At 55.2% G+C, this 461373-nt stretch carries 434 protein-coding genes, 5 tRNA genes, 1 other RNA gene, 17 pseudogenes and 1 other annotated feature (2 of these 458 cut by a window edge); of the genes and pseudogenes, 301 read left to right on the forward strand and 156 right to left on the reverse strand.

Annotated elements, in window-relative coordinates; translation table 11 throughout:
• Window positions 1–1365, reverse strand: the 5' portion of a protein-coding gene (gene fliF / locus HWQ14_RS13420; RefSeq protein ID WP_148418150.1) for a flagellar basal-body MS-ring/collar protein FliF. It extends 318 nt beyond the left edge of the window; the window shows 1365 of its 1683 coding nt (coding positions 1–1365); the start codon lies at window positions 1363–1365; its stop codon lies off the left edge, out of view.
• Window positions 1366–1593: 228 nt separating this feature from the next.
• Here fliF and fliE point away from each other — a divergent pair, with 228 nt between their 5' ends.
• Complete coding sequence (gene fliE, locus HWQ14_RS13425) at window positions 1594–1908, forward strand: flagellar hook-basal body complex protein FliE (RefSeq protein ID WP_148418149.1); 315 nt, start codon at window positions 1594–1596, stop codon at window positions 1906–1908.
• Window positions 1909–1934: 26 nt separating this feature from the next.
• On the opposite strand, the pseudogene HWQ14_RS13430 reads toward fliE, so the two are convergent.
• Both HWQ14_RS13430 and HWQ14_RS13435 read right to left on the reverse strand, forming a co-directional pair.
• Window positions 1935–2489 (reverse strand): annotated as a pseudogene (locus HWQ14_RS13430) (integrase); the annotation flags it as partial.
• Between the two features lie 587 nt (window positions 2490–3076).
• Window positions 3077–4066, reverse strand: coding sequence for an acyltransferase (locus tag HWQ14_RS13435; protein WP_176609995.1), 990 nt, complete (start codon window positions 4064–4066; stop codon window positions 3077–3079).
• A gap of 422 nt (window positions 4067–4488) precedes the next feature.
• On the opposite strand from HWQ14_RS13435, the pseudogene HWQ14_RS13440 reads away from it, so the two are divergent.
• Window positions 4489–5757: pseudogene (locus tag HWQ14_RS13440) on the forward strand (Y-family DNA polymerase).
• Here HWQ14_RS13440 and HWQ14_RS13445 read toward each other — a convergent pair.
• Window positions 5750–6421 carry an SOS response-associated peptidase gene (locus HWQ14_RS13445; protein WP_176609996.1) on the reverse strand — a complete coding sequence of 224 codons (672 nt, stop codon included), beginning with the start codon at window positions 6419–6421 and terminating at the stop codon, window positions 5750–5752. The pseudogene HWQ14_RS13440 and the gene HWQ14_RS13445 sit on opposite strands and share 8 nt — an antisense overlap.
• Window positions 6422–6810: 389 nt before the next feature.
• Here HWQ14_RS13445 and yedD point away from each other — a divergent pair, with 389 nt between their 5' ends.
• Window positions 6811–7224 carry a lipoprotein YedD gene (gene yedD / locus HWQ14_RS13450; RefSeq protein WP_176611193.1) on the forward strand — a complete coding sequence of 138 codons (414 nt, stop codon included), beginning with the start codon at window positions 6811–6813 and terminating at the stop codon, window positions 7222–7224.
• Window positions 7225–7326: 102 nt separating this feature from the next.
• On the opposite strand, the gene amyA is transcribed toward yedD, so the two are convergent.
• From amyA to fliD, 4 genes are all read right to left on the reverse strand, one after another.
• Entirely contained in the window at window positions 7327–8814 is a 1488-nt protein-coding gene (gene amyA / locus HWQ14_RS13455) for an alpha-amylase (protein WP_148418145.1), read from the reverse strand.
• 64 nt (window positions 8815–8878) lie between these two features.
• Entirely contained in the window at window positions 8879–9241 is a 363-nt protein-coding gene (gene fliT / locus HWQ14_RS13460) for a flagella biosynthesis regulatory protein FliT (protein WP_176609997.1), read from the reverse strand.
• Window positions 9242–9246: 5 nt separating this feature from the next.
• Entirely contained in the window at window positions 9247–9651 is a 405-nt protein-coding gene (gene fliS, locus HWQ14_RS13465) for a flagellar export chaperone FliS (protein WP_148418143.1), read from the reverse strand.
• A 13-nt stretch (window positions 9652–9664) separates the two neighbouring features.
• Complete coding sequence (gene fliD / locus HWQ14_RS13470) at window positions 9665–11083, reverse strand: flagellar filament capping protein FliD (RefSeq protein WP_148418142.1); 1419 nt, start codon at window positions 11081–11083, stop codon at window positions 9665–9667.
• Between the two features lie 310 nt (window positions 11084–11393).
• On the opposite strand from fliD, the gene HWQ14_RS13475 reads away from it, so the two are divergent.
• From HWQ14_RS13475 to sdiA, 14 genes are all read left to right on the forward strand, one after another.
• Window positions 11394–12230: a flagellin gene (locus HWQ14_RS13475; protein ID WP_047652381.1), complete on the forward strand. Its 837-nt coding sequence runs from the start codon at window positions 11394–11396 to the stop codon at window positions 12228–12230.
• Window positions 12231–12433: 203 nt separating this feature from the next.
• The gene (locus tag HWQ14_RS13480; protein ID WP_176609998.1) at window positions 12434–13828 is read left to right on the forward strand and encodes a hypothetical protein; all 1395 of its coding nucleotides are present in this window, start codon (window positions 12434–12436) and stop codon (window positions 13826–13828) included.
• Between the two features lie 34 nt (window positions 13829–13862).
• Window positions 13863–17213, forward strand: a complete 3351-nt coding sequence (locus tag HWQ14_RS13485) for a bifunctional class I SAM-dependent methyltransferase/glycosyltransferase (RefSeq protein WP_245166395.1) — start codon at window positions 13863–13865, stop codon at window positions 17211–17213.
• A 65-nt stretch (window positions 17214–17278) separates the two neighbouring features.
• Entirely contained in the window at window positions 17279–18439 is a 1161-nt protein-coding gene (locus HWQ14_RS13490) for a DegT/DnrJ/EryC1/StrS family aminotransferase (protein WP_148418139.1), read from the forward strand.
• A 2-nt stretch (window positions 18440–18441) separates the two neighbouring features.
• Window positions 18442–19602 (forward strand): ATP-grasp domain-containing protein, encoded by a 1161-nt coding sequence (locus tag HWQ14_RS13495; protein ID WP_245166396.1) that lies wholly within the window; start codon window positions 18442–18444, stop codon window positions 19600–19602.
• 10 nt (window positions 19603–19612) lie between these two features.
• Window positions 19613–20728, forward strand: a complete 1116-nt coding sequence (locus HWQ14_RS13500; RefSeq protein ID WP_176610000.1) for a Gfo/Idh/MocA family protein — start codon at window positions 19613–19615, stop codon at window positions 20726–20728.
• Between the two features lie 22 nt (window positions 20729–20750).
• Complete coding sequence (locus tag HWQ14_RS13505; protein ID WP_176610001.1) at window positions 20751–21875, forward strand: FkbM family methyltransferase; 1125 nt, start codon at window positions 20751–20753, stop codon at window positions 21873–21875.
• Between the two features lie 101 nt (window positions 21876–21976).
• On the forward strand, window positions 21977–22696 hold the full coding sequence (locus HWQ14_RS13510; protein ID WP_003859623.1) for an RNA polymerase sigma factor FliA: 720 nt from the start codon (window positions 21977–21979) through the stop codon (window positions 22694–22696).
• 54 nt (window positions 22697–22750) lie between these two features.
• Window positions 22751–23302 carry a flagella biosynthesis regulatory protein FliZ gene (fliZ, locus tag HWQ14_RS13515; protein WP_176610002.1) on the forward strand — a complete coding sequence of 184 codons (552 nt, stop codon included), beginning with the start codon at window positions 22751–22753 and terminating at the stop codon, window positions 23300–23302.
• An 86-nt stretch (window positions 23303–23388) separates the two neighbouring features.
• A complete protein-coding gene (gene tcyJ, locus HWQ14_RS13520) occupies window positions 23389–24189 on the forward strand; it encodes a cystine ABC transporter substrate-binding protein (protein WP_176610003.1) in 801 nt (266 codons plus the stop codon).
• A 103-nt stretch (window positions 24190–24292) separates the two neighbouring features.
• The gene (gene dcyD, locus HWQ14_RS13525) at window positions 24293–25279 is read left to right on the forward strand and encodes a D-cysteine desulfhydrase (protein WP_148418133.1); all 987 of its coding nucleotides are present in this window, start codon (window positions 24293–24295) and stop codon (window positions 25277–25279) included.
• A 21-nt stretch (window positions 25280–25300) separates the two neighbouring features.
• Window positions 25301–25969, forward strand: a complete 669-nt coding sequence (gene tcyL / locus HWQ14_RS13530; protein WP_176610004.1) for a cystine ABC transporter permease — start codon at window positions 25301–25303, stop codon at window positions 25967–25969.
• On the forward strand, window positions 25966–26718 hold the full coding sequence (tcyN, locus tag HWQ14_RS13535) for an L-cystine ABC transporter ATP-binding protein TcyN (RefSeq protein ID WP_176610005.1): 753 nt from the start codon (window positions 25966–25968) through the stop codon (window positions 26716–26718). The genes tcyL and tcyN overlap by 4 nt, the downstream gene beginning before the upstream one ends.
• Window positions 26719–26942: 224 nt before the next feature.
• Window positions 26943–27665: a transcriptional regulator SdiA gene (gene sdiA, locus HWQ14_RS13540; RefSeq protein WP_148418289.1), complete on the forward strand. Its 723-nt coding sequence runs from the start codon at window positions 26943–26945 to the stop codon at window positions 27663–27665.
• Between the two features lie 64 nt (window positions 27666–27729).
• On the opposite strand, the gene HWQ14_RS13545 is transcribed toward sdiA, so the two are convergent.
• Together HWQ14_RS13545 and HWQ14_RS23450 are read right to left on the reverse strand one after the other, a co-directional pair.
• Window positions 27730–27954 (reverse strand): DUF2594 family protein, encoded by a 225-nt coding sequence (locus HWQ14_RS13545; RefSeq protein ID WP_148418130.1) that lies wholly within the window; start codon window positions 27952–27954, stop codon window positions 27730–27732.
• Window positions 27941–28021 carry a hypothetical protein gene (locus tag HWQ14_RS23450; RefSeq protein ID WP_420712946.1) on the reverse strand — a complete coding sequence of 27 codons (81 nt, stop codon included), beginning with the start codon at window positions 28019–28021 and terminating at the stop codon, window positions 27941–27943. Before HWQ14_RS23450 ends, HWQ14_RS13545 begins: the two co-directional genes overlap by 14 nt.
• 398 nt (window positions 28022–28419) lie before the next feature.
• Between HWQ14_RS23450 and uvrY the strand changes: the two genes are divergently transcribed.
• From uvrY to HWQ14_RS13575, 6 genes are all read left to right on the forward strand, one after another.
• Window positions 28420–29076, forward strand: coding sequence for a UvrY/SirA/GacA family response regulator transcription factor (uvrY, locus tag HWQ14_RS13550; RefSeq protein ID WP_148418129.1), 657 nt, complete (start codon window positions 28420–28422; stop codon window positions 29074–29076).
• The gene (gene uvrC, locus HWQ14_RS13555) at window positions 29073–30905 is read left to right on the forward strand and encodes an excinuclease ABC subunit UvrC (protein ID WP_107533295.1); all 1833 of its coding nucleotides are present in this window, start codon (window positions 29073–29075) and stop codon (window positions 30903–30905) included. Before uvrY ends, uvrC begins: the two co-directional genes overlap by 4 nt.
• Before the next feature lie 56 nt (window positions 30906–30961).
• On the forward strand, window positions 30962–31510 hold the full coding sequence (gene pgsA, locus HWQ14_RS13560) for a CDP-diacylglycerol--glycerol-3-phosphate 3-phosphatidyltransferase (protein WP_003859652.1): 549 nt from the start codon (window positions 30962–30964) through the stop codon (window positions 31508–31510).
• A gap of 151 nt (window positions 31511–31661) precedes the next feature.
• Window positions 31662–31737 (forward strand) — tRNA-Gly (locus tag HWQ14_RS13565).
• Window positions 31738–31788: 51 nt separating this feature from the next.
• A tRNA-Cys gene (locus HWQ14_RS13570) sits at window positions 31789–31862 on the forward strand.
• An 11-nt stretch (window positions 31863–31873) separates the two neighbouring features.
• A tRNA-Leu gene (locus HWQ14_RS13575) sits at window positions 31874–31960 on the forward strand.
• 107 nt (window positions 31961–32067) lie between these two features.
• Here the strand turns inward: HWQ14_RS13575 and HWQ14_RS13580 are convergent.
• Window positions 32068–32648, reverse strand: a pseudogene (locus HWQ14_RS13580) (tyrosine-type recombinase/integrase); the annotation flags it as partial.
• Here HWQ14_RS13580 and HWQ14_RS13585 point away from each other — a divergent pair.
• The 3 genes and pseudogenes from HWQ14_RS13585 to HWQ14_RS13595 all read left to right on the forward strand — a co-directional run.
• A pseudogene (locus HWQ14_RS13585) lies at window positions 32645–32887 on the forward strand (DUF2612 domain-containing protein); the annotation flags it as partial. The pseudogenes HWQ14_RS13580 and HWQ14_RS13585 overlap by 4 nt on opposite strands.
• Window positions 32887–33324, forward strand: a complete 438-nt coding sequence (locus HWQ14_RS23495; RefSeq protein WP_176610006.1) for a hypothetical protein — start codon at window positions 32887–32889, stop codon at window positions 33322–33324. The pseudogene HWQ14_RS13585 and the gene HWQ14_RS23495, both read left to right, overlap by 1 nt.
• Window positions 33325–33467: 143 nt before the next feature.
• Window positions 33468–33920: a tail fiber assembly protein gene (locus tag HWQ14_RS13595; RefSeq protein ID WP_176610007.1), complete on the forward strand. Its 453-nt coding sequence runs from the start codon at window positions 33468–33470 to the stop codon at window positions 33918–33920.
• 199 nt (window positions 33921–34119) lie between these two features.
• Here HWQ14_RS13595 and HWQ14_RS13600 read toward each other — a convergent pair whose 3' ends face one another.
• Together HWQ14_RS13600 and HWQ14_RS13605 are read right to left on the reverse strand one after the other, a co-directional pair.
• The gene (locus tag HWQ14_RS13600; protein WP_176610008.1) at window positions 34120–35151 is read right to left on the reverse strand and encodes an acyltransferase family protein; all 1032 of its coding nucleotides are present in this window, start codon (window positions 35149–35151) and stop codon (window positions 34120–34122) included.
• 247 nt (window positions 35152–35398) lie between these two features.
• Window positions 35399–35664: pseudogene (locus tag HWQ14_RS13605) on the reverse strand (DinI family protein).
• A 748-nt stretch (window positions 35665–36412) separates the two neighbouring features.
• Between HWQ14_RS13605 and HWQ14_RS13610 the strand changes: the two are divergent.
• A pseudogene (locus HWQ14_RS13610) lies at window positions 36413–37336 on the forward strand (LysR substrate-binding domain-containing protein).
• An 8-nt stretch (window positions 37337–37344) separates the two neighbouring features.
• Here HWQ14_RS13610 and HWQ14_RS13615 read toward each other — a convergent pair.
• The 6 genes from HWQ14_RS13615 to HWQ14_RS13640 all read right to left on the reverse strand — a co-directional run bounded on the left by HWQ14_RS13615 (window position 37345) and on the right by HWQ14_RS13640 (window position 42953).
• On the reverse strand, window positions 37345–37815 hold the full coding sequence (locus HWQ14_RS13615; protein ID WP_176610009.1) for a hypothetical protein: 471 nt from the start codon (window positions 37813–37815) through the stop codon (window positions 37345–37347).
• 162 nt (window positions 37816–37977) lie between these two features.
• On the reverse strand, window positions 37978–38694 hold the full coding sequence (locus HWQ14_RS13620) for an ABC transporter ATP-binding protein (protein WP_176610010.1): 717 nt from the start codon (window positions 38692–38694) through the stop codon (window positions 37978–37980).
• Complete coding sequence (locus HWQ14_RS13625) at window positions 38691–39566, reverse strand: ABC transporter ATP-binding protein (RefSeq protein WP_176610011.1); 876 nt, start codon at window positions 39564–39566, stop codon at window positions 38691–38693. Before HWQ14_RS13625 ends, HWQ14_RS13620 begins: the two co-directional genes overlap by 4 nt.
• A complete protein-coding gene (livM, locus tag HWQ14_RS13630) occupies window positions 39563–40837 on the reverse strand; it encodes a high-affinity branched-chain amino acid ABC transporter permease LivM (RefSeq protein WP_176610012.1) in 1275 nt (424 codons plus the stop codon). The genes HWQ14_RS13625 and livM overlap by 4 nt, the downstream gene beginning before the upstream one ends.
• Window positions 40838–40848: 11 nt before the next feature.
• On the reverse strand, window positions 40849–41763 hold the full coding sequence (locus tag HWQ14_RS13635) for an ABC transporter permease subunit (RefSeq protein WP_176610013.1): 915 nt from the start codon (window positions 41761–41763) through the stop codon (window positions 40849–40851).
• A gap of 68 nt (window positions 41764–41831) precedes the next feature.
• Window positions 41832–42953: a branched-chain amino acid ABC transporter substrate-binding protein gene (locus HWQ14_RS13640; protein WP_176610014.1), complete on the reverse strand. Its 1122-nt coding sequence runs from the start codon at window positions 42951–42953 to the stop codon at window positions 41832–41834.
• A 411-nt stretch (window positions 42954–43364) separates the two neighbouring features.
• On the opposite strand from HWQ14_RS13640, the gene HWQ14_RS13645 reads away from it, so the two are divergent.
• Complete coding sequence (locus HWQ14_RS13645) at window positions 43365–44033, forward strand: YecA family protein (RefSeq protein WP_148418117.1); 669 nt, start codon at window positions 43365–43367, stop codon at window positions 44031–44033.
• 30 nt (window positions 44034–44063) lie between these two features.
• Here HWQ14_RS13645 and tyrP read toward each other — a convergent pair whose 3' ends face one another.
• On the reverse strand, window positions 44064–45275 hold the full coding sequence (gene tyrP / locus HWQ14_RS13650) for a tyrosine transporter TyrP (protein WP_148418116.1): 1212 nt from the start codon (window positions 45273–45275) through the stop codon (window positions 44064–44066).
• A gap of 191 nt (window positions 45276–45466) precedes the next feature.
• On the opposite strand from tyrP, the gene HWQ14_RS13655 reads away from it, so the two are divergent.
• A complete protein-coding gene (locus HWQ14_RS13655) occupies window positions 45467–45703 on the forward strand; it encodes a YecH family metal-binding protein (protein WP_148418115.1) in 237 nt (78 codons plus the stop codon).
• Between the two features lie 36 nt (window positions 45704–45739).
• Here HWQ14_RS13655 and ftnA read toward each other — a convergent pair whose 3' ends face one another.
• Window positions 45740–46237 (reverse strand): non-heme ferritin, encoded by a 498-nt coding sequence (ftnA, locus tag HWQ14_RS13660; protein WP_148418114.1) that lies wholly within the window; start codon window positions 46235–46237, stop codon window positions 45740–45742.
• 200 nt (window positions 46238–46437) lie between these two features.
• Window positions 46438–46776, reverse strand: coding sequence for a YecR family lipoprotein (gene yecR, locus HWQ14_RS13665; protein ID WP_176610015.1), 339 nt, complete (start codon window positions 46774–46776; stop codon window positions 46438–46440).
• Window positions 46777–47021: 245 nt separating this feature from the next.
• Between yecR and HWQ14_RS13670 the strand changes: the two genes are divergently transcribed.
• From HWQ14_RS13670 to HWQ14_RS13680, 3 genes are all read left to right on the forward strand, one after another.
• Complete coding sequence (locus HWQ14_RS13670; protein ID WP_148418112.1) at window positions 47022–47660, forward strand: RpiB/LacA/LacB family sugar-phosphate isomerase; 639 nt, start codon at window positions 47022–47024, stop codon at window positions 47658–47660.
• A gap of 353 nt (window positions 47661–48013) precedes the next feature.
• Window positions 48014–48097, forward strand: coding sequence for a stress response protein AzuC (gene azuC, locus HWQ14_RS13675; protein WP_003859682.1), 84 nt, complete (start codon window positions 48014–48016; stop codon window positions 48095–48097).
• Window positions 48098–48204: 107 nt separating this feature from the next.
• On the forward strand, window positions 48205–48456 hold the full coding sequence (locus tag HWQ14_RS13680) for a DUF2766 family protein (RefSeq protein WP_003859683.1): 252 nt from the start codon (window positions 48205–48207) through the stop codon (window positions 48454–48456).
• A gap of 70 nt (window positions 48457–48526) precedes the next feature.
• On the opposite strand, the gene HWQ14_RS13685 is transcribed toward HWQ14_RS13680, so the two are convergent.
• Both HWQ14_RS13685 and HWQ14_RS13690 read right to left on the reverse strand, forming a co-directional pair.
• On the reverse strand, window positions 48527–49870 hold the full coding sequence (locus HWQ14_RS13685; protein ID WP_148418111.1) for an anaerobic C4-dicarboxylate transporter: 1344 nt from the start codon (window positions 49868–49870) through the stop codon (window positions 48527–48529).
• A 141-nt stretch (window positions 49871–50011) separates the two neighbouring features.
• Window positions 50012–50515 (reverse strand): non-heme ferritin-like protein, encoded by a 504-nt coding sequence (locus HWQ14_RS13690; protein ID WP_148418110.1) that lies wholly within the window; start codon window positions 50513–50515, stop codon window positions 50012–50014.
• Between the two features lie 504 nt (window positions 50516–51019).
• Between HWQ14_RS13690 and HWQ14_RS13695 the strand changes: the two genes are divergently transcribed.
• From HWQ14_RS13695 to otsA, 6 genes are all read left to right on the forward strand, one after another.
• Window positions 51020–51577: a DJ-1/PfpI family protein gene (locus tag HWQ14_RS13695; protein WP_176610016.1), complete on the forward strand. Its 558-nt coding sequence runs from the start codon at window positions 51020–51022 to the stop codon at window positions 51575–51577.
• A gap of 316 nt (window positions 51578–51893) precedes the next feature.
• The gene (gene araF / locus HWQ14_RS13700) at window positions 51894–52883 is read left to right on the forward strand and encodes an arabinose ABC transporter substrate-binding protein AraF (protein ID WP_176610017.1); all 990 of its coding nucleotides are present in this window, start codon (window positions 51894–51896) and stop codon (window positions 52881–52883) included.
• Between the two features lie 71 nt (window positions 52884–52954).
• Window positions 52955–54469: an L-arabinose ABC transporter ATP-binding protein AraG gene (gene araG / locus HWQ14_RS13705; RefSeq protein WP_176610018.1), complete on the forward strand. Its 1515-nt coding sequence runs from the start codon at window positions 52955–52957 to the stop codon at window positions 54467–54469.
• Window positions 54470–54483: 14 nt separating this feature from the next.
• The gene (araH, locus tag HWQ14_RS13710; RefSeq protein WP_176611195.1) at window positions 54484–55464 is read left to right on the forward strand and encodes an arabinose ABC transporter permease AraH; all 981 of its coding nucleotides are present in this window, start codon (window positions 54484–54486) and stop codon (window positions 55462–55464) included.
• A gap of 153 nt (window positions 55465–55617) precedes the next feature.
• A complete protein-coding gene (gene otsB / locus HWQ14_RS13715) occupies window positions 55618–56421 on the forward strand; it encodes a trehalose-phosphatase (protein WP_176610019.1) in 804 nt (267 codons plus the stop codon).
• The gene (gene otsA, locus HWQ14_RS13720; RefSeq protein WP_176610020.1) at window positions 56396–57820 is read left to right on the forward strand and encodes an alpha,alpha-trehalose-phosphate synthase; all 1425 of its coding nucleotides are present in this window, start codon (window positions 56396–56398) and stop codon (window positions 57818–57820) included. The genes otsB and otsA overlap by 26 nt, the downstream gene beginning before the upstream one ends.
• 15 nt (window positions 57821–57835) lie before the next feature.
• Here otsA and uspC read toward each other — a convergent pair whose 3' ends face one another.
• On the reverse strand, window positions 57836–58264 hold the full coding sequence (gene uspC, locus HWQ14_RS13725; RefSeq protein ID WP_148418105.1) for a universal stress protein UspC: 429 nt from the start codon (window positions 58262–58264) through the stop codon (window positions 57836–57838).
• 794 nt (window positions 58265–59058) lie between these two features.
• On the opposite strand from uspC, the gene flhD reads away from it, so the two are divergent.
• The 6 genes and pseudogenes from flhD (at window position 59059) to cheW (ending at window position 64463) form a co-directional block, all read left to right on the forward strand.
• Window positions 59059–59409 (forward strand): flagellar transcriptional regulator FlhD, encoded by a 351-nt coding sequence (gene flhD, locus HWQ14_RS13730; protein ID WP_209007143.1) that lies wholly within the window; start codon window positions 59059–59061, stop codon window positions 59407–59409.
• Between the two features lie 2 nt (window positions 59410–59411).
• A pseudogene (flhC, locus tag HWQ14_RS13735) lies at window positions 59412–59989 on the forward strand (flagellar transcriptional regulator FlhC).
• Between the two features lie 123 nt (window positions 59990–60112).
• A complete protein-coding gene (motA, locus tag HWQ14_RS13740) occupies window positions 60113–61000 on the forward strand; it encodes a flagellar motor stator protein MotA (RefSeq protein WP_003859696.1) in 888 nt (295 codons plus the stop codon).
• A complete protein-coding gene (gene motB, locus HWQ14_RS13745) occupies window positions 60997–61926 on the forward strand; it encodes a flagellar motor protein MotB (protein ID WP_148418102.1) in 930 nt (309 codons plus the stop codon). The genes motA and motB overlap by 4 nt, the downstream gene beginning before the upstream one ends.
• Before the next feature lie 4 nt (window positions 61927–61930).
• A complete protein-coding gene (gene cheA / locus HWQ14_RS13750) occupies window positions 61931–63940 on the forward strand; it encodes a chemotaxis protein CheA (protein ID WP_176610022.1) in 2010 nt (669 codons plus the stop codon).
• A 19-nt stretch (window positions 63941–63959) separates the two neighbouring features.
• Complete coding sequence (cheW, locus tag HWQ14_RS13755; protein WP_003859699.1) at window positions 63960–64463, forward strand: chemotaxis protein CheW; 504 nt, start codon at window positions 63960–63962, stop codon at window positions 64461–64463.
• A gap of 103 nt (window positions 64464–64566) precedes the next feature.
• On the opposite strand, the gene HWQ14_RS13760 is transcribed toward cheW, so the two are convergent.
• Window positions 64567–65826 (reverse strand): dicarboxylate/amino acid:cation symporter, encoded by a 1260-nt coding sequence (locus tag HWQ14_RS13760; RefSeq protein WP_148418100.1) that lies wholly within the window; start codon window positions 65824–65826, stop codon window positions 64567–64569.
• Between the two features lie 426 nt (window positions 65827–66252).
• Between HWQ14_RS13760 and HWQ14_RS13765 the strand changes: the two genes are divergently transcribed.
• The 16 genes from HWQ14_RS13765 (at window position 66253) to HWQ14_RS13840 (ending at window position 84621) form a co-directional block, all read left to right on the forward strand.
• On the forward strand, window positions 66253–66825 hold the full coding sequence (locus HWQ14_RS13765) for a spore coat protein U domain-containing protein (protein WP_148418099.1): 573 nt from the start codon (window positions 66253–66255) through the stop codon (window positions 66823–66825).
• Window positions 66826–66832: 7 nt separating this feature from the next.
• Window positions 66833–67381 carry a Csu type fimbrial protein gene (locus tag HWQ14_RS13770; RefSeq protein ID WP_176610023.1) on the forward strand — a complete coding sequence of 183 codons (549 nt, stop codon included), beginning with the start codon at window positions 66833–66835 and terminating at the stop codon, window positions 67379–67381.
• A 16-nt stretch (window positions 67382–67397) separates the two neighbouring features.
• Window positions 67398–68159 carry a fimbrial biogenesis chaperone gene (locus HWQ14_RS13775; RefSeq protein WP_148418097.1) on the forward strand — a complete coding sequence of 254 codons (762 nt, stop codon included), beginning with the start codon at window positions 67398–67400 and terminating at the stop codon, window positions 68157–68159.
• Window positions 68135–70519, forward strand: a complete 2385-nt coding sequence (locus HWQ14_RS13780) for a fimbria/pilus outer membrane usher protein (RefSeq protein ID WP_176610024.1) — start codon at window positions 68135–68137, stop codon at window positions 70517–70519. Before HWQ14_RS13775 ends, HWQ14_RS13780 begins: the two co-directional genes overlap by 25 nt.
• On the forward strand, window positions 70516–71478 hold the full coding sequence (locus tag HWQ14_RS13785; RefSeq protein WP_176610025.1) for a Csu type fimbrial protein: 963 nt from the start codon (window positions 70516–70518) through the stop codon (window positions 71476–71478). The genes HWQ14_RS13780 and HWQ14_RS13785 overlap by 4 nt, the downstream gene beginning before the upstream one ends.
• Window positions 71479–71564: 86 nt before the next feature.
• Complete coding sequence (tar, locus tag HWQ14_RS13790; protein ID WP_176610026.1) at window positions 71565–73232, forward strand: methyl-accepting chemotaxis protein II; 1668 nt, start codon at window positions 71565–71567, stop codon at window positions 73230–73232.
• Window positions 73233–73276: 44 nt separating this feature from the next.
• A complete protein-coding gene (gene tap, locus HWQ14_RS13795) occupies window positions 73277–74878 on the forward strand; it encodes a methyl-accepting chemotaxis protein IV (RefSeq protein WP_176610027.1) in 1602 nt (533 codons plus the stop codon).
• A gap of 19 nt (window positions 74879–74897) precedes the next feature.
• Complete coding sequence (gene cheR, locus HWQ14_RS13800) at window positions 74898–75764, forward strand: protein-glutamate O-methyltransferase CheR (RefSeq protein WP_017384409.1); 867 nt, start codon at window positions 74898–74900, stop codon at window positions 75762–75764.
• Entirely contained in the window at window positions 75761–76810 is a 1050-nt protein-coding gene (locus HWQ14_RS13805; RefSeq protein ID WP_148418092.1) for a protein-glutamate methylesterase/protein-glutamine glutaminase, read from the forward strand. The genes cheR and HWQ14_RS13805 overlap by 4 nt, the downstream gene beginning before the upstream one ends.
• Window positions 76811–76827: 17 nt before the next feature.
• Window positions 76828–77217: a chemotaxis response regulator CheY gene (cheY, locus tag HWQ14_RS13810; RefSeq protein WP_008500431.1), complete on the forward strand. Its 390-nt coding sequence runs from the start codon at window positions 76828–76830 to the stop codon at window positions 77215–77217.
• Window positions 77218–77227: 10 nt separating this feature from the next.
• Window positions 77228–77872, forward strand: coding sequence for a protein phosphatase CheZ (cheZ, locus tag HWQ14_RS13815; RefSeq protein WP_176610028.1), 645 nt, complete (start codon window positions 77228–77230; stop codon window positions 77870–77872).
• 150 nt (window positions 77873–78022) lie between these two features.
• Window positions 78023–79171, forward strand: coding sequence for a flagellar biosynthesis protein FlhB (flhB, locus tag HWQ14_RS13820; protein WP_148418090.1), 1149 nt, complete (start codon window positions 78023–78025; stop codon window positions 79169–79171).
• Window positions 79164–81242 (forward strand): flagellar biosynthesis protein FlhA, encoded by a 2079-nt coding sequence (gene flhA, locus HWQ14_RS13825; RefSeq protein WP_176610029.1) that lies wholly within the window; start codon window positions 79164–79166, stop codon window positions 81240–81242. The genes flhB and flhA overlap by 8 nt, the downstream gene beginning before the upstream one ends.
• Window positions 81239–81634 carry a flagellar protein FlhE gene (flhE, locus tag HWQ14_RS13830; protein WP_176611196.1) on the forward strand — a complete coding sequence of 132 codons (396 nt, stop codon included), beginning with the start codon at window positions 81239–81241 and terminating at the stop codon, window positions 81632–81634. Before flhA ends, flhE begins: the two co-directional genes overlap by 4 nt.
• 259 nt (window positions 81635–81893) lie before the next feature.
• Complete coding sequence (locus HWQ14_RS13835; RefSeq protein WP_176610030.1) at window positions 81894–83477, forward strand: MFS transporter; 1584 nt, start codon at window positions 81894–81896, stop codon at window positions 83475–83477.
• Between the two features lie 4 nt (window positions 83478–83481).
• Complete coding sequence (locus HWQ14_RS13840) at window positions 83482–84621, forward strand: glycoside hydrolase family 88/105 protein (RefSeq protein WP_176610031.1); 1140 nt, start codon at window positions 83482–83484, stop codon at window positions 84619–84621.
• A gap of 33 nt (window positions 84622–84654) precedes the next feature.
• Here the strand turns inward: HWQ14_RS13840 and argS are convergent, their stop codons facing one another.
• Complete coding sequence (gene argS, locus HWQ14_RS13845; protein ID WP_176610032.1) at window positions 84655–86388, reverse strand: arginine--tRNA ligase; 1734 nt, start codon at window positions 86386–86388, stop codon at window positions 84655–84657.
• A 238-nt stretch (window positions 86389–86626) separates the two neighbouring features.
• On the opposite strand from argS, the gene HWQ14_RS13850 reads away from it, so the two are divergent.
• Window positions 86627–87187 carry a VOC family protein gene (locus HWQ14_RS13850; protein WP_176610033.1) on the forward strand — a complete coding sequence of 187 codons (561 nt, stop codon included), beginning with the start codon at window positions 86627–86629 and terminating at the stop codon, window positions 87185–87187.
• A 78-nt stretch (window positions 87188–87265) separates the two neighbouring features.
• Entirely contained in the window at window positions 87266–88009 is a 744-nt protein-coding gene (gene cutC, locus HWQ14_RS13855; protein ID WP_176610034.1) for a copper homeostasis protein CutC, read from the forward strand.
• Window positions 88010–88207: 198 nt separating this feature from the next.
• Here the strand turns inward: cutC and cmoB are convergent, their stop codons facing one another.
• The 5 genes from cmoB to HWQ14_RS13880 are packed head-to-tail and all read right to left on the reverse strand — an operon-like array spanning window position 88208 to window position 91788.
• The gene (gene cmoB / locus HWQ14_RS13860) at window positions 88208–89179 is read right to left on the reverse strand and encodes a tRNA 5-methoxyuridine(34)/uridine 5-oxyacetic acid(34) synthase CmoB (protein ID WP_176610035.1); all 972 of its coding nucleotides are present in this window, start codon (window positions 89177–89179) and stop codon (window positions 88208–88210) included.
• Entirely contained in the window at window positions 89176–89919 is a 744-nt protein-coding gene (cmoA, locus tag HWQ14_RS13865) for a carboxy-S-adenosyl-L-methionine synthase CmoA (protein ID WP_148418081.1), read from the reverse strand. Before cmoA ends, cmoB begins: the two co-directional genes overlap by 4 nt.
• 40 nt (window positions 89920–89959) lie before the next feature.
• A complete protein-coding gene (locus HWQ14_RS13870) occupies window positions 89960–90355 on the reverse strand; it encodes an MAPEG family protein (RefSeq protein WP_148418080.1) in 396 nt (131 codons plus the stop codon).
• 51 nt (window positions 90356–90406) lie between these two features.
• Complete coding sequence (locus tag HWQ14_RS13875) at window positions 90407–91225, reverse strand: DUF72 domain-containing protein (RefSeq protein ID WP_176610036.1); 819 nt, start codon at window positions 91223–91225, stop codon at window positions 90407–90409.
• The gene (locus HWQ14_RS13880) at window positions 91222–91788 is read right to left on the reverse strand and encodes a hydrolase (protein WP_148418078.1); all 567 of its coding nucleotides are present in this window, start codon (window positions 91786–91788) and stop codon (window positions 91222–91224) included. The genes HWQ14_RS13875 and HWQ14_RS13880 overlap by 4 nt, the downstream gene beginning before the upstream one ends.
• Window positions 91789–92052: 264 nt before the next feature.
• Here HWQ14_RS13880 and aspS point away from each other — a divergent pair, with 264 nt between their 5' ends.
• The 6 genes from aspS (at window position 92053) to ruvB (ending at window position 97309) form a co-directional block, all read left to right on the forward strand.
• Window positions 92053–93825, forward strand: coding sequence for an aspartate--tRNA ligase (gene aspS, locus HWQ14_RS13885; RefSeq protein WP_176610037.1), 1773 nt, complete (start codon window positions 92053–92055; stop codon window positions 93823–93825).
• Window position 93826: 1 nt separating this feature from the next.
• Entirely contained in the window at window positions 93827–94270 is a 444-nt protein-coding gene (gene nudB / locus HWQ14_RS13890) for a dihydroneopterin triphosphate diphosphatase (RefSeq protein ID WP_176610038.1), read from the forward strand.
• A gap of 27 nt (window positions 94271–94297) precedes the next feature.
• Entirely contained in the window at window positions 94298–95038 is a 741-nt protein-coding gene (locus HWQ14_RS13895) for a YebC/PmpR family DNA-binding transcriptional regulator (protein WP_006176049.1), read from the forward strand.
• A 34-nt stretch (window positions 95039–95072) separates the two neighbouring features.
• Window positions 95073–95594, forward strand: coding sequence for a crossover junction endodeoxyribonuclease RuvC (gene ruvC / locus HWQ14_RS13900; RefSeq protein ID WP_003859749.1), 522 nt, complete (start codon window positions 95073–95075; stop codon window positions 95592–95594).
• Window positions 95595–95675: 81 nt separating this feature from the next.
• A complete protein-coding gene (gene ruvA, locus HWQ14_RS13905; RefSeq protein WP_148418075.1) occupies window positions 95676–96290 on the forward strand; it encodes a Holliday junction branch migration protein RuvA in 615 nt (204 codons plus the stop codon).
• Between the two features lie 8 nt (window positions 96291–96298).
• Complete coding sequence (ruvB, locus tag HWQ14_RS13910; protein WP_003859753.1) at window positions 96299–97309, forward strand: Holliday junction branch migration DNA helicase RuvB; 1011 nt, start codon at window positions 96299–96301, stop codon at window positions 97307–97309.
• Window positions 97310–97367: 58 nt separating this feature from the next.
• Here ruvB and znuB read toward each other — a convergent pair whose 3' ends face one another.
• Together znuB and znuC are read right to left on the reverse strand one after the other, a co-directional pair.
• Entirely contained in the window at window positions 97368–98153 is a 786-nt protein-coding gene (znuB, locus tag HWQ14_RS13915; RefSeq protein WP_176610039.1) for a zinc ABC transporter permease subunit ZnuB, read from the reverse strand.
• Entirely contained in the window at window positions 98150–98905 is a 756-nt protein-coding gene (gene znuC / locus HWQ14_RS13920; RefSeq protein WP_148418072.1) for a zinc ABC transporter ATP-binding protein ZnuC, read from the reverse strand. The genes znuB and znuC overlap by 4 nt, the downstream gene beginning before the upstream one ends.
• A gap of 77 nt (window positions 98906–98982) precedes the next feature.
• Between znuC and znuA the strand changes: the two genes are divergently transcribed.
• From znuA to lpxM, 3 genes are all read left to right on the forward strand, one after another.
• Window positions 98983–99927: a zinc ABC transporter substrate-binding protein ZnuA gene (gene znuA, locus HWQ14_RS13925; protein ID WP_148418071.1), complete on the forward strand. Its 945-nt coding sequence runs from the start codon at window positions 98983–98985 to the stop codon at window positions 99925–99927.
• Between the two features lie 15 nt (window positions 99928–99942).
• On the forward strand, window positions 99943–101262 hold the full coding sequence (mepM, locus tag HWQ14_RS13930) for a murein DD-endopeptidase MepM (RefSeq protein WP_148418070.1): 1320 nt from the start codon (window positions 99943–99945) through the stop codon (window positions 101260–101262).
• Window positions 101263–101381: 119 nt separating this feature from the next.
• Window positions 101382–102353, forward strand: a complete 972-nt coding sequence (lpxM, locus tag HWQ14_RS13935; protein WP_148418069.1) for a lauroyl-Kdo(2)-lipid IV(A) myristoyltransferase — start codon at window positions 101382–101384, stop codon at window positions 102351–102353.
• Window positions 102354–102402: 49 nt separating this feature from the next.
• On the opposite strand, the gene pyk is transcribed toward lpxM, so the two are convergent.
• Both pyk and HWQ14_RS13945 read right to left on the reverse strand, forming a co-directional pair.
• Window positions 102403–103845, reverse strand: a complete 1443-nt coding sequence (gene pyk / locus HWQ14_RS13940; protein ID WP_010432595.1) for a pyruvate kinase — start codon at window positions 103843–103845, stop codon at window positions 102403–102405.
• 114 nt (window positions 103846–103959) lie between these two features.
• Complete coding sequence (locus HWQ14_RS13945; RefSeq protein ID WP_176611197.1) at window positions 103960–104829, reverse strand: MurR/RpiR family transcriptional regulator; 870 nt, start codon at window positions 104827–104829, stop codon at window positions 103960–103962.
• Window positions 104830–105187: 358 nt separating this feature from the next.
• On the opposite strand from HWQ14_RS13945, the gene zwf reads away from it, so the two are divergent.
• The 3 genes from zwf (at window position 105188) to kdgA (ending at window position 109389) form a co-directional block, all read left to right on the forward strand.
• Window positions 105188–106663, forward strand: a complete 1476-nt coding sequence (gene zwf, locus HWQ14_RS13950; protein WP_148418068.1) for a glucose-6-phosphate dehydrogenase — start codon at window positions 105188–105190, stop codon at window positions 106661–106663.
• 233 nt (window positions 106664–106896) lie between these two features.
• The gene (edd, locus tag HWQ14_RS13955) at window positions 106897–108708 is read left to right on the forward strand and encodes a phosphogluconate dehydratase (protein ID WP_176610040.1); all 1812 of its coding nucleotides are present in this window, start codon (window positions 106897–106899) and stop codon (window positions 108706–108708) included.
• 39 nt (window positions 108709–108747) lie between these two features.
• Window positions 108748–109389: a bifunctional 4-hydroxy-2-oxoglutarate aldolase/2-dehydro-3-deoxy-phosphogluconate aldolase gene (kdgA, locus tag HWQ14_RS13960; RefSeq protein WP_023300441.1), complete on the forward strand. Its 642-nt coding sequence runs from the start codon at window positions 108748–108750 to the stop codon at window positions 109387–109389.
• A gap of 48 nt (window positions 109390–109437) precedes the next feature.
• Here kdgA and purT read toward each other — a convergent pair whose 3' ends face one another.
• Window positions 109438–110616: a formate-dependent phosphoribosylglycinamide formyltransferase gene (gene purT, locus HWQ14_RS13965; protein WP_176610041.1), complete on the reverse strand. Its 1179-nt coding sequence runs from the start codon at window positions 110614–110616 to the stop codon at window positions 109438–109440.
• Between the two features lie 171 nt (window positions 110617–110787).
• Between purT and HWQ14_RS13970 the strand changes: the two genes are divergently transcribed.
• Together HWQ14_RS13970 and ptrB are read left to right on the forward strand one after the other, a co-directional pair.
• Window positions 110788–111438 (forward strand): tellurite resistance TerB family protein, encoded by a 651-nt coding sequence (locus tag HWQ14_RS13970; protein ID WP_148418065.1) that lies wholly within the window; start codon window positions 110788–110790, stop codon window positions 111436–111438.
• Window positions 111439–111513: 75 nt separating this feature from the next.
• Window positions 111514–113589, forward strand: a complete 2076-nt coding sequence (gene ptrB, locus HWQ14_RS13975) for an oligopeptidase B (protein ID WP_176610042.1) — start codon at window positions 111514–111516, stop codon at window positions 113587–113589.
• On the opposite strand, the gene exoX is transcribed toward ptrB, so the two are convergent.
• The 3 genes from exoX to HWQ14_RS13990 form a co-directional block, all read right to left on the reverse strand.
• A complete protein-coding gene (gene exoX / locus HWQ14_RS13980) occupies window positions 113571–114233 on the reverse strand; it encodes an exodeoxyribonuclease X (protein ID WP_148418063.1) in 663 nt (220 codons plus the stop codon). The genes ptrB and exoX overlap by 19 nt on opposite strands.
• A 24-nt stretch (window positions 114234–114257) precedes the next feature.
• Window positions 114258–114908, reverse strand: a complete 651-nt coding sequence (locus HWQ14_RS13985; RefSeq protein ID WP_176610043.1) for a carbon-nitrogen hydrolase family protein — start codon at window positions 114906–114908, stop codon at window positions 114258–114260.
• A gap of 111 nt (window positions 114909–115019) precedes the next feature.
• On the reverse strand, window positions 115020–115250 hold the full coding sequence (locus tag HWQ14_RS13990) for a DNA polymerase III subunit theta (RefSeq protein WP_003859784.1): 231 nt from the start codon (window positions 115248–115250) through the stop codon (window positions 115020–115022).
• A 137-nt stretch (window positions 115251–115387) separates the two neighbouring features.
• Between HWQ14_RS13990 and yobA the strand changes: the two genes are divergently transcribed.
• Genes yobA through HWQ14_RS14005 form a run of 3 tightly spaced genes read left to right on the forward strand, consistent with a single transcriptional unit; the run spans window position 115388 to window position 116985 of the window.
• Window positions 115388–115759 carry a CopC domain-containing protein YobA gene (gene yobA / locus HWQ14_RS13995; protein WP_176611198.1) on the forward strand — a complete coding sequence of 124 codons (372 nt, stop codon included), beginning with the start codon at window positions 115388–115390 and terminating at the stop codon, window positions 115757–115759.
• A 1-nt stretch (window position 115760) separates the two neighbouring features.
• Complete coding sequence (gene copD, locus HWQ14_RS14000) at window positions 115761–116630, forward strand: copper homeostasis membrane protein CopD (protein ID WP_176610044.1); 870 nt, start codon at window positions 115761–115763, stop codon at window positions 116628–116630.
• Window positions 116631–116646: 16 nt separating this feature from the next.
• Window positions 116647–116985, forward strand: a complete 339-nt coding sequence (locus tag HWQ14_RS14005; RefSeq protein WP_176610045.1) for a YebY family protein — start codon at window positions 116647–116649, stop codon at window positions 116983–116985.
• 754 nt (window positions 116986–117739) lie between these two features.
• On the opposite strand, the gene HWQ14_RS14010 is transcribed toward HWQ14_RS14005, so the two are convergent.
• Both HWQ14_RS14010 and HWQ14_RS14015 read right to left on the reverse strand, forming a co-directional pair.
• A complete protein-coding gene (locus tag HWQ14_RS14010) occupies window positions 117740–118150 on the reverse strand; it encodes a PAS domain-containing protein (protein ID WP_176610046.1) in 411 nt (136 codons plus the stop codon).
• 754 nt (window positions 118151–118904) lie between these two features.
• A complete protein-coding gene (locus tag HWQ14_RS14015) occupies window positions 118905–119846 on the reverse strand; it encodes a VirK/YbjX family protein (protein ID WP_176610047.1) in 942 nt (313 codons plus the stop codon).
• Between the two features lie 167 nt (window positions 119847–120013).
• On the opposite strand from HWQ14_RS14015, the gene pphA reads away from it, so the two are divergent.
• Window positions 120014–120658 (forward strand): protein-serine/threonine phosphatase, encoded by a 645-nt coding sequence (gene pphA, locus HWQ14_RS14020; RefSeq protein ID WP_176610048.1) that lies wholly within the window; start codon window positions 120014–120016, stop codon window positions 120656–120658.
• Between the two features lie 34 nt (window positions 120659–120692).
• Here pphA and HWQ14_RS14025 read toward each other — a convergent pair whose 3' ends face one another.
• The 4 genes from HWQ14_RS14025 to yebS form a co-directional block, all read right to left on the reverse strand.
• The gene (locus HWQ14_RS14025) at window positions 120693–120932 is read right to left on the reverse strand and encodes a YebV family protein (protein ID WP_006176013.1); all 240 of its coding nucleotides are present in this window, start codon (window positions 120930–120932) and stop codon (window positions 120693–120695) included.
• Window positions 120933–121037: 105 nt separating this feature from the next.
• On the reverse strand, window positions 121038–122486 hold the full coding sequence (gene rsmF, locus HWQ14_RS14030) for a 16S rRNA (cytosine(1407)-C(5))-methyltransferase RsmF (RefSeq protein WP_209007144.1): 1449 nt from the start codon (window positions 122484–122486) through the stop codon (window positions 121038–121040).
• 71 nt (window positions 122487–122557) lie between these two features.
• Window positions 122558–125191 carry a PqiB family protein gene (locus HWQ14_RS14035; RefSeq protein ID WP_176610050.1) on the reverse strand — a complete coding sequence of 878 codons (2634 nt, stop codon included), beginning with the start codon at window positions 125189–125191 and terminating at the stop codon, window positions 122558–122560.
• The gene (gene yebS / locus HWQ14_RS14040) at window positions 125160–126443 is read right to left on the reverse strand and encodes a membrane integrity lipid transport subunit YebS (protein WP_176610051.1); all 1284 of its coding nucleotides are present in this window, start codon (window positions 126441–126443) and stop codon (window positions 125160–125162) included. Before yebS ends, HWQ14_RS14035 begins: the two co-directional genes overlap by 32 nt.
• 132 nt (window positions 126444–126575) lie before the next feature.
• Here yebS and HWQ14_RS14045 point away from each other — a divergent pair, with 132 nt between their 5' ends.
• The 4 genes from HWQ14_RS14045 to htpX all read left to right on the forward strand — a co-directional run bounded on the left by HWQ14_RS14045 (window position 126576) and on the right by htpX (window position 130999).
• Window positions 126576–127073 carry a GAF domain-containing protein gene (locus HWQ14_RS14045; RefSeq protein WP_176610052.1) on the forward strand — a complete coding sequence of 166 codons (498 nt, stop codon included), beginning with the start codon at window positions 126576–126578 and terminating at the stop codon, window positions 127071–127073.
• 96 nt (window positions 127074–127169) lie between these two features.
• Window positions 127170–127856, forward strand: a complete 687-nt coding sequence (proQ, locus tag HWQ14_RS14050; protein WP_176610053.1) for an RNA chaperone ProQ — start codon at window positions 127170–127172, stop codon at window positions 127854–127856.
• Between the two features lie 19 nt (window positions 127857–127875).
• Window positions 127876–129924 (forward strand): carboxy terminal-processing peptidase, encoded by a 2049-nt coding sequence (prc, locus tag HWQ14_RS14055; protein WP_176610054.1) that lies wholly within the window; start codon window positions 127876–127878, stop codon window positions 129922–129924.
• A 193-nt stretch (window positions 129925–130117) separates the two neighbouring features.
• Window positions 130118–130999, forward strand: a complete 882-nt coding sequence (gene htpX, locus HWQ14_RS14060; protein WP_003859899.1) for a protease HtpX — start codon at window positions 130118–130120, stop codon at window positions 130997–130999.
• A gap of 51 nt (window positions 131000–131050) precedes the next feature.
• Here htpX and HWQ14_RS14065 read toward each other — a convergent pair whose 3' ends face one another.
• Window positions 131051–132424 (reverse strand): MFS transporter, encoded by a 1374-nt coding sequence (locus HWQ14_RS14065; protein WP_176610055.1) that lies wholly within the window; start codon window positions 132422–132424, stop codon window positions 131051–131053.
• Window positions 132425–132601: 177 nt separating this feature from the next.
• On the opposite strand from HWQ14_RS14065, the gene kdgR reads away from it, so the two are divergent.
• Entirely contained in the window at window positions 132602–133393 is a 792-nt protein-coding gene (gene kdgR / locus HWQ14_RS14070; protein ID WP_148418048.1) for a DNA-binding transcriptional regulator KdgR, read from the forward strand.
• A gap of 63 nt (window positions 133394–133456) precedes the next feature.
• Here the strand turns inward: kdgR and HWQ14_RS14075 are convergent, their stop codons facing one another.
• Window positions 133457–133696 (reverse strand): YobH family protein, encoded by a 240-nt coding sequence (locus HWQ14_RS14075; protein ID WP_148418047.1) that lies wholly within the window; start codon window positions 133694–133696, stop codon window positions 133457–133459.
• 160 nt (window positions 133697–133856) lie between these two features.
• Between HWQ14_RS14075 and mgrB the strand changes: the two genes are divergently transcribed.
• From mgrB to rlmA, 6 genes are all read left to right on the forward strand, one after another.
• A complete protein-coding gene (gene mgrB / locus HWQ14_RS14080) occupies window positions 133857–134000 on the forward strand; it encodes a PhoP/PhoQ regulator MgrB (protein ID WP_148418046.1) in 144 nt (47 codons plus the stop codon).
• 75 nt (window positions 134001–134075) lie between these two features.
• Window positions 134076–134363 (forward strand): YebO family protein, encoded by a 288-nt coding sequence (locus HWQ14_RS14085; RefSeq protein WP_148418045.1) that lies wholly within the window; start codon window positions 134076–134078, stop codon window positions 134361–134363.
• 671 nt (window positions 134364–135034) lie between these two features.
• Window positions 135035–135178: a DUF2627 domain-containing protein gene (locus HWQ14_RS14090; RefSeq protein WP_148418044.1), complete on the forward strand. Its 144-nt coding sequence runs from the start codon at window positions 135035–135037 to the stop codon at window positions 135176–135178.
• 12 nt (window positions 135179–135190) lie between these two features.
• A complete protein-coding gene (gene cspE / locus HWQ14_RS14095; protein WP_001062678.1) occupies window positions 135191–135400 on the forward strand; it encodes a transcription antiterminator/RNA stability regulator CspE in 210 nt (69 codons plus the stop codon).
• A gap of 216 nt (window positions 135401–135616) precedes the next feature.
• Window positions 135617–137362: a peptidoglycan glycosyltransferase FtsI gene (gene ftsI / locus HWQ14_RS14100; RefSeq protein WP_176610056.1), complete on the forward strand. Its 1746-nt coding sequence runs from the start codon at window positions 135617–135619 to the stop codon at window positions 137360–137362.
• Between the two features lie 40 nt (window positions 137363–137402).
• Window positions 137403–138218, forward strand: a complete 816-nt coding sequence (gene rlmA, locus HWQ14_RS14105; protein WP_176610057.1) for a 23S rRNA (guanine(745)-N(1))-methyltransferase — start codon at window positions 137403–137405, stop codon at window positions 138216–138218.
• On the opposite strand, the gene mntP is transcribed toward rlmA, so the two are convergent.
• The 5 genes from mntP to manX form a co-directional block, all read right to left on the reverse strand.
• Window positions 138215–138781 carry a manganese efflux pump MntP gene (gene mntP, locus HWQ14_RS14110; protein WP_148418041.1) on the reverse strand — a complete coding sequence of 189 codons (567 nt, stop codon included), beginning with the start codon at window positions 138779–138781 and terminating at the stop codon, window positions 138215–138217. The two genes, rlmA and mntP, sit on opposite strands and share 4 nt — an antisense overlap.
• 398 nt (window positions 138782–139179) lie before the next feature.
• Complete coding sequence (locus HWQ14_RS14115) at window positions 139180–139638, reverse strand: DUF986 family protein (protein WP_176610058.1); 459 nt, start codon at window positions 139636–139638, stop codon at window positions 139180–139182.
• Window positions 139639–139692: 54 nt separating this feature from the next.
• A complete protein-coding gene (locus tag HWQ14_RS14120; protein ID WP_176610059.1) occupies window positions 139693–140544 on the reverse strand; it encodes a PTS mannose transporter subunit IID in 852 nt (283 codons plus the stop codon).
• A gap of 12 nt (window positions 140545–140556) precedes the next feature.
• A complete protein-coding gene (gene manY, locus HWQ14_RS14125; protein WP_003859914.1) occupies window positions 140557–141357 on the reverse strand; it encodes a PTS mannose transporter subunit IIC in 801 nt (266 codons plus the stop codon).
• 46 nt (window positions 141358–141403) lie between these two features.
• On the reverse strand, window positions 141404–142366 hold the full coding sequence (gene manX / locus HWQ14_RS14130; protein WP_148418039.1) for a PTS mannose transporter subunit IIAB: 963 nt from the start codon (window positions 142364–142366) through the stop codon (window positions 141404–141406).
• Between the two features lie 462 nt (window positions 142367–142828).
• Here manX and yoaE point away from each other — a divergent pair, with 462 nt between their 5' ends.
• On the forward strand, window positions 142829–144388 hold the full coding sequence (gene yoaE / locus HWQ14_RS14135) for a CNNM family cation transport protein YoaE (RefSeq protein WP_148418038.1): 1560 nt from the start codon (window positions 142829–142831) through the stop codon (window positions 144386–144388).
• A 6-nt stretch (window positions 144389–144394) separates the two neighbouring features.
• Here yoaE and HWQ14_RS14140 read toward each other — a convergent pair whose 3' ends face one another.
• The 4 genes from HWQ14_RS14140 to pabB all read right to left on the reverse strand — a co-directional run bounded on the left by HWQ14_RS14140 (window position 144395) and on the right by pabB (window position 149581).
• Window positions 144395–145993, reverse strand: coding sequence for an EAL domain-containing protein (locus HWQ14_RS14140; RefSeq protein ID WP_176610060.1), 1599 nt, complete (start codon window positions 145991–145993; stop codon window positions 144395–144397).
• Window positions 145994–146122: 129 nt separating this feature from the next.
• Complete coding sequence (gene sdaA, locus HWQ14_RS14145) at window positions 146123–147487, reverse strand: L-serine ammonia-lyase (protein ID WP_003859920.1); 1365 nt, start codon at window positions 147485–147487, stop codon at window positions 146123–146125.
• Between the two features lie 184 nt (window positions 147488–147671).
• On the reverse strand, window positions 147672–148250 hold the full coding sequence (locus tag HWQ14_RS14150) for a CoA pyrophosphatase (RefSeq protein ID WP_148418036.1): 579 nt from the start codon (window positions 148248–148250) through the stop codon (window positions 147672–147674).
• A 2-nt stretch (window positions 148251–148252) separates the two neighbouring features.
• On the reverse strand, window positions 148253–149581 hold the full coding sequence (pabB, locus tag HWQ14_RS14155) for an aminodeoxychorismate synthase component 1 (RefSeq protein WP_176611199.1): 1329 nt from the start codon (window positions 149579–149581) through the stop codon (window positions 148253–148255).
• A 61-nt stretch (window positions 149582–149642) separates the two neighbouring features.
• Here pabB and HWQ14_RS14160 point away from each other — a divergent pair, with 61 nt between their 5' ends.
• Window positions 149643–149825 carry a YoaH family protein gene (locus HWQ14_RS14160; protein ID WP_176610061.1) on the forward strand — a complete coding sequence of 61 codons (183 nt, stop codon included), beginning with the start codon at window positions 149643–149645 and terminating at the stop codon, window positions 149823–149825.
• A gap of 5 nt (window positions 149826–149830) precedes the next feature.
• On the opposite strand, the gene HWQ14_RS14165 is transcribed toward HWQ14_RS14160, so the two are convergent.
• Window positions 149831–150175 carry a RidA family protein gene (locus tag HWQ14_RS14165; protein ID WP_176610062.1) on the reverse strand — a complete coding sequence of 115 codons (345 nt, stop codon included), beginning with the start codon at window positions 150173–150175 and terminating at the stop codon, window positions 149831–149833.
• Between the two features lie 133 nt (window positions 150176–150308).
• On the opposite strand from HWQ14_RS14165, the gene HWQ14_RS14170 reads away from it, so the two are divergent.
• The 5 genes from HWQ14_RS14170 (at window position 150309) to rnd (ending at window position 156688) form a co-directional block, all read left to right on the forward strand.
• Window positions 150309–152219 (forward strand): ATP-dependent DNA helicase, encoded by a 1911-nt coding sequence (locus HWQ14_RS14170; protein WP_148418034.1) that lies wholly within the window; start codon window positions 150309–150311, stop codon window positions 152217–152219.
• A 66-nt stretch (window positions 152220–152285) separates the two neighbouring features.
• Window positions 152286–152981: a tRNA (adenosine(37)-N6)-threonylcarbamoyltransferase complex dimerization subunit type 1 TsaB gene (gene tsaB / locus HWQ14_RS14175; RefSeq protein ID WP_148418033.1), complete on the forward strand. Its 696-nt coding sequence runs from the start codon at window positions 152286–152288 to the stop codon at window positions 152979–152981.
• A 37-nt stretch (window positions 152982–153018) separates the two neighbouring features.
• Entirely contained in the window at window positions 153019–153600 is a 582-nt protein-coding gene (locus HWQ14_RS14180) for a Slp family lipoprotein (protein ID WP_176610063.1), read from the forward strand.
• A gap of 203 nt (window positions 153601–153803) precedes the next feature.
• Entirely contained in the window at window positions 153804–155489 is a 1686-nt protein-coding gene (gene fadD / locus HWQ14_RS14185) for a long-chain-fatty-acid--CoA ligase FadD (RefSeq protein ID WP_148418031.1), read from the forward strand.
• Between the two features lie 83 nt (window positions 155490–155572).
• Window positions 155573–156688: a ribonuclease D gene (gene rnd / locus HWQ14_RS14190; protein WP_148418283.1), complete on the forward strand. Its 1116-nt coding sequence runs from the start codon at window positions 155573–155575 to the stop codon at window positions 156686–156688.
• Window positions 156689–156763: 75 nt separating this feature from the next.
• Here the strand turns inward: rnd and minE are convergent, their stop codons facing one another.
• Genes minE through minC form a run of 3 tightly spaced genes read right to left on the reverse strand, consistent with a single transcriptional unit; the run spans window position 156764 to window position 158576 of the window.
• Window positions 156764–157030 carry a cell division topological specificity factor MinE gene (gene minE / locus HWQ14_RS14195; protein WP_003859937.1) on the reverse strand — a complete coding sequence of 89 codons (267 nt, stop codon included), beginning with the start codon at window positions 157028–157030 and terminating at the stop codon, window positions 156764–156766.
• A gap of 3 nt (window positions 157031–157033) precedes the next feature.
• A complete protein-coding gene (minD, locus tag HWQ14_RS14200; RefSeq protein ID WP_003859938.1) occupies window positions 157034–157846 on the reverse strand; it encodes a septum site-determining protein MinD in 813 nt (270 codons plus the stop codon).
• A gap of 22 nt (window positions 157847–157868) precedes the next feature.
• A complete protein-coding gene (minC, locus tag HWQ14_RS14205) occupies window positions 157869–158576 on the reverse strand; it encodes a septum site-determining protein MinC (protein ID WP_176611200.1) in 708 nt (235 codons plus the stop codon).
• A 123-nt stretch (window positions 158577–158699) separates the two neighbouring features.
• Here minC and HWQ14_RS14210 point away from each other — a divergent pair, with 123 nt between their 5' ends.
• The 3 genes from HWQ14_RS14210 to HWQ14_RS14220 all read left to right on the forward strand — a co-directional run bounded on the left by HWQ14_RS14210 (window position 158700) and on the right by HWQ14_RS14220 (window position 160216).
• A complete protein-coding gene (locus HWQ14_RS14210) occupies window positions 158700–158975 on the forward strand; it encodes a YcgL domain-containing protein (RefSeq protein ID WP_148418029.1) in 276 nt (91 codons plus the stop codon).
• A 47-nt stretch (window positions 158976–159022) separates the two neighbouring features.
• Entirely contained in the window at window positions 159023–159682 is a 660-nt protein-coding gene (locus HWQ14_RS14215) for a fumarylacetoacetate hydrolase family protein (RefSeq protein ID WP_148418028.1), read from the forward strand.
• 93 nt (window positions 159683–159775) lie between these two features.
• A complete protein-coding gene (locus HWQ14_RS14220; protein WP_176610064.1) occupies window positions 159776–160216 on the forward strand; it encodes a YcgN family cysteine cluster protein in 441 nt (146 codons plus the stop codon).
• A 122-nt stretch (window positions 160217–160338) separates the two neighbouring features.
• Here HWQ14_RS14220 and dsbB read toward each other — a convergent pair whose 3' ends face one another.
• Window positions 160339–160869, reverse strand: coding sequence for a disulfide bond formation protein DsbB (gene dsbB / locus HWQ14_RS14225; protein WP_148418026.1), 531 nt, complete (start codon window positions 160867–160869; stop codon window positions 160339–160341).
• A gap of 46 nt (window positions 160870–160915) precedes the next feature.
• A complete protein-coding gene (gene nhaB / locus HWQ14_RS14230; protein WP_176610065.1) occupies window positions 160916–162454 on the reverse strand; it encodes a Na(+)/H(+) antiporter NhaB in 1539 nt (512 codons plus the stop codon).
• 202 nt (window positions 162455–162656) lie between these two features.
• On the opposite strand from nhaB, the gene fadR reads away from it, so the two are divergent.
• Window positions 162657–163376, forward strand: coding sequence for a fatty acid metabolism transcriptional regulator FadR (gene fadR, locus HWQ14_RS14235; RefSeq protein ID WP_148418024.1), 720 nt, complete (start codon window positions 162657–162659; stop codon window positions 163374–163376).
• A 46-nt stretch (window positions 163377–163422) separates the two neighbouring features.
• Here fadR and HWQ14_RS14240 read toward each other — a convergent pair whose 3' ends face one another.
• Window positions 163423–164955: a SpoVR family protein gene (locus HWQ14_RS14240; RefSeq protein ID WP_176610066.1), complete on the reverse strand. Its 1533-nt coding sequence runs from the start codon at window positions 164953–164955 to the stop codon at window positions 163423–163425.
• Between the two features lie 322 nt (window positions 164956–165277).
• Here HWQ14_RS14240 and HWQ14_RS14245 point away from each other — a divergent pair, with 322 nt between their 5' ends.
• Window positions 165278–166576 (forward strand): D-amino acid dehydrogenase, encoded by a 1299-nt coding sequence (locus HWQ14_RS14245; RefSeq protein ID WP_148418022.1) that lies wholly within the window; start codon window positions 165278–165280, stop codon window positions 166574–166576.
• A gap of 9 nt (window positions 166577–166585) precedes the next feature.
• Window positions 166586–167656: a catabolic alanine racemase DadX gene (gene dadX, locus HWQ14_RS14250; protein ID WP_176610067.1), complete on the forward strand. Its 1071-nt coding sequence runs from the start codon at window positions 166586–166588 to the stop codon at window positions 167654–167656.
• 47 nt (window positions 167657–167703) lie between these two features.
• Here the strand turns inward: dadX and HWQ14_RS14255 are convergent, their stop codons facing one another.
• Both HWQ14_RS14255 and ldcA read right to left on the reverse strand, forming a co-directional pair.
• Entirely contained in the window at window positions 167704–169437 is a 1734-nt protein-coding gene (locus HWQ14_RS14255) for a potassium/proton antiporter (protein WP_148418020.1), read from the reverse strand.
• 97 nt (window positions 169438–169534) lie between these two features.
• Window positions 169535–170449, reverse strand: a complete 915-nt coding sequence (gene ldcA / locus HWQ14_RS14260) for a muramoyltetrapeptide carboxypeptidase (protein WP_176610068.1) — start codon at window positions 170447–170449, stop codon at window positions 169535–169537.
• A 107-nt stretch (window positions 170450–170556) separates the two neighbouring features.
• Here ldcA and emtA point away from each other — a divergent pair, with 107 nt between their 5' ends.
• Window positions 170557–171168: a membrane-bound lytic murein transglycosylase EmtA gene (gene emtA, locus HWQ14_RS14265; protein ID WP_148418018.1), complete on the forward strand. Its 612-nt coding sequence runs from the start codon at window positions 170557–170559 to the stop codon at window positions 171166–171168.
• Window positions 171169–171205: 37 nt separating this feature from the next.
• Here emtA and ycgR read toward each other — a convergent pair whose 3' ends face one another.
• Window positions 171206–171937, reverse strand: a complete 732-nt coding sequence (gene ycgR, locus HWQ14_RS14270; RefSeq protein WP_176610069.1) for a flagellar brake protein YcgR — start codon at window positions 171935–171937, stop codon at window positions 171206–171208.
• 159 nt (window positions 171938–172096) lie between these two features.
• Here ycgR and HWQ14_RS14275 point away from each other — a divergent pair, with 159 nt between their 5' ends.
• On the forward strand, window positions 172097–174199 hold the full coding sequence (locus HWQ14_RS14275) for a TonB-dependent siderophore receptor (protein WP_176610070.1): 2103 nt from the start codon (window positions 172097–172099) through the stop codon (window positions 174197–174199).
• Between the two features lie 81 nt (window positions 174200–174280).
• Here HWQ14_RS14275 and HWQ14_RS14280 read toward each other — a convergent pair.
• Window positions 174281–175962: pseudogene (locus HWQ14_RS14280) on the reverse strand (alpha,alpha-trehalase).
• 366 nt (window positions 175963–176328) lie between these two features.
• On the opposite strand from HWQ14_RS14280, the gene HWQ14_RS14285 reads away from it, so the two are divergent.
• Both HWQ14_RS14285 and HWQ14_RS14290 read left to right on the forward strand, forming a co-directional pair.
• A complete protein-coding gene (locus tag HWQ14_RS14285; protein ID WP_176610071.1) occupies window positions 176329–177687 on the forward strand; it encodes a glycoside-pentoside-hexuronide (GPH):cation symporter in 1359 nt (452 codons plus the stop codon).
• Between the two features lie 94 nt (window positions 177688–177781).
• A complete protein-coding gene (locus HWQ14_RS14290) occupies window positions 177782–179158 on the forward strand; it encodes a carbohydrate porin (RefSeq protein WP_176610072.1) in 1377 nt (458 codons plus the stop codon).
• Window positions 179159–179171: 13 nt separating this feature from the next.
• On the opposite strand, the gene HWQ14_RS14295 is transcribed toward HWQ14_RS14290, so the two are convergent.
• On the reverse strand, window positions 179172–180128 hold the full coding sequence (locus tag HWQ14_RS14295) for an AraC family transcriptional regulator (RefSeq protein WP_176610073.1): 957 nt from the start codon (window positions 180126–180128) through the stop codon (window positions 179172–179174).
• Window positions 180129–180243: 115 nt separating this feature from the next.
• Here HWQ14_RS14295 and HWQ14_RS14300 point away from each other — a divergent pair, with 115 nt between their 5' ends.
• Window positions 180244–181431, forward strand: a complete 1188-nt coding sequence (locus HWQ14_RS14300; RefSeq protein ID WP_176610074.1) for an MFS transporter — start codon at window positions 180244–180246, stop codon at window positions 181429–181431.
• A gap of 41 nt (window positions 181432–181472) precedes the next feature.
• Here HWQ14_RS14300 and gap read toward each other — a convergent pair whose 3' ends face one another.
• A complete protein-coding gene (gene gap / locus HWQ14_RS14305; protein ID WP_176610075.1) occupies window positions 181473–182483 on the reverse strand; it encodes a type I glyceraldehyde-3-phosphate dehydrogenase in 1011 nt (336 codons plus the stop codon).
• Window positions 182484–182561: 78 nt separating this feature from the next.
• Window positions 182562–183542: a GlxA family transcriptional regulator gene (locus tag HWQ14_RS14310; RefSeq protein WP_176610076.1), complete on the reverse strand. Its 981-nt coding sequence runs from the start codon at window positions 183540–183542 to the stop codon at window positions 182562–182564.
• 900 nt (window positions 183543–184442) lie between these two features.
• Between HWQ14_RS14310 and HWQ14_RS14315 the strand changes: the two genes are divergently transcribed.
• From HWQ14_RS14315 to HWQ14_RS14470, 32 genes are all read left to right on the forward strand, one after another.
• On the forward strand, window positions 184443–184937 hold the full coding sequence (locus HWQ14_RS14315; RefSeq protein WP_148417991.1) for an SH3 domain-containing protein: 495 nt from the start codon (window positions 184443–184445) through the stop codon (window positions 184935–184937).
• Window positions 184938–184960: 23 nt separating this feature from the next.
• Complete coding sequence (gene tssJ, locus HWQ14_RS14320; RefSeq protein ID WP_148417990.1) at window positions 184961–185464, forward strand: type VI secretion system lipoprotein TssJ; 504 nt, start codon at window positions 184961–184963, stop codon at window positions 185462–185464.
• Window positions 185465–185492: 28 nt separating this feature from the next.
• On the forward strand, window positions 185493–186836 hold the full coding sequence (gene tssK / locus HWQ14_RS14325; protein WP_148417989.1) for a type VI secretion system baseplate subunit TssK: 1344 nt from the start codon (window positions 185493–185495) through the stop codon (window positions 186834–186836).
• A 17-nt stretch (window positions 186837–186853) separates the two neighbouring features.
• Entirely contained in the window at window positions 186854–188092 is a 1239-nt protein-coding gene (locus HWQ14_RS14330; RefSeq protein WP_148417988.1) for a DotU family type VI secretion system protein, read from the forward strand.
• Between the two features lie 2 nt (window positions 188093–188094).
• On the forward strand, window positions 188095–191715 hold the full coding sequence (tssM, locus tag HWQ14_RS14335; protein ID WP_148417987.1) for a type VI secretion system membrane subunit TssM: 3621 nt from the start codon (window positions 188095–188097) through the stop codon (window positions 191713–191715).
• 16 nt (window positions 191716–191731) lie between these two features.
• Window positions 191732–192448: a type VI secretion system-associated protein TagF gene (gene tagF, locus HWQ14_RS14340; RefSeq protein ID WP_148417986.1), complete on the forward strand. Its 717-nt coding sequence runs from the start codon at window positions 191732–191734 to the stop codon at window positions 192446–192448.
• Between the two features lie 11 nt (window positions 192449–192459).
• The gene (gene tssA / locus HWQ14_RS14345) at window positions 192460–193476 is read left to right on the forward strand and encodes a type VI secretion system protein TssA (protein WP_176610077.1); all 1017 of its coding nucleotides are present in this window, start codon (window positions 192460–192462) and stop codon (window positions 193474–193476) included.
• Between the two features lie 75 nt (window positions 193477–193551).
• Entirely contained in the window at window positions 193552–194076 is a 525-nt protein-coding gene (gene tssB, locus HWQ14_RS14350) for a type VI secretion system contractile sheath small subunit (RefSeq protein WP_022648413.1), read from the forward strand.
• A gap of 3 nt (window positions 194077–194079) precedes the next feature.
• Complete coding sequence (gene tssC, locus HWQ14_RS14355) at window positions 194080–195579, forward strand: type VI secretion system contractile sheath large subunit (RefSeq protein WP_176610078.1); 1500 nt, start codon at window positions 194080–194082, stop codon at window positions 195577–195579.
• A gap of 342 nt (window positions 195580–195921) precedes the next feature.
• Window positions 195922–196353, forward strand: coding sequence for a Rap1a/Tai family immunity protein (locus HWQ14_RS14360; RefSeq protein ID WP_176610079.1), 432 nt, complete (start codon window positions 195922–195924; stop codon window positions 196351–196353).
• A gap of 100 nt (window positions 196354–196453) precedes the next feature.
• Entirely contained in the window at window positions 196454–196843 is a 390-nt protein-coding gene (locus tag HWQ14_RS14365; RefSeq protein WP_413815240.1) for a T6SS amidase immunity protein Tai4 family protein, read from the forward strand.
• Window positions 196844–197023: 180 nt separating this feature from the next.
• Window positions 197024–197506 carry an Hcp family type VI secretion system effector gene (locus HWQ14_RS14370; RefSeq protein WP_014884229.1) on the forward strand — a complete coding sequence of 161 codons (483 nt, stop codon included), beginning with the start codon at window positions 197024–197026 and terminating at the stop codon, window positions 197504–197506.
• 564 nt (window positions 197507–198070) lie between these two features.
• Window positions 198071–199060, forward strand: a complete 990-nt coding sequence (locus tag HWQ14_RS14375) for a hypothetical protein (RefSeq protein WP_176610080.1) — start codon at window positions 198071–198073, stop codon at window positions 199058–199060.
• Window positions 199054–199470, forward strand: coding sequence for a hypothetical protein (locus HWQ14_RS14380; RefSeq protein ID WP_176610081.1), 417 nt, complete (start codon window positions 199054–199056; stop codon window positions 199468–199470). Before HWQ14_RS14375 ends, HWQ14_RS14380 begins: the two co-directional genes overlap by 7 nt.
• An 86-nt stretch (window positions 199471–199556) precedes the next feature.
• Window positions 199557–201326 (forward strand): type VI secretion system-associated FHA domain protein TagH, encoded by a 1770-nt coding sequence (gene tagH / locus HWQ14_RS14385; RefSeq protein ID WP_176610082.1) that lies wholly within the window; start codon window positions 199557–199559, stop codon window positions 201324–201326.
• A complete protein-coding gene (locus HWQ14_RS14390) occupies window positions 201323–202120 on the forward strand; it encodes a PP2C family protein-serine/threonine phosphatase (protein WP_176610083.1) in 798 nt (265 codons plus the stop codon). The genes tagH and HWQ14_RS14390 overlap by 4 nt, the downstream gene beginning before the upstream one ends.
• A 16-nt stretch (window positions 202121–202136) precedes the next feature.
• Entirely contained in the window at window positions 202137–203123 is a 987-nt protein-coding gene (locus HWQ14_RS14395) for a hypothetical protein (protein ID WP_176610084.1), read from the forward strand.
• 9 nt (window positions 203124–203132) lie between these two features.
• Entirely contained in the window at window positions 203133–203945 is an 813-nt protein-coding gene (locus tag HWQ14_RS14400) for a type VI secretion system accessory protein TagJ (protein ID WP_148417978.1), read from the forward strand.
• Window positions 203938–204501 (forward strand): type VI secretion system baseplate subunit TssE, encoded by a 564-nt coding sequence (tssE, locus tag HWQ14_RS14405; RefSeq protein ID WP_015570336.1) that lies wholly within the window; start codon window positions 203938–203940, stop codon window positions 204499–204501. Before HWQ14_RS14400 ends, tssE begins: the two co-directional genes overlap by 8 nt.
• Window positions 204502–204503: 2 nt before the next feature.
• Entirely contained in the window at window positions 204504–206375 is a 1872-nt protein-coding gene (gene tssF, locus HWQ14_RS14410; protein ID WP_176610085.1) for a type VI secretion system baseplate subunit TssF, read from the forward strand.
• Window positions 206372–207415 carry a type VI secretion system baseplate subunit TssG gene (gene tssG / locus HWQ14_RS14415; protein ID WP_148417976.1) on the forward strand — a complete coding sequence of 348 codons (1044 nt, stop codon included), beginning with the start codon at window positions 206372–206374 and terminating at the stop codon, window positions 207413–207415. Before tssF ends, tssG begins: the two co-directional genes overlap by 4 nt.
• A 37-nt stretch (window positions 207416–207452) precedes the next feature.
• The gene (gene tssH / locus HWQ14_RS14420) at window positions 207453–210065 is read left to right on the forward strand and encodes a type VI secretion system ATPase TssH (protein WP_176610086.1); all 2613 of its coding nucleotides are present in this window, start codon (window positions 207453–207455) and stop codon (window positions 210063–210065) included.
• A gap of 24 nt (window positions 210066–210089) precedes the next feature.
• Entirely contained in the window at window positions 210090–211520 is a 1431-nt protein-coding gene (locus HWQ14_RS14425) for a serine/threonine protein kinase (protein WP_176610087.1), read from the forward strand.
• Window positions 211521–211545: 25 nt separating this feature from the next.
• The gene (locus tag HWQ14_RS14430; RefSeq protein ID WP_176610088.1) at window positions 211546–212964 is read left to right on the forward strand and encodes an alpha/beta fold hydrolase; all 1419 of its coding nucleotides are present in this window, start codon (window positions 211546–211548) and stop codon (window positions 212962–212964) included.
• A 35-nt stretch (window positions 212965–212999) separates the two neighbouring features.
• Window positions 213000–213722, forward strand: a complete 723-nt coding sequence (locus HWQ14_RS14435; RefSeq protein ID WP_413815239.1) for an ankyrin repeat domain-containing protein — start codon at window positions 213000–213002, stop codon at window positions 213720–213722.
• The gene (locus tag HWQ14_RS14440; RefSeq protein WP_245166398.1) at window positions 213698–214192 is read left to right on the forward strand and encodes a hypothetical protein; all 495 of its coding nucleotides are present in this window, start codon (window positions 213698–213700) and stop codon (window positions 214190–214192) included. Before HWQ14_RS14435 ends, HWQ14_RS14440 begins: the two co-directional genes overlap by 25 nt.
• Before the next feature lie 74 nt (window positions 214193–214266).
• Window positions 214267–216195 carry a type VI secretion system Vgr family protein gene (locus tag HWQ14_RS14445; protein WP_176610090.1) on the forward strand — a complete coding sequence of 643 codons (1929 nt, stop codon included), beginning with the start codon at window positions 214267–214269 and terminating at the stop codon, window positions 216193–216195.
• 88 nt (window positions 216196–216283) lie between these two features.
• The gene (locus HWQ14_RS14450; protein WP_148422786.1) at window positions 216284–216718 is read left to right on the forward strand and encodes a hypothetical protein; all 435 of its coding nucleotides are present in this window, start codon (window positions 216284–216286) and stop codon (window positions 216716–216718) included.
• 65 nt (window positions 216719–216783) lie between these two features.
• The gene (locus HWQ14_RS14455; protein ID WP_176610091.1) at window positions 216784–218706 is read left to right on the forward strand and encodes a type VI secretion system Vgr family protein; all 1923 of its coding nucleotides are present in this window, start codon (window positions 216784–216786) and stop codon (window positions 218704–218706) included.
• A 75-nt stretch (window positions 218707–218781) separates the two neighbouring features.
• On the forward strand, window positions 218782–219222 hold the full coding sequence (locus HWQ14_RS14460) for a DcrB-related protein (RefSeq protein WP_148419564.1): 441 nt from the start codon (window positions 218782–218784) through the stop codon (window positions 219220–219222).
• A gap of 3 nt (window positions 219223–219225) precedes the next feature.
• On the forward strand, window positions 219226–223641 hold the full coding sequence (locus HWQ14_RS14465; protein WP_245166399.1) for an RHS repeat-associated core domain-containing protein: 4416 nt from the start codon (window positions 219226–219228) through the stop codon (window positions 223639–223641).
• 8 nt (window positions 223642–223649) lie between these two features.
• On the forward strand, window positions 223650–224093 hold the full coding sequence (locus tag HWQ14_RS14470; protein WP_176610092.1) for a DUF6386 family protein: 444 nt from the start codon (window positions 223650–223652) through the stop codon (window positions 224091–224093).
• A 43-nt stretch (window positions 224094–224136) separates the two neighbouring features.
• Here the strand turns inward: HWQ14_RS14470 and HWQ14_RS23455 are convergent.
• Window positions 224137–224217, reverse strand: a pseudogene (locus HWQ14_RS23455) (DUF933 domain-containing protein); the annotation flags it as partial.
• A gap of 40 nt (window positions 224218–224257) precedes the next feature.
• Here HWQ14_RS23455 and HWQ14_RS14480 point away from each other — a divergent pair.
• The 3 genes and pseudogenes from HWQ14_RS14480 to HWQ14_RS14490 all read left to right on the forward strand — a co-directional run.
• Window positions 224258–225463 (forward strand): annotated as a pseudogene (locus tag HWQ14_RS14480) (RHS repeat domain-containing protein); the annotation flags it as partial.
• A gap of 761 nt (window positions 225464–226224) precedes the next feature.
• Window positions 226225–226455, forward strand: a complete 231-nt coding sequence (locus tag HWQ14_RS14485; RefSeq protein WP_242172442.1) for a hypothetical protein — start codon at window positions 226225–226227, stop codon at window positions 226453–226455.
• Between the two features lie 717 nt (window positions 226456–227172).
• Window positions 227173–227529 carry an SMI1/KNR4 family protein gene (locus HWQ14_RS14490; RefSeq protein WP_176610093.1) on the forward strand — a complete coding sequence of 119 codons (357 nt, stop codon included), beginning with the start codon at window positions 227173–227175 and terminating at the stop codon, window positions 227527–227529.
• A gap of 73 nt (window positions 227530–227602) precedes the next feature.
• On the opposite strand, the gene HWQ14_RS14495 is transcribed toward HWQ14_RS14490, so the two are convergent.
• Together HWQ14_RS14495 and HWQ14_RS14500 are read right to left on the reverse strand one after the other, a co-directional pair.
• On the reverse strand, window positions 227603–227785 hold the full coding sequence (locus HWQ14_RS14495) for a hypothetical protein (RefSeq protein WP_242172446.1): 183 nt from the start codon (window positions 227783–227785) through the stop codon (window positions 227603–227605).
• Window positions 227786–228490: 705 nt separating this feature from the next.
• On the reverse strand, window positions 228491–229783 hold the full coding sequence (locus HWQ14_RS14500) for a hypothetical protein (RefSeq protein ID WP_176610094.1): 1293 nt from the start codon (window positions 229781–229783) through the stop codon (window positions 228491–228493).
• Between the two features lie 250 nt (window positions 229784–230033).
• Here HWQ14_RS14500 and HWQ14_RS14505 point away from each other — a divergent pair, with 250 nt between their 5' ends.
• The 11 genes from HWQ14_RS14505 (at window position 230034) to HWQ14_RS14550 (ending at window position 239064) form a co-directional block, all read left to right on the forward strand.
• Window positions 230034–230567 carry a fimbrial protein gene (locus HWQ14_RS14505; RefSeq protein WP_176610095.1) on the forward strand — a complete coding sequence of 178 codons (534 nt, stop codon included), beginning with the start codon at window positions 230034–230036 and terminating at the stop codon, window positions 230565–230567.
• A gap of 50 nt (window positions 230568–230617) precedes the next feature.
• Window positions 230618–231175, forward strand: coding sequence for a fimbrial protein (locus tag HWQ14_RS14510; protein ID WP_148419570.1), 558 nt, complete (start codon window positions 230618–230620; stop codon window positions 231173–231175).
• Window positions 231175–233172 carry a fimbria/pilus outer membrane usher protein gene (locus HWQ14_RS14515; protein ID WP_322107561.1) on the forward strand — a complete coding sequence of 666 codons (1998 nt, stop codon included), beginning with the start codon at window positions 231175–231177 and terminating at the stop codon, window positions 233170–233172. The genes HWQ14_RS14510 and HWQ14_RS14515 overlap by 1 nt, the downstream gene beginning before the upstream one ends.
• A gap of 5 nt (window positions 233173–233177) precedes the next feature.
• Window positions 233178–233678, forward strand: a complete 501-nt coding sequence (locus HWQ14_RS23460) for a fimbria/pilus outer membrane usher protein (protein WP_322107560.1) — start codon at window positions 233178–233180, stop codon at window positions 233676–233678.
• Window positions 233679–233753: 75 nt separating this feature from the next.
• Complete coding sequence (locus HWQ14_RS14520; RefSeq protein ID WP_413815238.1) at window positions 233754–234512, forward strand: fimbria/pilus periplasmic chaperone; 759 nt, start codon at window positions 233754–233756, stop codon at window positions 234510–234512.
• A gap of 5 nt (window positions 234513–234517) precedes the next feature.
• Window positions 234518–235111: a fimbrial protein gene (locus HWQ14_RS14525; RefSeq protein WP_176610097.1), complete on the forward strand. Its 594-nt coding sequence runs from the start codon at window positions 234518–234520 to the stop codon at window positions 235109–235111.
• 10 nt (window positions 235112–235121) lie between these two features.
• Window positions 235122–235619, forward strand: a complete 498-nt coding sequence (locus HWQ14_RS14530; RefSeq protein WP_176610098.1) for a fimbrial protein — start codon at window positions 235122–235124, stop codon at window positions 235617–235619.
• A gap of 10 nt (window positions 235620–235629) precedes the next feature.
• Entirely contained in the window at window positions 235630–236151 is a 522-nt protein-coding gene (locus tag HWQ14_RS14535; protein ID WP_148419575.1) for a fimbrial protein, read from the forward strand.
• 9 nt (window positions 236152–236160) lie between these two features.
• A complete protein-coding gene (locus HWQ14_RS14540) occupies window positions 236161–236715 on the forward strand; it encodes a fimbrial protein (protein ID WP_176610099.1) in 555 nt (184 codons plus the stop codon).
• 10 nt (window positions 236716–236725) lie between these two features.
• Window positions 236726–237649: a fimbrial protein gene (locus tag HWQ14_RS14545; protein WP_176610100.1), complete on the forward strand. Its 924-nt coding sequence runs from the start codon at window positions 236726–236728 to the stop codon at window positions 237647–237649.
• 629 nt (window positions 237650–238278) lie between these two features.
• Window positions 238279–239064 carry a winged helix-turn-helix domain-containing protein gene (locus HWQ14_RS14550; RefSeq protein WP_245166400.1) on the forward strand — a complete coding sequence of 262 codons (786 nt, stop codon included), beginning with the start codon at window positions 238279–238281 and terminating at the stop codon, window positions 239062–239064.
• 133 nt (window positions 239065–239197) lie between these two features.
• On the opposite strand, the gene HWQ14_RS14555 is transcribed toward HWQ14_RS14550, so the two are convergent.
• From HWQ14_RS14555 to HWQ14_RS23285, 9 genes are read right to left on the reverse strand one after another with little or no spacing between them, the layout of a single operon-like run.
• Complete coding sequence (locus HWQ14_RS14555) at window positions 239198–239695, reverse strand: lytic transglycosylase domain-containing protein (RefSeq protein ID WP_148419579.1); 498 nt, start codon at window positions 239693–239695, stop codon at window positions 239198–239200.
• A gap of 42 nt (window positions 239696–239737) precedes the next feature.
• Window positions 239738–240112 carry a type III secretion system protein gene (locus tag HWQ14_RS14560; RefSeq protein WP_176610101.1) on the reverse strand — a complete coding sequence of 125 codons (375 nt, stop codon included), beginning with the start codon at window positions 240110–240112 and terminating at the stop codon, window positions 239738–239740.
• Window positions 240099–240791 carry a type III secretion protein gene (locus HWQ14_RS14565; protein ID WP_242172464.1) on the reverse strand — a complete coding sequence of 231 codons (693 nt, stop codon included), beginning with the start codon at window positions 240789–240791 and terminating at the stop codon, window positions 240099–240101. The genes HWQ14_RS14560 and HWQ14_RS14565 overlap by 14 nt, the downstream gene beginning before the upstream one ends.
• Window positions 240772–241329, reverse strand: coding sequence for a type III secretion protein (locus HWQ14_RS14570; RefSeq protein WP_242172466.1), 558 nt, complete (start codon window positions 241327–241329; stop codon window positions 240772–240774). The genes HWQ14_RS14565 and HWQ14_RS14570 overlap by 20 nt, the downstream gene beginning before the upstream one ends.
• A complete protein-coding gene (gene sctJ, locus HWQ14_RS14575; RefSeq protein ID WP_176610102.1) occupies window positions 241326–242093 on the reverse strand; it encodes a type III secretion system inner membrane ring lipoprotein SctJ in 768 nt (255 codons plus the stop codon). Before sctJ ends, HWQ14_RS14570 begins: the two co-directional genes overlap by 4 nt.
• Entirely contained in the window at window positions 242093–242416 is a 324-nt protein-coding gene (gene sctI, locus HWQ14_RS14580; protein WP_112011574.1) for a type III secretion system inner rod subunit SctI, read from the reverse strand. The genes sctJ and sctI overlap by 1 nt, the downstream gene beginning before the upstream one ends.
• A 50-nt stretch (window positions 242417–242466) precedes the next feature.
• Entirely contained in the window at window positions 242467–242733 is a 267-nt protein-coding gene (locus tag HWQ14_RS14585; RefSeq protein ID WP_176610103.1) for a type III secretion system needle complex protein, read from the reverse strand.
• Window positions 242726–243517: a PrgH/EprH family type III secretion apparatus protein gene (locus HWQ14_RS23280; protein ID WP_348523291.1), complete on the reverse strand. Its 792-nt coding sequence runs from the start codon at window positions 243515–243517 to the stop codon at window positions 242726–242728. Before HWQ14_RS23280 ends, HWQ14_RS14585 begins: the two co-directional genes overlap by 8 nt.
• A complete protein-coding gene (locus tag HWQ14_RS23285) occupies window positions 243481–244005 on the reverse strand; it encodes a PrgH/EprH family type III secretion apparatus protein (protein ID WP_245166401.1) in 525 nt (174 codons plus the stop codon). Before HWQ14_RS23285 ends, HWQ14_RS23280 begins: the two co-directional genes overlap by 37 nt.
• Before the next feature lie 437 nt (window positions 244006–244442).
• Between HWQ14_RS23285 and HWQ14_RS14595 the strand changes: the two genes are divergently transcribed.
• The 22 genes from HWQ14_RS14595 to HWQ14_RS14700 all read left to right on the forward strand — a co-directional run bounded on the left by HWQ14_RS14595 (window position 244443) and on the right by HWQ14_RS14700 (window position 266666).
• Window positions 244443–245303 carry a helix-turn-helix domain-containing protein gene (locus HWQ14_RS14595; RefSeq protein ID WP_176610104.1) on the forward strand — a complete coding sequence of 287 codons (861 nt, stop codon included), beginning with the start codon at window positions 244443–244445 and terminating at the stop codon, window positions 245301–245303.
• Window positions 245296–247059 carry a type III secretion system outer membrane ring subunit SctC gene (gene sctC, locus HWQ14_RS14600; RefSeq protein WP_176610105.1) on the forward strand — a complete coding sequence of 588 codons (1764 nt, stop codon included), beginning with the start codon at window positions 245296–245298 and terminating at the stop codon, window positions 247057–247059. The genes HWQ14_RS14595 and sctC overlap by 8 nt, the downstream gene beginning before the upstream one ends.
• An 11-nt stretch (window positions 247060–247070) precedes the next feature.
• On the forward strand, window positions 247071–248189 hold the full coding sequence (sctW, locus tag HWQ14_RS14605; RefSeq protein WP_176610106.1) for a type III secretion system gatekeeper subunit SctW: 1119 nt from the start codon (window positions 247071–247073) through the stop codon (window positions 248187–248189).
• A 44-nt stretch (window positions 248190–248233) separates the two neighbouring features.
• Window positions 248234–250285 (forward strand): EscV/YscV/HrcV family type III secretion system export apparatus protein, encoded by a 2052-nt coding sequence (locus HWQ14_RS14610; protein WP_148419584.1) that lies wholly within the window; start codon window positions 248234–248236, stop codon window positions 250283–250285.
• 11 nt (window positions 250286–250296) lie between these two features.
• Window positions 250297–250704, forward strand: coding sequence for a hypothetical protein (locus HWQ14_RS14615; RefSeq protein WP_148419585.1), 408 nt, complete (start codon window positions 250297–250299; stop codon window positions 250702–250704).
• 17 nt (window positions 250705–250721) lie between these two features.
• Window positions 250722–252017 carry a type III secretion system ATPase SctN gene (sctN, locus tag HWQ14_RS14620; RefSeq protein WP_176610107.1) on the forward strand — a complete coding sequence of 432 codons (1296 nt, stop codon included), beginning with the start codon at window positions 250722–250724 and terminating at the stop codon, window positions 252015–252017.
• Entirely contained in the window at window positions 252001–252462 is a 462-nt protein-coding gene (locus HWQ14_RS14625) for a type III secretion system protein (protein WP_176610108.1), read from the forward strand. The genes sctN and HWQ14_RS14625 overlap by 17 nt, the downstream gene beginning before the upstream one ends.
• Window positions 252443–253447 carry a hypothetical protein gene (locus HWQ14_RS14630; RefSeq protein WP_176610109.1) on the forward strand — a complete coding sequence of 335 codons (1005 nt, stop codon included), beginning with the start codon at window positions 252443–252445 and terminating at the stop codon, window positions 253445–253447. The genes HWQ14_RS14625 and HWQ14_RS14630 overlap by 20 nt, the downstream gene beginning before the upstream one ends.
• The gene (locus HWQ14_RS14635; RefSeq protein WP_176610110.1) at window positions 253444–254370 is read left to right on the forward strand and encodes a FliM/FliN family flagellar motor switch protein; all 927 of its coding nucleotides are present in this window, start codon (window positions 253444–253446) and stop codon (window positions 254368–254370) included. The genes HWQ14_RS14630 and HWQ14_RS14635 overlap by 4 nt, the downstream gene beginning before the upstream one ends.
• A complete protein-coding gene (locus tag HWQ14_RS14640; RefSeq protein ID WP_148419590.1) occupies window positions 254360–255031 on the forward strand; it encodes an EscR/YscR/HrcR family type III secretion system export apparatus protein in 672 nt (223 codons plus the stop codon). Before HWQ14_RS14635 ends, HWQ14_RS14640 begins: the two co-directional genes overlap by 11 nt.
• The gene (gene sctS, locus HWQ14_RS14645; protein ID WP_044243276.1) at window positions 255028–255282 is read left to right on the forward strand and encodes a type III secretion system export apparatus subunit SctS; all 255 of its coding nucleotides are present in this window, start codon (window positions 255028–255030) and stop codon (window positions 255280–255282) included. The genes HWQ14_RS14640 and sctS overlap by 4 nt, the downstream gene beginning before the upstream one ends.
• Window positions 255283–255294: 12 nt before the next feature.
• Window positions 255295–256059 (forward strand): type III secretion system export apparatus subunit SctT, encoded by a 765-nt coding sequence (gene sctT, locus HWQ14_RS14650; RefSeq protein ID WP_176610111.1) that lies wholly within the window; start codon window positions 255295–255297, stop codon window positions 256057–256059.
• Between the two features lie 9 nt (window positions 256060–256068).
• Complete coding sequence (locus tag HWQ14_RS14655) at window positions 256069–257166, forward strand: EscU/YscU/HrcU family type III secretion system export apparatus switch protein (protein ID WP_176610112.1); 1098 nt, start codon at window positions 256069–256071, stop codon at window positions 257164–257166.
• 137 nt (window positions 257167–257303) lie between these two features.
• On the forward strand, window positions 257304–257858 hold the full coding sequence (gene sicA, locus HWQ14_RS14660; protein ID WP_274857167.1) for a type III secretion system translocator chaperone SicA: 555 nt from the start codon (window positions 257304–257306) through the stop codon (window positions 257856–257858).
• Window positions 257858–259876 carry a type III secretion system translocon subunit SctE gene (sctE, locus tag HWQ14_RS14665; RefSeq protein ID WP_176610113.1) on the forward strand — a complete coding sequence of 673 codons (2019 nt, stop codon included), beginning with the start codon at window positions 257858–257860 and terminating at the stop codon, window positions 259874–259876. The genes sicA and sctE overlap by 1 nt, the downstream gene beginning before the upstream one ends.
• A 48-nt stretch (window positions 259877–259924) precedes the next feature.
• Window positions 259925–261202 carry a type III secretion system protein gene (locus HWQ14_RS14670; protein ID WP_176610114.1) on the forward strand — a complete coding sequence of 426 codons (1278 nt, stop codon included), beginning with the start codon at window positions 259925–259927 and terminating at the stop codon, window positions 261200–261202.
• Between the two features lie 13 nt (window positions 261203–261215).
• On the forward strand, window positions 261216–262337 hold the full coding sequence (locus tag HWQ14_RS14675) for an IpaD/SipD/SspD family type III secretion system needle tip protein (RefSeq protein WP_176610115.1): 1122 nt from the start codon (window positions 261216–261218) through the stop codon (window positions 262335–262337).
• An 18-nt stretch (window positions 262338–262355) separates the two neighbouring features.
• A complete protein-coding gene (locus HWQ14_RS14680; RefSeq protein ID WP_176610116.1) occupies window positions 262356–262796 on the forward strand; it encodes a hypothetical protein in 441 nt (146 codons plus the stop codon).
• 101 nt (window positions 262797–262897) lie between these two features.
• Window positions 262898–264934: a hypothetical protein gene (locus HWQ14_RS14685; protein ID WP_176610117.1), complete on the forward strand. Its 2037-nt coding sequence runs from the start codon at window positions 262898–262900 to the stop codon at window positions 264932–264934.
• Complete coding sequence (locus tag HWQ14_RS14690; RefSeq protein ID WP_126765224.1) at window positions 264927–265175, forward strand: acyl carrier protein; 249 nt, start codon at window positions 264927–264929, stop codon at window positions 265173–265175. The genes HWQ14_RS14685 and HWQ14_RS14690 overlap by 8 nt, the downstream gene beginning before the upstream one ends.
• Window positions 265176–265240: 65 nt before the next feature.
• The gene (locus HWQ14_RS14695; protein WP_176610118.1) at window positions 265241–266044 is read left to right on the forward strand and encodes a hypothetical protein; all 804 of its coding nucleotides are present in this window, start codon (window positions 265241–265243) and stop codon (window positions 266042–266044) included.
• Between the two features lie 43 nt (window positions 266045–266087).
• Window positions 266088–266666, forward strand: coding sequence for a hypothetical protein (locus tag HWQ14_RS14700; RefSeq protein WP_176610119.1), 579 nt, complete (start codon window positions 266088–266090; stop codon window positions 266664–266666).
• Between the two features lie 84 nt (window positions 266667–266750).
• Here HWQ14_RS14700 and ychF read toward each other — a convergent pair whose 3' ends face one another.
• Window positions 266751–267845, reverse strand: a complete 1095-nt coding sequence (gene ychF / locus HWQ14_RS14705; RefSeq protein ID WP_010432886.1) for a redox-regulated ATPase YchF — start codon at window positions 267843–267845, stop codon at window positions 266751–266753.
• Window positions 267846–267971: 126 nt separating this feature from the next.
• Window positions 267972–268556: an aminoacyl-tRNA hydrolase gene (gene pth, locus HWQ14_RS14710; RefSeq protein WP_006810922.1), complete on the reverse strand. Its 585-nt coding sequence runs from the start codon at window positions 268554–268556 to the stop codon at window positions 267972–267974.
• A gap of 274 nt (window positions 268557–268830) precedes the next feature.
• Between pth and ychH the strand changes: the two genes are divergently transcribed.
• Window positions 268831–269106 (forward strand): stress-induced protein YchH, encoded by a 276-nt coding sequence (gene ychH / locus HWQ14_RS14715; RefSeq protein ID WP_022648382.1) that lies wholly within the window; start codon window positions 268831–268833, stop codon window positions 269104–269106.
• 119 nt (window positions 269107–269225) lie between these two features.
• Entirely contained in the window at window positions 269226–270284 is a 1059-nt protein-coding gene (locus HWQ14_RS14720; protein WP_176610120.1) for a MerR family transcriptional regulator, read from the forward strand.
• Here the strand turns inward: HWQ14_RS14720 and dauA are convergent.
• The 4 genes from dauA to lolB all read right to left on the reverse strand — a co-directional run bounded on the left by dauA (window position 270270) and on the right by lolB (window position 274746).
• Complete coding sequence (dauA, locus tag HWQ14_RS14725; protein ID WP_176610121.1) at window positions 270270–271949, reverse strand: C4-dicarboxylic acid transporter DauA; 1680 nt, start codon at window positions 271947–271949, stop codon at window positions 270270–270272. The two genes, HWQ14_RS14720 and dauA, sit on opposite strands and share 15 nt — an antisense overlap.
• A 246-nt stretch (window positions 271950–272195) precedes the next feature.
• On the reverse strand, window positions 272196–273143 hold the full coding sequence (prs, locus tag HWQ14_RS14730) for a ribose-phosphate diphosphokinase (RefSeq protein WP_003856663.1): 948 nt from the start codon (window positions 273141–273143) through the stop codon (window positions 272196–272198).
• Window positions 273144–273268: 125 nt separating this feature from the next.
• Entirely contained in the window at window positions 273269–274138 is an 870-nt protein-coding gene (gene ispE / locus HWQ14_RS14735) for a 4-(cytidine 5'-diphospho)-2-C-methyl-D-erythritol kinase (RefSeq protein ID WP_176610122.1), read from the reverse strand.
• The gene (gene lolB / locus HWQ14_RS14740) at window positions 274135–274746 is read right to left on the reverse strand and encodes a lipoprotein insertase outer membrane protein LolB (protein WP_148419604.1); all 612 of its coding nucleotides are present in this window, start codon (window positions 274744–274746) and stop codon (window positions 274135–274137) included. The genes ispE and lolB overlap by 4 nt, the downstream gene beginning before the upstream one ends.
• A 202-nt stretch (window positions 274747–274948) precedes the next feature.
• On the opposite strand from lolB, the gene hemA reads away from it, so the two are divergent.
• From hemA to kdsA, 6 genes are read left to right on the forward strand one after another with little or no spacing between them, the layout of a single operon-like run.
• Complete coding sequence (hemA, locus tag HWQ14_RS14745; protein WP_148419605.1) at window positions 274949–276205, forward strand: glutamyl-tRNA reductase; 1257 nt, start codon at window positions 274949–274951, stop codon at window positions 276203–276205.
• A gap of 41 nt (window positions 276206–276246) precedes the next feature.
• Window positions 276247–277329 (forward strand): peptide chain release factor 1, encoded by a 1083-nt coding sequence (prfA, locus tag HWQ14_RS14750; protein ID WP_148419606.1) that lies wholly within the window; start codon window positions 276247–276249, stop codon window positions 277327–277329.
• Window positions 277329–278159, forward strand: coding sequence for a peptide chain release factor N(5)-glutamine methyltransferase (gene prmC, locus HWQ14_RS14755; protein WP_176610123.1), 831 nt, complete (start codon window positions 277329–277331; stop codon window positions 278157–278159). The genes prfA and prmC overlap by 1 nt, the downstream gene beginning before the upstream one ends.
• Window positions 278156–278548, forward strand: a complete 393-nt coding sequence (sirB2, locus tag HWQ14_RS14760) for an invasion regulator SirB2 (protein ID WP_176610124.1) — start codon at window positions 278156–278158, stop codon at window positions 278546–278548. Before prmC ends, sirB2 begins: the two co-directional genes overlap by 4 nt.
• A 3-nt stretch (window positions 278549–278551) precedes the next feature.
• Window positions 278552–279361 (forward strand): invasion regulator SirB1, encoded by an 810-nt coding sequence (sirB1, locus tag HWQ14_RS14765; protein ID WP_148419609.1) that lies wholly within the window; start codon window positions 278552–278554, stop codon window positions 279359–279361.
• A gap of 36 nt (window positions 279362–279397) precedes the next feature.
• Window positions 279398–280252 (forward strand): 3-deoxy-8-phosphooctulonate synthase, encoded by an 855-nt coding sequence (kdsA, locus tag HWQ14_RS14770; RefSeq protein WP_047054870.1) that lies wholly within the window; start codon window positions 279398–279400, stop codon window positions 280250–280252.
• An 88-nt stretch (window positions 280253–280340) separates the two neighbouring features.
• Here the strand turns inward: kdsA and chaA are convergent, their stop codons facing one another.
• Entirely contained in the window at window positions 280341–281441 is a 1101-nt protein-coding gene (chaA, locus tag HWQ14_RS14775; RefSeq protein ID WP_176610125.1) for a sodium-potassium/proton antiporter ChaA, read from the reverse strand.
• Window positions 281442–281710: 269 nt separating this feature from the next.
• Here chaA and chaB point away from each other — a divergent pair, with 269 nt between their 5' ends.
• The gene (chaB, locus tag HWQ14_RS14780; protein ID WP_003856674.1) at window positions 281711–281941 is read left to right on the forward strand and encodes a putative cation transport regulator ChaB; all 231 of its coding nucleotides are present in this window, start codon (window positions 281711–281713) and stop codon (window positions 281939–281941) included.
• A gap of 177 nt (window positions 281942–282118) precedes the next feature.
• Complete coding sequence (locus HWQ14_RS14785; RefSeq protein ID WP_176611204.1) at window positions 282119–282814, forward strand: gamma-glutamylcyclotransferase; 696 nt, start codon at window positions 282119–282121, stop codon at window positions 282812–282814.
• Between the two features lie 30 nt (window positions 282815–282844).
• Here HWQ14_RS14785 and HWQ14_RS14790 read toward each other — a convergent pair whose 3' ends face one another.
• The 3 genes from HWQ14_RS14790 to HWQ14_RS14800 all read right to left on the reverse strand — a co-directional run bounded on the left by HWQ14_RS14790 (window position 282845) and on the right by HWQ14_RS14800 (window position 285523).
• Complete coding sequence (locus tag HWQ14_RS14790; protein WP_148419611.1) at window positions 282845–283084, reverse strand: DUF1883 domain-containing protein; 240 nt, start codon at window positions 283082–283084, stop codon at window positions 282845–282847.
• A 194-nt stretch (window positions 283085–283278) separates the two neighbouring features.
• Window positions 283279–285063, reverse strand: coding sequence for a methyl-accepting chemotaxis protein (locus HWQ14_RS14795; RefSeq protein WP_176610126.1), 1785 nt, complete (start codon window positions 285061–285063; stop codon window positions 283279–283281).
• Between the two features lie 106 nt (window positions 285064–285169).
• Window positions 285170–285523 carry a DsrE/DsrF/TusD sulfur relay family protein gene (locus tag HWQ14_RS14800; protein WP_148419613.1) on the reverse strand — a complete coding sequence of 118 codons (354 nt, stop codon included), beginning with the start codon at window positions 285521–285523 and terminating at the stop codon, window positions 285170–285172.
• A gap of 72 nt (window positions 285524–285595) precedes the next feature.
• Here HWQ14_RS14800 and nasR point away from each other — a divergent pair, with 72 nt between their 5' ends.
• From nasR to HWQ14_RS14835, 7 genes are all read left to right on the forward strand, one after another.
• On the forward strand, window positions 285596–286780 hold the full coding sequence (nasR, locus tag HWQ14_RS14805) for a nitrate regulatory protein NasR (protein ID WP_176610127.1): 1185 nt from the start codon (window positions 285596–285598) through the stop codon (window positions 286778–286780).
• Window positions 286781–287006: 226 nt separating this feature from the next.
• Entirely contained in the window at window positions 287007–288254 is a 1248-nt protein-coding gene (locus HWQ14_RS14810) for a CmpA/NrtA family ABC transporter substrate-binding protein (protein ID WP_176610128.1), read from the forward strand.
• 2 nt (window positions 288255–288256) lie between these two features.
• The gene (ntrB, locus tag HWQ14_RS14815; RefSeq protein WP_148419616.1) at window positions 288257–289135 is read left to right on the forward strand and encodes a nitrate ABC transporter permease; all 879 of its coding nucleotides are present in this window, start codon (window positions 288257–288259) and stop codon (window positions 289133–289135) included.
• A gap of 9 nt (window positions 289136–289144) precedes the next feature.
• Complete coding sequence (locus HWQ14_RS14820; RefSeq protein WP_176610129.1) at window positions 289145–289933, forward strand: ABC transporter ATP-binding protein; 789 nt, start codon at window positions 289145–289147, stop codon at window positions 289931–289933.
• 12 nt (window positions 289934–289945) lie between these two features.
• Complete coding sequence (gene nirB / locus HWQ14_RS14825) at window positions 289946–293932, forward strand: nitrite reductase large subunit NirB (protein WP_176610130.1); 3987 nt, start codon at window positions 289946–289948, stop codon at window positions 293930–293932.
• Complete coding sequence (locus tag HWQ14_RS14830; protein ID WP_176610131.1) at window positions 293929–296406, forward strand: nitrate reductase; 2478 nt, start codon at window positions 293929–293931, stop codon at window positions 296404–296406. The genes nirB and HWQ14_RS14830 overlap by 4 nt, the downstream gene beginning before the upstream one ends.
• A gap of 113 nt (window positions 296407–296519) precedes the next feature.
• On the forward strand, window positions 296520–297938 hold the full coding sequence (locus HWQ14_RS14835) for a YchO/YchP family invasin (protein WP_176610132.1): 1419 nt from the start codon (window positions 296520–296522) through the stop codon (window positions 297936–297938).
• A 1-nt stretch (window position 297939) separates the two neighbouring features.
• Here the strand turns inward: HWQ14_RS14835 and narL are convergent, their stop codons facing one another.
• On the reverse strand, window positions 297940–298590 hold the full coding sequence (gene narL, locus HWQ14_RS14840) for a two-component system response regulator NarL (RefSeq protein WP_003856701.1): 651 nt from the start codon (window positions 298588–298590) through the stop codon (window positions 297940–297942).
• Window positions 298583–300379 carry a nitrate/nitrite two-component system sensor histidine kinase NarX gene (narX, locus tag HWQ14_RS14845; protein ID WP_176610133.1) on the reverse strand — a complete coding sequence of 599 codons (1797 nt, stop codon included), beginning with the start codon at window positions 300377–300379 and terminating at the stop codon, window positions 298583–298585. Before narX ends, narL begins: the two co-directional genes overlap by 8 nt.
• A 309-nt stretch (window positions 300380–300688) precedes the next feature.
• Between narX and HWQ14_RS14850 the strand changes: the two genes are divergently transcribed.
• From HWQ14_RS14850 to narI, 5 genes and pseudogenes are all read left to right on the forward strand, one after another.
• Complete coding sequence (locus HWQ14_RS14850) at window positions 300689–302083, forward strand: NarK family nitrate/nitrite MFS transporter (protein WP_176610134.1); 1395 nt, start codon at window positions 300689–300691, stop codon at window positions 302081–302083.
• 381 nt (window positions 302084–302464) lie between these two features.
• The gene (locus tag HWQ14_RS14855) at window positions 302465–306208 is read left to right on the forward strand and encodes a nitrate reductase subunit alpha (protein ID WP_176610135.1); all 3744 of its coding nucleotides are present in this window, start codon (window positions 302465–302467) and stop codon (window positions 306206–306208) included.
• Window positions 306205–307740, forward strand: coding sequence for a nitrate reductase subunit beta (narH, locus tag HWQ14_RS14860; protein WP_148419624.1), 1536 nt, complete (start codon window positions 306205–306207; stop codon window positions 307738–307740). The genes HWQ14_RS14855 and narH overlap by 4 nt, the downstream gene beginning before the upstream one ends.
• Window positions 307737–308447 (forward strand): nitrate reductase molybdenum cofactor assembly chaperone, encoded by a 711-nt coding sequence (gene narJ / locus HWQ14_RS14865; RefSeq protein WP_148419625.1) that lies wholly within the window; start codon window positions 307737–307739, stop codon window positions 308445–308447. The genes narH and narJ overlap by 4 nt, the downstream gene beginning before the upstream one ends.
• Window positions 308447–309124: pseudogene (gene narI / locus HWQ14_RS14870) on the forward strand (respiratory nitrate reductase subunit gamma). The gene narJ and the pseudogene narI overlap by 1 nt, the downstream one beginning before the upstream one ends.
• Before the next feature lie 170 nt (window positions 309125–309294).
• Here the strand turns inward: narI and HWQ14_RS14875 are convergent.
• The 5 genes from HWQ14_RS14875 to HWQ14_RS14895 all read right to left on the reverse strand — a co-directional run bounded on the left by HWQ14_RS14875 (window position 309295) and on the right by HWQ14_RS14895 (window position 311181).
• Window positions 309295–309425: non-coding RNA, RtT sRNA (locus HWQ14_RS14875), on the reverse strand.
• A gap of 45 nt (window positions 309426–309470) precedes the next feature.
• Window positions 309471–309555: transfer RNA gene (locus tag HWQ14_RS14880), tRNA-Tyr, on the reverse strand.
• 35 nt (window positions 309556–309590) lie between these two features.
• A tRNA-Tyr gene (locus tag HWQ14_RS14885) sits at window positions 309591–309675 on the reverse strand.
• A gap of 157 nt (window positions 309676–309832) precedes the next feature.
• A complete protein-coding gene (purU, locus tag HWQ14_RS14890; RefSeq protein WP_176610136.1) occupies window positions 309833–310675 on the reverse strand; it encodes a formyltetrahydrofolate deformylase in 843 nt (280 codons plus the stop codon).
• A gap of 41 nt (window positions 310676–310716) precedes the next feature.
• Window positions 310717–311181, reverse strand: a complete 465-nt coding sequence (locus HWQ14_RS14895) for a YchJ family protein (protein ID WP_148419627.1) — start codon at window positions 311179–311181, stop codon at window positions 310717–310719.
• 113 nt (window positions 311182–311294) lie between these two features.
• Here HWQ14_RS14895 and rssA point away from each other — a divergent pair, with 113 nt between their 5' ends.
• The 3 genes from rssA to galU all read left to right on the forward strand — a co-directional run bounded on the left by rssA (window position 311295) and on the right by galU (window position 314405).
• A complete protein-coding gene (gene rssA / locus HWQ14_RS14900; RefSeq protein ID WP_176610137.1) occupies window positions 311295–312197 on the forward strand; it encodes a patatin-like phospholipase RssA in 903 nt (300 codons plus the stop codon).
• 89 nt (window positions 312198–312286) lie between these two features.
• Entirely contained in the window at window positions 312287–313300 is a 1014-nt protein-coding gene (rssB, locus tag HWQ14_RS14905) for a two-component system response regulator RssB (RefSeq protein ID WP_176610138.1), read from the forward strand.
• 199 nt (window positions 313301–313499) lie between these two features.
• Window positions 313500–314405 (forward strand): UTP--glucose-1-phosphate uridylyltransferase GalU, encoded by a 906-nt coding sequence (gene galU, locus HWQ14_RS14910; protein ID WP_176610139.1) that lies wholly within the window; start codon window positions 313500–313502, stop codon window positions 314403–314405.
• 201 nt (window positions 314406–314606) lie between these two features.
• Here galU and hns read toward each other — a convergent pair whose 3' ends face one another.
• A complete protein-coding gene (gene hns / locus HWQ14_RS14915) occupies window positions 314607–315020 on the reverse strand; it encodes a histone-like nucleoid-structuring protein H-NS (RefSeq protein WP_003856724.1) in 414 nt (137 codons plus the stop codon).
• A 551-nt stretch (window positions 315021–315571) separates the two neighbouring features.
• Between hns and tdk the strand changes: the two genes are divergently transcribed.
• Window positions 315572–316186: a thymidine kinase gene (gene tdk, locus HWQ14_RS14920; protein ID WP_176610140.1), complete on the forward strand. Its 615-nt coding sequence runs from the start codon at window positions 315572–315574 to the stop codon at window positions 316184–316186.
• Window positions 316187–316250: 64 nt separating this feature from the next.
• Here tdk and adhE read toward each other — a convergent pair whose 3' ends face one another.
• Complete coding sequence (gene adhE / locus HWQ14_RS14925; RefSeq protein WP_148419632.1) at window positions 316251–318929, reverse strand: bifunctional acetaldehyde-CoA/alcohol dehydrogenase; 2679 nt, start codon at window positions 318927–318929, stop codon at window positions 316251–316253.
• A gap of 480 nt (window positions 318930–319409) precedes the next feature.
• Between adhE and HWQ14_RS14930 the strand changes: the two genes are divergently transcribed.
• The 7 genes from HWQ14_RS14930 to HWQ14_RS14960 all read left to right on the forward strand — a co-directional run bounded on the left by HWQ14_RS14930 (window position 319410) and on the right by HWQ14_RS14960 (window position 327286).
• Window positions 319410–320057 (forward strand): YchE family NAAT transporter, encoded by a 648-nt coding sequence (locus HWQ14_RS14930; protein ID WP_063452247.1) that lies wholly within the window; start codon window positions 319410–319412, stop codon window positions 320055–320057.
• A gap of 765 nt (window positions 320058–320822) precedes the next feature.
• Window positions 320823–322454 carry an oligopeptide ABC transporter substrate-binding protein OppA gene (gene oppA, locus HWQ14_RS14935; RefSeq protein WP_176610141.1) on the forward strand — a complete coding sequence of 544 codons (1632 nt, stop codon included), beginning with the start codon at window positions 320823–320825 and terminating at the stop codon, window positions 322452–322454.
• Between the two features lie 82 nt (window positions 322455–322536).
• Window positions 322537–323457 (forward strand): oligopeptide ABC transporter permease OppB, encoded by a 921-nt coding sequence (gene oppB, locus HWQ14_RS14940; RefSeq protein WP_148419635.1) that lies wholly within the window; start codon window positions 322537–322539, stop codon window positions 323455–323457.
• 12 nt (window positions 323458–323469) lie between these two features.
• Window positions 323470–324378 carry an oligopeptide ABC transporter permease OppC gene (gene oppC / locus HWQ14_RS14945; RefSeq protein WP_148419636.1) on the forward strand — a complete coding sequence of 303 codons (909 nt, stop codon included), beginning with the start codon at window positions 323470–323472 and terminating at the stop codon, window positions 324376–324378.
• Between the two features lie 11 nt (window positions 324379–324389).
• On the forward strand, window positions 324390–325403 hold the full coding sequence (locus HWQ14_RS14950; RefSeq protein ID WP_176610142.1) for an ABC transporter ATP-binding protein: 1014 nt from the start codon (window positions 324390–324392) through the stop codon (window positions 325401–325403).
• Window positions 325400–326404: a murein tripeptide/oligopeptide ABC transporter ATP-binding protein OppF gene (oppF, locus tag HWQ14_RS14955; RefSeq protein WP_176610143.1), complete on the forward strand. Its 1005-nt coding sequence runs from the start codon at window positions 325400–325402 to the stop codon at window positions 326402–326404. The genes HWQ14_RS14950 and oppF overlap by 4 nt, the downstream gene beginning before the upstream one ends.
• A 45-nt stretch (window positions 326405–326449) precedes the next feature.
• On the forward strand, window positions 326450–327286 hold the full coding sequence (locus tag HWQ14_RS14960) for an ion transporter (protein WP_176610144.1): 837 nt from the start codon (window positions 326450–326452) through the stop codon (window positions 327284–327286).
• Between the two features lie 29 nt (window positions 327287–327315).
• Here HWQ14_RS14960 and HWQ14_RS14965 read toward each other — a convergent pair whose 3' ends face one another.
• Both HWQ14_RS14965 and cls read right to left on the reverse strand, forming a co-directional pair.
• Entirely contained in the window at window positions 327316–327645 is a 330-nt protein-coding gene (locus tag HWQ14_RS14965; RefSeq protein WP_006810881.1) for an HI1450 family dsDNA-mimic protein, read from the reverse strand.
• Window positions 327646–327678: 33 nt separating this feature from the next.
• Complete coding sequence (gene cls, locus HWQ14_RS14970) at window positions 327679–329139, reverse strand: cardiolipin synthase (RefSeq protein WP_148419640.1); 1461 nt, start codon at window positions 329137–329139, stop codon at window positions 327679–327681.
• A 143-nt stretch (window positions 329140–329282) separates the two neighbouring features.
• On the opposite strand from cls, the gene HWQ14_RS14975 reads away from it, so the two are divergent.
• The 4 genes from HWQ14_RS14975 to leuE all read left to right on the forward strand — a co-directional run bounded on the left by HWQ14_RS14975 (window position 329283) and on the right by leuE (window position 330825).
• Window positions 329283–329456: a YciY family protein gene (locus HWQ14_RS14975; protein WP_017384232.1), complete on the forward strand. Its 174-nt coding sequence runs from the start codon at window positions 329283–329285 to the stop codon at window positions 329454–329456.
• A 117-nt stretch (window positions 329457–329573) separates the two neighbouring features.
• Window positions 329574–329702: a KPN_01571 family protein gene (locus tag HWQ14_RS23500; protein WP_209007145.1), complete on the forward strand. Its 129-nt coding sequence runs from the start codon at window positions 329574–329576 to the stop codon at window positions 329700–329702.
• A gap of 11 nt (window positions 329703–329713) precedes the next feature.
• Entirely contained in the window at window positions 329714–330124 is a 411-nt protein-coding gene (locus HWQ14_RS14980) for an Exc2 family lipoprotein (RefSeq protein WP_176610145.1), read from the forward strand.
• Between the two features lie 65 nt (window positions 330125–330189).
• On the forward strand, window positions 330190–330825 hold the full coding sequence (gene leuE, locus HWQ14_RS14985; protein ID WP_176610146.1) for a leucine efflux protein LeuE: 636 nt from the start codon (window positions 330190–330192) through the stop codon (window positions 330823–330825).
• A gap of 78 nt (window positions 330826–330903) precedes the next feature.
• Here the strand turns inward: leuE and HWQ14_RS14990 are convergent.
• Window positions 330904–331101: pseudogene (locus tag HWQ14_RS14990) on the reverse strand (IS4 family transposase); the annotation flags it as partial.
• A gap of 34 nt (window positions 331102–331135) precedes the next feature.
• Complete coding sequence (locus HWQ14_RS14995) at window positions 331136–331879, reverse strand: glycosyltransferase family 25 protein (protein WP_176610147.1); 744 nt, start codon at window positions 331877–331879, stop codon at window positions 331136–331138.
• 297 nt (window positions 331880–332176) lie between these two features.
• On the opposite strand from HWQ14_RS14995, the pseudogene HWQ14_RS15000 reads away from it, so the two are divergent.
• A pseudogene (locus HWQ14_RS15000) lies at window positions 332177–332350 on the forward strand (phage late control D family protein); the annotation flags it as partial.
• A 193-nt stretch (window positions 332351–332543) separates the two neighbouring features.
• Window positions 332544–333506 carry a bifunctional helix-turn-helix transcriptional regulator/GNAT family N-acetyltransferase gene (locus tag HWQ14_RS15005; protein ID WP_176610148.1) on the forward strand — a complete coding sequence of 321 codons (963 nt, stop codon included), beginning with the start codon at window positions 332544–332546 and terminating at the stop codon, window positions 333504–333506.
• A 27-nt stretch (window positions 333507–333533) separates the two neighbouring features.
• Here the strand turns inward: HWQ14_RS15005 and HWQ14_RS15010 are convergent, their stop codons facing one another.
• Window positions 333534–333830: a YciI family protein gene (locus HWQ14_RS15010; RefSeq protein WP_148419645.1), complete on the reverse strand. Its 297-nt coding sequence runs from the start codon at window positions 333828–333830 to the stop codon at window positions 333534–333536.
• Between the two features lie 221 nt (window positions 333831–334051).
• On the opposite strand from HWQ14_RS15010, the gene tonB reads away from it, so the two are divergent.
• A complete protein-coding gene (gene tonB / locus HWQ14_RS15015) occupies window positions 334052–334774 on the forward strand; it encodes a TonB system transport protein TonB (protein ID WP_176611205.1) in 723 nt (240 codons plus the stop codon).
• A 46-nt stretch (window positions 334775–334820) separates the two neighbouring features.
• Here the strand turns inward: tonB and yciA are convergent, their stop codons facing one another.
• From yciA to HWQ14_RS23290, 5 genes and pseudogenes are all read right to left on the reverse strand, one after another.
• A complete protein-coding gene (yciA, locus tag HWQ14_RS15020; protein ID WP_148419647.1) occupies window positions 334821–335216 on the reverse strand; it encodes an acyl-CoA thioester hydrolase YciA in 396 nt (131 codons plus the stop codon).
• Window positions 335217–335315: 99 nt separating this feature from the next.
• Window positions 335316–337502, reverse strand: coding sequence for a TonB-dependent siderophore receptor (locus tag HWQ14_RS15025; protein WP_176610149.1), 2187 nt, complete (start codon window positions 337500–337502; stop codon window positions 335316–335318).
• Between the two features lie 179 nt (window positions 337503–337681).
• Window positions 337682–338222 (reverse strand): annotated as a pseudogene (locus tag HWQ14_RS15030) (septation protein A).
• A 13-nt stretch (window positions 338223–338235) separates the two neighbouring features.
• Window positions 338236–338979 carry a YciC family protein gene (locus HWQ14_RS15035; RefSeq protein WP_176610150.1) on the reverse strand — a complete coding sequence of 248 codons (744 nt, stop codon included), beginning with the start codon at window positions 338977–338979 and terminating at the stop codon, window positions 338236–338238.
• Window positions 338980–339004: 25 nt separating this feature from the next.
• A pseudogene (locus tag HWQ14_RS23290) lies at window positions 339005–339097 on the reverse strand (YkgJ family cysteine cluster protein); the annotation flags it as partial.
• Window positions 339098–339265: 168 nt separating this feature from the next.
• On the opposite strand from HWQ14_RS23290, the gene ompW reads away from it, so the two are divergent.
• Window positions 339266–339898 carry an outer membrane protein OmpW gene (gene ompW, locus HWQ14_RS15040; RefSeq protein ID WP_148419651.1) on the forward strand — a complete coding sequence of 211 codons (633 nt, stop codon included), beginning with the start codon at window positions 339266–339268 and terminating at the stop codon, window positions 339896–339898.
• A 41-nt stretch (window positions 339899–339939) separates the two neighbouring features.
• On the opposite strand, the gene HWQ14_RS15045 is transcribed toward ompW, so the two are convergent.
• The 9 genes from HWQ14_RS15045 to trpL form a co-directional block, all read right to left on the reverse strand.
• The gene (locus tag HWQ14_RS15045) at window positions 339940–340278 is read right to left on the reverse strand and encodes a hypothetical protein (protein ID WP_176610151.1); all 339 of its coding nucleotides are present in this window, start codon (window positions 340276–340278) and stop codon (window positions 339940–339942) included.
• Between the two features lie 417 nt (window positions 340279–340695).
• Entirely contained in the window at window positions 340696–340929 is a 234-nt protein-coding gene (gene yedF, locus HWQ14_RS15050) for a sulfurtransferase-like selenium metabolism protein YedF (RefSeq protein ID WP_148419653.1), read from the reverse strand.
• A complete protein-coding gene (yedE, locus tag HWQ14_RS15055; protein WP_148419654.1) occupies window positions 340926–342137 on the reverse strand; it encodes a selenium metabolism membrane protein YedE/FdhT in 1212 nt (403 codons plus the stop codon). The genes yedF and yedE overlap by 4 nt, the downstream gene beginning before the upstream one ends.
• Before the next feature lie 176 nt (window positions 342138–342313).
• The gene (gene trpA / locus HWQ14_RS15060) at window positions 342314–343123 is read right to left on the reverse strand and encodes a tryptophan synthase subunit alpha (RefSeq protein ID WP_176610152.1); all 810 of its coding nucleotides are present in this window, start codon (window positions 343121–343123) and stop codon (window positions 342314–342316) included.
• Window positions 343123–344316, reverse strand: coding sequence for a tryptophan synthase subunit beta (trpB, locus tag HWQ14_RS15065; protein WP_176610153.1), 1194 nt, complete (start codon window positions 344314–344316; stop codon window positions 343123–343125). Before trpB ends, trpA begins: the two co-directional genes overlap by 1 nt.
• A gap of 10 nt (window positions 344317–344326) precedes the next feature.
• Window positions 344327–345685 (reverse strand): bifunctional indole-3-glycerol-phosphate synthase TrpC/phosphoribosylanthranilate isomerase TrpF, encoded by a 1359-nt coding sequence (gene trpCF / locus HWQ14_RS15070; protein WP_176610154.1) that lies wholly within the window; start codon window positions 345683–345685, stop codon window positions 344327–344329.
• Window positions 345686–345688: 3 nt separating this feature from the next.
• The gene (gene trpD, locus HWQ14_RS15075; protein ID WP_176610155.1) at window positions 345689–347284 is read right to left on the reverse strand and encodes a bifunctional anthranilate synthase glutamate amidotransferase component TrpG/anthranilate phosphoribosyltransferase TrpD; all 1596 of its coding nucleotides are present in this window, start codon (window positions 347282–347284) and stop codon (window positions 345689–345691) included.
• Window positions 347284–348846 carry an anthranilate synthase component 1 gene (locus HWQ14_RS15080; protein ID WP_176610156.1) on the reverse strand — a complete coding sequence of 521 codons (1563 nt, stop codon included), beginning with the start codon at window positions 348844–348846 and terminating at the stop codon, window positions 347284–347286. The genes trpD and HWQ14_RS15080 overlap by 1 nt, the downstream gene beginning before the upstream one ends.
• 23 nt (window positions 348847–348869) lie before the next feature.
• Window positions 348870–348964 (reverse strand) — a sequence feature (Trp leader region).
• The gene (trpL, locus tag HWQ14_RS23505) at window positions 348941–348985 is read right to left on the reverse strand and encodes a trp operon leader peptide (protein ID WP_148419835.1); all 45 of its coding nucleotides are present in this window, start codon (window positions 348983–348985) and stop codon (window positions 348941–348943) included. (Overlaps the previous feature by 24 nt.)
• Window positions 348986–349112: 127 nt before the next feature.
• Here trpL and rnm point away from each other — a divergent pair, with 127 nt between their 5' ends.
• The 3 genes and pseudogenes from rnm to rluB all read left to right on the forward strand — a co-directional run bounded on the left by rnm (window position 349113) and on the right by rluB (window position 351598).
• Window positions 349113–350006, forward strand: coding sequence for an RNase RNM (gene rnm, locus HWQ14_RS15090; RefSeq protein WP_148419660.1), 894 nt, complete (start codon window positions 349113–349115; stop codon window positions 350004–350006).
• A pseudogene (locus HWQ14_RS15095) lies at window positions 350003–350622 on the forward strand (L-threonylcarbamoyladenylate synthase). Before rnm ends, HWQ14_RS15095 begins: the two are co-directional and overlap by 4 nt.
• Before the next feature lie 97 nt (window positions 350623–350719).
• Window positions 350720–351598: a 23S rRNA pseudouridine(2605) synthase RluB gene (gene rluB, locus HWQ14_RS15100; RefSeq protein WP_148419661.1), complete on the forward strand. Its 879-nt coding sequence runs from the start codon at window positions 350720–350722 to the stop codon at window positions 351596–351598.
• Window positions 351599–351633: 35 nt separating this feature from the next.
• Here the strand turns inward: rluB and cobO are convergent, their stop codons facing one another.
• Both cobO and HWQ14_RS15110 read right to left on the reverse strand, forming a co-directional pair.
• On the reverse strand, window positions 351634–352224 hold the full coding sequence (cobO, locus tag HWQ14_RS15105; RefSeq protein ID WP_176610157.1) for a cob(I)yrinic acid a,c-diamide adenosyltransferase: 591 nt from the start codon (window positions 352222–352224) through the stop codon (window positions 351634–351636).
• Window positions 352221–352982, reverse strand: coding sequence for a YciK family oxidoreductase (locus HWQ14_RS15110; protein WP_176610158.1), 762 nt, complete (start codon window positions 352980–352982; stop codon window positions 352221–352223). Before HWQ14_RS15110 ends, cobO begins: the two co-directional genes overlap by 4 nt.
• A gap of 252 nt (window positions 352983–353234) precedes the next feature.
• On the opposite strand from HWQ14_RS15110, the gene sohB reads away from it, so the two are divergent.
• On the forward strand, window positions 353235–354281 hold the full coding sequence (sohB, locus tag HWQ14_RS15115) for a protease SohB (RefSeq protein ID WP_176610159.1): 1047 nt from the start codon (window positions 353235–353237) through the stop codon (window positions 354279–354281).
• Window positions 354282–354316: 35 nt separating this feature from the next.
• Here sohB and HWQ14_RS15120 read toward each other — a convergent pair whose 3' ends face one another.
• Window positions 354317–354568, reverse strand: coding sequence for a YciN family protein (locus HWQ14_RS15120; RefSeq protein ID WP_080329314.1), 252 nt, complete (start codon window positions 354566–354568; stop codon window positions 354317–354319).
• A 399-nt stretch (window positions 354569–354967) separates the two neighbouring features.
• On the opposite strand from HWQ14_RS15120, the gene topA reads away from it, so the two are divergent.
• The 6 genes from topA (at window position 354968) to acnA (ending at window position 362452) form a co-directional block, all read left to right on the forward strand.
• Window positions 354968–357565, forward strand: a complete 2598-nt coding sequence (topA, locus tag HWQ14_RS15125; protein WP_176610160.1) for a type I DNA topoisomerase — start codon at window positions 354968–354970, stop codon at window positions 357563–357565.
• Window positions 357566–357751: 186 nt separating this feature from the next.
• Window positions 357752–358726, forward strand: coding sequence for an HTH-type transcriptional regulator CysB (gene cysB, locus HWQ14_RS15130; protein WP_006810844.1), 975 nt, complete (start codon window positions 357752–357754; stop codon window positions 358724–358726).
• A 335-nt stretch (window positions 358727–359061) separates the two neighbouring features.
• A complete protein-coding gene (locus HWQ14_RS15135) occupies window positions 359062–359202 on the forward strand; it encodes a YmiA family putative membrane protein (RefSeq protein WP_245166403.1) in 141 nt (46 codons plus the stop codon).
• 2 nt (window positions 359203–359204) lie between these two features.
• The gene (locus HWQ14_RS15140; protein ID WP_176610162.1) at window positions 359205–359375 is read left to right on the forward strand and encodes a hypothetical protein; all 171 of its coding nucleotides are present in this window, start codon (window positions 359205–359207) and stop codon (window positions 359373–359375) included.
• Window positions 359376–359512: 137 nt separating this feature from the next.
• Complete coding sequence (ymiC, locus tag HWQ14_RS23295; protein WP_227009597.1) at window positions 359513–359611, forward strand: small membrane protein YmiC; 99 nt, start codon at window positions 359513–359515, stop codon at window positions 359609–359611.
• A gap of 165 nt (window positions 359612–359776) precedes the next feature.
• Complete coding sequence (gene acnA / locus HWQ14_RS15145; protein ID WP_176610163.1) at window positions 359777–362452, forward strand: aconitate hydratase AcnA; 2676 nt, start codon at window positions 359777–359779, stop codon at window positions 362450–362452.
• Window positions 362453–362489: 37 nt separating this feature from the next.
• Here acnA and ribA read toward each other — a convergent pair whose 3' ends face one another.
• Window positions 362490–363080: a GTP cyclohydrolase II gene (gene ribA / locus HWQ14_RS15150; protein WP_003856813.1), complete on the reverse strand. Its 591-nt coding sequence runs from the start codon at window positions 363078–363080 to the stop codon at window positions 362490–362492.
• A 197-nt stretch (window positions 363081–363277) separates the two neighbouring features.
• Between ribA and pgpB the strand changes: the two genes are divergently transcribed.
• From pgpB to yciH, 5 genes are all read left to right on the forward strand, one after another.
• Window positions 363278–364045 carry a phosphatidylglycerophosphatase B gene (pgpB, locus tag HWQ14_RS15155; protein ID WP_176610164.1) on the forward strand — a complete coding sequence of 256 codons (768 nt, stop codon included), beginning with the start codon at window positions 363278–363280 and terminating at the stop codon, window positions 364043–364045.
• 148 nt (window positions 364046–364193) lie between these two features.
• On the forward strand, window positions 364194–364502 hold the full coding sequence (locus HWQ14_RS15160) for a LapA family protein (protein WP_148419668.1): 309 nt from the start codon (window positions 364194–364196) through the stop codon (window positions 364500–364502).
• A gap of 6 nt (window positions 364503–364508) precedes the next feature.
• Window positions 364509–365678, forward strand: a complete 1170-nt coding sequence (lapB, locus tag HWQ14_RS15165; protein WP_148419669.1) for a lipopolysaccharide assembly protein LapB — start codon at window positions 364509–364511, stop codon at window positions 365676–365678.
• A 185-nt stretch (window positions 365679–365863) separates the two neighbouring features.
• Window positions 365864–366601 (forward strand): orotidine-5'-phosphate decarboxylase, encoded by a 738-nt coding sequence (gene pyrF, locus HWQ14_RS15170; protein WP_176610165.1) that lies wholly within the window; start codon window positions 365864–365866, stop codon window positions 366599–366601.
• Window positions 366601–366927, forward strand: coding sequence for a stress response translation initiation inhibitor YciH (gene yciH / locus HWQ14_RS15175; protein ID WP_148419671.1), 327 nt, complete (start codon window positions 366601–366603; stop codon window positions 366925–366927). The genes pyrF and yciH overlap by 1 nt, the downstream gene beginning before the upstream one ends.
• Before the next feature lie 103 nt (window positions 366928–367030).
• On the opposite strand, the gene osmB is transcribed toward yciH, so the two are convergent.
• The 7 genes from osmB to fabI all read right to left on the reverse strand — a co-directional run bounded on the left by osmB (window position 367031) and on the right by fabI (window position 374829).
• On the reverse strand, window positions 367031–367249 hold the full coding sequence (gene osmB / locus HWQ14_RS15180; protein ID WP_003856823.1) for an osmotically-inducible lipoprotein OsmB: 219 nt from the start codon (window positions 367247–367249) through the stop codon (window positions 367031–367033).
• 262 nt (window positions 367250–367511) lie between these two features.
• Window positions 367512–368264 (reverse strand): DNA-binding transcriptional regulator YciT, encoded by a 753-nt coding sequence (locus tag HWQ14_RS15185; RefSeq protein ID WP_148419672.1) that lies wholly within the window; start codon window positions 368262–368264, stop codon window positions 367512–367514.
• 37 nt (window positions 368265–368301) lie between these two features.
• A complete protein-coding gene (locus HWQ14_RS15190) occupies window positions 368302–368484 on the reverse strand; it encodes a YciZ family protein (RefSeq protein WP_176610166.1) in 183 nt (60 codons plus the stop codon).
• A gap of 204 nt (window positions 368485–368688) precedes the next feature.
• Window positions 368689–370677, reverse strand: coding sequence for a cyclic di-GMP phosphodiesterase (gene pdeR, locus HWQ14_RS15195; RefSeq protein WP_176611206.1), 1989 nt, complete (start codon window positions 370675–370677; stop codon window positions 368689–368691).
• A gap of 206 nt (window positions 370678–370883) precedes the next feature.
• Window positions 370884–372818 carry an exoribonuclease II gene (locus tag HWQ14_RS15200; protein ID WP_148419674.1) on the reverse strand — a complete coding sequence of 645 codons (1935 nt, stop codon included), beginning with the start codon at window positions 372816–372818 and terminating at the stop codon, window positions 370884–370886.
• Window positions 372819–372906: 88 nt separating this feature from the next.
• The gene (locus HWQ14_RS15205; protein WP_176610167.1) at window positions 372907–373893 is read right to left on the reverse strand and encodes a CMD domain-containing protein; all 987 of its coding nucleotides are present in this window, start codon (window positions 373891–373893) and stop codon (window positions 372907–372909) included.
• A 147-nt stretch (window positions 373894–374040) separates the two neighbouring features.
• Complete coding sequence (fabI, locus tag HWQ14_RS15210) at window positions 374041–374829, reverse strand: enoyl-ACP reductase FabI (RefSeq protein ID WP_003856831.1); 789 nt, start codon at window positions 374827–374829, stop codon at window positions 374041–374043.
• 452 nt (window positions 374830–375281) lie between these two features.
• Between fabI and HWQ14_RS15215 the strand changes: the two genes are divergently transcribed.
• The 6 genes from HWQ14_RS15215 (at window position 375282) to HWQ14_RS15240 (ending at window position 383147) form a co-directional block, all read left to right on the forward strand.
• Window positions 375282–375521 carry a hypothetical protein gene (locus HWQ14_RS15215; RefSeq protein ID WP_148419676.1) on the forward strand — a complete coding sequence of 80 codons (240 nt, stop codon included), beginning with the start codon at window positions 375282–375284 and terminating at the stop codon, window positions 375519–375521.
• A gap of 32 nt (window positions 375522–375553) precedes the next feature.
• Window positions 375554–377983: a poly-beta-1,6 N-acetyl-D-glucosamine export porin PgaA gene (gene pgaA, locus HWQ14_RS15220; RefSeq protein ID WP_176610168.1), complete on the forward strand. Its 2430-nt coding sequence runs from the start codon at window positions 375554–375556 to the stop codon at window positions 377981–377983.
• Between the two features lie 8 nt (window positions 377984–377991).
• Entirely contained in the window at window positions 377992–380013 is a 2022-nt protein-coding gene (gene pgaB / locus HWQ14_RS15225; protein WP_148419678.1) for a poly-beta-1,6-N-acetyl-D-glucosamine N-deacetylase PgaB, read from the forward strand.
• Window positions 380006–381331, forward strand: coding sequence for a poly-beta-1,6-N-acetyl-D-glucosamine synthase (gene pgaC, locus HWQ14_RS15230; RefSeq protein ID WP_148419679.1), 1326 nt, complete (start codon window positions 380006–380008; stop codon window positions 381329–381331). The genes pgaB and pgaC overlap by 8 nt, the downstream gene beginning before the upstream one ends.
• 1 nt (window position 381332) lies before the next feature.
• Entirely contained in the window at window positions 381333–381731 is a 399-nt protein-coding gene (gene pgaD / locus HWQ14_RS15235; RefSeq protein WP_176610169.1) for a poly-beta-1,6-N-acetyl-D-glucosamine biosynthesis protein PgaD, read from the forward strand.
• Between the two features lie 186 nt (window positions 381732–381917).
• Window positions 381918–383147 (forward strand): sensor domain-containing diguanylate cyclase, encoded by a 1230-nt coding sequence (locus HWQ14_RS15240; protein WP_245166404.1) that lies wholly within the window; start codon window positions 381918–381920, stop codon window positions 383145–383147.
• A gap of 2 nt (window positions 383148–383149) precedes the next feature.
• Here HWQ14_RS15240 and HWQ14_RS15245 read toward each other — a convergent pair whose 3' ends face one another.
• Together HWQ14_RS15245 and HWQ14_RS15250 are read right to left on the reverse strand one after the other, a co-directional pair.
• A complete protein-coding gene (locus tag HWQ14_RS15245) occupies window positions 383150–383971 on the reverse strand; it encodes a helix-turn-helix transcriptional regulator (RefSeq protein ID WP_176610171.1) in 822 nt (273 codons plus the stop codon).
• Window positions 383972–384032: 61 nt separating this feature from the next.
• Window positions 384033–384434, reverse strand: coding sequence for a RidA family protein (locus HWQ14_RS15250; protein ID WP_148419683.1), 402 nt, complete (start codon window positions 384432–384434; stop codon window positions 384033–384035).
• A gap of 131 nt (window positions 384435–384565) precedes the next feature.
• Here HWQ14_RS15250 and HWQ14_RS15255 point away from each other — a divergent pair, with 131 nt between their 5' ends.
• Window positions 384566–385156 carry a TetR/AcrR family transcriptional regulator gene (locus HWQ14_RS15255; RefSeq protein WP_148419684.1) on the forward strand — a complete coding sequence of 197 codons (591 nt, stop codon included), beginning with the start codon at window positions 384566–384568 and terminating at the stop codon, window positions 385154–385156.
• On the opposite strand, the gene sapF is transcribed toward HWQ14_RS15255, so the two are convergent.
• The 6 genes from sapF to pspF form a co-directional block, all read right to left on the reverse strand.
• Window positions 385153–385959, reverse strand: coding sequence for a putrescine export ABC transporter ATP-binding protein SapF (gene sapF / locus HWQ14_RS15260; protein WP_148419685.1), 807 nt, complete (start codon window positions 385957–385959; stop codon window positions 385153–385155). The genes HWQ14_RS15255 and sapF overlap by 4 nt on opposite strands.
• Before the next feature lies 1 nt (window position 385960).
• Window positions 385961–386953: a putrescine export ABC transporter ATP-binding protein SapD gene (gene sapD / locus HWQ14_RS15265; protein ID WP_148419686.1), complete on the reverse strand. Its 993-nt coding sequence runs from the start codon at window positions 386951–386953 to the stop codon at window positions 385961–385963.
• Window positions 386953–387843 carry a putrescine export ABC transporter permease SapC gene (sapC, locus tag HWQ14_RS15270; protein ID WP_148419687.1) on the reverse strand — a complete coding sequence of 297 codons (891 nt, stop codon included), beginning with the start codon at window positions 387841–387843 and terminating at the stop codon, window positions 386953–386955. The genes sapD and sapC overlap by 1 nt, the downstream gene beginning before the upstream one ends.
• Complete coding sequence (gene sapB / locus HWQ14_RS15275; RefSeq protein ID WP_176610172.1) at window positions 387830–388795, reverse strand: putrescine export ABC transporter permease SapB; 966 nt, start codon at window positions 388793–388795, stop codon at window positions 387830–387832. Before sapB ends, sapC begins: the two co-directional genes overlap by 14 nt.
• Complete coding sequence (sapA, locus tag HWQ14_RS15280; protein ID WP_148419689.1) at window positions 388792–390432, reverse strand: ABC transporter substrate-binding protein SapA; 1641 nt, start codon at window positions 390430–390432, stop codon at window positions 388792–388794. The genes sapB and sapA overlap by 4 nt, the downstream gene beginning before the upstream one ends.
• Window positions 390433–390520: 88 nt before the next feature.
• Window positions 390521–391498, reverse strand: coding sequence for a phage shock protein operon transcriptional activator (pspF, locus tag HWQ14_RS15285; RefSeq protein ID WP_176610173.1), 978 nt, complete (start codon window positions 391496–391498; stop codon window positions 390521–390523).
• Between the two features lie 166 nt (window positions 391499–391664).
• Between pspF and pspA the strand changes: the two genes are divergently transcribed.
• From pspA to HWQ14_RS15360, 15 genes are all read left to right on the forward strand, one after another.
• A complete protein-coding gene (pspA, locus tag HWQ14_RS15290; protein WP_148419691.1) occupies window positions 391665–392333 on the forward strand; it encodes a phage shock protein PspA in 669 nt (222 codons plus the stop codon).
• A 49-nt stretch (window positions 392334–392382) separates the two neighbouring features.
• Window positions 392383–392607: an envelope stress response membrane protein PspB gene (pspB, locus tag HWQ14_RS15295; protein ID WP_148419692.1), complete on the forward strand. Its 225-nt coding sequence runs from the start codon at window positions 392383–392385 to the stop codon at window positions 392605–392607.
• Window positions 392607–392966, forward strand: a complete 360-nt coding sequence (gene pspC / locus HWQ14_RS15300) for an envelope stress response membrane protein PspC (protein WP_148419693.1) — start codon at window positions 392607–392609, stop codon at window positions 392964–392966. Before pspB ends, pspC begins: the two co-directional genes overlap by 1 nt.
• Before the next feature lie 12 nt (window positions 392967–392978).
• A complete protein-coding gene (gene pspD, locus HWQ14_RS15305; RefSeq protein ID WP_148419694.1) occupies window positions 392979–393203 on the forward strand; it encodes a phage shock protein PspD in 225 nt (74 codons plus the stop codon).
• Between the two features lie 184 nt (window positions 393204–393387).
• Complete coding sequence (locus HWQ14_RS15310) at window positions 393388–395085, forward strand: sugar phosphorylase (protein WP_274857164.1); 1698 nt, start codon at window positions 393388–393390, stop codon at window positions 395083–395085.
• Between the two features lie 13 nt (window positions 395086–395098).
• Complete coding sequence (locus HWQ14_RS15315; protein WP_176610174.1) at window positions 395099–396391, forward strand: ABC transporter substrate-binding protein; 1293 nt, start codon at window positions 395099–395101, stop codon at window positions 396389–396391.
• A 21-nt stretch (window positions 396392–396412) separates the two neighbouring features.
• Complete coding sequence (locus HWQ14_RS15320) at window positions 396413–397294, forward strand: carbohydrate ABC transporter permease (RefSeq protein ID WP_148419697.1); 882 nt, start codon at window positions 396413–396415, stop codon at window positions 397292–397294.
• Window positions 397281–398123 carry a carbohydrate ABC transporter permease gene (locus HWQ14_RS15325; RefSeq protein WP_120158286.1) on the forward strand — a complete coding sequence of 281 codons (843 nt, stop codon included), beginning with the start codon at window positions 397281–397283 and terminating at the stop codon, window positions 398121–398123. Before HWQ14_RS15320 ends, HWQ14_RS15325 begins: the two co-directional genes overlap by 14 nt.
• Before the next feature lie 28 nt (window positions 398124–398151).
• Window positions 398152–399204, forward strand: a complete 1053-nt coding sequence (locus HWQ14_RS15330; RefSeq protein ID WP_176610175.1) for a zinc-dependent alcohol dehydrogenase — start codon at window positions 398152–398154, stop codon at window positions 399202–399204.
• Between the two features lie 17 nt (window positions 399205–399221).
• The gene (locus HWQ14_RS15335; RefSeq protein ID WP_176610176.1) at window positions 399222–400010 is read left to right on the forward strand and encodes a sugar phosphate isomerase/epimerase family protein; all 789 of its coding nucleotides are present in this window, start codon (window positions 399222–399224) and stop codon (window positions 400008–400010) included.
• An 11-nt stretch (window positions 400011–400021) separates the two neighbouring features.
• On the forward strand, window positions 400022–401080 hold the full coding sequence (locus tag HWQ14_RS15340) for a Gfo/Idh/MocA family protein (protein ID WP_176610177.1): 1059 nt from the start codon (window positions 400022–400024) through the stop codon (window positions 401078–401080).
• A complete protein-coding gene (locus tag HWQ14_RS15345; protein ID WP_176610178.1) occupies window positions 401074–403353 on the forward strand; it encodes a glycoside hydrolase family 65 protein in 2280 nt (759 codons plus the stop codon). Before HWQ14_RS15340 ends, HWQ14_RS15345 begins: the two co-directional genes overlap by 7 nt.
• On the forward strand, window positions 403343–404008 hold the full coding sequence (gene pgmB, locus HWQ14_RS15350; protein ID WP_176610179.1) for a beta-phosphoglucomutase: 666 nt from the start codon (window positions 403343–403345) through the stop codon (window positions 404006–404008). Before HWQ14_RS15345 ends, pgmB begins: the two co-directional genes overlap by 11 nt.
• A 13-nt stretch (window positions 404009–404021) precedes the next feature.
• Entirely contained in the window at window positions 404022–405104 is a 1083-nt protein-coding gene (locus HWQ14_RS15355; protein ID WP_176611208.1) for an ABC transporter ATP-binding protein, read from the forward strand.
• 66 nt (window positions 405105–405170) lie between these two features.
• Complete coding sequence (locus HWQ14_RS15360) at window positions 405171–406085, forward strand: OmpG family monomeric porin (protein ID WP_176610180.1); 915 nt, start codon at window positions 405171–405173, stop codon at window positions 406083–406085.
• Between the two features lie 33 nt (window positions 406086–406118).
• Here HWQ14_RS15360 and HWQ14_RS15365 read toward each other — a convergent pair whose 3' ends face one another.
• A complete protein-coding gene (locus HWQ14_RS15365) occupies window positions 406119–407129 on the reverse strand; it encodes a LacI family DNA-binding transcriptional regulator (protein ID WP_176610181.1) in 1011 nt (336 codons plus the stop codon).
• Window positions 407130–407284: 155 nt separating this feature from the next.
• On the opposite strand from HWQ14_RS15365, the gene HWQ14_RS15370 reads away from it, so the two are divergent.
• From HWQ14_RS15370 to tyrR, 3 genes are all read left to right on the forward strand, one after another.
• Complete coding sequence (locus HWQ14_RS15370; RefSeq protein ID WP_148419706.1) at window positions 407285–408682, forward strand: YcjX family protein; 1398 nt, start codon at window positions 407285–407287, stop codon at window positions 408680–408682.
• Window positions 408679–409731 carry a YcjF family protein gene (locus tag HWQ14_RS15375; RefSeq protein ID WP_148419707.1) on the forward strand — a complete coding sequence of 351 codons (1053 nt, stop codon included), beginning with the start codon at window positions 408679–408681 and terminating at the stop codon, window positions 409729–409731. The genes HWQ14_RS15370 and HWQ14_RS15375 overlap by 4 nt, the downstream gene beginning before the upstream one ends.
• Before the next feature lie 111 nt (window positions 409732–409842).
• Window positions 409843–411384 carry a transcriptional regulator TyrR gene (gene tyrR / locus HWQ14_RS15380; protein ID WP_148419708.1) on the forward strand — a complete coding sequence of 514 codons (1542 nt, stop codon included), beginning with the start codon at window positions 409843–409845 and terminating at the stop codon, window positions 411382–411384.
• A 34-nt stretch (window positions 411385–411418) separates the two neighbouring features.
• On the opposite strand, the gene tpx is transcribed toward tyrR, so the two are convergent.
• Window positions 411419–411925: a thiol peroxidase gene (tpx, locus tag HWQ14_RS15385; RefSeq protein ID WP_176610182.1), complete on the reverse strand. Its 507-nt coding sequence runs from the start codon at window positions 411923–411925 to the stop codon at window positions 411419–411421.
• 106 nt (window positions 411926–412031) lie between these two features.
• Here tpx and ycjG point away from each other — a divergent pair, with 106 nt between their 5' ends.
• Entirely contained in the window at window positions 412032–412997 is a 966-nt protein-coding gene (ycjG, locus tag HWQ14_RS15390) for an L-Ala-D/L-Glu epimerase (RefSeq protein ID WP_176610183.1), read from the forward strand.
• Here ycjG and mpaA read toward each other — a convergent pair.
• Window positions 412988–413701: a murein tripeptide amidase MpaA gene (gene mpaA / locus HWQ14_RS15395; RefSeq protein ID WP_176610184.1), complete on the reverse strand. Its 714-nt coding sequence runs from the start codon at window positions 413699–413701 to the stop codon at window positions 412988–412990. The two genes, ycjG and mpaA, sit on opposite strands and share 10 nt — an antisense overlap.
• A 183-nt stretch (window positions 413702–413884) precedes the next feature.
• Here mpaA and HWQ14_RS15400 point away from each other — a divergent pair, with 183 nt between their 5' ends.
• The 5 genes from HWQ14_RS15400 to dbpA all read left to right on the forward strand — a co-directional run bounded on the left by HWQ14_RS15400 (window position 413885) and on the right by dbpA (window position 419965).
• Window positions 413885–415501, forward strand: coding sequence for a peptide ABC transporter substrate-binding protein (locus HWQ14_RS15400; protein WP_176610185.1), 1617 nt, complete (start codon window positions 413885–413887; stop codon window positions 415499–415501).
• 401 nt (window positions 415502–415902) lie between these two features.
• Complete coding sequence (locus HWQ14_RS15405) at window positions 415903–417033, forward strand: methyl-accepting chemotaxis protein (protein WP_176610186.1); 1131 nt, start codon at window positions 415903–415905, stop codon at window positions 417031–417033.
• Window positions 417034–417123: 90 nt separating this feature from the next.
• The gene (zntB, locus tag HWQ14_RS15410; RefSeq protein ID WP_148419714.1) at window positions 417124–418107 is read left to right on the forward strand and encodes a zinc transporter ZntB; all 984 of its coding nucleotides are present in this window, start codon (window positions 417124–417126) and stop codon (window positions 418105–418107) included.
• A gap of 280 nt (window positions 418108–418387) precedes the next feature.
• Window positions 418388–418534 (forward strand): hypothetical protein, encoded by a 147-nt coding sequence (locus HWQ14_RS15415; protein ID WP_274857168.1) that lies wholly within the window; start codon window positions 418388–418390, stop codon window positions 418532–418534.
• Window positions 418535–418591: 57 nt separating this feature from the next.
• Window positions 418592–419965 (forward strand): ATP-dependent RNA helicase DbpA, encoded by a 1374-nt coding sequence (gene dbpA / locus HWQ14_RS15420; protein ID WP_176610187.1) that lies wholly within the window; start codon window positions 418592–418594, stop codon window positions 419963–419965.
• A 43-nt stretch (window positions 419966–420008) separates the two neighbouring features.
• On the opposite strand, the gene ttcA is transcribed toward dbpA, so the two are convergent.
• The 10 genes and pseudogenes from ttcA to HWQ14_RS15460 form a co-directional block, all read right to left on the reverse strand.
• Window positions 420009–420944: a tRNA 2-thiocytidine(32) synthetase TtcA gene (gene ttcA / locus HWQ14_RS15425; protein WP_176610188.1), complete on the reverse strand. Its 936-nt coding sequence runs from the start codon at window positions 420942–420944 to the stop codon at window positions 420009–420011.
• Window positions 420945–420993: 49 nt separating this feature from the next.
• Window positions 420994–422232: a site-specific integrase gene (locus HWQ14_RS15430; protein ID WP_176610189.1), complete on the reverse strand. Its 1239-nt coding sequence runs from the start codon at window positions 422230–422232 to the stop codon at window positions 420994–420996.
• Window position 422233: 1 nt separating this feature from the next.
• Complete coding sequence (gene xisR, locus HWQ14_RS15435; protein ID WP_014884030.1) at window positions 422234–422446, reverse strand: excisionase family protein; 213 nt, start codon at window positions 422444–422446, stop codon at window positions 422234–422236.
• Between the two features lie 64 nt (window positions 422447–422510).
• On the reverse strand, window positions 422511–422753 hold the full coding sequence (locus tag HWQ14_RS15440) for a DUF4060 family protein (RefSeq protein ID WP_176610190.1): 243 nt from the start codon (window positions 422751–422753) through the stop codon (window positions 422511–422513).
• Between the two features lie 38 nt (window positions 422754–422791).
• Window positions 422792–423877 carry a RecT family recombinase gene (locus HWQ14_RS15445; RefSeq protein WP_176610191.1) on the reverse strand — a complete coding sequence of 362 codons (1086 nt, stop codon included), beginning with the start codon at window positions 423875–423877 and terminating at the stop codon, window positions 422792–422794.
• 9 nt (window positions 423878–423886) lie between these two features.
• Entirely contained in the window at window positions 423887–426700 is a 2814-nt protein-coding gene (locus tag HWQ14_RS15450) for a RecE family exodeoxyribonuclease (RefSeq protein ID WP_176610192.1), read from the reverse strand.
• A 140-nt stretch (window positions 426701–426840) separates the two neighbouring features.
• Entirely contained in the window at window positions 426841–427005 is a 165-nt protein-coding gene (locus tag HWQ14_RS23300) for a YdaE family protein (protein ID WP_193361517.1), read from the reverse strand.
• Window positions 426998–427153: pseudogene (locus HWQ14_RS23305) on the reverse strand (hypothetical protein); the annotation flags it as partial. The gene HWQ14_RS23300 and the pseudogene HWQ14_RS23305, both read right to left, overlap by 8 nt.
• A 315-nt stretch (window positions 427154–427468) precedes the next feature.
• Window positions 427469–428455: a P63C domain-containing protein gene (locus tag HWQ14_RS15455; RefSeq protein ID WP_176610193.1), complete on the reverse strand. Its 987-nt coding sequence runs from the start codon at window positions 428453–428455 to the stop codon at window positions 427469–427471.
• 173 nt (window positions 428456–428628) lie between these two features.
• A complete protein-coding gene (locus HWQ14_RS15460) occupies window positions 428629–429012 on the reverse strand; it encodes a helix-turn-helix domain-containing protein (protein WP_176610194.1) in 384 nt (127 codons plus the stop codon).
• 98 nt (window positions 429013–429110) lie between these two features.
• Here HWQ14_RS15460 and HWQ14_RS15465 point away from each other — a divergent pair, with 98 nt between their 5' ends.
• From HWQ14_RS15465 to HWQ14_RS15480, 4 genes are all read left to right on the forward strand, one after another.
• Complete coding sequence (locus tag HWQ14_RS15465; protein ID WP_047647986.1) at window positions 429111–429329, forward strand: transcriptional regulator; 219 nt, start codon at window positions 429111–429113, stop codon at window positions 429327–429329.
• 2 nt (window positions 429330–429331) lie between these two features.
• Entirely contained in the window at window positions 429332–429883 is a 552-nt protein-coding gene (locus HWQ14_RS15470; protein ID WP_176610195.1) for a toxin YdaT family protein, read from the forward strand.
• 84 nt (window positions 429884–429967) lie between these two features.
• Entirely contained in the window at window positions 429968–430885 is a 918-nt protein-coding gene (locus HWQ14_RS15475; RefSeq protein WP_176610196.1) for a replication protein, read from the forward strand.
• Window positions 430882–431568, forward strand: coding sequence for a replication protein P (locus HWQ14_RS15480; protein WP_176610197.1), 687 nt, complete (start codon window positions 430882–430884; stop codon window positions 431566–431568). The genes HWQ14_RS15475 and HWQ14_RS15480 overlap by 4 nt, the downstream gene beginning before the upstream one ends.
• A gap of 260 nt (window positions 431569–431828) precedes the next feature.
• Here the strand turns inward: HWQ14_RS15480 and HWQ14_RS15485 are convergent, their stop codons facing one another.
• Entirely contained in the window at window positions 431829–432680 is an 852-nt protein-coding gene (locus HWQ14_RS15485) for an MBL fold metallo-hydrolase (protein ID WP_064910686.1), read from the reverse strand.
• A 600-nt stretch (window positions 432681–433280) separates the two neighbouring features.
• Here HWQ14_RS15485 and HWQ14_RS15490 point away from each other — a divergent pair.
• The 15 genes from HWQ14_RS15490 (at window position 433281) to lysC (ending at window position 445007) form a co-directional block, all read left to right on the forward strand.
• On the forward strand, window positions 433281–434462 hold the full coding sequence (locus HWQ14_RS15490; protein ID WP_245166405.1) for an MFS transporter: 1182 nt from the start codon (window positions 433281–433283) through the stop codon (window positions 434460–434462).
• A 238-nt stretch (window positions 434463–434700) separates the two neighbouring features.
• Complete coding sequence (locus tag HWQ14_RS15495) at window positions 434701–435480, forward strand: MBL fold metallo-hydrolase (protein WP_176610199.1); 780 nt, start codon at window positions 434701–434703, stop codon at window positions 435478–435480.
• A 124-nt stretch (window positions 435481–435604) separates the two neighbouring features.
• Window positions 435605–436585: a GlxA family transcriptional regulator gene (locus tag HWQ14_RS15500; protein WP_176611209.1), complete on the forward strand. Its 981-nt coding sequence runs from the start codon at window positions 435605–435607 to the stop codon at window positions 436583–436585.
• A gap of 491 nt (window positions 436586–437076) precedes the next feature.
• Window positions 437077–437295 carry a hypothetical protein gene (locus HWQ14_RS15505; RefSeq protein WP_176610200.1) on the forward strand — a complete coding sequence of 73 codons (219 nt, stop codon included), beginning with the start codon at window positions 437077–437079 and terminating at the stop codon, window positions 437293–437295.
• A gap of 420 nt (window positions 437296–437715) precedes the next feature.
• Entirely contained in the window at window positions 437716–439692 is a 1977-nt protein-coding gene (locus tag HWQ14_RS15510; RefSeq protein ID WP_176610201.1) for an alkyl/aryl-sulfatase, read from the forward strand.
• Window positions 439693–439944: 252 nt separating this feature from the next.
• Window positions 439945–440169 (forward strand): DinI family protein, encoded by a 225-nt coding sequence (locus HWQ14_RS15515; protein ID WP_176610202.1) that lies wholly within the window; start codon window positions 439945–439947, stop codon window positions 440167–440169.
• 388 nt (window positions 440170–440557) lie between these two features.
• Window positions 440558–441160 (forward strand): DUF1367 family protein, encoded by a 603-nt coding sequence (locus tag HWQ14_RS15520; RefSeq protein WP_176610203.1) that lies wholly within the window; start codon window positions 440558–440560, stop codon window positions 441158–441160.
• A 4-nt stretch (window positions 441161–441164) separates the two neighbouring features.
• The gene (locus HWQ14_RS23315) at window positions 441165–441365 is read left to right on the forward strand and encodes a hypothetical protein (RefSeq protein ID WP_245166407.1); all 201 of its coding nucleotides are present in this window, start codon (window positions 441165–441167) and stop codon (window positions 441363–441365) included.
• A 2-nt stretch (window positions 441366–441367) separates the two neighbouring features.
• Window positions 441368–441730: a crossover junction endodeoxyribonuclease RusA gene (gene rusA / locus HWQ14_RS15525; RefSeq protein ID WP_176610204.1), complete on the forward strand. Its 363-nt coding sequence runs from the start codon at window positions 441368–441370 to the stop codon at window positions 441728–441730.
• Complete coding sequence (locus tag HWQ14_RS15530) at window positions 441727–442560, forward strand: antitermination protein (RefSeq protein WP_176610205.1); 834 nt, start codon at window positions 441727–441729, stop codon at window positions 442558–442560. Before rusA ends, HWQ14_RS15530 begins: the two co-directional genes overlap by 4 nt.
• A gap of 731 nt (window positions 442561–443291) precedes the next feature.
• Complete coding sequence (locus HWQ14_RS15535) at window positions 443292–443492, forward strand: hypothetical protein (protein WP_176610206.1); 201 nt, start codon at window positions 443292–443294, stop codon at window positions 443490–443492.
• A 287-nt stretch (window positions 443493–443779) separates the two neighbouring features.
• Window positions 443780–444004, forward strand: a complete 225-nt coding sequence (locus tag HWQ14_RS15540) for a class II holin family protein (RefSeq protein ID WP_176610207.1) — start codon at window positions 443780–443782, stop codon at window positions 444002–444004.
• Entirely contained in the window at window positions 443982–444476 is a 495-nt protein-coding gene (locus HWQ14_RS15545) for a lysozyme (protein ID WP_176610208.1), read from the forward strand. The genes HWQ14_RS15540 and HWQ14_RS15545 overlap by 23 nt, the downstream gene beginning before the upstream one ends.
• Window positions 444473–444850, forward strand: coding sequence for a DUF2570 domain-containing protein (locus HWQ14_RS15550; RefSeq protein ID WP_176610209.1), 378 nt, complete (start codon window positions 444473–444475; stop codon window positions 444848–444850). Before HWQ14_RS15545 ends, HWQ14_RS15550 begins: the two co-directional genes overlap by 4 nt.
• Window positions 444813–445007 carry an Rz1-like lysis system protein LysC gene (gene lysC, locus HWQ14_RS23510; protein WP_432418024.1) on the forward strand — a complete coding sequence of 65 codons (195 nt, stop codon included), beginning with the start codon at window positions 444813–444815 and terminating at the stop codon, window positions 445005–445007. The genes HWQ14_RS15550 and lysC overlap by 38 nt, the downstream gene beginning before the upstream one ends.
• A 680-nt stretch (window positions 445008–445687) precedes the next feature.
• On the opposite strand, the gene HWQ14_RS15555 is transcribed toward lysC, so the two are convergent.
• On the reverse strand, window positions 445688–446140 hold the full coding sequence (locus HWQ14_RS15555) for a hypothetical protein (protein WP_245166408.1): 453 nt from the start codon (window positions 446138–446140) through the stop codon (window positions 445688–445690).
• A 52-nt stretch (window positions 446141–446192) separates the two neighbouring features.
• Here HWQ14_RS15555 and HWQ14_RS15560 point away from each other — a divergent pair, with 52 nt between their 5' ends.
• A complete protein-coding gene (locus HWQ14_RS15560) occupies window positions 446193–447173 on the forward strand; it encodes a terminase small subunit (protein ID WP_176610210.1) in 981 nt (326 codons plus the stop codon).
• A gap of 89 nt (window positions 447174–447262) precedes the next feature.
• Here the strand turns inward: HWQ14_RS15560 and HWQ14_RS15565 are convergent, their stop codons facing one another.
• Window positions 447263–448114 (reverse strand): HNH endonuclease, encoded by an 852-nt coding sequence (locus HWQ14_RS15565; RefSeq protein WP_176610211.1) that lies wholly within the window; start codon window positions 448112–448114, stop codon window positions 447263–447265.
• An 83-nt stretch (window positions 448115–448197) separates the two neighbouring features.
• Here HWQ14_RS15565 and HWQ14_RS15570 point away from each other — a divergent pair, with 83 nt between their 5' ends.
• The 17 genes from HWQ14_RS15570 to HWQ14_RS15650 all read left to right on the forward strand — a co-directional run.
• Entirely contained in the window at window positions 448198–449466 is a 1269-nt protein-coding gene (locus HWQ14_RS15570; protein WP_322107559.1) for a terminase large subunit domain-containing protein, read from the forward strand.
• A gap of 1 nt (window position 449467) precedes the next feature.
• A complete protein-coding gene (locus HWQ14_RS15575; protein WP_176610212.1) occupies window positions 449468–450856 on the forward strand; it encodes a DUF4055 domain-containing protein in 1389 nt (462 codons plus the stop codon).
• Between the two features lies 1 nt (window position 450857).
• Window positions 450858–451955 (forward strand): phage minor head protein, encoded by a 1098-nt coding sequence (locus tag HWQ14_RS15580; RefSeq protein WP_176610213.1) that lies wholly within the window; start codon window positions 450858–450860, stop codon window positions 451953–451955.
• 80 nt (window positions 451956–452035) lie between these two features.
• Window positions 452036–452806 (forward strand): hypothetical protein, encoded by a 771-nt coding sequence (locus tag HWQ14_RS15585; RefSeq protein WP_176610214.1) that lies wholly within the window; start codon window positions 452036–452038, stop codon window positions 452804–452806.
• A gap of 12 nt (window positions 452807–452818) precedes the next feature.
• Entirely contained in the window at window positions 452819–453772 is a 954-nt protein-coding gene (locus tag HWQ14_RS15590; RefSeq protein WP_176610215.1) for a major capsid protein, read from the forward strand.
• Between the two features lie 2 nt (window positions 453773–453774).
• On the forward strand, window positions 453775–454053 hold the full coding sequence (locus HWQ14_RS15595) for an Ig-like domain-containing protein (protein WP_259331778.1): 279 nt from the start codon (window positions 453775–453777) through the stop codon (window positions 454051–454053).
• 36 nt (window positions 454054–454089) lie between these two features.
• Window positions 454090–454572, forward strand: coding sequence for a DnaT-like ssDNA-binding protein (locus HWQ14_RS15600; RefSeq protein WP_126503896.1), 483 nt, complete (start codon window positions 454090–454092; stop codon window positions 454570–454572).
• Between the two features lies 1 nt (window position 454573).
• Window positions 454574–454924, forward strand: coding sequence for a hypothetical protein (locus HWQ14_RS15605; protein ID WP_176610216.1), 351 nt, complete (start codon window positions 454574–454576; stop codon window positions 454922–454924).
• 1 nt (window position 454925) lies between these two features.
• Complete coding sequence (locus HWQ14_RS15610; protein ID WP_176610217.1) at window positions 454926–455510, forward strand: hypothetical protein; 585 nt, start codon at window positions 454926–454928, stop codon at window positions 455508–455510.
• Complete coding sequence (locus tag HWQ14_RS15615) at window positions 455507–455917, forward strand: phage tail terminator-like protein (RefSeq protein WP_176610218.1); 411 nt, start codon at window positions 455507–455509, stop codon at window positions 455915–455917. The genes HWQ14_RS15610 and HWQ14_RS15615 overlap by 4 nt, the downstream gene beginning before the upstream one ends.
• Before the next feature lie 68 nt (window positions 455918–455985).
• Complete coding sequence (locus tag HWQ14_RS15620; protein WP_063137827.1) at window positions 455986–456657, forward strand: phage tail protein; 672 nt, start codon at window positions 455986–455988, stop codon at window positions 456655–456657.
• A gap of 65 nt (window positions 456658–456722) precedes the next feature.
• The gene (locus tag HWQ14_RS15625; RefSeq protein WP_022651271.1) at window positions 456723–457034 is read left to right on the forward strand and encodes a phage tail assembly chaperone; all 312 of its coding nucleotides are present in this window, start codon (window positions 456723–456725) and stop codon (window positions 457032–457034) included.
• 47 nt (window positions 457035–457081) lie between these two features.
• The gene (locus HWQ14_RS15630; protein WP_044704725.1) at window positions 457082–457345 is read left to right on the forward strand and encodes a DUF1799 domain-containing protein; all 264 of its coding nucleotides are present in this window, start codon (window positions 457082–457084) and stop codon (window positions 457343–457345) included.
• A complete protein-coding gene (locus HWQ14_RS15635; protein WP_176610219.1) occupies window positions 457342–460254 on the forward strand; it encodes a phage tail tape measure protein in 2913 nt (970 codons plus the stop codon). Before HWQ14_RS15630 ends, HWQ14_RS15635 begins: the two co-directional genes overlap by 4 nt.
• A 79-nt stretch (window positions 460255–460333) precedes the next feature.
• Window positions 460334–460627, forward strand: coding sequence for an oxysterol-binding protein (locus HWQ14_RS15640; RefSeq protein WP_148386554.1), 294 nt, complete (start codon window positions 460334–460336; stop codon window positions 460625–460627).
• 236 nt (window positions 460628–460863) lie between these two features.
• The gene (locus tag HWQ14_RS15645) at window positions 460864–461211 is read left to right on the forward strand and encodes a phage tail protein (RefSeq protein ID WP_148386556.1); all 348 of its coding nucleotides are present in this window, start codon (window positions 460864–460866) and stop codon (window positions 461209–461211) included.
• On the forward strand, window positions 461208–461373 hold the start of the coding sequence (locus tag HWQ14_RS15650) for a phage minor tail protein L (protein ID WP_176610220.1). 590 nt of this gene lie beyond the right edge of the window; 166 of the gene's 756 nt are visible here — the first part of the coding sequence; it begins with the start codon at window positions 461208–461210; its stop codon lies off the right edge, out of view. Before HWQ14_RS15645 ends, HWQ14_RS15650 begins: the two co-directional genes overlap by 4 nt.

Consider the following 461373-nt stretch of genomic DNA (forward strand, 5'->3'; position numbering starts at 1 on the left):
AAACGCCTGCTGTTGCCAGAACGGCAGCTCACCGCCGCTTTCATCCACCGCGCTGAACGGGGAATTGACGACGTTCAGGGTATCGCCGCGTTTTTCAGAGAAGCCCATCGCTTCGCGGGTCAGATTTTCGATCTGCTTCATCTGCTCCGCGGTGAGCGGCAGCGGTTTTCCATCCGGCAGCGTTTTGTAGTTCACCACCACGGCAACGGAGAGGCGCTGAATATCGCCGGTGTTCATTTTGGTATGGCGGATCGTACGGTCGACTTCGTAGTTGGTCGTTTCGTTACGGCTGCTGTTGCGCGGGCCTGCGCTGTTTGCCGTAGAGGTGGTCTGCTGGGCGTTTTGCTGACCGTTCTGCTGGTTTGCCGGCGGCGTGGAGATTGGCGCGGCGTTAGCAGGCGCGGGCTGGTTAGAGAGCGCGCCCGGCACGCCGCCAGGATACTGGCCGCCCACCTGTTCGGTTTCGTTGATTTGACGCGAGCGCAGCACGGCGCGGGAGGCATCCCCGTTCGGGCTGTACTGTTCTTCGGTCTGTTCTTTATTTGAGAAATCAATCTGCGCGGTGACCTGCGCGTGCACGTTGCTGTTGCCCACAACCGGACCGAGGATCGCTTCGATGCGGCGCTGGAGGCGGCCTTCCACATCGGCGGCATACTTCAGCTGCGCGTCGTTGAGATCGCGCCCCGCGCTGTTGGACTGCGTCAGCAGGTGACCGCTTTGATCCACCAGCGTGACGTTACCCGGCGGCAAACCGGCTACCGCACTGGAGACCAGATGCGTGACGGCGCTGATCTGCCCTTCATCCAGCGCGCGGCCCGGTTCGAGGTTGACGGTCACAGAGGCGGAAGGGGATTTTTGTTCGCGGACAAACAGGGACGGCTTAGGCATTGCCAGGTGCACACGGGCACTCTTCACCGGGCCTAAGGTCTCAATGGTGCGGGCCAGCTCGCCTTCCAGCGCGCGCTGGTAGTTAACCTGCTCGCTGAACTGACTGATGCCGAATTTTTCCTGATCCAGCAGCTCGAACCCAACCGCGCCGCCTTTCGGCAGCCCCTGCTGGGCAAGACGCAGGCGAAGCTCGTGCACTTTATCCGCCGGTACTTCGAGCGCACCGCCGTTATCGGCAAAGCGATACGGGATGTTCATCTGGGTCAGCTGGGTAACGATGGCACCGCCATCCTGGTCGGAAAGATTGCTGTAGAGCGTGCGGTAATCCGGGCTTTTTGCCCATAAGACCATCGCAACAACGATCGCGATGGCGGCAGCGCCTGCCACAATCAACGGGATTTTAGGGTTCGCGCGAAGGCGGTTCATCCACTCGAGTGATTTATTCTGTGGCGCTGTCGATGCTGCTGTCGCACTCATTGCGCACCTCTTAAATCCTGGTGGTTTACGTTATTCGTGTAGAGAAACAAAACTGACCCCCGGGTCGGCAAACACGACAAAAGTTCCATACTGATGGCCCTGCCATTATTTGATGATTCGGGATTTTCTATGCGTCAAATAACCTGGTTTTTTAACGCTATTTACCGCCATTATCTTATTGACAAGCTGTTAGTCTTGACCCCGTAAAAAACCATCCAGGGGAGAGTCATGGCTATACAGGGTATTGAAGGGGTAATCAGTCAGCTGCAGGCTGCGGCGATGACGGCCCGTAATCAGAACGTGGCTGACCAGCAGCCGGGCATCAGCTTTGCCGGCCAGCTGCATGCGGCGCTGGACCGGATCAGCGATAAGCAGAACGCGGCCCGTACCCAGGCTGAAAAATTTACCCTCGGTGAACCCGGCGTGGCGCTCAACGATGTGATGGCCGATCTGCAAAAAGCGTCGGTGTCACTGCAGATGGGACTGCAGGTGCGTAACAAGCTGGTGTCGGCGTATCAGGAAGTCATGGGCATGCAGGTTTAGGTTATCTAACCTAATGATATTTATTATTAATAACCATCCGATCCCACAGCGTGGGGCATGGATGGGGCAAACTCACTCAATTTCTGGTTGAGAATGAGTACCTGGTCCTGGTTATTTTCAGCCATCCAGGATCCGTACACCCGGTAAACCATTTGCGCGTCGGTGTGGCCCATTTGCTTCGCGATGAAGTTAGGGTTGGCACCGGCAGCTAACTGATACTGCTTACCCAGGCGTGTTAGTTTTGCCTGACTCTTCAGCACGTCGATAGCTGGTTGAATGAGGTTGATGATGCGGTCAGTTCCGGCCTCCGTCTTCGGAAGGGTGAACTCCTTCGTTAACGTGTGGTTTCGGCGGATCATCATCGTGCCGGCTTTCTGGACGATATCTTCCCAGGCCAGTGACACAAGTTCTCCGTGGCACACGCCGGCGTACACGGCAAGAGACCACATGTTTTTCAGCTGCTGGTGGGCGCAGGCGTTAATCAACCTAACGAACTCCTCTCGCGTCAGCGGGTCAGGCTCGCAACGGGAGCGTTTGAGAAGGGCGATCCCATTAAATGGACTGACCTTCACATTCCCAGATGTCACCGGCAGAATATGAAAACCTGTATTATCAACGGCTCGGAAGTGTCTAGATTATTCGTGGCTATTCAGTATGGGATGCGATTGGCTCTGATATCATTGCAAAGCCTGCCAGTTCCTTTAATTTGAGCGCCTTAAACACTATGATATCACTCAACAGGGAAACGGGTTACGACACTCAAAAAAACTGGTCGTCTGCATATCGCATCGCGTGGCTGGCATGTTATAGCCTTCAATATAATCAGTAATAGCTCATCTTCATCGCAACTGCTCACCATCGCGGGTATGAGCTTCCTTAGCTATGAGTCTCAGATTTTATGGGATGTTAATAAGCTTCTAAGGAAGCTTTCACAAAATCCTGTACATAACGTTGTGCCGAGGTTCGTAGGTGACGAATATCTCGACACAACTGCCGGGCAGTTTGAGTGGTATAAAGCAACTGCTACTACAGCTGCATCATGGAAGAAAATCACAAATGCCTAATTAACAACGCGCCTGCTTAGCAGGCGTGTTTGTTTTTAATCATGTCACCACTTGTACCTAAACCATCATCATACGATGGCAGGGCGTTATCACGGAATATATTTCTATTTTAGATATCGAATATTAAAAATAGGTAATATTATTATAGATATCATCATCGAAACCACAAAAACAAAAACAGACAAAATGCAAGTCGTCAAAAAATAGTTTATTACACCTGGTTTATGGAAGTACGCAAAGTAAACAGGAGACAATAACTTTAAAACGCAAATATGTATAAGGTAAGCTCCGTATGTCGATGCTGAAAGTTTGCTTAGAATTTCGTTGTTATTAATTCTTAATTTGGAAAATAAAATTACAACTCCACAACAGGCGACAAACATACTTATATTAAAGTCGTATGGCATTGGGAGGTGTTTTTCGCCATTGTATACAGAAAGATAAACAATGAGAGTATACCCGATTATTATTAATAATAAAGACTGACCCAATGTCACTCTGTCCTTTATCCTTGCAATAAATCCTCCCGCGACAAAGTAAGCTGTCCACTTGTCTATGCTTGGTACAGGCAAGACATTGCTTGCAGATGGCAAATCGCCGTTATACAAGAGCAGGAATGCAATTATGCATAAACCAAAAAATGAACCACTAACTGAAATATCTTTTAATAAGTAATTAATTGGCTGTGAAAATATATATATGCCAATAAGAGAATAAACAAACCAAAAATGTATTGATATTGAGTTTCTAATTATCAATGCATTAATATATTCCTTTAACCCAGAAAAACTTATAGTCATACCTTTGTTAATTACAAACCAGTGGATAAGACTATAAAAAATAAATGGAATGGCAATTCGTTTTACTTTTGTGAAAAGTGATTTTGCTGAAAAATCAACATTTGAGTTAAGTATAAAAAATCCGCTAAGAATAAAAAATACAGGCAATCCTATTCTAAATAGCGATTGACCAAATAAGGCGAGGTAGTTGTTAAGATTATCTTGACCATATTTGTAATTCAGGCATGTATGTATACAAACCACCATTAAGCAACTTACGATTCTGAGAGCGTCTACCCCTGCATTTCTATTCATTGAATCAGCCTATCAGCATAAAACTCAGTACTTTAGCACATAAATTTAAATATGTGCTTGATACAGTATCGTGTTATGAGCTACTGCATGTGTATACAGTATCCTGTGAGGTGATCATGCCGCGCCTAGCAGACATTAAAACCGCATTCGTTACGGTCGCAGAGCCAATCCTTTTTCCATCAGCAAGCATTGTTGAAACGCGGTAAAGTCATTATGTCATTGATAAATATTGTTTTTTTAAGCGGGGGCATCTTGCTAATCTGGTTTTGCGGACGACAGCAGCATGCGTATTGGGCTGGTGAATCACTTATAACTGATGATGGCGAGGCCATAGGGGGCGACGCATTGGATGACGTCCGCATTGTTGGGGTAGTTACCCACACAATAAGCCCGGTATGGTTAGACGACACTCCGGTGATGTGATGCTTGCCATGGTTGGTGTGAACTCTTTTTATGCCAGCTGTGAAACAGTATTCAGGCCCGATCTGCGCGGGCGGCCGGTGGTCGTTCTGTCGAATAATGACGGCTGCGTAATCGCACGTAGCGCCGAAGCAAAGGCTGCCGGGATAGCGATGGGTGAGCCGTTCTTCAAACAGAAAGAGTTGTTCCGGCGCGCTGGTGTTGTTTGCTTCAGCAGCAACTACGAGCTCTATACAGACATGTCCAGCCGGGTATTGACCACACTTGAAGAGATGAGTCCTCGCGTGGAAATTTATACCATAGATGAAGCCTTCTGCGACCTGACTGGCATAAGGAACTGCCGTAACCTGAATGAATTTGGGAAAAAAATCCGAGCAACGATTTTACAGTGGACGTATCGTACTGTCGGTGTCGGCATAGTCCAGACCAAGACGCTGGCGAAGCTTGTTAACCATGCTGCGAAATAATGGCAGCGGCAGACCGGCGGCGTGGTTGATCTCTCAAACGTCGATCGGCAGCGGAGACTACTGGTGCTTGTTCCTGTTGAGGATGTCTGGGGCGTTGGCCAACGAATCAGCAATAAGCTCAATGCTACGGGCATTAAAACATCTCTGGACCTTTCTGAGCAGAGCACGTGGATTATCCGTAAACACTTCAATGTTGTGCTGGAGTGAACCGTCCGGGAACTGCGCGGTGAGCCATGTCTGGACCTGGAGGAGTTCGCGCCGGTGAAGCAGGAAATAGTATGCAGCCGATCGTTCGGTGAACGCATTACTGTCTATGAGCAGATGCGGCAGGCGATTTGCAGCTATGCGGCCCGTGGCGCCGAAAAGCTTAGCGGTGAACATCAGTATTGCCGCTTTATTTCTACATTCGTGAAAACCTCTCTCTTTGCGCTTAATGAGCCGTATTACGGTGACTGTGCGTCAATGAAGCTTTTCACCCCCACTCAGGATTCACAGGACACCATCAACGCCGTGGTAAAGTGTCCGGACAAAATCTGGAAGGATGGTCACCGATATTAGAAAGCAGGGATCATGCTGGGCGACTTCTTCAGCCAGGGTGTGGCCCAGCTCAACCTGTTCGACGACAGTGCGCCTCGAGCTGGTAGCGAGAAGTTAAAGGAGGTGCTGGATCATCTGAACGCCAAAGATGGAAAGGGCACGCTCTACTTTGCTGGTCAGGGCATACAGCAGCAGTGGCAGATGAAGCGCGAAATGCTATCGCCGCGGTATACTACAAGATATTCGGATCTGCTCTTTGTTAAGTAACCGGTTCGATTAACTCAGGACCTTGGTTCTTCACATTCCCGACGGCGCGCGTCACGGCGTTCCAGATAAACTTGTCTGCCGGAACGGCACCGTCGGCTGCTATCTCTTCTGCTTCTTTCCCGACTATATCCTGTCGCATCCATTTGCGCGCAGCTTCAGGTGACAGAACCAGCGGCCTGCGATCGTGAATATCCACAAGGCCTTCGTCAGCTGCAGACGTCACGATTAGAAAACCCTCAGCTTCATCGCCGCGCTCAAACGGCGTGCTGCCTATCACCGCCATGAAAATGGGCTGGCCGTCGGCACGGTGAATAAAGTAGGGCTGTTTCTTGTCGCCTTCCTTCTTCCATTCGAACCACCCATCCGCAAAGCATATAGCCCGGCCATGCTGCCAGAGAGGCTTAAACATTCGGCTTGTGGCCGCCGTCTCGACTCGCGCGTTAATCAGTGGTGGTTTATCCCACCATCCGGGCGCGTAACCCCAGAACACCGGATCGAGGTGCAGTTGCTCGTCGCTTTCGTTCAGCAGCAGCACTTTGGTGCCGGGCGCGACGTTGTACCTGCCAATAGGTTCAGGGTCGTATGGAATGTCGCGATCGGCTTCGTCAGCCAAATAGGCAAGATATTCTTCACGGGTTTGGGCTTGTGCAAAACGTCCACACATAGAAACCTCCAGTCAGTCAGACTGAAAGTATAGGGCAGGGAGAAAAAGTAGCGCGCGCCGGTTAAGTCTTACAAACGGATTCGGGGCGATTATGCTAATGGTAGGCGTAAAGCGGCGCGTTGCGAAACTGGAAGTAGCTACGCAAAGTTTTGGTGGTGGGGCATGGGTGGGACATAAAACAGCACTCAATCTAAGGTGAACTTAGACGACTGATGTTTTCGACGACTATAACCATCTGTTATTTGGAGCGCTCTTGGACGATCTTTGTCGTTTATTAAAAAATGTATGCTCATGTGATGGGCCCGCAGGTGTAATCAGTGCCAATCTTACGCTGGCAGCCTGATGGCTTTAATGCCACAATATTTTTTTCTTCGCATGCAGGAAAGATGATGGAAAAAGTAGCAATTGTGGCTGCGATGCTGGCGCTGGCGGGATGTGTTCAGGTCGATAACTACCAGGAAGTAATTAAGCACCCGGTACCTTCTCAACTGGCGGGTTACTGGCAGTCGAAAGGGCCGCAGAGCGCGATGGTAAGCCCGGAAGCGATTGCCACGCTGGTGGTGACGCAAGAGGGGGATACGCTTGACTGCCGGCAGTGGCAGCGGGTAATAGCCGTGCCGGGCAAGATCATGCTCCGTTCGGACAGCTACTATAACGTGACGAGTAAGCTTGACGTCTATCCGCTCGAACGTGACGGTTCAACGCTTGAATATGACGGTATGGAGCTGCAAAAGGTCGATCGCCCAACGGTGGAGTGCGCAGATTATCTGAGCAAAAATCCGCTGGAGAGCAAGCTTCCCTAAAGGTAAAAGCAAAACGGCAATTATATTGCCGTTTTTAGGGTTTGCTCCCTCTCCCACAGGGAGAGGGTCGGGGTGAGGGCATCAGACCGCACTTTTCCAGTACTAGAGCGCGTCCTCAATGACCCAGACGCTGACGCTTCCGCCGTTACAGTAGAACGTTCCTTCACCATCCGCCGCCGTGGTCACGGTTTCCTCGCGATTGCCCAAAAAATCACGCCAGTTTTTATTGCCGTAATTCTCACCGAGACAGATCGTTTTCTCGCCGTCATCACCGTTCGACAGCACCACCACGCAGCCAGGGTTATCCTCCGTTCCGCTGCGGCTGAAGGCAATGCAGTTTGGATGGTCGAAAAAGAGCGTCTGCACGCCGTGGGCGAAGCGCTGTCGGGCGAGGATCAGCTCGTGGAGCTGCTCGATCACCGGCATATCAATGTGGTACGTTTCGCCATCACCCCCCGTGTCGTCATAGCTGGCACCAAAGAGATCCGGATAGAACACGCTCGGCACGCCGTTTTCACGCAGCAGGATAAGGGCATAGGCCAGCGGTTTAAACCACGCTTCAACCGGTGCCTCCAGCGCCTGTAACGGCTGGGTGTCATGGTTGGCCACCAGCGTGACGGCATGGAACGGATCGGCTTCCACCAGCGTGCCGGTAAAAATCTGGCTCATGTCATAGTCGCGGCCCTGGCGTGACGCTTCGTGAAATTTCATCTGCAGCGGCGCATCAAACAGCATGGTTTTACCGTCCACCTGGTTGATGTAGTGCTGCAACTTATCCACCTCATGAGACCAGTATTCTGCCACGATAAACAGCGGCTGCGCGGCTACCTCCTGAACATGCTCAATCCACTCTTTGTAGAACCACGCCGGAATGTGCTTTACCGCATCCAGGCGGAAGCCGTCGCAGCGGGTCTGTTCCATTACCCAGCGCGCCCAGTACTTGATCTCCTCCGTCACCGCATGGTTACGAAAATCGATGTTCTCGCCCATCAGGTAATCGAAATTGCCCATCTCGTCGTCGACCTGGTCGTTCCAGCCCTCGCCGGTGTAGTCGTTTACGATTTTGAAGATGCCGTCTTCGTTGGGGTTCTCGATGTGGTCGATACCGCTGAAGCATTTGTAATCCCAGATAAACTGCGAATACTGGCCCGCCCGCACCGGAAAGGTGTAGCGCGTCCAGGCTTCACATTCGATTATCTCATCGCCAATCTGCGTGCGATCCTGGGCATCCACGCGCTGAACGCGCACGGGTTCTTTTTCATCGGCGCCCATTTTGTGGTTAACCACGACGTCCAGCAGGACCGCAATCTGGTTGCTTTTTAAGGCGTCGATGGCCTCCAGCAGCTGCGCTTTATCGCCGTATTTCGTTGCGATGCTGCCCTTCTGGTCAAACTCACCGAGGTCAAAGAGGTCGTAGGAGTCATACCCGACGGAATAGCCTCCGGATGCGCCTTTATATGCAGGCGGCAACCAGACCATATTGATGCCGATTTCGTTAAGATTGGGGGCTAATGCCGTGACCTCTCGCCACAATTCACCGCCAGCAGGGTAGTACCAGTGAAAACATTGTAACAGGGTGGGGTTTTTCATCGTCCGTGCTCCAGAAGCCGTTTGGCTGACTTCTGGAGTATGGATCAAGAATCGCTAACGTGTATTAGTGATTCATCTCTCCGGGAAATAATATGTTGCCCGAAAGCCTGCCGTAGGTGACGTTGACGTTTTTTTGCTTATTGGTTTGGGCAATAAGACCGCTCAGCTCGCTCATTCTTTCCTGAAGCAACTCTTTAAGAATGAGTTCATTCTGAAGCACCTGATTCAGGATGACCATCGCCTGGTCCTGAATGTACTTGCTGTCAGGCGGAAAAGGGGTCGTGCTGATCTCTTCAACCAGCGAAACGTACGCAACCTCCCGATCGATTAGCTCATCCCATTTCCCGGATTGAGCAAGGCTTAGCATGGTATTGCTAAGCGCATAAAGAGCATGCCACTTTTTTAGGGATAAGCTGGAGTCGTTCATTACAGTTAATCCTGCTTGGGAGAATAACCCGGGCCGATTTGCTTCCAGGCGTCGGAAATATTGAGCAGAAGAGCCTCGACCTCGGTAATAGCCTCAATGTCATTGCGCAGGTTTGCATGTAACAGACGGCGTACCATATAGTCATAAAGCGCAGAAAGGTTGTGGGGAAGTTCTCCCCCCACATCCATATTTAACCCTGCCTTCAGGCCATTTTCGATAATATTAATGGCCTTAGACAGGGCCTCGCCCTTAGCGGGAATATCCCCTTGCTCAAGGAAAAGGCGCGCCCGTATAAGCGCGCTATGGATACCGTCGAATAACATGACAACCAACTGGTGCGGGCTGGCACTCAAGACAGCAGATTCAAGACCTACCTGCTGATAGGCTTGTACACCAGATTTGCTATACATATCGGTTCCTTTCTTACTTACTGCTGAACTGTTGGTTCAAATAAGTGGCCGTACTGTTGAATTTGGTGACCAGCTTATCCAAATCGTTAAACTGCTTTTTATAGCGCGCCATCGTGGCTTCGATGGACAGCTCCATCGCGTCGTAACGTTTACCGATGGACTTAAGCGTGGCGTTGATACCGTCCTTCGCATTCTGAATAACGCCCTCTTTACCGACAGAGGTGCTCAGCATATCGGTCAGCTTGTTATTCATCTGCGTGGCGAAACCGGTCGTTTTGCCGTCACCCACAAAATAGGCCTGCACGCCAGCAGGATCTTCCGTGAGGATTTTGGTTAATTTTTTATCATCGATCTTCAGGTTGCCAATTGCGCCATCTGCACCTTTAACCGGGTCCTGCGTAATGCCAAGCTGCGCCATGATGGCATAAGAACCGCTCTGCACATTGGTCAATAAAGCACGCAGATCGGATTGTACTCCGCGGATAGTACTGTCACCCATGAGTACGCCGTTGTTCGACGACTGGGCGGTTGCACCCACCGCAGGCGGCTCATACTTGGTCAGCGAGGCAATGGTGGACTGCAGCGCGTTGTAGGCAGTCACCCATTCCGTAATGGCTTTTTTGTTGTCGTCTGTCGAGCGCGCTACCGTCAGGGTTTCATCTGCCGTGCTCGGTGCTTTCAGGGTTAACGTAACCCCTGGCAGGGCGTCAGTGATGGTATTGCTCTGGCGAACAATTTGGATACCGTTCACGTTAACGACGGCATTCTGTGACTTCACCTGCTCGTTAAGCGCGCCGCTGCCGATGACGGCATTCAGCGTATCGTCCCCGGTTACCGTTACGGTCATATCGGAATCGGTACCCGTGGTTTTGGAGGTCAGCATCAGGCGATAGTCGCCGTCGTCGGCCTTCACCACGCTTGCCGATACGCCGCCGTTGGCCGCGTTAATGGCTTTCGCAATCCCGTTCAGCGACGTGTCGCCATCGGCAAGCGTAACCGTCAGCGGCTTGCTGTCGGCTCCTGCCTGGGTGATGGTAATGGTTCGGCTGTTGGAACCGGTTGTGCCGCCTAACTGCTTTGTATTGCTGTCAATGGTGCCGGGCGCGGTCGTCAGAACCTGGCCTTTCGCAATCTTGCTGACGTTGACGGTGACATCGCCAACGTTGGCGCTGGAGGTACTGACCGCCGAGAACGCGGTGTTGGTGCTGCTAATTGACGTGGAGTTCCAGGTATCCGTTTTTGCCAGCTTGGCAGCTGCGGTTTGCAGGGTCGTCAGGGCGCTTTGCAGTTTGCCGTAACCGGTAATTTGCGCGTCGTAAGTCGTTTTCTGTTTGGCAATGGCCGTTAATTTTGTCTCTTCTGCAGCCTGGAGCTTATCGTACAGATCCTGCAGGCCGGGCATGCCCACCCCGAGATTACTGATTGTCGCCATGTAATATTCCTTCTCAATGGATGTTTCAGTCGTTTATCGGCCAGGCTGGCAAAAAGTTTACGGCGAGCCAAAAAAATTTATCGCGTAATAAGCGTGCATACAGGCAGCGTCAGGCGTCGTCATTTTGCATGTTTAAATTAGTGCTGGCGCCGGTTTAATGTAAATAAAACCTTATAAAACAATAAATTAAATATTTTCTTCGATATTTTCTAAAGTCTGCTGCCAGGGCGTCGATAACCTTGTTGACGGTGAGAGACGCCGTGAGTGTTAGGCACCGACCCTAGAAACCATTTTTGAAGGAATTAAAATTATGGCAGTTATCAATACTAACCTGTTGTCCCTGACCACTCAGAACAACCTGAACAAATCTCAGTCTTCTCTGGGCACCGCTATCGAGCGTCTGTCTTCCGGTCTGCGTATCAACAGCTCTAAAGATGACGCTGCTGGTCAGGCGATTGCAAACCGTATGAATTCTCAGATCAAAGGGATGACTCAGGCTGCACGTAACGCTAACGACGGTATCTCTCTGGTTCAGACCGCTGAAGGTAACCTGAATGAGATCAACTCCAACTTACAGCGTATCCGTGAGCTGGCTGTTCAGGCTGCGAACGATACTAACGGCACCACTGACTACACCTCAATCAGCACTGAAATCACTCAGCGTCTGGGTGAAATCGACCGTATCGCTGGCGCTGCTAACTTCAACGGCAAAAAACTGCTGGACGGTAGCCAGACTGCTTCCCTGAACATCCAGGTTGGCGCGGGTACTGGCGCTACTGATAGCATCGCTATCACCACTGGCGCACTGATCAATGCTAAAGCAACCAGCCTCGACACTGGCCTGACCGGTACTATCACCGACAACAGCACTGCTAAAGCGTTCATCACCGCCGCAGACAACGCTATCTCTAAAATTGATACCGCTCGTTCAAACATGGGTGCGATTCAGAACCGTTTCGAATCTACCATCAACAACCTGAACAACTCTATCACTAACCTGTCTGCTGCTCAGTCCCGTATCCAGGACGCTGACTACGCAACTGAAGTTTCTAACATGTCTCGCGCGCAGATCCTGCAGCAGGCTGGTACTTCCGTGCTGTCTCAGGCAAACCAGGTTCCACAGGCGATGCTGTCTCTGCTGCGTTAATAGCCGCAAAATATGTAAAAAAGGTTGCTGGAAACAGCAGCCTTTTTTTTAACTATTTATCCTTAAAAACACCCGCGCGTAATCTGCAAAATAAGGCTGCATTTAGCAGCGTTTTCCCGCCATCACCCCCCGTAGCGCAGTGGTACTCTGCCTAAAATCTCTTTATCCGGTCGTCTGACGACAGTTTACCGATGAGTTATAAGATGAGTGAATTCGCACGTAGCCGGGCTATGCGTCAGTTTTATCGGGATGTTTTTACCCGGTTTATCGATCTCCCGGAAGCCGACGTTATGCCCGCAAACATCGCGGCGGAAATCTTCAGTTTTAAGAGCGCCAATATTACCGCCCTCGAGCCGACGATCCGTGCGGCAGAAACGGGGCTGGAGGCGGAAAAAGATGCGGCCTTAAAAAATATGCTGTGCGCGATCGTGCTGGCCAACGGCGCGCTGAATGACGCCCGCACTGGCGAAGGAGAGGCATTATCCGCAGACCAGCGCGCCCGGCTTACCGAATATATCGTCTCGGCCCTAAAAGCCGACAGCAATATTAATTATCTTGTCGCCGCCATTCAGCTGTTATTCCGGGTGAATGAAATCAGTTCAGCGCTATTTTTGATAAACAATAACCTTTCGCTGGTAAGCAGCTCGGCCCCGGTACTGAAAATCCTGCTGCTGATCTGCTTAATGGAAAACGACTTCAACCAGGCGATGGTGGTGATCCAGGCGCTGACCGCGGATGCGTCGTTGATTGGCGAAGATCCCATGGCTCTGCTGATGATCGCCTGTGGGATCTACAGGCTCGGGGGCATTCCGGATTCTTACATCGATTTCCGATCGCTGAACGCAAGTGAAGGCGTGGTGAAGGCGGGAGCCTTTGAAAACTGGATTGAAAAAACCTCAGCCGGTAAAACGACGGTGTTGTTAACCTGCGATAGCGAGGAGTATTTCGAACACGCCGTACCGATGCTGTACTCCCTGTATGACACCAACCGCGACGTGCTGGATGTTCACCTGCATCTTTTTAACGGTAGCGACGCGGTTAAAGCAAGCCTGACGGCGCTTCGGGAACAGCTTCCGGAACTTAACCTCTCTGCCAGCCATGAAAAAATAGCCAGTAACGCGGACGCGTCGGTAGTCAGCGCTGCCCGTCGTATCGTTTTCCTGCGCCATGCCCTGGCGACCTTCAATACGCCCGTTATTGCCATAAACACGAATGTGCTGGTGCGCAAGCCCTGGACGGAGCCCGACGCGCCGCTGCTGCTGTTGCAGACCGAAGCCGCTCCTTTCTGGGAGGAGGTCTTTGCCGGTTTCATCTACGCCAGACCCGGCGGCGTCGCGCAGCGCTATCTCGACCGGGTGGCGCACTTTATCGACGATAACCTCGCCAGCGGCAACTACGCGCCGGGCCTGGAGCAGGTTGCACTCTTTTCCTGTCTGGACTGCCTGTCGCCAGAGGACCATCGCGCCATCACGCGAGCCGAGCGTCGCGTAATGCTGGACAGCGAGGCGGGTGAAGAGGCGTTCAGCTGGGTGACGATAAAGGAAGAAGGGTCATGTCAGGCCTATAAATCGGCGCTCATCCGCCAGTACCAGCGCTGAACCTGGCCTGTAATAACGAGAATCTGGAATAAACGTGACGACACTGTATCCCTACTATCGGGTTAGCCCTGAGTCCCTCCATGCCTCTGCGCTGCTTAATCACCTGGCTGCACCGCTGCCCGCGTTTGCCCGCGTCCTGGAGATGGGCTGCGGATCGGCAACGCGCCTGATAATGCATTCCTGGGCGTACCCCGAGAGTATCGCCATTGGCGTGGATATTGATGAAGAGGCTATCCAGAAAGGGCAGCAGCATGCCGCAGAATTAGGATGTCAGAACGTTGAGCTCTTTGCCGCGGGGTTAGGTGATTTACTGGCTGCCGATCCCGGCGAATTTGATTACATCATTATTCATCAGACCTTTGCCTTTCTGGGGAAAAGCGAGCGGGAAGCCTTGCTGAAGTGGTGTCACGCGCATTTATCGGCCAGCGGCGTTATCGCCATAAAATGGTCCGTACTGCCCGGCAGTTCTGCGCGCCTGACGCTGGGAGAAGCGTTACGGTTTCATCTTGAACGAGCAGAAGAGGGAAGCGACCTGCTGGCATCCGCCCGCGCCATGCTCAGCTTTATGCTGTTAACGCTGGAGGAGGGCCCGCTCAGGAATGAAGTCCGGCTTGCTGAAGAAATGGACGACAACGCGCTGGTTCTGGCCTACTTAAGCCCGACCGACGGAGCCTGTACGCTTGCTGACTTCAGCGCGCAGGCAGAACAGATGGGCTTGCAGTATCTGGGTGACGTACTGCCGCAGTCGGAGCTGGGAGGCTACTATAACCCGACAACGGAACGGCTGCTGGAGGCCGTCAGCGACGGTGCCAGCAGAACGATGGCACAGCAGTATCTTGACTACGCCGTGCAGCGAGAAGAACGCTTCACCCTGCTGTGTCATCTGAACGCGCTCTCGCCTCCTGCCGAACCGGATCTTGACCAGCTCAAAAACCTGCACTGGGCCGGCAGCTTTGTGCCGGTGGACGTGGATCCCGCAAAAGCGCCGCACGAATTCAGAAATAATAACGGCCGAATCATTCGTACCGACAACGCCATTATTATCCGCATCATGGAACTGCTGGGTAACGCCTGGCCAATGTCCTTAAGCTTCGAACAGCTGGTGCTCAACTGCCGTGCCCCTGAAAATCAGGAGGATTACCAGCAGACGGTATGGGAAGCCCTGAAAACGCTGTTCATGACCTGCGCTGATGGCTTCTTCTGGAGCGCCGCTCCTGGCGCATACAACGCCGCGCGGCATGATGAGCTGGTGCCGGTGGGGCGACTCCCCTCCGGGCGTCCTGCAGAGAATATCCCCCTCATGAACCTGTGGGGAGAGTGGGTCTCATTGACTCCCGACGAGTGGCATTACCTGCGGTTTGATATGAACAGGGCAGGGCAGGCGAACTGGGAACACTACTCGGCGCTGAAGATTAAAGGGTTGCTTACGGGCTCGCCGGAGGCCTGGAAAAAACAGCTCCAGCGTTTCCTGCGAGCGGGCATGCTCGACGTGCTGAAATCGCAACTTTCTCTGCTGTTGTTATTGAGCGTCGAGAGGGCGCAGGGCGGAATGCTGCTGAAAGGCAATGCCGAACCCGAATTAGCCGATCCGGCCGTCGATGCGATTTACGAGCGGGCGAACGGCCTTATTCAAAAAGGACGCTCTAAAGAGGCGCGGGAATACGCCCGCGAATTAATGGAGAAAAACCCCGACAATATTCACGTGCTTCGCTGCTACTCAAAAACGTGCGTATTGACCTCGGCCTGGGACGAGGCTCTGGCCTCGCTCTGCAGGCTGATGGGATATTATTTCTCCAGCCTTGATATCTATTACGATCTTGCCACGGTGCTCCAGCGTAAGCGTGAATTTTACGGATCCCGGCAGATCGTCCGTACCTTACTTCGCCTCAACAATAAGAATATTGACTACTGGCTCAGCCTGGCGTCGCTGCATCATGCGTATGGCGATATGTCGCTGGCAGAAAAATGCTGCAGGGAAATTATGCGCTTCCAGCACCCTGGCCCCAGCTCGCTTGGTCTTACCGGCATCGTTCTGAGTGACAATCATAAAATGGCCGAGGCGCGCTATTTCATGGAAAAGGCCGTCGAGCTCAGTAACTACAATTTTGGTTACTTCAGCAATTTACTCTTCGTGATGAGTCACGACGCCAGCGTGAAGGCGGATGAACTGCTGGAAAGGCATCTGGAATTTGGTCGTCGCGCTTCAGCCTGGGCTAAGGAGAGCGGGGTAAAGCTTGCGCTCGGCAATTCCCGGGAGCCTCAGCGCAGGCTCCGGCTCGGCTTTGTTTCCGGTGATTTGCGCAAGCACCCCGTGGCCAATTTCCTGCTGCCTTACTGGGACGCCATCAATCGTGAACAATATGATTTGGTTGCCTATAACACCCTTTTCCTCGAAGAGGATGACGTTTACTGCCACCTTCGCGAGAGCGCTACCCTGTGGCGCCAGGTGGATGCCATCAGCGATACCGAGCTGGCGAAGCTGATAGCGGAAGACGGGATCGATATTCTGTTCGATTTATCGGGCCATACCGCCTACAACCGGCTACCGGTCTTCGCCCTGCGTCCGGCCCCGATCCAGATAACCTGGATAGGCTATCCCGGCACGACCGGTATGAAGGAGATGGATTATATTCTGCTTTCATCGAGCCTGGCGCAGTCGCCGGCGCTTGAAGAACAGCTGGTGGAAAACGCGATGTTCGTCGCAACGCGTAAGAGCTTCCAGCCCCATCCGCGAAGCCCGGACATTAACCCGTTGCCCGCGCTTCGCAACGGCTATATTACGTTTGCCAGCTTTAACCGTTCTAAAAAAATAAACGACCAGGTTCTGGACGCGTGGGCCGCTATTTTACAGGGCTATCCTGAGGGTCGCTTGTTAATCGGTAACATGACCGACGCCGAAATGATCGCGGCCATGACAAAACGTCTCAGGCAGCGTGGTATTTCTCAGGACCGGCTGCTTTTCAGAGGGCTGGTCGAACTGGACGAGTACCTGGCCCTGCATCATGAAATTGATATTTTGCTCGATGCATTCCCCTACAGCGGCGGAACGACCACGCATCACGGGGCGTGGATGGGCGTGCCGACATTGACGATGAATGGCCCAACCATACCTTGCCAGCAGGGCGTCGATATTATGCGTTCTTACGGGCTGGAGCAGTTTATTGCGGCAGATGAAGCCGATTATATTTCCAGGGCCACCGGCTGGAGTAAACGTATTCCCGAGCTGGCTGAAATACGTCAGGGGATGCGGGAGCGGATCCCGGTCGACCATATACCCGATTTTAATGTTGCTGAAAACTTTGAACGGGCGCTGCGCGAAGCGTGGGGGATCTATTGCCGTGGAGAAAAACCGCATGCCTTCCTCATTGCTGAAGAGCGCGCATAAATGAACATCGCTAATAACGCAGGCCGTCTGGAAAAAATTTGCCGGTATCAATACCGAGGTACGCTATGAGTGAAATTTACGTAACCAGTCCTTTTTTGCCTCCTCTGGAAGAGTTTATCCCCTATCTGGAGCAAATATGGCAAAACAAGACCCTGACGAACGGCGGGCCTTTTCACCAGCAGCTTGAAGAAGCGCTGGCGGAATATCTTGGCGTAAAGCACCTGTCGCTGTTTGCTAACGGTACGCTGGCCTTGCTGACGGCGTTTCAGGCACTGCGTCTGAGCGGCGAGGTGATCACCACGCCTTATTCCTTTGTTGCCACCTCGCATAGCCTGCTGTGGAATGGCTTAACGCCCGTCTTCGCTGATATCGATCCGCGAACCTATAATATTAATCCGGATCGTATCGAAGAATTAATTACGCCGCATACCACGGCAATTTTACCTGTCCACTGTTACGGTATTCCTTGCGACATCGATAAAATCCAGAAAATTGCGGACGTTTACGGTTTGCGGGTTATTTATGATGCCGCACACGCCTTTAACGTGCGTAAAAATGATGTCAGTATTTTAAACCACGGCGATTTATCGATACTCAGCTTCCATGCCACCAAAGTCTTTAATACCTTTGAAGGCGGGGCGATTATATCCCAGGATCTAAAAACCAAGCAGCGCATCGACTATCTCAAGAATTTTGGCTTTGCAGGTGAAACCCGCATCGTGGCCCCGGGGATTAACGCCAAAATGAATGAAGTGGAAGCCGCGTTTGGCCTGCTTCAGCTTAAGCATATAGATAAAGCCCTGGAGGAGCGCAAGGCGCTCCATCAACGCTATTGCGACCTCCTGGAGGGGCTGGAAGGATTAACGTTCGTCGACGTGCCAGACGATGTGAGCTGGAATCACGCCTATTTTCCGGTGCTCATTGAGCCGGAATTTGGCAGAAGCCGCGATGAAGTCTATGCGCTATTCAAGGCAGATAACATTCTGACGCGCCGCTATTTCTATCCGCTGATCAGCTCCTTTGCCATGTACAGAGGTTTCCCAACGTCCGCGGAAGAGCATCTGCCTGTGGCGAACGCTATCGCCGACAAGGTGCTGTGCCTGCCTGTTTATCCGGGATTAACGTCACAGGATCAGGATCGGGTGGTGAATGCCCTGAAGCGCGCCGCGCTGCCCGGGCGGTTACCGTCTGACGAGTCAACAATACTCACGGCGCTGGCGGTATGACGATGACGCGGACTGCCATGATCCTTGACGCGGGCTTTGCCTCACTGCCCTTGCAGCAGGCCATTAAGGCGGCGGGTTTTCGCACGCTCGCCTGTAGCGGAAAAGCCCAGGACGCGGGGATGAAATATGCCGACGCGACCTGCGTGCAAAATTATGCCGACAGCGACGCCGTGCTGGCGATTGCCCGCACTGAAAAAATTACCGCGCTTTCCCCGGGCGTAACCGACGTCTCTTACCTGTCTGGCTGTCGGGTCGCGCAGGCGCTGGGCCTTCCAGGCTTCGACGAGCCCGACGTCAGCGATCTTCTCTTTCTTAAGGACCGTTTCAGGAAATGGGCCAGCGCCCAGGGATACCCTATCCCGCAGGCCGCCGGCAGCCTTCAGGAGGCGCGCGCTATGGCGTTTCCCCTGCTGGTTAAACCCGTTGATGCCTACAGCGGAAAGGGGATTTCACTGATTCATCAGCCGTCAGAGCTGGATGAGGCGGTAAATATCGCCCGTGCGGCATCGGCAGGAGGGGAGTGCGTCATTGAAACGTTCTGCCAGGGGGCCCTGTACAGTCACTCCGCCTTTATCCGGGGTGGGCAAATCGTCTGCGAATTTTTTGTCGATGAGTACTGCACGGTCTACCCGTGGCAGGTGAATAGCAGCTGCCTGAGCGTCAACCTCAGCGAGCCGATGCGCGATCGCATCAGCGAGTGCATGCAGGCCATCGTCAGTGATTTGAATCTGGTAGACGGTTTGTTGCATACCCAGCTTATCGCTGACGAAGAGGCGTTTTGGCTGATTGAGGTTACCCGCCGCTGCCCCGGCGATCTCTACTCGAAGCTGATTGAGTTCTCAACGGGCATAGATTATTGCCGCGAATTTGTCGCCCCCTTTATCGGTGAGCAGAGCGCGTTCGCGCACCGGCGACCGGCGCGCCAGCGCTACATTGCGCGCCATACGGTCTCCAGCGAACGGCAAAGCCGTTTCTTCGGCTTTAGCTACGCCTCGCTGCCGGCCACGGTCATGCAGGTTGTCCCGCTTAAACAGCCGGGCGATGAACTCGGGCCTGCCCCCGGGGATCGCGCCGGGCTGGTATTTGCGGAGTTTACCGAACTTACTGCCATGGCGCGCTACACGCCGCAGCTAAAAAACTATTTCTCTTTTACTACGTTGTAAGGACCGGATTATGAACAGGCCGCTGTCACTCGGATTTATCGGCGGTGGGATCAATTCCGCCATCGGCTTGACCCACAAAATCGCCAGCCAAATGGATGGACATTTCCAGCTCACGGCGGGCTGCTTTAGCCGCGATGTATCCCTGAACCAGCAGACGGGGCGGGCCTGGGGGCTTAACGACGAGTCCATTTACACCAGCGCGGTTACCCTGCTGGAAGAACAGCACGCGCGGCTGGATGCCGTTGTTATCCTGACGCCTACGCCGGCCCACCGTGAAATTATCATGGCCGCTCTGGAGTACGGGCTGCCGGTTATCAGTGAAAAAGCGTTGGTTGCCAACGCGGGCGACGCGCGGGATATCGCCCGGCGCGTGGCGGACATGAAAGGGCAACTGTACGTCACCTATAACTACACCGGTTATCCCATGGTTCGCGAACTGCGCGAGCGCCTGCTCAACGGCGAGCTGGGCAAAATTCAGCACGTCATGGTTGAAATGCCGCAGGAAGGGTTTATTCGCAGCCGTGAGGATGGCAGCGTGCCGCAGCCTCAGGAATGGCGACGCGTTGACGGGGACATTCCCACCGTTTCGCTCGACCTTGGTGTCCATGTTCACCAGCTGGTGGAGTTTCTGACGGACAGGCAAGCCGAAGATGTCTATGCGATCAACAGCACCTTTGCGCGCGTATCGGACGTTGTCGATACGGTGAACCTGGTGTCCCGCTATGGCGACGATATGGTTTGCAACTACTGGTATGGCAAAGCGGCGCTCGGTTACCGCAACGGCCTGCGCATCCGCATCTATGGATCGCTTGGCAGCGCGGAGTGGCTGCAGATGGAACCCGAATATCTCCGTCTTGCCGATGAACACGGCAACGTGCGGCTTATCGACCGCACGGCGGGAGATAACAGGGTGGCTAATCAGCCGCGCTATTGTCGTTTTAAGGCCGGGCATCCCGCCGGTTTTATCGAGGCGTTTGCTAACTATTACGCCGACATCGCCGCCAGCTTACGCGGTGAGCCTACAGGATACAGCCTCAGCTGCGATACCGCCGTTCGCGGCCTGGAGTTTCTCGAAAAAGCGCAGCAGAGCGCGGTGACGTCTGCGAAAGTCGATTTGCATCGTTAACAAAGGTTTAGCTGAGGACCACATGACATTACTGGAACAAATACAGGGCTACGATAATCACTTCGTTGAAAGCATCCGCACTATGCATGCCAGCGGTCTTCCGCTGGTGCTGTACGGCGCAGGCTGCCTCGGGCAGATGACCGCGGAATTTATGTTCCGGGAAAATATGCCTCTCGATAAGGTGGCATTAAACCGACAGTACCTGACCGAGGGCATGACCTTCCACGGCCTGCCGGTGGTGGCGATTGAAGATCTCATTGAACAGCCCGGCGAATTTAACTGTATCGTGGCGCTACAGTACGTAAGCGAAGCGTTGCAGGACGAATTACGTCGCGGTGGCGCCAACGTGCTGGTATACGATCCCGCGTTTATCGGCGTAAGCACCCGTCTATGGTATACCCCGTCGTTTTGCGCCGGGCATAGCGACGTCCTCGAAGAGGTCTATGCAGGCCTGGCAGACGAACGTTCAAGAGAAACGCTGGTCGCATTCCTGAAGCAGCGTCTGAGCGCAACGCGTGGCTTTTACCAGACGGTCTACGAGCCAGCGCACTATTTCCCTGCCGATGTTCTCCGTCTACAGGATAACGAAGTCTTCATCGATTGCGGTGCCTACAATGGCGACAGCATCGGCGCGTTTATGCAGGAAGTGGAGCGCCAGCAGGTCGCGATGCCGGAAAAAATTGTCGGTTTCGAACCGGATGCCGGTAATTATGCTCAGCTTTGTGACAATACGCGTCAGTGGCCATTCTGCCAGCCGGTGCAAAAAGGGGTATGGGATAATAAAACCGTTCTCTCTTTTCAGTCGGGAAATGCCCTCTCTTCACGCCTTGTGGAGCAAAGCAGCAATACCGTCACCATTGAGCTGGACAGCATCGATAATATCCTCCAGGGCGGTAAAGCCACATTTATAAAAATGGATGTCGAAGGGGCAGAGCTTAAAGCACTGGAGGGCGCCGCTGAGACTATTCGGACCTGGCAGCCGCTGCTGGCAATTAGCCTTTATCATAAACCGGAAGATCTGCTGACTATTCCGCAATATATTCAGTCACTCAGCGCAGATTACGCCTTTTATCTTCGCGGCCATCATCCGGAACTGGCTTTTGAACTGGTTTTATATGCTGTGCCAGCGTCGAGGATTATAAAGTAATAGGCAAATAACCCCCCATTTCACCCATTATTCATCCAATTGATTACCCTCCAGAATCGGATAATCATGCCGATAACTCAACTAACGCAGGGCTGTTTATCGTGAATTCACTCTATACCGCTGAAGGTGTAATGGATAAACACTCGCTGTGGCAGCGTTATGTTCCGCTGGTGCGTCACGAAGCATTGCGCCTCCAGGTGCGTTTGCCGGCGAGCGTGGAACTGGACGATCTGCTGCAGGCGGGCGGTATCGGGTTATTGAATGCAGTTGACCGGTACGACGCTCTGCAAGGAACGGCATTTACGACTTACGCAGTGCAGCGTATTCGTGGTGCGATGCTGGACGAGCTGCGCAGCCGCGACTGGGTGCCGCGCAGCGTTCGCCGCAACGCCCGTGAAGTGGCGCATGCAATGGGGCAGCTGGAACAGGAGCTTGGGCGCAACGCGACGGAAACGGAAGTGGCGGAACGCCTGGGCATACCTGTTGAAGAGTATCGCCAGATGTTGCTCGATACCAACAACAGCCAACTCTTTTCTTACGACGAGTGGCGCGAAGAGCATGGCGATAGCATCGAGCTGGTGACGGATGAACATCAGCAAGAAAACCCGTTACACCATTTACTGGAAGGTAATTTACGCCAGCGCGTGATGGAAGCGATTGAAGCGTTACCGGAACGTGAACAACTGGTGTTGACGCTCTATTACCAGGAGGAGCTCAATCTCAAAGAGATTGGCGCCGTGCTGGAGGTGGGGGAGTCACGGGTGAGCCAGCTGCACAGCCAGGCCATTAAACGTCTGCGCACAAAACTGGGTAAGTTATAGGTGATTGATTCACCTGAAAAATGCCGCACAACGTATTGACAACCAGGAGTTATCATGACGGTGCAGCAATCAAAAAGACGGCCTTTAAGCCGCTACCTGAAAGACTTTAAACACAGCCAGACGCATTGCGCCCACTGTAAAAAACTACTCGACCGCATCACGCTGGTTCGTCGCGGCGAAATTGTGAATAAGATAGCGATTTCCCGCCTCGACACGCTGATGGATGAAGCCGCCTGGCTTGAAGAGCAAAAAGAGTGGGTGGCGCTTTGCCGTTTCTGTGGCGATCTCCACTGCAAAGAGCAAAGCGACTTCTTTGATATTATCGGCTTCAAGCAATTCCTGTTTGAACAAACCGAGATGAGCCACGGCACCGTGCGGGAATACGTCGTTCGCCTGCGTCGCCTTGGTCAGCACCTGACCCTGCAAAATATCTCCAGGGATCTGCTGACAACCGGCTATCTGGATGAAAATCTCGAGCCGTGGCTGCCTGCCACCAGCACCAACAACTACCGCATCGCGCTGCGCAAGTACGCCCAGTATAAAGTCCAGATGCCGGGCGTCATGAAGCAGAAAGTCCGCGCCGGAACAACTTCTGATATATATTAAAAAAGAATAAGATGTAGCGCAGCCGCCTTTGACGTTGCAGGCGATTTCTCTACACTACTCAAAAATTCCACTGTATCGGGGTACTTATGAAATTAGCACTTCTGGGTCGTCAGGCGCTGATGGGGATGATGGCCGTTGCGCTGGTCGCGGGTATGAGCGTGAAAACGTTCGCAGCAGAAAATCTGCTCAACAAAGTCAAAGAGCGCGGCACGCTGCTGGTGGGGCTGGAAGGAACCTATCCTCCGTTTAGCTTCCAGGGTGATGACGGCAAGCTGACCGGTTTTGAAGTGGAGTTTGCGCAGGAGCTGGCAAAACATCTCGGCGTGAAAGCCTCCCTGAAACCGACCAAATGGGACGGTATGCTGGCGTCGCTGGACTCCAAACGCATTGACGTAGTGATTAACCAGGTGACCATTTCTGACGAGCGCAAGAAGAAGTACGACTTCTCCACGCCGTACACCGTGTCCGGTATCCAGGCGCTGGTGAAGAAAGGTAACGAAGGCAGCATTAAAACCGCGGCGGATCTGAAAGGTAAGAAAGTCGGCGTGGGTCTGGGCACTAACTACGAAGAGTGGCTGCGCCAGAACGTGCAGGGCGTGGACATCCGCACGTATGATGATGACCCGACTAAATACCAGGATCTGCGCGTAGGCCGTATTGACGCCATTCTGGTCGATCGCCTGGCCGCGCTGGACCTGGTGAAGAAAACCAATAACACCCTGGCCGTTGCGGGCGAGCCGTTCTCCCGCCAGGAGTCCGGCGTGGCGGTGCGTAAAGGCAACGACGACCTGCTGAAGGCCATCGACGGTGCGCTTGCTGAAATGCAGAAAGACGGCAGCCTGAAGGCGCTTTCCGAGAAGTGGTTCGGCGCAGACGTGACCAAGTAAGTCTCTGACCGATAAAAAAAGGCGCTTTTAAAAGCGCCTTTTTTATTTCTCGCGCGTCTGCGTGCATAATGAAATAACAATTGTTTGCGTGACCGGAGGAATCATGTCACTACAGAATTTAACGCGCTTTCCCCGTCTGGAATTTATTGGCGCACCCACGCCGCTGGAGTACCTGCCGCGATTTTCTGACTATCTTGGGCGCGATATTTTCATCAAGCGTGACGATGTGACGCCAGTGGCGATGGGCGGAAATAAGCTGCGCAAGCTGGAGTTTCTCGCCGCCGATGCCCTGCGCGAGGGCGCGGACACGCTGGTCACCGCAGGGGCCATCCAGTCCAACCACGTTCGCCAGACCGCCGCCGTGGCGGCAAAGCTGGGCCTGCACTGCGTCGCCCTGCTGGAGAACCCGATCGGCACGCGGGCAGAGAATTACCTGACTAACGGTAACCGGCTGCTTCTGGATCTGTTTAATGTGCAGGTCGAAATGGTCGATGCGTTGACCGACCCGACCGCGCAGCTTGACGAGCTCGCAACGCGGCTGGAAGCGCAGGGGTTCCGCCCCTACGTTATTCCCGTGGGCGGCTCGAACGCGCTGGGCGCCCTCGGCTATGTCGAGAGCGCGCTGGAGATCGCTCAGCAGTGTGAAGGCGCGGTGAGCCTATCCTCGGTGGTGGTGGCCTCCGGCAGTGCAGGAACCCATGCGGGATTAGCGGTCGGGCTTGAGCAGCTGATGCCGGACGTTGAGCTGATTGGCGTCACGGTTTCCAGAAGCGTGGCGGATCAAAAGCCAAAAGTCGTCACGCTGCAGCAGGCGGTGGCAGAACAGCTTGAGCTGGAGGCGAAGGCAGAAGTTACGCTGTGGGATGACTATTTTGCCCCTGGCTATGGCACCCCAAACGATGAAGGGATGGAGGCCGTTAAGCTGCTGGCTCGCCTTGAGGGTATTCTGCTGGATCCGGTCTATACCGGTAAGGCAATGGCTGGCCTGATCGACGGCATTGCCCGCAAGCGCTTTAAGGATGAAGGACCGATTTTGTTTGTTCATACCGGCGGGGCGCCTGCGCTGTTTGCCTATCATCCTCACGTCTAAAAATCAGGTAGAAAAATAATAATGCAAGAAAGTATACAACTGGTTATTGATTCCCTGCCGTTTCTGCTTAAAGGGGCCGTGTTTACCCTGCAGCTGAGTATCGGCGGAATGTTCTTCGGGCTGGTACTCGGGTTTATTCTGGCGCTGATGCGCATGTCGAACATCTTGCCGGTGCGGTGGCTGGCGCGGTTTTACATCTCCGTATTCCGCGGAACGCCGCTTATCGCCCAGCTGTTTATGATTTACTACGGGCTGCCGCAGTTCGGCATCGAGCTGGATCCTGTTCCGGCGGCGATGATAGGTTTGTCGCTAAATACGGCGGCGTATACGTCTGAAACGCTGCGTGCGGCAATCTCCTCTATCGATAAGGGGCAGTGGGAAGCGGCGGCCAGCATCGGGATGACCCCGTGGCAGACGTTGCGCCGGGCGATTCTGCCGCAGGCGGCGCGCGTGGCGCTTCCTCCGCTGAGCAACAGCTTTATTAGCCTGGTAAAAGACACCTCGCTTGCGGCCACCATCCAGGTGCCGGAACTGTTCCGTCAGGCGCAGCTGATCACCTCGCGTACCCTTGAAGTGTTTACCATGTATCTGGCGGCCTCGCTGATTTACTGGGTGATGGCGACGGTGCTCTCCGCCCTGCAAAACTATTTTGAAAACCAGCTTAACCGCCAGGAGCGTGATCCAAAATGAGTGCAATTGACGTTAAAAACCTGGTGAAAAAGTTCCACGGGCAAACGGTGCTGCATGGAATCGACCTTGAGGTCGCGCAGGGCGAAGTGGTGGCGATTATCGGCCCAAGCGGGTCAGGGAAAACCACGCTGCTGCGCAGCATCAATCTTCTGGAGCAGCCGGAGGGCGGGACGATCCGCGTGGGCGATATCACCATTGATACCGGCAAAACCATCAGTCAGCAAAAAGGGTTGATTCGTCGCCTGCGTCAGCACGTTGGCTTCGTATTCCAGAGCTTTAATCTTTTCCCTCACCGCACGGTGCTGGAAAACATCATTGAAGGCCCGGTCATCGTTAAGGGTGAACCCCGGGAAGAAGCGACCGCCCGCGCCCGTGAACTGCTGGCGAAAGTTGGGCTGGCCGGTAAAGAGACAAGCTATCCGCGTCGTCTTTCCGGTGGTCAGCAGCAGCGTGTCGCCATAGCCCGCGCGCTGGCGATGTGCCCGGACGTAATCCTCTTCGATGAACCTACATCGGCGCTCGATCCCGAGCTGGTGGGGGAAGTGCTGAACACCATCCGACAGCTGGCGCAGGAAAAACGCACGATGGTGATTGTGACCCATGAAATGAGCTTTGCCCGCGACGTTGCCGATCGGGCTATCTTCATGGATCAGGGGCGAATTGTAGAGCAGGGGCCCGCTAAGGATCTGTTCGCCAATCCGCAGCAGCCGCGCACGCGCCAGTTCCTTGAAAAATTCTTAATGCAGTAGCATTTTCACACGCAATTTGCTCCAGATGTTCCTTCTGGAGCAAATTATCTTCCCTTAAAGCCTTTTCTGGTGCTTTTTTATTCCACCGAATTCGGATAAGCCCTCGCCAAATTAAAGATAATCTGCTCGGCGCCGACATTTTATATAAATTATCGTGATTTATGTGTTAGGTTATATTCACCATAATTATGATTATCTTTTATCAGAGGCTTCATTCAGAAGGTATGAGGGATATAGACTTTTTCACCTGGCGACGGGAATGCTTTCTCCGGTTTCAGGAAATGACCTGTGCCGACGAGGTATATCAGGAACTTCAGCGGCAAACGCAGGCGCTAGACTTCGATTATTATGCGCTTTGCGTTCGACATCCTGTGCCATTTACCCGCCCGCGTACGTCCGTCCACTCCACTTATCCGCAGCAGTGGATGGCGCAATATCAGTCCGAGAATTATTTCTCCATCGATCCGGTGCTTAAGCCCGAGAATTTCATACAGGGCCATTTGCCCTGGACGGATGAATTATTCACGGATGCCCAGCAATTATGGGACGGGGCGCGGGATCACGGTTTACGTAAAGGAATAACGCAGTGCATGATGTTGCCAAATCATGCGCTTGGGTTCCTCTCCGTGTCGCGTACCAGCCTGCAGGCAAGCGCAATATCCAGCGAAGAAGTGGAGCTGCGTCTGCAAATGCTGGTTCAGATGGCGTTAACCTCACTGCTTCGTTTTGAGGATGAGATGGTGATGCCGCCGGAAATGAAATTCAGCAAGCGTGAGCGGGAAATTCTGAAGTGGACAGCGGAAGGGAAAACGTCGGCAGAGATCGCTATTATTCTCTCCATCTCGGAAAATACGGTGAATTTCCATCAGAAGAATATGCAGAAGAAATTCAACGCGCCGAATAAAACCCAGATAGCGTGTTATGCCGCAGCGACGGGGCTTATCTGACTGATATCACGTTCTGCGTGTCAGACGAGAAAACGGCTGAATGCTCTGCATCCAGCCGTTTTTGTTACTGGCGGTAGGCTTGTTTAATTTGCTTAACCGTATTGGCAAAAACAGCGGATTCCGCCCGATCTTCCATCTGCGCGATCTGTTTTTCCATTTTAATGATCACACGTCCAGCATCAGCCTGGCCCATCGCCTGTAACATAAGCGTCAGCAGCGACTTCAGGCAGTTTACTTCCTGTGCCAGTTCCTGGTTATTCTCGGCAGTGGCAAATTCAGGTGTGCTCATTTATTTTCCTCATTATAAAACAGCGCTTGAGCGCGACGATGAAAGTTAAGGCGGCGGAGTATACCACAAGCCGCGGCAAAAAATGCAGTGGTTGTTTTTTATACTTTTCCAGGTATTGATTATTGGTTCGCGCGGATTATGAAGGTAATCTGTCCAATATGTTAGCGACAATTAAATGTTTATCACCGGTTCGCCATTCGTTAATTGTTGTTACAAAAAAATGAGAGCATTTTTTAGTTTGCGTTAACAAATGTTTTGGTAACTTTTTGAATGCTGGTGCTTAAAAATAGCGGCAAAAGCCCAGCGTGCGCGGGTTTTCTTTCCAGTTGCTGTACAGCCTAATTTCCAAAAACGAGACCACAATCGTATAGCCGATTTTTTAGCGTTTTAAACTTGGATGGAAAACCGCTAATATAAGCGGAATTAGCAGTCAGTAGCGTTATCCCTATTCTGGAGACATTTCCTTTGATCAACGTCCTTCTTGTTGATGACCACGAACTGGTGCGCGCAGGGATACGTCGCATTCTTGAAGATATAAAGGGTATTAAAGTTGCCGGCGAGGCATGCTGTGGCGAAGATGCCGTAAAATGGTGTCGCGCTAACTCAGCAGACGTGGTGCTGATGGATATGAACATGCCCGGAATCGGCGGGCTTGAAGCCACGCGTAAAATCGCCCGCATGTTCGTTGACACAAAAGTCATCATGCTGACCGTCCATACCGAAAATCCGCTCCCGGCCAGGGTTATGCAGGCAGGGGCTGCCGGATATCTCAGCAAAGGTGCCGCGCCGCAGGAGGTCGTTAATGCGATCCGTTCCGTCTATGCAGGTCAGCGGTACATTGCTTCAGACATTGCTCAACAGATGGCGCTGAGTCAGATTGAACCGGAAAAAACGGAATCTCCGTTCGCCAGTTTGTCTGAGCGTGAATTGCAGATTATGCTGATGATCACTAAAGGTCAGAAGGTGAATGAGATTTCAGAGCAGCTGAATCTCAGCCCGAAAACGGTCAACAGCTATCGCTATCGTATGTTCAGTAAACTGAACATACACGGTGATGTCGAACTGACTCATCTGGCCATTCGCCATGGTTTGTGCAATGCGGAGTCGTTAATAAGTCAGTGAGTGAAGCGTTCGATTCAAAAGCATTTCTGAAAACCGTCACCAGCCAGCCGGGCGTCTACCGAATGTACGACGCTGGCGGTACGGTTATCTATGTCGGTAAGGCAAAAGATCTGAAAAAACGCCTTTCCAGCTATTTCCGCAGCAATCTTGCCTCTCGTAAAACCGAAGCACTGGTCGCACTCATCCACAACATTGATGTCACCGTGACGCACACGGAAACGGAAGCGCTGCTGCTTGAGCACAACTATATCAAGCTGTATCAGCCGCGCTACAACGTTCTGCTGCGCGATGATAAGTCCTACCCGTTTATCTTCCTGAGCGGTGATACCCATCCTCGCCTGGCGATGCATCGTGGCGCTAAGCATGCGAAGGGTGAATACTTTGGCCCTTTCCCGAACGGTTATGCCGTACGCGAAACGCTGGCCCTGTTGCAAAAAATCTTCCCCGTTCGCCAGTGTGAAAACAGCGTCTACCGCAACCGTTCCCGGCCGTGCCTGCAATATCAGATTGGCCGCTGCCTGGGGCCGTGCGTCGAAGGGCTGGTAAGTGAAGAAGAGTATGCGCAGCAGGTTGAGTACGTGCGCCTGTTTTTAGCCGGTAAAGACGATCAGGTGCTGACGCAGCTGATTGCCCGCATGGAGAAAGCCAGCGCGGGGCTGGAGTTTGAGGAAGCCGCGCGCATCCGCGATCAGATCCAGGCGGTGCGCAGAGTCACCGAGAAGCAGTTTGTCTCCAACACGGGCGACGACCTCGACGTTATCGGCGTTGCCTTTGACGCCGGTCTGGCCTGTGTCCACGTGCTGTTTATTCGTCAGGGCAAGGTGCTCGGCAGCCGCAGCTACTTCCCGAAGGTGCCGGGCGGCACCGAACTGGGGGAAGTGGTGGAAACCTTCGTCGGCCAGTTCTATTTGCAGGGCAGCCAGATGCGTACGCTGCCGTCTGAGATCCTGCTCGACTTCACCCTCGACGACAAAACGCTGCTGGCGGATTCGCTTTCTGAGCTGGCCGGTCGCCGGGTGAACGTGCAGACGAAACCGCGCGGCGATCGCGCCCGCTATCTGAAGCTGGCGCGAACCAATGCCGCCACGGCGCTGACCACCAAACTTTCTCAGCAGTCCACCGTCAGCCAGCGCTTAACCGCGCTCGCTACGCTGCTCAAGCTGCCTGAAGTGAAGCGTATGGAATGCTTCGACATCAGCCATACCATGGGCGAGCAGACCGTGGCGTCGTGCGTGGTCTTTGATGCCAACGGTCCGCTGCGGGCAGAGTATCGTCGGTATAACATCACCGGCATTACCCCGGGCGACGATTACGCCGCCATGAACCAGGTGCTGCGCCGCCGCTATGGTAAAGCGATCGAAGAGAGCAAAATTCCTGACGTTATACTTATCGACGGCGGGAAAGGGCAGCTTGGACAGGCGAAGGCGGTATTTGAATCGCTCGACGTGGAGTGGGATAAAAACCATCCGCTGCTGTTAGGGGTGGCGAAAGGGGCGGATCGTAAAGCGGGTCTGGAGACGCTGTTCTTCGAGCCGGAAGGGGAGGGCTTCAGCCTGCCGCCTGATTCTCCTGCGCTGCACGTGATCCAGCATATCCGCGATGAGTCGCACGATCACGCCATCAGCGGACACCGGAAAAAACGGGCGAAAGTGAAAAATACCAGTACCCTTGAGACTATCGAAGGCGTCGGGCCAAAACGTCGCCAGATGCTGTTGAAGTACATGGGCGGATTGCAAGGATTACTCAATGCCAGCATGGAGGAAATTGCAAAAGTGCCGGGTATTTCGCAAGGGCTGGCAGAAAAGATCTACTACTCGTTGAAACATTGAGGGCTCTGTAGCAACATAGAGCTAAATTTTACTGACAACAGACAGTTACCGTCATCATGCGATTTAATATCCCTACGTTGCTCACTCTTTTTCGCGTTGTGCTCATTCCGTTCTTTGTACTGGCATTTTATCTGCCGGTGGTGTGGGCACCGTTTGCCTGTGCGCTGATTTTCCTGATCGCCGCCGTGACGGACTGGTTCGACGGCTATCTGGCGCGTCGCTGGAATCAGAGTACCCGATTCGGCGCGTTCCTCGATCCGGTTGCGGATAAAGTGATGGTGGCAATCGCGATGGTGCTGGTGGCGGAACATTATCATACCTGGTGGGTTACGCTGCCTGCGGCGACCATGATTGGCCGTGAGATTATTATCTCTGCCCTGCGCGAGTGGATGGCGGAGCTGGGTAAACGCAGCAGCGTGGCGGTGTCCTGGATCGGTAAAGTCAAAACCACCGCACAGATGGCGGCGCTGGTGTGGATGCTGTGGCGTCCGAATGCCTGGGTTGAGTGGGCAGGTATCGGCCTGCTGTGGGTCGCGGCGGTGCTGACGCTGTGGTCAATGCTGCAATATTTGAACGCCGCGCGCGGAGATTTGCTTGAACAGTGATCGTTTCGCCTTAATTTTCAGCAAACGATCCTGAGATGCAAAAAATATCGTTGACTCAAAACGACATATCAGTAGAATGCAACGCATCGAACGGCGGCACAGTCAGCCGGACGATAATGAAATCAAGCGGTTAGATAACTCTTGATGACATGCGGGAATAGCTCAGTTGGTAGAGCACGACCTTGCCAAGGTCGGGGTCGCGAGTTCGAGTCTCGTTTCCCGCTCCAGTTTAAATACATCGGCATTTGCGGGTGTAGGTCGAAAGACAGCAGATTTAAGGCGCGTTAGCAAAGCGGTTATGTAGCGGATTGCAAATCCGTCTAGTCCGGTTCGACTCCGGAACGCGCCTCCACTTTCTTCCCTGGCCGGATGGTGGAATCGGTAGACACAAGGGATTTAAAATCCCTCGGCGTTCGCGCTGTGTGGGTTCAAGTCCCACTCCGGCTACCATGGGAAAAGTAGAATAAAATCAATGATAAGCAGTGTCGTATAAACCACCTACGGGTGGTTTTTTTATGCTCGAAATCTTCTGTTTCATAATATCACTTCATAATATTTTATTGACCACCAACGACCGGAAAGACAGCAATTTTGCGATCATACCGTGCTGTTTGCTCCACGTTTTTATGTCCTGAGATAGCCTGTTTCTCATAGATGTTCCCTTGTAGGTCTGAGATACCTTTCGCTTTCAGGTCATGAAATGTGAAGACAAAACTCAAATGTGGGTATTTGATCCACGCTTCTTCTTTGGCTTTTCTCCATCGACTGTTGAAGCCAACCCTAGTGTATTTGTGCCCGGTGGGTTGATGAAGAATAAACAGGCTACTCATCCCTTCATTGAGGAGCAGGGCTTTAGCAAGTTCAATTGCTGCCTTTAACCGGTCTGACCATGCTTTAATCTGTGCTACTGCTGTTTTGCTCTGCTTAATCAATATTCCTTCAGCCATAAACTGGCTTCTCTTCATCTCAAGCACATCGTTTTGACGTGCGCAGCACAGATAGGCCAGTTCCATAGCTACACGCACGACATCAGGCGAAACGCTATATAAGGCGTTGTACTCTTCGTTCGTGATATAGCGATCCCGGCCAGTCTCTTTAAATTGCTTACGCCTTTTATAGGGTTGCCCTTGGCATAACCTGTACATGACGATATCGGTCTGGGTATTCCCTGAGACTGATATTTCTGATGTGTCTCTCGAACTGATAGCCGCTATTAAGCAGGGCTATCTCACGGTTAAAGCTGCTGGCGTATGGGCCGGTGATGTTGAAACTCCCTCTGTAGAAACACCATCTGAGGGAACTAAATTCTTTGGGTTTGATATGGATAACGAATATATCGGCGGTTTTGGTATCGGCGTATGGGGAGTATTACTCTGATGGCTATAAACGATTTTAAATCTTTTGCTGTTGGTGCTGGCGCCAATGTTATGTCTAAGGCCGGCTGGATCGCATTGACCGCACTGGCGACAGGGTTTCAGGCTGGAAAGGCATCAAGTGCCCAAGTAAATAAAGCACTGCGTCAAAGCAGTGTTATCGCATCGATGATTGCCCAATTCACAGCTGACTTTACAGGTCAGGATGTTCTAGATAATGGTAATTTGTCCACATTACATGCCGCTTTTGGTAATTCTGTTAGCGGTAGGCTCGCTAAGGTGCTGACCTTCACTTCTTTCGGAACGTATACCCCGACAACTGGCACAAAAAAGATTCGTGTGCCTGCCGTTGGCGGAGAAGGTTGTGGTGGAGGTGTTCCGTCATCTTCCAGCGCAACGCAGACAATTACAATGGGTGGTGAATGCGTCGTTTATGCCTAAATTATTCTGACGCTCTCTTCCTCATCTCCAATGTCGGTGGTTATTGGTGCTAGTGGTGGCGGTGCAGCAGCAGTATTAGGCGGAACATTGATGGCGGATAGTAACGGATCATCTGGCGTTATGATTATTGAGGAATATGTCTGATGAATTATGCTTTGGTAGTAGACAATTTGGTTATGAATATTGTCCTGTGGGATGGGGTGTCAGAGATTGAACAGAATGAAGGTAAATGGGTGGCATGTGCTCCACAAGTTGGCATCGGATGGAACTATCAAAAAAGGAAATTTATCAAGCCGTCAGATCCTGTCCTGACGCAAGAGGAGCAAATAGAACTTGCCAATGAGCAAAAGCGTGAGCTTATAGCGTCAATAGTCGCTCATATCCAAAGCAATATGTGGAACACAAAGTTGTCGCTTGGCAGGCTTTCAGAAGAGGAGAAAGCTAGTTTTAACGCCTATCTTGATTACATAGATGCGCTGATTGAGGTAGATACTTCGTCTGCTACCGATGTCGATTGCCGATGGCACCAGAAGCGTAAATTTGATCGAATGTTCTCCATGCCTATAGTTGCAAAACATACTGATTGGTTTATATAGCTGATCGTGGCTGTTATTATAAAATTAATATTTCATCTTAGATAGAATTGATATTGGTGATGGTGTGGGAGGGTTATTTAGCAACAGTTAGCATGGCTAACTTCAGTGGTGAGTAATTATATAAATGAACAGTTAAATATTGAGTGTGAAACTATAATTACTTAACCCGCGACCTTAATATTAGGTCGCGGAGGTTAAGTTATCCCGTAAAAATACTAGTGATTACTTTCGATGTGCGTTTGTTTTTAATGCGCTTGGTTATTAAACCTACAAGACTTGACTGTAAGAATACAAAAAATAATGCAAGTGTGTAAGTTGTAAAGAAACCAATCACGAAGTTTAAGCTAAATTTATGGCACATTAAAATGAATGGTATGTGCCATAAGTAAATCCATATGGAGTTTTCCGAAATGAACTTGATATACTTCCACGTAAAGGTGTTTTGCAAGTGTATCGTAATAATATCAGAATAAAAATATATAAGTGAGCACATGAAAAAGGCATAGTATAAATAGTAAATGCCGGCTGGGTATTTATCGAATTGGGTAGGAGTAAAAGAATTTGTGACTAAATAATAATGTAGTACCAATGCCGTAAACACTGAGCCTGTAAGAATTATTAATTGTAAAGTTTGTCTTTTACTCAAACATATTATTTTATAACCAATTAAAAAACATAGCAAATATGGTAAGATGTTTGAAATATAAGAACCAATGAGGAGCATTTTATTCATTTCATCAAGAGTTTTATAAAACTCTTTGAATTGACTATTAATAACTACAGCGGCAGTGAATAAAATAAGTGAAAAAGATAAGTTTGCGTTAAGCAATCTCTTTGGTAAGAATATAGCAATTGACGAAATTATAAAGAATAGTCTTATCACCCAAACAAACCCCAGCCCACTAGATAAAGTAAATGAGGTTATTATATGACCTTGAGGATAAGTGAAGTTTTTAATGTTAAATATCAAGGCAATACACTCGTTTATTGCGAAGAAAAAGACAAAGAAAATCCAAGTTGGTAAAACTAAACGGCGAAATCGAGAGCTTATATATTTTATTTTGCTGCTATGGCGATGTTCGGTTACACAAAAGGACATTCCCATAACCATAAACATTAAAGGAACATCAAAGTTTCGCAGTTGAGCTAGCCATAATGGAGGCTGGACATGGGCTAAAATGATTAAAGAAATCCCGAGAAATCTTAAAAAATCTATTTTATCAATACGCATCACTTCGTCCATTAGATTTTATAGGACAACGATTATACATTAGTATTGAGCGGCTATGACACCATTGCTTTTAGGTATGAGCTCTGTTGTAAGAGGAGAGCCCAAGAGTTTTGCCTTGGTTTGTTATAGCTTACGGTGCCAATTTATGATGTGAGAGTATCGACACTGTATCGCAAATTCCCGGTAGGCAGTGGTTAGAAACGATGCAGGCCGCCGGTGATTGTTGAGACTGGCAGCCTGAAAATTTTTACAGCCCAACCTGGCAAACTGATGGGAACTCAGAAACCAGCCACATATCGGCCTCTTCAAACATATCCTCCAGCATGCGATTCAGCTTCTCCCGATCGCTTTTGCTGGCATCGTTATTCAAGCCGTTCGCCTGCATCGGGTTCACCTTCACTTCGGTATCAGGGAAAATCTGGTGCACTCGCTTCGTCAGCTCTGCCAGAATAATCACTCTGGCCCCTTCAAGCCCTCTACTTTGCGTTTGTCATAAACCAATTTTACGAACATATCTCACCTTTTAGTCGATGTATTTAATGGAAGGATGCTTAATGCCAGCATCTATGTAATCGACGGCTTTTTTTAGTTCATCCAGGAGATTTTCAGCTTGTCTACGGAACAAGCAGATCGTTTGATCAATGAATTGCACCGACGGCCATGATGGGACAGAAGCCATAGTGTCTGTGAATTGGCGTGTAACAGAACATGTTCAGTGAGCGCGCAGTAACTGATAGCAAAATCAGTTAACTGAGGCATTGCTCCTGCATTCAACTCTTTTGCTGTTGCCATAAAACAATCCTTTTTTGCTGTATGCATACACAGTAAATCGGATCTGAGATATGGTTAATGGATACGTAATATTGTCTATTCACTTATTGTAAATAACTGAATGATAAAGATGGTGCTAATAATTAATGTTATGAAGAAATGCGCTATCTCACTGATATAATGAAATAAAGCGCACGAATTAAAATCCCTCGGCGTTCGCGCTGTGTGGGTTCAAGTCCCACTCCGGCTACCATGGGAAACAAAGAATAATCAAAGCAATAAGCAGTGTCGTGAAACCACCGAAAGGTGGTTTTTTTGTGCCTGTCATTCCGCTTCTCAGCATCCTCCCTCTCTGGCTTTAGCGATCCTTTTGCAGCGTAATTAAACAGATACGCATTATGCTATCTTAAGACGGGCGCCTTTTACGGTCTGTAGATGTTCAGGCCTGCGACCCGATTCCCGATGCCATCACCTCATTTTAAGGGCCGCTATGTCTTTACCGCCACTGTATGCACTGCGTGCGTTTGAAGTTGCTGCGCGACTGAACTCCTTCAGCAAAGCCGCTGAAACGCTCAATATTACGCCGGGCGCGGTCAGCAGACACGTCCGCACCCTTGAACTGTGGTTCGACTGCGAGCTTTTTAAAAGACAGGGCCCCCGGGTGGAGGTCACCGAGGCCGGGCGAGTGCTGGCCGGGCAGCTGAACGAGAGCTTCACGAGCATTGAGTGGGCCTGCCGGGCATTTCGCAGTGAAAATCATCTGCTGCGGCTAAAAGCGCCCAGCACCCTGACCATGAGATGGCTTCTCGACGTGTTGCGATCCTTTCGGAACAGCCATGCAAAGCCACAGGTTGAGATTGCCAGCGTCTGGATGGACATTGATACCGTTGATTTCAACCTTGAGCCATACGACTGCGCCATCCTGCTCGGTAACGGCCATTTCGGTGAGACGGCGGAAAGCCAGCTGCTTTTTAGTGAATGACTTATCCCGGTTTGCACCCCCTCGCTTATCGAACCGGCCCGGCAGCGGCTTGCGCAATGCGATTTGATCCATCCCTCACCGGACAGAAGGGACTGGAGGCGCTGGCTGCGAAGAACGGGGCTGTACCCGGGGCTCGATATGAGCAGCGGCATGGTGTTTGATACCCTTGAACAGGGAAGTATTGCCGCCATGAACGGTCACGGTATCGCGATCGCCGACCTGCGCCTTACGCTCGACGCCCTGAAAAGCGGCCTGCTCGGCCTGCCCTTCAGGGAAGCTATCGCGACGGGAGATGGCTACTACCTCGTCTGGCCAAAAAATTCGCTCAAAAGAGACAGCATCCAGCATCTTCTGGCCTGGCTGCAAAACCACGCCCCGGTCGTCCCGGCTCTGGATATCGTTTGTCTGGAATACGATGAAGGCCGGGTTTAATAGTGCCGTTATGAGTAAGTAATGTTCGCCATCTTTTTATAACGTTCCGGCAAAGCGCCGTTCAGGCTGAGCACCTTATCCAGAATATCAAAAGCAGGGGTGTTTTCCTGCTGCCCGGCGTCGAGGATTGCCGCGCGTAAAATCGTGGCGGCAGACGAAACCCTGTGAAAATAGTCTTCGGACTCGGGCGTCTGTAGTTCGCCTGAAGCGGCGTAACGCACCTGTGGCCAGCCAGAGAAGTCGAGCAGGGGAAGAGGCTTTCCCGCTTCAGGCAGAGAGGCCGAAAGCAGCGCAGCCGCCTGTTTAGGATCGCGATGGGCGGCACAAAGCATATACACGCGCTGCGAAAACGGTGACAGGGCCTCAGAGTGAGGTTTCGTCGCCATAAGCTTGGCCATAAAATCCTGTAAATCACCGGCTGAACGGGCGTCAGGCGGTAAGTCGAACTTCATTAACTGAAATAACGCATCAAGTGTCATGTTTGCCCCGGATCCTCTTATCATTATTATTCAGCGCGCGGCTGAACGTTTATCGACCCGCGCAACGGCGGGTCGTGATGATGATATTTGAATGCGGTCGCCTCAGAAAAACGATTAATAATGGAAATCACTGTGAGTTTTACTCACGCTGGCCTCTGCGCTTCACGCCCCTCCAAGATAGGCTTTCCTTACCTCCGGATCGTTCAGCAGCGCTTCGCCGCTGCCGCTTAAGCGGATCTGCCCGTTAACCATCACATAGCCGCGGTCGGACAACTTCAGGGCATGGTGCGCGTTCTGCTCCACGAGAAAAATCGTCATCCCGTTACGGGCCAGCTCGCGCAGCGTCTGGAAAATTTGTTTAACCACGATGGGCGCGAGGCCGAGGCTGGGTTCATCCAGCAGCAGAAGTTTGGGGCGGCTCATTAACGCGCGGGCGATAGCCAGCATCTGCTGTTCTCCCCCGGAGAGCGTCATCGCCCGCTGGTTGCGCCGCTCTTTGAGGCGGGGAAACAGGTCAAACATGCTCTGCATATCTGCCGCTGCGTGCTGGTTGCCGATGGGAATCGTCCCCATCAGCAAATTCTCTTCCACAGACATATCGGGGAAAACGCGTCGCCCTTCAGGCGCCTGAGCAATGCCGCCGGTAGCGACGAAGTGGGTGGATTTATGGCTGATATCCTCGCCGCAGAAGACGATCTGCCCGCTGCGAATGCGGGGCTGGCCAAAGACAGACATCAGCAGGGTCGATTTCCCCGCACCGTTAGCGCCAATCAAGGCCACGGTCTCTCCTTCGTTAACCTCAAGCGAGACCTGCCTGAGCGCCTGGATCGCGCCATAGAAAACGTCCACATTGTGAAACTGAAGCATCGGTTCGCTCACGGGCTGACCTCGCTTTCGTCGGTACCCAAATAGGCGGCAATGACGCTGTCATTGTGCTGGATCGCGTCTGGCGTACCTCTGGCAATAACGTCGCCGTGATCGAGCACGATGATGTCATCCGAAATCTCCATCACCATCCCCATGTCATGCTCAATCAGCAGCACCGTAATGCCGTGGTGGTCGCGCAGGAAGCGAACGATTTCGCTCAGCTTGTGCGTCTCAACCGGGTTCAGCCCGGCGGCGGGTTCATCGAGACAAATCATCTCCGGGCCGGTACACATGGCTCGGGCGATTTCGAGGCGCCGCTGCTGGCCGTAGGACATTTCACCGGCAAGCCGGTTCGCGCAGTCCACCAGATCCACCGCCTCCAGCCAGTAAAACGCCCGGTCCAGCGCATCGCTTTCCGCCCGACGATATGCCCGGGTATTCAGCACCCCCGCAAGCAGGCTGCGGTTGACGCGCATATGCTGCGCCACCAGCAGGTTTTCCACTACCGACATCTCGCGAAACAGGCGGATGTTCTGAAAGGTGCGGGCAAGACCCGCGCGGTTGACCAGATGCGTGCCGCCGAACATTTTATAGAACAGTCGCTGGCCGAGCTGCGTCGGGTTGAGCCAGTCGCCGGGCTGGAACTTCTGGCCAAGCACCTGGATGACGTTGGTGGTTTTATCACGCGCATTGAATATTATGTTGCCACCGGAAGCGCGGTAGAAACCGGTCAGGCAGTTAAAGACGGTCGTTTTTCCCGCGCCGTTAGGCCCAATCAGGGCGGTAATCGACCCGCGCTGCACCTCAAGGTTGACGTCGTTTAGGGCCCTGATGCCACCGAAATGCATCATCAGATGCTCTACGCGCAAAATTGTTGCGTTCATGGTGCGACTCCTTTACGCACGGCAAACCCGCTGCGGTTGATGCGGATCAGGCCGCGAGGACGCCAGATCATCATGACCACCATCAGCATGCCGAACAGCAGCACGCGGTATTCCGCAAAGCTGCGCAGCAGCTCCGGCGTGACGGTAAGCACGAAGGCTGCCAGAACGACGCCCACGGTAGAGCCCATCCCGCCCAGAACCACGATTGCGAGAATCAGAGCCGATTCGAAAAAGGTGAACGAGGTGGGGTTAACAAAACCCTGGTAGGTGGCAAAAAATACGCCGGCGATACCCGCCGTCGACGCGCCGAGGGTAAACGCCGAAAGCTTCACCAGGACGTGATTAAGCCCCATTGAGCGGCAGGCAATTTCATCTTCACGGAGCGCCTCCCACGCCCGGCCAACCGGCATACGCGTCAGCCGGTGCTTAATGTACAGCACCAGCACGACCACCAGAAACAGCACCGCATAGATGAAGATAAACTTCATGTTGGGGTTATAGGTCAGGCCGAAGAACTCGTGGAAGGGCACGCCGCCTTCCTTAGCGCGTCGACCAAACTCCAGGCCCAAAAAGGTCGGGGCGGGGGCTGAAACGCCGTTAGGCCCGCCGGTGAAGGTCAGCCAGTTGTTCAGCACCAGGCGGATAATCTCGCCAAACCCGAGCGTGACGATGGCCAGGTAATCCCCATGCATGCGCAGCACCGGAAAGCCGAGCAGGGCGCCCGCGCCCGCGGCTATCAGCGCCGCCAGCGGCAGCATGCTCCAGAACCCTAAGCCAAGATACTGATACCCAAGCGCCAGGCCGTAGGCCCCAATGGCGTAAAAGGCGACGTAGCCCAGATCCAACAGCCCCGCCAGCCCGACAACAATGTTCAGCCCAAGGCCGAGCAGAACGTAGATCAGCCCGAGAATGGCGACCGTCAGGACGTACTTGGTGGCAACAAACGGGAAGCAAATCGCCAGCGTGACGATCAGCGGCAGGATCCAGCGCATGCGGCTCTTGTACCCCGGCGGCCGGACGTACACCCCCGCGCTGTCAGATTCAAACCGTGCCTGTAGTCGTCTTCCGGCAGCCGTACCGGAAAAAGCGCTGAGCAAAAAGCGTCCCAGCATCACGGAGCCCGTCATCCACGCCAGACGTTGGCCGTCAAAGGTAAAGCTATAGCCATCCAGTATCACGCCCGCAATCGGGCCGAAAATAATCAGCGCGATCGTTCCGGAAAAAATCGCGTCCAGAATGCAGCGCTTCAGGGAAAATCCGTCAGATGTCATCGCGTTGTTCCTTACACTTTAGCCACGACGGGGCGGCCCAGCAGCCCCTGAGGACGGAAGATCAGAATCAAGACCAGCAGGCCAAACGAGAACACGTCCTTGTAGTCCGAGTTCACCAGCCCGGAGAATTGTGCTTCGGCGATCCCCAGGATCAGCCCGCCGAGCATCGCGCCAGGCAACGAGCCGATGCCGCCAAGCACCGCCGCCGTGAATGCCTTAATGCCGATGACGAACCCGACGTAAAAATCGAAGGTGCCGTAATTCATGGTGATCAGCACGCCCGCCAGCCCGGCCATGGCGGCGCCAATAACAAACACCAGCGAAATAATCCTGTCGGTGTTGATGCCCAGGATAGAGGCCATTTTGCGATCCTGCTGCACCGCGCGGCACATCCGCCCCAGGCGGGTACGGCTGATAATCCAGGTCAGGACCAGCATGCCCGCGAACGAGGCAATGAGGATAAAGACCTTGGTATAGGTTATCTGGACAAACCCTTCGCCCAGGTGGAAGCGCAGCACGCCGTCCAGCATGGTAGGTACGCCCTGCTGCCGCGGGCCCTGGCTGAGCTGGACGTAGTTTTGCAGGATCAGCGACATCCCGATGGCCGAGATCAGCGGAGCCAGGCGGGTCGAGTTGCGCAGGGGCTTATAGGCGATGCGCTCAATAGTCCAGCCGTAAACCCCGGTGACCACGATGGTGAATACCAGCGTCCCGAGGATCAGCAGCGGAAATGACTGGAGTCCAAAAAACGCCAGCAGGGCAAGGCCAATGGCCGAGAGATAGGCGGAAATCATATACACTTCGCCGTGGGCGAAATTGATCATGCCGATAATGCCGTACACCATGGTGTAGCCGATAGCGATAAGGCCATAGACCGAACCCAGCGTCAGGCCGTTAATTAACTGCTGAAGGAAGAAAGTACTCATCGTTGCGCACCTGAATGAGGGGTTACGCCGACGGGCAACCCCGCCGGCGTCGAGCAGATTCCGTCCCGTTACGGCACTTCTTTATATTTGCCTTTGTCGTCCCACTGGTACACCACATAGTCAGACACCCTGAGATCGCCTTTGCTGTCCCAGGCTTTTTTACCCATAACCGTGTCGACGGAATTGGCCTTCAGCCACTCGCTGGCTTTCGCAGAATCCGTACCTTTGGTGGCCTTAAACGCCGCCGCGATAGCCTGCACCGAAGCGTAGGCGTAGAGCGTATAGCCTTCAGGTTCAAATTTACCGGCGCGGAATTTCTCGATAACGGCCTTCCCGTCCGGGATCAGGCGGGGATCTTTGCCGAAGGTCATATAGATGCCGTTGGTATATTGCGCACCGCCGGCGGCGGTCACCATCTCCTCGTTGACGATGCAGTCACCGGAGAAGAACTTCGCCTGTACGCCCTGTTCACGCATCTGGCGAACCAGCGGGCCCGCTTCCGGGTGGCAGCCGCCGAAGAACACCACGTCCGGTTTCTGCGCGCCAATTTTGGTCACCAGCGCGTTAAAGTCTTTTTCCCCGCGCGATAGCCCTTCGTACATCACATCCTTGACGCCGCGTTTCGCCAGCGCCGCTTTGGTGGCGTCCGCCAGCCCCTGACCATAGGTGTCTTTATCGTGGATAATGACCACCCGTTTAGCGTTCAGCTTATCAATAATAAAATCGCTGGCGACCTGGCCCTGCTGGTCGTCGCGGCCGCACATGCGGAACATATCGCTCATGCCGCGCTCGGTAATCAGCGGGTTAGTCGAGCCGGGGGTGATGGATAATATTCCTGCATCGCTATACACCTCGGAGGCGGGCATGGTCGACGAGGAGCAGAAGTGGCCGACCACCGCGTTGACCTTGTCCTGATCGACCAGGCGGTTGGCAACGGCGACCGCCTGTTTAGGCTCACAGGCGTCATCGCCCTGAACCAGCCTGATTTTCTCACCGTTGATCCCGCCTGCGGCGTTAATGTCTTCCGCCGCCTGCGTGGCGCCGTGCCAGTACTGATCGCCATAGGTTGCGTTCGGGCCGGTGAACGGCCCGGCCACGCCAATCACAATATCAGCCCGCGCGGAAAAGGCCGTCACCAGGCAGCCAGCCAGCACAAGGGAAAGGGACGTTTTGGTAAATTTAAGCGACATTATTATGTTCCTTAGCAAAGAGGTTTTTGCACCAGGTATAAACCCGAACGCCTGATGGCATCGTTAATCCAAAAACAAGAGCGAGAACAAAATGCACGTTAGAAGCAATCTCCTGCTTAATACGGCGAGGATCCTACGCACCGCGAAGCGCGCAGAACATTAAGCAAAAAGGTTGCCAGAATGGTTAATCCCTTGACCGGGTCACTGCATGTTGAGTATAGAGTGCCGTTTTATGCGCCTTTGCGGGATGACGTGAAATTACAGCGGAGATCACATCTCCTTAACAACAAAGCCCATAAGTTGTGCAAGGGTCACGAATTGCACGTTTATGCAGCAATAAAGACCTAAACTTCAGATAGGCACGCGCGGCGATATATGTCAGGATCGTTTTTTTTATCAGGAGTATCAGCAATGGCTGAAGGCCCATTAAATGAAAGCGAGATGGCGTGGCTGGAAGAGACATTAATGTCTTACGGTCACGACGATGCATCCGTGATTGACGTGTCCGAACTGGACGGCATGCTTACCGCAGTACTTTCCGGTCCCGTTGTGGTGGAGCCCGACACCTGGCTGGTGGCGGTCTGGGGCGGTGAGAAGTTTATTCCGCGCTGGAAAAACGACCGTGAGATGAACCGCTTTATCGATCTTTGCTTTAAGCATATGAACGATATTGCCGAGCGTCTGAGCGAATACCCGGACCAGTTTGAGCCGCTGTTTGGCTATAACGACGTTGACGGCCAGAGTTATACCGTGGTGGAAGAGTGGTGCTATGGCTATATGCGCGGCGTGGCGCTGACGGACTGGTCATCCCTGCCGGAATCGCTACAGGCCGATCTGGCCGTGATTGCGCTGCACGGTACGGAAGAGAACAGCGAGAAGCTGGATGCGCTGACCGAAGAGGAGTACATGGCCAGCATTGAGAGTATCCAGCCTGCGGCGCTGCGTTTGTATAACTACTGGGTGGCTAACCCGCAGCAGCCCGAAGCGAAGCAACCGATCGTGAACGGGGCAAAGGTGGGTCGTAACGATCCGTGCCCGTGCGGCAGCGGGAAGAAGTTCAAAAGCTGCTGTCTGCACTGATAAAAAGGGGCTAATAATAGCCCCTTATTCTTATCCCACTTCCGGCAGCATCCCCGCTGCAATCAATATCTGCACCAGAATAATCGCTACTCCGCAGCTAAACACCAGGCACAGCAGCGGCTTACCTCCCGCCACGCGATACCCTTGCTGCGGATGCTGCTGGCGGCTTTTCCAGGCCAGCAGGGAAGGCAGGAGCAGGGCCAGAACCGATAACGCCACGCCGGCATATCCCAGCGCCATCACAAAGCCGCGCGGGTAAAAAAGCGCGAAGGCCAGCGGCGGCAGGAAGGTCATTGCTCCCGTCTGTAAACGGCCGGCAGCGGTATTGCGGCGCTGGAGCAGGTCCGCCATGTAGTCAAACAGGCCGAGCGCCACCCCGAGGAAGGAGGTAGCCAGCGCCAGATCCGCAAACAGATGCACCGCCAGCTCTACGTGCGTAGAAGCCACCACGTTGCGCAGGGCAACCAGGAAACCGTTCAGCCCGGAGTGCTCCGCCATCAGGCCAACAAAGGTTGTGGAGTCAATGCTGCCCAGCGTTACCAGCTGCCAGAAAAGGTACGCAATCAGCGGTATGGCGCTGCCGATGATAAACACGCGGCGCAGCTTGCGGATATCGCCGTTCATATAGCTGACGATGCTCGGTACGCTGCCGTGAAAACCGAACGAGGTGAAAATGACCGGGATCGCCGAAAGCGCCAGGCCTTTTTCCAGCGGCATGGCGAGCAGGTTGATCTTGTGGACGTGCGGCGCCAGCAGCACCAGCATCGCAGCCAGGAAGAGGATTTTGGCGCTGAACAAAAAGCGGTTAAAGAGATCGACCAGCGACGTTCCGGCGCAAACCACGCCGCCGCCAGTCAGCGTAAAGGCAATGGCGCCCGTCTCCGGCGAAATCGATGTCCCGAAGCCGTCATTGATGCTTGACGCAATCAGCTCTCCGGCGCCGCTAATATAGGCGGCAGTCAGCGCGTACATCAGGAACATCATGCTAAAACCGGCGATCCACTGCCCGTAGCGTCCAAGGTAGCGTGCCGCAAGCGAGCCTAAGCCGGTATCGGCGGGGACGTGCTGATAGACCTCCAGCAGCAGCAGCGCGGTGTAACACATCAGCGCCCACAGGCCGCCCAGCAGCAGTACGGTTACGCCAAACCCGACGCCCGCGGCAGCCAGCGGCATGGCCAACATTCCTGCGCCAATTGTCGTTCCGGCGACGATAAAAATACTTCCCAGAGTTCTGTTCTTCACGCTTTCCTCTACAACCCTTCGATACCGCAACCTATTCTGCGGCGCAGAGTAAGGGAAAAGCCCCATCTCGTCAAATCACCGTTACAAAGGGTGTAATGATTAATTTACAAAAAGAAAAGGGGAACCTGCGCCAGCGCAAGGCGTGTAGCTGAGGAAGCGTTTAGTCTGCCTTTTATTTGCGAGAGGTAACCATGTCAATTCACGGACACGATGTGCTTAATATGATGATTGAGTCGGGTGAACGCTATACGGAGCAAAGCCTGGTGGCGGCGATAGGTGCCCGCTTTGGTGAAGATGCGCGGTTCCATACCTGTTCGGCTTCGAATATGTCAGCGGCGGAGCTGGTGGCGTTTCTGGCGGCGCGGGGAAAATTTATTCCGGCAGAAGAGGGCTTTTCTACTCACGAAAGTAAAATATGCCGCCATTAAATAAAACGGTGCTGACGGGTCAGCACCGTTTTAACATTAATTCTGCGCGTCGAGGGTCGACAGCTCTTTATCAATAAAGTACAGACCTTCACCGGATTTACCCGCCAGAGATAATTTATCCAGGACGGATTTAAACAGTTTCTCTTCTTCGTGCTGTTCAGCAACATACCACTGAAGGAAATTAAAGGTTGGATAATCCTGGCTGGTCATCGCCGCATGAGCCAGTTCATTAATTTTTTGGGTGATCAGCTGTTCGTGCTCGTAGGTGGCGCGGAACAGTTCATCCAGAGAGCCGTATTCGGCAAAAGGCGATGCCACGTTGTCAATGCGCGGCAGGCTGCCGGTATCCGTAAGATAATCAAACAGACGCTGCATGTGCGTCATCTCTTCCTGGGCATGGCGACGCAGGAACGCGGCCGCACCTTCAAAGCTGTGATAGCTGCACCAGGCGCTCATCTGCTGGTAAAGGAGGGATGAAAAAAGCTCAAGGTTCATTTGCGCATTGAGCTTTTCAATCATTTCGGTTTTTAGCATGGTGCAGCTCCGGTTTATTATTTCTGGTTCACGATGAGCGACACTATAATTTGTTATTTAATTATTTGCAAAAAGTAAAATAAATATCTCTTTATTAAAAATACGAATGGGAATAACACGCATTGCCACTCTTTATATTAATTAATGAGAATTGTTTTTGTTCTTATTAAATAGGCTGCCAGCGCGGCTGGCAGCACCCGTTAATACCATGGGTTCTGGTTTACGGAGGTAACGGCATATCCCATGCATTTGTACTGAATGATCACGCTTTCGTTCAGACAGAGCGAGCCGCTGATGAGGGTACAGGTTTTTATCGGCTGTCCGTAGGCGGACGCGGTGGCATACCCCATGTTTTGACAGGCTTTGGCTGCCGTACCGTTATTCACATAGTCGTCAGACCAGGCGTTCTGAAGCAGCGCCTGACCGTAGTCGAGGCGCACAATCCCGTTCGGGGCGTCTACACTGCTTATCTCCGCCTGACGGTTAATGCTGCACCCCGCGAGCATCAGGATCGTTGCGGCCAGGATTACTCTTTTCATAGTTAACTCTGCGTGACGGGAAATACGCTATTGTAAGCCGATCCGCAGGCCGCAATGGGCGGAATAGCCGGAAGATCTCCCCTTACACTTCGCAACGAACCGGGCCAGCCCGCCAAACTGTGAGCGCATCTTTGTTTTTTAAAACAAGTTTTCACTTAATTTGAAAGTGTGTTTGTTTGATAGTAAGGTTAAGGTGAAAAGCTATCCACAGCGGGAACGCCCGCCATGCATTCAGGAGAGACAAGATGAAAATTGCACTGATGATGGAAAACAGCCAGGCCGCTAAAAATGCCATCATCCTTAATGAGCTGAAGGCCGTTGCCGATGAGAAAGGTTTCCCGGTCTATAACGTCGGTATGAGTGATGAAAACGATCACCACCTTACCTATATTCACCTTGGCATCATGGCGAGCATTCTGCTCAATTCAAAAGCCGTCGATTTTGTTGTGACCGGCTGCGGAACCGGGCAGGGCGCGCTGATGTCCCTGAACATTCATCCGGGTGTAATTTGCGGCTACTGCATCGATCCTGCTGACGCGTTCCTGTTCGCGCAAATCAACAACGGCAACGCGCTTTCCCTGCCGTTCGCGAAAGGCTTTGGCTGGGGCGCTGAACTGAACGTGCGCTTTATCTTCGAGAAAGCGTTTACCGGCCGCAATGGCGAAGGCTATCCACCAGAGCGTAAAGAGCCGCAGGTGCGCAACGCCGGTATTCTGAACCAGGTGAAAGCGGCGGTGGTGAAAGAAAACTATCTCGATACCCTGCGTGCCATCGATCCCGAGCTGGTTAAAACCGCCGTTTCGGGCCAGCGCTTCCAGCAGTGCTTCTTCGAGAACTGTCAGGACAAAGAGATTGAAGCTTTTGTCCGCGCCATTGTTGGCTGATTCCGCCTTGCCGGGCAGGGCTATACCTGCCCGGCATGCCGCATTACGTTTTTGAAGATACCGCGCTGCCCGCATCCCGTGCCAGGCGCAGCGTGTCATCCCTCCCTGCTGACGAATCAGCGATCGCCACTTCATCCCTTGTATTCCTTCCTGTTCAAAAAATTTTATAAGAATTTACTGGAATTTATAAACCCGTAACCTGCGGATTTATCGCTACTTTTTTTAACATGGCCGCCGCAATGTAGTCTTTTTTAGTGTGATGCGTGTCACAAAATGGTTGATTTTTGTGATGGTGGTCATATTATAAGCGTATCGACAATAACACCTGCATAACACGTTACTGGAGCAACACGATGAAACTGCGCAAAATCCTGAAAAGCATGTGGGCTAATTACTGCACAACTTTCAAAGACGTCCCACCGGGCGCGATGTTCTGATAAAAAAACCTGCTTCGGCAGGTTTTTTTACGTCTGCGTACGACGAGAGGGAGATGGAAGGGCCTCTGTTTTGCTACTATGGCGGCCTTTGAATAAGGAGAATCCCCATGTCACAAAACCTGAGCGCCGATCAGGAACTGGTATCTGACGTCGTCGCCTGCCAGCTGGTCATCAAACAGATCCTTGACGTAATTGACGTTATCGCGCCGGTAGAAGTACGCGAAAAGATGTCGACCCAGCTGAAAAACATCGATTTCACCAACCACCCCGCCGCGGCTGACCCGGTTACGCTTCGCGCAATCCAGAAAGCTATCGCCCTGATTGAGCTGCGCTTCACGCCGCAGGGTGAATCGCACTAGGTAAACCGAAATCAGACCCCCTTTCTGATTTTACGCCGAAGGGCGACAGAGCCTGTCGCCCGCAGAAAGATCAGAAGAACGTCTGCACCAGCAGGTAGCTCACCACGCAGGCGCAGCTCACGCCAATCAGCCCCGGCACGATAAAGCTGTGGTTGATGATGAATTTACCGATGCGGGTCGTGCCGGAACGATCGAATCCGATACACGCCAGATCGCTCGGATAGGTTGGCAGCACGAAGTAGCCGTACGACGCCGGGAAGAAGGCAACCAGCATTTTCGGGTCGATACCCAGCATCAATCCCATCGGGGCGACGGCGGTTAAGGCCGCAGCCTGGCTGTTGACCAGTTTTGAAACCAGAAACAGCACGATGGCGTACGTCCACGGATGACTTTTCACTATCCCCTCCAGCGCCATTTTCAGCTCGTCGAGATGCGCCTGGAAAAAGGTATCGCTCATCCACGCCACGCCGAACACCGAGAAGATCGCGACCATCCCCGCCTTAAACACCGCCCCGTTTGAAATCGCCGACGCATTTACCCTGCAGGTCATCAGCATTACGGCACCGGCAATCAGCATCATCATCTGTATGACAAGGTTCATCGACAGGGCGGTCATTTTGCCTTTGATTTCAAAGGCCGGACGCAGCGCTGGCAGCGCCCCCAGCAGCACCACTACGGCAATACCGGCGAAGAAGATCCACGTTGACCAGTAAGCCTGTTTCGGGAAGCGCTGATTCATCAGCGTCTCCGTTCCACCATAAATAAACTCCCGCTGTTTCGGATCGTTCAGCTTTTCCTGAAACTCCGGATCGTCTGCCAGATCTTTTCCGCGGCGTAAGCTCCACAGCGCGGCAATCGCAACCCCGGACAGCGAGGCCGGCACGGAGACGGCCAGAATTTCGAGGATCCCCCACCCGTGGCCAATACCGTGCTGCGCACCCAGAATGGAAACCAGCGACACGACGGCGACGGAGACGGGGGAGGCGGTGATGGCCATCTGAGACGCCACCGAGGCGACCGCCATTGGCCGCTCCGGGCGAATGCCCTTTTTTAGCGCGATATCCGCAATGATGGGAAACATGGTGTAGACGACGTGACCGGTTCCGCAGAGAAAGGTCAGCATCCAGGTGGTAAACGGCGCGAGAAGGGTGATGTGCTGCGGATGTTTACGCAGCAGGCGCTCCGCAAACTGCATCATCACATTCAGGCCTCCGGCGGTCTGGAGCGTGGCGGCACAGCCGATGACGGCAAGGATGGTGAGCATTACGTCCACCGGGGGTTTACCGGGCTGTAGCCCGAAGACAAAGCTCAAAATAAACAGGCCGATGCCGCTTATCAGCCCAAGCCCCATGCCGCCGAAGCGTGTGCCCGTCAGCAGGCAGAGGATAATGACAATAAACTCAATGGTGATCATGCTGCTCCCTCGTCAATGATTGTAATTAACAAATCATTACACGTTGTGTGGTTATTCATTGGGAGCGAGATCGGATTTGTTAAATGTCAGCAAAAGCAGGCAGTTGATACCCGCTTCCGGGCGGAAGCGGGCGAGACGGGCTTAGTGGTGTTGAACGGTGGCGAGGTCGAGAAGGTGGCGGTCCGTCTGCTCCAGACCAAGACCCGCACGTTTTGCATTGCGGATCTCATCTGCGAGCGTTTTCAGCAGCATGCCATCCTGCTGCTGCTCTTTATCCATATCACGTAAGAATTTGAGGGTTGCGATGTCCTGCTGCGCCATGGCTTCATCGGCCAGCTTGCTCAGCCTTGCACAGCGCTGCTCATACTCTTCCAGCGTTTTCTGGAACAGTTCTTCCAGTGAAGAGTAGTTATCTTCAATCGTTTCAAGCTCTTTGACGGTGGGATTTGCACCAAGCGCCTTCAAAAAGTTAAACACGCGCATCATATGCGTGACGTTACTTTGCGCCTGTGAACGAAAGAAGGTGGCAGTGCCGTTCAGGCTTTTTCTGGAACACCACGCGCTCAGGTGCAGATGCAGATTGGAAGCGTAAAACTCCAGGTTCATCTGGGCGTTGAGTTTTTGCATCATCGTTGGGGTAGTCATACTAATATCCTTATTGACTGTTGGACATGATGTCCGCTACTTAACCTGACCCGGCAGGTACTGACGACTGAATGGCAGAATAAATTTTCTGCAAGGTGTAAGCGTTCGAATATTCACTTCCTGTGTTCGATACGAATAAGCATACGCTTCTCTTTCGCTTAAGAAAACTCTTAATTGGGCTGTGTTTACCATACATTACAAAATTAAATATAGTTGAGAATTATAAACAGGTAAACAAATGTACCATCAGTTAACCTGTTGATATTAGTAATTTATAATAACATTTCGCTCATTTCTGTCGTTTCGGGAAACGTTCTTTGGCGAGAAATTCTGTGAAAGAGTTAAAATGGATTTAATATTCATGAATATATCCTGCCGCTGCTAATTTGAGCTAAATCAATTTTTATTAAATATACCGTTCTGTGATCGCGTCGTAAGATTGCCATCCGGTAAATGATGAAAATGAAACGATGTTTTATGTTCTTTCATGCGCTGAGGTTTACGATGGCTAAGGTTGCGGTGCTGCTGGCACCTGGTTTTGAAGAGGCAGAGGCAATTATCACCATTGATATTCTGCGTCGCCTGCAGATTGAGGTAGAAACGCTGGCCTGCGCGGCGTCGCGGGCGGTGGTGAGCTATCACAACATTCCCATGGTCGCAGACGGTACGCTAGGGGAGCGCATCGACACGCTGTATGACGCGGTGGTGTTGCCCGGCGGCCCGCAGGGGAGCATTAATCTTGCGGCCAACCGCGACGTTATCCGCTTTGTTGCCGCGCATGACGAGAGCGGCAGGCTGATCTGCCCCATCTGCTCCGCGGCGGCGCGAGTCCTGGGCGGCAACGGGTTACTGAAGGGGCGGCGCTACGTCTGTTCCGGTGACTTATGGCAAACCGCACGGGACGGAGAATACGTGGATGCCCCGGTCGTGGAGGATGGCAACCTGATCAGCGGCAAAGGCCTTGGCCACGCCTTTGACTTTGCGCTGGCCCTTTCCGCGCGTTTGCTGGGAGATGACGCTCCCGTCCGCGAGCATGCTGAACACATCTATTACCCCTGGTAAACATCCCACCGGGCGCCCGCGCGTCCGGTTAACAGGGACTCCTTAGCTGACCTTATGGATTATTCTGCTTAATCCCCTGCTATTTGTAGGATAATTCTGCCCATTTTTATGTCATTTTCCGCTGAATTTATGTACGCAATTACTGTAATTCTGCGGTGTGATGGCGCTCTCTTATGGATGATTAATTTCCCGCTAAAACTATCACCAGCACTAACGCTTATGACGAGGTAGGCGCTAATGCCTTGTTTTAAGTCCGATTAAATAAGACGTTCGTCATTATTCCCTACAGAAAAGAATGCTAAAGCTGGAGTTTACCATGCACAAATTTACTAAAGCGCTGGCGGCCATCGGCCTGGCTGCCGTTATGTCACAATCCGCTATCGCTGAAAATTTAAAGCTCGGTTTTCTGGTCAAACAGCCTGAAGAGCCGTGGTTCCAGACCGAATGGAAATTTGCTGATAAGGCCGGGAAAGATTTAGGTTTTGAGGTGATCAAAATCGCCGTGCCTGACGGTGAGAAAACGCTGAACGCCATCGACAGCCTGGCGGCCAGCGGCGCGAAAGGTTTCGTTATCTGTACGCCGGATCCCAAACTGGGTTCCGCCATTGCCGCGAAAGCGCGCGGCTACGATATGAAAGTGATCGCCGTGGACGATCAATTCGTGAATGCCAAAGGCAAGCCGATGGATACCGTACCGCTGGTAATGATGGCGGCAACCAAAATCGGCGAGCGTCAGGGCCAGGAGCTCTATAAAGAGATGCAGAAACGCGGCTGGGATGTAAAAGAGACCGCCGTCATGGCCATCACCGCGGACGAGCTGGATACCGCGCGTCGTCGTACCACCGGGTCCATGGACTCGCTGAAAGCCGCAGGTTTCCCGGAAAAACAGATCTACAAAGTGCCTACCAAATCTAACGATATCCCCGGCGCCTTTGATGCGGCGAACTCCATGCTCGTTCAGCACCCTGAGGTGAAGCACTGGCTGGTGGTTGGCATGAACGACAACACCGTGCTGGGTGGCGTGCGCGCAACCGAAGGTCAGGGCTTTAAGGTGCCGGACGTGATCGGCATCGGCATCAACGGCGTTGACGCGGTGAGCGAACTCTCCAAAGCGCAGGCGACCGGCTTCTACGGCTCTCTGCTGCCGAGCCCGGACGTACACGGCTATAAATCCAGCGAGATGCTTTACAACTGGGTGACCAAAGGGGTTGAACCGCCGAAATTCACCGAAGTGACCGACGTGGTGCTGATCACCCGCGATAACTTCAAAGAGGAGCTGGCGAAAAAAGGACTGGGCGGTAAGTAATACGCTGTGATTGTGCCCCTTACGCGCCGTGAGGGGCCAGACGTACACACTACAGGAATCACGGAGTCGTTATGCAACAGTCTGATCCGTACCTCTCTTTCCGCGGCATCGGTAAAACGTTCCCCGGCGTAAACGCGCTGACCGATATCAGCTTCGACTGCTATGCCGGACAGGTTCACGCCCTGATGGGGGAGAACGGCGCGGGAAAATCCACGCTGTTAAAAATACTCAGCGGCAACTACACGCCCACCACCGGCACGCTGGCCTTGCGTGGCGAAGAGGTGGCCTTCGCCGACACCACGGCGGCGCTGAACGCCGGGGTCGCCATCATCTATCAGGAGCTGCACCTTATTCCTGAGATGACCGTGGCGGAGAACATCTATCTGGGCCAGCTTCCGCACAAAAGCGGCGTGGTTAACCGCTCGCTGCTCAACTATGAAGCGGGCCTGCAGCTGAAACACCTCGGGCTGGATGTCGATCCGCAAACGCCCCTTAAGTATCTCTCCATCGGCCAGTGGCAGATGGTGGAAATTGCCAAGGCGCTGGCGCGCAACGCCAAGATCATCGCTTTCGACGAGCCGACCAGCTCGCTCTCCGCGCGCGAGATTGAAAACCTCTTTCGCGTGATCCGCGAGCTGCGCAGGGAAGGCCGCGTCATCTTATATGTCTCTCACCGTATGGAAGAGATTTTTGCCTTAAGCGATGCCATCACCGTATTTAAGGATGGCCGCTACGTGCGCACCTTCAGCGATATGCAGCAGGTCGATCATGACCAGCTGGTGCAGGCGATGGTTGGACGCGATCTGGGGGATATTTACCACTGGAAACCGCGCGAGTACGGCCCGGAGCGTCTGCGTCTGGATAACGTCAAAGCGCCGGGAGTGCGCACGCCCATTTCGCTCACGGTACGCAGCGGGGAAATCGTCGGACTGTTTGGTCTCGTCGGGGCAGGGCGCAGCGAGCTGATGAAAGGGCTGTTCGGCGGCACGCGCATTACCCAGGGGCATGTGTTTGTGGACGGGCAAAAGGTCGATATTCAGAAGCCCGCGCATGCCATTAACGCGGGCATTATGCTCTGTCCGGAGGATCGAAAGGCCGAGGGCATCATCCCGGTGCACTCGGTGCGCGACAACATCAACATCTCTGCCCGGCGAAAGTTCATCCGCGCGGGATGTCTGATTAACGACGGCTGGGAGGCGAGCAACGCGGAGCACCATATCCGTTCGCTGAACATCAAAACCCCCGGCGCTGAACAGCTGATCATGAACCTCTCCGGCGGCAACCAGCAGAAGGCCATTCTGGGCCGCTGGCTGTCGGAAGACATGAAGGTCATTTTGCTGGATGAGCCAACGCGCGGTATCGACGTGGGGGCCAAACACGAAATCTATAACGTCATCTATGAACTGGCAAAACGCGGCGTGGCGGTGCTGTTCGCTTCAAGCGATCTGCCCGAGGTGCTGGGCGTCGCCGACCGCATCGTTGTGATGCGCGAAGGTGAAATTGCCGGTGAATTGCTGCATGAACAGGCGAATGAACAACAGGCGTTGAGTCTCGCCATGCCTAAAGTTAGCCAGGCTGTCGCCTGAGTAAGGAGTCAATGATGTCCTCTGTTACTACATCCGGAGCGCCGAAGTCGGCTTTCAGTTTTGGCCGCATCTGGGACCAGTACGGCATGCTGGTGGTCTTTGCCGCCCTGTTCGTCGCCTGCGCAATTTTTGTGCCGAACTTCGCCACGTTCATTAATATGAAGGGGCTGGGGCTGGCGATCTCCATGTCCGGCATGGTGGCCTGCGGCATGCTGTTCTGCCTGGCTTCCGGCGATTTTGACCTGTCGGTCGCCTCGGTAATTGCCTGTGCCGGCGTCACCACCGCCGTGGTCATCAACATGACCGAAAGCCTGTGGATCGGCGTATTTGCCGGGCTGATGCTCGGCGTGCTGAGCGGCCTGGTGAACGGGTTTGTGATTGCGCGCCTGAAGATCAACGCCCTGATCACGACGCTTGCAACCATGCAGATCGTGCGCGGTCTGGCCTATATCATCTCCGACGGTAAGGCGGTTGGGATTGAAGACGAGCGTTTCTTCACGCTGGGCTATGCCAACTGGCTGGGCCTGCCGGCGCCAATCTGGCTGACGGTAGCCTGTTTGATCCTGTTCGGTTTCCTGCTTAACCGCACCACCTTTGGCCGTAACACCCTGGCGATTGGCGGTAATGAGGAAGCGGCGCGCCTGGCGGGCGTCCCGGTCGTGCGAACCAAAATCATCATCTTCGTGCTTTCCGGGCTGGTATCGGCGGCGGCGGGGATTATTCTGGCATCCCGGATGACCAGCGGTCAGCCGATGACCTCTATCGGATATGAGCTGATTGTCATTTCTGCGTGCGTTTTAGGGGGCGTTTCCCTTAAGGGAGGCATCGGAAAAATCTCATATGTGGTGGCAGGTATCCTGATTCTGGGGACCGTGGAGAACGCGATGAACCTGCTTAATATTTCGCCTTTCTCTCAGTACGTCGTTCGCGGCCTGATCCTGCTGGCAGCGGTGATCTTCGACCGTTACAAGCAAAAAGCGAAGCGTACCGTTTGATTCTTTTTTCAACACCGCAATGCTCAACTATTAACCATAGTTGACCCCCAGACCGGCCCGCCAGTTTCGCTGACGGGCCGGTTGCTAAATGGCGAGCGCCGTCACACTGTCTATACTTACATGGCTGTTTTGCTAACCGTAAGGAGGATTAGGGTGGCTGACCTGTTAACCGCACCGCCTGTACTGCCCGGAAAATTTGCTTTCTTTTTTGACCTCGACGGGACGCTCGCCGGGATTGAACCGCATCCCGATGACGTTGTAGTACCGGATACGGTGTTAGAGAATTTGCAGCAGCTCTCCCGACTGAACGAGGGGGCACTGGCATTGATTTCAGGGCGCTCAATGGCCGAGCTGGACGTGCTCGCCAGTCCTTATCACTTTCCGCTGGCCGGTGTACACGGAGCGGAGCGCCGCGATATCCATGATCAACTGCATATAGTTTCACTCCCCGATACGCTGATTCAGGCGCTGCATGCGCAACTCACTTCGGCTCTGGAAATGCTTCCCGGTACTGAACTGGAAGCTAAAGGCATGGCCTTTGCGCTGCACTACCGTCAGGCGCCCCATCATGAGGCGGCTATTTTTGCGGTGGCGCGAAGCGTGGCGGACGCCCATCCGGAGCTGGCGCTTCAGCCGGGTAAATGCGTGGTCGAGATTAAACCAGCAGGGATTAACAAAGGCGCTGCCATTGCGGCGTTCATGGCGGAGCCGCCGTTCAGGGGGCGCACGCCGGTATTTTTTGGGGATGACCTGACCGACGAGGCCGGGTTTGGGGTGGTAAACCAGGCCGACGGCATGTCCGTCAAGGTTGGACCTGGCGAAACCACTGCCGCATGGCGTCTGGAAAACGTCGCCAGCGTCTGGCAGTGGATATCTGACGTCGCTAACCAGCAACAACAACAAATAGCGCAAAACAACGGGAGAAATCATTATGGGTCGCTTAGTCGTCGTCTCTAATCGCATCGCACCGCCGGATGATAAAAAAGCCAGCGCGGGTGGCCTGGCGGTCGGGGTATTAGGTGCCCTGAAAGCCGCCGGTGGCCTCTGGTTTGGCTGGAGCGGGGAAATCAGCAATGATGAGAAACCGCTAAAAAAGGTGTCACGGGGCAATATTACGTGGGCCTCCTTCGCCCTGAGCGAGAGGGACTGCGATGAATACTATTCCGAGTTTTCAAACGCCGTGCTGTGGCCGGCGTTTCACTATCGTCTGGATCTGGTGAAGTTCCAGCGTGAGTCCTACGAAGGCTACATGCGCGTCAACGCGCTGCTGGCGGATAAACTGCTGCCGCTTATCGAAGAAGACGATATTTTATGGATCCACGATTACCATCTGCTGCCTTTTGCAAGGGAGCTGCGTAAGCGTGGCGTGAATAACCGCATCGGCTTCTTCCTGCATATACCGTTCCCGACGCCGGAGATCTTTACCGCGCTGCCGCAGCATGATGAGATTCTTGAAGCGCTGTCTGATTACGACCTGCTGGGCTTCCAGACGGAAAACGACAGGCTGGCCTTCCTCGACAGCGTGTCGGGTAAAACGCGGCTGGTGACGCACGGGGGCAAATCCCACACGGCGTGGGGAAGGAACTTCCATACCGAAGTCTACCCGATTGGCATTGAGCCTGACGAAATTGCCGAGCAGGCCTCCGGCCCGCTGCCGCCGAAGCTTGCCCAGCTTAAGGATGAACTTAAGCACGTTAAGAATATCTTTTCGGTTGAACGACTAGATTATTCCAAAGGCCTGCCGGAGCGTTTTCTCGCCTACGAAACCCTGCTGGATAAGTACCCGCAGCATCACGGCAAAATTCGCTATACCCAGATCGCCCCAACGTCGCGCGGAGAGGTTCAGGCCTATCAGGATATTCGTCACCAGCTGGAGACCGAAGCAGGGCGCATAAACGGGCGCTACGGGCAGCTTGGCTGGACGCCACTTTTCTATTTAAATCAGCATTTTGAGCGCAAGATCCTGATGAAGGTGTTCCGTTATGCGGACGTCGGCCTGGTTACGCCGCTGCGTGACGGGATGAACCTGGTGGCGAAAGAGTATGTAGCAGCACAAGATCCTGCTGACCCGGGCGTGCTGGTGCTGTCGCAATTTGCCGGCGCGGCGAACGAGTTAACCTCGGCGCTGATTGTAAACCCGTACGATCGGGATGACGTGGCAAATGCGCTGAACCGCGCGTTAACCATGCCGCTTGCGGAACGTATTTCACGTCATTCGGAAATGATGGAGACCATCGTGAAGAATGATATTAACCGCTGGCAGGCGCGTTTTATCGACGATTTGCGCGCGATCCAGCCGCAAAGTCAGGAAGGTGACCTGCAAAAAAAGATCGCGACATTCCCTAAACTGGCGTGATTTTCTCCGGGGGCATTAACTGCCCCCGAGAGGCACCAGCAGCACATCCACCTGGCTTGACGAAACGATAGATTTTGCCGAACACGCCGCCCGGGAAAAAAAGCTCTGGTTATGATTACCGCAGATAACCAGGTCAATATTCTCCTTCCTGCACATGGCGAGAATATGTTCGCTTAACTCCCCGGTGGCAATTACCGACTGGTGAACGGGATAGTTTGCCCTTTCTGCCAGCTCGCGCAGAAATTGCTGCGTTTCCTCCTGAAGAACCTCACGAATATCTTCCAGCATCGGCGCAGCCAGCTGATTATACATTTCAGGTTCAGCGGCCAGCGTGATCAGGCTGATGCGGGCATTGTTCGGGCGGGCGATGGAAACGGCGCGGGCGACAAGGTGGTGGCTTTCAGGCGAAACAGCAACGGAAACAAGAAGATGGGAGTAACTCATCACACACTCCTTTATGTCAGAATGACGCGTTTTCCCAGCTTTACCGCGAATCTGGCGCTGCTGCAAGAGGGGCATACGACAGAAATGTGAAGCTTATCATAATTATTCATTAATTATTCTTATAAGAAGAATAACTAAAACGCCGCCCTAAATGAAAATAATTAACAACTTAACGCAAATCACACATTTAACCTTCCGTGCTGTTAAATCGCCTTAATCGATACTCAACGCGGGTGCGATAATTACCCTCCGAAACCACCTTTCCTTTCATCGACGATAACCTACTGTTTTTACTTAATTAACTACACCTGTTTTCTGTAGGGGTATACCCAAAAGGCGAAAGGGCAGCGGATTTACGCTGGCAGGCAATTTCCGTGCCCGATCCGCCATTCCTCTGCATGGGTATTCGATCAATAAGAATATAAATCAGCTTCGATTGTTCGAAAAATAGACAAATTACAAGTCGTGCTGATGGATTTATAGGTTACATTCGCGTAAATTATGTGACGTGGATCACATTTATTTTAAATTTCAGGGGGGGCTGCATTGTATGTGTCAAAACTGACGAGTAGAGTTTGCGTCGAATTAGGAAAAATCTTAGTTATTTGTAAGAAAAGATAAAATGTGTAACCGACATTTTGGCCATGTCAGCCGGTCACGCGCTTTACGACGTACAAACCTTAATTCAACTATGCATTTAGCCTTTTCTTTTTATACCGGGTGATTTCCCGGCGACATCACGGGGTGCGGTCTTACCGCATAAAAATAATAGTTGGTTATTCGGGATGGGAAAAATGCATACATCCGAGTTGCTAAAACATATTTATGACATCAATTTGTCGTATTTACTGCTCGCGCAGCGTTTGATTAGTCAGGATAAGGCATCAGCGATGTTTCGTCTGGGTGTTACCGAAGAGATGGCAACCATGCTGGGTGGATTAACGCTCCCGCAAATGGTCAAGCTGGCTGAAACTAATCAACTGGTTTGCCAGTTCCGCTTTGATAACCCGCAGACCATTACGCGTCTGACTCAGGAATCCCGCGTGGACGATCTGCAACAGATCCACACCGGTATTCTTCTCTCCACCCGCCTGCTCAGCGAAATCAGCCAGCCTGATGACGTAGCCCGGAAGAAAAGGGCTTAACAATGAGCGAAAAAAGCATTGTTCAGGAAGCCCGTGATATACAGCTGGCGATGGAACTCATTACGCTGGGTGCTCGTTTACAGATGCTGGAAAGCGAGACGCAGCTGAGCCGTGGTCGTCTGATCAAGCTGTACAAAGAATTACGCGGAAGCCCGCCGCCGAAAGGTATGCTGCCGTTTTCGACAGACTGGTTCATGACTTGGGAACAGAACATTCATGCCTCCATGTTCTGTAACGCCTGGCAGTACCTGCTTAAAACGGGCTTATGCAGCGGCGTTGATGCCGTTATCAGAGCCTACAAACTTTACCTTGAGCAATGCCCACAGCAGGAAGAAGGGCCCCTGCTGGCGCTAACCCGCGCATGGACGCTGGTGCGTTTTGTTGAAAGCGGAATGCTTGAACTGTCGCGCTGCAACTGCTGCGACGGCAATTTTATTACCCACGCGCACCAGCCTGCGGGCAGCTTTGCCTGTAGTTTGTGCCAGCCTCCATCCCGGGCCGTAAAAAGACGTAAACTTTCCGGGATGCTGCCGATATTATTCCACAACTGCTGGATGAACAGATCGAACACGCTGTTTAACCCGAACCTGTGGGCAAGATTCCAGCAGCGGTAAGCGATTACCGCTGCTTTTTTTTACCCTGCGTTCCGGTAACGCGCTCGAACTGAACGTCCTGCCATAGTCACTAGCGGAAGGATGATGTCGTGCTTATCTTATTAGGTTACCTGGTAGTTCTCGGTACAGTTTTCGGCGGTTACATGATGACCGGCGGGCACCTTGGAGCACTCTATCAACCGGCTGAACTTGTCATCATCGGCGGCGCAGGGGTAGGGGCTTTTATCGTTGGTAACAACGGTAAATCGATCAAGGGCACGCTGAAGGCGATTCCGCTGCTGTTTCGTCGCTCAAAATACACCAAAAGCATGTATATGGATCTGCTGGCGCTGCTCTATCGCCTGATGGCGAAGTCGCGCCAGCAGGGGATGTTCTCGCTTGAGCGGGACATTGAAAACCCGAAAGAGAGCGAAATTTTCGCCAGCTACCCGCGCATTCTTGCCGACGCGATGATGCTCGATTTTATCGTGGATTACCTGCGCCTGATCATCAGCGGCAACATGAACACCTTCGAAATTGAAGCCCTGATGGATGAAGAGATCGAAACCCACGAGAGTGAATCCGAAGTGCCGGCAAACAGCCTGGCGCTGGTGGGCGACTCGCTTCCGGCCTTCGGGATCGTGGCGGCGGTCATGGGCGTGGTGCATGCCCTGGCCTCGGCGGATCGCCCGGCGGCAGAGCTGGGCGCGCTGATCGCCCACGCGATGGTGGGGACGTTCCTCGGTATTTTGCTGGCCTACGGTTTTATCTCCCCGCTGGCGAGCGTTCTGCGCCAGAAGAGCGCCGAAACCACCAAAATGATGCAGTGCGTGAAGATTACGCTGCTCTCTAACCTCAACGGCTATGCGCCACCGATCGCCGTCGAATTTGGTCGTAAGACGCTCTACTCCAGCGAACGTCCGTCGTTCATCGAGCTGGAAGAGCACGTGCGCGCGGTGAAAAACCCAAACCAACAGACGACAACTGAGGACGCATGAAAAACCAGTCCCATCCGATCGTCATCGTCAAAAAGCGCAAGCATAAGGGGCACGGACACGGTTCTCACGGCTCCTGGAAAATCGCCTACGCCGACTTTATGACCGCCATGATGGCCTTCTTTCTGGTGATGTGGCTGATCTCCATCTCCAGCCCGAAAGAGCTTATCCAGATTGCGGAATATTTCCGAACCCCGCTGGCAACGGCGGTGAGCGGCGGGCCGCGCATTTCGAACAGCGACAGCCCGATTCCCGGCGGCGGTGACGATTACACCCAGCAGCAGGGCGAAGTCAAAAAGCAGCCTAACATCGACGAGCTGAAAAAACGGATGGAGCAGGCGCGCCTGAAAAAACTGCGCGGCGATCTGGATCAGCTGATAGAGGCCGATCCGAAACTGCGCGCGCTGCGCCCGCACCTGAAGATCGACCTCGTTCAGGAAGGTCTGCGTATTCAGATCATCGACAGCCAGAACCGGCCGATGTTCAAAACCGGCAGCGCCGACGTTGAGCCCTACATGCGCGATATCCTGCGCGCCATTGCGCCGGTGCTGAACGGCATTCCTAACCGCATCAGCCTGTCCGGACACACGGACGATTTCCCGTACGCCTCGGGAGAAAAGGGATACAGCAACTGGGAGCTTTCTGCCGATCGCGCCAACGCCTCGCGTCGCGAGCTGGTGGCGGGTGGGCTTGATGATGGCAAGGTACTGCGCGTGGTCGGCATGGCGGCAACCATGCGCGTTACCGACCGCGGGCCGGATGACGCCATCAACCGTCGTATCAGTCTTTTAGTGCTGAACCAGCAGGCGGAGCAGGCCATCCTGCATGAAAACGCCGAAAGTCAGAGTGAGTCACTGGACGATTTAAAACAGCCTGGGGCCGTCCCTTCGGCTGCCGTTCCAACATCGCCACCAGCCAATCCGAGGTGATAGCGTGAGCATGGATATTAGCGATTTTTACCAGACATTTTTCGATGAAGCCGATGAACTATTGGCTGACATGGAGCAACACCTGCTGGACCTGGTGCCTGAGGCACCGGATTCCGAGCAGCTTAATGCCATCTTCCGTGCGGCGCACTCCATCAAAGGCGGGGCCGGTACCTTTGGTTTTACCGTCCTGCAGGAAACAACCCATTTAATGGAAAACCTGCTTGATGACGCCCGACGCGGTGAGATGCAGCTCAATACCGACATTATCAACCTGTTTTTGGAAACGAAAGATATTATGCAGGAACAGCTCGACGCCTATAAAAGTTCGGCAGAGCCTGATGCCGCCAGCTTTGAATACATCTGCAATGCGCTTCGTCAGCTAGCGCTGGAAGCCAAAGGTGAGGCGTCCGCGCCGGTTGTCCCTGCGGCAAAACTGAGCGTTGTCGATGCGGTTGCCGGGACGGATGCTGCGCCTGCCGCACCCGCTGGCAAGCTGCGGGTGGTGCTGTCACGCCTGAAAGAGAACGAAGTCAACCTGCTGGAAGACGAGCTGGGCAATCTGGCGACGTTAAGCAACGTGGTGAAGGGCAAAGACAGCCTGGCCGCGACGCTCGACGGCGGCATTGGTCAGGACGATATCGTGGCGGTGCTGTGCTTCGTTATTGAAGCCGATCAAATCGCGTTTGAAATCGAAGACGCGGCCGCTGAAGCCCCCGCGCCGGTAGAGGACGTTCCTGCCGCGGTGCCCGCCGCGCCGGCGCTGAAGGCGGTACCAAAAGAGACGGCGGCGCCCGCGCGCGGTGAAAAACCGGCGGCGCGCTCCAGCGAGTCCACCAGCATTCGCGTGGCGGTAGAGAAGGTGGATCAGCTGATCAACCTGGTGGGCGAACTGGTGATCACTCAGTCGATGCTGGCCCAGCGCTCCAACGAGCTGGACCCGGTTACCCACGGCGATCTCATCACCAGCATGGGTCAGTTACAACGTAACGCCCGCGATTTGCAGGAGTCGGTGATGTCCATCCGCATGATGCCGATGGAATACGTCTTTAGCCGCTTCCCGCGTCTGGTTCGCGACCTGGCGGGCAAGCTCAACAAGCAGATCGAGCTGACGCTGATGGGCAGCTCCACAGAGCTGGACAAGAGCCTGATCGAGCGCATTATTGACCCGTTAACGCACCTGGTGCGTAACAGCCTCGACCACGGCATCGAGCTGCCTGAAAACCGCGTGGCGGCCGGGAAGTCACCGGTTGGAAACCTGATCCTGTCAGCGGAACACCAGGGCGGCAACATCTGCATCGAAGTGACCGACGACGGCGCGGGGCTGAACCGCGAGCGCATTCTGGCAAAAGCCGTTTCGCAGGGCATGGCCGTTAACGAAAACATGACCGATGAAGAAGTGGGCATGCTGATCTTTGCGCCGGGCTTCTCAACCGCGGAGCAGGTCACCGACGTCTCCGGCCGTGGCGTGGGCATGGACGTGGTGAAACGTAACATTCAGGAGATGGGCGGCCACGTTGAGATCCAGTCCAAACAGGGCGCGGGCACAACTATCCGTATCCTGCTGCCGCTGACGCTGGCCATCCTGGACGGAATGTCCGTCAAGGTGGCGGACGAGGTGTTTATTCTGCCGCTGAACGCGGTGATGGAATCACTCCAGCCGCGCGAAGAAGATCTGCATCCGCTGGCGGGCGGCGAGCGCGTCCTCGAAGTCCGCGGCGAGTACCTGCCGCTGGTGGAGCTGTGGAAAGTGTTCGAAGTGGACGGTGCCAAAACCGAGGCCACGCAGGGAATCGTTGTGATCCTGCAAAGCGCCGGACGCCGCTATGCGCTGCTGGTCGATCAGCTGATTGGCCAGCATCAGGTGGTGGTTAAGAACCTGGAAAGTAACTACCGCAAAGTGCCGGGGATCTCCGCTGCCACCATTCTGGGGGATGGTAGCGTCGCGCTGATCGTCGATGTATCGGCACTTCAGGGATTAAATCGTGAACAACGTGTGGCGTACACAGCCGCCTGATTAAGTAGAAGGTAATAACATGACCGGTATGAGTAACGTAACGAAACTGGCGGGCGAGCCATCTGGGCAGGAATTCCTGGTTTTCACTTTAGGTGACGAAGAGTACGGTATCGACATCCTGAAAGTGCAGGAAATTCGCGGATACGATCAGGTAACGCGCATTGCCAACACGCCTGCGTTCATCAAGGGTGTGACCAACCTGCGCGGCGTGATTGTGCCAATCGTGGACCTGCGCGTGAAGTTCAGCCAGGGCGATGTGGAGTACAACGACAACACGGTGGTGATTGTCCTGAATCTCGGGCAGCGCGTGGTGGGCATCGTGGTGGATGGCGTGTCTGACGTGCTGTCGCTCACCGCCGATCAGATCCGTCCCGCGCCGGAGTTTGCGGTCACGCTGTCAACGGAATACCTGACGGGGCTGGGCGCGCTCGGCGAGCGTATGCTGATTCTGGTGAATATCGAGAAGCTGCTGAACAGCGAAGAGATGGCGCTGCTGGATATCGCGGCCAATCACGTGGCATAGGTAAACGCAAAACGGCAACCCGGTTGCCGTTATTCGCGTTTGCAACCTCTCCCGTGGGAGAGGAACGGGGTGAGGACAACAGGCCTCACCTTTTTTTACACCCTTACGCTTCCTGCTCCACCAGCTCCGCTTGTGCCTCGCGCGCGCCTTCATTCTGCGACAGCATCGCCGTCGCAATGCCGTTCCCCAGCACGTTGATAGCCGAACGCCCCATATCCAGGAAATGGTCGATCCCCATCAGCAGCAGGATCCCGGCCACCGGAATATTAAAGCTCGGAATCGTTGCCGCCAGCACCACCAGCGACGAGCGCGGTACGCCCGCTATTCCCTTTGACGCCAGCATCAGGGTTAACATCAGCACCGTCACCTCGGTAAAGCTGAGGTGAATATTGTACGCCTGGGCAATAAACATGGAGGCGAACGAGCAGTACACCATAGAGCCAACCAGGTTAAACGAGTAGCCGATGGGCAGGACAAAAGAGGCGATATTTCGTGAGCAGCCAAAGCGTTCCAGCTGTTCCAGCGTTTTAGGATACGCCGCTTCGGAACTGCTGGTGGTAAACGCAACCAGCACCGGATCTTTCAGCATGGTCACCAGGCGGAAAATGTTTTTCTTCAGCACCATGTAGCCCACCGCCAGCAGCACCATACAGGTCAGGAGGATCGCCACGTAGTAACCGCCGATAAAGGAGGCATAGTTCAGCAGAATGCCCAGACCCTGGGTAGCAATGACGGACGAAATCGCCGCGAAAATGGCCAGCGGCGCAACGTACATCACGTAGCCCGTCACCTTCAGCATAATGTGCGATACCACGTCCAGCGCCGCAACCAGCGGAGCGTTGAATTTTTGGCCTAATGACGCGCCGCCGATGCCGAAGAACATCGAGAAGACCACAATTTGCAGGATCTCATTGTTCGCCATCGCGCCCGCAATGCTGGTGGGGATCGTGTGCGATACGAAGGCCTTCAGCGACATGCCGCTAACGGCCAGGCCGGTATCAACCGTCTCTGCCGGAATACTCAGGTTCAGGCCGCTGCCGGGTTGTTCCAGGGTAACAATAAACAGCCCCACCAGGATCGACAGCACGGATGAGCTGATAAACCACACCATCGCCTTGCCGCCCACGCGTCCAATAGTCGACGTTTCACCCAGCTTCATAATGCCCACCGTCAGGGTGCTGAACACCAGCGGGGCAATCACCATTTTAATCAGCCGCAGGAAAATGTCGGTCAGCAGCGTAATGTTCTCCGACCAGGCCTGAATCGCGTCGGGCGAAGCATACTCGTGGATCGCCGCGCCTGAAAGAATACCCGCCAGCATGAAAATCACGATGAAGAGCGTGAGTTTATTTGCACTTGCCACAAAAAGATCCTCTATGCACTAAAAGAGCTCCTGTGCCAACACATGCAAATTTTTTATTTAAGCACAGGAAAATATTCAGGGCATAAATTGAAGTAAAGCTGCGTCACATACAACTTGTTTTTAATTTTTATCGAATTAGTTGTTTTTGCTTCGCCGATATATCGTGATCGAGATCACACTTTAAGCGATATATCTTCAGGGCAAGCAAGAATAATGCCCGTTTTATTTTCCTAACTCTTTGTAATATTTGTTAATAGTCTGTTAATTCAGGGCGTATTGCCGTCAGAGCGGCGAAAGTGGTTGAAGCAGTATCCATAAACTAAATTCTCAGTAACCGCGGTGAGGGATGTTTAAGCGGGGCTAACATACTGAACAGTATGAATAAAATATGGCAAGCGAACCAGAATTTCTCCCGGAGGGCGGTAAATGAAAAGAAAACTTCTTGTTATCTGCGCGGGCACGCTGCTGGCGGCGACGACCGTCGGCCAGGCCCTGGCGGTCACCAGTAGCGGCACTATCGGTGCGACGCTCACGCTGACTAACGGTTGCTTAATCAACGGCTCGCCAACGCAAAACGGCATTAACTTCGGGACACTCGATTTTGGGACCCATCCGGCTACCTTCTCCACGCTGACAACGCAGCTGACCGGCGCCAGCGGAGGTAACACCTTTACCATTCAATGCACCACCGCCAGCTATACGGTGGCGATTACCGGCAACACCAACGCCACCGCGCCCGGTACCGTTGTCGGCACCCCGGGTACGCCGGGCCGCTATTTGATCAACACCGCCAACGCGGCGCAGGGCGTGGCCTACAGCCTGTTCAGCGATAGCGGTTACAACAACGTGGTGGCAAATAACGCCGCGCTGCCGGTCGCCTCTACGGCGGGTGGGGTGGATAGCTACACCCTCTACGCACGCATAACGGGCGGCGGCAACAGCGTGACGGTCGTACCGGGAACCTACACCGACACGATTAACGTCAGCGTAACCTACTAGTTCAGCCATGAAGGCGTTGTGTTCATGTCTGCGCGAGCGCGCAGAGGGCGTCGTGCACCCTTTTTTAGCCCTGGTCGCCGGGTTGATGATGATCCCCGGCGCCGGGGCGGTGACCACCCAGTCATTCAGGGTGAGCGCGACGGTTGTACCGGGCTGCTCGGTGAGCACCGGCACGGGCGGACGCTTCGGGACGCTTGACTTCGGGACCCACAGCGGCGTGAAAAACACGCCGGTGAGCACCAGCTTTGTCGCCGACGGCGCGTTGTCCATCGCCTGTACGCCGGGCGTGGCGCTGAGCATGAGCATTAACGGCGGGCAGAACTACAGCTCGGTGCGGCGGATGACCCGTTCAGGCGGGACAGAGGTGGTCGGATACCGCCTCTACAGCAGCAGCTCGCTGGCCGCAAACAGTGAAATAGGGGTTAACCAGGCCATACCCGTTACCTATACCAACAGCAATAACATCGCGCTGCCTTTATTTGGCGTCGCGCTCCTGACGGGTTTCAGCCTGCCGGGAACTTATTCAGATCAACTCACCGTGACCTTGTCATGGTAGGAAAGGGAGAGCATTGATGAAGCCATTTTTCAGGCGGTTATGCCTGGCGGGGCTGCTGGGGACGACGGCCCTCGCGGCGGGTCAGGCGCGGGCAGCGGCGACCATTCTCCTGTGGCCCATCGATCCGTGGCTTTCGGCAGACGCCAAAGCAACGGAGCTGTGGATCCAGAATCAGGGAAACAGCGCCACGACAATGCAGGTGCGCATTGTGCGCTGGAAGCAGGAGGGCGGGTATGAGCGCTATACGGCGCAGCAGGACGTGGTCGCCAGCCCGCCAATCGTGACCATCGGCAGGGGCAATAAACAGCTGATTCGCCTGATCAGGCAGGGGACGATCCCGTCGGGCGTCGAGCAAGCCTACCGCATTATCGTGGATGAACTGCCCCAGCCGGATGCCAAAGCCGAACCGTCCATGGGCCTCAAGCTGCAAATGCGCTACTCCATTCCTTTATTCGTCTACGGTCAGGGGATCCCCACCATCAACGAAGGCGCGCATCATGCGCTGGTAAACCCCGGCAACCTGAGCTGGCGGGTCATTCAGGAGCAGGGTAAACCCGCGCTGCAGGTGCGCAATCAGGGGGACGTTCACGTCAGGCTTAGTCAGGTTGCGGTTGAGCAGGGCGGGCAAAAACGCACGGTTGCCGAGGGGCTGCTGGGCTATGTGCTGCCGGGCAGCACCCGAAGCTGGCCGCTTCCGGCAGGTATTTACCAGCCGAACCGGATGAGCGCGCAAATCAATGCCAGGGATACGCAATGGCAATCGACCCCCGACAGCTGAAACCGGCAATGATGATCCTGCTTTGCGTCAGTACCAGCTCGTGGGCCGAAGGCGGCGACGACAGTTTACCGCCGCCGCCGGACGCGCGGTCGATGAACGGCGAAGCCGTGTTCCAGCTCGCACTGGTGCTGAACCACTATGACACGGGCCAGGTCGTGCCCGTGACGCAGCGCGGGGGCGCCTGGTTTATTTCGGGGGCGGATTTGCTTCGCGCCGGGCTGCCGCCGGAGCACGTGCCTGCCGGAGAGGTGAACCTTTCAACGCTTTCATCGGTGCGCGTGGAGTATGACAGCAGCGCCCAGCGGCTGTTGCTGACGGTCCCCCGGGAGTGGGTAGCGGCGCGGGTCACCTCGTTTAACGGTCAGAGCGCGCAAAGCAAGCCGCATTATGGCCGGGGCGCGCTGCTCAACTACGACGTTTATACCAACCATACCGAGCACACGGGCGGCCAGGCGTCGGTGTGGCATGAGTTCCGCTATTTCAACGAAGACTATTCATTTTCTTCGACAGGGTACGCGCGACAGAATTTCGCCGGAAGCAGCGGGCAGCAGGAGGGGTACGTGCGCTACGACTCAACCCTGCTCATCACCAACGAGGACGATGCCACCACCTGGACCGCCGGGGACGTCATCAGCGATGCGCTGAGCTGGAGCAGCAGCGTGCGCATGGGCGGGATCAGCTACGGGCGCGACTTCTCCCTGCGCCCGGATCTGGTGACCTGGCCGCTTCCGGAATTTTCCGGTGAGGCGGCGGTGCCTACCTCGGTCGATCTGTTTATCAACGGCTACCGTTCCGGCTCTACCCGTCTTCAGCCGGGGCCATTTACCCTGACCAATCTGCCCTATATTAACGGCGCGGGGGATGCGGTACTGGTCACCACCGACGCGCTGGGGCGGCAGGTGAGCACCACGCTGCCGTTTTACGTCAGCAGCGATGTGCTGAAGCAGGGGCTGAGCGACGGTGCAGTGACGCTGGGTAGCCTGCGGCGCAACTACGGCATCGAGAATTTCGATTATGGCCCGGCGGCGGGCAGCGGATCGTATCGCTACGGGGTTACGGACTGGCTGACGCTGGAAGGCCATGCGGAGGGGGCGGAGTCGCTGGCGCTCGGCGGTGCGGGCACGGTGGTGAAGCTCGGGCGATTTGGGGTGGTCAATACCTCTTACACCCAAAGCCGGATGCGCGGCGACGAGGGGGGACAGATGAACTGGGGCTATCAGTACAGCACCAGCGAGTTTAGCGTGGCAACCCAGCATACCCGGCGCGACCGCGGCTTCGGCAACCTTGCTCTTTACGATCGGCCCACCGTTTATGATGAATATGATAACCCCGTCGCGAGCCTGAGCCGCAACACCGACCAGTACTCCCTGACCTTTAACCTCGGGGATTACGGCAATATCGGCGCGGCGTGGATCGGCGTGGAGAATTTTGACAGCCAGAAAACCGAGCTGCTCAACCTCTCCTGGAGCCGAAACCTGTGGGGCTCAAGCAGTATTTATCTGGCCGCCAGCCGCGACCAGCAGCGGGGCGACTGGACGGTCGCGCTGTCGCTTCAGGTGCCGCTGGGCGAACGGGACAGCGCTGCCGTCACCTTTGAAAATACCCCGGACGCGGGCAGCACCCAGCGCGTCAACTATAACCACTCGATGCCTTCGGACGGCGGCTTTAGCTGGAATATGGCCTGGGCCAACCAGTCGCGCTCAAGCAACTACCAGCAGGCCACGCTCGGCTGGCGCAACAATAACGTTGAGCTTCAGGGGGGCGGCTACGGCGAGCAGGGCATGATGACCTGGTGGGGCGAGGCGATGGGCTCCATCGTGCTGATGGACGGTGAACTGTTTGCGGCGAATAAAATCAACGACGCGTTTGTGGTGATTAGCACCGACGGTCACCCGGACGTGCCCGTCAGCTACGAAAACCAGCCGGTCGGCAAGACCAATAGCAAAGGCTATCTGCTGGTCAGCGGCGTGTCAGCCTATTATCCGGCGAGCTACCGCATCGATACCCTGAACCTGCCGGCGGATACCCGGCTGAAAGAGACCGAGAGGCGGGTGGCGATTCGCCGCCACAACGGCTATTTGGTGGATTTCCCAATGGAGCAGGAGCGCGTCGCCAGCGTGATCCTTCACGATGCGCAGGGGAATGCCGTTCCGGTGGGAAGCCAGGTCAGGCGCGCTTCCCGCAGCAATGCGGTGGTTGGCTATGACGGCATCGCCTGGCTGGAAAACCTGAACGACGTGAACCCGCTGGAGGTCACCATGCCGGACGGCAAACGCTGTGCCGCCACGCTGACCGTGGGCGAAAACCCCGGGCATAAGCTGCAAACCTTCGGTCCGCTGACCTGCCGGGAGGCGCCGTGAAGCGCCTGCTTATCGCGCTCCTGCTGCTGTTCTCCGGCGGCAGCTGGGCGGCCTGCACCGTCAGTACGGTGAATGCCGCGTTTGGCAGCGTCACCTCGTTCGCCCTTAGCGGTACGGGGGAGGTGCAAACCACCGGCACGCTGGTGGTGGCCTGCGATACGGTCCTCAACCTGCTCACCAACGACTCGGTGACGCTGACCTACACTTCGGCGTCGATAGCCGCCAACAGCCGCGCCACCATGAAACGTACCGACAACGCGGCCATCGCTGACGTTATCCCTGCGCGCCTGTGCGGTGCCTCAGGCTGCGGCGCAAACAGTGAAGTGCAAATCAGTAAAACCTATAGCTGGAGCGGCAACACGCTGCTCGGGTTGCTGGGGTCACGGCGCTACAATATTCCGCTTTATTTCCGTACCGTGCCGGGGCAGAACGTCACGGCCGGGCCGTACCAGGTGTTGTTAACGTTCAGCATCAGTTACAACGTCTGTGCCGTTGGCGCAGCCGGACTATGCCTGACGCCGCAAACCGGCACGGCGACCACCTCCATTCTGCTCAACATGAACGTGACCAACGATTGCAGCACCATGAGCACGCCGGACGTCAACTTCAACAGCGCGCCGCTGGTGCAAAACTTTCCCACCGTCTCACAGTCCGTCTCCGTGACCTGCACCAAGGGCAGCACCTACACCATAGGCATTAACAATGGTGCCAACGCCCTGAACAACGTTCGCCGTATGGTCAGCGGCAGTAACTTTATGAGCTACGACATCTTTAAAGAGGCGTCGGGCAACCGCTGGGGCGGCAGCGGCAGCGAGCGCTGGGCCAGCGCCAGCTCCTCCCAGGTCAGCACCGACGGGCTTTTGCGCACCTATAACTACACCGCTAAGGTCCTGACCAATCAGGCCACGCCGCCGGCAGGTACCTACACCGACACGCTGATTGTTGACGTTGCGTTCTGACTCCCCGCGCTTTTCCCTTTCGCAAATGTAAAGTTCCCGTGGCCTGTGCCGATAACACCGTTAATAAATCTATGAGAAGGTGTTGTATGTTGAACCGTATCCGCGTTGTCACAATGCTTATGTTGGTGCTGGTCATTTTCGCACTTCTTCAGCTTATTTCCGGCGGCCTCTTTTTCTCGTCGTTAAAACAAAACCAGGACAGCTTCGCGGCCTCGAACGATGTGCGCATGCAGCAGAGCGAGCTGACCACGACCTGGGACCTGATGCTGCAGACGCGTATTAACCTGAGCCGCTCGTCCGCCCGCATGATGATGGATCCTGGCAACCAGCAGAGCAGCGCGAAAACGGAACTGCTGAAGAACGCGCGCGCGACGCTGGCCGACGCGGCAAAACACTACGACGCCTTCAAAAAAATCGCCCCTCAGCCTTCAATGGCGCAGGCGAGCGCAAACATAGATGAAAAATATCAGGCCTACTTCGCTGGCCTGACGGAGCTGGTGCAGTTCCTGGAGAACGGCAACATGGAGGCCTATTTCGCCCAGCCGACCCAGGGAATGCAGAACGCCCTCGGCGCGGCGCTCGGGGAGTACGCTAAGGCCAGCGGCGAGCTTTATCACTCCGCGTTTACGCAGAGCCAGAACGATTACCGCTTTGCGAAATGGCAGATGGCAGTTCTCGCCCTCGCGCTGGTCATCGTGCTGATGTCCGTGTGGTACGGCATTCGCCATATCCTTCTTAACCCGCTTGGCCGCGTCATTGCCCATATCCGCGAGATTGGTCGCGGCGACCTGACGAAAACGCTGGTTATTTCCGGGCGCAACGAGATCACCGAGCTGGCAACCAGCGTCGATCGCATGCAGCGTTCGCTGATTGAGACCGTCGCGAACGTGCGTGAGGGGGCGGATGCCATTTATACCGGCACCAGCGAAATTGCGATGGGCAACAACGATCTCTCATCCCGTACCGAACAGCAGGCGTCGGCCCTTGAAGAGACGGCGGCCAGCATGGAGCAGCTCACGGCAACCGTGAAGCAAAACGCCGACAACGCCCGCCAGGCGTCTCAGCTCGCGGAAAGCGCCTCCGACACCGCCCAGCGCGGCGGGCGGGTCGTCGACGGCGTGGTGAAAACCATGCACGACATTGCCGACAGCTCAAAGAAAATTGCCGACATCATCAGCGTTATCGACGGTATCGCCTTCCAGACCAACATTCTCGCGCTGAACGCCGCCGTGGAAGCCGCGCGGGCTGGCGAGCAGGGGCGCGGGTTTGCGGTCGTCGCCGGTGAAGTGCGTAACCTCGCCAGCCGCAGCGCCAATGCGGCGAAAGAGATCAAAGCCCTCATTGAAGACTCTGTTTCACGCGTCGATACCGGCTCGGTGCTGGTGGAAAGCGCGGGTGAAACCATGAATGACATCGTGAATGCCGTGACTCGCGTGACGGACATCATGGGTGAAATCGCCTCTGCATCGGACGAGCAGAGTCGCGGTATTGACCAGGTCGCCCTGGCGGTATCGGAAATGGATCGTGTGACGCAGCAAAACGCCGCGCTGGTGCAGGAGTCCGCCGCCGCGGCTGCCGCGCTGGAGGACCAGGCGAGCCGCCTGAAAATGGCCGTCTCGGCGTTCCGTCTTACTTCAACAATGACAAATACGGTCAGCGCGCGTACCGCGTACGACGACGCAGCCCCGGCGCCCGCGGCGACACGCCCGCGCGCAGCGGTGACCGGACAAGATGAAAACTGGGAAACATTTTGACTGACAGTTAAACCGCGGCCGCTTGCCGCTTGATGGGAGCGTGGATGTTAAATCGTATTCGTATCTCGACCACACTGTTTTTGATTCTGATCCTGTGTGGGGTGTTGCAGGTTGGCAGTAACGGGTTGTCTTTCTGGGCGTTTCGCGATGGCTATCAGAATTTGCAGGAAGTTGAGACGAGTAATCAGCAGCGCTCCGCGCTGGCACAAACGCGTGCCGTGCTGTTGCAGGCAAGCACCGCGCTGAACAAAGCCGGGACGTTAACCGCGCTGAGCTATCCGCCGGATGATATTAAGGCGCTGATGGCGATTGCCCGCAGCAGCCTGAAGCAGGCCGACGCGCAGTTTAGGGCATTTACGGCGCAGGAAGCCGTAAGTGAAAAAGAGAAAGCGCTGAAGGGCGCCATGAAGAAGAACTTTGATGCCTGGTACGGCGATCTGGAACATCAGGCAACGTGGCTGGAGAACAACCAGCTTTCTGACTTCCTGACCGCGCCGGTGCAGGACTCGCAGGCGGCGTTCGACGGCAGCTTCAACGCGTGGCAGCAGGACATTAACCAGTTTGTCGCGCGTGCCGGCGCGGACAGCCGGACCAGCTACCGCACGTCGGGGGTGATTTTCCTGACCATGGTTGTCCTGGCAGCGCTGTTAACCGGCGGCTCGCTGTGGTGGGCGCGCAGGACGATCGTGCAGCCGCTGGCGGTCGTCAGCAGCCACTTCGACAGCATTGCGGGCGGCAACCTGGCACGTCCGGTTGCCGTGTACGGGAAAAATGAGATATCCGCGATCTTTGCAAGCCTTAAGGCCATGCAGGGCTCGCTGCGGGAAACGGTAAGCGACGTGCGGCAGGGCAGCCACGCCATGCACACCGGGATCTCAGAGATTGCGGCGGGCAATAACGATCTGTCGTCCCGCACCGAGCAGCAGGCGGCTTCGCTGGCGCAGACGGCGGCCAGCATGGAGCAGCTAACCGCGACGGTAAGCCAGAACGCCGATAACGCGCGCCAGGCGTCCGATCTGTCGAAACAGGCGGCGATGACGGCGAAGCGCGGAGGCGATCAGGCTACTCACGTCGCCAGCACTATGCAGGACATCGCCGCCAGCTCGCAGAAGATTGGCGACATTATCAGCGTTATCGACGGTATCGCGTTCCAGACCAACATTCTGGCGCTGAACGCCGCGGTGGAGGCGGCGCGCGCCGGCGAGCAGGGGCGCGGGTTCGCGGTGGTCGCAGGGGAAGTCCGTAACCTTGCCAGCCGCAGCGCCAACGCGGCGAAAGAGATAAAAGGGCTGATTGAAGAGTCGGTCTCCCGCGTTCAGCAGGGCTCGGCCCTGGTGGATACGGCAGCGCAGACCATGCACGAGATTGTCACCTCCGTGACGCGGGTTAACGACATTATGGGGGAAATCGCCTCGGCGTCCGATGAGCAACGCCGCGGCATTGAACAGGTGGCGCAGGCCGTGACCCAGATGGATCAGGTAACGCAGCAGAACGCCTCGCTGGTGGAAGAGGCGGCGGCGGCAACCGAACAGCTGGCAAACCAGGCTGACCACCTTACCGGGCTGGTCGCCATATTTAATCTGAAAGAGCACGTTGAAGCAGTAACCGAAGTCGGACGGCCACAGGCCGTGCCCGTTGTAACCTGAATGTGATTAAGAAGGCGCTATGACATCACCCATGCCCTCAGGGCAAACGTCATTACTGTTGCAGATGACACAGCGCCTCGCGCTGTCCGACGCGCATTTTCGTCGGATATGTCAGTTAATCTACCAGCGTGCGGGGATCGTGCTTGCGGACCATAAGCGAGACATGGTCTATAACCGGCTGGTGCGGCGCCTGCGCACGCTGGGGCTGGACGATTTTGGTCGCTATCTGAGCATGCTCGAAGCGAACCAGAACAGCGCCGAATGGCAGGCATTTATCAACTCGTTGACCACCAACCTGACCGCGTTTTTCCGCGAAGCGCATCACTTCCCGGTGCTGGCGGAGCACGCCCGTCGCCGTAGCGGAGAGTATCGCGTCTGGAGCGCTGCGGCTTCTACCGGCGAGGAGCCGTACTCGCTGGCCATCACCCTGGCAGACACCCTGGGCATGGCGCCGGGCCGCTGGAAAGTGTACGCCAGCGATATCGACACCGAAGTGCTGGAAAAAGCGCGCAACGGCGTTTATCGCCAGGATGAGCTGAAAACGCTCTCTCCTCAGCAGCTGCAGCGCTACTTCATGCGCGGCACCGGTCCGCACGAAGGCCTGGTGCGCGTACGCCAGGAGCTGGCGAACTGCGTGGAATTTGCTCCCGTTAATTTACTGGATAAACAGTACAACGTTCCGGGGCCTTTCGACGCCATCTTTTGCCGTAACGTGATGATTTATTTTGATAAAACGACGCAGCAGGACATTTTGCGTCGCTTTGTTCCGTTGCTCAAGCCTGACGGTTTACTGTTTGCCGGGCACTCGGAAAACTTCAGCAACCTCGTGCGTGAGTTTAGCCTGCGTGGGCAAACGGTATATGCGCTGAGTAAGGAAAAAGCATGAGTAAAATCAGGGTATTGTCAGTCGATGATTCGGCGCTGATGCGCCAGATCATGACCGAAATCATCAATAGCCACAGCGATATGGAGATGGTGGCCACCGCGCCGGATCCGCTGGTCGCGCGGGATTTAATCAAAAAATATAACCCCGACGTGCTGACGCTGGATGTCGAAATGCCGCGCATGGATGGCATCGATTTTCTGGAAAAATTAATGCGCCTGCGCCCGATGCCGGTGGTGATGGTCTCTTCCCTGACCGGGAAGGGCTCGGAAATTACCCTGCGCGCGCTGGAGCTGGGGGCGGTGGACTTCGTCACCAAGCCGCAGCTCGGCATTCGCGAGGGCATGCTGGCGTACAGCGAAACGATCGCCGAGAAGATCCGCACCGCGTCCCGGGCGAAGCTCGCCGCGCACAAACCGATGGCGGCTCCGGCAGCGCTGAAGGCGGGGCCGCTGCTCAGCTCGGAAAAACTGCTGGTGATTGGCGCGTCAACCGGAGGAACAGAGGCAATTCGCCATGTACTCCAGCCATTGCCGCTCTCAAGCCCGGGTATCCTGATTACGCAACATATGCCGCCAGGCTTTACCCGCTCGTTCGCGGAGCGCCTTAACAAGCTGTGCCAGATTAGCGTGAAGGAGGCGGAGGACGGCGAGCGCGTGCTGCCGGGGCATGCGTATATCGCGCCGGGGGACAAGCATATGGAGCTGGCGCGCAGCGGGGCTAACTATCAAATCAAAATTCATGACGGGCCGCCGGTTAACCGGCACCGTCCGTCGGTGGATGTGCTGTTTCATTCGGTGGCGAAACATGCGGGGCGCAACGCCGTGGGAGCGATCCTGACGGGGATGGGCAACGACGGCGCCGCCGGAATGCTTGCGATGCACCAGGCTGGCGCCTGGACGATTGCGCAGAATGAAGCAAGTTGTGTGGTGTTCGGCATGCCGCGCGAGGCCATCAACATGGGTGGCGTGAGCGAAGTGGTCGATCTTAGCCAGGTAAGCCAGCAGATGCTGGCGAAAATCAGTGCCGGACAGGCAATACGTATTTGACTCAGGAGTATTATTTTATGGCGGATAAAGAGCTTAAGTTTTTGGTTGTGGATGACTTTTCCACCATGCGACGCATTGTGCGCAACCTGCTGAAAGAGCTGGGCTTCAACAACGTTGAAGAAGCAGAAGACGGCGTGGATGCGCTGAACAAGCTGCAGGCTGGCGGGTTTGGTTTTGTAATTTCTGACTGGAACATGCCGAACATGGACGGGCTGGAGCTGCTGAAAACCATTCGTGCCGATGCGGGCATGGCCTCTATGCCGGTACTGATGGTGACCGCAGAAGCGAAGAAAGAGAACATCATCGCCGCCGCACAGGCGGGCGCAAGCGGCTACGTGGTGAAGCCATTCACCGCGGCGACTCTGGAAGAGAAGCTCGGCAAGATCTTCGAGAAACTCGGCATGTGAGGAGTTGGTTATGATGCAACCTGCTATGAAACCCGTTGAAGAACATTCGCCGAGCGACATCATTGCCCGCATCGGCAGCCTGACGCGCATGCTGCGCGACAGCCTGCGCGAGCTGGGGCTGGACCAGGCTATCGCCGAAGCGGCGGAAGCCATTCCTGACGCACGCGACCGTCTGGACTATGTGGTGCAGATGACCGCTCAGGCGGCCGAGCGCGCGCTGAACAGCGTTGAGGCGTCGCAGCCGCACCAGGACGCGATGGAAAAGGGCGCAAAAGCCCTGACCCGGCGCTGGGACGAGTGGTTTGAAAACCCCATCGAGCTGGCGGACGCGCGCGAGCTGGTGACCGATACCCGCCAGTTCCTTGGCGACGTGCCGGGCCACACCAGCTTCACTAACGCCCAGCTGCTGGACATCATGATGGCGCAGGATTTCCAGGACCTCACCGGCCAGGTGATCAAGCGCATGATGGATGTGATTCAGGAAATTGAGCGTCAGCTGCTGATGGTGCTGCTGGAGAACATTCCCGAACCAGCCGCCCGCCCGAAACGCGAGAACGAAAGCCTGCTCAATGGCCCACAGCTCGACGCCAGCAAGGCGGGCGTGGTGGCAAGCCAGGACCAGGTGGACGATCTGCTCGACAGCCTGGGTTTCTGATTGCCCGCTCTGCCTCGGGTCGCGAATGCGGCCTGAGGCAGTCAATGACATAATCAGTGAAAAGAGCCCGATTAAACGGGCTTTTCCCGCCATTGGAATTTCTCTGCGCTGGCATGATACCCGTGAATTAATGGGCTGCGAGCAGGCACAGTGGCAGAAGATAACGACGACAAAACGGAAGCCCCCACACCCCACCGGCTTGAAAAGGCGCGTGAAGATGGGCAAATCCCCCGATCCCGGGAGCTGACATCGCTGCTGATCCTGGTGGTCGGCGTATGCATTATCTGGTGGGGCGGGGAGTTGCTTGCGCGCAGGCTGGCGGGCATGCTCTCAGCCGGCTTACGTTTTGACCACAGCATGGTAAACGATCCTAATCTTATCCTGATTCAGATCATCAACCTGGTGAAAAGCGCGATGATCGCCTTACTGCCGCTGATCGTCGGCGTGGTCATCGTGGCGCTGGTCTCCCCGGTTATGCTCGGCGGTCTGGTGTTTAGCGGTAAGTCACTGCAGCCAAAATTCTCCAAGCTCAATCCGTTTCCCGGCATTGCAAAAATGTTCTCCGCGCAAACGGGGGCGGAACTGCTTAAAGCGATCCTGAAATCGCTGCTGATGGGCGGGACGGCCGGGTTTTTCCTGTGGCATAACTGGCCGGAAATGATGCGCCTGATCGCCGAATCCCCTCTGACGGCGATGAAAAACGCCCTCAACCTGGCCGGGTTATGCTCGCTGCTGGTGGTGCTCAGCATTATTCCGATGGTGGCTTTCGACGTCATCTTCCAGATCTATTCTCATATCAAGAAGCTGCGCATGTCACGTCAGGACATCCGCGACGAATATAAGCAGATGGAGGGCGACCCGCACGTTAAGGGCCGCATTCGCCAGATGCAGCGTGCCGCCGCGCGCCGTCGCATGATGGAAGACGTGCCGACGGCTGACGTGATTGTCACCAACCCGACCCACTACTCCGTGGCGCTCCGGTACGATGAAAACAAAATGAGCGCGCCGAAAGTGGTGGCGAAAGGGGCAGGGCTGATTGCGCTGCGCATTCGTGAAATCGCGACGGAAAACCGCGTGCCGATCCTTGAAGCCCCGCCGCTGGCGCGTGCGCTGTACCGCCACGCGGAAATAGGTCAGCAGATACCGGGACAGCTCTACGCCGCTGTGGCAGAGGTACTGGCCTGGGTGTGGCAACTGAAACGCTGGCGTTTAGCAGGCGGTCAACGACCTGTAAAACCTGAGAACCTTCCGGTGCCTGAAGCACTGGATTTTTTGAACGAGAAGGACACTGATGGCTAATCTGGTGGCAATGTTGCGCCTGCCCGGCAACCTGAAATCGACGCAATGGCAGATCCTTGCCGGACCGATTCTGATCCTGCTAATTCTGTCGATGATGGTGCTGCCGCTGCCGGCATTTATCCTCGACCTGCTTTTCACCTTCAACATCGCGCTGTCGATCATGGTGCTGCTGGTGGCAATGTTCACCCAGCGCACGCTGGAGTTTGCCGCGTTCCCGACGATCCTGCTGTTCACCACGCTGCTGAGGCTGGCGCTGAACGTTGCCTCCACGCGTATTATCCTGATGGAAGGTCACACCGGCGCGGCCGCGGCGGGTAAGGTGGTTGAGGCTTTCGGCCACTTCCTCGTGGGCGGTAACTTCGCTATCGGTATCGTGGTGTTCGTCATCCTGGTGATCATTAACTTTATGGTTATCACCAAGGGCGCGGGGCGTATCGCAGAGGTGGGCGCGCGCTTTGTGCTCGACGGGATGCCGGGCAAGCAGATGGCGATCGACGCCGACCTGAACGCTGGTTTGATCGCGGAAGATGAAGCGAAAAAACGCCGTGCCGAAGTGACCCAGGAGGCAGACTTTTACGGCTCCATGGACGGTGCGAGTAAGTTTGTGCGCGGTGATGCCATCGCGGGTATTCTGATCATGGTGATTAACGTCGTCGGCGGCCTGCTGGTGGGCGTGCTGCAGCACGGCATGGACATGGGCCACGCGGCGGAAAGCTATACGCTGCTGACCATCGGTGATGGCCTGGTCGCCCAGATCCCGGCGCTGGTGATCTCCACCGCGGCAGGCGTGATTGTTACTCGCGTCAGCACCGATCAGGACGTGGGTGAGCAGATGGTTGGTCAGCTGTTCAGCAACCCACGGGTGATGCTGCTGGCTGCGGCGGTTCTCGGCCTGCTCGGCCTGGTGCCGGGGATGCCGAACCTGGTGTTCCTGCTGTTTACCGCCGCGCTGCTGGGGCTTGCCTGGTGGATGCGCGGCCGGGAAACCCAGCCTGCGGCAGAGCCTGCGCCGGTTAAAATGCCCGAGAACACCCAGGCGGTCGAAGCCACCTGGAACGACGTTCAGCTCGAAGATTCACTGGGGGTGGAGGTGGGGTACCGTCTGATCCCGATGGTGGATTTCCAGCAGGATGGCGAGCTGCTTGGCCGTATCCGCAGCATCCGTAAAAAATTCGCCCAGGATATGGGCTTCCTGCCGCCGGTCGTCCACATTCGCGACAATATGGATCTCCCGCCGGCGCGCTACCGCATTCTGATGAAAGGGGTTGAGATCGGCAGCGGTGACGCCTATCCGGGCCGCTGGCTGGCGATTAACCCGGGCACCGCCGCAGGCACGCTGCCGGGCGAGCAGACGATCGATCCGGCCTTTGGCCTGGCGGCTATCTGGATTGAGAGCGCCCTGAAAGAGCAGGCGCAGATCCAGGGCTACACGGTGGTCGAGGCCAGTACCGTGGTGGCGACACACCTCAACCACCTGATCGGCCAGTTCTCTGCCGAACTGTTCGGACGGCAGGAGGCGCAGCAGCTGCTCGACCGCGTGACCCAGGAGATGCCGAAGCTGACCGAAGACCTGGTGCCGGGCGTGCTGACCTTAACCACGCTGCACAAGGTGCTGCAAAACCTGCTCGACGAGAAGGTGCCTATTCGCGATATGCGCACCATCCTCGAAACGCTGGCCGAACATGCTCCGCTGCAAAACGATCCGCACGAGCTGACCGCGGTGGTGCGCGTGGCGCTGGGAAGGGCCATCACCCAGCAGTGGTTCCCGGGAACCGGCGAGGTGCAGGTGATTGGCCTCGACACGCCGCTGGAGCGTCTGCTGCTCCAGGCGCTCCAGGGCGGTGGCGGGCTGGAGCCCGGCCTGGCGGACAGATTACTGGCGCAAACCCAGGAGGCGCTGGCGCGTCAGGAGATGCTGGGCGCGCCGCCGGTGCTGCTGGTGAACCACGCGCTGCGTCCGCTGCTGTCGCGCTTCCTGCGCCGGAGCCTGAACCAGCTGGTGGTGCTGTCGAACATGGAGCTGTCCGACAACCGCAATATCCGCATGACGGCGACCATAGGAGGAAAATAATGCGTAAGTGGCTGTGGATCTTACTTTTCCCGCTCGCGGCGCAGGCCGCAGGCGAGGGGTCATGGCAGGCCAGCAGCATCGGCCTGACGCTTAACCATCGGGGAGAGTCGATCGCTTCCCGTCCGCTGTCTCCCCCTGAACCCGTCTCCGGGCAGATGACGCTGGTGGTGTGGAGCTATACGCCGATCGGACCGACGCCTGCCGGGCTGCGGGTGCGCCTGTGCTCGCTGTCCCGCTGCGCGGAAATCGACGGTCAGAACGGTACTACCCGGGCCTTCAACGGCGTGTCTGCCCAGGAGCCGTTACGCTTCATCTGGGAAGTGCCGGGCGGGGGCCGCCTGATCCCGGCGCTGAAGATTCAGCGTAACGAAGTCCTCGTTAACTACCGCTAGCCGCCTGCCTTTCGCCAGCCTTCCGCATTTCTGAAGGCTGGCTCGCAAAATTGACCTTCCCTTTTGATACAAAAGAAACGCTGTTTTATAAATCAGTGACACGCGTATCGACACTCTTTGCATTTTTGCCATTCGCCACCCTGTGATGGCAGAAACAGAAAGGTTTCACCAGGTCGATACTTTTACTGTAGCCGTGTAAAAGCTCCCGGATGAGGTTTGCTTACAGGGAGTCTCCCAAAACTGATTAGGGTTGACGGCAATGAAAACACGTAAAATTGGACTCGCAAATTATCTTGCTTACGGGTCAGGAGACTTCCTCGGGGCGGGTACCACCGCGCTGACGGCGGCCTGGCTTTTGTATTTTTATACCACCTTCTGTGGGCTCACTCCGATTGAAGCAACCTTTATCTTCGCCGCCGCAAGGGTACTTGATGCGGTTGTCAGCCCGTTAATGGGTTTTTTAACCGATAACTTTGGCACCACCTGGCTCGGCAAGCGTTTTGGCCGCCGTAAGTTCTTTATCCTGCTCGGTATTCCCTGCGTGTTCAGCTACTCGCTGATGTGGGTAGGGGACATGAGCTTCTGGTACTACCTGCTGACCTATCTGATCTTCGATATCGTCTACACCATGATCCTGGTGCCCTATGAAACGCTGGTCCCGGAGATGACGGACGATTTCAAACAGAAAACCAAATTCTCCGGCGCCCGTATCTCAATGGCGCAGATGTCCGCCATTCTGGCCTCATTCCTGCCGGGGATCCTGCTCACGCATTTCGGTAAAGACAACGCGATCTCCTTCTTCTACGCAAGCCTGGTCTTCTCGGTGCTGTGCGCGCTGATGCTGACCTTTGTCTGGTTCTTCACCTGGGAGCGCCCGCGCGAGGAGTGGTCCGAAGCGGCCCTGCGCGCGGAAGAAGAGAAGAAAAAGCTCACCCTGAGCCAGAGCCTGAACCGTCTGTTCGTGGAGTTAAGCTCGACGCTGCGCATCAAGATTTTCCGCCAGCACCTCGGCATGTACCTCGGCGGCTACATTGCGCAGGACGTCTTCAACGCCGTCTTTACCTATTACGTGGTGTTTGTGCTGATGCAGGAAGCGTCTATGGCCTCTAACCTGCTGGGCACGATGGCCATCTTCCAGTTCCTCGCCGTGATTGGGATGATCCCGCTGTGCATTCGCTTTGGACCCGCGCCGTCTTACCGCATGGTGGTGGTGCTGTTTGGCCTGGCCTCGCTCTCTTACGCCGTGCTGTATTACGCGGGCCTGAGCGACGTTTACGCTCTGCTGCTGCTTATCTCTGCGGTTGCCGGTCTCGGCCGCGGCGGTATCAACTATGTCCCGTGGAATACCTACACCTACATTGCTGACGTGGACGAAGTGATCACCGGCCAGCGTCGCGAGGGCATCTTTGCCGGCATCATGACCCTGACCCGCAAAGCGTCTCAGGCCGGTGCGGTGATGCTGGTGGGCATCGTGATGCAGATGTCCGGCTTTGTCAGCGGCCAGAAGGTGCAGCCTGCGGAAGTGAGCCACACCATCCTGATGATCCTGAGCGTCGGCACCATTCTGGTGCTGTTCTGCGGCTTCCTGGTCTCCCTGCGCTTCAGGCTCAATCTGCAAACCCACAGCACGCTGCGCGAAGAGACCGCGAAAATGCGCGAGTCCGGCCGCGCGATGCCTGAAGCGGCAACCCCGCACGCCCGCGCCACCGTGGAAATGCTGGCCGGTATGCCGTACGACTCCCTGCGGGGCAATAACAACATCGGTTACCTGAATCGCAATAAGCCGGCGGCACCTTCGCTGAAGGACCGTGCGGTACTGAATTCGACATACAACAGAGGTTAAGATTATGAAAGTTTGGCCTGTCAAACATAGCCCGCTACTGCGCCAGCCTGAGCGCTTTATTGCCCGGGATGAGCTGAAGTCGCTTATTCAGAAAGTGACGCATAACCTGGTCACTATCCACGACAAAACGGGTGAATTTTTGCTGCGGCTGGACGACGGACGCGTGATCGACACCAAGGGCTGGGCCGGGTGGGAATGGACGCACGGCGTCGGTTTGTACGGTATCTGGCAGTATTACTGCCAGACCGGCGACGAGGGGATGCGCGACATTATCGACGGCTGGTTTGCTGACCGCTTTGCGGAAGGGGCAACCACCAAAAACGTGAATACCATGTCGCCGTTCCTGACGCTGGCTTATCGCTACGAAGAGACCCGAAACCCGGCCTGGCTGCCGTGGCTGGAGAGCTGGGCGGAGTGGGCGATGAGTGAAATGCCGCGCACCAAACACGGCGGCATGCAGCATATCACCCTGGCGGAAGAGAACCATCAGCAGATGTGGGACGACACGCTGATGATGACGGTGCTGCCGCTGGCAAAAATTGGCAAGCTGCTGAACAGGCCGGAATACGTTGAGGAAGCGGTGTACCAGTTCCTGCTGCACGTGCAGAACCTGATGGACCGGGAGACCGGCCTGTGGTTCCACGGCTGGAGCTACGACGGCAACCATAACTTTGCCCATGCCCGCTGGGCGCGCGGTAACAGCTGGTTGACCATCGTGATCCCGGACTTCCTCGAACTGGTGGATCTGCCGGAAAGCAGCGCCGTGCGCCGCTATCTGGTGCAGGTGCTGAATGCCCAGATTGCCGCGCTGGCGAAATGTCAGGACGACAGCGGCCTGTGGCATACGCTGCTCGACGATCCTCAGTCCTATCTGGAGGCGTCGGCTACGGCAGGCTTTGCCTACGGTATTCTGAAAGCGGTGCGCAAGCGTTACGTTAGCGCAGAGTATGCTGACGTGGCGGAGAAAGCGATTCGCGGTATCGTGAAAAACATCTCGCCGGAAGGGGAGCTGCTGCAAACCTCGTTCGGGACCGGGATGGGAAGCGATCTTGAGTTTTATCGCCAGATACCGCTGACGTCGATGCCGTACGGGCAGGCAATGGCGATTTTGTGTCTGACGGAGTATTTGCGGAAGTATTTCTGATAATAAAAAACCCGGCGCTTGCCGGGTTTTCTTTTACATACGCTCTACGGTTTCGATACCCAGGGTATCCAGACCCAGCTTCAGGGTCTTCGCCGTCAGCTGCGCCAGCTTCAGGCGGCTGTTACGCACCGCTTCGCTCTCGGCGGTCAGGATAGGGCAGTGTTCGTAGAAGCCGGAGAACAGACCGGCCAGATCGTACAGGTAAGCACACATAACGTGCGGCGTACCGTCACGGGCGACCACGGAGAGGGTCTCTTCAAACTGGAGCAGGCGCGCGGCCAGCTGCGCTTCACGGTCTTCGGTAATGGTCACCGTGGCGTTCGCCAGCACGCTTTCGTCGATGCTGGCTTTGCGGAATACGGAAAGTACGCGGGTATAGGCGTACTGCATGTATGGCGCGGTGTTGCCTTCAAACGCCAGCATGTTGTCCCAGTCGAAGATATAGTCGGTGGTGCGGTTTTTAGAGAGATCCGCGTATTTCACCGCGCCGATTCCGACCGCGTTAGCCAGTTTTTCCAGCTCGTCGGCAGGCATATCCGGGTTTTTCTCCGCCACCAGACGGCGCGCGCGCTCCAGCGCCTCGTCCAGCAGATCGGAAAGCTTCACCGTACCGCCCGCGCGGGTTTTAAACGGCTTGCCGTCTTTACCCAGCATCATGCCGAACATGTGGTGTTCCAGCGGCACGGAGTCCGGCACGTAACCCGCCTTACGCACGATAGTCCACGCCTGCATCAGGTGCTGGTGCTGACGGGAGTCGATGTAGTACAGCACGCGGTCCGCATGCAGGGTTTCGTAACGGTATTTCGCGCAGGCGATGTCGGTGGTGGTGTAGAGATAGCCGCCATCCTTTTTCTGGACGATCACGCCCATCGGTTCGCCTTCCTTGTTTTTGTACTCGTCAAGGAATACCACCGTGGCGCCTTCACTTTCCACCGCCAGGTTTTTAGCCTTCAGATCCGCCACAATGCCCGGGAGCATTGGGTTATACAGGCTTTCACCCATCACGTCGTCGCGGGTCAGGGTCACGTTAAGACGGTTGTAGGTAAGCTGGTTCTGGGACATGGTGATGTCTACCAGCTTGCGCCACATCTCGAGGAAGTACGGGTCGCCGCCCTGAAGCTTCACCACGTAGCTGCGCGCGCGCTCGGCGAAGGCGTCATCTTCGTCGTAGTGTTTTTTGGCTTCACGGTAGAACCCTTCCAGGTCCGCCAGCGCCATCTCGCCTGCGTTTTCCTGCTGCTGTTTTTCCAGATACGCGATCAGCATGCCGAACTGGGTGCCCCAGTCGCCGACGTGGTTGGCGCGGATCACTTTGTGGCCGAGAAATTCCAGCGTGCGTACCGCCGCGTCACCGATGATGGTGGAGCGCAGGTGGCCGACGTGCATCTCTTTCGCCACGTTTGGCGCCGAGTAGTCAACGACCACGGTCTGCGGCGCGGGCTGGGCCACGCCGAGGCGATCGGATTTCAGCGCTGCATCAACGTGGCTTGCCAGGAACGCGGGTTCGAGGAAAATGTTGATAAAGCCCGGACCGGCGATTTCCGTTTTGCTGGCAATGCCGGTGAGATCCAGATGCGTCAGTACCTGCTCAGCGAGCTGTCGCGGCGGCATGCCCAGTTTTTTAGCCACTGCCATCACGCCATTAGCCTGATAGTCGCCAAACTGTACTTTTGCTGACTGACGAACCTGCGGTTCGCAATCCGCAGGCGCGCCTGCGGCAATCAGTGCCTGACTGACTTTTTCTGAGAGAAGAGCCTGAATATTCACCTGGATACCTTACGTTTTTGATGCGGGTAAACTTCGCCCGCGCCAGTTTAAGAATTTAGGGCGGGAGTATACTGCAAATGCCTTCGGGCGTCAGCACTGCGGGGGGCGAAGATCGCTCAGAATTCAGGCTAAGAAAGCGTGCATAAACATGCAGTCGAAAAAAGCGTGATTCTGCGGTTGGTCGAAAGGGGGCAACAGAGTAAATTAGCGGCTTTGCGACACGAGACGAGACTGACCTATGGCGAACTGGCACTCCATTGACGAACTGCATGATATTTCCGCAGATTTACCGCGCTTCACCCAGGCGTTCACAGAACTTGCCACCCGTCTCGGGCTGGATATCGCGCAGCTTGATGCCGATCACATCTCCTTGCGCTGCCACCAGAACGCCACGGCCGAACGCTGGCGGCGCGGCTTTGAGCAGTGCGGTGAACTGCTGTCAGAGAATATCATTAACGGTCGCCCAATTTGCCTGTTTAAGCTTCACGAGCCGGTAAAGGTGGCGCACTGGCAGTTTACCGTTGTTGAACTGCCCTGGCCGGGAGAAAAGCGTTATCCGCACGAAGGCTGGGAGCATATCGAAATTGTGCTGCCGGGCGAGCCAGACACCCTCAACGCCCGCGCGCTGGCGCTGCTTTCGGACGAGGGCTTAAGCCAGCCGGGGATTTTTGTGAAAACCAGCTCGCCGAAGGGCGCCCGCGAACGCTTGCCGAACCCAACGCTTGCCGTGACGGACGGAAACGTGACGGTCAAATTCCATCCCTGGACCATCGAGCAGATTGTCGCCAGCGAAGCGTAAGCGTTGTGAGCATCGCCCCGGACCTGATGCGAGCAACGTGCCATGATGGTCCGTTGAGTGAAACGTAAGGAGAATGACATGGCGCTGCTGGAAATTTGCTGTTACAGCGTGGAGTGTGCCGTCACCGCGCAGCGGCACGGGGCCGATCGCATTGAGCTGTGCGCTGCACCGAAAGAGGGGGGATTAACCCCGTCCTATGGCGTGCTGAGCGCGGCACGACAGGCCGTCACCATTCCGGTGCACCCGATTATTCGCCCGCGCGGCGGAGATTTTTGCTACACGGCGGGGGAGTTCAGCGCCATGCTGGAGGATATCGCCTTCGTCCGTGATGCGGGGTTCCCGGGTCTGGTAACCGGCATACTGGATGAAGAGGGTAATATCGATCTACCGCGCATGGGTCAGGTTATGCAGGCCGCGCAGGGGATGGCGGTCACTTTTCATCGTGCGTTTGATATGTGTAAAGATCCATTGCAAGCCTTTGATACGCTGGCGGAACTGGGCGTGGCGCGCGTGCTGACGTCGGGCCAGCAGCCCTCTGCTGAAAAAGGACTGCAATTAATTACGGAACTAAAAGCACATTCCGGTGTTCCAATAATCATGGCGGGCGCAGGAGTACGCGCCAGCAATCTGGAACTGTTTTTAAACGCAGGGGTGGAAGAGCTGCACAGCTCGGCGGGGAAATGGATACCTTCACCCATGCGCTATCGCAATACAGGGTTGTCAATGTCGACGGATGCTGAAGCGGATGAGTACTCGCGCTACGGTGTGGATGGAGAGTCGGTTGCGGTAATGAAATCGCTGATTGAACGTCATCACGTGTAGCAACGTACCGATTTTTACCGCGCATCATGTCGCCCAATATGATGCTTGCTTGTACCAGGCCCCTGCCAATTACACAGGGGCCTTTTTTTATTCTTGCCCCTCACCCTAACCCTCTCCCCACAGGGGAGAGGGGACTGCACGGTGCGGTCTTTTCACCCTCGCCCCTTTGGGGAGAGGGCCGGGGTGAGGGGATAAATACTACGGCTTCGTCGCAATCAGCACCGCGCGCATCGGGGCCGGGTAGCCTTCAACGGTTTTGCTGCGATCGGCTGGATCGAGGAACTGCTCCAGCGATTCGGTAATCATCCAGTCGGTACGGCGCTGCTCCTCGAGAGAGGTCACGCTGACGTCGGCAATGCGCACGTCCACGAACCCACACTTCTCAAGCCAGTTCTTCAGCGCCAGCGCGGAAGGGATAAAGTAGACGTTGCGCATCTGCGCGTAGCGATCGCCCGGCACCAGAACCGCGTGTTCGTCGCCTTCGATCACCAGCGTTTCCAGCACCAGCTCGCCGCCGCTGACCAGCTGATCTTTCAGCTGCCACAGATGCTCCAGCGGGGAACGGCGGTGATACAGTACGCCCATGGAGAACACCGTATCAAACGCCTTCAGCGCCGGTAGCTGCTCAATGCCCAGCGGTAACAGATGCGCGCGCTGGTCGTTACCCAGCAGCTTACGTACCGCTTCAAACTGGCACAGGAACAGCTGCATCGGATCGATACCGACCGCCAGATGCGCGCCTGCGCCGATCATGCGCCACATGTGATAGCCGCTACCGCAGCCCACGTCCAGGATCGTGCGCCCGGTCAGGTCGGACAGATGCGGCAGAACGCGATCCCATTTCCAGTCCGAACGCCACTCGGTGTTGATGTTCACGCCGTACAGGGAAAACGGCCCTTTGCGCCACGGCATCAGGTTACGCATCAGCGTTTCAATGCGGTTGAGCTGCCCGGCCGGCAGCGGCTCCTCGCTTTCCGCCGTCACGCTGTGCAGCAGGTCCAGACGATGCGGCGTCAGTTCCGGCAGAAACTCCACGGCATTTGACCACTGCTTTAACAGACCATGCTGCTGATCGCGCTGCCAGGCGGCAATTTGCGCAGGCAGGGTTTCCAGCCAGTGGGAGAGGTGATTTTTGGCAATCAGCTGATAGAAATTACCGAACTCGATCATGCTGCGTCTCCGGCCTTCAGCGCCACCAGCGAGCCAAAGTTAAAGCACTGGAACCACAGCTCGCTGTGTTCAAATCCGGCTTTACGCAGGCGCGCCTTGTGCGTTTCCACAGAGTCCGTCAGCATCACGTTTTCCAGCATGCTGCGCTTCTGGCTGATCTCCAGCTCGCTGTAGCCGTTCGCACGCTTGAAATCATGGTGCATGTTGAACAGCAGTTCGCCCACGCTGGCGTCTTCAAAGCTGAATTTCTCGGACAGCACCAGCGCGCCGCCCGGATTCAGCCCCTGATAAATTTTATCCAGCAACAGCTGGCGGTCTTCCGGCACCAGGAACTGAAGGGTAAAGTTCAGCACGACCATCGAGGCATTCTGGATGTCGATATCGCGAATATCGCCCTCAATAACCTCTACAGGGGTAGGGGCTTTATAGGCGTCGATGTGGCGACGGCAGCGTTCAACCATGGCCGGAGAGTTATCGACAGCCACGATCTTACAGCCTTCATGATGAACGTTACGACGAATGGACAGCGTTGCCGCACCGAGCGAACAGCCCAGATCATAGACCTGCGTGCCGGGTTGAACGAATCGCTCCGCCAGCATGCCGATCATGGAGATGATGTTGGAATAACCAGGAACAGAGCGCTGGATCATATCCGGGAAGACTTCGGCTACCCGTTCATCAAAGGTCCAGTCGCCCAGGCTGGCGATAGGCGCGGAAAAAAGCGTGTCGCGATCTGACATAACGTAAAAATCCGGGAAAAATAAAGGGGCATATTGTGCGCTAACGGAAGGAGAAAACCAACTCCCACGGCATATACCAAAGGTTAGCCAGCACCATCAGCAAAAGCGAACACCAGGTCGCGCTCATGCCGGAACGACGCCAGCGGATCAGGCGATGGTGAAAACCATAATAATGCATCAGGCGACCGGCAATCAGCAGCAGCCCGCAGACGTGCACCATCCAGGTTTCTGCGCCATCCATCTCCATTAACAGCAGTAAAATTAACGCGACGGGAATGTACTCAACCGCGTTGCCGTGGATCCGGATTGCGCTTTGCAGTTCAGAAAAACCACCGTCACCGTAGGAGACGCGGTACTGCATTCTCAGGCGCACAACATCAAATGAAAATTTAATCAGCAGTAATGCACCTAACACCGCATACAGCGCGCTGACCATACTAACTCCCTGTTTTTGGCAGATGGCACGTCTCTATGATAGGGGGTGATTTCAGAAAAGAGAAGATTGTTGTGGGATGGAGGGCGCGGGTCCGACCGACGGAACCGCCTGCTGCAAGGCCTGCCAGAGAGCATCGACCAGTTCAGGCGCCTGGGCGATATCCGGCGTGTGCAAAAAGAGATAGGGGGTGGTGGTTGGTTCCCATTTCGCTAACGTTTGCAGCCAGACGGCGAACATCTCCTGATTTTGCTGCATATTATCGCTGCCGATAAACCGGACCATCGGATTTTTCGCCGTCACGATCGCGTGGACGGGCACTTTAGGCTTCTTGCGCTGGGCGTCAATAATGGCCTCGCTGTGCGGGATCGCGCCGTGCACGGGCCGGCTGTCGAGAATAACGCGGTTGACTGACCGCTCGTGCAGGCCGCGATTCAGCGCTTTCTCCGCGTCGCCTTTGGCAAAGAAATCTGGATGCCTCACCTCCACGCCGTAGGTGAAATCGCGTGGCAGGGCGTCGAGAAACTGCCAGAGGGCGGGCAAATCGCGCGGGCCGAACGTGGCGGGAAGCTGGAGCCAGTACTGGCCAATACGGTTTGCCAGGGGCGACATCCGGGTGAAGAACTCGTGGGTTAAATCATCGCAGTTGCGCAGCGCCGCATTGTGCGAAATGGTGGCCGGAAATTTGAAGCAAAAGCGGAAGTCGTCGGTGGTTTGCTCGCGCCAGCGCTCGACGATCTCTGCGCGGGGCAGGGCGTACAGCGTGGTATTGCCCTCCACGCAGTTAAAGTGTCGGGCATACTGTTCCAGGCTGGTTATACCCAGGCGCACCCATTTCGGGTGCGACCACTGGGGCAGGCCCACGTACATCATAGCGCGCTCAGGATCTCATCCGTGCTGCGCACGCGGCCGATACGCGGGAAGATATGGGTCATGCTGCCCTGATGCTGCTCGGCCGAGGCCGCGCTGCACGCATCTTCGGCGATCACCAGGTTAAAGCCCAGCTCCCACGCGTTGCGGGCGGTAGACTCCACCCCAATGTTGGTGGAAATGCCGCACAGAATGATGGTGTCGATCCCGCGACGGCGCAGCTGTAGCTCCAGGTCGGTGCCGTAGAAGGCGCCCCACTGGCGTTTCGTGACTTCAATGTCGCTGTCGCGTTTGCCGAGCGACACCGGCCAGGTCCACCAGTTGTCCGGCAGCGCGTGTGCGGGTGCCTGGGCGTCCACCGGCTGTTTTAACGCTTCGGCGAAATCAGCGGACCAGCCGACGCGCACCATGACCACAGGCGAACCGCCGGCGCGGCATTTTTCCGCCAGACGCGCTGCGCGGCTTACCACGTCGTCAGCGGCGTGCGGGCCACCGGCAAAAGGCAGGATCCCTTCCTGTAAATCAATCACCACGAGGGCGGTTTTGGTGGCATCAAGTGTCAACATACTAACTCCAGTCAAATTAATCGCTTCCGCTACACCTTACGACGTGATGGCCTGTTATCGGTCGGATAATTTTGTTAATTTTTGTGAGAATAGACAATAAGAGTACAGCAAACGCGCGTCAGGCCGTGCTTCGCTCTTATCGTGCGGCAGAATTTCCAGTATAATAGCCGCCTTTTTTCATCCAGTTGTGACATACAGAAAGCTGCGACATCGTAGCCTGCGAGACAGGCGACAATCAGCCTGCGGCTAATTAAGGGATATCTCATGCGTACAGAATATTGCGGGCAGCTGCGTCAGTCCCACGTCGGGCAGCAGGTCACCCTGTGTGGTTGGGTCAATCGTCGTCGCGATCTTGGTAGCCTTATCTTTATTGATATGCGTGACCGCGAAGGTATCGTTCAGGTGTTCTTCGATCCGGATCGCGCTGATGCGCTGAAGCTGGCTTCTGAGCTGCGTAATGAGTTCTGCATTCAGGTTACGGGCACGGTACGCGCGCGTGACGAGAAAAACATCAACGCCGAGATGGCGACCGGTGCAATTGAAGTGCTGGCGTCCGATCTGACGATCATCAACCGCGCGGAAGCGCTGCCGCTGGACTCCAACCACGTCAACACTGAAGAAGCGCGTCTGAAATACCGTTACCTGGATCTGCGTCGTCCGGAGATGGCTCAGCGCCTGAAAACCCGTGCGAAAATCACCAGCCTGGTGCGCCGCTTTATGGATGACCACGGTTTCCTCGATATCGAAACCCCGATGCTGACCAAAGCCACGCCGGAAGGCGCGCGCGACTACCTGGTGCCATCCCGCGTTCATAAAGGCAAATTCTACGCGCTGCCGCAGTCACCACAGCTGTTCAAACAGCTGCTGATGATGTCCGGCTTCGACCGCTACTATCAGATCGTTAAATGCTTCCGCGACGAAGATCTGCGCGCTGACCGTCAGCCAGAATTTACCCAGATCGACGTGGAAACCTCCTTCATGACCGCCGAGCAGGTGCGTGAAGTGATGGAAGCGCTGGTGCGTAGCCTGTGGAACGACGTGAAGGGCGTTGAGCTGGGCGATTTCCCTATCATGACCTTCGCCGAAGCCGAGCGTCGCTACGGCTCCGACAAACCGGACCTGCGTAACCCGATGGAGCTGGTGGACGTGGCCGATCTGGTGAAAGCCGTTGAGTTCGCGGTGTTTGCAGGCCCGGCTAACGATCCGAAAGGCCGCGTGGCAGCCCTCCGCGTACCGGGTGGCGCAGCGCTTAGCCGTAAGCAGATTGACGACTACGGCAGCTTCATCAAGATCTACGGCGCGAAAGGTCTGGCCTATATTAAAGTAACCGAGCGTGCAAAAGGTCTGGAAGGCATTACCAGCCCGGTGGCGAAGTTCCTGAACGCGGACATCGTGGAAGCGATCCTTGAGCGCACCGGCGCGCAGGACGGCGACATGATCTTCTTCGGCGCAGACAACAGGAAAATTGTTGCCGATGCGATGGGCGCGCTGCGTCTGAAACTTGGCAAAGACCTGAACCTGACCGACGAAAGCAAATGGGCACCGCTGTGGGTTATCGACTTCCCGATGTTTGAAGACGACGGTGAAGGCGGCCTGACCGCGATGCACCACCCGTTCACCTCGCCAAAAGACATGACGGCGGCGGAGCTGAAAGCGGCACCGGAAGATGCAGTGGCTAATGCCTACGATATGGTTATCAACGGCTACGAAGTGGGCGGTGGTTCCGTGCGTATTCACAGCGGTGAAATGCAGCAGACCGTGTTCGGTATTCTGGGCATTAACGAGCAGGAGCAGCGCGAGAAGTTTGGCTTCCTGCTGGACGCGCTGAAGTACGGTACGCCTCCGCACGCGGGTCTGGCCTTCGGTCTTGACCGTCTGACCATGCTGCTGACCGGCACCGATAACATCCGTGACGTTATCGCCTTCCCGAAAACCACCGCAGCGGCGTGTCTGATGACCGAAGCGCCAAGCTTTGCCAACCCGGCCGCGCTGGCCGAGCTGGGCATTGAGGTGGTGAAGAAGGAAGAGAAAAACTGATATGGCATATAAGCGTCCCGTTTCGGTTCTGGTGGTCATTTATGCAGAAGATACGAAGCGGGTGCTGATGTTGCAGCGGCGCGACGATCCTGATTTCTGGCAGTCGGTTACCGGCAGCCTGGAGGACGGGGAGACCGCGCCGCAGGCCGCCGCGCGCGAAGTAAAGGAAGAGGTCACCATTGACGTTGCTCGCGAGCAACTGACCCTGAAGGACTGTCAGCGCACGGTGGAGTTTGAAATTTTTAGCCATTTACGTCATCGCTACGCGCCGGGAATTAAGCGCAATACGGAATCGTGGTTCTGCCTTGCGCTTCCCCATGAGCGGGAGATCGTGTTCACTGAACATCTGACCTACCGCTGGGTGGATGCGGCGGATGCCGCCGCACTGACCAAGTCATGGAGCAACCGGCAGGCGATTGAAGAATTTGTAATTAACGCTGCCTGAGAAGGCGCGATTTTTGGAGAACTTTTTATGGCAGGTCATAGTAAGTGGGCCAACACCAAACACCGTAAAGCGGCGCAGGATGCCAAACGCGGTAAAATCTTTACCAAAATCATTCGTGAGCTGGTAACAGCGGCGCGTCTGGGCGGCGGCGATCCGGCCTCTAACCCGCGCCTGCGTGCGGCGGTTGATAAAGCTCTGTCCAACAACATGACGCGCGACACCCTTAACCGTGCAATCGCGCGCGGCGTGGGCGGTGATGAAGACGCGAATATGGAAACCATCATTTATGAAGGTTACGGCCCTGGCGGTACGGCGGTCATGGTTGAATGCCTGTCAGACAACCGCAACCGTACCGTTGCGGAAGTGCGCCACGCGTTCACCAAAACCGGCGGTAACCTGGGCACCGACGGTTCCGTTGCCTACCTGTTCAGCAAAAAAGGCGTCATCTCCTTCGAGAAAGGCGACGAAGACGTCATCATGGAAGCGGCGCTGGAAGCGGGCGCGGAAGACGTGGTGACCTACGACGACGGCGCTATCGACGTTTATACCGCGTGGGAAGAGATGGGTGCCGTGCGCGATGCGCTGGAAGCGGCTGGCCTGAAGGCGGATAACGCTGAAGTGTCCATGATCCCGTCCACCAAAGCGGATATGGATGCGGAAACCGCACCGAAGCTGCTGCGTCTGATCGACATGCTCGAAGACTGCGACGACGTGCAGGAAGTGTATCACAACGGTGAAATCTCTGATGAGGTTGCAGCGACTCTCTGATGAGAGCGTTTAAATCCGTTAAAGGAGACGCGTGATGTCGATTATCCTCGGGATTGACCCCGGCTCACGCGTCACCGGTTATGGCGTTATTCGTCAGGTGGGACGCCAGCTAACCTATCTCGGCAGCGGCTGTATTCGCACCAAAGTGGACGATTTGCCGTCACGTCTGAAACTCATTTATGCGGGCGTGTCGGAGATTATCACGCAGTTTCAGCCCGACTATTTCGCCATCGAGCAGGTCTTTATGGCGAAAAACGCGGACTCGGCGTTAAAGCTCGGCCAGGCTCGCGGCGTGGCGATTGTTGCCGCCGTAAATCAGGATCTGCCCGTGTTCGAGTACGCGGCTCGTCAGGTTAAGCAGACGGTGGTAGGGATTGGCAGCGCGGAGAAAAGTCAGGTCCAGCACATGGTGCGTACCCTGCTGAAGCTCCCCGCGAACCCGCAGGCCGATGCCGCCGACGCGCTGGCAATTGCGATTACCCACTGCCACGTCAGCCAGAACGCGATGCAGATGAGCGAGTCGCGGCTCAATCTGGCGCGAGGCAGGTTACGATAATCAGAAATCAGGCTGGATGTTTATCCAGCCTTTTTTTATTATGTCGCAAATCAAAAATTTCTTAGAACGCAGGAGCGTCACGTGATAGGCAGACTCAGAGGCATCATCATTGAAAAACAACCCCCGTTAGTGCTGCTGGAAGTGGGCGGCGTGGGCTATGAAGTCCATATGCCGATGACCTGCTTCTACGAGCTGCCGGACGCGGGCAAAGAGGCTACCGTCTTTACCCAGTTTGTGGTGCGTGAAGATGCTCAGCTGCTGTACGGCTTCAACAACAAACAGGAACGCACCCTGTTCCGCGAGCTGATTAAAACCAACGGCGTCGGGCCGAAGCTGGCGCTGGCGATTTTATCCGGCATGTCGGCCCCGCAGTTTGTGAATGCCGTTGAGCGTGAAGATCCCGCGGCGCTGATTAAGCTCCCGGGCATCGGCAAGAAAACCGCCGAGCGCCTGATCGTCGAGATGAAAGACCGCTTTAAGGGGCTGCATGGCGATCTGTTCACCCCGGCCGCCGACCTGGTGCTGACTTCTCCAGGCGCCCCGGCGTCGGATGACGATGCCGAGCAGGAAGCGGTTGCCGCGCTGGTGGCGCTGGGCTATAAACCTCAGGAGGCCAGCCGGATGGTGAGCAAAATCGCTAAACCGGATGCCAGCAGTGAAACCCTGATTCGTGAAGCGCTGCGCGCTGCATTGTGAGGTAAAGGATGATTGAAGCAGACCGCCTGGTATCGGCAGGCACCATTCAGCCAGATGACGTGGTGGATCGGGCGATCCGCCCGAAGCTGCTGGATGAGTACATCGGCCAGCCGCAGGTACGCTCTCAGATGGAAATTTTCATCCAGGCGGCAAAGCTGCGCGGCGATGCGCTCGATCACCTGCTGATTTTCGGCCCGCCGGGGTTAGGTAAAACAACCCTCGCGAATATCGTCGCCAACGAAATGGGCGTAAATCTGCGCACCACTTCCGGCCCGGTGCTTGAGAAAGCAGGGGATCTGGCGGCGATGCTGACCAACCTCGAGCCGCACGACGTGCTGTTCATCGATGAAATTCACCGCCTGTCGCCGGTGGTGGAGGAAGTGCTCTATCCGGCGATGGAAGATTACCAGCTGGATATCATGATTGGAGAAGGGCCGGCCGCGCGCTCCATTAAAATCGATCTGCCGCCGTTTACCCTGATTGGCGCCACGACGCGCGCCGGATCGCTGACCTCTCCGCTGCGCGACCGTTTTGGTATCGTGCAGCGCCTGGAGTTTTATCAGGTGCCCGATCTTCAGCACATTGTGGGCCGCAGCGCGCGCTACATGGGGCTGGATATGAGCGAAGAGGGGGCGTTTGAAGTGGCGAAGCGTTCCCGCGGTACCCCGCGTATCGCCAACCGTCTGCTGCGCCGCGTACGTGACTTTGCCGAGGTGAAGCACGATGGAACCATCTCGGCCGAAATTGCCGCCCAGGCGCTGGATATGCTGAACGTGGATGCTGAAGGCTTTGACTATATGGACCGTAAGCTGCTGCTGGCGGTGCTGGACAAGTTCTTTGGCGGGCCGGTGGGGCTGGATAACCTCGCGGCGGCGATTGGCGAAGAGCGTGAGACAATTGAAGATGTGCTGGAGCCCTATCTGATCCAGCAGGGCTTCCTGCAGCGTACGCCGCGTGGGCGTATGGCGACGGTGCGGGCGTGGAATCACTTCGGGATTACGCCACCGGCAATGCCGTAGCGTTCTGTTCCCTCTCCCGTAGGAGAGGGGCAGGGTGAGGGCATCAGCGCCCTCGAGGTCAGCTTGCCGTCTTCTTCATCATGCTGAAAATGAACAACACCGCCGCGCAGAGGACCACCGACGGCCCCGCGGGCGTGTCGTAAAACGCCGAGAAGGTTAACCCCCCCGTCACCGCAATCATCCCGATAATCACCGCAATCCCCGCCATCTGTTCCGGCGTACGGGCAAAACGACGCGCCGTGGCGGCAGGGATAATCAGCAGCGACGTAATGATTAGCGCGCCGACAAACTTCATCGCCACGCCGATGGTTAACCCCGTGACCAGCATCAGCAGGAGCTTCACGCGCTGAAGCTTCACGCCGTCGACAAAGGCCAGATCCGGGCTGACGGTCATCGCCAGCAGGTTTCGCCACTGCCACAGCAGAATTCCCAGCACCACCACCACGCCGATGGCTATCGACATCAGATCCTCTGGCGTGACGGCCAGCAGATCGCCGAACAGATAGGCCATCAGGTCAACGCGGATGTTGGCCATCAGGCTCACCACCACCAGCCCCAGCGACAGGGCGCTGTGCGCCATAATGCCGAGCAGGGTATCGATGGCGAGGTGAGGACGCTTCTCCAGCCAGACCAGGCCGCCGGCCAGCAGGAGCGTGACGACAATGACGGCATAAAACGGATTCACGTCCAGCAGCAGTCCAAACGCGACGCCCAGCAGCGAGGCGTGGGCCAGCGTATCGCCAAAGTAGGACATTCTGCGCCATACCACAAACGACCCGAGCGGGCCTGCGGCGCACGCGAGCATAATCCCGGCCAGCCAGCCGGGCAGTAACAGTTCAATCATGAGTGTCCATTTCCCCGACGCAGGACAATTCGTCCCTGTAAATCATGGCGGTGATTGTGATTATGGCGATAGATGCCCAGCTGTTCGGCGCCGCGATGGCCAAACATGGAGATAAATTCCGGATGCATAGAAACCACTTCCGGCGTGCCGGAACAGCAAATGTGATGGTTCAGGCACAGCACTTCGTCGGTTTTGGCCATCACCAGGTGCAGGTCATGGGAAACCATCAGCACCGCACAGTTAAGCTCCCGGCGCAGCTGGTCGATCAAATCGTACAGCGCCACCTGACCGTTAACGTCAACACCCTGGGTGGGTTCGTCCAGCACCAGCAGCTGAGGGCTGCTGAGCAGGGCGCGGGCAAGCAGGACGCGCTGGGTTTCACCCCCCGAGAGTTTTTGCAAAGGGGCATCGACGAGATGGCCCGCCTGAACGCGCTTCAGTGCCGGAAGGATATCCGCTTTACGGGTGCCGGGACGCAGGCGCAGGAAGCGGCTTACCGTCAGCGGCAGCGTGGCGTCGAGATGCAGCTTTTGCGGCACATAGCCGATACGCAATTTATCTTCGCGGACAATTACCCCTTCATCAGGCGCAACCAGACCTAACACGACGCGCACCAGCGTTGATTTACCCGCCCCGTTAGGGCCGAGCAGCGTCAGTATTTTGCCGGGCTTCAGATTCAGCGACACGTCAGAAAGGACGCGGCGCTGGCCGAACGAGACCGAAACATTTTCAAGAGAAACTAAAGTCGTCATGTCAATTTAAGCTTGCAGAAGTTATCGAATGTTATAATATCACATTCCACGCATTCATTACGATGATTAGTCGCATTATGTTACAGAAAAATACGCTTCTTTTCGCAGCTTTATCCGCTGCACTTTGGGGGACAACCGCACAAGATGTTAACGCTGCCGTTGTCGCTTCGCTTAAACCGCTTGGCTTTATCGCCGCTGCCATCGCAGATGGGGTAACGGAAACGCAGGTGCTGCTGCCTGACGGCGCCTCGGAGCATGATTACTCCCTGCGCCCGTCGGATGTAAAACGCTTACAGAACGCGGACTTAGTCGTCTGGATTGGTCCAGAGATGGAAGCCTTCATGCAAAAGTCGGCCAGTAAGGTCCCGGCAAATAAACAGGTCGCCATTGCCGGGTTGTCCGGGGTAAAACCGCTGCTCATGAAAGGGGCCGATGACGACGGTGACGAACACGACCACGGGCATGCTCACGACGAAAAAGGTGACGACCATCACCATCACGGTGAGTACAACATGCATCTCTGGCTTTCCCCAGAGATAGCGCGGCTTTCAGCGGTTGCAATCCACGACAAATTAGTGGAACTTATGCCGCAAAGTCGAGTCCAACTCGACGCCAACCTGAAGGATTTTGAGGCTCAGCTAGCCGCAACCGACAAACAGGTGGGTAACGAGCTCGCACCGCTTAAAGGAAAAGGGTATTTCGTTTTTCATGATGCTTACGGCTATTACGAGAAACATTACGGTCTGACCCCGCTGGGACACTTTACCGTCAACCCCGAAATTCAGCCTGGTGCGCAGCGTTTACATGAAATCAGAACACAGCTGGTTGAGCAAAAAGCGACGTGCGTTTTTGCTGAGCCACAGTTCAGGCCAGCGGTCGTAGAAGCCGTGGCCAGGGGAACATCCGTGCGCATGGGAACCCTTGACCCGCTAGGTACGAACATCCAGTTGAGCAAAGCGAGCTATTCGCAGTTCCTCAGCCAACTGGCGAATCAGTATGCGAGCTGCCTGAAAGGAGATTAACGAGGAAGTGAATACGTGCAACAGATAGCCCGCTCTGTCGCCCTGGCATTTAACAATCTGCCTCGACCCCACCGCGTTATGCTGGGGTCACTTACCGTTCTCACATTAGCGGTCGCCGTATGGCGACCCTATGTTTACCACCCGAGTTCTGCCCCTATCATCAAAACCATCGAACTGGAAAAGAGCGAAATTCGCTCTCTGCTGCCTGAGGCCAGCGAGCCTATCGACCAGGCTGCTCAGGAAGATGAAGCCATTCCCCAGGACGAGCTGGACGACAAAATCCAGAACGAAGCCGGCATCCATGAATATGTTGTTTCTACTGGCGATACGCTCAGCAGCGTTCTGAACCAGTACGGTATCGACATGGGCAACATCAGCCAGCTTGCTGCATCTGACAAAGAGCTGCGTAACCTGAAAATCGGTCAGCAGCTTTCCTGGACCTTAACCCCTGACGGCGACCTGCAGCGCCTGACCTGGGAAATGTCCCGTCGCGAAACCCGCACCTACGATCGCACCGCAAACGGTTTCAAAATGACCAGCGAAATGCAGCAGGGCGACTGGGTTAACAGCGTGATGAGCGGAACCGTTGGCGGCAGCTTTGTTTCCAGCGCCCGCGACGCCGGCCTGACCAGCGCTGAAATCAGCTCGGTAATTAAAGCCATGCAGTGGCAGATGGATTTCCGCAAGCTGAAGAAAGGCGATCGCTTCTCGGTGCTGATGTCTCGCGAAATGCTGGACGGCAAGCGTGAACAGAGCCAGCTGGTGGGCGTGCGTCTGCGTTCCGATGGCAAAGACTACTACGCGATCCGCGCGGAAGACGGCAAGTTCTATGACCGCAGCGGTACCGGTCTGGCAAAAGGCTTCCTGCGTTTCCCGACGGCTAAACAGTTCCGCGTCTCCTCCAACTTCAACCCGCGTCGTCTGAACCCGGTCACCGGACGCGTTGCGCCGCACCGTGGCGTTGACTTCGCAATGCCGCAGGGCACGCCGGTGCTGGCGGTAGGGGATGGTGAAGTGGTGATGGCTAAGCGCAGCGGCGCTGCCGGGTACTACGTTGCCATTCGTCACGGCCGCACGTACACCACCCGCTATATGCACCTGCGCAAGCTGCTGGTCAAGCCGGGCCAGAAGGTGAAGCGCGGTGACCGCATCGCGCTGTCCGGTAATACCGGTCGTTCGACCGGTCCGCACCTGCACTATGAAGTGTGGATCAACCAGCAGGCGGTTAACCCGCTCACGGCGAAACTGCCGCGCACCGAAGGGCTGACCGGCAAAGATCGTAAAGATTATCTGGCGCAGGTGAAAGAGGTTATGCCGCAGCTGCGCTTCGACTAAGCCTTCCGTATGTGAATAAAGCCGGCGTCAGTGTGCGCCGGCTTTTTCTTTTGTACGAGGAGCGCTGCCTCGCTACACTATCTGCATAATTTTTTGCGTCACCAGACCCTGGAACCCGCATGGAAACCAAAAAAAACAATATTGAGTACATTCCCGAGTTTGAAAAATCCTTTCGCCACCCGCGTAACTGGGGCGCCTGGCTTGGCGTTTACGCGTTTGCCGGCATGGCGCTTTTACCTGCTTCGGTCCGCGATCCGGTGCTCGGCACCGTGGGACGCCTTGCGGGCCGCCTGGGAAAAAGCGCGCGCCGCCGTGCGCAAATTAACCTGCTGTACTGTTTCCCGGATAAAAGCGACGCCGAACGCGAGGCCATCATTGATGCTATGTATACCACCGCGCCACAGGCGATGGCGATGATGGCGGAGCTGGCGCTGAAGGGGCCTGAGAAGATCGTCGGCCGCGTTGACTGGAAGGGGCTGGAAATCATTGACGAAATGCGTCGCAACGACGAGAAGGTGATTTTCCTGGTGCCGCACGGCTGGGGCGTCGACATTCCGGCGATGCTAATGGCCTCGCAGGGGCAGAAGATGGCGGCGATGTTCCATAACCAGGGTAACAAAATCTACGATTTCGTCTGGAATACCGTGCGCCGTCGCTTTGGCGGACGCTTGCATGCCCGTAACGATGGGATCAAACCCTTCATTCAGTCTGTACGTCAGGGCTACTGGGGCTACTACCTGCCCGATCAGGACCACGGCCCGGAGCACAGCGAATTTGTCGATTTCTTCGCGACCTATAAGGCAACGCTGCCCGCGATTGGCCGCCTGATGAAGGTCTGCCGCGCCCGGGTGATCCCGCTGTTCCCGGTTTATGACGGTAAAACGCATCGACTGAGCATTGAGGTACGTCCGCCGATGGACGATCTGCTTACCGCAGACGATCGCACCATTGCACGTCGTATGAATGAAGAGGTGGAGCTGCTGGTGGGGCCGCACAAGGAGCAGTATACGTGGATCCTGAAGCTGCTTAAAACACGTAAACCGGGTGAAACGGAGCCGTACAAGCGTAAAGAGCTTTTCCCGAAGAAATAGAAAACCTTCACCTTATCCCTCTCCCCCTTAGGGGAGAGGGGATCGGATCTTACTCTACGGTCAGTACGCGGGTGGTATTGGTTGAGCCGATGGTGCTCATCACGTCGCCCTGCGTCACGATGACGATGTCACCCGACACCAGGTAGCCTTTGTCGCGAAGCAGGTTCACCGCATCGTGCGCCGCGGCCACGCCGTCGTTGGTGCTGTCGAAATGCACGGGCGTAACGCCGCGATACAGCGCCGTCAGGTTCAGCGTACGCTCGTGGCGGGACATCGCGAAGATCGGCAGGCCGGAGCTGATACGGGACGTCATCAGCGCGGTGCGGCCGGATTCGGTCATGGTGATGATCGCCGTAACCCCTTTCAGGTGGTTGGCGGCATACATCGCGGACATCGCGATTGCTTCTTCCACATTGTCGAACTGAATATCCAGGCGGTGCTTGGAGACGTTAATGCTTGGGATCTTCTCTGCACCCAGACAGACGCGCGCCATTGCGGCTACGGTTTCCGCCGGATACTGGCCCGCAGCGGTTTCTGCGGACAGCATCACCGCATCGGTACCGTCCAGCACGGCGTTGGCCACGTCCATGACTTCCGCACGGGTAGGCATCGGGTTGGTGATCATGGATTCCATCATCTGGGTAGCGGTGATCACCGCACGGTTCAACTGACGCGCGCGACGGATCAGCGCTTTCTGGATGCCGACCAGCTCAGGGTCGCCAATTTCCACGCCAAGGTCACCACGGGCAACCATCACCACGTCAGACGCCAGGATTACGTCGTCCATCGCGTCCTGATCGCATACGGCTTCAGCGCGTTCAACTTTGGCAACGATTTTCGCATCGCAGCCTGCATCGCGCGCCAGGCGGCGGGCATAGTTCAGATCTTCGCCGCAGCGCGGGAAGGAGACGGCCAGGTAATCCACGCCAATCTGCGCTGCGGTGACGATATCCGCTTTGTCTTTATCGGTCAGCGCTTCGGCAGACAGGCCACCGCCGAGCTTGTTAATGCCTTTGTTGTTGGAGAGCGGGCCGCCGACGGTCACTTCGGTGAATACCTTCATGCCCTGAACTTCCAGCACTTTCAGCTGCACGCGGCCATCGTCCAGCAGCAGGATGTCGCCTGGCACAACGTCAGCAGGCAGGCCTTTATAGTCGATACCCACTTTCTCTTTATCGCCTTCGCCTTTGCTCAGGTTGGCATCCAGCAGGAATTTATCGCCGATGTTGAGGAAGACTTTGCCTTCTTTGAAGGTCGATACGCGAATTTTTGGACCCTGGAGGTCACCGAGGATAGCAACGTGGCGGCCCAGTTTTGCCGCGATTTCACGGACTTTGTCGGCACGTAACTTATGGTCTTCTGGCGTACCGTGAGAGAAGTTCATACGCACCACGTTGGCACCCGCGGCGATAATCTTTTCGAGGTTATTATCGCGGTCGGTGGCCGGGCCTAAGGTGGTGACGATCTTGGTTCTGCGAAGCCTTCTGGACATGTAATACTCCGTTGACTGAAACAACTTTGGTGTTGCGTGAACATTGAATCGATCTTCATCTATCGCAAGGCAGTAGCGAGCGGACCGAATGCCGTAAATCGTACATCGTAGTTATTAGGGAACATCGCTCTTTATAAGCAATTCTTTATCAAAACGCGATTCTTTCAGGGCTTCCTTGACCCGCTTCAAGTTATCCCGGAATTTTGCGCCCCGGCGTAAAGTAAAACCGGTCGCCAGCACGTCGATGACCGTCAGCTGCGCCAGGCGGGAGACCATCGGCATGTACATGTCGGTGTCCTCCGGCACGTCCAGCGTAATGGCGAGCGTTGCTTCGCGCGCCAGCGGGGTGCCTGCTGTCGTCAGGGCTATCACCATCGCATCGTTGTCGCGCGCGAGCTGCGCCAGCTCTACCTGGCTCTTGGTGCGACCGGTGTGCGAGATGAGAACCACCACATCGTCTTCGCTACAGTTCATACAGCTCATGCGTTGCAGCACAATGTCATCGGAGTAAATCACCGGCACGTTGAAGCGAAAGAACTTGTTCATCGCGTCATGGGCCACGGCAGCGGACGAGCCGAGGCCAAAGAAGGCAATCCGCTTGGCCTGGGTGAGCAGATCGACCGCACGGTTAACTGAACTCATCTCAAGCGACTGACGAACGTGGTCGAGGGTGGCCATTGCCGATTCAAATATTTTCGCCGTGTAGGCATCAACGCTGTCGTCTTCATCCACATTGCGATTAACATACGGGGTGCCGTTTGCCAGACTTTGGGCCAGATGCGGTTTAAAATCAGGAAAGCCGCGGGTGTCCAGACTACGACAGAATCGATTTACCGTCGGTTCGCTGACGCCCGATTCCTGAGCCAGAGCGGCGATGCTTGAATGAATCGCCTGAGCGGGAGCGGCAAGAATAACTTCAGCCACTTTGCGCTCGGATTTGCTAAGGTGTTCCAGTTGAAACTGGATTTTTTCCAGCATGTTCATTGTTAACAAGACGCTCGTGGGGGCAGAAACGATTTCATTAATAGATGAAATCCTGAGTCGATGTAGCCGATATTACCCCCGGGATTCCCGAAAGGGTAATCGTCGACAAGAAATGTTGTTGTTTTTTTTCATTACTTGATCGATGTCGGGTTTTACTGTGGCCGCGTTGCGCAAAGAATCGACGTTTGTTGCGTCATTGGGTCGCTGCTTACGCGCCTGACCGGCGAAAAATCGCCGTATCGCACGCGACGTTAAGCGCTAATGGTTTCAGGAAACTCGTAAAAGCAGTACAGTGCATTGTAATAAAATTACAACGATACCTGGCAGAGTACCAGGGGATCTAACTGAGGAGAATGACATGGCGGTAACGCAAACAGCCCAGGCATGTGACCTGGTCATTTTCGGCGCGAAAGGCGATCTTGCACGCCGGAAATTGCTGCCTTCCCTGTATCAGCTGGAAAAAGCGGGCCAGATCCATCCCGACACCCGTATTCTGGGGGTAGGGCGCGCCGACTGGGATAAGGAAGCTTATACCAAAGTGGTGCGCGAGGCGCTCGAAACGTTCATGAAGGAAAAAATTGATGAAAGCCTGTGGGATACGCTGAGCGGGCGCCTCGATTTCTGCAACCTGGACGTGAACGACGTCAGCGCCTTTACCCGTCTGGGCGACATGCTGGACCAGAAAAATCGCGTCACCATTAACTATTTCGCGATGCCGCCAAGCACCTTCGGCGCCATCTGCAAAGGCCTGGGCGAAGCGAAGCTGAACGCCAAGCCGGCGCGCGTCGTGATGGAAAAACCGCTGGGCACCTCGCTTTCAACCTCCCGTGAAATTAACGACCAGGTGGGCGAGTACTTCGAAGAGTGTCAGGTCTACCGTATTGACCACTACCTGGGGAAAGAGACGGTACTGAACCTGCTGGCGCTGCGTTTTGCCAACTCCCTGTTCGTGAATAACTGGGACAACCGCACTATCGACCACGTGGAAATCACCGTGGCGGAAGAGGTGGGCATCGAAGGCCGCTGGGGCTACTTCGACCAGGCAGGCCAGATGCGCGACATGATCCAGAACCACCTGCTGCAAATCCTGTGCATGATTGCCATGTCTCCACCGTCGGATCTGACGGCAGACAGCATCCGTGACGCCAAGGTAAAAGTACTGAAATCCCTGCGCCGCATTGACCGCTCCAACGTGCGCGAGAAAACCGTGCGCGGCCAGTACACCGCTGGCTTTGCTCAGGGTAAAAAAGTGCCGGGCTACCTGGAAGAAGAGGGCGCGAATAAGTCCAGTAACACGGAAACGTTTGTGGCGATCCGCGTGGATATCGACGACTGGCGCTGGGCCGGCGTTCCGTTCTACCTGCGTACCGGTAAACGTCTGCCTGCGAAATGCTCCGAAGTGGTGGTCTACTTCAAAAACCCGGAACTGAACCTGTTTAAGGAGTCCTGGCAGGAGCTGCCGCAGAACAAGCTGACCATCCGTCTGCAGCCGGACGAGGGTGTGGATATTCAGATCCTGAACAAGGTGCCGGGCCTCGATCACAAGCACAACCTGCAAACCACCAAGCTGGATCTGAGCTACTCCGAAACCTTTAACCAGACGCACCTGGCCGATGCTTACGAGCGTCTGCTGCTGGAAACCATGCGCGGCATTCAGGCGCTGTTCGTTCGTCGCGATGAGGTGGAAGAGGCGTGGAAGTGGGTCGACTCAATTACCGAAGCCTGGGCTGCCGATCAGGACGCGCCAAAACCGTATCAGGCGGGAACGTGGGGTCCTGTCGCCTCCGTTGCGATGATCACCCGCGATGGCCGCTCCTGGAACGAGTTTGAGTAAATCGTCCTCTAGCCCGAAGGTGTTATTTTACCGGTAACATGATCTAACACAGCAACGGGCACAATTTTTAATCTTTTAAGCTCCGCGTGGATTCACCCGCGGGGCTTTTTTTATTACACTTCCGGAAGACATTTTGCCCCTGTGCTCCGGATACCAGGCGTTTCAGCGTTGTTAACCATCGCCAGAGACTATGTAAACTCCCGAGCCCGGACAGATAAATTAGAGGAGCTTTTATGAATCCGACATTGTTACGCGTAACACAGCGCATTATTGAGCGCTCGAAAGAGACCCGTTCAGCCTACCTTGCCCGCATCGAACAGGCGAAGAGCGAAACGGTTCACCGATCGCAGCTGGCATGCGGCAATCTGGCCCACGGCTTTGCGGCCTGCCAGCCCGGTGATAAAGACGCGCTGAAGAGCATGCTGCGTAACAATATCGCCATCATTACCTCCTACAACGACATGCTCTCTGCGCACCAGCCGTATGAGGTCTACCCGACTATCATCCGCAACGCGCTGCACAGCGTAAACGCGGTGGGGCAGGTCGCGGGCGGCGTGCCGGCCATGTGCGACGGCGTGACTCAGGGGCAGGACGGCATGGAGCTGTCGCTGCTGAGCCGCGAGGTGATCGCCATGTCGGCGGCGGTTGGCCTGTCTCACAATATGTTTGATGGCGCGCTCTATCTGGGCGTCTGCGATAAAATCGTCCCCGGCCTGGTGATGGCCGCGCTGTCGTTTGGCCATCTGCCCGCGATTTTTGTGCCGTCAGGCCCGATGGCAAGCGGTTTGCCGAATAAAGAAAAAGTGCGTATCCGCCAGCTGCACGCTGAAGGGAAGGCGGATCGTCAGGCGCTGCTGGAAGCGGAAGCCGCGTCCTACCACGCGCCGGGCACCTGTACCTTCTACGGTACGGCTAACACCAACCAGATGGTGGTGGAGTTCATGGGGATGCAGCTTCCGGGCTCGTCGTTCATCCAGCCGGATGCGCCACTGCGTAAAGCGCTGACCGAAGCCGCGGCCCGTCAGGTGACGCGTCTTACCGGCAACGGTAACGAGTGGATGCCGATGGGCAAAATGGTGGATGAAAAAGTCATCGTTAACGGCATTGTTGCCCTGCTGGCGACCGGCGGCTCAACCAACCACACCATGCACCTTGTCGCGATGGCGCGCGCGGCGGGCATTCTGATCAACTGGGATGACTTCTCCGATATCTCGTCCGTGGTGCCGCTGATGGCGCGCCTGTACCCGAACGGTCCGGCGGACATCAACCACTTCCAGGCGGCAGGCGGGGTGCCAGTGCTGATGCGCGAGCTGCTGAAGGGCGGGCTGCTGCATGAGGACGTGAACACGGTGGCGGGCTTTGGCCTGCACCGCTATACCCTGGAGCCGTGGCTGAACAACGGTGAGCTGGACTGGCGCGAAGGGGCGAGCCACTCTCTCGATCCGCAGGTCATCGCAACCTTCGAGCAGCCGTTCTCTCCTCACGGCGGCACTAAGGTGCTGAGCGGCAACCTTGGCCGCGCGGTGATGAAAACCTCTGCCGTGCCGGAAGAGAACCAGGTTATCGAGGCGCCGGCGGTAGTGTTTGAAAGCCAGCATGACGTCTTACCTGCCTTTGAAGCAGGGCTGCTTGATAAAGACTGCGTGGTTGTAGTACGCCATCAGGGGCCAAAAGCGAACGGAATGCCAGAATTACATAAACTTATGCCGCCGCTTGGTGTATTATTGGACCGCCGTTTCAAAATTGCGCTGGTGACCGATGGACGCCTCTCGGGTGCGTCCGGTAAAGTGCCTTCTGCTATCCACGTCACTCCGGAAGCCTACGACGGTGGTTTGCTGGCGAAAGTGCGCGATGGTGACACGATCCGCGTTAACGGTCAGACAGGCGAGTTAACCCTGCTGGTGGATGAGGCCGAGCTGGCGGCACGTCAGCCGCACATTCCTGACCTGAGCGCGTCGCGCGTGGGTACCGGACGCGAAATGTTTGGCGCGCTGCGTGAGAAACTCTCCGGCGCGGAGCAGGGCGCAACCTGTATTACGTTTTAAGACGACTTGATTTTAACGATCTGGCGAGAGAAAACTCTGATGAAAAACTGGAAAACAAGTGCAGAAGCAATCCTGACCACTGGCCCTGTCGTGCCGGTTATCGTGGTGAATAAGCTGGAGCACGCCGTACCTATGGCGAAAGCGCTGGTTGCGGGCGGCGTTCGCGTTCTGGAAGTGACTCTGCGTACTGCCTGCGCGATGGACGCGATCCGCGCTATCGCGAAAGAAGTGCCGGAAGCCATCATCGGTGCGGGCACCGTTCTGAACGCGCAGCAGCTGGCGGAAGTGACCGAAGCGGGCGCGCAGTTTGCCATCAGCCCGGGCCTGACCGAGCCGCTGCTGAAAGCGGCAACCGAGGGCACCATTCCGCTGATCCCGGGTATCAGCACCGTCTCTGAGCTGATGCTGGGTATGGACTACGGTCTGAAAGAGTTCAAGTTCTTCCCGGCGGAAGCCAACGGCGGCACCAAAGCGCTACAGGCGATCGCGGGTCCCTTCTCACAGGTGCGTTTCTGCCCGACGGGCGGCATCTCTCCGGCCAACTACCGCGACTACCTGGCGCTGAAAAGCGTGCTGTGCATCGGTGGCTCCTGGCTGGTTCCGGCGGACGCGCTGGAAGCGGGCGACTGGGATCGCATCACTAAGCTGGCTCGCGAAGCGGTTGAAGGCGCGAAGCAGTAAGCCTGTTGCCGACCTGCAAACTAAAAACGGGCCTGATGGCCCGTTTTTTTATCCTTCGACCTTCACGGCTGCGGCGGCCGCTTTCGCCCTCGAGACGGCCTCGTCTACGGTATTACCCGTCGCTAAGGCCACGCCCAGACGACGGGTGCCGTCGATCTCCGGTTTACCAAACAGTCGGACCTGCATTCCGGCGCCAACCGCCCCTTCGACGTTATCAAAGGTAACGTTCTGGCTGGTCAGCTGCGGCAGAATAACCGCTGATGCCGCCGGGCCGTACTGGCGGATGCCGCCAACCGGCAGGCCGAGGAAAGCGCGTACGTGCAGCGCGAACTCGGAGAGATCCTGCGAAATCAGCGTAACCATTCCGGTATCGTGCGGGCGAGGGGAGACTTCGCTGAAAATCACCTCGTCACCGCATACAAACAGCTCGACGCCGAACAGGCCATAGCCCCCCAGGGCCAGCACCGTCTTGCGGGCGATTTCCCGCGCGCGCTCCAGCGCCAGGGCGCTCATCTGCTGCGGCTGCCAGGATTCGCGATAATCGCCGTCTTCCTGGCGATGGCCAATCGGATCGCAGAAATGGACGCCGTCCACGGCGCTGACGGTCAACAGGGTAATTTCAAAATCAAACTTCACCACGCCTTCCACGATGACGCGACCGGCCCCGGCACGACCGCCCTGCTGGGCATAGTCCCATGCCGTGTCCAGCGTGCTGCTGTCGCGGATAAAGCTCTGCCCTTTGCCGGAGGAGCTCATCACGGGCTTAACGATGCACGGGTAGCCAATTTCTTCAACGGCCTGAACAAACCCGGCTTTATCGCCGGCAAAACGGTAGCTGGAGGTCGGAAGCTGCAGCTCCTCGGCCGCCAGACGACGTATACCTTCGCGGTTCATGGTCAGTTTTGCCGCCTTAGCACAGGGCACCACGCGCTGTCCCTCCTGCTCAAGGGCGATCAGCATATCGGTGGCAATGGCTTCAATCTCCGGTACCACGAAATCCGGCTTTTCCCCGGCAATTAACGAGCGCAGGGCGTTACCGTCAAGCATGTCGATAACGTGCGAGCGGTGAGCCACGTGCATGGCAGGTGCATCCCTATAACGGTCAACCGCAATCACCTCGACGCCCAAACGCTGGCACTCTATGGCGACTTCTTTTCCCAGTTCGCCCGATCCTAACAGCATGACGCGCGTCGCGGCAGGACGCAGCGCAGTTCCTAAACGAGTCATAAAAATCCCCCTGAAAACGATGCGGGCAGTATAAACGAAAACGTTTGCGTCTGTCTTGCCCGTGACCGCCGCAGCAGGCGAGAAATTTGCGCTTCTTTAGCACTGACAGACATTTCCTGACACCTGCTCGCTTAGGCTGTGAACGTTAAGCACCGTTACGTGAGGAAAAATATGTCAGGCTGGATGAATCAACTGCAATCCCTGTTGGGACAAAAAGGCTCGTCGTCCGGCGAGCAGGGGCTAAGCAAGCTGCTGGTGCCGGGCGCGCTCGGCGGGCTGGCCGGCTTGCTGGTCGCCAATAAATCATCGCGCAAGCTGCTCACTAAATACGGCACCGGCGCGCTGCTGGCGGGCGGAGGGGCCATTGCGGGCTCCGTTTTGTGGAACAAATATAAAGACAAGGTGCGCAGCGCGCATCAGGATGAACCGCAGTACGGAAACCAGGTGTCGCCGTTAGATTTACGCACCGAGCGGCTGCTCCTCGCGCTGGTGTTTGCGGCCAAAAGCGACGGCCATATCGACGATAACGAACGCGCCGCGATTGACCAGCAGATGCGCGAAGCGGGCGTTGAGGAGCAGGGCAGGGCGCTGGTGGCGAAAGCTATCGAACAGCCGCTCGATCCGCAACGCCTGGCGCAGGGCGTAAAAAACGAAGAAGAGGCGCTTGAACTCTACTTCCTGAGCTGTGCCGCCATCGACATCGACCACTTTATGGAGCGAAGCTACCTGAACGCGCTGGGCGATGCGCTGAAGATCCCGCAGGACGTTCGCGAGGGCATCGAGAAGGATATCCAGCAGCAGAAACAGGCGCTTGTGGGCTAGGAGGCCATGTTTCGCTTGCATCATGCGCGCGTTTTGCCAACCTTATAGGATGTAAAACGAAAAAGTAAGAATGCCATGCCTCCAAAAGCCCGACGTACTCCTTATGCGATCGTCACGCATGGCGATACGCGTATAGATAACTACTACTGGCTGCGGGACGACTCTCGTTCCCGGCCAGAAGTGCTCGACTATCTGCACGAAGAAAACGACTATGGCCGAAAGGTCATGGGCACCCAGCAGGCGCTTCAGGATAGGCTGCTGAATGAAATGGTGCAGCGTATCCCCCAGCGCGATATCTCCGCCCCGTGGACCAAAAACGGCTATCGCTATCGCCATATCTATGAACCCGGAAACGAGTATCCCATCTACCAGCGACAGTCGGTGCTGAGCGCCGAGTGGGACGAATGGGATATACTGCTGGATGCCAACAGGCGTGCGGCCCACAGCGAGTTTTACACCCTGGGCGGCATGTCGATCTCACCGGATAACGCCATTATGGCGCTGGCTGAGGATTACCTCTCCCGCCGCCAATACGGGTTGCGTTTTCGCAATCTCGAAACGGGAAACTGGTATCCCGAGATGCTGGAAAATGTCTCCCCGGATTTCGTCTGGGGCAACGATTCGGAAACGGTCTACTACGTTAAAAAGCATGCCTCAACGCTGCTGCCTTACCAGGTGTGGCGTCATACGGTAGGGACCGATTCCGCCGACGATGAACTGGTCTACGAGGAAAAAGACGAAACGTTCTACGTCAGCCTGCATAAAACGTCATCGCGCCACTACGTGATTATTTTCCTCTCCAGCGCCACGACATCCGAAGTGCTGCTGCTGGATGCCGAACTGCCGGATGCGCAGCCTTTGTGCTTCCTGCCGCGCCGTAAAGATCATGAGTACAGCCTCGATCACTTCCAGCACAGCTTTTACCTGCGCTCCAACCGGGAGGGCAAAAACTTTGGTCTCTATAAGACCAAAGTACGCGATGAACGCAAGTGGGAAGTGTTAATTCCCGCGCGCGATCAGGTGATGCTTGAGGGCTTTACCCTGTTCACCGACTGGCTGGTGGTGGAGGAGCGACAGCGCGGGCTGACCAGTATCCGCCAGATCAACCGCAAAACCCGCGAGGTGGTGGGCATTGCGTTTGACGATCCGGCCTACGTGACGTGGATTGGCTTTAACCCGGAACCGGAATCGTCACGTCTGCGGTACGGGTATTCCTCCATGACCACCCCGGATACGCTGTTTGAGCTGGATATGGATACCGGGCAGCGTCAGGTGATTAAGCAGGCGGAGGTCAGAGGGTTCGAGTCGGAAAACTACCGCAGCGAGCACCTGTGGGTGACCGCGCGCGACGGCGTTGAAGTCCCCGTGTCCCTCGTCTATCACAAGGACCACTTCATCAAGGGCAAAAACCCCATTCTGGTCTACGGCTACGGCTCTTACGGATCCAGCATGGATGCCGATTTCAGCAGCAGCAGGCTGAGCCTGCTCGACCGCGGCTTTGTCTATGCCATCGCCCATATTCGCGGCGGCGGCGAGCTTGGGCAGCACTGGTATGAAGACGGTAAGTTCCTCAAAAAGAAAAACACCTTTAATGATTACCTTGACGTCTGCGACGCGCTGATCGCGCAGGGGTATGGCGATCCGCAGCTCTGCTTTGGCATGGGGGGCAGCGCGGGCGGAATGTTAATGGGGGCCGTAATCAACCAGCGTCCCGAACGTTTTAAGGGGGTTATCGCTCAGGTGCCGTTTGTGGACGTGGTGACGACCATGCTGGACGAGTCCATACCGCTGACGACCGGCGAGTTCGAGGAGTGGGGTAACCCGCAGGATGAAACGTATTACCGGTACATGAAGGAGTACAGCCCTTACGATAACGTCGAGGCGAAAGCCTACCCGCACATGCTGGTGACCACCGGCCTGCACGATTCTCAGGTCCAGTACTGGGAGCCCGCGAAATGGGTGGCGAAGCTGCGCGAGCTGAAAACCGACGATAACCTGCTGCTGCTGTGTACCGACATGGATTCCGGGCACGGCGGTAAGTCAGGGCGATTTAAATCGTACGAAGGGGTAGCGCTGGAGTACGCCTTTTTGATTGGCCTGGCGCAGGGCACGCTGCCAGGCCATACGGAAACTCAGGCTTCGCCTAAGTAATGCTTCAGCGTCAGGCGCAGTTCCGGGCTCATTCTGTCGAGGTTGTTATACAGCCAGCGCAGGTAGCCCGGATCCTTATCCGCGACTTCCGCCACCGGTTTTCCACGATATTTACCGAACGTGAAGGTGGTCAGGAGCGCGGGACGCCCGGTAATGGTGGCCATATCATCCGGCGTCCAGCCAGAGGTATTCATGATGTCTATGAGTAACGCGGCGGTGATGTAGCAGTCATACAGGGCCCGGTGATGGTGCAGCCCCTCCGGCGTCCGCACGCTGAGCTTGCGTGACTTATACAGCGCCATATTGCTGTACTTGATCCCCGGCCACAGGCGGCGCGCCAGCTTCATGGTGCAAATCCACTCGCCGGGCATTTCCGGCAGCACGCGGCGGTCAAAGCTGGCGTTGTGCGCCACGTACCACTGACTGCCGTGATAGTGAGGAATGATCTCTTCAATCCACGGCTTGTCCGCCACCATCGACTCCGTAATGCGATGAATGGCCATCGCCTGCGCGCTGATGGGGCGATCCGGCCGCACCAGGTGACTCATCGGGTTGACTATCTTTCCGTCAATCACGTCGACGGAAGCGACTTCCACAATTCCACCCTGCAAATCGCAAGTTTCGGTATCGATAACGCGCAGCATCGATCGCTCCTGATCCTAAAATGCCTAGCCTAAAGGAATGATATCCCCTTGCCAACCCTGTCGGCCTAAAGAACCGGTAAGCAGCAGCTCGCCCTTATCGGCGCGAACGATCAGCTGGCCTTTCTCATCCCATAGCGCGCTCCCGCCGCGCGCGTTCGCCATTAAAACGGCAATAGCGTATTTGTGTGCGAAGCGCTGTAGCGCGCTAATGGACTGCCGCCAGCGGTGATCGCCCACCGCAAGGCTGCTGGTAAACAGCGTCGCCTCCGGATCCAGCTCCGGGGCATCACCCTGATTATCAACGATGGCTAAGCGTTTGTCGCCTGGGATCACGCCCGCCCCGTTGCCCTGGGGATAACGGCGAATGGTCGAGAGGCTGGGGGTAAAAAGCGCGAGGCCCTTCTGGCGCTGGTCGTGTTGCTGGAGCGTTACGCCGGCAATTACCGTGATAAAGCGCGACTGCGCGGCGTGAAGGAGGGGAGCAAGCTGTAAATCGTCGGGTGGCGGAGGTAACGTTGGATCCCCGGGGCCGGTAAGCGACAGCTCCGGAAAGACGATTAAATCGCACCCTTGCCGGGCTGCTTCGTCAATGAAATGCAGGTGGTGTTTTACGTGCTCGTCTACGCAGCCGTGCCGCGGGGCATACTGGGCCGCGGCAATATTCCATCGTGACATCGTGACTTCCTTATACACTGAGTCGCTGGGATTCTAAGATTACACCTAAATTTATCAGGGTTTTCTTATCCTGCCACATAACGCGTAAGGAAGTGTAACGAGACGTTAAGCTTATTTAACTTTAGGTTCGTATGGCAGGCGCGAGAGGTTAACCGACGCGAGGCGATGCGCGATCAGGCGTTCGCGAAACCAGTCGCGAAGATGCGCGGGCTGCTCACGTTCAACCACTTCGGCCACAACGGGCATGTTGTAACGCTCTTTAAATGCAACGCCAGCGGCGGCGAGATCGACGTTGACTTTGTCCATCTCGTCCTGAGGAAGGGCGGCCAGATTAACGTTCATTTCCTTCTCCTTTTTCTGCGGCGGCAACGTTACCGCGATTATTCAACGATGACAAGGGAGCAAAGGATGATCCTCGACTCGCTTATTATACAGCGTTATTCTTTACCATTCAGGCATAACGAAAAGGAATGATTGTGATGCATCTTACCCCTTCCCGCGTCGCGTGCGCGCTGGTTTTCCTTGTCTCTTCGGCAATCACGCCCTCGGCTCTGGCCCACGCCCATCTTAAACAGCAATCCCCGCAGGAAAATACCGTCGCGGCGGCGCCGGAGGTCATCACCCTGAGCTTCTCGGAAGGCATTGAGCCGGCCTTCAGCGGCGTAGCGGTGACCGACGCGCAGCAGCAGAAGATCAAAACCGGCGCGGTGAAGCGTGACGAGAAGGATAACGCGCGGCTGATCGTTCCTCTTGAGCAGCCGCTGGCGAAAGGCACCTACACGGTGGACTGGCACGTGGTTTCAGTGGACGGCCACAAAACCAGGGGCAGCTATCGCTTTAGCGTGAAATAGTATGCTGGCACTGAGCTACGTAGCGTTACGCTTTATCCATTTTTCCGCGCTGATGCTGCTCTTTGGCAACGCGTTATACAGCGTCTGGTTTGCGCCGTCGTCGCTGCAGCGTCTGATGACGCAGCGCTTCCAGCTACAGCAGAAGGTCGCGGCCCTGATCGGCCTGGTGACGGCAGGGCTGATGTTTGGCCTGCAAAGCGGATTGATGGGCAACGGCTGGGGCGATGTCGTTAGCCCGGAGGTCTGGCGCAGCGTGCTGGGGACGCAGTTTGGCGGCGTCTGGCTGTGGCAAATGGTTCTGGCAGCGGTCACCGTGAGCGCAGCATGGCTGGCACCACATAAAGGCTCACGGCTGTTACTGCTTGCCATGGGACAGCTCGTGCTGCTGGCAGGGGTTGGACATGCCGCGATGGACGCAGGCGCTCCGGGGGCGCTTCACCGTGTGAACCACGCGCTTCATCTTCTTTGTGCCGCGACCTGGCTGGGCGGTCTTTTGCCGCTGCTTTTTTGCATGCGTCTGGCAACAGGGCGCTGGCGGCCAGCGGCTATCTTTACCATGATGCGCTTCTCCCGCGTGGGGCATTACGCCGTTGCAGGCGTGCTGCTTACCGGGCTCGTAAATACGCTGTTCATCGTTGGCATTGACGTGCCGTGGCAGGCGCCTTACGTACGGCTGCTGTTGTTTAAATGTGCGCTGGTCATCATGATGGTGGCAATTGCGCTGGCGAATCGGTATTTTCTGGTGCCACGCTTTCGCCCTGAGGCCAGGCGGGAACAACAGATTTTTATCAGGATGACACAGGCAGAAGTGGTGCTGGGCGCGCTGGTGCTGGCGGCAGTCAGTCTCTTCGCAACCTGGGAACCCTTCTGACAAGGTTAATAAACATATGAAAAAGACACTGCTTTCTCTTTTACTTCTTACCAGTGCCGGCAGCGCGCTGGCCGCACCGCAGGTGATTACCGTCAGCCGTTTTGAGATGGGCAAGGATAACTGGGCGTTTAATCGCGAAGAGGTGATGCTCACCTGCCGTCCCGGCCACGCGCTGTACGTCATTAATCCCAGCACGCTGGTCCAGTATCCGTTAAATGACGTGGCAGAGCGGCAGGTTGCCAGCGGGAAAAGCAATGGTCAGCCCGTCAGCGTGATTCAGGTTGACGATCCGGCTAATCCGGGGCAGAAGAAGAGCCTGGCACCGTTCATTGCGCGCGCAGAAAAGCTCTGTTAGCCGTCAGGTTTCCAGTAAAAAAAAACCGCAGGGCTTGCAAAAGCGCTGCGGTTTTTCACATTTAGTGATGTTCTGACGCTTTTTTTCAGGCCACTTTTGCTGTGGACTGGAAAACCTGACGTCGTCATCTATTCTTAAAGGGCAAGGCGACAGAGCCTGCATTAATGCCAACTTTTAGCGCACGGCTCTCTCCCAAGAGCCATTTCCCTGGACCGAATACAGGAATCGTATTCGGTCTCTTTTTATCTATTCATTTTTCAAGGGATTACCGGTCTCAACACGAACGCCCCCGAAAAATTTTCGAACATTCCATATCCTGCCTAAACCATAACATACTCTGCACCGCGTGCGTCCAGGTATTTTTTGGTCATTGTTAAATTTTTGTGTCCCGGCAATCGTAATGCAAATTCTTCCCCCGCGGTGTTCCGGTGAGTAAAGCATGGAGTCAAAAGGGGCAGCCGGGTTCCTGCCAGTTACCCCTCGACGATCGCCTCCCTGATCGGACTGCTGCCTGGAGGGAATGCTCTGCTATAACAGGGAACGCATGTTGTTGACTGGTAATAATAACGCATATCATGAATAAGATTTTTTATTCATGGTATTTGCGACAAAAGCCCTCTTTGTATTAAAAGATGAAATGCAGGCCCGCATAGACATATGACATTGCACAAAGAGGGCATATAATGACTGACGAGTGCTTATGCTCTCGTTATATATTTATATGAATTACGATAATGTAATAGGATTTATCTGATTAAACCAAAACGTTTATAGCAAATGCGGCGATAGGTTCACCGTTGTCATTATAGAATGTGCTACTGCCGCTTTTAACTACCTCGCCACTTTTTATTACGCAATTGTACCCACTAAGTATAAAAGGAGTGAGACGATCTCTGTCTTTTAGGAGCATGCCTGCAAAACCATCATTGTTATCGGGAGCCTTCAATAATGAGTCACCTCTTTTTCTGGCCGTAATCTCTCCGTTAATAATTTTAATAAATGATGTATCGGGGTGAGTTAAATCATGTAAAACAACCTCGATATTTTTTGGTATCGCTTTTTCCATGGCATCCATTACTGACGATATAACAGATACCAGGTTTGATAGTAGCTCGTTATTTTTATCTTCAACAAAAACAGCGTGTTGTGTGGTTGGTGATTGCATGATCATACTTTGGCTCGCAGTTTTGGCGGTAAATTAACCAGTTATAACATTTAACGTAAATTATAATTTATTTAACGTTCAACCAACTTAATCATAAAGTGCATGTAAAATGAACCTTATGATCCGTAGAGATTAATTTTAAAATTCGCAATAATCAACAAAAAATAAAAATGAGTTGATTTTTTGACTTTTTGTTTATTTATGAAATGTTTCAACTGTATCTATGTATGGGGGATTTGTTTGTGGTTTGTTTATTAACGGTGATGAAGGGTGCAATGGATGTTAGTAGAAGGCGCTTTTGATTTATCTGAAGTTATATCTATTATAATCTTCAATATTTTTGGTTCTAAGAGTTGGATAACACGGATGCGTCATTTTCAAATAATGCGACAGGAGGGAAATGAAAGCTACTTAGGCCAACCGTAAAATGGTCCTGCATCCATTTGAATAATTTTGATACAGAGCGATTATGTGCTCGTCTTACCAGGAGAACGTAAAGGTGAAACCCTGGAAATGACGTTTGCAGAGGAAGGGTATTGAATTAAGACTAAAGGACTGGACCTAGAGAAAACAGGAATCGAAGTCGTTTTTTTTATCTGCATTAAAGCAAACGATATCATCCGCTTATTGCCTTCGCAGGAGGTTTACGTCCTGTTTGCCTTCCTCACCATTCACCACCCGACGGGTGAAAGTCCAGTCCTTTTGGGCTGCATTGTTAAATTTTTGTATCTACTTTTCCTCAGGCGGCAGCGGGCTAAAACCGCGAATCAACCGATGCCGCGATTTCATCAAGTAACGCGAAGCGGCGCCGGTATTCAGCGCGTTTTTTGCTGGCAATCTCCTCTAACGATTTACGTTCCATCCGCAGCGGCAGCTGCCAGCAGAAGGGGGAGACCTTATTACCGTTCAGCCCTTCCCAGAACTCGTCATAGCTGGCGTGGAAATGGCGGCCTTTGCTCAGGCGATAGCGCAGCGCGCGGAACACATGTCCTTCATCGCTGACGGCAAAAATAGCGCTGATGTTTGAGCGTGCGGCAAGCTGGAAGACTACCTCCATCAGCACGCGCTTCGGGAAAAGACCGTGGCACGCGCGGGTGGCCTCTTTAATCACCTCACGCGGCACGTTGCGACGCGGACCCTGGAGCCCGCCGATCACCAGCACCGCGCGGCCGTTGCTGCGTGCGACGCAAAAGGTCAGGCTGGCGAGCAGCGTGTTGTCGCTGTCGTGCAGCCACAGCGTGCTTTCGCCTTCGCGCTCGGCTTTACCCGCGGACGAGGCATTGACGGTATACGTGACGCCGTTTTTAGCCTCAAACTGCACAACCGGCAGCTCCTGCGGGCTGGTCAGGGCGTGGGCAAGGGCGGTATTTTTCAGACTATCGATCCAGTCATAGTGGCTGACGATAGCATCCGCTCTGTCGTTTGAGTTCAGGCCGCGCATCAGATACTGGCGGTGGGTTTTGCTCGGCAGCGTAATTTGAGACGCCAGCAGTTTGTCAAAGTCGTCGCGTCCGGACAGCGCCTCCAGCATGCGATGGGTGGAGGACCAGAATAAAAGCGAGCGCAACAGGAACTTTAACCGGTATTCACGTTTCTGCCAGATAGGGCCAGGAACGCGTTTTCCCTTCACCAGTTCAGAAATAATATTTGTACGATGTGGGTAAAAAACATCGTTTTGCAGGTGTATGTTTGACACGTGAAAATCCCTCGTTTTATTCCGCACTATTTTAAAGGGCCGGGGATAAGGGATTAATAGCGCAGCGATCTTTATTTCCGGCTGGTTTACGATTCGTTTGGATTCGAGGCGTCTGACGTCAGCCCATGACATTTTCTGTTGCAGCTATACTTTTTACAGGAGGCGTTATGTATCGGAAAATTAGCGGGGATCGCTGGCGTCATGTCTGGGTTGTCAGCGACATTCATGGCTGCTATCAGGGGCTTATGGAGGAGCTGAAGCAGCGGCGTTTTAATCCTGACGCGGATCTGCTGATCTCGGTGGGGGATATTATCGACCGCGGGCCTGACAGCGTAAAATGTTTACAGCTGGTGCAGGAAAAATGGTTTTGCGCTGTTCGCGGCAACCACGAGCAAATGGCGCTGGATGCGCTTGAAAATAATAATATTACTCTCTGGTCGATAAATGGCGGTATTTGGTTTACCGCTCTTAAGGGTGACGAGCAAAAACAGGCGATGGCTTTACTCGACGCGTGTCGGGCCTTACCGCACGTCATTGAAATAACCTGCGCAAACGGGCTGAACGTTGTCGCCCATGCGGATTATCCATCAGCCGAATATGTCTGGAACAGGCCGGTGGATGCGCAGCGCGTGCTGTGGGATCGCGATCGCTTAACGGGGCTGATGGCGGGTAAAGGGCAGGGCATCAGCGGCGCGGATCACTTCTGGTTCGGGCATACGCCTTTAGACAAACGATATGACTTTAACAATCTGCACTATATCGATACGGGGGCGGTTTTTGGAGGCTTCCTGACGCTGGTGCAGCTTCAGTAATAAATAACCCGCCTTCGGGCGGGTTCTCTTTGGGTCAGGCAAGACGCAGGACCCAGGCATCGGTTTTACTGTCGTAATGCTCACGGTACAGAACGGAATGTTCCCCATCAAGAATAGCCGGGACGCTGGTATCCGCGTCCCAGGCATCCAGCTGCATGCACAAATCCGGATCGGATTTGCAGGGAATACTTAACGTTCGATCGCCTTGTGCTTCGCCGCGCAGTTCAGCGTCGTCGATTTCAAAAGCGCCAATGCGTACGCTGGTTTTCGTCATAATGCTCTCCGGTTCGTTGCCCAAAATCTGGTATGACCAGTACAGCCACCCATCTTTGAGCCTAGACAAGGAGAGCGAAATCGCCAGTAAAAAAATGCGTTTTTTTCAGGCGGTGCGGCTGTTACCGGTAAACAGGCGGCCATCGCGTACCAGTTCACGCGGATAGCTGTTTTTCAGCCGCGAGCCAACTTTTTTTGCCAGCCCCAGCGGATAGCCCTGATACGTCACGATAACTTCATCCTGCGCCGGGCCGTTTTCCGGGTAAACGTCACGGCCGCGATACCACTCTTCCGCTTCCTGATGCGTCAGGGCGAAGGTGTTTTCACGACCGGCCAGCGCAATAACCGCTTCATGCTGCCAGCGGTAGCCCTTGTTGTGGATCTCCGCGAGGCGAATACCGAGGCGGGAGAACCGCACCTTACCAATCAGCGGTTCGATATTCGCAGGGAACAGCCACAGCTCTTTGTCACGCATCCAGAGGCGCAGGCTCTCATCCCAGCGCAGGCCCACTTTGCCGGCAGCCGCCTCCGCCTGCGCCGCATCGCGTCCTTTGACCGGGGAGAACGGGAAGTTGCCGACCTTAAACTTAGGGGCAGGGAGAGGGTCAACGGCGCATGTTTTGCGCATACGCGCGACGAAGAAGCCTTCGCAATCGTAAATCTGCGGGAAGACGTGCAGGAAGCCTTCAGGCGTGGCGGCCGCTTTGGCCGAATCGAAGAGGGCGTCCAGCGGGAGAAACTCGACGGCATCCGCATAGCGTTGCTTCAGCCACAGGCAGACGTCCTCGTTTTCATCGCGGTTCAGCGTGCAGGTGGAGTAAACCAGCGTCCCGCCGGGGCGCAGGGCATGAAAGGCGCTGTCGATCAGTTCACGCTGCGTGGCGGCGATCTCCAGGTTGCTTTCAACGGACCAGTTTTTTAACGCATCGGGATCTTTACGCACCACGCCTTCGCCGGAGCAGGGGGCGTCCAGCAGGATGGCGTCAAAGGCCTCCCGCAGAGCGGCCCCAAACACGCGTCCGTCGAAGTGCGTCAGTGCCACGTTGTGGATCCCGCAGCGGTTGATATTGGCATGCAGGACTTTGACGCGGCTGGCGGAAAATTCGTTGGCGAGGATGGCGCCGCGGTTGTGCATCCGGGCGGCAATCTGGGTGGTTTTAGAGCCGGGCGCCGCGGCGACGTCCATTACCCGCTCAGGCTGATTGTCATCGGCAAACAGCGCGGCAACCGGCAGCATGGAGCTGGCTTCCTGAATATAAAACAGCCCGCTCAGGTGTTCGGCGGTGCTGCCGAGCGGCAGACTCTCTTCATCATCCCGCTCGATCCAGAAACCTTCTTCACACCACGGGACCGGCGTTAGCTGCCAGCCGTAGGGGGAGACAAGATCCAGAAACGCCTCGACGCTGATTTTGAGCGTATTGACGCGAATGCTCCGGCGCAAAGGGCGCTGGCAGGCAGCGATAAAATCATCAAAAGAGAGATGAGCGGGAAGCGCCTCGCGCATCTGCGCCAGGAACTGTTCAGGAAGAAATACGGAGTTTTGAGCCACGGGCACACCACAGGGAAACATTCAGGCGAGCAGTGTAGCATAAAGGCTCCGGCGCGTTGACACCGGAGCCTGTGAGATTAACGCGGCAGCGCCGTTCCCCATTCACGCCACTCTTTCGGTTCACTTTCCAGCAGCAGGAAGTGTTTACCCGCCTGCGCCTTAGGCGCCAGAGGCGTGCCCGGCGGCGTGGCAAAGGCAATGCCCCCGCGAATGAACTGGTTGAAGGTGCCGGTTTTCACCACCCCGCCGGTCAGGCCGAAGTCCAGCGAGTAGCCTGAAGCCAGCCAGAACACCGAGTTGTTGCGCACCAGGTGCTGATAACGCTGGCTGATGCGCAGGCCGACCATCACGCGGTCGGACAGGTTCCCCAGCGTCAGGCTCGTTACCGTTCCCACCTCGATACCGCGGAACAGCACCGGTGTGCCAATGCCCAGTGAACCCGCCTCCGGCACTTCAACCACAATGCTCAGGCCGTCCAGGTAACGGGAATCGGTAATGGTCGCTTCCTGCAGTTCAAATTCGCGACGCGTATTGCCGCGACCCGGTTCAACGTTGATGTACGGCTGGAGAATGGTGTCGAGGTGCTCAACGCCGGCGGCAGAGATTTGCGGCGTAACCACAGAGAAGCGCGAGCCTGCACGGGCAAACGTCTGCACGTATTCCGGATAAAGCACGGCGGTGGCCTGGACTTCGTTGCGCGCGGTGATCAGCTTCAGCTTCTGCACCTGCCCGATATCGATGCCCAGATAGCGGATTGGCATCCCTTCCGCCAGCTTGCCGGCATCAAAGGTGTGCAGCGTGATCTGCCCGCCGACGGCGCGCGCAGCGGTTTCAGACGGGAAGAGGATCCGCTTGTCGCCTTTACGCATATTGCCGCCCGCGCCGCTCAGGTTATCAAAGCTGATAGCCCCGCGCAGGGCACGGGAGAGGGGAGAGGCCTGCACGGTCAGGCCGCTGCCGTTGAGCTGTACCTTCGCGCCGCCCTCTGCCCAGAACACGCTGTTTGGCGTGAGCAGCTTGCGGTATTCCGGCTTAATGTGCAGTTCGATATCAAACGCGTCCGCGCGAGGGCGAACGGTGATCACTTCCCCGACCTCAAATTTACGATACAGCACGACCGAGCCCGCCTGTACGTCCGGCAGCGTTTCCGCGCTCAGGGTCAGGGTGGTGGTTGGCAGGTCGCCCAGGCTGTTTTCGATTGCCTTATCCAGGTTGGCGAACAGCGGATAGCTTTCGCGCAGCGCGCCTTTGCTGCCCGGCAGAATGCGGATCCCGCCGTTTACCCACTCGCTGGCGCTGGCTCCCAGGAACTCAACGCCGTCCAGGCCCACCTTCACGTCGACGCGGCTGTTAACCACGAATTTGCTGTCGCCGTGAACCAGGTTGCCGTACTGCGGATCGATGGCGGCGGAGAAGGAGACCCCTTTTTCCGACAGCTTGCGCTCCAGAACCTGGCCTACCTGCACGCCGTGCAGGATCAGCGGTTGCCCGGCCTCGATACCATAGCTCTCCGGGGCGTTAAGCGTTACGGTCTGCACGCCTGGCTTTTGCAGCAGGGCTTTATCCGCCGGCGCAATAACAAAGCTTTTGTTCGGAGGACCTTCACCCGGGATCAGCTCGAAGGTACTGCCCGTCAGCAGGGTGCTGATGCTGGCGTCGCTGAGCGACAGCTTCGGATTACGCAGCTCAATGCGCGTTTTTTCCCGCAGGAGATCGACCACGCTTGGATCCACGGTCATTTCGCCGGTAACGGAGCCGCCCGCGTTGAGGGTTAATTTTGTCAGCTGACCGACCTCTAGCCCCTGGTACATGAGCGGAGTCGAGCCGGCCTTCAGCCCTTTAGCATCCGGCAGGGTCAGCTTGACGATAACGCCGCGCTGGCTGTGCGCCAGGTCCGCGTACAGGCCAAACGTATCTTCTGCGGCGGCCGGGCTTGAGCCTTCCGGGGAATCAAAGGCGATAGCGCCATTCACCAGCGCCGCCAGACTTTCGAGCTTCACCTTCGCACCGCTCAGGCTCAGGTCGGCATCAACGCCCGAAACGTTCCAGAAGCGGCTGCCTTTTTTCACCAGGCTGGTAAAGCGCCGCTCAATGAGCACGTCAATGGTCACGCCATCTTTGTTTGGGTTGATGGCGTAATCGTAGACGCGGCCGACCGGAATTTTACGGAAATAGACCAGTGAACCGCTGTTCAGGGAGCCTAGATCCGGCGCGCGGAGATGAATCATCAAATCCCCGTTATTGAGCCGGTATTTCGGCTGCGTATCCAGCGCAACAAAGTGATCCTGCGGCTCACCTTTGCCGGGCATCATGCCGATATAGTTACCGCCAACGAGGGCATCCAGCCCCGAAACGCCGGCCAGAGAGGCTTTAGGCGTCACCAGCCAGAACTGCGTTTCGGCGCGCAGGGCGTCCTGCATGTCGGACTTAATGCTTGCCCGTACCTGGATTTTGTTCAGTCCTTTGCCCAGGGAAATATCCTGTACGGTCCCCACTTCCACCCCCTGGAAGCGAACGGGAGTCCGTCCGGCGACAATGCCGTCCGCAGACTGGAAGTCAATGGTGATGGTGCTTCCGCGATCTTCATAGCTCGTCCAGATAAGCCAGCCTGCAATCAGCAGCGCGATAACAGGCAGCAGCCAGAATGGCGAAATGCGGCGTTTTGTTTTAATTCTCGCTTCAGTCGGCGAAGCGGGCGTTTCCTGACTCATGTGCGTCCCAAAGTAAGCGGCTGTCCAGCCATTCCACTGCAAGAATAGTCAATATCACCGCAGAGCCGAAATAAAAAGCTGCGGGTCCCATGGTAAAAGCAAGTAGCTGATCGCGATTGATGAGCGACATCATTAACGAAATCACGAACAGATCCAACATCGACCAGCGACCTATCCAGGTCACGAATCGCAGAAGCAGGATGCGGGTGCGAAGTCCTTGTTTGCACTTAAAGTGGATGCTGATGAGCAGCGTGAACATCACCACCACTTTAGTAAACGGCACCAGAATACTGGCGATAAAAACGATGGCGGCAACCCCCACGTTGCTGTGTGCAAGGGAGATAATCCCGGAAAGGATCGTGTCTTCCTGGCGGGCGCCGTTTACGTATATCACGGAGATCGGCAGCATGTTTGCCGGGAACAAAAATACCAGAGAAGCGATTAACGCCGCCCAGCATTTTTGCATGCTATTGTTGCGCCGTAATCTTAACGGTATATGGCAACGCGGGCACCGTCCACGCCCATCCGGCAGGCCGGTGTAGTGGCATCCCAGGCAGACGCGCAGGTTTTCATCCGGCCGGGTGGCGGGGCGCTGGGGGTAAAATCGCTCCCAGAGCTGTTCGACGTTCAGATGAATCATGGTCAGAATGCTCAGCAGGACCAGCGAAATAAACGCGAAAAGGCCAATGCCGGGCTGCAAAAACGCATAGTCCTGCACCTTGATGGAGGCGACGCCGACGCCGACAAGATAGATATCCAGCATCACCCACTCCTTGAGCTTGTCCAGCATGAGCAGGACCGGGCGCAGGTTCATCCCGAGGATGTTGCCAAACCACAGGTAGGCAATCGCCGCGACCAGCACCAGCGGCGCGCCGACGACGCAGAACAGCACCATCGCGCCGGTGAGCGGATCGCCCTCGCGCGTCATCTGCCAGATCCCCTGCAATACGTTGGCGTCGATTCGCACGCCCAGGAGATAGAGCTTAAGCAGCGGCTCGGTCCAGGCAAAGGGCATCAGCAGCAGCATCGTCACCGCCATTGCCGCCAGACGCGTTAATGACCAGTCTCGTCCGTCGCGGATTTTGGCATCGCAGCGCGGGCAAAAGGCGCTTTGATGCGATTTCATCTTCGGCAACATAAAAAGCGTATCGCACTGGGGGCAGCGCTGATAATGTGCACGAGGCAAAGGCTGGCTTACCGTATGGACAACGATCTTGCTTGTCGGCGTAATTTTGGGTGTTTTTATGGCCATGAGTCGCGCACAGATTAGTATTGTTGAAAGTTATAATAACTCATGAACGGATTCATCTTGAGCATGAGCGCATTTAATGCTTATTTTAATAGGCTATGCGGTAAATATGTAAGATAACTAAGTGATTGAATAATGAACAAAACAGAATTCTACGCGGATCTGAATCGCGATTTTAAGGCATTAATGGCGGGGGAAACCAGTTTCTTAGCCACTCTGGCAAATACCAGCGCGTTACTGTTCGAACGCCTTTCAGACGTGAACTGGGCGGGCTTTTACCTGCTTGAAGGTGAAACGCTGGTGCTTGGGCCTTTCCAGGGCAAGCTTGCCTGCGTGCGCATTCCGGTAGGGCGCGGCGTATGCGGTACCGCGGTGGCAACCCGTCAGGTTCAGCGCGTTGAAGATGTCCACGCGTTTGATGGGCATATCGCCTGCGATGCCTCCAGCAATTCAGAGATCGTTCTGCCGCTGGTGGTCAAAAATCAGATTATTGGCGTTCTGGATATCGACAGTACGGTCTTCAGCCGCTTTACTGCCGAGGACGAACAGGGGCTGCGCGAGCTGGCGGCGAACCTGGAAAATGTTCTGGCAGCAACCGATTATCATAAATTCTTTGCGAGCGTCGCAGGATAATCAACGGATAACGTAGCATTTACTGATAGCGTCATTATAATGTCGCCTGTTCATGCCTGCGCTTGTTGGCAACGTCCGTTGTAATCAGGAAATTTCATGGAAAATCAACCTAAGTTGAATAGCAGTAAAGAAGTTATCGCATTTCTGGCCGAGCGTTTCCCGCAGTGCTTCAGCGCTGAAGGTGAAGCGCGTCCTCTGAAAGTCGGTATCTTTCAGGATCTGGTCGCGCGCGTTGAGGGCGAAATGAACCTCAGCAAAACGCAGCTTCGTTCTGCCTTACGCCTTTATACCTCAAGCTGGCGTTACCTGTACGGTATCAAGCCGGGCGCGACCCGTGTCGACCTTGACGGCAACCCTTGCGGTGAGCTGGATGAGCAGCACGTAGAGCACGCACGCAAGCAGCTTGAAGAAGCCAAAGCTCGCGTGCAGGCACAGCGTGCGGAGCAGCAGGCGAAAAAACGCGAAGCCGCAGCGGCAAACGGTCAGGAAGACGCCCCTCGTCGCGAGCGCAAACCACGCCCGGCACCGCGTCGTTCTGAAAATAACGATCGCAAACCGCGTGCTGACAAACCAGCAGCTAAAGCCCCACGTGCGCCGCGCGAAGAGCCGCGCCACACCCCGGTTTCTGACATCAACGCGCTGAGCGTGGGTCAGGCGCTGAAGGTGAAAGCGGGTAACAACGCGATGGACGCCACCGTACTGGAAATCACCAAAGATGGCGTTCGTGTACAGCTGACTTCTGGTATGTCAATGATTGTACGCGCAGAACACTTGTTGTTCTGAAACGGAGGCCGAGCCTGGCATGAACACTTTTTTTAAGCTCACCGCGCTGGCTGGCCTGTTTGCTATAACAGGCCACGCTTTCGCTGTGGACGATATTACGCGTGTTGATCAAATTCCTGTTCTCAAGGAAGAGACGCAGCACGCGACGGTGAGTGAGCGCGTGACGTCGCGCTTTACTCGTTCGCACTATCGTCAGTTCGATCTCGATCAGGCCTTCTCGGCCAAAATCTTTGACCGTTATCTGAACTTGCTGGATTACAGCCACAACGTACTGCTGGCCAGCGATGTCGAACAGTTCGCTAAACGCAAATCCGAAGTGGGTGATGAGCTGCGCTCCGGAAAGCTGGATCTGTTCTACGATCTGTACAATTTATCGCAAAAGCGCCGTTTTGAACGTTATCAATACGCGCTGAAGGTGCTGGAACGTCCGATGGACTTTACCGGCAACGACACCTTTAATCTGGACCGCAGCAAAGCGCCATGGCCGAAAGACGAGGCCGAACTGAACGCGCTGTGGGACGCAAAGGTTAAGTACGACGAACTGAGCCTCAAGCTCACGGGTAAAGACGAGAAAGAGATTCGTGAGACGCTAAACCGTCGCTACAAATTTGCCATCCGTCGCCTGGCGCAGACCAACAGTGAAGATGTCTTCTCGCTGGCGATGACCGCGTTTGCCCATGAGATTGACCCGCACACTAATTACCTCTCTCCGCGTAACACCGAACAGTTCAATACCGAAATGAGCCTGTCTCTGGAAGGTATTGGTGCGGTGCTCCAGATGGACGATGACTACACCGTAATCAACTCCATGGTGGCCGGCGGTCCTGCATCCAAAAGCAAAGCGATCAGCGTTGGTGACCGCATTGTGGGCGTCGGCCAGAGCGGCCAGAGCATGGTAGACGTGATCGGCTGGCGTCTCGACGACGTGGTTGCGCTGATTAAAGGGCCAAAGGGCAGCAAAGTTCGCCTGGAAATTCTCCCTGCCGGTAAGGGGACCAAGACCCGAATCATTACCCTGACCCGCGAGCGTATCCGCCTGGAAGATCGCGCGGTGAAAATGTCGGTGAAAACCGTCGGTAAAGAGAAGGTTGGCGTTCTTGATATCCCTGGCTTCTACGTTGGCCTGACCGACGATGTGAAGGTGCAGTTGCAGAAGCTCGAGAAGCAGAACGTCAGCAGTGTGATCATCGATCTGCGCAGCAACGGCGGCGGCGCACTGACCGAAGCGGTCTCGCTGTCCGGTCTGTTTATCCCGTCCGGCCCGGTGGTGCAGGTGCGTGATAACAACGGTAAGGTGCGTGAAGATGCCGACACCGACGGCGTGGTCTACTACAAAGGCCCGCTGGTGGTACTGGTCGACCGCTTCAGCGCGTCTGCATCCGAAATCTTTGCTGCTGCGATGCAGGACTATGGCCGTGCGCTAATCGTCGGTGAACCGACCTTTGGTAAAGGCACCGTTCAGCAGTACCGCTCTCTGAACCGTATCTACGACCAGATGCTGCGCCCGGAATGGCCTGCGCTGGGTTCCGTACAGTACACCATTCAGAAATTCTACCGCGTGAACGGCGGGAGTACGCAGCGTAAGGGCGTTACGCCGGATATCCTGATGCCGACAGGTACCGAAGAGACGGAAACGGGCGAGAAGTTTGAAGATAATGCGCTGCCGTGGGACAGCATTGATGCCGCGACATTCGTGAAGTCGGGTGATATGAAACAGTTCGGACCGGAACTGTTAAAAAATCATAACGACCGCATCGTGAAAGATCCGGAATTCCAGTACATCATGAAGGACATCGCGCGTTTCAATGCCCTGAAAGCGAAACGGAACATTGTCTCTCTTAACTACGCTCAGCGTGAGAAAGAGAACAACGAAGATGATGCAACGCGTCTGGCGCGTATCAACGATCGCTTCAGACGTGAAGGCAAGCCGCTGCTCAAGAAGCTGGACGATCTGCCTAAAGATTACCAGGAGCCGGATCCGTACCTCGACGAGACGGTGCATATCGCGCTCGACCTGGCGAATCTGGAAAAAGAGAAGCCTGCCGTGCAACCCGCTCCGGCAAAATAATCCCCCAACAGGCACAAGCAATTGTGCCTGTTTCTTTTTGTTCCGCACTCTCCCGTCAAGCAGATTTCCAATTGTGTAAAGTTGTGTCTTTCTGGAGACTTACGCCGCCTGGATGCTTGAAAATAGCCGGAATACCCATACGATGTGGGTAATCGCATAGTGCGTTTTGTTAAACTGAGGTTAAAAGAATATTATGATGCGAATCGCGCTCTTCCTGCTCACCAACCTGGCGGTAATGGTGGTTTTCGGGCTGGTGCTAAGCCTGACGGGAATTCAGTCGAGCAGCGTTCAGGGTCTGTTGATTATGGCGCTGCTGTTTGGTTTTGGTGGCTCCTTCATTTCACTGCTGATGTCGAAGTGGATGGCGCTGAAATCCGTGGGCGGTGAAGTTATTGAACAGCCGCGTAACGATATGGAACAGTGGCTGATGAGCACGGTTGCTCAGCAGTCAAAGCAGGCGGGCATTGCCATGCCGCAGGTGGCCATTTACCACGCGCCGGATATCAACGCCTTTGCCACCGGCGCGCGTCGTGACGCCTCTCTGGTGGCCGTCAGTACCGGTCTGCTGCAAAACATGAGCCGTGACGAAGCGGAAGCGGTTATTGCCCACGAGATCAGCCACATTGCCAACGGTGATATGGTCACCATGACCCTGATCCAGGGCGTGGTGAACACCTTCGTTATCTTCATCTCCCGTATTCTGGCGCAGATCGCCGCCGGGTTTATGGGGGGCAACCGTGACGAGGGTGAAGAGAGCAACGGTAACCCGCTGATCTATTTTGCGGTTTCAATGGTGCTGGAGCTGGTGTTCGGCATTCTGGCAAGCATCATTACCATGTGGTTCTCCCGCCACCGCGAGTTCCATGCGGATGCCGGCTCAGCGAAGCTGGTAGGTCGTGAGAAGATGATTGCCGCGCTGCAGCGTCTGAAAACCAGCTACGAGCCGCAGGAAGCGAACAGCATGATGGCTTTCTGCATCAACGGCAAGTCGAAGTCGCTGAGTGAGCTGTTTATGTCTCACCCGCCGCTGGATAAACGCATTGAAGCGCTGCGCAGCGGTGAATACCTGAAGTAACGCTATCGGGTTGGAAAAAGCCGGGCAGGAGACTCTCTCCGCCCGGTTTTTTTATGCCTGTACCCGCGGCTGGGTGACGCGAAGCCCGCTGACGATAGCCGCGAGGGTTGCCAGCGCTCCGGCGGTAAGCAGCGCAACGTGGGTCGCGTGTTGCCCGGCAAGATTGAACATCAGCGCCACCAGGGCGGCCCCGGTGCTTTGTCCCAGCAGCCGCGCCGTTCCCAGCATCCCGCTGGCGCCACCGCTGCGCTGCGGAGGAGCGGCGGTGATAATGGTGTGGTTGTTGGGTGACTGGAACAGACCAAAACCTGCACCGCACAGGATCATGCGCCAGATAATATCCAGATCGCCTGGCGACGAGGGCAGCAGCGCCAGCGAGAACAGCCCTATTGCCATCACGACCAGCCCGATAGCCCCCAGCAGCCCGGCATGCACGCGCTCGATAAGGTATCCGGCCAGCGGGGCCATCACCATCGTTGCCAGAGGCCAGGGCGTGAGCAACAGGCCCGTTTCCACCTCCGAACGGCCAATTACGCTCTGCAGGAAGAACGGCAGGGCAACCAGCGCCAGCATCTGGGCGCAGAACGAGCAGATCGAGGTGCAAATCGAGAGTGAAAACAGCGGAATGCGCAGCAAGTCTACCGGTAATAACGGCACCGGCAGCGCCAGCTGGCGATGAACGAAGAAAAAGCCGACGGTGAGCATAGCCACAACTTCTGCGGCGATTAGCGTCAGCGACTGCCCCTGCGCAAAGCCGCTAAGGGCGGTAATAAGCAGGCCAAACGTCAGCGCGTTCATCACTGCGCTGGGCAGGTCGAAACGCGGCACGGTGCTTTTCGGACCATTCTCCGGGAGATAACGCAGCGCGAAGAAGATGGCCACAATGCCCAGCGGCACGTTGATGGCAAACAGCCACTGCCACGACGCCACGGAGAGAATCGCGGCGGCAATCGTCGGCCCGGCGGCAGACGACACCGCGACAATAAACGAGTTAATCCCCATGCCGCGCCCAAGGTGGCGATGGGGATAGATGAGCCGTATCAGGGCCGTGTTGACGCTCATCAGCGCCGCGCCGCCGAACCCCTGGGCGATACGCGCTATCGTCAGGGTATGCAGTGAATCGGAAAGGGCGCAAAAGAGCGAGGTGAGCGTAAACACCACCAGCCCGCACTGGTAAACCCGGCGATAGCCAAACATATCGCCCAGGAACGAGAGTGACAGGAGTGAAATCACAATCGCTATCTGGTACGCGTTCACAATCCAGATTGAGCTTGCCGGAGACGCGTTAAGGTCGCTGGCTATTGTGGGGAGGGCAACGTTGGCAATAGCGCCGTCAAGGACGGCCATCGAAATACCGATGATAATAGTGGCAATTGCGCCGTACCGCTGGGGTAAGGGCAGGCCATCAGAAAGGTGTTTTTGCATGGAAAAAAATGGCTCAGGGTGAAATTATTTTGAGGGTAACTATTTTAGCATCGTTATTTCAGTTTTATGTCGCAGATTTGTAACGAAGTAAACCCAGATTGATTGCAGCACGCACCGCACGAATTTATAATAAAAACCGGTTCTGATTTTTATAAAACACTCTCCATGAGGTGATAAATGGCAATTGCAGATTTGGATAAGCAGCCAGATTCTGTTTCTTCCGTGCTGAAGGTGTTTGGCATCTTGCAGGCGCTCGGAGAAGAGCGTGAAATTGGTATTACAGAGTTATCGCAGCGTGTGATGATGTCGAAAAGCACCGTTTATCGCTTTTTGCAGACAATGAAATCATTGGGCTATGTCGCACAGGAAGGTGAATCAGAAAAATATTCTCTGACGCTGAAGCTGTTTGAGCTGGGCGCCCGCGCGCTGCAAAACGTGGATCTGATCCGCAGCGCGGACATTCAGATGCGCGAGCTTTCGCGCCTGACGAAAGAGACGATTCACCTCGGCGCGCTGGATGAAGACAGCATCGTTTACATCCACAAAATTGACTCCATGTACAACCTGCGCATGTACTCCCGTATCGGTCGCCGCAACCCGCTGTACAGTACCGCAATTGGTAAAGTGCTGCTGGCCTGGCGCGATCGCGAAGAGGTGAAGCAGATCCTCGACGGCGTGGAATACAAACGCAGTACCGACCGCACCATCACCAGTACCGATGAGCTGCTGGCCGTGCTGGATAAGGTCCGTGAACAGGGTTACGGGGAAGATAACGAAGAGCAGGAAGAGGGGCTGCGCTGCATCGGCGTGCCGGTGTTCGACCGCTTCGGGGTTGTGATTGCGGGCCTGAGCATTTCGTTCCCTACGCTGCGATTCTCTGAAGAGCGTCTCCATGAGTACGTGGCGATTCTGCACACCGCCGCGCGCAAAATTTCAGAGCAGATGGGCTATAACGACTACCCGTTCTGATCCTTGCACCCATTAAAAACGCCGCATTACTGCGGCGTTTTTGTAAAATGTATTTAACCAGGCTTAGCCGTTATCAACCACTACAGACGTTTTACGCAGCACCGGGCAGTTGGTCAGCCCGATAATCCCGCTGTCTGAATGAATGTACTGGGCCGTGCTCACGCCCTGCGCGGTCAGATACTTGCACTGGATACCCAGGCCCGCGGCATTTTCTTTGCTCCCCATTAATACGCCATACCCACTTAACAGAAGGCCAATCCACACGATGGCCAGTACAATAACCGTACGAATAATTAAACGCATTAATGCCTCTTTTTTCTTTGTTGTCATAGGGTAAGCGTACCGGGTTTACGCAGTGAAACAAGTGCACGATTCCTAAAAGGGTCTGTTGCGGGTACAGTTAGCCCCTGTTTAAGATAGCCGTGATAACCTGGCTACATCAGGTGATAAAACGGAGTGTGGAGTGAAAAAAATACGCTGGGTAATTCTGATTATAGTGTTGGTGGCATGCGTAGTGCTGTGGACGCAGACTATCAACGTGATGTGCGATCAGGATGTACAGTTCTTTAGCGGCATTTGTTCAATTAATCAGTTTATCCCATGGTAGATCGTCATTTTTTCGCTGGGTGATTTCCTTCCCCTGCGGCAGTGGTAAAATGGCTTTTTTTACTGAGGTGGTAAGATGGGTGAGTTACTGAATGCGGGGCTGCTGAGCATTGCATCCCTGGTGATGGCTTTGGTTGTGCTGGTTGTTGGGCTGGTATTGTGGTTCTACGTTAACCGTGCCAGTTCCCGTACAAACGAGCAGATTGAGCTGCTGGAAGCGTTACTCGATCAGCAGAAGCGCCAGAATGCGCTGCTGCGTCGTTTGTGTGAAGCCAACGAACCGGAGGCGAAAGACGTGCCGAAGGAAGCCGCGGTTCAGCAAAAAGAAGATGAAGACTTCATTCGTCTGGTGGCCGAACGATAGTCTGCCCCGAACGGGGAGGTGGCCCGAGCGTACGGCGTAAATCTCCTCCCTGAACAACAAACTCCCGTAAAATCCCCTCCTAATATTAAGCAGCACTTAACTATTGATTCAGTGCGCTGAAAAATGGCGAAGAATTATCCGCATATAACGGGTGCCGTTTCGTTGAATAAAGAATGTACTTTAAATTTCCAGAAGTGTTTTATTTTAATCGAAACGTTTTGCTTGCCTTCTTTTGAGGCACGTTCATAAAAATTTCATTATTTTGGTGCATAACAACGACTGTTAAATGGTGAATTTTAATACAGTTAGTGAGAGGTATTTAACATTGAATATTGCGTGTCACAGTTTTGGTGCATTGCAAAGATTTCAGCATAACTTTTCACAAAATGTTCTAACTCAGTCATTCTTTTAAAGAAATGTTTGGCGGAATATGGACGACCTGAAATAGTTGAGCTATGTTTAAAAAGTCTTTGATTACAGGGCGCGTCAGTGCACCCCGAGGGCAGGTAAAACGGCTGGTGCTTTACTTTGCAATACGCATAACTGTGCGGAGTGTGGCGAAGTAACGCCAGAGTTTGTGCGGCGGATCGAGACACGTTTAAAAATGGCTTGCCATATTAAACGTTGTATGTGATAACACGGTTTGGGTCAAACGAGGTACAGTTCTGTTTATGTGTGGCATTTTCAGTAAAGAAGTCCTGAGTAAACACGTTGTCGTTGAATACCGCTTCTCTGCCGAACCTTATATTAGTGCCTCATGCAGTAATGTCTCAGTTTTATCTCAGTTATGCCTGCGGGCTAAGAAAACACTCTAAGGAATTTTGCAAATGGCAAAGATTAAAGGTCAAGTTAAGTGGTTCAACGAGTCTAAAGGTTTTGGCTTCATTACTCCTGCTGACGGCAGCAAAGACGTGTTCGTACACTTCTCTGCAATCCAGGGTAACGGCTTCAAAACTCTGGCTGAAGGCCAGAACGTTGAGTTCGAAATTCAGGACGGCCAGAAAGGCCCAGCTGCGGTTAACGTAACTGCTATCTGATCGAATCACTGCTGACTGAAGCGCCAGGCGCTTCGATCTCAGACATAAGCCTCGCCGATGCGGGGCTTTTTTATGCGTTTATTTCTCAAATTATTACGTAATCCTTCCCTGTTAGTAACTTGTTGCAAAGCTGCGAGGTTATTAGCATTGTTTTCCCGCCTTATCGTCCTCTTTTCCCGTTAAATCAGTGCGTTGTTTAACAGCCCTGGGGTTAAGGTGAAAAAAAATACTATAACGGCCACCGGAAATTTTACGCCGGCGCGTTTTGCTCTTCTGTGTCTCGCTATCTTTTGCAGCCTGGCCTTTCTGCTGGGCAGGGTGGCGTGGTTACAGATCGTCAAACCGGACAATCTGGTGAAGCAGGAAGATATGCGCTCCCTGCGCGAAGTGCCAATCGACGCCCCGCGGGGAATGATCGTTGACCGTGAAGGACGCCCGCTGGCGGTAAGCGTACCTGTCCAGGCCGTCTGGGCCGATCCGAAAACCGTACTGGAAAAAGGTGGAGTGGGTTTTGATTCGCGCTGGCAGGCGCTGGCAAACGCCTTGCACCTCTCCCTGAGCACGCTTGCGTCGCGCATCAACGGCAATCCGCATGGCCGATTTATTTATCTCGCCCGTCAGGTCGATCCCGCCCAGGCTAAGTGGATCGATAAGCTGCGCCTTCCGGGTATCAACCTTCGGGATGAATCCCGGAGGTTTTATCCTGCCGGGCACGTGGCCGCTAACCTTATCGGCTTTACGAACATTGACGGTCAGGGCATTGAAGGCGTTGAGAAAAGCTTTAATGCGCAGCTCACCGGAAAGGCTGGCGTGCGGCAGGTGAGGAAAGATCGCTACGGGCACGTGGTGGAGAACCTCACCGAGGTGGCGCCCGTACCGGCGCATAATATCCAGCTCAGTATCGATGAACGCCTGCAAACCATCACGGAGGACGCGCTGGATAACGCCGTGGCGTGGAACAAAGCCGAGTCAGGCGCGTCGGTGCTGATCGATATCCATACGGGTGAAATTCTGGCGATGGCGAGCTTCCCGGACTTCAACCCCAACAACAGGGAAGGAGCGACGCTGGATGATTTTCGCAATCGCGCTATCAGCGACACCTTCGAACCCGGCTCAACCGTCAAGCCCCTGGTGCTGATGACGGCGCTTCAGCAGGGGCTGGTTCAGCCTGACAGCGTGATAGATACCCATCCCTACACCATTGACGGTCACCGTATTCGCGATGTGGGCTACTACCCGGAGCTGACGATGACCGGGATCCTGCAAAAATCCAGCGACACGGGCGTGTCCCGTCTTTCTCTGGCAATGCCCGTACAGCGGCTGCTTGATACCTATAAAAGCTTTGGTTTTGGTGAGAGTACCGGGCTTGGCTTAACCGGGGAGAGTTCGGGCTTACTGCCGCAGCGAAAATTCTGGAGTCAGCTCGATCGGGCGACCTTCGCGTTCGGTTATGGTCTGATGGTAACGCCACTCCAGCTGGCGCACGTGTATGCCACCATCGGCAGCTACGGGATTGAACGTCCTCTGTCGATCACCCGTATCGATCCGCCGGTAATTGGCAAACGGGTGATGCCCGAACAGATTGTTCACGAGGTGGAGCACATGATGGAGAGCGTCGCGCTCCCCGGCGGCGGTGGGATAAAGGCGGCGGTGCGTAACTACCGCGTGGCGATAAAAACCGGGACGGCCAAAAAAATCGATGAGCACGGTAAGTACGTGGATAAATACGTCGCGTATACCGCAGGCGTTGCGCCCGCGAGCGATCCCCGCTTTGCGCTGGTGGTGGTGATCAACGATCCGCAAAACGGCGCCTATTACGGGGGAGCCGTTTCCGCGCCGGTGTTTAGCGAAATTATGGGGAACGTCCTGCGCCTGGAAAACGTGAAGCCCGACGGGCTGCCGGCAGATTCTGACCATCTGATTGTGATGCGCAACCCAGCCGTTTATAACCCCGGCGAATAGCGGTACACTTCGCCCTTTGGTTTACGTCCCCGGAGTTGTCATGTCTTTCAGTTGTCCCCTTTGTCACGCGCGGCTGACGCGCTCGGAGAAAAGCTTTACCTGTCCGCAGGGCCATCAGTTTGATACGGCGAAGGAGGGCTATGTGAACCTGCTGCCGGTGCAGCACAAGCGGTCCCGGGATCCGGGAGACAGCGCAGAGATGATGCAGGCGCGCCGGGCGTTTCTTGATGCCGGGCACTACCAGCCGCTCAGGGACACCGTTGCACACCGGCTGGCTGAAAGCCTGACGGATGCCGCCTCCGCCGTGCTGGATATCGGCTGCGGCGAAGGCTACTACACCGCAGCGTTTGCTGACGTGGCGCGAGAGAAGGGCGCTGAAACGTTCGGCCTGGACGTGTCGAAGGTGGCTATCCGCGCGGCGGCAAAACGCTACTGCGCCGTAACGTTCTGCGTGGCCTCCAGCCACAGGCTGCCGTTTGAGGATGCGAGTATGGATGCCGTAGTGCGCATCTATGCGCCCTGTAAGGCAGAGGAGCTGGCGCGCGTCGTTAAGCCCGGCGGGTGGGTTATCACCGTCACGCCCGGGCCATGCCATCTGATGGAGCTGAAGGGGCTAATCTACGATGACGTGCGCCTGCATGCGCCTCACTCTGAACAGCTGGCGGGCTTTACGTTAACGCAGGCGCAGTCGGTGGGGTATGAAATGACGCTGCAGGGAAGTGAAGCCGTGGCGCTGCTGCAAATGACGCCGTTCGCGTGGCGGGCAAAACCAGAGGTATGGGAAACGTTAGCGACCTGCGCAGAATTTCGCTGCCAGACGGATTTCAGCATCCACTGCTGGCAGCGCGACGCTTAACCCGCGAAGTGTGCCCAGAGGATTTGGGCACCAATCCCGATCAGCACGATACCGCCCAGAATTTCCGCTCGCTTGCCTAACAGCGGGCCGATAAACCGGCCAACCATCATTCCCAGCGTCGACATGATAAGCGTCGCGCAGCCAATCGCCAGCGCGGTGGCGATAATATTGACCTGAAGGAAGGCCAGACCAACGCCGACGGCCATCGCGTCCAGGCTGGTGGCAATCGCTGTGGTGACCAGGAGCCAGAAGCCGTGGCGTTGCAGCGGCGCTTCCTCGTCGTCGCCGTTACCGCGAGCACCTTCAATCACCATGCGTCCACCGAGGAAGACCAGCAGCACGAAGGCAATCCAGTGGTTCCACTCCAGCACGAACTGGCTGGCGAGCATTCCCAGACCCCAACCGATAAGCGGCGTCAGCGTTTCGATAGCGCCAAAGATGAGGCCGGTACGCAGTGCTTCAGAAAATTTAGGTTTATGGAGCGTGGCACCTTTACCGATGGAGGCGGCAAACGCGTCCATGGACATGCCAAAAGCGAGAAGGATCGTAGCGGAGATATTCATCAGAGCGTCCAGACCGGGGATATCCATATGACACATCACTGCCCCCAGTAAACAGCAGTTGATGTATCTATGGTCTCGCCTGATCCTTTTGGCACGATAACGTGCTGAAAGCGATCCGTACGCGCCACGTTTTTCAACGAGTATGTTGACACGTACATTTCCTGCATGCAGGAAATCGGCTACTCCCCAACGACGGGCGCAACCTTAACATATTTTGAGAATATAAAACAACAATGAAGAAGGCGTAATTTAGCTTATTGTTTGATAACGATTTTCATTTAGGTTTATGCATGAAAATATCGTTAATAAATATAAGTTATTACGCAAGCAAGATATAGCAACGGCTATACTGAGTGCGAAAGAATATCGCGTTATATAGCCGGTGCTATAATATTAAGCTATTGAGTTTTAAGAAGTAGTTTGTAGATCTTTTCAAGGTCATCAATATTTTTGACCCGAATAAGCAGCCGGCGCTGTTCTAATTGCATGACGAGCACGCCGTCTTCGGATAAATTCATCTCTTTAATACGGTTATATTCTATCCACACATTGGCGAAGAAAAATCCGTGTTTTTTAAAGATGAGTTTTGGCGAACGGATCCAGAACAGGTAAATCGCCATCAGGGCCAGCGCACATAATAACCATGTGGTTAATATTGCACCATGGCTGGTCACGTTATTGTAAATCAGGATGACGACCAGGCCGGCGAAGATAAACGCATCAATGCGTCCACGGCGTAAGAGGGGAAGGGTCAGCAGCGTCTTGCCGTGGCGGCGAGGCATAATGAACTCGTCATAGATCGCGTAAGCCAGAAGGGCAACAATAAACAAAACCAGTACGGTGTCCGTGACAGTCATTCATCCTCCAGATAAAAAGACCGGGGGCAAGCCCCCGGTCGATAACGCAGTTTATTACAGACCCAGCAGGCCGACGGCGTAGCCCACGATACCGATGACGAAGAAGCCAACGATGATCCACAGCGGGTTTACTTTCTTACGCAGCAGCCACATACAGGCGAAGGTCAACAGCAGCGGCACCAGGCCCGGCATCAGCTGGTCCAGAATGGTCTGCACGGTGGTGACGCGCGTCTGGCCATCCTGACCGGTGATGGTCGATACCACCAGCGGGATGTTCACGTGCGTCCACTTGTTAACCAGCGCTCCCATCACAAACAGGCCGAGGATTGACGCCCCCTCGGTCAGTTTTTGCAGGAAGCCGCCGCCCATATCCTTAACGATATCCACCCCTTTGCGATAACCGTACGCCACGCCGTAGTAACGGGTCAGCAGACGCACCGCGTTGAACAGGATGAAGAACAGCAGCGGACCAAGCAGGCTGCCGCTCATGGCGATCCCGGCACCCAGAGCCGCAAAGACGGGACGCACGGTACCCCAGAAGATGGGGTCGCCCACGCCTGCCAGCGGCCCCATCAGACCGACTTTGATACCGTTGATGGCACCGTCGTCAATCTCTGCGCCATTCGCACGCTGCTCTTCCATCGCCAGCGTCACGCCGAGAACGGGCGCGGCGACGTACGGATGGGTGTTGAAAAATTCCAGGTGACGCTTAATCGCCTGGCGACGTGCTTCGTTGTTTTCCGGATACAGGCGCTTGATGGCCGGCACCATGGAGAAGCAGAAGCCGAGCGCCTGCATACGTTCGAAGTTCCACGAACCCTGGAACAGGTTAGAACGGATGAACACGCCACGAATATCACCCGGAGTGAGTTTTTTCTCAGTGGTAGTTTTAGTCATATCAACCATGTCGCTCACCTGTTAGTCCAGTTCGTTATCGAGATCGTTGTTACCAGCAGCCTGCGCCGGAGCACCCGCCACGCGGTTATATTTCGGGCTGAGCTGGATGTAGAGAATCGCCATCACTGCACCAATCACGCCCAGCGCAACCAGGTTGAAGTTGGTGAACGCCGCGGTAACGAAGCCGAGGTAGAAGAATGGCATCAGATAGCCTGCGCGCATCATGTTGATGACCATCGCATAACCAACCACCACGATCATACCCCCGGCGATGTTCAGACCGCTGGTGACCACTTCAGGAATAGCGTTCAGCATGCCCTGAACTTCGCTGGTACCGACGGAGATCGCCACGATAACCGCAGGGATCGCGATACGCATCGCCTGCAGGAACAGGGATGAAACGTGGATCCAGGAGAGCGCCGTAAGGTTGCCGTTTTCGGCTGCCTTATCCGCCGCGTGCTGGAAGGCAACGGTGATAGTACGAACGATGATGGTCAGCACCTGTCCCGCAGCGGCCAGCGGGATGGCCAGTGCGATACCGGCGCCGATACTCTGATGACCGGCGATAACCAGAACGGTTGAAATAATGGACGCCAGCGCCGCATCCGGCGCCACTGCCGCACCGATGTTCATCCAGCCGAGGGCGATCATTTCCAGGGTACCACCGATGATGATACCGGTTTTCATGTCCCCGAGAACGGCGCCAATCAACGTACAGGCCACCAGAGGGCGGTGGAACTGAAATTCATCTAGTACGGACTCCATACCCGCAATACATGCGACGATGAACACCAGCACAATCTGAAGAGTGGTAATCTCCATTGTACTTCTCCTATTACATAAGCTTTATGTGAAAACCGGCCCGGGCTTATTTCCCCACTTTGCCGATCAAATCCATCATTTTCAGTTTCGGATCCGTGGAAACCTTGCGGGCTTCCAGTTCGATACCGCGTGCATTCAGCTTGTTGAAGGCCTCGATATCTTTCGCATCGACTGAAATCGCGTTGTTGACCTGCGTTTTGCCCTGACGGAATGCCATGCCGCCAATGTTAACGGAGGTGATTTTCACGCCGCCTTCAACGAGGCGCTCGACGTCTGTCGGGTTGGTGAACAGAAGCATCACGCGCTCGCCCGCGTATTTCGGGTTGTTATAAACGCGGATCATTTTGGCGACATCCACAACGTGCGCGGTGACGCCCGGCGGTGCAACCTGGGTAAGAAGGGTTTTACGGACGGTGTCGGCGGCCACTTCGTCGCTGACCACGATAATACGCTGTACGTTGGTCTCTTTGGTCCAGCGCGTCGCCACCTGCCCGTGGATCAGACGGTCATCGATACGCGCGAGGCCGATAACCATATAATCGTTCGGGCCCATTGGCTTCGCCGGGGCTGCCGCTTTCGGTGCCGCGGGAGCAGGGGCGGGTTTTTCAACCGGCTGTGCCTTCAGGGCCTTCACGCCCTCGCGGCCGGTTTCCACCGCCAGCGCCACCAGTTCATCGAAGCCCGGGTTGTCGTCGCGCGCCATAAAGGTTTCCACCAGCATCGGGATATTCACCCCGGCGACGACTTCATAATGCTCTTTATCGACGACAATGCGGCTGGCAGCGTTGAACGGGCTGCCGCCCCATGTATCCACGAGAAACAGCACGCCTTTGCTGGTATCCAGTTTCTCCAGCTGAGCAGTGTACTTTTCAATCAGCGTCTCGGCGTTTTCACCGGGAACGAAATCGATCCAGCCGACGTTTTCCTGCTCGCCCAACAGCATCTCTGCCGTTTTGAGTAACTGCTCCGCAGCCCAACCATGTGTGCCTATGACAATAGCAATGGTCACTTGCTACCTCCTTTTATTATCATTGATACGTCTGCCAGGCAGGCGTATTGAGAATCGTATTGGCGAACCGAATCGATTCAGATAAGGGTTAGAGTTCTAAAAACTAAGACTTCCGCGAATTATTTTAGATAGTGAAAAAATAATTTATGTGATGAAGATCCGTAATTTAGCTACGCCTTACAGATTTTTCTGTAAGGTAAACCGCGTGTGTTACAGAAGATTGCAAAGGAACGTAAATCTTTGCTAAAAACCACTTGTCTCTGATATGTTTAGCCTCCGTTTAATAATTCAGGAGTATAGGGCTACAGCCCACTATATGGACCGTCACCGACGTCAGTCATCTATCAGGCCATCCCGCGCCTTCTTCAACGGCGATCTTCGCCACGCACCATCGCTCATTCCCTGTGATCTGCCCAACCGTACCGGGGCACCGCTTTGTCATTCCTTTAGCAGGAGCGTCTCATGGAATTCTTAATGGACCCGTCAATCTGGGTCGGCTTGCTTACGCTGGTCGTGCTGGAGATCGTTCTCGGTATCGACAACCTGGTATTTATCGCCATCCTCGCGGACAAGCTGCCGCCGAAACAGCGTGATAAAGCGCGTCTGATCGGCCTCTCGCTGGCGCTGATCATGCGACTGGGCTTACTGTCCGTGATCTCGTGGATGGTCACCCTGACGAAGCCCCTGTTCACCGTTATGGATTTCACCTTCTCCGGACGCGATTTGATCATGCTGGTGGGGGGGCTTTTCCTGCTGTTCAAAGCCACAACAGAGCTACATGAACGGCTGGAGAACCGGCAGCACGACGGTGGGCACGGGAAAGGCTACGCCAGCTTCTGGGTGGTCGTGCTTCAGATTGTGGTGCTTGATGCGGTCTTCTCGCTGGATGCGGTGATTACTGCGGTGGGCATGGTGAACCATCTGCCGGTGATGATGGCGGCCGTTGTGATTGCGATGGCGGTAATGCTGCTGGCCTCGAAGCCGCTGACGCGCTTCGTCAACCAGCATCCGACGGTAGTGGTGCTGTGTCTGAGCTTCCTGCTGATGATTGGTCTGAGCCTGGTGGCGGAAGGCTTTGGCTTCCATATTCCGAAAGGCTACCTGTACGCCGCGATTGGCTTCTCGATCCTGATCGAGCTGTTTAACCAGATTGCACGCCGTAACTTTATTAAGCAGCAGTCGAATCAGCCGCTGCGCGCCCGTACCGCAGATGCGATCCTGCGTCTGATGGGCGGTCGCCGTCAGGTGAACGTGCAGTCTGATTCCGAAAACCGTAATCCGGTGCCGGTTCCGGAAGGGGCGTTCGTGGAAGAAGAACGTTACATGATTAACGGCGTGCTCTCCCTGGCCTCCCGCTCCCTGCGCGGCATCATGACGCCGCGCGGTGAAATCAGCTGGGTCGATGCCAACCTGAGCGTCGATGAAATTCGTCAGCAGCTGCTCTCCTCACCGCACAGCCTGTTCCCGGTTTGCCGGGGCGAGCTGGATGAAATCATCGGTGTGGTGCGCGCGAAGGAGATGCTGGTGGCGCTGGAAGAGGGCATCAACGTCGAAGCTGTCGCCGCCGCGTCGCCCGCTATTGTGGTGCCGGAGACGCTGGATCCGATTAACCTGCTGGGCGTGCTGCGCCGCGCGCGCGGAAGCTTTGTTATCGTCACCAACGAATTTGGTGTGGTACAGGGTCTGGTGACGCCGCTGGACGTGCTGGAAGCCATCGCCGGGGAATTCCCTGATGCGGATGAAACGCCGGAAATCGTTGCCGACGGCGACGGCTGGCTGGTAAAAGGGACCACCGACCTGCACGCGCTGTCGCACACGCTGGGCGTGGAAAACGTGGTGAATGACGACGAAGACATCGCTACCGTGGCGGGGCTGGTGATTGCGGTTAACGGACAGATCCCGCGCGTCGGTGACGTGCTTGAACTGCCGCCGCTGCAAATTACCATCGTTGAGGCCAACGACTATCGCGTGGATATGGTGCGTATTGTTAAAGAGCAGTCAGCCCACGACGAAGAAGAGTAACGCCATCTAGCGTAACGGCATTAAGGGCACGATGTGTCCGTTGTGATGCGCTGGCGGAGGGGAACTCTCCGCCAGCCATTTCGGAAACTCCCGCAGCGGCATAGGCCGCGCATACAAAAATCCCTGCAGAATATGCACGCCGTGACGGCGCAAATAGCGCGACTGCTCCCCGGTTTCAACCCCTTCCGCAACCAGTTCAATGTTCAGCCGCTGGCCCAGGGCAATAATAATATCCGTTACCGTTGAGTTTACGGCGTCGGTGCCGATCGCGGCGGTGAAGGACTTATCGATTTTCAGCACGTCCGGATGAAGCTTTTCGAGCCAGGAAAGGGAACTGTTGCCGGTACCAAAATCATCAATCGCAAGCTTCACCCCTTTACGGTGCAGCTCGCGCACGATGCGGTAATCCACGTCGAGCAGCGCATCGCGTTCGGTTAACTCAATAATCAGCTGTTGAACCGGGCTGGCGTTAAACCAGATCCGGTTGAGATCCCGGATCAGCGCGGCGCGGCGAAAATGGCTGGCTGCCACGTTGATGCCAATATGAAAATCCCGTGAGGCGGGAAAATAGCCAATCTGACGCACCGTTTCGCTGATGACGTAGCGGGTAAGCGGCACAATCAGATTATGTTCTTCAGCCAGGGGTATAAACACGTCGGGAGAGATCGACCCCTGGCGCGGGTTATTCCAGCGCAGGAGGATCTCAACGCCGACGCACTCCCCGGTGCGGGCATTGACCAGCGGCTGGCAAAAGAGGTCAAACTCCCGGGCGGCGATCCCCATGTTGATTTCCCAGGTAAAGCTCATGCGCCGCGCCGTGGCGAGCCACGCGATATAGCCCATCAGCAAGCTGAGCATCAGCGCCAGCGGCAGCTGGGTTGGCAGATTTTTTAACGCCATCTCGCCGGGGCCTGGCCCGCTCACGGTAACGCTGAACGGATAACGCTGCGAGGGCTGTTCCAGCCGGGGCGCGTTTTCATCCAGGGCCAGGGTATCCGAAACCTGCTGCCCGTAGCGGAGAAAATTATCGCCTACCTTGAGGACAACGTCGGTAATAAGCGGCCGCTGCGGCTCGAGGATCATTTTGGTAATAAGATCGATATTCACCACCTCCATTACCCCGTCCGTGCCCTGGCCCGCCACGGGGGACCACTGGATAAGCACCGGGCTGCCTTTTAAAAGCCACCGGTCGGTCAGTAACAGCAGCTTCGGTTCACTGGACGGCAGTATCGGCTGAAATTCGCTGACGGGAACGTTACGAATGCCAAACACGCTTGAGCAATACAGCGTTCCGTCTTTTATGAGGGCGATCGAGCGTACGGTTTGCAGAATCGCAGCCTGCTTTCGCAGGACCAGATTCACCTCAGAACAGGGTTCGCCAACCAGCGAAAGGAGCGTTTCACGGTGGGTTTCCAGGGACATAAGCACCTTGTCCAGCGCGCGCACGGTGCTGTGGGTAAAGTCGAGGATCCGATCCTGATTTATGTTGCGCTGCGAAATAAAGCGTACGCCCAGGGTCAGGACGAGCGTAACGAGCGCAACCGTGACGCAGACGATAGCGCGCTTTCGGCGATAGTCTTTAATGATCGTTTGTGCATTTTGCATGAACGGTCGCCTGATAAGCACCAGTCAAAAAAGCCGGACGCAACAGAGACAGTGTAGTGGGGAATACGGGAAGCGACGAGACGAGAAGGGAAAATTCGCCCATCCGTTGCAGACGGGCGAGGGGAAGTATTAGTCGCACTGCACCTTAATGGCCAGGCCGCCGCGAGAGGTCTCGCGGTACTTCGCGTTCATGTCCTTGCCGGTTTCGTACATGGTTTCGATAACCTTATCCAGAGACACGCGCGGCTCGCTGGTACGGCGCATCGCCATGCGCGAGGCGTTGATGGCCTTGACGGAGGCGATGGCGTTACGCTCAATGCACGGCACCTGTACCTGACCGGCAACCGGATCGCAGGTCAGACCGAGGTTATGCTCCATACCGATTTCGGCCGCCACGCAAACCTGCTCTGGGCTTGCACCCAGCAGCTCCGCCAGACCGGCTGCCGCCATGGAGCAGGCAACGCCCACCTCACCCTGACAGCCTACCTCAGCGCCGGAGATAGACGCGTTCATCTTGTACAGCGCGCCGATGGCGCCTGCCGCGAGGAAATAACGGATATAAATGTCCGGCGTCACGGGCTCAATAAAGTGATCGTAGTAGGCCAGCACGGCCGGAACGATACCGCACGCGCCGTTGGTTGGCGCCGTCACGACGCGACCACCCGCGGCGTTCTCTTCGTTAACCGCCAGCGCGAACATGTTTACCCAGTCAACCACGTTCATCGGGTCGTTGGAGAACTTGTCCGTGGTCACCAGCATACGGCGCAGCGCAGAGGCACGACGCGGTACGCGCAGCGGCCCGGGCAGAACGCCTTCGGTGTTCATCCCGCGGTCAATACAGGCGCGCATGGTTTGCCACACGTTGGCAAAATAGTCTTCGATCTCTTTTTTGCTGTGCAGCGCCAGCTCGTTCTGCATCACCATACCGGACAGGGACAGGCCGGTCTCTTTGCAGTAGCCCAGCATCTCGGTAGCGGATTTGAACGGATAGGGCACGTTGACGTCGCCCGCGCTCTCTTTACCAAAATGCTCTTCATCAACGATGAAGCCGCCGCCGATGGAGTAATAGGTTTTGCTGTAGATCTCTTTTTCGCCGCTCCAGGCATGAATGGTCATGCCGTTTTCATGCAGCGGCAGGTTGTCGCTGCGAAAACGCATCCCGTCATCCTGCGGGAAATCCACTTCGTGCTGGCCGTTAGCCAGCAGCAGGCGACCGCGCGTTTCCACGTCGCGGATGAATGCCGGAATGGCATCAATATCAACAGTGTCCGGCATGTTGCCCGCCAGACCCATAATAATGGCGATATCGGTGTGGTGGCCTTTACCCGTTAATGACAGTGAACCGTAAACGTCTACGGCGACACGGGTAACGCTTTCCAGTAATCCTTTTTCGACCAGATCATCGACGAACTGTTTACCGGCCTTCATCGGCCCTACAGTGTGGGAAGAGGACGGGCCAATCCCCACTTTGAACATGTCGAATATACTAATCACTTTCACACTCCTGACAGGGTTACTGGGGTTCCAGTAACGATGTTATAACTGCGCATAGTGTAAGAGGGAACATCAACCTCGGCTTAACTATTCACATGAATTAAACTAATGGTTAACGATGGTTTTGCTAATAGCGCGACGCCGATCGCAAACCTGCCAGAAAAGGGTGGAATGTAAAGTATAGTCAAGGCTTCAGGCCGATTTGCAGGGCCAGTTCACGAATAATGCCTGCCGTCATGCCCCAGACAAAATAATGCTGGTACCACGACAGCCAGACCCGATGATCGTGTCCGCGACGGTGAATATCCAGCGGGTGATAGCGGCTCAATCGAAGGGCCTCTTCCAGCGGCATTTCGAACACCGCAGACACTTCATCGACGCTGGCGTGATACTGAAGATTGGGGGGGATAATGCCGACGACCGGGGTGACCTGAAAACCGGTTACGCTGTCGACCGGCGGCAGCACCCCGATGACCTCGACGGCTTCAGGCGGGATGGCCACTTCTTCGTGTGCCTCACGCAGTGCGGCAGCAATCAGCGAAGCGTCGGTGCTGTCCACCGCGCCGCCGGGAAACGCAACCTGGCCGGCGTGTTTTCGCATATGGGGGGAGCGCTGCGTCAGCAGCAGGCCCGGCTGCTCCCGACGCACCACGGGGATCAGCACCGCCGCCTGACGTTGATTCAGCGTGGCGCGGTTAATCTGGGGCCGCAAAAGCTGAAAGCGCGATAAAAAATCATCCAGCGTCAGGTTCTCTTTCTCCACCGTTAGTTCTCCAGCTGCTTCAGAATACGATTCACTTTATCAAAGGTTTCCTGATATTCCGCCTCAACCTGACTGTCGGCCACAATGCCGCCGCCCGCGGAGCAGTACAGGGTGCCGTTGCTGGCCGTCAGGGTGCGAATGGTGATGCTGGTATCCATGGTCCCGCACAGGCTGATATAGCCGATGCTCCCGCACCAGGCGTTGCGGCGATGTGGCTCCAGCTCATCGATAATCTCCATCGCGCGGACCTTTGGCGCACCGGTGATGGAGCCGCCAGGAAACGCCGCGCGAAGCAGATCGCAGGCCGAGCGCGACGCGGGCAGACGCGCGGTAACGGTGCTGACCAGATGGTGCACCGCCGGGAAAGGCTCCACGACGAACAGCTCCGGCACGCGCACGCTGCCCGGCTCGGCGACGCGGCCGATATCATTGCGCATCAGGTCGACAATCATCAGGTTTTCAGCCCGGTCTTTCGGCGAGGCCGCCAGCTTTTCCGCCTGCTGGCGGTCGGCATCCGGATCGGCAAGGCGCGGCAGGGTGCCCTTAATCGGGCGGGTCTGAATTATACCTTCCGCCAGATGAATAAAGCGCTCGGGCGACAGGCTGAGGATCGTGCCGCGTTCAAGGCGTAAAAACGCGCTGAACGGGGCCTTATTGCTGGCATTAAGGCGGGTGAACGCCTGCCACTCGTCCCCGCGGTACGCGGCCTGGAAACGCTGGGCAAGGTTAACCTGATAGCAGTCACCGCTTTGCAGATAGGCCTGTACGCGGGAGAATTTTTCCGCGTAGTCCGCGGCGGTCATGTTCGAGCGCCAGCCGGAGGCAAGCCTGAAGGGTTCCACCGGAGCGGGACGTTGCGCCTCAAGCCAGGCCAGACGGCCCTGCACGTCACCATGGCATACCAGGGAAACCGTCTGTTTACGATGATCCACGATCAGCGCCCAGTCATACAGCCCCACCGCCATATCGGGCAGGGAAATATCCGCCAGCGCCCGTCCGGGCAGCGTTTCAAAGCGGCGGCCCAGATCGTAGCCAAACAGGCCCAGGGCGCCACCCTGGAACGGGAGATCCGGGCTTGGGGCGGCTGATAATCCCAGCGCGCCGATCTCCTCCTGAAGCCGCATCAGCGGATCGTCCGTCGGTAAAAGGCTTTCGGTGGTCAGCGTCCTGACCGGGTCGGCCACCAGAATATCGAATCGGCTGTAGGGGTGATCCGCATGGCCCGAGTGCAGCAGCATGGCGAAGGGAAGATGGCTCAGACGAGAAAACCAGAACTCGGCGGCGTCTTCACGCCAGGGCAAGGCAATAACAGTGGGGAAGCGCATGTTCATGTATGGCATACTACCGGGCAGCGTGAAATAATTAGCGCGAATAATTTAGCAGGAGTTGACGATGTTTGCAGGTTTACCTTCTCTCAGCCATGACCAGCAGCAGAAAGCTGTTGAGCGTATCCAGGAGCTGATGTCCCAGGGGATGAGCAGCGGACAGGCGATTTCCCAGGTCGCGGAAGAACTTCGCGCCAACCATACCGGCGAGCGGATCGTGGCGCGTTTTGAGGATGAAGATGAAGAGTAACGGGCTTACATCGCCGCGATAATCTTGATCTCTACCTTATATTCCGGTTTCATCAGTGCGGCCTGTACGGTACAGCGTACAGGCGCATGACCTGCCACCACCCACGCATCCCAGGCTTTGTTCATTGCCGCGAAATCGTCCTTATTTGCCAGGAAAATCGTCGCATCCAGAATGCGGGATTTGTCACTGCCCTGTTTTTCCAGCACGGCGTCGATCTGCGCCAGGGTGTTCGCGGTCTGCTCGAAGGCGTCGGCGTCCAGGTTAGCGGGCACGCCGGTGTAGTAGAGCGTCTGGTTGTGGATCACCACATCAGACCAGCGGGCTTCGGCATCAATGCGCACAATAGTCATAAACGTATCCTCGTTATTTTTCGTCGTCAGCCGGCAAGACTGCCATATTGTTCCGCCGTCGTCACTATTTGGGGTGGCACAGGAGAGGATGGGCTGACATAATCCCTGTGCAAAAATACAGTGAGAGAACACCGTGGCAGACGATTTTTCCCCAGAAGGTCAGTTAGCACAGGCTATTCCCGGCTTTAAGCCGCGTGAACCCCAGCGTCAGATGGCGCATGCCGTCGCGCACGCCATCGACAAGGCGCAGCCGCTGGTGGTGGAGGCCGGAACCGGCACGGGGAAAACCTACGCTTACCTCGCGCCTGCGCTGCGGGCGAAAAAGAAGGTGATCATCTCTACGGGATCAAAAGCCCTACAGGACCAGCTCTACAGCCGTGACCTGCCGACGGTGGCGAAAGCGCTGAAATACAAAGGCCGTCTGGCGCTGCTGAAAGGGCGTTCTAACTACCTCTGCCTGGAGCGGCTCGAACAGCAGGCGCTGGCGGGAGGCGATTTGCCGGTGCAAACCCTGAGCGATGTGATTGTCCTGCGCGCCTGGGCCAACCAGACGGAGGAGGGGGATATCAGCACCTGCGCGAGCGTGCCGGAAGACTCCCCCGCCTGGCCGCTGGTGACCAGCACCAACGATAACTGCCTCGGCAGCGACTGTCCGCTGTATAAAGACTGCTTTGTGGTAAAAGCGCGCAAAACCGCCATGGATGCGGATGTGGTGGTGGTCAACCACCACCTGTTCCTCGCGGATATGGTAGTGAAAGACAGCGGCTTTGGGGAACTCATTCCCGAAGCGGAGGTGATGATCTTCGATGAAGCCCACCAGCTGCCGGACATCGCCAGCCAGTATTTCGGCCAGTCGCTCTCAAGCCGCCAGCTTCAGGACCTGGCGAAAGATTTCACCATTGCCTATCGCACCGAATTAAAAGACACCCAGCAGCTGCAAAAGTGCGCCGATCGCCTGGCGCAGTGCGCGCAGGACTTCCGTTTACAGCTCGGCGAGCCGGGCTATCGCGGCAACCTGCGCGAACTGCTCGCAGACAAAAACATTCAGCGCGCGCTGCTGCTGCTCGATGACGCTCTTGAGCTCTGCTACGACGTGGCGAAGCTGTCTCTTGGACGCTCCGCCCTGCTGGACGCCGCCTTTGAGCGCGCCACGCTCTATCGCGGGCGGCTGAAGCGGCTGAAGGAGATTAACCAGCCGGGGTACAGCTACTGGTATGAATGCACCTCGCGCCACTTCACCCTGGCGCTGACGCCGCTGACCGTTGCCGATAAGTTCAAAGAGGTGATGGCGCAAAAGCCCGGCACCTGGGTCTTTACTTCCGCCACGCTGTCCGTCAATGACGATCTGCACCACTTTACCGAGCGCCTCGGCATCGAGCAGGCAGAATCCCTGCTTCTGCCGAGCCCTTTTGACTATGAAAAACAGGCGCTGCTGTGCGTGCCGCGCAATCTGCCGCTGCCGAATCAGCCGGGGGCGGCGCGTCATCTGGCAGCAATGCTCAAGCCGATGATTGAGGCCAACAACGGCCGCTGCTTTATGCTCTGTACCTCTCACGCCATGATGCGCGATCTGGCCGAGCAGTTCCGCGCCACCATGACCCTGCCGGTGCTATTGCAGGGTGAAACCAGCAAAGGCCAGCTGCTCCAGCAGTTCGTCAGCGCCGGTAACGCCCTGCTGGTGGCGACCAGCAGCTTCTGGGAAGGGGTGGACGTGCGCGGCGATACGCTCTCGCTGGTGATTATCGATAAACTGCCGTTCACCTCGCCGGACGACCCGCTGCTGAAAGCGCGCATGGAGGATTGCCGCCTGCGCGGGGGCGATCCGTTCGACGACGTTCAGCTGCCGGACGCGGTAATTACCCTTAAACAGGGGGTAGGGCGCCTGATCCGCGACGTTACCGATCGTGGCGTGCTGGTTATCTGCGACAACCGCCTGGTGATGCGCCCCTACGGTGCCACCTTCCTTGCCAGCCTGCCGCCCGCGCCGCGCACGCGGGATATTAAACGCGCGGTTCGCTTCCTGGCGAACCCAACGGCGGAGTAATTCTCGCCGGAGTGTGTTAAGATGCGCGCCATTTTGTGACTGACCATTGCGAGAGCGCGACGACTGATGCGAATTCTGGCTATTGATACCGCGACAGAGGCCTGTTCCGTTGCCCTGTGGAACGACGGTACGATCTTTGCTCATTTCGAAGAGTGCCCACGGGAACACACCCAGCGTATTCTGCCCCTGGTGAAAACCATTTTAACCGAGGGCAACGCCGCCCTGACCGATCTCGACGCGCTGGCCTATGGCCGTGGGCCGGGCAGCTTCACGGGCGTACGTATCGGGATTGGCATTGCGCAGGGGCTGGCGCTGGGCGCCGAGCTGCCGATGATCGGCGTCTCTACGCTTGCAACGATGGCTCAGGGCGCCTGGCGCATGACCGGGGCCACCCGCGTGCTGGCCGCGATTGATGCCCGCATGGGTGAAGTGTACTGGGCGGAATATACCCGCGATGAAAACGGCGTCTGGCACGGCGAAGAGACGGAAGCGGTGCTTAAGCCTGAAGCCGTTACGGAACGCCTGAAGCAGCTCACCGGCGAGTGGGCAACGGTCGGAACCGGCTGGCCAGCATGGCCTGAGATGGCGAAGGATACCGGCATCACGCTGGTGGACGGCAACATGCTCCTGCCTGCCGCTGAAGATATGCTCCCGATCGCCGGTCAGCTGCTTGCCGCAGGTAAAACCGTGGCGGTTGAACACGCTGAACCGGTTTATTTACGAAACACCGTCGCGTGGAAGAAACTTCCGGGCCGCGAGTGAATCTCAGTAACAGGAACTGAGAAAAAGGAGTCGCATCATGGCGGTTCAGACTAAAGTTGTACGCTTTTTTATGGCAGGCGCGTTTGCCATAGCGCTGAGCGGGTGCGTTACCGTTCCTGATGCGATTAAGGGCACCAGCCCGACGCCACAGCAGGATCTGGTACGCGTGATGAACGCCCCGGAGCTGTACGTTGGCCAGGAAGCGCGGTTTGGCGGCAAGGTGGTTGACGTCGTTAACCAGCAGGGGAAAACCCGCCTGGAAATTGCCACCGTCCCGCTGGACGGCGGCGCGCGGCCTGTTCTGGGTGAAGCCTCGCGCGGGCGGATCTACGCGGACGTTAGCGGCTTCCTCGACCCGGTTGATTTCCGTGGACAGCTGGTGACCGTTGTCGGCCCGATCACCGGTTCGGTGGCGGGTAAAATCGGCAATACGCCGTACAAATTTATGACCATGCAGGTTAACGGCTACAAGCGCTGGCGTATTGCCCAGCAGGTCGTCATGCCGCCGCAGCCGATCGACCCCTGGATGTGGGGCCCTCATCCGTACCGTTACGGCTACGGTGGCTGGGGCTGGTACACCCCAGGCCCTGCACAGGTACAAACCATCGTAACCGAGTAAGTTACTGTTATTGATAGAAAAGAGACAGCGGCTTAGCCGCTGTCTCTGTTTTTTTACGGATAAAACGAAAAAAAAGAGTGACGCGCTTCGCAACCTGCAATCTGAACAATTAATAAACTGGTACGCTGAGTTAATATAATGTTAACAAACTGTTTATTATCGGGGCTGTGATGACGACGAACACTCATTTCAGAGGTGATGCATTGAAAAAGGTTTGGCTTAACCGTTATCCCGCGGATGTCCCTGCGGAGATCAATCCTGACCGTTATCAATCCCTGATTGAATTATTTGAACACTCGGTACGGCGTTATGCTGACCAGCCCGCATTTGTGAACATGGGCGAAGTGATGACCTTCCGAAAGCTGGAAGAGCGCAGCCGGGCGTTTGCGGCCTATTTACAGGAAGGGTTGGGGTTGCAGAAAGGGGATCGCGTCGCGCTGATGATGCCGAACCTGCTGCAGTATCCGGTGGCGCTGTTCGGGATCCTCAGGGCCGGGATGATCGTTGTGAACGTCAACCCGCTTTACACCCCGCGCGAGCTGGAGCATCAGCTGAATGACAGCGGTGCGGCGGCGATTGTGATCGTCTCCAACTTTGCCCACACGCTGGAAAAGGTGGTTGAAAGAACCCAGGTCAAACACGTTATCCTGACGCGCATGGGCGACCAGCTCTCTACCGCGAAAGGTACGCTGGTCAACTTTGTCGTCAAATACGTTAAGCGCCTGGTACCAAAATACCATCTGCCGGACGCCATCTCTTTCCGCCGCGCGCTGCATGCGGGCTACCGGATGCAGTACGTGAAGCCGGAAATCGTGGCGGAAGATCTGGCGTTTCTGCAATACACCGGTGGCACAACCGGCGTGGCTAAAGGGGCGATGCTGACCCATCGCAACATGCTGGCGAACCTTGAGCAGGTTAACGCCACCTACGGCCCGCTGCTGCACCCGGGCAAAGAGCTTGTGATCACCGCGCTTCCGCTGTATCACATTTTCGCCCTGACCATGAACTGCCTGCTGTTTATCGAGCTGGGCGGCCAGAACGTGCTGATCACAAACCCGCGCGACATCCCCGGCCTGGTTAAGGAGCTGGCGAAATACCCGTTCACCGCCATGACCGGCGTGAACACCCTGTTTAACGCGCTGCTTAACAACAAAGAGTTCCAGCAGCTCGATTTTTCCACGCTGCACCTTTCGGCGGGCGGCGGTATGCCCGTCCAGCAGGCGGTTGCCGAGCGCTGGGTGAAGCTCACCGGGCAGTATCTGCTGGAAGGCTACGGCCTGACGGAGTGCGCGCCGCTGGTCAGCGTGAACCCGCACGATATTGACTACCACAGCGGCAGCATCGGCCTGCCGGTGCCGTCGACGGAAGCAAAGCTGGTGGACGATGAGGGCAATGAAGTGCCTCATGGCGAGCCCGGCGAGCTGTGCGTAAGAGGGCCGCAGGTGATGCTGGGCTACTGGCAGCGCCCGGATGCCACGGACGACATCATCAAAGACGGCTGGCTCTACACCGGCGACATTGCGGTGATGGATGACGAAGGTTTCCTGCGCATCGTCGATCGCAAAAAAGACATGATCCTCGTTTCCGGCTTCAACGTCTATCCGAACGAAATTGAAGATGTGGTCATGCAGCACAGCGGCGTGCTGGAAGTGGCGGCAGTGGGCGTCCCGTCCGGCAGCAGCGGCGAAGCGGTGAAGATATTTGTGGTCAGGAAACAGGGTTCGCTGACGGAAGAGGAGCTGATAACCTTCTGTCGCCGTCACCTGACGGGATATAAAGTGCCGAAGCTGGTGGAATTCCGCGACGAGCTGCCGAAATCCAACGTCGGGAAGATATTACGACGAGAATTACGTGACGAAGCCCGCGCCAACGTGGACAATAAGGCCTGAGCTTCACGTTAATCGCCCAGACGCCGGTTAAGCCGGCGTTTTTTATGGGCGCAAACAAAAGAGAGTCCGATTTGAATTACCAGATGATCACTACCAACGACGAGCTGGCTTCGCTGTGCGAGGTGACGCGTGATTTCCCCGCTATCGCCCTGGATACGGAATTTGTCCGCACCCGAACATACTACCCCCAGCTGGGTCTGATTCAGATGTATGACGGCAAACACGTGTCGTTGATTGACCCCCTTGGCATCACCGACTGGGCGCCAATGCGCGAGCTGTTGCTTGATACCGCCGTAACGAAATATCTGCACGCGGGCAGTGAAGATCTGGAAGTATTCCTCAACACCTTTGGCATCATGCCGCAGCCGCTGATTGACACCCAGATCCTCGCGGCGTTCAGCGGTCGTCCGCTCTCCTGGGGCTTTGCGGCGATGGTGGAAGAGTACACCGGCCTGACGCTCGATAAGAGCGAGTCCCGCACCGACTGGCTGGCGCGTCCGCTGACGGCGCGCCAGCTTGAATATGCCGCGGCAGACGTGTTCTACCTGCTGCCGATCGCCGGCCAGCTAATGAAGGAGGCGGAAGCCTCCGGCTGGCTGGACGCCGCGCTGGACGAGTGCCGCATGACCCAACAGCGTCGTCAGGAAGTCGTTGACCCGAAAGAGGCCTGGCGTGATATCACCAACGCCTGGCAGCTGCGCACGCGCCAGCTGGCCTGCCTGCAGCTGCTGGCCGACTGGCGCCTGCGTAAAGCGCGCGAGCGTGACCTGGCGGTTAATTTCGTGGTGCGCGAAGAGCATCTGTGGGCCGTAGCGCGCTACATGCCGGGCAGTCTTGGCGAGCTGGACAGCATCGGCCTTTCCGGGAGCGAGATCCGCTTCCACGGCAAAACCCTGCTCGCGCTGGTTGAGAAAGCCCGGCAGCTGCCGGAAGAGGCGCTGCCGGAGCCGCTGCTAAACCTGATGGATATGCCGGGCTACCGCAAGGCGTTTAAGGATATCAAAGCGCTGGTGCAGGCGGTGGCGAGCGAAAGCAGGCTGAGCGCGGAGCTGCTGGCTTCACGTCGGCAGATTAACCAGCTGCTGAACTGGCACTGGAAGTTAAAGCCGCAGAACGGCCTGCCGGAGCTTGTCGCGGGATGGCGGGGTGAACTGATGGCCGAACGCCTGAATACCCTGCTGGAAGGTTATCCGCGCTAACAAATATGCCGGGCATATACCCGGCATATTTCCCCGGTGGCGCTGCGCCTGCCGGGGTTACGAACTACCAACGATTTAACGTGACTCTTCCGCTTCCGGAAGCGTCACGTTCAGCTCCAGAATTGAAATATCCCCGTCTTTTTGCTCCAGCTGAACGGTGACCATTTCCGGGTCAATCTGCACGTATTTGCAGATCACTTCCAGAATGTCTTTACGCAGCTGCGGCAGGTAGTGCGGCTCGGCGTCGCTACGACGGCGCTCCGCAACGATGATTTGCAGACGTTCTTTTGCGATGTTGGCGGTGCTTTTTTTCCGCGAGAGAAAAAAGTCCAGTAATGCCATAACTTATCCTCCGAACAGGCGTTTGAGGAAACCTTTCTTCTCTTCTTCAATGAAGCGGAAAGGACGTTCTTCTCCCAGCAGACGGTCAACGGTATCCGCATACGCTTTACCCGCGTCTGCCTGTGTATCCAGAATCACCGGCTCGCCCTGGTTTGATGCGCGCAGCACGGACTGATCTTCCGGGATGACGCCAACCAGCTTGATGCGCAGGATCTCCAGCACGTCTTCCATGCTCAGCATGTCACCTTTATTCACGCGGCCCGGGTTGTAGCGGGTCAGCAGAAGGTGCTCTTTGATCGGCTCCTGGCCATTTTCCGCGCGGCGGGATTTCGAGGCCAGAATGCCGAGAATACGGTCGGAGTCACGTACCGACGAGACTTCCGGGTTGGTGGTGATGATGGCTTCATCCGCGAAGTAAAGCGCCATCAGCGCGCCGGTTTCGATACCGGCAGGGGAGTCGCAGACCACGAAGTCGAACTCCATTTTTTTCAGATCGTCGAGCACCTTCTCCACGCCTTCGCGGGTCAGGGCATCTTTATCGCGGGTCTGGGACGCCGGGAGAATGTAGAGGTTCTCGGTGCGCTTGTCTTTAATTAACGCCTGGTTAAGGGTGGCATCGCCCTGAATGACGTTCACGAAGTCATACACCACGCGACGCTCGCAGCCCATAATCAGGTCCAGGTTACGCAGACCGATATCGAAGTCGATTACGACGGTTTTCTTTCCCTTCTGGGCCAAACCAGTAGCGATGGCCGCGCTGGAGGTGGTCTTGCCAACGCCTCCTTTACCCGAAGTCACAACAATAATGCGTGCCATAGAAATTCCTTGTTAAAAGGGATCAATTTAACGGTTGAACGGTCAAAGCGTTGTCTGCCAGCTGCAGACGGGCCGCTTTGCCATAAAATTCGGCTGGGATTTTATCGCTCAGCCAATATTCACCTGCGATAGACACCAGTTCTGCCGTCAGGTGAGTACAAAATATTTGTGCTTCTCGATCGCCGCTGGCACCCGCAAGCGCACGTCCACGCATCATACCGTAAACGTGAATATTGCCATCTGCAATCAGTTCAGCGCCCGCGCTGACGTGGCTTGTAACGATCAGATCACAGTTTGGCGCATAAATGCGCTGACCGGAACGAACCGGCAGATCAATCAATCGCGTTTTTGTGACAGCGGTTACGTTTTGCGCCGGAGGCGGGGGAACGGGAACGATTGCAGGCGCTGCGCGGGGGGCTTTTTCTTTGCCTTCGCTCAGCAGCGGCAAACCTGCCCGGTCAATTTCGGCTTTCAGCTCAGCGTCTTTGCAGCCGCTGATGCCCACGATGCGCAACCCCGTAGAGGCGACGGCCTGCTGGAGTCGCTTCCAGTTCACCGGACCCTCAAGGTCGCTTACATTAATGACGACGGGCGCATGCTTAAGAAAAGCGGGAGCCTGCGCGATTTTGTCTTCTAACGCCTGACGAATAACCTCGGGTTTTGCATCATGCAAATGAACCACTGATAAGGTGAAGCTACTGCCTTTAAGCTCGATGGGCGTATTTGACATCCTGGCCTTACTCAATTTGCTATTAACCGCAACACATCGCCGCGATATTCCGAAGAGTATCAGGCATGTTATAGTCAGGAGTATATTGAGGCAAGCAACCACCCGTTAATTCAGAGTAAAAACATGTTTTGTGTGATCTACAGAAGTACCAGCCGCGACCAGACCTATCTTTATGTCGAAAAGAAAGACGATTTTTCCCGCGTGCCGGAAGAATTAATGAAAAGCTTTGGCCGACCGCAGCTGGCGATGCTGCTGCCGCTGGATGGCCGCAAGAAGCTGGTCAATGCCGATCTGGAAAAAGTGAAAAAGGCATTAGCGGATCAAGGCTATTATTTACAGCTTCCGCCACCGCCGGAGAATTTATTAAAACAGCATCTTGAGGCGAGCGGAAAGAAATAACTCCCGCTCTTTCCGGGATCAACTTCTCAACCGATTAGGGGTCGACCATGTATCAACATCATAACTGGCAAGGTGCATTACTGGATTATCCCGTCAGCAAAGTGGTCTGCGTGGGCAGCAACTATGCGAAACATATTCAGGAGATGGGCAGCGCCGTGCCGGAGGAGCCGGTTCTGTTTATCAAGCCAGAAACCGCGCTGTGCGATATTCGCCAGCCGCTGGTGCTCCCGCAGGGGCTTGGCTCGGTGCATCATGAAGTGGAGCTGGCGGTGCTGATAGGCGCGACGCTGCGCCAGGCCACCGAAGATCACGTGCAGAAAGCGATTGCGGGTTACGGTGTTGCGCTGGATCTGACCCTGCGCGACGTGCAGGGTAAAATGAAGAAGGCGGGGCAGCCGTGGGAAAAAGCCAAGGGTTTTGATAATTCCTGCCCCATCTCCGGTTTCGTTCCGGTAAGCGAATTTACCGACGATCCGCAGAACACGACGCTCAGCCTGACGGTAAACGGCGCGGTCCGCCAGCAGGGCACCACCGCTGACATGATCCACAAGATCGTCCCGTTGATTGCCTACATGAGCCGCTTCTTCACCCTGAAGCCCGGCGATGTGATCCTCACCGGCACCCCGGAAGGCGTGGGTCCCCTGCACAGCGGCGACGAACTGGACGTCAGCTTTAACGGCCTGTCGCTGAAAACCCGCGTGCTGTAAAAGCGCCTTGCCGCCCGAAAAGGGCGGCAAAACTTGCATCAACGTGCCAGACTCGTTATAAGGTGCGCTCTATTTTGACGTGTGGACATCCTGATGAACGATATTCCTTTCTGGCAAAGCAAAACTCTCGACGACATGACCGACGCGGAGTGGGAATCGTTGTGTGACGGCTGCGGGCAGTGCTGCCTGCATAAGCTGATGGATGAAGATTCGGACGAAATCTATTTCACCAACGTAGCCTGCAGGCAGCTAAACATCAAAACCTGCCAGTGCCGCAACTACGATCGCCGTTTCGAATACGAACCGGACTGCATCAAACTAACCCGTGAAAACCTGCCGACCTTCGAGTGGCTGCCGCACACCTGCGCCTATCGCCTGCTGGCGGAAGGAAAGGGGCTGCCGGCGTGGCACCCGCTGCTGACGGGATCCAAAGCGGCGATGCACGGCGAACGCATTTCCGTGCGCCACATTGCGGTGAAAGAGTCTGAGGTGCGGGACTGGGAAGACCACATTCTGAATCATCCCAACCGTTGATAATAAAAAAAACCGCCGAGGCGGTTTTTTATTGGGATGCGGCCTGATGCCCTCACCCCAACCCTCTTCCACGGGAGAGGGCGCAAAAACTAAAAACGGCAACTATCGTTGCCGTTTTGCTTTTACCTTCCGAACAAATCGCGTTTCTTCGGCCTGAACGGCTGGGCAATCAGCACCAGCAGCGCCACCACGAAGTAGGCCACAAAAATGCCTACCAGCCACTGCGGCATCTCCAGCGTCAGAAATTCCCACTGGCGAACGGAGCAGTCTCCGGATGCGACAAACACCTGCGGCAGCCATTTATCCAGCGGCAGCCAGCTCGGGAAGCGGGCAGCAAAATCGCAGGTCATAAACGGTGAAGGGTGAAGCTGCATCTGGGTATGCTCCCAGGCAAGCGCAATCCCTTTCCAGGCGCTGTACAGCCAGATGGCAATCGCCCCATAGCGTAACGGCGTGTTGGGGGCAATCGCACCGACCAGACCCGCGCCCATAATGCCGAACAGCGCGCAGCGCTCATATATACACAGCACGCATGGTTTCAGCCCCATCACATGCTGAAACCACAGCGCGACCATTTCCAGCGCGAAGGCGGTCAGGGCCATCAACAACCAGGCTCCGCGACCGCGTGAGCACTGGTTCAAAAATCGCAACATAATCATTTCCCTGGAACATGCTTAGAAAGCGCAGTGTAAACGAATTTTAATGCGCCGCAAGTATACCCGCTTGTAACAGCCATTGCGTACAGGGAACGAGAGTAATTTTGATGCACAGCAAACCAACAAGGGTGAGCACCAGCGTATACGGCAGCGCCATCCAGACCATTCTTCCATAAGAAAGACGTATGAGTGGCGCCAGCGCCGAGGTCAGCAGGAACAGGAATGCCGCCTGGCCGTTCGGTGTCGCAACGGAGGGCAGGTTGGTCCCGGTGTTGATGGCTACCGCCAGCAGCTCAAACTGCCCGGTGCTGACGATCCCTTGCTCCATCGCCGCTTTGGCTTCGTTGATATACACCGTTCCGACGAAGACGTTATCGGATATCGAGGACAGCAGGCCGTTGAAGAGATAGAACAGCGTAAGCTGCGAGTCCGGCGAGGCCTGAAGCACAAACGCGATAATCGGCGCGAACAGATGCTGGTCGATAATCACCGCCACGACGGCGAAAAACACCGCCAGCAGGGCGGTAAACGGCAGCGCCTCGGTAAACGCTTTGCCGATGGCATGTTCATCCGTTACGCCGCCGAAGCTGGTCGCGAGAATAATCACCGACAAACCAATTAACCCGACTTCCGCAATGTGGAAGGCCAGCGCCGCGATAAGCCACACGCCGATGATGCCCTGCGCAATCAGGCGCAGCGTCTCCTGGCGCGTGCGCTGCTTGCGGCTCTGCTCGTCAAACTTGTGCAGCTCCGTGCGGACCGGCTCAGGCAGCCGAGCGCCATAGCCAAAGAGGTTGAATTTTTCGACCAGCACGCAGGTCGCTAAGCCGCAGATCAGCACCGGCACGCTGACCGGCGCCATGCGCAGGAAAAACTCGCCAAAATGCCACTCGGCCGCTTTAGCGATGATCAGGTTTTGCGGCTCCCCGACCATGGTCATCACGCCGCCGAGCGTCGTACCTACGCCCGCATGCATCATCAGGCTGCGCAGAAACGCGCGGAACTGTTCCAGCACCTCGCGGTTATGGGCCTCAACGTGGCTGTCGTCCTGTAGGCTTTCGCCGGGGCGAGACGAAGCCACCCGGTGGTAAATACCGTAGAAACCGACGGCGACGCTGATTACAACCGCCACCACCGTCAGGGCATCCAGGAAGGCCGAAAGGAAGGCCGCGGCGAGACAAAAGGCCAGCGAGAGCAGCGTTTTTGACGGAATGCTCAGCAACAGGCGCGTGAAGATAAACAGCAGCAGCTGCTTCATAAAGTAGATCCCGGCCACCATAAAGATCAGCAGCAGCAGGACCTCAAGGTTCGACGCAATCTCGTTTTTAACGTGCTCCGCGCTGGTCATGCCGATGGCCACGGCTTCCAGCGCCAGCAGGCCGCCGGGCAGCAGCGGATAGCACTTCAGCGCCATCGCCAGTGTAAAGATAAACTCGGCAACCAGCAGCCACCCGGCAACAAAGGGGTTCATTAAAAAGACTGCGGGATTGACGATCAGGAATACCAGTAGAGTGAGTTTGTACCAGTCAGGTGACTGGCCTAAAAAGTTGCGCCACAGCGCGCGGCCAAATGAAATTTCCACGACAGACGTCCTTTCCCCGTCAAGTAAGACAAGACATCAGTATACGCAAAATGGCGGCGGAGAGGGGGATAAAGCCCGTTTGTAAATTTCATAAAAATGAAACGTCGATCCCTCTTTTCTGCCTCTGCTGCGCTATCTGCCTCTGTCCGCCTCTGGTATGATGAGTGCAATTTGCTAAAAGCTGTGTAATGGAAATCTCACTATGGTCATTAAGGCGCAGAGCCCGGCGGGTTTCGCGGAAGAGTACATCATTGAAAGCATCTGGAATAATCGTTTCCCTGCGGGATCAATTCTACCTGCTGAACGCGAACTCTCTGAACTGATTGGCGTCACCCGTACCACGCTGCGAGAAGTGCTCCAGCGTCTGGCGCGCGATGGCTGGTTGACGATACAGCATGGCAAACCCACTAAAGTGAACAACTTCTGGGAAACGTCCGGGCTGAATATTCTGGAAACGCTGGCGCGTCTCGACCACGAAAGCGTACCGCAGCTAATTGATAATCTGCTTTCGGTGCGTACCAACATCGCCACCATTTTTATCCGCACCGCGTTTCGCCAGCATCCTGAAGATGCCCTGAAGGTGCTCGCCACCGCCAACGAGGTGGAAGACCACGCGGACGCTTTTGCGACCCTCGACTACAACGTGTTCCGCGGTCTGGCGTTTGCGTCCGGCAATCCGATTTATGGTCTGATCCTGAACGGCATGAAGGGGCTGTATACGCGCATTGGCCGTCACTACTTTGCCAACCCTGAAGCCCGCAGCCTGGCGCTCGGCTTCTACCATAAGCTGAGCAAGCTCTGCACCGAAGGGCTGCACGATCAGGTCTATGAAACGGTACGTCGCTACGGTCACGACTCCGGCGAAATCTGGCACCGGATGCAGAAAACCCTGCCGGGCGATTTGGCCATTCAGGGCCGCTGAAATAAAAAAACCTCTCGGCTGAGAGGTTTTTTTTCGCCCGCTGGCGCTACAGCGTATTCAGGCGCGCCGGACACCGCTCCAGCAGCTCCACGCTGCCGTCTTCGTTCTGCTGTTCCAGCAATACGTCAAATCCCCACAGGCGATGCACGTGCTTCAGCACTTCCTTACGCCCTTTATCCAGCGGCGCGCGGTTGTGCGGGATATAGCGCAGCGTCAGAGAGCGGTCCCCGCGCAGATCCACGTTCCAGACCTGAATATTCGGCTCCAGGTTGCTCAGGTTGTACTGAGACGACAGGCGCGAGCGGATCTCGCGATAGCCCTCTTCGTTATGGATCGCGGAGATTTCAAGGAAGTTGTTGCGGTCATCGTCCAGCACGGTGAAGAAGCGGAAATCACGCATGATCTTCGGCGACATAAACTGGCTGATGAAGCTCTCATCCTTGAAATCACGCATCGCGAAGTGCAGCGTTTCCAGCCAGTCGGAGCCCGCAATATCCGGGAACCAGTATTTGTCCTCTTCCGTTGGTGACTGGCAGATGCGCTTGATGTCCTGAAACATGGCAAAGCCGAGCGCGTACGGGTTGATGCCGCTGTACCACGGGCTGTTATAGGCCGGCTGGAACACCACGTTGGTGTGGCTGTGCAGAAACTCCATCATAAACCGCTCGGTGACTTTTCCTTCGTCATACAGGTGGTTAAGAATGGTGTAGTGCCAGAAGGTTGCCCAGCCTTCGTTCATGACCTGGGTCTGCTTCTGGGGATAGAAATACTGGCTCACCTTGCGCACGATGCGCAGGATCTCGCGCTGCCATGGCTCCAGCAGCGGGGCGTTCTTCTCCATAAAGTAGAGCAGGTTTTCCTGCGGCTCGGAAGGGTAGCGGCGCGCCTCGGCGACGGTTTTCTCCTCCTCGCGTTTCGGCAGGGTGCGCCACAGCATGTTCACCTGGCTTTGCAGGTACTCCTCGCGGCTCTTCTGCCGGGCTTTCTCTTCCTGCAACGAAATCTTCTGCGGGCGCTTATAGCGGTCAACGCCGTAGTTCATCAGCGCGTGGCAGGAGTCCAGCAGCTTCTCCACCTCGTCCACGCCGTAGCGCTCTTCGCAGTCGGTAATGTATTTACGGGCAAAGATCAGGTAATCGACGATGGAGCTGGCGTCCGTCCAGCTGCGGAACAGATAGTTGTTTTTGAAGAACGAGTTATGCCCGTAGCAGGCATGCGCCATCACCAGCGCCTGCATGGTAATGGTGTTCTCCTCCATCAGGTAGGCGATACACGGGTTGGAGTTAATGACGATTTCATACGCCAGCCCCTGCTGCCCGTGCTTATAGAGCCGCTCTGTCTCAATGAATTTTTTCCCGAACGACCAGTGGGGATAGTTAATCGGCATCCCGACGCTGGAGTAGGCGTCCATCATCTGTTCGGAGGTGATGACCTCAATTTGATGGGGATAGGTATCCAGACGATAGAGTTTTGCCACCCGGTCGATCTCCGCCAGGTAGACATCCAGCAACTCGAAGGTCCAGTCGGGTCCATCGCTCAGACGGGTGCTGTCCCTGGACATGGAATCTATTGTAGCCATTAGCGCGCCCTCGTTGTTGGTAGCTCTCTCTGTCTGGAGAGCCTCCTTTCAAGCATAGATCACCCCATTCAAATACGCGGGACGCAGAAAATTTTTTCTTTGCGATTTCGCGTTTTCAATACGGCAAAAAAAGCGGTGCTCACAGAATTTTCTACTGGTTAAAAATAACGCGCAGCAGGAGATGCCAAATAACCGCTATCCCCTGATACAGAGGGATATGTGAGTTAAGTCACCATAAAAAAGTCATATGTTGAATAATATTTTCAACTAGGTTATCAATCTGTAATTAGATGATTGTTCTTTTGCACATAATGGAGTGGCTATGCGTGTTGTCATACTGGGAAGTGGCGTCGTTGGCGTAACCAGCGCCTGGTATTTAAGTCAGGCGGGACATGAGGTTACCGTTATCGATCGCGAATCCGGTCCGGCGATGGAAACCAGCGCGGCGAATGCCGGGCAAATCTCCCCGGGCTATGCTGCGCCGTGGGCGGCACCGGGCGTACCGCTGAAGGCAATTAAGTGGATGTTCCAGCGCCATGCGCCGCTGGCGATCGGCCTGGACGGCACGCAGTTCCAGCTTAAGTGGATGTGGCAGATGCTGCGCAACTGCGACACGCGCCACTACATGGAAAACAAGGGGCGCATGGTGCGCCTGGCGGAGTACAGCCGCGATTGCCTGAAGGCGCTGCGCACCGCAACGGGTATCGAGTACGAGGGGCGCCAGGGCGGCACGCTCCAGCTGTTCCGCACCGCGCAACAGTATGAAAACGCCACCCGCGACATCGCCGTGCTTGAAGACGCGGGCGTCCCTTACCAGCTGCTCGAAGCCAGCCAGCTGGCGCAGGTGGAGCCGGCGCTGGCAGAGGTGGCCCACAAGCTGACGGGCGGCCTGCGCTTACCCAATGATGAAACCGGCGACTGCCAGCTTTTCACCCAGCGTCTGGCGCAGATGTGCGAGCAGGCCGGAGTGACGTTCCGCTTCAACACTTCGGTCGACAAGCTCCTGTCGGAAGGGGAAAAGATTTACGGCGTGAAGTGTGGCGACGAGGTGATCAAGGCCGACGCCTACGTGATGGCGTTTGGTTCATACTCCACCGCGATGCTGAAGGGCATTCTGGATATTCCGGTCTACCCGCTTAAGGGCTATTCCCTGACCATTCCGGTAAAAGAGGACAGCGGCGCGCCGGTCTCTACCATCCTGGATGAAACCTACAAAATTGCGATCACCCGCTTTGACAACCGCATCCGCGTCGGCGGCATGGCGGAAATTGTCGGCTTCAATACCGAACTGCTTAAGCCGCGTCGTGAAACGCTGGAGATGGTGGTGGGCGATCTCTTCCCGCGCGGCGGCTTCATTGAACAGGCGACGTTCTGGACCGGACTGCGTCCGATGACGCCAGACGGCACGCCGATTGTGGGCCGTACGCCGTACAAAAACCTGTGGACCAACACCGGCCACGGCACGCTCGGCTGGACCATGGCCTGCGGCTCCGGTCAGCTGCTGAGCGATCTGATCTCCGGGCGCACGCCGGCAATTCCGTTTGACGATCTGAGCGCCGCACGCTATCAATCAGGGTTTACCCCATCGCGCCACCAGCACCTGCACGGCGCGCATAATTAAGGAGTCGTCATGTCCCGTCCAATTCTGGCTCAGCTGGATTTGCAGGCGCTGAAGGACAACCTGCAAATTGTTCGCCGTGCTGCGCCAGGTTCCCGCGTCTGGTCGGTGGTGAAAGCCAACGCCTACGGACATGGTATCGACCGTGTCTGGAGCGCGCTGGGCGCAACCGATGGATTTGCTTTACTCAATCTTGAAGAGGCCATCCTGCTGCGCGAGCGCGGCTGGAAGGGGCCGATTCTGCTGCTCGAAGGTTTTTTCCACGCGGACGATCTGCCCCTGCTGGATAAGTACCGCCTGACCACCAGCGTCCACAGTAACTGGCAGATCAAGGCCATTCAGGACGCTAAGCTGCATGCCCCGCTGGATATCTATCTTAAGGTGAACAGCGGTATGAACCGCCTTGGCTTCCAGCCCGAGCGGGTGCATACGGTATGGCAGCAGCTTCGCGCGCTGAAAAACGTCGGTGAGATGACCCTGATGGCGCACTTCGCCGATGCGGAAAAGCCAGACGGGATCGCCGATGCCATGGTGCGCATCGAGCAGGCGGCAGAAGGGCTGGACTGTCCGCGCTCGCTGTCGAACTCGGCGGCCACCCTCTGGCATCCTGAGGCACACTTCGACTGGGTGCGTCCGGGGATCGTTCTGTACGGGGCGTCACCCTCCGGGCAGTGGCAGGATATCGCCAACAGCGGCCTCAGGCCGGTCATGACCCTGCGCAGCGAAATCATTGGCGTGCAGACGCTAAAAACGGGGGATTCGGTGGGCTATGGCAGCCGCTACCGGGCCTCGGGCGAACAGCGTATCGGTATTGTGGCGGGAGGCTACGCTGACGGGTATCCGCGTATCGCCCCGAGCGGCACGCCGGTATGGATCGACGGCGTTCGCACGGGCACCGTGGGCACCGTTTCAATGGACATGCTGGCCGTAGATTTAACGCCGTGCCCGCAGGCGGGCATTGGTTCACCGGTTGAGCTGTGGGGCAACGAGGTCAAAATTGATGATGTGGCCGCCGCGGCGGGCACCGTCGGCTATGAGCTGATGTGCGCGCTGGCGCCGCGCGTGCCGGTTGTGACGGTGTAACGCACTCCTGTTCCGGGTAAGCGCCTGCGCTTACCCGGAAGAATCCGCTACTCCGGTTCCTCATCCATTGGGCGCATACCGACCTTACGCACCGCGTTGTCCTCTTTTTCGGCTACCGTCCAGATCATCCCGGCGAACTCCACCTGGTCACCCACAACCGGCGCCGCGCCGAGCAGCCGCTGGATAATTTCGCCCAGCGTTTGCTGACCGTTGCCGTCCGCCAGGCCCTCTTCCAGCCCGTAAATCAGCGCGACGTCGGCAAAGCTGGCGCTGGCTTCGAGAATAAAATCACCAAAGAAACGCTGATCCAGCGCCACCGGCGGCGACTGGCTGAACAGCTTGCCGAGGGCAGGGAGGTCGCGCTCGCGGCCTATCACGCAGAGGATATCGTTCTCGCGCAGCCGCGTGCTGCCGGTCGGGTGAAGCAGGGCGTTATCCCGGAACAGCGCGGCAATGCGCGTCTCAGCGGGCATATGCAGATCGCGCAGGGAGGCGCCCACGCACCATTTGTCGGCGCTCAGCTGATAGACAAACTGCTCCCACGGATTCTCGGGGTGAATATCCAGCCCCACGCGGGAAACCGGCCAGCCGACGGGGGGCACCACCACCCTGGCTTTTTTCGCCGCCCAGCCCAGCGAGGTCCCCTGAAACAGCAGCGACACCAGCACCACGAAGAAGGCGACATTGAAGAACAGACGGGCATTGTCCAGCCCGGCCATCATCGGGAACACCGCCAGGATAATCGGCACCGCGCCGCGCAGCCCCACCCAGCTGATAAACACCCGCTCGCGCAGGTTAAACCCGCGGAACGGCAGCAGGCCGGCAAACACCGACAGCGGGCGCGCGATGAAGATCATCCACGCCGATAAAAGCAGCGCCGGCACGACGATGGGCAGCAGGTCGGAAGGCGTCACCAGCAGGCCCAGCACCAGGAACATGGCGATCTGCGCCAGCCAGGCCAGCCCGTCAAAGTTTTGCAGGATCGCATAGCGGTTACGAATCGGCCGGTTGCCCAGCAGGAACCCGCAGAGGTAAACCGCCAGGATACCGCTGCCGTCCAGCGCGGTGGTGACGGCAAAAATCAGAATGCCGCCGCTCAGGGCCAGCAGTGGATAGAGACCGGAAGGGAGAGAGATACGGTTGATCGTATGCTGGAGCAGGTAACCGCCGCCCAGGCCAATGATAATCCCCAGACCAAACTGCTGCAGGATGTGCCAGGCAAACATCCAGCTCAGGCCGGTTTCGTGCTGCTGGATCATCTCAATCAGGGTGATGGTCAGGAATACCGCCATCGGATCGTTACTGCCGGATTCAATCTCAAGCGTTGAGCCAACGCGTTCGTTTAGCCCTTTGCCGCCGAGCAGGGAGAAGACCGCCGCCGCATCGGTAGAGCCAACAATCGCGCCAATCAGCAGGCCCTCCATCATATCGAGGTTAAACAGCCAGGCGGCCATCATGCCGGTCAGGCCGGAGGTGATCAGCACGCCGACGGTCGCCAGGGACAGCGCCGGGCCTAAGGCAACGCGAAACGAGCTTGCCTGGGTGCGCATGCCGCCGTCGAGCAAAATGACCGCCAGCGCGAGGTTACTCACCATGTAGGCGAAAGGGTAATTATCGAAGGGGATACCGCCGATACCGTCGATTCCTGCCAGCATGCCGATAGCAAGGAAAATGACAAGAATAGGTATGCCAAGACGCGATGAAAATGAACTTAATAAAATGCTGAAGGTTACCAGGATGGAACCCAGAATGAAAAGACTGATTATCGCTGTGGCACCCAATGTCGTCTTACTCCCACCTCAATGTGAACGCTGTTATTAAAACCCTAACATATTAACAACGACATCTGCGTTTTATTGAGGGGGAATAACGGCTTTTTTATGCCTTTAAGACCGGATGACCGTGCATGGTTAAGCGGCTGCCCGACCTGTCGTGCCTCAGAATCGCCTGCGCGCCCAGCGGCAGCGTGACGGTTTGCTGCTCATGGCCGAAATCCAGCCCGGCAATCACCGGAATATCCAGCCGGGAGCGAATGAAATCAACCATCGTCTCCAGCGTGTAGCCCGCATCGTAATCGTTCGGGGCTGAGCCGCTGAAGCTGCCCAGCACGATGGCCGACTGGCGATCGAGGATCCCGGCGTGGTACAGCTGCAGCAGCATGCGCTCGACGCGGAACGGGTGCTCGTTGATATCTTCCAGCACCAGGATCCCGCCTTCAATCTGCGGCAGCCACGGCGTGCCAATCAGCGACACCAGCATTGCCAGGTTTCCGCCCCACAGCTGGCCTTCACACTCCCAGTGCGGTCCGTTGCCCTGCCACTCGACGGTAAAGTTCGGGTTTCGCAGGGCGCGCCAGAAATGTTCCTCAGTAAACGCATCCAGCATCGGCGCGCCAAAGTTGCCGGCCAGCATCGGGCCGCTAAAGGTGATGACGTTATGCAGCGCCAGCAGGCCGAGCTGGATCGCGGTGAAATCGCTGTGCCCGCAGATCAGCAGCGGATCCTGCTGCTGGCGTGCCGCCAGCCCGGCCCAGTCAATGCTCTCCAGCAGCCGGCTCGCTCCGTAGCCGCCGCGCACGGCCAGCACGATGTTGTTTGCGCCTTCCAGCTTCGCCAGGCCGTTGATATCGCTCAGCCTCTGCGCTTCCGTACCGGCAAAACGCTGCATGCGGCGGGGGATAATCGTCTGATTTTCTACCTGATGACCCATGTCCAGCAGGCGCTGAACGCCCCGCTGCGCCGCCTCCTGGTTGATGCAATAGCCCGACGGGGCGATGAGATGAAACTGAGACATGGCAATTCCTTGCTGAATGAGAATCTAATTGTCTATATCATGCCGCTTATCCGTCGCCTGCGACAAGAGGCGACGTACCGCGATGACCGGCTATAAGGATAGATGACGTGAAATTGAGATGGTTTGCTTTTTTGATTGTGCTGCTCGCTGGCTGTAGTTCAAAACATGATTATCAGAATCCCCCCTGGAACCCTGAAGTCCCGGTGAAGCGGGCCATGCAGTGGATGCCGATCAGCGAACAAGCCGGAAAGGCCTGGGGCGTCAGCCCGCGTCTGGTCACGGCGATCATTGCGGTGGAATCCGGCGGTAACCCGACGCTGGTGAGTAAATCGAACGCGGTGGGGCTGATGCAGTTAAAAGCCTCGACGGCAGGGAGAGAGGTTTATCGCTACATGGGCTGGAAGGGGCAGCCGTCCACCAGCGAGCTGAAAAACCCGGAGCGTAATATCTCTATGGGAACGGCTTACCTGAGCATTCTGGAACATGGCATTCTGAAGGGCATTGAAGATCCGGAGGTCATGCAGTATGCGCTGGTGGTGTCGTACGTTAACGGTGCCGGAGCGCTGCTCAGGACCTTCTCGTCCGATCGCAAAGAGGCGATTGAAGAGATTAACGATATGGATAAAGACGAATTTTTCGACCACGTTGTGAAGAATCATCCGTCGGCACAGGCTCCGCGCTATATCTGGAAAGTACAGAAAGCGATGGATGCCATGTAACGCCGCTGTCGGGCGGCAGCACGCTGCCCGACGTCCTTTAGCGCACTTTATTCGCGCGCTCCCGCGCTTCACGCTCCAGTGAAAAGATGATGCGCTGGAGCTCGCGCTCGGCACCGGGCCCGACGTTCAGGAAGCGAAAGCTCAGGCGCGGCGTGGTAACGGTTTCGTTTTTGCCGTCCACCACCCTGCGCTCGCTGATGGCAATCAGCTGGGCGTCAAACCAGAAGCGTCCCCATCCGCCCATGTCCAGCTCAATCTGGCTAAAACGCATGCCTTCCACCAGGCCTTCCGGCTTCGGCGTATCCATCAACGCTCCCATACCGCCCAGCGACAGATCGAAGAGGCGAAAGCGGATCTCTTTTTTGTCCGGCATTTTTGCCTTACAGAAATAGGCGGGGTGAAGCGGGGCGCTGATGCGAAAATACTCCCGGCGCTGCACGAACCAGAGGTTAGCGGGCAGCGGGGCCATAAAGGCAGGCAGGCCCTGATACGCCGTCGCGGTCAGGCGAGGCAGCACAAACTCGACTTTTGCACCGTGCGTTTCGGCCATTACCGAGAGATTCTCGGCCTCCAGCGCGACACGGTTCTCATAATCCTGGCTGCCGAGATCGACGATCAGGTGCTCCGCCGTCACGTCCAGGATCTTGCTGATAAACTGACTGGCTGACGCGCTGATGCGCAGCGGCACCTCACCTTTTTTCAGGTCGCGTAACACCCCTAATACCGCCAGCGGATTTTGTTTCAGGAACTGCGCACTGTAGTTACTCACGCCAGAAGGCTCCTCGATAAATGACAGACTATCTCAGGGTTATCGGCACGCCATGGCGAAACTTAATACAAACGCCTGTTTTTCTCCGCCCATATTGCTTTGTTAATGGGAATGATAATAATTGCCGTTCCCAATATCATCTAATAACAAGACAACACCATGAGTACTTCTCGTTTTGCGGTATGTGCGCTGGCGGGCGCCGTCACGCTGGCAGGGCAGACGCAGGCTTTCGCAGAGGAATCCACCATCCTGGTGACCGGAACAGAGCAGGGCAGCGCGCTTCCCGCCTGGACCAACAGCGCCACGAAGTCAGCCGTAGCGGAAAGCAAAACCCCGCAGGTGATCAACACCATTGCGGCGAAAGAGATTGAGCAGCGGCAGGCCCGCTCGGTAAACGAGATCCTGCGCTATGCGCCCGGCGTCTCGACGGAGGCGCGCGGCAGCACCTCCTACATGAGCGAATACAAGATCCGCGGGTTTAACGTTGAACAGGAGTTCTACAACGGCCTGCAGCTTCCCTACAACGTCACCGGGAACACCAAGGCGCGAATCGATCCGCTGCTGATTGAGAGCGTTGATATTCTGAAAGGGCCATCATCCGTACTCTACGGCGGCGGTTCGCCGGGCGGGCTGGTCAATATCCAGAGCAAAAAGCCGCAGAAGGAGGCGAAAACGGAGCTGGGCCTGAACACCGGTAACCGCGGCCTGAAAGAGGGCTATATGGACGCCACCGGGCAGATAGCCAGCAGCGACTGGCGCTATCGCCTGCTGGGCAAAGCGACGGAGAGTGACGAACAGGCGCGCACCGCGCGCTATGAAAACTATCTGGTGGCCCCTTCCGTCACCTGGGAGCCGGACCCCCGCACGCGCCTGACCGTTGACGCGCTGGCGCAAAACACGCCGAGCCTGACGCCGTCAGACCCGCTGCCGCTGAGCTACCTGCGGTCAACCTACGCCGATCGCCGTGACTATGCCGGCGACGAGTGGAGCGGCTTTAAGCAGCGCCAGTGGATGCTGGGCTACAGCTTTGAACATGCGTTTGACGGCGGCTGGGGCTTTAGCCAGAAGGCGCGCTACTTTGACGTGGACACCCATCAGCGCAGCGCCTACTCCACCGGCACGGGCAGCGAGGTATACCGGCTCAACCGCTTCGCCTATACCACGGATGAAGATTTGCAGAGCGTCAACGTAGACAGCCAGGTCACCCGAACCGTCGCGCTGGGAGACTGGAAACACCATCTGCTGGCGGGCTTTGACTATCAGAAGCTGAACGGTCACTTCCGCTACCGCTACGCCTCGGCCACGCCGGGCATTGATATGCGCCATCCGGACTATTCGCAGATCGACAGCGGCGCGCTGGGGCTGTTTACCGCGCAGAAAAACCGTCTGAGCTATCAGCAGAACGGATATTACGTGCAGGATCAGGTGGAGTTCGGCGGGCTGAACGTGCTGGCAAGCCTGCGCTATGACGACTACCGTTCGGTCACCTCCAGCTATCTGCAAAACGGTGACAAAGCGTGGGTATCGCAGGATCGCCTCACCAAACGACTGGGCGCGCTTTATGCCTTTGACAACGGCCTGTCGCCGTTCATCAGCTATTCGGAAGGATTCGCTCCGGTATCGCCGCAGGGCACGCTGACCGCGAAGGCGGTTAAGCCCACCACCAGCAGGCAGGTTGAGGGCGGGGTGAAATACCTGCTGGCGGAATACGCAACCACCTTTACCGCCTCGGTGTTTAAAATTCGTCAGAAAAACGTGGTCACCAGCGATCCGGACTTCCTCAACTATCGCCAGACCGGGGAAGTGGAATCTGAAGGCGCGGAGCTGTCCGCCATCAGTCGTCCGACGGATAACCTGACGCTGATTGCCAACTACGCCTACACCCATGCCATCAACACCGAAGATGACAAATACCGGGGCAAACGACCGACGCAGGTGCCTGAGAACGCCTTTAATCTCTGGAGCGATTACGCCTTTGAGGGCACGCCGCTGAGGGGAGTAACGCTGGGAGTCGGCGCTCGCTACACCGGGCCGATGGAGATCTCGCCCGCCAACGACGCGGGCAGGCTGGGGGGCACCACGCAGTACGACCTGGCGGCATCGTACCGCATGGGCGAAATGACTCCCTCATTGGAGGGGCTGACGCTGAAGGCCAGCGCGCAGAACGTGACCAACAAAGAGACGCTCACCTGCTACGACGCCGCCAACTGCTGGATAGGCCGTGACCGGACGTTCCAGGTCGGGGCAAGCTATAGCTTCTGAAAAAAGCCCGGTTACGCTACCGGGCCACTAGCCGGAACGGATCCTGACCCTCGCCCCGCCGGGGAGAGGGTCAGGGGGGCGCTACTGCGCCGCCTGCTTCTCGGACGCCACATCGTCGTTTGCCGCAGGCTGATTCTCCGGCACGCTGTCGCACGGCTTCTCTTGCGGGCAGACCATGTCCAGCATCCTGAGCGTCACGCCGTTGCTCCAGCCGAAACCGTCCTGCAGCGGATACTCACCGCCGCCACCGCCGGTTCCGGTCGAGGAGACGTCGTACTTCTCAACCAGCTTCTTCTCGCGATCGTAGGTATGCTGAACGTTTTTCAGGAAACGCCAGGTCACGTCCATCGCCACTTTCTGCTGGCCATAGTTTTGTAACCCTTCCACGGCCACCCACTGTAGCGGCGCCCAGCCGTTCGGCGCATCCCACTGCTGTCCGCTGTTGACGGTCGTGGTAGAAATACCGCCCGGCTTCAGCAGGCGCGCTGATGAGGCGGCCGCCACCTTATCCGCGCGATCCTGTGATGCCGCCTTCACGTACAGCGGGAAGAGGGCCGCGGCCGTTAGCTGGTTGCGCACCTTCCTGCTTTTCAGATCGTAATCCGCGTACCAGCCCTCTTTATCGTTCCACAGGTGGCTCTCCATGGCCTTCTGGCGCGCCGAGGCCAGCGCGTCATATTTACCTGCGCTGGCGGCATCGCCGTCTTCCCGGCTGGCGCGGGCCAGCAGTTTTTCCATCTTAAACATCAGGGCATTCAGATCTACCGGCACGATGCTGGTGGTGCGAATGGTGCCCAGCTTTTGCGGATCGTCCATCCAGCGGGAGCTGAAATCCCAGCCCGACGCGGCGGCGGCGCGCAGATCGCGATAAATCTCCGTGGCCGGACGGTCGGGGTTATTTTTGGCGGTGGTAACGTCATCCAGCCACGACTCGGGGCGCGGGGTGTCCCGATCGTCCCAGTAGCGGTTGAGAAGGGAGCCGTCGTCCAGCTTCACCACGCGCTTGTTCGCCTGGCCGGGCTGAAGCCCATCCGCCCCCTCCATCCAGTAGGCATACTCTTTCTCCATCTGCGGACGGTATTTCTTTAACGCCTCGCTGTCGTGCGTGGCCAGCAGCTCCACCATCAGCGAGAAGAACGGCGGCTGCGAGCGGCTCAGGTAGTAGCTACGGTTGCCGTTGGGGATATGGCCCCAGCTGTCGAGCTCGTAAGCGAAGTTGTCCACCATGTCGCTAATCTTGTCCCAGTGCCCGCTCTCGGCCAGCCCCAGCATGGTGAAATAGCTGTCCCAGTAATAGACCTCGCGGAAGCGTCCTCCGGGCACCACGTACGGCTTCGGCAGGGGCAGGAGCGAATCCCACTTGTTGGCTTTATCGGTTGTGCGGGTCAGAACCGGCCAGAGATCGTCAATGTGTTCGCGCAGGCTCTGGCCCTCGGGAGGAACGTATTTTTCACCCTCCTTTGGCAGAATAAAGTTCATCTCCACGAAGTGGCGCAGGTCGAAACCGGACTGGGTATGCTGCATCCGGTAATCCGCCAGGATCGTCAGCGGGTCGCTTTTCGGAACGGCATCCGCGAAGGTTTTTTGATCCGGGAACAGTTTAGCGCTCTGAACATCGCTGAAAAGGGGCCGAGCAGGATATCAGGTGAAGCGATCTGGCCAGAGATTTTCTCTTCCGCATTGCCTGCTGCGCCAACCGTGAGCAACGCGCTGCCCAGGATCAGAGGTAAGAGGCGAGGGCGCAGCTTTTGAGGTGTTATCATCGTTACTTCTCCTTATTTCGCTGAGCAGCGGTCACGCTGTCGTCAATCACCTGAAAACCTTAGTCGAATATTCCGCGCTTCGCGTGTCGAACGTCGCATTTTGCACAAATACAGATTATTTACCGCTGCGCTTAAAGTCCCGACGATGCGGAGAAATATTGATATTGTGAATGTTCAGATGAATATAAAAATAAAGTGCGATCCGTTACGCATAATGTGGTCGGCAAATGGTTTCTTTTAATTGTCACGATCACATAAAGCAAAAAACATAATTAAGGGATGAAAAAACATAATGGAACGTGGCGCCACTCTCGGGCGACATTACCGCGATAAAAGAAAGCGGTTTCATTAACGAGGAGTAACGCGATGTCGGTGGCTGAAAAAATTCCGGTCAAAGAAAAAATAGGCTATAGCCTGGGAGATGCAGCGAGTCATATTGTATTTGACTCATCGGTGGCCATTCTGGCGTATTACTATACGGATATATATGGATTGCCGCCGGCCGTAATGGGCACCATGTTTCTGCTGGTGCGTTTATTAGACGCCATTACCGATCCCGTGATGGGGGCTATTGCCGACGCAACCTCAACGCGCTGGGGGCGTTTTCGTCCCTGGCTACTGGCGATATGCGTTCCTTTTGCGGTGAGCTGTGTACTGGTTTATTCCATTCCGAATTTCACCGAAACCGGCAAAATTTATTACGCCGTCGGGGCATATATATTTATGACCCTGATGTATACCGCCATTAATATTCCATATTGTTCCCTGGGCGCCGCGCTGACCTCCGACCCGCGTGAAAACCTCTCGCTACAGTCATGGCGATTTGCCATCACCCCCATTGGCGGTGCGCTTGGAACAGCCCTCATTTTGCCCCTGGCGGACTATCTCTGCCCCGGTGACAGAGCCACCGGCATACAGGTGGCGATGGCGATTTTTGGCGCGATTGGGTGCCTGATGTTTATCGTCTGCTTTGCAACCACCAGAGAGCGCGTGCAGCCCATCAAAGAGGAGAATCTGAACATCGCCCGAGACGTTAAGATTCTTTTTCGTAACGATCAGTGGCGCGTACTTTCCCTCTACAACTTTATGATGCTGGTGGCGGTGGTGATCCGCGGCGGCGCGGTGGTTTATTACGTCAATACCGTGCTCAACAAGGGGGCGGACGTCATCTCGTTCTTTATGCTCGGCGGGATGCTGGCCTCCATGCTTGGCTCCGTGCTGGCCCAGCCGTTCGGCACCCGCTACTGCAAGGTCAAACTCTCGTTCTGGATCAATATTCTGAACGCGGCACTGGGCGTGGCCTGCTTCTGGCTGCCGCTGGAGTTCTGGGCGATTCCGCTGATCGCCCACATTCTTATTCAAATTGTGCAGGGCGGCAACGGCGCGCTCCAGTGGACCATGATTACCGATGCAAATAATTATGGCGAATGGAAAACCCAGCGTCGTATTACTGGGATGAATGTGGCGGCCAATATATTCGTGATTAAATTAGGTGTCGCCGTCGGCGGTGCCATTCTGGGATGGGTGCTGGCCTGGTTCAACTATGAGTCGAACAGCACCGTACAATCGGAAACTGCCGTTCAGGGCGTCATTCTGCTGTTTACGCTGATCCCGTCATTCTTTTATTTACTTACCGCCTTCTCGATTAGGTTTTATAAATTAACCGAAAGCGTCATGAACGGCGTGGTGCGTGATTTAAATAAAGGCGAGTTTGCGCATTCTTAAGGGGTGAAGCAGTAAGCCGATAATTAATGCGAATTATCGGTGAGGTTCTCTGTGTCCGTCAGGAAATAATGATTAACTCACGAGGATGGAGTCGATGAAAGTGAAATGTCTTGCACTTATTATCAGTGCGTTTTGTACTACCGGAGCAATGGCAGCAAAAGAGACCGGGCAGCTGGAAAATAAACTGGCGCAGCTGGAGGCGCGTCTCGAAAAGGCCGAATCAAGGGCGGCAAAGGCGGAAGCACAAATTCAGGCTCTGGAACAACAGCGGATTGGCGTTACCTCTTATCCGGTGGTCGTTGAATCCACCGAGCCTGCCGCAGGGCAAGCGGCGCCGAAGCTGACGTTATCCGGCTACGGGGATATTAAGTTTTATGGTGACGTCGAATTTAATATGGACGCGGCCAGCAGGACCGGCAGCTTAACCTCTGTAAAAACGTCGGCCAATAAGGACTGGGCACCCGGCAGCCACGAACGCTGGGATATTAACGGACGCCTTCTGCTGGGCTTTGACGGCTACAGGCGCATGGAGAACGGCAACTTTGCCGGTTTCTCCGTGCAGCCGCTGGCGGACCTGACGGGCAAAATGAATCTGGATGATGCCGTTTTCTTCTTCGGCACGGAAAACGACTGGCAGGTGAAGGTCGGCCGCTTCGAAGCCTACGACATGTTCCCGCTGAATCAGGACACCTTCGTTGAATATTCCGGCAACACGGCCAACGATCTTTACAGCGACGGCTATGGCTACATCTACATGATGAAAGAGGGGCGAGGGCGTAGCGACAGCGGCGGTAACTTCCTGCTGAGCAAAACCCTCGGTAACTGGTATTTCGAGGTTAACACCCTGCTGGAAGATGGCAGCGCGCTGTTTGTAGACCAGCAGTATCACTGCGTGGATCTGGATAACGATAAAAACGTCGCTTACCTTCGCCCGGTTATTGCCTGGCAGGAGGGCAACTTCTCGACGGCCCTCGCGATGGAGAGCAACCTTGTCAACAACGCCTACGGCTACCGCGACGGATCGGGGAACTGGGTGGATCAGTCTGACCGCACTGGCTACGGCTTCACCATGACGTGGAACGGGCAGAAAACCGACCCGGATAACGGCATCGTGGCGAACCTGAACACCGCATACATGGATGCCACGGACGAGAAGGATTTCACCGCGGGCGTGAATGCCTTATGGCGTAATTTTGAGCTGGGCTATATCTACGCGCATAACCAGATCGATAGCTTCAACGCCGCTAACTTTGACGGTGACTGCGACGGCGACTGCTGGATCACCGATCCTGGGGATTATGATATTCACACCCTGCATGCTTCATACCTGATCCCGAACGTCATGAAGATGAAAAACTTCAATATTTATCTTGGCGCCTACGCCTCCTGGGTGGAAGCGCATCCGAACGAGGGCGATGACCGGAATGACGATCGCTACGGCGGACGCGTGCGCTTTAAATACTACTTCTGATGCCGTTCGCCAGTCAGGCCTCCTCCGGGGCCTGGCTGGCTTCCCGCAGCGTGCCCGGCGCATGCCCGATAATCCGCTTAAACGCCCGGCTGAACGCCGCCAGAGAGCCGTAACCCAGCCGCAGCGCGACCGCTTCAATCGGCTGATTTTCATGACGAATATACTGAATGGCCAGCCGCATCCTCAGCTCGCTGAGGTATCTGGCCGGCGTGGTGCCCGTCGCGGCGAGAAAGCGCTCGGCAAATACGGACCGGGAGGTGCCGGCTTCCTTCGCGAGGTCCGCCACGCTCCAGTTCAGGCCCGGCTGCTGGTGCATTGCGTAAATGGCCCGACTCAGGCGCGGGTCACGCAGCACCTGCACCCATCCGGTGGCGTTGCCGCATCCCGCCTCCACCCAGCCGCGAACAATCAGCGCGGCGACCACGTCCGCAAGGCGAGCCAGGATCCCCGCGAATCCGGCCTGGCGCGTCATCGATTCGCGCTCCATCGCCGCAAGCAGCGGGTGGATCTCCGGCCAGGTTGACATCAGCCGGCTCACCATCATGACTTCCGGCATGGCTTTGATCAGAGGCTGCATACCCCCCAGCTCAAAATCCATACATCCGCTGAAGATGATGGTTTTCTCCTTGTCCGGACACGGATCGCAGGTGATAGCGCAGACCGAACTGCAAAGGGGTTCTCCCGGAAAGGCGCTGACCGGGGTGATATCGGCGTGTTCATCCGAGAGCAGGGCGTGGGCGTTGCCGTTTGGGATGAACAGCGCGTCGCCGCCGTTAAGCGGGAACGTCGCGCCGCTCTCCATACGCAGCAGGGCAGTGCCGTGGCTGACAAAATGAAATTGCGCCTTCCCCGCGGCCTGATGGAAGGCCACGCCAAACGGCGCGCTGGCTTCAATCCGTCGATACTTCACGCCCGACAGGCGCATGCCGCGCAGCAGTTCGCTGATCAAATCGGGTGACGTAACGGTCATGGCATAACTCCGGACGAATAATCAATAAGTGGAGATTATATGTCATAGATCGTCCATGCTGAACTCTCTATGCTTTTGCGACATTAGTCACATTTCTATAACGGGAGTACAACAGATGAACTCATGTGTCGCGGCGAGAGAGGCCGTAGCGCCGGCAAAACCTGCCTGGCGGGCCGTTTATTCCCTGGGGCTGGGGGTATTTGGATTGATAACGGCAGAGTTTCTGCCCGCCAGTTTGTTAACGCCGATGGCCGCGAGCCTGGAGGTGAGTGAGGGAATGGCGGGACAGGCCGTTACCGCCACCGCCCTCGTGGCGCTGGTGACCGGGCTGCTGATTACCCCCGCGACCAAAAGTATCGACCGGCGCTGGGTGCTGATGTTTTTCTCGGTGCTGCAAATCGTCTCCAGCCTGCTGGTGGCCTTTGCGCCCGGGCTTCACGTTTTGTTGATGGGGCGCCTGCTGCTGGGCATTGCCATCGGGGGATTCTGGGCGATGTCGACCGCGACGGCGATGCGTCTGGTCCCTGCCGATAAAGTGCCAAAAGCGCTGGCGGTGATCTTCTCCAGCGTTTCGATTGCTACGGTGGTTGCGGCGCCGCTGGGGAGCTATCTCGGCAGCCTGATCGGCTGGCGTAACGTGTTTATCCTGTGCATTCTGCCGAGCGTGCTGGCGCTGCTGTGGCAGCTCTGGGTCCTGCCGTCCATGAAGCCGGAGAGCAGCGGGAGCCTGAGTACGCTGTTCCGCGTGCTGCGTCGTCCGGGGATGATTGGCGGAATGCTGGCGACGATCCTTATCTTCAGCGGCCATTTCGCCTTCTTCACCTACCTGCGTCCGTTCCTCGAAACGGTGGGGCAGGCGAGCGTGGAAAGCATCTCGCTGATCCTGCTGGGCTTTGGTATTGCCAACTTTATCGGCACCTCGGTTGCCGGACACCTGCTGGCGCGCAATCTGCGCCTGACGCTGGCGCTGGTCCCGTTCGCCATGGGGATGCTGGCACTCGCTATGGTGGCGTTTGGCCATCTGGCAATGCTGGACGGACTGCTGGTGGCGATGTGGGGCTTTGCCTTTGGTCTGGTGCCGGTGGGCTGGTCAACGTGGCTTGCTACCACCGTTCCGGATGAAGCGGAAAGTGCAGGGGGCCTGCTGGTGGCATCAATCCAGTTTGCCATCGGCGCGGGCGCGGCAGGTGGCGGGGCGGTGTTTGACCTTAACGGTGCCAGCGGGGTCTTTGCCGGAAGCGGTTTCCTGCTGGTCACGGCGATGGTCATTGTGCTTATGGGTGTGAAGGTTAAAGCGGAGTAATACGCTGGCCGGGTGGACGCAAGAGCCCCCCGGCTTAGATCTTATAACCCTTCCTTATCCATCAGTACCGCCAGATCCACCAGGCGATTTGAGAATCCCCACTCGTTGTCATACCAGGAAAGGATTTTCACCATGTTCCCGCCAATAACCAGCGTGGAAAGCCCGTCGATGATGGAAGAGCGCGGGTCGCCCTGATAGTCGCTGGAGACCAGCGGTTCATCGCTGTAGCCCAGAATGCCCTTCAGCGGTCCGCTGGCGGCTGCCTGACGGAACGCGTCATTGACCTCTTCGGCGGTCACATCGCGGCTCAGCGTTACGGTCAGGTCGACAATCGATACCACCGGAACCGGCACGCGCAGGGAGTACCCGGTCAGCTTACCGTCGAGGGAGGGGATCACTTTCCCCAGCGCTTTCGCCGCGCCGCTGGAGTAAGGCACAATCGACAGCGCCGCCGCGCGTGCGCCGCGCAGATCTTTCTCGGGCTGGTCGTGCAGTGCCTGGCTGTTGGTGTACGCATGGGTGGTGTTCATCAGCCCGTGCTCAATACCAAACTGCTGGTGCAGCACCTGCGCGGCCGGCGCCAGTCCGTTAGTGGTGCAACTCCCGTTGCTGACCACGAAGTGCTGTGCCGGATCGTACAGCCCGTCGTTCACGCCCATCACTACCGTCAGGTCATCGTTTTTGCCCGGCGCGGAAATGATGACGCGTTTCGCGCCGCCGCTCGAGATATGCACCGCCGCTTTTTCTCGCTCGGTAAAGAATCCGGTGGCTTCGATTACTACTTCGACGCCCGCGTCTTTCCAGCGGATGTTGGCCGGATCGCGTTCGCTAAATACGGTGATGCGCTGGCCGTCCACCTGGAGCGCGCCGTCCGCCGCTTCAACCGGCACCGGAAGCGTGCCCAGCAGTGAGTCATATTTCAGCAGATGGGCGAGGGTTTTACTGTCCGTCAGATCGTTAATGGCCACAATCTGAAGGTCAGGGTTGCCCAGCGCCGCGCGCAGGACGTTACGTCCGATACGGCCGAAACCGTTAATACCGACCTTAACCATGATGCACTCCTTATCTGTGTTGTCTGGAGTCACTGTAGGCGTCGGTCAGGATGGCGTAAATGACAAAAAAGGATCACATTACGCCATTTTGCGACAGTGGAAGCGCTGGCGGTATTCTCCCGGCGTCAGGTGGAGCTGCTTTTCAAAAACGCGGCGCAGGTTAATGCTGGTACCAAATCCGCTTTTTTCGGCAATGGCTTCAAGTGAATCGTGGGTCTGTTCAAGAAGCTGTCGGGCGGCGGCCAGGCGAGCCTCCGTGACGTAGCGGGCGGGAGGCACGCCGGCGTCACGGGTAAACACGCGGGTGAAATTGCGTGGACTCATCGCCACCCGTTCTGCCAGCTTTTCGACGCACAAATCGGCGGTGAGGTGCTGCAGGATCCAGCTTTGCAGCTCGCTGACGGGGCCGGCTGCGGCGGACTGCTCCAGGCTATAGCGGCTGAACTGGAGCTGACCGCCGGGACGTCTCAGGTACATCACCATGTCCTGCGCCACGTTGCGTGCCAGGGTAAAGCCGTAATCGTCCTCCACCAGCGCCAGGGTAAGGTCAAAACCGGAGCTGACGCCGCCGGAGGTCCAGACGGAACCATCCTGAATATAGAGCGGGCCGCCCACGACGTTAACCGCAGGATAGAGGGTTTGCAGCGTCTCCAGAAGACGCCAGTGGGTGGTTGCCCGCCGCCCGTCGAGCAGCCCCGCCTGTGCCAGCAGCAGGGCGCCGCCGCATATGGAGGCAACGCGTCGCGCATGCGGTGCGGCAAGGTGCAGCCAGTCCACGACGGCGGTGCTCTCCTGCTCATTCATGCCGCGTCCGGTAATGATGATGGTGTCCAGCGGCTCGCGCGGATCCAGCTCCGGCAGGCGGTAGTCCGCCAGCAGGTTTAATCCGGACTGGCCGTGGATCACCTGATGCGGCTGCGTGGTGGCAATAATGATGCGATAGCGGGGCTGCGCAAGGCCGTCCGGGTGCAGCCGGTTGGCCTGCATCAGAATGTCTGCGATACCGGCGGCTTCGAACAGCATGCCGCCGTCAGGGACGATAATCAGGATCTTCTTCATGTCCTGAAAAGTACCTTTATTACGATATAAGTCAAGAAGAGGGACGTTGACCGGCACAGATCACGGTTATGCCAACCGTCCGATGCGGGCAACGGTGCATCTGGTGATGCTTAATTACCCTGTTCTACCGCCCGTCCTGAGATTTATGGCCGGAGAAAGCAAAGAACTCATAACAAATTTTCATCAGGTTAGTAATAAGTCGTCGCAGTGGCGGACGGGAAGCAATAGTGTAGTGACGGTAAAATACCAAATGAAGGTTGCCAGGAGAAAGTAGCGTCTTTATTCGCTACCTGGGCGGGTAGGCAATATTTCAAACAACGCTTTGGCAAATAAAGTTGTAGCCAGGCTTAATTGTATATATAGCCTTGAAGGGACGAAATTACGCTCAGAAGGAGTAAAACATAAAGTTAATTTGCGTCGTGAAATTAATTTTTTTCATCCTTAGTGAGTTTTGTCGATGTGCTATCAGCACAGCAAATAATTCCTGTGAGATATATTCATGTGCTACTGAAAAATTCTCCGTTCTACTAATTATGGTAGTGGCGAAAATAGTGGTGTTACGTTAGTGATAATGGTTCTCTTTTGTCTTTTTTGGTTTCTAAATCAGTTAATTGCGTAATTTCTGTATTTTTCAGATTAATCTCAGGGTCGGGTGGGGGCTTCACTAAGCAGTAGTAGCGAAAAAGGAAATATTGAAAAGGTGACAAGCTCATGTAAACTTGTTTACCGTTTGTCAAAATATGTCAGGAATACGCTGGGCCTTATTCTCGAGGGCTCGTGCGGTAGCTATGCCCGAATAATAGTAACGCCCCGAAAATATCCTGACTATTTTTAACGGTAGCACCTAAGTTAAATTTTATCCCCTCTCTTCATCCTCTAAATATCGCTACGGAAAAGCATATGAAACTGCGCGTATTGTTATCACTTCTGTTTGTTATGGCGGTGGCGGGCTGTAAGGCGCCGCAGAAACCAGCGATCACCGACGATACGATCGTCACCAGCCAGGTTAACGGCGTCACGCTGACGCACCGTCATGCCGTTACCCCTCCGGCGGAGTTCACCCAGGTGAATGAACCGTACCGTGCCATGTATCCGGCGTCCCTGATGAGCCGCCCTGATTACGGCGGAAAAGTGATCCGTACCCTGGAAACCGGCAAAACCTATGTTGTGCTGGGTCAGGTTGAACATTTCTGGATGGCGCTGGCCGATGAAGGGAATGAACAGCTGATTGGTTACGTGCCGATGCGTGCCGTAATCAAGGCTGACCAGTACGAGGCCACCGTGCGTAAACAGGCACTGCGTCCTAAAGCGCGGAAAAAAGCCACCTGTGTTGACGTCGATGGCAACAGCAAAGCCTGCAAAGACAGCGCGAACGGTACGTGGATCCTGAACTAAACGGGTTTCAAGAGCGTATTTTTATGAATAATAAAAAATTACATCTGATGTGGTTCGCTTTTCTGGCGGTGATTTTCGCTCAGATCGGTGGTTGTACGTCGTCTTCACACAGCGACCCCTCCCGCTACAATCTGCAGTTTCAGGCTCATCCTCAAATCAATGATTCTGCGCCGCTTAAGGTCAGAGTGTTGCTGCTGAAATCCGATGCGGATTTCATGTCCAGCGACTTCTATTCCCTGCAGAACAACGCGTCAGCCACACTTGGCGCGAATCTGCTGAACAGCGATGTATTCTTCCTGATGCCGGGCCAGCTTTCGAAAACCCTGAGCGGACAAAGCTCACCGGAAGCGCGCTATATCGGCGTGATGGCGGAATATCAGGCGCTGGACGGAAAAAAATGGCGCGTCTCACTCCCTTTGCCTGTTCCCGGCGAAAACGCGATTTACCAGTTCTGGAAATGGTCCGCAGATGAACTTCAGGCCAGCGTCTTTCTTGACGTAAATGGAATCCGGGTCATCAGCCAGTAACGGCCTACATAACAGGAAAGAGATCATCATGACGAAAGCAGAAAAGGTCGTCTGGACCGAAGGTATGTTCCTGCGTCCGCACCATTTTCAGCGGGCAGAAAGTTACCTGCTCAACCACGTTCGTGAATGGGGGGCATTGCAGCGATCGTATCTCTGGGGCTTTCTCGACCTTGAGCTGGACGAGGCGATGCTGCGTCAGGGCTGCATCGCCCTGAGCTACTGCAGCGGCCTGCTGCCTGACGGCACGTTTTTCCAGGTTCGCAGCGATCGTAACGGTCCGGCTCCGCTCAGGATCCCGGATAATCTTACCAATGAAAAGGTGGTGCTTGCGCTGCCGGTTCGTCGCGGCGGCCGCGAAGAGGTGATCTTCAGCGAGGAGCAGGCTTCACTGGCGCGTTTTATTACCTTTGAACAAGAGGTGGAAGACGATAACGCCATGGCGGTGGGGGAGGCGACGGTCCAGTTTGGCCGTCTGCGCCTGACGCTGATGCTGGAGAAAGATCTGACGGCAGAGTGGACCGCCATCGGCGTGGCGTTCGTGACCGAAAAACGCAACGACAACCTCGTGCGGCTCGATAACAGCTACATCCCGCCGATGCTGAACGCCAATAACAGCCCCCAGCTGTACGGCATGATCAACGATCTGCACGGTTTGCTGGTCCAGCGTAGCCAGCAGATTGGGGGGCGCCTGCGCCAGCCGGGCCGTTTTAACACCTCTGAGATGATAGAATTTACGCTGCTTTCGCTGATCAACCGTCATCTGGGAGACGTGTCGCATCTTAAAACGCTGCCGCTGCTTCATCCGGAAGCACTCTGGCGCAGCTGGCTGCCATTTGCGACGGAGCTCGCCACCTGGACACCGCAGCGCACCGCCGAAAGCGTTCTGCCGGTATACGATCATGACGATCTTGCCGTCTGCTTCAGCAAGCTGATGCTGATGCTGCGCCAGGGACTGTCGCTGGTGATGGAAGACCACGCCATTCAGCTGCCGCTGCACGAGCGTTCCCACGGGCTGAATATCGCCACCGTGCCGGAAACCAGCATGGTACGGGAGTTTGGCTTCGTGCTGGCGGTCAAAGCCAACGTGCCTGGCGAACACCTGCAAACCCATTTCCCTGCCCAGATGAAGGTAGCGCCGGTCTCGAAAATTCGCGATCTGGTACAGCTCCAGCTGCCGGGCATTATGCTCCGCGCAATGCCCGTTGCCCCGCCGCAGATCCCGTGGCATGCGGGCTACAGCTATTTTGAGCTGGAGAGGGGCAGCGAGCTGTGGCACGAGATGGACAAGTCCGGCGCATTCGCTCTGCATCTTGCAGGGGAATTCCCGGGTCTCGATATGGAGTTCTGGGCCATCCGTAGCCCGACAGAATAATAAAGCGAGCGCTTAATATGCAGGAACGACAGGATACCGGCAGTGATGCCGTGTTTACCGGAGCCAGTGGCAATAATCAGCTGGTGGCGGCCGCCAATCCGCTGCTCAACGCGATTCCGCAAATCCGTCATTCGGTTTCCCACGACGACCAGGTTGGGCTACGCCAGCGCCTGATTGATGAGATTCGCCGTTTCGAAGTGCGGTGCCAGCAGGCGGGGTTGCCCTATGAGGTGATCGTCGGCGCGCGCTATTGCCTCTGTACGGCGCTGGATGAAGCGGCCGCCCTGACGCCATGGGGCAGCAGCGGCGTCTGGTCAAGCAATGGCCTGCTGGTAACGTTTCATAACGAAACCTGGGGCGGCGAGAAGTTCTTCCAGCTGCTGGCGCGCCTGTCGCAAAACCCGCGCGAGCACATTCTGCTGCTGGAGATGATCAACTACTGTCTGCTGCTTGGCTTTGAAGGGCGCTACCGCGTGCTGGACAATGGCCGCACCCAGCTAGAAACCATCAAACAGCGCCTGTGGCAGATGATCCGTGGCGTGCGCGGCAGCTACCCGCCGCCGCTTTCGCCCCACCCGGAAGATCGTCCGGTGCTGCGTAAGCTCTGGCGTCCGATGATCCCCCTGTGGGCGTGCGTGGCGCTGGTCGGCTTTATCGCCTGCCTGTTCTATATCGTTCTCAACTGGCGTCTGGGTGATAACACCAGCCCGGTGCTGGCGAAGATTTACCAGTCTCAGCTGCCTGAAACCACCATCCAGCAGCCCGCGCGCCAGCTTCCGGCGGTGCTGAACCTGCGTGGTTTCCTGAAGCCGGAAATTGAAGCCGGCCTGGTGGCCGTTAAGGATGAGGCGGACCGCAGCGTGGTGATCCTCAAAGGAGACGGACTGTTTGCCTCTGCCTCAACGGTGGTACGCGATCGCTATGAGCCGGTGATTGACCGCATCGCCCAGGCGATGAATAACGTCAGCGGCAAGATTCTGGTGGTGGGCTACAGCGACAACGTGCCGATCCGCAGCGCTCGCTTCGCCTCCAACTATGAACTCTCGCTTGAGCGCGCCCGCTCGGTGCAAAAACAGCTGCAGGGCAGCCTCTCGCAGCCAGAACGCGTGAAAGCCGAAGGGCGAGGCGAGATCAACCCGGTAGCGCCAAACACTACGCCTGAAAATCGCGCCCGTAACCGCCGCGTAGAGATCACTCTGCTGGTGTCGCCTGAAAATACGCAGGCCGAGCTGAACGGATTGCCGCAAGGAAACTAAGGATGCTGACTACTCTTCTTTCCATACTGACCAATCGCATTCTGTGGAGCTTCCTCGGCGTAACGGCGCTCGCGGCGGTGATCTGGATGATTGGCCCGCTGTTGTCCATCGTCGATACCCGCCCCCTCGAATCTGAACAAAACCGCGTCATCAGCATTGCGGTGGTCTACCTGATTTGGGCCCAGAGCCACATTCTGCCGCGGCTGTATAACGCGTGGCTGAACCGCAAGCTGATGGACAAGCTCAACGAAAACACCACCAGCCCGGAAGCGGCCGATCCGCAGAAGCGACTGAACAGCGAGGAGCAGATCCTGGCCGGGCGCTTCGACGAAGCCGCCCAGATGCTGAAAAAAGCCCACTTCAGCAAGGCGGGGCACGGCGCGCAGTGGACGCAGCGCTTCAGCACGCAGTATCTCTATCAGCTGCCGTGGTACGTAATCATTGGTGCGCCGGGTTCCGGTAAAACCACCGCGCTGGCCAACTCCGGGTTGCAGTTCCCGCTGGCGGACCGCTTCGGTAAAACCGCGCTGCGCGGCATTGGCGGCACGCGTAACTGCGACTGGTGGTTCACCAACGAGGCGGTGCTGCTGGATACCGCTGGCCGCTACACCACCCAGGAGAGCGAGCAGGTTCAGGACGCCGGCGAGTGGCTGGAATTCATCAACCTGCTGCGCAAATACCGCCGCCGCCAGCCGATCAACGGCGTAATTATCACCATCAGCATTTCCGATTTGCTGTCTCAGTCCGCGGAGGCCTCCCGCCAGCAGGCGGTGAACATTCGCCAGCGTCTCTCCGAGCTGCACGAACAGCTGGGTATCCGCTTCCCGGTGTACGTCATGGTCACCAAGGCTGACCTGCTCAAAGGCTTCCGCGCCTGGTTTGCCGATTACGACAAAGCCCAGCGCGACCAGATCTGGGGCTTTACGCTGCCGTGGGAGCAAACCCGACACGCCGATTACGACCTGATGGGGAACTTCCAGCAGGAGTTCTCCCTGCTGCAACAGCGTCTGGACGCTGGCCTGCCGGAAACCATGCTTAAGGAGCACGACGCAAAAACGCGCGCCGAAGCGTATCTCTTCCCCCAGGAGTTCGCCGCGCTGCGCCCGCTGCTGGCAGACTACCTGAGCACGGTCTTTGCCCGTTCAAACTTTGAAACTGAATTTTCTCCGCGCGGCATCTATTTCGCCAGCGGCACGCAGGAAGGCATGCCGTTCGATCGGGTGATGGGCGAGCTGAACCGCGCGCTTTCGCTGCCGGAAGGAGGCGAAAGCGACAGCTGGGATTCGGTGAGCAAAGACGCGCCGATCCCCGGGGCGAAGGGGCAGAGCTTCTTCATCAAGAACCTGCTGCAAAACGTGATTTTCCAGGAAGCGGGCATCGCCGGCGAAAACCGCTGGTGGGAACTGCGTAACCGCGCCGTAATGTGGTCCGGCTATGCGGCGCTGCTGGCCCTGCTGGCGATCCTGGCTGGCCTGTGGCTGACCAGCTACGCCAAAAATAAAGCGTATCTGGAAGAGGTTGACGCGAAGGTGCCGATGCTGGAGCAGCAGAGCAAGGCGCTGCAAAATCAGCCCCAGCGCGACCTGTTTGCGCTTCTGCCGCTGCTTAACGGGCTGGTGGATCTGCCAAAAAGCGATGCGTTTGACGTTAACGACCCGCCTGTGTCCCGCCGGATGGGGCTTTATCGCGGGGATGACGTCAGCGATGCGTCCCAGTCGCTTTATCAGAAAGCACTGGACCAGCTGCTGCTGCCTGCCGTCGCGATGCACATCACCACCTGGCTGCGTAACGACAACGGCAGCGACGTGGAGTACAGCTATGAGGCGCTGAAGGCCTACCAGATGCTCTACCAGCCGAAGCACTACGACGGCAAATTCCTGCACTCGTGGGTGATGCTTAACCTGCAGCGCAACCTGCCGCAGAACGTTACGCAGGCGCAACTCCAGGAGCTGGAGTGGCACCTGACGCAGCTGCTGGAGCCGAAAATTCAGGCCTCACCGTATGCGCAGGACGAAGACCTGGTGGCCCGGGAAAGGGCGCTCATCAACCAGCAGCCGCTCTCTACCCGCGTCTACGGCCGCCTGAAGCGTCTGCTGGAGCGTGACGAGAGCCTGAAGCCGGTTTCGCTTTCTGACCTCGGCGGCCCGCAGAGCGAGCTGGTCTTTTCCCGGAAAAGCGGCAAGCCGGTGAGCGAAGGCGTGCCGGGGCTCTTTACCCCGGACGGCTACTGGAAAAGCTTTAACGACCAGATCGACAGCGTTACCACCGCCCTGCACGAAGACGATGCCTGGGTGCTGGGCGCCACCAGCGCTGAGGAAGATAAACAGCAGATCGACAACGCCGTGCGTCAGCTCTATATGCGCGACTTTATCGTCAACTGGGATCGCTTCCTCGCGGACATTCAGCTCAATAACAGCGCCGATCTCTCCCAGCGCATCAATACCGCGCGCCTGCTTTCAGGCACCAACTCGCCGCTGCGCCGTCTGGTGCTCAACCTGAGCAAAGTGCTGACGCTGTCGCGCACGGCTCCGGCACCTGAAGATGCGCAGAAAGCGGAAGCGCAAAGCAACCGCGCCACCCGAACGCTGGAGGCGCTCTTCAGCAACGACGACAATGCCCCAACCCAGGGCGCGGTGGTAAACCAGGCGCCCGAGCAGCTGGTGACCGACCACTTTGCCCCAATGATTGAGCTGGCTCAGCCGCTGGAAAAGGGCGGCAAGACCATTGTCTTTGATGATTTTCTCAAGCAGGTTGACGAGCTTTATCGCTACCTGACCGCCGTTCAGGACGCGGCTAACAGCGGTATGCCTGCCCCGGGCGGCGATGCAATTAGCCGCCTGCAGGCCAGCGCGGGCCGTCTTCCGGGCGGGCTACAAACCATGTTCAGCAATATGGCCGTGGGCGCCAGCAGCGATACCCAGCGCCGGGATCTGGAGAACGTGCGTAAGCGAATCAACGTGGAGGTGGGCGGGTTCTGCCGTCAGGCGATTGCCGGGCGCTACCCGCTGGTGCGCAGCGCCAGCACCGAGGTGACGCCGGACGATCTCGCCCGCATGTTTGCCCCGGGAACCGGGCTGATGGACACCTTTTTCCGCGATAACCTGACCAATAAAGTGGACACCACTCAGGCAAACTGGCGCTTTATGCCGGGCATCGACGGCAAAACGCTCCCGGGCAGCGAAGGGCTGCTGCGTCCGTTCCAGCAGGCGCAGTCCATCCGCGATGCCTTCTTTGCCAACGGAGCCACGACGCCATCCTTTAAGGTCACGGTGCGCACCGTGCGGATGGATAACACCATTCTGAACCTCACCCTAGACGTGGACGGGCAGCTGTTGCGCTATAGCCACGGCCCGCAGGCGGTGCAGATCATGAACTGGCCGGGGCCGGGCGGCACCAACCAGGTGCGTATGCAGCTCGGCCTGGCAAACGGCAGTACCGCGACGCTGGTAACCAACGGCGCCTGGGCGCTCAACCGCTTTTTCGACAAGGCGCGCACCAGCCCTGGCGCAGGTAGCCTGAGCCGTCAGGCTACCTTCAGCGTCGACGGACATCAGGTCACGCTGGAGTTTGCGCCGAACAGCATCCGCAACCCGTTCCAGCTTCCCCGTTTCTCATGCCCATAACCGCAAGGACAGCCGTATGACGAATACCCCTGCGATGAACCGCTACAGCTGGTATGGCAAATTGCCCAGCGCCGGAGATTTTTTGCAGCGTCGCTTTCCGGACACCCTGCAACGCCAGTGGTCGCACTGGTTTCAGGTCGGCCTGCTGGCCTGGCAACAGGAAGAGCAGCGCAGCGGCGAGCGCCAGTTTACCAAAGCGCCGGTGTGGAACTTTGTCGTTCCGCCGATGCTCGGCAGCCAGATGATTCAGATGGGTTGCCTGCTTCCGGGCCGCGACAGCGTAGGTCGCCACTATCCGGTCTGCATTCAGCTGAGCTTTACCCCGGCCGAATGGTCATCCCGTCTGCTCGGGCAGGCTGAAGGCTGGTACCAGCAGCTTGGCCGCCTGGGGCTGCACGCGGTGCGTAACGGCTATTCAGCTTCGCAGCTTGATGAAATGTTAATGACGATCCCGGCGCCGCAGCCGGTTGAGCCGCAGAAGCGATCCGACATTCTGGACGTGATTGGCTATGAGGACGATGGTCAGAACACGCTGGGCTGGCCGCAGGCGGCGGAGTGTTTCGATCCGCTGCGTCAGACCAGCTACTGGTGGACGAACCGCTGCGACGGCTACCCGCTTTATACTCACGTACACAGCGGGAACTTCACCGGGCAGCTGTTTACGCTGCTGTTCGATCCGGCAGGCGGCGCCCGACCGGGCCGCCACGGTCTTTATCCGCCCATGTTTGAATAAGCAGGGACTTTATGAATATCGATGAATTTCTCGCGCCGATAAGCCCTGAAAACCCCTGCGGGGAAAACCTGGAGTACGACGCCGATTTCCAGGCCATGGGGCAGGCAAGCCAGGGCAAAGCCGAGCAGCAGTTTGGCGACACGATTATTCCGGCGGAGCCCGCCGACTGGAACACGGTAGAAAAACTCGCTACCAGCCTGCTGGGGCGCACCAAAGATCTTCGCGTCATGCTGGCGTTAACCCACGCCTGGACGCGCCGTCGCGGGCTCGCTGGTTACGCCGACGGGCTGCTGCTGGTGCAGGAAGCTTTGTCCCGATACTGGGAGCAGCTCTACCCCCTGCTGGAAGAGTATGGCGAGACCGATCCGTTCTACCGCATTAACGCCCTCGCCGGGCTGAGCGATAAGTCCGAGCTGACCGTCGCGGTACGCAACGCCTCGCTGCTGCGCTCAAACGGCGATGAAATTTCGCTGCGTGACGCTCAGGCGCTGCTCGACGGCAGTAAAACCGAATGCCCGGACTATCCCGGCGGACGTCCAAGACTGATTGACGAGCTGGCCCGCGGCGACCAGCCCGGCACCGCGGCGGTTATCGAGATCAACGCGCGTCTGCTGGCCATCCGCGAGCTGCTTACCGGCTATCTCGGAGAAAGCGGCGTACCGGAGATGGAACAGCTGCTGAAAACCGTCGGGCTGGTGGCCAGCGCCTGCCAGGTGACCGACATCAGCAAGCTGCTGCCGAACCGCGAGGCGCAGGCTGAACAGCACGCGGAGCCGCAGCCGGCTGCCGCGCAGCCTGTCCAGCAGGTAACGGACTGGCGCAGCGTGCAGGTGACCAGCCGCGCCGACGCCCAGCTGATGCTGGAAAAAGCGAAGCAGTATTTTGCGCAGTACGAACCGAGCCATCCCGCACCGCTCATGATTGAACGGGTGCAGCGGCTGTCTGAACTCAACTTTATGGACATTATTCGCGACCTGGCGCCAGACGGCGTTAACCAACTGGAAAACATCTTTGGACGCCGCGAATGACGCGTCCTGGCATTATGACGACAGGCATGGAGTCTGCCGTTTCACCTTCACCGCGCATCTTTGATGGAGAACATCATGGCAATGAGTAACAGTGGACAGAAATTCATCGCACGCAACCGTGCTCCCCGCGTGCAGATCGAGTACGACGTAGAGATCTACGGTGCAGAACGTAAAATTCAGCTGCCGTTTGTGATGGGCGTTATGGCCGATCTGGTTGGCAAACCGGTGGAAAACCTGCCAGCCGTTGACGAGCGTAAGTTCCTGGAAATCGACATCGACAACTTCGACGAACGCATGAAGGCGCTGAAGCCGCGCGTGGCGTTCCAGGTGGATAACACCCTGACCGGCGAAGGGAAGCTCAACGTCGATCTAACCTTTGACAGCATGGACGACTTCCTGCCGGACGCGGTGGCGCGCAAGGTAGAGCCGCTGAACAAGCTGCTGGAAGCGCGCACCCAGCTTTCTAACCTGCTGACCTACATGGACGGCAAAAACGGTGCGGAAGAGCTGATCGCCAAGATTCTCCAGGATCCGACGCTGCTCAAATCCCTGAGCCAGATGCCAAAAAATGACGAAAGTGCGAAAGGTAGCGAGGAATAATCGATGAGCAACCAGACTCAACAACACGATCAGCAGGCGGGCCAGGCGTTCAGCCAGGACGAGTTCAGCGCGCTGCTGAATAAAGAGTTCCGCCCGAAAACCGATCAGGCGCGCTCTGCCGTTGAGAGCGCGGTAAAAACGCTGGCGCAGCAGGCGCTGGAAAACACCGTGACCTTCTCCAACGACACCTACCGCACCATTCAGAACCTGATTGCCGGTATTGACGAGCAGCTGTCGCAGCAGGTGAATCAGATCATTCACCACGACGAGTTCCAGAAGCTGGAGAGCGCCTGGCGCGGGCTGAGCTACCTGGTGAACAACACCGAAACTGACGAGATGCTGAAGATCCGTTTCATGAGCATCTCCAAGCAGGAGCTGGGCCGTACCCTGAAGCGCTACAAGGGCGTGGGCTGGGACCAGAGCCCGATCTTCAAGAAAATTTACGAGCAGGAGTACGGTCAGTTTGGCGGCGAGCCGTTTGGCTGCATCGTGGGCGACTACTACTTCGACCACAGCCCGCAGGACGTTGAGCTGCTGGGCGAGATGGCGCGCATTGGCTCCGCGGCCCACTGTCCGTTCATCACCGGCACCGCGCCGGGCGTGATGCAGATGGAGTCCTGGCAGGAGCTGGCCAACCCGCGCGATCTGACGAAAATCTTCCAGAACACCGAGTACGCCGCCTGGCGTTCACTGCGTGAATCTGAAGATGCCCGCTATCTGGGGCTGGTGATGCCGCGCTTCCTGTCGCGTCTGCCGTACGGCATTCGCACCAACCCGGTCGACAGCTTCGACTTTGAAGAGCAGACCGACGGCGCGAACCACAACAGCTACTCCTGGGCGAACGCTGCCTATGCGATGGCGGCCAACATCAACCGCTCCTTCAAAGAGTACGGCTGGTGCACCTCGATTCGCGGCGTGGAGTCCGGCGGGGCGGTTGAAAACCTGCCGTGCCACACCTTCCCGAGCGATGACGGCGGCGTGGACATGAAGTGCCCGACCGAAATTGCCATCAGCGACCGTCGCGAAGCCGAGCTGGCGAAAAACGGCTTTATGCCGCTGGTTCACCGTAAAAACTCCGACTTTGCCGCCTTCATCGGCGCGCAGTCGCTGCAAAAGCCGGCCGAGTACCACGATCCGGATGCCACCGCGAACGCGCGTCTGGCCTCTCGCCTGCCGTACCTGTTCGCCTGCTGCCGCTTTGCCCACTACCTGAAGTGCATCGTGCGCGACAAAATCGGCTCCTTCCGCGAGCGCGAAGAGATGGAGCGCTGGCTGAACGACTGGGTAATGAACTACGTGGACGGCGACCCGGCGAGCTCCTCGCAGGAGACCAAGTCCCGTAAACCGCTGGCGGCTGCGGAAGTGCAGGTGCAGGAGATCGAAGACAACCCGGGCTACTACGCCGCGAAGTTCTTCCTGCGTCCACACTACCAGCTGGAAGGTCTGACCGTTTCTCTGCGCCTGGTATCTAAGCTGCCGTCGCTGAAGACGAAAGACGCGTAATGACGATTGCCGGCCCGAAGGGGCCGGCAGCATTACTGTGAATTCGAGATAGCTTATGAATTTACCTGTGAAACCGATAATAAGAACATTCATCAGCTATTTAACCATTTATACGTTGCTCATTATTTCATTCACGCTGTTCCTGACGGTATCTGGCTACTATCTGTTTATCTTTGACTGGCCGGAAGATGTCCCGCGAATCGCAATGCATGGATTCTTGTGTGCTGGACTTAATGCATTAGCGATAGGTGTGTACGCTGTCGCAGAGAAATGGAGAGAGAAACGTTAGTACCGCACGCTGGCGTATATTTAATACAGGTCGTCCTCTAACGCGATCATACTATGAATAAAATAAACCTGATGGCTATCGCTATGTTGTTTATCACCTCTCTGGCTAATGCACACACGGAAAATCATTCTTATCCTGACGCCACAGCATTACCGCAGGATGATACGTCAAATTTACTTCGCGACCCGGGGTTATTGACGGGGTACGATATGAATCTCAGCGCAGCGCGCTTCGCCAGTGCCTGGCTTTCAAAAACGAATGAACGCGAGCGCATTAAAGCGGATATGTACATGTTAGGCGTGGTCGATGCATCAGGGGGGAAAGCATGGTGTAAAGGACGTCCTATTTTGCCCAATACGGTTCATGAATTTCTTTATTCTCGCTTTGCCTATTTATCTGAGCAGGAGGGTAAGCGACGGGCTTCAGAAATCATTACTGATGGAATGGGAGAATTAAGCCCCTGCAAGCATCGGACTGGCTTATAGAAGCTCCTCTGTAGAACTATCTGCTATTGGATAGCTGATGCGCTGCAGGTCTTACGGCAAAGGATATAAGGTGAAATGTTTCTGTTCTTTCCTCGTATTTATGTCTTTTTACGTGTGTGCCGCAAATAACTACCCTGATTTTTATCAGCAGCAAACATACCGGCAGGTGGTAAAAGATTTGGTCCTGGCGCGCTGCCTTGCGCAGGTGGCAGATAAAGGCAGTCAATTTTCTGCTGATGCGGCCCGCAGTGCGAGTGCATTTATTGAGTGGATACCGTTTGATGCTGAAAACGGTACTGACAAAGTTAACGCCATCATTGGGAAGTATAAAAACCAAATTAATGGTTTCCACTCGGAGCGCAAACCTGATGTAAAAGGCGTAACCTTAAATTGTCTACGTCTTTATCATAGCGACGAACTGAATAAACTGGTTCCGCAGCTCATCATTGGCGATCCTGATCGTACCTGGATTCAGGATAATCCGCAGTAGTAAAAGACTTCACATTCTTTCCGTTCATTTAGGGGGAATGTAAGACTGTCAAATGACACGGGTCGTTTGATATGAGGCAGAGGTAAAATATGGACGGTTTTATTCAGCCCCATGCTTTCCTGTTTGCCATATAAGGGCTTTTTCGAAAGCAATATTGTTCATCCACGAAGAGTAGATATTATGGCTATTGATATGTTTCTGAAGGTCGAGGGTGTTACGGGCGAATCTAAAGATTCTAACCACACCGGCTGGACTGATATTACCTCCTTCTCCTGGGGCGCGTCCCAGCCGGGTAATATGAGCGTTGGTGGCGGCGGCGGTGCCGGTAAAGTTAACTTTAACGATCTGCACGTTAACGCTCTGATCGACAAATCCACTACAGCAATCCTGAAACACTGCGCAAGCGGTAAGCACCTGACCAAAGTTGAACTGTCCGTCTGCAAAGCGGGTGGTCAGCAGGTTGAATATACCCGCATCACCCTGGAAGACGTTCTCGTGACTTCCGTTCAGTACACCGGTGCCGACAACGGCGATACCGTTGGCGTGACCTATGCATTCCAGGCTGCGAAAGTGAAACAGCAGTACTGGGAGCAGACCACTGCCGGTGGTAAAGGTGCTGAAAGCAGCGCTGGCTGGAACATCAAAGAGAACAAAGAAGCGTAATTGTTCATCCTTGACCGGGGTTTTGCCCCGGTCATGATGATTGGTTCACTATCCGGTGTGTGCAATGGAAAGAGCGTTAACGGTTATACCCATTGTATTATCATGTAGCACTTGCATATCCCATCCTGCACAGTTTCAGAGTTTAACTGTTAAGGTAGAAAAAAATTGTCCCTGTTTTGGAATTCCGAATAACACCAGGAGCAGTGAGCCTGTGTTAGTTTATGTGCCTTGTAGGTAACGAATGGGAAACAATTTTCTCGCCAGGGGCATTTCCTCCCAGCCACATTTTAAAATCTGAAGAGTGCCTGCTCTGGGATAAAGAGGACTGGCAGTCAGGAGAGTATGATGTAGTATTAAAGTCGAGAACTTATAATACGGATCTTCGATATGCGGCTGGATTTATTATCAGTGTAAATGCTAAAGGCGAATTATCGCTAGCTAAAACAGAATAGGTGAGTTTTCAAACGTTGCCGATTTTTAAGAAAATGTCAACGTTTGGGTACTAGTTCAACTCCATTTTACTTGAATGTGAGTGCTTATTTGTGAAAAGCAAAGGGAATGAATATGGCTAGTCAATCATTAGTTAATCCGGGATATTGTATTGTTCAGCAACCCGGAACCCTGGATTTCCAGGCAAGACTTTTATTCAACAATCCAAATAGCGATGCTGCTCGTTATTTCATGCAGATTAATAGCGATGCGCAGTGGTCAAAACCGGGACAGATGTTGATTCTTGATGCACCGGGAAGTAAAAATTCTGTGCAGCTTAAGCAATTACAAATTGCAAAAAAGAAAGTTAATGGTGCTCTGGCCGATCTTAACTCTGGAGAGGCGAATTTCTTTAATCAACATTTTAGCACAATAGCCGCAGTTACTAATTTTATGGATAAGTCCCTTGGTGTCGTTGCTGATGCAGGCGAAAAATATTTCAGTGATATAGAAAGAAAACTTATATCCATTGAGTTGGCTTACCAAAATCAGTACAGGACACAAGGAACATTAATAAGCCAGCAATTTTTTGTTGAGCGTCAGCGCCTCTTTTCTGAGTTAGATGGCTTATTAAATAAATTGTCCAGGTTGACGTTGAAGATGAAACCCTATGACGAATTGAAGCATGCATTAGGGTTGTCAAGCAGATCAATTGTACATGAATGGAGCACGGCTGGAGTCGCTTCTATTCGTGGTTATTCAACTTATATCGATAATGCCTCTAAGGCGGCTCGCTTTCTTAAAGCGGGCGGCTGGCTTGCAATAGGTTTTGCAGGTGCAAATACCACTAATGAAGTTTACAATGCATGCACCGTAGGACGTGAGCAGAGTTGCGCTAAAGTCGCTGTGAAAAAATACAGCAGCTTTGGTGCAAGCCTGGCAGGGGGTATTTACGGTGGTAAATACGGAGCTATGGCAGGTGCTGGTGTATGCGTTGCGCTTGGCGTTGCGACGGGGGGCGTCGGATTGCTCGCCTGCTCTATTGTCGGTGCGGCGGCAGGTGGATACGTTGGTGGTGAGATAGCGGGCGGAGCGACTGAGTATATGATGGATAAAATATGGTGAATATTGAGAATTTACTATTAATCCTTATCGTGGCTTTATTCCTGATTGTGGTAGTTATGGATCTGTTCAGTTCTCGTTACTTCAAAAAACACGAAGCTGATTATAATCAATTACTTTCAGACTACCGGCGCAAAGGGTATGACCTTGATCTTGTGACAAATTACGCTTCTTTTTTTGGTTCACTGGCTAATTACCAAAAAATAATCTGGTTTGTACGCCTTTATAAAGGCGTCAAAATGAAGTTTACTCATGAAAGGTCGGTGCAGGAAGAAGCTTATAAATACGTGCAGTCGTTACCGGATGAAAGAATTGGCTGGATACTAAAATTACATCGTCGTTATAAATTACAGGCGTTAATATTCACTTTATGGCTCATTGTTGGATTATATTTTATAACCTTCATTAAATAGTTTTAATATTCACTTTCTCAAACGCTGCCGTTCTCGCCCCGAGAGCGGCAGCGTTTGAGCGCTAATCATACCAGCAGGAATACGCCATGCGATTCACGATTATTTCTACGAAACCCGGTCATCAGCCGCCGCAAAGCAGCTGTGATTTTTATGCCCCGGGCGGCACCATTGGGCGCGGTACGGATAACAATCTGGTGCTGCCGGACAATGACCGCACTATCTCGCGTTTGCAGGCCATCGTTCACGTCGACGCCAGCGGCGAATGCCGCGTCACGAACCGCGGCAGCGTTACCCGCGTGGTATTAAATGACATTCCTCTTGAGCGTGGGCGTCAGGTTGAGCTTCAGGATGGGGATATTCTCGGTATTGATGAGTATCGCATCGAAGTCAGCGAACTGATTCACGATACCCAGCCCGTAAGCCGTATGGCGGCCAGCATGCAGCAGGCGCGTCCGGCGGCGACACCTGCTCCGGCACCGCAGCCGAAACCTGCAAGCGCCGCGCCGCGCGGCAAAGCCGAGCCGACGGCCGTGCCGACGGAAATCTGGGACAGCCTGATGCAGGAGTTCTCCATCTCCGACAGCATCTCCAGCAACCGCGCAAAACCACAGCCCGCAGCTTCTCACGACCCGTTTTCCCAGCCTGCGGCCCCGGAGCGCAACGCCGAAGATCCGCTGGCAATGTTCAACGACAGCGATCCCAGGCTCGAGCGTAAGAACGTTGACCCGGACACGCTGTTCAGCGATGAAGCGTTGTTTAAAAAAGAGAGCATCTTTGACGATGTCACCCCTTCAGCGCTGGTGCAGCCGGACGAAAGCAAACCTGCCCAGCCAAAGGAGGAGGCGGCGGATGAACTCGATCCGCTGGCCCTGTTTGGCGGGACGGCCAGCGCGCCTGCCGCACGCCATGATGACCCGCTCGGCCTGATGGGCGGCGCGCCGTTAACGCATCCGGATGAGATCGCGGCCGAGAAGCCGAAGCCAGAGCCGGTATCCGAGCCCGAGCCGGAAGCGGATCCCCTTGCCGATTCTCCGCTCTTCGCCCCGGAACCGCAGGAGGCGCCGCGCGCGGAAGAAGAAGAGCCCGCGCGTACCGACTACGCCGGCTTCACCATGCCAACGCCGCAGGCCGTGGCGCGCAGCAACGCTCAGGCGCCTAAAGGCCGCCTGCGTATCGACCCGGTTAAAAACGCTGCATCACCTGCCTCCACCGTGCAGAACGGCGAGAAGGGCGAGGTGCTGCAGGGCGAGCTGCTGGAGGCGCTTCTGGAAGGGATGGGGCTGAGCGAAATGCAGCCGGTGCCGCAGTTCGATCGGGAAAATATGCGTCAGCTGGGCCAGATCCTGGGCATGTTCTCCCAGGGAACTGTGGCGCTGCTCTCGTCGCGCTCTATCCTCAAGCGCGGCGTGAAGGCCGATATGACCATGGTGCTCGACGATGCCAACAACCCGTTCAAGCTGCTGCCGACCGGGAAAACGGTGCTGATTCAGATGTTCGGCACGCCGATGCCTGGCTTTATGCCGCCGACCAAATCGGTGCGCGATGCGCTGATCGATTTACAGGCGCACCAGCTGGGGATGATCTCCGGTATCCGCGCCATCATTGCCGCCATGCTGCAATCCTTTAACCCGGAGCAGCTCGAAGAGCAGGCGAAGCAGAACGGGATGACGTCGCGCCTGGCGCTGCCGGGCAGCCGTAAAGCCGCGCTGTGGGATTATTTTGTACGCAGCTATGGCGAGACGGCAGGGGAGATCGAAGACGACTTCCATACCCTGTTTGGCGAAGCCTTCCTCCATGCCTATGACATGGAGGTCAATCAGTACAAAGACTCACAGAGCGGATCCGAAGACAAATGAATATCGCAACGGCTTCTCTCTCCCGCCAGGGGACGCGCGCCAGCAACCAGGATCAGACGGGAGAAACCATTGGGGAACGTTCAGCCTGCTTTGTCGTCTGTGACGGCATCGCGGGCCTGCCGGGCGGCGAGGTGGCCGCTGAACTAGCCCGCAACAGCATCATTTCCCGTTTCGACGGCGATAAGCACCTGAACGCGCAGCATATTCGTGACTACGTGCAAACGGCAAACCGCACCATCCTCAGCGAACAGCAGGCCGTACAGGACTACCGCCGGATGGGCACCACGCTGGTCAGCCTGTTTATCGACAGGGATTACCGCCTGGCCTACTGGGCGCACGCCGGGGACAGCCGCCTGTACCTGTTTCGCCGCGGCTGGCTGTGGCACGTTACGACCGATCACAGCCTCGTTCAGCAGATGAAGGACGCCGGGCACCAGGCCGACGATCTCAACAGCAACCTGCTGTATCTGGCGCTGGGTATTGAGAACGGCGGACCGGAGGCGAGCTACAGCGATGTTGTTCAGGTTGAAGACGGCGATGCCTTTTTACTCTGCACCGACGGTTTCTGGCACGGCGTCAGCGAAGAGCAGATGAAGCAGTCGCTGCACATGGTCAATACGCCACAGGAGTGGCTGACCTTAATGAACCAAATCATTCAAAAGAATGGCGAACAGGAGGGCAATGCTCAGGATAACTATACCGCCGTCGCGGTGTGGATGGGCAACCCTCAGGACACCACTTTGCTGCATACGCTCTCTGACGCAGCGCAATTTCTTCCCTGCGGAACTGATTAGACACACAAGGATTGATATGAAACTTTGGCTATCGGGTTTGGCTCTTCTGACGGTGGCGACCACCGCACAGGCTGAAAACTTCCGCATCGTGCAGTCTCCTGCGCAGAAGCTGGATATCTGGATCGACAACATTAAAGACAATACGCCGCAAAGCTGGTGTAAGTCGGACGTTGCGCTGCGTATCGTGGCCAACGGCAGGAAAGAGGTTTCGGTGCTGGAAAACTTCGTGCCGCGCCTGGGCTCGCTGCTGGAGCACCAGTGCAGCAGGCTCAACACCCTGAACTGGACGCTAAACGATCCCGAAGGGGCGACGCTCGCCCGGGGTACGGCGGCCAAAGCGCAGGACTGGGCGCTGGTGGTGAAGCAGCAGGAAACGGCGGCCACGGCGCCCGCGACCTCCGGCGCGCTGCTGCCGCCTGACCAGAACCCGGAAACGCGCACCGTGGCGGCAGATCGCTCCCCGTGGCAGGAGTTCACCCTTCAGGACGGTTGCCACCTGCGCACCTTCTGGGAGGGCGGTGCCTCCGCGCCTGCGCTGTTTATCCCGGACTCCGACACCACCCGCTGCGGCAACGGCAGCTGGCTCAGCGGCCACACGGTCGTCACCCAGAACCGCAACGGGACGCAGAAAGCGATCCCGGTGACCTATATTCACGGCTTCCCGGTGATGGGCCTGAACAACAATGTCGATCCTGAAAACGCGCTGATCACCTCCGTCAACAAGGAGCGCATGGTCTTCAGCACCCAGAACAGCGACCAGAGCTGGATGATCCTGCCGTACGACAGCAGCCTGAACGGCTGGAAGAGCAACGGCACGGTGGCGGTGGAGATCTCCCGTGAGATCGCCAGCGACGACGCCAGGCTCCAGGCGCGCATTGCGGCGGTGAAGAAAACCTGGAGCGCATGGGTTGCACCAGGCGCGGAGCTGAACATTGTTCTGATTGATACGCTGCGCCCGCAGCTTCGCGATCCGGCAGTAGGCGCATGGCGCGCGGCTAATTAAGGAGTGGCTATGAATACGCTTTATCAACATCTGGCGGGCGAGTCGATTAGCGACGCGCTGCTTCGCCTGGAAGCCGATATCAAAGCCCGCCCGGCGGATGCCGATCTGCGCGCCGCGTTTGTGCAGTTTTTGATCCTCAGCGGCAACTGGGCGCGCGCGCTGACCCAGCTGAAAAGCTGGCTGGCGCTGAAGCCGCAGGCAAAACCGACCGTCACGCTGCTGGAGCAGGCCATTCAGGGCGAACAGCAGCGCGCGCGCGTGTTTGCGGGAGAGGCGCGCCCGGCGATGCCCGAGGCGCAGTGGCCGTGGATGGCGATCTTAGCCCAGGCGCTGACGGAAGGCGGCGAGCGCGCGCAAGCCCTGCGCCTTGCCGCGCTGGAGCAGGCGCCGGCAGGCGCAGGCCAGCTTACGCTTGAGAATGACGAACAGCACACCTTCGAGTGGCTGATGGACGGCGATGCCCGCCTGGGGCCGGTGTGTGAAACCCTGGTCAATGGCCGCTACTTCTGGGTGCCGTTCTGCGCCATCGACACCATCCGCTTTCAGGCTCCGGCCAGCGTGACCGATCTGGTATGGCGTCATGCGCTGGTTCGTCTGACGGACGGAACCGAGCAGGTTTGTCAGATCCCGGCGCGCTATCCGTTTACTGACGGGGCACCCGACAGCGTCAGGCTTGGACGTACCACCGAATGGCTGCCCCTCGACGATGACGGCACGCTGTATGAAGGCATGGGACAGAAGGCCTGGCTCAGCGAGCAAAGCGAAAGCCCGCTGCTCACCCTGAGCCTGGTGACGTTTGCCGCGGATGGTGCTGATGAGTAATCCTGCTGGCGAAGGCGATCTGCTGCGCAGCGGCTGGCAGGCCCGCAGCAGGCAGGAGAAAGTGGGGGCGCGCGACAAAATGCAGCCCTCGCTGCTGGATCGCCTGACCGATAACGATCCGGAAAAGAAACGCGAGTCCGCTAACAGCAACCTGATCACCCACGCCGCGCTGCGCCGCAACGTGCTGCGGGATTTACAGTGGTTGTTTAATACCATCAACCACGATGCCTCTAGCGACTTAAGCGGGCTGACGCAGGTGAGCCGTTCCGTCGTTAACTTCGGCGTTGCGCCGCTGGCCGGGAAAAGAATGTCCGATATCGAATGGCATGACATTCAGCGCAAGCTTACCGAGGCGATTATTAACTTTGAACCGCGGATCCTCCCGCAGGGGCTTCAGGTTCGCTGCGTGTCCGATACCTCGTCGCTGGATCTGCACAACGTTCTGTCTATCGAAATCAAGGGCCGCCTGTGGTGCGTGCCGTATCCGCTTGAGTTTCTCTTTCGCACGGACGTCGATCTGGAAAACGGGCATTTTGAACTGAAGGATGCGGGGTAATTATGGAAAGCAAGCTGCTCGAATATTACAACCGTGAACTGGCCTACCTGCGCGAGATGGGCGCGGAGTTCGCCGAGCGCTACCCTAAGGTGGCGGGACGGCTCGGCATGCGCGGCATCGAAGTGGCGGATCCGTACATCGAGCGCCTGATGGAAGGCTTTGCCTTCCTGACCTCCCGCGTGCAGATGAAAATGGACGCGGAATTTCCGCGCTTCTCGCAGCGCATGCTGGAGATGATTGCGCCGAACTATCTGGCGCCCACGCCGTCGATGGCGATCGCTGAAATTCAGCCCGACAGCAGCCGCGGCGACCTGAGCAAAGGCTTTATCGTGCCGCGCGGCACCATGATGGACAGCCTGGCGCTGAAAAAAACCGGCGTCACCTGTAGCTACACCACGGCGCACGAGGTCAACCTGCTGCCGTTGAAAATCGACCGCATCGAGCTGGGCGGCGTGCCTGCCGACCTGCCGCTGGCGCAGCTGGGCCTGAGCCAGAGGGGGATCAGCAGCGCGCTACGGATCCGCATTGCCTGCGATGGCCCGCAGCATCTCGGGCATCTGGATTTTGACCGTCTGGAGTTCTTCTTAAGCGGCCCGGACATAGAGGCGCTGAAGCTGCTGGAGCTGGTGATGGAGCACCATGCGGGTATCGTCTGCCAGACGGTTAACAGCCAGCCCTGGCGCCAGCTGCTGTCGTCCGACGCCCTGCGTCAGGAGGGCTTTGAGGCGGATCAGGCGCTGCTCCCGGACGATCTGCGTAACTTTGACGGCTATCGCCTGTTGCAGGAGTACTTTGCGTTCCCGGCACGTTTTCGCTTTATTAGCCTGAGCGGGCTGGGCAAGCTGATCCAGCGCTGCGAAGACGAAAAAGCGTTTGATATCTTCATTCTGCTCGACAAGAGCGACGATCAGCTGGAGCGCGTGGTGGACGCCAGCCATCTGGCCCTGCACTGCACGCCGGTGATCAACCTGTTCCCGAAAGTGGCTGCGCGGCAGAAGCTGAGCGAAGGCCAGCATGAATACCATCTGGTGGTGGATAACATCCGGCCGCTGGATTATGAGATTTATGCGGTGAAAAAAATCTATGCCAGCGCGGACGGGCAACGGGACGACCAGACGTTTCGCCCGTTCTGGAGCACCTGGAGCGGCGACGCGGGCAACTACGGCGCCTATTTTTCCCTGCGCCGCGAGCAGCGCGTCCTCTCGGAGCATGCGCTTCGCTACGGTACCCGCACCGGCTATATCGGCTCGGAGGTGTTTGTCTCGCTGGTGGATGCGCAGCACGCGCCGTGGCAGGACAACCTGCGCTACATTTCCGCCGAGGTGCTGTGCACCAGCCGCGACCTGCCGCTGATGCTCCAGCAGGAGCTCGGGCAGTTCATTATGGCCGACTCCATGCCGGTGAAGACCCTCAACCTGCGTAAAGGCCCGACGCCGCCGCGTCCGGCGCTGGCGGAAGGGTTCAGCACCTGGCGGCTTATCAGCCAGCTGCAAATGAATTACCTCAGCCTGATGGACAGTGAAAACGAAGAGGGCGCCGCCGCGCTGCGCCAGCTGTTAGGGTTGTATGCCAACCTGGCAGAGACGCCGGTTGCCCGTCAGGTGGACGGCGTTCGCCACTGCGTGCTGGAGCCGGTGCACCGCCGCGTGCCGGAACCCGGCCCCGTGGTGTTCGCCCGCGGGATCGGCATTACCCTGACGGTGGACGAACGCGCCTTCTCAGGTGCCAGCCCGTGGCTTTTCGGCAGCGTGCTGGAGCGTCTCTTTGCCCGCCTGGTCTCCATCAACAGCTTTACGGAGTTCACGCTCAAGAGCCAGCAGCGCGGCGAGATCGGCTACTGGGCGCCGCGCATGGGTAAAAGGGCGCTGGTATGAGTGAGGTTGCCCCTGCAACGCTTCGCGTGCATCGCCTGACGCCGCTGCCCGATGCCTTCTGGCGCGGCGTGCGCGAGACGCCGTGGCGCTACGATCTGTTTCAGCTGTTAAGGCGCATTGATGCCCAGGGCGGTGAACGCTATCCGCTTGGACGTGCGCCGCTGCCGAAATTTGAGCCGCTGCGCATTGGCCAGCAGCCTTCGATGGGGTTTGCGCCATCCACGGTTGCCGACGTCCGGCAGCGCAAAGAGAACGGGCTGCACGAGGTTTCGATTCTCAGCTTCGGGCTGTTTGGTCCGAACGGCCCGCTGCCGGTGCATATGACCGAGTATGCCCGCGAGCGTATCCATCATCATCAGGACCATAGCCTCAGCGCGTTTGCCGACCTCTTTCACCACCGCCTGACGCTGCTGTTTTACCGCGCCTGGGCGGACGCGCAGCCAGCCGTTTCCCTCGATCGCGATGACAACAAGCGCTTCGAAGGCTATCTGGCGTCGCTGATCGGCATGGGCCAGCCGGGCCAGATGACCAAAGGCAGCCTGAGCGCGCATGCCCGCTTTACCCACGCCGGGCACCTGACCCGCCACGGGCGGGACCCGGAAGGGCTGGAGAAGATCCTGCGTAACTATTTCAACGTCCCGGTCAGGCTGGTGGCCAACGTGCCGCAGTGGATGCCGCTCTCCCCCCGTGAGCAGGCGCAGCTGGGCGAGGGGCGTCGCCTGCCGCGCATGGGCGAATCCGCCTTTCTCGGCATTGCGGTACGCGACGTGCAGCACAAGTTTCGTCTGGAAATAGGCCCGCTGAGCGCCGACGAGTACAACCGTTTTCTGCCCGGCGAACCGTGGGTGACCGAGCTGCGCGACTGGGTGCGGCAGTACGTCGGGGTAGAATTTGAATGGGAAACACGGGCGATCCTGCGCGCCGATGCGGTGCAGGGCGCCACGCTCGGCAGCACCGGGCGATTAGGGTACAACACCTGGCTGGGCATTCAGCCACAGCCTGTTCCGCGTGGCGATCTGGTGTATCGCGCAGAGCGATAATCCTTCGTATACCGAATCATTGTTAATGGAAACTAACATGTCAGAAATTAGCCGTGCCGTGCTTTTCGGCAAACTGGATACGCTGTTATTTACCTCTCTGGAAAGCGCGACTGCCTTCTGCAAGCTGCGCGGCAACCCGTACGTTGAGCTGGTGCACTGGCTGCATCAGCTTATGCAGCAGCAGGATGGCGATCTACAGCAGGTCATCCGTCACTTTGCGCTTGATGAACAGCAGCTAACCCGCGATATCGTGGCGGCGCTGGATGCCCTGCCGCGCGGCGCAAGCTCCGTTTCCGATCTGTCCGAACATATCGACAGCGCCGTCGAGCGCGCGTGGGTTTACGGCTCGCTGAAGTTCGGCGTCAGCCGGATCCGCGGCGGCCATTTGCTGATCGGAATACTGAAAACATGGAATCTGGCCAACGTGCTGAAAGGCATCTCGGCACAGTTTACCCGGATTAACGTTGAGGTGCTGATCGAGCAGTTCGACGCCATTTGTGCCAGCAGCAAAGAGAGCCAGCAGGCCGCCGCGGTAGAGGCGCCCGCCGGTGCGGTACCTGCCGCGCAGGGGACGCTGGCGCAGTATGGTCAGGATCTGACGGCGCGCGCCCGGGAAGGCAAAATTGACCCGGTGGTAGGGCGCGATGAAGAGATCCGCCAGATGGTCGATATTCTGATGCGCCGCCGCCAGAACAACCCCCTGCTGACCGGGGAAGCCGGCGTAGGGAAAACGGCGGTGGTGGAAGGGCTGGCGCTGCGCATCGCCTGCGGTGACGTGCCGGAACCGCTGCAAAACGTTCAGCTGTGGCTGCTGGATATCGGCATGCTCCAGGCCGGGGCGGGCATGAAGGGAGAGTTTGAGGCGCGCCTCCAGGCCTTGATTAACGAAGTGCAGTCCAGCGCCACGCCGATTATTCTGTTCATTGATGAAATCCATACCCTTATCGGCGCGGGCGGTCAGCAGGGCACCGGCGACGCCGCTAACCTGCTGAAGCCCGCCCTGGCGCGCGGGCAGCTGCGCACCGTGGGCGCGACCACCTGGGCGGAATACAAAAAATACATCGAGAAGGATCCGGCGCTCACCCGCCGTTTCCAGACGGTACAGGTCCACGAGCCGGACGAAGCGAAAGCCGTTCTGATGCTGCGCAGCACCGTTTCGCCGCTGGAAACCCATCACCAGGTTTTACTTCTCGACGAAGCGGTCAGCGCGGCGGTGAAGCTTTCTCATCGCTATATCCCCGCGCGCCAGCTGCCCGATAAAGCGGTGGCGCTGCTGGATACCGCCTGCGCGCGCGTGGCCGTCAGCCAGAGCGCGCCGCCTGCCCAGCTGGAAGACTGTCTGCGTCACCTGGCCGCCCTGGACGTGGAGCTGGAGATTGCTGAACGTGAGGCGCGGGTCGGGGCAGGCGATCCGGCGCGCGTGGCGACCCTAACCGCCGAGCGGGACGCGTTTGAAGCCAGGCGCGAAGCCCTGGCCCGGCGCTGGGAAGAAGAGCGCAATCTGGTGCAGGAGATTATCCGCCTGCGCGCCGCGCTGTTTGCGGCGGGCGACGAGGACACGGCTGAACTGCGCGGCCAGCTCGCAGAGCAGCAGCAGGCGCTGGCGGCCTTACAGGGTGACGAACCGCTGCTGTTTGCCGCGGTGGACGAAAACGTGGTGGCCGCGGTGGTTTCTGACTGGACCGGGATCCCGCTGGGCCGGATGGTGAAAAATGAAATTGACGCGGTGCTGAACCTGGCCGACACGCTGAACCAGCGGGTTATCGGCCAGCGCCACGGTCTGGAGCTTATCGCCCGTCGGGTGAAAACCTCGCGGGCGAAGCTCGACGATCCGAACAAACCGATCGGCGTATTTATGCTGTGCGGGCCGTCCGGCGTCGGCAAAACCGAAACCGCGCTGGCGCTGGCGGAGTCCCTGTACGGCGGCGAGCAGAATGTCATTACCATCAACATGAGCGAATTCCAGGAAGCGCACACCGTGTCGACGTTAAAAGGTGCGCCTCCGGGCTACGTGGGCTATGGTGAAGGCGGCGTCTTAACCGAGGCCGTGCGCCGCCGCCCCTACAGCGTGGTGCTGCTGGACGAAATTGAAAAAGCGCACCCGGACGTTCATGAGATCTTCTTCCAGGTCTTTGACAAAGGCTGGATGGAGGACGGCGAGGGGCGTCATATTGATTTCCGTAACACCATTATTATTCTGACGTCCAACGTTGGCACCGAGCTTATCGGCGCCATGTGCGCCGACCCGGAACTGATGCCTGAGCCGGACGCGTTAAGCGGCGCCCTGCGGCAGCCGCTGCTGGAGGTATTCCCGCCTGCGCTGCTGGGCCGTCTGCTGGTGGTGCCGTATTATCCGCTGAGCGACGCGATGCTGGGGCAGATTGTGCGCCTGCAGCTCAGGCGCATTCAGCGTCGTCTGGAAGAGAATCACAACATAATTTCTGAATTTGACGACAGCGTGGTTGAACAGATCGTTCAGCGCTGTACCGAGGTAGAGTCGGGCGGGCGTATGGTAGATGCAATTCTGACCAATACGCTGCTGCCGCAGATGAGCCAGATTTTACTTACCGCCAGCCGCAGCGACGAGCAGTATCGTCGTTTGCACGTTACCTGCGAGCAGGGCGAGTTCCACTGTCAGTTTGCCGCGTAATAATCATCAAGAGAACTGTAAAAGATGACGGATAATGATAACAATCGGACTGTCCCAAACGCGCTCCCGGTCGGGTACCGTTTCAATGAGTTTGAGATTAAAGAGGTAATTGGCGGCGGCGGATTCGGCATCGTCTATCGCGCCTGGGATCACCAGCTCGAACGCACTATCGCTATCAAAGAGTTTATGCCTTCCTCCCTCGCCGTGCGCGGCGAGGACATGACGCTGGTGCTGCGCAGCGAGCGCTTTGGCAAAGCCTTTTCCGCGGGCCTGAACAGCTTCATTCAGGAAGCCCGCCTGCTGGCGCGGTTCAACCACCCGAACCTGCTGCACGTGCTGCGTTTCTGGGTACAAAACGACACGGCCTACATGGGAACGCTGTTCTACAGCGGCACCACGCTGTCTCGCCTGCGCGAAGAGAAGCCCGAGCTGATTAACGAGACGTGGATCCGTCGCATGCTGCCGATGCTGTTTGGCGCCATCAAAACGATCCACGATGAAGGCTATCTGCACCGCGATATCTCGCTGGACAACATTCAGATTCAGGATAACGGCCTGCCGGTGCTGCTTGATTTCGGTTCGGCGCGCCGCACCATCGGAAATCTCTCGGACGAGACGGAAACCATGCTGCGTCCGGGGTTCGCGCCAATCGAGCAGTATACCGACGACAATGAAAGCGAGCAGGGGCCGTGGACGGATATCTACGCTCTCGGCGCCGTGCTGCGTACCCTGATCGTAGGCTCTCCGCCGCCGGTCAGCGTGGTGCGCTCCATTCAGGACACCTGTAAACCGCTGGTGGAGCTGATGCCGCAGGGCTATTCCATTCCGCTGCTGCAGGCGATTGACCGGGCGCTGGCGCTGCATATGGAAGATCGCCCGCAATCCATCGAGGAGTTTGCGGCCCTGATCGAAATGCCCGTCGCCGGTATCGACGACGTGCTGACCGCGAAAAAGACGGGCACGATGCTGGTGCCGGTTGAAGAGGAGACGTCTGCTTCCGCGCTGGACTGGCGGCGCTACAAGCTGCCGGGACTGGTCGCCGCGGGCGTGCTGGTTGGGGTTGTTGCCGGCGCGATGCTGTTCGGCGGCGGTCAGAGCGCGCCAGAGCAGACGGCGCAAGCGCCTGCCGCGACTCCCCCTGCACGGACCACTGCCGCAGCGAATACCACACCGGAAACGACAGAGGCCGACGAGCCGGCTGCGCCACCTGCTGCCGCACAGCAGGGTACGCCGCCCGTTGCCGCCAGCCCCGTCGCGCTTGTCTATATCCGCATGCTTGACGGCGAGACGCTGAAGGTTAACGGTGAGCCGAAAGCGCTGCGTCCGGGAAATAACGGTTACGCATCGCTGAAATTGCCGGCGGGCGAGGCCCGTATCGAGCTGGAAGGGAATGGAAGAACGCGTACCCAGACGCTGGATATTGCGAAGCCAGGCACCTGGCTGGTGAACCCGTAGGCCAGCGGGTAACAGGACGGAGCGCATGTACAACATCAAGTTTGTCTATCTTTTTCATGAGAACGTTTCACCGGCGCTGTTTGCGAAAATTATCCGCCCGTCCGTTGCCGGGCAGTGGATTATGTCGGTTCCTGACCATTCGCTGCGCTCGCTCTTCACGCGCTACGATTTGCTGCGCAACATCACCGGCGCGAATCCTTATCAGTCCGGGCGCGATACCCGCAAGCCGATCGCTCAGGATTTGGATATCGGCAGGGTAGTGGCCATCGACGAAAGCTTCCGCGACTGGTCATCGGTAACGGAGATTTTTTATATCAATGCCAAAGGGCAGCTGCAGGCTGCCTCCCTTGTTGGTCTGGGCTGGTACCCGGTGAGTACGATTGTCGATCGTTACGAAACCATGGTGAGAGCGTATGGGTCTCGCCCTGCGCCAACGGTGTTGCCGAAGCAGGTGGTGAAGTCTAAAGCGGCGCAGGTGCCGGATGCGCCAACGCCGGGCAAAGACGGTAAAACCTATGCGGCACAGCTGGAAAATATGACCAAAGCCGAACGCTGGCAGGCGCGTAAGGAGCTGATTGCAAAGGGCAGCAACAGTCTCTACCCGGATGCGCAGATAGCGGCTAAGCGGTTAGCGGCGAATAATATTGCGGTTGAGAAAGCGAAGCTTGCTGAGAACGTCTACAAGACGGTAAATCCGCTGGAAACGACGCCGGGCGTGCCGGAGGGGTGGACGGATATCAGTAATGATGCGGCCGCGCTGAAGAAGCTTGGGCTAAACAGCAAATCACTGTTCGACAACTCAGGCTCTCCGGATTTTCTGGCCCGCGTTTATCAACCCGACCCTGAGGTTTTTGGTCGCGAGATGAACCCAACGTTAGTTTTCAGAGGGTCACGGCAACCCGAATTTTTCCCCATGAAGAACATGGCTGACTGGAAAAATAATGGTGCGCAAGGGCTCGGAATGGCGTCAGATTATTATAAAAGAGCGGTGGGTCTTGGCGAACAACTCTCTAAATCTGGCCAACAGGTGGACATTGCGGGCCACTCTCTGGGAGGCGGATTAGCGTCTGCTACCGCGATGGCCAGCGGTATGCCAGGATGGACCTTCAACGCGGCCGGTCTGAATTCAGGCACCGTAGAGAAATACGGCGGAAGTTTGTTAGGCAGTACCGAAAATATTCAGGCCTACCGTGTTGAAGGCGAACTGCTTACAAAGATCCAGGAAGTTAATCTTTGGGAAGATCTCAAAACGGTAAAAGGACATATACCGACACTGATAGCCAAAGAGGAGCTTTCTGCCGTCATGCCTAACGCTGCCGGAATTGCTCACGATCTTCCGGGTGGCACGGGGGGCGCGCTCGATCGTCATGGAATCGATCAGGCGATAAAATGTATTGAACAACAGAAGGATGAAGACATCGCTATTATCGGGAGTCGCGCGTGAAATCATTGATTACAGGCTGGATAGCGCTTTGTTTAATGTTAATGGTTCAGGGGTGCAAGCAAAATATGGATTTAAAACCAGACAATTATTTCAGCGGTCAGCAGCTCACCGTAGCGCGTGCAATTGAAGCCGGTGAGAGGGATGAGGTTGTTAAATTAGCGTCGGAAACAGACCTTAATAAACCCGGTAAAGAGGACATGACGCTTTTGTTTTGGGCGGTGATGAACGCAATTAACGATAAAAAAACACCGGATCAGCTAAAAATTATTACCGCTCTGGTTAAATCGGGAGCGGATCCGCTCCAGCCAAGGCCTTCGGGGGAGAGTAGTCCGGCCGAATATGTGCTGAAAGCAGATAGTGGGGTCTGGATAAAGGCGATGCTGGAAGGCGGATTATCGCCGGATGCGAAGGATAAAACGTTTGGGGAACCGATTATCTTCGAAACCCTCGAAGCAAAAAACACCGATACTCTGCAAGCGATGCTTGACGGTGGAGCAGACATCAATATTACCAATTCACTGGGTAATACGTTGCTGATCGCCGCCCTGGACTTTCACTCTTACGACCATGTCCTGCTTTTGCTGGAGCGTGGCGCAAACGCTGAGATCAAGGCGGATAATGGCTGGACAATGGCCAACCAGCTGCAGCGTTATCTGAACCGGGCGAAAGAGGGCAGTGACGAATATCAAAAACTGACTGAAATCAAAGATGTGCTTATTCAGCATGGCGGTAAATGGCCTCCTGCACCCGTGAAGTAAGGCTGGCGTTGATGATCTCAAAAGAAAAGGTTTTCTATTTTTGGGGCGTGATGGATATCATCGGGATTGTGTTTTATTCGATGGGGCCTTTACGTTTGCTTGAGTCCTGGTGGGACGCCACCGGAGGAAATCTGGGGATGATCGTCTTTATGGTCATTGCTGGAGGGGTAAATGGCATTCTGACAGGAATCTTCTATCTCGCATATTTTTTGTTGCCCATTTCGATGTTTTTCTCCGCCTGGTTTTTTTTCACAAACCACCGATATGCTGTCCGTTTTGCCCTCTCGCAGGAAGCATTGCGCGTTCTCACTGTAAGTTGTTCAGTGACGTTATTCCCTGTTGTTATTGTCGGTACTGGGTTAAGCATTCTTCCCCTAAATATTGTGCTGTTTGTATTTTCTGAATTACTAAAAACCGGAACGCTCATCTTTATCATAAAAAAACAGCCCGCCGACCCTGCAGAGCATTGACCGGAACAGCGCCTGTTCATGCTTGTCTGTTGCCGTAATACTTTTCATCGCATAAGCCATATGGATTAACGATTATGCTCAACCGAATTACCGTTCAGCTCCCCGTCGAGGGACTTCTTTTCTGGAAACTTTCCGGCCGCGAGGCGATGTCCGAGTCGTTCGCCCTGACGTTGACCCTGCTCGGCACGGACGCGCGCATCGACCGCAGCAAACTGCTCGGTCAGCCGGTCACGGTGACCATCCCGACGCAGAACCTGCTCACCTCCCGCTACATCAACGGCAAGGTGACCCGCGTGGCGGTGAGCGCCGTTGAGCTGACGGGCACGCGTTATGCGGTCTACCAGCTGACGGTGGAGCCGGACCTGTGGCCGATGAAGCGCGACCGCAACCTGCGCATCTTCCAGGGGCAGACGGTGCCGCAGATTGTGAAAACCCTGCTGGGCGAACATCAGGTCAACGTCGAGGACAAACTCACCGGCAGCTACCGGGTGTGGGACTACTGCGTGCAGTATCAGGAGTCGAGCCTGGACTTCATCAGCCGCCTGATGGAGCTGGAAGGCATTGCGTATTACTTCAGCCACGAGGCCGACAGGCACACCCTGGTCCTGACCGACGCCGCCACCCAGCACCAGCCGTTCAGCGGCTACGAGGTGATTCCGTACCACCAGACGCCGTCCGGCGGCAGCACGGACGAAGAGGGCATCAGTCAGTGGGCGCTGGAGGACAGCGTGACGCCGGGGATTTACAGCCTCGACGACTACGACTTCCGCAAGCCGAACGCGTGGCTGTTCCAGGTGCAGCAGAACCCGGCGTCGCCGAAGCCGGGCAGCATTGACGTGTACGACTGGCCGGGGCGCTTTGTGGAGACCGGGCATGCGGAGTTCTACGCCCGCATCCGTCAGGAGCGCTGGCAGGTGGAGCATCAGCAGATTCAGGCCACCGCCACGGCGGCGGGCATCGCGCCGGGCCACACCTTCACCCTGACTAACGCGCCGTTCTTCAGCGATAACGGCGAGTATCTGGTCACTGCTGCGGGTTATCACTTCGAGGAGAACCGCTACGCCAGCGGGGAGGGTGAAACCGTTCACCGCACCGACTTCAGCGTTATCCCGGCATCGGTCTCCTATCGTCCGGCGCAGAGCACCGCGTGGCCGCGCACCTACGGCCCGCAGACGGCGAAGGTTGTCGGGCCGCAGGGGGAGAGCATCTGGACGGACAAATACGGTCGCGTGAAGGTGAAGTTTCACTGGGACCGCCTGGCGAAGGGGGACGACACCAGCTCCTGCTGGGTGCGCGTGTCGAGCGCCTGGGCGGGCCAGGGTTACGGCGGGGTGCAGATCCCGCGCGTGGGCGATGAGGTGGTGGTGGACTTTATCAACGGCGATCCGGACCGGCCGATTATCACCGGGCGCGTGTACAACGACGCGAGCATGCCGCCGTGGGCGCTGCCGGCAGCGGCGACGCAGATGGGCTTTATGAGCCGCTCGAAGGATGGCTCGGTCGATAACGCCAACGCCCTGCGCTTTGAAGACAAGGCGGGCGCGGAGCAGGTGTGGATCCAGGCCGAGCGCAACCTGGATATCAACGTTAAGAATGATGAGTCCCATGCGACTGAAAAAAATCGAACTCAGTATGTGGGCGAAGATGAAACCTTACGGGTGGCAAAAAATCAGAAAGCAGGGGTGAAAGGTGAGGTGGTTTGCCTGACGGGTAGCAGCCGCAGCGACAAAGTTGTTAATAACTACATTCTCTCAGCGGGTAATACCCTGAGGCTGGAGTGTGGTGAAAGCGCTATCGAATTAACAAAAGACGGCAGCGTGAATATCATCGGCAATAACTTCAACTTTACTGCAAAACAGAATGCGCAAATAAATACGCTTTCCGGGCAGCTGCATTTAAATCCTGCTGAAGGAACCAATGCCATTGATGCACCAGGGGCATCCCACCAGTCAGCGATCCAGCAGGAAGTGGATGGCTTTTTTGTGTTCAATGCTAATAAATAATTATATTCAGCCTGCCACATAACCGGCTTTCCCGTCACCATAGGCGACGGGAAAGCCAGGCATTGAGGGGCAAAAGAGGCACCCTGAAATGAACTGGTTATTCTTTTTTTCCTTTTTGATCCTCACGCTTGCACTTATCTGGAATGACAATAACCTTTTTAATAAGAAACAATGGATCAGCATGGGTCTGATGCTGGGGCTTGTCCTGCTTTCTACAGCCGGCATTGGTTTTCTTTTAAAATGGCTGGCGCTGACATTTTCAATATTTCCGGTCGCGGTGGCTAAACACTACTCCATCATCTTATCAATGTCTCTCCTGTGCGTCTGGGGTATGAAATTTACCGTCGTTTTGCTATGCACAATATTTTCTGGTGTTATGGCGGGGCATAAAAAATACAACGCTCCGAATTATGAAAAGAGCTCCCGGGTCACATACACCGTAGCGTCGCCCCTGTTTATCTTCGCCAGGCTCCTTCTTTCGTTGGGGTGTGTCCTTATGTTTTCAGGTTTGTGGCTTAAGTAAGCGTTGTAATTGACGCTGCATTGCGGCTGCTGAAACTAAGACGTTGCATTTACGGAATAAAGATTATGCTCAACCGAATTACCGTTCAGCTCCCCGTCGAGGGACTTCTTTTCTGGAAACTTTCCGGCCGCGAGGCGATGTCCGAGTCGTTCGCCCTGACGCTGACCCTGCTCGGCACGGACGCGCGCATTGACCGCAGCAAATTGCTGGGCCAGCCGGTCACGGTGACCATCCCGACGCAGCGCCTGCTTACCTCCCGCTATATCAACGGCAAGGTGACCCGCGTGGCGGTGAGCGCCGTTGAGCTGACGGGCACGCGTTATGCGGTCTACCAGCTGACGGTGGAGCCGGACCTGTGGCCGATGAAGCGCGACCGTAACCTGCGCATCTTCCAGGGGCAGACGGTGCCGCAGATTGTGAAAACCCTGCTGGGCGAACATCAGGTCAACGTTGAGGATAAACTCACCGGCAGCTACCGGGTGTGGGACTACTGCGTGCAGTATCAGGAGTCGAGCCTGGACTTTATCAGCCGCCTGATGGAGCTGGAGGGGATTGCCTATCACTTCAGCCACAAGGCCGACAAACACACCCTGGTCCTGACCGACGCCGCCACCCAGCACCAGCCGTTCAGCGGCTACGAGGTCATCCCTTACCACCAGACGCCGTCCGGCGGCAGCACGGACGAAGAGGGCATCAGCCAGTGGGCGCTGGAGGACAGCGTGACGCCGGGCATTTACAGCCTCGACGACTACGACTTCCGCAAGCCGAACGCGTGGCTGTTCCAGGCGCAGCAGAACCCGGCGTCGCCGAAGCCGGGCAGCATTGACGTGTACGACTGGCCGGGTCGCTTTGTGGAGACCGGGCATGCGGAGTTCTACGCCCGCATCCGTCAGGAGCGCTGGCAGGTGGAGCATCAGCAGATTCAGGCCACGGCCACGGCGGCGGGCATCGCGCCGGGCCACACCTTCACCCTGACTAACGCGCCGTTCTTCAGCGATAACGGCGAGTATCTGGTGACGGCGGCGGGGTATCACTTCGAGGAGAACCGCTACGCCAGCGGCGAAGGTGAAACTATTCACCGCACCGATTTCACCGTCATCCCGGCGTCGGTCTCTTATCGCCCGGCGCAGAGCACGGCGTGGCCGCGAACCTACGGCCCGCAGACGGCGAAGGTTGTCGGGCCACAGGGGGAGAGCATCTGGACGGACAAATACGGTCGCGTGAAGGTGAAGTTCCACTGGGACCGCCTGGCGAAGGGGGACGACACCAGCTCCTGCTGGGTGCGCGTGTCGAGCGCCTGGGCGGGCCAGGGCTACGGCGGGGTGCAGATCCCGCGCGTGGGCGATGAGGTGGTGGTGGACTTTATCAACGGCGATCCGGACCGGCCGATTATCACCGGGCGCGTGTACAACGACGCGAGCATGCCGCCGTGGGCGCTGCCGGCAGCGGCGACGCAGATGGGCTTCATGAGCCGCTCGAAGGATGGCTCGGTCGATAACGCCAACGCCCTGCGCTTTGAAGACAAGGCGGGCGCGGAGCAGGTATGGATCCAGGCCGAGCGAAATATGGACACCAGCGTTAAGAATGATGAAACGCACAGCGTCGGCGGCGAGCGCAGCCACTACGTGAAGAAAAACGAGCTGCATCGCGTGGAGGCTAATCAGATCCAGGCGGTGAAAGGCGGCACCGAGATCCTGACGGGCAAAGGCAAGCTGGATGCGGCAGTGGAACAGTACGTTATCGCTTCCGGGACGAAGCTGAGGCTGGTATCCGGCGAGAGCGCGATTGAACTCAACGCGAACGGTAAAATTAGCCTGATCGGCAAAGAGTTTAACTTCTTCGTTGAAGGGGATGGTCATATCACCACGGGCGGTAAGCTGCACCTGAATACCTCTGGTACCAAGCCGGGCACAACGGCACCTGGTTCTGGGCATAAAGGGGATATCGATGCGGCGGTCCAGGCGAAATTCACGCCACCGAAAGAATAATCGCTTCCTGTCTGCCGCCATGTTGTCCATAACGGCCCTTAAAATTCTTCAGCAATCTTAGAAACGGGTTCACCGATGAAATATACCCTCCAGGAAGGTTCGTTTTCCCTTTTTCCTGCGGCCTGGCAGGATAACAGCATGAACATTATTCGCGATGACGAAAGCGGGCTGTCGGTCGTGGTCAGCCGCGGCGTTATCCCGGATGGCTGCGATTATGAGAAAGAGTTCCACCGCCAGTGGGACGTGATGCGCCCTCAGATGGGCGAGATCGTCCAGAGCGAATTCCAGCGCGTGAAAGCCGGGCCTGACGGCAAAATCAACGGGCTGGAAGTTGAAACCAACTTTGACCATAACGGCCAGCGCCTGTGGCAAAAACAGCTGGCCGTGCAGACGCCGGGCAAACCGGTGTTGATGATTTTTACCCTCTCAGCGCTCAGAGCATTCACTGAAGAGGACGAGGGGCGCTGGAGCGCGCTTAAGCAGAGCCTGACGCTGAACGACAACCGGAATGTGTAAGGCATGAGCGATAATAACGCGGCCCGTAAGGGTGACGAGATTATTCATTCCAGCATCTTCGCGGATATCACCAGCATGGTGGCGGAAGGTGCCGCTTATGCGGTGATCGGCGCGGCGGTGGGGGCAGCCGCTACCGTGGCGGCACCATTGCTGGGGGCAGGGGCGGCAGCCGCAGGCGTGGCGGCGATTGGTTCCAGCTGTCTGTTAAGCGGCATCATTGGCGGCGTGCTGGCAAACGTGGCGGGGATCACAGACGATATCAGCAGCGCCGCCGAGGGGTTGGGCAATGCGATTTTCCCTCCGTCGCCTGCGGGTAAAATCACTACCGGCTCCGACAACGTTCTGACGAATGCCATCCCCGCCGCGCGCGCGGCCGGAACGCTCACGCCAGCAGATACGCCTTCACCTGAACCGCAGTCGCCGGGCAGCTTTGCCGATTACGCGGGCATGCTGCTCTCCGCTGCCGGACAGTTTGGCAGCGAAATGTGGCAGCCGAGCGTGGCGTCTGCCGCCGCGGGGACCTCGCCGCTGGAAGAAGACAAGGTGGCGTGTGAAAAGCACTCCGGCCCGCAGTATCTGGCGGAAGGCTCGAAAAGCGTCTTCATTAACAGCCAGCCCGCGGTGCGTGCGAAAGATCGCACCACCTGCGAGGGTACCGTTTCCGATGACGTCTCCCCGAACGTGATCATCGGCGGCGAGACGCTGACGGTCCGCGATATCAAAAGCGGCAAAACGCCGGGGCTGGCGCTGGGGATGATTGCGCTCTCCCTGCTGCGCGGGCGTCCGGGCAAGATTTTAAAAAACATGCCCTGCGCGCTGGCGGCAGCTGGCGGCGGGATGCTGGCCGATATGGCCGTTAACGCCGTGTTTGGCTCCTCGCACCCGGTTCACGCGGCCACAGGCGTAAAGGTGCTGAATGACGACGATGAGCTTGATTTCTCGCTTCCGGGCCGCTTCCCGCTTCGCTGGCAGCGCAGCTACAACAGCCTGACCACCCGCGAAGGGCTGTTTGGCCTGGGTTGGGCTACCGCTTTTGACAGCTATCTGACGCTTGAAGAGAACAGCGCGACCTGGTTCGACGAAACCGGACGTGAGCTGAGCTTTGAACTGCCGCCAGTGGACCGCGCGTTTTACAGCATCAGCGAAGGCATCATTATCCGTCGCAACGAGAGCGGCGACGTGGCGATTGCCGACGATGACGGCGCGGTGTGGCGTCTGTATAAACCGACACGCATGAATCCATCCGTTCTGCGTCTGGCCTCCCTTAGCGACGAATACGGCAACGCGCTGCTGACGGAGTGGGACGAGCACGGCAGGCTGGTTGGTCTTCACGATGAGCCGCGGGCGATAGACGTCACCCTTCGCTATGAGGACGAACGGTTCCCGCAGCGCGTGACCGCTGCCAGCCATTTTGACGGCAGCCGTAGCTGGCCGCTGATGCAGTGGGGTTACGATGCGCGCGGCCAGCTGGCGAGCGCGACCGATGGCTCTGGCGTTGTCACCCGCGAATACCGCTATAACGACCACGGCCTGATGGTCTGGCACCGCCTGCCGGGCGGTCTTGAGAGCGAATACCGCTGGAAAAAATTTGACCACTGGCGCGTGGTGGAGAACCGTACCAGCACGGGCGACGGCTGTCGCTTCACCTACGATCTGGACGCCGGATTGACCACCGTCGATCACTATGATGGTCAGAAACGTCAGCACTACTGGAACGCGCAAAATCTGATTGTCCGCTACGTCGACGAGCGCGGTGAAAACTGGCGCTACGAGTGGGATGACAACGAGCTCCTGACCCGCCGCATCGATCCGCTCGGGAACGCCGTTACCTTCGTTTATGACGAGATGGGCAACCGGGTGCAGGAGATCGACCCCGACGGCAATGCCCGCACCACCACCTGGCTTGAGCACCGCGCGCTGCCGTCTGCGATTATCGAAGCCGACGGCAGCGCTACCCGTTTCTGGTACGACGAACATCACGGCCTGAAGCGCGTGGTGGACCCGATGGGGCAGACCACGCTGCTGCGCCGGGACGAGTTTGGTCAGGTTGTTGAAGAGGTGGATGCCGCCGGAAACAGCCGCCATCAGGAGTACAACGAGGCGGGACAGGTGGTGCGGGCGACGGACTGCTCTGGCCGCACCACCCGCTATAGCTATCATCCGCTGGGCTGGCTGATGACCGAGACGGGCGCCGACGGTGAAGAGACGCGCTATCGCTACGACGCGGCAGGGCGCCCGGTGCAGCTCGATCGCCCGGAAGGCTGGACGGAGTCGCTCAAATGGAACGAACGCGGCCTGCCGGTGAAGCATGCTGGCGCTGACGGTAAAGAAAGTGAGTTCAGATACGATGAGGTCGGACGCTTAACCGCCACGCGTAATACTCAGGGTGAAGAGGTCCGCCGCCGCTGGGACAGCAGAGGGCGTCTGATTGCCCTTGAAAACGAAAACGGCGAAGCGTATCAGTTCCGCTGGGGGCCTGACTCGCTGCTGCTCGAAGAGGTGGGGCTGGACGGTGTTACCTCGCAGTATCGCTACGACGCCTGTGGGCGCACCATAACGCGTACCTTTGCCGCCGGGCACCCGGAAGCCATCACCCATACTTTTGCCTGGAGCGCGAGCGGCCAGCTGGTAGCCCGCACCACGCCGGAAGGACAGACCCGCTACCACTACACCCCGTCAGGGCTGCTGAGCCGGATTGGGCTGCACCCTGCGCTTTCAGCAGACGCCTGGAGCACCGAGGCAGAGCAGGAGCTTGCCTTTGAGTATGACGCGCTCGGTCGCGTCACGCGCGAAGCGGGCGAGCACGGCGAGCTGGCGTGGCAGTACGACGTCCTGGGCAACCGAACCTCCGTTACGCTGCCGGATGGCCGCGAGCTAAAACAGTTCTACTACGGCAGCGGACATCTGCTCGGCATTGCTCTCGATAAGCTGTCGGTCTCCGACTTTACCCGCGACGAACTCCACCGTGAAACAAGCCGCACGCAGGGGCTGCTGACCACCCGCAGCGAATACGACCGTCTCGGCCGCCTGCATCGCCGGGACGTCTTCACCGGTAACGCCCAGCGCCCGTCGCCGCGCCGCTGGTCCCGCCGCTGGGATTACGACTACCGCAATAACCTGGTGCGGGAAGAGCGGGACGATAACCCGTTCAGCTGGTACCGCTGGCAGTACGACAGCGCCGGGCGACTGCTCGTTCAGGACGGCACGCTGCCCGGGCAGGAGCAGTGGCGCTGGGATGCGGCCGGTAACCCGCTCGACGGATCTGCTGAGAAGGTCACGCACAACCGCCTGACGCAGCTGAACGGTATTCGCTGGCATTATGACATCCACGGGCGCACCGTGGAGAAGGATAACGGTCAGAATCGCTGGCACTACCGCTATGACGGCGAACATCGCCTGACGGAGGTGATTAGCCAGCCGCGGGATCGCAACAGGCCGCAGACGCGGGTCAGCTTCCGCTACGACCCGCTCGGACGCCGCATCAGCAAAACGCGCCAGCAGATGCTGGGCGGACAGCCAGTCGGCAAGCCGGTCACCACCCGGTTTGTCTGGGAAGGGTTCCGCCTGCTGCAGGAGCTGCACGGAGACGTGCCGCTGACCTATGTCTACAGCGACCAGGACAGCTACGACCCGCTGGCGCGCATTGACGGTGTTGATGCCCCGGAGATCTTCTGGTTCCACTGCCAGCCCAACGGCACGCCGGAGCGAATGACGGATATCGAAGGGCAGGTGCGCTGGGAAGGCGTTAACAGCGCCTGGGGCAAGCTTCTGCGGGAAAGTGAGACGCAGCTATCAGGATATCCCCAGAACCTGCGCATGCAGGGGCAATACCTGGACCGTGAGACAGGGCTGCACTACAATCTGTTCCGGTATTACGACCCGGACTGCGGACGGTTTACGCAGCAGGACCCGATAGGGCTGGCGGGAGGGATAAACCTTTACCAGTATGCGCCGAATGCGCTGGGTTGGGTGGATCCGTGGGGATTGAGTAGGTGTTCTGGAGGCACCCGGTTAACTGTCAATAAACCGAAGATTTTAAGCAGCACAAAGCTGTCGTCAACTGAGAGAAAATTCCTCGAAAGGCAGTTCATGAAAAAAATGAATGCATTAAACCGAGCGGCTCAAAGAGGAGAGTTAGTTTGGTCTCCAGGCACCCATGAAGTTAGGATTTCATCTTTGCAAAGTTCTTACAGGCAAGCTGTTTCTGCACGATTTGAAAGGATGTTTGGCTCAACTCCTGATCTAAGTAAGTTAAACGCTGATCATCCTGTTGATTTAATTGTGGGAGGTTCGCCTACACAAAGATTACAAATGCTGAATGAAACAATTAATAAAAGTGTCGGTAGTTCTTTAAAAAATGCAGGCAGAAAGGCGGGGCTTCAGCCTGGGGATGCCATCAGCGAAATAATATTTCAATAGGGGGTAAAGTGAATAAATTAATTAATATACAGACAGATACTGCCACATTAGTTATTTATGATTTGATGTCATTAAAACATAGGATTGATGATGATGCAGATTGGTGGAGTCTTCCAGAAGATGAAATTGAAGAAATAAATAAAGGGAATGTATTATTTCTCAATCTTGGAGATGATGGTGTTTATAAAGTCCTTATTAAAAATGATGTTGATGAATATGCCGGGGCGCTATTTTTAAAAGTACCTTCTGGAAAGGTTTTCATTGGAGCAGGAGAGGATGTTACGGGCGGAGATCTTGAGCCTGATGATTCAGATGTTATATCAGGTGAGTTTATTACTTTAGAACCTGGTAGTTACGAAGTTAAATACAAAAAGCAAGGTTCAGATGTTCTAATTTCTTTTACAAAAGCAACGTTTACTGAAAATTCATTAGAAGAGGGAGTTTATCTCTGAATTAAATCCACGCCTTGGCGTGGATTTTTTCATTCAAAACTAATCAAACGTTAAATAAGAAGTTCATCACATCGCCATCATTAACGATGTAATATTTACCTTCAGTACGCATTCGGGCTTCCTCTTACGCTCCTTGCTGAATCTTACCCTCAATAAGCTGTCAGTATACCCGCGACGAACTTCACCGTGAAACAAGCCGCACGCAGGGGCTGCTGACCACCCGCAGCGACTACGACCGTCTTGGTCGCCTGCATCGCCGGGACGTCTTCACCGGTAACGCCCAGCGCCCGTCGCCGCGCCGCTGGTCCCGCCGCTGGCGTTATGACATCGTGGAGAAGGATAACGGTCAGACCCGCTGGCACTATCGCTACGACGGCGAGCACCGCCTGACGGAGGTGATTAGCCAGCCGCGGGATCGCAACAGGCCGCAAACGCGGGTCAGCTTCCGCTACGATCCGCTCGGACGCCGCATCAGCAAAACGCGCCAGCAGATGCTGGGCGGTCAGCCAGCCGGTAAGCCGGTCACCACCCGGTTTGTCTGGGAAGGGTTCCGCCTGCTCCAGGAGCTGCACGGAGACGTGCCGCTGACCTATGTCTACAGCGGCCAGGACAGCTACGACCCGCTGGCGCGTATTGACGGCGTTGATGCCCCGGAGATCTTCTGGTTCCACTGCCAGCCGAACGGCACGCCGGAGCGAATGACGGATATCGAAGGGCAGGTGCGCTGGGAAGGCGTTAACAGCGCCTGGGGCAAGCTGCTGCGGGAAAGTGATACGCAGCTATCAGGATATCCCCAGAACCTGCGCATGCAGGGGCAATACCTGGACCGTGAGACAGGGCTGCACTACAATCTGTTCCGGTATTACGACCCGGACTGCGGACGGTTTACGCAGCAGGACCCGATAGGGCTGGCGGGAGGGATAAACCTTTACCAGTATGCGCCGAATGCGCTGGGGTGGGTGGATCCGTGGGGGTTGAGTAGATGCAATACAGGGAAAAAACCAGGGCCGCAACTTCCTGGAGGAATTGCTGAAACATTAGATAAAAGTATTTATAAAAACAGGCAGCTAAAAAGAGACGAGACTTTTTATAAATATCATGGTGTAAATAATAGAACAGGAAGAAAAATCTCTTGGCTGACAAATGAAAAATACAATTCCGAGGAGGTGTTGCGAGAAAAACTAGCTATTCGCCATGATTGGGGTGTAAATATTACTAATGTATCAGAGTTTAGAGTTCCTAAGGGAACTTGGGTGAGTGAAGGTCCTGCTGCAGCTCAAGGGGCAGGATATCCTGGGATGGGATACCAGGCTGTGGTGTCAAATCTTCCAAGAGCATGGGTGGTTAAAACTTTAAGGGTTCCCTGGTAATGAATTTGAATAACTTAAAAAATGCACTTGAAAAAATAATTTTTGAACTTAATGCCAATGGTAAACATGAATCGGCAAATTTTTTAAAATTCGTTATGATCAGATAATAATTTTTGAAGACGAAATTGCATTGGAAATAGTTGAAAGTCTGTCAACATGCAGAGCTATGGCTCAATACGCAAACTTTTCCCTCAGGGAAGAAAAACTTTTAGATGATGTTGTTAATTACGCACTTGATATTAAAAAAAAGATGCCCTGATATTAAGCAAAGGGAAGGAATGATTTTTTGCGAGGTTATAATTAAGTGGTTGTCTTTTTTTGAAATTCTCACTCCAACCACAGAAACAGACAATTTTTAATAAAAGAGCGCAAAAATAATCACTATTAACCGGCTGATGTATTAAAATTAAAGCTAGCATCAATCAATTCATCTGCGTGCGGACGAAATTAGCCTTCGAAGCAGTCTTGCCCCAGTCTGTTACAATTTTGTACACTAAACCATGATGATAGACACTGTTCTTTTGAGGATTTGTTGGACTTATTTTTCTTAAGTGCGATTAGGCTCTAAAACTGTCTGCTAAGAGCCATTGCTGCAAGCATGGTCTTTAGCTGGTTCTAAAACTTGATCTGCTCACTCATCTTGCTATCCTTAATATGATATGAAGCTTTAAAATATTCACAGCATTGTAAAACTGCATTTTGCAAGTGTATGAAGATGGTAATCGTAATCCTTTACTTTATTGAAATATCACCGGATAAATATGATGTATTTCTTAGAAAGAAAAGATGCTGAAAAACTTCTCCATAAATTTTTAAAGAATACTTTAAAAAATCAGGCTGATATTGATAAGCTAATGGGGCTGGCAATTAATCATGATTTCGGCATTCCTATGAAAGGAATAATTTATGAATATGATAAAATGGAGAAAAATAAACCAACCAAACAAGATTTAGAGGATCTTAACACATTGATGCATTTTTATGGTCCGTGATTAGAAATATGATGCCATTCTTCTATAAGGATATATTTATAGACCTAGACACATCATCTATGACGAAAAAAAGATGATTTTCATGAGTATTCAGATAAAACACTCATGCCCTAAATCAAATTGCGATGTTATTTTCAAAAATAAACACACTAAACCTCTTTGGAATCTTCAGAACGATTTGATAATTGATGCTTTATATAATATATATCGGGATTTAAACTATAACATATCGAGATCATCTGAAAATTTCTTATTAACGTAATAAAAATATGTATTAAGAGCGAAGATGATCGCTTACTTCAATTTTTTAAAGAAAAAGACGTGCTCGAGTGGATATGCTGCACAAGAAGCGGACGCTTAAGTATACCTTGCTTAGACCTCGCAATGGTCGACTCAACACGCCAGTTAGTCTTTGCGTTAAGCGAGCCAAAGCCATAACCAACCGTTTTGACCATCTTCAATGCTCAGGGCGAAAAACTATTTTGGTCTGCACCTCCTGAAGGCGCGACTTTTTATTACTTAAATAACGGCATTGAGAAAAACTGGGCGCTATTGTTTAGCCCAGCTCTAATGGTGTACAATTAACGACTTATTAGTTGCAGGAAAGTTACAGTAATTGTAATTATTAATAATTTCACTGATTAATTAACGAATGCGAACCAAATGGAGATAATATTTATTTGGGTATGTAATTTATTCATTTATAGATGAAGTTATATGAAAAAACAATATTTAATTGATCAGTTAAAGAATATTGAAAAGCTCATGCGCTCCTCTTTACCCTCTGAGTATAAGCGCTTTATGATTGAGAACGTTAAGGATAGTGACTCTTATGAAATTCAACGAGCAAATGGTTACCAGCTATATGTTTTCAATTGTTTTGACTTACTAGAAAGAAATGATACATATACTATTCAAGCGGTTGAGCCTGACGTTTTATTGATTGGTCAAGATGCTGATCTGGGATACTTTTTGAATTTGCGCAAAGGTACTGATGAGATTTATTCTTTAGATCTTGGAGCGTTAGGAAGTCTGGACATGGATAAAGAAAGTAATAGTATATTTATGCTATAAATCTTTACTTATCAAAGATATAGTTCAGAATAATGGAAAATCTCGCCAAATCGTGGATTTTTTTCAAAACAAATCAAACATAATGAGCTACTGGAAGCGAATCTTTCAGTTCTGGTTTTATGAACATTAAATCAGCCGCACACTGATAGACATCAAGTCCTGATTCATCGCTAATTGTACTGACATATTCTACTGAAATCCGCACATCCTTATCCAGCATCATACCTTTCCCGACTGTCTTAATGGCAATATCCATGACCAGATTTTTTGCGTCATCACTACTACACCTGGCATTTACTCGCCATAGCCAGCAAACTACCTGCTATTTATACCCAAGCCTTTACTTTTCATCTCATATTCCTTCGTTAATTAACGATACTTTTGCCATCCATTGCGCCTCCCGCATAAACTCCACAGTATCCAGTTCACCAATTACTGCAGTACACTGGCTGGAATTGTCGTTCCAGACCCAGTGACGCTTCTGGTTTTTATCCAGCAGCTATCTACTTTGCCGTTCCCTCCATGTTGCATACTCCCAAACCATCCCCAGCTGAGACATTAATGTTGAGCTCTGCGTACTGCTCCGGATTCAGGGTGAGTATCGCTCCGGGCTTTACGTACTGCTTTACCGCAGCTGGAAGCGTTGTGGCATCATCAATAACCCCATCAGTTTTCTCCGGCGATCTCTGGTACGGGTTCAGCACGGTATACGAGCAAAACCGTGAGGCGCAACGGTCGTGTAATCGCGGGTTCGTCGTCATCGGCTAAAGCGAATGGGCGCGCCTGTTCTGGTGAAAACCTATCGAGGTCACCGTTTATCCCGAAGTGAAAAAGCGGGGGTGTGAACAGGACCTGGCATCCTTAGAAGCACACTATCAAAACGCGAGGGCTAGTTAACAGAAAAAATCCACGCCGGGGCGTGGATTTTAAACGTCACTCTCGTGAAGGGGGCCAGGCGTGGTTACACGTGACTTTCGAAATCGCTTCCGATGTCGGATTCAACGTCGCTGACGTAGTTTTTACCGGTGTTTGACGCCTCAACAAGTCGCTGGTAACTGTTTTCCAGCTTCTCTTTCCTGACGACGAGCCTGTTAATGCTATCTTCATGACGAGCCGCTGACTGTTTAACTTCAGGGTCAGCCATAAGCCCGGCTTTTTCTTCAATACCTTTCTTAAGCGCGGTTGTATGCTCAATTGTGCTATCGATGAAGTTAATTCTCTTCGCTAACGTATTCAGGGCGCGGTTTTCGGTTTCACACATCTCTTTGACACCGTCCTGATATTGCGCAATTCTAGAGTCATATTTTGACTGCAGCGGCGAACGTTCTTCAGACTTAATGGCCGCGATCCGCGCGTCTCTGGCAGATTCCATACGGCTAATTTCATGTTTAATGGCTGCAACCTCATTTTTAGCGTTTTGATATTTCTTAATGCGAGTGAGGAACGCTGCTCCGTTGTCGCTCAGCACTTCTTTTGTTGTCGTAGCAGAATAGGAGCGTCGACCCTCAACCACAATGGTCTTGGTACCAAACATCTTTTCAGCATACTCAGGCGTAGCCATTGTTCTCTTGAGGAATTTATTATTTTGCGCTTTGGCCAAATCATTAATAACGTCGGTCTTCCCCAGGTTATTAAGGAATTTAAAGAGCTCAGGCTCACGTTTATTAATTCTACGAATGTCAACCTTCAGTTTGTCAATCTCACTATTTGTTTTCTGGGTCAATCTATTAATGCGTTTTTCTTGATCTTCGCTAATTTTCTGCGGAGTGATCTGTTCTAATTTATGCTTCTCGATAGAGACAAACTCTTTTGCTTCATTTCGTTTGTCAATCATTTCGTGAACCAGGTTTTTATCAGACCTGGCGCATTCCAGTTGACGATTTGCCGCACTCGTCTTGAGCGCGATCTCTTTGCTGAGATGATCAACCTCAATTTTTTGGCTTGCCTGAAAGATACGGTTGCCAATATTGTTCAGCTGCGTGAGTTTCTTATCGTGGATCTTTGATTCCTGCTTTTCAAGCTTGTCCTTGACATTTTCAATAAACGACTCCACTTTTTTGGAATCTTTAATGTCAAAGTTTTGACGCATTCGATCGCTGAGACTTGCGAGTAATTCTTTACTATTAGCCACGCTGCCCATTTTATCCAGCGTTTTATTAACGGTTTTGAGATCGCTTTTGTGCACCCGCTCGGAGGTTCTTAGGTTATCAAGGGCAGCAATAAATCGATTTTGTTCACGTACAGTTAACGACATAATTTCCTCGCTTGGCATTAAATTACAATATAAAACCGTTCACAGGACCGGTTTAGCTGTCGGGATGTATAGTGTCATGCGCCATCGTGTGCTTCTTGCAAAAAACGCTTTTTACTGAAAAGAGGATATTTTTGCGGTGTCGTTTTTTGAAAGTTGTGCCAGTAAAAATTAAGTAGATTAAAGCCACTAACTCTATGCGGATAAAGTGTGTGTTGGTGTTATCTATTAACTTTTACAGGAAAGAATAACGATGCAATTAACCAAATGGGCCTGGGCGCTTGGCATGACGACTACCGTACTCGTCGGTCAGGTACAGGCGGCCGATCAGGGGCACGGCAAGGTCACATTTACCGGCGCAATTATCGACGCCCCTTGTTCAATTACCCCCGATACCATTGAACAAACCGTTGACCTGGGTGAAATTTCCAACAAAGCGCTGGCGAACGGCGGGAAATCGCGTCCGCGACCGTTTGATATCAAGCTGGAAAGCTGCGATCTCGCTGGCCTGACGGATAAAACGGTCACCATCACCTTCACGGGATCGGAATCAAGCGCCCAGCCAGGCTATCTGGCGCTGGTTGGCACGGCCAGCGGCGCGGCTATTGGCATTACCAATGACAATGGCACCAACATCCCGCTTGGTACGCCGAGCTCGGTCACCAAAACCCAGCAGGGTGATAACACCCTTACCTATGCCGCTTATCTGCAGGGGAACGGCGCCACGTCCTCCGTTGTGCCGGGTGAGTTTACCTCGGTTGCCAACTTCACCCTGGCTTACCAGTAAGACGACGTTGGCCTTGCGGCCGTCTGGTTCGGTTTTTTTGCGGGAAATCTATGAAACATAGTGCTTCATTTGTCACGCCTGTGCGGCTGCTGTGGCTGACATTGCCCTTCGTCTGTGCGGGCGTACCGGCGGCTAACATTACCGGCCAGGGGCATGGCAAGGTCAGCATGCAGGGGGCGATTATCGATACGCCCTGCGCGATCAAGGTCGATAGCCGCGATCAGGCGATCGACCTCATCACGCTGCCGTTGGATCAGATCATCAATGCCGGCGTCGGGCCATCAAAGCCGTTCAGCATTCACCTCGAGAACTGCGCGCTGGAACCGATGCTGCCAAACCATCCTGACTGGTCACATTTTCGCGTCACCTTCGACGGGGCCATCACCGATGGCTCGCTCTTCGCGCTTCGCGGCGAGGCCCGCGGGGTCGGTCTGGAAATTATGGATGCCGCAGGCAACCGCATGCGGCCGGGAATCGCCTCCTCTTCGGGGCAGCTACAGCCTGGCGCCATGCGCCTTGATTACAGCCTGCGGCTGGTGGGTAACCACCAGAAGCTGCGCGCGGGGGCGTACCAGACTACGGTGCGTTTCAAACTGGATTATTTTTGATGAGGCACGTTTTTAATTTTTCGGGCATTGCCGTGCTGGTCACCCTGGTCTTACAGGGAGGGATGGCCAGTGGGTATGCAGCACAAACCATTCAATTTAATACCGACGTGCTGGACGTCAGCGATCGGGCGCATATCGACCTGAGTCAGTTCTCTCGCGCCGGTTTTATTATGCCGGGGAATTACCAGATGGTGGTTCGCCTGAACAAGACCGAGTTGCCCGAACAGCCGCTCAGTTTTCTGGCGCCGGATGATGATCCAAAGGGCAGTGAGGTATGTCTGACGCACGACCTTGTGGCGCTGCTTGGACTTAAATCAGCGCTGCAAAGCACGCTGACGTGGTGGCATCACGGTACCTGCCTGCAGCTGGCGAGCCTGCCGGGCGCCAGCCAGCGTGCCGACCTTGGTTCTAATACGCTGTACCTGAGCATCCCTCAGGCCTATCTCGAATATACCGCTGAGAATTGGGATCCCCCCGGCAGCTGGGATGAGGGGATTGGCGGGGCCATTTTTGACTATAACCTTAACGGTCAGTCTTCGCGGTATGCAACGGGGAGCCGCCGCGAAATGAAATCACTGACGGGTAACGGCACTACCGGTTTTAACGTCGGCGGCTGGCGGGTGCGTGCGGACTGGCAGGCGCGCTACAGCCACAGCGCTGGGTCGTATCAGGACAATCAGCGCGAGTGGGCGTGGAGTCGTTACTACGCGTGGCGGGCGCTGCCGTCCTTGAAGTCGAAGCTGATGATGGGGGAAAACTATCTCAACTCGGGGCTGTTTGACAGTTTCCGCTACACGGGAAGCAGCCTCGAATCGGACGACAATATGCTGCCGCCCAACCTGCGCGGCTATGCGCCGGAGGTGGTCGGCGTCGCGAGGACCAACGCGAAGGTTACTATTAGCCAGCAGGGACGCGTGCTGCACGAAACCACCGTGGCGGCGGGCCCGTTTCGTATTCAGGATTTGAACACGGCGGTTTCTGGAACGCTGGACGTGGAGATACAGGAACAGGACGGCACCGTTCGCCATTTCCGGATGGATACTGCCAATATTCCCTATCTGACGCGGCCTGGCATGGTGCGTTACAAGCTGGCGCTGGGCAAGCCGTCGGATTACCGCCACAACAGCGTGGGACCGGGATTTGCCACGGGGGAATTTTCGTGGGGGATCAATAACGGCTGGTCGCTTTACGGCGGCAGCCTGCTGGCGGGTGACTATAACGCGGTGGCGACGGGCGTCGGTCGTGACCTGCTGGCCTTGGGGGCGGTCTCGTTTGACTTCACCGAGTCGCGTGCCGTGTTGCCGCAGACGGGCAGCCGGTCCGGTGGCTCCTGGCGCCTTAGCTACTCCAAACGCTTTGACGAATACGACAGCCAGGTCACCTTCGCAGGCTATCGCTTCTCGCAGCGTAACTTTATGAATATGTCGGAGTTTTTAAGCGCGCGCTATCACGGTATAGCGGGAAATAACAATAAAGAGCTCTACACCATTGCTTTCAATAAACAGTTTCGGCAGCTGGGGCTTAGTGCGTATGTGAACTATAGCCACCAGACCTACTGGGACCGCCCGGATAACGATACCTACAACCTCTCGCTATCCCGCTTTTTCGATGCCGGACAGCTTAAAAATCTTGGTCTGACCCTGTCGGCCTATCGCTCTCTTTTTAACCATACACGCGACGATGGCGCTTACCTGAGCCTCTCGGTGCCGTGGGGTAATGGGGGCACGCTCAATGTCGATGGCCAGGCGGGAAGTTCAGGCAACGGGGCGATGATCGGCTATTTCGACAACATTGACGCAAACAATACCTACCGGATTAAAGCCGGGGTTGCCCGGCAGGGCCGGGCAGCCAGCAGCGGGTACTTTACGCACAAGGGCGACGTTGCCGAGCTGACCGCTAATACCACCTATGAAGAGGGGCGCTATCGCTCCTGGGGCGGAGCGATTCAGGGGGGGGCCTTACTGCGACGCCAGAGGGCGTGGCGATGCATCGGGTGAGCAGCATGGGTGGAACGCGAATGATGGTTGATACGGCGGGCATTGCCGGGGTACCCGTCCGCGGATACGGCACGGGAACCCAGACGAACCGCTTTGGCAAGGCCGTGGTTGCGGATATCAGCAATGGCTATCGCAGCAGCGTCAGCGTGGACGTGAACAACCTGGCCGACAACGTCGAGGCAACGCGGTCGGTGGTTCAGGGAACGCTGACGGAAGGGGCCATCGGCTACCGCCGTTTTGGAATGATTGCCGGGGAAAAGGCGATGGTGCAGCTGCGTCTTACCAACGGCAGCGTTCCACCGTTCGGAGCGACGGTGTTCAGCCATCGTGAGAGCCAGGCCGGGATCGTCGACGATGACGGCATGGTATGGCTAACGGGGATGGTCAGCGGGGAGTCGATGCGGGTGATGTGGGATGGGCAAACGCAGTGCGTAGTAACGCTGCCTAACCCCCTGCCGACCGGCGTCCGCGTTCTGCCGTTAACCTGCCGGCCACAGCAGATATAGCCTTTCAGCCATCCGCGACCGCGGGGAAAACAACCGGGCAACCGTATTCTGCGGTGGCCCAACAACAGCGAGTATATCCGTATGAAACATCATTTATCGTTCACGGGGATCGGAGCAGTGCTGATCTCCGGGCTGCTTTGCCAGAGCGTGCAGGCTGCCGTTACGCTTGACCGCACGCGGGCAGTGTTTAACGGCGCGAACAGGTCGATGAGCTTGAACATCTCCAACCAGAACAAGGCGTTGCCCTACCTGGCGCAGGCGTGGATTGAGGATGAAAAGGGGAACAAAATCAGCGGGCCGCTGGCGGCGCTGCCGCCGCTTCAGCGGGTAGAGCCCGTGGCTAAAGAGCAGGTAAAGCTGCAGCTTACCGATGATGCCCAGTCGCTGCCGCAGGACAGAGAATCAATTTTCTACTTTAACCTGCGTGAAATTCCGCCCAAAAGCAGCAAGGCGAACACCCTGCAGATTGCGTTGCAAACGCGCATCAAGCTTTTCTACCGTCCGGCCTCGCTGCAGCTTGACCGCAATCAGGCCCCGGATCTCTGGCAGAAAAAGCTGGTCTTAACCCGCCACGGCGAAGGCTACCGCGTCAGTAACCCCAGCCCTTATTACGTGACGCTGGCTGCTGCGTACAATCAGCCGGGCGGCGCGCCCATTGCCGGGTTTGACCCGGTGATGATTGCCCCTTTCTCTGAATCGCCGCTCACCGTGAAGGCGGGGGCGCTCGGCAATAAGCCCATTATGACCTGGATTAATGACTATGGCGGCCGGCCAAAGCTGATGTTCAGCTGCGCGCACGATGTTTGCCGGGTTGTTGACAGCAGGGCTGGATAAGCACGATGAATGAAACGACAAAACGCGCCGCGGTGCTGCTTATCGCAAGCGCGCTCGGGCCGGCAATGCCGGCCTTCGCCGACGCGGATAGCTGGGGTGTGGAAGGCGAGCACGGCGAACTGCACGTTTACGGAGAGTTTGTAGAGGGTGCTTGTCGCCTCGATATGGTCTCGCAAAATCAGGAGATCGATCTGGGGCGCATCACGACGTCGCTTCTGCAAAAGACGGGGTCACGCGGGGAAGCGCAGGCGTTTATCCTGCGGCTGCGCGACTGCGTCCATGTCGGCGGCAATATGCTTGATTTGCGCACGGGCAATCGCTACTGGGATAGCGCACAGCCAATGGTTAGCGTGACGTTCACCGCCCCCGCCGATCCGGACACGCCCGAGCTGGTTAAGGTCAACGGCGTAAGCGGGATGGGCCTGCGTATCACCGACAGCGCGGGCCGGGACATTAGTCTTGGTCAGCGCGGCGTGCCGCATTTTATCGTGCCGGGAAACGGTGCGATGCTGTACCGCGTGCAGCCGGAACGCACGGCCCAGGACCTGTTGTCCGGCGAGTGGCGCGCGACGGTAGGATTTGAACTGGACTATGACTAAGGAGCGCGTCATGAAATGTCTGAGCCGCGGCGCTAGCGCGCTGATGATGGTGGCCGCCGCCGGCGCGACCGCCGGACCGGGATCCAGCAACGTTGACATCGCCATTTCCGGCGAGGTGATTGCTACAGCGTCCTGTACCTTTTCCAGCAACGAGCCGATAAAGGTCGAATTTGGCGATGTGTACATCAATGAGATCGTGGGGACGGCGTATCGCCAGGCGATCCCGTATCAGGTGAGCTGCCAGGGCGACCCGGATGGCAAAACGGTGCAGCTGCAGGTATCCGGCACGCCCGCGGGTGGCGATACCAGCAGGCTGCAAACCGATGCCAATGGGCTGACGATAAAGCTGCAAAACGGCAGCGCGACCCTGCCGCTTAATCACTGGATCGATTTTGATAGCAGCAGTCCGCCTTCGCTGTATGCGGTGCTTGAAAAGGAGAGCGGCGCCCGGTTTCAGGACGGCCAGGCATTTAACGCCACGGCAACCCTGAAAGTGGCCTATAACTGAGGCAAGAACGATGATTCACACCCTCCTTAATCGCAGCCGGGCGCGTCTGCGCGGCGCTATTTTTACCCTGGTGCTTTCTGCCTCCGGGCATGCTTTCGCCGTCGCGACCGGCGACAGTAGCGACATCGCGTTTCACGGGACGCTGAAAATTCATCCCTGCCACATCAATAACGACCGTGACCTGAGCATTCATTTCGACAATGTTGGTATCCACAAGGTCGACGGGCAGCGCTACAGGCAGACCATCAGCTACCAGCTGGTTTGCGATGATATCGATCCAACCTGGCGTTTGACCATGATTGTTAAGGGTAGCGCCGCCTCCTTTGACGCCAGCGCGCTGAGCACCAATGCGGCTGGGCTGGGGATCCAGATCCTTCAGAACGGGCAGCCGTTTGAGATCAACAAGGCGCTGGATATTACCTATCAAAATCCGCCAACCCTTGAAGCGGTACCGGTAAAAGATCCGAGCGTCAGCGAGCTGAGTGAAGGGGCGTTTAGCGCAACCGCGACGCTGCTGGCGGAATACCTGTAAGGAAATAGCATGGACATATTCTACACGCGGCGCGGGGCGCTGGGATTACTGTTGCTCATCACCACCCACGCCGCGTGTGCGGCGGAGGGCGGCGTAAAAGAAGTAAGTAATAATCTGCGGTTTGACGGCCAGCTGGTGGCCGATCCCTGTGAGCTCGATCCCGCCTCCGCGGCCATAACCCTCGATTTTGGCACGGTAATCGATACGTATCTCTATCTACATACACGCACCCACGCGCAGCCGTTCGTCATCAAGCTCAGGGAGTGCGACCTGACGCTTGGCAATCAGGTTGAAGTGACCTTTAAGGGCGCTGAGAGCGCGGAGCTCTCCGGCATGTTGGCCGTGACGTCTCCTGTCGATAGCGGTCTGGCCATCGGCATGTCGCTGCCGGACGGCACGCCTTTACCTTTCAACAAGACGGTAAAGGCGTTTTCACTTCAGAACGGCACCAGCGAGCTGGCGCTGGAAGGTTACGTAATAGGTGAACCAGGCGCGCTCGCCAACCGCACACTGCGCCGCGGCGAATTTAGCGCGCTGGCGACGTTTGAGCTTAATTACCCCTAGGGAAAATCTTATGAAGATAAAATTGCCGTTGCTGGCAATTCTGCTGCTGCAAAGCGTGGCGGCGTCGGCCTATGAGTGTGACAAGATTGGCTGGCACGGCGGCGACGCCGATATCCATATTAACGTCAGCTCAGATGTTAATACCGGTAAAAACAGTATCGTCGATCTGGCGCCCCAAATTACCTGCAAGAATACGGCGGGACAGGGCGGCTGGATCGACACCATGTGGCTGGGGGCCGATGGGGTAAAGCTTGAAAGCGGTATATTTAAAAACCTTAAATATGGCGTCACGATTTCGGGGACCGAACATCCTGCGCCGGTATCAGAAACGAAAATCTTCGATCTAAACAATGGTGAATCCAGACAATTACCGGTGGTGCTTTATTTTGAACTGACGTCGCTCGGGGAGGAGATTCACATCAAGACCGGCGATAAGCTGGGGAGTCTGCGATTCGTGCAGACCAATAATAAAGGCGAGCGTCATAACTATACCTGGACCCTCTACGCGTCGAACGATGTGGATATTAATACCTCGACCTGTAGCGTTATGTCTGGATCGACCTTTAACGTGGATTTAGGGCAGATTGAACGCGGTGATATTGTCTCAGGCGGGACGTCATCGCAAACTGTAAGAAAAGATTTCAATATAGTTTGTGACGCGGCGCACACTGTGGATTTTGATGTTAAAATGAGCCTGTTATCTCCGGCCTGGAATAATAAGGCGATTAAAACCAATAATGATAATCTGGCTGTGGAAATGCGATGGAATGGGAATGCGATCGCCAACGGAGATAGCCAGAAACTCAGCGTCACGAATGGCAGTTTCACCGTGCCGTTGAGCTTTACTCCGGTGAAACCGGCTTCGGTCAGCTATGAGAATATTGCAACAGGGGCATTTTCCGCATCGGCGACGATGATTCTGACGCAGTACTGACAGGCTAAGTGGCGTTTTTTGATAGAGTGGTTTCCTGGATATATGTTAAATTTTTGACCATTGATTGGGTCGGGAAAAGGAGTCAAGGTTAGCGACAGATTCGACTCCAGAATGCAGTGACTATTCATGTAGCGTGAGGACATTGCTTTATTAGCGGACAAGGATGTTCCGCATTTTTTTTAAACGGCATACGATAATATGTCTATCAGGGTCAGATTTAGCTTAATTTAAAGATGTGAATCATATGCTATTTTTCAGCTTGCTGAAGGAGTATATGAAGTTGATTTTAATTGAATGTAAATAAATAGTGTGATTTGTTTTGACGATTAACGTATGGGCATCGATCGTTTAAATCAATTATAAAACTATGGATTTACTGTGTTAAGATGATATTTTTACAGAGTAAAGCATTATCCATAATATTCCATCTGACACATATTAATACCGCAGGTAATTATATTGGTGAGCTGATAATGTAATTGTCCGTTTAGGTATCGTTTAATTAAATAAATGTGAAATGAACTAATCAGTTGTCGATTAAATGTCTAGAGGCGTGGGTTGAGGCTTTCGGCCATGCATTTTCTTGATGGTATGTTCACTCATCAAATGAAATGACTGAGGGATCTAAATTGAAAAATAGCTCAACGAAGCAAGGCAAGATTTTCTTTCTTGATTACACTTTTAATCCGGCATTAAGAACCTTACAACGCGAAGATACAATCCTGCAGTTGAGAAAAAAACAGTCAGACGTTCTGGCCCTGCTTTGCGCCAAATATCCATCCCCGGTTTCTCAGGACGAGTTTCTTTCGGAAGTTTGGGATGGCAGCTATGTTACCTCCCAGAGTATTGCGCAAATGATACGTTCATTACGCATTAGCCTTAAAGATGAATCTAAGAACATTATCGTCACTATTCCAAAGTTAGGCTATCAGCTTACCGCCGAACCCACCTGGGAGGCGTCGCTATCAGAGCCCGAACTGGAGCCTGACACGCTAAACGAACGTTCCCCGGCGGCAGGAACGATTGAACTGGACAACATCTCTTATTCAGCTAAACCCATTACCAGCTATCAGCCCGCTCCCCCCACAACGTCAATGACGGTTGTATCCTATGTGCCACAGCACAAGCCGGTGGGGCGAAAGCTGACGTCAAGGAAGTGGTTTATTTTCGCCGTCGCAACGTTAAGCATCTTTTTGGCGGGGGTGGCCATGGGGGCAAGGGGATATGCACAGGATCTTTTTGAAGAAAAGAAGGTCTTCTTTTCTGGCGGACTGCTGGCGCAGTACAGTAAGACCAGGCTTATGGATAATTATTTATACTGTTGCAAAACGGATCACGGACTGGTTTGTAGCCCCAGGGCGTCCATGCTTATGGGAAAATGCACGCTGCATACCGAAGCTATCAAAGCAGACTAATCTCAGGCTCTGAATCTTTTACTCGTTAAATTAGCCTTAATTTAAGATAAGTGACGGCGTTATTTACCTCTCTATTCCAGATCATGCTGACTAAAACAATAACGCAGGCCAGCGCCTGCGTTATTGCTTTAACTTACCGGCATGAGAAAAGCGTTGGGACGCTGTGCGAGGGGGGAACGGCAATTTTGTCGAGGGTGGCCGTCTGATGGGCAATAAGTGAGACGATGTTTCGCACATACTTTTCACGCTGAGCTGCCGTTCGTGAATGGTAGCTGCCAATGCCGTCCCAGGTATAACCATAACGCTCAATTTTCTGCTTTAGTATCCAGGTTCCCGAGAACACATTGGCGCAGCTGTCCTTGCGCAGGCGCTGCTCATCAATCCCCCGGCTTTTGAGACTGCTAAAATGCACCGTGTTAATCTGCATGATGCCGACGTCCACGGTTTTATTTTTATTGAAATTCAGCGCCTGCGGCTGATTCCTGGATTCGTGCCAGATTATCGCTTTGATAAGCAGTGGGTTGACCTGGAAACATTGTGCTGCCTGAGTAATACAGTCGCCGTTTTGAGCGAAAGCATGAAAAGAGAGGAAGAAAGGGCTGGCGAGAGCAATAACGGTTTTAATCTGCATAATGTAAATACCCGGCGCTACGCCGGGTCTGGGCTGAATGAATTAGAGGGAAGTATCGTCGTCGGTTTTGGTGAAGCTTTTGTACAGCATGTTGTTGTAAAACATATTCACGCCAAGCATCTGGGTCGTCATCCTGTCGAGGGTGCTGTCGGTATATGTCTTATATTCCGGGTCTTTGCGCAGGGTGCCATCAGCAATGAGGATCGCCGAGTTTAGCTGCTGCATTGAAATCTTTTCACCCGGGGCGGCCAGATTTTTAAGCTGTGCGAGCACCTCATTGAGTGAACCTTCAGGCTGGTTTTGTTTAAAAAAATCCAGCACCTTAGTGTTAAAATTGCTGCCCGTAGCGTTTTCTTCATCTGATGCGCTGGAGTATGCGGCAAGCGCCGCAGCGGAGACCGGGTTAATCTGACTCATCGTGCTCTTCCTGTTGATGTTCTGAATAAGTGGAGGTGAGGGGGATTTGGTTACTGAGGCCAATAAGTTGACTGGCGATATCTCGCAGCACGTCAGGGGCCAGATGGGACATCACCGCTTCGGTGGGAGCAACCTTTTCATCGGCATGATGTAGCCATTGGCGACAGAGTGATTCACTGGGAAAGCGGATGGCATCCATATCATTTTGCACGGTGATATGGTTGTCATCGGTGAACTGATAGTTTGAGGCGTCGGCGCCTTCCGGCAGCTTCACGGCAGTGGGGATGATGATCCGCAGCGCCTTCTGATGACCGCACTTTTCCTGTAAATGATGAATAATTCGATTCACGATCATCGTGTCGTGCAGCGCGCCTTTAAGCGCATCACCGACCTGCTCGCGGAACTGCATCTGGTGCTGGCGTTGCAGGCGCTGATAATCATCAATCAGTGCCACAAGCTGGTCGAAGAACAGGCGAAAACCGGCTTCAAAGCCCTGTTTTTCACAGCTCTCTCGTAGCCTGATGGTCTGTAGTTCATATTCCGCGTGAATTTCACTGCAGCGGCTGAGGGTTCGTTCCAGCGCTACGGTCATTCGCTGATGGCGAGTCCGTTCACCGGACTTAACCACAACCTGATTATCGATATCTTCAGGTAAGGTATCAGTAGTAATGGTTCGCATAGGTCAGGGCCATTCGGAGTAGATTGATATGGTTAAGCGTTTTTCCCGCCGGCAGCGGTTCAATAGACATCCCCGCGGGGAAGTGCAGCAGCAGGCGCTGTCGTAGCGCCTGAGGTAATTCTGGGAACTGGCTCAGAATAAACGCCAGCCCGCAGGAGGTAGTTGCCATTGAGGTCCGGCCGCCGGGATCGAGCGCAATGCCGTGGGGCATTGGCAATGAAATAAAGGCCAGAAGCCGCGGATCGGACATTATCAGCGCGCCGCGCTTAAGCAGATGATTTCGCATGAGATAGCCGCCGATCAGGTGCGCCGTTTCGGGAATCAGATGCCAGCACGACAGCATCTGCGACAGCGTTTTATTATCAGACCGCCACGCTGGCGGAAGATGGCTGAGTTTACCCTGACGGAGAAGCCACAGGTTACGCAGCGTCGGGCAGTCGATATCGCCATAGGCTAGCGCTTGCGGAAGATGGCTCATGTGGGCATACCCGGCCGGCGCATACAGGATAGACATCATGTGCTGATCGTCGGCTCTCATGGTTCTGCGTTCTCCGGTGCGAGCGGCTCTGCGCTATGCTCTTTTTCAACCGGAGGACGGCGGCTGACGCGGTAAAGCATGTAGCCAGAAGTGACCGCTCCGCACAGCGCTAGCGCAACGAGAATGAGTATCCAGGTGGCAGGCAGAGCGTCAGGGACTTTGGTTGGCGTGACGTACTGGATCAGCGGTGCCGGGAACAGCACAACCGAGATATTTTCATAACGCACGTCATCAAAACTGTTTTTAATTAGCGATTTAATCTGCGAGATGAAGAGGTTATCGTCAATTTCACCTTTATAGGTGATTATCACCCCAACGTGGCCTGTTGGCGTTCTGCTGCTGTCATTGTTGAACGCCGGATAGCTCACGTGAACGCGCGCGTTAACGACCTGCGCTATCATGCGCAAAGATTGCTCAAGCCTCTGCTCCTGAAGAGAGAGAACGCGCGCCTGCTCGGCATTAGGGGAGGAGACCAGCGCGCCTTCGGGAAAGGCCTGGGCTATCTGCACATCAGCGGACCACGGTAGCTGGTACTGGTTGATGATTGACAGCGCGGCGGTACTTTCGGACTTGTTTACCGCAACGGTATAGCCCGCCTTGAGCGTGCCTTCCTTACTGGCAGAGATATTGTGCTGTTGCAGGACGGCCAGCACCTGATTGGCCTGTTCCTGGGTCAGATTGAATAGCAGCTTTTCGTCATTACAGGCGCTCAACATAAAAGCAAAAAAGACAACCGCCAGGGTGCGGAAAAATGTAGTGCTCATTATTGCGATTTTCCCAGGGTTTCAATTGTGCTAACCCCCTTACGAGCCAGCGTACTCACCAGAGAGACATAGTTGCTGTACTCGCCAATATAGCTCTGCAGCATCAATAATTTTTGCGGGTCGCTGGTGAACTGGGGCGACTGGCTGAGCGTATTAATCACATTCTTGAACTGCATGTCGGTGTCGCTGATCTTATTAAACGTACTGGCAACCAGATTGTTAAAATACTGGTCATGTACCGTGACTGAGGTATTGTCCTCCGGATTGATACCGTGTGGGCTCAGGCGAGTTAATGCGGATAATGCTTCGATTGGCTGACTCATAAAATCTCCAATAAAAGGAAAGGGTACGAAAATATTCGTACCACTTATAATTAACGGAAGTTCTGAATAATGGCTGCGCCAATATCCTTATAGGCTTTAACCGTACTGGTTTGGGCGTTACGGAACAGCGTATATTCCTGCAGCTTCGCCTGATAGTTAGCCAGCACGGCGGGATCGGATGGGTCGGCTTCAAGAGCCGTTTGGGCATCCTGAAGCTGCTTCATCATGTCTGCCGCACCGTTCTCGAATGCGACCGAGACGTCATCAAGAAAATAACCGTTGCTCGTGGGGGTCGTGCTAGGATTTGTATCAGCCATTTATATCTCCTTGCTTTAATGGAAAGTACCAGTGACGAGGGTTTAAAAACAAATAACCATTCGATGAGTCAAGGTAAGATTTATTCTCTAACCAGTTCTCATTGAGGTTTATCGAAAAATTAATGATGTGTGTTCCCCATTGACGATTAAAATCATTTATAAATCGCTGCAACGCCGAAAGAGCATTATCGCTAAGCGCATCGCGAATCACTAAGGCGTAGCCGCTTGACGAGTTTATTTGACGATAATTAATGTGCATGCGGTCTAAGCCCTGGCGTGCATCCTGCAGGAGCTGCTGTTTGTTTTTTATAAATACCTGGATATCAAGCGCAAACGGAATTTTCTGCAGTGCCAATGACGTTAACTTCTCCTGCTGAATGGGAGAAAGATCCTGCCAGAGGATAATCACAGGGTGCTGAGGCTTGGTGTAATCGATCTGCACTACCGGATAGCCTGACTTGATCAGCACTTCGGTTGTGGCTTTCTGGTGCTGAACTAACCATACAGGAACGACGTTATTATTTTCACCTAGCTTGAATAAGGCTTCTTTTACCCACTCCAGGGCCTGATATTTGCTTGCCAGAACATATATTGTACTATTCTCACGGCCTCGATAAATATCGATAGCCGCGGGCGCGCCGGCGAGCGCCGCATTCAGATTTAATACCTGACGATCGTTCTCCAGTTTTTTATACCAGATAACGGCGGCAGTAATGATTAAAATCAGCAGAATGGCAGCACCAACGATCAGCGTATGGTGCTTTTTAGCATTAAACTCAGCAATGGTCTCCTGTCCGTTGAATTCTGCATCAACATTGGGGGGGGGAGCGCAAAATTACGGATACTTTCCGGCCACTCATCTTCAGTGCGCTTTAGGGCGAAACGAATATGTTCACGGGTAAATATTTCGTTTTCATTAACGATGGTCGGGAAACTGTTATTCTCATCCTGAACCTCTACCCGAAAGCTGCCCGGGCCTTCTCCGTCTTCTGCTGGGGCCGAGAGGCGTAAAATGAGGTTCGGCGACGGGCGGTCGCAAGGTATATAGAGCGTATTATGGGTATACGCTGCGGCATGCTCGCCGCTTGATATCGCTGCGCTGCCAGCGTCATCGATAGCAATGCTCTGATTAATAATAATAAAATAGTCATCTGCTGGCAGATTAAGTTCACAGCCAAACATAGGGCCAAACAGCACCTTCAATGTGTAGCTTTTCTTTGTCTCTGGCACAACAGGCATCGCTTCAGTTATTTCATTCATGTCGCTGTTCATAGAAAAGAGCCATTCAATATAAAAAAACAATCAAACAGATGCTGGCATCCTTAAGATTGTATATTTAATCTGCTACCGTTAAATTGTTTTGCTACCGGTTTCAATATAAGGGCCAGTTGCTGTCAATAGCTTATTGGATAAATCAAAATATAAATAATTCTTGAATCCATACTGGTATCCCGACTGCATTGCATTACAACAGATGCTTACGGGAAAATGAATATACGGAAGCCAGGAATAATCCGCAACAATTAGTCTTGATCTTTTTTTGAAGTTTTTATAATAAAATTTATTAAAAATTTAATATTATTTTACGCCATTGACCGTGCGGAATTTTCTGATAAGTTTACGGAAATTCTTAAAACCCGTGCTCGTTCAACTGTTTTTATCTGATTCATTAGTATTGATAGACATACTTACTCATGTAGGGTGCAACGATGATGAATAATCATAAACAACGCCATCTGGAGCAGAAATCTCAGCAGCTCCTGTCTGATGATATTCTCAGAGGGAAAACGCACAAAATTGATTGTAAAGATATCAAGTGTCACTCAGCGATTTTATATGCGCGGCCGGTTAATCAGCATTCTATTATGTCACTGGGCATCGACCAAACGGAGGAAGAGAGCGCAGTGGCATTCGATACTATCCGTCATGCTGTAATGATCGCCACCCTGAGTGAAATACACTTACGTTTTTCTGGGGAATGGATTGTCGAGGTTAAGTCTATGTCTCAGGCGACGACGTTATTTTCTTTCCTCGACTATCAGACGAAATGCCCGGAAGCCAGCGGTGAGGGTATCGAGGGGCAGGAAAACGTTATGCTGCTTACCGCATCTCATCTGGTATTAAGAGTTGAACATGAAAATAAATCGCTGATGGCGTTGCTTATTTCATCGTTATTAGATCCGCAAGACCGACGCCTGGAAAGCCTTTTTGCCTTTGCGCGTAACGTGGAGAGTTACTGGATTGCGCATTTTTTGCTGTCGCAGGTCATGAATGAAGATAAAGAGAGCGAGACGCACAAAATTTATAATGCCAGTCGAATTTATGGTGTTTCAGAGTCCTATTTCAGAAAGCTTTGCCACCACGCCTTTACACGAGGCCCCAAAAAACAGCTGCGCTTATGGCGTGCGGCGAATAGCGCATTGCAGCTGATTGAGAATGACCAGTCCATTGCCACCATTGCGGGTGACAATGGCTACGCATCGTCTTCGCATTTTTCCAGCGAAATAAAGTCGCTATTTGGCATCACCCCCAGGGAGTTTAAAAAATTGGAAGGTTTGCTTCATGAATAAGTTTGTTCGCAAAACGCTGAATAGCAGAGTGCCCTATCTCCTGCTGACGGTAATATCCTGTGTGCCAGCAGGCGCAAATATGCTGAATACTACCTCAGCGCCCGCGACGTCCATTCATTCGACGGCTGAAAATACCTATGTGGCGAGCAACAACAGCGTTCAGCAGCTCTTTTTTGTCGTTGGGGGCGCGCTCCATAAGCCTTTTATCGTTAGCGTCGAGGCGGCGAAAAAACGGGTATCCGGCAATTTTGACCTCAATGACCCTAAATCGGTGCTTGATACCGTGGCCGCCCGTACCGGTCTTATCTGGTATGACGACGGCAGCTCGGTCTGCATTTACGACACCAGCGAAATACAAAGCAGTGTCGTGCGCCTGGCCTACGCACCTTATGACAGGCTGGTCGCCTACCTGCAGTCGTCGGGCCTGTACGATCCGCGATTCCCGCTGCGTTCAGACGGACGCTCGGGCTCGTTTTATGTTTCGGGCCCGCCAGTTTACGTCGAGCTTGTCTCCGCCGCGGCAAAATACATTGATGCCACCTATGCGCGGCCGGGAACCGGAGAGACCACAATCCGCGTAATCAAGCTGAAAAATACCTTCGTGAACGACCGTAACTATACCCAGCGGGATGTTCCTATTACCGTGCCAGGCGTAGCGACGGTGCTGAATCAGCTGTTAAACAATACCAGCAGCCGCGAGGGAGGGCGTTCAGCGCCGGCGGGCGCGAATATTACCGTTGATAACGATACGCGTAGCGCGCTGGAAGCCGCGTCTGCGACGCAAAAAGGCAACTTTCCGCCGCTGCCGTCATTTAACGCGCCACCTGCGGCAAGGAGCGGGGCGGTTGACAGGGATATCCCCAGCCAGCAGACGATCAATATCGTGGGGTATTCCGACACGAATAGCCTGCTGATTCAGGGCTCCGAGCGGCAGGTAAGCTTCGTTGAGGATTTGGTGAACGCTATCGACATTCCTAAACAGCAGATCCAGCTCTCTCTGTGGATTATTGATATCTCAAAAGACGATATCAACGAGCTGGGCATTCGCTGGCAGGGCGCGGCGAAGCTGGGCAATACCGGGGTGACGTTCAATACCAGCTCCCTGACGCCGGAAAACAGCCTTCATTTCCTGGCGGACGTCTCTGCGCTGGCGAAAAAAGGAAGCGCGCAGGTGGTGTCTCGCCCAGAGATCCTCACCCAGGAAAACGTTCCGGCACTATTTGATAACAACAGCAGCTTTTACGCGAAGCTGATTGGCGAACGCACTTCGTCGCTGGAGAAGATCACCTACGGCACGATGATAAGCGTGCTGCCGCGTCTGGCTCAACGTCAGCAGGAAATTGAGATGATCCTCAATATTCAGGACGGCGGACTACCGCTGAACGCCGATGGCTCCACGGAAAACATCGACAGCCTGCCGATGGTTAACAATACCCAGATCAGTACCGAGGCGCGCGTTCCGGTCGGCTATAGCCTGCTGGTCGGCGGCTATAGCCGCGATCAGGATGAGTATCATAGCCTCGGGATCCCGCTGCTGCGCGATATCCCGTTTGTGGGCAAGTTGTTTGACTACAGCTATACCAGCCACAAAAAGATGGTGCGCCTGTTCCTGATCCAGCCGGGCCTCCTGACCAGCGGCGAAACCTGGCAGGGACGCACGGAAAATAACCCGGTTCTGGGACGTACCTGGACGGGCAACGAAGTGACTCTGAAATCGACGGTCTCCATGTTGCGCGAAACGATGAAAGATAATTAAGGGCTGCTCTCGTGATTAATATTCGTTCTGTCCCCGGCATAGATTTTAAACGCATCGATACCCCGATGCCGCAGAGTCACTCTGGGACGCTGATGGCGGATGGGGGAGAGGAAGTACAGCCCCTGAACCTGCAGCAGGAGCTGAGCAATGCCGCTGAGGAGATGGCGGACATCCTCAGCGCGTTTGGACGTTTTAGCAAGATGGGGCGAAAAAACGACAGCACGGATAATGATTTTGTCTCCGCTATGCTTGAGGACCAGGCTGATGAGAAGCTGGATACGCTCATTCGTCAGGTGGCAAAACTGCGCGACATCAATACGCTGATTAATTTTGCCCGCCAGCTTTTCCCTAACGACAGTGATTTGATGCTGGCACTGCGGGAAATGCTGCTGAGCCGTCAGCTGTCAGAGCTTCAGAAAAAGAAAATCAAAGAGGCGATTGCCGATCTGGAGAAGTTCGGCGACAGCAAAAAGATGCAGTCCGGGATAAACGTTGGCCGTCTGGCCAGGCGTTTTAGTCAGGAAAGCGAAGGCAGGCCGCTGTCGGCTAAAGATCTGCGCAACAGCTACCTCAACTTTCTGGAGCTGGATATGCCGGCGGGCTTTATCTACAAAGACTGGGTTGATGTATATGGCTATGAAAACCGCACCCGGCTGCTCGCCTTTACCCTGGCGGCGCTGGTCGCGGATATGAAGGCGAATGAGCCGGGGGTGCACTCTTCGGAGTTCGGCCCGCTGAGCGCTAAGCTATCAGACGCGCGCGTATTAAACACGCTCGATAAGCTACTGAATGAAAACTTTGCGAAGTTTGCGTTTCGCGAGCAAATGCGAAATCAGCATATCCTGGCGGGAGAGGCCGATATTGTCGCGCTGTATATTACGGGCCTGGTAGATACAGATGAATTTAAGAGTGTACTTAAGCGATTCAGTAAAGAGTTTATGTCCATGCTGTTGCTCAAACAGCGGGCGACGGTGATGCAGGCATTACGCAATGTTTTTAACCTGACGCCTGAATTTCTCTTTGCAGACTTAATGTATCGCGAAATTGTAATGGACCATTTGTCCATGATATTGCGCAAAATGGCTGAAAAAGAGAAAAATACGGGTATCTGGAACGAACACTATAAATAATTGCCGATGTTTATCCATCGCCTTCAACTTAATGCGTAAATAAAATGATTGAAAAATTTATTCTGCAGCTTCGCAGCCGACCAGAGCTCATTATTCTGTCGATAATGGTCATGGTGGTGGTGATGTTGATTATTCCATTGCCAACGTACCTGGTGGACTTTCTTATCGGTCTTAACCTGACCATGGCATTATTGATTTTCATTGGCTCGTTCTATATTACGCGGGTGCTGGAGTTTTCAACATTCCCGTCCATACTGCTGATTACGACCATTTTCCGACTGGCCATATCGATCAGTACCAGCCGTCTGGTGCTGACCGATGCCGATGCCGGTGAGATTATTGCCAGCTTTGGTGAGTTCGTTATTGCCGATAACCTGGTGGTTGGCTTCGTGATCTTCTTCATCGTGACGATCGTGCAGTTTATCGTGATCACCAAGGGGTCGGAGCGTATTGCCGAGGTAGCGGCGCGATTCTCGCTTGACGCGATGCCGGGCAAGCAGATGAGCATTGATGCCGATCTGAAGGCCGGTGTTATCGATGAGAAAGAGGTGAAGCGACGCCGGAGCGACCTTGAGGCAGAAAGCCAACTGTACGGTGCGCTCGACGGGGCAATGAAGTTCATTAAAGGTGACGCCATTGCCGGGATCATTATTATCTTCGTTAACCTTATCGGCGGTATTTCCGTCGGGGTGCTGCAGCACGGGATGGATCTCTCCCACGCCATGTCGGTCTTTACGCTGTTGACCATCGGCGATGCGCTGGTGGCGCAGATCCCGGCGCTGTTAATCTCGATAAGCGGCGGGCTGATCGTGACCCGCGTGAATAACAGTGAAAACAGCAACCTGGGGGCAAGGATCCTCCAGGATATGTTCTCCAATAAATTTATTCTGCTGGTTACCGCCGTACTGGCCATTGCGCTTGGTCTGCTGCCGGGATTCCCGCTACCCGTATTTTTGCTGCTTGCGGCGATTTTGTTAGGCATTTATATCAAGGATAAAATTGACGAGAAAAGAGGCAAAAAACCGGCTGCACCGGCAGAAGAAGAGGATGAACAGCCGGTATTGAAAAGCAAGCCGGTGATGATTGATGGTGAATATATTCCTGAAACCATTCCACTGATTATTTCCGCGTGGAAAGGCTATGAAGAGTATTTTAAAGAACACAATCTTTGCTCTTTGCTGAAGCGTAATTTCTTTATTGAGTACGGTGTCCGCCTGCCTGAAGTAGTCATGAACTATGACGAGCACATCGAGCGCGGCAAGCTGACCGTGGCAATTAACGAAATTCGAGTTGCCGCCTACGATATTCTGCCGGGAATGTGCAAGGTGCTGCTGCGCGGAGAAGAGTTGCAGGTTATGGACGACAGCGTGCAGGCCGTGGAAACCGCCCAGGGCGTCGCCTACTGGATCCCTGAATCACATAGCCAGACTGCGCTGGAGCTTGGATTCTATTCCCGCTCGGCGGTGGATGAATGTTATGCCTGCATATCTACCCTGCTGGTGCACAATATTTCGGAGTTCTTCGGTATTCAGGAAGCCAAAACGCTGCTGGACGACCTGGAAAAGAAATATCCTGAACTTTTAAAGGAGTGCTATCGCAACAATACCGTTCAGCGCATCACCGAAGTATTCCAGCGGCTGCTGCAGGAGCGCATTTCAATTCGCAATATGCGACTGATCCTTGAAGCGCTGGTGCAATGGGCACCGAAGGAAAAAGACCCCATTATGCTGGTTGAGCATGTTCGCGGCGTTTTATCGCGCTATATTTCCAACCGTTTTTCCGCTAATGGACAGATTCGCACGCTGGTAATGTCGCATGATATGGAAGGGCTGGTTCGCGGCGGTATTCGTCAGACTTCCGGCGGTACCTTTATTAATCTGGCTCCGCCAGAAACAGAAAGTATTATTCAGAGTCTTGAAAACTGTATTCGCAGTAATGGCGTAAACGCGCGCGACATAATTTTAATGGTGTCATTAGATATACGTCGTTTTGTGAAGAAAATAATTGAAGGCAGTTATCCAGAAATGGAAGTGCTTTCTTATGGAGACGTCGCTTCCGGTGTGGATGTTGATGTAATTGGTACATTAGATAAATAACAGAGGTAAGAATGAAATACGATATCGTCGAATTACTGTCCAGATTGCTAAACGATGCAGGCATTAGCGATATTCTGGACAGTGATTTAAATAACCATTCGACAATTTCGCTGACCATGAAAGACGACATCCCAACTATTCATATCCGCGAGGAAAATGATGAAGTTTGGGTATGGGCGAAAGTAATGGAAAATGCGCCCACCAGTCTGGCTTACTGCAGTGCCAGTCTGCTGCCGCTGATGATGAATCATCAGGAAGATTTCTTCCATATTGGCCAGCCTTGCCTGTATCCGGTCGACGGCCACCTGGAGCTTCGTGCGCAGGTAAAAGAGAAGCATATGTCCAGTCCTGACGCGTTTCTGCCGATGCTCGACCACTTCCTGACCATCCTGCAGGACTACCGGTCCGTGCTCGTTTAACTCCGGAGGCTAATTCGATGGTTGCGCAATGTCTGGTTCATCTCGCACACCCGCTGCGTATTCAGGGGAATGTTATTGAAGCACATTTACCGGGAACGCGTATTGGGGAGGTCTGTGAGATTCAGAAATCCCTGCTCGAACCGCAGGTTATGGGCTTTGCCCAGGTTATTGGGTTTAACAAAGAACATACGTTATTAAGCCTGCTTAATGACAATCAAGGATTTTCCCGCAGCAATGTGCTCTTACCTACCGGTAAGCCGTTTCGTATCGAGGTTCATGAAAACATTGCCGGGGCCATCATTGACGCAACCGGAACCATCCGTGGGCGGCTGGATGAGATTGTCCAGCCGCCCTTAACGGGCGGCGTAAGCCTTGATGCCTGCGGCGCGCCGCGAGACTTCACACAGCGTAAACCGATCGCCGACGCGCTGGCGACCGGCGTCCGCGCGATTGACGGTTTGCTGACCTGCGGCCAGGGCCAGCGTATGGGGATTTTCGCCGCCGCGGGCTGCGGCAAAACCTCGCTGATGAGCATGATCATCGAACATTCAGAAGCGGATATTTACGTTATCGGCCTGATCGGCGAGCGTGGCCGCGAGGTGACGGAGTTTGTTGAGGAGCTTAAGCGCTCCTCCCGGCGTTCGCAGGTTATCCTGGTTTATGCCACGTCCGATCGATCCTGCGTGGAGCGCTGCAACGCGGCGCAGATCGCCACTACGATAGCTGAATTTTTCAGTGAACAGGGCAAAAACGTTCTGCTGTTCGTGGATTCAATTACCCGCTACGCGCGCGCCTTGCGCGACGTCGCGCTGAGTATGGGCGAGCTGCCGGCGCGAAGAGGGTACCCGGCCTCGGTGTTTGAGGCGCTGCCAAAGCTTCTGGAGCGTCCAGGCCGTTTTCTGAGAGGCTCGATAACCGCGTTTTATACCGTTCTGATTGAAAATGAGGAAGAGTCAGACGTCATCGGCGATGAGGTTAGGTCAATTCTTGATGGCCATATTTACCTCAGCAAAAAGCTGGCGGCCAAGGGGCATTATCCGGCCATCGACGTCATGCAAAGCGTCAGCCGCGTCTTTACCCAGGTGACCAGTGAGGATCATCAGATTCTGGCGACGCGTTTTCGCGAGTACCTCGTGCGTCAGAAGGATATGCAGCTCTATCTCGACCTTGGGGAATATCGCCGCGGTGAGAATACGGAGAATGATGCCGCCTTCGATCGCAAAGACCAGATGGAGGCTTTTCTGCAACAACGGATGACTGAAAAAACGGACATGCAGGCTTGTCTGGAGACGTTATATGGAAGCGTGGCGTAAAGGGCGCGAATTTGTCGGCATGCTCGAGCGCAAGAAGCAGGTGTTACAGCAGGATATCGTTAAAACCGACAATAACTTAGCCCAGGTAATTTTGCAGATACAGCAATATCAGCAGGAGTTTTCGGATATCAATCAACAAATAAAAATGCTTACCCCCGCGGGGATTATGAGCAGGGCGGATATTTATAAAGGTATAAGGCAGCAGGGCGCGTTACTCACGCACCAGCAGTATGTCTTCCATAAGATAAATCAGCTGGAAAGTGAACAGCATAAGCTTGAGCAAAATAAAGAACAGCTGCGCGCCTCAATGACCCGGCTGGATAAGAAGCATTACAAACTGAATTATTATTTGCAGCCACTGCGCCGCGATTATATTCGCCGCCGTGATAACGCTGCTGAAAATGAAATCCAGGAGATGGCGGGATATGGTCGAAAAAGTTTCTAAGGTTAATGTTAATACCGCGCTCGCTAGCGGCTCCGTTTCGGATGACAGCGTTTTGCTTGAATGGGTGGATAAGAAGAAAAAGCAAAATCGGCTCGATGAACAGCCGTCTTCCGCGGCGCTTACCGCGCAGATGCTGGTACAGGTGCTCAACGGGGCGCTCACCGGCGGCGGGTGGCAGCAAAAGGAGAATAAAGCGGCCAACCCCGCGGCAGTGCCCGAGCCTGTACGGCAGGTGAGCCGCAGCGATGAGGGTCAGCGCCATAAGGTCATGCTGGCGGCTTCCGCCCGGACTGAAGCGACGCTGATTAAGCCGCTAGCCACCGGCGACAGGCCCCTATCCACCGCTGACAGGCCGGTAGCCGCAGCTGACTCGATGAAAGAGAGCGTATCTCCACCTCGCGCATCGATCGCTCCGGTCAGGCAGGCGGATGCCAGGGCAATCTCACAGCCGGTTGCTGTCGAGGCAGCGGGGGGAGAGACGACCGTCATTTCTCAGCCGCTAACCGCACGCGTGACAAAGAGTGAGGACGCGAGCCGTCACTCTGAGAGCAGCCTCCAGTGCAAGGATGAGCTGAACGAGGAGAGACCTATTTTGGCGCCGGGCAAAGCGGTAGATTTCAGAACAAACGTACAGAGTGAACGGCAGGGGCAAACCAAGGCCGTGCCGGCGACCCTGCAGCAGCTAAAGAGCCAGGTGAACGCCGCGACGGCAGCGCCGTCAGCTAAAGAGGCGCAAACGCTCGAAGTGGATTATTCGTTCCAGCGCTGGTCGGGAGACCACTCGGTAAAGGTGACCATTCCCGCTCAGGCCCTGCGGGAGGGCAACATGACGCTACTGCCGTCGGATGCGCGCGCGGCGGATGCGCTGTCGCGCAATCTCGGCGCGCTGGCAGGGCATTCGCCGGAGCTTTTGCAGCCGAGGCAGGAGCGGCACGAACAGCAAAAGCGCGAGCAGCAGCCCCAGCAGGATGAGGAGCAAGAATGAGTTTACGCCACCATTTACGCAAGCGTTGTGAAGAACAGCAGAAGCTGCTGAATCTGCATAACCGGCTTCCCGGCAGTGAAATTTCGCACCCGGCACCGGATGCGCGCTATCTGCCGCTGAGGCTGCGTAATGAGAACGACGACCAGGCGCAGGCCTGGTTTGACGTCGACGCCTGGCTTAGGCAAATGAACCTCCATCTCCCCGCCATTCCTTGGAAGGAGGTGCCGGTGGACTATCTGGCGAGCTGGTTGGCCAGGCTCGGGCTGAATTTTTATTTCGCCGAAACGGTCTGGTCCGTTGAGTCGATTACGCCAGCGGTGGCAGAGCTACCTCACGCTGCGTTGCTGCTGCACGCGGATCCCTGTCCACTGTGGTGCCTGGACTGGCCGGAAGATCCACTTGAGCGATACCGCACCCCGGGTATTCCGGCCTGGCTTGTTCCGTACCCGCTTCAGTTCAGCCTGGGATGCAGCCGGCTCAGCCTGTCGCAGCTGATGGACGTAGCCCCAGGCGACCTGTTGTTAATCAAGCGCCCCGAGGCGTATCTGACCGTTGGCGCGCGCCGCATTTATCGAGTGAGCTTTACCCTGAATCAGGAGGTTATTGTGGAAGAACAGTATGTTGAATATGAAGAAGAGTACCGCGATGAGGATGAAACGCTGTACGAGTGGGCCAGCCTGCCGATAGAGATTGAGTTTGTTCTGGACGGCAGCAGAGTGACGCTGGCCGAACTTGAGGATATCCGACCCGGTGCCGCGCTGGCTCTCCCGCAGGATGCGGAAAAAAACATGAAGATTTACCTGAATAAGAAGCTTTTTGCGCGCGGTGAGCTGGTGGCGCTGGAAAATGGCGCGCTTGCCGTTGAAGTGAACCATGTAAACGCTGGGCTTATCGGTAATATGGGCGCATCCGATGTTGAGTAACGATATTTCCCTCATTGCTTTACTGTCGTTCTTTACCCTGCTGCCTTTTATTATTGCGGGGGGCACCTGTTTTATTAAGTTTTCCATAGTCCTGATCATGGTGCGTAATGCGCTGGGGATCCAGCAGGTTCCCTCAACCCTGACGTTAAACGGCGTGGCGCTGATTTTAAGCGCCTTTGTGATGATGCCGGTATGCCAGCGCATCTCCGACTATATCGAATCGAATCATATTGACTTTAACAACAGCGGATCGGTTACGCAGCTGATGGAGCAGGGGCTGGGAAGCTACCGTGACTATCTGGTGCGCTACTCCGACCACGACCTGATCCGTTTCTTCAATAAGGTCCAGCAGCAGCGCAGCGGCGAGCCGGCGCCCGAAGTGGAGGATCATGAGCTGAGCACGCTTTCGCTAATGACGCTGATGCCCGCGTATGCATTAAGCGAAATTCAGAGCGCGTTCAAAATTGCATTTTATCTGTACGTGCCGTTTGTCGTGATTGACATGGTGGTCTCCAGCATACTGCTGGCGCTCGGAATGATGATGATGAGCCCGGTGACGATCTCAATTCCGATAAAACTCATCCTGTTTGTGTCGATGAATGGCTGGGCCTTATTAACGAAAGGACTGATCGCTCAATATGCCGATCTGATGACATCATGAATAACGTTTTATTTATCGGAAATACGGCGCTAATCGTGGTGCTGAAGCTGACCGCGGTACCGATTGCCTTTGCAACCGTGGTCGGCATTATTGTTGGCTTATTCCAGACCATTATGCAAATTCAGGAGCAGACGCTGCCGTTTGGTCTGAAAATGCTGGCGGTCTTCGCCAGTATTTTTATGCTGATTGAATGGTTCTCGGCAGAAATGATGAACTTTGCTAACCAGGCTTTTTATATGGCTTTTCGCTAAAACGGAATCTCTATGCTGTTTGTTGCGTTGTATCTTAATTTTCAGCACAGCGTGCTGACGTTTGTTATGGTGTACGCGCGGCTGGCTATCGTTTTTTATATGCTGCCAGCGCTAGGCGAACGGGTCTTATCCAATCTGGTTATTAAGAATACGATTATTGCGCTGACGATTATCGGGCTGTGGCCAAGTTTCACAACGGTAGTCACGCCGGAGCAGGGCTGGTTTATTATTCTGATAAAAGAGATTGTCGTTGGATTAATTCTGGCGGTCACGCTGTGTATTCCTTTTTGGATTGTCACTGGTCTGGGTGAAATCCTTGATAACCAGCGCGGGGCCACCATCAGCGACAGTATCGACCCCGTGAACGGCGTACAAAGTTCAATATTGTCCGGCTTTCTCAGCTTTGCTTTTGGTGCGATTTTCTTCGTCAGCGGCGGCATGCTGAAATTAATGGAGGTGATGGTCCAGAGCTACGAGATGCTGCCGAGAGGCAGCTCGCTGGACGGCATACGCTGGGAGTATACGGGAGTGCTGCTTCAGGTGTTAATGCAAAACAGCATCATGCTGGCAGCACCGATCATGCTGGTGATGATGACGGCGGAAATACTGCTGGGCGTATTTGCTCGCTATTGCCCGCAGCTTAACCCCTTTTCGCTGTCGCTAACGGTGAAAAGCACGATTGCCTTTGTCGTTTTTCTGTTTTACGGTTTCCAGGCATTAACCGAGAAACCGCTGCAGCTGTTTTCCATTGCCGACTTCCGTCAGTTTATTTCCTGAGAGAACGCAATGGCTGAAAAAACAGAACAACCGACCAGTAAAAAACGCAAAGATTCGGCAAAAAAAGGGCAGACGTTCAAAAGTAAAGACGTCATTACCACCGTTATTTTGCTGGTGGGGATTTATTTTCTGGCGCATGCCGTGAGCTTCGGCCCCTTCATCTCATTTTATACGCATTTATTGCAGTATCCGACCCGGCCCGGCATGGGCGTGTTCCTCCTGGAGCTCGCCAGGATTTTTTTCACGCTGGCATTGCCCTTTATTACGGTATGTACCCTTGTCGGTTTTGCCGCCACCTTGCTGCAAACAGGAGTTACGCTGGCGACCGAAGCCATCAAGCTGAATTTTAAAGCGCTGAACCCCGTGGAGGGGATTAAGAAAATATTCAGCATGCGCACCGTTAAGGAGCTGGTGAAGTCGCTGTGCTATCTGGTGGTGTTCGCCGCCACCTGTAATAGCCTGATTCAGCAGGATCTCCGCCAGGCGTTGACGCTGTATCGCGCCGACATGCCGGGGATGGTTGCCGTGTGGGTGGCCCTGGCGGTGAAGGCGGTGATGGTATTTATCGCCTGGTCCATATTTGTGCTGCTGGCCGATCTCTTAGTGGAGTACTTCCTCCATTTTAAAGATATGAAAATGGATAAACACGAGGTGAAGCAGGAGCACAAGGAGAGCGACGGCAACCCGCAAATCAAAAGCGCGCGGCGCCGTGCGCATCAGGATCTGCTTTCCGGGGAGGAGATGGCGGCGGTACGCAATTCAGAAGTGGTGCTGGCGAACCCGACCCACATTGCCATGGCGGTCTATTTTAAGCCCGAAGTTGCGTCGCTGCCCTTTATTGCCCTGCGCTGCACCAACCTGAAGGCGAAGGCCGCGATCGCCTATGCGGAGAAAATTGGCGTGCCGGTGGTACGTAATATTCCGCTGACGCGTCGGCTGTATCATACCTACAGCCAGTACAGCTTCATTTCGCTGGAAGATGAGGTACTGATGGACGTGATGGACGTGCTCATCTGGCTACGCCAGGTCGAAGCAGCAGGCATAGTACCTCTCGATGCGGATCCCGCCCCACCAGAGCCCGACTCTGAGAACAGCCCCCGTCAGTAGTTCCGCCCTGGGGCTGTGCGGTTTTTTTGTATTAACGACCAATGGACAACAGTAAGATGTTTATATCTTCTTGGCTGTCTGTCCATACGTCAAATGCGTGACTTATACGTTGCTTATTAATAAGGGAAGAGACACAGATGGTTGATAAAAATATGCTTGAATTTCTCACCGAGGATGAGGGTTATAAAACGGATGAAGAGTTAGATGTTTATTCTGACCGTTTGCTGGATGCCCTTCAGAATGGCGCGACGATGAAGGATATCCACGATGTATCGAGCGATACTATGCAGGATGTTTATAAACTCGCATATGATTTTTATCACCAGGGCAAGCTGAATGACGCAGAGTCATTGTTCCGTTTTCTCTGTATTTATGACTTTTACAACCCTGAATACGCGATGGGGCTGGCAGCGGTTTATCAGCTGAAAAAAAATTATGCGAAAGCCATTGATTTCTACGCTCTCGCCTATTCCTTGTCGAAGGAAGATTATCGACCGATGTTTTACGCCGGGCAGTGTAATTTAATGCAGCGTCAGGCGGCGCAGGCTCGAAAATGTTTTGAAATAGTAATGGAACGCTGTCGCGATCCGTTATTAGTTGAGAAAGCTGCAGCTTATGTTTCCGCGATAAATAAATTAAAGCGCGATCAGCCTAATGAGATGGAGCAGAAAAATGAGTATGAGGAATCGTAATGAATATGCGTGTCGATAGCCAGGATGCCGGGAGTTATCACCAGGTTAGTCTGGAAATAGGAAAAGACGAACTTAAAAAGCAGTCTGAACAGGCCAGGCGTCTGGGCAATGACGGTTACAAAAACCACGCGCAGGCGGGAAGCGTCAAAAGCGCCGTGCAATCTTTACAGCCGGAGCAGCTGCTGGCCGTGCTGAAAAATACCCAGCAGGCACTGGTGGGAAATGGCGGCAAGTCGGCCATTAACGCTCAGGAGATGCCCGTGCTCCAGTTGCCGCAGGGCGGTAATGCAAAGGCCGCGGCAAGCGGAGGCGGCCAGCGCTCCAGCGCGGCTGAGCTGACCGAACTGCTGGGGAAAATTACGCAGCTCACGGCCAATACGTCGCTTGAGAAAATGCTATCTCAGCTGAACAGCTTCAACGCGATGATGTCGGGAGCAACCAGCGCATGGTCTGAAATGGCCGCGATGCTGGAGCAGCAGGGAACCCAGTGGGCCGCCGATTCCGATGCCCTGAAAGCGGCGCAGCAGCAGGCCGACGGGCTTTCCAGCGGCGTTGACGTCGCGCAAAAGGCGCTCGACAGCGCGCAGGCAGAACTGGACGCGCTTAAGAATCAGGCCGCTGGGCAGGATCCGGTGTCGGACGATCTGCAAAAGCAAATCGATCGGGCCCAGACGGCAGTCACCAGCGCGCAGCTCGCGCTTACGACGGCTACCGGACTGTATAACGGATTTGTCGAAAAGACGCTGAACCCTGCCAAAACCGCTGAATCGAACTCGCGCATGGCGCTGGAAGCGACGCAAACCAAATCCCAGGCGCTCATTAACACGCTCACGCCGCAGCAGCAAAGCGCCGTAGAGTTTCAGCGCAAAAACAACGATGACCAGTCAAAGAGCCTTAATTTCCTGATGGCGCTTATGTCGCAGCTGATTGCCAAAAGCTCCAGTGACGATCTGCAGGCCACCGCTGAGCTGAAGCAGAAGCTTGCGGAAGCGTCGGCCAAGGACGCTGAAAAAAAGGCCAAAGAGTACGAAGAAGAGGTGCGTAAGGCCGAGGAAATGCAAAAAACGATGGGCTGCATCGGAAAGGTACTCGGATGGCTTATTACCGCCGTGAGCTTTGTTGCCGCCGCGTTCACTGGCGGGGCTTCGCTGGCGCTGGCCGCCGTCGGTCTGGCACTGGCGATCGGTGACGAGATTAATCAGGCGATCACGGGCAACTCTTTTATGGCCGACGCGATGAAGCCGCTGATGGATGCGATCGTCAAGCCGCTGATGGAGCTGATGGGCAAGATGTTTGCCGGGATCCTCGAGGCGATGGGCGTCGATAAAGAGACGGCCGAAATGGTCGGCAAGATCCTGGGCGCAATCGCCGCCGCCGCGGTGCTGGTCGCTGGGGTGATCGTCGCGGGCAGCGCGCTGAGCAAGGTGTTTGGTGTCGTCATGAAGAAGATCGGCCTCGAAGTGGGTGAAGAAGCCAGCAAGACCATGGGCAAAAGCGTGGCCGCCGAAGTGCAGAAAGAGGTAACTCAGGATCTGGCGAAAACCACCCTGCGCACCGCCGCGAAAGAAGTGTCTGAGGAGGTGGCGAAAGAGGTGACCGAACAGGCGACGAAAACCACCATGCAGCGGCTGATGGACAGCGCCTTTGCACAGGCGTTCAAGCGCGTGTTCCAGGGCTTTGGCCGGGCGGCTGGCATGGACGAAGTCAAAATGGGAACAATTTACAACCGTACGCAGATGGCGGTTACCGGCGCAGCGGTGGTGAACACCTCTATTCAGGTTGCTGGCAGCATCGTGGTGGCCGACATGATGGTCGAAGCCTCAAAGACGAAGGCTCAGATGATGAAAGACGCCGCGCTGCAGGAGCTGCTCAACGAGATGATGAATCGTGGCATCGATACCTTCACGCACCGCATGGAGACGGTTAACCAAATTGTGAAAAACATTTCCGCCGTGGCCGACACCCAGCTGAAGGCCGGTAGATATATCACTAAACAGATGAGTTCCGTTGCTGGATAAGCAACGTGCATTTTTACAGAACGATTCATAACAGGAGTAATTAATTCAATGACCACATCTATTTCTAATGTATCCGCACGTCCCGTTCAAATTAACTTCACCGAAAGTCAAAAGACGGAAAATGCGAAGCCGGAAACTCGCAGCCCGCAGAACGTGTCCGAGTGGGCCAGCGAAAAGGGCATGCTGTCATCCGTCATGGATATGCAAAGCGCCCGACGCGATGAGGCTCAGGCCGCCGCCGTGGCGCAGCGAAACGGTGGCAATGATGTTAACAGCCAAAGCGCGATGTCAACCGTAACGCTTTCTGCCGCAGGGGAAGGTGATGCGAATAAGTCTGAACGTATGGCGTCCGCTATGCCGAGCATTATGGCGGCGCAGACCAATATTACCCAGCCCAATAATAAAGCGGCAGAAAGCAAAAGCGCTGTTGACACCTCCGGTAATACCACCACCAACGCGGTGGGGCAGACTCGCTCCCAGCCAACGGTTGCCGGCGGAACGGATATTACCGGTGCCGATTCGGTCAAGCCGACCTTCATCAACGTCGTCGGCCCGATGAGTCAGATCGTCCTGAGCAATAAGCTGACCGTTGCGCTGCTGGAAAGTGAAAATACGCAGAATATGTCGGCGGCGAAAGCCTCGAACCGCTTTATCGAATCGACGGCGCGCAGCGCGCAGAAAGGGATTGAAGCCGCCGAGGAGCGTCGTGATGGCGCCATCGTGGGCGGCGTAACCGCTGCGGTTGCACAGGGCGGCATGGCGGTGGCGTCCACTAATGCGCTGCGTAAAGAAAATGCATCGCTGAAAAACAACGTTGCCGTGGCGAAAAATCAGGAATTTGGTGTTACCCAGCAGAAAAATGCCATTGGTAGCGCTGGCGACAACATGGTCATGAAAGGACAGCGCATGGACGGCAAGGTCAAAGAAACCATGAGCAAAACCCAGGGCGAAGAGCAGCTTTCTGCGTCGCAGAAGCATCTCAAACACAATGAAATTCAGAACAACACGCAGAAAGTTCGCGTGGTCACCGAGCTGGGCAACCAGCTGGCGAATACCACCCGCAATATTACCGAAGGGGCATATAACGTTAACGCCGCCGAAATGCAGGGTGAAGCAGATTTAGCCCGCGCCGACGGCAACCAGAACAGCGAACTGGCCAATACGCATAAAGAAGTGGCGAAAAAGCGGCGGATACTCGCGCGGCGCTTAGCCAGGCTGCTGAAAATGTGCTCAATGCGAACAACAGCGCGGCGTCAACCATCGCCGAGCGCATGCGTTAATTATCGGCTTACTTTCCCGGCGGGAGCTATCCCGCCATTTTTGTAAAGGATACAAAGATATGCTTCCAGTTAGCGGCAGCGCGACTGCGCCCGTTCGCCCTTTAGTAGTTGAAACACCCATGATTTCTGCTTCACAGGTCGCGGAAGTCGGCATGGGATCAACGTCTGAACTGAATACGGTGTTATTAAAACAGCTCATTTCCGCCTTAACGTCGACGGAAAGTGATAACCAGCTAGAGGATATTCGAAAAGTTTTGCAGCAGCACGGTCTCGAGACCAGTGATGAGGCTTTCCTCAAAAGCAAGCTGCGCGCAGCGCTGGCAGAGATAAAGGCGGCAAATGACAAGGCTGGCACGACAGCCACCGTGGAGGAGATGATCTCCGTCAGGTACCAGCAGGTTGATAAAACGGCAGCCGCACTGGGTACGATTAAAGATGAAATAGCGCAGAACCGAATCAAGGCCAACTTTTCTGAGAACCAGCTCAAAGCGACCATGCAAACCTCACTTCAGGAAATTGCCGAAGCTGAAGAGGCCGCAAAAGCCAGAACTGGTGACAACGAGATTTCCGTTCATACCAGCTACAGCAAGCTCTGGGCGGTGATGGCCGAGGCCATTAAAAATATCAGAACGAACTACGTCGATTTCTATGCTGGCCTGATGCAGAAATATACGGAGATGTATGAGGCCTACAACGAGTATGTACAGAAAGCCAGCGCTGATGCTGTAAAGGCCGGTGAGGATGGTAATAACGTTGATTTCAATAACAATACGATGAAGGGGGGATACGATAAATTTAATAATGCCGTTAACGGTATGGATCTCGGCAGCGTCGCCAACTGGGATAAAATGACCGATGAGCAAAAGGCCAGCATGACGGCCACGCTTGAGCCTGCCTTTAAGGTTGACCAGGGCAGCGGCAAAATAAGCTTCAATCTCGATCAATATAACGGCCGTCCTTATTATCCAAGCGATGGCGGCGGAAAAGTATCGACCTCCAGCTACCAGGCATGGCTGGCTTCCTTTAATGCCATCGGCACCGGGCTGCAAAGTAATATGCAGTCGTTCGCCCAGCGATATACGCAGGCCAACAGCACATTCGATAACCTAAATAAAGTGCTGAGTGGTGCGATAAGTTCAATGGCCGACAGTGCAAAAGACGTGCTTAAAGCACTGGGGTGATTTAACAGGTGAACAGCCATGCCAGTTAATAATGTCTATTCTAATGCTACTTTTTCATGCCTGCCGGGGCAGGGTGTTTGTGAAACCGCATCTGCATATTATGCCCGCATTGGCGGTCTTAAATTTAGCGCTGCAATCAGCACCGAAACGCTCGCATGGTCTGATAATGAAGACACGATGAGGAATGAGGTACGCGTTCTTAGCTATTGCATCGGTGCGAAACTGCCGCCAGCAGAGCGTGAGTCCCATAACGTGGTGATGTTTCCGCAGCAGCGTTTCCCCGCGCAGTTATTTTCGGCACATGCCCAGCCGGAACAAACGTGGCGCGAATCTATCGCGCCCCCTGAAGTTCATCATTATAAAGTCCAGGAATGTGGCTCAAAACCTAAATCATCCTTTCAGCGTTTCTGGCAAGGGTTACTGCAAAGTATTTTACCCTGCGTCAAATTTCAAAAATAACTCTCTGGGAGAATAACTGAATGCGCGGAATTACCCGAAGTTTCTCACAAATAGAATTAATACGCCCAAACGTGCAAAGCAAAGGGGTGGCAAAGAATGCAATGCAGCAGCACGAGGTGCTTGCGAAGCTTAAGCACGTAAATAACACGGCGCGCGAGAATTTTATTACTCAACCTCATGACGAAACGCTTGCTCGTGACGCCCTGCGCTCTGAAATTCAATTAGGCGTTCCGGTCAAACTGCATAATGCCAGCCTGACCTATAACGGGACGCGAGCAAGGGATCTTATCGGATTCATATCTGAACAGGTGAAGGAGCACGGCACGCCGGCGGATAAAGAAAAGCTGGACAGCGTAAGCAACAAGCTGGCGAATCTGGCCGGGCGCGAGAAGGATGAGAAAAAAATCGCCGGTCAGCTTGATGACCTGGTGTCTAAATTTGCCCGGCGCTCAGGTGAAAAGTTCATTAATAACTTTATGGAAACGTACTGCTATCCGGCATGGCTCAAGTATCACGAAAGCCAGGGCATTGACGTAAAGGATAAAGAGACGTTTAACGAACAGCTAAATGCCTGCAGCACCGTTTTAAACAGGCGTCTGGATGTGATGAGCGAGCCGGGTAAGCCATGGGAATTGCTGACTCAGAACATGAGCATGCTGATAGACGAATGCGCGGCCGTCTCAAAGGCGCTGATCAGGCATGACTTCGATGCACCGCCCGCTGATGCTCATTCCGAAAAGCCTGCGACAACGCCGGAAGCGGTAAAAGCCACGCCGGATGGCCGGAGATACGATATTCACGGTGGAGCAGATAAGGGCGGCGTAACGCTTCACATTAATAATTCTAACTCGAACCGCAACGGCGACATTTCGAATGCCCCGGTGTATCCGGGTGGAAATCCTGCTGTCGTCGATCCCCACACCAGAAGGCTCGAAATCGTCGAGAAGCTAAACATTAGCCCGAAGGAAAAGTATGAGTTAGCCAGGCGCATCATCGACGGTTGTTATGGTTCACGCGTAATAGATCATATCGAAAGCGTAAGGGTAGGGAATCAAGAAAACGTAACCGAACAGCCTCAGGTCATTCCGCCTTTCGCTCAGCAGAGCGAGGATCGGCCCGTCGATGATAGCGTGAACACGCGCGCTGACGACGTTGATTCCCGGAGGACAGGAGCACGCGCGCAGGATCCGGATGAGCGGAGCCCGGATTCAACCCGGAACGTCTCTACCACTGCGCCGGAAACAGCGCCGCCAGTGGAAGGGACCCGTACTCGCCCACAGGATGAGCAGCGGTCGGCAGCTGCCACGCGCAGCGTAGCAAATCAAACGGCAGTAACCATTCCTGCCGGTGAAAATAAAACGTCCCAGATCTACACCACTGAGCGAACGCTGAACCAGTGGAGCAGACGTGACCCTGTGAAGGTAAATCACTTTGTGCCGATGAATAAGCCAGTGGAGGCGTTCCCCACCCTGAAGCCGGTGAATGGTCTTCGTCCGACAGCATCGCCGACGCCCGGACAAACTGCGGCGCAGCCGCCCGTGGACGAATCAATGAGATCGACCAGTGACGTATTGCGCTCCGGAACGACGGTTCGCCAGACGCTACAGGTCACGTCTTCATACTTGCCTGAGCCCAGCGTTGCCGAACTTGTCACCCTGAACGATTTGGGTCAAGAGGAGCCGCCAGTCTCCTCGTCCGTGGACGAAGCGGATGGTCGCATACAGAATGCCGCTCGCCGTGGTGCACGCGAGGCTGGAGATGTGCGTGAAGCAAGGCCGGAAGAGCCGGGCAGCGGGCATCAGACTGCCGCAGCGGATGCGTCAGGCATTCCGTCGCCGCAGGTGAGTGCCGCAAATCCATTTAGCATCGCTGATCGGATCAGGTATTTCGAAGAGGCCCAGAAGATCGGGGCACAGCCAGCGTCTGCCAGAGTATCCCGACCGACCAGCAGCACCGCCCCGGGCCATGTGTACTCCACGATTAGAACGCGCAGCCAGTGGAATTTTGACGTTCCTGAACCAAAATCCTTCGTTCCAAGGAATACCGAGGCGTCGACATCCGGCACCGTGCGCCGTGGCGACGCGACAAAAGGCAGCGTGACGGACACGAACCCGACTGGAGAGTACGGCGATGAGTAATATGGTGGTGGATAACCATGCAGAATCGTTGGTCGCTAACCTTATTTACCAGGTGAACGGCGTGCTGCCTAAGGATATTTCATTACACCATAGCCTTGTGAATGACCTGCTTATGGATTCGATTGAGCTGATCGATCTGCTTATGCGCCTTGAGGAAATTGGCGTCGCGATTCATGAGTCTGAAATAACGAGCGAGCTGACTGTGGGGGATATTGTCACGCACGTGGCGTCAATTCACTGATTTCTTTTTTCACAGTCGCCACTTTCTCCTGGTGGCGACGTTTCACATTAACTAAAGGTATATTTATGGCTACCATGTCAATTAACTCCGGCTTTGAGCCGAGAAAAATAGATCATAGCATTTTACATTCCGTGACGACCGCCGTGAGTGATGGTCTGAGAACGATTAAGCGAGGCTTTCTTTCCTGTCTGGAATGTGTTGCAAATTCGCTGGAAACGATGGGCAGGTCCGTTCAGTCCGGACTGCGGCATGTTGCCTCGGCGATAAGCTCGCTTGTGCCGAATAAGAGTAAGACCGCAGGTAACCCGAAACTGAATAATATCCAACCGGCTGCGGCTGAAGAGCTACGTTTGGCCATGACGGAACGCATGGATAAAAATCCTGATTATATGGTGGGTATGTTCAGAGAAAGCCTCGAGCTGGATAAAATTCGGACGATCAACGCCGCGCTGAAGCAGCCGGGAAAGATGGCGGATGCTATCCGTAGCGGTGATATTTCGGGCACAAACGCGGCGGTTTGCGTCAAGCGCTGGCTGGGTGAAACGGTCGGTGAAAATAAGCTCACGGCGGTAGAAATCGAGAGTCTTAATAAATTCAAAGATGATCCGCAGGCCGTGCAAACGCTGGTCTCCAGCCGGTTTGGCGCTGATGCACAGCGTTACGATGTCTTCTGCTCATTACTTTCCGTTCCTCAGCGATATAAAGAGATTTGCTATGCAGAAGGGGTAGATAATAAGTCGCCCTATAATCTCACCGTACTAACGAACGCGGGATTGCCGCTGCAGATCTTTTCGCATGAAGCCTATATGCGTGATCCAGCGAAATGCAATGACGCTTTGTTTGTCCTGATGGAGCATTGCTCCAGATAGTCTTTGATTTAATAACACAAGGCGCCGCTGCGTGCGCCTTTTTATGATTCAGCAATTTGAAACGGGCGGACAGGTGCAAATTATTTCTAATGATAACTATTTTATCGGGGGGCTGAAGGTTATCGCAGAAGAGATGCCGGCTGTGAATACCCGCCATCTCGTCATTTTTGATACCGGGTTGCGCTCGGCATATATTTTTGATTCTGGCGAACTGCAAAGGAACAAAATATTCGATCCTTACAGCGCGTTGCTGCACTGCCGCAGTTTTTATTTTAAGCGTGATGTTTCTCTGGAGACATATGCCTTTTATCTGTCTGGCCATCGGGTTAATACTCTGGGGAGACCGCACTTAACCGAGAGAGAGAAATGGGCGATTAGGGTGATGTGCGAAGAAACCGATGCTGATGACAAGGCCAGGTTGCGCCGTATGAACCGAAAAACCTATAGCTCGCATAAGGTAAAGGCTCTTGGTAAGCTTGGCATCAGTAATGCGCTCACGCTTTATTCGCTGCTGCGGGTGTGGAAGGATAATTGGCCCGCCCTTTGCCCGGAGAGCCCGCGGGATGGGGAGCCTTCCCGATACAGGCCTGTAAACGTGGTGGCTAGAGTAGCTAACTTGTAAAAAAAATCCACGCAGTGGCGTGGATTTTATATTTTGGCTTCTATATGAGGCAGCGAAGATCCCCACAAAGCGCCGTTTTATCTTTTAGACGTTAAACAAGAAGTTCATTACATCGCCATCTTTAACGATATAATCTTTCCCTTCCGCACGCATCTTGCCCGCTTCCTTCGCGCCTTGTTCACCCTTGTAGGTGATGAAGTCTTCAAACGCGATAGTCTGCGCACGAATAAAGCCTTTCTCGAAGTCGGTGTGGATCTTACCGGCCGCCTGAGGCGCAGTTGCACCCACAGGGATGGTCCATGCACGCACTTCCTTCACGCCAGCGGTGAAGTAGGTCTGCAGGTTCAGCAGCTCATAGCCCGCGCGGATCACGCGGTTCAGGCCCGGCTCTTCCAGACCCAGCTCGGCCATGAACTCTTCACGGTCGGCATCGTCCAGCTCGGCGATATCGGATTCAACGGCAGCGCACACGGCAACAACCACAGAACCTTCAGCCGCCGCGATTTCACGCACTTTGTCGAGGTACGGGTTGTTCTCGAAACCGTCTTCGTTAACGTTGGCGATGTACATGGTTGGCTTCAGGGTCAGGAAGCTCAGGTATTTGATCGCCGCTTTGTCTTCTTCAGTCAGGTTTTTCAGCGCGCGCAGCATGCCCGCGTTTTCCAGCTGTGGCAGACATTTTTCCAGCGCAGCCAGCTCCGCTTTCGCGTCTTTATCGCCGCCTTTGGCTTTCTTCTGCACGCGGTGAATGGCGCGTTCGCAGGTATCGAGGTCAGAAAGCGCCAGCTCGGTATTGATAACGTCGATGTCGTCGGCCGGATCCACTTTGTTGTTAACGTGGATGATGTTGTCGTTTTCGAAGCAGCGCACCACGTGACCGATCGCTTCGGTTTCACGAATGTTGGTCAGGAACTGGTTGCCCAGGCCTTCACCTTTGGATGCGCCTTTTACCAGGCCCGCGATGTCCACGAACTCCATGGTGGTCGGCAGAATGCGCTGCGGCTTCACGATTTCCGCGAGCTGGTCCAGACGCGGGTCGGGCATTGGTACAACGCCGGTGTTCGGTTCAATGGTACAGAACGGGAAGTTCGCCGCTTCGATACCCGCTTTGGTAAGCGCGTTAAACAGGGTGGATTTGCCCACGTTTGGCAGACCGACGATACCGCATTTGAATCCCATTTCTAAATCACCTTAATATCTTGATAATCAATCCGTTAGTGATAACCGATTGAAGAAAAGTAAATAACTACGCCTATTATACACGTAACCCGCACAGCGCGCGGTAAAAAAGCCGCAGGAGGCCGACTATTGCGCTTTAAAAGCGTGTAGTCGGTTTGTGGCTTTCGTTAAGCCGTCCTGTAGCCAAATCTCGGTGCAACGCGCCGCTTCGTCCACCGCTTCGTCAATGAGCTTCTGCTCAGAAACCGGGGGCTTACCCAACACAAAGCCGACAACTTTGTTTTTATCGCCCGGATGGCCAATTCCGACGCGCAAACGGTGGAAATTGGGGTTATTACCCAGCTTGCTGATAATGTCTTTCAGCCCATTGTGGCCACCGTGGCCACCACCCAGCTTAAACTTTGCCACGCCTGGTGGGAGATCCAGTTCGTCGTGGGCTACCAGAATCTCATCCGGATTGATGCGATAGAACGTTGCCATGGCCGCCACGGCTTTGCCGCTCAGATTCATAAAGGTGGTTGGCACCAGCAGCCGCACGTCAGCCCCCGCAAGGTTGATGCGCGAGGTATACCCGTAAAACTTCGGTTCTTCACGCAGGGGAGCGCGCAAACGCTCTGCCAGCAGATCGACATACCAGGCACCGGCATTATGGCGGGTTGCCGCGTACTCTGCGCCCGGGTTGGCGAGGCCGACAATCAGTTTAATCGTCACGTTTTACTTCCTAATGGGTTCCAGATCTGGCGCGTAGTTTACTGTCTGGCGCGCCGCTTGACAAAATTCTGGCTGCCGCATCTTGAAATGCGAATAATTACTTACCTGAACAATTAGAATTTCAAGCTGTTCAATACCTTATTTGTAAATTTTTGTCGGGCAGTTATCTGTAAATGTGATCATTCACGCAACTCATATAAGAGCTGTTGTCTATACTTTACACACAAGGAGAAGGGGCTTTTCCCCTGACAACCCAAAGTTCCGGAGGTGACATATGAAACGCAAAAACGCTTCAATGCTCGGTAACGTGCTAATGGGGTTGGGACTGTTCGTGATGGTCGCCGGTGTCGGTTATTCAATTTTAAACCAACTACCGCAGCTTGACCTTCCACAATACTTTGCGCATGGCGCGGTGCTGAGCATCTTCCTCGGTGCGGTATTGTGGCTCGCCGGGGCGCGCGTGAGCGGACATGAGGAAGTATGCGATAAATACTGGTGGGTGCGCCATTACGATAAACGATGCCGCCGCGACCAGCATAAGCACGGCTAGTGCCCAATAAAGAACACCGAAACGACTCCATCTGGGGTCGTTTTTTTTGCATGACGCATTGACCCTCACGTAACGTAAGGCTTCAGAGTAGCGACACTGGCAGAACAAAAGGAGCCGTTATGTTAATTCAGGTGGGTGAACTGGCGAAGCGCGCCGGGATCACCGTGCGGACATTGCATCACTATGAGCAAACAGGGTTGCTGTTGCCTTCTGCCAGAAGCGCGGCAGGCTACCGGCTTTATAACCTGGCGGACGTGCAGCGTCTGCATATGATCCAGACGCTGGCGAAAGCGGGTCTGGAGCTTGCCGAAATAAGGGAGTTTCTGGAACAGGGATCGCTGTCGTTAACCGAGCTACTCGATGGACAAATCACTCTGCTGGACAAGCAGCTACGCAGCATCCATACGCTGCGCGACCGGCTGGTGGAATTGCGTACCGGGCTTAACGACGATGCGACGCCGGATCTGGAATCCTGGCTACAGACTCTGGAGTTAATGAATATGTACGATCGCTGGTTTAGCAAAGAAGAATTACAGCAGCTGCCGTTTGCGGTGGAGAAAGAGGCGCTGGCGGATATCTGGTCCGGTCTGGTCAATGAGGCCAAAAAAATGCTGGAACAACACGTCGACGTCAGGGATCCGCAGGCGATTGATTTGGCGTCGCGCTGGATGGAGCGCCTGGAGAAGGATACCGCAGGCAGGCCGGAATTCCTGACCCGGCTCAACGAGATGCACAGCGTTGAGCCGCAGATGCAGGAGCAAACCGGCATCACGCCGGAGATGACTGATTACATCACGCGGGCGTTTGCCGAATCAAAGCTCAGCATCTGGGAGAAGTATCTCTCTGCTGAGGAGATGGCTTTTACCCGGGCGCATTACTTTGACCGCATGATGGAGTGGCCGCCGCTGGTGGCGAAGCTGCACAGGGCGCAGCGCGAACGGCTCGACCCCGCATCGGACGGTGCGCAACAGCTGGCAGAAACCTGGCTGGCGCTGTTCCAGTCATACGCAGGAACAAACCCGGAGACGCAGCAAAAGTTTCGTATCGCCATGCAGCAGGAGCCGCATCTGATGAAAGGTACGTGGATGACGCCTGCCGTGCTTGAATGGCTCCAGCAGGCGATAGGGGTGATGATGCAGAGACGCTTCTCTGCATCACGTGACTCACAGATCCGCTAATGCGGCTTCCCGGTTAGGGTAGAAGGACAACCGGCCAGGGATAGGCTGGATGCCCGCGCGCGCCATGGTGCGCAGCGGCTGAAATTCAAGATTGCTTATCCGCAGCTCGCAGCCTGCCGGCAGACGCGCAACAAAGCGCTGGAAGGCATCCAGACCGCCCGCATCCAGCACCGGGACGGCATCCCACTTCAGCACCACAATCCGTTTACCCGCGATGCGGGATTCCAGGTCGCTGAACAACCCTTCCGCGGCAGCAAAGAACAGGGGGCCGATCACGCGCAACACCAGCACATCGTCAGGCACCTCAGCGTTAACCGGCGAGAGACGTGTCATCTGCGCAATACGGCGCATAAACAGCAGCGAGGCCAGCACAATGCCGACGCTGATGGCGATAACCATATCGAACAGCACGGTCAGCGACATGCAGATTAGCATCACGATGATGTCGTCTTTCGGCGCGCGACGCAGCAGGTTAACCACCTTATGCGCCTCGCTCATGTTCCAGGCCACCATCAGCAGCAGGGCGGCCATGGCGGAGAGCGGAAGCCACGAAAGCAGCGGGGCAAGGATCAGCAGTGCCATAATCACCAGCAGGGAGTGAATGACCGCAGATACCGGGGACGTTGCCCCCGCGCGCACGTTCGCGGCGGAGCGGGCAATCGCCGCCGTAGCCGTTATTCCGCCGAAGAAGGGCGCGACGATATTGCCTAAGCCCTGGCCGACCAGCTCACCGTTGGCTTTATGTTTGGTGCCGGTCATGCCGTCCAGCACCACGGCGCAGAGCAGGGATTCAATGGCTCCCAGCATCGCCATGGAGAACGCGGCGGGCAGCAGGGCGCGAAGGGAATCCCAGCTTAAGGTGAAGCTGGAGCCGGGTATATTCCACGGCAGCACCAGCTGCGGCAGCAGCTGCGGGATCCCGTTGCCCTGTGAGCCGTCCGCCAGAACGTAGTGGAACTGGGAACCAATGGTGGCGACCTGTCCGCCGAGCAGGTTGACGATGCCCATCACCGCGCAGCCCAGCAGCAGGGCGGGCAGGTGCCCCGGAAGGCGAATGCCCAGGCGAGGCCAGACGATCAGCGTGCCGAGGGTAACGATGCCGATAGCCGCGTCGCCCAGGTTGGCCGTCGGCAGCGCCATAAACAGCGCGCTCACTTTCTGCAAATAGTGCTCCGGAACGTGCGCCATCTCCAGGCCGAGGAAGTCCTTGATCTGCATGGTCCCGATGGTAATACCAATACCCGAGGTGAACCCCAGCGTCACGGAAAGGGGAATATATTCAATCAGCCGTCCAAAGCGGGCCAGACCGAACAGAATTAAAAAGACGCCGGACATCGGGGTGGCAACCAGCAGGCCTGCCAGACCAAACTGTTGGGAAACCGGATAGAGGATCACAACAAAGGCGGCGGTCGGGCCGGAAACGCTGAAGCGGGACCCGCCCGTCAGCGCAATCACAATCCCGGCAACCGCCGACGTGTAAAGGCCGTACTGCGGCGCGACGCCGCTGCCAATCGCCAGCGCCATCGCCAGCGGGATGGCAATGATCCCGACGGTGATACCGGCAATCAGGTCACGGACAAAGCGTGACGAGGTGTATTTCTCTTTCCAGCAGGCGTCGATGAGGGCGCGAAAGGGCAGAACATGTGAGGAGGTTACGTTTTTCACAATTATCTATCATCCGTGTGCGCATCATCTGTCATATAAATGGCAGGTGAAGGAGGCATTAATCATTGCTCGTCATACTTCGCGCTGCAGATGCGTTGGCTGCGCTCATTCACCCCAGTCACTTACTTTAAGTAAGCTCCTGGGATTCATTCACTTGCCGCCTTCCTGCAAAACGAATTATTTAGAGCATTAATACATAACAGAAACAAAAAAACCCGCCGCAGCGGGTTTTTTGGCCGTGTTCGATTAGTGTTCGAACATTGCTGAGATGGATTCTTCGTTGCTGATACGACGAATCGCTTCGGCCAGCATCCCGGACAGGGTCAGGGTACGCACGTTTGGCAGTGCCTTGATCTCGTCGCTCAGAGGGATGGTATCGCAAACCACAACTTCGTCGATAACGGAGTTGCGGAGATTATTCACCGCATTACCGGAGAAGATCGGGTGAGTTGCGTAAGCGAATACGCGTTTTGCACCACGCTCTTTCAGCGCTTCTGCTGCTTTACACAGCGTACCGCCGGTGTCGATCATGTCGTCAACCAGCACGCAGTCGCGGCCAGCCACGTCACCGATGATGTGCATCACCTGGGAAACGTTAGCGCGCGGACGGCGTTTGTCGATGATCGCCATGTCGGTATCGTTCAGCAGCTTCGCGATAGCACGAGCACGAACCACGCCGCCGATATCCGGAGAAACCACAATTGGGTTGTCCAGGTTCAGTTGAAGCATGTCTTCCAGCAGGATTGGGCTGCCGAATACGTTATCAACCGGAACGTCGAAGAAGCCCTGAATCTGCTCTGCGTGCAGGTCAACCGTCAGTACGCGGTCAACGCCGACGCTGGACAGGAAGTCAGCGACAACTTTAGCGGTGATTGGCACACGCGCGGAACGGACGCGACGGTCCTGGCGGGCATAACCAAAGTAAGGAATAACAGCAGTGATACGGCCTGCAGAAGCACGACGCAGGGCGTCGACCATAACAACCAGTTCCATCAGGTTGTCATTCGTTGGAGCACAGGTGGACTGGATGATGAAAATATCACCACCGCGTACATTTTCGTTAATTTGTACGCTGACTTCGCCGTCGCTAAAGCGACCTACAGCGGCGTCGCCGAGGGAAGTGTACAGGCGGTTGGCAATACGTTGTGCTAGTTCCGGGGTGGCGTTACCAGCAAAAAGCTTCATATCAGGCACGAGAAGAACCTCAGGCATGCGTCCAGTGGTGGATAGCGTCCGCCGCAAACTGCGGGGCCTAAGCGAATGCTATCCAGGCGGTGTATTAAAGAGCGCGATGCAACGTCTGGAACAGGGTGACGTTGTCACCGAAACTCAGTCTGCGCCAGAATGGCCTGCTGTAGGGGGGAGGTGTTCATCCCGCGCGCTACAAAACCATGCAGCCAAACCGGCGCTTGCTCAAGCACCTGACGGGCGGCGGACTCGGTGTCAAATTCAGCAAAGACACAGGCCCCTGTACCGGTCAGGCGCGACGGCGCGTATTCTAACAGCCAGGAAAGCACCGCATCAACCTCGCGAAAACGTTTTCTTGCGATATCCTCGCAATCGTTGCTGAATTCACAATTTAATAACGTTTCTATTGACCGTACCGGGGTATTTCTTTTCAGGTCAGGATCTTTAAAGATGACCGGGGTAGGAATACTCACTCCGGGATGCACAATCAGATACCATTTTTCCGGCGGGTCGACCGGCGTCAGAATTTCACCCACGCCTTCGGCAAACGCCGCGTGGCCGCGCACAAACACCGGTACATCCGCGCCCAGCGTCAACCCTAATGCTGCCAGCTCGTCTGTGGAAAGATCGCAGCCCCACAGGTGATTAAGGGCCACCAGCACGGTCGCGGCATTTGACGAACCGCCGCCGAGACCACCCCCCATCGGCAGGCGTTTCTCGATACGGATACCCGCCCCGCTTCCCGCGGGCAGACGACCGGACGCCGACGCTGCTTTCATCAGCAGGCGCGCGGCGCGTACGATGAGGTTATCGTCATGCTCCACGCCGTCGACGGGAGTCAGCAGGCAAATCTGACCGTCATGACGTGGCTCGATAAAGATCGTGTCGCCGTAATCGACAAACTGAAACAGCGTTTGCAGCGTGTGATAGCCGTCAGCGCGCTGCCCGGTGATATAGAGAAACAGGTTCAGTTTTGCGGGAGAGGGCCAGCGGGTCATCATTTAACGATCCAGTTGTCCATCTTCAGCTTGATGCGCTGGCTACCCTGCGTCAGCTCCATATTGGACGGCAGCGACGGCTGAGTCTTGCTGTCATAGGCGCTGTAAACCACTTTCCAGGTTTTACCGTTCTGGGTGTAGTTCACCTGGCTCAGACGGTATTGTTCGTCAAGCTTATAGTCGGTTGCATCACCCGGCAGGCCGAGGATCCACTGGCGCAGGCTGTTGAGCGGGATCGGCATCCCGGTTAGCTTGCCAATCATCTCTTCGGCATCGGTCGCGGTATAGTGCTGGCCTTTGTTATCGGTGATCTGCGCTTCGCCCGGTTTCGCGATAAGCTCCAGCTCGGTGCTGCCCAGCGGGTTCAGCAGCAGCAGGCGATAGTTGTCCTGGCCCGTCTGCTGCCAGAAAAAGCGTGCATAAACCTTTTGCTCGTCAGAGAGATAGGCAAACGCGCCGCGGGTCTGGTACTGGCTTAATTTCAGCACGTCCTGCTGGTGCTGACGCCACTGCGGTGAGTCAGGGCTTTTGCCCGGGCCTTTCGGCTGATGAACGGAACAGGCGGTCAGAACGAGGGCCGCCAGAGGCAGCAGGCGAATCATTCGGGTCATAATGATGACAAATCCTTGAGATACGTTGCAGTTATTAGTGTTAATGCTAGCGTTGAAGGGGGGGCATCGTCTACGTTCAAATTATCTCAAAGCGCTATATAACCTATTACTCCGAAAGGGTGCAGTCTCTTTTATTGATCTCGCGCATCCTGTATGATGCGTCCTGCTAACCTTATTAACGCTGGTACTACTCCCGCTCAACATGACCCTATTAGCACTCGGCATTAACCACAAAACGGCCCCGGTTTCGCTGCGAGAACGCGTTACGTTTTCGCCGGATACGCTCGACCTGGCGCTGGACAGCCTGCTCGCACAGCCGATGGTGCAGGGTGGCGTGGTGCTGTCGACGTGCAACCGTACCGAGCTTTACTTGAGCGTAGAGGAGCAGGACAACCTGCACGACGCGCTGATCCGCTGGCTCTGCGATTACCACAACCTCAACGAGGAAGAGCTGCGCAACAGCCTGTACTGGCATCAGGATAACGATGCGGTCAGCCATCTTATGCGCGTCGCGAGCGGTCTGGATTCGCTGGTGCTCGGCGAGCCGCAGATCCTCGGCCAGGTGAAAAAAGCCTTTGCGGATTCCCAGAAAGGGCATCTGAAAGCCAGCGAACTGGAGCGTATGTTCCAGAAGTCGTTCTCCGTGGCCAAGCGTGTGCGAACCGAAACCGACATTGGTGCCAGTGCGGTTTCGGTTGCCTTCGCGGCCTGTACGCTCGCCCGTCAAATCTTTGAGTCGCTGTCGACCGTCACGGTGCTGCTGGTGGGGGCTGGTGAAACCATCGAGCTGGTGGCGCGCCATCTTCGCGAACACAAAGTGAAGAAGATGATTATCGCCAACCGTACCCGCGAGCGTGCGCAGGCGCTGGCAGATGAAGTGGGCGCTGAGGTGATTGCCCTGAGCGACATCGATGAACGCCTGAAAGAGGCCGACATTATTATCAGCTCTACCGCGAGCCCGCTGCCGATTATCGGCAAAGGGATGGTCGAACGTGCGCTGAAGTCTCGCCGAAATCAGCCGATGCTGCTGGTGGATATCGCCGTTCCGCGCGATGTTGAACCGGAAGTGGGCAAGCTCGCGAACGCCTACCTTTACAGCGTTGACGATCTGCAAAGCATCATTTCGCACAACCTTGCCCAGCGTAAAGCGGCGGCGGTGCAGGCGGAAACCATCGTTGAGCAGGAAACCAGCGAATTTATGGCCTGGCTGCGCGCGCAAAGCGTCAGCGAGACCATCCGCGAGTACCGCGGTCAGGCGGAGCAGGTGCGTGATGACCTGACGGCCAAAGCGCTCGCGGCGCTTGAACAGGGCGGCGACGCGCAGGCAATTATGCAGGATCTGGCCTGGAAGCTGACCAACCGACTGATCCATGCTCCAACCAAATCTCTTCAGCAGGCTGCCCGTGACGGGGATGATGAACGCCTGACTATTCTGCGCAACAGCCTCGGGCTGGAATAGCGCCCTATACCCATTTTCTATGACAAGGTGCATTTACGCCTATGAAGCCTTCTATCGTCGCTAAACTGGAAGCTCTGCACGAGCGCCATGAAGAAGTACAGGCGCTGCTCGGCGATGCCGGGACCATTGCCGACCAGGAACGTTTTCGCGCGCTGTCGCGTGAATACGCGCAGTTAAGTGATGTTTCAAAATGCTTTACCGACTGGCAACAGGTTCAGGAAGATATCGAAACCGCGCAGATGATGCTCGACGATCCTGAAATGCGCGAGATGGCGCAGGAAGAGCTGCAGGATGCCAAAGCGCGTTCAGAGGAGATGGAGCAGCAGCTTCAGGTGCTTCTGCTGCCGAAAGATCCGGATGACGAACGTAACGCCTTCGTGGAAGTGCGCGCCGGTACCGGCGGCGACGAAGCCGCGCTGTTTGCCGGGGATCTGTTCCGTATGTACAGCCGTTATGCAGAGTCCCGCCGCTGGCGCGTGGAGATCATGAGCGCCAATGAAGGCGAGCACGGCGGCTATAAAGAGGTGATCGCCAAGATCAGCGGTGACGGCGTCTATGGCCGACTGAAGTTTGAATCCGGCGGCCATCGCGTGCAGCGCGTGCCGGCCACCGAGTCGCAGGGACGCATCCACACCTCTGCCTGTACGGTGGCGGTGATGCCTGAGCTGCCGGAAGCGGAACTGCCGGATATCAACCCGGCGGACCTGCGTATCGACACCTTCCGCTCCTCCGGGGCGGGTGGTCAGCACGTTAACACCACCGATTCCGCCATCCGTATTACCCACCTGCCAACCGGCATTGTAGTGGAGTGTCAGGACGAACGTTCCCAGCACAAAAACAAAGCCAAGGCGCTGTCGGTGCTGGGTGCGCGCATTCACGCGGCGGAAATGGCTAAACGCCAGCAGGCGGAAGCCTCTACCCGCCGCAACCTGCTGGGCAGCGGCGACCGCAGCGATCGTAACCGCACCTATAACTTCCCTCAGGGCCGCGTGACCGACCACCGTATCAACCTGACGCTCTACCGTCTGGATGAGGCGATGGAAGGCAAGCTCGATATGCTGATTGAGCCTATCGTGCAGGAATACCAGGCCGACCAGCTGGCGGCGCTGTCCGAGCAGGATTAATGGATTTTCAACGCTGGCTACGCCATGCCGCCAGCGCGCTTTCTGCGGGTGAAAGCCCGAAGCGCGACGCCGAAATACTGCTGGAATACGTCACGGGCAAAGCCCGGACGTACCTGCTGGCGTTCGGTGAAACCATCCTGACCGCTGAACAGCTTTCGCAGCTGGAGTCGCTGCTTGCCCGCCGCAAAGCCGGCGAGCCGGTGGCGCATCTGGTAGGCGAACGCGAGTTCTGGTCACTTCCGCTGTACGTCTCAGCGGCCACGCTGATCCCGCGCCCGGACACCGAGTGTCTGGTGGAGCAGGCGCTGGCGCGATTACCGGCGCAGCCGTGCCGGATCCTCGATCTCGGAACGGGCACCGGCGCCATTGCGCTGGCGCTTGCCAGCGAGCGGCCGGACTGCACCGTGACGGCAGTGGACGTGATGCCTGATGCGGTCACTCTCGCGCTGCGCAACGTTGAGCGTCTGGGGCTTAGCAATGTTTCCGTTCTGCAAAGCAGCTGGTTTACCGCCCTTGAAGACCGCCTGTTCGACATGATTGTCAGCAATCCTCCCTACATTGACGAAAATGACCCGCATCTGGCGCAGGGCGACGTACGCTTTGAACCGCTGACGGCGCTGGTAGCCGCTAATCAGGGGCTTGCGGATCTCGATCATATTGTGACAACGTCACGGCAACATCTGCTTCCCGATGGCTGGCTGCTGGTGGAACATGGCTGGACGCAGGGGGAGGCGGTGCGGGCGCTGTTTACGCGTGCCGGCTATCGCATGGTGGAAACCTGTCGGGATTACGGCGGCAACGAGCGTCTTACGCTGGGGCAGCGGTCATGAGCCTGTTTACGCTGCTGATCTCCGTTCACCTGATTGCCGTTGCCCTGACCATCGGCTTTTTCATTGTCCGCTACTGGTGGCGCTACAGTAATAATCCGCTGATTAACGCCCGCTGGGTGCGCATCGCTCCGCACTGTATCGACACGGTGCTGTTTCTTTCCGGCGCCGGCTTAATGTGGAAGACCGGCTATCTGCCATTTACTGATAAAGGCGCATGGCTGACTGAAAAGCTGTTTGGCGTTATCATCTACATCGTTTTGGGTTTTATCGCGCTTGGGCGTCATCGTCCGCGCAGCCAGCAGACGGGTTTTATCGCCTTTCTGCTGGGTCTGGTGGTGCTGTACATCATCATTAAACTCGCCACCACAAGAATACCGTTACTGGGGTAAGTCATGAGGTCCTTAGCCGATTTCGAATTTAATAAAGCGCCGCTTTGCGATGGTATGATCCTGATTTCAGAGATGATCCGCGACGATTTTACGTCACAGTACGTTTACGCTGAACTGGAAAATCTGGTTAGCCTGGCGCGCGAGGAGATCAGTCAGGCACGTCCGCAGGACTGGCAACTGGAAAAGCTGATTGAGCTTTTCTACGGCGAATGGGGTTTCTGCGACACGCGCGGCGTGTACCGCCTGTCTGACGCACTGTGGCTGGACCAGGTGTTGAAAAATCGTCAGGGCAGCGCCGTCGCGTTGGGCGCCATTTTACTGTGGGTTGCGCACCGGCTGGATATTCCGCTGGTGCCGGTCATCTTCCCGACGCAGATGATCCTGCGCGCGGAGTGGCTGGACGGTGAGATGTGGTTAATCAATCCGTTTAACGGCGACACGCTGGATGAACACACGCTTGACGTCTGGCTGAAGGGCAACATCAGCCCGATAGCCGAACTGTTCAATGAAGATCTTGATGAAGCCGATAACGCTGAGGTTATCCGCAAGCTGCTGGATACGCTGAAGTCTGCGCTGATGGAAGAGCGACAGATGGAGCTGGCGCTGCGCGCAAGCGAAGTGCTGCTGCAGTTTAATCCGGAAGATCCGTACGAAATCCGCGACCGCGGCCTGATTTACGCGCAGCTCGACTGCGAGCACGTGGCGCTGAACGATTTGAATTATTTCGTCGAGCAATGTCCGGAAGATCCGATTAGCGAAATGATTCGCGCGCAGATCAACGCGATCGCGCATAAACACATTACACTGCATTAAATTTAATTCCGATTCACACCTGAATAAGGCGATCCTATGAAACAAAAAGTGGTTAGCATTGGTGATATCAACGTGGCAAACGACCTGCCGTTCGTGCTGTTTGGCGGTATGAACGTGCTGGAGTCCCGCGATCTCGCTATGCGCATCTGCGAACACTACGTGACCGTGACCCAAAAGCTGGGCATCCCGTACGTGTTTAAAGCCTCTTTTGACAAAGCCAACCGCTCCTCCATTCACTCCTACCGTGGCCCGGGCCTCGAAGAGGGGATGAAGATTTTCCAGGAGCTGAAACAGACGTTTGGCGTGAAGGTGATCACCGACGTGCACGAAGTGTCTCAGGCGCAGCCTGTGGCTGACGTAGTAGACGTGATCCAGCTTCCGGCGTTCCTGGCTCGCCAGACCGATCTGGTTGAAGCCATGGCGAAAACCGGTGCCGTGATTAACGTGAAAAAACCGCAGTTCGTGAGCCCTGGCCAGATGGGTAACATCGTCGATAAGTTTATCGAAGGCGGTAATGACCAGGTGATCCTGTGCGACCGTGGTTCAAACTTCGGTTATGACAACCTGGTTGTGGATATGCTGGGCTTCAGCGTGATGAAGAACGTCTCTAACCAGTCTCCGGTGATTTTTGACGTTACGCACTCCCTCCAGTGCCGCGATCCGTTTGGCGCAGCGTCTGGCGGCCGTCGCGCTCAGGTTACCGAGCTGGCGCGTGCCGGGATGGCAACGGGCCTGGCGGGCCTGTTCATTGAAGCGCACCCGGATCCGGCTAACGCGAAATGCGACGGTCCATCCGCGCTGCCGCTGGACAAGCTGGAGCCGTTCCTGAAGCAGATCAAGGCAATTGACGATCTGGTGAAGAGCTTCGACGAGCTGGATACCAGCAACTAATAAAAAAACCCGCTTCGGCGGGTTTTTTGTTCTCCCTCTCCCCGTGGGAGAGGGTTGGGGTGAGGGCATCAGCTCGCACCAGATAAAACTATGCAAAGATCGTCATCAGATACGCAATAAACAGCGCCATATGCGCCGCGCCGTTCAGCACGTTGGTGCGCCCGGTTGAGAAGGAGATCTGGCACAGCAGCAGCGACGCCATCATCACAATCATCTCCGGCGCGCCCAGCGCAAACTGCAATTCATTCCCGGTCATAAAGGCAATCAGCGTCACCACCGGAACGGTGAGGGAGATGGTCGCCAGCACGGAGCCGAAGAACAAATTCATCGCACGCTGCACCTGATTATTGAGCACCGCCTTCAGCGCACCCAGGCCTTCCGGAGACAGGATCAGCAGCGCGACCAGGAAACCGGTAAAGGCAACAGGCGCATTCAGTTCAGTTAACAGCGCCTCAAGCGGATTCGCATTCATCTTGGTAACCGCAATAACGGCAATCAGATGCACGATCAGCCAAACCGTGTGCCACGCGCTGCTGTGGGCCGAAGGCTTACCGTGATGCGGGTCATCGTCATCGCCATCGTCCTCATGCTCGTAGACAAACAGGCTCTGGTGCGTTTTGGTCTGAATCAGCAGGAACACGCCGTACATTGCCGCGGAAATCAGCGCCACCAGCAGCGCCTGGCCGGTCGTGAAGTTTGCGCCCGGCAGCGCCATCGGGAAGACAAGCACGATAATCGCCAGCGGGAACAGGGCGATCAGATACTGCTTAATGCCAAACAGATTCATGTACTGGGTGGCAAATTTACGGCCACCTAATAAAAGAGAGAAACCGACCAGACCGCCGGTCACAATCATAATGATGGAGTAAAGCGTATCGCGCATCAGCGTTGGCGCGGCGTCGCCGGTGGCCATTAATGCGGAAATTAGGCTGACTTCAAGAATAACAACCGAAAGGCTTAAAATTAATGAGCCGTACGGCTCCCCAAGACGGTGGGCTAAAACATCCGCATGGCGCACCACGCTAAATGCACTGGTCAGAATTCCCACGAGAGCCAGAATATTGATCCCCACAACCACTGGCAGTGACTGACTGCTTCCCCAGAAGAGCAGCACAGCCAGTGCCAGAACCGGGAAAATGAGAGACGTCTCCTTGTGGCGGGTTTTTACCGCCTCGTGTGTTGCTGTCATGTGTTTCTCCATCAGTGCAGGTGCTTGTAATTATAGATAGATTTTGAGGCCATTAAATTAACAGAAATTGGTTAACTACCCTTTAATTTTTACTTAATTTTACCCTTTATGAAGATTTTTATGGTTGAAGCTTATAATGTTCTATCTGTGATAAATAGTCATTAAATAACAATAAACTATGATTCAACGATGTTCATTTTTCATCGCCGGGTGGCACCCTGACGTATCGTCGTCCACACTTATCTCTTTAGCCAAAAGAGAGGTTAACGATGCCATACAAATCGAAAAGCGAATTACCTGATAACGTGCAAAACGTGTTGCCTGCTCACGCGCAGGATATCTACAAAGAAGCGTTTAACAGCGCCTGGGATCAGTACAAAGATAAAGAAGATCGCCGGGACGATGCCAGCCGTGAAGAGACGGCGCACAAGGTCGCCTGGGCCGCCGTAAAAAATGACTACGAGAAAGGGGACGATGACAAATGGCATAAAAAGAAATAGCCGCTGAATAATACGCCACCTTCATTTTGACATTTCAGGCGGTTGAGCTACCGCTGTGTTGCATCTGGCCCGCGAATTGCTTATCGTTGCTCACCTGCTGTTAAAATGAACAGCATACAAGGCCGGGAAGGCGAATTACAGATGTCGCAGGGAAGCATGCAGTGGCGGAGGTGGAATGTGTTAACGCGTGATTTCCTGATGAAGGCAGATTGTAAGACGGCATTTGGCGCTATTGAGGAATCGCTTCTCTGGTCGGCTGAACAGCGTGCGGCGTCGCTTGCGGCAACGCTTGCCTGCCGCCCGGATGATGGCCCGGTGTGGATTTTTGGTTACGGCTCGCTGATGTGGAACCCGGCGCTCGAGTACGTCGAATCGGCAACCGGAACGCTGCCCGGCTGGCACCGCGCATTCTGCCTGCGCCTCACCGCCGGGCGCGGCAGCGCCTGCCGGCCGGGCCGCATGCTTGCACTAAAAGAGGGCGGGCGCACCACGGGCGTAGCATACCGTCTTCCGGACGCCACGCTGGAAGAGGAGCTGACGCTGCTGTGGAAGCGCGAAATGATTACCGGCTGCTATATGCCCAGCTGGTGCAGGCTGGAGCTGGACGACGGGCGCAGCGTAAGCGCGCTGGTGTTCATTATGGATCCGCGCCATCCGCTGTATGAAGCCGATACCCGAACCCAGGTGATTGCTCCGCTGATTGCCGCCGCCAGCGGACCGCTGGGCACCAACGCGCAGTACCTGTTCTCGCTCGATCAGGAGCTGACGCGGCTCGGCATGAAGGACGACTGTCTGAACGAGCTGGTGGTGAAGGTGAAAGCGCTGCTGGAAGGCAACCCGCCCGGCGCGACGCTGAGGCCAGGTTTTGCATGAATTAACGCCCGGTTAACCGGGCGTTTTGCATTATGCCGCCACGTAGCTCACGGAGTGCTCGAGCGACTGGCTGTGGCTGTCGATCAGAACATCCCAGGTGCCGGTATAGGGCACCGTCAGCCATGCCTTATCATCCTGCACGGTGAGGATATCCGCCCCAGACTGCGCGTGCGCTTTCGAACTCATCAGGTGGATGCGGCAACGCTCTGAGCAACGAACCACTACCGTATCCCCGCCAAACAGCTTCAAGCTTGTTTTAACCAGTGCCATTTTATTACCCCGTTTTTTTGCCCATCCCGAGCGTGATGTTGTTCACAATTTACTCACTGCATAACACCAAAGGGGGAGGGGCGGGATGCTGATTTTGATCAAAAAAGGGCGTAACGATTAAACAAAAATGACAAAATCCCTGAAACCATTCAGCCGGCGCGCGTTTTCCCTGTCCTGCGCGCGCCTGGAGAAAATTATATGCGGAAATGTCCGGCGGTCTCAGCAAGGTCGCCCGCCTGGCTTTGCAGCGCGCTGGCCGCAGCGGCAGACTGCACAACGAGTTCGGCGTTCTGCTGCACCATCCGATCCAGATGGCTAACCGCGTGGTTAATCTCGTGGATCCCTTTCATCTGCTCGCGGGTGGCAATCGATATTTCGCGCATGATGCCCGACACGCTCCCGACGCTGGAGCGGATCTCATCCATGCTGTCTCCCGCAAGGTGCACGTATCGGGGGCCGGTCGCGACGCTTTCGGTGGTAGAGTCGATGAGGGATTTGATCTCTTTCGCCGCCTGAGCGCTGCGGCTGGCCAGATTACGCACTTCGCCCGCGACGACCGCGAACCCGCGGCCTTGCTCTCCGGCACGTGCGGCTTCCACCGAGGCGTTCAGCGCCAGGATATTGGTCTGGAAGGCAATGCCGTCAATGACGCTGGTGATATCACCGATTTTTGCGGAAGCGACCTCGATGGACTGCATGGTGCTGATGGCCTGAGCGACGACGTCGCCCCCGCGCGCCGCCGCGGCCGAGGCCTTGCTCGCCTGCTCGTTCGCCTCTGCTGCCGACTCGTTTGACTGCGTGACGGAGGCGGTAATCTCCTCTACGGCGCTGGCCGTTTCCCGCAGGCTGGAGGCGGCCTGCTCGGTTCGTCCGGAAAGATCCTGATTGCCCGCCGCAATCTCCCGCGCGGCGTTTTTCACCGAGGCGCTGGCCTCACGCAGCTGGACCATCACCACGGAGAGCTTATCGCTGAAGGCGTTAAAGGCCTGAGCGATTTGCGCCACCTCGTCGTCTCCCTTATCCGGCAGGCGCTGTGACAGATCGTTAGTACCGTTGGCGATGTTGTTCATCGCATCGCGGATATCAGACAGTCGTTTGAGCAGGCGGGCGATCAGGACATGCACGATGGCGCCGCTCAGCAGGGCGAGGATCGCCAGCGACAGCGCTGAGGCTTTAAGCAGGGAGCGCATTCCGGAGGTGGCATCCGCGTTATCGAGCGCGACAACAAGCAGCCAGCGGGTGCCCGGTACGGCGGTCGCGACGAACGTTTTATCGCTACCGTCAAACGTCCCGTCAACCAGGTTACCGCTTTTCAGGGCCGCAAAATCGATCCCTTTGAGGACCTCATTCAACGGCTTCAGCGTCAGGGCCGGGTCGTTGGCGGCAATCACGGTGCCGTCGCTGCCCAGAAGCAATCCGCTGCTGGCCGGGGTCGGGTGAATGCCGCGCACGTTAGCCACCACGCTGTCCAGGGCCACATCGCCCGCCACAACCGCCTTCAGCGCGCCGTTCTCCTTTACCGGTATCGCGAAGGTGACCACCAGTTTTCCGGTACCCGCGTCCACGTAGGGGGCAGTCACCACCGGGCCATCCGCGCTGACGACCTGCTGGTACCAGGGGCGAATGGTTGGATCGTAATCGGCAGGTACGCCGGCCGGGTCGGAGAATTTGGCCGTTTTGCTGGCGTACCCGACATACACGTTGGTAAACCCGCCCGCCTGCGCGAGCTGCTTAAATACGGGCACCGGATCATCACTTAACGCCACGCTTTGCGCCGAGGCGATGACGGCCATTTTGCCCTTCACCCAGTCGGCAATCGCCATCGTGTGGCTGGCGCTGGTGCTGCTCAGAATATCGCGCTGTGACTGCTGGTTATCGTGGCGCGTAACCTGAAAGTTGATAACGGTATTAAGAAGAAGGGCGACGACAAGACAGCCTGTCGTCGCGGCAATGATGCGGGCGCGAATGGATCTGAACATAAGTGTAATACCTGCTGTGTTGTTTCCATCTCCATCGGCAGGCTCGCAGGTAAACTTGATGCTGAAACCGCGTCCATAAGAAAATACTATTTTTACGGCGAAATTATTAAAAAGTTAATACTTTATCCGCGTTCAGCGTCCATTCGGCCAGCTCCACCAGCGTGCCGATCTCGACGCCCTCAATCAAAGGCAGCCCGGTGATGCCGCGTCCGTCGGTGCAGGTTTTACACAGTTTGACCGGCACGTCCTGCGCGGTCAGGATCTCCAGCATCTGCTGGATGTTGTACCCCTCGGCGGGTTTCTGCCCCTTCAGTCCGGCCGTGACGGCGTCCGACATCAAAAAAAGACGCAGCTCAAGTGCGCTCTCTTTCTCGCGCAGCGCTATCGCCAGACGCAGGCTGTTAAAAAGGGATTCGCTGCCGTAGGCCGCTCCGTTGGCGACGATCACAATCTTCTGCATGTTAACTCCTGTTCTTTAAAAGGCACGAAAATTGCTTAATACCCCGGAGATTCGCTATCCGGGAGAGTAAGCATGACATTAATGGCGGGCAGTTCACCTGCGGCAGCCGAGTGGTTCCAGCGCGCGACGTTGCTGCGCCGGGAGCAGCTCGGCAGGCTGGCCGCGCTTGGCGTGCTGGTGAATGGCATCAGCCGTCTGGCACATATGCTCCAGTGCGAGCGCGGGGCATCCAACGTCTGGCTCTGCTCTCAGGGTAAGCTGTATGTCCCCGAATGCAAAGCCAGTCGCGGGCTGGTGGATGAAAATCTCACCGCGCTGCATGCCGAGCTCAGCGCGCACTTCCCGGTCACGGGGAGCGGCGTCTGCGAGCGCATCGCCTGCGCGTTGCTCAGCCTGGATACGCTTCCACTCCTGCGTAACGGGATAGATGCGCAAATCGTCACGGCTCCCCAGGCCATGGATCGCTACAGCCGGATGCTCCGTCAGCTGCTCAGTATCGTACCGCAGCTGAATGACAGCATTGACGATCCGCAAATCGCGGGCCGTTTTGTTGCCCTCTATAGCCTGATGCAGGGCAAAGAGCTGGTGGGGCAAGAGCGCGCGCTTGGGGCCATTGGCTTTACGCAGGGTTTTTTCAATGAAGACACCCGTCAGAAGCTGGTTGACCGCATTGACGGACAGCAGGCCTGTTTTGAGATCTTTTTATCCCATAGCCACGCGGACGTGCAGAACACGTTCGCCCGTCACTGCCAGCCCGACCGTGAGACGGAGCAGCTCCGGCGCGTCGCCTGCACGCGGCAGCCCTCCGCTGACAACGGCAATACCGCGCTGAACTGGTTTTCACTGCAAACGTCGCGGCTTGAGCATCTGCGCACGCTTGAGGAGATCGTGATTGCCGACCTGATGGTGGCGGTGGATGAGGCAATTCAGGCCTCCGGTGCGGCCGCGATGGGAGGCGATGAACGCGACGACCCGATTGCGCCTTACCCGGATAAACCCCTGCTGACGCTGGTGCGCCAGCAGGCGCGCGAGATAGAACAGTTATCCCGCCAGCTGGCCTCCCTGCGGGACACGCTGGAGGAGCGTAAGCTCATCGATAAGGCCAAAAGCATACTGATTACCCACCAGAACATGAGCGAGGAGCAGGCGTGGACGGCCCTGCGCAAAATGGCGATGGATAAAAATCAGCGCATGGTTGATATCGCCCGTGCGCTGCTCACCGTCAGGAACCTCTGGCCGCTAACCCCTAAGGAGTAGCTGCACAATCGGCGGGCATTTTCTGCCTGATAGCGGTGCGTGAAATCGCGGCTGTCGGGGGTAAAGCCAGTAAAACAGGGTGTTAAAAGCTGGCATTACCTTTGCATTAACAGATTAACCATTTTCGACGATGCGCCAACGGCGGTGCATGCGTCTTCGGGATAAAGGCGTCCAGCGGTGCTTCGGCACGGCGGCGCTTTTTTTTGGCTTTTTTTCAGGAGCGGTTATGGCGGAATTGTCGAGACGGCGGTTTTTGCAGGCCAGCATGCTGGCAAGTGGCGCAATGCTGTTACCGGGCGTCATGCAGGCCGCGTGGGCGGCGGGGTCGGATAAGCCCGAACAGGAGGCGGTACGCATCGGGTTTATCCCGCTCACCGACTGCGCGCCGGTGGTTATCGCGGCCCTGAAGGGGTTCGATAAAAAATATGGCATCACCATTGTCCCCACCAAAGAGGCGAGCTGGGCAGCGGTGCGCGACAAGCTGGTGGCGGGCGAGCTGGACGCGGCGCACGTTCTTTACGGCCTGCTGTACGGGCTTGAACTGGGCATCGCCGGCAAGCCGCAGCAGATGGCGAACCTGATGACCCTCAACCAGAACGGTCAGGCCATTACGCTCTCGGGCGATCTGGCGGAGAAGGGCGTTCGCGATCTCGACGGGTTGAAGACGCTGGTTGGCCAGCAGGCTCCTGGGACGTATACCTTCGCGCATACCTTCCCGACGGGCACGCACGCCATGTGGCTCTACTACTGGCTGGCCAGCGCGGGCATCAATCCGTTCGACGACGTGCGCACGGTGGTGGTGCCGCCGCCGCAGATGGTGATGAACATGCGCATCGGCAACATGGTCGGCTTTTGCGTCGGCGAGCCGTGGAACGCGCGGGCGATTAACGACCGCATCGGGTTTACCGCCGCCACATCGCAGTCCATCTGGGCCGATCACCCGGAAAAAATCCTCGGCACGCGCCGCGGCTGGGTAGATAGAAACCCGCACACCGCGCGGGCGCTGGTGTGCGCGGTGATGGAAGCCGCGCGCTGGATCGAGGCCTCACCGGAAAACAAACGCGAAACCGCGCGGATCCTCTCCCGCCGCGCGTGGCTGAACTGCAAGGAGCAGTACCTCACCGGGCGAATGCTGGGCGAATACGACAACGGCCTGGGGCAGCGCTGGCAGGACGCACACCCGATCCGCTTCTTCAACGAGGGTGCGGTGAGCTACCCGTATCTCTCCGACGGCATGTGGTTTTTAACCCAGTTCCGCCGCTGGGGCTTGCTCCACGCCGCGCCGGACTACGCGGGCATCGCACGGCGCATCAACCAGACGGCGGTCTGGCAGGATGCGGCGACCGCCGTCGGCGGCATGTCCACCCCGTCATCACCCTATCGCAGCAGCACCCTGATGGACGGCACCGTCTGGAACGGCACCGATCCGGAAGGGTACGCCAACCGCTTCGCCATTCACCGTAAAGGGGCCTGATTATGCAGCATTTGCAAAGTACGAAACCACAAGAGACGCCGGAGAGCGGGGAGGTGATTGTCCTGCCTCCGCGACGGGTACGCCGCCGCGCGCCGGCGTTTACGCGTCGGATGAACGATGTTTTACAGCGCGTTATTCCGGCGCTGCTCGGTCTCGGGCTGCTGGTGGTGCTCTGGCAGCTGGCGGCGATCAACAGCAAAGGCTTCCCGACGCCGCTCAGCACCCTGGATTCGGCCATCACCCTGTTCGCCGACCCGTTCTACCGCGACGGGCCAAACGATATGGGCATCGGCTGGAACGTGCTTGCGTCACTGCAGCGCGTCGCCATCGGCTTCGGGCTGGCCGCGCTGGCTGGCATTCCGCTGGGCTTTTTGATTGGCCGCTTCACCTTTTTCTCACGCATGTTTAACCCGCTGATCGCGCTCCTGCGTCCGGTCAGCCCGCTGGCCTGGCTGCCCATCGGCCTGCTGCTGTTCCAGAAAGCGGAGCCGGCGTCCAGCTGGACCATTTTTATCTGCTCCATCTGGCCGATGGTCATCAACACCGCCGAAGGGGTGCGCCGTATCCCCCAGGACTACCTCAACGTCGCCCGGGTGCTGCAGCTCTCTGAATGGGACATCATGCGCCGCATTCTCTTCCCGGCGGTGCTGCCTGCGGTGCTGACCGGGGTACGCCTCTCCATCGGCATTGCCTGGCTGGTGATTGTCGCCGCCGAGATGCTCACCGGAGGCCTGGGCATCGGCTTCTGGATCTGGAACGAGTGGAACAACCTCAACGTCGAAAACATTCTCATCGCTATCGTCATCATTGGCGTGGTCGGGTTGCTGCTGGAGCAGGGGCTGATGCTGATCGCCCGTCGCTTTAGCTGGCAGGAAAAATAAGGAGCGAAGATGAAACCGTTAATTCAGGTCCAGGCCGTGAGCCAGCGCTTTTCCACCGCCAGCGGCGAGTTCCTGGCGCTGCAGAACGTCTCTTTTGATATTCACGAGGGCGAAACCGTCAGCCTGATTGGCCACTCCGGCTGCGGCAAGTCGACGCTGTTAAACCTTATCGCCGGCATTACGCTGCCGACGGAAGGCGGGCTGATCTGCGACAACCGCGAAATCGCCGGGCCGGGACCCGAGCGGGCGGTGGTGTTTCAGAACCATTCGCTGCTGCCCTGGCTAACCTGCTTCGACAACGTGGCGCTGGCGGTGGACAGGGTGTTTCGCCACGCCATGAGCAAAGCCGAGCGTAAGGAGTGGATTGAACACAACCTCGACCGCGTGCAGATGGGCCACGCGCTGCATAAGCGTCCGGAGGAGATCTCCGGCGGCATGAAGCAGCGCGTCGGTATTGCCCGCGCGCTGGCGATGAAGCCGAAGGTGCTGCTGATGGATGAGCCGTTCGGGGCGCTGGACGCGCTGACGCGCGCGCACCTTCAGGACTCGGTGATGCAGATCCAGCAGGCGCTGAATACCACCATCGTGCTCATTACCCACGACGTCGACGAGGCGGTGCTGCTCTCCGATCGCGTGCTGATGATGACCAACGGCCCGGCGGCCACCGTGGGCGAGATCCTGCGCGTCGATCTTCCGCGCCCGCGCAACCGGGTGCAGCTGGCGGACGACGGTTGCTATCACCACATCCGCCAGCAGATCCTCCATTTCCTCTATGAAAAACAGCCGAAAGCGGCGTAGCGAGGGGCAACCATGCGACTGGTCATTATCGGTAATGGGATGGCGGCAACCCGGCTGATTGACACGCTGACCGGGCGTGCTCCCGGTCGTTTTTGCGTCACCGTCATCGGTGACGAGCCTCAGCATGCCTATAACCGTATCCAGCTTTCGCCGGTTCTGGGCGGGGAAAAGCAGGCGGCGAACATTTACCTGCACGATGAGGAGTGGTACCGGGCGCGAGGCGTGACGGTGCTTCGGGGTGAAAAGGTCATTGCCGTGGACGTGAACGCGCGTGAAGTGCATACCGCCGCCCGCAGGCTGGGCTGGGATGCGCTGGTCTTTGCAACCGGGTCAACGCCCTTTGTGCCGCCGATCCCCGGCAGCGCCGCGCCGCACGTGTTTACCTTTCGTACCCTGGACGATACCCGCGCCGTTCAGCGCATTTCCGGTCCGGCGGTAGTGCTGGGCGGCGGGGTGCTCGGCGTGGAGGCGGCTGCGGCGCTGGCGCGGTCTGGTGACAACGTCACGCTGGTCCACCGCGGCCCGTGGCTGATGGAGCAGCAGCTGGACCAGCAGGCGGGCGTGCTGCTGGAAGAAGCGCTGGCGGAGCGGGGCGTGCGCTGCGAGCTCGACTCGGGCATCGCGGCGATTGATGCGCACGCCGTGACGCTGCGCAACGGACGCCGCGTCGCGGCCGCCCGCGTGGTGCTGGCGACCGGGGTGCAGCCCAACGTCGCGCTGGCGCAGGCCAGCGGCATTCGCTGTGCGCGCGGCATTGTGGTGGATAGCCAGATGCAGACCTCGGTGCCGGCTGTCTTCGCCATTGGCGAGTGCTGCGAAGTTGACGGCCAGACGTTTGGCCTGGTCGCCCCCTGCATGGCGCAGGCGGATATCCTCGCCGCGCGGCTGGCCGGTGAGGTCGCCGCGCCGTTTGCCCTGACCGACAGCGGCGTGCGCCTCAAGGTAACCGGCGTGGAGCTGTTCAGCCTCGGTCGCGCGGCGGCTCAGGAGAACGACGTGGTCTGGAGCTCGTGGGATCCGCTAACCCGCCACTATCGTCGCCTGCTGATCCACCGGGGGGCGCTGGCTGGCGTGCTGCTGATGGGAGACTGCCGCAGCGCGGCGACATTTACCGATTTACTGGCAACGGCTGCGCCCGCCCACGCGGACTGGCTGTTCGATCGTTTCACTACGCAACCGCGGGTTGCAGGACAGAACGCTATGACAAAACCTACTCTGGTGGTGGTTGGACACGGTATGGTCGGCCATCATTTCCTTGAAGACTGCGTTAACCGCAATCTGCATCAGCAGTACCAGATCGTTGTCTTTGGTGAAGAGCGCCATGCCGCCTATGACAGGGTACATCTGTCCGAGTACTTTGGCGGGCGCAGCGCGGCGTCGCTCTCGCTGGTGGAAGGGGATTTCTTTGCCGACAGCGGCATCGAGCTGCGCCTGTCGCAGCAGATCGTCGCTATCGATCGCGATGCGCGCGTGGTGCGCACCGCCAGCGGGCATGAGATCCACTGGGACAAGCTGGTGCTGGCGACCGGTTCATACCCGTTCGTCCCGCCCGTGCCGGGCAACGATCTGCCGGGCTGCTTTGTCTACCGCACCCTTGACGACCTGGACAACATTGCGGCCCATGCCGCGGGGTCACGACGCGGCGTGGTGATTGGCGGCGGCCTGCTGGGGCTGGAGGCGGCAAATGCCCTCACGCAGCTCGGGCTGGAAACCCACGTGGTGGAGTTTGCGCCGAACCTGATGGCGGTGCAGCTCGATAACGACGGCGCGGCAATGCTGCGTAAGAAAATTGAGGCGCTTGGCGTCGGCGTTCATACCTCTAAAGCCACGACCGACATTATCCCGACGGACGACGGATTAGTCCTGCGCTTCGCCGATGGCGAACGGCTGGAAACGGACATGGTGGTCTTTTCTGCGGGCATTCGTCCCCAGGACGCGCTGGCGCGCGGCTGCGGGCTGGCTGTCGGCGAGCGCGGCGGGATCTGCATTGACGACGGCTGTCATACCTCTGACCAGGACGTGTTTGCCATCGGCGAGTGCGCGCTGTGGGAGGGCAAAATTTACGGCCTGGTCGCCCCGGGCTACCAGATGGCGCGGGTGGCTGCCGCCGCGCTGGCGGGTAAGGAGAAGACCTTCACCGGGGCGGATATGAGCACCAAACTCAAGCTGCTCGGCGTGGATGTCGCCTCGTTCGGCGACGCTCACGCACGTACGCCGGGCGCGCTGAGCTACCAGTGGACGCACGGCCCACGGCAAATCTATAAGAAAATCGTGGTCAGCCACGACGGCAAAACGCTGTTGGGCGGCGTGCTGGTGGGCGATGCCGGCGAATACGCCACCCTGGTGCAGATGATGCTCAACGGTATCGGCCTGCCGAAAGAGCCGGAAACGCTGATATTACCCGTCTCCACGGGCAGCGCGCCGAAAGCGCTCGGCGTGGCGGCGCTGCCGGATAGCGCGCAGATCTGCTCCTGTCATAACGTCAGCAAAGGCGATATCTGCCGGGCGGTGAGCGGCGGTGCGACGGAGATGGGGGCCATTAAACGGTGTACGAAAGCGGCCACCGGCTGCGGGGGCTGTAGCGCGCTGGTGAAGCAGGTGATGGAGTTCCAGCTTGCCGAACAGGGCGTGGAGGTGAAAAAGGATATCTGCGAACACTTCCCGTACTCGCGTCAGGAGATTTACCACCTGGTGCGCGTCAACCATATCCGCACCTTTGACCAGCTCATCAGCCGCTACGGCCACGGGCACGGATGTGAAATCTGTAAGCCGGTGGTCGGGTCGGTGCTCGCCTCCTGCTGGAACGAGTATCTGCTGAAGCCGGCGCACCTGCCGCTGCAGGACACCAACGACCGCTACTTCGCCAATATCCAGAAGGACGGAACCTACTCCGTCGTGCCGCGCATGCCCGCGGGGGAAGTGACCGCCGACGGCCTGATCGCCATCGGACAGATTGCGAAGCGCTACGGCCTGTACAGCAAAATCACCGGCGGCCAGCGTATCGACCTCTTCGGCGCCACCCTCGATCGGCTGCCGGAGATCTGGCAGGCGCTGGTGGAGGCCGGGTTTGAAACCGGGCACGCGTACGGGAAATCCCTGCGCACGGTGAAGTCCTGCGTCGGGTCGACGTGGTGCCGCTACGGCGTGCAGGATTCTACCGGCCTCGCGGTCAGGCTGGAGCACCGCTACAAGGGGCTGCGGGCGCCGCACAAAATCAAAATGGCGGTTTCCGGCTGTACCCGCGAGTGCGCCGAGGCGCAGAGCAAAGACGTGGGGGTGATTGCCACGGACAAGGGCTGGAACCTCTATCTGTGCGGCAACGGCGGGATGAAGCCGCGCCATGCGGATCTCTTTGCCAGCGACCTGGACGACGAAACGCTGATCCGCACCGTCGACCGTTTCCTGATGTTTTATATCCGCACGGCGGATCGCCTGCAGCGCACCAGCACCTGGATGGACAACCTTGAAGGCGGCCTCGACTATCTGCGGGAGGTGATCCTGCACGACAGCCTGGGGATCGGCCACGAGCTGGAGCAGGAGATGGCCCGGGTGGTAGAGACGTATCGGTGTGAGTGGCAGACCACGCTGAACGATCCCGATCGTCTGGCGCTGTTCCGCACGTCGGTGAACGGTACCGCAGCGGATGAAAGCAAGCGCTGGCAGGAGATCTGCGGCATTGACGATATCCCGGAGCAGGCGGGTATCGGCGCCCGGCTTGGCCGCAATCCGATTGCGCTGTTCCGCTTTGGAGCATTCGTTTACGCCCTCGACGATCTGGAGCCGGGCAGCAGCGCGAACGTGCTTTCGCGCGGCATTCTCGGCGATGCGGCGGGCGAACCGGTCGTTATCTCTCCGCTCTACAAGCAGCGTATTCGCCTGCGCGACGGGCGTCAGGCCGAGAGCGGCGAGCCTGCGGTGCGCGCCTGGCCGGTAAAAATTGAAAACGGCAAGGTGTGGGTTGGCAACGAAGAGCTGGTGATGCGCGCGGAGGCCTCATGACGGAAACCCGGACAACGTGCCCCTACTGCGGCGTGGGCTGCGGCGTAATTGCCAGCGTAGACGGCGAAAAGGTGATCGTTCGGGGAGATGAAACGCACCCCGCAAACTTTGGTCGCCTGTGCGTAAAAGGGGCTGCCCTGGGAGAGACGACGGGATTGCAGGGAAGGCTGCTGCACCCGGTCGTTGACGGCGCCGAGGTGGAATGGCCGCAGGCGCTGGGCGCAGCAGGCGAGCGGCTCAGAGCAATTATTGAACAATGGGGGCCGCAGGCGGTGGCGTTTTACGCCTCCGGCCAGCTGTTAACCGAGGATTACTATGCCGCCAACAAGCTGATGAAGGGGTTTATCGGGGCGGCAAACATTGATACCAACTCGCGGCTTTGCATGTCGTCGGCGGTGGTGGGCTACAAACGCGCCTTTGGCGAAGACGTGGTGCCGTGCAGCTACGAGGATGTGGAAAACAGCGACCTGGTGGTGCTCGTTGGCTCGAACGCGGCCTGGACGCATCCGGTGCTGTACCAGCGGCTGGTCCAGGCAAAACTCAATAATCCGCAGATGAAGGTCGTGGCGATCGATCCGCGTACCACCGCCACCTGCGATATCGCCGACCTGCACCTGGCGCTGAAGCCCGGCAGCGACGCCGGGCTGTTTGTGGGATTGCTCAATCTGATCCAGGGCACCGGTGAGTGGCCCATTGCCCGCGTGGCGGCGTTTTGCGATCTCCCTGCCGGGAAAATAGGAACCTTTTACGACTGGTTTATCACCGCGCCTCGCGCGATCACCCTTTACGCCATGGGGATCAACCAGTCTTCCAGCGGCAGCGACAAGTGCAGCGCCATCATTAACGTGCATCTTGCCAGCGGAAAATTTAATCGTCCGGGCTGCGGCCCGTTTTCGCTGACCGGACAGCCAAACGCCATGGGCGGGCGGGAGGTGGGCGGGCTGGCAAACCAGCTGGCGGCGCATATGGGCTTCGAGCCGGACGATCTCGCAAGGGTGGCGCGCTTCTGGGGCACCGGGCGGCTGGCGCAGACTCCGGGGCTGATGGCGGTGGAGCTTTTCGATGCCATTGCCCGCGGCGAGGTGAAGGCGGTGTGGATCATGGGGACTAACCCTGCCGTCTCGCTGCCGGACAGCCACGCGGTATGCCAGGCGCTGGCGGGCTGCCCGCTGGTGATCGTCTCTGAGGTGATGCAGGAGACGGACACCAGCCGGTTTGCCCATATCCGTTTTCCGGCGCTGGGGTGGGGCGAGAAAAACGGCACGGTGACGAACTCCGAGCGGCGTATTTCCCGCCAGCGCGCGTTTTTGCCAGCGCCCGGCGAGGCGAAGCCGGACTGGTGGATCGTCGCCCGGGTCGCCGGGCAGCTTGGCTATGGCGAGGCCTTCGCCTGGGAACATCCTCAGGAGATATTTTGTGAGCACGCGGCGCTGACGGCGTTTGAAAACGGCGGGGAGCGGGCGCTCAACCTGCGCGAGCTGGCGAGGCTGACGCGGGAAGAGTGGGATGGGCTGGAGCCGTACCAGTGGCATGCCGGTGATTTCCCGCAGCGTACGATGGTTCCGGTTGAGCCGCAATCGCATGGGGCACGCGTCGGGGCGCTGTATCCGCTGATGCTCAACACCGGGCGGATACGCGACCAGTGGCACACCATGACGCGCACGGGGTATGTCCCGCGCCTGATGCAGCACGTCGACGAGCCTGTGGTGGAAATAAGCACCACCGACGCCGCGCGCGCTGCCCTTACCGACGGCCAGCTGGCGCGGATCAGCTCTCCGCGCGGGGTCATGGTTGCCAGAGTCCGTATCAACCCCGGCCAGCGTGCGGGGGAGCTGTTTGCGCCGATGCACTGGAACGCGCAGTTTGCCCGCCAGGGGAAGGTGAATGCGCTGGTGGAAGGGCGCTGCGATCCGGCTTCTGGCCAGCCGGAGAGTAAACAAACCGCCGTCAGGATCGCGCCCTGGCAGCCGGTCTGGCAGGGGGAGCTGTATGCCCGGGAACTGCCCGAGCTGCCGCCCCCGGTATGCTGGTGGCGTAAAGCCTCGCGGCTGACGGTGGCGGGCGATAAGCCGCTGCTGTCGTGGGTGATGAATTACGCCAGCGGCCGCGGCTGGCAGCTGCAGGTTGCTCAGGCGGGCGAACGCAGCAGCGTGCTGGCCTGGCATCACGGCGAGCTGATGCTTGGCTTCTGGGAAGGCCATACGCTGCCGGCACTCGCGCATGCATATATAGAAGAAGCCTTCGCCGCTGCGCCTGTAGAGGTAGCTGAACGCCACGCGCTGCTGAACGGGCAAAGACCGGATGAAGGTTCAGATCCCGGGCGAATTATCTGTAGCTGCTTTTGCGTGGGGGAAAACACGATACGCGAGGCGATTGCCGGAGGCTGCGGTTCCGTGGCATCGCTCGGGGCGTCGCTACGGTGCGGCACCGGCTGCGGCTCCTGCGTGCCTGAACTGAAGGGGCTGCTGGGATGAGGTTGTAAAGCGGACAAACGCTTTCAGGATATTCCTGAAATTGCTGTTAAGACTGTATTTCAGGTTTTATAGCGTTAACATAATAGGAGTTTGTTTATATCTACAGGTTCTTATTGACGACGTTGAAGGCTGTATCGTCCCGCATCGGTTTTCTGTTATTACTCCCCCTTCTTTCGGCCGGAGCCGTTCACGGTGCGCCGAAATCCTTCGTGCAGCAGGCGCAAAATCCCTTTGATAACAACGGCGATAGCCTGCCGGACCTGGGCATGGCCCAGCCCACCAGCGAGGGCGAAAAGCACCTTGCCGAAATGGCGAAAGCCTTCGGTGAGGCGAGTATGAACGATAACGGCCTTACCGCCGGGCAGCAGGCGCGGCAGTTCGCGTTTGGTCAGGTGCGCGATGCGGTGAGCGGAGAAGTCAACGAGCAGATTGAATCCTGGCTTTCTCCCTGGGGTAACGCCAGCGTTAACGTGCTGGTGGATGATGAGGGTAACTTCAACGGCAGCAGCGGAAGCTGGTTTATCCCCTGGAACGATAACAACCGCTACCTGAGCTGGAGCCAGCTTGGGCTGACGCAGCAGGCCGACGGGCTGGTGAGCAACGCGGGGATCGGCCAGCGCTGGGTTGCCGGAAAGTGGCTGCTGGGCTACAACACCTTTTACGACAACCTGCTTGATGACAACCTGCAACGTGCCGGGCTGGGGGCAGAGGCGTGGGGCGAAAACCTGCGCCTGTCGGCCAACTACTACCAGCCGTTTGCGGGATGGCAGCCGCGCTCCGATATTCGGGAGCAGCGCATGGCGCGCGGGTACGACGTGACGGCGAAAGCCTGGCTGCCCTGGTTTCACCACCTGAACACCAGCGTCAGCTTTGAGCAGTATTTTGGCGATAACGTGGATCTGTTCAACAGCGGCACGGGGTATCACAACCCGGTGGCGGTCAATCTGGGGCTGAACTATACCCCCGTTCCGCTGGTCACCCTGACGGCTGCCCACAAGCAGGGGGAGAGCGGCGTAAGCCAGAATAACCTCGGGCTAAAGCTCAACTACCGTTTTGGCGTGCCGCTGGCGAAGCAGCTTTCCGCCGGGGAAGTGGCGGCGACGCGCTCGCTTCGCGGGAGCCGCTATGATTCACCCGAGCGCGATAATCTGCCCGTGATGGAGTTCCGCCAGCGCAAAACGCTGTCGGTTTATCTGGCCACGCCGCCGTGGGATCTGAAGCCGGGCGAAACCGTGATGCTGAAGCTGCAAATTCGCAGCACGCACGGTGTTCGTCAGATCCACTGGCTGGGTGATACCCAGGCGCTCAGCCTGACCTCACCGGAAAACAGCAACAGCAGCGACGACTGGAGCGTGATCATGCCTGCCTGGAACGACGCGGAAGGGGTGAAAAACGAATGGCGGCTCTCGGCCGTTGTGGAAGATAAGAATGGGCAGCGTGTCTCCTCCAATGAGATCACGCTTTCCGTGGTGCAACCGCTCGTCGCAGTGCCTGACGACGATCCACGGTGGAAGTTGCTGCCGGACGAGTAAGTTAAAAAATGCGTTCCTGATGCACCCAGACGGCGGCCTCAACGCGGGATTTTAACTTCATTTTCTTCAGCATGTGTTTAACGTGTACCTTGACCGTGCTTTCGGTGATGTCCAGACGGCGGGCGATCATCTTGTTCGGCAGGCCCTGGGCAATCAGCTTCAGAATGTCGCGCTCGCGCGGGGTCAGCTGGCTGACGTCGCGGTCGGACGTGGCGCGGTTCGCGCGCAGGCTGGCGGCCAGCACTGGCGTTAACGCTTCACTCAGTACCATCTCGCCTGCGGCAGCCTGCTGCAGCGCCTTGAGCAGATCTTCCGGCTCCATATCCTTCAGCAGATAGCCGTCTGCACCCCGCTTGAGCGCGGTGACCACGTCTTCCTCATGGTTAGATACGCTAAAGACCACCACCCGGCCGGAGAGAGATTTCTCCCGCAGCTTGTCGAGGGTTTCCAGGCCGTTCATGCCCGGCATGTTGAGATCGAGCAGGATCAAATCAGGATCGAGCGATTCGGCAAGTTCAATGCCCTGTTCGCCGTTGCTGGCCTCACCGACGACGGTGATGTCGGGCGCCATGCTGACAAGCTGCTTAACGCCAGTTCGCAGCATCGGATGATCGTCAATCAACAGGATGGATGCCGGTTCCTGATTAGTCATGGTTTTCTCCTTGAGCAGTTATGAGGGGCTTTTCGGGTATAAAGGTGACCACGACTTCGGTGCCACCTGACTCTCCCCGGCGAACCTGGCAATCACCGCGCAGGCTTTGCGCGCGGTCTCGCATGATAATTAAACCATAGTGGTTCGTTCGTTCGGCATTTTCCGGCACGCCGCGGCCGTTATCCAGGATCCTGAGCTTCACCTGGTTATCCTGGCAGCTCACGGTCACCGTGACGGCCGTCGCATCGGCATGCTTAAGCACGTTGCTCAGGGCTTCACGGGCAATTTGCAGTAAATGAATCGCCTGATGGGAGGGGACAAATCGCGGCGGCAGCTGGTAATCCAGCTTCACCGGGAAGCCCAGCCGGGCGCTGAATTCCTGACAGCTCGACTCCAGCGCGGGGCGCAGCCCCGGCTCGGTGAGCTGCAGGCGGAAGGTGGTCAGCAGTTCGCGAAGCTGGATCCACGAGGTGTTAAGCTCGTTGCGGATCTGGCTGAGCAGCTGTTTGCTGCTCTCCGGCATACCTTCATCCTGCATTTGCAGGCAGCTCACCTGCATCTTCATGCAGGAGAGGGACTGGGCGATGGAGTCGTGCAGCTCGCGGGCGATGGTGGCTCGCTCCTCCATGACGATCAGCTGCTGCTGTTTCTCCTGATGGCGATCGAGCGCCAGCGTAGCCGTGAGCTGTTCAACCAGCGTATCCACCAGCTGCTGCTGGTCGTGGCTCAGGTGACGCCCGGCTGGCAGGGTAGCCAGCAAAATACCGTACTGGGTATGGCTGTCCATCAGCCGCCACTTCAGCGTTGTGCCGCTGGTGGTGAGCGGAGGTAGCCCGCGCGGGCACAGATGACACCCTTTATCGTCGCAGGACATGTCCGACTGACAGGTAAATTCCTGATGATTTTCTTCATCTTCAACGTCGTAAACCCGCAGCTCCAGGTCGTGGAGCAGGGTCAGGTTTTGCAGGCCGTTCAGTACCGGCGAGAGACGTTCACAAAGCGGTACCTGCATATGCAGGCGACGGTTCGCCTGCCACAGGAAAGAGAGGATCTCGTTTTTCTGCTCAAGCCCCGCGGTCTTCTCCTGAACGCGTTTCTCCAGCACCGCGTAACTTTCCGACAGCTCTGCCGACATGGTATTCAGCGCCTCGCCGAGCATCGCCATTTCGTTGCGTCCGATGATGTGCGTGCGCTGGGTAAAATCGCGCTGCGTAACGGCGCGAGCCATCGCCAGCAGCTGCTTCCAGGGGTTCAGCAAGCGCGCGCGCAGCCAGATCACCGTGAAAATCAGCAGCAGGCCCATAAACAGCGCCATCGCGCGGTGAACCATCACCACGCGGTCAATGCGTAGCTCCGTGGTGCGATCGAATGAGCTGACAAGGCGATCGATGCGCGATACGAACCCGGCGACATCCTGAGCGACGGTATCGCGGCTTTCCGCCCGCTTTAACCCCGGCGCCAGCTGGGTGTGCCAGTAGCCCTGAAGCGCCTTAAGCTGCGATTCCTGACCGTCACGAATGGCGGCTTTTTCCAGCTCAGGGCTGAACGCGGTACGCTCCATTTCATCAATAAGCGGCTTATCGGCCTGGGTCAGCGGGACCGACGCCAGCAGCCGGTAACTCTGCATACGCAGGGAGCCTGCCTCATTAATGGCATGCGCGTTACCCTGTACGCCCTGCACCAGCCAGCCAGAAATAGCCATGCCGGTCACACCGATGGCGGTGGACAGCAAAACAATAAGCGCCAGTTGGTTAACCAGCGTCAGCGGAGATAAACATCTTTTTAACATAGAGTTGCCGGGCTCCTGACGTGACATGATTGCAGGAATGGCGCTATTCTGGTGCATACCCTGGAGTATACCCATACCAATAAAGGATTACCTCTAAATTGCCGCAGGGGTAACGGTTAGGGGGTGGGCGCAGCAGGAACGGGTCAGAACCGTGAAAAACCACACCTTTTTTACGTTTTGCGTCTACTCACTAAGGGGGATGACTTTTTTTTCGCCGCAAAACGTCCCACTTTTCCTTTGATTTATATCAACTTACCGCCGCCCTAAAGCCCTAATGTTTGCAGCATCATTCGAGAATCAGAGGTGTCTATGAGTCACTCATCCGCTCCCGAAAGGGAAAATGGTGCCGTTATTACTGACTGGCGTCCAGAGGATCCGGCGTTCTGGCAACAGCGCGGCCATCGTGTAGCAAGTCGTAATCTGTGGATTTCCGTTCCATGCCTGCTGTTAGCGTTTTGCGTCTGGATGCTGTTCAGCGCGGTTGCGGTTAATCTGCCAAAGGTGGGCTTTACCTTTACCACCGATCAGCTCTTTATGCTGACCGCGCTGCCGTCACTTTCGGGCGCGCTGCTGCGCGTGCCTTACGCGTTTATGGTGCCGGTCTTCGGCGGCCGTCGCTGGACGGCCTTCAGCACCGGCATCATGATCGTCCCGTGCGTGTGGCTCGGTTTTGCGGTGCAGGATACCTCCACGCCGTTTAGCGTGTTCGTGATTATCTCCCTGCTGTGCGGTTTTGCGGGTGCGAACTTTGCGTCCAGCATGGCAAACATCAGCTTCTTCTTCCCGAAAGCGAAGCAGGGCGGGGCGCTCGGCATTAACGGCGGTCTGGGTAACATGGGCGTGAGCGTGATGCAGCTGCTTGCTCCGCTGGCAATCTCTGTTTCTATCTTTGCTGCCTTCGGCGGCGGCGTGACGCAGCCTGACGGTTCGATGCTGTTCCTGCAAAACGCCGCCTGGATCTGGGTGCCGTTCCTGGTGGTCTTTACGCTGGCGGCGTGGTTCTTTATGAACGATCTGTCTGCGTCAAAAGCTTCCCTGAGCGAGCAGCTGCCGGTGCTGAAGCGTGGCCACCTGTGGGTGATGGCGCTGCTGTATCTGGCAACCTTCGGCTCGTTCATCGGCTTCTCCGCGGGCTTTGCGATGCTGTCTAAAACCCAGTTCCCGGACGTGCAGATCCTGCAGTTCGCCTTCTTCGGTCCATTTATTGGCGCCCTGGCGCGCTCGCTGGGCGGCATGATTTCTGACCGCCTTGGCGGTGCCCGCGTCACGCTGGTGAACTTTGTGGTGATGGCTATCTTCTGTGCGCTGCTGTTCCTGACGCTGCCGGCGGATGGTCAGGGGGGTAACTTCTTTGCCTTCTTCGGCGTCTTTATGGTGCTGTTCCTGACGGCCGGGCTGGGCAGCGCGTCTACGTTCCAGATGATCTCAGTTATCTTCCGAAAGCTGACCATGGATCGCGTGAAGGCGCAGGGCGGGAGCGACGAGCAGGCGATGCGTGAAGCCGCTACCGACACCGCGGCGGCGCTTGGCTTTATCTCTGCTATCGGCGCCATCGGTGGCTTCTTTATTCCAAAAGCGTTCGGCATCTCGCTGGATCTGACCGGCTCCCCGGCGGGAGCAATGAAGGTCTTCCTCGTCTTCTATATCGCCTGCGTGGCTATCACGTGGCTGGTATACGGCCGTAATACCAAGAAAAACAAGTAAACTTGATTATCCGTTTGCGCGGCCTGTGTGCCGCGCTTTTTTTATGGCACAAATAGTTACAACATACTGATGACTTCGCCAGGGGTATCGCGCGGGTAACGCTGTGATGGCCATCGCTTTTCAGGGGAGCCTACCCCTTAATACCTAAGATGTTAAATTTTTCCCTGCTTTTTGTACGATAAATAAAAAATATCTATATATTTCAAAGTGATAATAAATTTAAAAACCTACCGCTTTGGTGGTATTTCATCTAATACCCCCTGTGAGAGTCCCCCTTCGCCTTGATCGTTATCAATTCTCACCATCTTTCATAGCGTTACCTTCGCTGCAAATCAGCAATGTCGATTTAGAGAGCCACAGGCTCCACACAGGAGATACCCGATGAGCAAATTTTTGGACCGGTTTCGCTACTTCAAACAGAAGGGTGAAACTTTTGCCGATGGGCACGGCCAGGTTCTGGATACCAACCGGGACTGGGAAGACGGTTACCGTCAACGCTGGCAGCATGACAAAGTTGTCCGCTCTACCCATGGCGTAAACTGCACTGGCTCATGTAGCTGGAAGATTTTCGTTAAAAACGGTCTGGTGACCTGGGAAATGCAGCAGACCGACTATCCGCGCACCCGCCCGGATATGCCGAACCACGAACCGCGCGGCTGCCCGCGTGGCGCCAGCTACTCCTGGTATCTCTACAGCGCCAACCGTCTGAAATACCCGCTGATGCGTAAACGCCTGATGAAAATGTGGCGTGAAGCGAAGGTTCAGCACAGCGATCCGGTTGATGCGTGGGCATCCATCATCGAAGACGCCGACAAAGCGAAAAGCTTCAAGCAGGCTCGCGGTCGCGGCGGCTTCGTTCGTTCCTCCTGGAAAGAGGTGAACGAGCTGATTGCGGCTTCCAACGTCTACACCGTGAAAACCTACGGTCCCGACCGCGTAGCAGGCTTCTCGCCGATCCCGGCGATGTCGATGGTCTCCTACGCCTCCGGTGCGCGCTATCTTTCGCTTATCGGCGGTACCTGCCTGAGCTTCTACGACTGGTACTGCGACCTGCCGCCTGCGTCTCCACAGACCTGGGGCGAGCAGACCGACGTGCCGGAATCTGCCGACTGGTACAACTCAAGCTACATCATCGCCTGGGGCTCTAACGTTCCGCAGACCCGTACCCCGGACGCGCACTTCTTTACCGAAGTGCGTTACAAAGGGACGAAAACCGTTGCGGTGACCCCGGACTACGCGGAGATCGCGAAGCTGTGCGACCTGTGGCTGGCACCGAAGCAGGGTACCGATGCGGCAATGGCGCTGGCGATGGGCCACGTTATGCTGCGCGAATTCCACCTCGATAAGCCAAGCCAGTACTTCACCGACTACGTGCGTCGCTACACCGATATGCCGATGCTGGTCATGCTCGAAGAGCGTGACGGCTATTACGCGGCGGGCCGTATGCTGCGCGCGGCGGATCTGGTGGACGCCCTGGGCCAGGAAAACAACCCGGAGTGGAAAACTGTCGCCTGCAACAGCAACGGCGAGCTGGTGGCGCCAAACGGCTCTATCGGCTTCCGCTGGGGCGAGAAGGGCAAATGGAACCTGGAGCAGCGTAACGGCACTACCGGCGAAGAGACTGAACTGCGCCTCAGCATGCTGGGCAGCCAGGATGAGATCGCCGATGTTGGCTTCCCGTACTTTGGCGGCGAAGGCTCCGAGCACTTCAACAAGGTTGAGCTGCAAAACGTCCTGATGCACAAGCTGCCGGTTAAGCGCCTGCAGCTGGCCGACGGTTCTACCGCGCTGGTCACCACCGTCTATGACCTGACCATGGCCAACTACGGCCTGGAACGCGGTCTGAACGACGAAAACTGCGCGACCGGCTATGACGACGTGAAGGCTTACACCCCTGCCTGGGCAGAGCAGATCACCGGCGTGCCGCGCGCGCAGATCGTTCGCATCGCCCGCGAGTTTGCGGAAAACGCCGATAAGACCCACGGCCGTTCAATGATCATCGTCGGGGCCGGTCTGAACCACTGGTATCACCTCGATATGAACTATCGCGGTCTGATCAATATGCTGATCTTCTGCGGCTGTGTCGGTCAGAGCGGCGGCGGCTGGGCACACTACGTGGGCCAGGAAAAGCTGCGTCCGCAGACCGGCTGGCAGCCGCTGGCGTTTGCCCTTGACTGGCAGCGTCCGGCACGCCACATGAACAGCACCTCCTACTTCTATAACCACTCCAGCCAGTGGCGCTACGAGACGGTTACCGCCCAGGAGCTGCTGTCGCCGATGGCGGATAAATCCCGCTACAGCGGCCACCTGATTGACTTCAACGTCCGCGCTGAACGCATGGGCTGGCTGCCGTCCGCGCCTCAGCTGGGGACTAACCCGCTGCGCATTGCAGAAGAGGCGAAGAAGGCGGGGATGTCGCCGGTGGATTACACCGTTAAGTCACTGAAAGAAGGCTCAATTCGTTTTGCGGCTGAACAGCCGGAAAACGGTAAAAACCATCCGCGTAACCTGTTCATCTGGCGTTCTAACCTGCTGGGCTCTTCCGGTAAGGGCCATGAGTACATGCTGAAATACCTGCTTGGTACCGAAAACGGTATCCAGGGTAAAGATCTCGGCAAGCAGGGCGGCGTGAAGCCGGAAGAGGTGGAGTGGAAAGACAACGGTCTCGACGGCAAGCTGGATCTGGTGGTGACCCTCGACTTCCGTCTGTCCAGCACCTGCCTGTACTCCGACATCGTGCTGCCAACCGCGACCTGGTACGAAAAAGACGACATGAATACCTCGGATATGCATCCGTTTATTCATCCGCTGTCTGCGGCCGTTGACCCGGCGTGGGAATCAAAAAGCGACTGGGATATCTACAAGGACATCGCGAAGAAGTTCTCCGAAGTCTGCGTGGGGCACCTGGGCAAAGAGACCGACGTGGTCACGCTGCCAATCCAGCACGACTCCGCTGCCGAACTGGCGCAGCCGCTGGACGTGAAGGACTGGAAAAAAGGCGAATGCGACCTGATTCCGGGCGTAACCGCGCCGCACATTATTCCGGTAGAACGTGACTACCCGGCGACCTACGAGCGCTTTACCTCTATCGGCCCGCTGATGGAGAAAATCGGTAACGGCGGGAAAGGGATCGCCTGGAACACCCAGAGCGAAATGGATCTGCTGCGCAAGCTCAATTACACCAAAGCGGACGGTCCGGCCAAAGGCCAGCCGATGCTGAATACGGCGATTGATGCGGCAGAAATGATCCTGACCCTGGCACCGGAAACCAACGGCCAGGTTGCCGTGAAGGCGTGGGAAGCGCTGAGTGAATTCACCGGCCGCGACCACACGCATCTGGCGCTGAACAAAGAAGACGAAAAAATCCGCTTCCGCGATATTCAGGCGCAGCCGCGCAAAATCATCTCCAGCCCGACCTGGTCTGGCCTGGAAGATGAGCACGTGTCCTATAACGCCGGCTACACCAACGTTCACGAGCTGATCCCATGGCGCACCCTGACCGGCCGTCAGTCGCTGTATCAGGATCACCAGTGGATGCGCGACTTCGGTGAAAGCCTGCTGGTTTACCGTCCGCCTATCGACACCCGCTCCGTGAAGGCCGTGATGGGGGCGAAATCCAACGGTAACCCTGAGAAGGCGCTGAACTTCCTGACGCCGCACCAGAAGTGGGGTATCCACTCAACCTACAGCGACAACCTGCTGATGCTGACGCTGTCGCGCGGGGGCCCAATCGTCTGGATGAGCGAGACGGACGCCAAGGATCTGGGTATTGAAGATAACGACTGGATCGAAGTGTTCAACAGCAACGGTGCCCTGACGGCACGTGCAGTGGTGAGCCAGCGCGTACCGGCCGGGATGACCATGATGTACCACGCGCAGGAACGTATCGTGAACCTGCCGGGTTCAGAGATCACCGAGCAGCGCGGCGGTATTCACAACTCCGTGACGCGTATTACGCCTAAGCCAACCCACATGATCGGTGGCTACGCGCAGCTGGCCTACGGCTTTAACTACTACGGCACCGTAGGATCGAACCGCGATGAGTTCGTGGTGGTACGTAAGATGAAGAATATTAACTGGTTAGACGGTGAAGGTAATGACCAGGTACAGGAGAGCGTAAAATGAAAATTCGTTCACAAGTCGGCATGGTGCTGAATCTGGATAAATGCATCGGCTGTCATACCTGCTCGGTCACCTGTAAAAACGTCTGGACCAGCCGTGAAGGTATGGAGTACGCCTGGTTCAACAACGTGGAAAGCAAGCCGGGCACCGGCTTCCCGACCGACTGGGAAAACCAGGAGAAGTGGAAGGGCGGCTGGATCCGTAAAATCAACGGCAAGCTTCAGCCACGCATGGGTAACCGTGCGATGCTGCTGGGTAAAATCTTCGCCAACCCGCATCTGCCGGGCATCGACGATTACTATGAGCCGTTTGATTACGACTATCAGAACCTGCACAACGCGCCGGAGAGCAAGCACCAGCCGATCGCCCGTCCTCGCTCGCTGATCACCGGCCAGCGCATGGACAAAATTACCAGCGGTCCAAACTGGGAAGAGATTCTGGGCGGCGAGTTCGAAAAACGCGCCAAAGACCAGAACTTCGAGAACATGCAGAAGGCGATGTACGGCCAGTTCGAAAACACCTTCATGATGTATCTGCCGCGCCTGTGCGAGCACTGCCTGAACCCGGCGTGCGTGGCGACCTGCCCGAGCGGTGCCATCTACAAGCGTGAAGAAGACGGTATCGTGCTGATCGACCAGGACAAGTGCCGCGGCTGGCGTATGTGCATCACCGGCTGCCCGTACAAAAAAATCTACTTCAACTGGAAGAGCGGTAAGTCTGAGAAGTGCATCTTCTGCTACCCGCGTATCGAAGCCGGTATGCCGACCGTCTGCTCTGAGAGCTGCGTAGGCCGAATTCGCTACCTCGGCGTGCTGCTGTATGACGCGGACGCGATTGAAAATGCCGCGAGCACCGAGAACGAGAAAGATCTGTATCAGCGTCAGCTGGACGTCTTCCTCGATCCGAACGATCCGAAGGTTATCGAACAGGCGCTGAAAGACGGCATTCCGCAGAGCGTGATCGACGCCGCGCAGCAGTCTCCGGTGTACAAAATGGCGATGGACTGGAAGCTGGCCCTGCCGCTGCACCCGGAATACCGCACGCTGCCGATGGTCTGGTACGTGCCGCCTCTGTCTCCGATTCAGTCTGCGGCTGATGCGGGTGAACTGGGCAGCAACGGCATTCTGCCGGACGTGGAAAGCCTGCGTATCCCGGTTCAGTACCTGGCAAACCTGCTGACCGCAGGGGATACCCAGCCGGTGCTGCTGGCGCTGAAGCGCATGCTGGCGATGCGCCACTTCAAACGTGCGGAAACCGTTGACGGCGTCAACGATACCCGCGCGCTCGAAGAGGTCGGCCTGACCGAAGCGCAGGCGCAGGAAATGTACCGTTACCTGGCGATTGCCAACTACGAAGACCGTTTCGTGGTGCCGAGCAGCCATCGTGAGCTGGCGCGTGAAGCCTTCCCGGAAAAAAGCGGATGTGGCTTTACCTTTGGCGACGGTTGCCACGGGTCAGACAGCAAGTTCAACCTGTTTAACAGCCGCCGCATCGACGCCCTTGATGTGACCAGCAAAACGGAGCCGCACCAATGATTGAACTCGTCATTGTTTCGCGTCTGCTCGAGTACCCTGATGCTGCGCTTGCGCAGCATCAGCAGGAACTCTTTGATGCACTCGCGTCATCTGAAAACCTGGATAAAGAGGATGCCCAGCGCCTTGGCGTTTTCCTCCGCGACCTGTTAGCGCGCGATCTTCTCGATGCGCAGGCGGACTACAGCCAGCTGTTTGACCGTGGGCGTGCGACGTCGCTGCTGCTGTTTGAACACGTTCACGGTGAATCCCGCGACCGTGGTCAGGCAATGGTGGATCTGATGGCCCAGTACGAGCAGCACGGCCTGCAGCTCGACAGCCGCGAATTGCCGGATCATCTGCCGCTGTACCTGGAGTATCTGGCGCAGCTGCCGAAAGAGGAGGCGCTGGGTGGCCTGCAGGACATCGCGCCGATTCTGGCGTTGCTCGGCGCGCGCCTGCAGCAGCGTGAGAGCCGCTATGCGGTCCTGTTCGATCTGCTGGTGAAGCTGGCTAACGCCTCGGTCGACGGTGAAAAAGTGGCGGAAAAAATCGCGGATGAAGCCCGCGACGATACCCCGCAAGCGCTGGATGCGGTCTGGGAAGAGGAGCAGGTGAAATTCTTCGCGGACCAGAACTGCGGGGAATCTGAAATCTCAGCCCACCAGCGTCGTTTTGCCGGAGCGGTTGCTCCGCAATATCTGAATATCTCTAACGGAGGACGGCACTAATGCACTTCCTGAATATGTTCTTCTTTGACATTTACCCGTATATCGCGGGCACCGTATTCCTGGTGGGAAGCTGGCTGCGTTATGACTACGGCCAGTACACCTGGCGTGCTGCCTCCAGCTAGATGCTGGATCGCAAAGGGATGAACCTGGCGTCTAACCTGTTCCATATCGGGATTCTGGGGATTTTCGCAGGGCACTTCCTGGGGATGCTGACGCCGCACTGGATGTACGAAGCGTGGCTGCCGATTGAAGTGAAGCAGAAGATGGCGATGATCGCCGGCGGTGCCTGCGGCGTGTTGACCCTTGTGGGTGGCCTGCTGCTGCTGAAGCGCCGTCTGTTCAGCCCGCGCGTGCGTGCTACCACCACGGGAGCGGACATCCTGATCCTCTCCCTGCTGATGGTGCAGTGTGCGCTGGGTCTGCTGACCATACCGTTCTCCGCGCAGCATATGGACGGCAGTGAAATGATGAAGCTGGTGGGATGGGCGCAGTCAGTGGTGACCTTCCACGGCGGTGCATCTGAGCATCTCGACGGCGTGGCGTTTATCTTCCGCGTTCACCTGGTGCTGGGTATGACCCTGTTTGTGCTGTTCCCGTTCTCTCGTCTGGTCCACATCTGGAGCGCGCCGGTGGAGTACATGACGCGCAAGTACCAGATTGTGCGCGCACGTCGCTGATTCACTTTTCTGATACAAGCCCCGCCCTGGCGGGGCTTTTTTTTGTTCCGGCCTGGCCTTTCAGGGCGCTTATCGCTGAGTGATGCAGGTCTGGCACGACTCATCCTTCCCCGCAATGGAAGAAAATAAGGCATTGTGCTTTAGGGTAGTATTGGAATCTTTGGAAGTGATGGTGGTGGGGGAAGGATTACCCGGCGCGTTGCGCCTCGCCCTTCGGGTCGTTGCGTGCGGCAAAGCTTTCTCGCTACGCTCGAATCGAACCTTAGTCGAAGCTTCTCATCCTTCCCCGCAATGGAAGAACATAAGGCATTGTGCTTTAGGGTAGTATTGGGATATTTGGAAGTGATGGTGGTGGGGGAAGGATTCGAACCTTCGAAGTCGATGACGGCAGATTTACAGTCTGCTCCCTTTGGCCGCTCGGGAACCCCACCAGGGGTAATTCATATTTTGAGGTACAGCTTGAAGATGGTGGTGGGGGAAGGATTCGAACCTTCGAAGTCGATGACGGCAGATTTACAGTCTGCTCCCTTTGGCCGCTCGGGAACCCCACCACGGGGTAATGCTTTTTACTGGCCTGCTTCCTGTTGGAAGCGGGGCGCATCATATCAAATGAGGCGCCCCTGTAAAGTATTCCTTTAGGGAAATGAAGTTGTTTGCCTGCTTTTTATCCGTAAAGGCGGAAAGCTAATCAATTCATTTTCCGAAGGATTAAAGAATAATCGTTCTGTTACCGTACACGAAGACGCGCTGGGCAAGCACCTGATACAGCGCACGGCTCAGGACGTTCTTCTCGACGTCGCGCCCTGCGCGCATCATATCTTCCGCCGTGTAGGTGTGGTCCACGTGAATGACGTCCTGCATGATGATTGGGCCTTCGTCCAGATTATCGTTCACGTAGTGGGCGGTCGCACCGATGATCTTCACCCCGCGCTCGTACGCCTGGTGATACGGGCGTGCACCAATAAAGGCTGGCAGGAATGAATGGTGAATGTTGATGATCTTGTTCGGGAAGCGTGCCACGAAGGACGGCGTCAGTACGCGCATGTATTTTGCCAGCACGACGTAGTCCGGGTTATGCGCCTCAATGGCCTGAGCCATCAGGTTGTCGTGTTCTTCACGGGTATGGCCTTCATGGCTCACCAGCTCGAACGGAATGTCAAAACGTTCAACCAGGGTACGCAGCGTCTCGTGGTTGCCAATAACGGCGGCGATTTCAACGTCCAGTCCGCCATAGTTGGCCTTCATCAGCAAATCGCCCAGGCAGTGCGCCTCTTTGGTGACCAGAATCACAATGCGGCGACGGCCGGCCGGATTCAGCTCGCGTACCGAGCCTTCCGGCAGGGCGCTATCCAGATCGGCAAGCAGGGTGATGTCGTTGAAAATGCCTTCCAGCTCGGTGCGCATAAAGAAGCGACCGGTACGGTGGTCAACGAACTCGTTGTTCTGCACGATATTCAGTTCATGTTTGTAACAAATGTTAGTAATTCGTGCGATAAGCCCTTTTTGATCGGGACAAATAGTGCGCAGAACTTTACGTTGTAATGATTGCATCGCCGGGAAATCCTGTTTAAGTATTTGCGAAGTCTGAGTTGTCAGGCATTGCTGCCGCAACACTTTTTAAATTTTTTACCTGAACCGCAGGGGCAGGGATCGTTACGACCGAATTGCGGGCGTGTACCGTCAATATAATACCATTGCCCGCTTTCCTTTAAGAACCGGGAACGTTCAATGATGGCTCCCGGTTTGTTTTGCTCGCTGAAGCGGGCGACAAAGCTGACATAGCCTTCGTTATCATCACGGCCGGGAGCGGCGTCAAAGACGGTGAGGCCAAGCCAGGTCGTGTTGGCGAACCCGGCTTCAATCTCCTGGCGGAAATCGGCCGCCTGGCAGGACGGGTGCCAGGTGTTAATCAGGTAGTCTGCGTTTTTGATCACAAAAGCAGCATACCGCGAGCGCATAAGGTGTGACGGGTCTGGTGCAACCTGCTCGCCAGAAAGATATCGCTGGCAACATAGGCTATACTCCAGAGCGCTACCACAGGGGCAGAGTTGAGACACGATTCTCTTCCTGGAACAAAAAATAAGGCGTTAAACGCTTAAGGTAGCACCATGTTAACTGAGCAGTTGCGTTGACGCTATGTCGGGAATCCAGGGGAAGTAAAACAGGGCTAATGAGAAAGGTAAAAATTGGACTGGCGTTGGGCTCAGGTGCCGCCCGGGGTTGGTCACATATTGGCGTTATCAACGCCTTAAACCAGATGGGGATTGACGTTGATATCGTTGCAGGTTGTTCTATCGGGTCGCTCGTCGGGTCCGCTTACGCCTGCGGCAAGCTCCCGGAGCTCGAAAGCTGGGTGCGCTCTTTTCGCTACTGGGATGTGCTGCGCCTGATGGATCTCTCCTGGCAGCGCGGCGGGCTGCTGCGCGGGGAACGCGTGTTCAACCAGTTCCGCAAGATTATGCCGCACGCTGACTTCAGCTACTGCCATATGCCATTTGGTGCCGTTGCCACCAACCTCAGTACGGGCCGGGAAATATGGCTCACCGAAGGGGATATTCACCGTGCCGTACGCGCCTCCTGTAGCATACCGGGCTTAATGGCCCCCGTGCCGCACAACGGCTACTGGCTCGTTGATGGCGGGGTAGTGAATCCCGTGCCCATCTCGCTGACGCGTGCTATGGGGGCAGATATCGTCATCGCCGTAGATTTACAGCACGACGCCCATCTTATGCAGCAGGATCTGATGTCGGTTAATCTTCAGAGCGATGAGGCAGAAACAGAGAAACTGGCGTGGCATGCGCGTCTGCGCGGCAGAATAGGGCGTCTGGCCTCCCGTCGTGCGGTAGCCGCGCCTAACGCCGTCGAAATCATGACGACCTCCATTCAAATCCTTGAGAATCGCCTGAAGCGAAACCGTATGGCGGGCGATCCTCCGGATATTCTTATTCAACCCTATTGCCCACAAATCTCAACCTTAGATTTCCACCGGGCTGAAGCCGCCATTGCAGCGGGCTCGTTAGCCGTCGAAAAGAAAATAGATGAACTGTTGCCTTTTGTGCGTACAGCACGTTAAGCACTTTTTTGATTACTTCAGCAAAATCTGACAGGCGATAGTACCAATAGCATGCCACTATTGAGTAACTGTCAGCCAGGGGAGGAACCATGACACAGCCATTGGCCGGAAAACACATTTTGATAGTTGAAGGCGAGCCCGTTTTCCGATCGCTACTGGATTCGTGGTTATCCTCACTGGGTGCAACCACGTCCCTTGCCGAAGATGGCGTCGAGGCGCTGGAAAAAATGGCCAGCATTACGCCTGACCTGATGATCTGTGATATCGAGATGCCTCGCATGAACGGCCTGATGCTGGTGGAGAACCTGCGTAACGAAGGGGATCAGACCCCCATTCTGGTTATCTCCGCCACCGAGAATATGTCGGATATCGCCAAAGCGCTGCGTCTGGGGGTGCAGGATATCCTGCTCAAGCCCGTCAAGGATTTAAACCGTCTGCGTGAAACGGTGCTCGCGTGCCTGTACCCTAATATGTTTAATTCACGGGTTGAGGAAGAAGAACGTTTATTCCAGGACTGGGATGCGTTAGTCAGTAATCCCCTTGCGGCCGCAAAGTTGCTTCAGGAGCTTCAGCCGCCCGTGCAGCAAAATATTTCTCATTGCCGGGTAAATTATCGCCAGCTGGTAGCGGCTGACCAGCCGGGACTGGTGCTGGATATTGCTCCGTTATCAGATTCCGATCTCGCCTTTTATTGTCTGGACGTCACTCGGGCAGGAGATAACGGCGTTTTGGCTGCCTTATTGCTGCGCGCGCTGTTTAATGGTTTGTTACAGGAACAATTATCCCATCAGGGGCAACGGCTTCCTGAGCTAGGCAGTTTACTCAAACAGGTTAACCAGCTTTTCCGCCAGGTGAATTTACCGGGTCAGTTCCCGCTTCTGGTTGGCTATTATCACAGCGGGTTGAATAACCTTATTCTGGTATCGGCAGGGTTAAATGCCACGCTGAATACCGGAGAACATCATATTCAGGTGAGTAATGGCGTACCGTTGGGGACGCTGGGAAATACTTACCTTAATCAAATTAGTCATCGCTGCACCTCCTGGCAGTGTCAAATTTGGGGTGCGGGTGGACGGTTACGCTTAATGTTGTCCACGGAGTAAGCAATCGGTTTTTATTTTTCAGATTGCTTTACCTGTGTTTTTGCCGGCGGTGCTACTATCGCTGCAAGTTTCATGCGTATTTGTCTTAATTGATCGGCAACGCGTCCTTTTCAGACCCGTATTAGTGGCTGAGACTGTATACTCAACGCGTTATTCAATGCATAAAAGTTCAAAACTTGAACAATTCAGGAGAATTTCAATGGCTGCCCTAAATTCGAAAGTCAGAAAGGCCGTTATCCCGGTGGCGGGATTGGGTACCAGGATGTTGCCAGCGACGAAGGCAATCCCAAAAGAGATGCTGCCTCTGGTTGATAAGCCATTAATCCAGTATGTCGTGAATGAGTGTATTGCTGCAGGTATCACCGAAATTGTTCTGGTGACGCATTCATCTAAAAACTCTATCGAAAACCACTTCGATACCAGTTTCGAACTTGAAGCGATGCTGGAAAAACGCGTTAAGCGTCAGCTGCTGGAAGAAGTTCAGTCTATTTGCCCTCCACACGTGACCATTATGCAGGTTCGCCAGGGCCTGGCGAAAGGTCTGGGCCATGCGGTACTGTGCGCGCATCCGGTAGTGGGTGATGAGCCCGTTGCGGTAATCCTGCCAGACGTCATTCTGGACGAATACGAATCCGATCTTTCCCAGGAAAACCTGGCAGAGATGATCAAACGCTTCGACGAAACCGGCAGCGGCCAGATCATGGTTGAGCCAGTCGACGACGTTACCGCTTACGGCGTGGTTGACTGCAAGGGCGTAAACCTGCAACCGGGCGAAAGCGTGCCGATGGTTGGCGTTGTAGAAAAACCTAAGGCTGACGTTGCGCCGTCTAACCTCGCTGTCGTAGGCCGCTATGTGCTCAGCGCAGAGATTTGGGCGCTGCTGGCGAAAACCCCTCCGGGTGCTGGTGATGAAATCCAGCTGACGGATGCCATTGATATGCTGATCGAGAAAGAGACCGTAGAAGCCTACCATATGAAAGGTAAGAGCCATGACTGCGGGAATAAACTCGGTTATATGCAGGCGTTCGTTGAATATGGCATTCGCCACAACAGCCTGGGTGAAGAATTTAAAGCCTGGCTCAAAGGTAGCGTGGGTATTAAGTAATAATCCTCCAGCCTGCTAAACAAGACCGGTGCGGCGATGCTCACCGGTTTTTTTATGCCTGCCGTGCGGTATTTGTCACCGTGATTGTCAAGGACGTTAAATAGTGCGCATCGCAATATGACAGAGTGTAAGGAGATGTACGGGAAATATGGCAGGCATAAAAAATCCCGCTCAGGGCGGGATTTTCAGAATCTTTCCAGATTAATCCTTGATAAGGAAGTCATCCAGTTGTTTGCCTTGCTCGTCCATTGCTTTCTTGATAACAGCAGGAGTACGACCCTGGCCGGTCCAGGTTTTCTCTTCGCCGTTCTCATCAATGTAGCTATATTTAGCAGGGCGTGCAGCGCGTTTTGCTTTGGTGCCCGTTTTCGCTGCTGCCATGCTGTTCAGCAATTCATTTGGATCGATACCGTCAGCAATCAGCATTTCGCGATACTGTTGCAGTTTACGCGTACGTTCTTCGATTTCAGCAGCGGCTGCGCTTTCTTCTTCACGACGTTCGTTAACTACAACTTCTAATTTTTCCAGCATTTCTTCAAGCGTCTCAAGGGTACATTCTCTTGCCTGCGCACGAAGAGTACGGATGTTGTTCAGAATTTTAAGTGCTTCGCTCATTGTAGTAATCTCAAACTTATAATGGGGGTGGGTTTGTTGTCCTAATAATAGAGCGTTAATTTGACTTGTGCAATAGGCCGGAATGTAAGGAATTCAAAAAATACAAAATAAACGACGCTATTATTAATTACGCTATCTTAAATTTCATTGCTTGTCTGACCTGTCAGATATCGATGCAAACGGCAAAAACTCGTCATTTGCATGTTTGTTTTGTGACTTTTCCCGCAGGAATTATAGTTGCGGTTGATAAATATCAGCCTTTTGTATTACTCCGGGAAAGCGCAGCCAGAACGAAAATAGTTAATAAATAGTGAATTTTAAAGCACGAACAATCCAGTATAAAAAGAAGTGTTATCACTTACGTTGCGCTTGTCATATTGTCATTGCTATATGCCTTTACTGCCTGTTTTAACGCATTATTTTACGCAGAATGCTGAGGGATTAACCGCTGCTCAAAGGCCCCGAACGTGCGGTCTGGCGCAGATGCAGGTACGAAATATGGTACAATGAATCATCGGGAATATTACACATTGATTAGGATTTTTCGGCCAATGGCACAACTTTATTTCTACTATTCGGCAATGAACGCAGGGAAATCGACGGCGTTACTGCAATCCTCATACAATTATCAGGAACGTGGCATGCGTACCGTTGTGTACACCGCTGAAATCGACGATCGCTTCGGTGCCGGGAAAGTGAGTTCACGAATAGGGCTATCGTCGCCTGCAAGGCTGTTTAACCCTGCAACGGATCTGCTTGAGGATATTCGTACCGAGCATGCCGCTAAGCCTGTACACTGCGTGCTGGTCGATGAAAGCCAGTTTTTGACCCGAGAGCAGGTCCATGCGCTTTCAGACGTTGTGGATGAACTGGATATTCCCGTGCTGTGCTACGGATTACGTACCGATTTTCGTGGAGAGTTATTTGCCGGAAGTCAGTATCTGCTCGCCTGGTCAGATAAGCTGGTTGAGCTGAAAACGATTTGTTTCTGCGGTCGTAAGGCCAGCATGGTGCTTCGCCTTGACCAGTCGGGCAAACCCTACGCTGATGGCGAGCAGGTGGTGATAGGGGGCAATGAGCGCTATGTCTCGGTGTGCCGCAAGCATTATAAAGAGGCGCTGGTCGTAGGCTCGCTGACGGCACTACAGGGCGACAGCCGGAAATAACAGAGCTGCTGTTATTCAGATATAAAAAAACCCGCCGCTGGCGGGTTTTTTGTCACGCTGTCAATTACGCGTTTTTCTTCGCTTTCTTGTCAGCTTTTACTAATGGAAGTTCCACTTTCACAGCAGCAACATCGCTTTCAGTGAATTCACGGCCGTAGTAGGTATCCAGCAGGATCTGTTTCAGCTCGGAAATCAGCGGGTAGCGTGGGTTAGCACCGGTACACTGGTCATCGAACGCATCTTCAGACAGCTTGTCTACGTGTGCGAGGAAGTCAGCTTCCTGAACACCTGCTTCACGGATAGACTTAGGAATACCCAGCTCCGCCTTCAGGCTTTCCAGCCACGCCAGCAGCTTCTCAATCTTCGCAGCAGTACGGTCGCCCGGTGCGCTCAGACCCAGGTGGTCAGCGATTTCAGCGTAACGACGACGAGCCTGTGGGCGGTCGTACTGGCTGAATGCAGTCTGTTTGGTTGGGTTGTCGTTGGCGTTATAACGGATAACGTTGCTGATCAACAGGGCGTTCGCCAGACCGTGTGGAATGTGGAACTGTGAACCCAGTTTGTGAGCCATAGAGTGGCAAACACCGAGGAAGGCGTTAGCAAACGCGATACCCGCGATGGTTGCTGCACTGTGTACACGCTCACGTGCTACAGGGTTTTTCGATCCTTCGTTATAGGATGCCGGCAGGTTTTCTTTCAGCAGCTTCAGCGCCTGCAGAGCCTGACCGTCAGAGAACTCAGAGGCCAGTACGGAAACGTAAGCTTCCAGAGCGTGAGTCACAGCATCCAGACCACCGAACGCACACAGTGATTTTGGCATTTCCATAACCAGGTTGGCATCGACGATAGCCATATCTGGCGTCAGCGCGTAGTCAGCCAGCGGATATTTCTGACCCGTTGCGTCATCAGTCACAACCGCAAACGGCGTTACTTCTGAACCGGTACCGGAAGTGGTGGTGACGGCAATCATTTTCGCTTTCACGCCCATTTTCGGGAACTTGTAGATACGTTTACGGATATCCATAAAGCGCAGCGCCAGTTCTTCGAAGTGCGTTTCAGGATGCTCGTACATGACCCACATAATTTTCGCGGCGTCCATTGGGGAACCGCCACCCAGTGCGATGATCACATCTGGTTTGAAGGAGTTTGCCAGTTCGGCACCTTTACGTACAACGCTCAGGGTTGGGTCAGCTTCAACTTCAAAGAAGACTTCAGTTTCGACGCCAGCCGCTTTCAGAACAGAGGTGATCTGGTCTGCATAGCCATTGTTGAACAGGAAACGGTCGGTCACGATGAGCGCACGTTTGTGGCCATCAGTAATCACTTCATCCAGCGCGATTGGCAGGGAGCCACGGCGGAAGTAGATAGATTTCGGAAGTTTGTGCCACAACATGTTTTCAGCTCGCTTAGCAACGGTTTTCTTGTTGATCAGGTGTTTTGGACCAACGTTTTCAGAGATGGAGTTACCACCCCAGGAACCACAACCCAGAGTCAGGGAAGGTGCGAGTTTGAAGTTGTACAGGTCACCGATACCACCCTGAGAAGCAGGGGTGTTGATCAGAATACGCGCCGTTTTCATCTTCTGACCGAAGTGAGCAACGCGTTCTGGCTGGTTATCCTGGTCGGTGTACAGGCAGGAGGTGTGACCGATACCGCCCATAGCGACCAGTTTCTCGGCTTTTTCTACCGCATCATCGAAATCTTTGGCACGGTACATTGCCAGCGTTGGGGACAGTTTTTCGTGAGCAAACGGCTCGCTTTCATCTACAACCTTAACTTCACCGATCAGAATCTTGGTGGTAGCAGGAACGGTAAAGCCAGCGAGTTCAGCGATTTTATAAGCTGGCTGACCAACGATGGCGGCGTTCAGCGCACCATTTTTCAGAATTACGTCCTGAACGGCTTTCAGCTCTTTACCCTGCAGCAGGTAGCCGCCGTGGCTGGCGAAACGTTCACGAACGGCGTCGTACACAGAATCAACGACGACGACAGACTGTTCAGACGCACAGATAACGCCGTTATCGAAGGTTTTGGACATCAGAACAGAGGCAACAGCACGCTTAATATCAGCCGTTTCGTCGATAACAACAGGTGTGTTGCCCGCGCCTACGCCGATTGCCGGTTTACCGGAGCTGTATGCTGCTTTAACCATACCAGGACCACCGGTCGCCAGAATCAGATTAATGTCTGGGTGATGCATAAGGGCGTTGGACAGCTCAACGGAAGGTTGGTCGATCCAGCCGATTAAATCTTTTGGTGCGCCCGCAGCAATGGCAGCCTGCAGGACGATGTCTGCTGCTTTGTTGGTGGCGTCTTTCGCACGTGGATGCGGGGAGAAGATAATTGCGTTACGGGTCTTCAGGCTGATCAGAGATTTGAAGATTGCGGTAGAGGTTGGGTTAGTGGTTGGAACGATACCGCAAATGATGCCGATCGGTTCTGCAATAGTGATGGTGCCGAAAGTATCGTCTTCTGACAGCACGCCGCAGGTTTTCTCATCTTTATAGGCGTTGTAGATATACTCTGAAGCAAAGTGGTTTTTGATCACTTTATCTTCAACGATACCCATACCGGATTCGGCAACGGCCATTTTAGCGAGAGGGATTCGAGCATCTGCAGCAGCCAGAGCGGCCGCGCGGAAGATTTTATCAACCTGTTCTTGGGTGAAATTGGCATATTCACGCTGGGCTTTTTTTACGCGCTCGACGAGGGCGTTCAGTTCAGCGATATTGGTAACAGCCATAATGCTCTCCTGATAATGTTTAAACTCTTTTAGTAAACCAGCGCTCGATACGTCAGACAGTATAGTCAGAGCCGATTCCACTTGCGTAACACACAGTAAAACAAAGGATTACTCTCTGCTCCAGCTCACTAATTTACTAAAAGAGCCTTACCTTAGCATCATACCTTTTTGATAGGTGATCTCCCTGGCGGCGTAATCAAGATTACTCACTTCTGAGTACGAAAATTATGATCTGGGTCAATTTTCCACTAAGCTGATACCTTTCAGCAGGGTTAATTTGTGCTAATTATTCCACTGTTAAATAATTAAGTAACTATTGGAAGTGCCGCTATCATTGATTATACAAACGTTTAACATCATGAATTGATAACGTTTAGGCACAGATTTCTGGTGAAGTATGCGGCTAAAAAGCGTATCTTCAGCGCGGATTTATCATGACACGCTATCTCTTCCAGGCCATGCTCATTTGCGGAGCTTAATGTGATTCAAACGCTCTTTGATTTTCCTACATATTTTAAGTTTTTTATCGGCTTGTTTGCCCTGGTCAACCCGGTCGGGATCATCCCTGTCTTTATTAGTATGACCAGCTATCAAACGGCAGCTGCAAGAAATAAAACCAACCTGACGGCAAACCTGTCGGTGGCGATCATCTTGCTGACCTCCCTTTATCTTGGTGACGCCATTCTGCAGGTGTTCGGGATCTCGATTGATTCGTTCCGTATTGCGGGTGGGATCCTCGTGGTGACCATTGCGATGTCGATGATCAGCGGCAAGCTGGGGGAGGATAAGCAGAACAAGCAGGAAAAATCAGAGACGGCGATCCGCGAAAGCATTGGCGTGGTACCGCTGGCCTTACCGCTCATGGCAGGACCGGGTGCGATCAGCTCAACCATTGTGTGGGGTACGCGCTACCACAGCCTGATGCATCTGATTGGTTTTTCCGTTGCCATTGCTCTGTTCGCGCTCTGCTGCTGGGGCGTGTTCCGCATGGCGCCATGGCTGGTTCGCCTGCTGGGACAAACGGGCATCAACGTCATTACCCGTATCATGGGGCTGCTGTTAATGGCATTGGGCATTGAATTTATCGTCACCGGTATAAAAAGCATATTCCCCGGATTATTACACTGACCTTCATTTGAAACGACGGAGCCGATGGCTCCGTTTTTTTTACGTGATTATCAGCAAATCATATAAATAAAGTTGAAATGCGCTCCCGTCATAATAAGTTCTGCTAATAACTCTGTTTTGTTATTTTTCAAGAGGTTGTTAATTTCACCCTTCCCATCCTGCTCATAAATCCTTCGAACCCTTTGTTATTTTACTCACATGATACTCTGGGGCTTGCTGACGGATAACCGAAATGATATTAGTAAATTCTGAGATGGCTCAGACGAATGTGCTAAATAATAACCATTTGTTAAATTTTCGTGAAAAAATTGAGCTGTCAGGCAATGTCATCGCGGTTACGAGCACTTTTTCTGTAATGTCATAATAAACAAGCATTTTTAGCATTTCCTTCAGGGTTGGTGTCTGCCATCAACGAGTGTTCAGGCGCTATAAAAGAGAAATGCTTAACAAATTTGCAAAATGTATTGGCGAGTGGTACCATTTGGTACTTTCCGGCCTTATATTTTGCTGAATTAAACAAGTTGATGAGAATTATTTTCAGATAGCTCTCGCCAATAAAATCCACGCTCTCTCTGACAGGGGAGAGGGTTAAAGAATCGACGCAAGGCCGCCGTACGAGCGGTCAGTAATAATGAAGTCGGTGATAGCAAGAAGTAAAAAAAGAACCTGACAGCAGCAAAAAAAACTCCTGCGCTGTACAGGCCCCAACAGGGGATTACACAACTGGCGAAGGCCGGTCATTATAATGAGTGGAGTATCAACACAATGTCCATCATCACAAAAAAAAGTCTGGTAGCGGCGGGGATTTTAACTGCGCTAATCGCGGGTAATGCTGCAATGGCCGCGGATGTTCCTGCGGGTGTTCAGCTAGCCGAGAAGCAAACGCTGGTCCGTAACAACGGCGCGGAAGTACAGTCTCTCGATCCGCACAAAATTGAAGGGGTGCCAGAATCTAACGTTAACCGTGACCTGTTCGAAGGTCTGCTGGTGACTGACGTGGACGGCCATCCGGCGCCGGGTGTGGCGGAAAAGTGGGACAACAAAGATTTTAAAGTCTGGACCTTCCACCTGCGTAAAGATGCCAAATGGTCCGACGGCACGCCGGTAACCGCCGAAGATTTCGTGTATAGCTGGCAGCGCCTGGCGGATCCCAATACCGCCTCTCCGTATGCGAGCTACCTGCAGTATGGTCATATTGCCAATATCGATGACATCATCACGGGTAAAAAGCCGGTTACCGAGCTGGGCGTAAAAGCCATCGATGCCAACACCTTTGAAGTCACGTTGAGCGAACCTGTTCCGTATTTCTATAAGCTGCTGGTACACCCGTCCGTCTCTCCCGTGCCAAAATCCGCTGTTGAAAAATTCGGTGAAAAATGGACCCAGCCTGCGAATATCGTGACCAACGGTGCGTACAAGCTGAAAAGCTGGGTAGTAAACGAACGTATGGTGCTGGAGCGTAACCCGCAGTACTGGGACAACGCGAAGACCGTTATTAATCAGGTAACCTACCTGCCAATTGCTTCAGAAGTAACGGACGTTAACCGCTACCGCAGCGGTGAAATCGACATGACCTACAACAACATGCCGATTGAACTGTTCCAGAAGCTAAAAAAAGAGATCCCGAAAGAAGTTCACGTCGATCCGTATCTGTGCACCTATTACTACGAAATCAACAACCAGAAAGCACCGTTTACCGACGTTCGCGTACGTACCGCACTGAAGCTGGCGCTGGATCGCGATATCATCGTCCACAAAGTGAAGAATCAGGGCGACCTGCCTGCCTACAGTTATACCCCGCCTTACACTGACGGAATGAAGCTGGTTGAGCCTGAGTGGTTCAAGTGGTCTCAGGAAAAACGTAACGAAGAAGCGAAAAAACTGCTGGCCGAAGCCGGGTATACCGCCGATAAGCCGCTGACGTTTAGCCTGCTGTACAACACGTCCGATCTGCATAAAAAGCTGGCTATCGCCGTCGCGTCAATCTGGAAGAAGAACCTGGGCGTAAACGTGAAGCTGGAAAACCAGGAGTGGAAGACCTTCCTCGATACGCGCCATCAGGGAACGTTCGACGTGGCACGTGCAGGCTGGTGTGCGGACTATAACGAACCAACCTCCTTCCTGAACACCATGCTCAGCGACAGCTCGAACAACACTGCACACTATAAGAGCCCGGCGTTTGATAAGCTGATTGGTGAAACGCTGAAGGTAGCAGATGACGCTCAGCGCGCCGATCTGTACGCTAAATCTGAGCAACAGCTCGATAAAGACTCTGCGATCGTTCCGGTGTACTACTACGTCAACGCCCGTCTGGTGAAGCCGTGGGTAGGGGGTTATACCGGTAAAGACCCGTTGGATAATATTTCCGTTAAGAATCTTTATATTATCAAGCATTAATGGCAATACGTGGGGCGAGCCAGCTTGCCCCACTGCGTCTACTTTGTAACATTCATCAGGCACACGCCAGAAGGTACGGGCAATGTTGAAATTTATCCTGCGTCGCTGTCTTGAAGCGATCCCAACGTTATTTATTCTAATTACTATTTCATTCTTCATGATGCGCCTTGCGCCGGGCAGTCCATTTACCGGCGAACGTACGCTTCCGCCAGAAGTCATGGCCAATATCGAAGCGAAATACCATTTAAACGATCCCATTACCACGCAGTACTTCAACTATCTGAAGCAGCTTGCTCACGGTGATTTTGGACCGTCATTCAAATATAAAGACTATTCCGTTAACGACCTGGTCGCGTCGAGCTTCCCGGTATCGGCTAAATTAGGTGCTGCTGCATTTATCCTGGCCGTGGTTCTCGGCGTCACTGCGGGCGTTATCGCCGCGCTAAAACAAAATACCCGATGGGATTACGCCGTGATGGGGGTCGCAATGACCGGGGTGGTTATCCCCAGCTTCGTTGTCGCGCCGTTGCTGGTCATGATATTTGCTATCACGCTGCAGTGGCTGCCCGGGGGCGGCTGGAACGGCGGGGCGCTGAAGTTCATGATACTGCCGATGGTGGCGTTATCACTGGCGTACATCGCCAGCATCGCCCGTATCACCCGTGGATCGATGATTGAAGTCCTGCACTCTAACTTCATCCGTACCGCCCGCGCGAAGGGGCTGCCGATGCGCCGGATTATTTTGCGTCATGCGCTCAAGCCAGCGCTGCTGCCGGTGCTCTCCTATATGGGGCCTGCTTTCGTCGGCATCATTACGGGTTCCATGGTCATTGAAACCATTTATGGTCTGCCGGGCATTGGGCAGCTGTTTGTTAATGGGGCGCTTAACCGTGACTATTCGCTGGTGCTGAGCCTCACGATCCTCGTGGGTGCGCTGACCATTCTGTTTAATGCCGTTGTCGATGTGCTGTATGCCGTTATCGACCCGAAAATCCGTTACTAACTGGAGCACGCCATGATGTTGAGTAAGAAAAACAGCGAGGCGCTGGAAAACTTCAGTGAAAAGCTGGAGGTCGAAGGGCGCAGCCTCTGGCAGGACGCGCGCCGTCGCTTTATGCATAACCGTGCCGCCGTCGCCAGCCTGGTTGTGCTGGTGCTTATCGCGCTGTTCGTTACCCTGGCACCGATGCTGTCGCAGTTTACCTATTTCGATACGGACTGGGGCATGATGTCCAGCGCGCCGGACATGGAGTCCGGGCACTATTTCGGTACCGACTCTTCCGGCCGTGATTTGCTGGTGCGCGTGGCGATCGGCGGCCGTATCTCGCTGATGGTCGGTATTGCCGCGGCGCTGGTGGCGGTTCTGGTCGGTACGCTTTACGGCTCGCTTTCCGGTTATCTCGGCGGCAAAGTGGACTCCGTAATGATGCGTATGCTTGAGATCCTTAACTCCTTCCCGTTTATGTTCTTCGTCATTCTGCTGGTAACCTTCTTTGGTCAGAACATCCTGCTGATCTTTGTGGCAATCGGGATGGTCTCCTGGCTGGACATGGCGCGTATCGTGCGTGGCCAGACGCTGAGCCTCAAACGCAAGGAGTTTATTGAGGCCGCGCAGGTTGGGGGTGTCTCTACCGCCAATATCGTGGTGCGTCATATCGTTCCTAACGTGCTGGGCGTGGTGGTGGTATACGCCTCCCTGCTGGTACCGAGCATGATCCTGTTTGAATCTTTCCTGAGCTTCCTGGGATTAGGTACGCAAGAGCCGCTGAGCAGCTGGGGCGCTCTGTTAAGCGATGGCGCAAACTCCATGGAAGTGTCGCCGTGGCTACTGCTTTATCCGGCGGGCTTCCTGGTAGTCACCCTGTTCTGTTTCAACTTTATCGGCGATGGCCTGCGTGATGCCCTCGACCCGAAAGACCGTTAAGGAGCGCCGCCATGACCATTATTGAAACGGCAACCGCGCCTCAGGCGCAGCAGCGAACCAGCGCACTGCTGGACGTAAAAGATCTCCGCGTGACCTTTAAAACGCCGGACGGGGATGTTACCGCCGTAAACGATCTCAACTTCGACCTGCGTGCGGGTGAAACGCTGGGTATCGTGGGGGAGTCCGGCTCCGGAAAATCCCAAACCGCCTTCGCGCTGATGGGCCTGCTGGCGTCTAACGGCGTGATTGGCGGTTCGGCGACATTCAACGGCAGAGAGATCCTGAATTTGCCGGAACATGAGCTGAACAAACTGCGCGCCGAGCAGATCTTAATGATTTTCCAGGATCCGATGACGTCGCTGAACCCGTACATGCGTGTGGGGGAACAGCTGATGGAAGTGCTGATGCTGCACAAGGGCCTGGGCAAAGCCGAAGCGTTTGAAGAGTCGGTCAAAATGCTGGATGCGGTGAAAATGCCGGAAGCGCGCAAGCGCATGCGCATGTATCCGCACGAGTTCTCCGGCGGGATGCGTCAGCGCGTTATGATCGCAATGGCGCTGCTTTGCAGGCCAAAGCTGCTGATTGCCGACGAACCGACCACGGCGCTGGACGTGACCGTACAGGCGCAGATCATGACGCTCCTGAACGAGCTTAAGCGCGAGTTCAACACCGCGATTATCATGATTACCCACGATCTGGGCGTTGTCGCCGGGATTTGTGACAAAGTACTGGTCATGTATGCCGGCCGCACGATGGAATACGGTAACGCACGTGACGTGTTTTACCAGCCAGCCCATCCGTACTCTATAGGCCTGCTGAATGCCGTACCGCGCCTTGATGCGGAAGGGGAGTCGCTGCTGACGATTCCCGGTAACCCGCCAAACCTGCTGCGTCTGCCGAAAGGCTGTCCGTTCCAGCCGCGCTGTCCGCACGCGATGGAAATCTGCAACAGCGCACCGCCGCTGGAGGCGTTTGCCCCGGGCCGTCTGCGCGCCTGCTTTAAGCCGCAGGAGGAGCTGGTATGAACGCCATTGATGAAAAAAGAAATGTACTGCTCGAAATCGCTGACCTGAAGGTTCATTTCGATATCAAAGACGGCAAGCAGTGGTTCTGGCAGCCTGCTAAAACCCTGAAAGCGGTGGATGGCGTTACGCTGCGCCTGTACGAAGGGGAGACCCTGGGCGTGGTGGGCGAATCCGGCTGCGGCAAATCGACGTTTGCGCGGGCGATTATCGGCCTGGTAAAAGCCACCGACGGCAAAGTGGCCTGGCTTGGCAAAGATCTGCTGGGAATGAAGCCGGATGAATGGCGCGACGTGCGCAGCGATATCCAGATGATATTCCAGGATCCGCTGGCATCGCTGAACCCGCGCATGACCATTGGTGAAATCATTGCCGAGCCGCTGCGCACCTATCATCCAAAGATGCCGCGCCAGGAAGTGCGCGACCGCGTGAAGGCGATGATGCTGAAGGTGGGTCTGCTGCCTAACCTCATCAACCGCTATCCGCACGAGTTTTCCGGCGGGCAGTGTCAGCGTATCGGTATTGCGCGTGCGCTGATCCTCGAGCCAAAGCTGATCATTTGTGATGAGCCGGTTTCGGCGCTGGACGTTTCTATCCAGGCGCAGGTGGTTAACCTGTTGCAGAAACTCCAGGGGGAGATGGGGCTGTCGCTGATTTTCATCGCTCATGACCTGGCGGTGGTAAAACACATTTCCGATCGCGTGCTGGTGATGTATCTGGGTCACGCCGTGGAGCTGGGCACCTACGACGAGGTGTATCACAACCCGCTGCACCCCTACACCAAAGCGCTGATGTCCGCGGTACCCGTACCGGACCCCGATCTGGAGAAAAATAAAACCATTCAGCTGCTGGAAGGCGAACTGCCTTCGCCGATTAACCCGCCTTCGGGCTGCGTATTCCGTACGCGGTGCCCATTAGCCGGGCCGGAATGCGCGAAGACGCGGCCGGTGCTGGAGGGCAGTTTCCGACACGCGGTTTCCTGCCTGAAAGTAGACCCGCTATAATCGCAAGGGCTGACAAGATGTCAGCCCTTATTTTTCGAGGTTATTGTGTCGCGATTATTCACGTCGGCCCGCCAGCGGCTGTATCATTTTTTATTCGATCCTGAAACGGTTTCCGGTCGACGCGTCGAGGGACTGTGCGGCTTATTTGCGCTGATTAGCGTCATCATTATCTTTATTGAATCCGGAGCCGGAACGCAGTACCACATGACGTTTGAGGAGTGGCATGTCTTCGTCTGGCTGGAACTGATCGTTACGCTGGTCTTTACCGTCGAATATCTACTGAGGGTCATCAGCTGGCCGAATCCGGCTAAATATGTCTTCAGCTTCTGGGGAATTATTGATTTAGCCACCATTCTGCCGCTGTACGTCATGTGGCTGTGGCCTGAAATTAGCCTGAACTATGTCTTTGCCTGGCGCGCAATGCGGGCGATTCGCGTATTACGTATTCTGAAGCTGCTGCGCTTTATGCCGTCGCTGCGGGTTTTTTGGGTGGCTATTGTCAGCGCCCGCCACCAGCTCATTCTCTTCTATTCGTTTATTGCTATCGTGATGATCGTTTTTGGATCCCTGATGTATTTAATCGAAGGGCCAAAATACGGCTTTACCACCCTTAATGCGTCGGTTTACTGGGCCATCGTGACGGTGACGACGGTAGGCTATGGGGATATTACGCCGCATACGCCGCTCGGACGTATTGTGGCCTCTGTCCTGATTCTGATCGGTTATTCCGTGATAGCGATCCCGACGGGGCTAATTACTACCCACATGAGCACCGCGTTTCAGAGCAGCAAACGGCAACGCAAATGTTCGAATTGTCAGCAGGGGAATCATGAACCCGACGCGCGGTTTTGTCACCGCTGCGGAAAGGCATTACCGGAGTAAATAAAAAAGGCTGCCGTCGCAGCCTTTATTTATTCGCGCCAGAGAATGTGGCACAGCTTGTGGTCTTTCTCGCGGCACAGCAGCACGCGCGCGAAGATGTCGTTAATTTCGCCACCGTCTTCATCTGCCAGTCCAATCACAACCTCGGCGAAGAAGTCCGGGTTGAGGTCAAAATCAACGTGCTCGGCCCAGTCTTCAGACGGATCGAACAGCTCGGCGCCGCCACGCTCTTCAAACTGAAGGTTGAAAAGAATGACGTCCGCAGGGTCGAGGTTATCAACCGCCAGTTCGAGAAAAATATCGTAAGCCTGCTCGAGCGTTTCGTCTTCGGTCAGGCGATTGTTCAGATCCATTTCCATGATGACTACCTGTTTAACATCGTTGGGCACGTTTTACAGCAACGGACTAAAGAAGTAAAACAGTCGTTCGGCAATTCGCTGCCAGAGCGGCCGTTTGGCCCACAGCCTGGCGTCCAGCAGGCGGGAGCGGGAGATATAATCGTCCTGAACTGCCGCCAGATCGCCGCCGAATCCGACGTCGTCAATCACCAGCGTAATTTCAAAATTCAACCACAGGCTACGCATGTCGAGGTTGACGGTGCCCACCAGGCTCAGCTCGCCGTCCACCAGCACGCTCTTGGTGTGTAACAACCCGCCTTCGAACTGGTAAATTTTCACCCCGGCGGCCAGCAGCTCGCTGAAGAACGCGCGGCTTGCCCATCCGACCAGCAGCGAGTCATTTTTGCGCGGCAGAATAATGCTCACGTCCACCCCGCGCTGCGCCGCCGTGCAGATGGCATGCAGGAGATCGTCGCTGGGTACGAAGTAGGGCGTGGTCATTATCAGATACTCACGCGCTGAGTAAGCGGCGGTCAGCAGCGCCTGATGGATGAGATCTTCCGGAAAGCCGGGGCCGGAGGCAATGGTATGAATGGTGTGGCCGCTGGCTTCTTCAAACGGCATGATGTTGCCATCCGGCGGCGGCGGAAGAATACGTTTACCGGTTTCAATTTCCCAGTCGCAGGAATAGACGATACCCATAGAGGTCGCCACCGGGCCTTCCATACGCGCCATCAAATCGATCCATTGCCCCACGCCGGAATCCTGCTTGAAGAAGCGGGGATCGACCATGTTCATGCTGCCGGTGTAGGCAATATAGTTATCGATCAGGACCATTTTACGGTGCTGGCGGAGATCCATGCGGCGCAGGAAGACGCGGAAAAGATTTACCTTCAGCGCCTCGACCACTTCGATGCCCGCATTGCGCATCATACCGGCCCACGGGCTGCGGAAAAAGGCGACGCTGCCGGCGGAATCCAGCATCAGGCGGCAGTGGATTCCGCGGCGCGCGGCGGCCATCAGCGATTCGGCTACCTGATCCGCCATTCCGCCGGGCTGCCAGATATAAAACACCATCTCGATATTATGCCGGGCGAGCTGAATGTCGCGGATCAGGGCCTGCATCACATCATCGGAGGTGGTCATCAGCTGCAGCTGATTGCCCTTTACGCCGCCAATGCCCTGGCGGCGTTCGCACAGTTTGAACAGGGACGCGGCCACGCTGCTGTTCTCTTCGGCGAAGATATGCTTGCAGGCTTTGAGATCGGCCAGCCATTTTGCCGTGGAGGGCCACATGGCGCGGGCGCGTTCGGCGCGGCGTTTCCCAAGATGAAGTTCACCGAAAGAGAGATAGGCGATAATGCCCACCAGCGGCAGAATATAGATAATCAGAAGCCAGGCCATGGCTGAAGGTACCGCTCTGCGTTTCATCAGAATGCGCAGCGTCACCCCGGCAATTAACAGCCAGTATCCTAAAATGACCAGCCAACTCACCACGGTGTAGAAGGTTGTCATAAATAAAAAATCCTTTTGAAAGCGTATTGTTATGAGTTTACGCATCAGGAATCATCTGGCAAATAAAAACGGCAGATAAAAGCGCTGGTTTGCCGACAGCTTAGGCTTATAATGACGTTTCTGTTAGAGAAAGAGTTGTAGACATGAAGCGCAGTAGAACTGAAGTAGGGCGCTGGCGCATGTTGCGACAGGTGAGTCGTCGTAAGGCTCGTTGGCTGGAAGCACAATCCCGCCGCAATATGCGTATCCACGCCATCAGAAAATGTGGACTGAACAGACACCGTAACGCGCTGCTGTTCGCGGTCCAGGACATCTGAAAAGCATGAGGGGCACCGTTAAGGTGCCCGTTAAACCTCCGGACTATCATTTTTCGCAGTCTCTCCTCTTCGGTTTCAGCGATATACTACGCCCCCCTAACGTCATGAAATAAAAAGATGAATCCATATCTCTGGGTTTTTATTGTGCTTTTGGCGCTGGATGCGCTCAGGGAAGATTTAGGGTTATCGTCATTCTCCTCGCTGACAGATTATGTTTATGCCTGGGGAGTAAGCTGGCTTTATTAAAAGGAAAAAGGATGAACGGAAAAGCGGTGGCAGCGATCCTCGGGATTGCGATATTAAGCGGATGTACCAGCAGTAAACCTTCCCCTGATCGGCACGCGTTTTATTTTGTCTCGCATCAGTCCGGCTTCACCGGCGGCAATTACGCCTCTGACGTGCAGAAGAACTATCGCCTTAACGTGGTGCAGTTCCGCGAGCTTTACGCGCGCGGCAGGGCCGACCGCACGGAAGGCCGGACGCAGGAAGAGGCGCATCAATACGCCGAAAGCATACGCGATCAGCTGAAGGAAAATGCGAAGTCGCAGGAGTCCTTCGCAGGCAATTCGAAGGATAAGTGGACGTCGGCAATGGATGAAAAGGATGCTGCTTTATTTGGCAACGAACTGGCAGCGACTTATCTTGACGGCTATAACGGCGTACAATAGCGCCCTGATTTGGGGATACCGTTATTTGCGGTAATCACGCAGTTGTAGTGCAAAAGGAGTGAGACGTGTTTGCGGAGTTTGGTGTACTGAATTTCTGGACCTATGTTGTCGGCGCATTTTTTATCGTGCTGGTTCCAGGACCGAACACCTTGTTTGTGCTTAAAACAGGGATTGGCCACGGCGTTAAAAAAGGATATCTGGCCGCTACCGGCGTATTTATTGGTGATGCTGTACTCATGTTTCTGGCCTGGGCGGGGGTCGCCGCGTTAATCCAGACCACGCCGGTGTTATTTAATATCGTCCGCTATCTGGGCGCGTTTTACCTTCTGTGGCTCGGCGGCAAAATGCTCTGGTCTGTTATTAACCGTCAGAATAACGCGCACGATAATAGCGCCGAACCGGCAAGCGCGATCCTCAAGCGTTCGCTGGTGCTGAGCCTGACGAACCCGAAGGCCATTCTTTTTTACGTGTCGTTCTTCGTTCAGTTCATTGATGTGAACGCGACGAATACCGGCACGTCGTTCCTGATCCTCGCCACAACCCTGGAGCTGATCAGCTTCATGTACATGAGCTTCCTGATTTTCTCAGGGGCGTTTGTTACGCGTTACCTGAAAACGAAAAAGAAACTCGCCAGGCTGGGCAACGGTCTGATAGGGCTGCTGTTCGTCGGGTTCGCGGCGCGGCTGGCGTCGCTGCACTGAATGAAAAAAGGTTTCTGAGGGAGTAATGCCAGTCAGTTAAGCAACTGACTGGCCCATTTTCGGGGCTGTGGGGTATCTTCAGGGCCTTTCCCTTCTTATCGGCAACGTTGCCAGTTGTCCCATGCTTTCAAGATCCCGCATAAGCTCAAGAATACGTCCTGTTGAAGCGCCCTGAAGGGTCATCAACATTCGCATTAGCATTCCGCATGACTCTGAGAAGTTCAGCTGGTTTGGCCAGTATCCCTTCAGTTGTTCCGCCATGCGTCTGGCCTGAAAAGCCTTAAAAAAAGCCCCGTTTTGGGGGCATATTTCAAATAACCTGATGACTGATTTTTTTTAGAATTAAATTAGCCAATCTCTTTCTTTGATATCCTTTCTCTTTTTTTCTTAGGGTGGCCAGGAATCTCAGCCGCTCATGCTCAATTTTGCAGCGCTCAGCTTCAAGGGTTGATTCTTTCTTATCCTGGTCATAGCTATCGATGACTCCTTCCGGGAGACACCATATTTTAATATTGCAGTAATCTCGGAATGCAACCCAGCGGTCTACTTCATATTTAATTGGGTAGTTAAAATCGAGCAAGGCTTTTGCCGTTTCAAGGCTGAGAATGTATGCAGGTGACTGGCTTGCCCGCGCCATTCTGTGGAACGTGACATTCTCAGTCAGTTTCTTCTTGATTAACGGAGTGATAGCCTCAGGCGTATTGAGCAGGTAAATTTCACGGCTGCGCGGCTGAAGTGCGTTTTCTACAGTACTAATAACTTCTTTTGCAGACTCAGTGATTGTAATGTCATCCTCAAGCACCAGGGCATAAGGGATGCTGTCTGCTACCATTCTGGTATATATATACAGATGGCTCAATGTACAGCCAATCACGCCTTTTGTTAGTCTGGCCTGTGAAGGGTTATGAGCCAGAAGGTGCGTTGCTTCATCCTGCAGTTCACGGCCGTTAACAGCCTCAATGATTTCATAGTCGAAACCATTGGCTTTGCATTGTGCATCAATATTGTTTCTTTTTTTTATTTCAGTTTTAAGGTTGATAACGAAGGTTTTCATCGTGCTCCCTTGTAAAACAACATTCCGTTTTATTGAATAGTAATTTGCTGAGTGTACTGATGAAAAATCAGTAAATATATCTGTGAATTATAAAAGTCATACAAACGATAGGCATAGTAACTGTAATGATAAAGCTGCTCAACCCAAAACTGACAACGTGCCCCGCAGAAGGCTTGCTGTGTAATCTGCAGAAGAGCTGAGTCGAATAGTTCCTAACTCCTGAAAGCAAGAAAATAGACGCTCCACTTCACAAAGGAGTTTTACGGATGAGCGACTATCAACACGGCGTTGAGGTCATTGAATAAAGGGAGTTTTACGGTCGATGAAATCGAGCGCCGGGGCGCGCCTGATACGGTCACCATCCAGGGGTGCAGCGCTGATTTTCGCGGGTCGCTAAACTCCTGCCGGGAACAGTCATGGCACGATACCACGCTCGGCGTTATTGTTGAAACCATCGCTGCGCGCAACCGATAGTTGTTAGAAGCCCGCAAAAGCTGGGCTTCAAGTATTGTTGTGGTCAACATGTAAATACTATATGAAACAAACCCTTTTGGTTCATTGTGTTAAAGCGTTAAAAAAAAGCTCCTGAGGGAGCCTTTTTTGATCCTGTTGACAGCGTGCCGTTATATGGTTGTATAGTACAACTAAATAACGGAGAACAACAATGCACATCGAAACCCCTATAGTCAGTGACATCCGCAGCGCCTCACGTCTGATGGTGCGAGAGCTTGGATTTATGGCCTCGACGCTGGCCTCAACGAATTATTCCCCTTCCGCCGTCCATACTCTGGTCGAAATTGGGTTGCGTAAAGAGATGACGGCCGGACAGCTAGTCCAGCTGCTGGGGCTGGAAAAATCAAGCGTCAGCCGAATGCTGGCTCGTCTGATAGCCGCTGGTGAACTGGAGGAGTTCGCATCACCGGAAGACGCCAGGGCAAAATGTCTCCGGCTTACCGCAAAAGGGCATGCGACCGTCCAGCAAATCAACGCTTACGGTAGCGAGCGGGTGATTTCGGCAATACGGTCGCTGACTCCCGATCAACAGCAGGCCATTGCCCGGGGGTTATCGCTTTATGCCGGTGCGCTGCTGTCGTGCCGCGAAAATCCTGCGGATAAATTCTCAGATGAGCTGGAGATTGTTGAGGGCTATCTGCCCGGTATGATAGGCCGCATCACGGAGATGCACGGGACTTTCTACGCCCGCGAACACCAGTTCGGCAGCTTCTTTGAAGCCAAAGTCGCTTCGGGGCTGGCTGAGTTCAGCGGACGTCTTACTAATCCCTGTAACCGAATCTGGCTGGCGCTTATCCAGGGCAGAATTGTTGGCTCCGTAGCCATTGACGGTGAAGATCTTGAGCAGGGAGAAGCCCATCTGCGATGGTTTATTCTTGACGATGGATGCCGTAGACATGGGGCGGGCAAAAGGCTGCTGAAGGAAGCGATGAATTTTTGCGACAGCATGGGTTTCTCCGCGGTACACCTCTGGACGTTTAATAAGCTTACGGCCGCCAGACGTCTCTACGAATCCTTTGGCTTTCAGCTTGCCAGTGAGTGGGAGGGCAAGCAGTGGGGAAGCCTGATTACCGAACAGCAGTTTACCCGCCTTAACGGCTCTTTACCGGAATGAAAAAAGGCTCCTGCTGGAGCCTTTCTTTCAGAACACTTTCTTATACGGGCGAACCGTGACGTTCTCATACACGCCGGCCGCGACGTACGGGTCTGCTTCTGCCCATGCCTGCGCGGCTTCGAGAGACTCAAACTCGGCAATCACCGTTGAGCCGGTAAAACCCGCTGCACCAGGATCGTTGCTGTCGACGGCAGGCATCGGGCCCGCGGTCAGTAACCGGCCTTCATCCTGCAACAGCTGTAAGCGCGCCAGATGGGCAGGGCGAACGGAAAGACGTTTTTCCAGAGAATCAGATACATCTTCAGCGTAAATCACGTAAAGCACGGCAAAGCTCCTTAACCGGTAAAAGTGTCATTTACGTTATGTGAAAGCACAAATGTCTGCAATGCAAAGATAATAACAATGTTAAAACCCTGATCTGGATGCCCCTTTTTTGTCCTCTTGTACGCTTAAATTGCGCCAGGACAAAGTGTCTTATTGAATATGATTGCTATTTGCATTTAAAATCGGAGTTCGGTTTTTTAACGTTGATGATTATGACTTCGATGACCCTTGATTTACCTCGCCGCTTTCCATGGCCGACGCTGCTTTCCGTCGTTATTCACGGTGCTGTCGTGGCGGGTCTGCTCTATACCTCGGTTCATCAGGTTATTGAAATGCCGGCCCCTGCGCAGCCAATTTCGGTGACCATGGTCTCGCCTGCGGATCTTGAACCGCCACAGGTTGCGCCTCCGCCGCCACAGCCCGTTGCTGAGCCGGAGCCAGAGCCTGAGCCCGTTCCGGAGCCGCCGAAAGAAGCGCCGGTGGTCATCCATAAGCCAGAGCCAAAACCGAAGCCAAAACCAAAACCGAAACCGGTCAAAAAGGTGGAGGAGCGCCCTAAACGTGAAGTGCGTCCGGTAGAGCCGCGCGCCACGCAGCCGGTTGAAAATACCGCACCTTCGCGTCCGCTGATGAATAACACCGCGACCGCGGCCAAACCAGCGGTAACAGCGCCTGCGGGGCCGCGCGCGCTGAGCCGTAACCAGCCGCAGTATCCGGCTCGCGCTCAGGCATTACGTATTGAAGGGCGAGTACGGGTGAAATTTGACGTTACGGCAGACGGACGCGTGGATAACGTGCAGATCCTGTCCGCGCAGCCATCCAATATGTTTGAACGTGAAGTTAAATCGGCCATGCGCAAGTGGCGCTATGAAGCCGGTAAGCCAGGCAACGGGCTGATTGTGAACATTGTCTTCCGCCTGAACGGCGGGGCCCAAATGGAATAACAGCAATAAAAAAAGCCTCGAGTGAGGCTTTTTTTACGTCTGAGGATCAGTTCTGGGGTAGCGGACGGGGTTTTCCGTCGTTATCCACCGCCACATAGATAAACAGCGCTTCAGTCGCCTTGTAGCGCTGGCCAATCGGTTCAGAAGAGACTTTCTTCACCCATACCTCAATGTTGACAGAGATGGACGTGTTGCCGCGCTTAACGCAGCGCGCGTAGCAGCAAACGACGTCGCCCACCGCTACGGGCCGCAGGAAGGTCATTCCGTCAACCCGGACCGTCACCACGCGCCCGTGAGCAATCTCTTTTGCAAGGATTGCACCGCCCATATCCATTTGCGACATCAACCAGCCGCCAAAAATATCGCCATTGGCATTCGTATCCGCAGGCATTGCCAGTGTGCGTAAAACCAGTTCGCCCTGAGGGGCGCTATTTGTTGTCATTGTTTTTTAACTCATAACTGAAGACTTCAGGCGGGATGCTACTATGATTTCTGGCTGGAGAGAATAGGGGATAGCGCCCGCAGAGCAGGCGCCTGAGGGTCAGAAGGACATGGTTACGCCTGCGTAATACGCGCGGCCCGGTTCGTTATAGGTCGACGCACCCTCATTTTCACGATAAATCTGCTTATCAAAGAGGTTACTGATGCCGGCATTAAGGCGCAGGTTTTTTGTCAGCTGATAATTTCCGCCGATCCCGACGATGGAATACGCGCCGATCTCCCGGTCTGACATTACGCCTTCCTCTTTACGGATTTCCGCATTTTCCCGAGGCTTCTGGCGGCCGTACATGGTCCAGGTAACGTTTGCCGAGAGTTTGCTGTTTACTTCCCAGTCGAGCATGGTGTTGATCGTATATTCAGGAATAATCGACAGCGGGTTGCCGGTATCTTTGCTTTCAGACTGAATCATATACGTGGCGTTGGTGCGCCAGGTGAGCGTGTCGCGGATCACCGGCACGGTAAGGTTACCTTCCACCCCCTCAACGACGGCCTTACCACCATTTTCCCACTGAAGGATGTTCACACCGCTGCTGGTCTGCCCCAGAACGTCCGTTCCCGAAACGATCTTGTTTTTATAATCGTTTCGGAACCAGGTAATGCCGGCTTCGTAGCCTTCCAGCGCGAAGGCGAGGCCGATTTCCTTGTTCACGCTGATTTCAGGATCCAAATCCGGGTTGCCCAGCAGGTAGCAGCTTCCTTCGGAAACGTTATTCGGGCAGCCATTACCGCGGGTGGAAAGCAGATAGCCCTCGCTGGACTGATACAGGTTTGGCGCTTTAAATACCCGTGCGATACCCGCTTTGACCTTAAACATGTCGCCGAGATCCTGAGAGAGGTTGAGGCTTGGGCTCCAGTTACTGCCGAACTGATTGTGGTAATCAAAACGGATGCCGGGGATCAGGCTGGTGCCCGGACGCGCTTCAATATTGTCCTCAAGATAGATACCGGTCAGGTCGGCGCTGTTTTTGCTGTTACGCTCGGAGGCCGTACCGGAAACGCCGTTAATCACCTCTCCCGACACGTTAGTCGCCTGCATCGACGCCGGGTCGTTCAGTTCATCACGGTTCCACTCTGCGCCAACGGTGAGGGTTTGATCGACCAGCCAGAAGAAGGGAATATTCAGCTCACCGGTGGAGCGGTATGACTCGAGACGGCTGGTGTCATATTTATCGCTATTAATCATCCCCTCCACTTTACCCGTGGAGCCTTCGCCCAGCCTGGTATTATTGGTCTTCTCGTAATAGACACCGAATTTTGACTGGCCCCAGTCCCAGATGCCGTTGTGGGTAATACCGTATGACTGACGGTACATGCGGTTAGTTTCGTGCCCATAAAGGGACGATACCAGCCCGTTGGGGCTGACGTTGCCGTTGCTGTACTGCGTATCCCCAGCGTAAATATTGCCCTGGCGGCTGTAGCTGTAATCGAAATCGATTATCTGCTGCGGCGTGAGCTTCCAGGAGAGCAGGGCATTAATGTCTTTATTACGTACGCCTTCGCGTCCGGCGGCCCAGGAGCCATTTTGTGCGGTATTGATGTCCTGCGCATCCGCGTCGGTTTTGTTGATATTCCCGTACAGGCGCATCGTCAACGCGTCGCCCGCGAGCGGGCCGCTCAGGTCAAAGTTAGCGCGTTTGGTCGCCCCCTCTTTATCATTTTCAGGCTGGTTGGTGAACAGGGAGAGCGAGCCGTGCCAGTCGTTGGTTGGGCGTTTGGTAATGATGTTGACGACGCCACCGGCGGCACCCGAACCGTAGCGGGCTGCAGCAGGACCACGAAGCACTTCAATGCGCTCGACCATCTCTGGCGGAACCCAGTTAGTGTCACCGCGGGTGTCGCGCTCGCCGCGCCAGCTGTAGCGCACCGAGTTGCGGGAAGTTACCGGAACACCGTCAATCAGGATCAGGGTGTTCTCTGGCCCCATGCCGCGAATGTCGATCTGGCGATTGTTGCCGCGGCTGCCCGTAGCGCTGTTTCCGGTGAGATTAACCCCCGGCATTTTGCGAATAATTTCCGAAAGATCGTTAACCGGTGGATCTTTTTCAATGTCTTTTGCGGTGATGACAGAAACCCCCGGCTGCTGCTTGAGTGCTTCCTCTGCGGTGGCCTGAACCACCATGGTTTCACCATCGGCGAGGAGTTCGTCTGCTGCGTGCGCGCTCTGGCTGAGCGCGGAAAGCATGGCCAGCGTCAGTGACGCGGGGGCAAATCTTATTGTTTTATTCATCAACTCATTTCCATTTGTTAAAATGCGATGACGAATATTAATGATAGTGATTCTCATTACAATGAAATGACGGCAATCTCCATAAAATCTTCATGATTCGGACATCTTTGCAGAAAGCGTGATGAGAATAGGGAAGGAAAAAGAGAGGGGCCAGACCGCGAGGCGATCTGGCCATCTGATTACTGCTTATCGTCCTGCGGCATGTGGCGGTAGATATAAACCCCGCTCAGCAGAGTGAAGATCAGCGTCAGGGCCGTAAGCCCGAAGACTTTAAAGTTGACCCAGATATTTTGCGGCAGCCAGAAGGCGATGTAGATGTTGGCCAGGCCACAGAGAATAAAGAACAGCGCCCAGGCGATGTTCAGACGAGACCACACCTCCTGCGGTAGCGTCAGCTCTTTGCCCAGCATGCGCTGAATCAGGGGTTTTTTCATTACCCACTGGCTGATGAGCAGTGCGCCAGCAAAAAGCCCGTAAATCACCGTCACCTTCCATTTGATAAATTCATCGTTATGGAAGAACAGCGTCAGGCCACCAAACACCGCCACCATCAGGAAGGTGATGAGCGCCATCTTTTCAACTTTGCGATAGCGTACCCAGCTGTAAATCAGCACTACAGCCGTTGCTACAATCAGGGCCAGCGTCCCGGCGTAAATGTCGTAGAGCTTATAAAACGCGAAAAAAAACGATCAGCGGTAAAAAATCTAGAAACTGCTTCATTCTGCGATCCCGGTTACTGACGAATTAACATATACAGGCGGAACAAATAGACCAGCAGCACGGCTGAAATCAGGTTGCTCAGCGTATTGGCGACAACCGCACCGACGTTGGGCGTTAATACCGCAAAGTTCGGCGCAAACAGCAATAACAGCGTTTTGGCAAGCAGCCAGCTGATAACGGCCGGGGCGACCAGACGCATGTTCGCCCACGCGAGCTTAATGCTGCTGCGCATCGCCGTGAAGATCCCCATTTTGTCCTGCACAACCATAACCGGCGCGAATGAAAGCACAATCGCCAGCAGGACGCCCGGTACGACAACCAGCATGATCCCCATCTGCACCAGGAGCGTGGTCAGGAAGATCAGGATAAGCAGCTTCGGCAGCACGGGTGCGCTGGCACCGATGGCGCGCAACGCGCTAACGCGGTGTCCGGCCGAAACGAGCTGGATCATCAGCAGCACGCCACCTGCCAAAATCGCATTCCCAATTAACCCGGAGAACGTCGATGCCGCGGAGGCGCGCAGCAGGATTTGCTGTTGCTCCGGCGTCATATTCTGCACAAGGTCAAACAAGCCTGCGCTGCCTGCAAGATGATCCCCCTGGCTCAGCGTAGCAATCTGTTCTTCACTGGGTGAGAACGCATGACCCAGAACCACCGTAATAAAGGCGCACAACAGCGCGATCAGTAAAAACGTAACGAACTGATTGCGGAAAAAATTTCCCGTGTCACGGTAGACAGACTTCGCCGTGATAGACATGCACTCTCCTTGAGTATTGCAGGTGTTAATTAGCCGGCAATTGTACACCGGATATCACGCGGGTGGCAGCCTCAAGGCTTGTATGGAAAAGCATATCTTTGTAAAGCAGCGGTAATCCCGTCTTGCCGGGCTATATCAAGACAGGCGCTAACATGATGTTGGTAAAAATTAATCTGGATCAATAAATGTTAAGTTACTGGTTTTAATGTGATCTGTGTTAGATCACTTATTACTTATTTGTAGGTATATTCTCCATCGCTATTAAAACCACAACGATGGAGCGGATATGAAAAAAGTAGCGGTGGCAGCCCTTGTATTAAGCAGTCTCTCTGGTGGCGCGTACGCGCATGAAGCGGGTGAATTCTTTATCCGTGCCGGCTCGGCAACGGTTCGTCCAACGGAAGGTTCAGACAGCGTACTGGGAATGGGCGGTTTTAACGTCAGCAACAATACCCAGTTAGGCTTAACGTTCACCTATATGGCAACGGATAACGTTGGCGTCGAGCTGTTGGCCGCAACGCCATTCCGTCACCGCGTCGGTTTAGGACCGACCGGAGACATTGCCACGGTGCATCATTTACCGCCAACGCTGATGGCGCAGTGGTACTTCGGTGACTCCAGCAGCAAGGTGCGTCCGTATATTGGCGCCGGTGTGAACTATACGACCTTCTTTGACGAGAAATTTAACGATACCGGGAAAGCGGCCGGGCTGACCGATCTTAGCCTGAAGGACTCCTGGGGCGTGGCGGGGCAGGTGGGGCTGGATTACCTCATCAACCGCGACTGGCTAATCAACGCCTCCGTCTGGTACATGGATATTGATACCGACGTGCGTTTCAAAGCAGGGGGGGAGCAGCAGAGTATCAGCACCCGTCTGGATCCGTGGGTGTTTATGTTCTCTGCGGGATATCGTTTCTGATCGTTCAAAAAACTGGCCGCACGGCGGCCAGTCATACCGGCTTAAAAAGAAGGGTAAACAGGCCGTTCATCCAGCTTTGCGCAATACCTGAGCCTCGATTCGCCATCATACAGGTAGCTGAACGTATCGCGTGAGATGGAGTGGAACAGAATATCGCCGTTCGCAAAGGGAACAATTTCAGTATCGCCGGATCGCTTATGACCCGCGCCGGTTTCAAAATTCCCTGACCATTTTTCCTGCGTGTGGTCATAAACGTGCAGGATGATTTCTACCGGCCCTCTTTCTGGACAATTTAGCCGCAAAACCGTTGACGAAAAATTTAAAGATAACGCGTGAAAAGAGATAAAAAAGAGCAACAATCCAGAAAATCTTACCAACATCAATCCATCAAAACCTTATTCAACCAGGCTTAAGATTTTACTTAAGTAAAGATTTTTCCTGTTGCCATGGATCAATAAGAGTTAACTTTCAACAACCTGTCGTTTCATCACGCCCATAGGTTCGGACCGTAAGACGATATATCCCTGCAAGGGGGATAATTACTGTATGGTGGTTATTCCATACACCTGGCTGGAGGGGATATCCCCAACATCAAATTTGAGTGTCCGGTTTGTGCAGGTAAACAGTTTTACTTTACCACCTTTAGTGCAGCACACAACCAACCTCACGGTGCGCTTTGTTCAGCTTGCGGAACACGACTCACCACACATTCATGCCTCCCAAAGCTTAAAAGGCGGCGGTGGCCAAAGCCAGTAAGCTAAAAAAAGGCCTCCTGGAGGCCTTTTTAGATCGGAATATTACTTCTGAATTAAATACCGTATCGTTGGCCCATCCTGCTGGATATCCAGCACCGTGTAGCCGTGGTTTTTGGCATCAAGCGGAATAGAGTTGATGGACTGCGGGCAGTCGCTCACGACCTCCAGGATTTCTCCTTTGTTTAACTGTGGCAGGGCTTCAAGCGTGGCGACGGCGGGATAAGGGCAGGGTTCACCTACCATATCGAGGCGATAGTCCGGAACGATCTCTTTCATGCTGCATTCTCCCGAGTTTTCGTTGTAGCTGAGGCGCGGCGGAAGAAGCGCTTCTCCTGCGCGATAACCAGCAAGAAGGCGATTAACAGCAGGCCGTACGTTACCAGCAGTCCGCCGAGCGGGCCAAAGGCGTTCAGCAGGTTGACCTTATCCCAGTTCGTTGCAAGCACCGGAGAAACGTCATCCCAGCAGTACGCCAGAATGGTTGAGCCAATCACGTTACCCAGACCTACCCACCAGTAGTGTACCTGGCCTTCCACGGCGCGGTACATCCAGCCGGTCTCACATCCGCCTGCCAGCACGATGCCAAAACCAAACAGCAGGCCGCCAATGACGGCATTCGGGCCCGCCCACATGATTTTCGGCTCGACGCCGAGCTGCACGTAGCTAAAGATGCCGATAGCGCTGACTGCCATACCGGCTACGATCGCCTTCGCCATCATCGTGCGCCCGGTGATCCACATATCGCGAAACGCGGACGTAAAGCAGATCTGCGCGCGTTCAATCAGCAGACCAAACCCAACGCCGAACAGCATCGCCAGGCCGAGCTTAGGCTGATTCATCGCAGTGCAAAACGCCCAGGCAATCATGGCGAAAAAGACCAGCATACCGAGACGGAAGCGGCGCCGCGCCTGGTCAGGCTTCTGCGTTAACGGCGAGGCCGCGCTGACTTTGGTCATTTTCACCGGAATGCGGAACAGCGGCAGCAGGGTGAATTTTGCACCAAAGTAAGAGCCGATGGCGGTGGCAACGGCAAAGAACCAGGCATGCAGCGAAAACTGCGGGATACCGGTGAAGAACGCGGCAAGGTTACAGCCCATTGCCAGGCGCGCGCCAAAGCCGGCAATAATGCCGCCGACCACCGCCTGCATGATGCGAATGCGGCTTTTTGGCATCCGCAGCTTAACGTTGTTCGCCCACAGCGCGGCGGCAAAACAGCCGCCGAACATACCGACGATCATCATTCCGTCGATACGGGTCAGCGGTGTGCCTTCCAGATGAATGAGTTTAAAGTAGCCCCACTCTTCGGCGTGTACGCCTGCCAGCTGAAGGAGCTGTCCGCCCCAGCGGGTAAATTCGCCCGTGACGGCCCAGAAGGTGCCGGTAATACCGAAATAATAAGTAGAGAGAATGCCTGCCGCGATGACGGCCGGAACAGGTGACCAGAACTTAACCAGGTAAGTCTGTTTGAAGTAATGCCATGACATGAATAACCTCTGAACTCAGAAGGATAACGCTAAAAAGAGCCCAGATCATACGCTTACGTAAACGTTTGAAAAGCTATTCACGCCGAAAATATCGACGCGATCAATTTTGACCCGACACGCTGAAGGCCATTTCGGAAAGAAGACCGCCCGGCAGCGAGGCCAGACGGTCAGGACGGTCAGGCGCTGCGCGTTGCCGCTTTCATGGCGGTGACGAACGCTTTCAGCTCAGCCAGCATCTGCGCGGGCTTATCTACGTTTTTCTCGATGATTTTCACGATAGCCGAACCGGAAATCGCGCCAGCCGCCTTCGCCTCAATCGCTGCGGTAACCTGGTCCGGGGAGGAGATCCCGAAGCCCTGAAGCGGCGGCGCAGCGTGGTATTCCGCCAGCTTTTCCACCAGATGGTGCAGCGGCAGCGCGGCTTTGTTCTCCGCGCCGGTAACGCCCGCACGGGAGAGCAGGTAGGTATAGCCGCGTCCGTACGAGGCAATCTGGCGCAGCAGTGCGTCATCGGCGTTCGGCGGGCAGATGAAGATTGGCGCGACGTTGTGGCGCATCGCCGCCTGGCGGAACGGCGCAGATTCCTCCACCGGCACGTCTGCGACCAGCACGGAATCAACGCCAACGCGGGCGCACTCGGCGTAAAACTCGTCAATACCGCGGCTGAAGACCAGGTTAGCGTACATCAGCAGGCCGATCGGAATGGTCGGATGCTTCTGTCGAACTGCCGCCAGCATCTCGAAGCACTGGGTCGGCGTGACGCCCGCAGCAAAGGCGCGCAGGGTGGCGTTCTGGATGGTCGGGCCATCCGCCAGCGGATCCGAGAACGGGATGCCCAGTTCAAGAGCGTCGGCACCGGCTTCAATCAGGGTGTCGATGATTTTCAGCGACTGCTCCGGACCGGGGTCGCCCAGCGTAACGAAGGGAACGAACGCGCCTTCCTGGCGGGCTTTCAGCTGTGCAAATGCGTTGTCGTAGCGTTCCATCAAATTTCCCCTCGTGCTTTCAGAATATCGTGAACGGTAAAGATATCTTTATCCCCGCGACCGGAAAGGTTAACCACCAATAGCTGCTCTTTCTCCGGGTCCGCTTTCATCATTTTCAGCGCGTGTGCAAGCGCGTGTGAGGACTCCAGCGCCGGGATAATCCCTTCATTTCGGCACAGCGTTTTAAAGGCTTCCAGCGCTTCATCATCGGTGATAGAGACGTAATCCGCGCGGCCGGTGCTGTTGAGGAACGCGTGCTGCGGCCCAACGGACGGGAAATCAAGCCCGGCAGAAATTGAGTAAGACTCTTCAATCTGCCCTTCGTCGGTCTGCATCATCGGGGCCTTCATGCCGAAGTAGATCCCCACGCGACCGTGCTTCAGCGGCGCGCCGTGCTCGCCGGTTTCGATCCCGTGACCGGCTGGCTCTGCGCCAATCAGCCCAACGCTGGTCTCGTCGATAAAATCGGCAAACATGCCGATGGCGTTAGATCCACCGCCAACGCAGGCGATCACCGCATCCGGCAGGCGTCCCTCCTTCTCGAGGATCTGCGCTTTGGTCTCTTCGCCGATCATGCGCTGAAACTCTCGAACGATGGTTGGGAACGGATGCGGACCCGCCGCCGTGCCGAGCATGTAGTGCGCGGTTTCGTAGCTGCCGGACCAGTCGCGCAGCGCTTCGTTGCAGGCATCTTTCAGCGTGGCGGAACCGCTGTGCACCGGGATCACTTCCGCGCCCATCAGACGCATGCGGAACACGTTTGGAGACTGACGCTCAACGTCCTTTGCCCCCATATAGATGCGGCATTTCAGGCCGAGCAGGGCGCTGGCGAGCGCCGAGGCTACGCCGTGCTGGCCCGCACCGGTTTCGGCGATGATTTCGGTTTTGCCCATGCGCTTCGCGAGCAGCGCCTGGCCCAGCACCTGGTTAGTTTTGTGCGCCCCGCCGTGCAGCAGATCTTCGCGCTTGAGGTACAGCGTCGTCCGCGTACCTTCGGTCAGGTTACGGCATTTGGTCAGCGCCGTCGGGCGACCGGCGTAGTTTTTCAGCAGGTCGGTAAATTCAGCCTGAAACGCCGGATCTTTCTGCGCGCTTACGAAGGCTTCTTCCAGCTGGCGCAGGGCGGGCATCAGGATCTGCGGGACGTACATCCCACCGAATTCACCGAAATACGGGTTAAGTAATGTCGTCATCTTCTCTTCCTTAATATGCGCGCAGAGTTTTAAATACCGAGGCCAGCTTGCTGGCATCTTTTATACCCGGCTGGCTCTCTACGCCTGAATTGAAATCGAGGCCTGCGCAGCCGGTTTTAGCCGCTTCCACGCAGTTATCGGGGCTTAATCCACCTGCCAGCAGAACGTTGTCCAGCGCTTCGCCACGCAGCAGTGACCAGTCGAAACGCTGTCCGGTACCGCCCTGGCCGTTATCAAGCACGTATTTATCCACCTGGTTCAGGTTACGTGCGGGCAGCGTGGCTTCGACGCGTTGTGCTTTCCAGATTTGAATCTGAGGCGCGAGAACGGCTCGAAGCGCATCGATATACGCCTGGTCTTCATCGCCGTGAAGCTGAACCGCGCTCAGTTTTAGCGCTTCCGCTTTCGCCGCAACGTCGTTGATGTCCGCATTGCGGAACACGCCCACATAGCTGAGCGGGGCCGCCGCGATGACCTTACGCGCTTGTTCGTCACTGACAGCCCGCGGGGAGGAATCAACAAAGATCAGACCGCCGTAGATGGCGCCCGCTTCATACGCGGCCAGGGCATCCTGTTCACGGGTTAAGCCGCACACTTTGTTTTCGCCCAACAGCACGCGGCGCACGGCCGCATTCAGATCGTCGTGTTCCATCATTGCGGAGCCGATCAGGAAGCCGTTAGCAAAATGGCTGAGCTCGCGCACCTGAGCGTAGCTGTTTATGCCGGACTCGCTGATCACCGTTACTCCCGCGCCGAGGCGCGGTGCAAGCTCACGCGTGCGGTTAAGGTCAATCGAGAGATCGCGCAGGTCGCGGTTGTTAATGCCCACCACTTTGGCCTCCAGCGCGATGGCGCGCTCCAGCTCCTCCTCGTTGCTTACTTCGGTCAGCACGCCCATATTCAGGCTGTGCGCGACGGCGGCGAGCTGGCGATACTGTTCGTCATCAAGCACGGACAGCATCAGCAGGCAGGCATCGGCCTGGTAGAAGCGCGCCAGCCAGATCTGGTACGAGTCGATAATAAAGTCTTTGCACAGAATCGGCTGCGGCGCGATGCCGCTGACGACGGGCAGAAAATCAAAGCTGCCCTGAAAATATTTCTCATCCGTCAGCACGGAGATGGCGGACGCATGATGCTTGTAGATACCGGCAATACGCGCCGGGTCGAAATCGTCACGGATTACGCCCTTAGACGGAGACGCTTTTTTACACTCCAGAATGAACGCGGTGCGTGCGCCCTGGAGGGCATCATAGAAACGACGGCTGCTCGGAACGACGTCATTCTGGAAACCGGCCAGCGGCTGCTGCTGCTTGCGTGCTTCCACCCAGATGGCCTTATCGGCGACGATTTTCGCTAAAACGGTCTGCATTATTTACCCTCTTGCCGCAAGTGCGGTAACGCGATCGTAAGCTGCACCGGAGCGCAGTACGTCCAGAACTTTTTGGGCGTTGGCTTTCAGATCTTCCTCACCATGTAAACGCATCAGCATGGCAACGTTGGCAGCCACGGCGGCCTCGTGGGCGGCCTCACCTTTACCTTGTAATAAGCGTGTGAGAATGTCACGGTTTTCTTCAGGAGTACCGCCAGCCAGCGCCTCCTGACGGTATGGCGTTAAGCCAAAATCAGAAGCCTCAAGCTGATAGTTCAGCACTTCGCCGTTGTTCAGTTCGGCTACCAGCGTTGGCGCGTGCAGCGAAACTTCATCCATTCCGCCGCTGTGAACCACGGCGGCACGTTTGTAACCCAGCACGCGCAGGGTCTCGGCAATGGGCAGCACCAGTTCCGGGCTGTAAACGCCAATCAGCGCCAGCGGCGGGTGCGCCGGGTTAATGAGTGGGCCGAGCACGTTGAACAGCGTGCGGGTCTTAAGCTGCTGGCGAACCGGCATCGCGTGGCGGAAACCGGTGTGATACTTCGGCGCAAACAGGAAACAGACGCCCAGGTCATCCAGCGCTTCGCGTGAACGTTCGGCGTTCATGTCCAGGTTGATGCCGAACGCGGCCAGCAGATCGGACGATCCGGAACGGCTGGACACGCTGCGGTTACCGTGTTTCGCCACCTTCAGACCACAGGCCGCGGCTACAAAGGCGCTGGCGGTCGAAATATTAATGCTGTTGCTGCCGTCGCCACCGGTACCGACGATGTCGGCAAACTGATAGTCCGGGCGCGGGAACGGGGCCGCATTTTCCAGCAGGGCCGTTGCAGCACCGGCAATCTCCTGCGGGCTTTCGCCGCGCACCTTCATGCTCACCAGCGCGGCGGCCAGCTGTTCAGGCTTCAGCTCGCCGCGCACCACGGCAGAGAAAAGCTGGTGGCTTTCCTGCTGGCTCAGGGTCTGGGCCTGATACAGTTTTTCCAGAATCGGCTGCAGGGTGTTGGTCTGTTCCAGCTTCTGCAACGCCCAGTCGAGCGTTTGCTCCAGCAGGCGCGCACCGCCGGAGGTCAAAATTGATTCCGGGTGGAACTGCATTCCGCAGACGCGGTCCGCGTCGTGACGTACCGCCATTACCATTCCTTCAAACGAGGCGTTGATGGTCAGCCCGGCTGGAATGTTGCTGCCGACAAGCGAGTGGTAACGCGCCACCGGAAGCGGGTTCGGCAGCCCGGCAAACATCGCCTGGCCGTCATGTTCTATGCTGGAAGCTTTACCGTGCAGGATCTCGCCAGCCTGACCTACGTAGCCGCCGTAGGCTTCCACAATCGCCTGGTGGCCGAGACAGATACCGATAATCGGCAGCTTGCCGCGCATGCGGGTTAACAGCTCTGGCATACAGCCCGCTTCGCTCGGCGCGCCTGGCCCGGGAGAGAGCATCAGCACCGGGTTTTGCATGGTCGCCAGCCGGTCAATCAGCGTCTGGGCCGGAACGTGGTTGCGATAGATAACGACGTTGTGACCATTCGCACGCAGCTGATCTGCCAGGTTATAGGTAAAAGAGTCGATATTATCGAGCAGCAGAATGTCAGCCATCAGAAAATCTCCTGTGCATGGTGTGCGGTAGCGATGGCGCGCAGTACCGCGCGAGCCTTACTGCGGGTTTCGTCAGCCTCAGACTGCGGGACAGAATCAAGCACAATCCCGGCACCGGCCTGAACGGTGGCAACGCCGTCCTCAACGTAGGCGGAGCGGATCACGATGCAGGTATCCAGGTCGCCGTGTGCGGTGAAGTAGCCTACGGCGCCGCCGTAGCTGCCGCGACGGCGGCCCTCTGCTTCGGCGATAAGCTGCATCGCGCGAACTTTCGGCGCACCGCTCAGGGTGCCCATGTTCATGCAGGCGCGGTAGGCGTGCAGCACGTCGAGGTCGCTGCGCAGTTCGCCCACCACGCGGGATACCAGGTGCATCACGAAGGAGTAGCGGTCGACTTTGGTCAGGTCCGCCACGTAGCGGGTGCCCGGAGTGCAGATACGCGCCAGGTCGTTACGCGCCAGGTCGACCAGCATCAGGTGCTCGGACAGCTCTTTATGGTCGGTACGCATTTCCAGCTCAATGCGGCTGTCGAGATCGCGATCCAGCGAGCCATCGGCGCGACGGCCGCGTGGACGGGTTCCCGCGATCGGGTAGATCTCAATCTGGCGGCTGGTGGCGTCGTACTTCAGCGAGCTTTCCGGTGAGGCGCCAAACAGGGTGAAATCGTTGTCCTGCATAAAGAACATGTACGGGCTTGGGTTGCTCTTTTTCAGCACGTCGTAGGCGGCCAGCGGCGACGGGCAGGGCAGAGAGAAGCGGCGGGAAGGCACCACCTGGAAAATCTCCCCGGCGCGAATCGCCTTCTGCATCTGGCGAACCACGGCGCCGTACTGGTCGTCAGTCTGGTTTACCTCGCAGGTCATCTGTTCAATACGCTGTACCGGCAGCGCGGGCGGGGCCTCCGTCATCTGCTGTTGCAGTTGGGCGATGCGCTGTTGAAGGCGGCTTTTCTCAGACGCTGACGGCGTGAACAGGCTGGCCTGGATGCGGGTATATTTTTTCTGATGGTCGATTACCAGCAGGGTTTCAGCCAAATAGAAGCAGTAGTCCGGGCAGCGGTTGCCCTGCTCGGTTTCCGGCAACGCTTCAAAGCCGGCAACCAGGTCGTAAGCAAACAGCCCGCCGAAGAACATGGCTTCGCGCTCATCTTCCGGCACGGTGACCAGATTTTGCAGCAGGCGGAAGGCATCGAAAACGGACAGCGAGCAGAGGCGGGCATCTTCATCCAGCAGCTGGCTGACCGGTGGGAAATGGAGAATACGCATTTCCGGGTGATGCTCATTTTCAATGCCCGACGGCAGAGCCGCATCCAGCAGCGGCAGCAGCGACGCGCCGTTATCGGAAAGGGCCTTAACGGTGACAGTGTCACCAAACGCGGTAATGCGCAACGCGCTGTCCACCAGCAGCAGGCTTTTCAGATCGTCCTTGCTGTCGATATCGGCAGACTCCAGCAGCAGCGTCGCTGGGCGCGCACCGCAGACCTGGTGAAACAGGGCGGTCGGGTTGTGGCGATAGGCCGCCTCGCAGGTCAGCAATTCGAGGTGTGGTTTGGCTGTTTGCATGGTGTTGTTCTCATTTTCTGTTCAAAAAAAAGCCCGCTGGGTAGCGGGCTGGGTATCTGTTTGCATTTCGCAGACGCGTGACACTGCCCGATAGTCAGGAAGTGCGCCACCAACCGTGAAGAGTGAATTGTGCGGTCATTTTCAGATACCTTTCTCGTGTGAACTTGCGTACTAGTTAACTAGTTCGATGACGTGTTGTCAACCACTGATTTCAGTATTTTTCCGTTAGTCGGTATCATAGGGGCTTCGGATGTCTCCAACCTGTTATGGGAAGTGCTTTGAGCGATACCACCTACGCCATTATTTATGATTTACACAGCCATACTCAGGCCTCTGACGGCCTGCTGACACCCGAAGATCTGGTTCATCGCGCCGTAGAAATGCGCGTCGGCACGCTGGCGATAACCGATCACGACACGACAGACGCCATTCCTGCGGCGCGCGCCGAGATTGCCCGCAGCGGGCTGGCGCTCAATCTGGTGTCCGGCGTAGAGATTTCGACCGTCTGGGAAAACCACGAGATTCACATCGTTGGCCTTAACATCGATCCAGACCATCCGGCTATGCGGACGCTTTTGCAGGAACAAAAAGCGCGCCGCAATCATCGCGCGGAATTGATTGGCGAGCGGCTGGAGAAGGCGCATATTCCCGGTGCGCTGGAGGGTGCGCAAAAGCTGGCGAACGGCGGAGCGGTAACGCGCGGCCACTTTGCCCGTTTCCTGGTTGAGGCGGGGAAAGCAACAACCATGGCGGATGTCTTTAAAAAATATCTGGCGCGCGGGAAAACCGGATACGTTCCACCACAGTGGTGTACAATAAAACAAGCTATTGATGTGATTCATCATTCTGGCGGTAAGGCGGTGCTGGCCCATCCGGGGCGGTATAATCTTTCTGCTAAATGGCTGAAAAGGCTGCTGGCGCACTTTGCCGAATGCGGTGGTGAGGCGATGGAAGTTGCCCAGTGTCAGCAGGCACCCAATGAGCGCTCACAGCTCGCGACCTACGCCCGCCAGTTTGGCTTGCTTGGATCACAGGGTTCAGATTTTCATCAGCCCTGCGCGTGGATCGAACTGGGGCGTAAGCTCTGGTTGCCCGCCGGCGTTGAGCCGGTCTGGCAGCTCTGGGAACAGCCGCAGCAAATTGAAGAGAGGGAAGTATGAGTCAGTTTTTCTATATTCATCCGGATAACCCCAGCCGCGTCTGATTAATCAGGCCGTGGAGATCGTCCGCAAGGGCGGCGTGATTGTCTATCCAACCGATTCTGGCTACGCGCTGGGCTGTAAAATTGAAGATAAAGGGGCGATGGAGCGTATCTGCCGCATTCGTCAGCTGCCGGACGGGCACAACTTTACCCTGATGTGTCGCGATCTCTCCGAGCTGTCGACCTACGCCTACGTCGACAACGTGGCGTTTCGTCTGATCAAAAACAACACGCCAGGTAACTACACCTTTATCCTGAAGGGGACGAAGGAGGTGCCGCGGCGTCTGCTGCAGGAAAAGCGCAAGACCATCGGGATGCGCGTGCCGTCTAACCCGATTGCCCAGGCGCTGCTGGAAACCCTCGGCGAGCCGATGCTCTCCACCTCGCTGATGCTGCCGGGAAGTGAGTTCACCGAATCCGACCCGGAAGAGATTAAAGATCGTCTGGAAAAGGTGGTAGAGCTGATTATTCACGGCGGTTATCTCGGCCAGCAGCCGACCACCGTGGTGGATCTCACCGAAGATGCGCCAGAGGTGATTCGTGAAGGCGCAGGTGACGTTAAGCCTTTCTTGTAAGGGTGTAAGCAGATATACTACGCGGCCATCAAAGCAGGGCGCTGCTCTGTTTTTGACCTGATTCGACGCCTGTGAAGGCGACACCTGAGGAAGCTCAATGAGCGAGAAGTTACAGAAAGTGCTGGCGCGCGCCGGCCACGGTTCACGCCGTGAAATCGAAGCCATTATTGAAGCCGGTCGCGTGAGCGTGGACGGCAAAATTGCCACGCTGGGTGACCGCGTTGAAATCGTACCGGGGCTCAAGATCCGCATCGACGGCCATCTTATCTCCGTTAAAGAATCCGCTGAGCAGATCTGCCGCGTGCTGGCTTACTACAAGCCGGAAGGCGAGCTGTGTACCCGCAACGACCCGGAAGGTCGCCCGACGGTCTTTGACCGTCTGCCTAAGCTGCGCGGCGCTCGCTGGATTGCCGTAGGGCGTCTGGACGTTAACACCTGCGGCCTGCTGCTGTTCACTACCGATGGTGAACTGGCAAACCGTCTGATGCATCCAAGCCGTGAGGTGGAGCGTGAATACGCAGTACGCGTATTCGGCCAGGTTGACGAGAACAAACTGCGCGACCTGTCGCGCGGCGTGCAGCTTGAAGATGGCCCAGCGGCGTTCAAGACCATCAAATTTACCGGTGGTGAAGGCATTAACCAGTGGTACAACGTTACACTGACCGAGGGGCGTAACCGCGAGGTTCGTCGCCTGTGGGAAGCGGTAGGTGTGCAGGTAAGCCGCCTGATCCGCGTTCGCTATGGCGACATTCTGCTGCCTAAAGGCTTGCCTCGCGGCGGCTATACCGAGCTGGATCTGACGCAAACTAACTACCTGCGCGATCTGGTTGGACTGACGCCAGAAACCACGTCTAAGGTGGCGGTTGAAAAAGATCGTCGTCGCATGAAGGCAAATCAGATTCGCCGTGCGGTGAAGCGTCACAGCCAGGTAAGCAGCAATCGCCGCTCTGGCAGCCGTAATAATAACAACGGTTAATCGAAAAGCCCGGTGAACATACCGGGCTTTTTTCTTTAATAATCAATCCCGATTTGCGCTTTGATACCCGCATCGAACGCATGTTTAACCGGACGCAGCTCGCTGACGGTATCTGCAAGCTCCAGAATATCCCGATGGCACCCGCGCCCCGTAACGATCGCCGTCTGATGCGCCGGGCGATTCTTGAGCGCCTCCAGCACGTCCTGTAGCGGCAGGTAGTCATAGGCCACCATATAGGTGATCTCATCCAGCAGCACCATATTCAGCGTCGGGTCGGAAAGCATTCTTTTGGCGTGCTCCCAGACGGCGAGGCAGGCGGCGGTATCCGTTTCCTGGTTCTGGGTGTCCCAGGTAAAGCCGGTCGCCATGACCTGGAACTCGACGCCGTGCGGTTCGAGCAGATTACGTTCACCGTTGGGCCATTCGCCCTTGATAAACTGGATCACGCCTACCTTCTGGCCGTGCCCGACCGCGCGGGCAGCGGTGCCAAATGCGGCGGTGGTTTTTCCTTTGCCGTTACCGGTAAAGACGATGACGATCCCGCGCTCATCCTGTGCGGCCGCCACGCGCGCGTCGACCTGTTCTTTCAGGCGCTGCTGGCGCTGCTGGTGACGTTCTTTACTCATTGCGAAATCCCCGGCTTACGGCCCGGCTGGGCATCAAAGGTCATTCCGGTTTTGCGACGGCTGTCGTCGCCCATCAGCCAAAGATAGAGCGGCATGATATCGGCCGGGGTTTTGAGCTTCTGCGGATCTTCGGTCGGGAACGCGCTGGCGCGCATTTTAGTGCGCGTACCGCCTGGGTTGATACAGTTCACCCGCAGGTGGCGGCTTTGATACTCCTCCGCCAGCACCTGCATCATCCCTTCAGTAGCAAATTTAGAGACAGCGTATGCCCCCCAGTTCGCGCGGCCCTGACGACCCACGCTGGAGGAGGTGAAGACCAGCGAGCCGGAATCTGAGTTAAGTAATAAAGGAAGCAATGCCTGAGTCAGGAAAAACGTTCCGTTGACGTTAACCTGCATCACCTGCTGCCACACCTCGGGATCCTGCTCATCCATCGGACGCACTTCACCGAGTAATCCCGCGTTATGCAGGACGCCGTCCAGGCGCGGGTAGTGGGCGCCGATGCGCCGGGCAAGCGCCTGGCATGACGCTGGCGTACAGGTCAGCAGATCCAGGGTATACCAGGGCGTGGGCGTCCCGCTGGCGTCTTCAATTTCCCGCGCGACGGACTTGAGCTTTTCTTCATTGCGTCCGAGCAGAATAAGGCTGGCACCGTATTCGGAGTAGGTCAGGGCAGCTTCGCGACCAATCCCGTCGCTGGCACCGGTAACCAGAATGATACGGTTCTCTAGAAGGTTTTTTTGTGGCTGATAATGCACGGTGACTCCTCAGGTGCAACGGGCGGGACCTGCACCTTTATTTATGACTTTTCGGCTTTATGCCCGAAACAGCGTCAGAATTCAATCAGTCTACCGGACAGAACGCTTGGAAATTAACAATTTGCAAAGATTTAAACCAGAATCGGGGTATTCCTGAAGCCGCCTCGCAGAGGTAATGTCCCGAGCGAGACGCCCAGGCCGGGCTGTTGTACACTGGCGTGAAAGATTCGTGGTTAAATCAAGGTGGAACGCGTGGAGTTACTTTCTCAATATGGGTTGTTTTTGGCCAAAATCGCGACGGTGGTTATTGCTATTGCGGTGATTGCCGTTCTGATTGCCAACCTGACGCAGCGCAAGCGTCAGCGCGGTGAATTACGCATTACCCGCCTGAGTGAGCAGTATCAAGAGATGCAGGAAGAGATGTCGCTGGCGCTGCTGGACGATCATCAGCAGAAGCTGTGGCTGAAAGCGCGCAAGAAAAAACAGAAGCAGGAAGCCAGGGCCGCGAAGGCGAAAGCAAAGCGTGGTGCCCCGCAGGCTGACGCAAAGCCGCGGGTCTATGTGCTCGATTTTAAAGGCAGCATGGACGCGCACGAAGTCTCTTCACTGCGCGAAGAGGTGACGGCGGTGCTTGCCGTAGCCACTGCGCAGGATCAGGTCGTGGTTCGTCTTGAAAGCCCGGGTGGTGTCGTCCATGGGTATGGGCTGGCGGCTTCACAGCTACAGCGCCTGCGGGATAAGCAGATCCCGCTTACTGTAGCCGTGGATAAAGTCGCGGCGAGCGGTGGCTATATGATGGCCTGCGTCGCGGACAAAATCGTTGCAGCGCCTTTCTCCATTATCGGCTCGATTGGCGTGGTCGCGCAGATCCCTAACTTCAATCGTTTCCTGAAAAATAAAGAGATTGATATTGAGCTGCACACCGCGGGTCAGTACAAACGCACGCTGACGCTGCTTGGTGAAAACACAGAAGAGGGGCGGCAGAAATTCCGTGAGGATCTGAACGAAACCCATCATCTGTTCAAAGACTTCGTGCACCGTATGCGCCCTACGCTTGATATTGAGCAGGTGGCAACGGGTGAACACTGGTACGGCACCCAGGCGCAGGAGAAGGGGCTGGTGGATGACGTTGGCACCAGTGACGATCTGCTGCTCAACCTGATGGAGGGCCGCGAGCTGGTAGGGGTACGTTTTACCCAGCGCAAGCGCCTTCTGGATCGCTTTACCAATAGCGCGGCAGAAAGCGCGGATCGCCTGCTGCTGCGCTGGCTCCAGCGGGGCCAAAAGCCGCTGCTGTAAAGAAAAACGCGAGGCATTTGCCTCGCGTTTTTGTCTTAATCGACCAGGTGATACTTCTCTGAGAGCGCATGCGCCAGGTACTTAAACATGTTAAATACGGCGGTGCTTTTCGGGGTGGGCAGCCCTTGTTCATCAAGGAAGTATTCACCGCTGAACACCAGCACGCCATTACGTTGTTCTACGCCAGTCGCTTCGATCCCTGCCAGGGTATCCTCATGGTCGCGAATGAGTTTGTTTGCTTCGATAAGCAGAGAAGCTCGGTCAATGGGTTGGGTTGTATTCTGCATATTCCACTCCTTAAACAGTGACAATAGTCTACGCCTGGGGCGCTTCAGGGGCAAATTTTCCCTGTTATCAGAGGGGATAAGGAACCGGCGGCTTGCTGGCGGGATTTGCTTTTGCATGCTAATAAAGTTGCGTAACGAATTTTATCAGGTACAGTGTGCGCTTTCGTCATTCTGGCAACAGAATTGCTTGACATTCGACCGGGAATTCGTCACGAATGAATAGTGATGTGAGAAAAATACCCGATAACTCAATGACCTGGATGTCGCCATTCTGACGTTCGGTAAGACATAGGGGTTGATATCCCCTGACGCCGTCGCAATATCAATGGCTCGCCGTCAGCGGAAGGGAAATCAACGTGCGGCGTATTCCTGGAAGAATTAAATTAGGTAAAGGTGAATATGGGTAAAGCTCTCGTCATCGTTGAGTCCCCGGCAAAAGCCAAAACGATCAATAAATATCTGGGCAATGACTACGTGGTTAAGTCCAGCGTTGGTCACATCCGCGATTTGCCGACCAGTGGCTCAGCCAGCAAAAAGAGCGCAGACTCTACCTCCACCAAAGGGGCTAAAAAGCCTAAAAAGGATGAACGTAGCGCGCTTGTCAACCGCATGGGTGTTAACCCATGGCACAACTGGGATGCACAATATGAAGTGCTGCCAGGCAAAGAGAAAGTCGTTAACGAGCTGAAGCAGCTGGCTGAAAAAGCCGACCACATCTATCTCGCAACCGACCTTGACCGCGAAGGGGAAGCCATCGCATGGCACCTGCGGGAAGTGATCGGCGGAGACGACAAACGCTACAGCCGTGTAGTGTTTAACGAAATTACAAAGAATGCGATTCGTCAGGCGTTTGAAAAGCCGGGTGAACTGAATATCGACCGTGTAAACGCTCAGCAGGCGCGTCGCTTTATGGACCGCGTTGTGGGCTACATGGTCTCGCCGCTGCTGTGGAAAAAGGTCGCTCGCGGTCTTTCAGCAGGGCGCGTACAGTCCGTTGCCGTGCGCCTTGTCGTGGAGCGCGAACGCGAAATCAAAGCGTTCGTTCCGGAAGAGTTCTGGGAAGTGGATGCGAATGTCACCACGCCGGGCGGCGATGCGCTGCCCCTGCAGGTGAGCCACCACAACGACAAGCCGTTCCGTCCTGAAAACCGCGACCAGACAATGGCCGCCGTGGCGCAGCTGGAAAAAGCGCGTTATCAGGTTCTGGATCGTGAAGATAAACCGACCAGCAGCAAGCCTGGCGCGCCGTTTATTACGTCTACCCTTCAGCAGGCTGCAAGCACGCGTCTGGGCTATGGCGTGAAGAAGACCATGATGATGGCCCAGCGTCTGTATGAAGCGGGTTACATCACCTACATGCGTACTGACTCAACCAACCTGAGCCAGGATGCTGTCAACATGGTGCGCGGCTACATTGGCGACAACTTCGGAAAAAAATACCTGCCGGAAAGCCCTAATCAGTACGCCAGCAAGGAGAATTCTCAGGAAGCGCACGAGGCGATTCGTCCTTCTGACGTTTCCGTGCTGGCTGAATCCCTGAAAGATATGGAAGCGGATGCGCAGAAGCTCTATCAGCTGATCTGGCGCCAGTTCGTGGCCTGCCAGATGACGCCTGCGAAATACGACTCCACCACCCTGACCGTCGGTGCCGGTGATTTCCGCCTGAAGGCTCGCGGCCGTATTCTGCGTTTCGACGGCTGGACAAAAGTAATGCCCGCGCTGCGTAAAGGGGATGAAGACCGAACGCTGCCGTCCGTCAATAAAGGTGACGAGCTGTCGCTGGTCGATCTCGTTCCGGCTCAGCACTTCACCAAGCCGCCTGCGCGCTTCAGCGAAGCGTCGCTGGTGAAAGAGCTGGAAAAACGCGGTATTGGCCGTCCGTCCACCTACGCGTCAATCATCTCGACCATTCAGGATCGCGGTTACGTTCGCGTTGAGAACCGTCGTTTCTATGCCGAAAAAATGGGCGAGATCGTCACTGACCGGCTGGAAGCCAACTTCCGTGAACTGATGAACTACGATTTCACCGCGCAGATGGAGGACAGCCTTGACGAGGTTGCCAGCCACAAGGCCGAGTGGAAAAAGGTTCTCGACAGCTTCTTCAGCGATTTTACCAACCAGCTTGAGAAAGCCGAGAAAGATCCTGAAGAGGGCGGCATGCTGCCTAACCAGATGGTTCTGACCAGCATCGACTGCCCGACCTGTGGCCGTAAGATGGGCATTCGCACCGCCACCACGGGCGTGTTCCTCGGCTGTTCCGGGTACGCGCTGTCCCCGAAAGAGCGTTGCAAAACCACTATCAACCTCGTGCCGGAGAACGAAGTTCTCAACGTGCTGGAAGGGGATGATGCGGAAACCAACGCGCTTCGCGCTAAGCGCCGCTGCAAGAAATGCGGCACGGCGATGGACAGCTACCTGATCGATCCGAAACGTAAGCTTCACGTCTGCGGTAACAACCCGACCTGCGACGGTTACGAGATTGAAGAGGGCGAGTTCCGCATTAAAGGCTACGATGGCCCAATCGTCGAGTGTGAGAAATGTGGTTCCGAAATGCACCTGAAAATGGGACGCTTCGGTAAGTACATGGCGTGCACCAACGACGACTGTAAAAACACGCGCAAGATCCTGCGTAACGGTGAAGTTGCACCGCCGAAGGAAGATCCGGTTCCGCTTCCGGAGCTGCCGTGTGAGAAGTCGGACGCTTATTTCGTGCTGCGTGACGGCGCTGCCGGGGTATTCCTCGCGGCCAATACCTTCCCGAAATCACGTGAAACGCGCGCGCCGCTGGTAGAAGAGCTTTATCGCTTCCGCGACCGCCTGCCGGAAAAACTGCGCTACCTGGCCGATGCGCCGCAGCAGGATCCGGAAGGCAATAAAACCGTGGTGCGTTTTAGCCGTAAAACGAAGCAGCAGTACGTGGCGGCGGAGAAAGAGGGTAAAGCGACCGGCTGGTCAGCCTTCTTTGTTGACGGCAAATGGGTTGAAGGCAAGAAATAATCTTCCCTTACCGTAACTTACCTGTGAAAGGGCCGGACTTCCGGCCCTTTTTTATTACCACGTTATTATTTTTTGTTCCGTACTATACAGCCTGGCTATAAATGATATAGTGGTTATAGTTAACCCGTTTTTTATTATCAAATCGTCTTAAGCGATGGACGCATGCGCTAAATCGGATGGTCAGGCATGAAATTACAGCAGCTTCGCTATATCGTTGAGGTCGTCAATCACAACCTCAATGTCTCTTCCACCGCAGAAGGTCTTTATACCTCCCAGCCCGGCATCAGTAAGCAGGTGCGTATGCTGGAGGATGAGTTAGGTATTCAGATTTTTGCCCGCAGCGGTAAACATCTGACGCAGGTCACGCCGGCGGGACAGGAAATCATCCGTATTGCACGGGAAGTGCTTTCCAAAGTGGACGCTATTAAATCCGTCGCGGGGGAGCATACCTGGCCCGATAAAGGCTCCCTGTATATTGCCACCACGCATACGCAGGCGCGATACGCGCTTCCCGGCGTAATTAAAGGCTTTATCGAACGCTATCCCCGCGTTTCGCTGCATATGCATCAGGGCTCGCCGACGCAAATCGCCGAAGCCGTCTCAAAAGGCAATGCGGATTTTGCCATCGCAACGGAAGCCCTTCACCTGTACGACGACCTGGTGATGCTGCCGTGCTATCACTGGAACCGCTCAATTGTCGTAACGCCCGACCATCCGCTGGCGGGGAAGGGGGAAGTGACTATAGAAGAGCTGGCGCAATATCCGCTGGTGACCTATACGTTTGGCTTTACGGGCCGTTCGGAGCTTGATACCGCCTTCAACCGCGCGGGTTTAACACCGCGCATTGTCTTTACCGCGACGGATGCGGACGTAATTAAAACCTACGTTCGACTCGGGCTTGGCGTTGGGGTAATTGCGAGCATGGCGGTGGATCCGGTCTCCGATCCGGACCTGGTGCGCCTGGACGCGCATGATATTTTCAGCCACAGCACCACCAAGATAGGTTTTCGTCGCAGCACCTTCCTGCGCAGCTATATGTATGACTTTATTCAACGCTTCGCGCCGCATCTTACGCGCGACGTGGTGGATACGGCAGTGGCCCTGCGCTCCAACGAAGACATCGAAGAGATGTTTAAAGACATTAAGCTCCCCGCCAAATAATCACATCCGGTATCTTTCTCCTGCGGAAAGATACCGAATTTACCCCGCAAACCTGAATTAGAATTATCATCATCTGCGTCACCGTCATATATCGTCATAATCCATTTAATGACTAAGGTTTTACTGTCGCAAATTTGCGACAAAAGTAGAAAGTAATTTACAGGTGTGCAAATTATTCTTTTCAATTATTTATTTCTGGTCAAAAGATTGAATATTCCTGGACGCAGATGCGTAAATTCACTGGCTTTTCGGCTAAAGTTTCTTTAGGATTTATCTCATCAGATGATTACTTGTGTCAATTGTTTGGTCTCTAAATGATAAGCGATATCGATTGTATGAGGTTAGCAATGCCGTCAGGAAGTGAAGAACCGCAAAGGGATCCCGCGCTTAAGCGTAAAGCCTGGCTGGCGGTCTTTCTTGGCTCTGCCCTGTTTTGGGTGGTGGTTGCGCTTCTTATCTGGAAATACTGGGGTTGAATATGGCCATAACGGTGCGTACAGAAGCGATAAAAGAGATGTGTCAGCTTCGTGACAATGCTCACAAAGCGCGCAAGGCGCCAGCAACCAGCGTGCCGGCCTCGTGGAAACTAACGCCGCAACAGCAGGCCTTTATTGATGTGTTCGCGGAAGACGAACCCAAAAAACAATAATTTAGTATTTTGCGTAACGATGCAAATAGTCTGAATAAAGACTCTGCACTTTTGTACTCTTTAATAAATACACATCAGCAATATAGACCGAGGGCAGACCTCGCCATGTTTAATAAATAAAGTCTGGTGTCCCTATGATGAATAACATGACAACCTTAAAATACTGGTCGTGGCTCGGCGTATTCTCGGCGTCGATCCTCTTCTGGTGTCAGCTCATCTGGCTGGCTCTCCACTAAATCGTAAAACCTCGCCACGGCGGGGTTTTTTGTTTTATCCCGCGCCCTGGAGCATTCCGAAATTTATCAATTCGGGTTGTTATCAAAACGTTACGACATCTTTGTGTTATCTTTAATTACAGCCCTGATGATTGTCAGGACATCCCTGTTTTTATGGAGGAGCTTATGTCGTTTACCCTACGCGAAGCCAGTAAGGACACATTACAGGCGGAAAATAAAACCTGGCACTACTACAGCTTACCGCTGGCAGCCAGAACGCTTGGGGACATTTCGCGGTTACCCAAGTCGTTGAAAGTCTTACTGGAAAACCTTTTACGCTGGCAGGATGGCGACTCGGTTACCGAGGAGGATATCCATGCTCTGGCAGGGTGGCTAAAGAATGCTCACGCAGACAGAGAGATAGCCTATCGCCCGGCCAGGGTGTTAATGCAGGATTTCACCGGCGTGCCGGCGGTCGTTGATCTGGCCGCCATGCGTGAAGCCGTTAAGCGTCTCGGGGGCGACACCGCGAAGGTTAACCCGCTCTCTCCGGTCGATCTTGTCATCGACCACTCGGTGGCCGTGGATCGCTTCGGCGACGACGATGCGTTCGGCGAAAACGTCCGTCTGGAGATGGAGCGTAACCATGAACGCTACGTATTCCTGAAATGGGGTCAGCAGGCGTTCAGCCGCTTCAGCGTGGTGCCGCCGGGAACCGGCATTTGCCACCAGGTTAACCTCGAATATCTCGGCAAAGCCGTCTGGAGTGAGCTGCAGGATAAAGCGTGGGTGGCCTACCCGGATACGCTGGTCGGCACCGATTCACACACCACCATGATCAACGGCCTCGGCGTTCTGGGCTGGGGCGTCGGCGGGATTGAAGCGGAGGCGGCCATGCTTGGCCAGCCGGTATCTATGCTCATTCCGGATGTGGTGGGCTTTAAGCTGACCGGTAAATTATCCGAAGGCATTACCGCCACGGACCTGGTGCTTACGGTCACGCAAATGCTGCGCAGGCACGGCGTGGTGGGCAAATTCGTTGAATTTTACGGCGATGGTCTGGACTCGTTACCGCTGGCGGACCGTGCCACTATCGCTAACATGGCGCCCGAATACGGCGCGACCTGTGGCTTCTTCCCGATTGATAGCGTTACGCTGGAGTATATGCGACTCAGCGGCCGCAGCGAGGAGCAGGTTGCCCTGGTCGAGGCCTATACCAAAGCGCAGGGCATGTGGCGTAACCCGGGTGACGAACCGGTATTTACCAGCACGCTTGAACTGGATATGGGCACCGTTGAGGCAAGCCTCGCAGGACCAAAACGTCCTCAGGACCGCGTCGCCTTAAGCAACGTTCCGGCTGCCTTTGCCGCCAGCAACGAGCTGGAGGTGAATACGGCGCAAAAAGATCGCCGTCCGGTCGACTATGTTCTGAACGGTCATCAGTATCAGCTTCCTGACGGCGCGGTGGTGATCGCCGCCATCACGTCCTGCACCAATACCTCCAACCCGAGCGTGCTCATGGCAGCCGGGCTGCTGGCTAAAAAAGCGGTAGAGCTGGGGCTCAAGCCGCAGCCGTGGGTCAAGGCCTCTCTGGCGCCGGGTTCGAAAGTGGTTTCTGATTATCTGGCCCAGGCACGACTCACGCCTTACCTGGACGAGCTGGGCTTTAACCTTGTGGGCTACGGCTGCACGACCTGCATCGGTAACTCCGGCCCGCTGCCTGAACCCATTGAAGTGGCGATCAGGCAGGGCGATCTGACCGTTGGCGCGGTGCTTTCCGGTAACCGTAACTTCGAAGGCCGTATTCATCCGCTGGTGAAGACCAACTGGCTGGCCTCGCCGCCGCTGGTGGTGGCGTATGCCCTGGCAGGTAACATGAATATTAACCTGGCGACCGATCCGATTGGGCACGATCGCATGAATGAACCGGTATACCTGAAGGACATCTGGCCTTCGTCGCGTGAAATTGCGCGCGCGGTAGAGAAAGTATCCACCGAGATGTTCCGCAAGGAATATGCCGAAGTCTTTGAAGGTACGCCGGAATGGAAATCGATCGACGTCGTTGGCTCTGACACCTATGGCTGGCAGGACGATTCCACCTATATCCGCCTGTCGCCGTTCTTCGACGAGATGCTGGCAGAGCCCGCGCCGCTGAAGGACATTCACGGTGCGCGCATTCTGGCGATGCTGGGGGATTCCGTCACGACCGACCATATCTCACCGGCCGGGAGCATCAAGGCGGACAGCCCTGCGGGGCGTTATCTGCAAAGCCGTGGGGTGGAACGCCGCGATTTTAACTCCTACGGCTCGCGTCGCGGAAATCACGAAGTCATGATGCGCGGCACGTTTGCCAACATCCGCATTCGAAACGAAATGGTGCCGGGCGTGGAAGGGGGCATGACGCGCCATCTGCCGGATACGGAGGTCATCTCGATTTATGATGCTGCCGTGAAATATCAGCAGGAGGGAACGCCGCTGGCGGTCATTGCCGGGAAAGAGTACGGCTCCGGCTCCAGCCGCGACTGGGCTGCGAAGGGGCCGCGCCTGCTCGGGGTTCGCGTGGTCATTGCCGAATCGTTTGAACGTATTCACCGTTCAAACCTGATCGGGATGGGGATCCTGCCGCTGGAGTTTCCGCAGGGCGTGACGCGTAAAACGCTGGGTCTGACCGGGGAAGAGCAGATCGATATCAGCGGTCTGCAACAGCTGCAACCGGGTAAAACGGTGCCGGTGAAGTTAACGCGCGCAGACGGTCAAACGGAAGTGCTGGACTGTCGTTGTCGTATTGATACGGCAACAGAGCTGACCTATTACCAGAACGACGGCATTTTGCATTATGTGATTCGTAAGATGCTGGACTGATAAAAGACGCCCGGCACGCGTGCCGGGCATTTTGCGATTACTCGCTCAGCAGATGGCCCATCTTGGCGGCTTTGGTATCGAGGTAGTGTGCATTTTTCGGGTTGCGACCTACAATCAGCGGCACGCGCTCAACGATATTGATGCCCGCTTCAGTAAGGATCTCAACCTTCTTTGGGTTATTGGTCAACAGACGCACTTCGTCCACGCCCAGCAGCTTGAACATATCTGCACACAGGGTGAAATCGCGCTCGTCAGCCGCAAAGCCTAACTGATGATTGGCTTCAACCGTATCGTAGCCCTGATCCTGCAACGCATAGGCGCGGATTTTATTCAGCAGGCCAATGTTACGCCCTTCCTGGCGGTGATACAGCAGCACGCCGCGGCCTTCCTCTGCGATATGAGAAAGGGCAGCTTCAAGCTGGAAGCCGCAGTCGCAGCGCAGGCTGAACAGCGCGTCACCGGTAAGACACTCTGAATGAACGCGGGACAGCACCGGCGTCTGCCCTGAAATGTCGCCGAACACCAGGGCGACGTGATCCTGCCCGGTTGCCAGTTCTTCAAAACCCACCATCAGGAAATCGCCCCATGGGGTTGGCAGTTTGGCTTCTGCCACACGTTTAAGCTGCATGTGATTCTCCAGACCAGGCTGACACGTTTCGTGTCCTTGCCCCGTTTTGCTTTCTGTATTCGACTATTTTGCCACAAGCCCGGCAACTTCACCTAATCACCACCACCCTATATGAACGTTAAACGCACGATCCGACATATCCACCAGAAAGATGAAATTCAGTTATGATTGTGGTGCTTAGTGAAAAAGGAGAGGACATGCTTTCAATCGCCAGACGCACGGCCGCCGGCGCCGCCGTATTGCTTGTTATACCCCTGGTTGTGTGGTTTTCCGGCTGGACATGGCAGCCCGGACAAAACGAGACGTGGCTGAAAACCTTATACTGGATAACCGAGACGGTCACCCAGCCGTGGGGGATTATTACGCACGTGCTGCTCTGTGGCTGGTTTCTGTGGTGCCTGCGCTTTCGCCTGCGCGCGGCGCTGGTGCTGTTTGCCATTCTCGCCGGCGCTATTCTTGTCGGGCAGGGGGTGAAGTCGTGGGTAAAAGATCGCGTGCAGGAACCCCGTCCCTTCGTCGTCTGGCTGGAAAAAACACACCATGTTCCCGTGGATGAGTTCTACAATTTAAAGCGTAAAGATCGCGGGGCGCTGGTGAAAGAACAGCTTGCGGAACAGCAGGATATTCCGACCTTTTTACGCAAACACTGGCAAAAAGAGACCGGTTTTGCGTTTCCTTCCGGGCACACGATGTTTGCCGCCAGCTGGGCATTGCTTGGCGTAGGGCTTTTATGGCCGCGCCGACGCACCTTAACCATTGCGTTGTTGCTGGTCTGGGCCACGGGCGTAATGGGTAGCCGGATGCTGCTGGGAATGCACTGGCCGCGTGATTTGGTGGTCGCAACGCTGATCTCGTGGGTACTGGTGACGCTGGCGACGTGGCTTGCTCAACGTTTTTGTGGGCCACTGACGCCGCCGCCGGAAGAGAAGGAAGAAATAGCCGAAAGGGAGTCAGGCGGAACCTGAAGCTTGATTTTCCGCATTTAGACCCTAAATCCATGAAGGGCGCGTTACTTTTTCCGTTTCGCGCCCGCCACTAAAATGGTAGCTTATAAGGCTGATTGCAGTGAGTTGAACACGCTTTATACGCTCGAACCACATAACGGGAAGTCATGTGAAATATTTACTCATTTTCTTACTGGTGTTGGCGATTTTTGTCATTTCAGTCACATTGGGCGCGCAAAACGATCAACAGGTAAGCTTCAACTATCTGCTGGCGCAGGGCGAGTACCGGGTGTCGAGCCTGCTGGCAGTATTATTTGCGGCGGGATTTGTCATAGGTTGGCTCGTATGTGGCCTGTTCTGGCTTAAGGTTCGTGTTTCTCTTGTTCGCGCTGAACGTAAAATTAAACGACTTGAACATCAACTTGCGCCTGCGTCTGACATTCCGGCGAGCTCTGGTGTGCCGGTAGTCAAGGAATAATCGAATATGCTGGAGTTGTTGTTTCTGCTTTTGCCTGTCGCCGCAGCCTATGGCTGGTATATGGGCCGCAGAAGCGCGCAACAAACAAAACAGGATGAAGCAAACCGACTCTCCCGCGACTACGTTGCGGGGGTGAACTTCCTGCTGAGCAACCAGCAGGACAAAGCGGTAGATCTGTTCCTCGACATGCTTAAAGAGGATACCGGCACCGTAGAGGCACACCTCACCCTGGGAAACCTTTTCCGCTCGCGCGGAGAGGTTGACCGCGCCATTCGCATACACCAGACCCTGATGGAAAGCGCCTCGTTGACCTATGAGCAACGATTGCTGGCCGTGCAGCAGCTGGGGCGGGACTACATGGCCGCGGGGCTTTACGATCGCGCCGAAGATATGTTCACCCAGCTGGTGGATGAGACGGACTTCCGTATCGGTGCGCTTCAGCAGCTTCTGCAAATCTACCAGGCCACCAGCGACTGGCAAAAAGCGATTGATACGGCAGAACGTCTTGTGAAGCTCGGCAAAGACAAACAGCGCGTCGAGATTGCCCACTTTTACTGTGAGCTGGCCCTCCAGCAAATGGGCAGCGATGACATGGACAAAGCCATGGCGTTGCTTAAAAAAGGCGCGGCAGCCGATCGCAACAGCGCTCGCATCTCAATCATGATGGGGCGGGTCTTTATGGCAAACGGGGATTACGCCAAAGCCGTGGAAAGCCTGCTTCGCGTTATCGATCAGGATAAAGAGCTGGTCAGCGAAACGCTGGAGATGCTGCAAACCTGTTATCAGCAGCTGGGCAAGCAGGACGAGTGGGTCGCGTTTCTGCGCCGCTGCGTAGAGGAGAATACAGGGGCCACGGCCGAGCTGATGCTCTCCGATGTCGTTGAGCAGCACGAAGGCAGTGAAACCGCTCAGGTCTACATTACGCGCCAGCTGCAGCGCCATCCTACAATGCGCGTGTTCCACAAGTTGATGGACTACCACCTCAATGAGGCTGAGGAAGGGCGCGCCAAAGAGAGCCTGATGGTGCTGCGAGACATGGTGGGCGAGCAGGTGCGGAGCAAACCTCGCTACCGCTGCCAGAAATGCGGTTTCACCGCTTACTCGCTCTACTGGCACTGTCCGTCGTGCCGCGCGTGGTCCACCATTAAGCCAATTCGTGGTCTGGACGGGCAGTAATTTTTTAAAACACCACACCTTAGTTACAACATACTAATGTTTTTGGGTAAACCAGCCAGCACCGTGCGGTCTGCCGTTCAGCAGGAAAGACATTCGATTCTGTTCATTTCCGCCGATGGCAGGTAGAATGCACGCCGTTTATCTGTTCCGCGCCGCTGCGCGCCCATAGACGAAAAGGGCTGGTCATGACGTCTGTTACTTCCTCCACTTCCCGCGTAGTTACCGATTCTCCTGTTGTCGTTGCTCTGGATTACAATAACCGTGACGCCGCGCTGGCCTTTGTTGACGGAATTGATCCTCGCGATTGCCGTCTTAAAGTCGGCAAAGAGATGTTCACGCTGTTCGGGCCGCAACTCGTCCGCGATTTGCACCAGCGCGGTTTTGACGTTTTCCTCGACCTGAAATTCCACGATATTCCCAATACCACCGCGCACGCCGTTGCCGCGGCGGCTGACCTGGGCGTGTGGATGGTAAACGTGCACGCTTCCGGTGGGGCACGCATGATGACGGCCGCGCGCGAAGCGCTGCTGCCGTTTGGCAAAGATGCGCCACTTCTGATTGCCGTCACCGTGCTTACCAGCATGGATGAAAGCGACCTCCGAGATCTGGGAGTGACGTTGTCACCGGCAGAGCATGCGGAGCGTCTTGCGCGTCTGACGCAAAGCTGCGGTCTTGATGGAGTGGTCTGTTCTGCACAGGAAGCGGAGCGTTTTAAATCCGCCTTAGGCCACGAATTTAAGCTGGTTACGCCGGGTATTCGTCCTGCGGGCAGCGAGTCAGGGGATCAGCGTCGCATCATGACGCCGGAGCAGGCCCTGAGCGCGGGTGTAGACTATATGGTGATTGGTCGTCCGGTAACGCAATCTGCTAACCCGGCTGAAACGCTGAAAGCGATTAATGCATCGCTGAAAAAGGGGGCATAATGGGTGACGCCAACAGTCGTCTGGTCTATTCAACTGATACCGGACGCATCGAGGAGCCAAAAGAAAAAGCTGAACGCCCCAGGGGCGACGGTATTGTCCGTATACAGCGCCAGACCAGCGGCAGAAAGGGTAAAGGCGTATGCCTGATTACCGGCGTCGATCTGGACGATGTGGAACTGGCAAAACTCGCCGCAGAGCTTAAAAAGAAATGCGGATGCGGTGGGGCGGTCAAGGATGGCATTATCGAGATTCAGGGCGATAAGCGCGACGTAATTAAATCGCTTCTGGAAGCCAAAGGGATGAAGGTCAAGCTGGCGGGCGGTTAAAATAAATGAGCCACGGACAATGCCGTGGCTCTTTTTTTACGTGCGTAAGTCAGACCTGAAAATACAAAATATATTATTTTACCGGTGAGAGCCGTTATGGTGATTATTTGCCCACCTGGTGACCGATAATACCACCTACGGCAGCACCACCTAATGTACCCAGCGTACTACCATCCGTTAATACTGCACCACCAAGAGCACCAGCACCGGCGCCAATCGCGGTGTTACGGTCACGTTTAGACCAGTTAGAGCAAGCGCTCAGGGACATTGCTACAGTGATTGCCAGAACTGCGGCGGCTAATTTTTTGCTGGTAAAGGTCATAATACTTTCTCCTGAATTATCGATTCACGGAAAGAAGTGCTATTTAAGTATAGACAATATTTATACTTAAATTCCGTTCCCGTGAAAGCTGGTCGCGCAGGCGTTTCATCATCACGCAGGTGATAGTCACTTCCTGTTATATCGCTAATAATAATTTTACGTGTTTAAAGGCGTTTCAACAGGTAAAAACTCTTAAAGGAGGGGTCGGAATAATCTCAGACAAAGGTTGAACTGCGTCCATAATCCGGACGCAGCAGGATAATCAGGCCGTTTTTTTGACAATATCAACCGTCAGGCCGTCGTGCTGTAACTGCTGGCGATATTCATCGCGCAAGCGCTCATCCGTAATCACCCGGCTAAAGCGCGAGACAGGGCCCATCGTATAGGGATGCACGGCACCGAATTTAGAGCTGTCGGTAAGGACAATCGCCTCGCACTCTTTGGCGAGCACGGCGTTAACCACGTCGGAACGCATCATATCCCGGCCGGTAAAACCGGTGTCGGGCTGCCAGCCATCAATACCGATAAATGCCTTACTGAAGTGAACCTGCTGAACATACTGGCGCGTTAAGGGGCCCACCATGCTTTCGCTTTTCTTCTGATAAATGCCGCCCAGCAGAATCACCTCGCAGCGGGTTTCCTTCAGCAGATGGGCGATATAGCTGCTCACGGTGATGATGGTAACGTCTTTCTGCTCAGCAAGCGTGCGCGCCAGAAGGGCGTTGCTGCTGCCATTCTCAATGAAGACGGTTTCACCGTTGTTCACTAAGGACGCGGCAAATTCCGCCAGCTCTCGCTTAAGCGCGTAGTTGTTCATCATGCGGGTTTCGACATCTTCGCTGTCCAGCGGCACGGCATAACCGTGCGCGCGCCGCAGGTAGCTCTGTTTTTCCAGAAGATTAAGATCCTGACGGATGGTGACTTCAGAAACGCCGGTGGCTTTAGCGAGATCGACCACGCTTACGCGTCCCTGGTCGATGACCATCTGCAAAATAATTTGTTGTCGGGAATTCATAGCATCCATTTAAAAGACAAGGGCGGAAACGGCGTGGTTACACTTCCCACGGTGCTTTTGGTTGCGCAGATTTTGGTGCGTCGTCAGCGCCGTTCTGAGCCAGGAGTTCAGACTTGAGGATCTCAAGATTACGGATAGCAGAGTGATAATCGCCCGCGACGAGAATATCCAGCACGGTATCAATACGCTGTGCTACGGCTGCTGCATCAATGTTAGACATAATCTTACCCTGAAGCGAAATGTGAATATTATCAATGATGCAGAAAATTGCTTCAAAAGAGAAGGTAAAAAATGCAATTACCAAAGCACATAAATGAAAGTGATTAATTTTCACTGGTAGCCCGTCGTGCCGGCAACAACCCCTAAATGGAACGGCTGGTTATGCTGCAAAACCGCCATCAGGCGACGGGGTTACGCAGGCCAGCTAGCGGACGTGCCGCGCCTGATAGCGCTTTAGCCATCGCTCGAACGCGGCAGCGGGCATGGGCTTAGCAAAAAGATAACCCTGCCGTTCGTTGACGCCGTTCTTCGTCAGAAAGGCGTCTTCTTTTGCGCTCTCCACGCCTTCGGCAATAACCTGTAAGTTTAACGCCTGCGCCACGGCGACAATCGCCCGCACCAGAGACTGTGAAATGGATTGCTTGTGAATATCCCGGACGAACGACTGATCGAGCTTAATCGCATCGATAGGGAATCGCGCCAACTGCGACAGGGAAGAGTATCCCGTCCCGAAGTCATCCAGATGGATTTGCGCCCCCAGGCGGCTAAACTGCTGGATGAGCGAGAGCGCCAGCTCTTCATTTTCGATAAGGCAGCTTTCGGTTAGCTCCACGTCAATCGGGCAGTATTCAAAATTCAGATCCTTCAGCGCCTGTTTTAGGTCGCTGAATATGGTCTGGTCCGCCAGCTGACGGGCAGAGACATTGACCGCGACGCGCAGGTTAATACCCTTGTCGCGCCACTTTGCCACCTGCCGCACCACGTCGAGCATCACCCAGCGGCCAAGGGGCACAATCAGTCCTGACTCTTCAGCGTAGGAGATGAACTCCATCGGCGGGATCAGGCCACGCTCTGGCGACTGCCAGCGCACCAGCGCCTCGAGGCTCCTGACTTCGCCGCGCCATGTCATCTTGGGCTGGTAGTGGATCAGCAGCTGATCGTTATCCAGCGCCTTACGCAGGTTGGTATCCAGCCAGTGATATTCAAATACGCGCTGGTTCATCTCTGGCGAAAATACGCAGAATTTACCCCGGCCATTTTCTTTGGCGGTATACATGGCGGTGTCGGCATTGCGAATGACGCTTTCGCGATCGTTACCGTGCTGGGGCGCAAGCGCGATACCAAGCGAGCAGCCCGTATACACCTCAATCAAGCCAATGCGGAAAGGCTGGCGCAGGCGGGTCAGGATCCGCGACGCCATGGCTTCCAGCGCGCCCTGTGACGTATCGGTGGCCATCACGATAAATTCATCCCCGCCGAGGCGCGCCAGCGTTTGCCCTTCATCCAGGCAGCTCAGGATCGCCAGCGCAACGGCCTGAAGCAGCTGGTCGCCAAACATGTGGCCGTAAGCGTCGTTTACCTTTTTGAAGTTATCCAGATCGAGATAGACCACACCCACCTGTCCGTCACCACGGGCGCTGATGGCATCGGAGATCAGCTCATGAATGGCGTTACGGTTTGGCAATCCGGTTATGGTATCCGTATTGGCGAGAACGCGCAGCCGCTCCTGGGCACGACGCTCTTCCGTGATGTCGGTGCCCGAACAGATAAGGAAGATTTCATTTTTCCCGCTGCCGCTGTGAACAAACTTATTTCTGAACAGAAACAAGCGCTGGCCCTTGCGGGTCTTGATCCAGCGTTCGACTTCGTACGAACTGCCGTTACGAAAAAAACCGGCAATATTGCGTTTCGATGCGGCGGCCTCGCTGCGGCTCATAAACAGCTTAAACACGTTTTGCCCGATAACTTCCTGCTCCTTCAGGCCCGTATACTCTTCGCTTAAGCGATTGAAGCGCTGGATATTCCCGTTCTGGTCGAGGATGACAATGACGGAGTTAGCCTCGGACACCACCTGTTCGGCGAAGGAGAGTCCCTGCGCCAGATCGCGCGCCACGGAAGGCGTGTCGTTCCATGCTGATGCCGTTCCCGCCCACTCGCTTTTGTTAATTTTACGGCCCACCAGATGAACGGGGACTTCAACACCGTACAGCGGCAGGGTCATGGCAATGCTGGAGGTGATCACGGTTAGCTGGCGAATCAGATCGGCCTGTTCATCATCCAGCGCAACAACCTGGATAATGTCGGTGTTTTCACTTGCGGCAAGATGCAGAGCATTGCTGTCTGCTGTTAATCGCCACCAGGGGCTATGGGTACCCATGTAACGAAACAGCAGGTTCTGCTCCAGATCGTCCATCCCGTTTTCTCCCGCGGCAGCTGAGTAGCGCACAAATTATTCATTTGCAGTCGACTATGACGGCTCTTTTTACTGTAGATAACTCTGGCGAAATGTGGCGACGGGATACGGAAAATTGTGAAATAAAACGATGGTTTTGCGGGAAATAAAGTGGGAGAAAAATATCGGCCATTTACCAATAAAATGGCCGATATGTTAAGCGATTATCAGGCAACCGGGCGCGCGATAATGCTGCGGGTTTCCATGCGGACTTCAGCGATGTTTACATCAATCACGTCTGTGACCTTATAAACCGTTTCGCCTTTAATTTGCACGGTACCGTTTTCCTGGCTGCAAACCAGCTCGTCCCGAACGGCATGCAGGAACGGGGCAGGAATAAAGGCAACGGCGCCGTTATCCACCAGACGCACGCGCATACCGCCGCGGCTAACGTCGATGATTTCAGCCGGGAAGCGAGCGTCTGTTCCTGCTTTATCATTCAGGAAACGCGCGTACAGCCAGTCGCCGACGTCGCGCTCCGCCATGCGGTTCAGACGGCGGCGCTCTGCCATCTGAAGCGTGGTGTCGTCCTGTGGACGGGCAATAGCTTCACCTTTAATGATTGCTTTAAGCAGACGGTGGTTAACCATGTCGCCGTACTTACGGATAGGTGAAGTCCAGGTCGCGTACGCCTCAAGGCCGAGACCGAAGTGCGGGCCTGGCTCCGTGCTGATTTCCGCAAAGGACTGGAAGCGGCGAATGCGGCTGTCGAGGAAACCTGACGGCTGTGCGTCCAGCTCGCGGCGCAGCTTGCAGAAGCCTGGCAGGGTCAGCACCTCTTCCGGGTCGACGTGTACGTCGTGGGTTTTGAGCAGGGCGGCCAGCGCTTCGGTGTTCGCCGGGTCAAACCCGGTGTGCACGTTGTAAATGCCAAAGCCTAACCTGTCGCGCAGCACGCGTGCGGCGCAAATGTTGGCGGAGATCATCGCTTCTTCAACGATACGGTTGGCAATACGGCGTGGCTCGGCGACGATGTTCAGCACTTCGCCTTTTTCACCCAGCACAAAGCGGTAGTCAGGGCGATCCTTAAATACCAGCGCGTGGGTCTGGCGCCACTCACTGCGGCTCTGGCAGACGCGATGCAGCAGACGAATTTGCGCAGCAATATTTTCGGATTCAGGCTTCCAGCTGCCGGTATTTTCCAGCCAGTCGGACACGCTGTCATAAGCCAGTTTGGCTTTGGATTCGATGGTGGCGGCGAAGAATTCGATATCATCTTCAATTGTTCCATCCGCCGCGATTGTCATGCGGCAGGCCAGCACCGGACGCACTTCATGCGGGCGCAGCGAGCAGAGATCGTCAGAGAGTTCGCGCGGCAGCATTGGAATGTTGAAGCCCGGCAGGTAGTTAGTGAACGAACGCACTTTGGCCATCTCGTCCAGCTTGCTGCCTTCAACGATCCACGCGGTAGGGTCGGCAATGGCGACGGTGAGATGCAGTTTGCCATCCGCTGCCTCTTCGGCGTACAGCGCGTCGTCCATATCCTCGGTGCTGGCGCTGTCGATGGTGACAAAGTCCAGGGCCGTCAAATCGCGACGCTCAAGACCTTCGTCCTGCATTTCGGTCGCTACGCCATCCGGCGCTTCTTTTTCGAGGTTGTGGCGCGCCAGCGTCACCCACCATGGAACGAAATGGTCGTCGCCAAAGGTGATGAACTGGGTCAGCTCGGCGTAGAAACCGCGATCGCCTTTTAAAGGATGACGGCGCATTTCGGCAACCGCCCAGTCACCCTCGACAAAGTCATGCTCAACGCCACGCGCGGCGCGGCAAGGGATGGCATCTTTCAGGAGAGGATGATCCGGTACGATAGAAAGACGATCGTCTTTTTTATGCACTTTCCCGACAAAACGCGTCAGGAAAGGTTCGATCAGTGCTTCCGGCTCGGCAGACTCACGCTCCTTTTCGGTATGAATAACGGCCGAAATGCGGTCGCCATGCATCACTTTCTTCATCTGAGGAGGCGGAATGAAGTAGCTCTTCTGTCCGTCAACTTCAAGAAAGCCAAAGCCCTTTTCCGTGGCTTTTACGACCCCTTCTGCACGCGGCGTCTGGGAATGCAGTTGCTGTTTAAGCTGCGCTAGCAGCGGGTTGTCCTGAAACATAATGTTCTATTTTCGTAGCCATTGAGCGGCTGACAGTTTTACGCGATTCTCACTGCTACAGCAAGCGCTCTTTAGGTAAAGCGTGTGGTTATTCCTCTTTGCCAAGCGCCACGCGCAGACGGTCCAGCCAGCCATTAAATGCGCCGCGGGTTAACAGATTAATTGCCTTGCCCGGCGGGATTCCGGCCTCCGTGAGAGGCGTTAGCTGGGCGGCGCTAAAACGATCGGGAGACGTAAGCAGCAGCGCATGGGCGGCCGAGAGCGATGCAGACGGCTGGGCTTCGCTTTGTGGATGGTTAACCAGTATCTCACCCGTCAGATTTAGCAGCATCGGCTCGTGGCACAGAACCGGCGTGAGCGCTGCAAGCGCCGGTTCGGCCTGCCAGCGCGAGAGCGCCTCAAGCTGAACCGCACTGGCATATTTTAGTTCGACTACGGGCTGGGTGGCGGTCCATCGGGTAAAGCTCAGCGGTAGCGTATGGGGCTGGATGTGGTGTCCCGGCAGCCAGCGTACCGGGTGGCCAAGCAGCGCCTGAAACACCGCGACCGCCCGCGCCTGGAATCCGGTAAAGCCGATGATCTGGTTGATAAGCACAATGTCATACGTTGTCAGCCCCACCTCATCAAGCTGGGTTTGCGCTTTGTCGTCAATGACATCCGGGGAGCTCGCCAGCTGGCGGGCATACTGGGTGATCTCTGCCAGGCGTCGATTGCTTTCGCGGGAGGAGTCCGGGCCTGGAAGCGGCGCGAGCAGGGCAGCATAGTGGTTACAGAGCCGCTGTACGCCGCACGCCTGGGCAACCGTCAACGCCGTGCTCAGCCTGTCGTAGGCGCTAAGCGTGTGCAGACGGTTCACGGGAGTATCGAGCGGGAATAGGTGGTGGCACAAGGTTCGGGCTGGCGTAAGCCACCCACAACAGCTTGCGGCAATGTCGTCAGGCAGGGCTAAATCGAGCAAAAAACGATCGTCGACGTTAGCGGCTTCGGGCACCAGAGGCAGAACGTCCGTCTGCGAATGATTCGACTGGGTTTCATGATACCAGTGGCCTTTGCCGGAAAAACGGCGTTGTTCCATGGGCGTTCCTTGATCTCAAAATGGCGATCAATATCCTGGCGTAAGGCGGATGAGGGGAAAAATATTGTTAGGTGATAACAAATAGCAGAACGGAATAACGAGGGGCGGGGGAGAACTCTCTTCCCTGGCGGGAAGAGAGTGGCAGGCTTATTTGATTTCCAGCTCGTTCATGGCAGCGATGTTGAAACCGCCGTCAACGTGAACCACTTCGCCGGAGATACCCGCGGAAAGGTCAGAGCAGAGGAAGGCAGCAGAGTTACCCACGTCTTCGATGGTAACGGTACGACGAATCGGGGTAACCGCTTCGCAGTGTGCCAGCATTTTACGGAAATCTTTGATACCGGAGGCCGCCAGGGTACGGATTGGACCCGCAGAGATGGCGTTAACACGCACGCCTTCAGGACCCATGGCGTTCGCCATATAGCGTACGTTGGCTTCCAGAGACGCTTTCGCCAGACCCATGACGTTGTAGTTAGGGATAGCACGTTCAGCGCCCAGGTAGGACAGGGTCAGCAGTGCTGCGCCCGGGTTCAGCATCGCGCGGCAGGATTTTGCCATCGCCACGAAGCTGTAGGAGCTGATGTCGTGTGCGATTTTGAAGCCATCACGGGTAACCGCGTTAACGTAGTCGCCGTCCAGCTGGTCGCCAGGTGCGAAGCCGATGGAGTGAACGAAGCCGTCGAATTTCGGCCATGCTTTTGCCAGTTCAGCAAACATGCCGTCAATGCTTTCGTCTTGTGCAACGTCACATTCCAGAACAATGCTGGAACCCAGCTGCGCGGCAAATTCTTCAACACGGCCTTTCAGCTTGTCGTTCTGGTAGGTGAACGCCAGCTCAGCGCCTTCGCGATGCATAGCCTGTGCGATGCCGTATGCGATGGACAGTTTGCTGGCAACGCCAGTTACCAGAATGCGCTTACCGGAAAGAAAACCCATAGCTTTAATCCTTATATTCATTGCTTATTTTGCCTTGTAATTCATAGCGTTACAGGCAGTATTTCAAAATCATTCGAAATTAGCTCGAAATTATAGCCCACTCACAGCCCCTTGTGTCACGATATTTCTCGCTCATCTGCCGTGACCGGGGCGCCGGAAGGCCTTGAGCCGGCGCTTATTCACGCTGTTTCGTATGCATCTCAGCAGTATACCACCGCGCGTCGGGTTCGCCTCATCCAACCAGAGAGGGGAACGGCGCCGTCGCCTTCTCAACGCGCCCGGGGCGCTTTTGCGCAAAATGATCCGTTCAGCTGTCTCAACTCCCTAAAATTTACCGCGGGTCGGCACGCGTCAGGAATTTCATCCCTGTATACGCGTCTGCGGTGACCGACTGAAGTCAGGAAATATTCTGCACCTCGTTTGATGTGGATATTTTTCAAAGGGAGTTGTTAATGAAGAAAGAAGAAATGTACGAGTACGATGAAGATGATATCGACTCAATCGCCTGGTCCGTCGCATTTAGCGAATGGCTGGGAATGGACACATTACAGGATTGTGTTTTAACCAGAATATCAGAGAAGGAAAGAGAGAAATATGAAAGTAAGTTAGCCGAGTTCCGCCATTTCCTGCAGTACGCGTCAGGAGAAGAATATTTTTCGCGGTATCTAATACAAAATAAAGCGCAGCGCTAATTTTACCTTATACGGATATAGGGATTATATGCATGAGGATTGCACAGTTAATAGCTAAAACGTTAGTTGTCGGCACGTTTTACCTGCCTTGCGCGCCGGTGTCGGCCATGCTGCCAGCGGATGATAACCAGTACGACGTGCTGATTATTGAAGCGAGAAAGGGAAATACTCAGCCTGCATTAACCTGGTTTTCCGGCCATCAACGGCTTGATGAATCCCAGATTGCCGACTGGATGCAGATTGCCCTGTGGGCCGGTAAAGACAGCGAGGTTATCGACGTTTATTCCAGGCACCAGCATTACGCGCTGCCGGCGAGAGCCTGGGCCGCGCTGGCGGTAGCGTGGCGTAATAAACAGGAGTGGAAAAAAGCGCTCAATGCCTGGGACCGCATTTGCGATGACAGCCCGTACACGGCGGAGTTTTGCCGGGGAAGGGTGTTAACGCTGGCCGACAGCGGCGAGTATGCCGGTGCGCTCCGTGAGATCCGTCGGCTGCAGAAGAGAACGCCGGACAGCAAAAACTACCTGACTGAAGCCTATGTGCACAGGCTTGCCGGAAATTATCCTGATGAGTTACTCGCTATTACGAAGGCGATGCGCCTGTCACAGCATCCTGAAACGCTGGCTGATGCCTATCGCCAGGCGCTGGCGGATAACCAGCTGCCGTCAGCCGGGTTAAAGCACGTTCAGGCGCAGGGGAAAGAGCCTGATGCCCGCGAACGTGCGGACGCAGCGGCGGAGTTAGTCAGGCTCGCGTTTATGCCGACCCGCGGTGAAAAAGAGCGTTACGTCATCGCCGATCGGGCGTTGTCCCTTTACGACGGGATGATCGCCGAGTGGAAAGAGAAGCCGGAGCATGAGGCGGTGTATCGCCGTATTCGCTTCGACAGGCTGGGGGCGCTGCTGGCCCGCAGCCGCCATCAGGAGGTTATCGGGCAATACCAACAGATGAAACAGGAAGGTCTGGTGCTGCCGGAGTATGCCCAGTACTGGGTCGCGTCAGCGTTCCTCAAAACGGGCCAGCCCGACCGGGCTCAGGCGATGCTCTCCAGGCTGTTTTATCAGAATCCTCAGAAGGTTGATGATATTTCGGAGGAAGAGCGTGCCGACCTTTTTTACAGCCATCTGGAAAGTGAAAACTATCGCCCGGCAAAGCTGCTGACGAAACGCGTCGTTGATACCACGCCCGCCACCTGGTATCCGCGCGGATCGTCAGTGCCCGTGCCGAATGATAAGTGGCTTGAGGGGCAGCAGTACCGCTCCTCGCTTGCGATGTATGAACAGGATCTTGCCCGGGCGGAAGCGCTGACGCGTAGCCTATCGCAGGCGGCGCCGGGTAATCAGGGGCTCCTTATAGATCATGCGCGCGTGCTGCTTGCGCGTGGTCTGCCGAGGGCCGCAGAAGCGCGCTTAAAGCAGGCCGAACTGCTTGAGCCTTCCAGCGTTGCCCTGGAAACCGAACAGGCCTATGCCGCGCTGGATCTTCAGGAATGGCGACAGGCGGAGGAGCTGACAAAGGATGTAGCGCAACGCGCGCCCGACAACGCGGCGGTAAAGCAGCTCAGCAAGGCGTTTGCCACCCATGAGCGCGCAGAATTAAGGATGGGGGGGACGGTCAGCCTGGACTCTGATTCGCCTGATTCAGGGCGCCATGATGTTAACGTCAATACCACCCTTTATAGCCCGCCGCTTAACTATAACTGGCGTGGATTCGTCGGCTACGGCTTCTTTGACGGCCGTTTCCAGGAGGGGAAAGGCGTGGTTCGCGACGGGCTCATGGGGCTGGAATGGCGTTCGCGAGACCTGTGGGCAGAGGCTGAAGTCTCGGAGCGACATTTCAACGGCGACAGGAAAGTCGGAGCACGCCTTGCAGCCCGGGTTGATGTCAACGATAGCTGGCAGCTGGGCCTGGAAGGTGAACGCTTATCGCGTAACGCGCCGATGCGCGCCATGAAAAACGATATTACCGCGAACAGCGGTGGGGCGGAGGTACGCTGGTATCAGCATGAAAGCCGTCAGTACAGTGCCCGCTACCTGAAAACCGCTTTCTCTGACGGTAACCGCAGGAATGAATATTTCCTCAATGGTCAGGAACAGGTCTGGGCTTCGCCTGATATGAACCTGAGTATCCAGCCCGGCGTGTATTACGGCACCAACAGCCAGTCTGACACGCCTTACTTCAGCCCGGAAAAACGTCTCGACGTGATGGCAGGCGTGACGCTGGATCATCGGCTGTGGCGTCGGTATGAAAACAGCTGGACGCAGACCTTCAGCGCCGGTGCAGGTAATGCGTGGCAGCACGGCTATGGCAGCGGCCTTATCACCCATCTTGGCTACGGGCAACGCGTGTCCTGGCGCGACGGTGGTGAAGCCGGTGTGGCGATACGCTGGGATAAACGCCCCTATGACGGAAAGCAGGAACACAATCTGTCAGTTGATTTTAACGTGACCCTTCGATTCTGAGGCAACGTATGTTACGGAAAGGATTTCAAACATTACTCGTACTGCTCGGCATTATGCTCGTGGCAGCGTGCGTCGACGGGCGCGGGCCGGCCTATACCAGCCCGGCCCTGCGCGAAAAATTACGCGCCGAGACGCCATGGCCGGCGAATGGCTTCGTGACGATTGCGTATCATGAGGTCGAAGATGGCGAAGCGGATCAGCGCTTTATGTCCGTGCGGACCTCTGCGCTGAAAGAGCAGTTTGCCTGGCTGCGCGCTAACGGCTATAGCCCTGTCAGCGTGGCGCAGATCCGTGAGGCACACCGTGGGGGAAAACCGCTCCCGGAAAAAGCGGTGCTGCTGTCCTTTGACGACGGATTCAGCAGCTTCTACACGCGCGTCTATCCGCTGCTCGTCGCCTATCAGTGGCCTGCTCTGTGGGCGCCGGTTGGGAGCTGGATCAACACCCCCGCCGGACAACCGGTGCAATACGGTGATGAGAAGATCGAGCGTGAACGCTTTGCGACCTGGCAACAGGTGCAGGAGCTCTCCCGTTCGCCGCTGGTAGAGATTGGCGGGCATACCTGGAACAGCCACTTTGGGACGCTTGCTAACCCGAGCGGCAGCATGCTTCCTGCCTTTGCGAATCGTCGGTTTATTCAGGACGGCCGTCGCTATGAAACCGAAACGGAATACCGGGCGCGGATACGGCGAGACGCGCAGACGCTGATAAGCCATGTAAAAGCGCATACCGGCAAAGCACCTACGGCCTGGGTGTGGCCCTATGGCGCGGCGAACGGTACGGCGATTCAGGAGCTAAAGGCACTCGGGTTTGACATGTTTTTCACCCTTGAGGACGGGCTGTCAACGGCCACGCAGCTGGATGCAATTCCCCGTATCCTGATTAACGGCAACCCGACGCTGGAAGAGTTTGCGCTTCAGGTGACGGGGGTACAGGAGCAGCAGCTTCAGCGCGTGATGCATGTCGACCTGGACTACGTATTTGATCCTGATGCCGGGCAGATGGAAAAAAATATCGATGCCCTTATTCAGAGAGTGAAAGACATGGGGATCACCACCGTATACCTCCAGGCCTTCGCGGATCCGGCGGGTGACGGTCTGGTTAAAGCGGTCTACTTCCCGAATCGATGGATGCCGGTAAAGGCCGATATTTTCAGCCGCGTTGCGTGGCAGCTGCGTACCCGGGCGAGCGTGGCCGTTTATGCCTGGATGCCCGTTCTGAGCTGGGAAATGGCGGAAACCTTAACCCGCGTGCATAGCCTGGAGACAGGGGATGAGGACGGCCCTCAGGTCAATCCTTCACAATATCGTCGCCTGTCGCCCTTCGACGATCGGGCAAGGCAGCGAATCGGTGAGGTGTATGAAGATCTGGCTGCGCACGCCTCTTTTGACGGCATTCTTTTTCACGATGACGCCGTGCTGTCCGATACGGAGGATGCCAGTCCCGCTGCGCTGGATGCTTACGAAAAAGCGGGCTTTGGACGTGATATTCGGGCCATTCGTGACGACCCAGAGCGATTTGAGGCATGGACCCGCTTTAAAACCGAAACGCTCACCCGCTTCACGCTTGAGCTGGCGGATAAAGTAAAAGCGATCCGCGGCCCGGAAATCAAAACGGCGCGTAACCTGTATGCGTTGCCGTTGATTGAACCGCAAAGCGAAGCCTGGTTTGCGCAAAACACCAGCGACTTTCTCGCCCACTATGACTGGACGGCCGTGATGGCGATGCCCTACATGGAGGGAGTGAACGGTCGGGAGGGCGATAAATGGTTTAAAGCGCTTATTGCTCGTGTAGCAGCGTTACCCGACGGGAAAAATAAAATGATTATTGAGCTTCAGGCTCGTGACTGGCGTCCCGACGGCCAGCATCAACATATTGCATCCAGCAAGATTGCGCACTGGATGCGTATTATGCAGTTCTCCGGAATAAAACATTATGGTTATTACCCGGATGATTTTTTGAATAATCAGCCGAAGATAAATGTTATTCGGCCAGAATTCTCAACTAGCTGGTACCCTGAAGATGAATAATCGCTATTTCTCTATCGTTATTTTAATTCTGGTGTTGTGCATCCCAGTCGGTTTGACTCTACTGTTTTCCGCAGAGGTTATGCTGCGTTACGTCTTTTTCTGGCCGTTCTTTATGTCGATATTCTGGATAGCCGGCAGCGTATTTTTCTGGTTTTATCGCGAACGCCACTGGGCGTGGGGAAAGAATGCGCCGGCGCCCGGGCTCCGGGGCAATCCTTTAATTTCGATCGTCATTCCTTGTTTTAATGAATCGAAAAATATTCATGAGACCATTGCGGCGGCCATGTCCCAGCGGTATGACAATTTTGAAGTTATCGCGGTGAACGACGGGTCTTCGGACGATACGGGCTTTCAGCTTAATATGCTGGCTGAGCGTTATCCCCGCCTGCGCGTTCTGCATCTGATGGAAAACCAGGGAAAAGCGATTGCGCTGAAAAGCGGTGCAGCCGCCGCAAAAGGTGAATTTCTGGTTTGCGTGGACGGCGACGCCTGTCTGGATCGTGACGCCGCAGCCTGGCTTGTTGCGCCTATGATTGATAACCCGCGCGTGGGGGCGGTCACCGGCAATCCGCGGATCCGAACTCGCTCAACGTTAATCGGTAAAGTTCAGGTCGGCGAGTTTTCTTCCATCATCGGTCTAATCAAGCGTACGCAACGGGTATATGGCCAGGTGTTTACCGTCTCTGGCGTCATTGCCGCGTTTCGCCGTAGCGCGCTGGCGGACGTCGGTTACTGGAGCGATGACATGATTACGGAAGACATTGATATCAGCTGGAAATTGCAGCTTCGCCGCTGGTCTGTGTTTTATGAGCCGCGTGCGCTGTGCTGGATTTTGATGCCAGAAACGCTGCGGGGGCTGTGGAAGCAGCGCTTGCGCTGGGCGAAGGGAGGCGCAGAGGTATTCCTGAAAAATATGGGGTCGCTCTGGCGCTGGAAACACCGCCATATGTGGCCGCTGTTTGTGGAATATTGTGCTTCCACGGCCTGGGCATTCACCTGCCTGGTGAGCGGGCTGGTTATCCTGGCGGACGTCATCCAGAACGGTACGGCGGGCGGGCTGTCAATTTCTTCGGTATCGGAGAATGCCGGAGTGCTGCTCTGTAGCCTGTGCCTCGTGCAGTTCCTGGTAAGTATTATGATTGAATACCGGTATGAGCATAACGTCATCTCCACGCTGTTCTGGATCATCTGGTACCCAATCATCTTCTGGCTTATCAGCTTATTCACCACGCTTGTTGCATTTACGGCTGTGATGCTAAATCCCCGTAACGCGCGCGCGCGTTGGGTCAGTCCGGACCGCGGGATCGCAAGGGGATAATATGAAAAACTGGATCATGTATTCGCGCAGGAATGGCCTGCGCAAGGGCGTGGAACTGGCGGTAACCTGTCTTTTATGGGCCGTGTTCACCTACTTCGCCACGGGATTTATCTCTTTTTTTCTTAAGGGATTTACGCAAGGGGATGACGCGTATTCGCGGCTATTCCTCTATTTCATCCTGGCGATACTCAACGCGCTGGTGCTGGTTCTCTGGGCGCTTTATAACCGCTATAAACACCATAACGTAGCGGTTCAGCCCGCCCGCGTCGCGAGTGAGGCGGAGCTGGCGACGAGCTTTTCGCTTGCGCAGCCGGTTTATCAGCAGTTCCAGGCCAATAAAAAGCTGTACGTTGATTTTGACAGCCATGGCGATGTGGTGAATGTCACCTCAGAGCAGTAGTACGATCCCCTGACCTCGCCGGTCAGGGGAGTCGATTTGCGTGTATAGAGATTTGCGGTAAGAAGTAAGATGAATAACGTTACGTTGGCCGAGAAGATGATCGTGCTGTGCGGTGCATTCCTTTTTGCACTCATGATCGCGGTGAACTCCTTTTGCGTGAATGACAGTCCAGGTTTCAGGGTTCCCATGACAACGTACCTAATTGTCATGATTGCGCTGTTTTTTCTGGATACCATCATCTTTATTTTTATCCAGATGCAGTATGCGTCTGACAGGTCGCACCCTTCATTATTAATACTGAGCCTGGCGTTTTTAAGCGGGCTGGTCTACTTCATTGAAACCATCGTGATTATTCAGCTTCCGGAAAACGCCGGGTTTTCCTATGCGGTAAAAACTAACGATACGGCGGTGTTTTATTTTTTCCGACAGCTCAGCCTGATCTTTTTGCTGGCGCTCGCCGTTTGGGTGGAGAAGCTCTCAACCCGATCGGTACTCGGGCGTCGTAATAAGGCTAAACTGGCTCTGGCATTATTTATTCCGCTGGTCGTATTTCCGGTGCTGGCCCATTATCTGAGCAGCTACCATCCCGCATTGTCGTTAACGATAGCGTCAGACGGTCGTGACCGCCACGATCCGGTCTGGAACGTCAGTTACGTTAACGTTCTGATCGCGCTCTGGTCGTTTTTGCTCTGCTATATGACCTATGTGACGCGACTGTCATCCGGGATCTGGAACAGTATTATTGTGGTGTGTCTCTCGGCCATCATTTATAACTTTTTCCTGCTGCTGCTTGATACGTACAATATGTCACTCTGGTATATCAGCCGGACGGTAGAAGTATTTAGTAAATTGTTTGTTATTTGCACCTTACTGTTTCATGTCTTTAGCATGTTAAAAATTTTTGGCGACCGGGTTAATCGCGATCCGCTTACGCAAATCTTCAACCGTAAATATTTTTATGAGGCGCTTCAGCGGATCCGCACGCTCAGAACAGAAAAGGGGGCCAGCATAATGATGCTGGATATCGATAACTTCAAGTCTATTAATGATACCTGGGGCCACCCGGCAGGCGATCGCGTCCTACTCGCGGTCGTGGATATCATCAAAGACAGCATCCGGGATAAGGATATCTTTGCCCGACTGGGAGGTGAGGAGTTCGGCCTTCTGCTGCCGGATACGGACGCAAATCTGGCGCTATCCGTTGCAGAGCGCATTCGCCAGAACGTCCAGCGTCGCACCGGACAGGGTAACCACTATGCGATTCCCGCAGAGGTAACGTTAAGTATTGGCGTGTGCTCTGCCATTCAGAACAGCCTCAACAGTAACGATGTCATTCGTAACGTGGATGATGCGCTCTATGAGGCGAAGCACAACGGTAAAAACAGAACCGTCACCAGACAGGCTGAATGCAGCTGAGGCTACAGGACAGGGATGTAAACATCAAAATCGACATGTTCCTCGCTGTACGAATTAAATTTCATGAGGTAAATATCGTCGCGCAGCGTCAGGCGATTTTTAACCATCGCCTTAACGAAGGCAATCTTGTTAAAGGCGCTGTAGCTTTCCCAGCTACCGCTAAAGGGCATTCTTGCGTATTTACCACGCACTACGCACGTTTGTTTATTATCCTTAGTGTCGCTTTGTAAAGCGTAAGATATTAACACCTCCACCAGATACGATCGGCTTTTGCCGAGTTCGGGTCGGCGGGGCAGCAGGGTAATTTTCTCGATCTCATGACGGTTTTCTGTCAGGAGCTTTTTGATTTTTTTAGTAATATCATGCACCGAGGTATCAAAAAGATGATCGTGCTCTATAATTTGATGGTTAAAGATAAGCGTCTCATTCAGCTCACATATTTCGAGCTCAGGCGTTTGTTGTTCGCTTAATAAAAATGAGGGCTGTAAGATATCAAAATCCCACACTCTGGCATGTCTGTACTCAGAGGGCGTCAGACCCGTCATTTTTTTAAAGGCTCTCGAAAAACTCTGGCTGCTCTGGTAATGGAATAAATAGGCAATATCCGTCACCGGAATAGACGTCATTCTTAGCATAATGGCAGCACGGCTCAGCCTCCTTCGGAGAATATATTCTCCGAGTGAGAGCTGATAATGCTCCTTAAACCATGTTTCGATGGTTCTTCTGCTATATCCGATATCTGCAACAAGATCATCAATATGCAAAATAGTGAAGTTATTCTGCTCCACCCAGGAGAGAATATACTTTCTGATGCTGTCTTTCATTTGTCTGTCAGTGAGTACTTAACGGTAAATAAGTTTAGTGCCGGACAGATTATGCCGTAAGTTAATTAGCAGGCGAAGGGATCCTGGCAATAACTTTAATTTCAAAATCAAAACCGGCCAGCCAGTTAACTCCGATAGCCGTCCAGTTTGGGTAAGGAGGATGCGGAAATGCCAGTTTTTTCGCCTCCATAATGACGGGGAACTGGTTCTCAGGATCGGTATGAAACGTGGTGACATCAATTAAATCGTCAAAAGTACACCCGGCGGCTGCCAGGGTCGCCCGTAAATTATCGAACGCCAGCCGCACCTGAGCGGGGAAGTCGGGTTCAGGTGTGCCATCGCTGCGGCTGCCAACCTGGCCGGAAACAAATAACAGGTCGCCTGAGCGGATTGCCGCTGAATAGCCGTGCTCTTCATACAGGGCATGACGGTTGGCCGGGAATACAGGATCGCGTGAATGCATGGTTTTTCCTTTTTTGTCAGAGATGTTGTCGTGATTGCGCATCAGAAGTAACATACGCAGTGTATGTCAAAAATGTAATTCACATACGCAGTGTATGTCAAATTAAAAGATCGGTTAACTAAGGGAGCCCTATGGCTGTAAAACGTCGTGCTGAAACGGCTCAGGAAAATCGCGAAAAAATGATTCAGGCGGCGCGGAAGGCCTTTGCTGAAAAAGGCTATGCCGCAGCGTCGATGGACGAACTCACGGCCAGCGTGGGGTTAACGCGCGGTGCGCTGTACCATAACTTTAGCGACAAGAAGGGGTTGCTGGCAGCGGTGGTCGCGCAGATTGATAGCGAAATGGCGGCAAAAGCGAAAGCCATTGCCGCAACCGCGGAGAACGACTGGGACCGACTGCTCGCGGAAGGCATCGCCTACATCAACATGGCGCTCGTTCCGGAAGTGCAGCGTATCGTGCTTCTTGATGGCCCGGCCGTTCTGGGCGATCCCGCGCAATGGCCCAGCCAGAATAGCTGCCTTGAGTCGACCCGCCAGACTATCGAAAAAATGATCGACTGCAAGGTGCTTAAAAAAATGGATGCAAAAGTCGCAGCCCATCTGTTGAATGGCGCTGCGCTGAATGCTGCCCTGTTGATTGCCGCAAGTGACGAGCCGCAGAAGACGCTGCCGCATGCCATCGAGGTGTTTAGCCTGCTGGCAAGCGGGTTACGCAACAGCTAACGGTCTTTACGCCACGCGTCGGCCGTTAACGCTTCACCAAAGTGTCCTGCAATCAGGCGTTTTGTCAGGTCGTGGAGCGGGGAGGCCAGCACGTCAGCCGTACTGCCGCGCTCGACGACGTCTCCCTGATGCATGACCAGCACCTGGTCGCTGATATGCTTCATCATGCCCAGGTGCTGGGTCACGTAGATATACGAAATTCCCTGTTTTTCCTGTAATTCCAGCATCAGGTTGATGAGCTGCGAACGCATCGACATATCCAGCGAGGCCAGCGCTTCGTCGGCGATAATGACCTTTGGGCGCAGGATAAGCGCGCGGGCCAGGCCGAGACGCTGTTTTTGACCCGGTGCCAGCATGTGCGGGTAGTAGCTAACGTGATCGGGCAGCAGCCCCACCAGGCGCAGGGTTTCAACAATGCGTTTCCGTCGCGCTTCCGGCTCCAGATCGGTATTTAACCGCAGCGGGAAATCCAGAATCTGCGAAATTCGCTGGCGTGGATTAAGGGACGTCGACGGATCCTGGAAAATCATGCGGATGCGCTGGCTGCGAAACGAATAGTCCCCAAAAACCAGAGGATGATCGTCAATCAGTATTTCTCCGCCGCTCGGCTCTACCATGCCGGCGAGCATTTTTGCCAGCGTTGATTTACCCGAGCCGTTTTCGCCGATGATGGCCAGCGTTTGCTTTTCGCGCAGCGTAAAGCTCAGCGGCTTAACCGCCTCGACGGTCTGACGGTGAAAAAGGCCAGTGCGATAGCGAAAGGTCTTACTCAGGTTATGCACTTCCAGTAAGGTTTCGACCATTTCACTCTCTCTCCATGTTCAGCGGGAAATGACAGGCAAACAGATGATTCTTCGGCCCCGTCAGCCGTGGCGTTTCAATGCATTTACGCTGAGCATACGGGCAACGCGGACCCAAACGGCAGCCAATCGGCAGCGACTCCAGCAGCGGGATCGCCCCGGGCAGGGTATTCAGACGGCTCTTGTGCGGCATCGCGCTGCCGAAGTCAGGGATCGCACGGATCAGCGCCTGGGTGTACGGATGATGCGGGGTATTCACCAGATCTTCACTCGGTGCGGTTTCCACCGTCTGTCCGCAGTACATTACGTCAATCTTGTCCGCCCACTTGCTCAGCATTTGCAGATCATGGCTGATGAGCAAAATGGTGGTGTTATTGTTCTGGTTCAGACGCGTGAGCAGGCGGAAAATCTGCGCCTGCGTCGTCGGCTCCATCGCGTTCGTCGGTTCATCGGCAATCAGCAGGCGCGGCTGGTTAGCAAGGGCGATGGCAATCATCACCTTCTGGCATTCGCCGTCGGTCAGTTCATACGGAAAACTGCGCATCGCGTCTTTATGGTCTTTGATCCCGACGCGGTGCAGCAGCTCAATGGCGCGGCGCTTACGCCAGCCGAAACGTTGCCACCAGCGGCCTTTATAAGTCCAGCCGGGAATGTTCTGCATCAGCTGTTTGCCCACGCGCTCGGACGGGTCGAGACAGGATTGCGGCTCCTGGAAAATCATCGAAACGTTATGGCCCACCAGCTTGCGGCGTTCGCGCGGTGAGAGACGCAGCAGGTCGATGTCGTCGAAGCGCATGCGGTCGGCGGTGACGCGCCAGTTGTCTTTCGCCACGCCGCAAATGGCTTTGGCGATCAGGCTTTTACCCGAACCAGATTCGCCCACCAGCCCGCGGATTTCGCCTTCTGCAAGGGTAATGCTGATGCGATCCACGGCTTTTACCCAGCCTTCACCCGTTTTGATTTCGATGGTGAGGTTGCGAATATCAAGTAACGGCATTATTGCACCCCCGCGTTGATTGCGCGGCGGATGCCGTCGCCCAGCAGGTTGACGAGCAGAACGCTCACCATAATAGCCGCGCCCGGCAGCATCACGGTCCACGGCGCGACGTAAATCAGCTCCAGCGCATCGCCGAGCATGGCGCCCCATTCCGGGGAGGGCAGCTGTGCGCCCAGGTCCAGGAAGCCCAGCGCGGCGATATCCAGTATCGCCATCGACAGGGCGCGGGTGATCTCCGTAACCAGCCCGGCGGCAATGTTAGGCAGCACGGCAAACCACAAAATATTGAAGGTGGTGGCGCCATCCAGACGGGCGGCGACAACGTACTCTTTCTCCAGCTCGTCATGCACCAGGCTGTAAACCGAACGCACCATGCGCGGCAGGATAGCCAGCCAGACGGCGAACATCGCGTGAGAAAGGTGCGGGCCTGCGAAGGCCACGACGATGATCGCCAGCAGCAGCGAGGGAATAGAGAGCAGGGTATCAAGAATATGGTTAAGTACGGCTGAGCGCAGGCCGTGGGTTGCACCGGCAAAAATGCCCAGCGCCAGGCCGCAGACGGCGGCGGCGAGCGTCACCACGAATGCGCCACCTACGGTCGGTGCGGCACCGCTCAGCAGACGGCTGAGCACGTCGCGTCCGAGATCGTCAGTTCCGAGGAAGAAAGAGACCTCTCCGTAGCGCGACCACGACGGCGGCAAAAGCTGGTAGCCGAGGAACTGCTGATCGATGCCATACGGGGCAAACCATGAACCGAAGAGACACAGCAGCACGAGGCCAATGCAGCCGTAAAAGCCGATCATTGCCGTGGTGTCACCGTAAAAATTACGCCACACGGTGCGTAGCGCACCGGGCGTGCGCTTTTCGCTGTAGACGTTATCGTAAGGCATACCATTCCTTATGCTTCAACGGGTTGGCCATGGCACCCAAAATATCGGAAACAACGTTAACAATGATGACCAGGGAGCCAATCACCATCACCCCGGCGGAGATAGCCGCATAGTCCTGCTGGCGGATCGCATTAATCATCCAGCGCCCAAGGCCCGACCAGCTGAAGACCATCTCGGTGATCATTGCCAGCGTCAGCATGGTTGAGAATTGCAGCCCGAGACGCGGAATAACCGGCGGCAGCGCGTTGTGCAGCACGTGGCGGCGTAAAATCGTCAGGCGAGACAGGCCGCGCGTGGCGGCGGCTTTTACATAGTTTTGGTCAAAGACGTCAATGGTGCTGATACGCATCAGGCGGATCACTTCGGTCGTCGGCGCGACGGCCAGCGTCAGGACCGGCAGCACCATGTGGCGCAGGGCGCTCACGATCATCTCATCGCGCCAGACTGAATCTGAAAGCCAGGCGTCAACGATGGCGAACCCGCTCACCGTTTGCACGTTATAGAGCAGATCGAAACGGCCGGCCACCGGCAGCCAGCCTAGCGTCAGCGAGAAGAAGAGGGTGAGCAGCAGCGCCAGCCAGAAAATGGGGATGGAGAAGCCAATCAGGGCAAGGGCGCTGATAAACTTATCCTGCCATTTATTGCGATATATTCCTGCCAGCATCCCCACCGGAATGCCTACGATAAGGGCAAAGCCGAAGGCCAGAATACAGAGCTCCATGGTGGCCGGAAAAACGACCTTCAGCTGCTCGGATATGAGCTGTCCGTTGATGCTGGACACGCCGAAATCCCAGTGTAGCAGGCCGTTAAACCAGAACAGCCAGGCGTCCAGGAGCGAAGAGCCCTGAAGCGGGGCGTGAGGGGTAAAGTAGCTAAGGCTGAAGCCGACAAAGGTTAGCAAGAACAGCGTGACCAGCAGCAACAGCAGCCGACGCAGGGTAAATATAATCATGGTTTCTTCACCTCTTGTTCTTTCTCACGGGTTACGCCCGCGAAGGAGGCATTACCAAACGGACTCAATACCAGCCCTTTAATATCGTAACGGTAGGCCTGAAGGCGCAGGGAAGAGGCAAGCGGCAGCACGGGGAGTTCTCTGGCCAGAATATCTTGCGCTTCGTCGTAGGCTTCTATGCGCGAGGCAAGCTGCTGAGAGGCCAGCGCTTTTTGCAGTACGGCATCAAATTCCCGGTTACACCAGTGGGCGTAGTTGGTCTGGGAGTTTATCGCCGCACAGCTCAGCAGCGGACGGAAGAAGCTGTCCGGGTCGTTACTGTCCGTAGACCAGCCAGCCAGGGTTAAGTCGTGATTCATGTCCATCAGGCGCGCCTCCTGGAAGCGGCCTTCAACAGGAACGATGATCACCTTCACGCCCACCTGCGCCATATCAGCCTGCAACAGCTCGGCGGTTTTCAGCGGGCTGGGGTTCCAGGCCTGGGAGCTGGTAGGCACCCACAGTTGCAGCGTCAGGTTTTCCGCCCCCAGCGCCTTAAGCTGTTCGCGCGCTTTCGCCGGATTATATTCCGTGATCTTCGCCTCGCCGTCGTAGGCCCACGAGGCGCGCGGCAGAATAGAGGCGGCGGTTTCCGCGGTACCGTAATAAATCGACTGCATCAGACGCTGGTTATTGATCGCCAGCGCCAGCGCATGGCGCACGGCCGGATTATTGAGCGGCGGCTTATCGGTGTTAAACGCCAGATAGGCAATATTCATCCCGGGACGCAGGGTCAGGCGCAGGCGAGGATCGTCACGCAGAATGGTCAGTTGGCTGGCCGCAGGCCAGGCAAGGACGTCACACTCGCCGGTCAGCAGCTTGGAGAGCCGGCCGGTGCCGCCTGAACCCAGATCGACTATGACCTGCGGCATAAGCGGCTTGCCGCGCCAGAAGCGCTCGTGACGCTGAAGGCGAATGTATTGTCCTGCGCGGTACTCGCCCAGCTGGAACGGACCTGTACCCACAGGCTCTCGGTCGAGGCGTTCCTGACGCCCCGTCTTCGTCAACCGATCCGCATATTCGGCAGACATGATGGAGGCATAGTGCGTCGCCAGGTGCCAGAGAAATGAGGCGTCCGGGCGCGTCAGGCGAAACTCAACCGTGTGGTTATCCAGCTTGCGCACGCTTTTAACCGTATCGGCGAACTGCAGGCTGTCGAAATAGGGGAAGTTGTCGCCATTGACGTTATGCCACGGATGATTGCGGTTGAAAATGCGCTGGAAGGTAAAAACCACGTCATCCGCGTTGAGCTTGCGGGTTGGAGTAAACCAGGGGGTGTGCTGAAAGGCGACATCATCGCGCAGGCGGAAGCGGTAGGTCGCACCGTTATCCATCACTTCCCAGCTTTCGGCAAGCTCAGGCACCAGCCGATAGGTATAGGGATCCACATCGAGCAGGCGATCGTAAAGCTGCGCGGCCAGCGTATCGACAATCAGGCCGCTGCCCGCTTTTTGCGGATTAAAGGTATCAACTTGCCCGCTGACGCAATAGACGAAACCGCTATCGCGGATATCAGGGGGCACAGGACGTTCGGGCGCAGCAAAGGCCAGATTGCTGAACAGACCGAGTGCAAACAGGGACGATAAAACCAGGCGCATATTTTTTAAGGTTTTTAGATTCGATCTGCAAAGTGTATCGCACTTACGCCTGCTTCGTAAAAATGTCTGGGGATAAGTGCTGATAATGTCAGCGCATTTGATGCTTTTTGAGCAATGCCCTTAGCTGATGGTAGGTCAGCCCCAGAAGTTCAGCCGCCCGTTTCTGGTTATATTTCGCCTCTGTCAGGCTTTGCTCAAGCAGCTGCTGTTCCTGATGGTGCTGATACTGACGCAAATCGAGCGGTAACGTCGGGCCTTCATGCAGCGCAGCCGGTGCCGGGGGCGGTTTAACGCTGCGCTTGAAGGGATCGAGAATAATGTTGTCCAGCTCGGTGTCGCTGCTCCCGTGACGGTAAACGGAGCGCTCCACGACGTTTTTCAGTTCCCGAATGTTGCCCGGCCAGCGGTAGCCGAGCAGGGTCTCGGTGGCCTGTTCACTGAAGCCGGGGAACAGCGGCAGCCCCAGCTCCCGGCACATCTGAATCGCGAACTGATCGGCCAGCAGCATAATATCGCTACGTCGCTCGCGCAGCGGCGGCAGCTGCACGACGTCAAAAGCCAGCCTGTCCAGCAGGTCGGCGCGGAATTTGTCCTCTGCCACCATTGCGGGAAGATCGGCGTTGGTGGCGCACACCAGGCGAACGTTGACCTGGAGCGGCTGACTGCCGCCAACGCGCTCAAGCTCGCCGTACTCGATGACGCGCAGCAGCTTTTCCTGCACCAGCATCGGCGCGGTTGCCAGTTCGTCAAGGAAGAGGGTGCCGCCGTCGGCACGCTCAAAACGGCCCGGATGGCGTTTTTGCGCGCCGGTAAAGGCGCCGGCTTCGTGCCCAAACAGCTCCGTATCGAGCAGATTCTCGTTCAGCGCCGCGCAGTTCAGCGAAATAAAGGGGCCGTCCCAGCGCCCTGACAAATAGTGCAGGCGATTGGCGATGAGTTCCTTCCCCGTTCCGCGCTCGCCGATAATCAGCACCGGTTTGTTGAGGGGCGCAAGGCGGGAAACCTGCTCAAGTACTTCCAGAAAGCTGTTGGCTTCGCCAAGCAGATTGTCTTTGTATTCTGCCATGATGAAATTAACCACTCCTTAGCGATATTCACCAGGTGAGGATAGTCGCTGGATGGATAAATATCAATCACATTGAATAAAATCAATAAGATAAAAAGTTGGCATGGGATTTGTATTAACTATTCAGCAGGGCATCGCCCGATAACAGAACTATGAGGATTGAATTATGGGTATTTTTTCTCGTTTTGCCGACATCGTGAACGCCAACATTAACTCGCTGCTGGAAAAAGCGGAAGATCCGCAAAAGCTGGTGCGCCTGATGATTCAGGAGATGGAGGACACGCTGGTTGAAGTGCGTTCCACCTCCGCTCGCGCGCTGGCTGAGAAAAAGCAGTTAACGCGTCGTATCGAGCAGGCGACCGCTCAGCTCAGCGAGTGGCAGGAAAAAGCCGAACTGGCGCTGCGTAAAGATAAAGAAGATCTGGCGCGCGCTGCGCTGATTGAGAAGCAGAAGCTGACCGACATGGTTGCCACGCTGGAACATGAAGTGACGCTGGTGGATGATACGCTGGCGCGTATGAAGAAAGAGATTGGCGAGCTTGAAAACAAGCTGAGCGAGACCCGCGCGCGTCAACAGGCGCTGGCGCTGCGCCATCAGGCGGCCAGCTCGTCCCGCGACGTGCGTCGTCAGCTGGACAGCGGTAAGCTGGACGAAGCGATGGCGCGTTTTGAATCGTTTGAACGCCGTATCGACCACATGGAAGCGGAAGCGGAAAGCCACAGCATCGGTAAGCAGAAAACCCTGGATCAGCAGTTTGCTGACCTGAAAGCCGACGATGAAATTAGCGAGCAGCTGGCTGCGCTGAAGGCCAAAATGAAGCAAGACAACCAGTAATAATTTCTGCGGCACCTGAGCGTGCCGCATCGTAAGACAAGGAGTACACATGAGCGCGCTTTTTCTGGCTATACCCCTGACAATTTTCGTGCTGTTTGTTCTGCCCATCTGGCTTTGGCTGCACTACAGCAACCGCTCTGCACGCGGGGAGCTGTCGCAAAGTGAACAACAGCGGCTGGCGCAGCTTTCTGCGGAGGCGAATAAAATGCGCGAACGTATTCAGGCGCTGGAAGCTATCCTGGATGCGGAACACCCGAACTGGAGGGACCGTTAATGGCTGGACTGAATCTGAATAAAAAACTGTGGCGTATCCCGCAAAAGGGCATGGTGCGGGGCGTATGCGCCGGGCTGGCCCACTATCTGGACGTCCCGGTAAAGCTGGTGCGCGTGGTCACCGTGCTGTCGATTTTCTTCGGCCTGGCGTTTATCACCCTGGTGGCATATATCATTCTGTCGTTTGTGCTCGACCCAATGCCGGAAGGCGAATTGGATGCTGAGGGCATGCCAACCAGCAGCGATCTCCTCAATGCGGTGGATGAACAGCTGAGTGCAGGGGAGAAGCGGTTGCGCGAGATGGAACGTTATGTCACCTCCGACACCTTTACGCTGAGAAGCCGTTTTCGTCAGCTTTAAGAGAGACTCAACATGAAACAACACTGGCAGCAGGCCGGTCAGAAGGTAAAACCCGGCCTGAAAATCGCAGGTAAACTGGTTCTGATGACGGCGCTACGTTATGGCCCGGCAGGCGTGGCGGGCTGGGCGATCAAGTCTGTTGCCCGTAAACCGGTCAGAATGGTGCTGGCGGTCGCGCTGGAACCCCTGTTAAAGAAACTCGCTAAACGCGTTTCCCGCCGCTACCTCTCACGCTAATTATCCTTCCGAATAAGCCCTTTCTCGCAGAGAGAGGGCGCGAAACTCCCCTCGGCTTTTTTTCTTTCTTTGCGGCAGCTCACATTACTGCGTTGAGTTGCTTTAAGAATCTCTTTTTCCGTCCCCAGGTCCGTTGACAGATATTTTTCATGGGAGTAGATTGCCACTCCGTGGGACCGCTACCATGGAAAATAATGTGAACGCAAAAATTAAAAATCTTATCAATCATATTTACGGTGAATCATTTTCTGATGCACACCTTGACGTGCTATTAACTAAGCTTGAACAAGCGGCTGTTAATATTACGGAAAAGCGTAAATCCGGCTGGGATGAAAAAGATGTCGTCCTGATTACCTATGCCGATCAGTTCTCCGCGCAAGGGGAAAAAGCGCTGCCGGTATTTACCCGTTTCTATAATGAATGGCTTTCTCGTACTTTTTCCCATGTCCATCTCTTGCCTTTTTATCCGTGGTCCTCAGATGACGGATTTTCCGTCATTGATTATCACAGCGTCGCGCCTGAAACCGGGACCTGGCGAGATGTTGCGGAGCTAAAACAGTCAGCCAGCTTAATGTTTGACTTCGTTTGCAACCATATGTCAGCTAAAAGCGAATGGTTTGCTAATTATCTGGCGCAGAAGCCAGGCTTTGAAGATTTCTTTATTTCTGTCGACCCCGATACCGATTTATCTGCCGTGACCCGTCCGCGCGCGTTACCGCTGCTGACGCCGTTTACCCTTCATGACGGAAGCGTACGTCATCTGTGGACGACCTTCAGCGATGACCAAATCGATCTCAATTTCGCCTCACCGCAGGTGCTGATTGCGATGGTCGATGTCCTGCTCCATTATCTGGAGGAAGGGGCGCGCTATATCCGTCTGGACGCGGTCGGGTTTATGTGGAAAATCCCTGGAACGAGCTGCATTCATCTGGAACAAACCCATTGCCTTATCCAGCTGTTCCGCGCCATTACGGACGCGGTGGCGCCGGGAACGGTGATTATCACCGAGACGAATGTTCCGCACAAAGACAATATTTCGTACTTTGGTGATGGTGAAAATGAAGCCCAGATGGTTTACCAATTCTCATTACCACCGCTGGTGCTGCATGCCGTTCATCGTCAGGATGTAAAAGCCCTCTGCCAGTGGGCGGGTTCGCTGGCGCTGCCTTCAGCACATACCACGTGGTTCAACTTTCTGGCCTCTCATGATGGTATCGGGCTGAATCCGTTACGCGGCATTTTGCCGGAATCAGAGATCCTCTCGCTGGTCGAAAATCTTCAGCAGGAAGGGGCGCTGGTCAACTGGAAAAATAACCCTGACGGAACGCGAAGCCCTTATGAAATCAATGTCACCTATCTTGATGCGCTAAGCGCGCAAGACAGCTCCGATGAGGAGCGAATTGCACGATTTATTCTGGCGCATGCGGTGTTGTTAAGTTTCCCTGGCGTACCGGCTGTTTATATTCAAAGCATACTTGGATCGCGTAATGATTACGAAGGCGTTGAACGTCTCGGATATAACCGCGCGATAAACAGGAAGAAATACGCCGCTGGTGAGGTTGATCGGGAGCTTAATAATAAGAATAGTATTCGACATCAAATCTATTCTCGTTTAACCAGCCTAATCGCGATTCGCCGCGGAGAGCGCGCGTTCCATCCTGCTAGTAAGGCAATTTTTGAAGCGGTGGGTGAACAAATTCTTAAAATTGTTCGCGTTGCTAAAAACGGGGAGCGGATTACAGCATTATTTAATTTTAGTAATAAAATGCAGACCGTTAATGCACCCGCGCTGTCCGGTATGGAATTATTATCTAAATATAAGATTAGCGGTACGGATCTGACCCTCAATCCATGGCAGGTAATGTGGATTAAAGAAAACTAAAAAGGACCCTAAAATGAAAATGCCCAAAATTGTGCTGTTATCAGCACTGGTTTCGTGCGCCCTGTTATCGGGCTGTAAGGACGACAAATCATCTCAGGTCACCATCGAGTTCATGCACTCGTCGGTAGAACAGGAGCGTCAGGCGGTCATCACGAAGCTGATCGAAAAATTCGAGAAAGAGAACCCTTCTATTACGGTGAAGCAGGTACCCGTTGAGGAAGATGCCTATAACACCAAGGTCATTACGTTGGCCCGTACCGGTGCATTGCCGGAAGTGATTGAGGTCAGCCATGACTACGCCAAAGTGATGGATAAAGAGCAACTGCTGGATCGTAAAGCGATTGGCCAGGCCATCAAAGCCGTGGGTGAGGAGACCTTCTACGACGGTATCCTGCGCGTTGTTCGCACCGAAGATGGCAGCGCATGGACGGGGGTGCCTGTTAGCGCGTGGCTGTCCGGCGTCTGGTATCACAAAGACGCCCTCGCGGCGGCGGGTATCGAGGAGCCGCACAACTGGGAACAGCTGCTGAAGGCCAGCCAGGCGCTGAATGATCCGGCCAAAAAACATTACGGTATCGCGCTTCCTACCGCCGAAAGCGTTATGACCGAGCAGGCTTTCTCCCAGTTTGCCCTGTCAGGCGGCGGCAACGTCTTTGATGCAAACGGCAACGTTGACATCGATACCCCTGAAATGTCGAAAGCCCTGGCGTTCTATAAGGCACTGGCGGCAACCACCATGCCAGGTTCGAACGATGTCATGGAGATCAAAGATGCCTTCATGAATGGTTCCGCGCCTATGGCCGTTTATTCCACCTATATCCTGCCTGCCGTTTACAAAGATGGCACCCCGGCCAACCTGGGATTTGTCGTCCCGACGGAAAAATCTTCCGCCGTTTACGGGATGGTCACATCGTTGACCATCACCACCGGCCAGACCGAAGAGGAAACGCAGGCAGCCGAGAAATTCGTCACCTGGATGGAGCAGGCGCAGAACGCCTCTGACTGGGTGATGATGTCACCGGGCGCGGCGCTGCCGGTGAATAAGCTGGTTGTCGGCTCGGAGAGCTGGAAGAACAACGACGTGATAAAAGCCTTTGGCCAGTTGCCTTACGAACTGATTGCGCAGTTCCCGAACGTGCAGGTGTTTGGTGCCGTGGGCGACAAAAACTTTACCCGCATGGGCGACGTTACCGGCTCCGGCATTATCAGCTCCATGGTGCATAACGTGACGGTGGGGCAAAAAGATCTCGATGAGACCTTAAGCAACAGCCAGAAAAAACTGACTGACCTGATATCACAACGATAGGAGCGCTTTGCGAAGGGAATTATGAAGACGTTGTTTTCTGGTCGTTCAGATATGCCTTTCGCCATGCTGCTGTTGGCCCCCAGCCTGATTCTGCTGGGGGGCCTGGTGGCCTGGCCAATGATTTCCAACATTGAAATCAGTTTTTTACGTTTGCCGTTGAACCCGCGTATTGATGCGGCGTTCGTCGGCCTGGATAACTATATCCGCATTCTCGGCGACGCTGCCTTCTGGCACTCCCTGTGGATGACGTTCTGGTACACGGCGCTGGTGGTAATCGGCAGCACCGGGCTGGGGCTGGCCGTGGCGATCTTCTTTAACCGGGAATTCCGTATGCGGAAAACGGCGCGTTCGCTGGTGATTTTATCCTACGTGACGCCGTCTATATCACTCGTATTTGCCTGGAAATACATGTTCAACAACGGCTACGGGATAGTGAACTATCTGGGCGTTGACCTGCTGCATCTTTATGAGCAGGCGCCGCTGTGGTTTGACAACCCGGGCAGCAGCTTTGTGCTGGTCGTGCTGTTCGCCATCTGGCGCTACTTCCCGTATGCCTTTATCTCATTCCTGGCGATTCTGCAGACGATTGATAAATCGTTGTACGAAGCGGCAGAGATGGACGGAGCCAACGCCTGGCAGCGTTTTCGTATCGTTACGCTGCCCGCCATCATGCCGGTGCTGGCAACGGTGGTCACGCTGAGAACCATCTGGATGTTTTACATGTTTGCGGATGTTTATCTGCTGACGACCAAGGTCGATATTCTGGGCGTGTATCTCTACAAAACAGCATTTGCCTTCAATGACCTGGGTAAAGCAGCCGCCATTTCCGTTGTGCTGTTTGTGATCATCTTCGCTGTCATTCTGCTGACCAGAAAAAGGGTAAACCTCAATGGCAACAAATAAACGCGTTCTGGGCCGTATCGGATTTTATCTGGGGCTGGCGGTATTTCTGATTATTACGCTGTTTCCGTTTTTCGTCATGCTGATGACATCGTTCAAGAGCGCGAAAGAGGCGATATCGCTGCATCCGACCATTCTGCCGCAGGAGTGGACGCTACAGCATTACGTCGACATTTTTAACCCACTTATATTCCCGTTTGTGGATTACTTCCGTAACAGCATGGTGGTGTCGCTGACCTCATCGGTCATTGCGGTGTTTCTCGGCACGCTTGGCGCTTATGCGTTGTCCAAACTGCGCTTTAAAGGGCGCACGACGATCAATGCCAGCTTTTACACCGTTTATATGTTCTCCGGGATCCTGCTGGTGGTGCCGCTGTTCAAAATCATCACCGCGCTCGGCATTTATGATACCGAGCTGGCGCTAATCATCACCATGGTGACCCAGACGCTGCCGACGGCGGTATTTATGCTGCGCAGCTATTTCGACACCATCCCGGACGAAATTGAAGAAGCCGCGATGATGGATGGCCTGAACCGCCTGCAAATCATCTTCCGCATCACCGTGCCGCTGGCGATCTCCGGTCTCGTGTCGGTCTTTGTCTACTGCTTTATGGTGGCGTGGAATGACTATCTGTTCGCCTCTATTTTCCTGTCCAGCGCCAGCAACTTCACGCTGCCGGTAGGGCTGAACACGCTCTTCAGTACGCCAGATTACATCTGGGGTCGGATGATGGCGGCATCGCTGGTGACGGCACTTCCGGTCGTCATTATGTATGCCCTGTCTGAACGTTTCATTAAAAGTGGTTTGACCGCCGGCGGCGTGAAGGGCTGAGGCGGCCGATTTTAACAAGGAGTCAGTCATGAAAAAGTTAGTTGCGACAGCGCCTCGTGTAGCGGCGCTGGTGGAATACGAAGATCGTCCCGTTGCAGCGCATGAAGTAAAAATTCGTGCCCGTTTTGGCGCGCCGAAACACGGTACCGAAGTGGTGGATTTCCGCGCGGCAAGCCCGTTTATCGATGAAGAGTTCAACGCCGAGTGGCAGATGTTTACGCCACGTGAAGAGGGCACGGCCCGCGGTATCGAATTTGGTAAGTTCCAGCTGGGAAACATGATCGTCGGCGACATTATCGAATGTGGTGCTGAGGTCACGGAATACCAGATCGGCGACAGCGTCTGCTGCTACGGTCCGCTGCAGGAAACGGTCATCGTCAATGCGGTCAATAACTATAAGCTGCGCAAAATGCCGCAGGGCGCCTCCTGGAAAAACGCCGTTTGCTACGATCCGGCGCAGTTCGCCATGAGCGGCGTGCGTGATGCTAACGTGCGCGTAGGGGATTTTGTTGTGGTGGTCGGCCTGGGCGCGATTGGCCAGATCGCGATTCAACTGGCAAAAAAAGCCGGTGCGTCAGTGGTCATCGGCGTTGATCCTATCGAACACCGCTGTGAGATCGCTCGTCGTCACGGTGCGGACCATTGCCTGAACCCAATCGGTACCGATGTCGGTCTGGAAATTAAGAAACTGACCGGCAAGCAGGGCGCGGACGTGATCGTTGAAACCAGCGGTTTTGCGGACGCGTTACAGTCTGCGCTGCGCGGACTCGCCTACGGCGGAACCATCTCCTACGTGGCTTTCGCCAAGCCGTTTGCGGCTGGCTTCAACCTTGGACGCGAGGCGCACTTTAATAACGCGAAAATTGTGTTTTCCCGCGCGTGCAGCGAACCCAACCCGGATTACCCACGCTGGAGCCGCAAGCGTATTGAAGAGACCTGCTGGGAACTGCTGATGAACGGCTATCTCAATTGTGAAGATCTGATCGATCCGGTCGTGACCTTCACCACCAGCCCGGAAAGCTATATGAAGTATGTCGATCGGCATCCTGAACTCAGTATCAAAATGGGCGTCACTTTTTAAGCTAAGGAAAGCAAACCATGAAAATCGCAACACAAAACCAGGCCTTTTTCCCAACCAATATCCTGGAAAAGTTCGAGTACATCAAAGCGATGGGTTTTGATGGCTACGAAATTGATGGCCGCCTGCTGGTTGAAAACCTCGATGAGGTGAAAGCGGCTATCAAAGCCACTGGCCTGCCGGTTACGACGGCATGCGGCGGATACGATGGCTGGATTGGTGATTTTATCGAAGAACGCCGTCTCAACGGGCTACAGCAGATTGAACGCATTCTGGAAGCACTGGCCGAAGTGGGCGGGAAGGGCATTATCGTGCCTGCTGCCTGGGGGATGTTTACCTTCCGCCTGCCGCCGATGACCTCTCCGCGCAGCCTCGACGGTGACCGGAAAGCCGTAAGTGCCTCCCTGCGCTGGCTGGATGAAGTAGCCGCGCGCACCGGTACCACCGTCTACCTTGAACCGCTGAACCGCTATCAGGACCATATGATCAACACCCTGGCAGACGCGCGTCGTTATATTGAAGAAAACGACCTGAAGCACGTGCAGATCATCGGCGATTTCTATCATATGAACATTGAAGAAGACTCGCTGACCGATGCCCTGCACAACAACCGCGATCTGCTGGGTCATGTACACATTGCGGATAATCATCGCTATCAGCCGGGCAGCGGCAGCCTCGATTTTGCCAGCCTGTTCGATCGGCTGCGTGCCGATAACTATCAGGGATATGTGGTGTATGAGTGCCGCGTTCGTGCCGACGATCCGGCTCAGGCTTATCAGGATTCACTCACCTATTTGCGTGAATGCTAAGGATGACAAGCGTGATGAGTGCTTCTACACCTTCGCCTCTGCGCGTCGCCATTATTGGTGCAGGCCAGGTCGCGGACAAAGTGCATGCCTCGTATTACGCCTCGCGCAGTGATGTTCAGATGGTGGCTGTCATGGACAGCCGCCTCGAGCAGGCACAGGCGTTCGCGGACCGTTATGCTATTCCATCGGCATGGCAGGACGCGCACGAGATGCTGCAGGTTGTAAAACCGGATGTGGTGAGCGTCTGTTCGCCTAACCGATTTCATTTCGAACATGCGATGGCGGCTCTCGAGGCTGGCTGCCATGTGATGTGTGAAAAGCCCCCGGCGATGACGCCGCAGCAGGCCGACCAGATGCGCATCGCCGCGCGCAAGGCGGGCAAAGTGCTGGCATATGATTTTCACCATCGCTTTGCCCTGGATACCCAACTGCTGCGTAATGCGGTCATTAACGGCACGCTGGGCGAAGTTTATTTCACCTCCGCGCAGGCGTTGCGTCGCTGCGGCGTACCGGGATGGGGCGTGTTTACGAATAAAGCGTTGCAGGGCGGTGGGCCACTGATCGATATCGGCATTCATATGCTGGATGCCGCAATGTACGTGCTGGGGTTCCCGAGCGTGAAGCGGGTAACCGCGCACAGCTTTCAGAGGCTTGGGAACCAGAAACACAGCGGCCAGTTCGGTGAGTGGGATCCCGCACAGTTCACCGTCGAAGATGCGCTTTTCGGGACAATTGAGTTCAGCAATGGCAGCGTTCTGCGTCTGGATACCTCCTTCGCGCTTAATATTCGCGAGCAGTCCATCATGAATATCTCATTCTGTGGTGATAAGGCAGGCGCAACGCTGTTCCCGGCACACATTTACAACGACGAAGCCGGTGTTTTGCAGACGCTAACGCAGCGTGAAGAAGCAGACGATCGGCGTCATCTGCGCAGTATGGATGCTTTTGTGCGCCACGTGATGGGCGAGCCGGTTATGATCGCCGATGCGGAACAGGGGCTGGTGATCCAGCAGTTAGTCGCAGCGTTATATAAAGCGGCGGAAACAGGGGAAAGCGTGACGTTATGCTGATCCAGTCTGTATTAACCGACCCGGGCTTTTGCCCGCATAGCCTGAATAAGTACGCGTCCATAATGGCCTGCGGTAACGGCTATATGGGCGTTCGCGCCACGCATGAAGAAGATTACACCCAGCAGACCAGAGGCATGTATCTGGCGGGCCTGTACCATCGTGCGGGGCGCAATGAAACGAACGAGCTGGTCAATCTGCCCGATATTACAGGCATCGATATTGAACTGGACGGCATCAATTTTACGCTGCTTTCCGGCGAAATTCTTGACTGGCACCGTGAACTGGCCTTCGCCAGCGGGGAACTGCGCCGCAGCGTTCTCTGGTGCTCGCCGGAGGGAAAACGCTATCGCCTGGAAAGCCGTCGCTTTGTCTCGCTGGACCAGCTGCCGCTGGTCGCCATGCAGCTTTCCATCACGCCAGTTGATGCGGATTCCCGCGTTGTTCTGAAAACCGGAATCGACGCGACCCAAACCAACAGCGGGAAGCAGCATCTGGATGAGATATCCGTCAGAGTTTTTGATGAGCACTATATGCAGGGCGTGTATGAAACGCAGAATCGCGTTTCTGACGTGGTGATTTCGGCCTGCTGCCGACTGTCTAAAAAAAGCGACAGCTGCTTTACCGCCAAAAATCGACGCGTAATGGCGCACCATGCGCTGACCGTTAATAAAGGTGACACCGTAACTTTTGAAAAGCTGGTCTGGGTTACCCACCGCAGTGATAAAGCCCTTTCGCAAGACTCGTTTGCCCGCCATTCGCTGGCTGAGTTAAAAGCGTGTGCAGAAAGGGGTTACGCAGCGTTGCTCAAGCGTTCCGTCAGCGCCTGGGAAAAGGTCTGGCGCGACTGTCGCGTAGAGGTTGAGTCGTCTGAACATCAGGATGAGATGGCCCTGGATTACGCCGTCTGGCATCTGACGACAATGACGCCAGCCCACAGCGAGCGAAGCAGCATCGGCGCAAAAGGGCTGACGGGCGAGGGGTACAAAGGGCACGTATTCTGGGATACCGAAATTTTCCTGCTGCCTTTTCATCTGTTTACGCGCCCGCAGATTGCCCGCACCCTGCTGCGCTATCGCTGGCTTAACCTTTCAGGCGCCCGTGAAAAAGCCCGCCGTAACGGTTGGCCGGGGGCGTTGTTCCCGTGGGAGAGCGCCGCCAGCGGACAAGAGGAGACGCCTGAGTTTGCCGCAATCAACATCCGCACCGGGGTACGCCAGAAGGTCGCTTCCGCGCTCGCTGAACACCACATCGTGGCGGATATTGCCTGGGCCGTCGTCGCTTACTGGCAGGCGACGCACGATGATGCCTTTATGCGTAATGAAGGCCTGACGCTGCTGATGGAAACCGCTTCCTTCTGGATGGGGCGCGCGACGGAAACGAATGGTCGCCTTGAGATCCATGACGTGATCGGCCCTGACGAATATACCGAGCATGTCAACAACAACGCCTACACCAACTATCTGGCCTGGCACAACGTAGCCTGCGCGCGCCAGTTTATGTCGATGTTTGGGCGGGAAGATGCGCGATTCACGGATAATGCCGCACGGTTCCTGGCGCGCCTGTGGCTGCCTGATGCTAATGCAGACGGGGTTATCCCACAGGATGACACCTTTATGGCAAAACCGGCGATTGACCTGACCCGCTATAAAGCGAATGCGGGTAAACAGACCATCCTGCTCGATTACTCCCGCGCGGAAGTCAATGAAATGCAGATCCTAAAGCAGGCCGATGTTGTGATGCTTAACTACCTGCTGCCGGAGCGGTTTACGCCGGAACAATGTGCCGCCAATCTGGCCTTCTATGAGCCACGCACCATCCATGACTCGTCGCTGAGTAAAGCCATCCACGGGATTGTTCTCGCGCGCTGCGGTGACACCGAAGGAGCCTATGCCTTCTGGCGAGACGGTATCGCTATTGATTTGGGTGACGATCCGCACAGCAGCGATGACGGTATTCATGCCGCGGCTACGGGTGCGATCTGGTCCGGTGCCATTCAGGGGTTTGCTGGCCTGCAAATCATCGAAGGGGAGTTGCACCTTGCGCCGACGCTGCCCGCTCGCTGGAGCAGGCTTGCCTTCCCGCTGCGGTGGCGGGACGCCACAGTGCATGTGACCTGTGAAGATGGCCGGTTAACCATCGAAACTACTGCACCTGTCAGGTTGACGCTGTGGGGCAAAACGCTGGATATAACGGGGCGGAAGGTCTGCGCTTATAAGGACTTTCTTGCATCCGTTAATGGGACCGCTACCACGGAGGGGCGCCATGACGCTTAACGCTGTTGTATTTGATTTGGACGGTGTGATTACCGATACCGCACATCTTCACTTTCTCGCCTGGCGTGCCGTAGCGCAGGAGATCGGCATCACCTTCGACGAGGTGTTTAACGAACAGCTGAAGGGGATTAGCCGTATGGATTCCCTCCAGCGCATCCTGAAGCATGGGGGGAAAGCGGGGATGTTCAGCAATGAGCAGCGTGAGGCTCTTGCGGCAAAGAAAAACGCGCTCTATGTCCAGTCGCTGTCATCGCTGACGCAGGATTCGCTGCTGCCGGGCATTCGCGACGTGCTGGCGGATATCCGTGCGGCGAAGGTCAAAATTGGGCTGGCGTCAGTATCGCTCAACGCCCCGGGGATCTTACATGCGCTGGGCATTCATCAGGCCTTCGATTTTTGCGCGGATGCCTCGCGGATCCGCCGCTCAAAGCCGGATCCGGAGATATTCCTCGCGGCCTGTGCAGGGCTGAACGTACGTCCTGAAGAGGCTATCGGTATCGAAGATGCCGCAGCAGGCGTTGAGGCAATCAACGCCGCAGGAATGCTGTCGGTCGGGATTGGGCCTGGCCTGAACCATGCGGGATTACAACTTCATTCAACGCGGGAACTGACCTGGAAATGCCTGACGGCGTTCTGGGCATCCCGGGCGCATTGATAAGGAATTAATGATGGCTCAACTGTCTCTGAAACACATTCAGAAAATCTATGATAACCAGGTTCACGTGGTAAAGGATTTCAACCTCGAAATTGAAGACAAAGAATTTATAGTTTTTGTCGGTCCATCGGGCTGCGGTAAATCCACGACGTTGCGCATGATTGCCGGACTTGAGGAGATCAGCGCGGGTGAACTGATCGTTGACGGGGTATGCATGAACGATGTGCCTGCCAAGTCCCGCGATATCGCCATGGTTTTTCAGAACTACGCGCTTTATCCGCATATGACGGTCTACGACAACATGGCGTTTGGCCTGAAAATGCAAAAAATCGCGCCATCCGTCATTGAAGAACGCGTCAGCTGGGCGGCACAAATCCTCGGGTTACGTGACTACCTCCAGCGTAAACCAGGCGCCTTGTCCGGCGGTCAGCGCCAGCGCGTGGCGCTGGGCAGGGCTATCGTACGCGAAGCCGGGGTATTCCTGATGGACGAACCGCTGTCTAACCTTGATGCCAAGCTTCGTGTGCAGATGCGTGCCGAAATCAGCAAGCTGCACCAGAAGCTTAACACCACCATGATTTACGTGACGCACGACCAGACGGAAGCCATGACGATGGCAACCCGTATCGTGATCTTAAAAGACGGCATCATTCAGCAGGTAGGTGCGCCGAAGCAGGTGTACAACGAGCCGGCAAATATGTTTGTGGCAGGGTTCATCGGCTCACCGGCGATGAATTTTATTCGCGGTGCAATCGACGATCGCTATTTCGTGACGGAAACGCTGCGTCTGGAGATCCCTGAAGACAAGCTGGCTGAGCTGAATGCGCAGGGCTACCAGCGTAAGGCGGTCGTCTTTGGCATCCGTCCGGAAGACATTCTCACCCCGCAGAGCAGCGGGGGAGAGATCACGGCAAAAGTCAGCGTCGCCGAACTGACCGGGGCGGAGTTTATGCTGTATGCCACAGTGGGCGGGCATGAACTGGTTGTCCGAGCAGGGGCGGCAAATGACTACATAGCGGGAGATAATATCGGCATCCAGTTCGATATGAATAAATGCCATTTCTTCGATGCTGATACTGAATTAGCTATTAGATAAGAAAGGTGTTCGCCGGAAATGAAAGTTTCCGGTTTTTTTGTTAGTTAATTATAAAGGAATATTTTAATGAGTACTCTACTAAGAAGTGCTGCGCTCGTTCTGTGCGCAGGGGTTAGCTGCGCGCAAGCAACAGAAACAGCAAAACGCTGGGAGTTTAATATTGGGGCCATGTATGAAATTGAAAACGTCGAAGGACAGGGCGACGATAAAGATGGATTATATGAACCTTCCGTGTGGTTTAACGCCACGTACGATGCGTGGACCATTTCACTTGCCATGTATCAGGAAGGTCCGGTTGATTACAGCAGCATGACGCGCGGTACCTATTTTGACCGTCCGGAATTTGAATTACGGTATCGCTTCATTGGCACCGATGATTTTACGCTGGGTCTTACGGGTGGTTTCCGCAATTATGGATATCATTTTAAAGATGAGCACGGGGCAAAAGACGGTAGTGCCAATATGCAGCGCTACAAAATTCAGCCGGACTGGGACCTGAAATTAACCGATGACTGGCGTTTTGGCGGTTGGTTTGCCATGTATCAGTTTGCAAATGACCTGGGAAAAACCGGCTATTCTGACAGCCGTGTCGAAACGGAAACCGGCTTTACCTGGACAATAAATGAAACCGTCTCTGCAAAGGTTAATTACTATTTAGAGCGTGGTTTTAATATGGACAGTTCACGTAATAACGGTGAATTTTCCACGCAGGAAATTCGCGCGTACCTGCCTGTTTCATTAGGTCAGACGACACTGACGCCTTATACCCGTCTTGGGCTTGACCGCTGGTCAAACTGGGACTGGCAGGACGATCCAACCCGTGAAGGGCATGACTTCAATCGCCTGGGGCTGCTCTATGCTTATGACTTCGCAAATGGCGTATCCATGACGCTGGAATATGCCTACGAATGGGAAAATCACGACGAAGGAGATAGCGATCGCTTCCACTATGCGGGTGTCGGCGTGAATTACGCGTTCTGATAACCGGTTACCAGGGGCGAATGCCCCTGGTTTTTAGCGCAGCGAAGCCGCATCTGAAAAATGCGTTTCGACCAGTACCTTATGTGGCGCAGCTTTACCCGCAATGCACCTGAACAGCAGGTCGCAGCTCTCTTCACCCAGCTTTCTCGTCGGAATATCAAAACCGCCGGGCGCAGGGGTCAAAATGAGAGACAGCATCGGGTCGCTGTATCCCGCTATGGCGACCTGTTCAGGGATCGTCAGATTCAGCTCATCCGCGGCACGATAGAGGCTCAGCAATTTCATGCTGTCCGTGGCAAAAACCGCGTCAGGCGGGTTACCAGAAGAGAGCAATTTACACGCCGCCTGAAGTGCACTTTCATGGGTATATCCGCCATCAATAACCCAATCCGGGTTAATAGCAAATCCCTGTTGTTCAAGGCTGGATTTATAACCCGCGAGACGATCGATTGAAACGTGATAATCAAGCGGGGCATGCAGGCAGGCAATTTTCGTTCGCCCATGCCTGATAAAAGAATCTGTCAGTATGGCGCTGTCGTGGAAATTGTCCGTATCGACAGAGTATATATTCTGATAATCACCTTCCACTTTACCAATAACGACTACCGGCACACCGTATTCATCCAGCGTGGCGAAAAAAGATTCGTTAGCCGGTGAGCTCAGCATGACGATCCCTTTGATCATCTTCTGCTTTATTTTACCCACGCACTTTTGCAGATCGTCTTCACTGCTTCTTGAGGTTTGTAAAATGACGTCAAAACCTTCTTCTTCCGCTTTTGCCGTGATGGCATGCAGTACGTCAGAGAAAAAAGGATTGCCTGCGGTAGTTTTGGTTGAGCGGGTCGAAATAACCATAATGGCGTCAAAGCCAGAAGAGGTAAGCGCGCGGGCAAGTTTATTAGGTTGATAATTTAATTCTTCTATCGCCTTCAACACTTTTTCACGCGCCTCGGGAGATATATTCGTTTGTTTATTCAGAACGCGCGACACGGTTGATTTCGAAACGCCAGCAACGCGTGCAATATCATAGATCGTGGGTGACATACACCTTACTCACTCCAGACGGACAGCAATGGCGCCCATCTTACTGGAGAGAAAACGGCAATAGCAATAATTAAGAATTGATAATCAACGATCTGCCCCAATTTATTGTATTCTGAAGTGACTCTTTTCCGGCTTCCAGGCAATGAAGGATGGCGATGAAGCGACTTAAAAACGAATTCAATTCTCTGGTGAACCGTGGCGTTGATAGGCATTTGCGTCTGGCCGTGACGGGGCTGAGCCGCAGCGGTAAGACCGCATTTATTACGGCAATGGTCAATCAGCTTTTGAACCTGCATGCCGGGGCACGGCTGCCGCTGCTTAGCGCGGTGCGCGAGGAGCGGCTGTTGGGCGTGAAACGTGTGCCGCAGCGTGATTTTGGCATCCCCCGCTTCACCTATGATGAAGGGCTGGCGCAGCTGTACGGACAGCCACCCGCCTGGCCTACGCCAACGCGTGGCGTGAGCGAGATTCGTCTTGCGCTTCGTTTTCGCTCTAACGAATCGCTGATGCGCCATTTTAAAGAGACGTCCACGCTCTATCTTGAAATTGTGGATTATCCTGGCGAATGGCTGCTCGATTTACCCATGCTGGCGCAGGACTACCTGAGCTGGTCCCGACAGATGACCGGCCTGTTGCAGGGGCAGCGTGCGGACTGGTCAACAAAATGGCGGCAACTTTGCGAAGGGCTGGATCCGCTGGCGCCAGCGGATGAAAACCGTCTGGCAGCAATAGCCGAGGCCTGGACGGACTACCTGCACCAGTGCAAGCAGGAGGGGCTGCATTTTATCCAGCCGGGTCGGTTTGTTTTGCCGGGAGATTTAGCCGGTGCCCCCGCGCTGCAGTTTTTCCCGTGGCCGGACGTTGACGGCATTGGTGAAGTGAAACTGGCGCAGGCGGACAAAACCACCAACGCCGGCATGCTCCGGGACAGGTACAATTACTACTGTGAAAAAGTCGTTAAAGGTTTTTATAAAAATCACTTTTTACGTTTTGACCGTCAGATAGTGCTGGTGGACTGCCTGCAACCGCTCAACAGCGGGCCGCAGGCGTTCAACGATATGCGACTGGCACTGACGCAGCTGATGCAGAGTTTTCATTACGGCCAGCGAACGCTGTTTCGCCGCTTGTTCTCTCCGGTAATCGACAAGCTGCTGTTTGCCGCGACAAAGGCCGATCACGTGACGGTCGATCAGCACGCCAATATGGTTTCCCTGCTGCAACAGCTGGTGCAGGATGCATGGCAGAATGCGGCTTTCGAAGGGATCGGTATGGATTGCCTGGGGCTGGCGTCCGTACAGGCCACCCAGAGTGGGCTGATCGACGTGAATGGCGAGAAAATCCCGGCATTACGCGGTAATCGCCTCAGCGATGGTGAACCGCTCACGGTCTATCCGGGGGAAGTCCCGGCGCGTCTGCCGGGCCAGGCCTTCTGGCAAAATCAGGGGTTTCAGTTTGAAGCCTTCCGTCCGCAGGTGATGAACGTTGACCAGCCATTGCCGCACATCCGCCTGGATGCAGCGCTGGAGTTTTTGATTGGAGATAAATTGCGATGACGGAACCGTTAAAGCCACGCATTGATTTTACTGGCCAGCTTGAGCAGACACCGGAGGAGGTGTTCAAAACGGCGCACACCTTTAGCGGCCCGCAGGCCGACAATTTTGCGCCGGTGCTGGCAGAAGAGCCGCTGGTTGAAGAGGGGCAGGCGGAAGCGGTCGTTGACGCGGCGCTGCGCCCGAAACGCAGCCTGTGGCGCAGGATGGTCAGCGCCGGGCTGGTCCTTTTCGGTGCGAGCGTAATCGGGCAGGGCGTACAGTGGGGCATCAATGCCTGGCAGACGCAGGACTGGGTGGCGCTGGGCGGCTGTGCAGCCGGGGCACTGATCGTTGGTGCGGGCGTTGGGTCAGTGGTCACCGAGTGGCGACGGCTCTGGCGTTTGCGACAGCGTGCCCACGAACGTGATGAGGCGCGGGATCTTCTTCACAGCCACGGCACGGGCAAAGGGCGTGCTTTTTGTGAAAAGCTGGCGGCTCAGGCCGGGATAGATCATTCTCATCCGGCGCTTCAGCGCTGGTACGCGGCGATCCACGAAACGCAGAACGATCGGGAAGTGGTCACGCTCTATGCCCATATTGTTCAGCCGGTGCTGGATGCGCAGGCACGGCGTGAAATAAGCCGGTCAGCCGCAGAATCCACGCTGATGATTGCCGTCAGCCCGCTGGCGATGGTGGATATGGCCTTTATTGCCTGGCGCAACCTGCGCCTGATCAACCGCATCGCCAGACTGTATGGCATTGAGCTCGGCTATTACAGCCGGCTGCGCCTGTTCAAGCTGGTATTGCTGAATATCGCCTTCGCCGGGGCCAGCGAACTGGTGCGCGAGGTAGGAATGGACTGGATGTCGCAGGATCTCGCGGCACGTCTGTCCGCGCGAGCGGCGCAGGGGATCGGTGCCGGTCTGCTGACGGCACGCCTGGGAATCAAAGCGATGGAGGTTTGTCGTCCTTTACCCTGGATTGACGGCGACAAGCCGCGTTTAGGCGATTTCCGGCGCGAGCTGATTGGCCAGCTCAAGGATACGCTTAACAAAAAACCTGCTCAGTGAGGTTTTGTTTACTAATCGTGCTGGCTGTCAATATTTGTTGACAGCCACCTTCCCGAACACCGCGATCTGACATATCATTTTACTGTTAATGGCTTAAACGGTGAATTTCCCATGCGTCTGGAAGTCTTTTGTGAGGACCGTCTCGGTCTGACCCGCGAGTTACTCGATCTTCTTGTTTTACGTAGCATTGATTTACGTGGCATTGAGATCGACCCTGTCGGGCGAATTTACCTCAATTTTGCCGAAATTGAATTTAATACCTTCAGCAGCCTGATGGCGGAAATCCGCCGTATCGCTGGCGTTACGGATGTACGCACCATTCCATGGATGCCGTCCGAGCGTGAACACCTGGCCCTGAGCGCGCTGCTGGAAGCGATGCCGGAGCCGTTCCTGTCCCTCGATCTGAAAAATAAAGTCGAGCGCGTCAATCAGGCCAGCTGCCAGCTGTTTGCGCAGAGCCAGGAAAAAATCATCGGCCACCACGCCACGCAGCTGATCCCTGGCTTTAATTTCCAGCGCTGGCTGGAGAGTAGCCCGCAAAACACCCACAGCGAACACGTGGCGATCAACGGACAGAATTTCCTGATGGAGATCACGCCGGTCTACCTGAAAGGGGAAAACGACGCGCGCGTGCTGACCGGAGCCGTGATCATGCTGCGCTCCACCGTGCGCATGGGCCGCCAGTTGCAGAATCTTTCAAGCCAGGATGTCGGTGCCTTCAGCCAGATCATTGCGGTAAGCCCGAAGATGCGTCACGTGGTTGAGCAGGCGCGCAAGCTGGCAAATCTGACCGCGCCGCTGCTTATCACCGGCGATACCGGTACCGGAAAAGATCTGCTGGCGCATGCCGTGCATCTGGCCAGCCCGCGTGCGGCGAAACCCTATCTGGCGCTTAACTGCGCTTCTATCCCGGAAGACGCGGTTGAAAGCGAACTGTTCGGCCATGCGCCGGAAGGTAAAAAAGGCTTTTTTGAACAGGCTAACGGCGGCTCGGTGCTGCTGGACGAGATTGGCGAAATGTCGCCACGCATGCAGGCGAAGCTGCTGCGTTTTCTGAATGACGGCACTTTCCGCCGCGTAGGGGAAGATCATGAAGTGCACGTTGACGTGCGCGTGATATGCGCCACCCAGAAAAACCTGGTGGAGCTGGTTCAGAAGGGCGTCTTCCGGGAAGACCTATACTATCGCCTGAACGTTCTGACCCTTAATATTCCGCCGCTGCGCGATTGCCCGCAGGACATCATGCCGTTGACGGAGCTGTTCGTGGCCCGCTTTGCCGATGAGCAGGGCGTTCCGCGTCCGAAGCTCTCCGCCGATTTGGGCACCGTACTGACCCGCTACGGCTGGCCGGGCAATATTCGTCAGCTGAAAAACGCGGTCTACCGTGCGTTGACCCAGCTGGAAGGATATGAACTGCGACCGCAGGATATTTTATTGCCGGATTACGATGCCGGAACGGTTTCGGTGGGCGAAGAGGCAATGGAAGGCTCGCTGGACGATATCACCAGCCGTTTCGAGCGCTCGGTATTGACGCAGCTCTATCGTAGCTATCCGAGTACCCGCAAGCTGGCTAAGCGCCTTGGGGTGTCGCATACCGCGATTGCCAATAAGCTGCGCGAGTACGGATTGAGTCAGAAGAAGGGTGAAGAATAAATAAAAAAGCCTCTTTGCAGAGGCTTTTTTACGATTACGCTTTCAGGGCGTCGAGTGCCGCGGTGTAATCCGGTTCGGTGGTGATTTCATTTACCAGCTGGCTGAAAACAACGTTGTCGTTTTCATCAATGACCAGCACCGCGCGCGCGGCCAGGCCTTTCAGCGCACCTTCGGAAATGCCAACACCGTACTTCTCAAGGAAATCCGGGCTGCGCAGGGTGGAAAGGGTGATGACGTTGCTCAGGCCTTCAGCGCCGCAGAAGCGGGACTGGGCAAACGGCAGGTCAGCAGAAATGCACAGCACCACGGTGTTGTCCATTTCGGTCGCCAGCTGGTTGAATTTACGCACGGACGCGGCGCAGACGCCGGTGTCGATGCTTGGGAAAATGTTCAGGACTTTGCGTTTGCCGGCAAACTGGCTCAACGTGACGTCAGACAGATCTTTAGCAACCAGAGTGAAAGGCTGTGCTTTGCTGCCGGACTGTGGAATGGAACCTGCAACAGCAACCGGGTTGCCCTGGAAATGAACGAGTTGTGACATGGATATCTTCCTGTTTACAAATAGTTAACGTCGTGGCTAGTGTATGTCATCCGCAGTTAGCACGGCAAACCAATTTTACGCCTTACCGGCCTGCAAGGAGTCAGTGATGAGAAGTGTTAAGGTCTATGAAGAAGCCTGGCCATTGCATACCCCATTTGTGATCTCGCGCGGCAGCCGTAATGAGGCCCGCGTGGTGGTGGTTGAATGTGAAGAGGACGGCGTGAAGGGCGTCGGGGAATGTACGCCCTATCCACGCTACGGTGAAAGCCTGGCGTCGGTGATGGCGCAGATAATGACGGTTGTGCCCGATCTTCAGACCGGCCTTACGCGTGAAGCGCTCCAGCAGCGCTTACCGGCTGGCGCAGCCCGCAATGCTATCGACTGTGCTCTCTGGAGCCTTGAGGCGGCGAAACAGCGCAAAACGCTCCCTTCGCTGCTGGAAATTACGCTACCGGCGTCGGTCGTCACCGCGCAAACGGTAGTTATTGGTGAACCGGAGCAGATGGCGGCCAGCGCCCAGGCGCTGTATGCCACGGGCGCGACGTTGTTAAAAGTAAAGCTCGACGACCGTATGATAAGCGAACGCATGGTCGCCATTCGCGCCGCGGTGCCTGAGGCAACCCTGATCGTCGACGCGAACGAATCATGGCATAGCGAAGGGCTGGCAGCGCGCTGTCAGCTGCTGGCCGACCTGGGCGTTGCGATGCTTGAGCAGCCTTTACCCGCGGAAGATGATGCCGCGCTGGCAAATTTCATTCATCCACTTCCGGTATGTGCTGATGAGAGTTGCCATACTCGCGAAAGCCTGTCGGCCCTGAAGGGCCGCTACGAGATGGTGAACATTAAGCTCGATAAAACCGGTGGATTAACCGAAGCCCTTGCTCTGGCAAAGGACGCGCAGGCGCAAGGATTTACCTTAATGCTGGGCTGTATGCTCTGCACGTCCAGGGCGATTGGCGCAGCGCTCCCGCTGGCGAACAGCGTGCGTTTTGCCGATCTGGATGGCCCAACCTGGCTCGCGGTTGATGTATCGCCCGCCCTGAATTTCACCTCCGGCGTGCTTCACCTCTGAGGCTGCCAGCGCAGGAGATCCGTCATTGCCCGCAGGTATTTTTCGCTCGCTTCGTCCGAGGAGATGGGCGGAAACTCTGCGGTGATACAGTGCAGGCCGAGGTCGGCGCACCAGCTGCCAAACGATCCGGGAGTTTCATAGCCGACGCTGGTCACCAGAGGAAGGGCAAACGCATCTGCGAGCCACTGTCCGAGCGCCGTATGGCGAGGATCTTCAATACAGGCGAGCGGATCGTGGAAAGAGACAACCCAGGCCGGGTGGATCTTATGAATAAGCTGGCATAACGCCTGAGTCTCGGGTTCGGAGCCGGGCTTGTCGCCCGTAAGCAGGACCACATCCCGCTCCTGCGCCGAACTGTTCCAGCGGTACACCGTTTCACCGGCGCGCCAGTTTGCCGCCGGGAAGTTCCTGTTAAGGTCAACCCCCCGCGCATTCGCCCGTAGCCCAAGCTGACAGCCGTCCGGATTAACGGTCAAAATCACATGATGACGCCGCAAGTCGGGAGCCAGCGTACGCAGCGCGCAGGAGAGCGTCACGATGGACGAATTTTCGTCGCCATGCGTCCCCGCAATAATCAAGCCGCTGTTGCGATCGGCCTCGGGAGCGGGAAACCAGATTAATGGAGCGCCTAAAAAGGAGCGGCCATAATGTTGAGTACCGGGCGGAAAGGCGCCGCGTTCCGTTCGTGGTCGGGTGGTTGCCATAGTAAACCCTGATGATGAAATCGCTTCTGGCAGTGTTGTGCAAAACCCGCGCTTAATCAAATAGTTTCCTTTCGTGTAGAAATTTGCCTGACATCAACTTTCAGGAGGAAGCATTTGCATTTCTCCGTTTCGAAACAAATAATTACGCATCTGCCTGTTACCTGAAATCATTAAGGGGATCGTATGAAGCATCCTGTTTCGCTTCTTTGTACTGCGCTGTGGCTGTGCGGGCTCTCATCACTTTCATATGCCGCGGATGTTCCCCAGGGAACGGTTCTGGCGCAAAAACAGGAGCTGGTTCGACATATCAAAGATGAACCCGCTTCCCTCGATCCGGCAAAAGCGGTGGGATTACCGGAAATTCAGGTGATCCGCGACCTTTATGAAGGGCTGGTGAATCAAAATGAAAAAGGGGAGCTGGTGCCGGGAGTAGCGACGCGCTGGCAAAGCAATGATAACCGGATCTGGACGTTTACCCTGCGAGACAACGCGAAGTGGTCTGACGGTAGCCCGGTGACGGCGCAGGATTTTGTTTACAGCTGGCGTCGTCTGGTTGACCCGAAAACGACCTCACCTTTCGCCTGGTTTGCGGCGCTGGCTGGAATTAACAACGCTCAGGCCATAATCGATGGCAAAGCTGCACCAGACACCCTTGGCGTAACGGCGGTCGATGCGAAAACGCTGCGCGTTCAGCTCGACAAGCCCCTGCCGTGGTTCAGCAATCTTACGGCTAATTTTGCGTTCTATCCTGTCCAAAAGGCCAACGTCGAAAGCGGTAAAGAGTGGACACGTCCAGGCGCGCTCGTCGGTAATGGTGCGTATGTGCTGAAAGATCGTGTGGTTAATGAAAAACTGGTGGTTGAGCCGAATCCTCATTACTGGGATAACGCCAAAACGGTGCTTCAGAAAGTGACTTTCGTGCCGATCAATCAGGAGTCATCAGCAACGAAACGTTATCTGGCGGGCGATATTGATATAACCGAATCGTTCCCAAAAAACATGTATCAGAAGCTGCTTAAGGATATCCCTGGGCAGGTATACACGCCGCCGCAGCTGGGTACCTACTACTACGCGTTTAACACGCAAAAAGGCCCAACCGCTGATGCCCGCGTGCGTCTGGCGCTCAGCATGACTATCGACCGGCGGATCATGGCGGAAAAAGTGCTGGGAACTGGCGAGAAGCCGGCCTGGCACTTCACTCCCGATGTGACTGCCGGTTTCACGCCGGAAACCTCGCCATTTGAGCAGATGTCGCAACAGGAGCTGAATGCTCAGGCGAAAACGTTATTGCAGGCAGCAGGCTATGGCCCGCAGCGCCCGTTAAAATTAACGCTGCTCTACAACACGTCCGAAAATCATCAAAAAATTGCGATTGCGGTTGCATCTATGTGGAAAAAAAACCTGGGCGTTGACGTCAAGTTGCAGAATCAGGAGTGGAAAACCTACATCGACAGCCGTAACACCGGGAATTTTGACGTCATCCGTGCGTCATGGGTAGGGGACTACAACGAGCCGTCGACTTTCCTGTCGCTGCTCACCTCCTCCCATAGCGGGAATATCTCGCGCTTCAACGATCCGGCGTACGACAAGATTATTAATCAGGCGACGCTTGAAACCACTGAAAAAGCGCGTAATGCCGACTACAATATGGCGGAGAAGATCCTGACAGAAAAGGCACCTATTGCTCCGATTTATCAATACACCAATGGCCGCCTCATTAAGCCCTGGGTCAAAGGATATCCAATAAATAACCCAGAGGACGTGGCGTACAGTCGTACTATGTACATTGAAAAGCACTAGAATCGAAAGAGTAGGGCGCGGTGCGATTACGATAGCTGTAATCGCATTAGCGCCCGAAGCAATCCTGCAATCGTTTAACAATAGTGAACTAAAACTTTAAAAGGTATGTACGCTATCCCATGCAGCATGTATATATTACCAGCGCTAACTTATTAAGCGTCACTAAACAATATGACTTAAAGGTATTACTTCTTAAATATACCGCTAACGTTTTTTACGGATGCATTATAACAAAACTGATATCTTTTAGTTTGCCTTAAGGCAGCATGTTGCGGCTGTTAAAATTAAATAAATGAATTTAAACAGCAAAAAAGTAATCTAGTAACGAACCTGAGGACAAAATTACCCGGCAATGCTATAACCCTTATTGCCAACCCAAATATAAAGCCGCAGGAAAATGTATGCTAAGAAATATTAGTGTCAGGACGTTTATTACCTATTTTCTTTTATGTGTATTTTTGGTAAGTGATGGAGTGATAACAATATTCTCAGGCAGCTTGTCGCTTTTTATTGCTGTTATTATTGTTCAATCTGTCGCCTTATTTTTACTCTGGGCGTACATGACAAAATACCTTGTGACGCCGATCAATACGGTGAAAAAAAGTATTGAAGAAGTCACGTCGGGTAACCTTGGGGTGTCGATTCCCGAGTTCGGTAACAACTGTGCGGGGCGGCTGATCCCGGGAATTAATAGTCTCTCCAGCAATATCGCAACGCTGGTGCGTGAGATCCGCGCGTCGTCGCATACTGCCATGACGCTTTCTGAACAGCTCTCTTCCCGCAGCGCGGAGCTTTCCGTCAAAACAGAACAGCAGTCAGCCTCTCTGGTCCAAACGGCCGCCAGCATGGAACAGATGGCGGCGAGTACCAAAAATAATGCAGACAATACCCGTTTAGCCAGCGAGCAGGCGAATGCTGCGACTATGCGGGCGCGTAAGGGCGGGGAGTTAATGGGGCAGGTTGCAAACAATATGCAATCGATAACCGAATGTGCCCAGCAGATGACGGAAATTATCTCGCTGATTGACGGTATCGCTTTCCAGACCAATATTCTGGCGCTTAATGCCGCTGTGGAAGCGGCAAGAGCCGGTGACCATGGTAAAGGGTTTTCCGTCGTGGCCGGTGAGGTCCGAAGCCTGGCACATCGCAGCGCCGAAGCGGCAAAAAATATTAAATCATTAATTGAAGTCACCAGCCATAACGTGACCCAGGGCGTCACGGTAGTATCGGAGGCGGAAAAAAATATGCACGACATCGTAGCCGGCTCGGGCAATGTCAGCAGACTGATGGATGATATTTCCGCCTCTACGTCGGAACAGGAAAAAGGCATTTCACAAATAACTCAGGCACTATCAGAGCTTGAGCGCGTCACGCAGAGCAACGTCTCGATGGTAGAAGAACTTAATGGTTCATCAGACGTGCTGCGCAATCAGGTGATTGAACTACAAACGCGAACGCGTAACTTCCGCCTGAATAATGAATACCAGCCTGACGATGCGCTAAAGCGCCGCAAGTGGGCGGTGAATTCCTGAGCATATTCAGGACCATGCCTCACATAATTATTGCTTAACCCTCGGCGAAAGCTAGACTGACTCCGGAAGAGTTAAAACGGTGGAGGCGCTGTGGAAAGCATAAAAGGGTCTGAGGTTAACGTTCCTGACGCAGTTTTTGCGTGGGTGTTTGATGGACGTGGTGGCGCAAGACCGCTGGAAGATACGGATGAAATCGACAGTGAACATCCATGCTGGCTGCATCTCAACTACACCCATCCAGACAGCGCAGACTGGCTCGCATCCACGCCGCTGTTGCCTAATAACGTCCGGGATGCGCTTGCGGGAGAAAGCCTCAGGCCGCGCGTCAGCCGGATGGGTGAGGGCACGTTAATTACGTTGCGGTGTATTAATGGCAGCACGGATGAACGTCCGGATCAGCTTGTGGCAATGCGTGTATATATGGATGAACGCCTGATTGTCTCCACCCGCCAGCGAAAGGTGCTGGCGCTGGATGACGTTATTAACGATCTGAAAGAGGGCACGGGACCAACGGATTGCGGCAGCTGGCTGGTTGATGTATGCGATGCGTTGACCGATCACGCCAGCGAGTTTATTGAAGAACTCCACGATAAAATCATCGATCTGGAAGATAATCTTCTCGATCAGCAAATCCCCCCACGAGGCTTTCTGGCGCTGTTGCGTAAGCAACTTATCGTTATGCGCCGCTACATGACTCCGCAGCGCGACGTTTACGCGCGTCTGGCCAGCGAACGCCTGAGCTGGATGAATGACGATCAGCGTCGCAGAATGCAGGATATCGCTGACCGGCTCGGCAGAGGTCTGGATGAGATCGACGCCTGTATCGCCAGAACGGCGGTCATGGCGGACGAAATAGCCCAGGTGATGCAGGAGTCTTTAGCAAGAAGAACGTACACCATGTCGCTAATGGCGATGGTCTTTTTACCGAGCACGTTCTTAACCGGGCTATTTGGCGTCAATCTCGGGGGGATCCCCGGCGGGGAATACCATTACGGCTTCACCACGTTTTGCGTCATGTTAGTGGTTTTGATTGGCGGTGTTGCGTGGTGGTTGCATCGCAGTAAATGGCTGTAAATTTACACTTTTATGATGCAATGTCTGCTTCAAAACGACATTTTAATTGAGCGAAGTCAATAAACTCCGACCCTCTAAGGTGCAATATTACTCCCGCAGGTGAATGCAACGTCAAGCGATGGGCGTTGCGCTCCATATTGTCTTACTTCCTTTTTTTGAATTACTGCATAGCACAATTGATTCGTACGACGCCGACTTCATAGTCGGCTTTTTTTTGCCTCCTGTTTCTCAGCGTCTACCCTTTAGGGGACAACACCAAAACCTGGAGGAAAAGATGAGTATGCTACTTACCCTGCACCTGGTGAACACGCGTCAGTCCGATCCGGTGCCAACCGATCCGACCCCAATGCCTGACCCCATCCCCCGTCCGCAGCCGATGCCGGACCCGCCACCGGATGAAGAGCCGATTAAATTGTCGCATCGTTAGCGGAGATCTGCGAGGATACGCGCCATCTGACCGTAATCTTTACCACGAGAGTATATTGTGACCGCTTTTTCCACGCTGAATGTTCTGCCTGCTGCCCAACTCACTAATCTGAATGAGTTGGGCTACCTGACTATGACACCTGTCCAGGCCGCTGCCCTGCCAGCCATCCTCGAAGGCCGTGACGTGCGCGTGCAGGCTAAAACCGGCAGTGGTAAAACGGCTGCATTCGGTCTTGGCCTGTTACAGCACATCGATGTAACCCTGTTTCAGACCCAGTCTCTTATTCTCTGCCCAACGCGCGAGCTGGCCGATCAGGTGGCGGGCGAGCTGCGTCGCCTGGCGCGCTTTTTACCGAACACCAAAATTTTAACGCTATGCGGTGGACAACCTTTTGGTGCGCAGCGCGATTCTCTTCAGCACGCGCCGCATATCATTGTGGCGACGCCGGGTCGTCTGCTCGATCATCTGCAAAAAGGCACCGTTTCACTTGATGCGCTGCAAACGCTGGTGATGGATGAAGCAGACCGCATGCTGGATATGGGATTCAGCGACGCGATTGACGACGTGATCCGCTTTGCGCCTGCCTCTCGTCAAACGCTGCTCTTTTCTGCCACCTGGCCCGAGTCCATTGCGGCGATCAGCGGGCGCGTGCAGAAAGATCCGATTACCATCGAAATTGATACCGTTGATGCATTGCCAGCAATTGAACAGCAGTTCTATGAAACGTCGCAGCAGGGCAAAATTCCGCTGCTGCAAAAATTACTGAGCCAGCACCAGCCCGCGTCCTGCGTGGTGTTCTGTAACACCAAAAAAGATTGTCAGGCGGTGTGTGATGCCCTGAATGAAGCCGGGCAGAGTGCGTTACCGCTGCACGGCGATCTGGAGCAGCGCGATCGCGATCAGACCCTGGTGCGTTTCGCTAACGGCAGTGCTCGCGTGCTGGTTGCCACGGACGTGGCGGCCCGTGGGCTGGACATTAAATCTCTTGAGTTGGTGGTCAATTTTGAGCTGGCATGGGATCCAGAGGTGCATGTACACCGTATCGGACGCACGGCGCGTGCCGGCAACAGCGGTCTTGCTATCAGCTTCTGCGCGCCTGAAGAGGCTCAGCGCGCCAACATTCTTGCAGAAATGCTGCAAATGAAACTCAACTGGGTGAGCGCACCAGGCCACACCAGCGTTGTTCCGCTTGTGGTGGAGATGGTTACCCTTTGTATCGACGGCGGCAAGAAAGCCAAAATGCGTCCGGGTGACGTACTGGGGGCGTTAACAGGGGATATCGGTCTGGATGGGGCAGATATTGGTAAAATTACGGTCCATCCGGCACATGTCTACGTGGCGGTTCGCCAGCCGGTTGCTCACAAAGCCTGGAAACAATTGCAGAACGGGAAAATTAAAGGGAAAACCTGTCGCGTTCGTCTGCTGAAGTAAGCTAAAGAAGCGTCTCAGAAGCGGTTTCTGAGACGCTGTAAGGTTATTTTACTTCCACCACGTTCAGGCGCAGTTCATCGAATTGCGCATCATCTTCTTCCGGCTGCCAGCCGGCAGGCTGCATCGGGATCTCTTCGCGGTCAAACGCCAGGTCGCCACCGTTTATCACTTCTGAACCATGGTTGATGCCTTTAAAATCGAACAGCTCGACGTCGGCCAGGTGCGAAGGAACCACGTTCTGCATGGCGCTGAACATCGTCTCGATACGACCCGGATAGCGTTTATCCCAGTCACGCAGCATGTCGCCAATCACCTGACGCTGCAGGTTAGGCTGAGATCCGCACAGGTTGCATGGAATGATAGGGAAGGCTTTGGCCTGTGAGAAACGCTCGATGTCTTTCTCGCGACAGTAGGCGAGCGGGCGGATGACGATGTGTTTGCCGTCATCACTCATCAGCTTCGGCGGCATGCCCTTCATTTTGCCGCCGTAGAACATGTTCAGGAACAGCGTTTGCAGAATGTCGTCACGATGGTGGCCCAGCGCGATTTTGGTTGCGCCCAGCTCCGTCGCGGTACGGTACAGAATGCCGCGGCGCAGACGGGAGCAGAGCGAGCAGGTCGTTTTGCCTTCAGGGATCTTCTCTTTAACAATACCGTAGGTATTCTCTTCTACGATTTTGTATTCAACGCCCAGTTTCTCCAGATACTCCGGCAGGATATGCTCCGGAAAGCCCGGCTGTTTCTGGTCGAGATTGACCGCCACCAGGGAAAAGTTCACAGGTGCGCTTTGCTGAAGATTACGCAGGATCTCCAGCATGGTATAGCTATCTTTACCCCCTGACAGGCACACCATAATACGGTCGCCTTCTTCAATCATGTTGAAGTCTGCAATGGCTTCGCCCACGTTACGGCGCAGTCGCTTTTGCAGCTTGTTCAGGTTGTATTGCTCTTTTTTGTTAATCTCTTGATTTTCTTGCATTTATTACTACCTTCGGAGCCAGTAGGGGCATAATAGGGGCAAAAATTTTTCAGCGTGCGAGCTTATCGTTAAGCATCAGCACCTGTTCGCCATTCATTTCTTCAATCCACGCACCGTAGACTTCATAAACCATTTGCGCGTTTTCATGCCCCATCTGGCTGGCTATGAAAGACGGGTTAGCGCCGGCAGATAAAAGCCAGCAGGCAAAAGTATGCCGCGTATGGTACGGATTCCGGCGGCGAATACCAGCACGTTTTACAGCTGCGTTAAATCTGGAGCCGATACTCGATAGAGAGTAGTAGGCTTTCTGTATGCCCTTGCGCATCCTTGGCATGAAAACAAATCGCAGGTTTTGATATTCCATCGCACCATACTCGCGGTGATGAAAAACAATCTCGGTTTTGGGCTGTAACGAAGTCAGTGTACGCTGTGCCTTCAAGGCCTCTAGTGCTGGCTCTAATAGCGTGATAACTCGATCACCTGCATCGGTTTTTGGTGGGACGAACATTCCTAGTGCATTAAGATTGCGCTGTATATGAACCGTCCCTTTCTCCCAGTCGATATCTTCCCAGGCAAGAGCTGCGAGCTCTCCATGACGGACACCAGTATACACTGCGAACGTCCACATATTGAGGCTTTGGCCACGCTCGGATTCCGCAAGCAAACTAAACTCCTGCTTCGTTAAAGGATCCGGTTTTACTTTCCCTTTGTGTAGTTTCTTGACCCCTTCAAAGGGCTTGCCACTGATAAAGCCAGATTTGTGTGCAAACCGAAGCAGGGAACACAGTAGCGATATATAGTTGTTCACGGTACGCACAGTGCGTCCCTGTTTGTTGCTTCTGGGATTTGCCAGGTAAAGTGTCTCACCGTTCAACAGCTCCTTTCTGTATTTCAGAATGTCGCTGTGGCGTATAGTTGAAACAGGCGTATCTCCGTTAATGATGTGCATTAACGTACCGAGTTGTGAGCGAGTCTTACGCATGGTATTCGCGCTAATTTCGGTTTCTTTAATGCTCGTCCACAGTTCACACAGCTCTGAAAAGGTCTGAACTGAAACAGTGGTTACGGTTTTTTTTGCTCTGGACGATGAAGGAAAGCGCTGGTGGTAATCAAACTCTCCAAGGTTGATCTCACTAACGATCACAGCCCGAAGATTCCCGGCTTTTTTGATGTTCGCCGGGGTGTTAATCCAACCTTTGAGAATTTCGCGGCAACGCTTTCCCCGGTACATAAACCAGATACAAATCTTATTGTTTCTGATTTCGACACCTGTAGGCAAAGCTGCCATCTTACGCATCCCTTATTAACTGATTAATTCTCGGATAGTTGTACCAGGTTGTGCCACGCAAGGTTTTTTCTCCGGAAGGAGAAACCCGTTTAAAATGGACACCTTCCACCCAACAGCCCTGTCGATACTTCTCAATCTGTCGTTCGGTCAGGCCTGTTTTTTCTGTGAGCCTTGCGCCAACAACCCATTCTTCGTTAAAAATTACCTGCGACATGGTTCACCTCAGGTAACCGGCATGAGTATAGATATGCCGGTCTGTAGTCGTTGATATTTCAGTTTCAGTTTGCTTGGCCGGGCAGGGAACGCAGTCGGCGCATGCCGGTCATTGCTGTGGCCACGTAGCTTGCCTTGCAGTTGACAACTTCAACCCAGACCTTCACGCCTTCCACTCTCACCGTATAAGTCTCTTTCATCTTGCTGCGCCCATAGTCACTGTATCTTTGCTGATGGGCTGCGAGTGCGATTTCACATGCCTGGCGAGCCAAAGGGGATTGCTTACTGCCTCGATTAATCAGTCGCATTTCTTCTCCTTGAGGGAAGGTTTCCCCTCCCGATCTCGTTAGTCCACGTATTCCGGTTTCATATCCGCCAGGGTGATGCTGAACTGACCATGCAGTTCGTCGCCCAGATGGCGTTTCGACGATGCAAGAACGCGCTCTACCTCTGCGAACCGCGCAGCTGCATCGGGTTCATCTGAAGGTGGCAAGGAATTGATAGCTGCTTCGACTTTGTTCCGTGCATCAATCAGGTAGTAGCGCTTCACGGCCTTGTTTTTCAGCTCAGTGAACAGGGCTGAACCCAGCGTTGCTTTCACGGTTTCAATATCTGCGCGCAGAGCTTTAGCGCTATCCACATCCTGAGCCGCCTCGATGCGGTCACGAAAATCATCAGCAAGTGCATCGATGTTTTGAGCTGATTCCTGAGCCGTTTGAGTGGTAGTGACGTTGTCACCTGAAATGTCTGCAAGGCTAACGTGCTGCGCCGGTGCAGGGTTTACCTCTCGTTCTTCTCGTCGATCATCGAGCTCATCAGGGGTGTAAACGCCCAGAATCACATCCGGACAGAACAGTCTCGCCCAACGTTTGACGGCCAGGTATGCCAGCTGCTGGCGGGGATCGTCAGCCCACAGGGTAGAGTTTCTGGTGCGGGCCTGAGCCAGCAGTAAATCAAGATCCCTCGGCTGATCTTCGCCTTTCAGGGTTGCGCGGATAATAATGCCGATCCCGGCTTCGTCAGCCAGGGTCCAGCCCGGGACGCGGTACTCGCCTTTGTCGCCTTTACGGATATGGAATTTTCCAACGACCTTTTCCCATGGCCCGTACCACTCATATTCAAAGCGGCTGGCCAGCACGCCGCTGCGTGAAATGACGGCATTAATCAGCTGTGCTTCATACCCGAGCACACCGTTAATCAGGTGCGTCTTCTGCGCCACGGCAAAGGGATTCATCTGCCACTGTGCCGCTTGCATCGCAACTGCCATGCAGTCGGCCTGGTTGCCCTGCAGGTGTTTAGGAACAGTGGCAGTGCCCTGCGCCATAATCTGCGCGAACGAGCTGATGGCGTTCAGATACTGGGAATCGAACATAGCCACGTTGGAGTTAATAACAGTGTTCTGGTCAGCAACGGTAACGTTTGTGTTATGCATAAATCCCCCTTAAGCCTGAGCGCGCAGCGCTTCGAGGCGGCGCAGGTCGAAGTCGTTCAGTTCATCGGTGTAATCGGTAGTGATCGGCGCTGGCCATTCGCCCGTGTCGAATCCGGTTGCGATGGCGCGCATCGTTTTGCGGTACTCGAGCATGCCCAGTTCCAGCAGTTCGGTGGGCGCCTCAATGATGGCGATCCAGTGGTAGTTCTCGTCTTTGTTGACGAAAATCCAGAAGAACTGGTCCAGCGCCGCGGTCTCGCAATACATGGCCGCGCTCAGGTGATAGTCGCGGTCAATGATTTCCCGGTGCAGTCGGGCGCGCAGGCTCTCCTGCTTAACGTTCCACATGCTGATGGTTTTGAGATCGGCGCCGATGCGTACGCCATCAAGATCCAGTTCAAGGTCAGGGCGCACCCGCACTTCCAGCCCGGTCTCGTCGTCAAAACCGAAATAGCTAACCTCAACGGCGCGGCTTGGGTGGGTCAGCAGCATGCCGGCAGTCGGGTGAGCCAGAAGTGCTTTTTGAATATTCAGCGCGGTGCTCAGCTGCTGGCGGGTGACCAGCACTTTCCCTTCCGGATTCTCGCGCCAGGCATCCAGCAGTTCGTCGGCAAACACAGCATCTGGTTTGACTATTTTCACGGCCTGAATCAGATCGGTCTTCGTGCCTGAGACTTTCAGCGGTTGTGGCTTCTGTGCTTCCTGTGCCACCAGGTCAGGGTTGATGATTGCCAGCTGTTCAAGCAGCGTATCGCGGCTGCCGCTGGTTTTAACCGGCGCGGGCAGGGTGGCGTTGTACTCTTTGATGCAGGCCTTCATGGCTGCTGCGGTCTGCTTCTGGTCTGGCTCGATGCGCTGGTACTCTGCCGGCAAAGCCATATAGCTCTGGGCCGTTTCCTCCAGGCTGGCGCCCAGCGGCAGCTGCGCGGGCAGGGTGGCGTTGTACTCTTCCAGCAGCGCCTTGATATCGTCTGCACTCAGTAGCGCCGGCAGGCTGGTGTTGTGCGCGTCGATGAATTCGCGCAGGTTGGCGGTGGTGGTGAAAGCACCTTCAGGGATCTCCGGCTCCACGCTGAACTCGGCCTCGAGGTTTTCAGGCTGCAGCGCCAGGGCGTGAACAAGATTACCCATGTCCAGCACCTTGGAAGGGGCGCGCGGGATGGTTTTGGCGACGTGGCGGGCGTTGAAGTACATCAGGCTGACCCGGGCATCTTTCACCTGAGTAGAGCTGATACCGTTTGCTGCGTGATAAACGTTATTCGGCAGGCCTTCATAACGGCCAGGTTCAAAGTACGCCGGATATTCCGGGACCGGTTGTGATGGTTGCTCTTCCGGCGCGCTCGCTTTCTCCTCTGACGCTTCGGCGGTCGATTCCTCCGTGGTGGTGTTCGCCAGCTCCGGCGCCGCGGCGGCCAGCACCTCAGCCGGGTTCAGGGTATTTGTTTGCGGATCAGCTGCATCAACGCTTTCGCCTGTTGGTACCGCATCAACAGTTTTGTCTTTCTCTGGCTGAGTCGCTTCCATCTGCACATCGCTGGTGGTCTCCGCTACGGGTTCCGGTTTTTCTACTTCATTTGAGGGATTATTGATGACCGGGTTATTATTTCCACCCAGCAGGCCATCGATGGAGTACACGCCGCTGCCAAGGCTTGCGACCTTTGGCTGGCTTGGAGTACTTGGTTCTTCAACTGTGGAATGACGAACCGAGCGGGAGTCTTCGCTCCATTCTGGATAGCCTTTAGAGCGCTCACCGCTTTCATAGATGCCGTTCGCCGTGAACCACTCACGCACCTGGCTACGCAGTTCGGTTGTGCTTTCTTCTCCAGACCATGAAATAGCGCGGGTAACTCCAAAAATACTGTTGGCGTCGTAGTCGAGGATGTCGGTGGTCTTACCAAGAACCTTGAGCGCCTTGGCGTGCGACTCATCTTTTTTGTCAGCGAGTTCTTTGGCGGCCAGGAGTTGCGTACGGTTGATTTGACCCGGTACTGCATCTGGGTAGAGCAGAGCGATCGCAATCTCAATGCTCAGGTTCGCCATGTTCTGGGCAACAGCTCGTTTATAGGATTCTGTAGTTTCTGGCTTTGCTGGTTCTAAAGGTGCAGGAGAGCCTACTTTAGAAATGCGATTACCATTTGCCCATTCGCGCACCAAGGGGCCTTGGTCAATATAATCAGTCGCTGCCCAGATTCTGGTGAACCGGAGAACCAAAGCGAGCTCGTGGCGCTTCTCCTGGCTGAAAACCTTACGAATTGCGTCGGTATAGTGCCAAAGGTCTTTGGTATCGTAACCCTTAACCTCTTCGCAGTTTTCTGCCGCCAGCAGCAGGTTCTGGAGATAGGTGTTGCCTTCATCCAGTGACATTTCGCTGGCAGCCAGTTGCTGCTCTTTAGTGATGAGTGACTGATATTTGTCGCTGGTCAGATGGACGGCAAAACGGACCGCTGGAGTGCGGTTTTCAAGCGGGATACTTTCGACGGTAGTTTCAACATTAACGGACGTTTCCGGTGCCGCTGTGTTGTCCATGGCTCCAGTAGACTCAGCAACAGCCTTTGGCAGCCAGGTGCGTCCATCAGCCTGCAGTTCGTAGCGTTTGCACCAGGTATAATCCACTGTGCTTTCTTCAGGCAGATCATTGTAAACAGGGAAATCGGTGCGAACCGGTTTGGCATAATCCTTACCGCGGCCGGTTTCAATACCTGCATCTTCCAGCCCAACATCAAGCTGAAGGTTTGCACGGGCTTCTGATTTAGCAGTGAACCAAATCACTGCGTCTTCTTTGCCGGATTTCTGCGTAGCCTTAACTACATAGAAAAATTCCATGTGAGATCCTCTTTTTTGGATGTAAGATCCCCGGGCCAGAGAAAGCGCCCATTGGGTGAACTTTGGTTTTTTAAGTAGTTTTCCGGTGTAACTTTGGTCGGGAGCACCGGACGTACGGGCCGCCTTGCGCGGCTTTTACGTTATGCCTCGTGGGCCATCTGGTCGTACGAAGCACAACGTTCAGAGCAGTATTCTTTTTCTTTGCGCGCCAGCTGTGAGCCATTGCGATAGAGAAGGGTACTTTTGACTACTTCCCCCGGTTTAACCGGCTTGCCGCAGTACCCGCATTTCGTTGAGTTACACATCTGGATCCCCCTTTTGCGCCAGCAGGTAGCACAGGCGGCGAAGAATCACCTCGAAGAAGTTCAGTTTTACGGCCTGTATCCGTCCTGGTTTGCGTGCGAAATCAATCATTCTCACCCTCGTTTGCCTTATCGCCGGCCAGCGGAACGTTTACACCTGATGCGCGTTAGTCTCTCCACCTCATCCGACTATTCGTATGCCGTCGGCGGCTACTTCGTGGGCGTCCTGCCTTGGTGGTTAGTAGTGCGTCTTGGTGATGTTAGTAAATCATTACTTTACCTATGGGTCAAGTGTTAGATTACTTGAAAGTACAGCAATTCTTTACCTTGACCATCTGGTGTACGAAAATGAGTTATCGTGCGCAAAAAAATCCCGACGCTAAGGTCGGGATCTTTAAGTAAAGGGCAGGGATTTGAGGCAGACTTGTTTGAGGACTAAAAACCGTCGTGGTGTTGAGGTTAAAATTTACTTTCGTGTGGAAGGTTTCGGCAATTCAGGGTGAACAACCTCGAACTTAGTTTCGAAATCCTCGTAATTGTTGCTTAGTTTCATTACCGTAACTACTGACGAAAGATGTTCTCTAAGCTTTGGATGCCCGATTTCTTGAGTTAAATGCTGGTGAAGTCTTCCACTTTTTTTGCTTTTAGAAGCAGCTAGTTTAAGCTCTTCCCTCAATCCTGGTGCAAGTCGGTCATAAACAATTTTGTTTGTTAAGGTACCAAAGTATGCTGGAAAATTCCTTTTTTGAGGAGGGTATGGGATCCCTCTGAGGCGACATAATTGCTCGTAATAATCAGGACTAAAAGTATGCACCCACGGTTGTAACTCTTTAGCAACAAAAGCTTCAAGAATCTTAGCTAAGGAGTCCCTTTCTCTAATTCTTTGATAACCAGTAGCTTCGTCAACAAGGGCTACAATACCTACTCTTGCAAAACCACGAACCAGGAGTAGTGCCCTGCGAGCTAGCTCTTCTTGCCCTTTCTTTAATACTCCTTTTGCATCAGCGGCCAAAATCGCATCGCATAAATCAGCAAGAATTGTGGCAGGATAGCCGATCATGTAGCCTGGAGTATGAGGGTTTTTGAATTTAAGCGCGCCACGAAGTAAATCTGGTATCTCATTGTTTACAAATGGGTTTAAGAAACCGCCCTCAGTAAAGTTTGCAAGTCGCGCGGCAGCTTGGCTAGGGTCCCAGCCAAGGGCTGATGCTAAGCCACGCTGAGAGAAAACCCTTGTCTTATTTTCATCATCTAAGACGTAACACTCTAATTCTATTTCACCGATCTTTAATGGCTCATCGTTAGAACCAGCAATCACTTTTGGCATGCTTGCTAATTCAGCTTTTGCTTGCACCATTTTTAGTGATTGAGCTTTCTTTTCCTCGGCTGTCATTTTGGCTGCGCGAGCTTTACCACCTTTGGCCTTTCCTTTTGGTTCATTATTTTCTTGCATGAGCGTTTCTCGTGTTGTGATTTACTAGCGATTTAATCACATGCAAGTAGCAACGTGCAAATTATTTTTTGCAAGAAAAAAGGCCGCGTGCCTGCGACCTTAATCACCAAGAATTGATTGTAATTTACTAATATCCTATGCGAATTTTAGAGAATGTAATGAAGCAATTTACCCTAATCTTCTCGACCCTTTATCCGGCCCTTCATGTACTTCTCATAAAGCTCATCTAACTCCTTCAGGCGAAGCGAGAAGATGCGGAGCATGTTCCGTTGTTCTTCTTCGGGCAGTTGGCGATATAGCTCCAGCAGACGTTGTTCGTCTGCCTTGAGACCGTCTTTCTCACCAACGTCCTCACCAAGGAGCCAGGGGACCGACACTCCAGCTGCATCAGCTAAGGCAAGTGCCGATTCTTTGCTCATCTTACCGGTTCGAAACCATCCGGTCACCGCTTGCTTGCTGACATTAGCTACTTTGGCCATCTCTGTTTTTGAGAAGCCTTTGTTATTCAATTCAGTCAGCCTAGAAATCAGGCTCTGGTTAGGTTCTTTTCTATTCATATATGGATTGTAAACAATAGCTTTACCACTTGATAGGCAGGTGATTCTTGACTGATTAGTAAATTGATGCTTTACTCGCTTGCACTTAAGGAGGTCCTATGACTGGAATTGAACTTGCAATTCTTCGATCCGGCTCGGCAAGCGGGCTAGGTGCTCTGATCGGTGTTTCAAAAATGGCTGTTTCACTTTGGCGCCGCAAGGGGATTCCTGCTGAACGAGTGTTGTCAATTTACGGGGTTACCGGTGTAACGCCCCATGAACTGCGCCCAGATCTGTATCCAAATCCCACAGACGGTTTACCCAAACAGGAGCCTTAACCATGCAGACTGTTTCACATCAACAGAGTAGCAGAGCTTCCTCTAATCCTCTGATATTCCGGTGTCATCAAAGCGAGTCGGCAGTGAAGGATATTGATCATCGCGATATTTGCTCAGCGGTCCGAGCTTGGGCTGCGGCAGAAGGGCGCGTAGCTGTTGCGCTTCAAATCCAAGAAGCGGCGGAAGAACTTCAACTTGATGGCGTGGATTTCTCTGGCCAGGCCGATGTGTGGAACGTGAAGCTGTTCCGCTGGCTCGACAACAAAGAAGACTCCGCATCGTACCGAAAGAACGTCGAACAGTTGGTGCCAGCGATCATGACCGTATTACCGCTTCGATATCGCGACCGTGTTGTAAAGAACGACTCGTTTGCGTATCGCATGGCCAGATTAGAAAAAGAGGTAAGTGAGGCGAAGCAAGCTCTGATGCTCGATGCACCGAAGAAGGAAAAGCTGAAGGAGTTAGGAGAGGGGATTTTTGAAATGTTCCGTGTCGATCCGGATCTCACAGCGCCGCTGCTGGCGATGGTCACAACCATGCTGGGGGCGATATGAAGACTTCAGAAAAGGTGAAAGCCGGTCTGCGCTAACAGAACCGACTTTCAGGTGCAAAAGTGGCTAACGATTGCGGAAATAAGTATGTCAAACACAGCTGAAATTATCAATTTCCCCCACAGAACCGAACAACCGGGAGGTCGTATGGCCGACCTGTCGAACGGGTATACCAAGATCGCTAATGAGATCCAACAGCTTAAGCCTCGTCTGAGAATGTCAGGCCGGGAGTGGCAGTGTTTTGAAGCGGTGATCTGGCTTACCTACGGCTGGAACAAGAAACAGGATCGCGTTACGAACACGGTGATCGCTGAGCTTACAGGGTTGAGTGATTCGCATGTTTCTGATGCGCTCAAATCTCTCGCAGAACGAAAAATTATCTTCAGTCAGAAGCAGGGTGTGATGAAAACGGTCGGTATAAATACTGACCTTTCTGCCTGGATTTTAGACAAGCCGAAAACGGGAAAAGTCTTCCCGAAATCGGGAAAAGTGTTACCGAAAACGGGAAAAACCTTCCCGGAAACGGTAGACACCCAAGACTATAACAAGAACAATAATAAAATATCCTCGTCTCGGAATTCTGACGAATCCCGAAACCAGAAAACTCAAAAGTTTCTCTCACGCCATCCAGAAGCTGCCGCCGGGATATACACCCCGGCAGGTAAATCATGGGGATCCGCTGACGACCTCAAGGCTGCTCGCTGGATTTACGACAGGCTTCTCACCGTCAACGCATCGCTATCCGAACCCAACTGGGCTGAATGGGCAAATACCATCAGGCTGATGCGTGTCCAGGACAAGCGTACTCACTACGAAATCTGTGACCTGTTCCAGTGGGCCAACCGGGATGAGTTCTGGAAAGACAACATCCTGAGCCCTTCGAGTCTGCGCAAACAGTGGGATCAGCTCACCACCAAGCGGCTGCGCGCAACCGGAACGGCAAAGCCATCCCGGGGCGGCATTGACCTGCATAACACCGACTGGATTGACGGGGTGCTGGAATGAAAAACCTAGCCGAGAGCATTGGCAATTTTGACAGGGAACAGGCTCGCCGCTTGGCCCATAACCTGTCTGAGCAGTACACCGAACGCGAACAAACGCAGCAGGTGGCGCAGATTATCAACGGGCTGTTCGTACAGCTGGCCGCCGCGTTCCCCGCAAGCTTGGTTAATCGCAGTCAGGAGGATGTGAACGAGATCCGCCGACAATGGGTGCTGGCGTTCAAAGAAAATGGGATAACCACCATGGAGCAGGTTGAAGCCGGTATGCGCATGGTACGCCGCCAGGAGCGTCCGTTCCTGCCTTCGCCTGGCCAGTTCATCAAATGGTGCAGGGAAGGGCGCTGCGTGCTGGGGATCACCACCGCTGACGTCATGGCTGAATACTGGAAGTGGCGTAAGCTGGTGTTCCGGTACCCGAGCAGCGAGCAATATCCGTGGCCTAAGCCGGTTTTTTACCATATCTGCCTTGAACTGCGTCGCCGCGGAACTGATGGTCAGTTGAGCCTTAAAGAGCTCGAGCGTGAAGCCAGCGACATTCTGGATACATGGGAAAAGCGAGTGCTTGCAGGGAGGCCGATTCCGCCTGTTCGTCGTGCGTTGGCAGCTCCAGTTTCTTCGAAGGGGCCGACACCGGCAGAGCTATTGAAAGCTAAATATGAGCGGATAAAAGCCGATGGCAGGGCATAGGGATGAAATGGTCTGTTAAGAGCGAGCAGTGGACGCTATGTATCTTTCAGGAATGTGCTAAACCTTAGCTACCGCTCTTAGGGAAGATCTGATAGATTTTCATTGTCACAAAAAAGGGCGGGCAATTATATTGTTCTTCATTGTGTTGTTTTTTTCGTTAATATGACGAATATAAGCCATAATCCCAGAATTTTAAAACAACAGTATAAAGAGCCAGCTTGAGCAGGCTGGCTCTATAAAGTTCATGCTGTTATTAATAATTAAAGGTTTACGGTCTCGCCATCATTCGGAACAACTACACGGTCATCAATCTTGTTTTCTTTGATATAGGCACGCATATCTGCGCGGCTGACGGTTGTGTGGTTTACGGCATCCATATGCACCGTAATGATTTTTGCCTGCGGCAACATTTCGTAGGCGTGACGGACATCTTTTGTGCCCATAATAATGCCTGCGTCAGGGAAATTCAGGTTGCGGGCATCACCGGTATTCAGCACTAACACATCTGGTTTGTATTTCACGATTGCCTTGTTCACTTCGGCATTCCAAAGGGTATCGCCGGCAACATAGACGGTTTTATGACCTTTTGCCGTGAAAACGACGCCCATGGCTTCGCCGAGGATCTCGCTGAGTGACGAGGCAAACATTTCGTCAGTACCGTGAGCACCGTGCGTTTTAACCACCGTCACATCGCCGAATTGCATTGTACCATTCAGGACTTTGACGTTTTTAAAACCCTGACTCCGGATTAATTTTGCATCATCTTCATGCTGGGCGATGATGAGAATATCTTTAGGCAACTTTTTCTGGGCTTCCGGATCCCAGTGGTCAAGGTGCGTATGGGTGACAATGATCCCTTCCACACCCTTATAGGTATCTTCAATGCTTACCGGCAGTTCAACGAGAGGGAATCGCAGCTGGCTGTTGTGTGTATTCTCAAAACCGGGATAGGCGTCTTTTTTACCCAGCATCGGATCGATAAGAAATGTTTTACCCGCAATTTCTATTCTGCCGGTTGCATTGCGGATTTGCTGATAATGATCGGCGGCAAAAGCAGAGGACATTAATGTCGCACTCAGCACCACGGCAGCGAATAATTTATTCATGTTCATTCTGACTCCAGATGAGATATTGATACTACGATACAGTCTGCCATCAGCAGACATTTAAAAATAATATGGGAAATAATTATGCCTGTATCTGATGCCTGATTAGTTCCCGACTGGCTTTTATTTCTCGTCAATAATAGGGGATACCCTACTGATATGCCTGTGCCCACAGAGACAACTTTCGATGGTATCGGGTCATTCTTTATTTCGCAGACGAAGAGTATGAAAGAACCTGGCACTGACCGGACCACCTGCCTGTAGGGCATATGTCCCCCTGGCTTCACAATTTCTTTCCTGCTTCGCAGGGAATTTTCAGCACTGGCACGACAGGCGTTTGCAGGTGTACCTCCGGGCCTCGCTGCTGAATTGACCCGTTTTCATTGCTAATTGGCTGTGAGCCCTCTCACGTGTGTCCTGTGGTGCTCCGTATACTCCTTTCACCATGAGTGGGCGGATGAGCGGCTGCTTAACGTTGTCGTTATTTCCCTCTGCCCGGGACCCGGTCGGATACTGTGTCATCTGGTTTTCTTCAGGCGGGTAAATGCCGGGCTGAGGCTTCCCGTCTGCTTAATTTCATTCCGGAGTTTCACTAACATGAGAAATATGCGTCAGCAGGTCCTGATACTTGCGGGATCACAGGCTATCTTTCAGTCGATATCGGTACTGATAATGACAATAGGCGGACTGGCGGGGGCCCTCCTGACGCCTGATCCTTCACTGGTGACGGTCCCCATTTCAATGGCAAGCCTGGGCACCGTACTGGTGATGTTTCCCGCCTCTTTATGGATGGAGCGGGCAGGCAGAAAAACAGGATTCATTACCGGTACCCTGAGCGGGATTATGGCCGCCGTCATTTCCATGGTGGCCATGATCCAGCATTCATTCATCCTGCTGTGCCTGGGGATGTTTTTTCTGGGAATATACCAGGCCTTTGCGCAGTTTTTCCGTTTTGCTGCGGGTGAAGTTGCGCTGCCGGCATTCCGTACCCGGGCCATTTCGCTGGTTCTGGCTGGGGGTGTAGTTGCTGCCCTGTTAGGCCCGTTCCTGGCCAGCTACGGAAGCACACTTTTCAGCGTGACCTATATGGGGTCATTCCTCTTTATGGCAGTGCTGGCTTCGCTGGGGTTACTCCTGCTGTCGCGTTTACAGATTTCCGCACAAATCGATGACCCGTCAGCACAGACCGGCACCCGTCCGTGGTGCAGGGTCATTTCCCAGCCGTCTTATCTTGTGGCGCTTTTTTCCGGTGCTTCAGGGTTTGGCATTATGGTACTTGGACTGACCGCCACTCCCATTGCCATGAAACACTATGGGTTTGAACTCCCGCAGATCGCTTTGGTTATCCAGCTTCACATCCTGGGGCGTTTCGTTCCTTCCTTTTTCACCGGAAGACTCATCGACCGGTTCGGTGTTACTACCATTATGCTGGTGGGGATCCTGCTTCTCCTTGCTTATATTGCGCTTGTGCTGTCCGGCGTCACGTGGGGTTATTTTGCCGGTGCGCTGATCCTGATGGGGATAGGCTGGAATTTTCTTTACGTCGGAGGGACCAGCCTGCTGGCAACGACCTACTCGGCAGCAGAAAAAGGTGTGGCTCAGGCGGCAAATGACATGAGTGTCTTTATCTTTAGTCTGATTTGTTCCCTGGGGGCTGGCCCACTGCTCAACACATTTGGCTGGAAAACCATGCACCTCATCCTGGTTCCCTGGATCATCAGCCTGATTGCACCGGTGCTGTGTTTGATCTGGCATAAGAGGCGTGTGGTCAGATCGGCTCTTAAATAAGTCTGTTGTCCCGCTAGCACCTTACAAGTCATTCCGCGTAAATGAAATTACTGCGCGACTGCTGAAATCCCGCAGGCGCTGCTGTCAGATACAGGTTGACCTGATTTCATCGCCTAATGACCTGTGAGCGTGTCACGCCCGCCGCGATCACTGTTTATAGTAAATCCATCTTCCATCCGTGGTCTGATCATCATGGGCGGGATATGGCTTAAAATCTGATGAATCACTGGAGAGAGAAATGAAGTTAACGCAAGTCCGTAATGCCACCCTCATGCTGGAATACGCCGGTAAGAAATTCCTCATCGACCCAATGCTGGCAGAAAAAGACGCATGGGATGGTTTTGCCGGAAATGCGCGTCCGCACCTTCGCAACCCCATGGTACCGCTGCCTATGGCGGTTGAGACGCTGCTTAACGTTGATGCGGTGATCCTGACGCACACGCATACTGACCACTGGGACGAAGCTGCACAGAAGGCGGTGCCCAAAGACATGCTTATCTATACTCAGGACGAAAATGATGCTGCACTGATTCGTTCTCAGGGATTTGTTAATATCCGAGTAATGAAAGATGAAAACCATTTCGTGAGTGGTCTGACGATCTACAAAACTGATGGTCAGCATGGCAGCAATGATCTCTACGCAGATACCGTCTGGGGGGAGTTACTCGGCGATGCCTGTGGGCTGGTATTTACTCACCACGATGAAAAAACGCTTTATATCGCAGGGGATACCGTCTGGGTAAAACCTTATGTAAAAAGCCTAAAGCGTTTTCGCCCGGACGTTGTAGTGTTGAATACCGGCTATGCGGTTAACGATCTTTACGGACCAATCATCATGGGTAAAGAGGACACGCTGCGTACCCTGGCGATGCTGCCTGAAACAACCATCGTTGCTTCGCACATGGAGGCGATTAACCACTGTCTGCTCACCCGCGCCGAGCTGCGTGAATTTACCCTTGAGCACGGCATTGACAACCAGGTACGGATCCCGGCTGACGGAGAGACCCTCTCATTCTGATGGTCAGGATACTTCCGTTCCGGAAGATACTTTGGAACCGGCCACGGCTGTCATAAAGTCGGTCCGTATAAACGTAGCAGCGACCGGAATTCCGGTCGCTGCAACTGACGAAAAGGTAAATATGATGTCTGCTCTGACAGTTGCTGTCATTGTCACTGACGGTTTTAGCCCGTTTCACTTTTCTGTACCCTGCATTATTTTCGGTGCCTCAATGCCGGAACCGGAGCTGTTCCGTGTCGAAATCTGTGCTCGGGAGCCGGGTATGGTGCATTCTGATATCGGACTAGCCATCAATGTGGAACATGGGCTGGAAAGCCTTGATATTGCCGATATTATCATCGTCCCTTACTGGCATAATCCTGATAAAAAACCAGACCAGGCACTGCTGGATAAGCTGATCAGTGCGTGGCAGCGTGGCGCACAGGTGGTGGGCCTTTGCTTGGGCACCTATGTGCTGGCTTATACGGGTCTGCTCGACGGACACCGTGCTGCAACACATTGGGAGTATGAACAGGATTTCACAGCACGCTTTCCTGAAGTTCACCTGGACAGCAATTCGCTGTATACCAGTGACGAACGGCTGATTACCTCTGCCGGCACTGCTGCGGGTATCGACTGCTGTCTGAGTATTATCCGGGACCATTACGGTTCGGCCGTTGCCAACCGGGTGGCCCGGAGGATGGTTGTTCCGCCTTATCGGGAAGGCGGTCAGGCTCAGTTTATTGAACGTCCTGTCCCGGAGACTACACGGGACAACAAAATGAATGAATTAATGGATTATCTGCGCCGCAATCTTGACAAACCTCATGGCCTGGATTCGCTTGCCGGATTTGTCAGCATGAGCCGGCGAACGCTGACCCGTCACTTTCTGAAGGCCACCGGTACAACTCTGGCAGACTGGATCAACGCGGAACGGCTTCAGCGAAGCCAGGAATTGCTGGAGACTACCAGCCACAGTATTGAAAAGGTCGCTGAGATGGCCGGATTTCAGTCACCCGTTTCATTTCGTCAAAGCTTTAAGTCAAAATTTAGCGTGAGTCCCAGCGAATGGCGCCGCGCATTCCGGGGACCTGATCTGGTAGACCGACAAAATGACCGGGTATGACAGCGAATTGGTAATTGAATCTTCACGGATACTGCACAGCAGATTTAGGACACCCCTTCCGGACGCAGCGGTCCACTCAGCCAATTAATGAAGCAAATTTTAGCTTTATGCGATCCGCGGCAGGATGAACGGTTTTAAGCCCGCTCCAGCTTCGGCATTAACATTTTTCCAGTTCCGGTGGGTTTTGTTGTAAGAACTGTCCCCAAAGCCTTACAAACTGAGGCGTTAGTAACATCCGCTTCTGGCACAAAGCTGACGTCCATTCCTGCGTCAGATCGTTAAAACTACTATAAGTCGAGCTAGTAGCTCTCTGTATGACGTGGCGCTTATGCGTCATGCTAGAAAACCAACTTAGATGTTCACTGAAAGCCCGGTTACCCTGGCTAAACGACCCTTAGAAAATTCTAAGGCGAAATATTCACATAATATTATCCATTGCGTGCTATAAACGAGGTTGCAAAAACGCCAAAATGGCGGTAAAGAGACATGGCATGAAATTACGAATCACAAGAGCTATCGGCCTCAACAAGTATTCGCCACGTTGGGTTAAGGTTATCTGTTTACGGCTAACAAAAAATGAGATTGAGCGCTCCCTTAACGCTCTTCTGACCAACATCGATGAATCTGCTCTCTCTCCGGAGCAAGTGAAAGCATTGAGGGAATGTGTCGATAAAATTAACCTTGCAAGGGGGAAGGGCATGAAGGCTTAAGAACTTATAATTAAGGTTGGCCACTGCATACACTACTTAAAGCACATTTATGTGAAAAATCCGAAATGTAGTATTACTTGCTATCTATATTTTGTTTTGACACGCAAATGTGTGTTAAGTCACAGTTCTGGTTATAGAAAACATTAAACAACTTACAATAATTGTTAAAATCGACGCTGAGAAACATGTTTTTTTTGTTTATTGCGCAGTTTACTCGAATGGAAGCCTTGTAATAACAATTGCTTGTGAGATATTCAGTAAGTTTATTATTTTGTGTAGTCTATTTCGGTGATTTATCAATATTTTATTATGCGGTTTCAAACTTGCTGATTATGTTACCGGGGTTATATTTACTCGTGACTCTTACAGTAATTCATCTCTAACAAAACCGCATATGCACCAGAACGTCGAGAGGTCTTGATGAAATTTAACATGATAGTGAGGAGCCTTGCCTTTGCAGGTATTCTGGGCTCAGTTAGTATGCCCCTTTGGGCTGCTGAGGCATCTAAAGACGCAACAGCACCTACGCAACAAGCTAACAATGCCTTGTACAATCAACTTCCTTTCTCTGATAACACTGATTTCACCAATGCCCACAAAGGATTCATCGCTCCACTACCTCAGGAAGTCATCAAGGGAGAACAAGGGAATGTAATCTGGAATCCTCAGCAATATTCTTTTATCAAAGAAGGGGATAAAGCCCCTGATACAGTTAATCCAAGTCTTTGGCGTCAATCACAACTGATTAACATTAGCGGCCTGTTTGAGGTGACCGAGGGCGTCTATCAGATCCGCAACCTCGACCTGTCAAACATGACCATTATTGAAGGTAAAGAAGGCATTACAGTTGTCGACCCGCTGGTTTCGGCGGAAACGGCCAAAGTCGGGATGGATCTTTACTATAAAAATCGCGGCAAGAAACCCGTCGTCGCTATCATCTATACCCATAGCCACGTTGACCACTACGGCGGCGTGCGCGGCGTAGTGGACGAAGGCGACGTGAAGTCCGGCAAGGTGAAGGTTTATGCGCCTGCCGGGTTTATGGAAGTCGCCGTGGCGGAGAATATAATGGCAGGTAACGTCATGAGCCGCCGCGCAAGCTATATGTACGGCAACCTGCTGAAGCCCGATGCGAAAGGCCAGGTTGGCGCGGGTCTGGGAACCACCACCTCAGCCGGCACGGTTACGCTGATTGCCCCGACCAATATCATTGAGAAAGATGGTCAGAAAGAGGTCATTGACGGCCTGACCTACGATTTCATGCTCGCCCCGGGCTCTGAAGCGCCGTCAGAAATGCTCTGGTACATCGAAGAGAAAAAGCTGATCGAGTCTGCCGAAGACGTCACCCATACGCTGCATAACACCTACTCCCTGCGCGGTGCGAAAATTCGTGAACCGCTGCCATGGTCGAAATACATCAACCAGGCCATTGTACGCTGGGGTGATAAGGCCGACGTCATTATGGCGCAGCACCACTGGCCGACCTGGGGCAATGAAAATGTGGTTAACCTGCTGAAAAGCCAGCGCGACCTGTATCGCTACATTAACGACCAGACCCTGCGCATGGCGAATGAAGGGCTGACGCGTGACGAGATCGCCGCCAACTTCAAGCTGCCGAACTCCCTGGCCAATACCTGGGCCAACCGAGGCTATTACGGTTCAGTCAGCCATGACGTCAAAGCCACCTACGTGCTCTATTTAGGCTGGTTTGACGGCAACCCCGCGACCCTGGATGAACTGCCGCCTGAAGAAGCCGCGAAGAAATTTGTGGAGTATATGGGAGGCGCGGATGCCATCCTGAGCAAAGCGAAAACCGACTTTGACCAGGGGAACTACCGCTGGGTGGCTCAGGTGGTCAGCAAAGTGGTCTTTGCCGATCCAAATAATCAGGCCGCGCGAAACCTGGAAGCGGATGCGCTGGAGCAGCTGGGTTATCAGGCTGAATCAGGCCCGTGGCGTAACTTCTACCTGACCGGCGCCCAGGAGCTGCGTAACGGCGTGGTGAAAGGACCGACCCCGAACACCGCCAGCCCGGATACCGTGCGCGCGATGACGCCAGAAATGTTCTTTGACTATCTGGCGGTGCACATTAACGGTGAAAAAGCGGCGGATGCAAAATCGGTGTTTAACATCGACCTCGGCAGCGACGGCGGTAAATACAAGCTGGAACTGGAAAATGGCGTGCTGAACCACACGGCGAACGCCGAAGCGAAAGACGCTGACGCGACCGTGACCCTCAACCGCGATACGCTGAATAAAATCATCCTGAAAGAAGTGACGCTTAAACAGGCGCAGGATAATGGCGATATCAAAGTGACCGGCGATGCCGCAAAACTTGATGCCATGCTTGGTTATATGGATAAATTTGATTTCTGGTTCAATATTGTTACGCCTTAATACTTTACCCTGTGGGAGCCCTCTCTCACAGGGTAATTTTTCCATGAGTTAACAATCAGTATGTGTTTTTACTAATGAGTTAACCCTTCTGCGAGTTCTTCTCTCCGCCCTACAAAATGTTTCCTGGGATACCAAGGGATTGAAAATACACTCTCTTTTGCTTTTTGTGCTGACAAAACATTGCAAAATTCGGGTGATACGCTTATAACTGCGTACTGTATATGTATACAGTAATTAATTGCGGAGGGAAAAATGAAAATCGAGCTAACCATTGATCGCATGAAGAAAATTTCTGATGGAGCTATACCTGCGCTCGAGTCAGAACTGCTGAAAAGGCTCAGCAAGCAGTTTGATGATTGCCAGTTTACGATTAAGCGTGCCAGCCATGATGGGCTGACTATTTTCGGGGGTGACAAGAAAGAGGTCGAACATATCATGCAGGAGACCTGGGAAAGCGCGGACGAGTGTTTTTATTAATCGCGTGAATTTGACTGGAGCAGTTTCAAAGAGTATCGCTGTTTGCGTTCCCCTGGCTGTTCCCGATTACTGTTTACCGCGTCAATAAGTCGCTCTGGGGGAAATAGTGTGTAGTGCAGATGCCTTTAATGCAGATGATCAATGGTACGACGTGGTCAGAAGGGCCGATAAAGCAGTTATCTATAGCTTCCCCGCGGACGGGAGATATCTGGTTTATCGAGTAAATGGAATAGTTTCATTACGACCGTTACTCGACGAGGAAAAAATCTTCACTCTCAACGGGTTTATGCAATTTGCAAAACGACTGGGGTACCGAGTTACACCACCGTCTGATATTATTCTTTCATAGGCCTGAACAACCTATACCTGATGCGCCACGGAGATAACCATGGCGCTAGAATTACAACTTATCAAACAACACTCAGGAATACTGATCCCGGCAACGCCCGAGACCAGCGATATCCTGCAATCGAAAACCCGGCTCGGCGATGTTCTTGTTGCCGAGTTCAGGCGGGTACGAAACCCGGCATTTCACCGTCGCTTTTTCGCGCTTCTCAGCCTCGGTTTTAAATATTGGGAACCAACCGGCGGGGCTATCTCGAGTAACGAGCGGAAGCTGATAACCGGCTACGCCAAGTTCCTGGCTTCGTATGGCGGGAATGAGGGCGCGCTGATCGATGCAGCCGAGCAGTATCTTGAGCAAGTTGCTTACCGGCGCGTCACAAATGGCATTAGCTTGTGCAAATCCTTCGATGCTTACCGCTCATGGGTAATCGTCGAGGCAGGGCACTTTGATGCTATTCAGCTACCTGACGGAACACTTAAAAAGCACCCTCGTAGCATCTCATTCGCCAACATGGACGAGCTCGAGTTTCAGCAGCTCTATAAAGCTGCGCTCGATGTTCTTTGGCGCTGGGTCCTTTCTCGTTCATTCCGCAGTCGCGATGAAGCCGAAAATGTCGCCGCGCAGCTGCTTGACTTTGCGGGGTGATGGAATGAAGAAGAGCTGGTTCCATCATACCGACTGCAGCACCGAACAGGCCGACGAACTAGTTAAGCGTTACACTGCGCGCGGCGTGCGCGTTGAGCGCAGCCTAAACCAGGATTACGTGACCTGGACTGTCAGTGCATTCCTGCCGACCTCAAATACACCAGCGCGCCCGGACAGTCGCTGGCGAAACCGGATGTGGGGGTGAACGTGAAGACATATCAAATCACTTTGCCTTGGCCGCCGAGTAACAACCGGTATTACCGGCACAACCGCGGGCGCACGCACATTAGCGCCGATGGTGTCGCGTACCGCTATGCAGTCGCCAGCGTCATTCGAAGCGCCCGGCTTAATATTCGGACAGCTGCACCACTCAAAATCCGAATTGAATGTCACATGCCCGACCGCCGACGCCGCGATCTGGATAACCTGCAGAAAGCTGCATTCGACGCTTTAACCAAGGCGGGGTTCTGGCTGGATGACCGCCAGGTTGTGGATTATCGCGTTGTGAAAATGCCTGTCGTTAAGGGCGGAAAATTAGAACTCACCATCACCGAGCTGGAGACCGCATGAATCTTGAAAGCACCCTCAAATATCACTTCGCCAAATCAACAATGATTAGCGACTCTCCGCGCGCTACGGCGTCAAATTCATTAAGCGGAACGGATATCATGGCCGCTATGGGCATGACACAGGAACGGGCCGCCATGGGTTACAGCGCTTTTCTCGGGAAGATGGGGATCAGCAACAATGACCGGAAGAGGGCGATCGAACTGCTGGCCCAGTACGCGTTGACTAAGTGCGATCGGGTGCCTGCGCTGCGCAAACTGGATCAAGGGGTTAAACCACTGGTGATGCATCAGCTGGCTGCCTTCGCGTTTGAAGACTATTCCCGCAGCGCTGCCAGCGTGAAGCAGTGCGATGGCTGCAAAGGGGAAGGGTTTATTGACGCTGAGGTTTTCAGCATGAAGTCTCACACTCCGGCAAGAGAGAAGAGGTTTGTGAAGATGTCTCTGAATATGGACGTCAAAGGCATTTTTCCTTCTGAGTATGAAGTACGCAGGAAGGTCAAGGAGGTGGCGCGCGTTCTGTGCCCTCAGTGTAAGGGCAAGAAGGTTGTAAGTTGTGCCTGTAGAGATTGCCATGGACGCGGGAAAGCCGTTAATCAGGTTCTTACTGAACAGCAGGGTGTGCCGGTTCTGGCTGACTGTAAGCGCTGCTGCGGGCGCGGGTACGAGCGGATCCCCTCTACCGAGGCATACGCCGCGGTGTGCCAGATAACGGATGCAATCAGCCTCGATACCTGGAAGAAGTCTGTTAAGCCATTCTACGACCAGCTCATCACCAAGTTTGATATCGAAGAGGCGTGGGCTGATGCGCAGCTGAAGCAGATAACAAAATAGGGCGTGAATTTATCGTGAGCTATTTACTTTTCCCTAAACTGTGGTAATTTTGGTCTAACGATGGGCTTTATATATCCATAGTTAAAAATTCTGAACCTCGCCTCGGCGGGGTTTTTATTATTTTGTAAATAGTAAATTAAATGTATCTTTTAAGCACTATGCCACGTAGAGTGCTCGGGTGGTGAATCCCCCTAAGCGGTGGGGCGGCTAGGCAAAACCAGTCGGGTTTATGGAACGCGGTTCTGTGGTCTAGCGCAGAGTCACCGGGAGGCACCCGGCACCACAACTTTAATTTCTTTATTTTTAGGCTGCCCAAAGGCAGCTTTTTTGCTTTATGACCTACCTCTTGCACAACCAGCTCAACCTAGAATGAGCCTGTGTTTACGGTTGGGCTAAGAACTTTCTTAAAAAATTTGGGAAGCACAAACCATTTGGCATATGTTTCATCAAAGGAACTATCTTTTAATAGGCATTTGATAATGCTCTCGATACTGAAAACACTGGGTGGGGATACACCCGCTTCGCAGAGACAACTGCATGACCCATGACCAGCAGCTTATTGCTGGTCTTTTTTTTCGCCATCAGCTCAACTGGAAAGAACACGGAGCTGTGCTTATTGCTTGACACCTCGATGGCGGTCCAAGGCATTACTTAATTAACGATTTAGTATTTCTAACACCAACACTCACACCGCTGCCATATAATCAAATCCTCACACCGAGGAGATGGCAATGAAAGAAGGTTTCTACTGGATACAGCACAACGGCATAATGCAGGTTGCTTACTACACCGCCGGTGTTACCGAGGACCTTGAAACGGGCCAGACAATAACTGGTGTCTGGCATCTGACTCGAGGTGATGATATTTGTCACAATGGTGAGGCAGAAATAATCAGCGGGCCGCTGCATGCCCCTTTAAGCACTGATTGCTAATTCCAAAAGCACTGACATCTATAATATTCCGCGCCACTGGCCTCGTCGCCAATGGACGGCGGTAAGTTGGAATTATCCGCGAGGTCAGTCCAAATCCCTCTAGCCCCGGCATAAAGCCGGGGCTTTTTTGTATCTGAGTCGTAGCTATGTGGACTTTGATGCGCTGATGCTGCGGCTTTTTTATTTCAGGCTCTTGGCCATCACACTCGACCATTCTTGTTGTTAGTACAAGCCCGAGAGCCTGATCGTCCCTATCAATAACACCTCGGGACTATCGGAGGTGAGAGATGTTACGAATGGATAAAATAACTACCGGCGCCGCTTACGGGGCTTCTGCGGGGAGCGTGTTAAACGGCATTCTGAACGCATACAGCCCTGAGCAGTGGAACGCCATAGGCGTGCTGGTGGGCATAGTTATCGCTGTACTTACGTATGTTACGAATTTGTATTTCAAGATCCGTGAAGAAAACCGCCGAAGCAGGAGCCGAGATGAACCCGACACTCAGAAATAAGCTGGTGGGTGCCATTGTTGGCGGATCCGGAGCAATCTCTATTGCAGCTGTCATGCTGGGCAATGCAGATGGCCTGGAAGGGCGACGATATTACGCCTATCAGGATATCGTCGGCGTCTGGACTGTTTGCGATGGTCACACCGGCGCTGACGTTCGCCGCGGTCATCGCTACACCGATAAAGAATGTGACGCTTTGCTTCAATCCGACCTGCGTAAGGTGGCAAATGCTATCGACCCGCTGATCAAAGTTCGCATTCCTGAACCTACCCGCGCCGCGCTTTACACCTTCACCTACAACGTTGGCTCTGGTGCTTTCGCCAGCTCCACGCTGCTGAAGAAGCTGAACGCCGGTGACGTGTTGGGAGCATGCAAAGAACTGCAACGATGGACGTATGCAGGCGGCAAGCAGTGGAAGGGCCTGGTAACCCGGCGTGAGATTGAACGTGAAGTTTGCGAGTGGGGCCAGAAATGAGCCGATTTACAGCAATCATTTGCGCTGTCGTTATCTGTCTGCTGGTTTTCATGGCCTGGGCTATTAACCACTACCGTGGCAATGCGATTACCTATAGAGACCAGCGCGATAAAGCGACGGTCAGGGCAGATACATCAGAAGCGATCACCAACAACGTGATCATCGCAATGAACCTCATCCGTGACATTTCACAGGCAACTCAGAATGCAAAGAACGACTTGGCCCAAAAGGGCGAGACGCAAATTGTCTACATCAGGCAGGAGCTTGAAGGTGATCTGTGCGCTAAGCAGCTTGTTCCTTCTGCCGCAGCTAACAGCCTGCGGGAATACGCAGACAGTGTACGTACCGGCGCCGCTGGTACCGATAAGCGCTGACCTGACCGCAGATACCCCAATCCCCGGAATGGTGGTTCCGTTCACGTGGCAGGCGAGTCTGGAGTTAAACGCTCAGCTCATAACGGCGCTAGGGCAATGCAATCTTGATAAAGCAGCAATACGTAAAATTGAAAAGGAAAGGCAGCACGTAAAATAATCATTGTTCGCAGGGGGCGGCAACCCGACCGAATTCCAGGAGGACTGGGATAAGCAGACCGATGTAAAATAGAACCTCATCCATGAGGCTCTGACACCGTCTCTCCTCTGGACTTTAACCGTAGCAAAGTCTCACAACTCCGCACTCGATCGGCATTCATGTGTTACAGTTAGACCGTGGTGAATCCCCCTCAGCGGCGGGGCTAATTAACCTGACGACTCTTCTTCATGAGGGCATCGTGAATTTCTGAAGCAAGCGGGTCATGGTTGGTTAACCTAAAGGCTCACCGGGAGGCACCCGGCACCACATCTATACGAACCGCAGATCATCAACTGGTAGGCTGGATAATACTTATCGCGAATAAGTGATAAAAAATGCCCCCAACTAGGAGGGCAAAAGGAGTCTCAGTTCTACTTGCTCTTTTTATAGATGGTTCCCTGGAGATGGCAATCTCCTCATCAGAGTCTTGAAGAGCTTGGCAGTCAGCCAGTAATCAACAAGCGTAAGCGTAAAGCATTAGGAATTTCCTTAGGTTAACGGTATTCGATAGTTTTTACTTGTTGCATATGCATTACCTGACATCCTCTTTAAGCAGATTGCATTTCACTTGAAATTACATGTATTAAAAGGAATGTGTCAAACTGCGTTCTCCCATAAAAAATGCCCCTGGTGCGGGGCAATTATGAGTTGCTCTTTGGAGCAACTTTATCCAACTGCTTTGCAGATAGCTCTGCTTTCAACTTAGAAAGCAATGACGCTTCAATTGCATTTAACATGGACTCGGTTTGTGCATTGAACCCAGTGAATTTAATCACGCGTTTTGTTACTTTTCCTTTTTCGGCACTGGCATCCAAGCCGAAATCAGCGGCACTAACCTTTGCACCCAATCCGCCCTTGAGGGAGTTTCCGTAATACTCTTCAATTTCTACAGTTTCAGAAATCAGGGTTCTTCTGGCGATCGCTAATTCTTGTTCAATCTTTGCATAAGCATGAAGAGACTCAGCGGTTATCTCGTCTCCCTCCAGAGCGCCAGAGGTTCCTTTAATATCCGGATTTTTAAGTGCCGGTTCTTCGACTCCAGGAACGCTCAACGTCGCCATTCTGACGATGGTAGAAAGTAGTACATCCATCATAGTAAACCTCCACAATTTTTCATCAGCATAACAAGTAAATATAGGAATCAAAATGGCAAAACCGGACTGGGGTGAGCTTCAGCAACGGTTCCTGTCCGAACATGCCGCAACCGGCGTAACACCAAAGGAATGGTGTGAAGCGCAGGGACTGAATTACGCTACCGCCCGTCGATATATCAAAAAACATTCTGCGCAAAAATCTGCGCATAAAAAAGTGCGCACTGCGCAGAAAGATAAAAGCGCAGATGAGCTGGTGGCTATAAAGCTAAGCGCGAAGGTAAAGCAATTTATTGCTGAATACCTGAAGGATAATAACGCCACGGCAGCCGCTGCACGTGCTGGTTATAGTGACCCAAACTATGGTCGTCAGCTAATAGCGAATCCTAACGTTGCGCAGGCAATTGCGCAGCAGCAAAAAGCCTCCATTGAGCGCACGCTTGGCAGTGCCGATGAAGTCCTCGCACAGATGTGGCAGCTTGCCACCTTCGATGCAAACCAACTTTCGCAGTATCGCCGCGGTGCGTGTCGTTACTGCTGGGGCTTCGGCCACCACTATCAGTGGCGTGACGCTGTAGAGTTCGAAGAGGAAACAGCAAAGGCGGAGGGAAGGGAAGGGGCAAGGCTGCCGCAAGATACAGGCGGCTATGGCTACGATCACACCAGAGAGCCTAACCCTGGCTGTCCGCGCTGTAACGGTGACGGCATCGGCCAGCCTTATTTCCCGGATACACGCAAGCTCCCGGCAACTTCTCGGCTCGCTTACTCCGGCGTAAAGATCGGCAAGAATGGCGTCGAGATAACCACTATCAGCCGTGAGCGAATGTTCGAAGCGGTAATGAAGCGGCTTGGCCTGGCGGATAGCGAATTCGCGCAGCGTCTCCAGCAAATCGAAATCGACCGCCGGCAGCTGGAGGTGGAAAAACTCCGCAAAGAGCTGGCCGGTGATGGTGATGATGACGAACCGACTCCAGTGCAGATCAATATCAACGTAGTGGACGCGAGGGCGGAAGATGGGGATCAGCCCGACACTTAACATTCCTCAGGCGCGGTTCCTCGCGATGCAGCACAAATTCAAAGCCTATGTTGCCGGGTTCGGTTGTCTGCGAGGAAGCACGCCTGTGGTTACAGAGAATGGGATTCTACCCATTCAGGAAATAACTCGGCCAATGCGCGTTTTATCTTGGTCGGATGAGAATAATCGATTTGAGCTTTCTCTAAGTGGTGGTGCGTACCCAAAAGGTGTGGCGAATCTATACCGAGTCGTGACGCAGCGAGGAGAATTTGTAGCAAGCGGACATCACCGCGTTCTCTGCGCTGACGGTAGCTATCGATCTGTGGATAGTTTGGACGAATCGGTGAAGGTATTTGCATCTTCGCAAAACCTTCTTCTGACCAGTTTGGCCGCTGTCCCGAAATCGTTGCACGCAGGTGATCCGCGTTTGAATCAAAAACTCGCAGATTACTTGGGTTGTTATGCAGATGAAGCCCGTCAATATGGTCAACAACTTCTGGTGGCAGCAGATAACGTCCAAGCTTCTTTTCAGCGATCAGGCGATGCTCAAAAATCATGCCCGTTCTGCGCATATGCGGATGATCAGCAGGCGCTGGAACAATGGCATATCCATCCAGATCAACTATTCGACCACCACGAAAGCTGGGGTTCAACTCACCATTTCTGGCACCACGAGGTAGCCGGTTGGCGTTGTGAATCCGGAGAATGTTTTGAACGTGCTTTTCTGTGCAACCAACTTCCTCCGCAATCTCTGCCGACGTGCGGTGTCCATCAGCAAGAGCGAGGATTTTATCTTTCGCGCTTTCCCGAGGGGCTGGTTTCTGACGTTGCTTCAGTGTCAACCCGTAGCGAGATATGCAACGATAAACATGGCTGCGATCACAGCTGGCCAGAGAAGCAACTTCTGAAACGGTGCGTTCTGGATTTGCCAAATCACAAATTATACGGTCGAGAGGTGTCAAATCTAAACTCCTTAATCGAAACCTGCAACATACTGAGTGTAACACGGTTGCAGAATGCTGAGCCATATTACGACCTCCAGGTATTGGACAATAACTGCTACGTAACTGCTGATGGGGCGATTCACCATAATAGTGGTAAAACGTGGGTGGGTTGTGGCGGCATCTGCAAAGGGATGTGGGAGCACCCGAAGATTAACCAGGGCTATTTCGCGCCGACGTACCCGCAAATTCGTGACATTTTCTACCCGACGATTGAAGAGGTGGCCTTTGACTGGGGCTTGAACGTCAAAATCAACGAGGGGAACAAAGAGGTTCACTTCTACGAGGGGCGACGGTTCCGCGGGACCACAATCTGCCGCTCGATGGAGAAGCCCGGCTCGATAGTCGGTTTCAAAATCGGTAACGCGATGGTGGATGAGCTGGGCGTTATGGCGGCTGCCAAAGCGCAGCAGGCGTGGCGAAAAATCATAGCCCGTATGCGCTACAAAGTTGATGGGCTGCGTAACGGCATCGATGTAACGACAACGCCGGAAGGCTTCAAGTTCGTCTACCAGCAGTTCGTTAAGGCGGTTCGTGAAAAGCCGGAGCTCGCGGCCCTGTATGGACTGATTCAGGCCAGCACGTTCGACAATGCGAAGAACCTGCCGCCTGATTACATCCCATCGCTGCTGAGTTCTTACCCTGATGAACTGATTCAGGCCTATCTGCGCGGGAAGTTCACGAACCTCAATAGCGGAACCATTTACCACACCTTTAACCGCAAGCTGAATAACTGTTCTGACGAGATTCAGGATGGAGAACCGCTGTTCATTGGTATGGACTTCAACGTTGGAAAAATGGCTGCGATTGTTCACGTTAAGCGTAACGGGCTGCCGCGTGCGGTTCGTGAGCTGGTGAAGGTCTACGACACGCCGGCGATGATTAAGCGCATTCAGGAAGAGTTCTGGCGCTACGAGGATGGTCGCTACGTTAAAAACCGGGAGATTTACATCTATCCGGATGCCTCTGGCGACTCACGCAAATCGCAGAACGCCAGCAGGACCGATATTGCTCAGCTCAACGATGCCGGATTCAGCGTCATTGTTGATGATGCCAACCCGCCGGTTAAAGACCGCATCAACTCGATGAACGCCATGTTCTGCAACGCAAACGGCGAGCGCCGCTATTTGGTTAACGTGCAAAACTGCCCGGTTTACACCGAGAGCCTCGAGCAGCAAATCTGGGCGGCCAATGGCGAACCGGATAAATCAGCGGATAACGATCACCCCAATGATGCTGGTGGGTACTTCATCGTGAAGGATTACCCCATTGTGAAGCCGGCATACTCAATCACCATGGACACCACTTTCTGATATGGCAAACGACGACATCACCTGGGTTCGACCAGAACACCGGGCGGCTTCTGCTGCCTGGCGGAAATACAGGGACTTTTGCAAAGGCGCTGAGGCCGTAAAAGCGGCGGGTAATAAATATCTGCCGTATCTCGACCCAACCGATAAATCCACGCGTAACCGCAAACGCAACGAAGACTATCTGAGTCGCGCGGTGTTCTATGCCATTGCCGGCAACACGAAAATCGGCATGCTTGGAATGGCGTATCGAAAGGATCCTACTTTCAACGGACCGGAGAAGCTGAAGTACCTGCTGGACAATGCTGACGGGGCCGGTACAAGTATTTACCAGCAGTCGCAGCTGGTGGCCGAGAACGTGCTGGAGGTGGCGCGAGAGGGGCTTTATGTCGATTACGCTGAAGAATCCGACGAATCAATCATCCTCCGCTACCCGGCAGAGAACATCATTAACTGGCGGACGAAGCGTATCAACGGGCGCGATCAACTGGTGCTGGTGGTCCTGCGCGAATGCGTAGAAGAGCCGGATGGATTCGCTTACAAGGATGAAATCCAGTACCGCGAGCTGGCGCTGGAAGAAGGGCGCTTCATATGCCGCGTATGGCGCCGGGCTGGTGGCACTGCAAGCGGAACCTACACCGTTGACAGTGAGTACCACCCTAAGCCGAAAGGAAAGGACTACTGGGACGAAATCCCATTCACCTTTGTCGGCGCCCAGAACAACGATCCCACTATTGATGATTCACCGCTGGCCGCGCTGGTGGAGATAAACCACGGCCATTACCGTAACAGTGCTGACTATGAGGACAGCGTGTGGTTCTGTGGCCAGGTGCAGCCGTATATGACCGGGCTCGATACTAACTGGCGCGACCACCTCGAGAAGAAGGGCGTGAAAATTGGTTCCCGATCACCGCTTTTGCTTCCCAAAGAAGGCTCGTTTGGCTATGCCCAGGCGCAGCCGAACATGCTGGCTAAAGAGGCCATGGACAGTAAGCGCGATTACATGGTGCAACTGGGCGCCCGACTGATTGAGCAGAACGCCACGGCGAAGACTGCGACGCAGGCTAGCGGTGAGCAAACATCCTCAACATCCGTGCTCGGTATCTGCGTTTCAAACGTTTCTGAGGCCTACACGCTGGCGCTTGCCTGGTGTGCGAAATATCTCGGCATCAAGGGCGAATCGACGAGCTACACGATCAACCAGGAATTCATTGCGAAGGTTGCCGAGTCGGGCATGGTGACGGCAATCGTCAATGCCTGGCAGTCCGGTGCGCTGCGCGATAGCGATATGATTCGAGCACTACAGAAGCTCGATCTCATTGACCCTGCCGACAGTCCGGACGAGGTAATTGATGCGCTCCGCAATCAGACCCCCACGCTGACCGGGGGCTGATATGGCAACCGTAAACGAAAGCCTGCGCGATGAGTCGATCGCACATTCCGTCTGGTTAAGCCGCTACGCCACCGGCGTGGCAAACCGGATGGTGAAGTTGCTTAATGAGACGGACGCTGATCTTTCGGCGCGGTTACTGGATGCGCTGGATAGATTGCCGCCGGAGAGCTTCACCGTTAATCGCCTACAGAGTTTACTGGGCAGCGTACGCGATCTTAACCATCAGGCCATAGCTACCATGCAGGCAGGGCTCGAGAGTGAGCTGGTGGCGCTGGCAAAGAACGAGGCCAGTTATCAGATGAGCCTGTTCGATTCCCTTCTTCCATCTCAGGTGCTAGCGCGATATCCGCTGCAGGGCATTACAGCCGACATGGTGTATGCAGCAGCAATGGCGCAACCCTTTCAGGGACGACTTTTGAGTGAATGGGCGGAGAATCTGGAATCGGACAGGCTGGCGCGTATCGTGAACGCCGTCCGCAGGGGTTATCTTGCCGGCGACACGGTAGAAACAATCGCACGCAGTGTTCGCGGCCACGCCAACAAAGACTATCGCGACGGCGCGCTTCAGATGAGCAGGGCAAACGCCGCCAGCATCGCTAAAACAGCCGTGAATCATCTGGCTGCCACAGCACGCAACAGCTTCACCAGTGCCAACAGCGACATCGTGAAAGGTAAACAGTGGCTGTCCACGCTGGACAATAAAACCAGCCACGACTGCATTATTCGTGACCTGCTGCGCTACACCCTGGATAACAAACCGGTCGGGCATAAGGTGCCTTACCTGCAGGGACCCGGGAAAATTCATTTTTGCTGTCGTTCTACCGAAACCCTGATCCTCAAGTCGTGGCGCGAACTCGGCATCGATATCGACGAGATGGACGAGGGGACCCGTGCCAGCATGGATGGACAGGTACCGGGGAAAACATCATATCTGGAATGGCTCGCGCGACAGCCGGCACAACGCCAGGATCAGGTTCTGGGTGCCGAGCGTGGACGTCTGTTCCGCGCGGGTGAAATCGACCTGGCTGATATGTTCACTGACAAAGGCGAATGGATCAGCCTGGAACGTCTGAAGCAACTCTCAGGCACAGACAACTAACAATCACATCTTACTCCACGCCCTGGCATCCGCCGGGGCTTTTTTATGGGCGAGGCCCGGCAAAATCCCGAGGGGAAATTATGTTAATTCGAAACATGCTTCTGAAATATTACGCACCTGAAAGCGGCGGTGAGGGCGGCGGTGGCGGTGGTATCGAAATCACTCCTGAAATCCAGAAGCTGATTGATGAGCGCGTGACCAGCGAAGTCACTGGCCTCAAAACGAAAAATAGCGAACTGCTGGGCACCATTAAACAGCAGAAAGAAAACCTGTCCCGCTTTGAAGGTATCGATCCAGACGCTGTACGCGGCATTCTCCAGCGTTTTTCTGACGATGAAGAGGCAAAGCTTATCGCCGCCGGAAAAATTGATGAGGTGCTCGATAAGCGCACCGAGCGCATGCGTGCTGATGTGGATAAGCAGATTAAAGCCGCAAATGAACGCGCGGACAAAGCTGAAGCGTTCTCCAACAAATTCCGGGACCGCGTCCTGGGTGATGCAATCCGAGCTGCAGCCGCGAAGACAGGCGCGCTGCCGGAAGCATCTGACGATCTGATCCTGCGTGCCAAAGGCACATTCCAGCTCAACGACGAAGGCGAGGCCGTAGCAGTTGATGCAAATGGCGATGTTCTGTTCGGCAAAGACGGCAAAACCCCACTTAGCCCGCTTGAGTGGGCGGAGTCACTCAAGGAGACGGCTCCGCACCTGTTCCCCCGAGCAGAAGGCACTGGCGCGGGCGGACACAAGCAAAACGGCGGTGGCAGCCTGAAACGTTCCGAAATGAGCGCCAGCGACAAAGCGGACTACATCCGCAAGCATGGCCAGCAGGCCTTCCTCAAACTTCCGAAATAAGGGATTTAAACCATGGCAACGACTGTTAATACCGACCTGGTTATTTATGACGACCTGGCGCAGACCGCTTTTCTTGAGCGCCGCCAGGATAATCTGGAAGTGTTCAACGCTTCCTCCAACGGTGCGATTTTGCTGGATAACGAACTGATCGAAGGCGATTTTCGTAAGCGTGCTTTCTACAAAGTTGGTGGTTCCATTGAATCGCGCAATGTGAACTCTGTCGATAAAGTCACAGGTAAAAAAATCGGCGCCGGTGAAGCGGTATCCGTTAAAGCACCGTGGAAATACGGTCCATACGAAACGACTGAAGAAGCGTTCAAACGCCGCGGCCGCTCGGTTGACGAGTTCTCCGAAGTGATCGGCACTGATGTGGCTGACGCGACGCTGGAAGGCTACGTGAAATACGGCTTGAAGGCGCTGACGACTGCTATTGGCGCCAACGCGGACATGGTGGTTACCGCCGATATCGAAACAGACGGCAAGAAGACCCTGACGCGCGGCCTGCGTAAGTACGGCGACAAGTTCAACCGTGTGGTGCTCTTCGTTATGCACTCCGCCACTTACTTCGACATCGTGGATGAGGCGATCGCCAACAAAATCTATGAAGAAGCGGGGGTGGTGGTTTACGGCGGGCAGCCGGGCACCCTGGGTAAACCTGTCCTGGTTACCGACACCATGGACGCTGATGCGATCCTTGGGCTGGTATCTGGAGCGGTTACCGTCACCGAGTCTCAGGCGCCGGGCTTCCGTTCCTACGATATCAACGATCAGGAAAACCTTGCGGTTGGCTATCGTGCTGAAGGTGTGGTGAACGTTGATCTGCTGGGCTATAGCTGGGATACCGCCAAAGGTGATAACCCTGACCTGACCGCCATCGGCACTGCGGGCAACTGGAAGAAACACTTCACCAGCAACAAATCTACGGCAGGCGTGCTGATTAAACTGGAATCCGCTGTGGGGGAGTAACGCTGTCAGCGGATAAAACCTCCGCAACTGCTGACAGCACAGACGCGGTAACTGTTTCTCTGAAGTACACGCTAAATGGCTCCGGTGTATCCGGTAAAACCGTCGCGTGGACGTCTACAGGTGGTACGCTCAGCACGGCCAGTTCTCAAACCGGCTCTGCTGGTGGTGCAACGGTGAAACTCACATCAGACGTTGCTGGCACCTTCACGGTAACCGGCACGGTTGAAGGAGTGGCGAAAACCACTGATGAGATCACCTTCACTGCGCCTTCCGGAGAATAACGAATGGGGCGAAAGCCCCATAAACAGGATGATTCGATGATCAATACCGATATCACCTCTCCTGATGCCAACAGCTACGCCAGTGAAGAGGATCTTGCCTCATTTGCGGAAATACGCGGCATTGAACTGCCTGACAAGCTCACACCTTTGCTGATTAAGGCAATGGATTACCTGGAGGGGCTGGACTGGGTTGGCTCAAAAGCCGACCCTCGACAGCCGCTGGCCTGGCCACGCGTGAATGTCGTTCTGGATGAACATGATTTCCCGCCGGATGAAGTTCCACGGCAGGTTATAACCGCGCAGTGCATGCTGGCGGTAGAGGCAATCGACGGCGATTTACTCTCCAGCGTGCGCGAAGCCGCTGTGAAAACTGAACGTGTGGAAGGTGCTGTAACCATGACCTACGCGGTCGCAGATGGCGAAGTCTTCACGCCGTCTTATCCTGCCGTTATGGCGCTGCTGGGCGACCTTGCTGGTGGTCGTGGTTACGCCATTAATGCATTTGCAGAGAGGGTCTGATATGGCGATTGATTATCAACGTATGCAGGCCAGAACGACGCGCATGCTCAGGCAGAACGGCGTGGCGTACAACGTCACCCGTAAAGGTTCGGTAACGGTTATTGGTGGCGTTGAGCATAAAACTGAAGCGGTCCGTTTTACTGCTGTGGGCGTGAAGACTGAATACGCGGCAGGCGAAATTGATGGAACGGTCATCGTTAACGGCGATATGCAGATCGTTTTTACGGCAGAGCAGGAAATTAAAATCGGCGATGTGGTTGATATTGACGGCACAGCCTACCGTGTTGTCAAACCGAACCCGGCAAAACCTGGCGTGCTGGTGCTCTGCTACAAAGCGCAACTGAGGGCTTAACATGGGCGAGAACGCGGCTTTCCTGGCTGAAATTACGGCTTTCGTTAATAAGGCGAAAACAAATCAGGAGGCAGTGGTACGCGCCGTCGGAATCAAAATCCTTAACCAGCTGGTGGTGATGTCCCCAGTGGGCAACCCGGAGTTGTGGGAAGTAAACCAGACAGCCGTGTCCTATAATCGCGCTGTTTACGACCACAATGAGGCGCAGCGGGCCAATCCCGACAACCTGACCAAAACCGGGCGACTTAAGAAAAAAGCCCGGGTGGTGGATGGGATGGATATCAAAGCACAGCCGGGATATACGGGCGGACGCTTTCGCGGTAACTGGCAGATATCGTTTGATGCTCCGACAACTGATGAAACAGGGCGAATAGACAAGACCGGCGACCTGACAAAAGCGGCCGGGAACTACACGCTGTCGCTCTTCAAAGTCGGGATGAAGGCCATTTATTTCTGCAACAACGTGCCCTATGCCTACCCGCTTGAAATGGGGCATTCCACACAGGCTCCGGGTGGCATGGTCCGCATAACTGCAGCTGAGTTTCAACGCTTCTTTGAGGAAGCTGTCAGGGAGGTGACTAAGTGATTCCTGATATTGCATCTGCACTGGCCGCCAGACTGGGTATCTGGGCCGATGCTGAGGGCATTTCGGTTGCATGGGAGAACGTGCCGTTTATACCTCCTGCTAACGAGATGTACCTGGCCGTTCACGATATGCCCGTTACGCCGCGAACAATCGATCTCGGCTTGCTCTGCCGGACTTATTCAGGCGTGTACCAGATTAATGTCGTGGCGCCAGCCGGCTCCGGCCGTACATCCGTCGTTGCCCTGGCTGGCAGAGTAGCGGAATTGTTCCCCGAGGGGCTGGAAATTGCAGGCAAAGATTTTACCTGCTGGATTAGCAGCGTGCCTGGCATATTCCGCGGCGTCCCTACACCTGTGTCCTACACCGTTCCTGTCAGCCTGAATTACCGGGCAGACATTAGCAGCTGATTCCCCTCTGATGTCCCACAACTGACCGGCCTTGAGCCGGTTTTCCCGTTTCTGAAGGAGAAACCATTATGGGCTTTGCACTGCCTAACGGCGCTCATGTTTATCTGGCGTCGGGCTACGGCCCGGCCATTACTTTCACCGGCGCGACGAATGCTGAGCACGCGGTGATCACCGTTAGCGCCGCAGACGATATCGCGGTCGGCGATATCGTTCACGTGAACTGCAACTGGTCGGGTATTGATAACGTTATCGCGAAAATCGACGCGATTGCGGAGAATGCTGTCACTCTTCGCCACATCAATACCACCAACAAAAACAAATACGCTGCGGGCGGTGGTTCCGGCTCTATTCGTAAAATTGAAGAATGGACCGAACTGCCACAAATCACTGAGGTATCGAAATCTGGTGGCGATCAGAACACCACGCAGATTCAGTTCCTCAGCGATGATCGCCAGCGCAACCTGAACACCTATAAATCCGCAGTCTCGCAGACCTACTCGATCGCGCATGACTCCACGCTCCCGGTATATCCATTGCTGCGCCAGCTGGACGAAGACGAAGAGACCGTGGCGGCTTATATGTACGTGCCGAAGGCGAAGGAGAACCGTTACTGGGCGGCCACGGCATCTTTTGACGACACGCCGACTACTGCGGTTAACGAGGTAGAGACAGTGAGTGTGGTGCTGAACCTGCAGTCACCGGCGATGACGTTCTACAAGGTGACTGACGCTGCCGCCTGACCCGTCAGAGCTTTCACCATTCCATGCCTCCCATCACGGAGGCTTTTTTTCGTTAAGAGGTATCGATGGCGACCAAATTCACTCTTCAGCCCAAACCAACATTTAAGGCCAATGTCTCGATCCCCCGAGCCGGCGATGAGGATGGCGTGCTGACGTTCACATTCAATCACAAGCCACTCAAAGAACTGGCGGATCTGGAGAAAATGGAAGGCAAAACCGCCACTGATTTTCTGATGGAAATCATTGCTGGCTGGGCACTTCCCGATGCATTCAACGCGGAAAACCTGTCGGTGCTGCTGGAAAACTATCCGGCTGCAATGAAGGCTATCCCTGAAACCTACTATCGCGAACTGATGGGGCAGCGCGAAAAAAACTGATAGCGGTTGCCTCTGCATTCTATACCCCTGAACCCACAGCGGCAGACCTGGCACCCTATGGGCTTACGCCGGATGACTACGACGATCAATACATCGACGTCTGGCCAGATGTATGGCCTTCATTCCTGGTGTTTCAGGCTGTCAGCACGCAGTGGCGCACGGGCATGGGAGGCGCATCAGGGCTTGATTACAACGTGCTGCCCTGGGTGATGCGCCTGCACCACGTCGACGACGAGGCAACCGCGCTGTCGGACATCCGAATCATGGAGAGCGCCGCACTAAAAGTTATGCATAAAGAGAGGGCGGAATGAGTAACGACATCGCCACGATTTCCCTGCGCGTAAATACCACTGAGCTGGAGCGTGGTAACCAGGCACTGGAGCGCTTTCAGGAGACCGCGACCGCCGCTGCAGGTAAAGCGGATGACCTGAACAGTACGTTCCGCACCGGCATCGATAACCAGAAGAAGAACAGCGAAAGCCTGAAGCAGCAGCGTCAGGAACTGCAGAACCTGCTGAATAAAATTAGTCCGGTAAACAAGGCGCTGGATGAACTGGACACTATCCAGGAGAGCCTGGCGAAATTTCGCGGTAAAGGGCTGGTGGGAGACGAGGACTTTACTCGTTACAACAGCGTGCTTGAGACGACGCGGGCAAAACTGGCACAGGTAATGGAGTCTGAGACCGCAGAGGGGCGGGCTCGCATTGAGCAGGTTCAGGCAGCGCAGCGGGCAACTGCAGCGGGCAAAACCTTTATCGATTCGCTGGAGGAGCAGGTCACAGCAATCGGAAAAACGCGCGCAGAACTGTTAGAGCTAAAAGCTGCCCAACTCGGCGTATCCGATCGTGCTGCCCCAATGATCGCAAAGCTGAAAGAGCAGGAAGAAGCATGGAAGTCTGGGGCTATCAGCGCGGGCCAATATCGCAATGCTATGCGTTATCTCCCGATGCAAATGACCGACATTGTGACCTCACTGGCTTCCGGTATGCCGGTTTATATGGTTGCTATTCAGCAGGGCGGTCAGCTACGTGACTCGTTTGGCGGTGTAGGCAATGCGCTGAATGCGATGTTGTCGATGGTGACCCCTGCCCGAGTGGCAATTGGCGGCCTGGCCGGTGCTGTACTGATTGCGGCCAAAGCGGGATCGGACTACTTCACCGCCTACGACGAAATCAACAAGGCCATTATCAGGACTGGCAACATTGCCGGCACGTCAGCGCTCCAGATCATGGCTTCCTCCCAGTCTATTGCTGCCTCTACTGGCGCTACTGTAGGTACCGTTCAGAGCTTGATGACTGAGCTGGTTGGCATGGGATCGCTGACACAGCAGCAACTTGAAAAAGCAGCGGGCTCCACGGCTCTGGCGGTTCAGACCGGTATAGTCTCGGCGCAGGACATCACCAAAGCCTATAAGGACATCGAAAAAGACCCTGTTAAAGCGCTGCAAAGTCTCAACGAACAATATAATTTCCTGACCGTTTCACAACTTAAGCATGTTGACGATCTGGTTAAGCAAAAGGACCAGACCGCGGCCGTTACGCAGGCTATGGACCTGTTTGGCGATACGATGGCAAAACGTGGAGAACAGGCTTACGACTCGCTGACGCCGTTTGGTCGCCTGTGGCTGGATATCAAGGGCTGGGCGTCAGAGGCCATGCAGAGTATCGGTCAGTGGGTAGCTGAGCTGGCATCAAACACACTGAAGGAATTCAACGCAATTTATTACAGCGTTGCGATCGTTTTCCAGAAGCTGAACCAGATCATTTCTTCCTCTATCGCTGCCGCGATTAACCTCGTTCCCGACTGGGCGAAAACAGATACCTTGCAGGGATGGCAGGACTATAACGAACAAATGGCCGGCGCTTATGGCGACAGCATTTCTCAGCTGAAAAAAGACTGGGATGCGGCTGATATAAGTGCAGGTAAATACCTCGATACGACCAGAAAGATAAGTACCGCAACCACCCAGAAGGATCGGGAAGGAGTCGCTTCTTTTGGTAAAAAGACCAAAACCGGAAAGCAGGGCACATTATCGGCTGGCGATCGCAGCACGGATGCTGCCCAGGCCGAGCTGCTGGCGCTTCAGGCACAATTACGCGCGCTGCAGCAGCATAAAGGGCTGAACGACACTATCAGCCAGCAGCGCAAAGATCTGTGGACGACTGAAGCGAAATTTCAGGTGCTGGAAGAGGCCTCGCGTTCACGTTCACTGACAAAGCAGGAGCAATCCCTGCTGGCCAGTAAAGACCAGGTGCTTCAGTTGGCACGGCAGAAAGCACTGTTAGGTGATCAGATTACCGCACAGGAACAGCTGAACAAGCGCATGGATACCTCGCAGAAATACGTCACTCAGATTGCAGAGAAGCAGGCTGCATTAGTGAACGGTTCCGGGATGAGTGACCGTCAGGCACAACGTGAACTCGCGAAAAGTCAGCTTGCCGCTGGCTGGAAGAATGCTGGAGGTTCGCTTGATGATGAGGGATACCAGAAACAGCTTAAAGCGGCGAATGATTACTATGAGGCAGAGGACAGGTTACGTGGCGACTGGCTGACCGGTGCGAAAAAGGGCTGGGTTGAATTTGAGGACAGCGCGACCGATGTTTACTCGCAGGTTCAGACGATTACCAGTAATGCTTTCACCGGGATGGCCAGCACGCTCACCGACTTTTTTACTACTGGTAAATCCAACTTCTCAGACTTCCTGACTACCTTTCTGAAGGGCATCGCCCAGATGCTGACTCAACTGGCTCTGGTTAATGGAATGAAGTCAGCCTTTGGTGGAACGGGTATCGGGGCGTTCTTTGGTTTTGCCGGCGGTGGCTTGGTTCCCGGTTTTGATAGTGGCGGCTACACCGGTGATGGCGGTAAATACCAACCGAAAGGCGTTGTACACGGCGGTGAGTTTGTATTTACGAAGGAAGCGACTAGTGCATTGGGTGTGGGCAATCTCTATGCGCTTATGCGTGGAGCTCAGGGGTATGCAAACGGCGGCTATGTTGGTCATGCTTCGATGTATGGGCTGCAATCTTTGGCAACTGGCGGTGTAATCGTTCAAACGTCCGTGGTCGTTCAACACCAGAACTCTAAGCAGCAGACTTCTGGTGACAACGACACTATTTCCCGGGCTTACAAGCAGACCATTGATCAGTCAGTACGCGCAGGTATTGCCAAACAACTTCAGCCTGGAGGTCTCATCTGGAATGCAACGAAATCAAGATAAAGCACCTCAGAGGTTTCAGTCGTGGTATCATGAAAGAAACCTTTCAGTCATTGTGGCTTTAAATAATGAGGTGTAAGTGATGCTTGAAATTTATAAGAAGTACGAGCAAGACCTGGTTATGGATACTGATCTACTATTACACGGGATGATTACCGGAGATTTATATGTAACCAATGGCCATTTTGCAAAGATCCATGGGATGGTTACTGGTCATATTTACGTTGAGCCAGGTGGTAAAATCGTTATTTATGGTATGTCTACAGGTGGCTTAACAAACCGTGGAGGCATAATTGAAATTTATGGTTCAGTTACCGGAGGGTTACATGAGGAGAGCGGAGACACTCTAATCCATCCGGGTGCGAAAATCGGTTAGAAGTTCTTTAACGAAGTTATGATATTTTCGAACTAATTATCCACATTCTTAAGTAATATAAAACTATAATTTTATTATTTGTCTGAGCAAATATATTGGGAAAACAAGTAGGTAATTATGTACGGATAGCCATTTGGTAGACATTCTGGAAGAATTAAAAAATGGTGAAATTAATCATAAATTATCTTTAGCTTCCTTGACCCGCTTCGGCGGGTTTTTTTATGCCCGGAGAAAGCATGGCAATCGAAACATTCGCTTGGCGAACACAGATACAGGCGGGAATGGAAGGGTCGTTCAGCCTTAAAACGCGCTCTGCAAGCTTTGGCGATGGCTATGAGCAGATCGCCGGGGAAGGCATTAACCCTGAAAAACAGTCATGGCCTGTCACACTCACGGGGAAAAAGGCGGACATGCTTCAGGCCCTGAAGTTCTTTCGTTCTCACGTCACCAAATCATTCATCTGGACATCGCCAGTTGGCGAAACTGGGCTCTACCGGATTGAGGCCGAATCAATCAAGTCACAGCCCTTATCCAGCAACGTTCTGACCATTTCCGCAACATTCAAACAGGCGTACGCACCATGATCACAGCAGACTATCAAAGCCTTGAACCCGGCAACAAAGTCCGGCTTATCGAAGTTGATGGCTCTACGTTCGGCGTGGATGATGTACTGCGATTTCACGCGTACAACCTCCCGCACACGGAAGAAGAAATCGCCGCCGCTGGTGGTGATGAATCAAAGCTGA

This window comes from Enterobacter cloacae, from assembly GCF_013375935.1.
GTDB lineage: Bacteria > Pseudomonadota > Gammaproteobacteria > Enterobacterales > Enterobacteriaceae > Enterobacter > Enterobacter pasteurii.

What these genes read in the sequence shown, in the direction of transcription:
- fliE (WP_148418149.1), top strand. Translation starts at nt 1,594, where the DNA reads ATGGCTATACAGGGTATTGAAGGGGTAATCAGTCAGCTGCAGGCTGCG.
- HWQ14_RS13435 (WP_176609995.1), bottom strand. Translation starts at nt 4,066, where the DNA reads ATGAATAGAAATGCAGGGGTAGACGCTCTCAGAATCGTAAGTTGCTTA.
- HWQ14_RS13445 (WP_176609996.1), bottom strand. Translation starts at nt 6,421, where the DNA reads ATGTGTGGACGTTTTGCACAAGCCCAAACCCGTGAAGAATATCTTGCC.
- yedD (WP_176611193.1), top strand. Translation starts at nt 6,811, where the DNA reads ATGGAAAAAGTAGCAATTGTGGCTGCGATGCTGGCGCTGGCGGGATGT.
- amyA (WP_148418145.1), bottom strand. Translation starts at nt 8,814, where the DNA reads ATGAAAAACCCCACCCTGTTACAATGTTTTCACTGGTACTACCCTGCT.
- fliT (WP_176609997.1), bottom strand. Translation starts at nt 9,241, where the DNA reads ATGAACGACTCCAGCTTATCCCTAAAAAAGTGGCATGCTCTTTATGCG.
- fliS (WP_148418143.1), bottom strand. Translation starts at nt 9,651, where the DNA reads ATGTATAGCAAATCTGGTGTACAAGCCTATCAGCAGGTAGGTCTTGAA.
- fliD (WP_148418142.1), bottom strand. Translation starts at nt 11,083, where the DNA reads ATGGCGACAATCAGTAATCTCGGGGTGGGCATGCCCGGCCTGCAGGAT.
- HWQ14_RS13475 (WP_047652381.1), top strand. Translation starts at nt 11,394, where the DNA reads ATGGCAGTTATCAATACTAACCTGTTGTCCCTGACCACTCAGAACAAC.
- HWQ14_RS13480 (WP_176609998.1), top strand. Translation starts at nt 12,434, where the DNA reads ATGAGTGAATTCGCACGTAGCCGGGCTATGCGTCAGTTTTATCGGGAT.
- HWQ14_RS13490 (WP_148418139.1), top strand. Translation starts at nt 17,279, where the DNA reads ATGAGTGAAATTTACGTAACCAGTCCTTTTTTGCCTCCTCTGGAAGAG.
- HWQ14_RS13495 (WP_245166396.1), top strand. Translation starts at nt 18,442, where the DNA reads ATGACGCGGACTGCCATGATCCTTGACGCGGGCTTTGCCTCACTGCCC.
- HWQ14_RS13500 (WP_176610000.1), top strand. Translation starts at nt 19,613, where the DNA reads ATGAACAGGCCGCTGTCACTCGGATTTATCGGCGGTGGGATCAATTCC.
- HWQ14_RS13505 (WP_176610001.1), top strand. Translation starts at nt 20,751, where the DNA reads ATGACATTACTGGAACAAATACAGGGCTACGATAATCACTTCGTTGAA.
- fliZ (WP_176610002.1), top strand. Translation starts at nt 22,751, where the DNA reads ATGACGGTGCAGCAATCAAAAAGACGGCCTTTAAGCCGCTACCTGAAA.
- tcyJ (WP_176610003.1), top strand. Translation starts at nt 23,389, where the DNA reads ATGAAATTAGCACTTCTGGGTCGTCAGGCGCTGATGGGGATGATGGCC.
- dcyD (WP_148418133.1), top strand. Translation starts at nt 24,293, where the DNA reads ATGTCACTACAGAATTTAACGCGCTTTCCCCGTCTGGAATTTATTGGC.
- tcyL (WP_176610004.1), top strand. Translation starts at nt 25,301, where the DNA reads ATGCAAGAAAGTATACAACTGGTTATTGATTCCCTGCCGTTTCTGCTT.
- tcyN (WP_176610005.1), top strand. Translation starts at nt 25,966, where the DNA reads ATGAGTGCAATTGACGTTAAAAACCTGGTGAAAAAGTTCCACGGGCAA.
- sdiA (WP_148418289.1), top strand. Translation starts at nt 26,943, where the DNA reads ATGAGGGATATAGACTTTTTCACCTGGCGACGGGAATGCTTTCTCCGG.
- HWQ14_RS13545 (WP_148418130.1), bottom strand. Translation starts at nt 27,954, where the DNA reads ATGAGCACACCTGAATTTGCCACTGCCGAGAATAACCAGGAACTGGCA.
- pgsA (WP_003859652.1), top strand. Translation starts at nt 30,962, where the DNA reads ATGCGATTTAATATCCCTACGTTGCTCACTCTTTTTCGCGTTGTGCTC.
- HWQ14_RS23495 (WP_176610006.1), top strand. Translation starts at nt 32,887, where the DNA reads ATGGCTATAAACGATTTTAAATCTTTTGCTGTTGGTGCTGGCGCCAAT.
- HWQ14_RS13595 (WP_176610007.1), top strand. Translation starts at nt 33,468, where the DNA reads ATGAATTATGCTTTGGTAGTAGACAATTTGGTTATGAATATTGTCCTG.
- HWQ14_RS13600 (WP_176610008.1), bottom strand. Translation starts at nt 35,151, where the DNA reads ATGCGTATTGATAAAATAGATTTTTTAAGATTTCTCGGGATTTCTTTA.
- HWQ14_RS13615 (WP_176610009.1), bottom strand. Translation starts at nt 37,815, where the DNA reads ATGACACTTGATGCGTTATTTCAGTTAATGAAGTTCGACTTACCGCCT.
- HWQ14_RS13625 (WP_176610011.1), bottom strand. Translation starts at nt 39,566, where the DNA reads ATGAACGCAACAATTTTGCGCGTAGAGCATCTGATGATGCATTTCGGT.
- livM (WP_176610012.1), bottom strand. Translation starts at nt 40,837, where the DNA reads ATGACATCTGACGGATTTTCCCTGAAGCGCTGCATTCTGGACGCGATT.
- HWQ14_RS13635 (WP_176610013.1), bottom strand. Translation starts at nt 41,763, where the DNA reads ATGAGTACTTTCTTCCTTCAGCAGTTAATTAACGGCCTGACGCTGGGT.
- HWQ14_RS13640 (WP_176610014.1), bottom strand. Translation starts at nt 42,953, where the DNA reads ATGTCGCTTAAATTTACCAAAACGTCCCTTTCCCTTGTGCTGGCTGGC.
- HWQ14_RS13645 (WP_148418117.1), top strand. Translation starts at nt 43,365, where the DNA reads ATGGCTGAAGGCCCATTAAATGAAAGCGAGATGGCGTGGCTGGAAGAG.
- HWQ14_RS13655 (WP_148418115.1), top strand. Translation starts at nt 45,467, where the DNA reads ATGTCAATTCACGGACACGATGTGCTTAATATGATGATTGAGTCGGGT.
- ftnA (WP_148418114.1), bottom strand. Translation starts at nt 46,237, where the DNA reads ATGCTAAAAACCGAAATGATTGAAAAGCTCAATGCGCAAATGAACCTT.
- yecR (WP_176610015.1), bottom strand. Translation starts at nt 46,776, where the DNA reads ATGAAAAGAGTAATCCTGGCCGCAACGATCCTGATGCTCGCGGGGTGC.
- HWQ14_RS13670 (WP_148418112.1), top strand. Translation starts at nt 47,022, where the DNA reads ATGAAAATTGCACTGATGATGGAAAACAGCCAGGCCGCTAAAAATGCC.
- azuC (WP_003859682.1), top strand. Translation starts at nt 48,014, where the DNA reads ATGAAACTGCGCAAAATCCTGAAAAGCATGTGGGCTAATTACTGCACA.
- HWQ14_RS13680 (WP_003859683.1), top strand. Translation starts at nt 48,205, where the DNA reads ATGTCACAAAACCTGAGCGCCGATCAGGAACTGGTATCTGACGTCGTC.
- HWQ14_RS13685 (WP_148418111.1), bottom strand. Translation starts at nt 49,870, where the DNA reads ATGATCACCATTGAGTTTATTGTCATTATCCTCTGCCTGCTGACGGGC.
- HWQ14_RS13690 (WP_148418110.1), bottom strand. Translation starts at nt 50,515, where the DNA reads ATGACTACCCCAACGATGATGCAAAAACTCAACGCCCAGATGAACCTG.
- HWQ14_RS13695 (WP_176610016.1), top strand. Translation starts at nt 51,020, where the DNA reads ATGGCTAAGGTTGCGGTGCTGCTGGCACCTGGTTTTGAAGAGGCAGAG.
- araF (WP_176610017.1), top strand. Translation starts at nt 51,894, where the DNA reads ATGCACAAATTTACTAAAGCGCTGGCGGCCATCGGCCTGGCTGCCGTT.
- araG (WP_176610018.1), top strand. Translation starts at nt 52,955, where the DNA reads ATGCAACAGTCTGATCCGTACCTCTCTTTCCGCGGCATCGGTAAAACG.
- araH (WP_176611195.1), top strand. Translation starts at nt 54,484, where the DNA reads ATGTCCTCTGTTACTACATCCGGAGCGCCGAAGTCGGCTTTCAGTTTT.
- otsA (WP_176610020.1), top strand. Translation starts at nt 56,396, where the DNA reads ATGGGTCGCTTAGTCGTCGTCTCTAATCGCATCGCACCGCCGGATGAT.
- uspC (WP_148418105.1), bottom strand. Translation starts at nt 58,264, where the DNA reads ATGAGTTACTCCCATCTTCTTGTTTCCGTTGCTGTTTCGCCTGAAAGC.
- flhD (WP_209007143.1), top strand. Translation starts at nt 59,059, where the DNA reads ATGCATACATCCGAGTTGCTAAAACATATTTATGACATCAATTTGTCG.
- motB (WP_148418102.1), top strand. Translation starts at nt 60,997, where the DNA reads ATGAAAAACCAGTCCCATCCGATCGTCATCGTCAAAAAGCGCAAGCAT.
- cheW (WP_003859699.1), top strand. Translation starts at nt 63,960, where the DNA reads ATGACCGGTATGAGTAACGTAACGAAACTGGCGGGCGAGCCATCTGGG.
- HWQ14_RS13765 (WP_148418099.1), top strand. Translation starts at nt 66,253, where the DNA reads ATGAAAAGAAAACTTCTTGTTATCTGCGCGGGCACGCTGCTGGCGGCG.
- HWQ14_RS13770 (WP_176610023.1), top strand. Translation starts at nt 66,833, where the DNA reads ATGAAGGCGTTGTGTTCATGTCTGCGCGAGCGCGCAGAGGGCGTCGTG.
- HWQ14_RS13775 (WP_148418097.1), top strand. Translation starts at nt 67,398, where the DNA reads ATGAAGCCATTTTTCAGGCGGTTATGCCTGGCGGGGCTGCTGGGGACG.
- HWQ14_RS13780 (WP_176610024.1), top strand. Translation starts at nt 68,135, where the DNA reads ATGGCAATCGACCCCCGACAGCTGAAACCGGCAATGATGATCCTGCTT.
- tar (WP_176610026.1), top strand. Translation starts at nt 71,565, where the DNA reads ATGTTGAACCGTATCCGCGTTGTCACAATGCTTATGTTGGTGCTGGTC.
- tap (WP_176610027.1), top strand. Translation starts at nt 73,277, where the DNA reads ATGTTAAATCGTATTCGTATCTCGACCACACTGTTTTTGATTCTGATC.
- cheR (WP_017384409.1), top strand. Translation starts at nt 74,898, where the DNA reads ATGACATCACCCATGCCCTCAGGGCAAACGTCATTACTGTTGCAGATG.
- HWQ14_RS13805 (WP_148418092.1), top strand. Translation starts at nt 75,761, where the DNA reads ATGAGTAAAATCAGGGTATTGTCAGTCGATGATTCGGCGCTGATGCGC.
- cheY (WP_008500431.1), top strand. Translation starts at nt 76,828, where the DNA reads ATGGCGGATAAAGAGCTTAAGTTTTTGGTTGTGGATGACTTTTCCACC.
- cheZ (WP_176610028.1), top strand. Translation starts at nt 77,228, where the DNA reads ATGATGCAACCTGCTATGAAACCCGTTGAAGAACATTCGCCGAGCGAC.
- flhA (WP_176610029.1), top strand. Translation starts at nt 79,164, where the DNA reads ATGGCTAATCTGGTGGCAATGTTGCGCCTGCCCGGCAACCTGAAATCG.
- HWQ14_RS13835 (WP_176610030.1), top strand. Translation starts at nt 81,894, where the DNA reads ATGAAAACACGTAAAATTGGACTCGCAAATTATCTTGCTTACGGGTCA.
- HWQ14_RS13840 (WP_176610031.1), top strand. Translation starts at nt 83,482, where the DNA reads ATGAAAGTTTGGCCTGTCAAACATAGCCCGCTACTGCGCCAGCCTGAG.
- HWQ14_RS13850 (WP_176610033.1), top strand. Translation starts at nt 86,627, where the DNA reads ATGGCGAACTGGCACTCCATTGACGAACTGCATGATATTTCCGCAGAT.
- cutC (WP_176610034.1), top strand. Translation starts at nt 87,266, where the DNA reads ATGGCGCTGCTGGAAATTTGCTGTTACAGCGTGGAGTGTGCCGTCACC.
- cmoB (WP_176610035.1), bottom strand. Translation starts at nt 89,179, where the DNA reads ATGATCGAGTTCGGTAATTTCTATCAGCTGATTGCCAAAAATCACCTC.
- cmoA (WP_148418081.1), bottom strand. Translation starts at nt 89,919, where the DNA reads ATGTCAGATCGCGACACGCTTTTTTCCGCGCCTATCGCCAGCCTGGGC.
- HWQ14_RS13870 (WP_148418080.1), bottom strand. Translation starts at nt 90,355, where the DNA reads ATGGTCAGCGCGCTGTATGCGGTGTTAGGTGCATTACTGCTGATTAAA.
- HWQ14_RS13875 (WP_176610036.1), bottom strand. Translation starts at nt 91,225, where the DNA reads ATGATGTACGTGGGCCTGCCCCAGTGGTCGCACCCGAAATGGGTGCGC.
- HWQ14_RS13880 (WP_148418078.1), bottom strand. Translation starts at nt 91,788, where the DNA reads ATGTTGACACTTGATGCCACCAAAACCGCCCTCGTGGTGATTGATTTA.
- aspS (WP_176610037.1), top strand. Translation starts at nt 92,053, where the DNA reads ATGCGTACAGAATATTGCGGGCAGCTGCGTCAGTCCCACGTCGGGCAG.
- nudB (WP_176610038.1), top strand. Translation starts at nt 93,827, where the DNA reads ATGGCATATAAGCGTCCCGTTTCGGTTCTGGTGGTCATTTATGCAGAA.
- HWQ14_RS13895 (WP_006176049.1), top strand. Translation starts at nt 94,298, where the DNA reads ATGGCAGGTCATAGTAAGTGGGCCAACACCAAACACCGTAAAGCGGCG.
- ruvC (WP_003859749.1), top strand. Translation starts at nt 95,073, where the DNA reads ATGTCGATTATCCTCGGGATTGACCCCGGCTCACGCGTCACCGGTTAT.
- ruvB (WP_003859753.1), top strand. Translation starts at nt 96,299, where the DNA reads ATGATTGAAGCAGACCGCCTGGTATCGGCAGGCACCATTCAGCCAGAT.
- znuB (WP_176610039.1), bottom strand. Translation starts at nt 98,153, where the DNA reads ATGATTGAACTGTTACTGCCCGGCTGGCTGGCCGGGATTATGCTCGCG.
- znuC (WP_148418072.1), bottom strand. Translation starts at nt 98,905, where the DNA reads ATGACGACTTTAGTTTCTCTTGAAAATGTTTCGGTCTCGTTCGGCCAG.
- znuA (WP_148418071.1), top strand. Translation starts at nt 98,983, where the DNA reads ATGTTACAGAAAAATACGCTTCTTTTCGCAGCTTTATCCGCTGCACTT.
- lpxM (WP_148418069.1), top strand. Translation starts at nt 101,382, where the DNA reads ATGGAAACCAAAAAAAACAATATTGAGTACATTCCCGAGTTTGAAAAA.
- pyk (WP_010432595.1), bottom strand. Translation starts at nt 103,845, where the DNA reads ATGTCCAGAAGGCTTCGCAGAACCAAGATCGTCACCACCTTAGGCCCG.
- HWQ14_RS13945 (WP_176611197.1), bottom strand. Translation starts at nt 104,829, where the DNA reads ATGAACATGCTGGAAAAAATCCAGTTTCAACTGGAACACCTTAGCAAA.
- zwf (WP_148418068.1), top strand. Translation starts at nt 105,188, where the DNA reads ATGGCGGTAACGCAAACAGCCCAGGCATGTGACCTGGTCATTTTCGGC.
- edd (WP_176610040.1), top strand. Translation starts at nt 106,897, where the DNA reads ATGAATCCGACATTGTTACGCGTAACACAGCGCATTATTGAGCGCTCG.
- kdgA (WP_023300441.1), top strand. Translation starts at nt 108,748, where the DNA reads ATGAAAAACTGGAAAACAAGTGCAGAAGCAATCCTGACCACTGGCCCT.
- purT (WP_176610041.1), bottom strand. Translation starts at nt 110,616, where the DNA reads ATGACTCGTTTAGGAACTGCGCTGCGTCCTGCCGCGACGCGCGTCATG.
- HWQ14_RS13970 (WP_148418065.1), top strand. Translation starts at nt 110,788, where the DNA reads ATGTCAGGCTGGATGAATCAACTGCAATCCCTGTTGGGACAAAAAGGC.
- ptrB (WP_176610042.1), top strand. Translation starts at nt 111,514, where the DNA reads ATGCCTCCAAAAGCCCGACGTACTCCTTATGCGATCGTCACGCATGGC.
- exoX (WP_148418063.1), bottom strand. Translation starts at nt 114,233, where the DNA reads ATGCTGCGCGTTATCGATACCGAAACTTGCGATTTGCAGGGTGGAATT.
- HWQ14_RS13985 (WP_176610043.1), bottom strand. Translation starts at nt 114,908, where the DNA reads ATGTCACGATGGAATATTGCCGCGGCCCAGTATGCCCCGCGGCACGGC.
- HWQ14_RS13990 (WP_003859784.1), bottom strand. Translation starts at nt 115,250, where the DNA reads ATGAACGTTAATCTGGCCGCCCTTCCTCAGGACGAGATGGACAAAGTC.
- yobA (WP_176611198.1), top strand. Translation starts at nt 115,388, where the DNA reads ATGCATCTTACCCCTTCCCGCGTCGCGTGCGCGCTGGTTTTCCTTGTC.
- copD (WP_176610044.1), top strand. Translation starts at nt 115,761, where the DNA reads ATGCTGGCACTGAGCTACGTAGCGTTACGCTTTATCCATTTTTCCGCG.
- HWQ14_RS14005 (WP_176610045.1), top strand. Translation starts at nt 116,647, where the DNA reads ATGAAAAAGACACTGCTTTCTCTTTTACTTCTTACCAGTGCCGGCAGC.
- HWQ14_RS14010 (WP_176610046.1), bottom strand. Translation starts at nt 118,150, where the DNA reads ATGCAATCACCAACCACACAACACGCTGTTTTTGTTGAAGATAAAAAT.
- pphA (WP_176610048.1), top strand. Translation starts at nt 120,014, where the DNA reads ATGTATCGGAAAATTAGCGGGGATCGCTGGCGTCATGTCTGGGTTGTC.
- HWQ14_RS14025 (WP_006176013.1), bottom strand. Translation starts at nt 120,932, where the DNA reads ATGACGAAAACCAGCGTACGCATTGGCGCTTTTGAAATCGACGACGCT.
- HWQ14_RS14035 (WP_176610050.1), bottom strand. Translation starts at nt 125,191, where the DNA reads ATGAGTCAGGAAACGCCCGCTTCGCCGACTGAAGCGAGAATTAAAACA.
- yebS (WP_176610051.1), bottom strand. Translation starts at nt 126,443, where the DNA reads ATGGCCATAAAAACACCCAAAATTACGCCGACAAGCAAGATCGTTGTC.
- HWQ14_RS14045 (WP_176610052.1), top strand. Translation starts at nt 126,576, where the DNA reads ATGAACAAAACAGAATTCTACGCGGATCTGAATCGCGATTTTAAGGCA.
- proQ (WP_176610053.1), top strand. Translation starts at nt 127,170, where the DNA reads ATGGAAAATCAACCTAAGTTGAATAGCAGTAAAGAAGTTATCGCATTT.
- prc (WP_176610054.1), top strand. Translation starts at nt 127,876, where the DNA reads ATGAACACTTTTTTTAAGCTCACCGCGCTGGCTGGCCTGTTTGCTATA.
- htpX (WP_003859899.1), top strand. Translation starts at nt 130,118, where the DNA reads ATGATGCGAATCGCGCTCTTCCTGCTCACCAACCTGGCGGTAATGGTG.
- HWQ14_RS14065 (WP_176610055.1), bottom strand. Translation starts at nt 132,424, where the DNA reads ATGCAAAAACACCTTTCTGATGGCCTGCCCTTACCCCAGCGGTACGGC.
- kdgR (WP_148418048.1), top strand. Translation starts at nt 132,602, where the DNA reads ATGGCAATTGCAGATTTGGATAAGCAGCCAGATTCTGTTTCTTCCGTG.
- HWQ14_RS14075 (WP_148418047.1), bottom strand. Translation starts at nt 133,696, where the DNA reads ATGCGTTTAATTATTCGTACGGTTATTGTACTGGCCATCGTGTGGATT.
- HWQ14_RS14085 (WP_148418045.1), top strand. Translation starts at nt 134,076, where the DNA reads ATGGGTGAGTTACTGAATGCGGGGCTGCTGAGCATTGCATCCCTGGTG.
- HWQ14_RS14090 (WP_148418044.1), top strand. Translation starts at nt 135,035, where the DNA reads ATGTGTGGCATTTTCAGTAAAGAAGTCCTGAGTAAACACGTTGTCGTT.
- cspE (WP_001062678.1), top strand. Translation starts at nt 135,191, where the DNA reads ATGGCAAAGATTAAAGGTCAAGTTAAGTGGTTCAACGAGTCTAAAGGT.
- rlmA (WP_176610057.1), top strand. Translation starts at nt 137,403, where the DNA reads ATGTCTTTCAGTTGTCCCCTTTGTCACGCGCGGCTGACGCGCTCGGAG.
- mntP (WP_148418041.1), bottom strand. Translation starts at nt 138,781, where the DNA reads ATGAATATCTCCGCTACGATCCTTCTCGCTTTTGGCATGTCCATGGAC.
- HWQ14_RS14115 (WP_176610058.1), bottom strand. Translation starts at nt 139,638, where the DNA reads ATGACTGTCACGGACACCGTACTGGTTTTGTTTATTGTTGCCCTTCTG.
- HWQ14_RS14120 (WP_176610059.1), bottom strand. Translation starts at nt 140,544, where the DNA reads ATGGTTGATATGACTAAAACTACCACTGAGAAAAAACTCACTCCGGGT.
- manY (WP_003859914.1), bottom strand. Translation starts at nt 141,357, where the DNA reads ATGGAGATTACCACTCTTCAGATTGTGCTGGTGTTCATCGTCGCATGT.
- yoaE (WP_148418038.1), top strand. Translation starts at nt 142,829, where the DNA reads ATGGAATTCTTAATGGACCCGTCAATCTGGGTCGGCTTGCTTACGCTG.
- HWQ14_RS14140 (WP_176610060.1), bottom strand. Translation starts at nt 145,993, where the DNA reads ATGCAAAATGCACAAACGATCATTAAAGACTATCGCCGAAAGCGCGCT.
- pabB (WP_176611199.1), bottom strand. Translation starts at nt 149,581, where the DNA reads ATGAACATGCGCTTCCCCACTGTTATTGCCTTGCCCTGGCGTGAAGAC.
- HWQ14_RS14160 (WP_176610061.1), top strand. Translation starts at nt 149,643, where the DNA reads ATGTTTGCAGGTTTACCTTCTCTCAGCCATGACCAGCAGCAGAAAGCT.
- HWQ14_RS14165 (WP_176610062.1), bottom strand. Translation starts at nt 150,175, where the DNA reads ATGACTATTGTGCGCATTGATGCCGAAGCCCGCTGGTCTGATGTGGTG.
- tsaB (WP_148418033.1), top strand. Translation starts at nt 152,286, where the DNA reads ATGCGAATTCTGGCTATTGATACCGCGACAGAGGCCTGTTCCGTTGCC.
- HWQ14_RS14180 (WP_176610063.1), top strand. Translation starts at nt 153,019, where the DNA reads ATGGCGGTTCAGACTAAAGTTGTACGCTTTTTTATGGCAGGCGCGTTT.
- rnd (WP_148418283.1), top strand. Translation starts at nt 155,573, where the DNA reads ATGATCACTACCAACGACGAGCTGGCTTCGCTGTGCGAGGTGACGCGT.
- minE (WP_003859937.1), bottom strand. Translation starts at nt 157,030, where the DNA reads ATGGCATTACTGGACTTTTTTCTCTCGCGGAAAAAAAGCACCGCCAAC.
- minD (WP_003859938.1), bottom strand. Translation starts at nt 157,846, where the DNA reads ATGGCACGCATTATTGTTGTGACTTCGGGTAAAGGAGGCGTTGGCAAG.
- minC (WP_176611200.1), bottom strand. Translation starts at nt 158,576, where the DNA reads ATGTCAAATACGCCCATCGAGCTTAAAGGCAGTAGCTTCACCTTATCA.
- HWQ14_RS14210 (WP_148418029.1), top strand. Translation starts at nt 158,700, where the DNA reads ATGTTTTGTGTGATCTACAGAAGTACCAGCCGCGACCAGACCTATCTT.
- HWQ14_RS14215 (WP_148418028.1), top strand. Translation starts at nt 159,023, where the DNA reads ATGTATCAACATCATAACTGGCAAGGTGCATTACTGGATTATCCCGTC.
- HWQ14_RS14220 (WP_176610064.1), top strand. Translation starts at nt 159,776, where the DNA reads ATGAACGATATTCCTTTCTGGCAAAGCAAAACTCTCGACGACATGACC.
- dsbB (WP_148418026.1), bottom strand. Translation starts at nt 160,869, where the DNA reads ATGTTGCGATTTTTGAACCAGTGCTCACGCGGTCGCGGAGCCTGGTTG.
- fadR (WP_148418024.1), top strand. Translation starts at nt 162,657, where the DNA reads ATGGTCATTAAGGCGCAGAGCCCGGCGGGTTTCGCGGAAGAGTACATC.
- HWQ14_RS14240 (WP_176610066.1), bottom strand. Translation starts at nt 164,955, where the DNA reads ATGGCTACAATAGATTCCATGTCCAGGGACAGCACCCGTCTGAGCGAT.
- HWQ14_RS14245 (WP_148418022.1), top strand. Translation starts at nt 165,278, where the DNA reads ATGCGTGTTGTCATACTGGGAAGTGGCGTCGTTGGCGTAACCAGCGCC.
- dadX (WP_176610067.1), top strand. Translation starts at nt 166,586, where the DNA reads ATGTCCCGTCCAATTCTGGCTCAGCTGGATTTGCAGGCGCTGAAGGAC.
- ldcA (WP_176610068.1), bottom strand. Translation starts at nt 170,449, where the DNA reads ATGTCTCAGTTTCATCTCATCGCCCCGTCGGGCTATTGCATCAACCAG.
- HWQ14_RS14275 (WP_176610070.1), top strand. Translation starts at nt 172,097, where the DNA reads ATGAGTACTTCTCGTTTTGCGGTATGTGCGCTGGCGGGCGCCGTCACG.
- HWQ14_RS14285 (WP_176610071.1), top strand. Translation starts at nt 176,329, where the DNA reads ATGTCGGTGGCTGAAAAAATTCCGGTCAAAGAAAAAATAGGCTATAGC.
- HWQ14_RS14290 (WP_176610072.1), top strand. Translation starts at nt 177,782, where the DNA reads ATGAAAGTGAAATGTCTTGCACTTATTATCAGTGCGTTTTGTACTACC.
- HWQ14_RS14295 (WP_176610073.1), bottom strand. Translation starts at nt 180,128, where the DNA reads ATGACCGTTACGTCACCCGATTTGATCAGCGAACTGCTGCGCGGCATG.
- HWQ14_RS14300 (WP_176610074.1), top strand. Translation starts at nt 180,244, where the DNA reads ATGAACTCATGTGTCGCGGCGAGAGAGGCCGTAGCGCCGGCAAAACCT.
- gap (WP_176610075.1), bottom strand. Translation starts at nt 182,483, where the DNA reads ATGGTTAAGGTCGGTATTAACGGTTTCGGCCGTATCGGACGTAACGTC.
- HWQ14_RS14310 (WP_176610076.1), bottom strand. Translation starts at nt 183,542, where the DNA reads ATGAAGAAGATCCTGATTATCGTCCCTGACGGCGGCATGCTGTTCGAA.
- HWQ14_RS14315 (WP_148417991.1), top strand. Translation starts at nt 184,443, where the DNA reads ATGAAACTGCGCGTATTGTTATCACTTCTGTTTGTTATGGCGGTGGCG.
- tssJ (WP_148417990.1), top strand. Translation starts at nt 184,961, where the DNA reads ATGAATAATAAAAAATTACATCTGATGTGGTTCGCTTTTCTGGCGGTG.
- tssK (WP_148417989.1), top strand. Translation starts at nt 185,493, where the DNA reads ATGACGAAAGCAGAAAAGGTCGTCTGGACCGAAGGTATGTTCCTGCGT.
- HWQ14_RS14330 (WP_148417988.1), top strand. Translation starts at nt 186,854, where the DNA reads ATGCAGGAACGACAGGATACCGGCAGTGATGCCGTGTTTACCGGAGCC.
- tssM (WP_148417987.1), top strand. Translation starts at nt 188,095, where the DNA reads ATGCTGACTACTCTTCTTTCCATACTGACCAATCGCATTCTGTGGAGC.
- tagF (WP_148417986.1), top strand. Translation starts at nt 191,732, where the DNA reads ATGACGAATACCCCTGCGATGAACCGCTACAGCTGGTATGGCAAATTG.
- tssA (WP_176610077.1), top strand. Translation starts at nt 192,460, where the DNA reads ATGAATATCGATGAATTTCTCGCGCCGATAAGCCCTGAAAACCCCTGC.
- tssB (WP_022648413.1), top strand. Translation starts at nt 193,552, where the DNA reads ATGGCAATGAGTAACAGTGGACAGAAATTCATCGCACGCAACCGTGCT.
- tssC (WP_176610078.1), top strand. Translation starts at nt 194,080, where the DNA reads ATGAGCAACCAGACTCAACAACACGATCAGCAGGCGGGCCAGGCGTTC.
- HWQ14_RS14360 (WP_176610079.1), top strand. Translation starts at nt 195,922, where the DNA reads ATGAATAAAATAAACCTGATGGCTATCGCTATGTTGTTTATCACCTCT.
- HWQ14_RS14365 (WP_413815240.1), top strand. Translation starts at nt 196,454, where the DNA reads ATGTCTTTTTACGTGTGTGCCGCAAATAACTACCCTGATTTTTATCAG.
- HWQ14_RS14370 (WP_014884229.1), top strand. Translation starts at nt 197,024, where the DNA reads ATGGCTATTGATATGTTTCTGAAGGTCGAGGGTGTTACGGGCGAATCT.
- HWQ14_RS14375 (WP_176610080.1), top strand. Translation starts at nt 198,071, where the DNA reads ATGGCTAGTCAATCATTAGTTAATCCGGGATATTGTATTGTTCAGCAA.
- HWQ14_RS14380 (WP_176610081.1), top strand. Translation starts at nt 199,054, where the DNA reads ATGGTGAATATTGAGAATTTACTATTAATCCTTATCGTGGCTTTATTC.
- tagH (WP_176610082.1), top strand. Translation starts at nt 199,557, where the DNA reads ATGCGATTCACGATTATTTCTACGAAACCCGGTCATCAGCCGCCGCAA.
- HWQ14_RS14390 (WP_176610083.1), top strand. Translation starts at nt 201,323, where the DNA reads ATGAATATCGCAACGGCTTCTCTCTCCCGCCAGGGGACGCGCGCCAGC.
- HWQ14_RS14395 (WP_176610084.1), top strand. Translation starts at nt 202,137, where the DNA reads ATGAAACTTTGGCTATCGGGTTTGGCTCTTCTGACGGTGGCGACCACC.
- HWQ14_RS14400 (WP_148417978.1), top strand. Translation starts at nt 203,133, where the DNA reads ATGAATACGCTTTATCAACATCTGGCGGGCGAGTCGATTAGCGACGCG.
- tssE (WP_015570336.1), top strand. Translation starts at nt 203,938, where the DNA reads ATGAGTAATCCTGCTGGCGAAGGCGATCTGCTGCGCAGCGGCTGGCAG.
- tssF (WP_176610085.1), top strand. Translation starts at nt 204,504, where the DNA reads ATGGAAAGCAAGCTGCTCGAATATTACAACCGTGAACTGGCCTACCTG.
- tssG (WP_148417976.1), top strand. Translation starts at nt 206,372, where the DNA reads ATGAGTGAGGTTGCCCCTGCAACGCTTCGCGTGCATCGCCTGACGCCG.
- tssH (WP_176610086.1), top strand. Translation starts at nt 207,453, where the DNA reads ATGTCAGAAATTAGCCGTGCCGTGCTTTTCGGCAAACTGGATACGCTG.
- HWQ14_RS14425 (WP_176610087.1), top strand. Translation starts at nt 210,090, where the DNA reads ATGACGGATAATGATAACAATCGGACTGTCCCAAACGCGCTCCCGGTC.
- HWQ14_RS14430 (WP_176610088.1), top strand. Translation starts at nt 211,546, where the DNA reads ATGTACAACATCAAGTTTGTCTATCTTTTTCATGAGAACGTTTCACCG.
- HWQ14_RS14435 (WP_413815239.1), top strand. Translation starts at nt 213,000, where the DNA reads ATGTTAATGGTTCAGGGGTGCAAGCAAAATATGGATTTAAAACCAGAC.
- HWQ14_RS14440 (WP_245166398.1), top strand. Translation starts at nt 213,698, where the DNA reads ATGGCCTCCTGCACCCGTGAAGTAAGGCTGGCGTTGATGATCTCAAAA.
- HWQ14_RS14445 (WP_176610090.1), top strand. Translation starts at nt 214,267, where the DNA reads ATGCTCAACCGAATTACCGTTCAGCTCCCCGTCGAGGGACTTCTTTTC.
- HWQ14_RS14450 (WP_148422786.1), top strand. Translation starts at nt 216,284, where the DNA reads ATGAACTGGTTATTCTTTTTTTCCTTTTTGATCCTCACGCTTGCACTT.
- HWQ14_RS14455 (WP_176610091.1), top strand. Translation starts at nt 216,784, where the DNA reads ATGCTCAACCGAATTACCGTTCAGCTCCCCGTCGAGGGACTTCTTTTC.
- HWQ14_RS14460 (WP_148419564.1), top strand. Translation starts at nt 218,782, where the DNA reads ATGAAATATACCCTCCAGGAAGGTTCGTTTTCCCTTTTTCCTGCGGCC.
- HWQ14_RS14465 (WP_245166399.1), top strand. Translation starts at nt 219,226, where the DNA reads ATGAGCGATAATAACGCGGCCCGTAAGGGTGACGAGATTATTCATTCC.
- HWQ14_RS14485 (WP_242172442.1), top strand. Translation starts at nt 226,225, where the DNA reads ATGATGTATTTCTTAGAAAGAAAAGATGCTGAAAAACTTCTCCATAAA.
- HWQ14_RS14490 (WP_176610093.1), top strand. Translation starts at nt 227,173, where the DNA reads ATGAAAAAACAATATTTAATTGATCAGTTAAAGAATATTGAAAAGCTC.
- HWQ14_RS14495 (WP_242172446.1), bottom strand. Translation starts at nt 227,785, where the DNA reads ATGGATATTGCCATTAAGACAGTCGGGAAAGGTATGATGCTGGATAAG.
- HWQ14_RS14500 (WP_176610094.1), bottom strand. Translation starts at nt 229,783, where the DNA reads ATGTCGTTAACTGTACGTGAACAAAATCGATTTATTGCTGCCCTTGAT.
- HWQ14_RS14505 (WP_176610095.1), top strand. Translation starts at nt 230,034, where the DNA reads ATGCAATTAACCAAATGGGCCTGGGCGCTTGGCATGACGACTACCGTA.
- HWQ14_RS14510 (WP_148419570.1), top strand. Translation starts at nt 230,618, where the DNA reads ATGAAACATAGTGCTTCATTTGTCACGCCTGTGCGGCTGCTGTGGCTG.
- HWQ14_RS14515 (WP_322107561.1), top strand. Translation starts at nt 231,175, where the DNA reads ATGAGGCACGTTTTTAATTTTTCGGGCATTGCCGTGCTGGTCACCCTG.
- HWQ14_RS23460 (WP_322107560.1), top strand. Translation starts at nt 233,178, where the DNA reads ATGGGTGGAACGCGAATGATGGTTGATACGGCGGGCATTGCCGGGGTA.
- HWQ14_RS14525 (WP_176610097.1), top strand. Translation starts at nt 234,518, where the DNA reads ATGAATGAAACGACAAAACGCGCCGCGGTGCTGCTTATCGCAAGCGCG.
- HWQ14_RS14530 (WP_176610098.1), top strand. Translation starts at nt 235,122, where the DNA reads ATGAAATGTCTGAGCCGCGGCGCTAGCGCGCTGATGATGGTGGCCGCC.
- HWQ14_RS14535 (WP_148419575.1), top strand. Translation starts at nt 235,630, where the DNA reads ATGATTCACACCCTCCTTAATCGCAGCCGGGCGCGTCTGCGCGGCGCT.
- HWQ14_RS14540 (WP_176610099.1), top strand. Translation starts at nt 236,161, where the DNA reads ATGGACATATTCTACACGCGGCGCGGGGCGCTGGGATTACTGTTGCTC.
- HWQ14_RS14545 (WP_176610100.1), top strand. Translation starts at nt 236,726, where the DNA reads ATGAAGATAAAATTGCCGTTGCTGGCAATTCTGCTGCTGCAAAGCGTG.
- HWQ14_RS14555 (WP_148419579.1), bottom strand. Translation starts at nt 239,695, where the DNA reads ATGCAGATTAAAACCGTTATTGCTCTCGCCAGCCCTTTCTTCCTCTCT.
- HWQ14_RS14560 (WP_176610101.1), bottom strand. Translation starts at nt 240,112, where the DNA reads ATGAGTCAGATTAACCCGGTCTCCGCTGCGGCGCTTGCCGCATACTCC.
- HWQ14_RS14565 (WP_242172464.1), bottom strand. Translation starts at nt 240,791, where the DNA reads ATGCGAACCATTACTACTGATACCTTACCTGAAGATATCGATAATCAG.
- HWQ14_RS14570 (WP_242172466.1), bottom strand. Translation starts at nt 241,329, where the DNA reads ATGAGAGCCGACGATCAGCACATGATGTCTATCCTGTATGCGCCGGCC.
- sctJ (WP_176610102.1), bottom strand. Translation starts at nt 242,093, where the DNA reads ATGAGCACTACATTTTTCCGCACCCTGGCGGTTGTCTTTTTTGCTTTT.
- sctI (WP_112011574.1), bottom strand. Translation starts at nt 242,416, where the DNA reads ATGAGTCAGCCAATCGAAGCATTATCCGCATTAACTCGCCTGAGCCCA.
- HWQ14_RS14585 (WP_176610103.1), bottom strand. Translation starts at nt 242,733, where the DNA reads ATGGCTGATACAAATCCTAGCACGACCCCCACGAGCAACGGTTATTTT.
- HWQ14_RS23285 (WP_245166401.1), bottom strand. Translation starts at nt 244,005, where the DNA reads ATGAACAGCGACATGAATGAAATAACTGAAGCGATGCCTGTTGTGCCA.
- HWQ14_RS14595 (WP_176610104.1), top strand. Translation starts at nt 244,443, where the DNA reads ATGATGAATAATCATAAACAACGCCATCTGGAGCAGAAATCTCAGCAG.
- sctC (WP_176610105.1), top strand. Translation starts at nt 245,296, where the DNA reads ATGAATAAGTTTGTTCGCAAAACGCTGAATAGCAGAGTGCCCTATCTC.
- HWQ14_RS14610 (WP_148419584.1), top strand. Translation starts at nt 248,234, where the DNA reads ATGATTGAAAAATTTATTCTGCAGCTTCGCAGCCGACCAGAGCTCATT.
- HWQ14_RS14615 (WP_148419585.1), top strand. Translation starts at nt 250,297, where the DNA reads ATGAAATACGATATCGTCGAATTACTGTCCAGATTGCTAAACGATGCA.
- sctN (WP_176610107.1), top strand. Translation starts at nt 250,722, where the DNA reads ATGGTTGCGCAATGTCTGGTTCATCTCGCACACCCGCTGCGTATTCAG.
- HWQ14_RS14625 (WP_176610108.1), top strand. Translation starts at nt 252,001, where the DNA reads ATGGAAGCGTGGCGTAAAGGGCGCGAATTTGTCGGCATGCTCGAGCGC.
- HWQ14_RS14630 (WP_176610109.1), top strand. Translation starts at nt 252,443, where the DNA reads ATGGTCGAAAAAGTTTCTAAGGTTAATGTTAATACCGCGCTCGCTAGC.
- HWQ14_RS14635 (WP_176610110.1), top strand. Translation starts at nt 253,444, where the DNA reads ATGAGTTTACGCCACCATTTACGCAAGCGTTGTGAAGAACAGCAGAAG.
- HWQ14_RS14640 (WP_148419590.1), top strand. Translation starts at nt 254,360, where the DNA reads ATGTTGAGTAACGATATTTCCCTCATTGCTTTACTGTCGTTCTTTACC.
- sctS (WP_044243276.1), top strand. Translation starts at nt 255,028, where the DNA reads ATGAATAACGTTTTATTTATCGGAAATACGGCGCTAATCGTGGTGCTG.
- sctT (WP_176610111.1), top strand. Translation starts at nt 255,295, where the DNA reads ATGCTGTTTGTTGCGTTGTATCTTAATTTTCAGCACAGCGTGCTGACG.
- HWQ14_RS14655 (WP_176610112.1), top strand. Translation starts at nt 256,069, where the DNA reads ATGGCTGAAAAAACAGAACAACCGACCAGTAAAAAACGCAAAGATTCG.
- sicA (WP_274857167.1), top strand. Translation starts at nt 257,304, where the DNA reads ATGGTTGATAAAAATATGCTTGAATTTCTCACCGAGGATGAGGGTTAT.
- sctE (WP_176610113.1), top strand. Translation starts at nt 257,858, where the DNA reads ATGAATATGCGTGTCGATAGCCAGGATGCCGGGAGTTATCACCAGGTT.
- HWQ14_RS14670 (WP_176610114.1), top strand. Translation starts at nt 259,925, where the DNA reads ATGACCACATCTATTTCTAATGTATCCGCACGTCCCGTTCAAATTAAC.
- HWQ14_RS14675 (WP_176610115.1), top strand. Translation starts at nt 261,216, where the DNA reads ATGCTTCCAGTTAGCGGCAGCGCGACTGCGCCCGTTCGCCCTTTAGTA.
- HWQ14_RS14680 (WP_176610116.1), top strand. Translation starts at nt 262,356, where the DNA reads ATGCCAGTTAATAATGTCTATTCTAATGCTACTTTTTCATGCCTGCCG.
- HWQ14_RS14685 (WP_176610117.1), top strand. Translation starts at nt 262,898, where the DNA reads ATGCAGCAGCACGAGGTGCTTGCGAAGCTTAAGCACGTAAATAACACG.
- HWQ14_RS14690 (WP_126765224.1), top strand. Translation starts at nt 264,927, where the DNA reads ATGAGTAATATGGTGGTGGATAACCATGCAGAATCGTTGGTCGCTAAC.
- HWQ14_RS14695 (WP_176610118.1), top strand. Translation starts at nt 265,241, where the DNA reads ATGGCTACCATGTCAATTAACTCCGGCTTTGAGCCGAGAAAAATAGAT.
- HWQ14_RS14700 (WP_176610119.1), top strand. Translation starts at nt 266,088, where the DNA reads ATGATTCAGCAATTTGAAACGGGCGGACAGGTGCAAATTATTTCTAAT.
- ychF (WP_010432886.1), bottom strand. Translation starts at nt 267,845, where the DNA reads ATGGGATTCAAATGCGGTATCGTCGGTCTGCCAAACGTGGGCAAATCC.
- ychH (WP_022648382.1), top strand. Translation starts at nt 268,831, where the DNA reads ATGAAACGCAAAAACGCTTCAATGCTCGGTAACGTGCTAATGGGGTTG.
- HWQ14_RS14720 (WP_176610120.1), top strand. Translation starts at nt 269,226, where the DNA reads ATGTTAATTCAGGTGGGTGAACTGGCGAAGCGCGCCGGGATCACCGTG.
- ispE (WP_176610122.1), bottom strand. Translation starts at nt 274,138, where the DNA reads ATGATGACCCGCTGGCCCTCTCCCGCAAAACTGAACCTGTTTCTCTAT.
- lolB (WP_148419604.1), bottom strand. Translation starts at nt 274,746, where the DNA reads ATGACCCGAATGATTCGCCTGCTGCCTCTGGCGGCCCTCGTTCTGACC.
- hemA (WP_148419605.1), top strand. Translation starts at nt 274,949, where the DNA reads ATGACCCTATTAGCACTCGGCATTAACCACAAAACGGCCCCGGTTTCG.
- prfA (WP_148419606.1), top strand. Translation starts at nt 276,247, where the DNA reads ATGAAGCCTTCTATCGTCGCTAAACTGGAAGCTCTGCACGAGCGCCAT.
- prmC (WP_176610123.1), top strand. Translation starts at nt 277,329, where the DNA reads ATGGATTTTCAACGCTGGCTACGCCATGCCGCCAGCGCGCTTTCTGCG.
- sirB2 (WP_176610124.1), top strand. Translation starts at nt 278,156, where the DNA reads ATGAGCCTGTTTACGCTGCTGATCTCCGTTCACCTGATTGCCGTTGCC.
- sirB1 (WP_148419609.1), top strand. Translation starts at nt 278,552, where the DNA reads ATGAGGTCCTTAGCCGATTTCGAATTTAATAAAGCGCCGCTTTGCGAT.
- kdsA (WP_047054870.1), top strand. Translation starts at nt 279,398, where the DNA reads ATGAAACAAAAAGTGGTTAGCATTGGTGATATCAACGTGGCAAACGAC.
- chaA (WP_176610125.1), bottom strand. Translation starts at nt 281,441, where the DNA reads ATGACAGCAACACACGAGGCGGTAAAAACCCGCCACAAGGAGACGTCT.
- chaB (WP_003856674.1), top strand. Translation starts at nt 281,711, where the DNA reads ATGCCATACAAATCGAAAAGCGAATTACCTGATAACGTGCAAAACGTG.
- HWQ14_RS14790 (WP_148419611.1), bottom strand. Translation starts at nt 283,084, where the DNA reads ATGGCACTGGTTAAAACAAGCTTGAAGCTGTTTGGCGGGGATACGGTA.
- HWQ14_RS14795 (WP_176610126.1), bottom strand. Translation starts at nt 285,063, where the DNA reads ATGTTCAGATCCATTCGCGCCCGCATCATTGCCGCGACGACAGGCTGT.
- HWQ14_RS14800 (WP_148419613.1), bottom strand. Translation starts at nt 285,523, where the DNA reads ATGCAGAAGATTGTGATCGTCGCCAACGGAGCGGCCTACGGCAGCGAA.
- nasR (WP_176610127.1), top strand. Translation starts at nt 285,596, where the DNA reads ATGACATTAATGGCGGGCAGTTCACCTGCGGCAGCCGAGTGGTTCCAG.
- HWQ14_RS14810 (WP_176610128.1), top strand. Translation starts at nt 287,007, where the DNA reads ATGGCGGAATTGTCGAGACGGCGGTTTTTGCAGGCCAGCATGCTGGCA.
- ntrB (WP_148419616.1), top strand. Translation starts at nt 288,257, where the DNA reads ATGCAGCATTTGCAAAGTACGAAACCACAAGAGACGCCGGAGAGCGGG.
- HWQ14_RS14820 (WP_176610129.1), top strand. Translation starts at nt 289,145, where the DNA reads ATGAAACCGTTAATTCAGGTCCAGGCCGTGAGCCAGCGCTTTTCCACC.
- nirB (WP_176610130.1), top strand. Translation starts at nt 289,946, where the DNA reads ATGCGACTGGTCATTATCGGTAATGGGATGGCGGCAACCCGGCTGATT.
- HWQ14_RS14830 (WP_176610131.1), top strand. Translation starts at nt 293,929, where the DNA reads ATGACGGAAACCCGGACAACGTGCCCCTACTGCGGCGTGGGCTGCGGC.
- narL (WP_003856701.1), bottom strand. Translation starts at nt 298,590, where the DNA reads ATGACTAATCAGGAACCGGCATCCATCCTGTTGATTGACGATCATCCG.
- narX (WP_176610133.1), bottom strand. Translation starts at nt 300,379, where the DNA reads ATGTTAAAAAGATGTTTATCTCCGCTGACGCTGGTTAACCAACTGGCG.
- HWQ14_RS14850 (WP_176610134.1), top strand. Translation starts at nt 300,689, where the DNA reads ATGAGTCACTCATCCGCTCCCGAAAGGGAAAATGGTGCCGTTATTACT.
- HWQ14_RS14855 (WP_176610135.1), top strand. Translation starts at nt 302,465, where the DNA reads ATGAGCAAATTTTTGGACCGGTTTCGCTACTTCAAACAGAAGGGTGAA.
- narH (WP_148419624.1), top strand. Translation starts at nt 306,205, where the DNA reads ATGAAAATTCGTTCACAAGTCGGCATGGTGCTGAATCTGGATAAATGC.
- narJ (WP_148419625.1), top strand. Translation starts at nt 307,737, where the DNA reads ATGATTGAACTCGTCATTGTTTCGCGTCTGCTCGAGTACCCTGATGCT.
- purU (WP_176610136.1), bottom strand. Translation starts at nt 310,675, where the DNA reads ATGCAATCATTACAACGTAAAGTTCTGCGCACTATTTGTCCCGATCAA.
- rssA (WP_176610137.1), top strand. Translation starts at nt 311,295, where the DNA reads ATGAGAAAGGTAAAAATTGGACTGGCGTTGGGCTCAGGTGCCGCCCGG.
- rssB (WP_176610138.1), top strand. Translation starts at nt 312,287, where the DNA reads ATGACACAGCCATTGGCCGGAAAACACATTTTGATAGTTGAAGGCGAG.
- galU (WP_176610139.1), top strand. Translation starts at nt 313,500, where the DNA reads ATGGCTGCCCTAAATTCGAAAGTCAGAAAGGCCGTTATCCCGGTGGCG.
- hns (WP_003856724.1), bottom strand. Translation starts at nt 315,020, where the DNA reads ATGAGCGAAGCACTTAAAATTCTGAACAACATCCGTACTCTTCGTGCG.
- tdk (WP_176610140.1), top strand. Translation starts at nt 315,572, where the DNA reads ATGGCACAACTTTATTTCTACTATTCGGCAATGAACGCAGGGAAATCG.
- adhE (WP_148419632.1), bottom strand. Translation starts at nt 318,929, where the DNA reads ATGGCTGTTACCAATATCGCTGAACTGAACGCCCTCGTCGAGCGCGTA.
- oppA (WP_176610141.1), top strand. Translation starts at nt 320,823, where the DNA reads ATGTCCATCATCACAAAAAAAAGTCTGGTAGCGGCGGGGATTTTAACT.
- oppB (WP_148419635.1), top strand. Translation starts at nt 322,537, where the DNA reads ATGTTGAAATTTATCCTGCGTCGCTGTCTTGAAGCGATCCCAACGTTA.
- oppC (WP_148419636.1), top strand. Translation starts at nt 323,470, where the DNA reads ATGATGTTGAGTAAGAAAAACAGCGAGGCGCTGGAAAACTTCAGTGAA.
- HWQ14_RS14950 (WP_176610142.1), top strand. Translation starts at nt 324,390, where the DNA reads ATGACCATTATTGAAACGGCAACCGCGCCTCAGGCGCAGCAGCGAACC.
- oppF (WP_176610143.1), top strand. Translation starts at nt 325,400, where the DNA reads ATGAACGCCATTGATGAAAAAAGAAATGTACTGCTCGAAATCGCTGAC.
- HWQ14_RS14965 (WP_006810881.1), bottom strand. Translation starts at nt 327,645, where the DNA reads ATGGAAATGGATCTGAACAATCGCCTGACCGAAGACGAAACGCTCGAG.
- cls (WP_148419640.1), bottom strand. Translation starts at nt 329,139, where the DNA reads ATGACAACCTTCTACACCGTGGTGAGTTGGCTGGTCATTTTAGGATAC.
- HWQ14_RS14975 (WP_017384232.1), top strand. Translation starts at nt 329,283, where the DNA reads ATGAAGCGCAGTAGAACTGAAGTAGGGCGCTGGCGCATGTTGCGACAG.
- HWQ14_RS23500 (WP_209007145.1), top strand. Translation starts at nt 329,574, where the DNA reads ATGAATCCATATCTCTGGGTTTTTATTGTGCTTTTGGCGCTGGATGCG.
- HWQ14_RS14980 (WP_176610145.1), top strand. Translation starts at nt 329,714, where the DNA reads ATGAACGGAAAAGCGGTGGCAGCGATCCTCGGGATTGCGATATTAAGC.
- HWQ14_RS14995 (WP_176610147.1), bottom strand. Translation starts at nt 331,879, where the DNA reads ATGAAAACCTTCGTTATCAACCTTAAAACTGAAATAAAAAAAAGAAAC.
- HWQ14_RS15005 (WP_176610148.1), top strand. Translation starts at nt 332,544, where the DNA reads ATGCACATCGAAACCCCTATAGTCAGTGACATCCGCAGCGCCTCACGT.
- tonB (WP_176611205.1), top strand. Translation starts at nt 334,052, where the DNA reads ATGACCCTTGATTTACCTCGCCGCTTTCCATGGCCGACGCTGCTTTCC.
- yciA (WP_148419647.1), bottom strand. Translation starts at nt 335,216, where the DNA reads ATGACAACAAATAGCGCCCCTCAGGGCGAACTGGTTTTACGCACACTG.
- HWQ14_RS15025 (WP_176610149.1), bottom strand. Translation starts at nt 337,502, where the DNA reads ATGAATAAAACAATAAGATTTGCCCCCGCGTCACTGACGCTGGCCATG.
- HWQ14_RS15035 (WP_176610150.1), bottom strand. Translation starts at nt 338,979, where the DNA reads ATGTCTATCACGGCGAAGTCTGTCTACCGTGACACGGGAAATTTTTTC.
- ompW (WP_148419651.1), top strand. Translation starts at nt 339,266, where the DNA reads ATGAAAAAAGTAGCGGTGGCAGCCCTTGTATTAAGCAGTCTCTCTGGT.
- HWQ14_RS15045 (WP_176610151.1), bottom strand. Translation starts at nt 340,278, where the DNA reads ATGTTGGTAAGATTTTCTGGATTGTTGCTCTTTTTTATCTCTTTTCAC.
- yedF (WP_148419653.1), bottom strand. Translation starts at nt 340,929, where the DNA reads ATGAAAGAGATCGTTCCGGACTATCGCCTCGATATGGTAGGTGAACCC.
- yedE (WP_148419654.1), bottom strand. Translation starts at nt 342,137, where the DNA reads ATGTCATGGCATTACTTCAAACAGACTTACCTGGTTAAGTTCTGGTCA.
- trpA (WP_176610152.1), bottom strand. Translation starts at nt 343,123, where the DNA reads ATGGAACGCTACGACAACGCATTTGCACAGCTGAAAGCCCGCCAGGAA.
- trpB (WP_176610153.1), bottom strand. Translation starts at nt 344,316, where the DNA reads ATGACGACATTACTTAACCCGTATTTCGGTGAATTCGGTGGGATGTAC.
- trpCF (WP_176610154.1), bottom strand. Translation starts at nt 345,685, where the DNA reads ATGCAGACCGTTTTAGCGAAAATCGTCGCCGATAAGGCCATCTGGGTG.
- trpD (WP_176610155.1), bottom strand. Translation starts at nt 347,284, where the DNA reads ATGGCTGACATTCTGCTGCTCGATAATATCGACTCTTTTACCTATAAC.
- HWQ14_RS15080 (WP_176610156.1), bottom strand. Translation starts at nt 348,846, where the DNA reads ATGCAAACAGCCAAACCACACCTCGAATTGCTGACCTGCGAGGCGGCC.
- rnm (WP_148419660.1), top strand. Translation starts at nt 349,113, where the DNA reads ATGGGAAGTGCTTTGAGCGATACCACCTACGCCATTATTTATGATTTA.
- rluB (WP_148419661.1), top strand. Translation starts at nt 350,720, where the DNA reads ATGAGCGAGAAGTTACAGAAAGTGCTGGCGCGCGCCGGCCACGGTTCA.
- cobO (WP_176610157.1), bottom strand. Translation starts at nt 352,224, where the DNA reads ATGAGTAAAGAACGTCACCAGCAGCGCCAGCAGCGCCTGAAAGAACAG.
- HWQ14_RS15120 (WP_080329314.1), bottom strand. Translation starts at nt 354,568, where the DNA reads ATGCAGAATACAACCCAACCCATTGACCGAGCTTCTCTGCTTATCGAA.
- topA (WP_176610160.1), top strand. Translation starts at nt 354,968, where the DNA reads ATGGGTAAAGCTCTCGTCATCGTTGAGTCCCCGGCAAAAGCCAAAACG.
- cysB (WP_006810844.1), top strand. Translation starts at nt 357,752, where the DNA reads ATGAAATTACAGCAGCTTCGCTATATCGTTGAGGTCGTCAATCACAAC.
- HWQ14_RS15135 (WP_245166403.1), top strand. Translation starts at nt 359,062, where the DNA reads ATGAGGTTAGCAATGCCGTCAGGAAGTGAAGAACCGCAAAGGGATCCC.
- HWQ14_RS15140 (WP_176610162.1), top strand. Translation starts at nt 359,205, where the DNA reads ATGGCCATAACGGTGCGTACAGAAGCGATAAAAGAGATGTGTCAGCTT.
- ymiC (WP_227009597.1), top strand. Translation starts at nt 359,513, where the DNA reads ATGAATAACATGACAACCTTAAAATACTGGTCGTGGCTCGGCGTATTC.
- acnA (WP_176610163.1), top strand. Translation starts at nt 359,777, where the DNA reads ATGTCGTTTACCCTACGCGAAGCCAGTAAGGACACATTACAGGCGGAA.
- ribA (WP_003856813.1), bottom strand. Translation starts at nt 363,080, where the DNA reads ATGCAGCTTAAACGTGTGGCAGAAGCCAAACTGCCAACCCCATGGGGC.
- pgpB (WP_176610164.1), top strand. Translation starts at nt 363,278, where the DNA reads ATGCTTTCAATCGCCAGACGCACGGCCGCCGGCGCCGCCGTATTGCTT.
- lapB (WP_148419669.1), top strand. Translation starts at nt 364,509, where the DNA reads ATGCTGGAGTTGTTGTTTCTGCTTTTGCCTGTCGCCGCAGCCTATGGC.
- pyrF (WP_176610165.1), top strand. Translation starts at nt 365,864, where the DNA reads ATGACGTCTGTTACTTCCTCCACTTCCCGCGTAGTTACCGATTCTCCT.
- yciH (WP_148419671.1), top strand. Translation starts at nt 366,601, where the DNA reads ATGGGTGACGCCAACAGTCGTCTGGTCTATTCAACTGATACCGGACGC.
- osmB (WP_003856823.1), bottom strand. Translation starts at nt 367,249, where the DNA reads ATGACCTTTACCAGCAAAAAATTAGCCGCCGCAGTTCTGGCAATCACT.
- HWQ14_RS15185 (WP_148419672.1), bottom strand. Translation starts at nt 368,264, where the DNA reads ATGAATTCCCGACAACAAATTATTTTGCAGATGGTCATCGACCAGGGA.
- HWQ14_RS15190 (WP_176610166.1), bottom strand. Translation starts at nt 368,484, where the DNA reads ATGTCTAACATTGATGCAGCAGCCGTAGCACAGCGTATTGATACCGTG.
- pdeR (WP_176611206.1), bottom strand. Translation starts at nt 370,677, where the DNA reads ATGGACGATCTGGAGCAGAACCTGCTGTTTCGTTACATGGGTACCCAT.
- HWQ14_RS15200 (WP_148419674.1), bottom strand. Translation starts at nt 372,818, where the DNA reads ATGTTTCAGGACAACCCGCTGCTAGCGCAGCTTAAACAGCAACTGCAT.
- HWQ14_RS15205 (WP_176610167.1), bottom strand. Translation starts at nt 373,893, where the DNA reads ATGGAACAACGCCGTTTTTCCGGCAAAGGCCACTGGTATCATGAAACC.
- fabI (WP_003856831.1), bottom strand. Translation starts at nt 374,829, where the DNA reads ATGGGTTTTCTTTCCGGTAAGCGCATTCTGGTAACTGGCGTTGCCAGC.
- HWQ14_RS15215 (WP_148419676.1), top strand. Translation starts at nt 375,282, where the DNA reads ATGAAGAAAGAAGAAATGTACGAGTACGATGAAGATGATATCGACTCA.
- pgaA (WP_176610168.1), top strand. Translation starts at nt 375,554, where the DNA reads ATGAGGATTGCACAGTTAATAGCTAAAACGTTAGTTGTCGGCACGTTT.
- pgaB (WP_148419678.1), top strand. Translation starts at nt 377,992, where the DNA reads ATGTTACGGAAAGGATTTCAAACATTACTCGTACTGCTCGGCATTATG.
- pgaC (WP_148419679.1), top strand. Translation starts at nt 380,006, where the DNA reads ATGAATAATCGCTATTTCTCTATCGTTATTTTAATTCTGGTGTTGTGC.
- pgaD (WP_176610169.1), top strand. Translation starts at nt 381,333, where the DNA reads ATGAAAAACTGGATCATGTATTCGCGCAGGAATGGCCTGCGCAAGGGC.
- HWQ14_RS15240 (WP_245166404.1), top strand. Translation starts at nt 381,918, where the DNA reads ATGACAACGTACCTAATTGTCATGATTGCGCTGTTTTTTCTGGATACC.
- HWQ14_RS15245 (WP_176610171.1), bottom strand. Translation starts at nt 383,971, where the DNA reads ATGAAAGACAGCATCAGAAAGTATATTCTCTCCTGGGTGGAGCAGAAT.
- HWQ14_RS15250 (WP_148419683.1), bottom strand. Translation starts at nt 384,434, where the DNA reads ATGCATTCACGCGATCCTGTATTCCCGGCCAACCGTCATGCCCTGTAT.
- HWQ14_RS15255 (WP_148419684.1), top strand. Translation starts at nt 384,566, where the DNA reads ATGGCTGTAAAACGTCGTGCTGAAACGGCTCAGGAAAATCGCGAAAAA.
- sapF (WP_148419685.1), bottom strand. Translation starts at nt 385,959, where the DNA reads ATGGTCGAAACCTTACTGGAAGTGCATAACCTGAGTAAGACCTTTCGC.
- sapD (WP_148419686.1), bottom strand. Translation starts at nt 386,953, where the DNA reads ATGCCGTTACTTGATATTCGCAACCTCACCATCGAAATCAAAACGGGT.
- sapC (WP_148419687.1), bottom strand. Translation starts at nt 387,843, where the DNA reads ATGCCTTACGATAACGTCTACAGCGAAAAGCGCACGCCCGGTGCGCTA.
- sapB (WP_176610172.1), bottom strand. Translation starts at nt 388,795, where the DNA reads ATGATTATATTTACCCTGCGTCGGCTGCTGTTGCTGCTGGTCACGCTG.
- sapA (WP_148419689.1), bottom strand. Translation starts at nt 390,432, where the DNA reads ATGCGCCTGGTTTTATCGTCCCTGTTTGCACTCGGTCTGTTCAGCAAT.
- pspF (WP_176610173.1), bottom strand. Translation starts at nt 391,498, where the DNA reads ATGGCAGAATACAAAGACAATCTGCTTGGCGAAGCCAACAGCTTTCTG.
- pspA (WP_148419691.1), top strand. Translation starts at nt 391,665, where the DNA reads ATGGGTATTTTTTCTCGTTTTGCCGACATCGTGAACGCCAACATTAAC.
- pspB (WP_148419692.1), top strand. Translation starts at nt 392,383, where the DNA reads ATGAGCGCGCTTTTTCTGGCTATACCCCTGACAATTTTCGTGCTGTTT.
- pspC (WP_148419693.1), top strand. Translation starts at nt 392,607, where the DNA reads ATGGCTGGACTGAATCTGAATAAAAAACTGTGGCGTATCCCGCAAAAG.
- pspD (WP_148419694.1), top strand. Translation starts at nt 392,979, where the DNA reads ATGAAACAACACTGGCAGCAGGCCGGTCAGAAGGTAAAACCCGGCCTG.
- HWQ14_RS15310 (WP_274857164.1), top strand. Translation starts at nt 393,388, where the DNA reads ATGGAAAATAATGTGAACGCAAAAATTAAAAATCTTATCAATCATATT.
- HWQ14_RS15315 (WP_176610174.1), top strand. Translation starts at nt 395,099, where the DNA reads ATGAAAATGCCCAAAATTGTGCTGTTATCAGCACTGGTTTCGTGCGCC.
- HWQ14_RS15320 (WP_148419697.1), top strand. Translation starts at nt 396,413, where the DNA reads ATGAAGACGTTGTTTTCTGGTCGTTCAGATATGCCTTTCGCCATGCTG.
- HWQ14_RS15325 (WP_120158286.1), top strand. Translation starts at nt 397,281, where the DNA reads ATGGCAACAAATAAACGCGTTCTGGGCCGTATCGGATTTTATCTGGGG.
- HWQ14_RS15330 (WP_176610175.1), top strand. Translation starts at nt 398,152, where the DNA reads ATGAAAAAGTTAGTTGCGACAGCGCCTCGTGTAGCGGCGCTGGTGGAA.
- HWQ14_RS15335 (WP_176610176.1), top strand. Translation starts at nt 399,222, where the DNA reads ATGAAAATCGCAACACAAAACCAGGCCTTTTTCCCAACCAATATCCTG.
- HWQ14_RS15345 (WP_176610178.1), top strand. Translation starts at nt 401,074, where the DNA reads ATGCTGATCCAGTCTGTATTAACCGACCCGGGCTTTTGCCCGCATAGC.
- pgmB (WP_176610179.1), top strand. Translation starts at nt 403,343, where the DNA reads ATGACGCTTAACGCTGTTGTATTTGATTTGGACGGTGTGATTACCGAT.
- HWQ14_RS15355 (WP_176611208.1), top strand. Translation starts at nt 404,022, where the DNA reads ATGGCTCAACTGTCTCTGAAACACATTCAGAAAATCTATGATAACCAG.
- HWQ14_RS15360 (WP_176610180.1), top strand. Translation starts at nt 405,171, where the DNA reads ATGAGTACTCTACTAAGAAGTGCTGCGCTCGTTCTGTGCGCAGGGGTT.
- HWQ14_RS15365 (WP_176610181.1), bottom strand. Translation starts at nt 407,129, where the DNA reads ATGTCACCCACGATCTATGATATTGCACGCGTTGCTGGCGTTTCGAAA.
- HWQ14_RS15370 (WP_148419706.1), top strand. Translation starts at nt 407,285, where the DNA reads ATGAAGCGACTTAAAAACGAATTCAATTCTCTGGTGAACCGTGGCGTT.
- HWQ14_RS15375 (WP_148419707.1), top strand. Translation starts at nt 408,679, where the DNA reads ATGACGGAACCGTTAAAGCCACGCATTGATTTTACTGGCCAGCTTGAG.
- tyrR (WP_148419708.1), top strand. Translation starts at nt 409,843, where the DNA reads ATGCGTCTGGAAGTCTTTTGTGAGGACCGTCTCGGTCTGACCCGCGAG.
- tpx (WP_176610182.1), bottom strand. Translation starts at nt 411,925, where the DNA reads ATGTCACAACTCGTTCATTTCCAGGGCAACCCGGTTGCTGTTGCAGGT.
- ycjG (WP_176610183.1), top strand. Translation starts at nt 412,032, where the DNA reads ATGAGAAGTGTTAAGGTCTATGAAGAAGCCTGGCCATTGCATACCCCA.
- mpaA (WP_176610184.1), bottom strand. Translation starts at nt 413,701, where the DNA reads ATGGCAACCACCCGACCACGAACGGAACGCGGCGCCTTTCCGCCCGGT.
- HWQ14_RS15400 (WP_176610185.1), top strand. Translation starts at nt 413,885, where the DNA reads ATGAAGCATCCTGTTTCGCTTCTTTGTACTGCGCTGTGGCTGTGCGGG.
- HWQ14_RS15405 (WP_176610186.1), top strand. Translation starts at nt 415,903, where the DNA reads ATGCTAAGAAATATTAGTGTCAGGACGTTTATTACCTATTTTCTTTTA.
- HWQ14_RS15415 (WP_274857168.1), top strand. Translation starts at nt 418,388, where the DNA reads ATGCTACTTACCCTGCACCTGGTGAACACGCGTCAGTCCGATCCGGTG.
- ttcA (WP_176610188.1), bottom strand. Translation starts at nt 420,944, where the DNA reads ATGCAAGAAAATCAAGAGATTAACAAAAAAGAGCAATACAACCTGAAC.
- HWQ14_RS15430 (WP_176610189.1), bottom strand. Translation starts at nt 422,232, where the DNA reads ATGGCAGCTTTGCCTACAGGTGTCGAAATCAGAAACAATAAGATTTGT.
- xisR (WP_014884030.1), bottom strand. Translation starts at nt 422,446, where the DNA reads ATGTCGCAGGTAATTTTTAACGAAGAATGGGTTGTTGGCGCAAGGCTC.
- HWQ14_RS15440 (WP_176610190.1), bottom strand. Translation starts at nt 422,753, where the DNA reads ATGCGACTGATTAATCGAGGCAGTAAGCAATCCCCTTTGGCTCGCCAG.
- HWQ14_RS15445 (WP_176610191.1), bottom strand. Translation starts at nt 423,877, where the DNA reads ATGCATAACACAAACGTTACCGTTGCTGACCAGAACACTGTTATTAAC.
- HWQ14_RS15450 (WP_176610192.1), bottom strand. Translation starts at nt 426,700, where the DNA reads ATGGAATTTTTCTATGTAGTTAAGGCTACGCAGAAATCCGGCAAAGAA.
- HWQ14_RS23300 (WP_193361517.1), bottom strand. Translation starts at nt 427,005, where the DNA reads ATGTGTAACTCAACGAAATGCGGGTACTGCGGCAAGCCGGTTAAACCG.
- HWQ14_RS15455 (WP_176610193.1), bottom strand. Translation starts at nt 428,455, where the DNA reads ATGCAAGAAAATAATGAACCAAAAGGAAAGGCCAAAGGTGGTAAAGCT.
- HWQ14_RS15460 (WP_176610194.1), bottom strand. Translation starts at nt 429,012, where the DNA reads ATGAATAGAAAAGAACCTAACCAGAGCCTGATTTCTAGGCTGACTGAA.
- HWQ14_RS15465 (WP_047647986.1), top strand. Translation starts at nt 429,111, where the DNA reads ATGACTGGAATTGAACTTGCAATTCTTCGATCCGGCTCGGCAAGCGGG.
- HWQ14_RS15470 (WP_176610195.1), top strand. Translation starts at nt 429,332, where the DNA reads ATGCAGACTGTTTCACATCAACAGAGTAGCAGAGCTTCCTCTAATCCT.
- HWQ14_RS15475 (WP_176610196.1), top strand. Translation starts at nt 429,968, where the DNA reads ATGTCAAACACAGCTGAAATTATCAATTTCCCCCACAGAACCGAACAA.
- HWQ14_RS15480 (WP_176610197.1), top strand. Translation starts at nt 430,882, where the DNA reads ATGAAAAACCTAGCCGAGAGCATTGGCAATTTTGACAGGGAACAGGCT.
- HWQ14_RS15485 (WP_064910686.1), bottom strand. Translation starts at nt 432,680, where the DNA reads ATGAACATGAATAAATTATTCGCTGCCGTGGTGCTGAGTGCGACATTA.
- HWQ14_RS15490 (WP_245166405.1), top strand. Translation starts at nt 433,281, where the DNA reads ATGCGTCAGCAGGTCCTGATACTTGCGGGATCACAGGCTATCTTTCAG.
- HWQ14_RS15495 (WP_176610199.1), top strand. Translation starts at nt 434,701, where the DNA reads ATGAAGTTAACGCAAGTCCGTAATGCCACCCTCATGCTGGAATACGCC.
- HWQ14_RS15500 (WP_176611209.1), top strand. Translation starts at nt 435,605, where the DNA reads ATGTCTGCTCTGACAGTTGCTGTCATTGTCACTGACGGTTTTAGCCCG.
- HWQ14_RS15505 (WP_176610200.1), top strand. Translation starts at nt 437,077, where the DNA reads ATGAAATTACGAATCACAAGAGCTATCGGCCTCAACAAGTATTCGCCA.
- HWQ14_RS15510 (WP_176610201.1), top strand. Translation starts at nt 437,716, where the DNA reads ATGAAATTTAACATGATAGTGAGGAGCCTTGCCTTTGCAGGTATTCTG.
- HWQ14_RS15515 (WP_176610202.1), top strand. Translation starts at nt 439,945, where the DNA reads ATGAAAATCGAGCTAACCATTGATCGCATGAAGAAAATTTCTGATGGA.
- HWQ14_RS15520 (WP_176610203.1), top strand. Translation starts at nt 440,558, where the DNA reads ATGGCGCTAGAATTACAACTTATCAAACAACACTCAGGAATACTGATC.
- HWQ14_RS23315 (WP_245166407.1), top strand. Translation starts at nt 441,165, where the DNA reads ATGAAGAAGAGCTGGTTCCATCATACCGACTGCAGCACCGAACAGGCC.
- HWQ14_RS15530 (WP_176610205.1), top strand. Translation starts at nt 441,727, where the DNA reads ATGAATCTTGAAAGCACCCTCAAATATCACTTCGCCAAATCAACAATG.
- HWQ14_RS15535 (WP_176610206.1), top strand. Translation starts at nt 443,292, where the DNA reads ATGAAAGAAGGTTTCTACTGGATACAGCACAACGGCATAATGCAGGTT.
- HWQ14_RS15540 (WP_176610207.1), top strand. Translation starts at nt 443,780, where the DNA reads ATGTTACGAATGGATAAAATAACTACCGGCGCCGCTTACGGGGCTTCT.
- HWQ14_RS15545 (WP_176610208.1), top strand. Translation starts at nt 443,982, where the DNA reads ATGAACCCGACACTCAGAAATAAGCTGGTGGGTGCCATTGTTGGCGGA.
- HWQ14_RS15550 (WP_176610209.1), top strand. Translation starts at nt 444,473, where the DNA reads ATGAGCCGATTTACAGCAATCATTTGCGCTGTCGTTATCTGTCTGCTG.
- HWQ14_RS15555 (WP_245166408.1), bottom strand. Translation starts at nt 446,140, where the DNA reads ATGATGGATGTACTACTTTCTACCATCGTCAGAATGGCGACGTTGAGC.
- HWQ14_RS15560 (WP_176610210.1), top strand. Translation starts at nt 446,193, where the DNA reads ATGGCAAAACCGGACTGGGGTGAGCTTCAGCAACGGTTCCTGTCCGAA.
- HWQ14_RS15575 (WP_176610212.1), top strand. Translation starts at nt 449,468, where the DNA reads ATGGCAAACGACGACATCACCTGGGTTCGACCAGAACACCGGGCGGCT.
- HWQ14_RS15580 (WP_176610213.1), top strand. Translation starts at nt 450,858, where the DNA reads ATGGCAACCGTAAACGAAAGCCTGCGCGATGAGTCGATCGCACATTCC.
- HWQ14_RS15585 (WP_176610214.1), top strand. Translation starts at nt 452,036, where the DNA reads ATGTTAATTCGAAACATGCTTCTGAAATATTACGCACCTGAAAGCGGC.
- HWQ14_RS15590 (WP_176610215.1), top strand. Translation starts at nt 452,819, where the DNA reads ATGGCAACGACTGTTAATACCGACCTGGTTATTTATGACGACCTGGCG.
- HWQ14_RS15600 (WP_126503896.1), top strand. Translation starts at nt 454,090, where the DNA reads ATGATCAATACCGATATCACCTCTCCTGATGCCAACAGCTACGCCAGT.
- HWQ14_RS15605 (WP_176610216.1), top strand. Translation starts at nt 454,574, where the DNA reads ATGGCGATTGATTATCAACGTATGCAGGCCAGAACGACGCGCATGCTC.
- HWQ14_RS15610 (WP_176610217.1), top strand. Translation starts at nt 454,926, where the DNA reads ATGGGCGAGAACGCGGCTTTCCTGGCTGAAATTACGGCTTTCGTTAAT.
- HWQ14_RS15620 (WP_063137827.1), top strand. Translation starts at nt 455,986, where the DNA reads ATGGGCTTTGCACTGCCTAACGGCGCTCATGTTTATCTGGCGTCGGGC.
- HWQ14_RS15625 (WP_022651271.1), top strand. Translation starts at nt 456,723, where the DNA reads ATGGCGACCAAATTCACTCTTCAGCCCAAACCAACATTTAAGGCCAAT.
- HWQ14_RS15635 (WP_176610219.1), top strand. Translation starts at nt 457,342, where the DNA reads ATGAGTAACGACATCGCCACGATTTCCCTGCGCGTAAATACCACTGAG.
- HWQ14_RS15640 (WP_148386554.1), top strand. Translation starts at nt 460,334, where the DNA reads ATGCTTGAAATTTATAAGAAGTACGAGCAAGACCTGGTTATGGATACT.
- HWQ14_RS15645 (WP_148386556.1), top strand. Translation starts at nt 460,864, where the DNA reads ATGGCAATCGAAACATTCGCTTGGCGAACACAGATACAGGCGGGAATG.